Genomic DNA, 456,082 nt, shown 5'->3' on the forward strand with positions numbered 1-456,082 from the left:
GCTGCTCAGCATCACCGCGCTGTGCTGGGCCGGCAATGCCATCGTCGGCCGGCTCGCCGCCGGTCACATCCCGCCGGTGACGCTGTCGTTCCTGCGCTGGTTCTTCGCCTTCCTGCTGGTGCTGCCGTTCGCCTGGAAACACCTTGCGCAGGACTGGCCCGCGATCCGCGGCAGGCTCGGCCTGATGGTCACGCTCTCGATCACCGGCATCGGCGCCTTCAACACGCTGCAATATTGGGCGCTGGAGCATACGCAGGCGCTCAACACTCTCCTCTTGCAATCCGCCGCGCCGCTGGTCGTGGCGCTGTGGTCGCTCGCCATCCTCGGCGTCCGCCTCACCGTAGCGCAGGCCTTCGGCGTGCTGCTGTCGATGTGCGGCGTGCTGATCATCCTGCTGCATGGCGACTTCACCACGCTGTCGAACATCGACTTCAACAAGGGCGACCTCATCTTTGTCGTCGCGCTGATCATCTTCGCGCTCTATTCGGTGCTGACCTTGAAGCGGCCCCCGATGCACGGCCTGTCGTTCCTCGCCTTCACGTTCGGCTGCGGTGCTGCCTGTCTCATTCCGCTGGAGATGTGGGAGTTGTCCGCGCGTCCCGTGATGAAGCTCGACGGGCCGAACCTCCTGACCCTGTTCTATGTCGCGGTATTCCCCTCGACGCTCGCCTATCTCTGCTTCAATCGCGGTGTCCGCCTGATCGGCGCCAACCGCGCCGCGCCGTTCTTCCATGTCGTGCCGGTGTTCGGCTCGATCATGGCAATGGCGTTTCTGGGCGAGCACCCGCAGGCGTTCCACTTCATCGGCTTCGCGCTGGTGCTGGCCGGCGTGTTCGTGGCGTCACGGAAGCAGGCGAGCTAGGCTTGGGGCCCGGTTCGATCGGCTGCGATCAAGCGTTTGTCGACGGGTTCATCCACACCATCTCCCAAACATAGCCATCGGGGTCTTCAATGTGTCGGTTGTACATGAAGCCGAGATCCTGCGCCGGATTGGGATCGGCGCGACCGCCCGCAGCCACCGCGCGCGCCAGCGTTGCATCGACGGCATCGCGGTCGTCGACCGTGAGAGCGAACATAGCCTGGCTGTGGCGCCGCGCGTCGCCGATCTCGCGGCTGGTGAATTCACGATACCGGTCGTGGGTCAGCAGCATCACGCCGATCGCGTCCGTGAACATGAGCGACGTCGAATTTGCTCCGGAGAATTGAGGATTCACCGCGCCACCCAGGGCTACGTAGAACGCTGTCGATGCGGCGAGATCGCGTACCGGCAGGTTGACCAGAATCATCTTGGACATTGCTTTTCCTTCGAAAGCGGCTGGAAGCCGCGCTATGGTCTGACATTGGGAACAGAGAGCTCTCAACACTCCTCCCTGGACTGCATTCAAATGTAGCGCGCGGCGCCCATGCAGAGCGCGGCCATGCCCAGCAGGCCGGCCGCCGCACGTTGGGCGGCGGCGATACGTGCACGGAGGTCCTCCGGCTTGCCGGTGCCGCGACGCAAGGCCGCGAGCGCACGAGGACCGATGACAGCCTGAATAGCGGCCGCGATCAGTGCACAGACAGCACCGACGGCGAGCACCTGCTCGGTCGTGCCGAAGCTGTGGGAATGAACGAGATGGCCGAGATAGCCGCCGGTCAGGATGGCAATCGTGGCCGCGCCGAGTTGTGGAAAGACCAGCTGCTCACCGGCAACTCCGCCGATGCGGGCCAGCGCAAAGCTTGATCCCGCCCAGAACACGGACGACAACACATGAAGTGACAAGGCGATCACGAGGGCAGTTTGCATGGCAAGCTCCGAACCGGCTTCTAAATTAGATATACTACATGTATAGTCAATACGTCAACAGAATGGCAAGGCGATGCCGAAGCGCAATTATGTGAGCTCCGCGCGGGCTTCCGCGGCGGCGGCGACGCGCGAGCGCATCATCGCGGCCGGCGCGCGACTCCTACGCGAGGACGCGAGCATTGCGAACTTCTCCCTCGACGTGGTCGCCAAGGCGGCCGGCGTCACGCGATTGACCGTCTACAACCAGTTCGGATCGCGGCGGGGATTGCTGGAGGCCGTGTTCGACGACATCGCGCACCAGGGCGGACTGTTCGAACTGGCCGAGGTGATGACGATGGCGGATCCGCGCGCCGCGCTCGACCGCGTCATCGAAATCTTCTGTACGTTCTGGGGGCGCGATCCCGCCATCGGTGGGCTCAACCAGGCCATCGCGACCGATCCGGAATTCGGCGAGGCGCTGATCGAGCGTAACGAGCGACGGCGCGAATTGCTGACCGCGCTGCTGTCGCGGATCGTGGGCAAGCACGCGGCAAAGCGCGCCATGCGGGACACGGTTGATTTGATCTTCGTGCTGACGAGTTATCCGACGTTTGCAGCGCTGAGCCGGCAGCGGTCGACGGAGGAGGTCTGTCGCTTGCTGCAGACGGCGTGCCACGCGGCTGTGGACGGGCTGAAGTAAGCCGGCAGCAGGCGGCGCTACTTCATCTTGAACTTGCTGTACGCTTCGCTGGTCGCAAAGATGACGTGCTCGGCGCAGGCGTTGACGCGGTGCGGATCAGCCTCCGTCTCGTAGGCCTTCGAGGTCATCATGTCGATGAAAGCCGTGACGGTGGGATAATAGACCAGCGCCGCGAAATCCCAGTCGTTGCCCTGCTGCGGGCCGAGCGCGACGGCCCTGGCCTCGCCGGTCCAGAGCAGCGTGCCGCCGCGTGCCTTGATCATCGGCACTGTGACCGCACTGTAGCGCAGATAGGCGTCCCAGCCGGAACCGTCGCCGTCGCCGGAGTGCGCGTGGAAGCGCATCAGGTTCAACATCACCACCGGTGCATGCCGATCGAGCCGATCAAGGCCATCGATGTTCAACATATTAACCGCCAATGCCGCCTCCTCTGGTCATGCCTGCATTGTAGCATTGCGGTCGCATGACTTGTGTCACGACGCAAATCCGGCGCAAGCTCGTATGCAACGCCAATGACGATCGCTTCGCCCGCGCCACCGGCCTCCAATCCGGCCAGTTGGCTCAACAACCAGCCTTATCTGCTGCTCAGCCTGAGCTCGCTGTTCTGGGCCGGCAACATCGTGCTCGCGCGCCACGTCGGCGCGCATGTACCGCCGCTGACGGTGACCACGATCCGCTGGTTCGGCGTATTCCTGATCCTCCTGCCCTTCGCGTGGCCGCATCTGAAGCGGGACTGGCCGAATCTGCGCAAGAGCCTGCCGCTGATGCTGTTCCTGTCGCTGGTGGGCTTTGCCTTCAACAACGCGATCTCGTACTGGGCGATGCAGTACACGGAAGCGCTGAACGCGCTACTGATCCAGTCGGCCGGACCGCTGTTCGTGGCGCTGTGGTCGCTGGTGCTGTTCGGCGTGCGGCTGACCGGTGCGCAGCTCGCCGGCATCGGGATCTCGCTTCTCGGCGTGCTGATCATCATCCTGCGCGGCGATCTCGCCGCGCTCGCGAGCATCAGCTTCAACAGGGGCGACATCATGTTCGCCTCCTCGCTGGTGGCGTTCGGGATCTACTCCGCCTTCATCCCGCGGCGACCGAAGATCCACCAACTCTCCTTTCTCTCCTTCACCACCTGCTGCGGCGCGACGATGCTGCTGCCGACCGCGATCTGGGAGGCCTGGAGTGGTCGCGTCCTGCAACTCGACGGGGTGACGCTGGCGACGCTGGGCTACATCCTGATCTTTCCCTCGACGCTGGCCTATCTCTTCTTCAACCGGGGCGTGGCGCTGATCGGCCCGAACCGCGCCGCGCCGTTCTTCCATCTGGTGCCGGTGTTCGGCTCGGCGATGGCGATCCTGCTGCTCGGCGAAAAGATTCAGCCCTTCCACCTGATCGGCTACCTGCTGGTGCTCGCCGGCGTCGTGATCGCCTCGCGCCAGGGTTCTGCGGTGAAGTAATTCCGCGACGCGAGACGAGGCGACAAACTCGCGCCTTCCGATTTCGACGAGGAGACGCTAGGTTCCCCGCCAACCAAAAAAGAGGGAACGACCAGACATGCTTTCAGCGTTGATCCGAAACCTGCGTGCCATCGGCACGGGCGCCCTTTGTCTCGCCGCCGCGTCCGCTGCGCAGGCCGACAATTATCCGAGCCGCAACATCACGCTGGTGCTGCCGTTCGCCGCCGGCAGCGGCACCGACACCACGACGCGGCTGATCTCGCAGCATTTGTCGCAGGCCCTCGGCGTCGGCATCGTCATCGAGAACAAGGCGGGCGCCAACGGCATGATCGCCGCCACCTATGTCGCGCGCGCCGCGCCCGACGGCTACACGCTGCTGGTGACCACCAACACCACGCATTCGGCCAATCCCTATCTGCTCAAAAGCCTGACCTACGATCCGGTCAAGGACTTCACCCCGATCGCGCGCACCGGCGACCTGCCCTTCATGCTGGTGATCCACCCGGAGGTGCCGGCCAAGACCGTCGGCGAGCTCATCGCCTACGGCAAGGCCAATCCGGGCAAGCTGAGCTACGCCTCGGGCTCGTCCTCGGCGATCGTGTCGGGGGCGACCTTTGCACACAATGCCGGGCTCGACCTCCTGCACGTGCCCTACAAGAGCTCGCCGCCGGCGCTCAACGACGTCATGGGCGGCCGCGTCTCGATGATGTTCGTGGACATCCTGACCGGCCTGCCGCATGTCCAGGGCAACGCGCTACGCGCGCTCGCCGTCACGACGAAGGACCGCTCGTCGCTGGTGCCGAACCTGCCCTCGATGCAGGAGGCCGGCGTGCCGGACTTCGACATCTCGTCGTGGCAGGGCTATTTTGGCCCCGCCGGCATGCCCAAGGAGATCGTGACGCGACTCAACGCCGAGATCCGGAAGATCGTCGAGAAGCCGGAGATCAAGGCCCAGCTCGCCACCCTCGGCATGGACGCGTTTTCGGGCACGCCCGAGCAGCTCGGCACGTTCGTGAACGAACAGCTGGTGTTGTGGGAGAAGCTGATCCGCGAGGCAGGGATCGAGAAGCAGTAGGGGCTCGCGAAAGCCGCGCGCTCGGCATTCTCCGTCATGGCCGGGCTTGTCCCGGCCATCCACGTCGATCAAAGCGTCCGGTGTCCAAGAACGTGGATGCCCGGGACAAGCCCGGGCATGACGATAGAGGAGATGGCGTCGCTTTGGTGTGGCGACCTACGCCGCGCGCACCTTGGCGAGGAAGCCGTCGACTGCGCTGCGCAGCGCGCCGGACTGGCTGTCGAGCTCGCGAGCGTTGGTGAGCACGTCGCTTGCCGCCGTGCCGGTCGCTTCCGCGGCCGAGGTGACGCTGCCGATATTGGCGTTGATCTCGTTCGATCCGGCCGCGACCGACTGAATGTTGCGGGCGATCTCGCGGGTCGCCTCGCCCTGCTGCTCGATCGATGCTGAAATGCCCGCGGTGATCTCGCTCATCTCGGCGATGGTCTGAGTGATGCCGCCGATGGCGGCGACCGCATCGCTGGTCGATGTCTGCATCGCCGCGACCTGGGCGGAGATTTCCTCGGTCGCCTTGGCGGTCTGGTTGGCCAGCGCCTTGACTTCGGAAGCGACGACGGCGAAGCCGCGGCCGGATTCACCGGCGCGCGCCGCTTCGATGGTGGCGTTGAGGGCGAGCAGATTGGTCTGTGCCGCGATCGAGTGGATCAGCTTGACCACCTCGCCGATCTTCTCGGCGCCGGTGGAGAGTTCCTGCACCGTGGCATTGGTGCGCTCGGCGTCGTTGACAGCGCGGCTCGCCACTTCGGTCGAGCGGGTGACCTGGCGCGAGATCTCCGCAACCGAGCTCGACAGCTCTTCGGCAGCCGCGGCAACCGTGCCGACATTGCCCGACGCTCTCTGCGAGGCCGCGCCGACCCTCGCCGCACGCGACGAGGCGTCGCCGGCGGTCGCGGTCATCGATTGCGCAGTGGCTTGCATGCCCGTCGCAGCCGAGGAGACCGAGCGGACGATACCATTGACGCTGCGTTCGAAGTCCCTGGCGATGCCCTCCATCACGCTGCGACGTTCCGCCGCTGCGCGATCCTTGGCATCGGCTTCGCTCTTCTCGATGTCGCGGATGCGGACAGCGTTGTCCTTGAAGATCTGGACGGTCGACGCCATTGCGCCGACCTCGTCACCACGGCCGACGCCGGGAATGTCGCCGTCGAGCTTGCCCTCGGCGAGATCCTTCATGCGGGCTCCGAGCAGGGCGAGCGGGCGGCTGATGCTGCGACCGATCAGCCAGGCAACGCTGCCGGCGACGATGACGATACCGAGCATGGCCAAGCCGAGCAGCCAGTAGACCGGACCCATCTTGGCATCGATATCATCGAGATAGGCGCCGGTGCCGAGATACATGTCGAAGCCGGGGACCGCGACCGCGTAGCCGAGCTTGCGGATCGGCTTCTCCTGGCCGGGCTTCACATATTCATAATACAGCAGGATCGAACCATTGGCCTTGACCCCGTCCATCAACTCGGCAGACAGCTTGCGGCCGTTGGTCACGACATCCATGCGGTTGCTGCCGATCTGCTTCGGATCGGGCGCGAGCTGGGTGATGCCGTCATAGGACGTGCCGAACAAATAGCCCGCACCGTTGTCATACGTCATTGCATTGCCGTAGCGACGAATCTCGGCCATCGCCGCATCCTTCGTCAGCTCGCCGGCGTCGACCCGCTTCTTGAGGGCAGCGGCGTAGTTGCGCCCCATCTCCACGATCGCCTTGGCCTGATCGATGCGCGCGTTCACCATCTCCTGCTTCATCAGGTATCCGGCGAGGATCCCGGAAATGCACAGTCCGAACAAGGTGACGCCGACGAGGATGCCGAGCTTGGGGGCGATCTTCATATTGCTTAATTTCACGGGATGCTCCGGCAACACAGGGATAAGGACGCGCGAGTGAATCGATCGAAATCAAATTAACCTTTAGGGGGTGACCCCTTAGCAAGCTGTTACGGGGCGCCCCGTAGAAGCCCGGAGAAGACGTCGAACCAGTCGTATAAATCGCCTCAATGACAACCGGGAATTGTACGCGACCTCCTCGATTTCGCGTAAAAGACGCAAAGGCCCGCGCAAAGCATGGGTCACAACAAGAAACCAAATCGGGAGCAGGATATGCCGAAATACAGGGTGGTGACGCCGAAGGGCGCGAGCTTCACGGTCGCGAGCAGCGATTATTCCTACGAGCGCGAGGCGCTCGATCCGATCGACGCCGAGATCGTCGAGGCGCCGGCCGACGAGGCCGGGTTCATCGCCGCCGCGAAGACAGCGGACGCCATCTACGCCAAGGGCATCCCGATCACCAAGACCATCATCGACGCGCTGGAGAGCTGCAAGGTCATTACGCTCGGCTCGGTCGGCGTCGACAGCGTCGACATCAAGGCTGCAACCGCGCGCGGCATTCCCGTCACCAACATCCCCGACACCTTCATCGAGGAGGTCGCAGACCATGCCATGATGCTGCTGCTCGCCGGCTTCCGCCGCCTGGTCGAGCAGGACCGGATGGCGCGCAGCGGCCGCTGGGCGGAGGGCCGGCCGGCGTTGTCGAAGATCCCACGACTGATGGGCCAGACGCTCGGCTTCATCTCGTTCGGCCGCGTCGCGCGTGCAGTTGCGAAACGCGCAGCTCCGTTCGGTCTGCGGATGATGGCCTACGATCCCTTCATCCAGGAAACGCTGATGTCCGACCACGGGGTGATTCCGGCGACGCTGAACGAGGTGTTGTCGCAATCCGACTTCCTCTCGATGCACGCCCCCGCTCGGCCCGAGGTGCATCACATGCTCACCGAGAAGCACTTCCGGCAGATGAAGAAGGGCTCGGTCTTCATCAACACCGGCCGCGGCGCCACCGTGGACGAGGAAAGCCTGATCAAGGCGCTTCAGGAGGGCTGGATCGCCCATGCCGCCCTCGACGTGCTGGAGAAGGAGCCGCCCTCGCACAACAATCCGCTGCTCGGCATGGACAATGTCACCCTGACCGCCCACGTCGCCTCCGCCTCGGCACGGTTTGACGAGGCGCGCAAGCGCCGGGTGGGCTACGAATTGTCACTGGTGCTTCAGGGCATGTGGCCGGTAAGCTGCGTCAATCCGTCGGTGCTGCAAGACACCGCGCTCCGCCGCTGGCAGCCTGTCAGCATGGACCGCGGCCCGAACAGCTAGACGGGACGGCCGCGAAGGCGCGCCGGCAACCGGAAAGACCCTTCACCGGCGATCAACGCCGGGAAGGGAAACATATAGGGAGGAACCGATGAGGAACGACATCACGCGTCGTGATGCCTTGGCGCTGGGCCTGTCCGCTGCGGCAATCGCGGCAACCGGTGCTCCGGCAAATGCGCAATCCGCGATCAAGGCCGCGGACGTCCCCACACCGAAACTGCCGATCGAGAAAGGCGCATCCCTGCGCATGCTGCGACCGGTACGTTTCGTCCAGGCCGACGAGGACGTGTTCCGCGCCAATGCGGCCAAATTCACCAAGGAGACCGGGGTCGAGGTCAAGGTCGACTTCGTCGGCTGGGAGGACATCAACCAGCAGACCGCGGTGACCGCGAATTCCGGTGCCGGCCCCGATATTATCATCGGCTTCTCCGATGCGCCGCACATCTATATCGACAAGCTGATCGAGCTGACCGACGTCGCCGACTATGTCGGCAAGCGGTACGGCGGCTGGCTGCCGCTGGCGCAGCGCTACGGCAAGAAGAACAAGAGCGACGCCTGGATCGGACTGCCGTTCGGCGCGACCGCGGGTCCGCTGATCTACCGCAAGTCGATCCTGCGATCGGTCGGCTTCGACAAGGTGCCGGAAGACCATGCCGGAATCCTCGATCTCTGCCAGAAGCTTCAGAAGGCCGGCAAGCCGGCCGGCTTGGCGCTCGGCAACGCCAAGGGCGACGGCAACGGTTTTGCGAACTGGGCGCTGTGGTCGCACAACGCGGCGCTGCTCGACGAAGAGGGGAACGTCGTCATCAACAGCAAGGAGACGATCGCCGCACTGAACTGGGTCAAACAGCTCTATCCGACCTTCATCGCCGGCACGACGTCATGGAACGACGTCAGCAACAACCGCGCCTACGCCGCGCAGGAGATCTCGCTGACCGCCAACGGCGTCTCGCTGTATTTTTCACTGAAGAACGATCCGGCGACCAAGGCGATCGCCGACGACAGCGAACATCAACTGCTGCCGAAGGGTGTCGCGAAGGTCTCGCCGATGGCGGGCCTGACGCTGAACGCCATGCTGTTCAAGCACAGCCAGTACCCCAACGCCGCAAAGGCCTTCCTGCAATACATGCTGGAAAAGGACCAGTACGAGCCGTGGCTCAACGCCAATTCCGGCTACTGGGCCCAGCCGCTCGCGGCTTACGCGGAGGCCAAGGTCTGGAGCGAAGATCCCAAGATCAAGATCTTCAAGGACACCATGAACACCATCTACTATGACGGCTATGCTGGCCCGATCTCGACCGCGACCGGTGCCGTCAGCGCCGACTACGTGCTGATTCAGATGTTCGCATCCGTCGCGACCGGCGCTGCCACGCCGGAAGCCGCGGCCGCGGAAGCCGAGCAGCGCTGCAAGCGGTACTTCCGGCGGCAGAAGTAGCGCTGGACAAAGCGCGTCATTGCGAGCGAAGCGAAGCAATCCAGCCTGTCTTCCCAGTTACAGCCTGGATTGCTTCGTCGCACCAGTGCAAAATTGCTTCGCAATTTTGTCACGGGCTCCTCGCAATGACGGGCTTGGTGACTTTCAGAGACGGGACAACAAACCGATGTCCGTGACCACACTCTCTTCTCCAGCCCTCGTGCACCGGCAACCCTCCTGGCTGGTGCGCCTGTTCGACTACAAGCCGTTCCTGATCGTGATGTGCCTCGCACCTGCGATCGGGCTGCTCACGGTGTTCCTGACCTATCCGCTCGGCCTCGGCATCTGGCTCGCCTTCACCGACACGACAATCGGCAGAAAAGGCGTCTTCGTCGGCTTCGAGAATTTCCAGTATCTGCTCACCGATTCCCTGTGGTGGAACGCGGTGTTCTACAGCGTGGTCTACACGGGGATCGCGACCTTTGGAAAGTTCGCGCTCGGCTTCTGGCTCGCACTGCTGCTCAACAACCATTTTCCGTTCAAGAGCCTGTTGCGTGCGATCATCCTGATGCCTTGGATCGTGCCGACGGTGCTCTCGGCGCTGGCGTTCTGGTGGATCTACGATCCGCAGTTCTCGATCATCTCCTACCTTCTGGTCGACGTGCTGCACTGGCGCACCACCAATATCGACTTCCTCGGCTCGCCCTGGCCGGCGCGCTTCTCGCTGATCGCCGCCAATATCTGGCGCGGCATTCCCTTCGTCGCGATCTCGCTGCTGGCGGGCCTGCAGACCATTTCGCCCTCGCTCTACGAAGCCGCGATGCTCGATGGCGCCAGCGCCTGGCAGCGGTTCCGCTACATCACCTTCCCGATGATGATGCCGATCCTCGCGATCGTCATGACCTTCTCGATCATCTTCACCTTCACCGATTTCCAGCTGGTCTACGCCATCACCCGGGGCGGCCCCGGCAACTCAACCCATTTGCTGGCAACGCTGGCCTTCCAGCGCGGCATTGCGGGCGGCGAGCTCGGCGAGGGCGCGGCGATTGCGGTGTCGATGATCCCGTTCCTCGTGTTCGCAACGCTGTTCTCTTATTTCGGCCTGGCGCGCCGCAAATGGCAGCAGGGAGAGAGCAATGACTGATACCGCCGCCGAGCCGGCCGCCGTCGCCACCACGCCGCCGGACACCATGGCCTGGGATTCCGGGCTGCGGCGGCTGATGATGATCTATCTGCCGCTCGGCTGCTTCGTGCTGATCCTCCTATTTCCGTTCTACTGGATGACGATCACGTCGTTCAAGCCGAACGCAGAGCTGATGAACTACCGGGAGCACAACCCGTTCTGGATCTCCTCGCCGACGCTGGCCCACATCAAGCACCTGTTGTTCGACACCGCCTATCCGCGCTGGCTGTGGACGACGATGCTGGTCGCGGTCGGGGCGACTACGCTGTCGCTGATCGCGAGCACGCTGGCCGCCTATGCGATCGAGCGCCTGCGCTTCCGCGGCAGTCCCTATGTCGGCCTCGGCATTTACATGGCCTATCTCGTGCCGCCGTCGATCCTGTTCATTCCGCTCGCGACCGTGGTCGTGCAGTTCGGCCTGTTCGACAGCCCGCTTGCGTTGATCCTGGTCTACCCGACCTTCCTGGTGCCGTTCTGCACCTGGCTCCTGATCGGCTATTTCAAGTCGATCCCCTACGAGCTCGAGGAATGCGCGCTGGTGGACGGCGCCACCAGGCTCCAGATCCTGCGACGGATCACGCTGCCGCTGGCGGTGCCCGGCCTGATCTCGGCCGGCATCTTCTCCTTCACGCTGTCCTGGAACGAGTTCATCTACGCGCTCGCCTTTATCCAGAGCGGCGCCAACAAGACGGTGCCGGTCGCGATCCTGACCGAGCTCGTCACCGGCGACGTCTATCAGTGGGGCGCGCTGATGGCGGGCTCGCTGCTCGGCTCGCTGCCGGTTGCGATCTTCTACTCGCTGTTCGTCGATTACTACGTGTCGTCGCTGACGGGCGCGGTCAAGGAGTAGCTGTCGGCTGCGGCGTTTGGCCCGGTTTCACAAAACTGCAATGCGCGGTCCGCATAAGACGGCCTCCGTTAACAGGAGACGCACATGCGCGCGACTTTGCTTAGTACCGTCGCAACGATCATTCTGACCGCGAGCTCCGCGCTGGCGCAGAGCGAAGGCGAATTCCCCGCCAAGCTCGCCGGCCACGTCGTGATGCCGGCCGCCACGTTCATCGACGCGCCGGCTGATGCTCCCGCCGATCTCAAGACATCCGGTAAATACACCACCGGGAAGCGGGTCGACGCGCTCGGCACGGTGATGGGCAAGTCCTATGAGCGGGCCACCGGCGTGTCGCTGCCGTTCAAGGGCCAGCCGCTGCAGGGCCATTCCGGTATCAAGTCGATGGGGGACGGCACTTTCTGGGTCATCACCGACAACGGCATGGGCGCGCGCGCCAATTCGCCAGATTCGATGCTGTACCTCAACCGCTACAGGATGGATTGGGCCGGCGGCAAGATCGAGCGGCTGGAGACCGTGTTCCTGCACGATCCCGACAGACGCGTGCCGTTCCGCATCGTGCATGAAGACACCGAGAGGCGTTACCTCACCGGCTCCGACTTCGACACCGAAGGTTTCCAGATTATCGGCGACACCTTCTGGATCGGCGACGAGTTCGGCCCCTACATCCTGAAGGCCGACAAGACCGGCAAGATTCTGGCCGTATTCGAGACGGTCGCCGACGGTAAGCCCGTGCGATCGCCGGATCATTGGGCGGTGGCGACCCCGGGCGCGCCGGGTGCGACCTACACCAACGTCAACCTCCGACGCTCCAAGGGTTACGAGGGCTTCGCCGCCTCGAAAGACGGCAAGTTTCTCTACGGCCTGCTCGAGGGGCCGCTCTGGGATGCCGAGAAAAAGGACTGGGAGAAGGTCGACGGCAAGGAAGCCTCGCGCATCCTCGAATTCGACGTCGCCGCGGAAAAATTCACCGGCCGCTACTGGCAGTATGTGTTCGAGCAGAACGGCAATGCCATCGGCGACTTCAACATAATCGACCCGAGCGCCGGCCTGATCATCGAGCGCGACAACGGCGAAGGCACGCCCGAAAAGGCCTGCCCGCAAGGCACCCGCGGCGAGAACTGCTTCCCCGACGTGGCCAAGTTCAAGCGCGTCTACAAGATCGAGCTCACCGACGCCAATGTCGGCAAGCCCGTGCGCAAGATCGGCTACATCGACCTCCTGAAGATCAGGGATCCCGACAAGAAGGCGAAGAAGCCGCTCAATGACGGCGTCTACACGTTCCCGTTCTTCACCATCGAGAACGTCGATCGTGTCGACGAAACCCACATCATCGTCGGCAATGACAACAATCTACCGTTCTCGTCCAGCCGCGATCCCAACAAGGCCGACGACGACGAGTTCATGCTGCTCGATGTCGCGGACTTCCTGAAGGCGAAGTAAGCCAGCGCTCTCTCAACGCGGGTCATCGCCCGGCTCGACCGGGCGATCCAGTACGCCGCGGCGCCAGCGATCAAATCGTGAGGCCGCGGCGTACTAGATGCCCCGCCCTCGTGCGTAACTGCGCACTAGGCGGGACATGACGGACAGTGAGCGAGCACGAGGTAAAGACAACTCGCACCTCGGCGCCGCACATCAACCCGCCGGCACGATCACCATGCTCTTGTCCTTCGGCCAGCGAATGCGCCAGACGAAGTTGATGTCCTTGACCTCGCCGGGCTTGGCGTCGAACGACCATTCCAGCACGCCGCGCCGGTCGCGAATGTTGCTTGCGGTCGGCGGCGTGGTCGCAGGCAGCATCTCGACGAGGATGTCCTCGTTCTCGCTGACCGGCAATTGATCCTCAATCGCGACCTTGATCGGGAAGTCGTGACCATTGCGGATCGTCGTCTTGAACGATCGCTCGTCGGTCTTCGACGTCGTGACCAGGAGACCGGCCGAACCTTCGTTGCGCTTGAGCACCGCGCGCTCGATCCTGACCTTGTCGTCGGCGCCGAAGCCGAGCCGCACGATATCGTCCTTGGCCGAAGCCGAGAGCTTGCCGCGGCCGACGAAAGTCCCGTCGCGATAGATTGCAACCTTGCCCGGCAACAGGCTCGTGTCGTCGCTCTGCTTGAAGCTCGCTTCGAGGAAGGCGGTGGGGTCCATCACCGGTGCCGCGCGCACCATGAGATCGGCGGGCACGGTCATCGAGGCGATGCGCAGGCTCTTGGCGCCCTCGGCGGCCCCGAGGCTGACGCGGCCGGGAATTTTGTAGGTGGCCTGGAAGTCACCGATCTCGGCGACCGCCTGCTGCTCTTCGGCGCGTTCGCGGATATCGTCCGCCGCCTTGGCCGCGGAAGTTTCCATCTTGCGCTGCTGCATGGGCGCCGCCGCAGGCATTGCCGAATCCGAAACTGAGCCCAGCGCCCGCGGCCTCGGTACCTGCGGATATTGTGCGACCAGCGAATTCAGCTCCGGCGCGCTGCCGCCGCGGCCGATGCGGACCGTGGAGACGCCGAGCGCGACGTTCGACCAGTCCTCGCCGGTCGCCTGCGTGACCTCGGCGCGGCGGACAAGCTCGAGCTGCGGTTTGCGGTCCTTCGCGCCGGTGTCGAGGCGGGCGTCGTAGAGCGGCAGCCAGCGCGCATTACGCACATTGTAGGTCACCCGCAACGTCGCCTTGGTTGCTGCCGGCGCCGCGATGTCCATGCCGACTTCGAGCTTGCTCGGCGGCTTGGCCTTGCGCTCGACTTCGAGCTGGGCGATCTGCCGATCGATCTCGCGCATCTTGCGCGTGGCGTCGCGAACGGCGGTATCGGCGCTCGCAATTTCGTCGCCAACGGCGGCAAAGGCCGTGCGCCATTCGGCAATCGGCCGCGCCTCGCCCTTGTCGCCGATGCCCGCGGGAGAGGCTTCCGCAAAGTGCTCCGCGAATTTGCGCCGCGCAATGGCCGAGTCGATCGCGCCTTGCAGGTCGGCGCGCTGGTCGTTCAGCGCCTCGATGCGCTTGTCCAGCTCCGGCAAATTGACCGGCGCCGCACGTGGCGTTCGCGCATCGATCGTGCCGATGGTGAGCTTCGCTCCCCCCTCACCCTCCACCCGGATCGAGGAGGTGTCGAGACCAAGCGGGAAGTCCTTGGCAACGAGCGTCGAGTCACCAGACGGCAGGTCCACTGCGATGACGCGGGTTACGGTCGCGCCATCCGGGTAAACCGTGACGGTATCGATGGCCGACGTGGCGTCCAATTCGGCGGCCCATGACGACGACGCGAATGCCGTGCTCACCAGAACCAGGCTCGTCGTCGCCAAACATCTTGCGGTGATGCGCATCAAGTCCCTCCTCCAAGTCATCGCCGCCGCCAGCCGGACGCGCGATCCAATGCCTCGCCAACATGGTTGGACGCGGCAGGGAAGGAACTGGTTCGATTGGGGTTTCCGTGGGGCGCCGCCGCGGCGGCAGCAAGGCCCGCGACGGAGCGCTTAATCCTGAGGAGTCGAACCCTGCCCGAAGATGCGGCGAAGCAGGTCCGTCACGTTCTTCGCACCGGCCTTCCTCAGAATACCGGCGCGGTAGCCCTCGACCGTGCGCGCGCTCAGATGCATGCGCCGGGCGATCTCCTTGTTGGTCAGGCCGGCGGCGAGATGCTCGAGCACGTCGCCTTCGCGCGCGGTCAGTGGTTCGCAGCCGGGCAGCCAGCGCTGCCGGTTGGAGCCGGGCTGTGCAAACTCGTCGATGGCGGCATCGATCCGGTCGACGATGTCGCGGGTGCGGAACGGCTTCTCGATGAAGTCGGCCGCACCGCTCCTGATGGCGTCGACCGCCATGGCGATGCTGCCGTTTGTCGCGGTCACCAGCACCGGCGCCATGCAGTTTTCCTCGCGCAGGCGCTTGAGCACGTCGAGACCGGAGCGATCAGGCGGCATCTCCAGCAGCACGCAGGCCGGCATCCGCGCCTTGGCCTCCGAGAGCAGAGACGCGCCGTCGGCGAAGCAGATCACGTTGTATGCGCTTTGTTGAAGCGCGGTGGAAAGTTGTTCGCGGGAGGCGGCATCGGTGTCGATGACGAATACCTCACCCTTGGAAAGCATGTCCCCCGGCATAATTCCGATCCAGCAATGTCTTGGGTCAAATGGTCCGAGACGGCAGCGGGGCCTCGTCGCGCCGCGCCGTCATATGCACGGCATTCACGCCCGTGCTTCGGTTTTACTTATGTATGTTCCACCCATTTCCCGGATTTGACGGATCGGGACAGAAACTTTACATTTCGGGACATCTGCGGGATGTCCGGCAGGAACGGGTCGCATGACCGACCTCATTCGCAGCGCGGGCTTGAGCTATTACCCGGAGGTCGCCCGGTCGGTCGGGCTCGACCCCAAACACATGATGCGCAAGGTCAGGCTGCCGCTGGCCTGCCTCGACAAGCCCGACACGCCCATTGCCGTCACCGGTCTCCGCCGTCTGCTCGAATTGTCGGCCGAGGCGTCCGGCGCCGAAGATTTCGGCTTGCGGCTTGCTGAACGCGGCGGGCTGACCAATTTCGGCGCGGTCGGCCTGATCGTGCGCGAACAGGCGACCGTTGGTGAAGCCATCGAAGCCTTCTCGCGCTTCATCCCGATCCATCACGACGGCATGAAGCTGGACGTCACCCGCAACAAGCAGACCGTGACCGTCACGCTGCACCTGCGTGGCCGGCAGCCGGCCGCGCCGCGCCAGTCGATCGACATGGCGCTCGGCAGCGTCCACCGCATCATCCAGTCGCTGTTCGGCAGCGATTGGCGGCCGCAGGAAGTTCACCTGCATTACCCACCGCCGCTCGACCGCAAACGCTACCGCGAGTTCTACGGCTGCCGTGTGACCTTCAATGCGGAGGCCGATTCGATCCTGTTGTCGGCACACGACATGGAGCGCCGGATCCCGAGCGCGCATCCGCTGATCGCGAGCTATCTGCGCAAGCGGATCGAGGCGATCGAGACGCGGCCGGCAAGCTGGGAGGAGAAGGTCGACGAGGTCGTGCGTCTCCTGCTCGCCGGCGGCGACTGCACGGTCGAGCGCGTCGCCGAACACCTCGCCTGCACCCGGCGCACCATCCACCGCCACCTCGCCGAAGCCGGCACCAGCTTCTCGGCCATTCTCGACGCGCAGCGCGCCGATCTCGTGGTCCAGCTCATCGACGACCCCGGCCGGCCGCTGGCCGACATCGCCGTGCAGCTCGGCTTCTCCGCACAGAGCGCCATGGCCCGCTGGTTTCGCGGCCATTTCGGCTGCACCATCACCGCATGGCGCAAAGGCGCCCGGCCATTGGCGGCAACCGCGGCTTGATTTTCAAGACCGATCACATCACCCGCGCAAACATGCGAAAGCCCGGCGCACCGATGATCGCCTCGAAGGCAGGATCGCGCTTCTCCTCGGCAAGGACAAAGCCGGCCTTGGTATAAGCGCGCTCGGCGGGCTCGTTGCCGATCAGGAACGATATTGTCGCCCGTGCACATCCAGCCGCTCGCCCCTTCTCCAGCGCATGCGCGATCAGTGACTGCACCAGGCCGCGGCCGCGATAGGCGGGATCGGTCGCGACATGCTCGATCATCCAATCGCCCTCGCCGCCCTGAACCCAGCAGGCGCGGGTGTAGCCGCCGCGTTGACGGATGGCCTCCAGCTCTGCCGCGGCGATTCCGGACGCGGCTGCGACTTCCTCGATCGCACGCCAAGCCGCTGGTCCCGTGCCGGCCGCCGGTAGCGCACACAAGGCGGCAGCAGGCTTGCCATCGATCTCGGCGACCAGAAATTGCGAGACGTGCCACATCGACACCGCGCGAGCGGCTGCGACGTGCGCGATGAAATCACGGCACTGTGTTTCAGGCCAACCGAGCGCAACGTCGAACCAGCCACGCGGCCGGTAGCCGCGCTGCGATGAAAGGATGGTTTGTGCGATGAAATCGGCGTCTTCGGGACGCGCAGACCGTATCGTCATGCGCGCCCCCTTCGCGAAAACCTTACGTGTTCTTCAGTGCGACGCGAAATTCGGCCTCGGTCTTGGCCTTGACCTCGTCGAGCGAGACGCCGTCGGCGAGCTCGATCAGCGCCATGCCGCCGCTGCCGTGCTTGTCGATGGTGAAGACGGCCAGGTCAGTCACGACCATGTCGACCACGCGCTCGCCGGTCAGCGGCAAATTGCACTGCTTCAGGAGCTTTGGACCGTCCTTGGCCGAATGCTCCATCACCACGACCACGCGCTTGACGCCGGCGACGAGATCCATCGCGCCGCCCATGCCCTTGACCATCTTGCCGGGGATCATCCAGTTGGCGAGATCGCCGTTCTGGGCCACCTGCATGGCGCCGAGGATCGACAGATCCATGTGGCCGCCACGGATCATGCCGAAGGAATCCGCGCTCGAGAAATACGAAGTCGACGGCAGTTCGCTCACGGTCTGCTTGCCGGCGTTGATGAGATCGGCGTCCTCTTCGCCCTCATACGGGAACGGGCCCATGCCGAGCATGCCGTTCTCGCTCTGAAGGCTGACGTCCATGCCGTCCGGGATGTAGTTCGAGACCAGCGTCGGGATGCCGATGCCGAGATTGACGTAATAGCCGTCACGCAGTTCCTTCGCGGCGCGCGCAGCCATCTGTTCACGGGTCCAGGCCATCTTAGTCTCCTGATCTCAAGCTGCCGTGCGCGGGCGGGTGTTGCGGAATTCGATGCGCTTCTTGGCCGTTCCGACCTCGACGATGCGCTTGACGAAAAGACCGGGCGTGTGGATGTGGTCGGGATTGAGTTCGCCGGCCGGAACCAGATGCTCGACCTCGGCCACCGTGACCTTGGCGGCGGTCGCCATCATCGGGTTAAAGTTGCGCGCGGTCTTGCGATAGATGAGGTTACCTGCGGTGTCGCCCTTCCAGGCGTGGACGATGGCGAGGTCGGCGAACAGGCCGCGCTCCATCAGGTATTTCTGTCCGTCGAATTCTTTCACTTCCTTGCCTTCGGCGATCAGCGTGCCGACGCCGGTCTTGGTGTAGAAGGCCGGAATGCCGGCGCCGCCCGCGCGGATGCGCTCGGCCAGCGTGCCCTGCGGATTGAATTCGAGTTCCAGCTCGCCGGCGAGGAATTGCTGGGCGAACAGCTTGTTCTCCCCGACATAGGACGAGATCATCTTCTTGATCTGGCGGGTTTCGAGCAGGCGGCTGAGGCCAATGCCGTCGACGCCGGCATTGTTTGAGACCACCGTCAGGTCCTTGACGCCGGAGTCGCGGATCGCGTCCGACAGCGTCTCGGCGATGCCGCAGAGGCCGAAGCCGCCCGACATGATCATCATGCCGTCTTTCAGAACGCCCTCGAGAGCCGACTTGGCGTCGGGATAGACCTTGTTCATGCAAATTACCTTCGAGTGAACCTTCGGCTTGCAGGCGTCGCGCCTTAGTGGCGGCGATTATTAGGCGAAATCGTCCGAAGCCGTCAATGATACGGGGTTCTCCGCTCCGCCCCTGGGTGATAGAAGCTGCCCAAGCCGTGGGCGCAACCGTTCCCGCGGCCTTGAAAGCGACAAGAAAACCCATCAAGTTGCGGCACTTAACACAATAGGTCTTGGGCGTGGGGCGCGCAGGTTTCCCAGCCCGCCTTCTGGCTCCAGCGACCAACTCGATCAGGACATGCCATTGACCATGGCCCAAGGAATGAAGCGCCTCGGGACGCCGATCGCGGCGCTGCTCGGCGTGGCGCTGATCGCCCTGATCGCGACCTCATGGCTCATCAACCGCGACGCACTGCGCAAGGCCGTGGAAACGCAGATCCGCGACGTCACCGGACTCGAGGTCAACGTCGCAGGCGCGATCGACATTTCGGTGCTGCCGGCAAGCTACATCTCCTTCCATGACGTCGGGCTGAAGGGCGGCGGCACCAGCGATCCCGCGCTCCATGTCGACGTTCTCACCGCGAACCTGCGGCTGCTGCCGCTGCTGCTGCAACGGTTCGAGATCGCGGACCTGACGCTGCTGCGGCCGCGCATCCATGTCAGCCTGAAGCCGGACGGTGAAAGCAACTGGACACCGTTCATCCAGACCATCGCGCGCACCATGAAGCCCGGCGCCGAGAATCAAGTGTCGTTCTCTGAGATCCGGATCCAGGACGGCGTGCTCAATTACGAGGACGCTGCCACGCACGGCACCGAGAAGCTCGAGGACATCGACCTGTCGCTGGCTTGGCCCTCGATCTCGCGCTCCTTCGCCGCGACCGGACAGTTCGACTGGCGCGGCGAACGGGTCGACGGCTCGATCAGCTTTTCCGATTTCGTCGCCGCGCTCTCCGGCGAGCGCTCGGGGTTGAAGGCGCGGATCGCGAGCGCGCCGCTCAAGCTCGCCTTCGACGGCAGCGTCGCCAACCGCACCAGCCCGATGATGGAGGGCACGCTCACCATCGACAGCCCGTCCCTGCGCAACGCGCTACGCTGGACCGGCCAACCGCAGCCCGCCAGCGGCGGCTTCGGCCGCTTCGCGCTGAAGGCGCGGGCCAATGTCGTCGGCGCGTCCATCGCGCTCACCAATGTCAATGTCGAGCTCGACGGCAACACCGCCGAGGGCGTGATGACCTACGCCAATAACGGCCGGCAGACGCTGCAGGCGACGCTCGCAGCCGACGCGCTCGACTTCACCCCCTATATCTCGACTTTCCGCCTGCTCGCGAGCGGCGCGCGCGACTGGAACAGGCAGCTGTTCGATCTCAACGCCTTGTCGACCACCGACCTCGACATGCGCCTGTCGGCCGCCAAGCTGACGGTCGGGACGTCGAAACTCGGCCGCACCGCGATCGGCGCGAATCTCCGCAACGGCACGCTGGCGCTCTCGGTCGGCGAGGCCCAGGTCTATGGCGGTATCGCCAAGGGCTCGTTCGGCATCGCGCGCTCCGACACCGTCGCCGACATCAAGGCGCAATTCCAGTTCACCGACGTCGACCTTCAGGCCTGCGCCTCCGAGCTGTTTGGCATCAACAAGCTGTCCGGGCGCGGCAACATCAACGTCTCGCTCCTCGCGTCCGGCTCGAGCCCGTTCGGCCTCGTGCAGTCGCTCGACGGCAGCGCCACAGTGACCGGGCATGACGGCGCGATCGCGGGCTTCAATGCCGAGCAGCTCCTGAAGCGGCTCGAGCGGCGGCCGCTGTCCGGCGGCGGCAATTTCCGCAACGGCTCTACCCCTTACGACAATCTCACCATCGCGGTGAAGTTCTCCGACGGCGTCGCCACCGCCGAGGACATCCGCGTCGAAGGACCGGCGGCGAAGATCACCATGACCGGTACCGCCTCGGTGCCGACGCGCGAATACGACATGAAGGGCGTGGCCAGCCTCAACAGCGCGTCGGGGTTCGAATTGCCCTTCGTGGTGCAGGGCCCCTGGGACGACCCCCTCGTCTTCCCCGATCCGGAAAGCCTGATCCGCCGTTCGCCGGCCTCTGCGCCCCTGCTCGACATGCTGAAAGACCGCAAGCCGGGCGACGCGGTGCGCTCCGCGATCGAGCGCATCACCGGCACCGGAAAACGTCCCGCACCGGCCGAAGCGCCGACGGCGGAGAACGCCAAGGAAGGCGCGAAGTCCAATTAAGGACGGCGATCAAGCGGCGCCAGCAGATCGGCGCGAATTGATCAGGGCGAATTGATGCGGCGATTGGATCGATGCGCACATTAAGCATCTCCTCTCGCCCGACACCCCACGACCTATGTCTGACAAGAAGCCGCTAGATCGGATAGCGGCCATGCGCTAGTGTTTTATACGACCGGTTAAAAACACCGGCCGTTTGAGGGAGAAAAACGTGAAATCCAAGGTTATTGGCGCAGTATCACTGGCGGTCGCTGCGGCCGGGCTGTTTGCAGCCGCTGCACCCGCATTTGCGCAGCAGAAGACGATTACGGTCTGGTGGGGCAAGGGCTTCTACCGCTCCGAAGACGACGCGCTGCTCGAGACGATCAAGAAGTTCGAAGCCAAGACCGGCATCAAGGTCGAATTGTCGCAGTACGCGATCCAGGACATGATTCCGAAGACGGTCGCCGCACTCGATTCAGGCACCGTGCCCGATGTTGCCTATTCCGACACCTACGACGTGCAGGTCCAGGGCAAGTGGGCCTACGAAGGCAGGCTCGAGGACCTCTCAGACATCATGGAGCCGATCAAGGATCGGTTCGTGCAGAACACGCTGGATGCGTCGATCCTCTATAACGACGTCACCAAGAAGAAGGCCTATTACGGCTTCCCGCTGAAGCAGCAGAGCATGCATGTCGAGATCTGGAACGACATGCTTGAGAAGGCCGGCTTCAAGCTCGCCGACATCCCGACCGACTGGGAAGGCTACTGGACATTCTGGTGCGACAAGGTGCAACCGGGGATCCGCAAGGCGACCGGCCAGCGCGTCTACGGCGTCGGCCAGCCGATGGGCGTGGAATCCACCGACGCTTTCCAGTCGTTCTACACCTTCATGGATGCCTATCACGTCAAGCTGGTCGACGACGACGGCAAGCTCACGGTCGACGATCCCAAGGTCCGCGAGAACCTGATCAAGGCGATGAAGGACTACACCGACACCTACATCAAAGGCTGCACCCCGCCGTCCTCGACGACCTGGAAGGATCCCGACAACAACGTCGCGTTCCACAACAAGACCATCGTGATGACCCACAACTTCACGATCTCGATCGCGGCGAAATGGTTCGAGGACTCCCAGAACCAGACGCTCACGCCCGAGCAGCGCGAAGCCGGCAAGAAGGCCTATGGCGAGGATATCATCACCGCGTCCTTCCCGAAGGCTCCGGACGGTTCGACGATCCGCTACCGCTCGGACGTCAAGACCGGGCTGGTCTTCTCCGTGGCCAAGAACAAGGCCGAGGCCAAGCAGCTCATCGCCTTCCTGCTCCAGGAGGAGAACGTCCGGCCCTATATCGAGGGTGCGCTCGGCCGCTGGTTCCCGGTGACGAAGGAAAGCCAAGAGAGCCCGTTCTGGCAGGCTGACCGGCATCGCAAGGCGGTCTACTCGCAGTTCAAGGGCGGCACCGCCGCGTTCGACTTCACCAAGAACTGGAAGTTCACCATCCTGAACAACGAGAACGTCTGGGCCAAGGCGATGAACCGCGTGGTCAGCGAGAAGGTGCCGGTGGACAAGGCGGTCGACGAGCTGATCGCCCGCATCAAGGCGGTCGCGGGCTGATCTCGGACTGCAATAAGGTATATGCTAATACCGGTCGCGGCTCTCCGCGACCGGTTGCTTTCGGTGGGTATGCGATATGGCGATCACACTTTCCGGCTCAGACACAATTCCGGCCCCTCCCCTGTCGGCGCGCCTGACCACGCAGCAGGTCTGGGGCATCTTGCTGCTTGTGCCCTATCTACTCGTCTTCCTGGCCTTCGTCGTCTATCCCGTCGGCTACGGCCTGTGGCTGGCGCGCAGTCCGGCGAACTATGTCGCGCTGTACAACGACCCGATCTTCGCGCGCGCCGCGGTCAACACGCTGATCTTCCTGGTCATCGGCATCAACGTGAAGATGCTGATCGCGCTGTTCCTGTCCGGCTTCTTCGCCCAGCAGCGCCCCTGGATCAAATGGCTGTCGGTGATCTTCATCCTGCCCTGGGCGGTGCCGTCGATCCCGACCATCCTGTCGGTCCGCTTCATGCTCAATCCCGAATGGGGCATGGTCAACCATTTCATCTTCTCTCTCACCGGCGATGACGGGCCGAACTGGCTGAACGATCCGACGGTCGCGCTGACCATGGCGATCGCCGTGCATATCTGGAAGTCGCTGCCGTTCTGGACGCTGATCCTGCTGACCGGGCGGCTCGCGATCCCGCAGGATCTGTACGAGGCGTCCGAGGTCGACGGCGCCAGTCCGTGGCAGAAATTCCGCTTCATCACCTGGCCGTCGATGCAGATGCTCTACGTCACCTGCACGCTGCTCTCGATGATCTGGACGCTCGGCGACTTCAACAGCGTCTATCTGCTCACTGGAGGCGGGCCGGCCGACCTCACGCACGTGCTGTCGACACTCGGCATCCGCTATCTCCGGCTCGACCAGCTCTCGCTTGCGATGGCCTCTATCGTCTGCGCGATACCGCTCGTGCTGCCGCTGATATACTTCATGATGAAACGGTTGTCGCGATGAAGCTTCCCACCCTCCGCGAAGTTGGCACCGAAGCCAAGCTCCTGCTGATCGGCATCCCGGTCTTCATCTGGACCATGATTCCGATCTACCACATGTTCCTGTTCGCGATCTCGCCCAAGGAGGACGCGTTCTCGGGCAAGCTGTGGCCGGATCATCCGACGCTGCACAACTTTCACATCGTGTTCTACCAGGAGCACTATTTCCTGCGAGACTTCTGGATCCAGTTCTGGAACTCGACGGTGATCGCGCTGGCCGCAGGCGCGCTGACCTTGTTCGTCGCGACCGCCGCCGCATTCTCGATCTCGCGGCTTAAGGCGCCGGGCGGCCGCTGGGTGATGAATCTCGCGCTGTTCACCTACTTCATCCCGGCGGCGTTCCTCGCCGTGCCGATGTACCGCACCATGGGCAACTACGGCCTGCTCAACAATCACTGGTCGCTGATCCTGGCGATGGTGACGATCGCTTCGCCTTACGCGATCTGGGTGCTGAAGCAGGCGTCCGACAAGCTGCCGGTCGAGCTCGACGAGGCCGCCGTGATGGACGGCGCGACCACGCTGCAGCTGTTCCGCCTGGTCTATGTGCCGCTGATGATGCCCTCGCTGGTCGCGATCGGCACCTATGCCGTGCTGCTGGCCTGGAACGAATATCTCTACGCGTTCCTGCTCTTGTCCAAGGACACCGATATCACGCTGCCGGTCGCGCTCGGCAACTTCCTCGCCGCCGACGACTCGCCGTGGGAGCTGTTGATGACCACCGGCTTCATCTACGCGCTGCCGCCGGCCGCGGTCTATTACGCCTTCAAGCGCTACATGGTGGGCGGGCTCACGGCCGGTGCGGTGAAGTCCTGAGATCCACGGCGCGCTTTCTTTGGTAGGCAACCAGCAGCGCGATCGTCGAGCCGATGAAATAGCCCGCGGTCGCGCCCGAAATCGCGCGGCCGACGACGAGTGCGAGTGCACGGTCGCTCGCATCGACCGTCGAGATCACGCCGACCGCATACTGCAGAGAGAATATGACGAGGTTGCGGATCAGCGCAAAGGCGCCACCCGCGCGGATGATCTCGCCTGTCTTGTGATCGACGTCGAACGGACGCGACGTTAATACGCCGATCGGCAACAACACCAATGCGGCCCCGCCCCAGGCAACCAGCGGCCACGCGCTATCCTGATGTCCGAAGCCAATCCGCGAAATGCCCCAGACGATGAATACGATCGGAACGATCAGCGCACGCCAGACCGGCGTCTTGCGCGGCTGCATCGCCTTGATGCCCTGCCAGACCAGATAGGCGAGCAAGGTCCAGACCCAGAGCGGCGTATGCACCAGGACCTGATAGGCAAACGTCATCATCGCCTCCCGTTATAGCGGCGCCGCGCTCTCGCCCTGCGAACTCGACAGTTTCGAGGCGAGCGAGGCGATGACGATGACAACAGCAATCAAGGCGATCACCAGCGTGCAGATCGCGTTGATCTCGGGCTTCACTCCGAGCCGCACCTCCGAATAGATCCGGATCGGCAGCGTCGCCGAGCCGGGGCCGGTGGTGAAGCTCGCGATCACGAGATCGTCCAGCGACAGCGTGAAGGCGAGCATCCAGCCCGCGACGATCGCAGGCGCGATCAGCGGCAGCGTTACGGCCACGAACGCGCGCAGGGGGTCGCAGCCGAGATCCATCGCGGCCTCTTCCAAGGAGCGGTCGAGCGAGCCGAGGCGGGACTGCACGACGACGGCGACGAAGCACATCGTCAGCGTGGTATGGGCGATCGTCACCGTCCAGAAGCCGCGCTCCGCGTTTAGCGCCACGAACAGCAGCAGCAGCGACAATCCGGTGATCACCTCCGGCATCACCAGCGGCGCATAGAGCATGCCGGAGAACAGGGTGCGGCCGCGAAACCGCTCGCCGCGCGACAGCGCCACGGCGGCGAGCGTGCCGATCAGGGTCGCAATAGTCGCCGACGAAACCGCGACGCGCAGGCTCATCCAGGCCGCCTCGATCATGGCGCGGTCATTGAAGAACTCGTGATACCAGCGCAGCGACCAGCCACCCCACACCGTCACCAGCCGCGAGGCATTGAAGGAATAGATCACGAGGATCAGGATCGGCAGATAGAGGAAGGCAAGACCCAGCGCGAGCGAGGCGACGTTGAAGCGGGACAGGCGGGAGACCTTGCGCATCGCCTCACCGCCCCTGTTCCAGCTGCCGCTTCTGCAGCCGTTCGTACAGCAGCAGCGGGACCAGCAGCACCACCAACAACACGATGGCCGCGGCGGAGGCGACCGGCCAGTCCTTGTTGGTGAAGAATTCGAGCCACAAGGTCTGGCCGATCATCAGCGCATTGGAGCCGGCCAGGAGATCCGGAATGACGAACTCGCCGACGATGGGGATGAAGCACAGCAGCACGCCGGCGCCGACGCCGGGCAGCGACAGCGGGAAGGTGACGAGCCAGAACACCTGCCAGCGCGGCGCGCCGAGATCGGAGGCCGCCTCCTCCAGCACCGGCTCCATTTTGGCCAGCGTGGCGTAGAGCGGCAGGATCATGAACGGCAGGTAGGAATAGACGATGCCGATATACATCGCGCTGTCGGTGGAGAGCCACACCACGGGCTGACTAACCAGATGCAGCCCCAGCAGGATCTGGTTGAGCAGGCCGTCGTGCTGGAGGATGTTGATCCAGGCATAGATCCGGATCAGGAACGAGGTCCAGAACGGCACGATCACCAGCACCATCGCCACGGCCTGCCAGCGCGCCGGCAGCCGCGCCATGCCGTAGGCGATGGGATAGCCGATCAGGAGCAACAGCGCGGTCGCGGTGACGGCGACGGTGAGGCTACGCACATAGGCGAACACGTAGATATCGTCAGAGACGAGCAGCCTGAAATTGTCGATCGACAGCGCGGCAAAGGCGGCCTTCAGCGCCCCCCATCCCGCCATCAGGTCGAACACCGGCTCGTAAGGCGGCTGCGCGATCGCCGTCTGCGACAGGCTGATCTTCAGCACGAAGCCGAACGGCACCAGGAAGAACAGCACCATCCAGACATAGGGCGCGATCGCGGCAAAGCGAGCCGGTCGCGCAAAAATGCGGCGCCCGCTCATGACGGCAGCACCACGCAGTCGTCGGGCGTGAACCAGGCGACGACAGGCTGGTTCAGGCTGTAGGCGTCGACATCAAGGCGCGCACTGTTGGCGACCGAAGCCTGCACCATCCCTCCGGCCTCGAGCTTCACCTTGTAAGTGGTGGTGCCGCCGAGATAGCAGATGTCGGCGATCACGCCGTCCAGCTGGTTGATCGCCGTTTCATGACCGGCCTCCCTCGCCGGACCACGGCGCGACAGCCTGACCTTTTCGGGGCGGATCGCAACCGATAATCTGACCTCGCCGAACGGCTCGCGCGGCTCCGCCACCACCAACGGTCCCGCATCGCGCGTGCCTATGACCAGACGATGACCGTCGCGCAATTTGGACTCGGCGTCGAACAGGTTGATGTCGCCGACAAACTCCGCGATCCAGCGCGAGCGTGGCGCCTCGTAGAGTTCGCGGGGACTCGCGACCTGCGCGAGCTTGCCGTCTCTCATCACGCCGATCCGGCTCGCCATCGTCATCGCCTCTTCCTGGTCGTGGGTGACGATGATGAAGGTCATGCCGAGCCGGCGCTGAAGCTCCATCAGTTCGCCTTGGGTGCTTTCGCGCAGCTTCTTGTCCAGCGCTGCGAGCGGCTCATCGAGCAGAAGGAGCTGCGGGCGTCGCGCCAGTGCACGCGCCAACGCCACGCGCTGGCGCTGTCCCCCGGAGAGCTGGTCGGGCTTGCGCTTCTCGAGTCCGTCGAGCTTCACCAGCGCAACCATCTCCGCCACACGCGTGGCGATGTCAGCGCGCGCCATACCGGCGCGCTTCAGGCCGAAGGCGATGTTGTCGCGCACCGACAGGTGCGGAAACAGCGCGTAGTTCTGGAACATCATGTTGATCGGCCGCTCATGCGGCAGCGCCTGCGCGATGTCCTTGCCGCCGAGCAGAATGCGCCCTTGATCCGGCGCTTCGAAACCGGCGAGCATGCGCAGAAGCGTGGTCTTGCCGCAGCCGCTGGGCCCGAGCAGCGCAAAGAACTCGCCGGCCTTGATGTCGAGCGAGACGCCATCGACGGCCCGGAACGTCCCGAACGTCTTGGCAACGCCCTCGATGCGCAGCAACGGCTCGCCGGCAGCGAACTGCGTCTCTCCGACCGCAGCCGCAGCCGCGTCTGTTCTGGGCAACTCGTCAGTCATGGTTCCTGCCAACCCCAATCAAGCCGCACGCTAGCGGCCGATCGTCCCTCACTCAACCGGTTAGAGGCCGTTCGTTCACGCATTCGCCATGAACGCAGCCAGCGCATCGCATTCCCCCGCTGACATCGTCAGGCCGAGCTTGGAGCGGCGCCACAGGATGTCCTCGGGAAAACGCGCCCATTCGTGGGTCATGAGATAGCGCACCTCGGCCCCGGTCAGTTCGGGACCGAAGGCGGGGCCGAGATCGTCCCGGGTCTTCGCCTCGGCAAGCACAGCCGATAGCCGCGAGCCATAGGCCGCGACGAGGCGTTGGGCCTGCGCCTCCGAGAGAAAGCGCCAGCGGTCACGCGCAAGATCGACCTCGGTGTCGAAACGATCCCAGGCAAAATCTCCGCCCGGCAGCGCCGCGCCTGCGGTCCAGGGCGGCGACATCGGATAGAACGGCGTCAACTTCGTCACCGCGCGCTCCGCCCGCAGGCGCGAGGTGGTGACGTCACCGCCAAACATCGTGATCAGCGGCGCCTTGCGCCGTCGCGCGTCGAACAGCGTCGTGCCATCACGCCCGCGCGCGGACGCCAGCGTCAGGTTGACGCCGGAGACCGCGCGCACCACGTCGGTCGGGGCAACGCGCTCGCGGAAATAGCGACTGGCCGCTTCGCAGAGATAGGTGACGTCGGCCCCCCGCATCGCGACGATCGCAGGATCGCCGGTGAAATCGTGCGTGACTGTTCCGATCAGGGTGAAATCGCGCGCGAGGGGACTCGCGAAGATCAGCCGGCCATCGCTGTTCTGGAAGACGTAGACGTTATCGGAATCGAACAACCGCGGGACGATGATCTGGCTCATCTGCATCGCCGCCATGGCGGGTTGCGGCTGCCGCAGCACGGTCTCGGCGACTATCGACGTCCAGCCGCCGGTGGCGTTGGCCAGCGCCCGGGCCGTGATCGTGCGACGATGGCCGCGGTCGACCACCGCGAGCCGCCATGTGTCGGTTCGATCGGCGCGCACACAGCGCGCTCCAGTCCGAATCACGGCGCCGCGCTCGGCCGCATCCAGTGCCGTGAGCACCACCAGTCGGGAATCGTCGACAACGCAATCCGAATATTCGAAGGCCGTGCCGAATGGTCGTTTCAGCGCGTTGCCGACCGAATGATGCGTGATGTCGAGGGTCGCCGTTGCAGGCAGGCCGCACCGGCTGGTGAGGCTGTCGTAGAGGAGCAGGCCGACGCGCAGCAGCCATGGTGGGCGCTCGTCGGAATGCGCCGGGATCACGAAGCGCATCGGCCGAACCAGATGCGGCGCGATCCGGAGCCAGATCCCGCGCTCGGCGAGCGCCCGGCGCACCCGGCGGAAGCCGCGCCGTTCCAGAACCGAGAGATCGCCATGGATCAGCCGCGGCGTTGCCGACGACGCCGCGCCGCCCAGATCGCCCTGCTCCAACAGGATGACCCGCAGGCCGCGGCCGGCGGCATCGCGGGCGAGGCTGACGCCGTTCAGGCCGCCGCCGATGATCGCAAAATCGTAATCCGCCATGAAGCCGTCGAATGGGAGCGAAACGCTCGCCATCTCTAGAGCCATTTCCCTTCCGATGAAAATCGGAACGGGGCTCTAGATTCTGATTTGGCGCGTTTTCTTGACGCGAACCCGCATCCGCTGCGCTCGAAAAACGCTCTAGCCGGTCTTGAGCGCAAGCTCCATGACTTCGGCACGACCGACGAGGCCGGCATATTTCCCGATCGGCAGTGGCTTGCCGAGCAGATAGCCCTGCACGCCGTCACAGCCTTCCGCGGCGAGGAAGGCGAGTTGTTCCAGCGTCTCGACGCCCTCGGCGACGATCGACATTTCCAGGCCATGGCCGAGATCGATCACCGCGCGCACGATCGCCGCCGATTGCGGGTTGCGGCCGAGATTGATGATGAAGGCGCGGTCGATCTTGATCTTGTCGAACGGGAATGCCTGGAGATAGCTCAGCGAGGAATAACCGCTGCCGAAATCGTCCATGGAGATGCGCACGCCGAGCGCCTTGAGCCGGCGCAGCAGCGCCAGACCGCGATCGAAGTCCTCGATCAGCACGCCCTCGGTGATCTCGAGTTCGAGCCGACCGGGTGCGAGACCCGTCTCGAGCAGGATGGAATGCACGAGCCCGACCACGTCGCCGTGCATGAACTGCGCCGGCGACAGGTTGACCGCGATCTGAAGCGGCTTCGGCCAGGACGCGGCCTCGCGGCAGGCTTCGCGCAGGATCCACTCGCCCATCTCGACGATCAGGCCGCTTTCCTCCGCGATCGGGATGAATTCGGCCGGGGAGACTTGGCCGCGCACCGGATGCTGCCAGCGCGCCAGCGCCTCGAAGCCGATGATCTCGCTCTCGGCGACGCTATGGCCCGCTGCTCCCTGCGGCTGGAAGGCGAGCGAGAGCTCGCCGTTCTTGATCGCCATCGAGAGATCCTGGTGCAGCACGCGGCGATCGCGGATCTGCTGGTCCATCTCCGGCTGGAACAGGCTGATCGTGCCGCGCGACTTCTGCTTGGCGCGGAACAGCGCCGCGCCGGCATTGGCGAGCAACGAGGCGGCGTCGGCGCCGTTGTGCGGGAAGATCGACATGCCGGTGGTGACGCCGGCGCGGACCGGGCGGCCGTCGATCTGGAATTCCTTAGCGACGGCATCACCGATCTGCTGCGCCAGCGCGAGACCTGCATCCGGCTGCTTACCGTCGATGATCAGGCCGAACTCGTCGCCGGACAGGCGCGCCACCACGCCGCCGCGCGCGGAGTCCTGGAGCCGCTGGGCCACCTCGACCAGGAGCTTGTCGCCGTGCGCATGACCGAAGACGTCGTTGACCTCCTTGAGACCGTCGAGATCGACGCACAGAACCGCGAACTCCTCGCCGGTGCCCTCGCAGGCCTCGATCATCTGGGTCAACGCCTGCAGGAAAGCGGCACGGTTCGGCAAATCGGTGAGGCCGTCGTGATAGGCCATGTGCGCCATGCGCGACTCGGTCTGCCGGCGATCGGTGACGTCCTCGTGGGTCTTGATCAGATATTGCGGCTCGCCGGTGTCGCTCAGCACGGTGGCGCGGCGGGTGAGGAACAGCCGCAGCCCGTCCTTTGTGGAGATCGGGTGCTCTTCGGTGATCATCCCACGCTTCTTGATCGCGGCTTCGTCGCGCGCGATGATCAGCTTGGCTTCCTTGGGATTGAAGATGTCGGACGCGGTCAGGCCTGTGGCTTCCTCGCGCCTGCGGTTGAGGATCGTCTCGGCGCTGCGGTTGGCGAGCAGGTAGCGGCCGTCCTTGACCTGCTCGACGATCAGGGCCACCGGGATGTTGTCGACCACGAGCTCGAGGAACTTCTTCGTGCTCTCCAGCTCCTTCGACAGCGAGCGGCGATCGGTGATGTCCTCGAACACGAGCATCAGGAATTCGGGCTTGTTGCTCTCGTTGCGGACAACGATCCGGATCGAGGCAACCATGCGTCGCTCACCGGCGCGGTCGACCTCGAATTCGTTGCGAAACTGGCCGTCCGGCGAATCGAGTGCCGTGCGGTCGGTCGCCTCGATGCTGTCCGCCGAGATCGGCGCAAACAGCTCGCGCGCGTTCTTGCCGACGACATGGTCGCGCGAGAAGCCCCAGAACCGCTCATAGGCGCTGTTGGCGAAGATGTAGCGACCATCCTCGATGTTCTTTGCGGCCACGCAGGCCGGCACGTTGTCCAGCACCGTTTCCAGGAACTGCTTGGTGGAGGCGAGCTGCCGCGACAGCCTGCGCTGCTCGCTGACGTCCAGATGCGTCGTCACCGAGCCGCCGTTGGGCAGCACGAAATATTTCACCAGGATGGCCCGCCCGTCCGGCAGTTCGGTGATCAAGCCGTTGGTGCTTGCCGCCTTCTCGTAGAACTCGTCGTTGGAGGCGGCGCCGAGCACCCCGCGCTTGCGTCGCAGCTCAAGGAGTTCGTAGCCGTTCATGTTGGCCCAGAGATCCGACCGCGCCAGGCCGTAAATCTCGATATAGCGGTCGTTGCAGAAGATGACGCGCCGCTGCGCATCCGTCATCACCACGCCCTGGTTGAGATTGTTCATGGCGGAGGAGACGAAGGCATTGCGCCGCAGCTGCAGACGCCTGGTCCGGCGCAGCGAGGAATGGATCCACAGCGCGATCGCGGCGAAGAACGAACAGATCACAATTCCCGCGATCAGGGCTTCCCAGATCACGTTGGGATCAAGCTCGCCGAGATAGCTCGGAGGGGTGAAGCTGTCTGAGAGGGCAAAGGCGCGCGCAGGCGCGACCGCTGCGGCCAGGCACACGACGGCCTGCACCGCAATCGGAAGCGCGCTGCCCGCGTGCCAGTTCTTCTCAGCCATCAGCCACCCGCGATTTCAACGTCGGATTGTCTGGCCTCGCGAGTTTGGATCGGGTAAACGCCTGTACGCGCAACGGAACAATGTGGCATCAAATACGGCAATTGCCCTGACATGATAAATGCTTCCTTAACGGAAAAAGCCCCCGCGCCGCCCTCCCCAGGCGTGGGGCCATCGTCGCTTCGAGCGGACGTCCTGCACGACCATGGATAGGGTGGACTGCGTCGTCATCGGAGCCGGCGTGATCGGGCTCGCGGTGGCTCGAAAGCTGGCGCAAGCCGGGCGCGAGGTGATCGTGCTCGAGCAAGCCGAGGCCATCGGCACCATCACCTCCTCGCGCAACAGCGAGGTGATCCATGCCGGCATCTACTACCGCGCCGGAAGCTGGATGGCGCGCATGTGCGTCGACGGCAAGCACGCGCTCTATCGTTACTGTTCCGAGCGCGGCATCCCGCACAGGAATTGCGGCAAGCTGATCGTCGCGACCAATCCGAAAGAGACCGAGAAGCTGCAATCGATCAAGGCGCATGCCGAGGCCAACGGCGTGCTCGACATGCAGTTGCTCACGGGTGATGCGGCACGTGCGCTGGAGCCGGCGCTCGCCTGTGACGCCGCGCTGCTGTCGCCGTCGACCGGCATCATCGACAGCCACGCCTACATGCTCTCGCTGCGCGGCGAAGCCGAGGACGCGGGCGCGGCCTTCGCGTTTCACACCCCGCTGATCCGTGCCAAGGCGACCGCCGGCGTCATCGAGATCGAGGCGGGCGGCGAAGCGCCGATGACGCTGCAATGCAGCCTCCTCGTCAACGCCGCCGGGCTCTCGGCGACCACCGTGGCGCGCAACATCGAGGGCATGCCGCTGGAACGGATCCCGACGGCCTACCTCGCCAAGGGAAACTACTTCAGCTGCAATGCCAGGGCGCCGTTCTCGCGCCTGATCTATCCGGTGCCCGAGCCCGGTGGCCTAGGGGTGCATCTGACGCTGGACATGGCCGGGCAGGCCCGTTTCGGCCCTGACGTCGAGTGGATCGAGACGATCGACTATGAGGTCGACCCGTCACGCGCCGAGCGCTTCTACCCGGCGATCCGCAAATACTGGCCGACGTTGCCTGACGGTACTCTCATGCCGAGCTATTCGGGCATCCGCCCGAAGATCGTGCCGCCGGCGGTGGCCACGCAGGATTTCTTGATGCAGGGCCCGCGCGATCACGGCGTCGAAGGCCTGATCAATCTGTTCGGCATCGAGTCGCCCGGATTGACGTCATCGCTCGCGATCGCGGATCACGTCGCCGAGCTCGCAAACATCTAGTGGTTTAAAGCGAATTGGATTCCGGTTGCGCGTAAAGAACTGCGTCCAGACAAGACGCTGGAGCCGCGCAAATCCTTGCACGCTGCGCGCCTTGCAGCAGGGATGAGCGCAAAGGCTCCCATCCCTGCCTGAAAGGGTGCGATCACCTCTACGCTGTTACGGGGTTACTAGTGGAGCGTGTCGCCGTGCCTGAGACGCTCGATCTGGTCCTTGACCATCAACTTCCGGCGCTTCAACTCAACAATTTGCAGGTCGTCTGTTGAAAGGTGCACGAGAGCTTCGTGCAATTCGTTTTCGAGAGTTTTGTGCTTCCGTTCCAATTCAACCAGATGTGCCTGAATTGTCATTCGAAACCTCCTCGGTAGGGGTGAACCTTGGATTCGACCGGACGAGGAAGTGTACATCACCGATTTGTTCTGTCGATGGATATCAGTCGTCGCGCTGTCATTTTTAGAAATTCATATGTAACGAAGCGTGAGTAAGGGAACCACGCGGGAAAAATCCGTGATATCAATGCGCTTGCGCAACGCCGGAGCGACCGCAGAAATATCTCGCGGGAGATCGGCGCGCGACAGCCCGAGATCGCTTGCGATCACGGCGCGCAAGGACGATAGTTTCCACAGGGCATCCACAGCCTTAATCTCACGCCTATCGGTTTTTCGGCCACCGCAGACATGACCAATGAAGATGCGCGCGAACTCGAATCCGAGCTCGCCCGGTTGCACCAGGAACACCGAGATCTCGATGTGGCGATCGATGCACTGCATCAATCGCCCGCCCCCGACCTGTTGCGGTTACAGCGGTTGAAGAAACGCAAGCTGTTGTTGCGTGACCGTATCGCGTTCATCGAAGACCAGATCACGCCCGACATCATCGCCTGATCCACGGGTAGAACTTTACGGCGGCCCCGCCGCACGTAAATCCGCTTGACTCGAAAGGAACAAAATAAGAACATTTGAGCACCCAACACCCCCGGGGAAACCGTCTAAGGAAAATGCAGATGTCGGCAACCGCCCTTCTCGACAACAGCCATTATGAACAAGCCTGCGATCAGGCGATCGCGATGTGCGACGGCAATCTGCGCAGCACCATCAAGGCGCTGATCATGGCCAATGAATATCTGGAGGCCGAGCTGGAAGAATTGCAGGCGGCGGTTTCCGCAGGCTGCATTCCGGAGACCTCGCGCAGCAAGATGCGGAGCAAGAGCAGCGCCGCCTGACTGTCAGCTATCGGAGCCGACCATGTCCGATGTCACCTATTACGTTGCATTACCTTTCCTGACCGACGAGGACGGATCGCCGGTCGCGGGTGCGGCCGAGGAATGCCAGAGCGCGGCGGCCGCGCTACGGCGCGCCGAGATTATGTCGCACGGCGCCGGCCACACCGGCGCGGTCGCGTTCAGCCGCAGCGGCGATCCCATGACCGGCGAATTCGGGGACGCAAAACTGCTCCGCAGCTTCGGCGACGTACCGAAAGACCTCGGGACGCTTTAACTAGCTGCTGACGAGCCTGATGTGCGGCTCGTGCCGCCGGTGCGCCTTGCGCACATACATCGCGGCATCGGCCTCCTCTAGGGCGCGCGTGGCGTCGGATTGCACTCCGAGCAGGGCGACGCCGGCGGAAGCGCCCGCGCTCACGTGCTGGCCGCGAAAGACAAAGGACAATTCGTCGATGGCCTGCTCGAAAGCCGCGGCCTTCGCCTTGGCGTCGGTCTCGCTGAGATTCCAGAGCAGCAGCGCGAACTCGTCGCCGCCGAGCCGGCCGACCACGTCCGAAGCGCGGATCTGCCGCGTCAGCGTGGTGGCAATCGCCTTCAGGACCTCGTCGCCGGCCGCATGGCCGAAGGAATCGTTGATCGGCTTCAACCGATCGACGTCGAGCACGATCAGCGCCCCGCTGGCGCGGTAGCGCTTCATGTAGGCGACGGCGCGGGCGAGCTCGCGTTCGAAGCCGCGCCGGTTCGGAATTTCGAGCAGGAAATCGGTGTCGGCAGCCGCCTCGAGCTCCGCGACCCGCCGCAGCGCCCCCCTGAGCTTGCTCCGGAGCTCGCGGATGGTCGCGTTGATGGCCGGCTCGATGGCCGCTTTGGCCCCGTCATCGGCAGACGCTGCCCGCTGCGACGGCCTGGTCGGACGCCGCGCCGGACCCTTGATCCGACGCTTGGCCGGACGCTTGAGAGCAACTTTGGAGCGGCCGGCACTGGCCTTCGGGCCCTTTTTGGCCTTCGCAGCGCTTGCCCTTTTTGGTTTCTTCATGGGCATCCTGCTCAATGAAGGCTTGCGGGGATTCACCAAGACAGGATAGTTCATTCCCTTCTCCTTGCCACCGCCTTGCGAGCCACCGGCCGGAACCTTTAGTCTGGCCTATCTTTCTGTTTTTCGAGAACAATTCACGTCATGACCGCGCCGATCGCCATCATCATGGGAAGCCAGTCGGACTGGGACACGATGCGGCATGCCGCCGACACGCTCGCAGGGCTCGGCGTTGCCGCCGACACCCGCATCGTTTCGGCCCACCGCACCCCCGACCGGCTGTTTACGTTCGCCAAAGGCGCCAAGACGGCTGGTTACAAGGTCATCATCGCCGGCGCGGGTGGCGCAGCCCACCTGCCCGGCATGGCGGCGGCTCTGACGGAATTGCCCGTGTTCGGCGTCCCCATCGAATCCAGGACGCTCAAGGGCATCGATTCGCTCTATTCGATCGTCCAGATGCCCGCAGGCATCCCGGTCGGCACCCTCGCCATCGGCAAGGCGGGCGCCATCAATGCGGCGTTGCTGGCGGCGGCCGTGCTGGCCTTGTCCGACCCGGCCTTGTCCGATCGCCTCGCCGCCTGGCGCAAGGCGCAGACCGAGGCCGTGGCCGAGCGCCCGGAGGACAAGGCGTGACTGACGCAAAGCAGGTGAAGCTGAAGCCCGGCGACACCATTGGCATCCTCGGCGGCGGACAATTGGGGCGGATGCTGGCCATGGCGGCGGCCCGGCTTGGCCTGCGCTGCCAGGTGTTCTCGCCCGATCCGGACTCACCGGCCTTCGACGTCGTCCTGAATGCGACCTGCGCCGAATATGCCGATGTCGAAGCACTCGAGCTGTTCGCCAACGACGTCGACGTCATCACCTACGAATTTGAGAACGTGCCGTCCGCGGCCGCGATGGTGCTGGATGCGCGCCGCCCGGTGCTGCCCAACCGCAAGATCCTCGAGACCACCCAGGACCGGCTCGCCGAGAAGGATTTCGTGACGCGGCTGGGCATCGGCACCGCAGCCTACGCCGACGTCACCTCGGTCCCGTCATTGCGCGAGGCGATCGCCAGGATCGGCCTTCCGGCGGTGCTGAAGACCCGTCGCTTCGGCTATGACGGCAAGGGCCAGGCCATCATCCGCGAGGGCGACGACGTCGCGAAAGTGTGGACCAGTCTCGCCACCAAATCGGCCATCCTGGAAGCCTTCGTGCCGTACGAGCGTGAGATTTCCGTGATCGCCGCCCGCTCGGCCACAGGCCAGGTCGAGTGTTTCGACGTCACCGAAAACGAGCACCGCGACCACATCCTGAAGATCTCCCGTGCGCCCGCCCGGATCCCGGACGTGCTCGCCGAGGAAGCGCGCAGTATCGCCGGCAAGATCGCGGGCGCGCTCGATTATGTCGGCGTGCTTGCCGTCGAGATGTTCGTGCTCGCCAACGGCACCGGACCCAAGGTGCTGGTCAACGAGATCGCTCCGCGCGTGCACAATTCCGGACATTGGACGCTCGACGGTGCGTCCGTCTCGCAGTTCGAGCAGCACATCCGCGCCATTGCCGGCTGGCCCCTCGGCAAGCCCGTGCGCCACGGCGAAGTCGTCACCATGACCAATCTGATCGGCGACGAGATCAACGAATATGACAAGTGGTTGAGCGTCGCGGGCGCAACGGTGCACATCTACGGCAAGGGCGCGCCGCGTCCGGGCCGCAAGATGGGACATGTCACCGAAGTGCGACCCACGACCGGCAAATAACGGGACCGCGGCGCATGCCGCGATCCCGCTTTGCAGTTATGCCGTCTTCGCGCCCGCGACGACGCCAGTGGGCTCTTCGCTGAGCCAACGATAGATCACCCCGCCCAGCGCGCCGCCGATCAGTGGCGCAACCCAGAACAACCAGAGCTGCGACAGCGCCCAGCCGCCGACGAACAGCGCGGGCCCCGTGCTACGCGCCGGGTTCACGGAGGTGTTGGTGACGGGGATGCTGACGAGATGGATCATCACCAGCGCGAGCCCGATCGCCAGCGGCGCAAAGCCGGCGGGCGCGCGGCCGTGAGTCGCGCCCATGATGATGAACAGGAACATCATGGTCATGACCACCTCGGTGAGGAAGCACACGATCATGCTGTACTGGCCGGGAGAATGGGCATCGTACCCGTTGGACGCGAACCCCTTGCTGACGTCGAAGCCGGGAGCTCCGCTTGCGATGACGTAGAGCAGCCACGCGGCCACGATCGCGCCGGCGACCTGCGCAATCACATAAGGCAGGATCTGTCCGGCCGGAAAACGTCCGCCGGCGGCAAGACCGACAGTGACGGCCGGATTGAGATGACAGCCTGAGATGTGGCCGATCGCATAGGCCATGGTGACCACGCTCAGTCCGAATGCGAGGGAGACACCGACCAGACCGATGCCAACCTGCGGAAAGCCGGCTGCGATCACCGCACTTCCGCAACCTGCGAATGTGAGCCAAAAGGTACCGATAGCTTCGGCCGCGTATTTCTTCATATCCATGTGTCGTCCCCTGCTTTCAAAGATTCCGGAACAAAGCTCCGGAAACGGCCCCGCCCTTGGCGTCAAATCTCCCAAATCAGGGCCGCACAGAGGTATTTTGCCTCATTTAATGGCTGAACTTGGCCCGAAAACCCGCTTGGCCGGTGGACATCCCAAGTTTTGTCTGATACATCCGCGCCCTCAAGGTTAAGGGCTTGTGCGTTTCGCCATCCCCTTTGACTTACCAGAATTCAAATCCGATCCACTGAAGAGGATGCCGCGTGCAGGTTCTCGTTCGCGATAACAATGTCGATCAAGCCCTCAAGGCGCTGAAGAAGAAGATGCAACGCGAGGGTATTTTCCGCGAGATGAAGCTCCGCGGTCACTACGAAAAGCCCTCCGAGAAGAAGGCCCGTGAAAAGGCCGAAGCCGTGCGTCGCGCACGCAAGCTGGCCCGCAAGAAGCTGCAGCGCGAAGGCCTGCTGCCGATGAAGCCGAAGCCGGTGTTCGGTGCTGGCCCCGGCGGTGATCGTGGCGGTCGCGGCGGCCCGGGTGCAGGCGCAGGTGCAAGTGCTGGTCCGCGCGGACCGCGCTGATTTACCCGACTTGAGAGATTTCAGTTTTCGATGACGCGGGCCCCTGGCCCGCGTTATTGTTTTGTGAGCGGTGCCTTGCTGGGATGGGGCACTACCGATGCGGCACTAGCGCGAGCGAACCGTAGATGGCCTCCCCTCTCCCCAAGCGCGGCTTGGCGCGGCTACGGCAGATCTTGCAGCAGCCGTTTGCGCTGGCCTTGATGGGGATTTCGCTATGCGGCTGCTCCTTCGACCTGGGGTCGCTGACGCCGGAGAAGGAGAAGCCGCAGGAGGCACCCAAGGCGGCCACGACCGCTGAGAACGTGGTCAGCGCCGGCAATGTCAGCGAAGCCCAGGCCCATACGGCAAAGGCCCAGGCTCTGGCAAAGTCCGGCGAGACGGCGGCCGCGCTCGATGAATTCAATCACGCGGTCGGACTCGATCCCTACAATGCGCAGGCGCTCTATGGCCGCGCCCTGATCTACCAGGGCAAGAACCAGCACGACTTCGCCATCGCCGATTTCAGTGCCGCGAGCGGCCTTAACCCGCAGAAGGTCGAGCCGCTGCTCGGCCGCGCCACCAGTTATCTCGCCCTCGGCAAGGTCAAGGAGGCCGCGGCCGATCTGGATGAGGCTTCCGAGGCCGATCCCCACAATGCCCAAGTCTGGACCATACGCGGACAAGCCTATGAACGGCTGGGCGACAGGACTAAGGCGGCGGCGTCCTACACCAAGGCGGTCTCGCTTCGCCCACGCGACGACGCCGCCCGCAGCGGCCTCGCCCGCGTCGGCGGCTGACGAGTCTGGCGCAGCGCAGGCGCCGTCTTAATCCGGGGTGACGCTCTTCGGCAGAACGGAGTGGAACATGGACCTGACGCCCGACAGCATGTCGTCGGCGACATTGGTCTTCGGCCGCGGCATCGACGCGCCGGCATCGGCGCGCAGATCGAGCGGGGGCGCAATCATCGGGACCGGAATATCAGCCGGCGGCGTCAGCCGATTCGGGTTCTCGTTGCCGACCGACGCCGTGTAGGGCGGGCTCGGCTGCGACGAGCCGCCATTGCCATAGGCCTCGGCTGCGGGTGTCGAGACCGTGATCGGCGGCGGCAACGGACGCACCGATGACGTATCCACGGGAATGATACGCGGGGCCTCCGGAGTGCGGGCGGCTTCACGCACCGCAGGCTCCTGAGTCTTCTCGGGCGCCTTGGTCTCGGAAGACTTGTTGTCGGAAGCCTTTGTGTCGGCAGCCTTTGTGTCGGAAGCTTTGGCCTCAGCCGCTTTGCTCTCAGGCGACTTGCGCAGGCGCTCGATCGCGGCGCGCACGAGATCGTTGGCGTCGGGGGTTGCGGCCGGCGCGGCAGCAGCGGGCGCCGAATTGGCCTCCACCACCGGGGTGGCGGGAGCGGCTGCACTGACGGCCGGCGTGGACTTGGCGACTGCCTTCTCGCGACCGGACGGCTTGCCGCGCGGGGCGGCCTCGGCCGGTGCCACGTCCGCCGTCGAGGTCTTCGACTCCGCGCCCGGATGATCGGCAGCCTTCTCGGCCGCCGGCTTGTCCGTCACGTTCTTCTCGGAGATGCCCTTGGCCTTGACGCCGGGCGCGGGGAGGTTGGCCACATCGGCGGGCTTGCCGTTCTTGCCGGCCTCGGCGGGCGCCGTCACGGCCGCGGGCGCATCCGCCGCCGGCTTGGCGTTGATGTAATGATTAACGATATACGCCCCGATGATCGTTGCGAGCACCGAGGGGAAGATGTCCATCGAGATTTTAGCGATGTATTTCAGCATTCCGGCCACTCCCCGCGCGATCTGATGCGGGAACTTTGAGGCATAGTGAGGGATCAACTGCGACGGATCAATGGCAAAGGGGTACGCCGGACTTACGACTTCAGCTCAACCTCAAGGAACACGATCTCGGTTGCGGTTTCGTTAAGCACGTCGTGCTGGACGCCGGCCTTGCGAAAATAGGATTTCCCGGCCGCAAGCTGTGCTTTGGACCGCTCGCCATCGGGCGCCACGATGGTCATTTCCCCTCCGACCACGGGAACAATGACGTAGTCCATGCCATGGGTGTGATGCCCCGTGGCGCTGTTTGGCGCGAGCCGCCACTCGGTTACCCGAACCTGCTCATTGTCGACCTGAACCTCGGACTCGGCGGCAAGCATCGGAACTCTCCTGGGGCATATCCGGAAAACCGGTTCAGGGCACGAAAACCACGAACACGTAGACGGCAAATACCACCTTATGGACCAGCCCGAACAGGACATTGGTCCTGCCCGTACCGAAGGTCAGCATGCTCAGGAAGAAGGTCAGGAGCAAAGGCAGGCGGCGCGCCGATCCTGGCCGCGACGGCATCGACCACCAGCGAGAATTTCTTGGACAGCAACACGACCGCCAGCAGCGCAATCAGCAGCAGCACGACGCTGAGCACCAAGGCCCGGCCCGACAGATGCGCCTCGCACGGCCAGCGCCGGAAAGATCCAGGCCGATCGAGGCGTCGGATTGTGCGCGCTCATCCATCGGCTCCAATTGTCTCAGCCGAGCAGTAGCAATCGCGCGGCAGATTCAATGCCAGCGCAGGATCGGAGCGAACGGCAGCAGCGTTAGCAGCACGAACAGCGGGATCAGCACCGCGCTGGCGCGCAGGAAATAACCGAAGAAGCTCGGCATCTCGATGCCGTTCTCGCTGGCGATGCTGCTCACCATGAAATTCGGCGCATTGCCGATATAGGTAAGCGCGCCCATGTAGACTGCGCCCATGGAGATGGAGGCGAGCGTGCCCGAGAGTTCGTGCATCAGCACCTGCGGGTCGCCGCCGGCGAGCTCGAAGAACAACAGATAGGTCGGCGCATTGTCGAGGAACGCCGACATCAGACCGGTGAACCAGAAATAGGCAACCTCGCGCGGCGTGCCGTCCGGAGCGGTCACGGCCGACAACAGCCAGGCGAACGCGCCGTGATGGCCGGCATCGAGCATGGCGATGACCGGGATGATCGCGATGAAAATGCCGGCGAACAGCTTTGCGACTTCGCGGATCGGCTCCCAGGTGAAGCCGTTGGCCTGCCGGTGCTCGTCCGGCGTCAACCACACCGACAGGCCCGCTATGGCCAGCAGCGCCGCGTTGCGGGCGATATCTTCCAGCTCCAGCCTGGTTCCGAGAATGTCGAAAGCGATGCCGGGCTTCCACATCGCCGAGGCCAGCAGGCTCGCGACGATGGCTGCAATCAGCACCAGGTTGACGAGGCCGCGGATGCGGACCGGCTTCGCGGCGCCGGCGGCGCCGAGCAAGGGTTCGCTGCGGAAGCGCCAGACGTCGATGACGACGAAGATCGCGAGCAGCAGTCCGGCAACGATTGCCGTCTGCAGCCAGATGGTCCGCGTGGTCCAGAAGAAGTCGACACCATGCAGGAAGCCGACGAACAGCGGGGGATCGCCGAGCGGGCTCAGCGCGCCACCGACATTGGCGACCAGGATGATGAAGAAGATGACGACATGGGCGTTGTAGCGCCGCGGCCGGTTGGCGCGGATCAGAGGGCGGATCAGGATCATGGCCGCCCCCGTGGTGCCGACGACACTCGCCATCACCGTACCGAGCGCGAGGATGCCGGCATTTGATGCCGGCGTCGCCTTGATGTCGCCCGTCACGAGAATGCCGCCAGCCACGACATAGAGCGAGAACAGCAGCACGATGAAGCCGAGATATTCGGCGAGCATGGCGTGAACGAGCGCCGCCAACGTCGCCATGCTCCCGGCCAGGATGACGAGCGAGGCGAGTGCCAGCAGCGACCAGGCCGCGGCGATCTTGCCGTAATGATGGTGCCAGACTTTTGCAAACAGCAGCGGCCCGAGCGCGATCGACAGCAGGAGGCCGGCAAAGGGCAGCGCATACGGCCAGCGCATCGCCGCGCCGTCGAGCCCGGTCGCCGCCCATGCGTGCTGTGGCAACAACACGACGAGGATCGCGGCGATGAACCCGCTCGCGCGCCGAACGACAAGCCGTCTAGAAAGCAATGAAGTGCCTCGCCGTTTCAATCGCACCGAACGCATCGAGATTGTCGTGTCCACCGCCCGCAAAGCGAACGAACTCCTTCGGTTCGTGCGCAAGCGCGAACAGACGCTCTCCGAACACGATGGAAATGGCAAGGTCATCGGTGCCATGCATCACCAATAGCGGCACAGTGACGCGCGGGATGCGCTCGTCGGAATGAAATGGATCTCGCATCAGCAGGCGGACCGGAACGTACCAGAACGATGAAGCTGCAATATCGGCCGTCGATGTATAGGGCGCTTCCAGGACGAGTTTTCCAACACGATGCTCCGAGGCGATCGCGACCGCCACGCCGGTCCCGAGCGAAAAGCCCCACGCGACGATTCGCTCCACCCCGTAGCGCGCGGTGGTGAAGGCGTAGGCGGCCGCGGCATCGCGCAGCAGGCCCGCCTCGCTCGGCGCCCCGCTCGAGCCGGCATAGCCGCGATAGGACAGCGCGACCAGGCCGGTGCCGTCCGCCGTCATGGCCTTGAGGCGGCTGACGCGACCGGCGAGATAATCGCCATTGCCCGGAAAATACAGGATCACGGGGCGGCCTGGCTTCGCCGGCACGTGCCAGACGATGACATTCTCGCCATCGGAGGTAGTCAGGACGTGCTCTTCGGCCTCGGGGAAGCCTGCGGCGTCCGGCGTGGTGCGACCGACGGGCGGGATCGGAAACAGCATCTCGCGCTGCCTGACATACAGCACGAGGAGACCGGCGCAATAGACGGTCACGAGCAGGATGGCGATCCATTTGACGATGGTCATGATGACGCGACCCGGCCCCTGTTCAGGGTTTGCACCGGCTCGGCAGCAATTTCATGACATCGCCCGAGGCGGGGCGGAACGTCACGGCAGCCGGATGCCGCCTGGTGAGCGGTGTGCCACGCGACGCGCTGCTCGCGCGTCGCATTGGCAATGGCCCGCTTGCCTCCGCGCTACATCGCCTTGACGATGTTCTCGGTGACCTTCTTGGCGTCGCCGAGCAGCATCATGGTGTTGTCGCGATAGAACAGCGGATTGTCGATGCCGGCATAGCCGGAAGCGAGCGAGCGCTTGATGAACATCACGGTGCCGGCCTTCCAGACCTGGAGCACCGGCATGCCGTAGATCGGCGAGGTCTTGTCCTCTTCGGCCGCCGGATTGGTGACGTCGTTGGCGCCGATCACGAAGGCGATATCGGCCTGCGCGAATTCGGAGTTGATGTCCTCGAGCTCGAACACCTCGTCATAGGGCACGTTGGCCTCGGCCAGCAGCACGTTCATGTGGCCGGGCATGCGGCCGGCGACCGGGTGAATGGCGTATTTCACCTCGACGCCTTCTTTCTTCAGGATGTCGCCCATTTCACGCAGCGCATGCTGAGCCTGTGCCACCGCCATGCCATAGCCGGGCACGATGATGACCTTCTGCGCGTTCTTCATGATGAAGGCGGCGTCGTCGGCCGAGCCGAGCTTGGCCGGCTTCTGCTCGCCGCCGCCACCGCCGGCCGCCGCGGTCTCGCCGCCGAAGCCGCCGAGAATGACCGAGATGAAGGAGCGGTTCATCGCGTGGCACATGATGTAGGACAGGATCGCGCCGCTTGATCCCACCAGCGCGCCGGTGATGATCAGCGCGGAATTGCCGAGGGTGAAGCCGATGCCGGCCGCGGCCCAGCCCGAGTACGAGTTAAGCATCGAAATCACGACCGGCATGTCGGCGCCGCCGATCGGGATGATCATGAGGACGCCGAGCGCCAGCGCGATGATGACGATCAGCCAGAAGTCGAGCGCGCTGCCCGTCATGACCAGCCCGACGATGAAGACGACGAGGGCGATCGCGAGCGCAATGTTGATGATGTGGCGGAACGGCAGGATGATCGGCGCACCGCTCATGCGCGCGGACAGCTTCAGGAACGCGATCACCGAGCCGGTGAAGGTCAGCGCGCCGATGGCGACGCCGAGCGACATCTCGACCAGGCTCTGCGGATGGATGTTGCCGGGGCTGCCGATGTCGAAGGCCTCCGGCGCGTAGAACGCACCGGCGGCGACCAGCACCGCGGCCATACCGACCAGCGAATGGAACGCGGCGACCAGTTCCGGCATCGAGGTCATCGGCACCCGGCGGGCGATCACCGCACCGACGCTGCCGCCGATCGCGATGCCAAGGATCACGAGGATCCAAGCGAGGCCGTCCGCCGGCGGATGGCTGGCCAGCGTGGTGGCGACCGCGATCGCCATGCCGATCATGCCGAAGAAATTACCCTGCCGCGATGAGGCGGGGCTGGACAGCCCGCGCAGTGACAGGATGAACAGCACACCCGCCACGAGATACAGAACTGCAGCCAGATTGGCGTTCATCTCAGGTCCCCTTTGTCTTTGTCACCCCGAGGTGCACGCCGCTCACTTCACCTTCTTCTTGTACATCGCCAGCATGCGCTGGGTGACAAGGAAGCCGCCGAAGATATTCACGCAGGCGAAAATGAGCGCGATGAAGCCGAAGCCGCGCGCCCAGCCTGAGCCGCTCGAGATCATGCCGACGCCGACCGCGAGCAGCGCGCCGACCACGATCACCGAGGAGATCGCATTGGTCACGCTCATCAGCGGCGTATGCAGCGCCGGGGTCACCGACCACACCACGAAATAGCCGACGAAGACGGCGAGAACGAAGATCGACAGCCGGAAGACGAAGGGATCGACGACCTGTGCAATATGCTCCATGACGGCTCTCCTTACGCTTTCGGCTGGAAATTCGGGTGGATGACGGCGCCGTCCCTGGTCAGCGCGGTCGCCTTGACGAGTTCGTCGTCCCAGTTCACGGCCAGCGCCTTGCTGGTCTTGTCGACCATCGTTTCGATGAAGTTGAACAAATTGCGCGCGTAGAGGCTGGAGGCCGACGCCGCGACGCGGCCGGCGACGTTGGTGTAGCCGACGATCTTGATGCCACCGACATCAGCGACCTCGCCCGCCTTGACGCCTTCGACATTGCCGCCGCGCTCGACGGCGAGATCGACCAGCACTGATCCCGGCTTCATCGACTTGACCATGTCAGCCGTGACGAGCCTCGGCGCCGGCCGGCCCGGAATCAGCGCGGTGGTGATCACGATGTCCTGCTTCTTGATGTGCTCGGCGGTGAGCGCGGCCTGCTTGGCCTGGTATTCCTTGGACATTTCCTTGGCGTAGCCGCCGGCGGTCTGCGCGTTCTTGAATTCCTCGTCCTCGACGGCGAGGAATTTTGCACCGAGCGATTCGACCTGCTCCTTGGTGGCGGGCCGGACGTCGGTCGCGGTGACGACGGCGCCGAGACGGCGTGCGGTCGCGATCGCCTGGAGGCCGGCGACGCCGACGCCCATCACGAACACTTTGGCGGCGGGCACCGTGCCGGCCGCGGTCATCATCATCGGGAAGGCGCGTCCGAAGGCCTCGGCGCCCTCGATCACGGCGCGGTAGCCGGCGAGGTTGGCCTGCGAGGACAGCACGTCCATCACCTGCGCGCGCGTGATGCGCGGCATCAATTCCATCGCGAAGGCGGAGACACCGGCATCGGCGATCGTCTTCAGCGCGGCCTCGTTGCCGTAGGGGTCCATGATGGCGATGACGAGCGCGCCGCGCTTGTACTGCGCCAACTCGGAGGCTTCAGGGCGCTTCACCTTGATGATGATGTCGGCGTCCTTCAGCGCGTCGGCGCTGACGGTGGCGCCCACGGCGGTGAATTCGGAGTCCGGCAGGCCCGACTTGAGGCCGGCGCCCGGCTCGACGGCGATCTCGGCGCCCAACGCCTTGAACTTCTTCACCGTATCCGGCGAAGCGGCGACCCGCGGCTCCGACGGATCGATTTCCTTGGCAACGGCGATCTTCATAGGCCCTCCGGCGACGCGGGAAGAAGCGCGCACGCGAACTTAGCGTTACTCCCGCAACGTTGGATACCGGTTTTCAATCCGGCTTGATTGCAAATTTTATAGGCACCGACGACACTGGCGGTGCTGCAGGGGATGGATCAGGTCAGGAAGATCGCCATCAGGATCACGATAAGCGCGACCGAGACCGTGCCGTACTTCACCAGCTTGATGAAGCCCTCGTAGGTCTGCTCGTGGGCAACGTAGTCGTTGCCGTCGGCGGTGCTGTACGCCACTTCGCTATGGTCAGCCATGAATTGTCCCCAGTCGAAAGTCGAATTTCGTGGCTGGGATACCGCAAACTTCCGGGCAGGGCAACGGCACGGAGGCGCGGTTTCCCGGCAAATCAGGTCATTTGGAATTCCAATGGGCGGGAATTCGGCTCAGACCGGTGATCCGCCCGTCAGAGGCGGTCTCCGATGCCACGAGCCGAGGCCTCTCAGCGCAGGCCGAGCGCACGGCGGACTGCGCCGATCGGCTCCACCTTGCTGTCGCAGAAGTTTCGCTTTGCGCAGCGTTCTCCCGGAACGTTGACGACGATTGCATCCGCGCCAGCATCCTCGGTGAGAAAACCGTGGCTCATGTGGAAACCCAGCGCGCGGTAGACCTCGAACTGCTCCTCCGAGAAGAACTGGTCACCGGTGGTTTCATGCGGGAAGGTGTCGTTGCGGCGTGCATAGTCGCGGATGTAGTCGTTCTCGTCTCCGGTCAGGGACGACTTGATGTACACGAGGTACCCCTTTTCCCCCGAGCCGTAGTCGATGGTGCCGACCGCCACGTGCGGTCCGCCCGCCGTGCGCCGGGCCGGGGATTTGGTTGCGTTGCACTTCATCCACTCGAGCGTGGTGTTGCGGATCGGCGTCCACGGCAGATCGATGATGATCCCGAGATCGATGCGCGCATAGCGCTGCAGCGTCACCAGGGATGAGAAATTCATGGGTGCATCGGCTTCGGCGTCAACCGCGATGATCACCTTGCAGCGTCGTCGCAACAACTCGTAGACACCGAGATTCTCGATGTGTCCGCCGTCCGTCAGGTAGACCGCATCGGCATTCTCGTAAAGCCGGCCCGAGATCTCAGACCATAGAAACAAAGGGGTCGAGTGGTGCTGCGGCTTGTCCTTTGTCGAGACCCAGCGCGGGTTCTTCAACCAGTACCCCAGGCGCACGTTGAGGAGCGCCAGGGTCGGGGTCAGCGAGCGGATCGACCCCGAGCCCATGTTCGACGAAGCGGCGGCCCCGGAGATTGCCATCGCGGTCGCAAGATCGAGGCCCGGCGCGACCTTCTCGAATGCCGGTGTATTCGCATAGCCAGTGGCCTCGCTGCCGACGTGCAGCGGCGAGAATATGAAGAAATCCGCGTTCCGTCCCCGCCGATTGGCGAAGTCGGATCCTTGGATGTTCAGCGCGGCGTTGATGATGGGATATGGCGAGGCCAGGCTGCATTTTTTCGATGTCGCGACCGTCATCGCTCCCGCTGGATCGACCCCGTAGACCATCTGATGTAACAGACCGCTCAGCTTCTCCTCGTCGAGCGGAAGGAAATCCCTCCCCTGGTCCAGGCTCGGCATGTTCCGCGACGGCTCCCCGTCGGCGTAATAGAGCGGATTGAACAAGAAGGCCTTGCTGAGGCGATCACGATAGAGCCGGTGCAACGAATTGGCATTCGGCCCGAGAACCCACGACAGGCCGAACATGGCCGAGCCCGACAAGAAGTAGAGCAGCATCATCCGCCAGCTGACACTGTTGCCGAACTGGTACTTCGACCAAGTGAATTTGTCCGGGGACTGCAATGACGCAACGGAAAACAGCCATGCGGGAATGTGCGAGATCGGCCCCACCGGCTTGGAGACGACGACCTTCGCTTCGCGATTGGTGATTTCGGCCGAGAGCTTGCGGGTCGCCGAGTCAAACTGGACATTTCCCTTGACATCGACACCGGCCGCGGGCGGCACGGGTTGCACGCCAGCCGCTCCCCACTCCTCGATCATGGGGTATTGACGGTAGGCGGCGTCGAGCGTCTTGTCGTTCGCGATGCCCCAATAGCAAAGATAGAGATATCCGACCCAGATCAGCAAGGGCAGCGCCAGTCCCGCGACAAGCACGGCTGCTTTCGCCGCATGGGCGAGCAGGCGTGATCCCAGGTCCGAGGCGCCGGCGCCCTTCAGCAGGTCGGCGAATTGCTGCCGGAACAGCGTGACAGCCGCCGCAACCGGCGCAGTGATGGCCGCAAGCGATTGGACCCACTTGATTGCAACGCCGCCAATGATGCCGCCGGACTGAGTCGTGTTAGCGTCGGCGACATCGAACATCTGGGCGATCATGAAGGGCTGAAATTCGAAGAAGCAGATGGCGGCAAGCAGAACGAGATAGGTCGCGCCGACCGTCGACGGATAGCCGCGGAATTCACCTCCCTTGGTCGACGAAATCGATCGCAGCACTGCCCAGCCAAAGAAAAGCGCAAGGCCGAGCAGGACCGCTGCAAGCGAAAGGCCAAAGTGATCGACATTCAGGCAGCTGGCGATCGCACAGATGAGACCCATCGCAAACGCAAGACCGGCCAGGTACCTAAACAGCTCGCGCCGCCCGACTTTGAAAAGGCGCCCGACCAACAAAAGCAGCAAGGCGACAACAAGGCCGACAAGAAAGAAGGCAGGCATCAATCCCAGGCTGGAGAGGGGACCAAGATTGTGGGTGTCGTCGACGCTCAGGCCGAAGAAATTGGTCGTATAGAGTGACGAGCGTGCGGCGTTGGACAGTATCGTGATCACTGCAACGAGCAGTACAACCGGCAGCGTCAGGCTCAGATTGGCAACGAGTCCACGCACGACGATTGCGACGCCGGTGATCAGGTCGCGCGCGCCGGCCGGAACGAGATAGTTCGAGTAATTCCGGATATGGCCCACCGCAGGCGTGTCACTGATCTCATTTGCGCTCTCGGCTCCAGGTGTCGGCGTGCTTCCGAAGACGAAATTCTGCGCCCGCGTCATGGTCGCCGTAAACGAACAGCCGGTGTAACCGCCGCCCGATACGGTCGACAGATAGTCGATGTGCTTGATGAGCCCGTGGTGATTGAAAGCCTGCAAGACGCCGAGGCAGATTGCGGAGGATCGGATCCCGCCGCCTGACAGCGCAAGGCCGACCGTGTCGATCGCCTTTTCGTCGCCAGGGTATGCAACGGGATCCATACCCTGGGCTAGGCGGCGGTTGTTGATGGCTGCGAGCTCGCGCTTGACGATCTTCCGGTGCTGCGTCCCCCACAGCTGCTGTTCCCCCACAGCCCGTGGCGGCTCTACCTTGGGGTCTGGGGCACTGATCCTGGCCATGTTCGCCTCCCTGGCCGAGCACACCGCGACGATCAACAATCACAGATTGCATTGCAGGTCGAACCCGCCTGCAAGAATTAGTCTGGTCCCGGGCACAAACGTTCAATGTGCATGGCGGGATCTTTACAACCCGCCTCCCCCGTTGTCGGAACAACGGGACACTCGGACGGCCGACCCGACCTGCTCGCTGCAGCGCTGAAGGCGGTTCGGCTCAGCCCATCGCTTCCAGTTCGTCGATCATGCCGGCGATGACGCTCAGGCCGCCGTCCCAGAACTTTGGATCCTTGGCATCGAGCCCGAACGGCCGCAGCAGTTCGGAATAATGCTTGGTGCCGCCGGCGGCGAGCATGTCGAGATAGCGCTCGGCAAAGCCTTCGGCCGCGTTCTCGTAGACGGCGTAGAGCGAGTTCACGAGACAATCGCCGAATGCATAGGCGTAGACGTAGAATGGCGAATGGATGAAGTGCGGGATGTACATCCAGTAGTTCTCGTAGCCCGCTTTGATCTCGATTGCCGGACCAAGGCTCTCGCCCTGCACCGAGAGCCAGATCTCGCCGAGCCGCGTCGCGGTGAGCTCGCCGTTCTTGCGTTCGGTGTGGACCGCGCGCTCGAAGGAATAGAACGCGATCTGCCGCACCACGGTGTTGATCATGTCCTCGACCTTGCCGGCGAGCAGCGCCTGGCGCTGCCTTGCGCTCCTGGTCTGCGCCAGCAGCCGCCGGAAGGTCAGCATCTCGCCGAACACGCTCGCGGTCTCCGCCAGCGTCAGCGGCGTCGGCGCCATCAACGCGCCGTTCCTGGCCGCCAGCACCTGATGCACGCCATGGCCGAGCTCATGGGCGAGCGTCATCACGTCGCGCGGCTTGCCCTGGTAGTTCATCAGCACGTAGGGGTGCGCGGACGGCGTGGTCGGATGCGAGAAGGCCCCCGGCGCCTTGCCCGGGCGCACCGGCGCGTCGATCCAGCGGTCGGTGAAGAAGCGCTCGGCGATGTCAGCCATCTTTGGCGAGAAGCCGCGATAGGCGGTGAGCACCATGTTTCGCGCATCGCCCCAGCCGATCACGTCGGTCGCCGCAAAAGGCAGCGGCGCGTTGCGGTCCCAATAGGCCAGGCGCTTCCTGCCGAACCAGCGTGCCTTCAGCGCGTAGTAGCGATGCGACAATTTTGGATAGGCTGCGCGCACCGAGGCGACCAGCGCATCCACCACCTCGCGCTCGACGCGGTTGTTCAGGTGCCGGGAATCTGCGACGTCCTTGAAGCCGCGCCAGCTATCGGAGATGTCCTTGTCTTTGGCCAAAGTGTTGGTGATCAGCGCAAAGGTGCGCTCATTGGCCTTGAAGGTCTTTGCGAGCGCCTCTGCCGCGGCCTTGCGCTTGGCGCCGTCGCGGTCCTGCAACAGATTGAGCGTCGGCTCGATCGCGAGCTCCTTGGGCCCGACCTTGAAGCGCAGGCTCGAAATGGTCTGGTCGAACAGCCGATTGAAGGCGGAATAGCCGGTCTGCGCCTTCTCCAGGAAGAGCTGCTCGAGCTTGTCCTCGAGCTGGTACGGTTTCTCCTTGCGTAGATCCTCGATCCAGGGACGGTAGTGCGCGAGCTCGGTGGCCTGCATCGCGCGGTTCAAAATATCGTCATCGATCCGGTTGAGCTCGAGCGCGAAGAACAGCAGATGCGTCGATGCCGCCGTCAGGCGCTCGGAAACGTCGCCGTAAAACTTTGAAATCTTGGGGTCCACGCTGTCGCCGGCATGAACGAGGCCAGCGTACGAGCCGAGCCGGCCGGCGAGGTCGTCGATCGCCTCATAGCGTCGCACGGCTTCTGCGAGCCATTTTCCGCCATCTTCCTTTGCTGTTCCTGTTGCGAGCTTGCCCTTGTAGTCCGTCTCGAACGCGACGCAATCGGCATCCATCTTTGCGAGATCGCGCGCCACTTCCGGCGCATCGATCCCGGAATAGAGGTCGGCGAGGTTCCACTCCGGAAGCTTGCCGGTCTTGCTCGCAGGCTTTGCGGGTGAAGGTCTGGAGGACTTTGCCTTGATGACCGATTGCTTGGTGCCTGGTTTGCGGAGAGCAGACTTTTTGAGAGCAGACTTTTTGAGTGCAAGCTTGGAGCTCGAATTCATTGTGTGGGAAACCTGTGTTCAACAATCGCGACGGCGGGCGGGGGCATCAGGATTTAACAGTGCGTTAATCGGCTTCGGCCAGAGTGCCCCGATTCGAGACAGATAGTAGTAGCGTGCGGGGAACACCATGGCTGCCAGTATTTTGATCGCCGACGACGACGCTGTAGCCCGCCGGCTGGTCGAAAACATGGTGCAGAAATGCGGCTATGAGACGATCGTGGTGGACTCCGGCGATGCGGCGATCGCCGCCCTCACCGCCCCCGACGCGGCCATCGACGGCGTCATCCTCGATCTCGTGATGCCCGGCCTCGACGGCATGGGCGTGCTGGCGAAAATCCGCGAAGCGGGTCTCAGCATCCCCGTCATCGTGCAGACGGCCCATGGCGGCATCGACAATGTGATCTCGGCGATGCGCGCGGGTGCGGCCGACTTCGTGGTCAAGCCGGTCGGCCTGGAGCGGCTCCAGGTCTCGCTTCGCAACGCGCTCAATTCGTCCGCGCTCAAGGGCGAACTGCAGCGCATCCGTCACAGCCGCGAAGGCCGGCTGACCTTCTCCGACATCATCACACGCGCCGAGGCGATGGCGGGCGTGATGCGCGCGGCGCAGAAAGCAACAAACTCCTCGATCCCGGTGCTGATCGAGGGCGAGTCCGGCGTCGGCAAGGAGATGTTCGCGCGTGCCATTCATGGCAGCGGCGAGCGCAAGGCCAAGCCGTTCGTCGCGGTCAATTGCGGCGCGATCCCCGACAACCTCGTCGAATCCATTCTGTTCGGTCACGAGAAGGGTGCCTTCACCGGCGCCACCGAACGCCACACCGGCAAGTTCGTCGAAGCTCATGGCGGCACGCTGTTCCTGGACGAGGTCAGCGAACTGCCGCTGAGCGCGCAGGTCAAGCTGCTTCGCGCGCTCCAGGAAGGCGCGGTCGAGGCGGTCGGCGGCCGCAAACCCGTGAAGGTCGACGTCCGCATCATCTCGGCGACCAACCGCAGGCTGCTCGAGCGGGTCAAGCAGGGCCACTTCCGGGAAGACTTGTTCTATCGCCTGCACGTGCTGCCGCTGACGATCCCATCGCTGCGCGCCCGGCGCGAGGACATTCCGCATCTGCTCAGGCATTTCCTGGCGCGCTTTGCCGCCGAGGAGAACCGCCCCATCACCGGCATCAGCGGCGAGGCCGTTGCGCACCTTGCCCAGCTCGATTGGCCCGGCAACATTCGCCAGCTCGAAAACGCGGTCTATCGCGCCGTGGTGATGAGCGAGGGCGACCAGCTTGGCCTCGACGACTTCCCTCTGATCGCCTCGCAGCCGCATCCGGGAACAGACATTCCGACCGCGCCGCTGATGCTGGAGCCGATCGCGGCCCCCTCCGTGGTGTCAGGTAATGAAATACCGATCGCGCCGCTGCCCATGGCGGGTGCCCTCTCAATGCTGACCGCGACCGGCGACGTCCGACCGCTGGAAGACATTGAGAACGAGATCATCCGTTTCGCGATCTCGCATTACCGCGGGCAGATGTCGGAGGTCGCCCGCCGCCTCAAAATCGGCCGGTCCACCCTCTACCGCAAACTCGATGAAGCCGGAGTTCCCGGCCATGGCGGCAAAAGCGGTGAGGAGACGCACTGAGCCGGACGCGAACGGCGGTTCGTCCGGGCGGAGCGATACGACTGTAAGCCGTTCGTATGACGACGGAATTCGACTGCGATTTGAACCGTGACTTGGAAGTGACAGACACAGGGAAAAGCGCGTGGCAGAAGCGCACAATCCGTTGCCAAGAGGCGTGCTTGAAGTCAGTTTGTCGTGAGTTGTCCCGGGTAGCGCTGGCTGCGAAATCGGGGCCTGTATATCGTCCGCGTAAGATTCGTCTGCGTAGGAATCGTTGCGTGCAGGCGTGCAACTTTCGAGAGGCCGGCGCGGTTTAGCCGAAGCTCAATAGGCGATAACGAAGCTGTTCCACGGGGGACAGTTCACCCGAGGGGTGCGACACAATGCGTGACTGTTTGAACCACCGTGCAGGCTTTGACCGTGTCTTGATCACGGTCGCGGCGACCTTCCTCACGGTATCGGCCAGCTCAGCCCTGGCGCAGGATCAGGCGCACAGCAGCGCTGCCGAGCTCGCGATCGAAGCCGCAATCCCGCGCCCCGAACCCGCAAACGTCCCGCCCCCGACCGCATCAGACATCAAGCTCGACACCACCGCCACGGTGGTGGACCCTGCTAAGGAGCCCGCCAAGGAACCCCTGAAGGCCGAATCCGCCCCCGCGCCGGACAAGGTCGAGACCAAGCCTTCCGACGTCGCCACCACGCCCGCCGCCGAGGCGACGAAGAGCGAGACGGCGAAGACTGAACCTGCCAAGACCGAACCTGCCAAGGCCGACACGGCGATCCCAACGCCGGCCGCGCCCGCCACCGCTGCGGCTCCGGCCTCGGAGCCGGTGAGGGCCGCGAGCAACGTTCCCGCGGCCGACCAGCCGGTCGCCGACAAGCTCAAGGACATCATTGGCGCAAAGGCCTCGCGCTATCTCGACCGTAAGAACGAACGCGCTGCGATCGAGAAGTTCTACGGTGCACGCGACTTCGCGCCGGTCTGGAGCCAGGGCGGCAGCCTGACCGCTGCGGCCAAGGGCGTGATCGCACGGCTGAAGGACGCGGCGTCCGACGGTCTCAATCCCGCCGATTACCCGGTGCCGGACTTCGCGGCCGCCACGACACCCGATACGCTCGCCGATGCCGAGCTCAAGCTCACCGCCAGCATGTTCGACTATGCGCGCCAGGCCCAGAGCGGCCGCATGCACTGGTCGCAGGTCAGCGGCGACATCCTCTATCCCGAGCATCCGGTCGATCCGAACGAGGTGCTCGCCAAGGTCACGACCGCGGCGGACGCCTCCGCGGCGCTCGACAGCTACAATCCGCCGCAAAAACTTTACAAGGAGCTGAAGGCGAAGCTCGCGGAGCTCCGCGGCCAGGGCAACGGCCCGGTGATCGAGATCGCCGATGGTCCGGCGCTGAAATACACCCCGGCCGGCAAGAAGCAGGCTGAAATCGTCGTTGAAGATCCGCGCGTGCCGCAGCTGCGCGCCAAGCTCGGCATCACCGAGAACGCCAGCGACACCCGCTATGACGCGGCGGTCGCCGAAGCCGTGCGCAAATTCCAGAACAGCGCCGAGCTCAAGGCGACCGGCATCCTCGACGACAAGACGGTGAGGGCGATCAACGCCCCGAAGCGCGACAAGCAGATCGACGTGGTGCTGGTGAACATGGAGCGCTGGCGCTGGCTGCCGCGCGACCTGGGCGCGCCCTCGCTGGGCGATGCCTATGTCATCCTCAACATTCCCGACTACACGTTGAAGGTGATGCAGCGCGGCCAACAGGTCTGGACCACCCGCGTCGTCACCGGCAAGCCCGGCACGCATGCGACCCCGCTGCTCACCGAGACGATGAAGTACATCACGGTCAATCCGACCTGGAACGTGCCGCCGTCGATCGTCTACAACGAATATCTGCCGGCGCTTCAGCAGGACCCGACAGTGCTCCAGCGCATGGGCCTCAAGCTCGAACAGAACCGCGATGGTTCGGTGCACATCTCGCAGCCGCCCGGTGAAGCCAACGCGCTCGGCCGCATCCGCTTCAATTTCCCCAACAAGTTCCTGGTCTATCAGCACGACACGCCGGACAAGAACCTGTTCGCCCGGGACGAACGCGCCTTCAGCCACGGCTGCATGCGCGTGCAGAACCCGGATCAGTACGCCTCGGTCCTGCTCAACATCGCGATGCCGAACGAGAAGTACACGCCGGAACGCATCCGCAGCATGTACGGCAAGAGCGAGATCGACCTGAAATTCCCGACCCCGATCCCGGTCAACATCACCTATCAGACCGCATTCGTGGACGATGGCGGCAAGCTGCAATTCCGCAAGGACGTCTATGGCCGCGACGCGACCATGATCAACATCCTGAAGAACGGTCGCGGCAAGGATCTCGAGAACGTCGTCGCGCACTCCCAGCCGAGCTATTCACGCCCGGCGACGACACTGCCGAACGGGGTGTTGGCGGCCAACAACGGCGGCTCGTCCGGGCCGAATTTCTTCGAGCGGCTGTTCGGAGCGCCCACCCCGCCGCCGGCCCCGGTCGGCCGCCGGCCGCAGCAGCAGCGGGTATTCACCCGCTGAGCCAGGCCGCCCGGCGCCTGATTTCCTGAAATTCTGCAGTAAAATCAGCGACCTCATCCTCTGGATGGGGTCGCTTAACGTTAACCATTCTCCACCTGACCTCAGGCAGCGGGCGTTTTTTTGCCACACTCACCCGGTTAGGTTCGCGATCTGACTTGGTTTGGGGGCGGGAAGGTCAACCTCGAATTAACCTTCTCGCTTTAACAAAGCGTTCATCCTCTTTCGCGCGCTAACGGGGTTAGCGGGAGAGTCCATTTTGAACGCTCGTCGACTGGGTGGGCTCTAACGTGCTGACTGGAATCGCACGCCAATTCGCTGTGCTGTCGTTGTCCCATGCGGGAGTGAAGGCCGGATCCAGAATCGGCCTCGCTGCCGTATTGCTGCTTGCTGCCGCGGGTTCAGTTCACAACGCCGCCGCGCTCAACGAGACCAAGACGCTCTCCTTCCACCACACCCATTCCGGCGAAGACCTCACCGTCACCTTCAAGCGCGACGGACGCTACGACGAAGCGGCGCTGAAGCAGCTCAACCACTTCCTGCGCGACTGGCGCAGCCAGGACGAGACGGTCATGGACCGTCACCTCTTCGACATCCTCTGGGAAGTCTACCGCGACGTCGACGGCAAGCAGCCGATCCAGATCATCTCCGCCTACCGCTCGCCCGCGACCAACTCCATGCTCCGCCGCCGCTCCTCCGGCGTGGCGCGCTTCAGCCAGCACATGCTGGGGCATGCGATGGACTTCTACATCCCGAACGTGCCGCTGGAGCAGATCCGCTTCGCCGGCCTGCGCCTCCAGCGCGGCGGCGTCGGCTTCTACCCGACCTCCGGCTCGCCGTTCGTACATCTCGACACCGGCAGCATCCGGCACTGGCCGCGCATGACGCATGACCAGCTCGCCCGGGTCTTCCCGGACGGACGCACCGTCCACCTCCCGACCGACGGCACGCCGTTGAAGGGTTATGAGCTCGCCAAGGCAGAGATCGAGCGGCGCGGCAGCGGCGAGGATTCCGGCAGCAAGTCGAATTTCTTTGCCGCCCTGTTCAAGGGCAAGTCGGCTCCGGCCGCGGCGAGCAACGACGAGGATGACGAGGGCGCGCCCGCCCCGTCCGCGAAGACTGTCGCGCCGACCGTGGTCGCCGCCGCGACCAAGCCGGCCGATCCGGTGCCGACGCCGCGCGCCAAGCCGTCAGTCGCGGCGACGATTCAGCTCGCCTCGGCCGATGCGCAGATCGTCGCGCTTGCCAAGCCGAAGCCGGCCCCCGTGGCTGACAAGCCGGCCGCCGGCAAATCTGCTGACGCAAAGCCCGAGACCCCCGCCGACATCATCAATGCCCGTGGCTTCTGGGATGCCCCGGCTGCGCCGCAGCAGGCGACGCCTGCTCAAGTGGCTGCGCTGAAGGCCCGACAGGCGCTTGCCGCCGCCACCGATCCGCAGCCGACCGCGAGCGTGTCCAGCGCCGCCTATCAGGCGCTGGCCTACGCGCCGGCGTCCGCCTCCCCGGTCGACCGCGCCAATGTCGTCGCCGCCTCTGCGCCGATCCCTCGCTCCGCCCGTCCCGCCGCCGCATCGCGCAACGTTGCGCCCGCGACCGAGATCAACACGGTGGTCGGCAAGCGCATCGACGGCATGGTCGCAACCGCGACCCGGCTCTCCGCAGCCAAGGGCGAAAGCATCTGGCTCAAGATCGTGATGCTGTCGCCGAGCGCCAGCCGCGCGATGTCGGTCACGCTGATGGGCGAGCTCGACACGGCCGCAATGCGCGCCTACTTCGTCAAGCCGCAGTCCGTGATCGCCATGGGTTTTGCCGACGATCCGATGCAGGGCCTGTCCTGCGACAGTTTCTCGGGCACCGCCACCGCCAAACTCGAGACGACGTCCTTCGTCGTACGGACGGCTTCGCTGCGCTGACGTCTTCGCGCGCCGCTAACGCTTCCTCCGTCGATCCAGATGATACGTCAACGCCAGCAACAGGCAGACCGATAGGTCCTGCTTCGGCAGCTTGCCCGACACCGGCAACAGCAACGCCCTGGTCTGCCGATATTCGAACTGATCGGGAAAGCGTTCACGAAAGGTATCGACCAGCGTCGTCTTGCAGTTGAACAGAATCGCGGCGTGCGCGGAGTCCTTCAGGCGGCCGAGCCGGATCGTGCTGCCACTGCCGGTCTCTTCGGTCAGATAAGCAGGCTCGCCCCATTTCAACGTTTCGGTAAGACGGCCGATGCCTTCATGCGCCGCGGCGGCCGCGAAGATCAGCTCGCGTACCCAAAGCAGCCGCTTGCCGATCGACGCCGGAAAAGCATCGTAGGCACGGCTTACCTCGCGCGGCAGCGGCGGCGCAGTCACCGCGGTCTCCTTCGATCGGCATGGTGTCGCCCTGGCGAAAGCCAGGACGACACCGATAGCTCAGATCATCCCCAGTGCTTGCATGTAGGTCTCAAGGATCGTCTCGGCCTCGGCGCGCTCGTTCGGGTCCTGCTTGCGCATGCGCACGATGGTGCGCAGCGCCTTGACGTCGTAGCCGTTGCCCTTGGCCTCGGCGAATACGTCGCGGATGTCGTCGGAGATCGCCTTCTTCTCTTCCTCCAACCGCTCGATGCGCTCGATGATGGACTTGAGCTGGTCCTTGGCAAATTTCGTCGCGGGCTCGTCGTCGCGGACGGCGGCGGAGGTGGCCATCTTGGTACTCCCAATGGAACTGGCAAAACGAGGTGACGCCGGCATCCTCACCGCGCGTGCTGGTTAGACCCTTAGGGTTCGGACCTCTCGCGTTCAAGGCAGCATCGCGCTCGTCCACAGCGCGCCCACACCTTCCTGCGGCGTGTCGAAGAAAGCGGTTGTGTGATGCGACTCAAAGGCACCGCATATCAGGCTGCCGGCGAGGCCGTTCAGTGCCCCGGATGAACCTTCTTCATGGCATCGAGCTGCTCAGGCGTGGCCGCGCCCTGGTATTTCGACTTCCAGGCCTCATAGGGCATGCCATAGACGGCTTCCCGGCTCTCATCCTTGCTCAAGGCGACGCCTTGGGCGTCGGCGGCGTCCTTGAGCCAGTTGGACAGGCAGTTGCGGCAGAAGCCTGCGAGGTTCATCAGGTCGATGTTCTGGACGTCCGTCCGCGTCTTCAAATGATCGACCAGGCGCCGGAAAGCGGCAGCCTCGAGTTCCGTTCTGGTTTTGTCGTCAATTGCCATGGCTGGATCCCTCGGCTTTGCGAATTGGCTGTGACCTGGATGGGTCACCCTTACGAGATCAGGTGGGGCCTGTCACAGATTTTGCCATATCGCGGCGCAAACGGGCGCGAAGCCGGCTTCAGGCAGTTCCTGGGCCCTACGCCAAATCGTCAATGATCTGATATAGCTTCCGCGACAATGATCGCCGAATCTCCCCGCTCCCGCCTTCGCCTGCTCGCCCGGTTGGTCCCGGTGCTGGTGGTTGGCCTGCTGTACCTCTGGGCCAGCCCGGCTTCCGCCGATTTCCGGCTCTGCAACAACACATCGAGCCGGGTCGGCATCGCGCTCGGCTACAAGGATGCCGAGGGCTGGACCACCGAAGGCTGGTGGAACATCTCGTCGCGCTCCTGCGAGACCCTGCTGCGCGGAACTCTGGTGGCCCGCTTCTATTACATCTACGCCATCGACTATGACCGCGGCGGCGAATGGTCGGGCCAGGCTTTCATGTGCTCGCGCGATAAGGAGTTCACCATCCGCGGCACCGAGGATTGCCTTGCGCGCGGCTATGACCGGACCGGCTATTTCGAGGTCGATACCGGCGAGCAGCGGGCCTGGACGGTGCAGCTCACCGATGCCAACGAACAGCCGTCAAAGCAGCAGCGCGTGCCAGGCCTCCCCGGCCCTGTTGGCCCGGGGGTCCCGGGTTTGCCCAATGGCCCGCCCGGTGGTACGCCCCCCGCCGCGCCTGGCCTCCCGCCAGCTCCCTCGCCCCCGTCTGGAAATAAGCCATGAGGCGTCTTCGCCGTATCAAGATTCTCGCGACCCTTGGACCCGCTTCTTCGGACCTCGCGATGATCCGCCGCCTGTTCGAGGCCGGCGCCGACCTCTTCCGCATCAACATGAGCCACACCCCGCATGACAAGATGCGCGAGCTGGTGGCGACGATCCGCAACGTCGAGAGCAGTTATGGAAGGCCGATCGGCATTCTGGTCGATCTCCAGGGGCCAAAGCTCCGGCTCGGTGCCTTCGCCGAAGGCGCGGTCCAGCTCCAGAATGGCCAGACCTTCACGCTCGATTCCGACAAGGCGCCGGGCGACACCACCCGCGTCCAGCTCCCGCATCCGGAGATCCTGGCCGCGCTGCGGCCGGGCCACGCGCTGCTGCTCGACGACGGCAAGGTGCGGCTGATCGCCGAGGAGACCTCGAAGGAGCACGCGGTGACGCGCGTCGTGGTCGGCGGCCGGATGTCCGACCGCAAAGGCGTCAGCCTGCCCGACACCGACCTGCCGGTCTCGGCGATGACGCCGAAGGACCGCGCCGATCTCGAAGCGGCGCTGGTCACCGGCGTCGACTGGATCGCGCTGTCCTTCGTGCAGCGCGCCGACGACGTGCTCGAGGCCAAGAAGATGATCCGCGGCCGTGCGGCGGTGATGGCCAAGATCGAGAAGCCGCAGGCGATCGATCGCCTCGCCGACATCATCGACGCCTCCGACGCCCTGATGGTGGCGCGCGGCGACCTCGGCGTCGAGCTGCCGCTGGAACGCGTGCCGAGCCTGCAGAAGCAGATGACGCGCATGGCGCGGCGCGCCGGCAAGCCGGTGGTGATCGCGACCCAGATGCTGGAATCGATGATCCAGTCGCCGGTGCCGACCCGCGCCGAGGTCTCCGACGTCGCCACCGCCGTCTACGAAGGTGCCGACGCCATCATGCTGTCGGCGGAATCGGCGGCCGGCAAATTCCCGGTCGAGGCCGTCTCGACCATGAATCGCATCGGCGAGGAGGTCGAGCGCGACCCGATTTATCGCTCCGTCATCACCGCACAGCGCCCGGCCCCGGAAGCCACCGCCGGCGATGCCATCGCGGACGCTGCGCGGCAGATCGCCGAGACGCTCGACCTGCCGGCCCTGATCTGCTGGACCAGTTCGGGATCGACCGCCGTGCGCGTGGCGCGCGAGCGGCCGAAGCCGCCGATCGTGGCGATCACGCCGAACGTCGCGGCGGGACGCCGGCTGTCGGTCGTCTGGGGCATACATTGCGTGGTGGCAGAAGATGCGCGCGACCAGGACGACATGGTGAGCCGCGCCGGCCAGATCGCGTTCCGCGACGGCTTCGTCCGGGCGGGCCAGCGCGTGATCATCGTCGCCGGCGTGCCGCTCGGCATCCCCGGCACCACCAACATGGTGCGCATCGCCTCGGTCGGCCCCGAGGGCGAAGCGAATATCTAGCTCCGCCGGCACCCGGCAAACAAAAAATGTCGAAAACAACCCCATGCACAGTAGCCGGCGAGTCCGGCGGATGTGCTGAGGCTTTTTTGAAAAGGCGAGCTCGAGCAACGGCCTGGGCGCGATCAGGTCCGCCGGTCGATCAGGATGACGTTTTAGGCCCCAACCAGCGCTTTCGCCGTCGGCAGCAGCGTCTGCTGCACGACGAGCCCCCTGGCGCGGGCGTCCATGACGCCGACCGCGCGGAGCGCCAGCAGCGTCACGGTCTGCACGGCATCGCGCATCCTGGCGGGATCGTCGAGATTGTCCGGCGCGAGCGGTCCGACCAGGGCCTCGTGCAGCGCGCCGAGCAGCGCGGTGGCAGCAAGGGCCGTGTCCTGCGCCGGCAGGTGGCCGGCGCGCACGGCGGCGTCGATCCGCGAGGCCATCTCGCCCGCGATCTCGCGCCGACTGGCGAGACGTGAAGCGCTGACATCGACATCGACCGGCTCGGCCAGGATGCCCCAGGCGAGCCTGCGCTGTGACAGGGTATGGACAGCCACGGTGGTGACCGCCGCCGCCAGCGCCGAGGACGGCCCCGGCGCGGCATCGGCGGCTCGCCGGATCGCCGTGAGCTCGTCGCGGGAGACTTCGGCAATCAACTCGGAGATCAAATCGGCCTTGGAGGGGAAGTAGCGGTAGACCGTACCCGCAGCGACGCCGGCGCGAACCGCGACTGGCGCAATCTGCACCGCCGCCATCCCGCCTTCCGCCGCCGCCTCCCGCGCCGCCGCCAGTATCGCACTGCGCCGGGCCGCAAGGCGCTTCACCACTTGATGCGTCCGCCGATAAACCATGGCGCGCTTCCTGTCCCACACGCCGGTCGCACGCCCTGCGGCCGAACGCTTCGTCACTGATATCGCAAATCGCCCCGCAAGGACTGAACAACTATTCAGAGTGGATGACAAGGTGCAAATGCATGAAGCGTCACGCAAAAAAAACGCGAGCTCAAACAGCTAAAAACGTCGCGAACTGCTTTGGTGAAGGGGTAACCACGATCGTTACCGCCATCTTAAACCTGCTCCGCGACTGTGCTGCGGTATCGCGATCCCACCTCGGTGCAGCATGGTCGACACGGACGCCCGGACCGCCTGGCAGCTCTTCCACCTGAACTGGCTTCCCATCGCAGCCATGGGCAGCCTGCTGGCGCTGGGCCTCGCCTTCACCGGCCTGAGCCTCGAACCAGTCGCCTATTGGGTGACGCTGGCAGTTGCTGCAGTCTTGCTCGCGCTGGCCTATGGCCATCGCATCGTCAAAGGCGAGCTTGCTGACCCGAAGCTGCTGTTTTCGCTCGGAACGATCGGACAGATCACTCTCACCTGCGCCATCGTCGGACCGCTCAGCTATGTCGCGGCCAAGCTGAACTGGCCGCTGCAGGACCAGGCGCTGCTTGCGATCGACCGTGCACTCGGCCTCGATCCTGAACCGATCGCGCGATACGTCAACGACCATCCCTGGCTCGCGGACTGCCTGGCTCGCGGATATGGGCTGATCAAATTGCCGCTGCTCGGCATTCCCGTCGTGCTGGCACTGACGGCGCACTATATGCGGCTGCAATTGTTCATGCTCGCGATGAGCCTCGCGCTCGCAGTCACCATCGCGATCTCCGCCGTCGTGCCCGCGATCGGCACCTATTGGGGGCTGCAGCTGTCCGCCGCGCATTTTCCCGAAATCAACACCGCGGTCTATGCCGGGCAGTTGCGCGACATCCTCGCGCTTCGCGACGGTAGCCTGCACGAGATCCAGTTGTTCTTCCTCGCCGGCATTGTCTCGTTTCCGAGCTTCCACGCCGCATCCGCCGTGCTCTACATGTGGGCGCTGTGGCCGGTGCGCGGCCTCGGCGGCATCGCGGCTGCGCTCAATCTGCTGATGATTGCGGCAACACCGGTGATCGGCGCGCATTACGTCATCGACGTCGCCGGCGGAATCGCAGTCGCCGCAGCGTCGATCTGGGCGGCGAAATTCTATCTCGAATGGCACCGCCGCGCGCAGCAAACGTCTGCCGCGCCTGCGCCGTCGGCGGTCTGGCAGCCCGGCCTCGCGGAATGACAGCCGACAAGTTGCCCTAGGGTCCGCGCGTAGCGGCGTGCCCGCCGGCAACTTTCAATGTTCAATGTTCTCGACGGTGGGAACGCCTGCGCTTTCGGAGCCGCGCTAGACGCTTTGCCGCCCTACAAGCTTGCTACAGCTTCACGACTTCCCAGATCCGGAAATCGTCCGCCAAAAGAAAAGAGCCCCGTCAAGGACGGGGCTCTTTGAATTCGCGATTCGTACAGCGTTACTTGAGGCTGCTCGAGATCGAGGTGAACTTGGCGTTCAACGTGGTGCCCAGGTTATTGACGACAGTGATGATCGCCAGCGCAATGCCGGCGGCGATCAGACCGTATTCAATAGCGGTGGCGCCGGATTCATCTTTCGCAAAACGCGCAACGAGGTTCTTCATAAAGAGCTCCAAATGAGTACACGAGGCTACAACTGATCTGGTCTTTTGGGCTTCCCAGCGCCGCTTGACCATGGAACCGAACGTAGAGGCAAAGAATTGCGCCGCAGTTAATTCGACTGCGGAAACACAGAGCGGTTTGCGTGTATGCGTCGATGGTAAACCGAAATCTAAAACGATCCGTTAAATTGTCGAGACATCAAGCCGGCCCCGCCTCACCGGTTTACCCGGAATTATGACCGCCGTGGTCCAATGTCGATCGCTCGGCACAACGACAAAAACACCAGGACGACGAGGCGGCATGTCCCTTTCCTTTGCCAACAGCATCACGGTGCAGGGTCGTGCGCGAGCCCTGGTGCCGCTGTGCGTCGGTGCGAGCGCCTATCTCTTCTTCGTGTATGTCGGCGACACGCTGCTTCAGGACTCCGACTCGCTCTGGCAGATCAAGATCGGACAATGGATCCTCGATCACCAGGCGCTTCCCTACACGGACTTCTATTCCTTCACCCGTCCGGGGGCGCCCTGGGTTTCGACCTCATGGCTGTCGCAGGTCCTGTTCGCCCTCTCCTATGCGCAATGGGATTGGGCCGGCCCGGTGATCCTCACCGCGCTTGCGGTCGCATTGTCGGCGGCGATGCTGGTCGGCCTGCTCGAGGCCCATCTGGAAATTCCGCGAGCGGTCCTGTTCGCGATGTTCGCGCTGTTGCTGTCGCTGCACCACGTTCTGGCGCGGCCACACATGCTGGCGCTGCCCGTGATGATCGCGTGGGTCGGCGTATTGATGGCCGCAGCCGACCGCAAGGGCGCCCCGTCATGGTACTGGCTGCCGCTAATGTCCCTGTGGTCGAACCTGCATGGCGGCTTCGTGCTGGGCCTGGCGCTGATCGGCCCGATGTCATTTGTGGCGCTCTGGGGCATGGAGTCCGGCAAGCAGGTCCGACTGCTGTCGCGCTGGTTCCTGTTCGGTGTTGCGGCACTCGCCGCAAGCTGCGTCACGCCTTATGGCTGGCGCACATTGCTCGGCGCGATCAACATCCTCAATCTGGGCGAGCTGCTGACGATCATCTCCGAGTGGGCGCCCGCGAACTTCGCCTCCTTCAACGCATTCGAAGGCGCGCTGTTCGGCCTGATTGCGATCGGGCTGTATCGCGGCCTGACGCTCTCGCCCCCGCGTATTCTTCTGATCCTGCTTCTGACCTGGATGGCGCTCACCCACGTCAGGAGCATCGAGGCCTTCGCCTTCCTGGTGCCGCTGGTACTGGCCAAGCCCCTCGGCGAACGGTCTGCGCTGCCGCAGCCTGGCACGCAGGGCGGCGAGAGTTGGGCTGCCCGTTACGTCACCGCGACAGGCGCGCTGATGATCGTGGCCGCAGGCTGGACCTCGACCTCACTCTACATGGCGCATCACCGCTTCACCTTCACGATGGATCAGACACCGGTCGCCGCCGTCGATCTGCTCGAGAAACGCAAGGCGCAACGCATCTTCAACGCCTACCAGTTCGGCGGCTATCTGATCTCGCGTGACATCCCGGTCTTCATCGACGGCCGCGCCGAGCTCTACGGCGAAACCTTCGCCATGGACGTCTTCAAGGCCGTGGAGCTCAAGAAGCTCGACAGTCTGACGCGGCTGCTCGACGCGTACCAGATCGACGCCACGCTCATGGTCGCGGACGCACCGGCCGCCCAGGTGCTGGACCACATCAAGGGCTGGAAGCGGCTCTACGCGGACAACATCGCCGTGATCCACGTGCGAACCGGCGGCACAGAGGCCGGCGCGATGCCGGAAGCGGAGTCCTCGAGGGAAGCCGTCAAGTGAGCGCGTCAGCTCAGCAGCCGATATCCGGTCCATCGCGCCGCTGGATCGGAATTCCTCTCGTGATGCTGCCAGCGTTTTCGATCGCAACGCTCTTCGCCTGGGGCGTCCTGATCTCCACCTTCACCCATCCCGGTTGGATCGGGCTGAACCACGTCGCTCCCGGCACCGACTGGATGGTGTTTTACGGCGCCGTCAGATCGTTGCTCGCCGGCAATCTTGCGCTGGTCACCGATGGTGACGCGTTCACGGCCTATCTCAACCAGTCGTTCGCATCATGGCTCACGGTGCCTCTGGAGTTCCGTCCATGGTTCTATCCGCCCGGCTTCCTCGTTCTGCTGCTGCCATTCGCGCCGCTTGGCTTCATCGGCTCCTATGTCGCATTCCAGGCCGCGACCGCAGGCTTCCTGGCCTGGGCGCTTCGCAACCGGTCCGATCAGCCGCAACTGACGCCCTACATCATCGCGGCCGTGCTGGTCTCGCCATCGGCATCTCTCAACCTGGCCGATGGACAATGCGCCTTTCTCGTTGCCGCACTGCTGGTCGCGGGCGTCAGGCTGCTCGGACCGCGACCGCTCCTGGCCGGGGCAATCCTCGGGCTGCTGAGTTTCAAGCCGCAATTCTTCCTGCTCGTCCCGCTCGCGCTAATGGGGGCGCGCCGCTATGGCAGCCTGTGCGCTGCTGCATGCTCGGCATTCGCATTGGCGGCTGCAAGTGCCATGATTTTTGGCGTCGAATTGTGGCTCTGGTGGATACCGCAGGCGTACAACAATCTGGTCAGCCCCGACGCGAAATGGCTGGCCTATGGCCGCATCTGGGGTCACAGCGTGTGGGCCTGCGCGATGCTGCTAGGCCTGCCGGAGCTGCTGGCCTCCATCCTGCAGCTGGCCGCGATCCTTTCGAGCGCGGCGGCAACGTTCGCGGTCTTTCGCTCCTCGCTCAGTACCAACAACAAGCTGATCGTACTGCTTGCGGCAACCGTGCTGGCAGCCCCGCATTCGGGCCCTTATGACGCGACGCTGCTGACGGTCGCCGTCGTGCTGTGGCTTGCCGCATCGATCGATGCTCCACGCTTTCGCGACTGGCTGATCGGGCTCGGCATCTGGATGGTGCCGTTGCTCAGCCCGGCGGTGTATATTCCGGCGGGACGACTATCGCCGCTCCTCATCGTCGCTCTCATCGGCGTCGTGTTCGGCGCGTTGCGCAGTCCGGCAGGGTCTGGCGAGCCGGCAATGTCGCCGCATTCCTGAATCCAATCTGCGGCTGGCGATGCGGGCGCCGAAGTGATGACGCAAACTCCAGAGCGTGTGCCACCACTTCTAGCGTGATTGGCGAGAGATGGTGGGCGCGGCGCTTAGGCACCTTTGCCTGCCGTACTTCTGAGTTTCCAGTGCAACTGCATCAAAATCGTCAATGCGAGCGCAGTGAAGCAAATCCAGACTGTCACCGCGGATCTATTCTGGATTTCTTCGCTGCGCTCGCAATGACGGGGCGCTGAGTTGGCACCACCCGCAAATCACCATCACCAACAAAAAACGCGGCGTTTCCGCCGCGTTTTTCAATTCGATCTGCCGTACGCGATTACGCCTGCGGCTGCGGCTCCAGGCCGGGATCCGGATCGGGTCGCGGGCGCGACTTGCCGGCCGGCGGCACGGCCGAGGCGCGCGGTGTGGTCGGCTCGAGCACGGATTCGCGGTTCGGCTTCTTGCCCTTGAGCAGGTCGATGATCTCGTCGCCGGAGAGCGTCTCGAATTCGAGCAGGCCCTTGGCGAGAGCTTCGAGATCGGCGCGCTTCTCGGTGAGAATACGCGTTGCCTCGTTATAGCCTTCTTCGACGAAGCGCCGGATCTCGGTATCGATCTTCTGAACCGTCGCTTCCGATGCGTTCTGGGTGCGCGACACCGACATGCCCAGGAAAACCTCGTCCTGATTCTCGCCGTAGGACACGGTACCGAGCGCCTCGGACAGGCCCCAGCGCGTCACCATCATGCGTGCCAGACGCGTCGCCTGTTCGATGTCGGACGACGCACCCGAGGTTACCTTCTCGCGACCGAAGATCAGCTCTTCGGCGACGCGGCCACCCATCATGATGGCAAGGCGCGAGGTCATCTGCTCCAGCGACATCGACAGCTTGTCACGCTCGGGCAACTGCATGACCATACCCAGCGCACGCCCGCGCGGAATGATGGTCGCCTTGTGGATCGGATCGGTCGCGACGACGTTGAGGCCGACGATGGCGTGGCCGCCCTCGTGATAGGCCGTCAGCAGCTTCTCTTCCTCGGTCATGACGAGCGACTTGCGCTCGGCGCCCATCATCACCTTGTCCTTGGCTTCCTCGAACTCGGCCTGGGTCACCATCCGCTTGTTGCGGCGGGCGGCGGTGAGCGCGGCTTCGTTGACGAGGTTCATCAGGTCGGCGCCGGAGAAACCCGGGGTGCCGCGCGCGATGGTCTTGAGGTTGATATCCGGCGCCAGCGGCACCTTGCGGACGTGGACCTTGAGGATCTGCTCGCGGCCGACGACGTCCGGGTTGGGCACCACGACCTGACGGTCGAAGCGGCCGGGACGCAGCAGCGCGGGATCGAGCACGTCGGGACGGTTGGTCGCGGCGATCAGGATCACGCCCTCGTTGGCCTCGAAGCCGTCCATCTCGACCAGCAACTGGTTCAGCGTCTGCTCGCGCTCGTCATTGCCGCCGCCGAGGCCGGCGCCACGGTGACGACCGACGGCGTCGATTTCGTCGATGAAGATGATGCAGGGCGCGTTCTTCTTAGCCTGCTCGAACATGTCGCGGACGCGGCTGGCGCCGACGCCGACGAACATCTCGACGAAGTCAGAACCCGAAATGGTGAAGAACGGCACGTTGGCTTCGCCCGCGACCGCACGCGCGATCAGGGTCTTGCCGGTGCCGGGAGGTCCGACCAGCAGCACGCCGCGCGGAATTCGGCCGCCGAGGCGCTGGAATTTGCCGGGGTCGCGCAGGAATTCGACGATCTCCTGCAGGTCCTGCTTGGCCTCGTCGACGCCCGCGACGTCCTCGAAGGTGACGCGGCCATGCGCTTCAGTCAGCATTTTTGCGCGCGACTTGCCGAAGCCCATCGCCTTGCCGGCGCCGCCCTGCATCTGCCGCGACAGGAAGATCCACACGCCGATCAGCGCGATGAAGGGCAGCCAGGAGACCAGCAGCGAGACGAACCACGGCACGTTGTCGCCGGGCGGCTTCGCGGTGATCTGCACCTTGCTGTCATAGAGGCGCTTCACGAGCGTCGGATCGCTCGGCGCATAGGTCTGGAAGCTCGAGCCGTTGGTGAAGGTGCCGTGAATGTCCGGCCCCTGGATTACGACGTCGCGCACATTGCCGCGGTCAACCTCGCTCAGGAGCTGGGAGAAGGCGATGTCCTGCGAGGAGGCGCGCTGACCCGGATTCTGGAAGAGCGTGAACAACGCCAACAGCAGCAGGACAATGATGACCCAGAGGGCGAAATTGCGCAGATTGGCGTTCATCGATCTTCCTTCGTGGTCGCGCGGATCGCGGCCTGAGCCTTGGGCAGTTATTTGGGCAGCGCGAGGAAATCCCCAAGGAATCCTCTCGGTTAGACGCATACAATCTAGGTGTCGCTCCGGTCGCTGCCAAGGGAACGAGATGGGACTATTTAGCCCATCTTAGTCCGATTCCCGCTGAAATAATGGCGCTCGGGTCCGGGTTTTTCCTGCCTGGTTAAGGTGTCCTCACGGCGCGGTCTCGAAACGGCCGGTGCCATGATCCGCCCTTATGCACCCTTGATCCACCCTTGCGCCGGGCCGGCGCCGGGGCGATGCGGATACGTCCCCCGGCAAGGCTGATCAAGGCTCCCGCAAGCGTCTGCTTCAGGGCCGGCCGGCCATTTGCGGGTGCGCGGGCACTTGCGGCAATGGCCTGATCGAGCGCGGCCAGGAGGGATTCGACCTTGCCGAGTTCCGCCGGCCCCTCATGCCCGAACGCGTTGATGGCCCGCAGCAGGATCCGCAGCCGGACCTCCTCCGGCAGGGCGGCAAACCCGGAGGCCTCGAAGCTTCGAACGCCGGCCTGCGGCGCATCGCCGCGATCCCGCAAACGGAGGAAGCGCTCGGCTCCATCGGTCAGCACCTCGACGGCCAAATTGGCGCGCGCCAGCCTTGCCGCGAGCCGAGCCAGGCTGCGGGCATCACCGCCCTCCGCCGCGAGCTGCGGCAGCAGCGCACGCAGCCGCGGCCGGGTAAAGGCAGCGTCGTGGTTGGTGGGATCGTCGGCAAAGCCGATCTTCGCCCGCTTCAAGGTCGCGATCAGCTGCGACTTCGGAACATCGAGTAGTGGACGCGCAAGAACGACGCCGTCGCGCTCGGTGAGACGGGCCATCGCCGACAGCCCGGCTAATCCGCTGCCGCGCACAAGCCGCATCAACAGGGTCTCGGCCTGGTCGTCGCGGGTGTGGGCGGTCAGCACGTGGCTCGCACCGGCGAGGCGCGCGGCCTGCACAAGCAGGCGGTAGCGAGCTTCGCGCGCGGCGGCCGGCAGTCCCGTTTTCGGCTTTGCCCCGCGCCAGCGCACGGTCCGGTGCGGCAGGCCAAGCCCGGTTGCGAGACGCTTGACCTCGCGCGCCTCGCGCGCCGCCTCCGGCCGCAAGCCGTGGTCGATGGTGACTACGGTGAGACGCGGGCCGCGCGAAAGGCTGCGATGCCAGCGCGCCGCAAGCCACATCAGCGCCACCGAGTCGGGCCCGCCGGAGACCGCGAGCAGCAGTCCCTGCGCGCCTTTCAGGCCTGCGAAGAGGCGCTTGGCCTCACGCGCCGAGATCGGTGAATTGTCCTCTGACATGACACTGCAATCGTCCGCGGATGGACACTGTTTAGCGCAGCGCCATCCGTCTTGTCAGGATCAATCGCCGCGCCTCAGCACTTCACCCGCTTCTGCTCGCGGTCGACCGCAGCTTTGACGCCGGCGGAAGCGCGCGGATATTTGCGACCGACTTCACCGAAGGCGGCACACGCCGCCTCCTTCTCCTTCAGCGCCGCCAGCGACTGGCCGAGCCGCAGCAGGGCATCCGGTGCCTTGGCGGATTTGTCGTATTTCGTGGTGACGGCGAGGAAGGCTTCCGCGGAGTCGCGATATTGCTGGCGCTGGAAATAGCTCTCGCCGAGCCAGTATTGCGCGTCACCGAGCAGCGGGTCGCTCGGATATTTCTGCGAGAAATTCTTCATGGTCTGCTCGGCCAGCGCATAGTCCTTGCGCTGCATGTAGCCGATTCCGAGGTCGAATTCGTCGCGCGGCGTTGCCGAGGGCGGCAGGGTCGCAAGGCCGGTGCCGCCTGATGGCGCGGGAGAGCCGGATGAGACCGGCGGATAGCCGGGCTGCGCAGCCTGAGGCCCGACCGCCTGCGGATAGCGGGGGCCGCTGTTGGCGAGATCAAGCGGTTCGCCGGCGCCACGGCCGCCGGGCGCGCCGCTCGGGGCACCTGCAGGCATCGGTTGCTGCCCGCCGCCGAGCGCGCGCGGCGCACCCGGCGCATTCGGACTCTGGTTCGGGTCGAAGGCATCGCCGCGGCGGCGCGTGCCCGGCGCGCCGGGCGCAGGCTGCTCCTGAACGATCGGTGCCGGAGAGGCGATCTGCGGCTGCTCGTAATTCGGCTGGGCCGCTTGCTGGTGCGGCGGCTGCTGGCGATAGGCCGGCGCGGCTTGTGCGGGCGGCATGGCCGCGACATTGGGCTGGACCGGCGTCTGGCCGGGCGAAGCTTGCGCGCCGCCCTCGAGCGCTCTTAGCCGCTCTTCGAGCTGGCGGTTGCGATATTGCAGCTCTTCGTTCTGACCGGTGAGCTGGCGCAGCTGGTTCTCCAGCCGCTCGATCCGCATCTCGGGATCTGCATCGTCCGATTGTGCGAGGGCGGGCGAGCACAACGAAAGCAGCGCGGCGATCGCCACGGTGCCGGTGAAAACCTTAAATCTGGATGACATCTTGCCCTGACGACGAAAGCGAAATGGCCTGCGACCGAACATTCGACGCGCCACACATTGAAGGGGAGTACGCCAAAACTGTGACTGTAACAAACGGGTTTCTGTCACAGATCGCTGAAACGAAACCGGCGCCCGAGAGGGCGCCGGCATAATCGCTATCTGAAGATGAACGGCGCCTGACCGATCGTCAGGAGCTCGCGTTCAGCACGGTGACGGCGCGGCGGTTCTGCGACCAGCAGGAGATGTCGTTGCAAACGGCCACCGGCCGCTCCTTGCCGTACGAGATCGTGCGCATGCGGTTCGGATCGATGCCGCGCGAGGCGAGGAACGAACGCACCGATTGGGCGCGGCGAGCGCCGAGCGCGATGTTGTATTCGCGGGTGCCGCGTTCGTCGGCATGACCTTCGACCGTGAAGCTGTAGCGCGGATAGCTCTGGAGCCACTGCGCCTGCTTCTCCAGGGTCACGATCGCCTGCGGGGTCAGATCGGTCTGGTCGCTTTCGAAGAACACGCGGTCGCCGACATTGACGACGAAGTCTTGCTGGCTGCCCGGCGTCGCCGCGTTGGCCATCGCATCCGTGGCAGAGTTCTTGTTGGCGCAGGCACCCATCGACAACGCGACGGCAAGCACCGCGGCCAGCTTCAATCCCTGGAGGATGCGCATAGGATGTTTCATTCCGGAGCCTCCACGCTCACGTTTCGTCCACTGCTGTCCGGTCTACAGGGGGTTGGTTAAGCGAACGTTCCGTCAACCTTGATGGAACCTTGCCACAGCCGGTCAAATGCCCCCAACCAGCGAAAAGCAACCGTCATGGTTAATGGGTTGTAAATGTGGCGCGACGGTGAAGGCAAGCCGCAACGACCGGCAAAAACCGCGGCCTTTGCTGGAATTTTAGGCTCGTCGCGTGGGGCCTAGCGGGCAGAACCCGTTGCCGAGACGGCTACGTCCGGGGGCCGCTGCGTGGCCAGCGACACCGGGCGCGCGGCAGCCTGGCGGGGGCTGCTGCGTTGAAACAGCATGCGCCGCTCAAACGCGCTGGAGCGCATGATCGGAAAGCGCGTCAGGACCTTTTCCCGCTGGTTCCGGAAATCGGACGCCATCAGCACGGCCTTCTTGGTGGGCCAGCCCGGAAACCCGCGTGGCTCCGGTGAAATGGTCTCGTGCAGGAAGATGCGACGATAAAACGCCTGGTGGTCGGTCCGGATCATGGCCAGCCCGGTATCGGCGTTGAAATGATCGCAGGCCACAAAGGCCAGCCGCACCGTCAGATAGGGCAGCTCCGGAAAACGCTGGTGCTTTTCGGGATCGGCAACAAACCGGCATGGATCGATGAGAACTTCGCCGCGGTCGAGGCGGGGATGCAGCACGTCGCCAAACACTTCGGTCGTGTAGGACATCCGCCAGTCCGACGTCAGGACGTGAATGCGAACGGAGCTGCAGAGCTCTCCATCGACATAGACCCCGAAATTCCAGGTGTTGGGCGCATCGTCGAAGCGATCGGTTACGCGCCGCGACTCCGACGGCTCGATCAGACCGGCGTGCAGATAGGCCCGGTACCGCATCAAATAGAGGTTGTCTCGGTCCTCGGGAGTTTCGATCAGGCGGTAATCGATGCGGTCAAACAGAGCGGCTCCCCGCGGAAGGAGCACCGTTTGCGGTTCAGCTCCAGACGTCATCCAGTACCCCTACACTCCAAAGCAACTTCTGCGAGTGTGAGGAGATTAATGGTTCATTAACGGAATTGCAAAGGCTTAGAAACGTTAGGGTTAACCTTTGCAGCCCGCAAAAACACGGGCGAACGAGAGCTAAATGCGTTGAAGGAGCGAGGCGGAGAAAGATCAGGCGATCGATCGCGAGGACACCATGACGATGTGGTCCTCAGCCCCGCGGCGGCCATGCGAGGCATTGAGCAATTGGCGAATCCGGACTGCCGGCACCGGCCGGCTGAACAGATAGCCCTGCCCTTCGGTCACGGTGCCGTCGGCGCTGATCAACTCGAGCTGATCATTGGTCTCGATGCCCTCGACCACGACCGCCATGCCGAGATCGGCCGACAGCCGCGCTACGCCGCGCAGCAGCGTCAGCGGCCGGTCGGCATCGATGCCCTCGAGGAAGGAGCGGTCGATCTTCACCTTCTGCATCGGGAAATTGTGCAGGTAGCTGAGGCTCGAATATCCGGTGCCGAAATCATCCAGCGAAATGCGCACGCCGATCGCATGCAATTGCGACAGGATGTCGTGCGTGAGCTGGGTGTTGCGCAACAGCGAGGATTCGGTGATCTCGATCTCCAGCCGATGCGCCGGGAGCCCCGAAACCTCGAGCGCGTAGCGGATTTCGCTCAAGACGTCGCGCTGGTGGAATTGCTGCGGCGAGAAGTTGACGGCGACGCTGACGCCCTCCGGCCATTTCATGCATTCCATGCAAGCGCGGCGCAGGATCCAGCGGCCGAGATCGACGATCAGCCCCATGTCCTCGGCGACCGGGATGATGTCGATCGGCGAGACCGTGCCGCGCACCGGATGATTCCAGCGCAGCAGCGCCTCGCACGTCGTGATCTTGCCGGATTTCAGATTGACCAGCGGCTGATAGAACAGCTCGAACTCCTCGTTGGCGAGCGCCTTGCGCAGATCGAGCTCGAGGATGCGGCGCGCCTCGACGGTCGCCGCCATCTCGTCGCGGAAGAAGCAGAAGGTGCCGCGGCCGTCGGCCTTGGCCCGGTACAGCGCCATGTCGGCATTCTTGAGCAGCGTGTCTGCGCTGATGCCCTCCGGCAAGGTCAATGCGATGCCGACGCTGGCGCCGATCTCGACCAGATGATTGTCGATGCGGTAACGCTCGCTCAGCCGTTCGACGATCCGGCGCGCCAGCGCAGCGGCGTCCTCGGGCGAGGAGATGTTCTCCTGGAACACGACGAATTCGTCACCGCCGAAGCGGGCGACGAAATCCTCGGGGCGCAGCATCTCGCGCAGACGGTTGGCGACCGCGCACAGGAGCTGGTCGCCGCAGGGATGGCCGAGCGTGTCGTTGACCTGCTTGAACTGGTCGAGGTCGACGAACAGCAGCGCGGACAGGCGCTCGGCGCCGTGCGAGATCGCCAGCAGCCTTTCGATCTCATCGCGGAAATGAACGCGGTTGGGCAGCGCGGTGAGGTCGTCGTAGCGCGCCAGATGCGTGATCTTGGCCTCGGCGCTACGTCGCTCGGTAATGTCCTCGAGCAGCACCACCGCGCCACCGTCAGCCATCGGCTGGACAGTCCAGGACAACGACCGGTTTCGCTGCGTATCGGGATCGGCGGTGATGATCTCCTTGGCTTGCGAACTCTCGATGTCCGCGACGATTCGCTCGCCGCTCCCAGCCGAGATGGATCCCGCGCTCACGCACGCCGCGACGATGTCACGCGCGTTGACCCCGCGCTGCGCGAGACCTTCCGGCAGATTCATCATTGCGCCGAAGCGGTGGTTCATGACCGCCAGCTGTCCGTCGACGCGGAACATGCAGAGGCCGTGCGGCATGTTGTTCAGAGCCGTATCGAACTGGCCGGCGAGCGCGGCTTCACGCTCACGTGCCACGACCGCTCCCATGAAGATTCGATGCAGATTCACCGAGAGCTGCATGATCGCCATCAGGAACGCGGCGCTGACCAGCGCCATCGCGATGTAGTAGGGTGTTCCACGCAGCGCCAAGGCAAGCACGGCCGGGCCGAAGATCAGCACGGCCTGGAGGTGGAAGATCGCAGGCCGGCCATATGCCCTGCCCGCGCCGCCTGCCGCGATTCCGGTCGTGACCGACAAGGCGATCATGTGGGCCACGGCGTCGTCCGTGGCCAACAGGGTGGTGGCGCACCAGATGCCGATCGCAGCCGCCTGGATCTTTGCTCCGATCTGATAGCGCTTCTGCCAGCGTGCGGCCGCCTCGACGGTCATGACCGCGTGACGTGCCTGATAGAGGCGCAGGTCGATCGCCCGCGCGGTCCCGGCCAGGATCAGAAGTGCGACGCACGCCCAGATCAGCGGCTCGCCCGTCCTCAGCGCGGTCAGGGCCGCACCAATCGACACGAAAATGAGTCCCGCCAGCAACGGGCCAGGCGCTTCGAACAGCGAATCGATTTGCGCCGCCGAAGTTTTCGGCGGCCGCTGTTCCGGCTCTCCGCTATGACTTGCAAACTGCATCTGGTGTTTACGCGCGTCCTGTCTGGAGCGCAGTTTTACCGATCCGGTATGAAGTCTTTCTGAGGGAACATCGTTAAAGTCGAGTTGTTTTGAATGACCAATAGTCGGAATACATCAATAGAAACAAACCCATGGGAAAAGTTTGCCTAGTGCAACCTTAAAGAACAATTATCGCGGGGAAACATCTCGCCAAGTTTTCGGAAAAGGCGCGCGGTCAAATCATCGCGCGCCGGGGGCGGCGGCTAGCCCGATGTCGAGGACAAGAGCGGCGACCATGCCGGGTCGGAGGCGAAGCCCGGCGTCGGCACCTTCAGCTCGTTGCGGCCCGAGATGTCGACGGAGAACAGCGACGGCCCGCCGCTGCCGCCCGGATCGCGGAAGAACATCAGCACGCGGCCGTTCGGCGAGAAGGTCGGACCTTCGTTGTGGTAGCCAGAAGTGAGAAGCCGTTCGCCGGAGCCGTCCGGCTTCATCACGCCGATCGAAAACTGCCCGCCGCCTTGCCTGGTGAAGGCGATGTAATCTCCGCGCGGCGACCACACTGGCGTCGAATAGGTGGCGTTGTTGTCGTCCTTGGAGAAGGAGATGCGCTGCGCCGCTCCGCCGCCCGCGGCCATGACATAAATCTGCGATCTGCCGCCGCGATCGGACTCGAAGCAGATGCGGGTGCCGTCCGGGGAGTAGGAAGGCGAGGTGTCGATCGCGGGCGTGTCGGTGAGGCGCGTGGTCGAGCGCGAGCGCAGATCCATCACGAACAGGTTGGAATTGCCGCCCTGCTGCAGGCTCATGATGACGCGCTGGCCGTCCGGCGAGAACCTCGGCGCAAAGGTCATGCCGGGGAAGTTGCCGACGATCTCGCGCTGGCCGGTCTCGATGTTGAACAGGTAGACCTTCGGATCGCCCTGGCCAAATTCCATGTAGGTGATCTCTTGCGAGTTCGGGGAGAAGCGCGGCGTCAGCACGAGGTCGGAGCCGCGGGTCAGATAGCGCACATTGGCGCCGTCCTGGTCCATCATCGCGAGCCGCTTGACGCGGCGCTCTTTCGGCCCGGTCTCGTCAACGAACACCACGCGGCTGTCGAAATAGCCCTTCTCGCCGGTCAGCTTCTCATAGATCTGGTCGGAGATGATGTGGGCGATGCGACGCCAATATTCCGGCGAGGTGAAATATTGTTGGCCGGCGAGCTGCTGGCCGGTGACGACGTCCCACAAGCGGAATTCAGCCTTGAGGCGGCCGTCCGGCTGCCGCGTCATGCGGCCGGTGACGAGGGCCTGCGCGTTCAGGGTCTTCCAGTTCTCGAACTGCGGCGCGACGTCGATGTTGCTGATGCGCTCGATGAAGGCGGCCTGGTCGACCGGCGCAAACAGGCCCGAGCGCTTCAGATTGTTGGTGATGACCTGGGTGACGCCGTTGCCGACGTCACCGTCGGCCGGCGAGCCCGGCACAAAATTGGTGATCGCAATCGGAATCGGCCGAAACTCGGTGGGATCGATGCGGAGCCGTCCCTGCGGCTGCTGGGCCAAGGCTTGTCCGCCCCCCAGCATCGCGAGCGTCGATCCGGTCAGGGTCATGAAGCGGCGGCGGTTCATCGATCGAACGTCATTCATCGCAAAATTCTTTTGTTCGGATGTCACAACATGTCTTTCAGGCCGAAAGTCATCGGAATGAGCTTCCAGCTCTCGTATTGCTGCTTCGGCATGAACGAATAGACCTGACACTGCACGATGGCGCGTCTGGCACTCTCCGCCACCGCCTGTGCGATCGATCGCGACGGTCCCCTCACCGCGACGACGATCGGCTCGGACGCGAGCGATCCGTCGATCTTCATGGGAATGTCGATGTCGGCTTCGTATTGATCCGCATCCTGGCCGTTATAGGTCGGCGTGAAGCAGCGCTTCACCGCCCCCTGGAACGCGCCCCGCCAGGTCGCAATGTTGTTGGCGGCCGTTCCGGTCGTCGATCCCAGCGAGGCCGACGCATTCAGCGTCGAGCCGGCGAGTTCGTGCCGGGTCGCGGCGCGCTTGTCGAGATCGCGCTGGATCTGCGCGGGATCGAAGCTGCGCTCCTTGGGCTTCGGCAGCTGCTGTTGCGGCTGCACCGCCGCGACCTTTTGCTCCGGCGGCTTGGGCGGCGGCTTCTTGGTTTCGAGCTTTTTCTGCAGCTCGGCGATCGGATCTTCCTTGGCCGGGTCAGGCTTTTTTTCCGGCGGCTTCGGTTCTTCCTTGGGCTTCGCCTCAGCGACGGGCTTGGGCGGCTCGGGCTTCTTCTCGACCGGCTTCTCCACGGGTTTTGGCGGCGGCTCCGGCGTCGAGTTGGTCTTGATCAGCTCTTTCTTCTCGGTGACCTTGCCGACAGCGTCTTCCTCGGGCTTGGCTTCCGCGATCTTCTCGACCTTCGGCTTCGGCTCTTTCTTGTCGCCGGTCTTCTGCCCCGACATCATCTGCGCGAGTTGATCGGTGGAGATGATGTCGATCGGCAGCGACTCTTCCGCCGGCACAAAAGCCCTGCTGCTAAAGGTGACGAGCCCCCATCCCAGCACGAGGACGTGGAGGGCAATCGACGCAACGAGTGTCTTGTCGACCTTCACCTTCACGGTTTACCCCTGATCCGCTTCCGTGACGAGCGCCAGCTTCTTGAAGCCTGCGCCGGACAACTGGCCCATGACCTTGGCCACCGTCCCGTAATCCGCCTTCTTGTCGGCACGCAAATAGATGCGTTCCTCGAGCCCGCCGCGCGCGTCCGTGATCGCCTTCAGCTTGGGGATCAGTTCGTTGATCGCGATCTCGGCGTCGTTGATGAACACCTTGCCCTTGATGTCCACCGACATCTGGATCGGCTTCTGGTCGTTGTTTTCGAGGCTCTTGGCCTGGGTCTGCGGCAGGTCGAGCGGCACGCCGACCGTCAACATCGGCGCCGAGACCATGAAGATGATGAGCAGCACCAGCATCACGTCCACCATCGGCGTGACGTTGATTTCGGCCACGACCGGCTTGCGCCGGCCACGGCGCCCACCGCCTCCGGACGAACTCGCAACGTTCATGCCCATGGTCTGGTGCCCAAATTGCCCTTCACACTATACATGCCGTCCGTCAGCCCCGCTCGTCGATCTGGCGCGACAGGATGGCTGAAAATTCATCGGCGAAGCCTTCGAGCCGCTGGGCCTGCCGGTTCACCTCGGAGGTGAACTTATTGTAGAAAATAGTGGCAGGAATGGCGGCGATAAGGCCGACGGCGGTCGCAAACAGCGCCTCCGCGATGCCAGGGGCCACCACCGCCAAAGAGGTGTTTTTCGACGCCGCGATCGACTGGAAGCTCGACATGATGCCCCAGACGGTGCCGAACAGGCCGACGAAGGGGCCTGCGGAGCCGACGGTGGCGAGCACCAGCAGCCGGCGTTCCAGCCGCTCGACCTCGCGGGCGATCGAGACATTCATGACCTTGTCGATGCGCATCTGAAGGCCTGCGACCGAGCGGGCCTGGCTCTCGAACGAACGCTTCCACTCGCGCATCGCGGCGACGAAGCAGGCCGCCATGGAATGTGTCGGCTTGGCCGAGAGCGTGCGATAGAGGTCCTCGATCGACTCGCCGGACCAGAAAGCCTGCTCGAAACGGTCCATCGAGCGGCGGGTGCGGGCAAACAGGAAGATCTTGTCGATGGCGATCGCCCAGACCCAGACCGAGCAGGCGAGAAGCCCCAGCATCACCGCTTTCACGATCCAGTGAGCCTGCCAGAACAGCGCGATCAGCGACACGTCCGCGGAAGCGGCAACCGGAAGGGCTGACTGAGCCACGTCGGCCGGATTCATAAGCAGTATCCTCTCAAGGCGATCGTTACCTGATGTCCCGACCTAATGTCCCGGCCAGCAAATGGCCGCCGGTTCCCCAATAGCCGCGCTAGAACCGGCGCGGCCGGCAAGCCCGCTCAAAGCCTTGTCTTTCTGGGGTGCAGGGCTCGTCCAAAGCCGGCCGCCTGCATTCCCTGCCAAGATGTCAAAACTATGGGCCCGACCCCAAGGCTCAGACTTCAGGCTTTGGGCGCGCGATTGTCCGCAATTACCAGAGCCCGGCGATGGTTAATGCTGGGTTACCGCAGACGAATTTGAGTGCGGGAAAGGGAGGTCGCACAGGGGGATGGGAGGCGCGGCGGGCGGGCCGTGTTCCCGACGGGACGGTGCGCTGCGCCCGGGACAGCAGAGTTCCGCTTTCCCGTGCGCATCAGGAGCGGAGCCCGCTATCCCGGTCAGAGGAACCAGCCTCCGTCCGAAAAATTGTCTGGAAAATCACTTCTCGCGAGGTTTTGCCATGAGCATCAACCCCAAGACGACCGCCGCGGTCGGCGATCATCCGCTCCACCCCATGATCATCCCGTTCCCCGTCGCCTTCCTGGTCGGCGCGCCCATCGCCGATCTCGCCTTCATCGGCACCGGTGACGGCTTTTGGGCCAGAGCCGCGATCTGGCTGATCGGCGCCGGTATTGTGATGGCGCTCGTTGCGGCCGTGGCCGGCTTCACCGACTTCTTCAGCGACGCCCGCATCCGCAGCCTCAATGACGCCTGGTATCACATGATCGGCAATCTCGTAGCCGTCGTGCTGGCCCTGATCAATTTCTACCTCCGCTACGCGCAAGGCGCGGAAGCTGCAATCAAGCCGTGGGGCGTGGCGCTGTCCCTGGTCGTGGTCGGCATTCTGCTTTTCACGGGCTGGAAGGGCTGGGAGTTGGTCTACCGGCATCACGTCGCGGTGCTGGACGCGCCGGGCCAGACCAGTTCGGAGCCGGTCAGCCCGCGTCATGGCGGCGAGAGCCGCCGCCGCGCCGCGTGAACGAGGAGCACGTCGCCTGATGACGTGACGGCGAGTCAGGCCTCGGAAGCGGGCTCTGGGCAATTGGTCAGCCGCGCCGGATTGCCGATTGCGGTGCAGCCCCGGGGCACGTCGCTCGTCACGACGGTGTCGGCGCCGATCTTTGCAAAATCGCCGATTCTGACGTTGCCGAGAATTGTCGCGCCGGAGCCGATGAACACGCCGCGACCAATGCGAGGCGAGCGCGCCGGCAGTTCCGTGCCACGACCGATGCTGACGTTCTGAAGGATGGTGGCCTCGTCGCCGATCACCACATCGGCACCGATCACGATGCCGGTGGCGTGGTCGAGATACACCGACGATCCCAAGCTCGCCGCCGGATGAATGCTGACCTGCAGGACGTTCGACGCCTCGTTCTGAAACAGCAGCGCCGCGTCACCATGGTCGTGATGCCAGAGCCAGTTCGAGACGCGCCACGCCTGCAAGGCGACGTAGCCCTTCAAGTGCAGCAGCGGCGCCAACACTCCGCTGATGGCGGGATCGCCAAGCACGATGGCCTGCAAGTCGCGGCCGGCCGCCTCGATCAGATCCGGCTGACCATTGAAGGCGTCGCGGGAAAATGTCGTGAAGCGCGCGCGTTCGACCTCGCTGTCGCCAAGCCGGCGTCCGATCAGGTCGGACAGTGCGGCGGTAAAATCGTCATGGACGAGGATGAGTCCGACAAGAGCCTTGCCGAATATGGCGTCGGCTGCCGCGGTGCGCTGCGCCTCGTCGCGGATCTTCTGCCAGAGGGTTTCGCTCGCCATCATCGCCGCTTCCGCCATCGTTGCTGCCTGCGGTATTTTGACGCTTCCTTTTCACTGTCGGCTATAGGCCGTCGGCAGCCCGCGCGCCACGCACCCCGTGAGGCTACGAGCTTGCATGCCAAGCAGTCGGGATCATATATATGGAGGCAGCCGAGTTCCGCCCGTAGCTATGGTCTCAGGTTCGTGCTGCCGCGCTGGCCCGGGTTGCTCAGGCAAAGCATCTCGTTCAAAGCCCCGCAGTGGTCCGCCATCCCCGGGATTGTCGCACACAGCGGCCCTCAGTGCTGCCGAAGCGAATCCCGAATCCCCGTCCTCCAAGGTCACGCCAATACATGTCGCCCAACGCCCCCGCTGACGACCAACACGACGACATCATGTATCCCTCCGCCCTGCCGTTCCTGCTGGTCCATCTCGGCTGCATTGCTGCGATCTGGACCGGCGTTACCTGGCAGGCCATCGCGATCTGCGCCTCACTCTATGTCGTCCGTATGTTTGCGATCGGAGCAGGCTACCACCGCTATTTCTCCCATCGGGCTTTTGCGACCGGTCGAGTGTTTCAGTTCATCCTGGCCTGGCTTGCGCAAAGCACCGCGCAGAAAAGCGTTTTGTGGTGGGCGGCCAAGCATCGACATCATCATCTGCATTCCGATACCGAAGACGACGTGCATTCGCCGCGTCATCGAGGCTTCCTCTACAGTCATCTCGGCTGGATTTTTTACAGGGAGCACGATGGCACCGACCTCGTGAAAGTCGGAGATTTCGCCGCCTATCCGGAGTTGATGTGGCTGCATCGCCTGGAACTCCTGCCAGCCGTCACGCTGGCTGCGCTCTGCTTCCTGGTTGGCGGATGGTCCGGTCTCGTCGTCGGCTTCCTGTGGAGCACCGTGCTGGTCTATCACGCGACCTTCTGCATCAATTCCCTCGCCCACGTGCATGGACGCAAGCGGTACGTGACCGGCGATGATTCACGCAACAATTGGCTGCTGGCCTTGTTCACTCTCGGTGAGGGCTGGCACAACAATCACCACGCCTACCAGAGCAGCGTGCGGCAGGGTTTTCGCTGGTGGGAAATCGACGTCACCTATTACATCCTGAAGGTGCTGTCCTGGTTCGGCATCGTCTGGAACATGAAGTCGCCACCCGAGCAGGTGCTGCGCAACGAGCAGCCGCTTGGCGCACGCGTCATCAACCGGGCGGCCCGCGAGCTTGCCGGACGGTTCGATGCGCAGACCCTGGCGCATGCGATTTCGTCGGCGCTCCGCCGAGCCGATTTGGCCCAGTTGCAACTGCCGACGCTGCACGACATCCTGAGTCGCGCGCACGAAGGTGTCGATGCACTGACGCATCTGCATTTGCCGAAGATTCCGACCCGCGACGAGTTTCTCGCCGAGGCCAAGGCGATGTTTGCGCGAACGCGATCACTGAACGAGATCGTGGACTATGCCTACGAACACTTCCTGGAGTCGGTTCGCGCGCAGCTCGCCACGGCGCGCTGACCAAGTCTCTCTGGACCAGGACTTTCCAGATCAAGACTTTTCCAAACCAAGGCAATCCGGACGGTCGCGGCAGCCTGACGCGCATTCCCAAAATCAAACCGCCCGCCTGCGGGTTGCGCAGGCGGGCGGCTCGGGGCCATCAGGACTTTGGGGGCATGCGCCTGACGGCTTTGAGAGGCGTCAGTCCCGAGATCAAGCTTGAGATCAACCTTGCTGCTGGTCGGTCGGCGGCGGGGTCGGGCGTGTCTTGTGTTGCGCCATGAACTGGTCGAACTCTTCCTTGTCCTTGGCGTGACGCAGACGGTCGAGGAAGTTCTTGAACTCGACCTGCTCCTCCTCGAGCCGCTGCAATGTCTCGGTGCGGTACTCGTCAAAGGCGCGGTTGCCGCTCGAGGGCGGACCGAAGCCAAAGCCGAAACCGTGGCGCTCCATGCGGCCGCGCATACGATCCATCTTGTACTGCATCCGCTCCATCTTGTTCTGCCAGCGATCCTGGTTGCTCCAGCACGACATTCTTCTGCTCCCGAGTGTGAAAAAGAGAAGGGCAAGTCCGATCGGCCACCAGATGATGAAGCCGAGGATGGTCACGGCGATCCAGCCGGGATGCCAGGGCGTATTGAGCATGTGGGGGCGCTCGTATTGTTGGTCCGAAGGGCCGCGCCATCGATTGACATCAGCGGTGTAGGCCATTTCCCTCTCCATGACGGCATCAGCGCCGTTGTGAATGTAAATAACATTTACATAGGTAGATCATCCCGCGGTTTTGTCAAGCCGACCGCCTGACAGGGCGGGGCAATTATTTGGGTAACTTTATTTCGGCTTGCCCCAGGGACCACCGGGCGGCACGCCTGAACCGGAGGATGCCTCCGGCGGCACCGGCGGCGGCTCGGCGCTTTTCGCCGGGGGACGGCGATCGGTCGGGAAGCCGAGACCGCGCAGATAGATCAGCACCTCAGCTTCGAGCAGCTCGTCCGGCGACATCGGCAGCTTTCGACGCGCGGCGTCACCGCGGGAGAACAGCGAGGCCACGCCATGCGCCATGGACCAGATGTGCAGCGCCATCATCATCGCCGGCGGCCGCGGCGTGCCCGGCGGCGCCAGCGCGGCAAGCCGCTCCGCCGCGGCACGAATGATGTTGAAAGCACGCTCGCTGGCCGCCTGGAGCGCCGGATTGGCATCCACCGGGAGGCCAGATTCGAACATCGCGTTGTAGAACGCGGGCTCCTCGCGGGCGAAGGCGAGATAGGCCCTGCCGACACGCTCGAACGCCGTGACGGTGTCGGGCCGTCCGTCGTCCCAAGCCGCGGTCAGGCGCGATTCAAACTGCTCGAAGCCGCGCTGCGCGATCGAGGACAGCAGTTCTTCACGGTCGCGAAAATGCCGGTACGGCGCCGCCGCACTGACGCCGGCCATGCGCGCGGCATCGGCAAAGGTGAAGCCGGCCGCGCCCTTCTCGGCGATCAATCCGAGGGCGGCCTGCAACAGGGCTTCCTTCAGATTGCCGTGGTGATAGCCGCGCTCGGCGCGGCGCGTCTCCTTGCGCCAGCTCATGTGAACGACCTTTACATGAGCCGGCGGTGAAGGTCACTAGCGGCGACGGGTTGATCAGCCCGTATTCTTCCCGGTCCGGCGAGGCGGCCCGAGATCCTAGCCGCTAGGGATCGGCAGCACCGGCATGATCTCGACGCGTTCGCCGGGGAAGATCGTGAAGTGCGGGTGGTTCTCGAACATCTTCGCCGCGGCTTCATGGGACGCTGCGCGCACCACGGTGAAGGCGCCCATCTCGTTGGCGATGTCGGCGATGCCCTTGCCGTCGACCTTCTTGGTCTTGCCGAGCGGGCCGCACATGGCCTCGATCGCGCCCTGGTGCTTTTCGACCCAGCCTTTCCACGCCGCCATGCCCTCCTGCTCTTTCGCCTTGCGCTCGGCCTCGGGCATCGCATTCCATGCGGTCCATTTGGAACTGGTCTTGCTGCCGAGGAAAACGGCGAGATAGGTGTCGGTGCTCATCGGTTCTCTCCTTTGGTGATGGATAGACGAAGCTGCGGCTATTTCTTCAGGTCGCCGAAACCGGCGGCCTCCCGCACGTCAGGCGGGAAGTCGCTCATCTCCTGCACCTGACGGATCTCGATGATTTCGTTCGGTGCGGCCGGACACCGCCTGGCCCAGGCGATCGCCTCGGCACGCGAGGCAACCTCGATCATCCAGTAGCCGCCCAGGACCTCCTTGGCCTCGGCGAACGGACCATCGGTCACGATGGGCTTGCCGGCCGCAAACGAGACGCGCGCGCCCATCGAGGGCGGGTGCAGGCCGTCGAGCGTGATCAGCACGCCGGCGTCCTTCAGCGCCTCGTTGTAGCGCATCATCGCAGCGACCCGCTCGGGATCGAGTTGAACGTCGGGCGCCGCGGTCTCGTAGCCGAGCGGGATCATCAGCATCATGAATCGCATGAGCACTCCTTGCGTGCTTTTTCGTTCGGGTTGCGCGCCGAGGCGCCACTCCGGATGGGCGGAGCGACGGCCCGGGCCGCCCACCCTCACCTCCAAGACGAAGGAACCTTGACGAAACCGACAGGTGACGAAAATTATTCTGGCGATTATTGGCTGGCCCTAGCGCGCCTGCGGCAGGAAACGCCCGTCCTGCCGGGCAGCGCCGAAATAGACGTCGATGCAGCGAATCTTGCCGCCGGCGAAGGTGAAGAACTCGGTGTTGCGAAAGCTCCTGCCATCTGTCGCCAGGCAGAGATAGGTGACGAAGGCCTCGTCGCCTTGGACGAAAATCCGCTCGATGTCGTGCCGCGCAATCCAGCCGGTGTCCCTCCAGCAACGCTCGAAATAAGCCGCCTTGTCGAGATCGTCGTCGAACGGGCTGGTGAAGCGAAAATCGTCCGCCAACGCGTCGGCGACCCGTTGCCGGTCGTTGCCGAGATAAGCGGCGAAAAGGTCTCGAATCTGGCGCTCGTGGTTGGACATTGCGGATCTCCCTGGCAATGATCCCCTGGAAGACGATCCATCGAGGACCGTCCCGACATCGTGCCTTCGAGTTAAGGCCTTCCTCGTCGGGACGAAAGCGAAGTAAAAAGAGGCTCGCGTTTGCGCGACCCAATCTTTCATAAGGACCGATCAGCCAATGCCCCCTACCCCGCACCGCGTTGCCCTCGTCACCGGAGCCGCGCGTGGCATCGGGCTTGCGACCGCGAAGAAGTTTTTGAGCGAGGGCTGGCGGGTGGCGTTGATCGACATCGAGGGCGAGTTGCTCGGCTGCGCGGTCGCCGAGATCGGCCGGGACGAGGCCACGCTGGCGTTGACCTGCGACGTCTCGGACGCAGCCGCGGTTGCCGCCGCGATGACGACGGTCGAACAGCGGTTTGGCCGGCTCGATGCGCTCGTCAATAATGCCGGCGTTGCCGTGTTCGCGCCGCTGATGGAGACGTCGGAGACCGATTGGCGGCGCGTGCTCGAGGTCAACCTCACCGGCCCGTTCCTCTGCACCAAGGCGGCGGTGCCGCTGATGCGCGACGGCAATGGCGGCGCCATCGTCAACATCACCTCGATCTCGGCAGTGCGCGCCTCGACGCTGCGCTCGGCCTACGGCACCAGCAAGGCCGGCCTCGCGCACCTTACCAAGCAGCTCGCGGTTGAGCTCGCGTCCCTCAACATCCGCGTCAACGCGGTCGCGCCGGGACCGGTCGACACCGCGATGGCGAAGCAGGTGCACACCAGCGAGATCCGCGCCGATTATCACGACGCCATTCCGCTCAACCGCTACGGCCTGGAAGAGGAACTCGCCGAAGCCATCTACTTCCTGTGCTCGGAACGATCGAGCTACATCACCGGACAAATTTTGGCCGTCGATGGCGGCTTCGATGCGGCAGGCATCGGCCTGCCGACGCTGCGCGGCGAGCGGAGGAACGGGTAGGCACCGCGTAGGTTGGCCTAGCGAAGCGTTACCACCTCTTCTCGTCGGCCTATCCTACGGACTCGAATTCGCGGAGGCTTCATGCGGCGCGTCACCTTTCTCAGGGCCCTGATCCTCGCATCCGCGCTGCTCGCCGCCACACCTGCCTCGGCCGAAATCCGCATCATCCAGTCGCCCGGTGGACAGGTCGGGCCGTTCCTCGATTTGTTCGAGAAGGTGCGCGAGAGCGGCGAGCGCGTGGTGATCGACGGTCCCTGCCTGTCCGCCTGCACACTGGTACTGAGCATCGTGCCGGGCGAGCGGATTTGTGTGACAAAACGCGCCGTGCTCGGCTTCCATGCGGCGCGCTCGGTCGATCGGCGCGGACGCTTCTACGCCGAGCCGGAAGCATCCGATGCGGTGCTTGCGGCCTATCCCGGCCCGGTGCGCGACTGGATCAGTCGCCGCGGCGGCCTCTCGTCGCGGTTGCTTCTGCTGAAGGGACGCGACCTCGCCGCGATCTATCCGCGCTGCCGGTGATGATCGACGGACGCGAGTGCCCGGCAAAATTGCGCCGGTCACCTGCTTCGAGAGCTCTAGTAAAAACTCTGGATCAACTCGGTCAATTCCATGCTCGCGCAGATGAGCATACCCCAAAGTGCAAAGTTGATCTGCAGCGCCGCCGCCATCGGTCGCTCCCCTTCCAAGTCCGCCCGCCCCAGTTTTTAGAATTTATGACGGAATAAATAACGATTCTGTCCCGGAGTTCACAGCCTAATATTGCGCCAGTTGTTGTGCGATGCGGTCCGCATCATTTCACGAAGCGGCCTCACTGCTCTCGCAATGTGGTGCGACAGCAGAATTCATATTCGGCCATGTCGGCCACGCGTTTCCCTTAGGTTCCATTTGAGCGGTGCGACGCAAGCTTCGGTAAGCGGACTTGGCGCGTCGCATACAACACCCAAGGGTCCGGCATGATCCGACACGGCTTCGTCTTGCTCACTTTTTGCGCAACGCTCATGGGATGCGTGGTCGCGCCTGCGCAGGATCGCCGTCCGATCGCATGGGACGGCCTCGGTCAGGATCCGAACCGTCCCTCCGGCATCAAGCGTCGCGTGGCGACCCAAGCTCCCGCGGCGAGTGATCCGAATCAGGAGCGGGAGAGAGTCCTCGGCACCTTGCGCCCGTACTCCCCGGCGTGGTGGGCAATCCATGACGAAATCGAAGCGGAGAATGACAGGCAGCTCGGGACAAAGCTCGTGATCTGTCCGCGCTGCGTTCCCTCCTCCCAGCCACCGAGCAATGACGTGACCGGATCGATCCGCTGAGGGGCACGCGGTCGACGCGACGTCCTCATGGGCGCCCCTCTCCCGCATCGTAGAGGAGAGGGGATCGCCGTTCAGCGCGTCAGGCGATCGCGCCTGTCACATTTCCTCGGCCGGGCAGTTCACCATCCAGGGAATGCCGAACTTGTCGACGCACATGCCAAAACCCTTGGCCCAGAACGTCTTGCTGAAGGGCATGGTGACGTTGCCCCCATCGGCGAGCGCGTTGAACTTGCGCTCGCCCTCCGCCGGGTCCGCGACCGTGAGCGAGATCGAAAAGCCCTGCGGCTTGTGAAAATGTTCGCTTGGTGCGTCGGAGGCCATCAGCACGCTGCCGTCGGGCAGCGACATCCGCGCATGCATGATCGTCTTCTCGCGGCCGGGCGCCGCAGCCATGTCCGGCGGTGCGTCCGAAGAACGCATCATGGCGTCGATCTTGCCGCCGAGAACCTTGGCGTAATAATTGAACGCCGCTTCGCAGGTGTCCTGATAGAACAGATAGGGATTGAGCATCGTTTCTCTCCTTTTTGCTTTGGTTCGGGGTGACGGCGCTACTTCTCGGTGAGCTTCTTCAGGCTGGCCAAGCCCGCCTCGAAATCCTTGCCGATCATGTTGTCCATGTTGACGAACACCTGCATGACTTTGGACAGGAACGGGGCCGGACCGGACATCGCCCACGTGACCAGTGTGGCATCGCCTTGCGGCACAAAGGTGAACTCGGCGGTGTTGTGGCCTTCGAAAGGCCGCTCGAAATCGAGCTTGATGCGTAGTTTTGACGACGCACTCGCCTCGAGGATCTCCATATGGCCGGCGCCGACATTGTTGTTGCCGTCCCAGGCATAGGTCGCGCCCTTGCCTTGCGCGGTGCCGCCAAACGCCCGCTTCATCGCAGGATCGCGGTTCTCGTAGGGGGACCAGGCCGTCCAGCGATGGAAATCGGCAACCAAGGGATAGACTGCATTGGCCGGCGCTTTCACGGCGAGGCTGCGCTCGACGCGGAATGTGTCGGGCTTCGTCAGGGCAAAGCCGAGCACGCCCACGATTCCGACCGCGAGCAGGATGGCGATGACGGCAATGGCTTTCAGCATGAATGGCTCCCTGGATACGCTCCTAGGACGAAGGGAGGGGACCGGGCCCGACAAGGCGAAGCGGAAAAATTTGTTATGCCCCAGGCAGGCGCTCCCTACTTCACCTTTGCGCCTTCGACCTTAGCGTCTTGCCTGGCGCCGCCATTGGCGCCCTTGGGCTGGCTGTCCCGGATCAGGCGATCGAGATGCATGCGGATGTGAGCGGCTTCTGCGGACGTGTTGGCGAGGGCGATGGCGCGGTCGAAGGCGATGCGGGCTTCGTCGTTGCGGCCGAGCTGCATCAGGAAGGCGCCGCGCACGCCATAGAAATGGAAGTAGTTGGCAAGCTTTGGCGCCAGCGGCTCGATCAGGTCGAGCGCGGCTTGCGGTCCGCGCACCTTGGAAACCGCGACCGCGCGGTTGAGCGTCACCACCGGCGAGGGCTGCACCACCTCCAGCGCACCATAGAGCAGGTCGATCTGCGCCCAGTCGGTCTCCTCAGGCGTGGAGGCGCGGGCATGCAGCGCAGCAATCGCGGCCTGGATCTGGTAGGGCCCGCTGCGGCGATGGCGTATCGCCTTGTCGATCAGCGCGAGGCCTTCCGCGATCATCGTGCCGTTCCACAGCGAACGATCCTGGTCGTCCAGCAGGATCAGCGAGCCATCCGCGGCAAAGCGCGAGGCACTGCGCGCATGCTGCAACAAGATGAGCGCCGTGAGTCCCATGATCTCCGGCTCGCTCTGGAACAGCCGCAGCAGCAGCCGCGCCAGCCGGATCGCTTCCTCGCACAGCGGCTTTCTGATTTCGGCGGTGTCGCCGCTCGCCGAATAGCCCTCGTTGAAGATCAAATAGATCATCGCCGCGACAACGGCGAGCCGCTCCGAGCGCTCGACCGCGCCCGGCGTTTCAAACGGCGTCCCGGCCTCCGCGACCTTGGCCTTGGCACGCGTGATGCGCTGCTCCATCGCCGCTTCCGACACCAGGAAGGCGCGCGCGATCTGCTTCACCGTCAGGCCGCAGACGATGCGGAGCGCCAGCGCGATCTGCTGCGTTGCCGGCAGCCCTGGATGGCAGCAGATGAACATCAGCCGCAAGATGTCGTCGCGGTAGTGCGAGCCGTCGAGCCGCTCGGCGAGCGCGCCCTCGGCGTCGTCGAGATCGGAGATCGCCTGGTCGTCCTCCGGCAGCGGCTGCTGCTTGCGGGTGCGGCGCACCTCGTCGATGGCAACGTTGCGGCCGACCATGATCAGCCAGGCGGCGGGATCGCGCGGCGGTCCGTTCTGCGGCCAGGTCTTCAGCGCGCGCAGGCAGGCGTTCTGGAAGGCCTCCTCGGCGGTGTCGAGATCGCGGAAATAGCGCAGCAGCGCGCCGACCGCCTGGGGGCGCGCCGAGGTCAGCGCGGTCTCGATCCAGGCGGTATCGGCTTCGCTCATTTCAGATTCCCTCCGGGACTGAACACGCCGACGGGGCGCACCTCGTAGGCGCCGCCGGGATTGGCGGCACCGAGGTCGCGGGCGACATCGAGTGCGTCATCGAGATTCTTGCAATCCACGATATAGAAGCCGAGCAACTGCTCCTTGGTCTCAGCGTAGGGGCCGTCGAGCACCAGTGGCGGGTCCTCCTTGCGCAGCGTCGCTGCCGCAGTGGTCGGCAGCAGCCGCGCCACCGGGCCGAGCCTGCCCTGCTTCGCGAGACCTTCCTGCACCACGGCGAGCTTCTTCATCACGGTCTCGTCCTGGTCCTTGCTCCATGAGCCGACGAAGTCCTCGTCGTGATAGCAAAGGATCGCATAAAGCATGGGCAGTACCTTCTCTGAGCGCTTGTTTTGAAGACGATCCAGTATGCCTTGCCCCGACATGGCTGCGGAAAAAAATTGCAAGAAAAATCCGGCAGATCGTGCCAAGGAGGGCCTTCAAAAGCGGAACTTAAAGAGGCACTTCGAATGACCGTTGGCACCCTGGCCGTCCTGATCAACAGCACGCAGCAGAACTGGCTGCCTGAGCGCTGGAAGGCCCGGTTCGACGCCGTCTGCGGCGGCCGCCGCGTGGTGCTGCTGCCCGATGCCGGGCTCGATCCGGCCGAGGTGCATTATGCCGCGGTGTGGAAGCCGGTGCCGGGCGACCTCGGCTCTTTCCCCAATCTGCGTGCGATCTTCAATCTGGGCGCCGGCGTCGACGCGCTGATGGCGGACAAGAGCCTTCCGAACGTGCCGCTGGTGCGCGTGGCCGTGCCTGATCTGACCGGCCGCATGACCGAATACGTCGTGCAGCACGTGCTGATGCACCACCGCCAGGAGCTTTATCTGCGCCAGTCGCAGCGCGAAAAGCGCTGGGAGCCGACCTATCAATGGCCAGCGAGCGCCGTCACGGTGGGTATCATGGGCCTGGGCACGCTCGGTACTGATGCGGCCGATGTGCTGCGGCGGCTTGGTTTCCGCGTCGCCGGCTGGAGCCGCAGCCCGCGTATCATCGCGGGTGTCGAATGTTTCCATGGCGCCGGGCAAATCGACGCGTTCCTGCGCACGACCGATATTCTCGTCAGCCTATTGCCGCTGACGCCTGATACACACGGCATCCTCAACCGCGACGTCTTCACCAAGCTCAACCGCAAGAGCCCGCTCGGTGCGCCCGTGCTGATCAACGCCGGCCGCGGCGGCCTCCAGAATGAAGCCGACATCCTGGCCTGCCTCGACGACGGCACGCTGGGCGCCGCCTCGCTCGACGTCTTCGTACAGGAGCCGCAGCCGGCGGACAGCCGGTTCTGGACCCATCCCAAGGTTTTGCTGACCCCGCACAACGCCGCCGACACCGACGCCGACGCGATCTCGGCCTATGTCGCCGAGCAGATCGCGCGGTTCGAGGCGTGTGGTGTGCTGGAGAACGTGGTGGACCGGACGCGGGGGTATTAGGCCGCACGCCTGAAAAAGGCACGACCGCTCCCTACCCTCCGTGTCGTCCTGGCGAAAGCCAGGACGACACCAGACTTCTTTGGTCACTCCGTCACCCCCGAAGGCACCCGCTCGGCCGGCATCCCGTTCACCCTCTCTTAGCGAGAAGTTGATAGGTCTCCTTAATCAACGCTCAACGAACGAGTCGGACATGCGCTTCACGCTCGGCCTCAGGATGCGGATCACGGTTGCGCTGGCGGTGACGGCGGCGGCGACCGCCCTGTTCGCCGTGCTCGGGGCGATGTGGATCATTTCCGGCATCATCGACCGGGCCGACCAGCGCGAGCTTCGCAGTCATTACGACGCGCTCCAGTCGCGAATTGCCGAGGAATCCCAGCGCGCCGCCGCCATGAGCGCCGTCGTCGCCGCGATGCCGGCAACGCAGGACGCGATGGCCAAACAGGATCGCAATGCCCTGATCAGCCTGTTCGGGCCGGTGTTTGCTGCGACCAAATCGGAGTACGGCGTCGAACAGTTCCAGTTCCACGTGGCGCCCGCGACCTCGTTCCTGCGCGTGCACTAGCCTGCTAAATTTGGCGACGACCTCTCGGGCTTCCGCAAAACCGTGATCATGGCCAACCAGGAGCGCAAGGTCGTGGTCGGCCTCGAGGGCGGCTTGGCTGGGCTCGGCATCCGCGGCGTCGTGCCGATCGCGCAAGGCGGCAAGCATCTCGGCTCAGTGGAGTTTGGCCTGACCTTCGGCCAGTCCTTCCTCGACGATTTCAAGACCAACCGCCATGTCGACATCGCCTTCCATCTCGCGGACGGCGGCGGCTTCAAGCTGTTCGGCGGCACGCTGAAGGGGAAGAGCTTCTTCGATGCGGCCGATTACGGCCGCGCCGCCGGCGGCGACTTCACGGTACGGCAGGCCAAGCTCGACACGACGCCGGTAGCGGCGCTGCTCGGACCGATCAGGGATTTTTCCGGCAAGCCGCTCGGCGCCGTCGAACTGGTGATGGACAATGCCGACTATGTGGCCTCCGCCGACCGTGCCTGGCTGCTGGCATTCGGCATCGCCGCGCTCGGGCTCGTGCTCGCCGCCATCGTCGGCTATCTCATCGCCCGCAGCATCTCGCGCCCGATCATTTCCATCACCAGCGTGATGCGCGAGCTGGCCGACGGACACCTCGATGTCACCGTCCCCGTCAGCAAGGCGAATGACGAGGTCGGCGCGATGGTCAAGGCTGTCGCGGTGTTCCGCGACAACGCCGTCAACTTCAACCGGCTCCAGGCCGAACAGGCCGACACTAAGGCGCAATCCGAAGCGGAGAAGCGACGCGCGTTCGCCGCGCTCGCCGACAATTTCGAAGCCAGCATCCGCGAGGTCGTCACCACGGTCTCCTCGGCCGCGGTCGAGATGGAGAACACGGCGCGCTCGATGTCTGATATCGTCGAGCGGTCGCGGCAGCAGACCGGCACGGTGTCGTCGGCCTCGGCGCTCGCCTCGGAAAATGTGCAGACGGTCGCTGCCGCCGCGGAAGAGCTGTCGTCGTCCATGACCGAGATCAGCCGGCGCCTTGCGCACGCGACCGCGGTGGTCGGCAAAGCCGCGAGCGACGGACGACGGTCGAACGAGCGCGTGCAAAGTCTGGCCGACGCCGCGCAAAAAATCGGCGACGTCGTCTCCTTCATCAGCGGCATCGCCGAGCAGACCAATCTGCTGGCACTCAACGCGACGATCGAGGCGGCGCGCGCGGGCGAAGCCGGCCGCGGCTTTGCGGTGGTCGCCTCCGAGGTGAAGGCGCTGGCAACCCAGACCGCCAAAGCGACCGAGGAGATCGGCGCCCAGGTCACGGCGGTACAAGGCGAGACCACCGGCGCAGTGGACGGCATCCAGTCGATCTGCGCAACGATCCAGGAGGTCGACGAGATCTCCGCCGCGATCGCCGCCGCCGTCGGCCAGCAGGGCACCGCAACGCAGGAGATCGCCCAGAACGTGCAGCAGGCAGCCGCCCGCACCGGCGAGGTCTCGCAAAACATCGCAGGCGTCACCGCCGGCATCGCCGCGACGGGAACAGCAGCGGAGGAGGTGCTGGGCTCCGCGATCGAGCTGTCAAAGCAATCGCAGCGGCTGCGCGACGAGGTGGACCGCTTCCTCGCGCATATTCGCGCGGCGTAGGCGGGCTACAGGGAGGAGCTGCGGCGCGACGGCGGCAACTCCGAATCTTCGCCAAACCAGATTCGGTGGCTAGGGGTCCTGGCTTTCGCCAGGACGACGTTAGCTCGCGCCACGCAACCGCCTAGCTCTTTCGTCCCACCATCACGTCGATCGCTCCCTTCACGATCGCCTCGAGATCCTTCCGCGACACGCGCGCGCGCGAACGAATGGCAATTGAGTGCACGGTCGCTGAAGCGAGCTGCGCCAGCACGGCGGGATCGGCGCTTTCGGGCAATTCGCCTTTCTCCTTGGCGCGGCGGAAGCAACTCGCAAACGCCTTGTCGAGTTCGTTAAGGCCATCGAGCACCATGGCGCGGATGTCGGGATCGCCGACCGCTTCGGAGGCCGCCGTGACCACGGTGAAGCAGCCGCGCGGGCCGGTTGCGCCGGACAGATAGATGTTCAGCGCGGAGGCGAAGATACGCTCCAGCCGCTGGCGCACGGGCATCTCCTGTCGAAAGATCTCCACCATGGATGCGCGCGCGTCCTCACGGTAGCGCTGATAGCTCTTGATGTAGAGCTCGCGCTTGTCGCCGAAGGCGCCATAGAGGCTCGGGCGATTCATGCCGGTGGCTTCGCTGAGATCGTCGAGCGAGGTCGCGGCGAAACCCTGCGTGCGGAACAGGTCGAGCGCCTTGCCGAGCGCGACCTCGGGTTCGTAGGCGCGCGGACGGCCGCGGCGCTTGGGCTCAGTGGCAGCAGCTGGCGGCTTCGATTTTTGTACCATTTCGCAATTTAATCCTTGACCAACTCCATAATATGCAAGACAGTACAAAAATCAATCTGGCCAGGTTGAGCGCCACTCCAAAAGTCACATCGAAGAATTGCCCAAGGAGGCTCAAGATGGATCTTTATTTCTCGCCGCTCGCCTGTTCGATGGCGAGCCGCGTCGCGCTGTATGAAGCCGGCGCCGAAGCCAATTATCTCGAAGTCGATCCGCCGACCAAGACGGTGCTGAGCGACGGCACCGACTTTCGAACCGTGAACCCGATCGGCCTGGTGCCGACACTGCGCACCGACGACGGCGTGGTGCTGACCGAGAACGCCGCGATCCTGCAATATATCGCCGACCGCTTCCCGCAATCGGGTCTCGGAGCCGCAGCGGGCATCGAGCGCACGCGACTGCATCAATGGCTCTGCTTCATCGGCACCGAGCTGCACAAGGGCCTGTTCATCCCGGTGCTCGACCGCAAGGCGCCGCAGGAGACGAAAGCCTACGCGCTGGAGAAGAACCTGTCGCGGCTGGACTATCTCGACAATTACCTGAAGGGGCGCGACTTCCTGCTCGACCAATTCAGCGTCGCCGACGCCTATCTCGTCACGGTCATCAACTGGACCATGGCGACGCCGCCGATCGAGCTCGCCAAATGGCCGAACGTGAAGGCCTATTACGAACGCCTGCGTCAACGGCCCTCGATCGCCAAGGCGATCGCGGAAGAGTTCGAGCTGTACAAGGCCGAGCAGGCGCGGAAGAAGGCCGCGGCGTAAGCTTTGACGATTGAGGCGCGCCGTCCCGGCTGAGCGGCCGGGACGGCGCAATCTATCCGTACAACACCCTCGGCAGGATCGTGACTATGCCGGGCCAGAGCGTCAGCAGCAGCACGAATCCGACCATGATGAGGAGATAGGGCATCGTGACGCGCGCGATGTAGCCGAGGCCGTCGTCGGTCAGGCCTTGGATCACGAACAGGTTGAAGCCGACCGGCGGCGTGATCTGGGCCATCTCGACCGCGAGCACGAGGAAGATGCCGAACCAGATCTCGTCGAAGCCCGCGCCCTTCACGATCGGCAGCACGATCGGCAGCGTCATCACGATCATCGAGAAGCCATCGAGGAAACAGCCGAGGATCAGATAAAAGATAATCAGCACCACGATCAGCATGAACGGCGATAGCCCCAAGCCCTTCACGAAGGCGGCGACTGCCTGCGGGATGCCGAGGAAGGCCGCGGCGTTGCCGAGGATCGAGGCGCCGAGCACGATCAGCGCGATCATCGAACAGGTCACGACCGAGCCGATCAGCACGTCACGCATCACCTGCTGCGACATCGAGCCCTGCGCCCAGGCGACCAGCGCCGCGCCGAACACGCCGACCGCGGCGGCCTCCGACGGCGTCGCCAGCCCGCCATACATCGAGCCGAGCACGCAGGCGATCAGGAACAGCGCCGGCGCGAGGTCCTTGAGCGCCGCAAACCGTTCGCGCCATGGCACTTGCGAGAGCTTGGCTTCCGCCTCCGGCACCATGCCGGGGTTAAGGGTCGTGTGCAGCATCACCCACCCCATGAAGGTGGCGGCCAGCAGCAGTCCGGGCAGCACCCCGGCCGTGAACAGTTTCAGGATCGAGACGTCGCCGAGCACGCCGTAGATGATCATGATGTTGGATGGCGGGATCAAAAAGCCGAGCGTGCCGGCGCCGGCGAGCGAGCCGATCGCGATGTCGCGGGAATAGCCGCGGCGCAGCAGTTCGTTCAGGGACATGCGGCCGATCACCTGCGTCGTCGCCGCCGACGAGCCGGAGATTGCGGCGAAGATGGTGCAGCCGATCACGTTCACATGCAGAAGACGACCCGGCAAAAGCCCCGCCCAGGGCGCGAGCCCCTGGAACAGAGAACGTGACAGACGGGTGCGAAACAGCAATTCGCCCATCAGGATGAACAGCGGCAGCGCCAGCAGTTCCTGCGTCGTCAAGATGTTCCAGGCGTATTGCGGCAGCAGCTTGTCGAGCGGGATTGAGCGGAACATCGCCAGCAGCAGCGTTGCGGTGAGCGCAAGCGTCAGGCCGATCCATACGCCGCATGCCAGAAGCGCAAACAGGATCCCGAAGAGAGCAATGACTTCGATGGTCATGGTATCCGGTGTCTGCTGGCTGGCGCGTGGGCGATCATTCGACGGGCGAGGCCTTCATGCGGTGGTCCTCCAGCGGCAGGCCGAGCACGGCCTGGATCACGCGCGCCAGGAACTGCAGCGTCAGCAGCAGCATGCCGAAGGTGACGACGGCCTGTGGAAACCACAGCGGGGTGTCGCTCGAGGTCGAGACCTGGCCGCGCACATAGGCGCCGAAGGCGAACTTCGCCATCGACGATGTCAGGAAGGCCATGAAGGCGAAGCCGGCGGCGGCCGACAGGATTTCGATCGCGCGCTGAAACGGAGCGGGGACGTTCTTCAGCAGCAGCACGACACGGATATGGCCGCCGACGCGCAGGGTCATGGCGGCGCCGAAGGTGAAGGACGCCGCCATCAGATAGGAGGAATACTCCCACGCGATCGAGATTGTGGGCGGAAAGAACGGCAGGAAGTTCGAGAGGAAGCGCGTTGCGACCTCGCACAGCATCAGCAGCGTCAGCATCAAGAGGCAGCCGCCACCGATCCAGCCGTCCAGCCGGCCAAGACGGTCGATGCCGTCGAGCAGGATGCGCAGCGGCTCCGGCGCCGCCGCGTTGAGACTATGGGACGACGCAGGCAAAACATCCGCCACTGCAAGTCCTCAGCGCTTCATTTCCGCGAGATAGGCCCGCACCGGCTTGTCGGCCGCCGGCACGCGCTTGACGAAAGCGTCGAGCTGCGGCGCGGTCTTGGCGCGAATGTCCGTGATCATGGCATCCGAGACCGGCACCACCTCCATGCCGCCTTCCTTGAGCCGGTTGAGGCTGTCGACGTCCGCCTTGAGCGAGTTCGCCCAGAAGCCCGGCTCCATCTTCGCGGCAATGCCGGCGACGAGCTGCTGCTGATCGGCACTCAGCGCCTTCCAGGAATCGAGGTTGACGGTGAGCATCTGCGACGACCAGACGTGGTTGGTCGGGTAGATGTATTTCAGGAATTCCCAGAATTTTCCGTCGACGCCCGACACCGACGAGGTGGATACGCCGGAGACCGCGCCCGACGCCAGCGCCGGGATGGTCTCGCCCCACGGAATCATCACCGGCGCCATGCCGACCACGGCCAGCATGTCGACGGCGTTCTTGTCGGGCACGCGGATCTTGATGTTCTTCAAGCCGTCGACATCGGCGACCTTGACCTTGAGATGCAGATATTGCGTCGGCCAGGGCACGATGTAGAGGATCTTCTGGTTGTTGCGCGCGGCGACCTTCTCGTATTCGGGCCGCACGTATTTGTGCAGCACCTTCAATTCGTCCATGGAGCCGCAGAGAAAGGGAATGCTTTCGACGCCCATGAAGGGTTCGTCGCCGACCTGCTGAATATTGAGGACGTCGGCGAGCGGCACCAGACCGTCGCGGACGGCGCGCAGATGCTCGGGGCCCTTGAAGCCGAGCTGTCCACCGGCCTTCACGGTGATCGCGACCGAGCCAGCCGTCTGCTTCTTCACCTCTTCCGCGAAGGCAAACGCGTTCTGGGTGTGGAAATTGCCGTCGGGCCATACCGTCGACATGTCCCAGCTTACCGTCGCCGCTCGCGCGCGGGTCGAGATGTGGCCGGCTGCGAGCAGCGTCGCTGCGCCCGCGGTAAAAGTCCGTCGCGTGATCATTGAGCCCCTCCGTTTGCTACGCGCACGACGCCTGAAGCGTCATCGCGTGTGCCCATAAATTTCAACCGCATTGTCGGCAGACACGAGGCCGCTTTCGATGTCGTCGTTGACGGCTGTCGGCGCGCGCTCCCGGGGATCGCCGATGCCGGCGCCGCCTGGTGTCAGCACCACCAGCCGGTCGTCCGGCGGCACCTGCTGAAAGCCTTTTCCACGCAGCTTCTTGCCGGACTTCAGGCCGACATAGCCGGCCTCGCCGTTCTTGCCGCCATCACGTCCGCGTGGCGGATGATCGATGCGATCGAATGCCGCCAGGATGTCGAACGGCCCATCGACACCGCTGCCGACCTCGATGATCTGGCCGAGGCCCCCGCGGGTTCGCCCTGCCCCGCCGGAATCCGGACGCAGTTCCTTGCGCCAGAAGATCAGCGGCGTCTGCGTCTCGGCGATCTCAACCGGCGTGCCGCGCACGCCGCTGGGATAGGCGGTCGCCGACAGCCCGTCCTTCGCGAAGCGCGCGCCGGTCCCGCCATTGGAGGTCACCGCCATCGAAAATCCGTAATTGCCGCCGGCGCCCGAGCGGGTCTGGCCGCGCACGTTGAGATTCCACAGGCACGAGGTGCCTTCCGCGGGCACGCGCTCGGGAATGATCTGGCGCAGGCAGCCGAACACGACATCGGGCAGCATCTGGCCGATGATGTGGCGCGAGGCGACCGGCGCCGGCTTTGGCGCATTGAGGATCGCGCCTTTGGGAGCCGACACCGTCAGTGGCGAGAGCGAACCGGCATTGTTCGGAATCTGGGAGGCGACGACGCAGCCGAGACCGAACACGGTGTAAGCGATGGTGTAGGACAGAGGCACGTTGATGCCGAACCTGGACGCGGCCGAGGTGCCGTCGAAGTCGACGTGGATGCCTTCGTCCGAGATCGTCAGCACGGCGGCCAGCGTGACCGGCTCATCATAGCCGTCGACCACCATGGTGTTGCGCCAGCTGCCTTTCGGCAGTTTGGCGATCTCGGCCAGCACGGCCTCGCGCGAGCGGTCGCAGATGTAGTCGCCGAGCGCATCGAGCGAGTCGATGCCGAACTCGGTCATCATCTCGACCAGGCGCTCGCAGCCGACGTCGTTGCAGCCGGCGAGCGAATAGGTATCGCCCTCGGTGTCGATCGGCAGCCGCGTGTTGGTGCGGATCATCGCCATCAGCGTCTCGTTGACGACGCCCTGGTCGATCAGCTTCAGCATGGGGATGTAGAGCCCCTCCATGAACACGTCGGTGGCGTCGGGTCCGAAGCCGATGCCGCCGATGTCCATGAGATGGCTGGTGCAGGAAAACAGCGCGACCGGCTTGCCGTCCTTGAAGCAGGGCGTGGTGACGACGAAATCGTTGAGATGGCCGGTGCCCATCCAGGGATCGTTGGTGATGTAGGCGTCGCCCTCCTTCATCGTCTCGATCGGAAAGTGGGCGATGAAGTGCTTGACCGATTCCGCCATCGAGTTGACGTGGCCGGGCGTGCCGGTCACCGCCTGCGCCAGCATCCGTCCCTTGAGGTCGAACACGCCGGCCGAGAGGTCGCCGCATTCGCGCACGATCGGGCTGAAGGCCGTGCGGAGCAGCACCTGCGCCTGCTCCTCGACCACGGCGATCAGCCGGTGCCACATGATCTGAAGGTCGATCAGGCTCGCGCCGCTTGCCTTGCTCATGATCAGGCCGCCTTCCGTTCCATGACGATGCTGCCGGCACCGTCGATATGGGCATCAAAACTGTTGGAGACGAACGTCGAGGTCTCGTCCTCCGCGATCACGGCGGGACCTGCAATCGTCGCGCCTGGCGCCATGTCCTCGCGGCGATAGAGCGGGATCTCGATCACCTCCCCGACCCGGCCATCGAAGAACTTGCGGCTGCCGGTCGCCTTCCCGGCGGGCTTGCGCGTAACGGCCGCGACAATAGGCGGATTGCGCGCCTCGGTCGTCGCAAGCACCGACCAGCTCAAGACCTCGATCGCCGCACCCGGGATCGGCCGCTCGAACATCACCGCATAATCCGCCTCGAACTTCTGACGCAGGCCGGCCAGATCGGCCGTCGCCAGCCGCCGGTTCGGCAGTTCGATCGAGATCTCATGGCCTTGACCGACATAGCGCATGAAGGCCGCGCGGCGCTCGCGGACCGGCGCGCCTGCCGCACCCGTCTCGACCAGCGCACGCGCTTCGGTCACCATCTCCTGGAGCAGATCGGAGACCCCTTCGGTGTCGAAATCGTCGAGCCGCACATGACGGCTGCGCACCAGCTCGTAGGCGATCGGAGCCGCGAGGAAGCCAACGGCCGAGCCGACGCCGGCATTGGAAGGAACGATCACGCGGGAGACACCGATCTTCTCGGCGACGCGCGCCGCATGCAGAGGCGCCGCGCCGCCGAAGGCGATCAGCGTGTGCTGACCGACAATCTCACCGCGCTCGACCGCATGCACGCGCGCCGCGCTCGCCATGTTCTCGCAGACGACCTCGTGCACGGCATAGGCCGCAGTCTCTGCCGACAGACCCAGCGGCTCGCCGACGCTGCGCAGCAGCGCCTGCTTCGAGAGTTCAGGGTCGAGCTTGATCGTGCCACCCGCGAAGTCGTCCGGATCGATCATGCCGAGCGCGACGTCGGCATCCGTCACGGCCGGGCGCAGGCCGCCGCGGCCGTAGCAGGCGGGCCCGGGCTCCGACGAGGCACTCTCAGGACCGACCGTGACGCGCTTCATCGCATCGACATGGGCGATCGAGCCGCCGCCGGCGCCGATCTCGACCATCTCGATCACGGGAATCCGCACCGGCAGACCCGAACCTTTCAGGAAGCGCGCTGCGCGATCGACCTCGAACACGCGCGAGGTCTCGGGCTGGTATTTTTCGATCAGACAGATCTTTGCCGTGGTACCGCCCATATCGAAGGACAGCACCTTGCTCTCGCCGAGACGCGCCGCGATCTGCGCCGCGAAAATGGCGCCGCCGGCAGGACCGGATTCGACGAGGCGCACCGGAAAGCGCCGCGCCGTCTCGATCGAGGTGACACCGCCGCCGGAGGTGACGAGATAGATCGCGCCGCGGTACTGCTCGACCTGCAAGGCGTCGGACATGCGAGCGAGATAACCATCGATTAGCGGCTGCACATAGGCGTTGGCCACTGCAGTCGATGTGCGCTCATATTCGCGGATCTCCGGGCACACCGCGGACGATACGGTCACGGAAATGCCGGGCATCTCCTCACTGATGATCGCGGCCGTGCGGCGCTCGTGCTCGGGATTGGCGTAGGAGTGCAGGAACGCGATTGCGACGCTCTCGACGTTCAGCGCGCGCAATCTTGGCGCGAGCGCGCGCACCGCCGCTTCGTCCAACGGGAGGCGGACGGCGCCATGCGCGTCGATGCGCTCGGGCACGGTGAAGCGCAAAGATCGCGGCGCCAGCGGCTTCGGCTTGTCGATGGAGAGGTCATACTGGTCGTAGCGGCTCTCGGTGCCGATATCGAGCACGTCGCGAAAGCCCTCGGTCGCGATCAACGCCGTCTTGGCGCCGCGACGCTCGATGATGGCGTTGGTCGCGAGCGTCGTGCCGTGAATGAAGACGTCGATGTCGCTGATATAGGCGCGCGCATCAGCGAGAATGAGCCGCATGCCGTCCAGCACCGCCTCTTCCGGCCGCTGCGGCGTCGTCAGCAATTTGCGCGTCTTGCGCACCTCGCCCACGTCCAGCACGATGTCGGTGAACGTGCCACCGATATCGACGGCAAGCCGCACCTCGGCTCCCTCAAGCATTCCAAACTCTCCGTGCTGATCGTCAAGACCGAGGACAAAAGCGCAGCAATTTCCATGCCATGGATGACAGGAACATGCTGCCGTCCAGCTATTCTGCTTGGCACCCATGCAATAGGCAAGGCGTGTTCGCAGGCCGCGCGATCAGAGCAGGAATGCAAGCGCCGCTTCGCAGCGCTCCTCGACCTTCAGCGTGAGGAGATCATCGGCGCGGGTGCGTCCGAGATTGACCGCAGCGATCGGGATTTGCCGTTGCGCGGCCGCCTGCACAAAGCGGAAACCGGAATAGACCATCAGTGACGAGCCGACGATGAGCATGGCGTCCGCCTGCGCCAGATGATCCTGCGCGGTCACGACCACGTCGCGCGGGACGGTCTCGCCGAAGAACACGACGTCGGGCTTGAGGATGCCGCCGCAGGATTCGCAGGCCGGCACCTTGAACGACGAAAAATCCGCATGCTCCAGGTCCGCATCGCCGTCGGGCGCATCGGCCGCGTCGAGCGTCAACCATTCCGCATTGGCGTGGCCGAGCGTCTTCTGGAATTCGCTCCGCGGGGTCTTTTGACCGCAGCCCATGCAGCGGACCAGATCGAGCCGGCCGTGCAGGTCGATCACCTGGCGGTGGCCGGCGGATTGATGCAGCCGGTCGACGTTCTGGGTCAGCAGCATTCCGCAACGCCCGCTCGCCTCGAGCCGGGCGAGCGCGTGATGCGCATCGTTCGGCCTCGCCTGGCCGAACCGCCGCCAGCCGATCAGGCTGCGCGCCCAATAGCGCCGACGCGTATGCTCTTCCGACATGAAAGCCTGGAAGTTCACCGGCTGGGTCCGCTTCCAGTTGCCGTGACTGTCGCGATAATCGGGGATGCCCGAATTGGTGCTGCAGCCAGCGCCGGTCAGCACGAACAGATTTTCGTGCCGTCCGACGAAATCGCGGAGCGGATGATTTGCCATGACGCAGATGTAGTCTGCGCAGGCCGGTTTTGCCAGATGGCGAGGAAGCCCGCTAGCTTGCCCAGTTCTCGCGGAATTCGGGAAACAGCGTCAGACCTCCGCACGCATAGATGGTCTGCCCCGTGATGTAGCTGGCCTCATCCGAGGCGAGGAAGGCGAACACGCCGGCGATCTCCTCCGGCGTGCCGACACGGCCGAGCGGAATGTGGCTGGTGACCACACCGCGCTTTTCCGGATCGCCGGTCCAGGCCGCGTTGATTGGGGTGTCGATCGCGCCTGGACCGACCGCATTGACGCGAATGCCGCGGCCGGCGAATTCGAGTGCCAGCGTGCGTGTCAGATTGGCCATGCCGCCCTTGCTGATGGAATAGGCGAGGTAGCCGGGTTTCGGGATGATCTGGTGGACGCTGGAGCAATTGATGATGCTGCCGCCTGCGCCGCGCGCAACGAAATGCGCGAGCGCCTTCTGGGCGCAGAGCACGGCGCCGTTGAGATTGACGTCGATGATGCGGCGATAGGTGTCGATGTCGAGCGCCTCGCTCGGCGATTCCCGCTGGAAGCCCGCATTGTTGACCAGGCAGTCGAGACGCTTCCAGCGCGCCAGGATCGTCTCGAACATCGCGGCTACGTCCTGCTCGTTGCTGACGTCGGCCCTGACGACGATATGGTCGAGCTTGCCGTGGCCGCGATCGCTCGATGCCGTACGCGCGGACGCGAGCACCTCCTCTGCCTTTTCCGGATGATCGACATAGTTGATGGCGACGGTCGCGCCTTCCTGGGCAAGCCGAATGGCGACGGCGCGGCCGATGCCTTGCGAGGCGCCCGTCACCAGCGCGTATTGGCCGACGAGGCGCGAAGAAAAGGTGGTCGAGCGGTCGATATGTGGCATCGTTCTTCTCCGGGGGACACATCAACATGGAGGGAACCGGCGTTTTGTTCCATCCGTCGGCGCACCGCTGGGATTCACTCCTAGCGGCGAGCCAGTCGCGAAGTCAGGATCTGGTACAGGATGATGGCGCCAAAGGTTGCGGTGCCGATCCCGCCGATCGTGAAGGCGCCGAATTTGAGCGTGAGGTCGCCGGCGCCTGCGGTGAGCGCGACCGCGACGGTGATCAGGTTTGCCGGACTTGAGAAGTCGACCTTGTTCTCGACCCAGATCCGGCCGGCCATTGCGGCGATCAACCCGAACAGCACGATCGAGAGCCCACCGATGACGGGACCCGGGATCGACAGGACCAGCGCGCCGAATTTCGGCGAGAAGCCGAGCACGATCGACACCATCGCCGCGAAGGCAAACAGCAAGGTCGAATAGACCTTCGTCGCCGCCATGACGCCGATGTTTTCGGCATAGGTGGTGACGCCGGTGCCGCCGCCGCAGGCGGCCACCATGGTCGCGAGGCTGTCGGCAAGCAAGGCGCGGCCGAGATAGTCATCGAGGCTCCGGCCCGTCATGGCGCCGACGGCCTTGATGTGACCGAGGTTCTCGGCGACGAGAATGATCGCGACCGGCGCGATCAGGACGATTGCATCGGCCTGGAAGGTCGGCGTGGTAAGACTCGGCAGGCCGATCCACGACGCAGCCGAAACTTGCGTGAAGTCGATCGGCCTGCCGAAGCCGAGGCCGTTCGCGAACAGCAGGTACAAAAGATATCCGCCGATCGCGCCGAGAATGATCGGCAGGCGGCGCCACAGGCCAGGCGCGCCAACGGCAACCACGCCGATGATCAGAACGGTCGCGAGCCCGATTCCTGTGTCGAACGCATTGGCGCTCACTGCCTTGACCGCCACCGGCGCGAGGTTGAGGCCGATCGCGGCGACCACAGCGCCGGTGACGACCGGCGGCAACAGCTTCTCGATCCAGCCAACCCCCGACCACATCACGACCAGCGCGATCAGGCCGTAGAGGACGCCGGCTCCTACGATGCCGCCAAGCGCGACCGACAGGTTCGGGTTCGGCCCGTGCCCGGCATAGCCTGTGGCGGCGATCACGACCGCGATGAACGCGAAGCTCGAGCCGAGGTAGCTCGGCACGCGCCCCGCGACGATGACGAAGAAGATCAGCGTGCCGATGCCGGAAAACAGCACCGCAACATTGGGATCGAACCCCATCAGCAGCGGCGCGATGATCGTCGAGCCCGACATTGCGACGCAATGCTGGAGACCGGAGACGACGGTCTGGCCAAGCGGCAGCCGCTGCTCGGGCATGATCACGCCGGAGGACTTCAGAATCCAACGCGGAAAATAGCCTTGCGCTCGCTCATCGGAGCCCGTTGCAATCGGCATGTTCCCCCCAGTTGCGGTGCAGCGACAGATCTTCGTGCGAACAGATAAAAATGTGATTGTCGCTTCTGCAGCGGCCATCACATGATGCAAATCAAACAAGATCAATACGTCCGGGGCCTATTCTATGACACACATTGCGATCCAGCCAGCCGTCCACCGCCGGCACCAGCCCTGGTACAAGATCCTCTACATTCAGGTGCTGATCGCGATCGCACTCGGGGTGCTCGTCGGCTATTTCTATCCCGATCTCGGCAAGGCCCTGAAGCCGCTCGGCGACGGTTTCATCGCGCTGATCAAGATGATGATCGCGCCGGTGATCTTCTGCACCGTGGTGCACGGCATCTCCTCGATGGGCGACCTCAAGCGCGTCGGTCGGGTCGGGCTGAAGTCGCTGATCTATTTCGAGACGGTCTCGACCGTGGCGCTCGCGGTCGGCCTGCTGGTCGGCGAGGTGCTCCAGCCCGGGCACGGCTTCAACATCGATCCCGCCACGATCGACCCGAAATCGGTGGCGACCTACGTCACCAAGGCCAAGGAAGAAGGCATCGTCGCCCATCTGATGGCGATCATCCCCGACAGCTATCTGGGCGCCATCGCACGCGGCGATCTGTTGCAGGTGCTACTGATCTCGATCCTGTCGGGCTTCGCCATCGCGTTCCTCGGCAAGGCCGGCGAGCCCATTGCGGAGGCGATCGACAAGGCCGCAAAGATGTTCTTCGGCATCATCCGCATCATCGTGCGCGTCGCCCCGATCGGAGCGTTCGGCGCGATGGCGTTCACCGTCGGTGCCTACGGCCTCGGTTCGCTGCTCAACCTCGCGGCCCTGATCGGCACGTTCTATCTCACCAGCATCCTGTTCGTGGTGGTCGTGCTCGGCGCAATCGCGCGGCTCGCCGGCTTCTCGATCTTGCGTTTCATCGCCTACATCAAGGACGAGCTGCTGATCGTGCTCGGCACCTCGTCATCAGAAACGGTGCTGCCGCAGATGATCCAGAAGATGGAGCATCTCGGCGCCTCGCGTTCGGTGGTCGGCCTCGTCATTCCGACCGGTTACAGCTTCAACCTCGACGGCACCAACATCTACATGACGCTGGCAACGCTGTTCCTGGCGCAGGCGACCAATACCCATCTGACCATCTGGCAGGAGCTCGGCATTCTCGGCATCGCCATGATCACCTCGAAGGGCGCCTCTGGCGTGACGGGGGCGGGCTTCATCACGCTGGCGGCGACGCTCTCGATCGTGCCCGACATCCCGATCCAGTCGATTGCGATCCTGGTCGGCATCGACAAGTTCATGAGCGAGTGCCGCGCGCTGACCAATCTGATCGGCAACGGCGTCGCCTGTGTCGTCATCAGCATCTCCGAAGGCGAGCTCGACCGCGATGCGCTGCACGAGACCATGGCCCATCCGCTGGAGATGGGTGAGGCGCTCGAACCGGGCGGCAGCGCCGCCTCCTAGGCCGCGCGCAGGTTGGGCGGCGTCCGGTTCCAACGCGGTAGTTTCCCGGAGTGGTAAATTGGAGCGACGCGAGTCACAACTGCTGCGTTGGGATCACGGATTGATACTCATCTTTTTCCACCCGACGCGCTGGGGGCAGGGCGTCGGGTTTTTGAAAATTGTCGTCGTGCCGAACCGCAAAGCGGGATCAAATGATCCTGCAACCGGCGCGCTGCCTCGGGGCAGCAAGATCGAGCCGTCGGGTAATCCCGATCGCCTGCAAAAACGCCTCATCATGACTGACGACGAGCAGCGCGCCGTCATAGGCCCTCAAGCCCGCTTCGACGGCTTCGATGGATTCGATGTCCAGATGATTGGTCGGCTCGTCGAGGATCAGCAGCGACGGCGGCATCGCTCCGCCCAGCACGCAGGCAAGGCCTGCACGAAACATCTGCCCGCCGCTCAAATGTCCCGCAATCTGCAAGGCGGCATCGGCTCGAAACATGAACCGGGCCAGCGCCGCATGGCATTCATTTGCACCCGCCTTCGGATGGAAGCGCCTGAAGTTATCCAGGATGGAGACCGCGGGATCGAGCAGGCTGGCCTTCTGATCGAACAGCGCAAGATCCGGCCTGACCCGCATGGTGCCGGAGAGCGGACGTAGTTCGCCGGCGACGAGTTTCAGCAGCGTCGTCTTGCCGGAACCGTTGGGTCCGACAATTGCCAGGCGCTCCGGACCAACGATCGCGAGCGATAGATCGCGCAAGACTTCCCGGTCCGGCCGATAGCCGGCGCTGACGCAATCGAGCCAAACCACCTCCCTGCCCGCTGGCAGCCGGGTCGAGGGCAGCTTCACCGACAGCGGCTGAAGAATCTCGATGCGCCGGCGCGCCGTATCAAGGGCCTCAAGCGCATCCGCACGCCGCCGCTCGGCGATCTGCGCGGTCTTGCCGCCGGTGTCTTCGCTACGGTCCTTGCGTGCGCCGGCCAGGATGCGCGGCATGTCGCCCTTGGCGCGCTTCTTCTTGCCCCCGCCGTCCTTGCGCGCTTTCCTCTCCGCGGCCTCCTGCGCTTTCCCGTCGATCTCGGACAGGCGCCTCTGGGCATGCGCGAGGTCGTGCCTGACAGCCGCGAGCGCAACGGCTTTCTGCTCGCAATAACTGCTCCAATTGCCGCCGTATCGCGTAGCTCCGAGCGACCTCAGCTCGACGATCGCATCCATGGTTTCGAGCAGGCTCCGATCGTGGCTGACGACGATCGCCCCACCGCGCCAAGACGCAAGGAAATCGATCACCGCCTTGCGCCCCTCCCGATCGAGATTGTTGGTGGGCTCGTCGAGCAGCAGGAAGTCTGGCTCCGCAAAGATCAGCGCGGCCAGACGAACCCGCGTGACCTGCCCGCCCGACAGGCGGTCGAGCTCGATCTCCGGAGCGACGTCGAACCCGACACGCGCAAGGGCGGACGTAAGCCGTGTTTCGAGGGTCCAATCGACCTCGGAAACCTCCTCGGCCAAGGCATCCCCGCGCTCGGCACGGCGAAGCACATCGAGCGCGGCTCGCGCACCGAACAGGTCGATCACCTTCGCGCCCGCAAGGGGCTGGACGTCCTGGCGCAACAGACCAACGGTTCCGTTGATAGCAACGCGCCCCGATTGAGGAATGTGCTCTCGCGAAATCGACGCAAGCAGCGTCGTCTTCCCGACGCCGTTGCGGCCGACGAGGCCGGTCCGCTCGGCGCCGAACGTCAGATCGATATTGGAAAAAAGAGAGCGGCCGTCAGGCGAGGACAGCGACAGGTTGGACAGGATGATGGAAGCAGGCATGGAATTCCCCGTGAGCAAGGCAGGTCGGCTTTGCGGTCGGGGTCAAATCCATGGATCTCGAATATCCTGTTTGAGGGCTCTCTAACTAATCCCATCGAAGGGCGAGATCAAGGCGAGGCTCTGAGGAACGACGGCGCGCGGAGCGCCGACGTCCGCCGCAGGCCCGCGCGATCAACCCTTGAGCGCGGTGACCACGACCTCGATCAGCGCGCTGCCGCCGAGATCGGCGACGCCGACGGTGGCGCGGGTCGGCAGATTGTCGCCGAAGAACTCGGTCCAGACCGCGTCCATCTCCTTCTTCTTGGAAAGGTCCGTGACGAAGATCGAGGTGCTCACGACGCGCGACTTGTCGGTGCCCGCTTCCTTCAGATAGCCGGCGATCTTGCCGAGGATGTTGCGGGTCTGCTCGCCCATCGACACAGAGGTGTCGTCGGCGATGGTGCCGCCAATGAAGACGAAGCCGTTGGCTTCGACGGCGCGGTGCATGATGGGCGTGCGGATGCTGCGGGTAATGCTCATGATGTCCTCTTTTGCTAGAGCGTGGAGGGGTGGAAACGGTCGATGCCGAGATCGCCGATGCGGGTCTGGGTGCCGCCGTTGACGATCAGCTCCGCCATGACGGCGCCCGCGCCGGGGCCGAGCTGGAAACCGTGCAGCGAAAAACCGAATTGGTGATAGAGGCCCTTGTGCCGGCTGCTCGGTCCAAACACGGGCAGATCGTCCTTGGTCTTGGCCTCGATGCCGGCCCAGGCCCGCATGATCGTCGCGTCGCGCATGACCGGGAACAGCTCGAACACGGTGCGGGCGCTGGTCGCGAGGCTTTTCCAGTCCAACACCGTCTCGTTGCGATCCTGATGGGGCGTAGCCAAATGGCCGCCGCCGATCAGCACCGTGCCGTTCTTGAATTGCTTGAAGGACAGCTTGCGGCCGCGCAGGATCACGACCGGATCGATGAAATGCGGCACGCGCGAGGTGATCATCAACATCGGCGCCACCGTCTCGACCGGAACGGGCTCACCGAGCGCGGCTGCGATGGTCCCGGCCCAGGCGCCGGCGGCATTGACGAGCACCGGCGCGGCAAAGCTCTCGGCGCCGACATCGACATGCCAGAGACCATCGGTGTGCCGGATATTCGTGGCGGCAATGCCCTCGCGCACGGTCGCACCTAGTTGCTCCGCCTTGCGACGGAACGCCGTCGTCGCCTGCGCGGGATTGGCCGCACCGTCGCGGCGCGAGACCACGCCGCCGGGACAGGTCTCGGCCACCGCCGGCACGAGGCGCCGCAGCTCTGCGGCATCGATCAGCTCTTCGTGGGTGAAGCCGAGCGCGTTGAGCTCGGCCACACGTGCGCGGCAGACCGCGAGTTCCTCTTCGTTCTCGGCGACGAGGACCTGGCCATAGCTCTCAAAGCTGCAATCGTCGTCGAGGAGATCGGTGATCTTCTCCCAGATACCCATCGAGCGGATCGAAAGCGGGATTTCGGGGATGTGCCGCGCAAGCTGGCGCACGCCGCCGGCGTTGACACCGGAAGCGTGCCGGCCGGCATAGTCCTTCTCGATCAGCACCGGCTTGAGGCCGGCGAGACACAGATATAGCGCGGTCGAGCACCCGTGGATGCCGCCGCCGACGACGATCGCATCCACGTTTTTCGTCATCCGCGCACCACCGCCTTGATGTCGTCTGCGCTCTTCGGAACGGCGGCGAGCTCGGCGAGCGTGATCGGCTTGACCGGCGCGCGCAGCCGGTAATAGCCAATCTCCTGCGGGCTCTTGCCCCGCGCCTGCGCCATCAGCTCGGTGACGGTGAGGCCGCAGAGCCGGCCCTGGCACGGCCCCATGCCGGTGCGGCGGTAGGCCTTGAGCTGGTTCGGCCCGGTCGCGCCGATCGCGACGGCGTCGAGAATATCCTTTGCGGTGACCTCCTCACAGCGACAGACGATGGTGTCGCCTGCGGGAATGCGAAACTGCGGCGCCGGCCGGAACAGCGTGTCGAGAAAAACGCGACCACGTTCGGCCTTGGCGAGATCGGCGCGGAGGCTCGCCATCGGCGCAGATTTTTTTGCAGCCGCAGGCGCCAACGCCTCCACTGCCGCGCGTGCCGCGATGCGGCCGCGCACTACGGCTGCGTTCGCCCCGCCGATGCCGGCGCCGTCGCCAGCAATCGCAATGCCGGCGACCGACGAATTGCCGCTGGCATCCAGCACCGGAGACCAGCACAATTGCAAATCATCCCAGCGATGCTCGATTCCGGCCGCCATCGCCAGATTGACGTTGGGCACGACGCCCTGGTGCAGCAGCAAGAGATCCGCAAGGACGGTCTCGCGTTTGCCGCCGGCGACATAGCTGACGTTCGCGAGTTGGCCGTCACCAGAGGCAGCAAGCTCGCTGACACCTGAGACGACCTGCACCTTCGCCTTCACCTCGCGCATCATCGACAAGCCCTTGGCGAAATACGGCGAGGTCAGGAAAGCGAAAGCGTGGGGGAGTGCGGCGAAATAGTTTCCGCGCTCGGTGGTGTCGAGAATGCGATCGATGCGACCGCCGAGACGCAAGATCTGCGCGGCGAGCAGCCAGAGCAGCGGCCCCTGCCCCGCGATCACCGTGCGGCCATCCGGCACCAGGGCCGATGTTTTCAACATGGTCTGCGCGGCGCCCGCGGTCATCACGCCCGGAAGCGTCCACCCGGGAATCGGAAACGGCCGCTCCAGCGCGCCGGTCGCGAGGATCACGCGCCTGGCCTTGACGAAGGCGGACGCGCCGCCGACCGAGACGGCGATATCGAGATTGCGATCGAGGCTCCAGACCGTTGCGCGCTGAATGACCTCCGCGTTGCCTGCGCGTAGCGCCTGCACGAGATCGGTACCGACCCAATAGTCCTCACCGAGCTGGCTGCGGTCGGTCACCGGCGTCGAGGCGATGGCACGAAACACCTGGCCTCCGGGGCCGATATTCTCGTCGAGCAGCAGCGTGGACAGGCCGGCTTCGGCGGCCGTCGCGGCGGCGGCAAGGCCGGCAGGCCCGGCCCCGATCACCACGACGTCATATTCTTCGCGCTTGGGAGCCACAGTCATTTCCCGATCTCCCGCTTGCCCTTCTGAATCTCGATCTGCATGCCGTCGGTGACCGGCACCAGGCAGCCCTGTCGGTTGCCGACGCCATCGATGGTGACGAGGCAATCGAAGCACACGCCCATCATGCAATAGGGCAAACGCAGCGCCCCGCTGACTGCGGTCGAACGGCGTGCATCGCAGCTCGAGGCCAGCAGCGCGGCGGAGACGGTGTCGCCCTGCCGCGCCGCGACGGCAACGCCATCGACGAAGATTTGCACCGCTGGCCGCTTGTCCTGCTCGGATCGTTTGAACATCCTGGCTCCTTCAATGTCCCTAGTAGCCGCTGTTGTTCGCGGCACCGGCGGCGCCAAAACGGCTGGCCGAGAACGCGCCGACCAGCTCGGGCTCGAGCGCGCCTTGCGCAACCATCCGCGCGATCTCGAAGGCGTGGTTGGAGGCGAGTGTCACCCCGGAGTGGCAGCAGGCGACGAAGGCACCGGGATGCGTCTCCGACTGGTCGTAGATCGGAAAGCCGTCCTGCGGCATGACGCGGATGCCGGCCCAGCTCCGGACCACGTTGAGCCGCGCGAGATGCGGAAACATGCGCTGGGCGCGATCCGTCATCACGGCGCTGATCGAGTGCTTCAGCGCGCGATCGTCGAGCTCGTCTTCCTTGCTGTCGCCGATCATCACCGTGCCCTCGTCGGTCTGGCGGATCGTGGTCAGCGGATGCGGCAGAAAGGGCATGGTGCGCTCGGTCACCACGATCTGGCCGCGGGTCGGGCCCATCGGGGCGTGGAGACCGACCATCGGCGCCAGGGTCTGGTTAGCATTGCCGGCGGCGAGCACGATCTTGGCGGCACGGAGCTCGCCCTGCGGCGTCGTCAGGCAGAATTCGCCGCTGCTCCTGCTGATCGCCGAGACCGGGCGCTCCGGAAGATAGTCGATGCCGAATGCCTTGAAGCCGGTGTGGAACGCACGAAACGTGCGCAGCGAATTGACGTGACCGTCGAGTGGACAATAACTGCCGCCGGAGACCTCGGGCCCGATCAGCGGCAGCGCCTTCTTCACCTCGGATGCCGGCAGCATCTCCATCTTGTAATCGGCGGCACCCGTCTGGTTGTGCATGCGCTTGACCAGCTCGGCGCGCTGACCGAACTCGTCCTCGCCAAGCGTCAGATGAAAACCGCCGTTCTGCTGAAGCGAGACATCGAGGCCGGTCTGCTGCTTCAGCTCCGAGGCGAGCCTGCTCCACGCCTGTGACGCCTGCACCGTCCAGACGGTATAGGCTGGCATGCCGAGCCCCTTGCTCTGGACCCAAACCAGCGCAAAGTTCGCGCGTGAGGCGCGCTTGGTGATGTCGCCTTCGTCGAGCACGGCCACCTTCTTGCCGAGTCTTCCCAGGCCCCAGGCGATGGCGGAGCCGAGCAATCCGCCGCCGACGACGGCGACGTCGTAATCTGTTCGCATGGATTCTCCTATCGCCCTGTATCGCCCTTGCCGGCGAGCACGCGGTCGAGCCCGTAGAAGCGATCGAGCAGAATGAGGGCGGTCATGGTGATCGCGATCACGCAGGCCGAGACGGACGTCACCAGCGGATCGATGTTGTCCTGGATGTAGAGGAACATGCGCACCGGCAGTGTTTCGGTGCCGGGTCCCGCGAGGAAGACGGTCATGGTGAGATCGTCGAAGGACTGGATGAAGGCGAGCGCCCAGCCGCTGATGACGCCGGGCAGGATCAACGGCAGCGTCACGCGGCGGAATAGCGTCCAGCCGCCGGCACCGAGCGAGACCGCCGCCATCTCGACCGAAAGGTCCATGCCGGTCGCCGCCGCCAGGGTCAGCCGTAGCGCGAACGGAAACACGATGATGACATGCGCGATGATCAGCGCGGCGAAGCTGCCGCCCATCCCGGCCGAGGTGAAGAAGCGCAGGAACGCGATGCCGAGCACGACATGCGGGATCATCAGCGGCGAGAGAAAGAGGGCCGCGAGCGCATCACGGCCGCGGAAGCGATAGCGCGCGATCGCGAGCGCCGCCGGTACCGCGAATAATAGCGCGACGAACGACGATAGTGCGCCCAGGCCAAGGCTGACCCAGAAAGCATGGACGAATTCGGGATAGTTGGCGATCGCCCTGAACCAGCGCAACGAAAAACCGTTTGTCGGCAACGACAGGAAGCCTTCAGGCGTGAACGCAACGAGGCAGACGACGAGGATCGGCGCCACCATGACGATGACAAAGATGGTGTGGAAGATCAGCGCGAGCGGGCCATTCCGGCTCATCGGAACACCTCCGCGTAACGGCGCTCGATCAGTGCGTTGCTGCCGACGACGATCAAGACCAGCGCGGCCAGCAGCAGCGTGGCGACCGCCGCCCCCAGCGGCCAGTTCAGCGTGTTGAGGAACTCGTCATAGGCCAGCGTCGCCGCGACCTTGAGTCGACGGCCGCCGATGATGGCGGGCGTCGCAAACGCGCTGGCCGAGAGCGAGAACACGATGATCGCCCCAGACAGCACGCCCGGCATGATCTGCGGCATGATGATGCGGTGGATGATGGTCGCAGGGCCGGCGCCGAGCGACATCGCGGCATTCTCGATCTGCGGATCGAGCCGCTGCAGCGCCGCCCACACCGACAGCACCATGAACGGCATCATCACGTGCGCGAGTGCGACCACCATGCCGGTTTCGGTGAACATGAAGGGGATAGGCGCGCGGATCAGCCCGGCCGACATCAGCAGCTTATTGACGAGGCCGTTGTTGCCGCCGAACAGCAGCGCCCAGCCGAGCGTCCGCGCCACCACGGAAATCAGCAACGGCCCCAGGATGACCAGGAGAAAAACGCTCTTCCAGCGTCCGCTCATGCGGTTGAGGATGTAGGCTTCGGGTGCACCGAGCACGGCGGTGAGCAGCGTAGTCAGGATCGCGATGCGAAACGTCCGCCCGAACATCTCGGCGTAATAGGGATCGGTTACGATCTCATGCCAGTTCTTGAGGATGAAGACCGGCTCGATGCCCTTGTACTGGCCCCAATCATGGAAGGACAGCATCACGGTCATTGCCAGCGGAATCAGGAGCACGCCGACGAACAGCATCAAAGCGGGCGCCGTCAGCGCCCAGGGCGTGCGTGCGTTTCGTTCCTCGGCGGAAGCGCTCATGCGACGCCCCTCACGCTCATGTCCTCGGGCCGCCAGGTGAGGTGAACGGCCTCGCCTTCGACCGGCTGCGACCGGCCGTCATTCTGGCGGATCACGGTCGCCGGGCCGCATTCGCTCTCGCACTGGAACAGCCAGTGATTGCCCTGGAAGATGCGTGTGACGATCTTTGCGCTGAGGCCCGCGTCGCCAAAGTCGATCCGCTCGGGGCGAATGCTAATGGTGACGGGACCGCTGCGCCCGACATGCGCAGGCGCGCTCCACGAGCCGACAATCAATCGCCCAGGCGCACTGGTCCGATCGATCGTCGCGGCAAAGTCGTTGGTCTTTCCCAAAAACTGCGAGACGAAGGCCGAGGCCGGCTTCTCATAAGTCTCTTGCGGCGTGCCGATCTGCTCGATCCGGCCCTGGCTCATCACCACGATGCGGTCGGACAACGACATCGCCTCGTTCTGGTCGTGGGTGACGAGGATCGTGGTGGTGCCGATGGTACGCTGGATCTGGCGCAGCTCGATCTGCATCTCCTCGCGCAGCTTGGCGTCGAGATTCGATAGCGGCTCGTCGAGCAACAGCACGCTCGGCTTGATCACCAGCGCGCGCGCCAGCGCCACGCGCTGCTGCTGGCCGCCGGACATGCGACGCGGATGGCGATCCTCGTAGCCGGCAAGCCCGACCATCGCGAGCGCTGCGCGAACGCGCTCGGTCCGTTCGCCGCGCGGCACATTGCGCATCTCGAGCCCGAAGGCGACATTCTCGGCCGCGGTCATGTGCGGAAACAGCGCGTAGCTCTGGAACACGATCCCGAGCCCGCGTTTGGCCGGATGGATCGCGGTCAGATCCTTGCCTTGCAGCCGGATCGCGCCGCGGGTGGGATCGAGGAAGCCCGCGATCATCTGCAGGGTCGTGGTCTTGCCGCAGCCGGAGGGGCCGAGAAAGGAGACGAACTCCCCCTTCCCGACCGCGAGACTGAAGTCGTCGACGACAGTCTGCGCTCCGAATTGCTTGGCGACCCCTTCGAGCTCGAGATAGGCCATCGCACTGTCTCCGGGATGACCGATCAGCGCTCGACCTCGCGATTCCAGCGCTTGGTCCATTCCTCGCGCTTCTCGTTGATGACGGTCCAGTCCGGATTATAGAGCTTTGCCGCGCGCTCGCCGATCGGCGCCATCTTGCCGAGCTCGGGCGGGATCACCAGCGATTTCAGCACCGGGCCGTAGCCGTAATCCTTCAGCATCACGAGCTGGATCTTGGGTTCGAGCAGCATCTTGACGAAGCTAGACGCAAGCGGCGAGGCGTTCGGCTTGGTGATCGGACAGGCGGTCGTCAGCAACGTCGCGGCGCCCTCCTTCGGATAGACGAAATCGACGGGGAAGCCGGTATTGGCAAAGCTCTGCACGCGGCCGGTGCCCCACACCGCGATCACAGCCTGCCCGGACTGGAACAGCTCGGTCATCTTGCCCGGCGACGGCTCATAGGCGAGCACGTTCGGATTGATCTGCTCCTTGAAGATCTTGAAGCCGGAATCGACATTGGACTCGCCGCCGCCATTCATCTTCGACAGCATCACCAGCGCTTCGAGGCCATAGGTGTTGTTGATCGGCGGGATCACGAGCTGCTTGGCGTATTTCGTGTCCTTGAGATCGTTCCAGGAGGTCGGCGGCGCCCAGCCCTTCTCCGCAAACACCTTGGTGTTGTACATCAGGCCGGTCGCGACGATGCCGATCGCGACCGCACGATCGTCCTTGAAGCGCGCGGTGTCGTAGAGATCGGTCGGCAGGCCATCGAGCTTGCCGCAGAAGCCGAGTTGGATCGCCTGGTACATCGGGCCGTCGTCAACGATGGCGACGTCGATCTGCTGGTTGCCCTTCTGCGCCTGGAGCTTGGCCAGCGTGTCGGTGGAGTTGCCGGCGACGTACTCGACCTTGACGCCGTTCTCCTTCTCAAAAGTCGGGATCACCTCGTCGCGGATGGTCTTCTCGAACGAGCCGCCATAGCCGGCGACATAGAGCGTCTTTTGCTGAGCCGTGGCAACCGAGGGGGCGGCGATGAGGGCCGCGATGCTGACCGCTGTCAGAAGGCGAAAAGTCTTCATGTGGTCCGATCTCCATACCGGGATGAGGTGACGTGCCGACGAGTCTCGTTGGCTGAACCTTCCGCATTTCCTTCCGCGCAAATCCCTCCCCGACAGGGCTCCAGCCCCTACGCGGCTGGTTTTGGCGCGATCCGGAGGTTCGAACCCCTCCAATCTGCCGAAAAAGCGGGCCGTCTCCAGCTCTGATGAAAAACATCGCAAACTCCGGCTTCCATCGTCCAATGAATAATGGCAGCTTCTGCATGCCTAAATGTTATGAATGGAATTCGGGATGGCGCGCATCAATTCGCGGCAGGTGGAAGCCTTCCGGGCGACGATGCTGACCGGCAGCGTGACGGAGGCGGCGGCGCTGATGAAAGTGACGCAGCCGGCGGTCAGCCGGTTGCTCCGCGACCTCCAGGCGCTGCTGAAGATGGAGCTGTTCGAGCGGCGCGGCACCGGCCTGGTGCCGACCGCCGCGGCAATGGCACTCTACACCGAGGTGGAGCGCTCCTTCGTCGGCCTCGAACGCATCACCGCGGCAGCCGAGGAAATCCGGGGCCGCCGCACCGGTTCACTGCGCATCGCGGCACTTCCAGCATTGTCGAATGGCTATTTGCCGCGGCTCACCGGGCACTTCCTGAAGGAGCGGCCCAACCTCAACCTCGCTTTCTTCGGTGTGATCTCGCCGATCGTGGTCGACTGGGTGCTGAACAACCAATGCGACGTCGGCTTTGCCGAGGTGCCGATCGCGCATTCAGGCTTGCCGAGCCAGAAGCTGCCGGCGCCCGCGCGCGTGGCTGTACTGCCCACCGGTCACCGCCTCGCGGAAAAGGAAGTGCTGGAGCCGTGGGATTTCGAGGGCGAGACTTTCATCTCGCTGTCGGCGGGCTCGTCGAGCCGCCATCTCGTCGACCAGGTCTTCCATCGCCACGATGTCCGCCGCGTGCTGCGGGTGGAGACCACGCTATCGGAGATCATGTGCGGCATGGTGTCGTCAGGACTTGGCGTCGCCATCTGCGATCCCTTCACCGCCCAGGAATTTTCCACCCGCGGCGTCATCGCACGCCGCTTCCTGCCGCGCATCGACTTCGAGTTCTCAGCCGTTTTCCCCGCACAGCGCAGCCCCTCGCCGGTGGCGCTGGATCTCGTCGAGACCATGCGCAAATCGCTCGCCGAATTCGAAGACGAAGCGACGCTCAGCCGTTGAATGCAGCCTGTGCCTCCGGCAAGTCCCAGATCTTGCCGATCGCGGCCGTCCCTGCCGCCGTGATCGCCGCCTCGTCGGCGCCGAGATAGCGGCCGGCATCGACCAGCATGCGGCCGTCGACCATGACCTGATCGATATTGGCGCGATTGGCGAGCGCGATCAGCGCGCGGCGCGGGTCGAACAGCGGCTGAAGATGCGGATGGGTGAGATCGACGATCGTGAGGTCGGCGGTCGCGCCCGGCTCGATACGGCCGAGATCGGGCCGCTTGATGACATCGGCCGCGATTGCCGTGTTCGCCTCGATCAACTCGGGCGCGTTCGCGACATCGGCACGCGCCGAGGTGATCTTGGAGATCAGCGACGCCGCATTGAGCTCGCCGAGCAGGTCCATGTTGTAGCCGTCGGTGCCGACCACCGTGCGCACGCCGTGCTCCGCGAACTGGCTGAAGGCCGCGGTGACGCCGGCGCGCGCGAACACGCGCGGGCAGTTGAGAACCGTCATACCGCGCGCGGCCATCAGCTTGAGATCGTCATCGGTGCTGAACATGCAGTGTGCCGCCATCAGGTCGGGCGCCAGCAGGCCGAGCCAGTCGAGATATTGCGCCGGCGTGCGGCCGCCATAGCGCTTGCCGATGGTTTCGACCTCGGCGCGGCTCTGCGCCATATGCGTCGTGACGGGCACGCCGAGCTCGCGTGCCCGCGCGGCACAGGCCCTCAACAGATCAGGCCCGCAGGTGTCGGTGGCATGCGGACTCATCGCAAGGCCGATGCGGCCGTCGCCGCGATTATTCCAGCGCTGGTAGAGCGCATCCCAGGTCGCCATGTCGGCTGTGCCGTCATCGCCCGCATAATGGACCACGCCGTCGGGGCCAGCCTTGGCGTCAGAGGTGGAGAACAGATAGGGCGCGCCGTAGAAGCGGATGCCCATCTCCTCGGCGGCATCGAACATCTCCGGGATCGAGTTGCGGAACGGCTCCATCACCGTGGTGGCGCCGCCCTTCAGGAGTTGGAGGATGCCGAGCCGCGCGACCGCCATGCGCTCTTCCGCCGACAAGATATCTGCACCGCGCTTGGTCAGCGGCAAAAGCACCGTGTAAACGATGCTCTGATTGTTGCGGCGGCCGTTGCCGTCCTCGGTGTGGCTGCGCGCCAGCGCTTCGGAGAAGCAGTGATTGTGCAGGTTCAACAGGCCCGGCAGAACGAAGCGGCCGGGACGGTCATGCACCTCGTCCGCCCGCGGCTTGTCGCGCGTGACCGCGGCAATCTTCTTGCCTTCGACCAGAACCCAATGGTCGCGCAACACGTCCTGCGCGCCGTCCTTGCGTGACAGCACATAGCTGCCGAAGATTGCGATCATGCTCATGCGGGGCGTACGTTCCAGAAGACGGCGGTGCCGTCGAGAATGCCGGTGATGGCTTTGCGATAGGCGGTCGGCTGCTTGTACAGGCCAATCGGAATATAGGGGATTTCCTGGAAAGCCACCGCCTGGATCTCACGGCAGATGCGCTGCTGCTCCGCGAGCTCGGAGGCCGCCAGCCACTGGCTGCGGAGCCCGGCCATCTTCTCGCTCGCATACCAGCCGGCGACCTTGCCCTCACCACGGATATTGGTGTTGCCGGCCGGATTGAGCCAGTCGATGCCCTGCCAGTTGCCGACCGCCGCGCTCCAGCCGCCCTGCCCGATCGGGTCCTTCTTGAGTTGGCGTTGCAGCACCACGGCGAAATCGAGCCCGGCATATTCGACGTTCATGCCGGCCTTGCGCAAGGAGTCGACGGCGATCTCGCCAAGCGGCTTCTGCGCCAGTGAGTTGGTGGGCACGAGCACCACGACCTTCTTGCCATTATACCCCGCGGCCTTGAGATCGGCCTTCACTTTGGCGTAGTCACGCGGGCCGCGGAAGACATCGAGGCCGACATCGCTGGCCATCGGCGTATTCGGCGCGAAATAGCCGATCGGTGAGACCTGGAAGTTCGGATCGGTACCGGCCACCGCGGTCATGAAGGCGGATTGATCGATGGCCCCCAGGAGCGCGCGGCGAACGGCAGGATTGTCGAACGGTGGCTGAAGATGATTGAGGCGCAGCATGCAGGCGTAACCGCGGGGATCGAGGATCCGCGTCTCGATGTCGCCGGCCGCCTTGATGATCGGCAGCAGGTCGTGTGGCGTGGTCTCTTGCCAGTCCTGCTCCCCGGTCTGCAGCGCGGCGACGCCGGTGCCGGCATCGGGCGTGGTGGTCCAGACCACCCGATCGTAGTGCACGATCTTCGGGCCCGCTGTCCAATCCGGTTTGCCGTCCGTGCGCGGCTGATAGCGCTCGAACCTGGCATACGCGTTGCGCGCACCCTGCACGCGCTCGTCGGCGAGATAGCGGAACGGGCCGCTGCCGATCACTTCGGTGAGCGGCTTGAACGGATCCTGGCCCGCCAGCCGCTCCGGCATCATGAAGCACGCGTTGATCGCGGCCTTGCCCAGCGCTTGCGGCAACAGCGGGAATGGACGTTTGAGGCGGAAGCGGATGGTGCGGTCGTCAGTGGCCGACAGCTCGTCAGTCGCCTCCATCAGCTCGCCGCCAAAGCCGTCGCGCGCGGCCCAGCGGCGGATGCTCGCGACGCAGTCGCGGGCGAGCACGCGCTCGCCATCGTGCCAGAACAGACCGTCGCGCAAGCTGAGGTCCCATTGCAGCCGGTCGCCGGAGACGACATGGCCCGACAGCATCTGAGGCGAGACCTGGAGCGAAGAGCTCATGCCGTAGAGCGTGTCGTAGACCATGAAGCCGTGGTTTCGCGACACTTGTGCCGTCGAATAGATGGGATCGACGAAGGCGAGGTCGATCACCGGAATGAAGCGTAGCGTGGTCTGGGATTCGGCGCGCAGGATGCCCGGAAATGACAGCGCCGGCACCGCGGCTACGGCCTTGAGGAGCGAACGGCGGGAGACGGGCATTGCAAGAGGCTCCTGAAGGATCTTACGTGTTCAACAAGACCGCGCCGATCGCAGCGGCCACCGCCTGCTGCGCCGGCTCGACCACGGGCACACCGATGGCATCCGCAATCGCCGCGCGGTGCGAGGCCATGCCGGCGCAGCCCATCACCACGACATCGGCACGGCATTGCGAGACCAGCGCGCGGCCGGCTTCAATCAACCGTCCCCGGATGTCCGCGCCTGCCGTCTCCGCCGCGCTCGCGCCGACCGACCAGCTTCCGGCATAGCGGCTGTCGATGCCCATCAGCCGCACCATCCGCTGCTGGCGGCGAATGCTCGACGGCGACAGCGCGATGACGCCAAATCGCTCGCCCAGCATCATTGCGCGAAAGATGCCGCACTCGGCGATGCCCATCACCGGGCGCCCGCCGGCCGCCTCGCGCACCGCATGCAGGCCGGGATCACTGAAGCAGGCGAGCACGAAGGCATCCGCATCGGCGCGCGACACACGGTTGACCAGCGGCATCACCATGCTGTCGGCGTCGCGTTGCGAGCTGATGCCCGGCGGCCCCCCGGCAAGGCCGACGACCTCGATTGCGGGTCCGCCGGCGATGCGTAGCGGCGCGACGGCGTCGTCGATCGCCGCCGTCACCGATGCGGAGGAGTTGGGGTTGATGACGAGGATACGGGTCATGGCGTGGCTCAACTTTTTCCGGCCTCGTGGCGCAGGAAGTTGGCCGCGATCTTCTCACCGGTCGTGATCCAGACATCCGGGCACGACTTTGCGTAGGTCAGGAATTCGCGCAGCAGGCGCAGCCGCATCGGTCGACCGCTGCATTGTGGATGCAGCACGGTCGTCACCATCGCGCCCCAGTCTCTGGTTTCGTCGAGCTCGTCCTTCCAGATCGAGAGCACATGCTCCTTGGGGAAGATCGAGCGGGGGCTGAAGCGCGCGGACAGGCCGTGCATCCAGTCGTCATAGCTGGCGGTCACCGGCAGCTCGATCGTGCCCGGCTTGCCGTCGGCGAGACGATGCCGATAGGGCCGCACGTCGTCGCGGAACGAGGAGGTGTAGACGATGCCGTGGCGCACCAAGGCCACCCGCAGCTCCTCGGTGAACTCGCCGTAGGGCGCGCGGTAGCCGGTCGGCCTGACGCCAAGCCGGCGCTTGAGCGCCTCGAACCCGCGCTCGAGCTCCTCCTCGATCCAGGGATCGCCGGGATCGGGCAACAGATGGTGATAGCCGTGGTGGCCGATCTCGTGACCGGCCTTGAGAATGGCCTCGGCCATCGCCGGATGCGCGTCGACCGACCATCCCGTGACGAAGAAGGTCGCCTTGAGATCGAGCTGTTCGAGCAGCTCCAGGAGCTTCGGCGTGCCGACGCGCGCCTCATAGCCGCCATAGCTCATGGTGATGAGCCGCTGGGCGTGCACCGCGTCCTTGCTGGTCCAGGCGCTCTCCGCGTCCACGTCGAACGACAGGAACATCGCCGAATTGTACGGCTTCGGCCAGGGGTATTCCGGTGCAGGATCCGCGGTGTTGGCCGGAACGAGCGGAATGCTCTGGAGTGCCTTACTGTCCAGCATTGATGGTCGCCTTTTCGAGTGCGTTGTCGGTCAGTTTCCACTTGGCGAGGAGCGTGCGATAGGTGCCATCCGCGATCAGTGCATCGACCGCCTCGAGCATGGCTTGCTGCAGCGCCTTTTCCTTGACCGGCAGAGCGATGCCGGTGAATTGCTGCGCGATGGGCTCGCCCACGGTCGCATAGGTGCCGGGCTCGAGGTCCATGATGTAGGGCAGCGTCTCGTTGCCCTGGGCGGCGGCATCGATGCGGCCCTGCCTGAGCTGGGTGCGGGCGTCGGCCGAGCCGTCGGTGCCGACGAACTGGATCGGATTGGTGCCGCAATTCTTCTCGCTCCAGGCCGCGATCTGCGCGGGGAACATGGTGCGGCGGCTGGCGCCGACCTTCTTGCCACAGAGCGCGGCTGCGTCCTTGAACTCCGCCTTGCGCGACTGCTGCACGAAGAACTGCGGGCCGCTGCGCAAATAATCGACGAAGGACGCGATCTCGTGCCGGCTGGCATAGTCCGTGAAGCCGGACAGGATGGCGTCCACCCGCCCGGTCGAGATCGACGGCATGAACTCGGCAAAGCTGGTCTCCTGCCACTCGATCTTGACGCCGAGCTTGCGGCCGATGGCCTCGCCGAGATCGATGTCGAAGCCGGACAACGCGTTGGTGGCGGGATCGCGGAACTCCATCGGTGGATAGTTCGGCACCAGCGCGACCTTGATGCTGCCGCGCTTGGCGATCTCCGCCGGCAGCTCGACTGCCATGACCGGAGCGCTCATGGCGCCAACGAGTGCCGCCGTAACCAGAAGTCTCTTCATCGATACGCCCCCATTCAGATCACTGCCGAAAGAAATGCCTTGGTACGCTCCTCGCGCGGCGCGCCCAACACATCGGATGCGCGCCCGTGCTCGATGATCGCGCCCTGGTCCATGTAGACGACGCGGTCGGCGGCCTCGCGCGCGAAGCCGAGTTCGTGCGTCACGACCATCATGCTCATGCCGCTCCGCGCCAGCTCCTTCATGACCGCCAAGACCTCGCCGACGAGCTCGGGATCGAGCGCGCTGGTCGGCTCGTCGAACAGCATCAGCATCGGCTTCATGGCAAGCGCGCGGGCAATCGCGACCCGCTGCTGCTGGCCGCCGGAGAGCTGGGCGGGATACGCGTCCGCTTTGGCCGACAATCCGACGCGCCGCAGCAGCTCGATCGCCTCAGCGCGCACCTCGTCGGATTTTCGGCCTTGAACCTGGAGCGGACCCTCTGTGATGTTTTCGAGCGCGGTCTTGTGCGGAAACAGGTTGAAGCGCTGGAACACCATGCCGGTTTTCAGCCGTTGCCGCCCGATTTCGCGCTCGCTGAGCCGATGCAGTCGTCCGCCCTGCTCGCGCACGCCCAGGAGCTCGCCGTCGAGCCAGATGCCGCCGCTGTCGATCGCCGCGAGCTGGTTGATGCAGCGGAGCAGTGTGGTCTTGCCCGAGCCGGAGGCGCCGATCAGACACATCACCTCGCCGGGCCAGACGTCGAGCGTGACGCTCTTGAGAGCCTGGAACTCGCCGAAATTCTTGGCGACGGAGCGAATCGCGACGAGGGGTCTTGTCATCGCGCGAGCCGCAATGTGCCGCGCGCAAAACGGCGTTCGAGCAGCATCTGGAGCGGCGTCAGGATTGAGACGACGAGCAGGTACCAGAGCCCGGCCACGATCAGGAGCTCGATCACGCGCGAATTGGCGTAGTAGATGTTTTCGGCGTTGTGCAGCAGTTCCGGATACTGGATGACGCTGGCGAGCGAGGTCGCCTTCACCATGCCGATGAACTCGTTGCCGAGCGGCGGGATCACCACCCGCATCGCCTGCGGCAGCACGATCCGGCGCAGCGCACGCAGGCGTCCCATGCCAATCGCCTGCGCGGCCTCATATTGCCCGATATCGACTGACAGCATGCCGGCGCGCATCACTTCCGAGGTATAGGCACCCTGGTTGATGCCGAGCCCGAGCAGCGCGGCAAGGAACGGCGTCATGACGTCGACGGCGCGCGCACTCCACAGGCCGGGAATGCCGATGGTCGGAAACACCAGCGCGAGATTGAACCACAGCAGCAGTTGCAGGATCAGCGGCGTGCCGCGGAACAACCAAGTGTAGCCGGCGGCAACGGTCTTCAGTACCGGGTTGGGCGACAGCCGCATGATCGCGACGACGACGCCAAGGAAGATACCGAGCGCCATCGCCAGCACCGCCATCACCATGGTGTTGACGATGCCCTCTATGATCACCTTTGCGGTCAGGAAGCGGCCGACATAAGACCATTCGATCTGGCCGCCCGCAAAAGCGCGCCCGATCAATGCAAGCACGAGGACGATCAGCGCCGCGCTGAGCCAGCGAAACCAGTGCGGCTCGCGCGCGATCCGCAGCCCCGACAGATCGGGAAAACCCTCCGCGAGTGCCGGTGCCGGCTTCATTGCGGCGCCGCGTTCAGCATGGGCTGGGCGACCGCGTTGCCGCCAAGGCTCCATTTGTCGAGGACGGCTTTGTAGGAGCCGTCGGCGATCATCGCGGTGAGTTTCTCGGTCACCACTTCACGAAGCGCCGCATCGTCCTTGCGGAACATGATGCCCTGATAGCCTTTGGCAAAGGGCTCGCCGATCACGCGGTATTTGCCGGGTTCCTGCGTCTGCGCATAAGGCAGCGTCTCGCTGCCCTGTACGGCGGCGTCGATACGGCCCTGCTTGAGCTGGTTGCGAACGTCGATCGAGTTCTCGCCCGGCACGTACTGGATCGCCGGCTTGCCGGCCGGCTCGCAATTCTGCTTGCTCCACTTCTCGATCTCGACCGGGAAGCTGGTGCTGCGGGTGGTCCCGACCTTCTTGCCGCAGAGATCGGTCGCAGCCTTGGCTTCGTTCTCCGCCATCACGAAGAACTGCGGGCCGGTCCCGAGATAATCGACGAAATCGGCGGTCTCGCGCCGCGAGGCGCGATCGGAGATGCCGGAGATGATGAAATCGGCGCGTTTGGTCTGGAGCGAGGGGATCAATTCGGCGAACGGCGTCTCGCTCCACACGATCTTCAGGCCGAGCCGCTTGGCGAGCTCGTTCGCCAGATCGACGTCGAGCCCGACGAGCTCATTCGTTGCGGGATCGCGATATTCCATCGGCGCGTATGTCGAGTTGACCGTGAGCTTCAACGCGCCCGCCTGCTTGATCTCCGCCGGAAGCTCCGCCGCCTGCGCGGACGTCACGGCCGCCAACGCTGCGATGCCGAAGAAATACGAGAGGCGCGTCATATCGGCTCCTTTGCCAGTGTTGCTGGAACGTCCTGTCAGTCTGCGTCGAGAACCGCGGGTTCGATCACGCCGGCGCGTTCGGTGATCACCCGGTATTGCTCCGGCCGCCGGTGTGCGGCGAAGTTGAACATCTTGTCCTTGCCCTGGCGGCAGAGGTCGAGATCGATGTCGGCGACGATCACCTCATCGGTCAGCGTTGCGGCCTGCGCAACAATGCGGCCATTGGGATCGACGATGCAGGAGCCGCCGATCAGCCCGGAGCCGTCCTCCTCGCCTGCCTTCGCCACCGAGATCGCCCAGGTCGCGTTCATGTAGGCGTTGGCCTGCGTCACCAGCGTAGAGTGGAAGGTGCGCAAGGAGGCATCTTCCGTGCTGCCCCCATTGGGATCATAGGCCGCCGAATTGTAGCCGATGCAGACGAGCTCGACGCCCTGCAGGCCAAGCACGCGCCAGGATTCCGGCCAACGGCGATCGTTGCAGATCATCATGCCCATGATCGCGTGGGCCCAGGCCGAGCCGGCGCGGAAGGCGGGAAAGCCGAGGTCGCCATAGTCGAAATAGCGCTTCTCGAGCTGCTGGTAGCGCGCACCCTGTCGCGGCTCGACCGAGCCCGGCAGGTGCACCTTGCGATAGCGGCCGAGCAGCTCGCCGTCGCGGTCGACCAGGATGGCGCAATTGTAGCGGCGTCCATCGGGCGTCAGCTCGGCATAGCCAACATAGAAGCCGACGCGCAGCGCACGCGCACGGTCGAACAAGGCGGCGACGTTCGGGTTCGGCATGCCGCGTTCGAAATAATGGTCGAGCGCCTCGCCTTCGAGCAGCCAGCGCGGGAAGAAGGTGGTGAAGGCAAGCTCGGGAAACACCACGAGGCTGGCGCCGCGGCCGGCCGCCTCCTCCAGCAGCGCAAGCATCCGCGACAGCGTATGCTCGCGCGTATCGGCTTTTTGCGTCGGCCCCATCTGTGCGGCGGCGGCGCGAAGGACACGAACCAAGATCGCCTCCAATCTGTGCGCAGTGGCGCCTCAATGGGCGGATGAACCCTTTGATGCGACGTGCAAATCTGCGGCCATTACGCGGAAGCGGGGCTGCAAAATCAATTCGTTCTGCTATGATGTTTTGGCCCAGAGTATAATCGGCAGTGATATGAACCTGCGCCAGCTCGAGATTCTCCGCGCCGTCATCCGCCACCGCACCACGGTTGCGGCGGCCGACGAACTGGCGTTGTCGCAGCCCGCCGTCAGCAACGCGCTGAAGACGATGGAGGCGCAGGCGGGTTTTGCGCTGTTCGAGCGCGTCAACAACCGGCTGTTTCCGACCACGGAAGCGATGGCGCTCTACAAGGAGAGCGAGGCGATCTTCGCGCTGCACGCAAAGCTCGAGAACCGCGTGCGCGATCTTCGCGAGAACCGCTCCGGGCATCTCGCGCTGGTCGCGACGCCGCCGCTCGCCTACAGCATCATCCCCTCGGCGCTGTCAGGCTTCCTGCGCCGCCGCCCGGAGACCCGGGTGTTCTTCGACGTGCGGCGCTACGAGGGCATCATCGAAGGCGTGCTCAACCGAGTCGCCGAACTCGGCTTTGCGCTCGGGCTGACACATCATCCCGGCATCGCCCATGAGGTGGTGCACACCGGCGAGATGGTGTGCGTGCTGCCGCTGCAGCACCCGCTCGCCGACCGGCCGGTAATCTCGGCCGCGGACCTGTCCGGACTCCCCTTCATCGGGCTCGAGCGCGGCACGCGGCTCGGTGAAGCCGTGCGCGACAGTTTTGCCCGCGCCGGCGCGCCGTTCCAGCCGACCGTCGAGGTGCGCTACTGCAACACGGCCTGCGTGCTCGCCGCCGCTGGCGTCGGCGCCGCGGTGGTCGATCCCTTCTCGCCACGGCAGAACGGCGGGACCGGCCTCGTCGTACGGCCGTTCGCGCCGACGACGCACGCGGTGGCCTATATGCTATGGTCGGAAGCCGAGCCGCTGTCGCGCCTGGCCAAGGCGTTTCTCAACGAGGTCCGGAAAGAGAGTGCGCTGCTGGAGCCCACAGGGCCACACCAGCAACATGGGGCAGGAAGCGACGAGGCTTGACCTTTACCAGAGGGCACATGGCACGCATCACCATCATCGAGAGCGGGCAGGTCCCACAAAAATATCGCGAGCGCCACGGTTCATTCCCGGACATGTTCGAGCGCATGGTCCGCGCCGAGGATCCGACAGCTACGGTCGAAATCGTCAGCATCCCGAACGGCGATGCGCTGCCCGATCCGCGCAATTTGGAGGCGGTGCTGATCACCGGCGCGGCCGCCGGCGTCTATGACGGGCTCGACTGGATCGCGCCGTTGGAAGATTTCGTGCGCACGGCCTACGCCAATAGGACACCCATGGTCGGCGTCTGCTTCGGCCATCAGTTGATCGCGCAGGCGCTCGGCGGCACCGTGCGCAAGTCGGAGAAGGGCTGGGGCATCGGCCGGCATGTCTATCAGGTGCTGCCGGACAACGGCGTCGTTGACGGCGAAGCGGTCGCCATCGCCTGCTCGCATCAGGACCAGGTGATTGAGCCGCCCAACGATGCGTTGACGATCCTCTCCTCCGATTTCACCCCGCATGCCGGCCTGCTCTACGCCAACGGCGCGACGCTCACCCTGCAGCCGCATCCGGAGTTCGACGTGGAGTTTGCGCAGGTGTGCTGCGAGCTGCGCATCGGCAAGGCGCCGGACGCCGTCGTTGCCACGGCGAGGGAATCACTGGCGCAGCCGATGGATCACGCCAAGCTTGGTGGCGCGATTACGAGATTTCTAGCGCGCAGGTCCACCTCCTCATCCTGAGGAGCGCGCTCCCGCGCGCGTCTCGAAGGATAGAGGCCCAAATGCAGCAACCGGGCCTGCATGGTTCGAGACGCCGCTTCGCGGCTCCTCACCATGAGGGGAGAGAGTTGTTTGCAAGCCTCAGAACGGATCCGTCCCCAGCCCCACCACATCCGCAGGCCTCGGCCCCGGTGCCGGCCAGTGAAACCGCCGGTCCTTCTCCGCAATCGCGATGTCGTTGATCGAGGCTTCGCGGCGCCGCATCAGGCCGTGCTCGTCGAACTCCCACTGCTCGTTGCCGTAGGAGCGATACCACTGGCCGCTCGCATCGTGCCATTCGTATTGGAAGCGCACCGCGATGCGGTTTTCGTCAAACGCCCAGAGGTCCTTGATCAGGCGGTAGTCGTGCTCCTTCTCCCATTTGCGGGTGAGGAACGTGACGATGGCCTCGCGCCCCTGAAAAACCTCGGAGCGATTGCGCCAGCGGCTGTCCTCGGTATAGGCGAGCGAGACGCGCACCGGGTCGCGCGAATTCCAGGCATCCTCGGCCATGCGGGCCTTTTGCGCTGCGGTCTCACGGGTAAAGGGCGGGAGCGGCGGGCGCGACATGAGGGCCTCATCGGTTGGCGGGAGTGCAATCTATCGCCGCGCGCGGGGGAGTCGAGAGGCCGTCCGCTATCGCCCGATCACGAAATCGGATCAGCCTTCATCAACGCGCGGATCGATTTCGGGATCGGCTGGGCACGGCCGCCGCTGATGAAGGCGACCCGCACCTCGGCTTTCACCAGCACGACTTCGCCGCGCCGCACCTCCTGCGCCAGCATGATGGAGGCACCCTTCACGGCGACCGGCCAGGTCACGACGTCGAGCACGTCGTCCATCCGGGCAGGCTTGAGGAAATCGAGATGCATCGAGCGCACCACGAAGGCGAAGCTTGCGTCTTCCGCCTCGGCCTGCTCGAACAATGCCTGCTGCTCGGCGCCCATCAGCCGCAGATGATTGGTCCGCCCGCGCTCCATGAAGCGCAGATAGTTGGCGTGATAGACGATGCCGGAAAAATCCGTGTCCTCGTAATAGACGCGGACCTGCATATGGTGGCGGCCGTCGCGGATCTCGCCGTCGAGATGAGCTGTCACGTCGCGAGCCTCTTCGCTTTTCGGTAACCAGCCCGTTTTGCGCAAAAACGGCCGGCTGCGCAAGCGCGGCTAGACCACCGCCGGCCCACGCCCCAGCGTCACCTCGACGATCTCCGGCGGCACGCCGACGCGGAGCGGCATGATGCTGCAACCGAGGCCGCCGGAGATGATGACGTCGCATTTGAGCCGGACATGGCCATAGGCGAGCCGGAGGCCGTGCTGTGGCGGAACCGCCGGCGACCAACCGAGCAGGCGGACCTGGCCGCCATGAGTGTGGCCGGACAGTTGCAGCGCGACGCGGGCGGGCACGCGCGGCGCGATATTGGGCTCATGCGCGAGCAGGATGATCGGCGCGTCGTCGGTGACCTTGGCAAGCGTCGCGTCGAGATCGTCGGCGCCGAAGCGTCCCGTGCTCCGGAAGCGTCGCGCCGGCAGAAAGGCGAGTTGATCGCCAAGGCCGGCGAGCCAGAATGCACGGCCATCCTTGGCGAGCCGCACGACGTCGTTCTCGTAGACGGGAATGCCGGCCGTCTCCAGCGCGCGATGCGCGACCGTCGGCCCGTGTCCAGCCTGCTGGACGATCCTGTCCGCCCAATAGTCATGGTTGCCCATGACGGCATGGACGCCGAGCGGCGCTTTCAGACCGGCCAGCACCTTGGCCCATTCGCTCGCCGGAATGATGCGCGTGACCTGGTGCAGACCGGCAACATAGTCGCCGAGCAGCACGATGATATCCGCATTCAGCGCATTGGTGCGATCGACGATGGCTTCGATCCGCTCCAGCGACATCCAGGGATCGCAGGCATGGATGTCGGCGATCACGGCGATCTTCAGCGGGAAATCCGCCGGCCATTGCCGCGGGGTTGGATGATAGCGGGTGACGCGAAGCCGCAGCACCGGCTCGACGCCGACGCCATAGGCCGCGGTCGATGCGCCGAGGGCGGACAGTCCGCCGATGGAACGGATGAGGTGACGGCGCGTGATCATGGCAGCCTGATCGTGATGCAGCTTGTTGATGCGACCCTATTGAAGCGGAAATGGGGTGCTTTTGTGCAGACCCTCTGCACGAAATCACCGGAAATTCATGACGGCCCGACCGTCCGTACTTGCGCAGATCAGTCGTCGCTCTCGTCGGTGCCGAACAGGCCGAACTGTGCCGCCGCATCGCGCGATGGCTCGCTGATGCCGAGATGGCGAAAGGCGTGCGAGGTGAGCAGGCGGCCGCGCGGAGTGCGCTGCAGATAGCCGCACTGGATCAGATAGGGCTCGATGATGTCTTCGATCGCATCGCGCGGCTCCGACAGAGCGGCGGCCATCGTCTCGACGCCTACCGGGCCGCCGCCATAGTTCTGCGCGATGGTCGTGAGGTAACGGCGGTCCATCGCGTCGAGGCCGGCGGCATCGACCTCGAGCGCGCTCAGCGCGTGGTCGGCAATCTTGCGATCGATCCTGTCGGCATCGGCCGCCGAAGCAAAATCGCGCACGCGGCGCAGCAGCCGGCCGGCGATACGCGGCGTGCCACGCGCGCGTCGCGCGATCTCGTTGGCGCCATCCGCGCTCATGCCGACGTTGAGCACGCGGGCACCACGGGTGACGATGCTTTCCAGCTCCTCGATGGTGTAGAAATTCAACCGGACCGGAATGCCGAAGCGGTCGCGCAAGGGATTGGTGAGCAGACCGGCGCGGGTGGTGGCGCCGACGAGGGTGAATTTCGACAGCTCGATCTTCACCGAGCGCGCCGCCGGACCCTCGCCGATGATGAGGTCGAGCTGGAAATCCTCCATCGCGGGATAGAGCACTTCTTCCACCGCCGGGCTCAGGCGATGGATCTCGTCGATGAACAGCACATCGCGCTCTTCGAGATTGGTGAGCAGCGCGGCGAGATCGCCGGCCTTGGCGATCACCGGGCCTGATGTCGCGCGAAAGCCGACGCCGAGCTCCTTGGCCACGATCTGCGCCAGCGTGGTCTTGCCGAGGCCGGGGGGACCGACGAACAGCACATGATCCAGCGCCTCTCCGCGCTTGCGCGCCGCCTCGATGAAGATGGACAGATTCTTGCGCGCCTGCTGCTGACCGACGAAGTCCGACAGCGATTGCGGGCGCAGCGCGGTATCGCCGACATCATCGCTGCGGCGCTCGGGCGTGACCATGCGGTCGGCCTTGGGATCGCTCACTTCGCGAGCTCCTTCAGGCCAAGGCGAATGAGCTGCGCGGTCTCCGCATTCTCACCCGCGCTGCGCGATGCAGATGCAATGGCCGCGGCAGCTTGCGGCTGGCCGTAGCCGAGATTGACCAGCGCGGAGATCGCGTCCGCCACGGGCCGCGGCGCGCGCTGGTCGTCGACGGCGCCGGCGAGGTGCACGACCGCCGGATCGACATTGGCAAAGGCCGGCGCCTTGTCCTTCAACTCGGTGACGATGCGCTCTGCGACTTTGGGGCCGACACCCGGCGTGCGCGCCACCGCAGCCTTGTCGCGCAACGCGATCGCGTTGGCGAGGTCGGACGGCCCAAGCGTGCCGAGCACGGCGAGCGCGACCTTGGCGCCGACGCCCTGCACGGTCTGAAGCAGGCGAAACCATTCGCGCTCCTGATCGCTGCGGAAGCCGAACAGCTTGATCTGATCCTCGCGAACATAGGTCTCGATCGACAGCACGGCGGCCTCGCCCGGCGAGGGCAGATGCTGCAGCGTGCGCGTCGAGCAATGCACCTGATAACCGACCCCGCCGACGTCGAGGATGACGAAATCCTCGCCGTAGGAATCGATCAGGCCCTTGAGCTTGCCGATCATAAGCCTGCCACCTTCAGCCGCAGCGCGGTGCTCTGGCGATGATGGGCATGGGTGATGGCGATGGCGAGCGCGTCGGCGGCGTCCGCGGACGGCGGATCGGCCTTCGGCAGCAAAATCTTGAGCATCATCGCGATCTGCTGCTTGTCGGCGTGGCCGGCGCCGACCACCGTCTTCTTCACCTGGTTCGGCGCGTATTCGGCAACACTGATGCCGAACATCGCAGGCGCGAGCATGGCGACGCCGCGGGCCTGGCCGAGCTTCAGCGTCGCGACGCCGTCCTTATTGACGAAAGTCTGCTCGACCGCGGCTTCCATCGGCTTGTGACTGGACAGGACGGCGGCCAGCCCCTCATGGATCGCGAGCAGCCGGCTCGCCAGCGGCAAATCGTCCGGCGGCTCCACCGAGCCGCAGGCGACGTAGATCAGGCGGTTGCCCTCGGCCTCGATCACGCCCCAGCCGGTGCGGCGCAGGCCAGGGTCGATGCCGATGATGCGAACGGGGCCACGAATCGGGAGCGTCGTCATGAGCCAGTGATAGCGGCTGGCCGCCGTGGGGGAAACAGAAACAGAACGGAAGTAACAGGGGAAGTGCCCCCCTACCCGCCCATCTTCGCCAGCAGCGCGTCCGACACCTCGAAATTGGCGTAGACGTGCTGGACGTCGTCGTGCTCGTTGAGCAGGTCCATCAGCTTGAGCAGCTTCTCGCCGGTCTCGTCGTCGACTGCGACCGTGTTCTGCGGCTTCCAGATCAGCGCGGCCTTGCGCGGCTCGCCGAACTTGGCCTCCAGCGCCTTGGCGACGTCGCGATAGCCTTCGGTCGAGGCGTAGATCTCGTGGCCGCCTTCGCTCGAGATCACGTCGTCGGCGCCGGCCTCGATCGCGGCATCCAGCACCGCATCGTCGGAGGCGATGCTGCGGTCGTATTCGATGATGCCGGTTCGGTCGAACATGAAGGAGACCGAGCCGGTTTCACCGAGATTGCCGCCGGACTTGGCGAAGAAGGAGCGGATGTCGGAAGCCGCGCGGTTGCGATTGTCGGTCAGCGCCTCGACGATGACGGCAACGCCGCCCGGGCCGTAACCCTCGTAGCGGATCTCGTCATAATTCTCGCTGTCGCTGCCGAGCGCCTTCTTGACGGCGCGCTCGATATTGTCCTTCGGCATGTTCTCCTGGCGCGCCGCGGTGATGGCGGCACGCAGGCGCGGGTTCATGTTGGGGTCGGGCGTCCCCAGCTTGGCCGCGACGGTGATTTCCCGCGCCAGCTTGCCGAACAGTTTCGACTTCTGGGCATCCTGCCGCCCCTTGCGGTGCATGATGTTCTTGAATTGGGAATGTCCGGCCATGCGTGATCTTCTCTAGGGACTCGTGCGCCAAGGTGAGCGTGGGAAGCGCGGCCTTATAGGCCGCGACCCCCCTGGAAAGAAAGAGGCTCTACGACTTTAAGGTAACACCGTACGGGCCCGTGCCTAGATGTCAGGCATCGTTAACCCTGATTTCATTCCAGCCTGCGAAAATAGCCTCCGACCGTCCCGTGACAAGAGAGAGCTGATGGCATTCGAACTATTTCGGAAGCGTCTGCCGGACATGGCTGCAACTGCGGCTGCCCCGCAGGCCGCGCAGCCGGCGGCCCATTCCGAGCCTGCCGCGGCCGTCGAAAGCGATTCGGCCAAGGAAATCCTGGAACTGCTGGAACTCGAACTGGGCGCCATGATTCGCCAGCTCGAGCGCGCCGCCAATTCGGTGGCCGGCGGCGCCGAGGCGACCGCCACGACGCTTGCCGCCATTCGCGACCGCACCGACGCCCTGACCGGCCGGACCAACGCCGCGCAATCGAATGCCTCCACCTTCGCCCATGCCGCCGACAAATTCACCCAGTCGGCGCTGGGCATCGGGGCGCAGGTTCGCGAGGCCGGCAAGCTCGCCGACGAGGCCAGTGCCGCGGCACAGGAAGCCCGCGCCAATGTCGATCGCTTGCGCGAATCCTCGGCCGCCATCAGCAACGTGGTCAATCTGATCGCACAGATCGCGCGGCAGACGACGCTGCTCGCGCTCAACTCGACCATCGAGGCCGCGCGCGCGGGCGCTGCGGGAAGAGGCTTTGCGGTCGTCGCCACCGAGGTCAAGGCACTCGCGGTGCAGACCCAGGGCGCGACGGAGGAGATCACCAAAAAGATCGACGCTCTGCAGCGCGACGCCGCCGGCTCAGCAGATGCGGTGCACCGCATCTCGCAGGCGATCGAGGCGATCCGTCCGGTGTTCGAGACCGTCAACGGCGCGGTCGCCGAACAGAATGCCACCACCAGCGAAGTCTCCGGCAACGCGACCAGCGCGTCGCAGTTCATCATCTCGGTCGGCGAAAGCGCAGCCGAGATCGATGCTGCGACCAAGGCGGCCGAGAGCCACGGCGAGCACGTCGCCAGCGCAGGCAAGGCCGTGACCGCCTTCGCACAGAAACTGAAATCGCGCTGCGCCGTGCTGCTGCGCCAGAGCGAGCACGACGACCGCCGCAAGACCGAGCGGCTGCCCTGCCATCTCAAGCTCGAAACCGCCCGCGGCGTGCTGCCGGTCTACGAGATAGCGATGGACGGCGTGCTGATCGGCGGCGCGGACGCGGGCCGCCTTGCATCGCAAGCCATGGTCGAAGGCACCCTCGAAGGCGTCGGTGCCTGCCGCCTGCGCGTGGTCGAGCAGTCCAAGGCCGGGGCCCGCGCGCAATTCGTTAGTCCCAATGCCGAGCTACGCGAGAAGATCGAGGACAGGCTGTGGTCGATCCACGAGGAGAACACGGAGTTTGTCACCCGCGCCATGGAGGCGGGTAACGCGCTGACCGCGATCTTCGAGCAGGCGGTTGCCCGCGGCGAGGTGAAGATCGACCACCTCTTCGACACCGATTATGCCGAAATCGCCGGAACCAATCCGCAGCAGTACCGCACCAGATATCTGGATTGGGCCGATCGCGCGCTGCCGGCGTTCCAGGAAGCCTTTCTGGCGAAGGACCCGCGCATGGCATTCTGCGCCATGGTCGATCGCAACGGCTTCCTGCCGGTGCACAATAGGATCTATTCGCATCCGCAGCGGCCTGGTGATGCCGCCTGGAACACGGCCAACAGCCGCAACCGGCGGATGTTCAACGATCCGGCGGGGTTGGCTGCCGCGCGCAACCTGCGCTCGTATCTGGTGCAGAGCTATGCACGCGACATGGGCAACGGAAATACGGTGATGATGCGCGAGATCGACGTTCCGATCCGCGTGCAAGGCCGGCACTGGGGCGGATTCAGGACGGCCTACAAGCTCTAGTGCGCGCTCAGGCAAGACGCCAAAGCGCGAATCACCTCCTAAGATCGATATTGGAATGGGAATGCCGCGGAGAGCCGGCGAACGGCTCTGACTGGAGGACTCTCAAGACATGTCCGTCGTACAACTTGCAGTACTGGACACTGGCTCCAACCGAACGCTTGCCGAACGGCTGATCGATCAGCTCGCCGACCGCATCGGCGGACTCGGCGTGGAACTCGCTGACATCGCCGGCAACGTCCAGGAAGTCGCAAGCCGCGTCGCGAACCAGTCGGAACGTTTCCACCACCTCCAGGAAACTGCCGAAACGATGGTGTCGGCCAATCACGACATCGCCAATGCGTCACAGGCGGTGCAAACGACCACGTCAGCGGCGGTCGGCGAGATCGCGCAGTCGCGCGGCGCAGTCGATGCCGCGGTGAGCCACATCTCCGAGCTCGTTGCAGCGGTGGAGCGGATCGAGGCGCGCTTGAGCGCCGTCGGCTCCGCGCTGGCACAAGTGGCAAAAGTGTCCGGCTCGATCGAGGCGATCGCAAAGCAGACCAACCTGCTCGCGCTCAACGCCACCATCGAGGCGGCACGCGCCGGCAATGCCGGCCGCGGCTTCGCGGTGGTCGCAAGCGAGGTCAAGAACCTCGCGGAAGCCACCCGCCAGGCCACGCACCAGATCTCCGACACCGTGCGCGATCTCGACGGCCAGATCGAAGGTCTGATCGGCGAGAGCAGCGATGCCTCGCAGCGCGCGAAGACGGCCGGCGAAGGCGCCCAGCGGATCTCCGGCATCATCTCGCGGGTCCAGCAGGGCTTCGCCTCCGTGGAAGCGGAGATCGGGAGCGTCACGCGCGCAGCGACCTCCAATCTCGGACATTGCGACAGCGTCATCAGCGAGCTCAACGAACTCGCCAAGGGCGTTGACCTCTCCTCACGCGATCTCAAGAACGCCGATCAACGCGTGACCAAACTGCTCGACACGTCCGAAGGGCTGATTGCGCTGATCGCCGACAGCGGCGTCGAGACATCGGATGCGCCGCTGATCCGAATTGTCGTCGAGACCGCAAAGCGGATCTCGGACGAGTTCGAAGCCGCCATCGGCCGCGGCGAGATCACGCTCGACCAGTTCATGGACGAGAACTATCGGGAAATCCCCGGCACCGATCCCAAGCAGTACAACACCAACTATGTCGACTTCACAGACCGCGTGCTGCCCGCGATCCAGGACCCGATCCAGAAATCCGATCCCCGCATCGTGTTCTGCGTCGCCTGGGCCAAGGGCGGCTATCTGCCGACGCACAACCCGAACTACCGCCTGCCGCAGGGCAAGGACCCGGTCTGGAATAACGCCAATTGCCGCAACCGCCGCCTGTTCACCGATCGCGCGGTGCAGAAGGTCGCGGCCAACACCAAGCCGTTCCTGCTGCAGACCTATCGCCGCGACATGGGCGGCGGGCAGTTCGTGCTGATGAAGGATTTATCCTCGCCGATCATGATCCGCGGCAAGCACTGGGGCGCCTTCCGGATGGGCTTTCGGCAGAGCTGAGGGTCGTCGCGACGCGCTTGCGGCGGGCGCATGGCCTCCCTGAATCAAAAACCTCGAAAACAACCCCATGCACAGTAGCCGGGGCGAGTAGAATCAACGGCTTAAGCGCCAGATGAATCCGTCGATCCAGGCGCCTCTGAAGCGCTTGCGCCGTCGGGCAAAACAGGCGTATACTGCTATTATTCCGAAATCTCCATCCCCTCCTCTTCTCCCCTCGCGAGAGAAGCCGATTTCGATAGCCCCGCCCCGCTTTCCGTAGACGGCGCTGGCCGCGCGCTGTACGGCCTTCCGGGCCTACGCTTGGGCGGCCCGGTAGCTGTGCTTGGCAATGAACGGACTACTTCTTTTGCTCGGTGGTCGTCGTGGCGGCCGGGGTGCCGTCGCGAGCGTCCCGTCGCTCGTCGCGTCCCGTACGCCTCTCTTGGCGCCGCTCTGTGCGTCCCGTGCGGCGTTCCTGGCGGCGCTCTGTTCGCCCGCTGCGCCGCTCCTGGCGGCGTTCTGTGCCTGACTTCGGCGCGTCCGCTGGCGGCGTGGTAGGCGCGGCGGCTGGCGCAGTGGTTTGAGCAACAGCCTCTGAGGCCGCCAAAATTGAGGACGAAACCACAAGCCCAAACACCCCTGCGTATCCAAGGAAGGTTAGTGCGTTGCGACGACAGACCTGTTTCGGCTCCGAACGTTCATTCATGGTCAGGCTCCCGGTTGCTGCCCCTTAGAGCATGTCACCAGCGTCGGTGGCCTAGTTATTGATCTGGATCAACTTGGTTCGGTGCTTCGAGCCACGTTGGGATTTCGGCCGATGGGATCGACACTCTCGGAAAGTGAGGGATGACAGTCCCTGCACTGACGATCAGTCCGTCGTTGAATTTGGTTCGCGCAAAATCCTTGGCTGCTGCTTCGCTTTCAAACGTGTTGGTTAGCCGCGGATGTCGCCGTCTTGACAGTGTGCCATCCAGCGGCACTTCAAAAGTGACGTACCAAGTGTGTTTCATGCCTAAAGCCGCCCCGTCGGTACCGTGGCCTATCCCCGCCAGACAAAGCAAAGCCGCCACCGGGACGAAGCGATGGCGGCTTCTTCCTGGCTTGCGAAACCGGCCTTTACCGCCTGGCTCCGACACGATTGACGCCACCATTCGCATTGCCGCCGGCGTTATGACGGACTGCGGCGCGCGCCACCGGGCGGGGCCTGAGCACGACGCCTGCCCGAGCAACGCAACCCGCTGGGTAGGCAGTGTATTGGCAATACACGACCGCATTGGCTGGGCCTGGATTGAGCGTGAGACCTGCAAGGCCCAACAGGGCGCTGGCAGCAATCCCGGCAACAGTCGCTGACCTGATCGAAAGATGCTTGCTCGGATGCATGGCGGACCTCTCTCTTGGAACTTGCGCAACTGAGGCTCATCGCCTTCTCAGGTGCGGCAGAACACAGCGTAGTCGCCGCAGTGCGCGGGTTCGATTGATCTACATCAAGCTCCTGCGCGGAGAGAGCCGCAATCTCGCGAGCGGGGCTTAAGGAATTCATGGAAGGGTTTCTGTCATGCTCCGCTTCATTCTTGCTTCTCTTGCAGCTTTCGTTTTGCTCACCGCCTGCTTGATCCCCGATGATGCCGAGGCTCGGCGCGGCGGAGGTGCCTATCGGGGTGGCGGCGGTTATCGCGGCGGTGCGGTCGCAGTTCGAGGACCGCGAGGCGGCGGCGCTGTTGCGGTGCGCGGCGCAGGCTACCGTGGCTACGGCTATCGGGGCGGCTATCGCGGCTACGGCTATCGGGGCTACGGTGTAGGAGCGGCAGCGGTAGGCGCGGCTGCCGTTGGCACTGCTGCGTACCGCCGCAGTTGCTACGATGCTTACGGAAACTATATTTGCGCCTATTAACCCGTCGACCGCGACTTCCATCGTCTTCCGCTCAAGTCCGCGCCTGATCGAGCGAATAGGCGTGGACGGTGAAGAGCGGCTTCGGGCTTTGGCCGGGACCGGCTGATAGACGGTGAACGGCTTCGGGCTTCGCATGGCTTGCTCCTGTTGAAGCTCGGGCGAACCCCGAGCTTCAACTTTCAGCCACCGTTAGCGCGTGCAGTTAAACCAAGATTTCGGCTGGAATTCATTGTCCCCGGAATCGTTGCGGTCCGCTGCCGCTGGGTCCAGTCCTGATCGCTCTCCCCGGCCAAGCCGCCGACAGCCGTTTTTCGGCCTATTAAACATTCGGCCGTGCCATTAGGCTCCGGGACCGAGGGGACTAGGATGGCAATGCGGTTTTGCCTGTTCTCACTATCCTGGCGATCCTTTTGCAGGCGGACCTTCGCCGCCCCGCTGGTCGTCGCATTGTTGCTGGCAACACTGGGGCCGGGTCGGGCGGCTGATCCTGAGCCCAAGCGCGTTTTGATGCTGCAATCATTCGGCCTCCGCTTCAAACCGTGGACCGATTTCGCTGAGTTTCTTCGCCCTCAAATGATCAAGCAATCGAAAGTCCCAATCGACTTTCAGGACCACTCGCTGCTAAGCGCCCTTGTGGACGACGACAAGGCGCTCGCACCCTTTATCGGTTACCTCCAAGCATTGTACGGGGCCAAACCTCCCGACCTCATTGTCGCCCTCGGTGCGCCAGCTGCCGAGTTTGTGCAGCGGTATCGCGCTCAGCTTTTCCCCAAGACACCAATGATGTTTACTTCCGTCGAGGCGCGACGGGTCCAATACGACAAGCTGACCGAGTATGACACCGTGGCCGCTGCGGCTCATAATTTTCCTGCCGCCATCGAAACTATTCTGAAGGTGTTGCCCGACACGAAAGTGATCGCCGTCGTGAATGGGGCTTCGCCCAATGAAACATTTTGGCAAGGGGTATTGGAGCGAGAACTCGCACCGTTCAGCGGGCGGGTTGAACTACGATGGTATAACAAGCTGTCATTTGAAGATATCCTGAAAGACGCGGCACATCTTCCACCTCACAGCGCCATCTTCTGGCATCTGATGAGCGTTGATGCGGCGGGTGTTACACATGAGGGCACTGCCGCCTTGCACAGGCTCTCGGCTGCCGCCGATGCTCCCATCTTTTCCTATCTTGACGGATTTTTTGATGGCTCGATTGTCGGCGGCTCTATGCATTCGATCGAGAAGGGCATGACTATCGCAGCCGCGGCGGCAATCCGTATTCTAAACGGTGAAAAAGCTGGCGACGTAAAGGTCGCACCCAGCCAATTCGAGCTGCCAAGGTTCGATTGGCGGCAAATGCAGCGGTTCGGGATCAGCGACAGCCACCTGCCGCCCGGCAGCACGGTCTACTTCCGCGAGCCATCGGTGTGGGAACGGTATTTATGGCTGATCGCATCCGTCGTCGCGGTTTTTCTCATACAAGCCGGGCTTATTGCTATCCTGCTACGTGAGCATCGCCGTCGTCAATTCGCCGAAGTACAGTCGCGACAGCGCATGACTGAACTGGCCCACGTTAATCGCTTCGCGACCGCTGGCGAACTGACCGCCTCGATTGCTCACGAGATCAACCAGCCGCTTGGGTCTATTCTGACGAACGCCGAAACCGCAGCCGCGATCCTGCAATCGCAGCGTCCCGATATCGCTGCACTTTCCGATGTCGTTGAACTCAGGGAAATTGTGAACGATATTTTACAGGATGACCGGCGTGCCACCGAGGTCATTCGCAGGATGCGCAGCCTCCTAAAGAAGGCGCCGTTCGAATTGAAGCAACTGGACCTCAATGAGGTTGTGCAAGAGACGGTCAGATTTCTTTCGGCGCTAACCGTCAGCCGAAAATTCGAAATGGTCAACGTGATCACGCCAGATGCGCTACCGATCCTCGGCGACCGCATTCAGCTTCAACAAGTCATTTTGAACCTTGTGCTGAACGGGGTCGAGGCTATGAAGGACACGTCTCACGAAAGCCGCACTATCAGCATCCGGACCGCGCGCGTCGAGCAATTCGCCGAGCTATCCGTGTCAGATCGCGGACCCGGCATTCCAGAAGACAAATTGAAACAGGTTTTCGAGCCGTTTTACAGCAGTAAAGCGGAAGGCATGGGCATGGGCTTGTCCATTGCGCGCACCATTATCGAAGCACACAACGGGTTCATATCAGCGAGCAATCGGGAGCATGGCGGTGCCTCGTTCGCGATCAGGCTTCCCTTTGTCGCTTGATCCAAAACGGCGCCCGTACGCGGAGACGGACCCCTCACCCGAATGAGCCTGCGTCTACCGGCCTCGCTGCCCTCTCCCACAAGGGGAGAGGGCACAACAATGAGTCGCGGCAATTGATCGCGCCGTCGATCGACTTCCACAATCGCACGAGTTTCGTCATCGCATGATTTTGCGCATTCGCACGATCTTCTGTGGCCATCAATGACGCTTGTGAGCAAAATGCGTCAGAAAATGACGATTATCATATCAATTAGCCCAAAATTACTGCAGTGATCGCCGCACAAATTCGTGAACGTCATGGCCTAACGCGCTCACTGCGCAAAAATGCATTGCCGGACATGTCGACGCTTCATCGTTTCGCATCGATATGATTATTGTGCGCGCAAATTCGCTGACTAGATCGCCGCAAGCGATCGAGCGAGCAAGGGGATGCATATGGCAACTGTTCTCACCATCAACGGCGAAACGAAATCGTTCGACGCGCCACCTGACATGCCGCTGCTGTGGGTGCTGCGCGACGTCCTTGGGATGACCGGCACCAAGTTCGGCTGCGGGATTGCGCAGTGTGGCGCCTGCACCGTGCACGTCGACGGCAAGGCAGTCCGCTCCTGCGTCTTGCCGGTCAGCACGGTCGCGAACCGCGCCATCACCACGATCGAGCATGTCGGCAGCACGCCAGCGGGCGCAAAGGTGCAGAAGGCCTGGCTCGATGCCGAAGTGATCCAGTGCGGCTACTGCCAGTCCGGCCAGATCATGTCGGCCGCGGCACTGCTGGCGGCAACGCCCAGCCCTGACGATTCCGACATCGACGCCGCGATGGCCGGCAACATCTGCCGCTGCGGCACCTATGTGCGCATCCGCGAGGCCATCAAGCAAGCCGCCTCCGGCCGTCAGTCGTGAGGTCCGCCATGATCACCGACAAGACTCTTCCTGACGTCTCCCGCCGTGCGGTTCTGACCGGCGGTCTCGCCACCGGCTTCCTGCTCGCCTTCCATCTGCCGCTCCGCGCCGCCGTCAACGAGCCGGAGCAGCCGAAGGACACGACCGACGGCAAATTCGCGCCGAACGCCTTCATCCGGGTCGAAGACACCGGCCGCACCGTGCTCCTGATGCCGCAAGTCGAGATGGGCCAGGGGGTCTATACCTCGATTGCGATGATCCTGGCCGAAGAGCTCGACGCGGATTGGGCAAAGGTTGCGGTGCTGCACGCGCCGCCCAACGACAAGCTCTACGCCAATCCGGCGTTCGGCCTGCAGGCCACGGGTGGTTCGACCTCGATCCGCGCCTGGTGGAATCCGTTGCGCGCCGCCGGCGCCAGCGCGAAGGCGATGCTGGTGCAGGCCGCAGCGGCGCAATGGCAGGTCGAGCCGGCAAGCTGCACGACATCGAAAGGCGAGGTCGTGCATGCCGCAAGCGGCCGCAAGCTCGGCTATGGCGAACTGGCACTGGCCGCACAGGGCCAAACGCCGCCGAAGGACGTCCGGGTGAAGGACCCCAAGGACTTCGTCATCATCGGCCAGCCGCTGAAGCGGCTCGACACGCCGGACAAGGTCAATGGCAAGGTCGTCTACGGCATCGACGCGATCCTGCCCGGCATGAAGATCGCCGCGATCGCCAATTGCCCGGTCTTTGGCGGCAAGGTCGGCAAGGTCGACGACAGCGCGGCGGTCAAAATTGCGGGCGTACGCAAGGTCGTGGTGCTCGAGGATGCGGTCGCGGTGATCGGCGATCACATGTGGGCCGCAAAGAAGGGCCTCGATGCGCTCAAGATCGAGTGGAACGAGGGACCGAACGCGAAGCTCAGCACGAAGGACGTCTGGCAGCATCTGCGCGCCGCCAGCGAGAAGGACGGCGTGGTCGCGAAATCGGTCGGCGACATCGCCAAGGGGCTCGCCAGCGGCGACAGGTTCGAGGCAAGCTTCGAACTGCCGTTCCTTGCGCATGCCTCGATGGAGCCGATCAACGCCACCGTTCACGTCAGGCCGGATGCCTGCGAGATCTGGACCGGCACGCAGATCATGACGCGCGTGCAGTCGGAGGCGGCGAAGGCTGCGGGCCTCCCGGTCGACAAGGTGATTGTCAACCAGCATCTGCTCGGTGGCGGCTTCGGCCGCAAGCTCGAGCCGGATATGGTGGTGGCCGCCGTGAAGATCGCAAAGCAGGTCGACTATCCCGTCAAGGTGATATGGACCCGTGAGGAGGACATCCAGCACGACGTCTACCGTCCGGTCTATCGCGACCAGGTCACGGCGTCGCTGGTCGACGGCAAGGTCGCGGCCTGGAAGTACAAGGTCGCCGGTTCCGCCGTGCTGGCGCGCTGGCTGCCGCCGGCGTTCCAGAAGGGTATCGACATCGACGCGGTCGATGCCGCCGTGGATGCACCCTACGACTTCACCAACTTCCATGTCGAATATGTCCGCGCCGAACCGCCGGCGGTGCCCACCGGCTTCTGGCGCGGCGTCGGTCCGAACAACAACGTGTTTGCGGTCGAATGCGCGATGGACGAGCTCGCGCGCAAGGCCGGCAAGGATCCGGTCGAATTCCGCCGCTCGATGCTGACGAAGAATCCGCGCATGCTCGCGGTGCTCAATCTTGCCGCCGAGAAATCTGGCTGGGGCCAACCGCTGCCACCGCGCGTCGGCCGCGGCGTCTGCGTCCAGCCGTCGTTTGCAAGCTTCCTCGCCACCGTGGTGGAAGCGGAGATCGACGATATCGGCGAGATCGTGCTCCGCCGTATCGTCTCGGTGGTCGACACCGGCATCGCGGTCAACCCCGACACGGTGAAGGCGCAGATCGAAGGCGGCCTGGTGTTCGGCCTCACCGCCGCACTCTATGGCGAGATCACCATCGAGAAGGGCCGCGTGCAGCAGTCGAACTTCCACGACTACCGCATGATGCGCATCAATGAGACACCGAAGATCGAGGTCGTCGTCGTCAAGAGCGGCGAAGCGCCCGGCGGCATCGGCGAGGCCGGCGTCAACGCCGGCCCGCCGGCGCTGCGCAACGCCATTTACGCAGCAACCGGCGTGGCGCTGCGGCGCCTGCCGATCGATCGGAAACTGCTGGCTGCGGGGAAAAAGGCATGAGCGGCAAGATGCGTATCCTCACTGGCATCGTCGTGATCGCCATTGTCGTCGTGGCGCTCGGCGTCTGGATCATCCGCGGGCCCGGCCCGCTCGACTTCGCCGGCGGCACCAAGGTGGCGCTGGCGGATTACCGCGCGGGCAAGCCGGCCGGCGTGCCGGCCAAGCTCGAGAAGGCGAGCCTGGTCGAACGCGGCGAATACCTGGCGAAGGCGGCCGACTGCATGGTTTGCCACACCAAGCCCGGCGAGACGGACTATTCCGGCGGGCTCGGCTTCAAGCTGCCGTTCGGCACGCTCTATTCCACCAACATTACGCCGGACACGGACACCGGCATCGGCAATTACAGCGACCAGGATTTTCTCAACGCCGTCCAGCGCGGCAAGCGCCATGACGGCGCCCGGCTCTATCCGGCGATGCCCTACACGTCCTACACCTACATGACCGACGACGACGTGCTGGCGGTGAAGGCCTATCTGTTCAGCCTGCCTGCGGTGCGCGCGAAGCCGCCGGAGAACACGCTGTCCTTCCCTTTCAACCAGCGCTGGGCGATGATTGTCTGGTCGGCCGTGTTCAATCCGGACACGCGCTTTGCGCCCGATACGTCGAAGAGCCCGCAGTGGAATCGCGGCGCCTATCTCGTGGAGGCGCTGGCGCATTGCGGCGAATGCCACACGCCGCGCAATCTCGGCTTTGCGCTGGACAACCGCAAGAAATTTGCAGGCGCGATCACGGCCGGGTGGCGCGCCTTCAACATCTCCTCCGACAAGGCCACCGGCCTCGGCAGCTGGCGTGACGAGGACCTGGTCTCCTATCTGTCGCTCGGCCATGCGCCGGGCCACGGCTCGGCGTCGGGTCCGATGGGCGAAGCGGTCGACCACAGCTTTAGCCAGTTCGCGCCTGAGGACATAAGCAGCATCGTCGCTTATCTGCGCAGCGTGCCGCCGCAGCCCTCGCCCGACCTGCCCGCAATCACCGCGCCCGTCGCACCCGCCTCGCACAAGGACGGCGTCACGGCGGATGCGCGCGGCAAAATGGTGTTCGCCAGCGCCTGCGCCAGTTGCCATGGCTGGAGCGGCGAAAGCCCGGTCTCGCCGATGGCGACGCTGACCGGCACCTGGGCCGTCAACGACCCCGCCGCCACCAACGTCGCGCAAATCGTGCTGTCAGGCACCAAGCGCGACACGCCGGACGGCGCGCTGTCGATGCCGGCGTTCGGCAAGGCCTATAGCGACGACGAGATCGCGGCGGTGGCGAACTACGTGACAGCGCGGTTCGGCGCGAAGGGCTCGAAGCTGACGGCGAAGGATGTTGCGGAGTTGCGGGAGCAGACGGCGGAGTAATTCTCGCGCCGACTGACGCTGCACCCTCTCCCCTTGCAGGAGAGGGTGGCTTCGCGAAGCGAAGCCGGGTAAGGGGTTGTCTCCACGCGTCCAACTCGCATTTGAATTCGCGGAAGCGACCCCTCATCCGGCGCTTCGCGCCACCTTCTCCCACAAGGGGAGAAGGTGCAGCGGGATCTGCCGCTGCAATTCAGCTCAGCCAGAATTTCGGCGTCGTCGGCTCCAGCCTGCCGCCGGCGCGCACCGGCCCAATACGGAGCGCAAGCCCCGTCGCGTCATCCGTCTCGACCGCAACGCCGCTGAGCGTCGCAGCGCCCGCTGCCGGCTCGAAGCGGCCTGAGGGGATCCCGGAGGTGAACCTGCGCAACGGCTCCTCCTTCTGCATGCCGATGATGGAATCGTAGTCGCCGGTCATGCCGGCATCGGTCATGTAGGCGGTGCCGCCCGACAGGATCTGGTGGTCGGCGGTCGGCACATGGGTGTGGGTGCCGACGACGAGGCTGGCGCGGCCGTCGCAGAAGAAGCCGATGCCCTGCTTCTCGCTGGTCGCCTCGCAATGGAAGTCGACGACGATGGCGTCCGCGGCAATGCCGAGCGGGCAGGCGCCGAGCTCGCGCTCGAGGGCCGCGAAGGGATCGTCGAACGGGGTCATGAAGACGCGGCCCAAAGCGTTGACGACGAGCGCGTGCTTGCCGTTCTTGGTCTCGACCAACGCGGCGCCACGGCCGGGCGTCCCGCGCGGATAGTTCGCCGGCCGCACCAGGCGCTCCGCGCGCTCGATGAACACCAGTGCTTCGCGCTGATCCCAGGAGTGATTGCCGAGCGTCACCGCGTCGGCGCCGGCGTCGAGAAACTCCTGATAGATCGCTTCCGTGATGCCGAAGCCGCCGGCGGAATTCTCGCCGTTGACGACGACGAAATCGAGCGACCAGTCCTTGACCATGCCAGGCAGATATTCGGCGATGGCATTGCGCCCGGCACGGCCGACGACATCACCCACGAAGAGAATGCGCAACTTCAGAACTCCGGAAATCGAATACGTCCGATTCCGTTAGCACATAATCCAGCGCCACGTCGTGGGCTAGTGCCGGAACCGCCTTGATCTCCTGCGCTGCAAAAGCGAGCCCGATGCCGACGATGGTCTTGGTTTTTCGCAGATGCGCGAAGGTGTGGTCGTAGTGCCCCGCGCCATAGCCGATGCGATGGCCGAGACGATCGAAGGCAGCGAGCGGCGTCAGCATGATGTCGGGAATGACTTCAGCGGCCCCAGGCGACGGCTCGGGAATGCCGAGCGGGCCGAGCATCAGGCGATCGTTCGGATGGAAGATGCGGAAGATCAGCGCCTGGCCCCGCGCAGTGACGCAAGGCAGCGCAAGCCTGGCACCCTGCTCGGCGAGCTTCTTCAGCAGCGGCATCGGATCGATCTCGCTGCGGATCGGCGAATAGCCCGATACGATGCTGCCAGGCAGAAGCTGGAATGGCAGCCCGCGCTTGGCGAGCTTGGCGGCGGCGGCGATGCGTTTCTTTTCGCTCAGCGCATCGCGCGCCGCGAGGGCTTTGGCACGGAGTTCGGCTTTGGTGTTGGTCATGCGCGCTTGCTCCGAAGGCTGAGCCTTGCTCCGCCGTCATCACCCGCCTTGTGCGCCCTTGCGCACTGGGGCGGGTGATCCAGTATTCCAGAGACGCCAATGCAAAAACCTCGACAGCGCGGCGTACTGGATGCCCCGCCTGCGCGGGGCATGACACCGAAATCAAACCGCGAGCGTGTCGGGGACGCAATTTCGACAGGCACGAACCAGAAGGAAGAAAAACAAAAGTGCGAAGCCGCGAACGCCGTTGAAGCACTCGATCCCGGAGTTCCCTACGAAAGTAGGTGGGCACCATATGTCCGAGCCCACGGGCCCGGCCAGGGACAGTTCCCTAAAGGATCGATAAGGCCCCGGGGATAATGGCTCCTGACGCGCGTCGCAGCCCCGCTTGGGCAATGTAACAACGATGCTGACGAATCGCCAGCCCGGTGAAGGGTCAGCCGATGGCGATCCCGTTGCCGACGGTGCGGTTCAGGACCTGGGTCGACTTCTCGATGCGCTCGGCGGCAGAGTTCAGTGCGTTCACGACCGCGGTCTGGGTCAACCGGGCGCGCTCGACGGCGGCGTTGCGGAAATCCCGCAGTTCGGTCAGCTCCTGCTCCATGGTCCGGATGCGGTTGCCGGCATCGACCAGTTCGTCGCAGACGGTCAGCGCCGCCATCACGGTGAGCCTGGCATCACCGATCTCGCCGAACTTTCCGCGCAGCGACTGAATCCGCGTCTCCAGGCTTTCAGCCAGCTTGAGCAGCCGCACCTCCTGGCCTTCCTCGCAGGCCATGCGGTATTGCCGGCCGTTGATGGTGACGTTGATGTGGCTCATCCGTCCTCTCCGGTATCGAGCACCGAACGTATCGTGACGATCGCGGAATCCAGCCGATCGGAGATCTCGCGGCTGGAGCGCTCGAGCTTGCGTGCCTTCACCAGCGCGCCGTCGAGCTCGTCGGCAAGCCGCGAGCGGTCCGCGCCGAGCGCCTGAATCCGCGCCGCGAGCTCGTTCTCGTCGCGATCGGCATCGCGCCGCCGCTCCACCGCGCTTTCGAGCGAGTCGAGCGCCGCCATGAGCCTGCGGGTCGCGATCTCGATCTCGACGGCCGAGGACTCGGTCATGGCAGAGCTGTTGGATACGCGATCGTTCATGCAGTCAGCGGCGGAACCTGTGGCCTTGCCCTTGGAGTTTTCCTTTGGGCTTTTCCTGGGGCTTGCCGTCCGGCAAAAGACTCGGTTCGGCAAGCGGTTAGAAGCAGAAATTTACGTGGCAAGCTAGGGAATCGCAACGCCGCCGCGAAACCTATGCACTGCTAAGCAACTTTTGCGGCCAAACCGGCGTTTGATTGCCTTGGCCTGTCGGAACCGAGATGCTATCCCAGCCGCGACCCCAGCGGCCGAAAGGCTCCTTCCGGCGCGGCCAAATCCAGCCACAAGCGCCTCATTTCAGACGGATTTTCAGACATGACGCAGGTCGATCACAACCGTATGGCCAATGCGATCCGCGGCCTTGCCATGGACGGCGTCGAGAAGGCGAAATCGGGTCATCCGGGCCTGCCGATGGGCGCCGCCGACATGGCGACCGTGCTGTTCACGCAATTCCTGAAATTCGACGTCGCCGCGCTGGACTGGCCGGACCGCGACCGCTTCGTGCTCTCGGCCGGGCACGGCTCGATGCTGATCTATTCGCTGCTGTATCTGATCGGCAGCCCAGAGATGACGATCGACCAGCTCAAGGACTTTCGCCAGTTGGGATCGCTGACACCCGGACATCCCGAGCACGGCCACACCAAGGGCATCGAGACCACCACCGGTCCGCTCGGCCAGGGCATTTCCACCGCCGTCGGCATGGCGCTCGCCGAGAAGATGCTCGCCGCCGAGTTCGGCAAGAAGATTGTCGATCACCATACCTATGTGATCGCTTCCGACGGCGATTTGATGGAAGGCGTGTCGCAGGAAGCGATCGCGTTGGCCGGGCACTGGAAGCTCAACAAGCTGATCGTGCTCTATGACGACAACGGCATTTCGATCGACGGTCCGACCTCGCTTTCCGACTCCGTCGACCAGGTGAAGCGGTTCAAGTCGGCGGGCTGGGCCGCCGAAAAGATCGACGGCCACGACCAGGCCGCAATCGCCGCCGCGATCACGCGCGCGCAGAAATCAAACAAGCCGACGCTGATCGCCTGCCGCACCACCATCGGCTTCGGCGCCCCGCATAAGGCCGGCACCAACAAGGTGCACGGCGAAGCGCTCGGCGCCGACGAGCTCAAGGCCGCCAAGGAAAATCTCGGCATTTCGCTGGAGCCGTTCTCGGTGCCCGACGACGTGCTCAAGGCCTGGCGCGCGGCCGGCAGCCGCGGCGCGGCGGCACGACAGGAATGGGAAGCAAGGCTCGGTGAACTCGGCAGCCGCAAGCGCGCCGAGTTCGAGCGTCGCCTGCGCCACGAGCGCCCGGCCGCGCTCGCGAAGGCGGTGCGCGCCTACAAGAAGGAGCTGCTGGAAAAGCCGATGAATGCGGCGACCCGCAAATCCTCCGAAGCCGTGATCGAAGTGATTGCCGGCGCGATGCCGATGGAATTTCTGGCGGGCTCGGCCGACCTCACCGGCTCCAACAACAACAAGGCGAAGTCCGCAACCGCGTTCTCGGCCAAGACGCCGAAGGGCCGCTTCATCCATTACGGCATCCGCGAGCACGGCATGTGCGCGGCGATGAACGGCATCTTCCTGCACGGTGGTTTTGCGCCGAACGGCGCGACCTTCCTGGTGTTCACCGATTATGCGCGGCCCGCGATGCGGCTCGCCGCATTGATGGGGACCGGGGTCGTTTATGTCATGACCCACGATTCCATCGGCCTCGGCGAAGACGGCCCGACCCACCAGCCGGTCGAGCATCTCTCAGCACTTCGCGCCATTCCCAACATGCGCGTGTTCCGTCCGTGCGATTCCATCGAGGTTGCCGAGTGCTGGGAGCTCGCGCTCAACCGCATCGACGGCCCGACAGTCTTGGCGCTGACCCGTCAGAACCTGCCGCAACTGCGCACCACCGCACCGAACGAGAGCCCCTGCCGGTTCGGTGCCTACGAGCTGGTGGCCGCCCAGGGCGAAGCCAAGGCGACGCTGTTCGCCTCGGGCTCCGAAGTGGAGATGGCCGTGGCCGCCCAGAAGCAGCTCGCCGAGCGCGGCATTCCGACCCGGGTGGTTTCGGTTCCCTCGCTCGAGCTCCTGCTAGCGCAACCAAAGGAGCGCCGCGACGAGATCATCGGCAATGCCCCCATCAAGGTCGCAATCGAGGCCGCCGTGCGCTGGGGCTGGGACGCCGTGATCGGCCAGGATGGCGAGTTTATCGGCATGCACTCCTTCGGCGCCAGCGCCCCTCTCAACAAGGTATTCCAGCACTTTGGCATTACCGCCGAGGCCGCGGTTAACGCCGTTCTGAAACGCGTTTCCTGAGAGTTGAGATTACCGAAAAAAAGGACTACCTAACGTCCCATATGATCAAGCCCCGCCCGGCCGAACCGGGCGTCCGCCCTAAAAAAACCCTCGCAGGCGCGCTAGCGCGTTGTGCGGGATGACAACGGTCATTGAAGGAGACGAAACATGGCAGTCCGCGTCGGAATCAACGGTTTTGGCCGCATCGGCCGCAACATTCTGCGGGCCATCGCTGAGTCCGGCCGCAAGGACATCGAGGTCGTCGGCATCAACGACCTCGGCCCGGTCGAGACCAACGCCCATCTGCTTCGCTTCGACAGCGTCCATGGCCGTTTCCCCGGCACCGTGACCGTCGATGGCGACACGATCAGCCTCGGTGGCAACAAGATCAAGGTGACCGCCGAGCGCGATCCCTCGAAGCTGCCCTGGAAAGATCTCGGCATCGACATCGCGATGGAATGCACCGGCATCTTCACCTCGAAGGACAAGGCCTCCGCGCATCTGACTGCCGGCGCCAAGCGCGTTCTCGTTTCTGCGCCCGCCGACGGCGCCGACGCCACCATCGTCTACGGCGTCAACCACGACACGCTGACCCGGGAACATCTGGTCGTCTCCAACGGCTCCTGCACCACCAACTGTCTTGCGCCGATCGCCAAGGTGCTGAACGACCTCGTCGGCATCGAGACCGGCTTCATGACCACGATCCACGCCTATACCGGCGACCAGCCGACTCTCGACACCATGCACAAGGATCTCTATCGCGGCCGCGCGGCTGCGATGTCGATGATCCCGACCTCGACCGGCGCCGCCAAGGCGATCGGCCTCGTGCTGCCGGAACTGAAGGGCAAGCTCGACGGCGTCGCGATCCGCGTGCCGACCCCGAACGTCTCGGTCGTCGATCTCAAGATCGTGGCCAAGCGCGCCACCGATCCGAAGGAAATCAACGAGGCGATGAAGCGTGCCTCCGAGCAGCAGCTCAAGGGCATTCTCGGCTACACCACCGCGCCGAACGTCTCGATCGACTTCAACCACGACCCGCACTCCTCGACATTCCACATGGACCAGACCAAGGTGCAGAACGGCACGCTGGTGCGCGTGATGTCCTGGTACGACAACGAGTGGGGCTTCTCGAATCGTATGGCGGATACCGCCGTCGCGATGTCGAAGGTGATCTAACTCCGCTCTCGTGTCCCGGACGCGACGTAGCGTGAAGCGCTGCGTCGCAGAGCCGGGGCCCGTTTAACTAACCGCGGGACTCGCCGCAATTTGGGTCCCGGTTCTGCACGGCGGCACTACGCGCCGCGGTGCGCCCGGGACAAGGGCCTCCGATGACGAAATCATTCCGCACCCTCGACGACGTCGATGTGAAGGGCAAGCGCGTGCTGCTGCGCGTTGACCTCAACGTGCCCATGGAGAACGGCCGCGTCAGCGACGCAACCCGGCTCGAGCGCGTCGCGCCGACCATCACCGAAATCTCGGACAAGGGTGGCAAGGTCATCCTGCTCGCGCATTTCGGCCGGCCGAAAGGGCGCGATGCCAAGGACTCGCTCAAGCCCGTGGCCGAGGCGCTGTCGAAGGTGGTGAAGAAGCCCGTCGCCTTCGCCGACGACTGCATCGGCGAGCCCGCGGTCAAGGCCGTTGCCGGCTTGAAGGACGGTGACATCCTCTGTCTCGAAAACACCCGCTTCCACAAAGAGGAAGAGAAGAACGATCCGGCCTTTGTCGCGGAGCTCGCAAAACTCGGCGACATCTGGGTCAATGACGCGTTCTCGGCCGCGCACCGCGCCCACGCCTCGACCGAAGGCCTCGGCCACAAGCTGCCCGCCTATGCCGGCCGCACCATGCAGGCCGAATTGGTCGCGCTGGAGAAGGCGCTGGGCTCACCGACCAAGCCTGTCATCGCTATCATCGGCGGCGCCAAGGTCTCGACCAAGATCGACCTGCTCGAAAACCTCGTGACTAAGGTCGACGCGCTCGTGATCGGCGGCGGCATGGCCAACACCTTCCTGCACGCCCAGGGCGTCGGCATCGGCAAGTCGCTGGCCGAGAAGGATCTCGCCGCGACCGCGTTGCGCATCATGGAAAAGGCCGAAGCCGCCAACTGCGCCATCATCCTGCCGGTCGACGCTACCGTCGCCTATCATTTCGCGGCCAACGCGCCGTCGCACGCCTATGGCCTCGACGCGATCCCGGCCGACGGCATGATCCTCGACGTCGGTCCGCAGTCGATCGCACGTGTCCATGCCGCGATCGACGATGCGGCGACGCTGGTCTGGAACGGACCGCTCGGTGCCTTCGAGATGCAGCCGTTCGACCGCGGCACGATGTCCGCCGCCAAGCATGCCGCCGAGCGCACCAGGGCCAAGAAGCTGATCTCGATCGCGGGCGGCGGCGACACCGTCGCGGCTCTCAACCAGGCCCATGTGGCCGGTCAGTTCACCTATGTCTCGACCGCCGGTGGCGCATTTCTTGAATGGATGGAAGGCAAGCCCCTGCCCGGCGTCGAAGTTCTGCGCACCAAGTAATCGGTCGGCAAGTCGTCAGCCGCCTTCAAGCAGTGGCCTTGCAGGCCCAAACGGGAGAAAAACACAGATGGCTCGGATCACGTTGCGTCAATTGCTCGACCATGCGGCGGAGAACGATTACGGCGTCCCGGCCTTCAACATCAACAACATGGAGCAGGCGCTGGCGATCATGGACGCGGCCAACCAGGTCGACGCGCCCGTCATCATCCAGGCCTCGCGCGGTGCGCGCTCCTACGCCAACGACGTCATGCTCAAGCACATGATGGACGCGGTGACCGAGATCTACCCGCACATCCCGGTCTGCGTGCATCTCGACCACGGCAACGAGCCGGCCACCTGCATGACCGCGATCCAGGCCGGCTTCACCTCGGTGATGATGGACGGCTCGCTCAAGGCCGACGGCAAGACCCCCGGTGACTGGGGCTACAATGTCGGCGTCACCAAGACCGTAACCGACATGGCCCATCTCGGCGGCATCTCGGTCGAGGGCGAGCTTGGCGTGCTCGGCTCGCTCGAGACCGGCATGGGCGACAAGGAAGACGGCCACGGCGCCGAGGGCAAGCTCAGCCACGACCAACTCCTGACCAATCCGGATGAAGCCGTGAAGTTCGTCCAGGAGACCCAGGTCGACGCGCTCGCGATCGCGATGGGGACGTCTCACGGTGCCTACAAATTCACCCGCAAACCCGACGGCGACATCCTCGCCATGAACGTGATCGAGGAGATCCACCGCAAGCTGCCGAACATGCATCTCGTCATGCACGGCTCCTCCTCGGTGCCGCAGGACCTCCAGGACATCATCAACGCCTATGGCGGCAAGATGAAGCCGACCTGGGGCGTGCCTGTTGCCGAGATCCAGCGCGGCATCAAGAACGGCGTGCGCAAGATCAACATCGACACCGACAACCGCATGGCGATGACCGGCCAGATCCGGAAAGTGCTCAAGGACAATCCCGAAGAGTTCGATCCGCGCAAGTACCTGAAGCCCGCGATGGAAGCGATGACCAGGCTGTGCAAGCAGCGGCTCCAGGAATTCAATACCGCGGGCCACGCCTCCAAGATCAAGAAGGTGCTGACCACGGCCGAGATGGCCAAGCGCTACGCCAAGGGCGAGCTCGCCCCGAAGGTGGCGTAAGCTGCTCTATCCTTCCCCTCTCCCCGCCCTTCGCGGGGAGAGGGTTGGGGTGAGGGGCTCTCTCGGCAGATGAGATGACTGCGGGACCTGTACCCCCCTCACCCGGATCGCAAGGGCGATCCGACCTCTCCCCGAAGCGGGGCGAGGTGAAGAGTCGCCCGGCCGGCCCAACGCTGCCCCAGCCCTTACCCTGCGACGAACGTTAACTCGGCATTTGCCCGAGAACGGTCTATTTTCACCGGCAAGGGCAGAATCGTTTTGGGAGGACATCTCGATGAATCTGACTGAGCTGAACAGGATCGCGACCGCCCTGGTCGCGCCCGGCAAGGGCATCCTTGCCGCCGACGAATCCTCCGGCACCATCAAGAAGCGTTTCGACGCGATCGGCGTGGAATCGACCGAAGAGAACCGCCGCGACTATCGCGAGATGCTGTTCCGCTCGAACGAAGCCATGAGCCGCTACATCTCCGGCGTCATCCTCTATGACGAGACGATCTGGCAGAACGCGAAGGACGGCACGCCCCTGGTCAAGCTGATCGAGAGCAGCGGCGCCATCCCCGGGATCAAGGTCGACGAAGGCACCCAAGCCCTGCCGATGTGTCCGGGCGAGCTCGTCACCGTCGGGCTCGACAAGCTCGCCGAACGGCTGAAGAAATATCACGAGCGCGGCGCACGCTTCGCCAAATGGCGCGCGGTGATCGACATCGGCAGTGGCATCCCTTCCATGACTGCGATCAGCGTCAACGCCCACGCGCTGGCGCGCTACGCAGCGCTGTGCCAGGCCGCGCAGATCGTGCCGATCGTCGAACCCGAAGTGTTGATGGACGGCGATCACGACATCGATCGCTGCTATGAGGTGACGAGCCGTGTGCTCAACAAGACGTTTCAGGAATTGCGCGTGCAGCGCGTCGCGCTCGAGGGCATGGTGCTGAAGCCGAACATGGCCATCTCCGGCAAGAAGTGCGCGAAGCAGGCTTGCGTCGAGGAGGTCGCGGAGAAGACGATACGGCTGCTCAAGGCGTGCGTGCCCGCGGCGGTGCCCGGCATCGCCTTCCTCTCCGGCGGCCAATCGGATGAAGAGGCAACGGCGCATCTCAACGCCATGCACAAGCTCGGCCCGCTGCCCTGGGGCCTGACCTTCTCCTATGGTCGCGCACTCCAGGCCGCGCCGCAGAAGGCCTGGTCAGGCAAGGCCGAGAACGTCGCGGCCGGACAAAGCGCATTCAGTCACCGCGCGCGCATGAATGGCCTCGCCTGCAAAGGCGAATGGCAAAGCAGCCTGGAACAGAAAGCGGCCTAGATCTTGTCGAACAAATCTCCTCCGCCGCGCCCGGCGCCGCGCCTTTATCTCGCGACGCCTGTCGTCGACGATCCCGCTTCGCTCCTGGCCGAGCTGCCCGGCCTGCTCGCCGCCGCCGATGTCGCGGCCGTGCTGCTGCGGCTGAAGCAGACCGATCAGCGCACCATGATCTCGCGGATCAAGGCCTTGGCGCCGCCGGCTCAGAAAGCGGGCGCGGCGCTGCTTGTCGATGGCCATCCTGAGCTCGTCGCACGCGGCGGCGCCGACGGCGCGCATCTGCCCGGCATCGCCGCGCTGAAAGAGGCGCTGCCATCGCTGAAGCCCGATCGCATCGCGGGCGTTGGCGGGCTGACGACGCGGCACCATTCGATGGATGCGGGCGAGATTGGCGCGGATTACGTGCTGTTCGGCGAACCCGACGCAAAGGGCCAGCGGCCGTCGTCGCAAGCGATCGCTGAGCGGCTGGACTGGTGGGCCGAGCTGTTCGAACCGCCCTGCGTCGGCTTTGCCATCTCGCTGGAGGAGGCCCACGAATTCGCCGCCAGCGGCGCCGATTTCGTGCTGGTGGGCGACTTCATCTGGGCCGATCCGCGCGGACCCAAGGCTGCGCTGATCGAGGCCGACGCTGCGATCAAGAAGGCTCATGCGACTGCGCTTGCAGACCAGGAGCACGGCTAGCGCCCGACATGAAGCTCCCGCGCATCATCATGCTGGCCACGCTGCTGCTGACGGCGCCCGCGGCCGCGCAGCTCCAGATCACGCCGCCGGTGGCAACGCCGGGCGCTTCGGCCGAGAAAACCAAAGACAAGCCGAAGGCCACGCCGCACACCATCACCAAGAAGAAGGAAGCGCCGCCGGCACCCAAACCTTCAGCCTCCCCGAAACCTTCCGCTTCCCCAAAGCCTGCTCCGGCCGCGACCGTGATTCCGGCGCCGCCGACCGACAACCCCAACGTCGATCTGGTGTACGGCGCCTATCAGCGCGGCCAGTACAAGACCGCCTTCGAACTCGCCACGGCCCGTGCCGAAACCGGCGATGCCAAAGCGATGACCATGCTGGGTGAGCTCTATTCCAACGCCATGGGCATCCGACGCGACTACACCAAGGCGCTGCAATGGTACAAGCGCGCCTCCGACGCCGGAGACCGCGAGGCGATGTTCGCGCTCGCCATGCTGAGGATGACCGGCCGCGGCGGCCCGGTCGACAAAAATGAGGCGGTCAAGCTGATGGCGTCCGCCGCCAAGCTCGGCGAACCCAAGGCGGCCTATAATCTCGCGCTGCTCTATCTCGACGGCCAGACCCTGCCGCAGGACGTCAAGCGCTCCGCCGAGCTGCTGCGCCAGGCGGCTGATGCCGGCCTGCCCGAGGCGCAATACGCGCTCGCGACCTTCTACAAGGAAGGCACTGGCGTGCCGAAGGATTTGGAACGGGCGGTGCGTCTGCTCCAGGTCGCCACGCTGACCGACAATGTCGATGCCGAGGTCGAATACGCCATCGCGCTGTTCAACGGCACCGGCACGCCGAAGAACCAGCCGGCGGCCGTCGCCCTGCTCCGCAAGGCGTCCCGCCAGGGCAGCGCGATCGCGCAGAACCGGCTGGCCTGGGTGCTGATCAACGGCATGGGCACGGCCGTGGACAAGGTCGAAGGCTTCAAGTGGCATCTGGTGGCCAAGACCTCCGGCAAGGGCGATCCGGAGCTGGACAAGCAATTGTCCGATTTGCCGGCCGAGGACCGGGCCAAGGCCGAGGCCGCCGCCAGGAAATGGCTCGGGGCCAAATGACTTGACGTTGAGGCCCCCGCAGGGCACCCCATCCCTCAAACAGGCGCGATTTCGCGCCATTTCCCCCGATCAAGACCGGAAGCTCATGCTATATTCCGCAACTATCAACGTCATGGTCAAGGCCGCGCGCCGCGCCGGCCGCAGCCTCAAGCGCGATCTCGGCGAGATCGAGCATCTCCAGGTCTCGCTGAAGGGACCGGCGAATTTCGTCTCGCTGGCCGACAAGCGCGCCGAGGAGATCCTCTACCAGGACCTCGCCAAGGCGCGGCCCGGCTACGGCTTCATCGGCGAGGAAGGCGGAACGCGCGAGGGCTCCGACAAGAGCCACACCTGGATCGTCGATCCGCTCGACGGCACCACCAACTTCCTGCACGGCATCCCGCAATTCGCGATCTCGATCGGGCTTTCGCGCGAGGGCACGATCATCGCCGGCGTGATCTACAATCCCGCCAATGACGAGCTCTACATCGCCGAGCGCGGCAAGGGCGCCTTCCTCAACGACCAGCGGCTGCGCGTGGCCGGCCGCCGTCAGCTCAACGAATGCGTGGTGGCCTGCGGCCTGCCTCATATCGGCCGCGGCGACCACGAGGAATTCCGTCGCGAGATGACCGCGATGCAGGAGCGCGTCGCCGGCCTGCGCCGCTTCGGCGCCGCCTCGCTCGACTTGGCCTTCGTCGCCGCCGGCCGCCTCGACGGCTACTGGGAGCGCAATTTGCAATCCTGGGACATCGCGGCGGGTCTGATCATGCTGCGCGAGGCGGGCGGAACGATCACCGACATCGATACGCCGGGCGACGCGCTGGTGACAGGCAATGTCGTGTGCGGGAATGAATACGTGCACGGGGAATTGGTGAAGATCTTGCGGAAGTAGGCCGCAGCAGCACGACGGCTCGATCGACGACGGTTAGGAATCGTCGTCCTCATCGTCCTCGTCGGCTTCGTCGTCGCGATATTCACCGCCGATGGTCAGGCCCTCGATCGCCGTGGCGCCTTTCGACTTGATCACCCGGCGGAGCGGGACCGAACTCTCGCTTCGCAGTGCGTCCATCAACTGTTCCGAATGGGTGACAATCCAGATGTCGGCGCGGCGCGATGCCTTGGCGATGAGCCGGGCCAGCGGCGCAAGCAGCGACGGATGCAGGCTGGTCTCGGGTTCGTTCAGCGCAATGAACGGCGGCAGCCGATAGCCCATGAATACCGCGAGCAGGCAGATGTATTTCAGCGTCCCGTCGGATAGTTCATGAGCCCTGAACGGCCGCGGCATATCCGGCAATTGCAGATCGAATTCACACCTGCCATTTTCTTCCCATGCGCGGAGTTCGGCACCCGGGAATGCATCCTGGATCGCGTCCTGCAGGTCGTCGGCGTCTTCCCGAATGACATAGAGGGTCGCCAGGGTGGCAGCCAGATCGATGCCATCGGCGCTGAGCGAGGGCGTTGCGATCGCCAGACAAGGCTTTCGTATCGGTGACGCCGGATCAGTGCGAAAGTCATGATAGAATCGCCAGCCCAGCATTGCATTTCTGATCAGGTCGATTTCCGGGCATTGCTTGCCATCGGAAAAAGCCGCAAGCGCGGTCTCTGACGGCAGCACCGCATCCTTGTGAGCGTTCCAGGCGCCACTCTCGCCGCGGACGCTGATGAGCGAATTGATCCGCTCCATCAGCTTGACCGTGCGTTTGCCGCGCGTCGTTTCGATCGTTTCGGCCTTGATCATCGGCTCGCCGGAAAATGCCGCCTGAAGCGGGCTGGGAAATCCGAGCTCGATGGAATATCTCATGCCGTCGAATGTCGCCGACAGCCGCAGCCGCCCGTCTTCGCCTCGCTTGCGTATGCCGGACCAGCAGACCGAATTCAAACCGCCTTCATCGGCGATCGTGCGGGTGATCTGACCGGTCGCCGCGTCGCGCAACAGCGACAAGGACTTGTAGAGATTGGACTTGCCGACTCCATTTTCGCCGACGAACACCGACAGGGGATGGATGGGTATGGAGAGCCGCCGAATGGAGCGATAGTTCGAGATCGCAATGTCGGTCGGACGCATCACATGCTCTCAATCGGCGGGCTATCTCCGCATTCGCAGTAAGGTGCGAATACGATGTTTCAATCCAGGGGTGCAGTCTGGATTGAGGCCTCCGAGAAATCAAGCCGACCGATCCGGCGTTCAATGGCCGACTCTCACCAGCGCAAACCCGACGGTCATCATCCGCGAAGGCGGATGATCCAGTATTCCAGAGACGCCGCTCGGATACGGAAAGGCCGCGGGGTACGGCATGCCCCGCCTGCGCGGGGCATGACACCTCACCTTACAGCTCGGCCGGCGCCGGCGGCCCGTACATCTCGCCCTGCTTCGCCGCCTTCTCCCGATCCCCGCCCAGCACGCGCTGCACCGAGACGAAGAACACCGGCACCATCAGCAGCGCCAGGATCACTACCGCGATCATGCCGCCCATCACGACACTGCCGAGCGCCTGCTGGCTGGCGCCGCCGGCGCCATGGGCGATGGCCATCGGCAGCACGCCGCAGATGAAGGCAAGGCCGGTCATCAGGATCGGGCGGAAGCGCAGGCGGCAGGCCTCGATGGTGGCGTCCACCAGCGGCTTGCCTTCTTTCCGCAGATCCTTGGCGAACTCGATGATCAGGATCGCGTCCTTGGCCGCAAGGCCAATGATGGTGATCAGGCCGACGGTGAAATAGACGTCGTTGGGCAGGCCGCGCAGCATCGCCGCGACCACCGCGCCGACGATGCCGAGCGGCACGGTGAGCAGCACCGCGAGCGGAATGGTCCAGCTCTCGTAAAGCGCGGCCAGACACAGGAACACCACGAATACCGAGAGCCCGAGCAGGAACGGCGCCTGCGAGCCCGACAGCTTCTCCTGGAGCGACTGCCCGGTCCATTCATAGCCGAAGCCGCGCGGCAGCTTGCCGGCAAGCCGTTCCATCTCCGCGATGGCATCGCCCGAGGTGAAGCCGGGTTTCGCCTCGCCCGAGATGCGCACCGCCGGATAATAATTGAAGCCGGCGATCTGCGTCGGTCCGCGCGCCCATTCCACGGTGGTAAAGGACGAGAACGGCACGAGCTGGCCGCGGCTGTTCTTGACGTTGTAGTTGAGGATGTCCTCGGTCCGCATGCGGTCGCGGGCATCGGCCTGCACCACGACACGCTGCATGCGGCCGCGGTTCGGGAAGTCGTTGATGTAGTTCGAGCCGAGATTGGTCGAGATCGTATTGTTGATGTCCTCGAAGGTGACGCCGAAGGCGCCCGCCTTTTCGCGGTCGATCACGAGATTGACCACGCCGGCCTCGGGCAGGCCCTCGACATAGACCTTCTGCAGCACAGCGCTCGCATTGGCCTCCGCGATCAACTGATCGGCGGCGCGCATCAAGGCCGGATAACCCTTCTGGCCGCGGTCCTGGAGACGGAACGAGAAGCCCGAGGAGTTGCCGAGATTGTCGATTGGCGGCGGCTGCAGCGCGGAGATTTTTGCGTCGCGGATCGACGACGACAAATCGCGGTTGATGTCGGCGACGATCGCGGCCGCAGAATCCTTCGGCCCGCGTTCCGACCAGTCCTTCAGGGTGATGAAGGCCTGCGCGGTGTTCATGCCCTGGCCGGAGAAGCTGAAGCCGGTGAGGAAGGTGACGTTGTCGACGCCCGGACGCTGCGCCAGGTATTTTTCCACTTTCTCGATCACCGCCTCGGTTCGGCCGTAGGACGAGTCCGACGGCGTCTGCACGTCGGTGGTGACGAAGCCCTGGTCGTCGACGGGCAGGAAGCCGCCGGGCAGATTGACGAAGGCCCAGGACAGGCCGGCGAGCAGCGCGACATAGACCAGCATCAAGCGGCCGGTGCGCTTCAGCGAGAAGCCGACGGTGCGGGAATATCCCTCCTTGCTGCCGTCGAGCATGCGGTTGAACCAGCCGAACACGCCCTTCTTGGCATGGCCATGACCGGCCGCGACGGGCTTGAGCAGCGTCGCACACAGTGCCGGCGTCAGCGACAGCGCGAGGAAGGCCGAGAAGCCGATCGCGGCGACCATGGTCACGGAGAACTGGCGGTAGATGATGCCGACCGAGCCCGGGAAGAACGCCATCGGCACGAACACGGCCATCAAGACCAGCGTGATGCCGATGATGGCGCCGGTGATCTGCGACATCGCTTTCCGCGTCGCTTCCTTGGGCGGCAGCCCCTCCTCGGCCATGATGCGCTCGACGTTCTCGACTACGACGATGGCATCGTCGACGAGGATGCCGACGGCGAGCACCATGCCGAACATCGAGAGCATGTTGATGGAATAGCCGGCGAGCAGCAGCGTGGTACAGGCGCCCAGCAGCGCCACCGGCACCACGATGGTCGGAATGATGGTGTAGCGGATGTTCTGCAGGAACAGGAACATCACCACGAACACCAGCACGATGGCTTCGACCAGCGTCGACAACACCTTCTTGATCGAGGCCTCGACCACGGGCGTGATGTTGTATGGAATCTCGTAGCCGATATTGGCCGGGAAGAAGCGAGACAGCTCCTTCATCTTCTCTTCGACGGCGCTCGCGGTCGCCAGCGCATTGCCGGTCGGCGACATCAGCACGGAAAGACCGGCGGTCGGCTTGCCATCGAGACGGGTGTTGAACTGGTAGCTGAGGCCGCCGACCTCGATCCGCGCGACATCGCGCAGCCGCACGGTCGACCCGTCGGCATTGGCGCGCAGGATGATGGTACCGAATTCATCCGGGGACGAGAGCTGGCCCTTGACCAGCACCAGCGCGGAGGTGCGCTGGGTCGAGGTCGACGGCTCGGCGCCGATGCTGCCCGAAGCGACCTGCGCGTTCTGCGCGGCAATGGCCTTGTTGACGTCGTCGGCGGTCAGGCCATAGCCGACCAGCTTTGCCGGGTCGACCCAGACGCGCAGGCTACGTTCCGTCGAATACAGCGTGGCGCGGCCGACGCCGGGGATGCGGCGGATCTCGCCCAGCACGTTACGGATCATGAAGTCGCCCAGGCCGACCTCATCCAGGCTGCCGTCGGTCGAGTTCAGCGTGATGATCTGGAGCACCGCGCTGGAGGCTTCCTCGATCAGAATGCCCTGCTGGATCACCGCGCGCGGCAGCCGCGCCTCGACGCGCTTGATGCGGTTCTGCACCTCGACCGAGGCGGCGCTGGTATCGGTGCCCGGCACGAAATTGGCGATGATCTCGACCTGGCCGAGCGAGTCGCTGGTCGATTCGAAATTGAGGATGCCGGAGGCGCCGTTGAGCTCCTCCTCGATCAGCCGCGTGACGCTGTTGTAGAGGTTCTCGGGCGAGGCACCGGGATAGCTGGTCGAGATCGAGATCGAGGGCGGCGCGATGATCGGGTACTGCGCGATCGGCAACAGCGGAATCGAAATTGCGCCGACCAGACAGATGAACAGCGCGACGACCCAGGCGAAGATCGGCCTGTCGATGAAGAAGCTCGCCATGGTCTATTACCGCATCAGCTTCTGGGCGTGCCGGTTGTCGGCGGTCGCATCCGCTTCCGACCAGGATTGCGGCTTGACCTTGTCGCCGGCGGCGAACTTCTGGAAGCCTTCGACCACGACCTTGTCGCCAGCCTTCAGGCCGTCGGTGACGAACCAGATGCCGTCCTGCACCGAACCGGTGCGCACCGGCTGCACCGAGATGCGATTGTCGTCCTTGACGACGAACACCTCGCTGCCGCCGCCGCCATTGCGCTGAATCGCCTGCTGCGGCACGGCGATCGCATCGCTATCGAGACCCTGGTCGATGCGGACGCGGACATACATGCCCGGCAGCAGCTCGCGCTTCGGATTGCGGAACTCACCACGCAAGGTCACCTGACCGGTATTGGCGTCGACCTTGGCATCCGAAAACAGCAACTTGCCGTCGAGCGAGTAGAGGGTGTTGTCGTCGAGCACGAGATGCACCTTGGCGGCGTCGGGCGCGATGCGCTCGAGGTCACCGCTCTCGAAGGCGCGGCGGAGCTGGTTGAGCTCGTTCACCGACTGGGTGAAATCCGCATAGATCGGATCGAGCTGCTGAATGGTGGCCAGATTGGTCTCGTTCTGGACCGCGAGCGCGCCCTCGCTGACCAGGGCGGCACCGACGACGCCGTCGATCGGCGCGCGTACGGTGGCATAGTCGAGATTGAGCTTTGCGCGCGCGAGATCGGCCTTGCGGCCCTCGACCTCGGCATGGGCCTGGCGCTCGGCCGCGATCGCCTTCTCGTTCTCGGCTTCGGGCGCGGCGCGCTGGCTGGTGAGCGTGGCGATGCGGCGCGCCTGCTGCTGGGACTGCATCAACGCGGCCTCGGCCTTGGCGACCGCAGCCTCGTTGGCCATCACCTCGACCTCGAACGGACGCGGATCGATCCGATACAGTGGATCGCCGGCCTTCACCTCGCTGCCCTGCCGGAACAGGCGCTCGACCACGATGCCGGACACGCGCGGCCGCACGTCGGAGACGCGCGTCGGCGCAATGCGGCCCGGCAGCTCGCGCACCACGGCACGCGGCTGCGGCTTGACGATGACGATGCTGACGTCGGGGTCGTTGGGCTGGGCGGCTGAAATGGCGGAGCTGGATTCGTCGCAGCCCGCCAACAGCGGCGTAAAGGCCGCGAGCATCATTGCAACGCATGCCGATCGCGCGCGAAGTCCTGACATGAAATGGGGTGCCCCGATATTGTTGAAACCGATCCCGCTCGGCGCGAGGCCCGTTCTGGGCCATGGCACGCGGCTGATGCGGTCAAAATAGAGCGGACGTGCTGCGACGCAACGCACCTTGCGGGCGGCCCAATGTCACACGGCCTAGGGTGCTGAGTTCACGGCGTTTTTCGCGTCTCACCCGATTGTGAGTCCGGTTCCATCACCGCGTGCTGCGTCAGAAGACCGCAATTACCCCGCCGCCTTCATGCGGTAGTGGCTGACGCCCCACTCGGTTCCGTCGGCATAGCCGAACAGGCCCGAGGTCGCGAGAAAGAACCAGCGCCAGCGTCGCATTCGCTGGGCGGTCTCCTCGCCATGGATGTTGCGCAAGGCCGCTTCGATGAAACAGCGATGCGCGTCGAAATTGGCGAGCCAGTCGTTGGCGGTGCGCTGATAGTGCGTGCCGCTCCAGCACCATTCCTTCTCGACTGTGAAAATATCGTCGAATTGCCTGACGAGGTGATGGCTCGGCATCAGCCCGCCCGTGGAGACGCGCTGCGCGATCCAGTCGTCGCGATCGGCCCGGTCGAACAGGTGAGAGCCGGAGCGATGGGCGACGATGTGCATGAAGAACCGCCCCTCCGGCGCGAGCCATGATCGCAAGCGCGTCATCAGCTTGCGCCAGTTCATCACATGCTCGAACATTTCGACCGACACGATGCGGTCGAATTGCCCGTCGGGCGCGAACACGTTGATGTCCGCGCAGACCACCCGCAGATTAAGAAGACCGCGCAGCCGCGCCTCTTCCTCGATATGGGCGCGCTGCGCCTGCGAGCTCGACACCGCCGTCACCTTGGCGTGCGGAAACTGCCGCGCCATCCACAGCGACAGCGAGCCCCAGCCGCAGCCGAGTTCGAGGATGGTCTGACCATCGGCGAGAGCGGCATGCTCGGCGGTCTGACGCAGCGCCTCCTCCTCGGCCTCCCGCAAGGTGGTCGCGTCGGTCTTGTAGAAGCAGCAGGAGTATTTGCGGTTGGGGCCGAGCACCTTCGCAAAGAACGAAGCGGGCACCTCGTCGTGCTCGGCATCCGCGTCCTCGGCGATCGGCCGCAGCATCATCCGCCCGGCGAAGGCGGCATCGTCCGCCCCGCCCAGCGCGGACAGGCGCGTCACCGTGCGCGAGCACAGGCGCTGGATCGCCGCGCGGATCACGACATCAGGCAACGGCACCCGTTCGGCAGTCCCGATGATCGCGGACACGACGCTCATGCGACGACTCCGTCTTGGGCGGCGGGTTTTGGCGCCAGGGGAAAAGTGCGACTTGAACCTGTGGAATGCCGACGATTTGCAAAGTACGTCCTTACCAAAGCCGGTTTCAGCCTTGGGTTCCCCAGCTCTCCCCGAAATCGGCGCATCCGGCGCTTTTTTTGGGCTGGCGCTGTGCCATAGTGCGCGCCGCAAGCAAGTTAACGGATGATACCGGCCATGCCGCCAGGCGCCTCGCCCCGCTCCTCCCTCGACATCGAATACACCAAGCTATCCTCGCCCAGCGTCTTCCTGGTGCGGATGCTGGTCTTCCTGGTGCTCTGCACCCTGGTGGGCGTGGTGCTCTATAAGCAGATCATCCAGGCCTTCTTCGCCAATCCCGGCCTCAATGCCCTGATCGGCGGCGTGCTGTTCATCGGCATCATCCTGGCCTTCCGCCAGGTGATCCGGCTGTATCCCGAAGTCTCCTGGGTCAACAATTTCCGCATCGCCGATCCCGGCCTTGCGCCCGCCCGCCACCCCAAGCTGCTGGCGCCGATGGCGATGATCCTCGGCGGCGAGCGCACCGGGCGGATGTCGATCACCCAGACCACCATGCGGCACCTGCTCGATTCGATCGCGACCCGCCTCGACGAGGCCCGCGACATCTCCCGCTACATGACCGGGCTTCTGGTCTTCCTCGGCCTGCTCGGTACCTTCTGGGGCCTGATCGAAACGGTCGGCTCGGTCGGCAAGGTGATCGACGGGCTCAAGGTCGGCGGCGATTCCGGCGCCCTGTTCGACACGCTGAAGGAGGGGCTGGCCGCCCCGCTCGGCGGCATGGGCATCTCGTTCTCGAGCTCGCTGTTCGGCCTCGCCGGCTCGCTGATCCTGGGCTTCCTCGACCTGCAATCGAGCCAGGCGCAGAACCGTTTCTACACCGACCTCGAAGACTGGCTTGCCACCACCGTGCGCGAATATGGCAGCGGCGAGGTGGCTGTTGCCGGCACTGGCGGTGGCATTGCCAGCGGCGAGCTTCAGGCCGTCGTCGAGCGCTTACGCTCCGTGCTCGAGGAAGGCAGCGGCAGCCGCGGCACCACCGCGGCGATGGCGAGCCTCGCCGAAGCCATCCAGGCGCTGGTCTCGCATATGCGGACCGAGCAGCAGATGATCCGCGAATGGGCCGACGGCCAGGGCGAGCAGAACCGCGAGATCCGGCGCCTGCTGGAGCGCATCGCGCGTCAGCCCGAGAAGGGTTAGCGACATGGCACTGGCGCGCGGTCGCCGCGGCGATACCTCCTTCAACTACTGGCCCGGCTTCGTCGACGCGCTGTCGACGCTGGTGCTGTCGATCGTGTTCCTGCTGTCGGTGTTCCTGGTCGTGCAGTTCTTCCTGTCGCAGGAGGTCACCGGCAAGGACAAGGCGCTGGAGCAGCTCAACGCCAAGATCGCGCAGCTCAACGAATTACTGTCGCTGGAGAAGCTCGGCAAGCTCACGCTCGACGACCAGGTCTCGTCACTGAAAGCCGGCCTCGCTTCGGCCGAGAGCGAGCGCGACCGCATCAAGGGCCTCTATGAGGGGCTCGCCGCGGCCGGCAACGATGCGCAAGGCAAGTCCTCCGAGCTCGGCAAGGCGCTGGATTCCGAGAAGGCGGTTTCGGCCCGGGCGCTGGCGCAGATCGAGGTGCTGAACCAGCAGATCAGCGCGCTGCGGCGGCAATTGGCCGCGCTGGAAGAGGCGCTCGACGTTAGCGAGAAGCGCGACAAGGAATCGCAAAATCGCATCGCCGACCTGGGCTCTCGCCTGAATGTCGCCCTGGCGCAGCGCGTGCAGGAATTGTCGCGCTATCGCTCGGAATTCTTCGGCCGCCTGCGCGCCATCCTCGGCAACCGCCCCGACATCCGCATCGTCGGCGATCGCTTCGTATTCCAGTCCGAAGTGTTCTTCGACACCGGACAGGCGGTGCTGCTGCCCGAAGGCCGCGCCGAGCTCGACACGCTCGCAACCGCGCTGATCGATCTCGACAAGAAAATCCCGAACGAGATCCCCTGGGTGCTGCGTGTCGACGGCCATACCGACGTGCGCCCGGTCAACGGTCCGAACTTCAAGTCGAACTGGGACCTCTCGGCCGCGCGCTCGATCTCCGTGGTGCAGTACCTGATCTCGCTCGGCGTGCCGGCCCAGCGCCTGGTCGCCGCCGGCTTCGGCGAATTCCAGCCGCTCGACACGGCCAACACCGAGGAAGCCTACAAGCGCAACCGCCGCATCGAGCTGAAGCTGACGGAGCGGTAGTGAGCGCCCTCCACCTCCGCCGTTACCGTCCCGAGGACGAGGCCGCCTCGATTGACCTGTGGCATCGCACCTGGCAGCAGGCCTATCCGCAGATCGACTTCGCGGCCCGCCTGGACTGGTGGCGCGAGCGCTGGCGCAAGGAGCTGGTGCCGAAGGCTTCGATCGTGGTCGCGGAGCAGGACGGCGCGCTGACCGGCTTCGTCACCATCGACGGCGACGGTTATCTCGACCAGCTCGTGGTCGATCCCGCGCACTGGGGCTCGGACGCGGCGCGGCTGCTGGTGGATGAGGCCAAGCGCCTGTCACCGGCGGGCGTGACGCTGCTTGTCAACAAGGACAACAGCCGCGCCATCCGCTTCTACGAGCGCAAAGGCTTCGCGCATGCCGGCGACGAGGTGAACCCGACCTCGGGACGTCCGGTGCTGAAGATGATTTGGCAACCTTAGATTCTGGCGATCTTGATTCTGGACGCGTGACGGCCGTCACGTCGGGATCCCAGGACGTCAGCTAGTCGTTGTGCCCGCAAGTTGCGCCGGCAAGCGGATGGAGATGACCGATGAAATTGAGCGATCTGGCCAAGGGGTCTTCGGTCCTGCTCGGCGTCATCGTCGCCGGATATGTTTCGACGAGCTATGTCGACCAGCACCTCGCCACGCCGGTCAAGACGACGAGTGCTCCGACGAATGGCCTTGGGCCATCGGCCTGCGTTGATGGGGACGGGAGCTGGAAGAACTGGCCATGGCCGAACGTGCCGGCGCTGTCGCCGAAGTGCTGATAAGCAGTGCTGCCGTCAACTCGCCGCGGTGCGCTCTCGGCTCAAGCGGAGTTCAAGCTCGAACTGCCAGCTTTCGGCTTGGCGGATCGCGCGTTGGCTGTCTTCGCGAAGCCGGATCGACTCATCGATCGCTCGCTGCGCCCGCTCCAAAAGTTCGTGGGTTTCCTTGCTGAATGGCGGGGCCATGAGGCGCACTCCCATTGAGGCGGGAGCACAAATCATCTCTCAGGCACCGACGCCTACGGACGAGCCTTTGGCCGGCGATACCTGATTAGGCGCCACATCCGGGGGAACTGCAAGGTTCATCCACTCGGCTCAGGGCGCGGGCTGCCCTATCCGAAATTCCGGAAGCCCACGATGGGCAATCCGAAACTCAGCACAACGATGACGCCGCTACCAGCGACAACAAGCAGCGCCGCTTTCCACCCCGCAAGGCCGCGCATCTGCTGTCGAATAGCGAACAGGATGAGGAGGATGAACAGTACCGGACCGATCAGAACAATCATTCACAACACCGTCCACTCCGTCAGCTCAACGAACAACGCCTGCCGCATCGTTCTTGCTAGGAACCACCCAATCGATTGCGAGCAGGCAACTTTCGACGACAATGAAGGCGGCCAGACCGCCGAGCCAACCGAAGAAGACCACGGAAAAGGTAGCAAGCAAGAGCGCGCAGAAGACGTCGGCGACAAGCTTGCCGTTGCGCTCGCCTCGGGTCTGGTCGGCTGTCGAATAAGGCATTTGGCGTCTCCTGGGTCGGCCCGAACCCTAGCTTCAGCAGCCGCGGCCGTCCACTCCCTCCGGGCGCGCCAACGCTGTCCGAAATTCCGGAAGCCAACGACGAGCATTCCGAAACTCATCAAAACGACGACGCCCATGTTCTGCGACAGCCAGCAGCGCCGCTTCCATCGATCACCTTACGATGTGGCCGATTCGAATCGCGCAGCCGATCAGATCGACAAATGTCCGCTATCGACCCGGCTACGAAGGGAGACCACGTGGTGCGACGCTCTCGCCAAAAGCTCCGCTGTCATTCCCCGCGGAGGCGGGGAATCCAGTACGCCGCGGCTTATCGCTTGATCACTTCCGTCTCGGAGTACTGGATCGCCCGCCTGCGCGGGGGATGACAGCCTGAATGAAGCGGCAGTCCAGACTACCTCGCCTCACGCCCCCTCGAACTGCAACCTCGCCAGCCTGGCATAGAGCCCGTTCGCAGCGACGAGCTCCGCATGCGTGCCCTGCTCGACGATCCGGCCCTGGTCCATCACCAAGATGCGGTCGCACGACAAGACGGTTGCGAGGCGGTGCGCGATGACGAGCGTGGTGCGGTGGCGCATCAGCTCTTCCAGCGCGGTCTGCACCAACGTCTCGCTTTCGGCATCGAGCGCGGAGGTGGCTTCGTCCAGAAGCAGCAGCGGCGCATCGCGCAGGATCGCGCGCGCAATCGCGATGCGCTGGCGCTGGCCGCCGGACAGCGTCACGCCGCGCTCGCCGAGCGGGGTGTCGAAACCTTCGGGCAGGCGGCGGATGAACTCGGCGGCGTGCGCCAGCTCGGCCGCGCGCTCGACCTCGGCATCGGTGGCATCGGGCCGGCCGAAGCGGATGTTGTCGCGGGCACTGGCCGCGAACACGTTGGATTCCTGCGGCACCAGCGCAATGCGCGAACGGAATTCACGGGGATCGGCGGATTTGACCGGCACGCCGTCGAGCGAGATCGCGCCGCTGCGCGGATCGTAGAAGCGCAACAAGAGATGAAAGATCGTGCTCTTGCCGGCGCCGGACGGACCGACGATCGCGACCTTCTCGCCGGGACGCACGGCGAACGACACGGCATCGAGCACATTGACGTCGCGCCGCGCCGGATAGGCGAAGCTGACCTGGTCGAAGCCGACTTCGCCGCGCGCCGGCACCGGCAGCGCGCGCGGCGACGCGGGCGCGGTGATGTCGGGCTGCACATGCAGGATCTCGAACAGGCGCTCGGCAGCGCCTGATGCCGCCGAGATCTCGCCCCAGACTTCGCTGAGCTGGCCGAGGCCGGCCGCGGCGAAGGCCGCATAGAGCACGAACTGGCCGAGCCGGCCCGGCGTGATGGTGCCGGTCAGCACGTCGTGCGAACCGATCCAGAGGATCGCGACCACGCTTGCGAACACGATGAAGATGATGATGGCGGTGAGCACGGCACGCGCCTGCGTGGAGGTGCGCGCGGCTTCATAGGCCTGCTCGACCTCGCCGCCGAAGCGCCTCTCGGCGAGGCTCTCGCTGGTATAGGCCTGCACGGTACGGATCGCACCGACCAGCTCGCTCGCATAGGCGGAGGCCTCGGCCAGCGTGTCCTGCGCGTTGCGCGACAGCCGCCGCACCCAGCGCCCGAAGGCGACCAGCGGCAGCACGATCAGGGGAATCGCCAGCAGCACGAATCCCGACAGACGCGGGCTGGTGATCACCATCATCGCCGCGGCACCGAAGAACATCATCAGATTGCGCAGCGCGATCGAGACCGAGGCGCCAACGGAGGATTTGATCTGCGTGGTGTCGGCGGTGAGGCGCGACACCAGCTCGCCGCTGCGCGCGGAATCGAAGAAGGCCGGCGACAGCGAGAGCAGATGGGCGAAGACGTCGCGCCTGAGATCGGCGACGATGCGCTCGCCGATCGTCATTACGAGGTAGTAGCGCGCGGCACTCGCCAGCGCGAGCACGGCGACGACGGCGATCATCACCGAGAAGTAACTGTTGATCAGCTCGATGCCCTCAGGCGTCAGGCCGAAATCGATCATCCTGCGCACCGCGACCGGCACCAGCAGGGTGGTCAGCGCCGCGATCGTCAGCGCGACAAAGGCCAGCGCCGCCCGGCCGCGATAGCGGGCGACATAGGGCGCGAGCGCCAACAGCGGCCGCAGCTTCGCGCGGCTCTTCGCCGGCGCCTCGATCAGGTCGGCCTCGATCGACGGGGCTTCCGCGGGCCCGGTTTCAAGCCGTTCTACTGCGCTCATGAGATCCGACCAAAAGACAAAGAGAAGGTGGTCCGTCCCAAATAGGCCGGGCGAGCGGGAGTGGCAAATCCGGGAAGTCCCTTAGGGGGCAGCCCGGCCCGCTAAGGCCCTCAAAAGGCTTGCAATGGCTTGTTTTACAGGGGCCCGTGGGGTATAGACCCCGCCAAATCCGTCATTCGATAGCCACTCAAGTGAGGCGCCGGGGCGCCGAGGAATTGCCATGAAAGCCGAAATTCACCCGAACTATCATACGATTAAGGTCGTGATGACCGACGGAACCGAGTACCTGACCCGCTCCACCTGGGGCAAGGAAGGCGACACGCTGAACCTCGACATCGACCCCAAGTCGCACCCGGCCTGGACCGGCGGCAACGCGCAGCTGCTGGATCGCGGCGGCCGCGTCTCGCGCTTCCAGAAGAAGTTTTCGGGCTTTCTCAAAAAGGATTGATCCGGCCCCTCGAGGCTGGAGACGAAAACGCCCCCGGAGAGCCGGAGGCGTTTTTTGTTTTGGGGGCGCTCGTCGCGATGACGGGAGCTTACCGCTCGAACGCCGCCTTCAACGCGTTGAGATGCGGCACCAGCGGGTTGCCGATCGAGGAATGATCGACCGGCGGGGTGTGGATGGTGTTGTCCAGGCGGCGCACGCGGGTCTGAAGGCTCATCGAGCGATGGATCAGGTCCTGGAGCTGCGACGGCAGCTTCTCGATGGTGTCGGTTGAGCCGGGATCGGCGGCGGAGAGCTTGACCTTGGTCTTTTCGCGATTGGCCTGGCCCAGCGTCATCTCGCCTTCCTTCACGGCGCGGTGCAGCAGCAGCCACGAGGCGAGCTGCATCAGGCGGGTGGTCAGACGCATGCTCTCGGTCGCATAGGTGAGGCTGACGGCACGATCGAGCGCCTTGGCCTCGGTGCGGCCGGCGCCATCGAGATAGGCGGCGGTCTCCTCGACCAAGTCCATGCCCTCGCGGAAGAGGACGCCGAACGCCGCAGAATTGGTGAACCGCTCGCTGAGTTGAACGAGAGCGCCTTCGGCTTGCAAACGTTCCATGGTTAACGCCCCTTACGCAACTGTCTGACGCCCGGCTTTGGCACCGGCTTATGATGAACAAATCATTGCGCGGGCGAGACGCCGAGTCCAGTGACAAGCGCGGATATGGTTTCCGCGGGTCTTTGCCCGGAATTCAACCGCGGCGAGACGCAAAAAGGCGGAGCTGGGCGCAAAAAAAGAGCCGCCGGAAAACCGGCGGCTTTGAAAGTTGATAACAGGGAGGCGTCAAACAGAGTGGACAGGAGCCACTCGGTGTCCAAACGAGGACAGTTCCCAGTCATAAACTCGAAAGCTTAATGTGGAGTAAACGAGCGATTATCTTGAGGGTTCGTTAGCCATGTCGGTCAGTGGCCGAGTGGGCCCGCGGAACAAACTGCCCGTCATGCCCGGGCTTCCACGTCCTCTCCTTCGGCGAAAGATCAAGAACGTGATGGCCGGGACATAGGCGAGCGGAAGCGACGCCGTCCTTCGGACGTGCCCGGCCATGACGCCGTGGAAGTGGCTGGCGCTCCTCTTCCAATCCGCTACTTCTTGAAAACGCTGTTGGCCGCATCACGCGAGGCGCGCTTCTTTGTTGCGGCTTCTTCCAATCTTGCGATCTCGCCCTTGAGAAGCGCGATGCGGTCGGTCAGTTCCTCCACCGACAAGAGTGAGAGATCCTGTCCGATGTCATGGCTGATCTTCTTGCGCGGGCGGTCGTCGTCTTCCATCGCCATCCTGGTTCCTCCTGCGTTCGCCTCACAAGCGGCTGAGGCGGTTGCCAGCCTGCACCGCGCTGGCTAAGCAATGGCCTCGTTCCATCCCGCACCTTTGCTCAAGGACACATCATGGACAAGCTGCCCGCGCAAATGACCGTGGTCGCCATCTCGAAACCCGGCGGACCGGAGGTGCTGGTGCCGGAACAACGGGCGCTGCCGCAGCCCGGCCCCGACGAGATCCTGGTCAAGGTGCAGGCCGCCGGCGTCAACCGGCCCGATGTCGCGCAGCGCTCCGGCGCCTATCCGCCGCCGCCCGGCGCCAGCGACCTGCCCGGCCTCGAAATCGCCGGCGAAGTGGTGGCCGTCGGCAGCAACGCCAAGCGGCACAAGATCGGTGACAAGGTGATGTCGCTGGTCGCCGGTGGCGGTTATGCGCAGTACTGCATCGCGCAGGACGGTCAGGCGATGAGCGTGCCGCCGTCGCTGTCGATCAAGGAAGCCGGCGCACTGCCGGAAACACTGATGACGGTCTGGCACAATGTGTTCGAGCGCGGCGCCCTGAAGGCCGGCGAGACGCTGCTGATCCACGGCGGCTCTTCCGGCATCGGCACCATGGCGATCCAGCTCGCAAAAGCTTTCGGCGCCAAGGTGATCGTCACCGTGGGATCGCAGGACAAGATCGATGCCTGCCTCAAGCTCGGCGCGGATCGTGCCATCAACTACAAGACCGAAGACTTCGTCGCCGTGGTCAAGGCGGAGACCAACAATGCCGGCGCCAATCTGATCCTCGACATGGTCGCCGGCGACTATGTCGATCGCAACTATGACGCCGCAGCGCTCGACGGCCGCATCGTGCAGATCGCGACCCTCAACGGGCCCAAGGTCACCGTCAACATCGCCAAGGTGATGGTGAAGCGCCTGACCCATACCGGCTCGACGCTGCGCCCCCGTAGTAATGCGGACAAGGCGGCGATGGTGGCCGCGATCGAGGCGAAAGTGATGCCGCTTTTGCGCGAAGGCCGCGTCAAGCCGCTGATGGACAGCACTTTCCCGCTGGAAAAGGCATCCGACGCGCACCGGCGGATGGAAACCTCGGCACATATTGGCAAAATTGTGTTGGAGGTCTAGGCCAACGGCCCACAGGGCAAGCCGGAAACCCTTTGATTTTCCTTGCTTTCGTGGCATCTATCGCGACGCACCGAACCACCTTGTTCCGTTCGGAAAACGCCGTGCACCGAAGAGCCTGCACCGAAGAGTTTGCGTCGAACGCGGAGAACTGACCTTGCGTCTGATCAGGTGCCTCGCGCCCATAGCGCTGGGCCTCATGATTCTCGTCTGCGCGTTCCCGGCGCGCGCGCTGGACGCTGTCAGCGTCCGCGGTGACGCGCCCGCGATCGACCTCACCGGCGTGCTCGAGCATCAGCGCAGCGACGCCGACCGCATCCAGGTCTCGACCGCGCCCGGCACCGACGGCATCGTCCGCCGCATCGAGGTGCGCGCCCGCGAAGGCGGCCAGAACTGGGTGGTGTTCGCGCTCGCCAACAACACCGACGACCAGCTCGACCGCCTGATCGTCGCTCCGCATTACCGTATCGTCTCCTCGGGGCTGCTGTGGCCCGACCTCGGGCTGTCGCGCATCGCGACCATCACGCCCTCGACCGGCGACCGGCCGGAGCGGCAGGAGAGCCCGACCGCCGACGTCTTCCGCGTCACCCTCGATCCCGGCGCGGTCGTCACCTTCGTCGCGGAGCTGCGCACCGACAAGCTGCCGCAGCTCTATCTGTGGGAGCCGGAATCCTACAAGGACAAGGTCAACTCGTTCACGCTGTACCAGGGCATCGTGATCGGCATCTCCGGCTTGCTGGCGCTGGTGCTGACAATCCTGTTCGTGGTCAAGGGCAGCATCATGTTCCCGGCCGCCGCGGCGCTGGCTTGGGCGGTGTTGGTCTATATCGGCGTCGATTTCGGCTTCTGGGGCAAGGTGCTCGACATGTCGAACAACGCCGAGCGCATCTGGCGCGCGGCGGGTGAGGCGATCCTGGCGGCGACGCTGCTGGTGTTCCTGTTCGCCTATCTCAATCTCAGTCGATGGCACGTGCGCTATTCCCACATCACCGTGGGCTGGCTCGCGTTCCTGGGATCACTGGTGGCGCTGGCCCTGTTCGACCCTGCGGTGGCCTCCGGCATCGCGCGCATATCGCTGGTGCTGATTGCCTTCGCCGGCTTCGCGCTGATCGTCTATCTCTCCACCCACGGCTTCGACCGCGCTGTGCTGCTGATCCCGACCTGGTTCCTGCTGGTGGTCTGGGTGGTCGCGGCCGGCATGACGGTCGCAGGCTCCGTCACCAACGACATCGTCGGCCCTGCGCTGCTCGGCGGCCTCGTGCTGATCGTGATGCTGATCGGCTTCACGGTGATGCAGCATGCGTTCGCCGGCGGCGGCGCCACCACCGGCGTCGTCTCCGACATCGAGCGCCGCGCGCTGGCGCTGGCCGGTTCCGGCGATTTGATCTGGGACTGGGACGTGTCCGCCGACAAGGTCTTTACCAGCCCTGAGACCGAGGCCCTGCTCGGCCTCAAGCGCGGCACGCTGGAAGGCCCGGCCGCCTCCTGGCTCGAAGTGCTGCACCCGCTCGACCAGGACCGTTTCCGCGCCGCGCTCGACAGCGTGCTCGACCAGCGCCGCGGCCGCTTGGTGCAGGATTTCCGCCTGCGCACGCCGGACGGTCACTTCATGTGGTTCGCGCTGAAGGCGCGCCCGGTGGTCGGCTCCGACGGCGAGGTCTCGCGCGTGGTCGGCACCCTCACCGACGTCACCGAGCTGCGCAACGCCGAGGAGCGCCTGCTGCACGATTCGGTGCATGACAATCTCACCGGCCTGCCCAACCGCAAGCTGTTCATGGACCGGCTCGGCGCCGTCGCGCATTTCGCCAAGACCATGCCGACGCTGCGGCCGACGCTGATGGTGATCGACCTCGACCGCTTCAAGCAGGTCAACGATTCCGTCGGCATCGCGGTCGGCGATTCCATCCTGCTGACGCTGGCCCGCCGCCTCACCCGCATCCTGAAGCCGCAGGATACGCTGGCGCGGCTCGCGGGCGACCAGTTCGGCTTGATCCTGCTCTCGGAGCAGGACCCCGCCCGCATCACCGCCTTCGCCGAGACCATCCGCAAGACCATCCGCGCGCCGATCGCCTTCAACGAACGCGAAATCTTTCTCACGGCCTCGATCGGCCTCGCCTTGTCCGATCCGCAAGTTCAGCTCACGGACGAGATCATCAAGGACGCCGAGCTCGCGATGTATCACTCCAAGCGCATCGGCGGCGACCGCATCGACGTCTACAAGTCCGCGATGCGCGCGCGAAAAACCGACCGGCTGACGCTGGAGAGCGAACTGCGCCGCGCCATCGAGCGGCAGGAGCTCACGATCCTGTACCAGCCGATCGTGCGGCTTGAAGACCGTTCGGTCGCCGGCTTCGAGGCGCTGGTGCGCTGGGATCATCCCAAGCTCGGACGCATGGCGCCCTCGGAATTCATCACCATCGCGGAAGAGACCGGCCTGATCATCGACCTCGGCATGTTCGTGCTCGACCAGACCGCCAAGCAGCTCTCGATCTGGCAGCGCGCGATGCGCTCGCGCGAGCCGATCTTCGCATCGGTCAACGTCTCCTCGCGCCAATTGCTGCGCCACGATCTGATCCACGACATCCGCACCGTGCTGTCGCGCTCCTCGGTCGCGCGCGGCACGCTGAAGCTGGAGCTGACGGAATCGCTGGTGATGGAGAATCCGGAGCACGCGGCGCAGATGCTGACGCGCATCCGCGAACTCGGCACCGGGCTGTCGCTCGACGATTTCGGCACCGGCCATTCGTCGCTGGCCTATCTGCAGCGCTTCCCGTTCGACACCATCAAGATCGACCAGTCCTTCGTGCGCACCACCAACCGCGGCACCCGCCCGGTGATCCTGAAGTCCATCATCGCGCTCGCGCACGACCTCGGCATGGACGTGGTCGCCGAAGGTGCCGAGACCGATTCCGACGCGGTCGAGCTCTACCAGATGGGCTGCGAATACGCGCAAGGGTTTGCCTTTGGCGAACCCATGGATGCCGACGCCGCGATGCGCCTGCTCACGGAAGTGCGCCTGGAAGCGGCGAGCTGACTTTCCCTTCGCCTCACCCAGGCCTGCGCCGGTCACTCTTCAGCTTGGTGAACCGCACGCTCGCACCGTCCGGCATCCGCATCGCCTTGAAACCCGCGGCGAGGCAGGCTTCGCGTTGCGGCATCTGGATATCCGGGCTGCGCAGGCTGTCCCACCATGAGGCACGATTCGCCGCGCGCGGCAGGGCCGCGCCGATAATCTCTTCGATCTGTTCATAGGTCAGCACGAATTCCGCCTGCTTCTGCCGCATCAGATAATCGCGCAACGCGTCGTAGTCGTTCACCGCTGTCCTCTTCGCTGGTCGAAGCTCCGCTTTGCCCAAAAACGTGAGCCGCGGAAACCAATTTTTAACTCATTCCGGCAGCGCCGTCCCGGCTTAAACACTACTCAAGCTTTCGGGCGCATTCACTGGTGTCGGGAGCAAACGATGTTGTCTCGATGGCGCGACGTCACGGCCCGCCGGCCATGGCGGCTTTCGGCGAAGCTGCTGATCATCTCGTCCGTGGTGACGGTGATCGGCTTTTCCGCCATTTGCGTCAACGTCATGCTGGACATGCGCCGCGGCGAGGAGGCGCTCGCCCGCCAGACGCTGGAAAACCTGGCGACGACCATCGAGTCCGACGTCAGCCGCAACATCGAGATCTACGATCTGGCCCTTAAGGCGGTCGCCAGCAACATGCTGCTGCCGGAAATCGCCACGGTCTCGAAGCCGATCCGTCACCTCATCCTGTTCGACCATTCGACCACGGCGAGGCATTTCGGCGCGATCCAGGTGTTCGACGCCGACGGCCGGTTGACCATTGACGCCTCGACGCTCGATCCCGTTGTCGTGAACCGGGGCGACGAGGATTACTTCAAGGCCCATCGGGACAATCCGCAAGCCGGGCTCTTCATCAGCCGTCCCATGCTGTTCCGCGGCGCTTATTCGATCGTGCTGAGCCGGCGCATCAGCGATACCGACGGCGGCTTTCTCGGCGTCGTCGCCGGATCGATCCGCTTCAGCTATTTCCACGAATTGTTCGAGCGGCTGAGCCTCGATCCCGACGATACCATCACCGTGCTCAGGCGCGACCGTACCGTCATGATGCGGCGGCCGTTTGATCTCGACGTGATCGGCACGAATCTGGCCGACCGGCCGGTCTGGAAGGCCGAAAATCTGAAGGTCGGCAGCGCATTCGCCGGACAGGGGCCGATCGACGGCACGCCGCGGCTCTATGTCCGCAGCGGTGGGACCAGCCCGCTATTCGTGGTGGCAGGTAAGCCACTGAACACCGTGTTCGAGCTCTGGCAGAGGGAAGCCTACCGCATCGGCGCCGTGGTCGTGGCGCTCAGCCTGTTCATGCTGGCATCGACGCTGGTGCTCGCGCGCGAGATCGGCCGGCGCGCCGAGGCCGAGCGCAAGCTCGAGGAGATGGCGACGACCGACGCGCTCACCGGCCTGAAGAACCGCCGCAAGTTCGACCAGGTGATCGACGTCGAATGGCGCCGCGCGATGCGGCAGCAGACGCCGATCGCGCTCTTGATGATCGATGCCGATCACTTCAAGGCCTACAACGACACGTTCGGCCACCAGGCCGGCGACCAGGTGCTGGTCGGCATCGCCATCTGCATTTCCGATTCGGTGAGCCGCGCCGGCGACTGCGCCGCGCGCTATGGCGGTGAGGAATTCGCCGTGCTGCTGCCGGGCACCTCGGTCACGGACGCCCTCCTGGTGGCCGAGACGATCCGCGCCAAGGTGCAGGGATGGTCCGACGACCACACGAGCTCGACGGTGTCCTGCGGCATCGCGAGCCTCGTTCCCACCACCGGCATGGACTGGCCGATCCTGGTCGCCGCCGCCGACAAGGCGCTCTACGCCGCAAAAGCCGGCGGCCGCAACCAGTCGGTGGTCGCAAGCTTGCCGAAGCTGTCGCTGGTGGCGTGAGGGTTTCGTTCCGTCATTGCGAGCGAAGCGAAGCAATCCAGACTGTCTCCGCGAAGACAGCCTGGATTGCTTCGTCGCTTCGCTCCTCGCAATGACGAGCGGAGCGCTACTGCCCCAAATACTTCTTCATTTCCGCAATGAGCCCGTCACGCAGCTCCGGCCGCTTCAGGCCGTAGGCGATGTTGGCGCGGAGGAAGCCGGGCTTGGAGCCGCAATCATGGCGCTCGCCCTCGAACTCGACGCCGTAGAAGCTTTGCGATCTGGCGAGGCCGATCATGGCATCGGTGAGCTGGATCTCTCCGCCGGCGCCGCGCTCCTGGGTCTCCAGGATCTTGAAGATCTCCGGCTGCAGGATGTAGCGGCCGGTGATCGAGAGGTTGGAGGGCGCGGTGCCCTTGGCCGGCTTCTCGACCATGCCGTCGACCTCGAACATCTTGCCGGTGCGTTTGCCGACGCCGCAGATGCCGTATTGATGGGTCAGATGGTCGGGCACCGCCTCGACCGCGATGACATTGGATTTTTCGCCGAGCTTGCTGGCGGTGTCGATCATCTGCTTCAGGCAGCCGGGCGAATTGAGCACGAGCTCGTCCGGCAGCACGACCGCGAACGGCTCGTTGCCGACGATGTCGCGTGCGCACCAGACCGCGTGACCGAGGCCGAGCGGCGCCTGCTGGCGGGTGAAGCTGACGGCGCCGGCCTCCGGCTGGTTCTGCGCCAGAACGTCCTGCTCGGTCTTCTTGCCGCGCGCGGCCAGCGTCGCATCGAGCTCGAACATCCGGTCGAAATGATCTTCGATGACACTTTTGTTGCGGCCGGTGACAAAGATGAAGTGCTCGATGCCGGCTTCCCGGGCCTCGTCATAGACGTACTGGATCAGCGGCTTGTCGACGATCGTCAGCATTTCCTTCGGCATCGCCTTGGTGGCGGGCAGGACGCGGGTGCCGAGGCCGGCAACGGGAAATACGGCTTTGCGGATTTTCATGGGATTGATCGAATACCTGAGGAACACGTGAAGGGAGCAATGGCATCTTGCTAGCTTGTTTGCAGCCGCCAACAAAGGCGGATGTGGGGCCTCATCCTCACAGAGTTAAGAAAAAGGCCACCATCAAAATTTCACCTTTGTTAAGCTGTTGGCAACCGTAACCAGGCCTCCTGATGGCGGATTTTGGCCGGACAGGTGTGGACATGATGCAATCAATGGCAGGGCTGGCAAAACGGGGCGGGTCCGTGACCGGTGCGACGATGATTGCGACCGCCCTGCTGTTCCCACTTCCCGCCAGCGCGCAGGCTCAGAACGGTTTGTCCAATCTGTTCGGCGGTATTTTCTCCGGCCCGAACCAGGCGCCTTCGCCAGCAGCGCCCGGGCCCAGCGGCGCTCAAACGGGAGTTCAACCTTGGACCGGCGAGGATGGCGCCTCCGGGCATCCGCTGATGACAGCCGCCGCGATCCGAGAGGCCGCGGGTAACTTCAACAATTGCGTCGCAGGCATGTGGCCCGATGCCGCACGGCGCAACATCACGCAGGAAAATTTCCAGCGCTTCACTGAAGGCCTCGCGCCCGATCTGCGCATCATGGACCTGATGGATTCGCAGCCCGAGTTCACCAAGTCGATTTGGGATTATCTCGACATCCTCGTGAACGACAACCGCCTCGCCAAGGGCCGCGAGGTCCTGGCCAAATACAAGGCGCAGTTCGAGGCCACCGAAAAAGCCACCGGCGTCGATCGTTATGTCATCGCCTCGATCTGGGGCATCGAGTCCAACTACTCGACGCAGATGGGCGACCGCAGCGTGCTGCAATCGACCGCGACGCTCGCCTGCATCGGCCGCCGCCAGGCTTACTTCAAGGACGAATTCCTCTCCGCGCTGGAGATCCTCAACCGCGGCGATCTCAGGCCCGAACAATTGCGCGGCTCCTGGGCCGGCGCCTTCGGCCCGACCCAGTTCATGCCGACCGCGTTCAAGCGCTTTGCCGTGGACGGCGACGGCGACGGCCGGCGTGACGTCGTCGACAATCCCTCCGACCTGATTGCGTCGACCGCCAACAATCTGAAGAAGGACGGCTGGCAGGCCGGCCAGACCTGGGGCTACGAGGTCGTGGTGCCCCAAGGCTTCAACTACATGCTGGCCGACCGCGCCAAGGCGATGACGGTAGCGCAGTGGGAGAAGCTCGGCCTCAAGCGCCCGACCAACCAGCCCTTCCCGCATCCAGCCGAGAAGGCCTATCTGCTGGCGCCGGCCGGTGCCCAAGGGCCCGGCTTCCTGATGCTGCAGAACTTCCGGGTCATCATGAAGTACAACCCGGCCGAGGCCTATGCGCTGGCGATTGGCCATTTCGCCGATCGCCTCCGCGGCGGCCAGCCGTTCGTTCAGCCCTGGCCGCGGCAGGAACGGGAGCTGTCCCGGACCGAGCGGCTGGAACTCCAGCAGCTGCTGGCCCAGCGCGGCTTCTACAGGGGCACCCCCGACGGCCAGTTCGGCGGCCAGACCCGGGAAGCCCTGCGCAACTTCCAGGCCTCGATCGGGGTCCCCGCGGATGGATTTGCCTCCTCCGACGCGCTGAATCGGCTGCGGGGGCAGTAAAATCGCGCCGAAAGTAACCCTGAACAGGGATTTTGGCCGGCAGTCTTGACCGGGGCGGCGGTTCGCCGTGTATGGGCCAATAATTCTGGGCCGAGAATCTGGGCCCAGAATCTCAAGGATCTGAAGAGAATCTGAAAGAGAATCTGCCCGTTTGGCGCCCGATTCCGTTATTATATCGAGCCTGTCCTGATCCCTATTGCACGTGCCGAGATCGCATGTCGAAGAAGTCCCTGTTCAAGGTGCTGACCGAGACCGGCCCGCTGATCGCGCTGGGGACGGCGCTTGCGATTCTGGTGTCGGTCGCGGGACCCGCCTCGGCGCAGTTCTTCAACTTCCCCGGCTTCGGCGGCCCGCCGCAGCGCTCGGCTCCGCCGCCGCCGCGCAACGGCGGAGGCGGAGGCGGCGGATGGTTCGGCGGCGACTTCTTCGCGCCGTTCCAGCAGCAACAGCCGCAAGCGCCGCGCCAGGATTTTTCGCGCGCACCGGCGCCGGCCAAGCGCGACACCATTCCCGACAGGAACGTGCTGGTGATCGGCGACGCCATGGCTGACTGGCTCGCCTACGGCCTGGAGGACGCCTACACCGAGCAGCCCGACATGGGCGTGATCCGCAAGCACAAGACCACGTCGGGCCTAATCAAGTACCAGCCCAAGGGCGAGCCCTCGGACTGGACCGCTGCTGCGAAAGGCATTCTCGAGACCGAGAAGCCCGACGTGATCGTGGTGATGCTCGGCCTCAACGACCGCATCGCGATCCGCGAGGCGGCAGCACCCGATAAATCGGACAAGGCGACGGACAAGGACAAGAAGAACGACAAGGGCGCGCGCGGCAAACCACCGGCCAAGCCTGGCGATGCCAAGCCCGGCGACACCGCCGCGAAGCCGGATGACAAGCCGGCCGATGCCGACCTGCCGCAGGATGATGCCGACAACGCTGACGCACCGGCGGTCGCCGCGCCCGAGAAGACCGCGCGCAACCCGAACGGCCTCTACGAATTCCGCGACGAGCGCTGGGTCGAGCTCTACGGCAAGAAGATCGAGGAGCTCGCCAACGTCCTCAAGTCCAAGGGCGTGCCGGTGCTCTGGGTCGGCCTGCCCGCCATCCGTGGCCCCAAGGGCACCGCGGACATGCTGTTCCTGGATTCGCTCTATCGCGAAGGCGCGGCCAAGGCCGGCATCACCTATGTCGACGTCTGGGACGGCTTTGTCGACGAAGCCGGCCGCTTCTTGCAGAAGGGCCCGGACTTCGAAGGCCAGATCCGTCAGCTCCGCAGCGGTGACGGCGTCTATTTCACGAAACCCGGCGCGCGCAAGCTCGCCCACTATGTCGAGCGCGAGATCACCCGCCTGCTCGCCGGGCGCTCCGGCCCGATCGCGCTGCCGAGCGAACCGGCGACCCCCGACACCAGTGCCGAACCCGGCAAGCCCGCGCCGCGGCCGCTGGCCGGTCCGATCGTGCCGCTGGTTGCGGCCTCGATCTCGACCGATCAATTGCTGGGTGGGCCGGGCTCACGTCCTGCCGCCGTCGATGCGCTCGCTGCGAAGACGATGGTGAAGGGCGAGCCACTGGCTGCGCCCGCCGGCCGCGCCGACGATTATGCCTGGCCGCGCCGCGAAGTCGGCCGCGAGCAGGCCAAGGGCGATACGCCGGTCGCCACGACGACACCCGATGGCGGTACGCCGGGTGCGGCCGCGGCGATCGCCCCGCCAAAGCTTGCGCCGAAGAAGCCACCGGCGCCGCAGCAACCGGCACAGGCAGCGCCATCGATGCGCGATTTCTTCGGCTTTGGCTCGCCGCCGCCCCCGCCGCGTCAATTGGCGCCGGCGCCGCGCAATCCGAATCCCAACCCTGCGATCCCGCGTCCGCCTGGCAACGTCGGGCGATCGGCGGAAGTGTTCCGATAATTTTCTAAGCTGAGCTCTCGTGTCCCGGACGCGCTGCAGCGGGAAACGCTGCTGCGCAGAGCCGGGACCCAGCTCGTCCGACAGTCACAAAAAGAATGGGCCCCGGCTCGGCAACGCGGCGTACGCGCCGCGCTGCGTCCGGGGCCCTGATGCTTATCGCGCGTTGGCTTTAGCCTAGTAGCGCCAGCGCGGCGGCGGGCGGCGCGAAGGCCGCGCCATCAGCAGTGCCAGTGCAAAGCCGATGCCGCCGGCGACCAGCAGCGCGCCCATCGGGTTGTCCTGCACCTTCTGGGCAATCGCCTGCGAGCCGTCACGCAAGGTTTCGGCCGGCTTGTCGTAGGCGTCCTTGGCATAGCTTGCCGCGGTGTCCGTGGCGTCACGTACGGCATCCTTGGCCTGGCCGTAAAGATTCTGCACACTGCCGGCGGCTTCGCGTGCCTTGCCGGACGCCTGTGTCTGCGTATCGCTAGCCAAATCTCCGATAGCGCCTTCCGCGCGTCCGGCGAATTCCTTGGCCGATCCGACAATCCGATCCTTATCCATGATGCTCCTCCTCGGGGGTCAGCCCAAGTAACCGATCAGGAGCGGCGCAGTTCCATCTGACTTGAAATTGGACTCAGAGAATCAGCCCGCCGTCGACGACCAATGTCTGGCCGATGATGTAGGACGACAGCGGCGATGCCAGGAACAGCGCCGCGCCCGCCATGTCAGCCGGGGTGCCCAATCGCCGCAGCGGAATGCGTGAAAGTGCACCTTCGAGCCGCTTGGGATTGTCGGTCGTCACCTTCGTCATCTTGGTGTCGACCAGACCGGGCGCGATGCCGTTGACGCGGATGTCATCTTCGGCCCAGGCCTCGCCCAGCGTCCGCGTTAGTCCGACCGCGCCGGTCTTCGACGCGTTGTAAGCGGGATTGCCCATGGTGGAATGATAGGCCGCGGTCGAGGACACCATAATCAGCGATCCCCGCGCGTCCCGCAACATGGGATGGAAGCGCGTGGCGCAGGCCATCAGGCTCATCAAATTGACCTCGACGACCTTGCGAAAGCCCGCCATCTCGAACTCGCCGCGGCGATAGAGCACCGCGCCCTGTGCGAGCACCAGGATATCGAGCCGATCGAACGACGGCTTGAACGCTTCGACCGCTCCGGCATTGCCGACGTCGAGCTGCGCATAGGAAAGACCGGTGAGATCCGAGCCTTCGGCTTGCGAATATTCCTTCGCGTGAGCACGCGTGCCGCAGACCGCAACCTGCGCGCCCCTGACGCGAAAGGCTTGCGCAATGCCGTTGCCGATGCCGCTGGATCCGCCGACAACCAGCACCTGCTTGCCTGAGAAATCGAGCTCGTTCGTCATCGCTGGCCTCCCTCATTGTCTTGCTTGTTTGACCTGTCTGCGGATCGATGACAGCCTTGTCAATCACAACAAGAACAAGCAGGGCTCAGAGGAAACAGCATGGCCGATTTCAAACAACTCAGCCGGTCCGTGAAGGGCCTGACCGTTCTCGTTACCGGTGCGGCCAGCGGCATGGGACGCGCGACGGCGCGCGTGTTTGCCACTGAGGGCGCGAACGTTGCCGTCACCGATTATGACGAGCAGGGCGCGCTGGCCGTCGCGAAGGAGATCGTGGCAAGCGGCGGCGCCGCGAAAGCCTGGAAGCTCGACGTTGCCGACGGCGATAAGATCAAGCGCGTGGTCGGCGACGTCGCTGCACATTTCGGTGGACTCGACATCATCGTCAACAATGCCGGCATCTCCGTGCGCGTCGCGATCGACGACGACGCCTATGAGGAAGCCTGGGCCAAGGGCCTCGCGGTGATGCTGACGGCGCATCCGCGCATCATCCGCGCCGCGCTGCCTCACTTGCGCAAGTCGAAGAGCCCGCGCATCGTCAACATCGCCTCGACCGAGGCGCTCGGCGCCACCGCATTGCACGGCCCCTATTCGGCGGCGAAGGGCGGCGTCGCCAGCCTCACCCGCTCGCTCGCGGTGGAGCTTGGCCGCGAGGGCATCACCGTCAACTGCATTTGCCCGGGGCCGATCCGCACCGCCATCACCGACCGGATCTCGGAAGAGCACAAGACCATCTACGCCAAGCGCCGCACGGCACTCGGCCGCTACGGTGATCCGGAAGAGGTCGCGCACATGACGCTGAGCCTGTGCCTGCCGGCAGCGTCCTTCCTCACCGGCGCGGTCATCCCTGTCGACGGCGGCCTGATGGCGCGCAACGCGTAAGCGGCACCAAAGGTGCGTAGCCTGGATGGAGCGCAGCGCAATCCGGGGTTCTCACATCGCAGGAAGACTCCCCGGATTACGCTTCGCTCCATCCGGGCTACGGGCAGCTATGCGCGCCCAGCGTTGACATCGCTTGTTACGGGAGTAACTTTTTCCTCGACAGAGCGGGACCAACCGCTCGCGGTTCGCGGGAGAAACGTCATGACGATCGCCATCCGGCAGCTTCACAAACATTTTGTCGGCGAGGTCTCGGGCCTCGACCTGCGGCAACCTCTCACCGAGGCCGAGGCGCGCGAGATCGAAGCCGCCATGGACAAATATGCAGTGCTGGTGTTCCACGACCAGGACATCACCGACGAACAGCAGATGGCCTTTGCGCTAAACTTCGGCCAGCGCGAGGACGCGCGCGGCGGCACGGTCACGAAGGAGAAGGACTACCGGCTCCAATCGGGCCTGAACGACGTTTCCAATCTCGGCAAGGACGGCAAGCCGCTGGCAAAGGACAGCCGCGCGCACCTGTTCAACCTCGGCAATTGCTTGTGGCATTCCGACAGCTCGTTCCGCCCTATCCCGGCAAAATTCTCGCTGCTGTCGGCCCGCGTGCTCAACCCGAAGGGCGGCAATACCGAATTCGCCGACATGCGGGCGGCCTATGACGCGCTCGACGACGAGACCAAGGCGGAGATCGAGGATCTCGTCTGCGAGCACTCGCTGATGTATTCGCGGGGATCGCTGGGCTTCACAGAATACACCGACGAGGAGAAGGAGATGTTCAAGCCGGTGATGCAACGTCTCGTGCGCACCCACCCGGTCCATCGCCGCAAGTCGCTCTATCTCTCATCGCATGCCGGCAAGATTGTCGGCATGAGCGTCCCCGAGGGAAGGCTGCTGCTGCGCGATCTCAACGAGCACGCCACACAAAGCGAGTTCGTCTACGTCCACAAATGGAAGCTGCATGACCTCGTGATGTGGGACAACCGCCAGACCATGCACCGCGTCCGCCGCTACGACCAGTCGCAGCCCCGTGACATGCGCCGCGCGACGGTGGCGGGCACGGAGCCAACGGTGCAGCAGCAGGCGGCGGAGTAGTTCTCCAGTCGTCCTGGACCAGCGAGCGAAGCAGCGCCGATCCAGGACCCATTACCACCGATGTCCAGTTCGGCGAAGGCTGGTGGTTGCCAGCCTGCTTCAACAATTGCAGCCTGGGGTAATGGGTCCTGACCTTCGCCAGGACGACACTGAGGCGCTACGCGTGCCCCGCCTCGTTCGAGAGCATGCCAGGATCGATGCCGATCTTACGCAGCGCGCGTCCGTATTTTTCGTCGACGTCGTCGCCGAAGATCAAATCCGAATCCGCGTCGCAATGCAGCCAGCCATTGCTCTGGATCTCGGTCTCGAGCTGGCCCGGCGCCCAGCCGGCATAGCCGAGCGCCAGGATGGCGTGCTTGGGGCCGGAGCCGTTGGCGATCGCGCGCAGGATGTCGACGGTCGCGGTGAGGCAGACGCCGTCGTCGATCCGGAGCGTCGCATTCTCGATGTAGAAATCGCTGGAATGCAGCACGAAGCCGCGGCCGGTATCGACCGGACCGCCGCGCAGCACCTTCATGCTTTCGGCATTCTCCGGCAGCTTGATGTGCTCGCCCTTGTTGATGATGCCGAGCTGCTGCAACAGCTCGGGGAAGTCGATGCTGCCGGCCGGATGGTTGACGATGATGCCCATCGCGCCTTCGGCGGAGTGGGCGCAGAGATAGATCACCGAGCGCTCGAAGCGCTCGTCGCCCATCACGGGCATGGCGATCAACAGCTGGCCGTCGAGGTAGCCCGCCGAACTCGGGAGCGCGGGGGCTGGCTTGCGGGTGCTTTCGCCCGTCCTCTTGCCTGTGGGAGCCATCGGTGAAGCACTCCGGTTTCAATTCCTATCCTGATGTCGGGCCGGGCCGCTGTCAAATCAAGGCTTTCAGGGACTTGATTCAAGTGCATCCATCACAAGCAATTCAATGGTTTGCCGCCGGGCGACCCTGTAAAGACGTACCATGCTGACAAGAGTTCCCCGGCGTGCGGCGATTGGCGTCGCGACAACCCTGCTCGCGTCCTCGCTGGCGCTTGCGGCCCATGCCGACGACGCATCGCCGTGGCAGCGCGACGGACATTCCGCGGTGCGGTTGCTGGCAGGATCGCGCAGCGGCGCCGTCCTGCTCGGCGGTATCGCCTTCCAGATCCAGCCCGGCTGGAAAACCTATTGGCGCATGCCGGGCGATTCCGGCGTTCCGCCGCGCTTCGATTTCTCGAAGTCCGACAATGTCGAAGCGGTGACGGTGATGTGGCCGGCCCCGCAGAAATTCGACGACGGCGCGGGCGGCCATTCGATCGGCTATCACGACCAGATCGTGCTGCCCCTGCGCATCATCGCCAAGGCGGCCGACAAGCCGGTGACGTTGCGCGCCGAGATCAATTATGCGGTGTGCGAAAAGCTTTGCATTCCCGTCGAGGCCCGCGCCGAGCTTGGCTTCAACAGCGTCGCCTCGACCGAGGACGCCAATTTGCGTGCAGCGCTCGACACCGTGCCCAAACCTGCCGCCATCGGCGATCCCAATCCGCTCACCATCCGCGACGTGAAGCGTGATGGGCCCAAGAATGTGGTGGTCGACGTGGTCGTTCCGGATGCGCGCACCGTCAGTCTGTTCGTGGAAGGTCCGACGCCCGATTGGGCGCTGCCCATCCCGGCGCCGGTCGAGCCCAGCCCACCGGGCGTGAAGCGATTTTCTTTCGAACTCGACGGCCTGCCGCCGGGCGCCCAGCCCGGCGGCGCAGCGCTGAAGTTCACGCTGGTCGGACCGGAGAAGTCGTACGAGTTCAATACCAATCTGGAGTGAGTGGTCGTCCTGGCGTTCGCCCGGACGACATCTTTGATCCAACCGAATCTTAACGAATGGTTGCTAATCCCCAGGGCTACTGCGGCAAGTCTGCCGCAGCATTCGTGTGCGCCTCGGGGATCCTTCGAATTGGCCGTGATGGATGCAGAACCCGCAACGACCGGACCTGCCGGCCTCATCGCGCGGCTGCGCGACAAATTGACGGGCGGGTCGAGCGAAGCGTCGCTGACGCGGCGGCTGGCAGGCACCATCTTCCTCATCCGCGTGATCAGCGCCGGCCTTGCATATTTCTCGCAGGTCCTGCTCGCGCGCTGGATGGGGACGTCGGACTACGGCGTCTATGTCTATGTCTGGACCTGGGTGCTGCTGCTCGGCAGCATGATGGACTTTGGCATCTCGGCCTCCGCGCAAAAGATCATTCCGGAATACCGCAGCCGTGGCGAGCATGCGCTGCTGCGCGGCTTTCTCTCGGGCAGCCGCTGGCTGACCTTTTGCGCCTCCACGCTGGTCTCGCTCGGCCTCGCGGGCATCGTCAAATTGCTCTCGCCCTGGATCGATCCCGCCGAAGTGCTGCCGCTCTACATCGGCTGCATGACGCTGCCCGCTTTCGTCGTCGCCAACACCCAGGACGGCATCGCCCGTTCGCATGACTGGATGCAACTCGGCCTGATGCCGCAATTCATCATCCGCCAGACACTAATCATCGGCATCACGGCTTGCGCCTTCCTGCTCGGCTATCATCTCGGCGCGGTTGCCGCGATGATCGCGAGCGCAGGCGCGGTGTGGATCGCGATGACCGGGCAGATGGTGGTGCTGAACCGCAAGCTCGCCGATCACATCGAGGCGGGCCCCAAGGCCTACGACGTCGGCGGCTGGCTCGCCGTGTCGCTGCCGATCCTGCTGGTCGAAAGCTTCTATTTGCTGCTGTCCTATACCGACGTGCTGGTGCTTCAGCAATTCCGCCCCTCCGACGAGGTCGGCGTCTATTTCGCCGTGGTGAAGACGCTGGCGCTGGTCTCCTTCATCCACTACGCGATGTCGGCGACGACCGCGCATCGCTTCGCCGAATACAACGCGGCTGGCGACAAGGCGCGGCTGTCGGCTTACGTGGCGCATGCCATCAACTGGACGTTCTGGCCGTCGCTGGCGGCGACCATCGTGCTGCTCGCGCTCGGCAAGCCCCTGCTCTGGCTGTTCGGGCCGCAATTCGTGATCGGCTACGACATCATGTTCGTCGCCGCGATTGGCCTCGTGGTCCGTGCCGCGATCGGCCCGGTCGAACGGCTGCTCAACATGCTCGGCCAGCAGAAGATCTGCGCGCTGGCCTATGCGCTGGCCTTTGCGATGAACCTGGTGCTCTGCATCGCGTTGGTGCCGCGCTTCGGCGGCCATGGCGCGGCGGCCGCGACCTCGATCTCGCTCAGTTTCGAGACGGTGCTGCTGTTCTGGATCGTGCGACAGCGGCTCGGCCTGCACGTGCTGGCGTTTGGGAAATAGACTTCCGACTGCCTTCGCGTGCTGCTCTCGGGGAACGGCTGCTTCGAAGCATGCCCGGGAACAACGCGAAACACCTATTTATTGCCAAGGGCACAGCACGATTTTTCTTATTTGGCCCAAGCGGTTGCACCGCAGGGAAAGTTTATTCTACGTCGTATTGCCCAACTGACGAGATAAACCTAAGATTCCCTGGACATGATCGATCCACTCTACGTCGCCTCTGGTTTCGGCGTCGGCCTGCTGGTCGGGATGACCGGCGTCGGCGGCGGTTCGCTGATGACGCCGCTGCTGATCCTCCTGTTCGGGATTCATCCATCGACCGCGGTCGGCACCGACCTGCTCTATGCTGCCGCCACCAAGACCGGCGGCAGCGTGGTGCATGGCTGGTCGCGCAGCGTGCACTGGCCGGCGGTGCTGCGGCTCGCCTGCGGCAGCCTTCCGGCGAGCGCGCTGACGCTGCTGGTGCTCTGGAAGCTCGACCTCAAGAGCGATTCCGAGCGCAATCTCGTCAACCTCGTGCTCTGCTTCGCGCTGCTGCTGACAGCGACCTCGCTGATCTTCCGCAGATCGATCATGGAGCGCTATCGCCGGCGCCTGGAGCAGGTCGATGACCGCGCCACGGCGATCGCGACGGTCGTCACCGGGATCGTGCTCGGTGTGCTGGTCTCGATTTCATCGGTCGGCGCCGGCGCGGTCGGCGTCACCGTTCTGCTGCTGCTCTATCCGCGCCTGCCGGTGGCGACCATCGTCGGGTCCGACATCGCCCATGCGGTCCCGCTGACGCTGATCGCCGGAATGGGGCACTGGGCGCTTGGCGACGTGGATTGGGCGCTGATGGGCGTGCTGCTGTTGGGCTCGCTGCCCGGCATCGTCGTCGGCAGCTTTAGCGCGACGCGCGTGCCCGAGACGGTGCTGCGCCTCACACTCGCCAGCGTGCTGTTCGTGGTCGCCGGCAAGATCATGTTCGCGGAGCTGCACCTGTCCTCGGCATTCGAGACGGCGCTGGCCTGGACGCACTGAACGAAAATGGCGGAGCTCGGCTTCCGCCATTCGCCAGCGATCGCGGTCTACTCCGCGGTCCAGCCGCCGTCGATCGACAGATTCGTGCCGGTGATCTGCGCGGCATCGTCGCCGCACAGGAACAGCGCGAGGGCTGCGACCTGCTCGGAGGTGACGAACTCCTTGGTCGGCTGCGCGTCGAGCAGCACGTCGTTGATGACCTGGTCGCGCGTGAGGTTACGGGCCTTCATGGTGTCGGGGATCTGCTTCTCCACCAGCGGCGTCCAGACATAGCCGGGGCTGATGCAGTTGCAGGTGATCTTGCTGGTCGCGACCTCGAGCGCCACGGTCTTGGTCAGGCCGGCGATGCCGTGCTTGGCCGAGACATAGGCCGACTTGAAGGGCGAGGCGACCAGCGAATGCGCGGAAGCGGTATTGATGATGCGGCCCCAGCCCTTCTTCTTCATGCCCGGGACGGCGGCGCGAATGGCATGGAACGCCGAGGACAGGTTGATCGCGATGATCTGATCCCATTTCTCCGGCGGGAATTCCTCGATCGGCGAGACGAACTGGATGCCCGCATTGTTGACGAGAATATCGACCGAACCAAAGCTCTTCTCGCCGAGCGCGACCATCCCGGCGATCTCGGCCGGCTTGGTCATGTCGGCCGGCGAATAGACCGCCTTCACGCCGAAATCGGACTCGATCTTGGCGCGCTCCTTCTCGATGTCCTCCGGCGAGCCGAACCCGTTGATGACGACATTGGCGCCGGCGGCGGCGAAGGCGCGCGCATAGGCAAGTCCGATGCCGCTGGTCGACCCGGTCACGACGGCGTTCTTGCCTGACAGACTACCCATATTATTCGCTCCTTCTTGGCGGGGGCGCAGTGACGTCCCCCGTGAGATCGTAGGTCACCATGGTCTCGCCGGATTGCGGCCGCTCGAGCCAATCCTTGTGGCGCATCGACAGATGCACGTCACGCACGCCGGCTTCCCAATGCTCGACCATGGCGACATGCGAGAAATCGTAATCCTTGGACGAGGATTCGTAGTTCTTGCTGCGGTAGATCAGGTGCACCACAGTCACGGTGCTTTCGCGCGATACCTTGGCAAGGAATTCCACGGAAGGGTCGTTCTTGAGATAATCGGGCAATTTGGAAATCAGGTCGCGCACGGCCCTGCGGGCGTTGTGCACCTGCTTGTTCTTGTCGGTGTTCATCCGCGTGCGGCTCGAGAAGCGGATGTCCTTCTCGCGCTCGGTCGCCTCGAGTAGCGAGGTCGGCAGATCGCCGCGGGCGCTGAACAGGTCGATCTGGAAGATCAGGAGATCGCGGTCGGTCTCGGCGTCCAGCACGTAGTCGAGCGGCGTGTTGGAGGCAATGCCGCCGTCCCAATAATGCTCGCCGTCGATCACGATGGACGGAAAGCCGGGCGGCAGCGCGCCGGAGGCCATGATGTGCTCGGGTCCGATTTTCTTGCCGAGCTTCCTGAACTCGAAATTGTCGAAATATTTGAAGTTGCCGGAGGTAACGCCGACTGCACCGACCGACAGCCGCGTCTTCAGATCGTTGATGCGGTCGAAATCGACCAGACGCTCCAACGTCTTCTTCAGGGGTGCAGTATCGTAATAGCTCTCGGCCTGGGGGCTGCCGGGCGGCCAGAGCGGCGCGGGCGGCATGCGCGGAACGAAGAAGCCGGGCACGCCGAAGGTCGCGATCAATGCGGCGCTGGTCGAATTGAACAGTTCGCGGCTGTGCTCGCTTTTGCCGATCGGCTTCCACGGCACCGGCGCGGAGACCATCTCCCAGAATTCCTTGAGCCGCTTGACGCGCGTCTGCCCTTCGTTACCGGCGATGATCGCGGCGTTGACCGCGCCGATCGAGATGCCGGCGACCCAGTCCGGCTCGAAGCCGGCATGGCAGAGCGACTGATAGGCGCCGGCCTGATAGGAGCCGAGCGCGCCGCCGCCCTGGAGGACCAGGACACGTTGCGCGTTCGCGGGGATAGTTGCGACTTCCGGGCTATGATCGGTCATGCGGGAACAGTAGCAGATGGCGAGCGACCGTGGCGACAGTCTGCCGCGGCGTCAATGCATCCCGTGATCAAGTCTGGCTTATCGGGAGTCCGTCGAGGCCAGGATCATGGTCCAGAACACCTTGTATTTGGTGCCGGGAGCATAGCCCGCCGCAATGCCCAATTTTGTGACACCGCTCTTGAGCATGTTCGCGCGGTGCGGGGGCGAGTCGCGCCAGCCGGAAAACGCTTCCGCCAGCGTATGATAGCCGGCCGAGACGTTCTCGACCGCAACGGTCGCCGGATAGCCGCCGGCGCTGAGGCGCTTGGCCAGCGGCGCGCGGACGTCATGGTCCATCTTGTTGGCGGCAGCCATGGCCTGGGACTGAGATTCGGCGAGCCGCATCAGTTCGGGGTCGATCACGAGGGTGCCGAGCCCGTTGTTCTGGCGGTATTGCGAGATCATGATCGCTGCGGCCTGCGCGTCGAGCTTTGCGCCCGGGACAGCCATATCGGCATACATCGAGGGCTGCTGGACCGATGCTTCGTTGCCGGCGCAGCCGGCGAGCAGCAAAAGGATTGATATCGCGGCCGCGACGCGCATGAACAGGAGCCCCCAAATCAGGCGCCGTTGTTGCATACCAACCGTGGCTGAAAGGTGAATATTGAGGAAAAATTGACCGGTTGACCCCGCTCAGGCGCCCCCAAATATCCGGTAGCGGCGGGGCTCCAGGCCGATCGTGTCGCCGGCGCGCAGTTCCCTGTCCCGCGGAGCGTCGATCTCGATGGTCTCTCCGCCTGATAATGCCACCTCGGCCCGCTGCACGGGACCGAAATTCCGGACGTGCTGCACGGCGCCCTCGAAGGCACCGCTGCCGGGCGGGCCAACGAGCATGTCGTGCCGCCGCACGAACAGTCTTGACGCGCCAGGCGCAAGCCCATCTGCCGCGAGCTGAAGCGGCCGGTCGCCAAGCCTGATGACGCCGTCGGCGATCAGGACCGGAAGCTCGATGGATTCGCCGATGAAGCTGTGGACGAAGGCGGTCGCCGGGCTCTCATAGACGTCATCGGGCGAGCCGATCTGCTCGATCTTGCCCTTGTCCATCACCACGACGCGGTTGGCGACTTCGAGCGCCTCCTCCTGGTCATGGGTGACGAAGATCGAGGTGACGTTGATCTCGTGGTGCAGCGAGCGCAGCCATTTACGCAGCTCCTTGCGCACCTTGGCATCAAGCGCACCGAAGGGTTCGTCGAGCAGCAGGATACGTGGCTCGATCGCGAGCGCGCGGGCCAGCGCGATGCGCTGGCGCTGGCCGCCGGAGAGCTGGCTCGGGTAGCGGTCGGCGAGCCAATCGAGCTGCACGAGATCGAGTAGCTCCTTGACGCGCGCACGGATGGTCGCTTCGTCCTTGCGGATCGCGCGCGGCTGCACGCGGAGGCCAAAGGCGACGTTCTCGAACACCGTCATGTGGCGGAACAGCGCGTAGTGCTGGAATACGAATCCGACGTGCCGCTCGCGCGCGCCCTGCGCCAGCGCGTCCTCGCCGTTGAAAGATACCTCCCCGGAATCGGGCCAGTCCAGCCCCGCGATGATCCGCAGCAGCGTGGTCTTGCCGGAGCCAGACGGACCGAGCAGCGCGAGCAGCTCGCCGTCATTGACCTTGAGGTCGACGCCGTCGAGAGCTTTGAAGCTGCCGAACTTCTTGACGAGATTCCTGACTTCAATGCTCACTTGCGTCATGTCCTTCGTCGAGATGATTTTCGAGAACGGTTTTCGCGACCAGCGTGATCAGCGCCAGCATCGCGAGCAGCGAGGCGATCGCGAACGCCGCGACGAACTGATATTCATTGTAGAGAATCTCGACCAGGAGCGGCATCGTGTTGGTCTCGCCGCGGATATGGCCGGAAACGACGGAGACCGCGCCAAACTCGCCCATCGCGCGCGCGTTGCAGAGCAGGACGCCGTACAGCACGCCCCATTTGATATTGGGCAGCGTGACGCGGAAGAAGGTCTGCAGGCCCGAGGCGCCGAGCGAGATCGCGGCCTCCTCCTCCTGCGTGCCCTGCTCCTGCATCAGCGGGATCAACGCCCGCGCCACGAAGGGGAAGGTCACGAAGGTGGTCGCAAGCGCGATGCCCGACACCGCGAACAGGATCTGGATGTCGTGATCGCGCAGCCAGCCGCCGAAATAGCCCTGCGCGCCGAACAGCAGCACGAAGACGAGGCCCGAAATCACCGGGCTGACCGAGAACGGCAAATCGATCAGCGTGATCAGGAAGGTCTTGCCCGAGAATTCGAATTTTGCAATCGCCCAAGCCGCGACCAGGCCGAAGACGAGATTGAGGCCGACGGAAATTGCAGCAACCAACAGCGTCAACTTGATCGCGGACAGCGCCTCCGGGTCGGTCAGCGCGGCGAAATAAGCGCCAATTCCCTTCGAGAAGGCCTGCGCGAACACCACGACCAGCGGCAACACGACGAAGACTGATAGAAAGGTCATCGCCAGCGCGATGATGACGATGCGGACCGCGCGCGGTTCGGTGCGAAGGTTGTTCCGCGCGGCGGCTGCGTACGCGCGTGCCTTGGCGTCGGAGGCCGGGAGTGGGACGGAATCTGCGATCTGCATCGTCATGGCCCCGTCCTCACCGCACCGGAATCCGGCTCTGCGCCCAGCGCTGGAGCCGGTTGACCGCGAAGATAATGACGAAGGACACGACCAGCATGACAACCGCGATGGCGGTCGCATCGGCATAGCGGAATTCGGAGAGCCGGATCACGATCAGCAGCGGCGCGATCTCGGAGACGTTGGGCAGATTGCCGGCGATGAAGATCACCGAGCCGTATTCGCCGACCGCACGCGCGAAGGCGAGCGCGAGTCCGGTGAGCAGCGCCGGACCGAGCGAGGGCAGGATCACGCGAATGATGGTCTGCCAGCGGCTCGCGCCAAGGCTGCCCGCGGCCTCCTCGATCTCTGGGTCGAGATCCTGGAGCACCGGCTGCACCGTGCGCACCACGAACGGGATACCGATGAAGATCATGGCGACGAAGATGCCGACCGGCGTGAACGCCACCTTGATGCCGGCCGCCGCAAGCGGCGCGCCGAGCCAGCCCTTCTCGGCGAACAACGCGGTCAGCGCGACGCCGGCAACCGCCGTAGGTAGCGCGAACGGCACGTCGACGATGGCATCGAACAGCCGCCGACCGGGGAAGCGGTAGCGCACCAGCGCCCAGACGATGATGCTGCCCATCACCAGATTGACGCAGGCGGCTGCGAAGGCGAGTCCGAAGGACACGCGCAACGCATTCAGGGTGCGGCGGCTGGAGAGGATGTTCCAAAACTGCTCGGGACTCAGCTCGACCGATTTCAGGAACAGGCCGGCGAGCGGAATCAGGATGATGATCGACAGCCAGGATAGCGTCAGCCCCATGGTGAGACCGAAGCCCGGCAATGTCCGGCGTCGTGCTGCGATTGCGCTCACCAGGCCCCCTGTTTAAGCCCCGCCGACAGCGCCCGATCAGTTCTTGTAGATCTGATCGAAGACGCCGCCGTCGGCAAAATGTTCCCTCTGCGCCTTGGTCCAGCCGCCGAAAAGTTCGTCGATCGTGAACAGCTCGACCTTCGCGAAGGAGTTTTCATGTTTTTTGGCGATCTCGGGATCGCGCGGACGATAGAAGTTGCGCGCCGCGATTTCCTGACCTTCCTTGGTGTACCAATATTGCAGGTAGGCATCGGCGACACTACGGGTGCCTTTTTTATCGGCAACCTTATCGACGATCGTCACCGGCGGTTCCGCCAAGATCGAGAGCGGCGGCGCCACGATCTCGAATTTCTCCGGACCGAATTCCTTGAGCGCCAGGTACGCCTCGTTTTCCCAGGCGAGCAGCACGTCGCCGACGCCGCGCTCGACGAAGGTCACGGTCGCGCCGCGCGCACCGGTGTCGAGCACCGGCACCTGCTGATAGAGCTTTCCGATGAAATCCTTGGCCTTGTCCGCCGAGCCGTATTTCTTCTGCGCAAAGCCCCAGGCGGCCAGATAATTCCAGCGCGCGCCGCCTGACGTCTTCGGGTTCGGCGTGATCACGGCGACGCCGAGCTTGAGCAGATCGTCCCAGTCCTTGATGGCCTTGGGATTGCCCTTGCGGACCAGGAACACAATGGTCGAGGTATAGGGCGACGAGTTTTGCGGCAACCGTTTCTGCCAGTCGGCCGTCGTGAGGCCTTTGCCCGCGATGGCGTCGATGTCGTAGGCGAGCGCAAGCGTCACCACGTCGGCCTGCAATCCGTCGATCACGGCGCGCGCCTGCGAACCGCTGCCCCCATGCGACTGCTTGATCTCGACGCTCTTGCCGGTTTCCTTCTGATAGGCACTCGCGAACGCCTTGTTGAACTCGACATAGAGCTCGCGCGTCGGATCGTACGAGACGTTCAGCAGAGTGATGTCAGCGGCAAGAGCCGCGCTTGCCAACAAGCCTGTCACGAGCAGTCCTGCCGCGAGCGGAACGATACGACGCATCATGTCCATCTCCATTCACATCAATGACGTCGGCGTCATCGATGGCAGGCATAACTCGGGGCGAAACGCGCTTAAGTCAACGGAACCGGATTTTCTTGTTCGTAGCCGGGCAGCGTAACTTTGCTACGAAGTCTTCATCGTGTGGATGCCGCATTCCGTCTTGGCCCGGCCACGCCAGCGACCGGCACGCTCATCCTCGCCTTCGGCCGTTCTGCTCGTGCAAGGCATACACCCAACCGATAGAAATCCCGACGCGACCAGGGGATGACGCGGCAATTTGGCGCGGGCGAAAATCGCCTCGAGTTCCTCCCGCGAGACATTGGCGAAGGGATTGAACTTCAACCGCGTACCGTCGTCCTCGACCACCGGGATGTCGGCGCGCGAGTTGCCCTGGAAGCGCTTGCGGCCGTTGAGCCATGCATCGAACGGTTTCAGCGCCCGCGCCAGCGGCTCGACCTTGCGGATACGGCAGCAAGCGTCGGGATCGGAAAACCAGAGGTCGCGGTCGGGATCTCCGCGCGACAGCGTCTCCTCGGCAGGCTTGATCGAGCGGACGTCCTTCAGGCCCAGCGTCGCGATCAGCGTATCACGATAGGCCAGCGTCTCCTCGAACAGCCAGCCGGTGTCGAGGAAGATCACCGGGATCGCCGGATCGACATCCGCCATCACCTTGAGCAGCGTCGCCGATTCCGTACCGAAGGACGACACCAGCGCAAGCTTGTCGCGCCCGACCGTCTTCAGCGCAGCGGCGATGATTTCGGCGGGCGAGGCATCGCGCAAGGCGCGATCGAGGTCCTCCGCCGAGGGCAGCGCCGAGGCGGAGATTGCCGAAATTGGAGACGCGATTGCGTTCACGTGCCGACACCCTCGGAATGACGCAGCTGCATGCGCCGGTGCAGCGCCGTGATGCGGCCATCGCCGGTGGGCTGGTAGAAGACCGAATAGCGCTTCGCGGTCTGCATGAACGCTTCCGCGTCGGCCTGCTTCTTGACGTCGAAGGAATCGAAGCCAGCGCGCAGCATGAACACGAACTGGTCCCGCAGGATCTGGCCCGTCGCACGCAACTCGCCGCGGTAATTGTAACGCTCGCGCAGCAGCCGCGCCTGGCTGTAGGCGCGTCCGTCGCGGAAGGTTGGGAACACCAGCGCGACGACGGCAATCTTGCCGAGATAGGGCACCAGCTCGGCGATGTCGCGATTGTTCGGCCAGATCACACCGACCTTGCCGGTCCGCTTGAGCAACGCATCCGCCTCGCCAACGAAACGCTCGGCCGGCACCAGAATGTCGCCGCCCTCGGGCAGCGGCGTGTCGACGGCGAGCTTGACGAAGCTGTCGTCGGCGATCTTTCCGCCGTTAACGAGTGGCATAAACGCGCTCCTTGAAGGGTTCGACGCCGAGGCGTTTTACCGTGTCCATGAACAGCTCTTCGGGCCGCTCGCGCAGCGCCAGATAGGCTTCCACGATGTCCTCGACGACGTCGGCGACCTCGTCGAACTTGACGCCGGGGCCGATCAGATTGCCGAGTGCGGCACTCTCGTCGGCGCGCCCGCCGATGGTGATCTGGTAGACCTCCTCGCCGTTCTTCTCGACGCCGAGAATGCCGATATGACCGACATGGTGATGGCCGCAGGCGTTGATGCAGCCGGAGATGTTGATGTGCAACCGGCCGATCAGATTGGCCAGCTCATGATTGGCGAAGCGCCGCGTCAGTTCCTGCGCGATCGGGATCGAGCGCGCATTGGCCAGCGAGCAATAGTCGAGACCCGGGCAGGCGATGATGTCAGTGATCAGATTGACGTTCGGCGTCGCCAGCCCGAGCTTGTCGAGCGCCTTCCACAGCGCCGGCAAGTCACGCTTGGCGACATGCGGCAGAGCGAGGTTCTGCTCGTGGCCGACGCGGATCTCACCGAAGGAGTATTCGTCGGCGAGATCGGCGAGCGCATCCATCTGCTCGGCGGTGGCATCGCCCGGAGGCGCGCCGATCGGCTTCAGCGAGATCGTGACGATGGAATAGCCCTGGGCCTTGTGCGGGGCCACCGAGTTCTTGCGCCATGCCTCGAAATCGGGATCGGCCGCGGCCTGGCGCAGCTCGTCCGGCATGTGCGGCAGCTTCTCGTAGGCAGGATAGGTGAAGCGCGAGCGGATGTCCTCGACCACCTCGTCGTCGATCTGGAGCGAGGAGTTGCGGATGTGCTGCCACTCCTCCTCGACCTCGCGCGAGAACTTCTCGATGCCGAGCTCGTGCACCAGGATCTTGATGCGCGCCTTGTAGATGTTGTCGCGGCGGCCGTACTGGTTGTAGACGCGCAGAATCGCCTCGATGTAGCTGAGAATGTCGCGGCCGTGGACGAAATGCTTGATGGTCTTGCCGATGAACGGCGTGCGTCCGAGCCCGCCACCGACCAGCACCTCAAAGCCGGTCTCGCCCTTCTCGTTCTTGATCAGCTTCAGCCCGATGTCGTGGATCTTGATCGCGGCCCGGTCGTGGTCCGACGCGGTGATCGCGATCTTGAACTTGCGCGGCAGGAACGAGAATTCCGGATGCAACGTGGTGTGCTGGCGGATCAGCTCCGACCAGATGCGGGGATCCTCGATCTCGCCGGGCGCGACGCCGGCCCACTGATCCGAGGTGACGTTGCGCATGTTGTTGCCGGAGGTCTGCATCGCATGGATGCCGACCTCGGCGAGATCGGCCAGCGCATCCGGCAATTCGGCGAGCTTGATCCAGTTGAACTGGATGTTCTGCCGCGTCGTGAAATGGCCGTAGCCACGGTCGTATTTGCGCGCGACGTGGGCGAGCGCCCGCAGCTGGTTCGACGCCAGCGTCCCGTAGGGGATCGCGACGCGGAACATATAGGCGTGCAGTTGCAGATAGACGCCGTTCTGCAGCCGCAGGATCTTGAACTCGTCCTCGGTGAGCTCGCCGGAGAGGCGGCGCTTCACCTGGTCGCGGAATTCCGAGACGCGCTCGTTGACGAGCGTGCGGTCGATTTCATCGTAAGCATACATAAGAAAGCGCCTTAAACCTGAACCGGCTGTCCGATGGTCACGCCGGTGCGGCGGATCTGTTCGCGCAGATTTCCGGGTTCGACCTTGCCGTCTGCACCGACCTGTACCGGCGCGATATAGGGGCCGATCGCGCCGACGTCATCGGCAACGGATTCCGCAAGCAACGCCTTCGCCTCGTCGGAGTTGCGCACGATCGCGGCTTCCGACAGGTCCGCGGACCAGCTCTTGGCGGCGGTGCGGTAAACCACGATGCCGTCCCAGGTGCGGTTGGCGGTCACGACCGAGGGGCCGGCGATCTTGATCTTCTTCTGTTCAAGCGGGGAGGTCATTCGGCTGCATCCAATAGGTCAGAGATGATTTGCTTTGGGGTTTGGCGGCGAAGCGAGCCGGCATGCCGGACCACATCGCCGATGATGAGAATGGCGGGACCGCCGTTGGTCCGGCGGACCAGTTCGGGCAGATCGCGCAGCGTGCCGATCTCGCCTTGCGCATCGGGACGCGTGACGCGGGCGAATACGCCGACCGGCGTCTCCGGCGAACGGCCGGCGGCCAAGAGGCCGGCGCGTATGGCCGGCGCAGCCGTCATGCCCATGTAGACCACGACGGTCATCCTGGCGTCGGTCAGCGTCGACCAGTCCACGACTTCTGCGTCGCGCGCCTTGTGCGCGGTGAGGAAGGTGATGCGCGTTGCTTCGTGACGATAGGTGAGCGGCACCTCGAAATCGGCGGCGCCGCCGAGACCTGCGGTGATGCCGGGAACGATCGAATAGGCAAGGCCGGCGGCACGAAGTGCTTCGACTTCTTCGCCGCCGCGGCCGAACACGAAGGGATCGCCGCCCTTCAGCCGCACCACACGCTGGCCGGATTGCGCGGCCTCGATCATGCGCTTGTTGATGGCGTCCTGCCCGATGCCGGGCTTGCCGACGCGGCGGCCGACCGGCACGCGCGTGGTGTCACGGCGGATGCGGTCGAGAATTTCAGGCGAGACCAGCTCGTCATGGAAGACGATGTCGGCATCCTGGAGCGCGCGCAACGCCTTGATGGTGAGCAAATCCGGATCGCCAGGCCCGGCGCCGACCAGCGCGACGGATCCTTCCGGCTTGTCGGCCCGCGCGAACGCGGATGGATCTGAAATCGCCTTGAGCGCTGCGTCCGCCTCGCCTTTGCGGCCGGCCAATACGGCGGCACCGATCGGGCCGTCGATGACGCGCTCCCAGAAGCGGCGGCGCAGCGGAAACTCGGCAATACGTTCGTTGATGGATTTGCGGAAGCCGCCGATGAACTCGGCGAGCTCGCCGATGCGCGCCGGCAGCAGCGCCTCGATCTTCTCGCGCACGCGCCGCGCCACCACCGGCGACGTGCCGCCAGTGCCGACGGCGACCACGACATCGCCGCGATCGACGATCGCCGGAAAGATGAAGCTCGAATGCTCGAGATCGTCCATGACATTGACCGGCAGGCCGAGCGCCTTGGCGCGGACCGACATCGCCACGCCGACATCGCCGGCGCCGGCGCAAACCACCGCGATGATTCCCGAGAGATCGGCGGTCAGCGGATCGGTGGCCGAGATGTCGATACGCGCCGCGTCCTGGGAGCTCAGACCCAGGTCGTGATTGCCATCGATCGCATGCACGCGAATGCGCGCACCGGCAGCGGTCAGCACGCGCAGCTTGGCGCGCAAAAGCTCACCCGCACCGATGAGGACCACCGGACCGGCCTTGAGATCGAGGAACACGGGCAAGAACCGCATACGATACTCGCTTACCCCACATGCGGGGTTGACTGGAATTATTTTCTATATATGTGTCGTTTCAGGCGCGCAAAGAGAAAATTTTTTCTTCTCTCTTGCACCGCAACTATAGAATTTTCGCCTCCAAACGCAAAGTGGCAGAGATGCATCTTCTCAAGGACAATTCCACTGCTGGCGGGCTGAGCAGCCCCGCTCTCGCCGAGCGCGTGCCCGCGCAAGAATTTTCTTCTGACCTTGCCCCGAGCATGGACCATCTCGACCAGCTCGAGGCCCAGAGCATCTACATCTTCCGCGAAGCCTTCGGCCGCCTCAAGAAGATCGCCCTGCTGTGGTCGCTCGGCAAGGACTCCAATGTCATGATCTGGCTGGCGCGCAAGGCATTCTTCGGCCGTCTGCCGTTCCCGGCCCTCCATGTCGACACCGGCAAGAAGTTTCCGGAGATGTATCGCTTCCGCGATCACTACGGCAAGGAATGGGATCTCGATCTGCGCGTCGAGCCCTGCCCGCCGATTGATGCCGTCGACCCAACGCTGCCGCCCGCCGCCCGTTCCGCCGCGCGCAAGACCGAGGGCCTCAAGATGGCGCTCGCCAAATACGGTTTCGACGGTCTGATCGCCGGCATTCGCCGCGATGAGGAGGCGACGCGCGCCAAGGAGCGCGTGTTCTCGCCGCGCGGCTTGGAGGGTAATTGGGACGTGCGCGACCAGCCGCCGGAGTTCTGGGATCATTTCAATGCGTCGCCGCCGCAGGGCGCGCATTTGCGCATCCATCCGATCCTGCATTGGACCGAGTCCGATATCTGGGCCTACACCAAGCGCGAGAACATCCCGATCATCCCGCTGTATCTGTCGCAAAACGGCAAACGCTATCGCTCGCTGGGCGATCAGGACATCACCAATCCGGTCGCCTCAAACGCGTCGACTATCGACGAGATCCTGATCGAACTCGAGCAGACCAAGGTGCCGGAACGTTCCGGCCGCGCGCTCGACCACGAGACCGAGGACGCTTTCGAGCGCCTGCGCGTCGCCGGCTATCTCTGATCAAGGACGCGAGCGTCGTATGAACATGATCGTCACCCCCGCATCGCCCGCCACCCCGAACGGCACCACGCGTCCGCAGGTCCGCATCGTCATCGTCGGCCATGTCGACCACGGCAAGTCGACGCTGGTCGGCCGCCTGCTGCACGAGACCGGCAGCCTGCCCGACGGCAAGCTCGACATGCTCAAGGCCGTCAGCGCGCGGCGCGGCATGCCGTTCGAATGGTCGTTTCTGCTCGACGCGCTCCAGACCGAGCGCGACCAGGGCATCACCATCGACACCACGCAGATCCGCTTCCGCACCAATTCGCGCGACATCGTACTGATCGACGCGCCCGGCCACGCCGAATTCCTGCGCAACATGATCACCGGCGCCTCGCAGGCGGACGGCGCGGTGCTGATCATCGACGCGCTCGAAGGCGTGCGCGACCAGACGAGGCGGCACGGCTATCTCCTGCATCTGCTCGGCGTGAAGCAGGTCGCGGTCGTCGTCAACAAGATGGACCGCGTCGACTTCTCCGCAGCGCGCTTCAAGGAGATCAGCGACGAGATCTCGGCGCATCTGCAAGGCCTCGGTGTGAAGCCCACGGCCGTGATCCCGATTTCCGCCCGCGAGGGCGACGGCGTCGCTGAGCGCACCGACCGCATCGGCTGGTACAAGGGTCCGACCGTGGTCGAAGCGCTTGACCGGCTCGAGCCGGCCCGGCCGCTGGAAGCGCTGGCGCTGCGGCTGCCGGTGCAGGCGATCTACAAATTCGACGATCGCCGCATCGTGGCGGGCCGGATCGAATCCGGCAGCCTGGTTGCCGGCGACGAAATCGTGATCATGCCCGCCGGCAAGATCGCCAGAATCAAGACGGTCGAGAGCTGGCCGGTGACGCCGGTCGCAGGCCGCCAGGGTGCGGGCCGCTCGGTCGGCATCACGCTCGACCGCGAGCTGTTCCTCGAGCGCGGCGACATCATCGCGCATGCCAACAGCGCGCCGCGCGAGACACGACGGCTGCGCGCGCGGATCTTCTGGCTGCACGACAAGCCGCTGGCCAAGGGCGACCAGCTCCTGGTTCGCTGCGGACCGAAGGAAAGCCGTGCCACCGTCGTCGCCATCGAGAAGGCGGTCGATCCCGGTGAGCTGTCGAGCGTCGAGAACAAGGCAATCGGCCGCAACCATGTCGGCGAGATCGACATATCCCTTTCGAATCCGATTGCCACCGATCCCTACACGGAAAATCCGCGCACCGGCCGTCTCGTGATCGAGGTGTCCGGGCGCATCGCCGGCGGCGGTCTCGTGCTGTCGGTCGATGCCGGCCAGCGCGCCTTGCCCGTCGACATCGTGCCGGTGGAATCCGCGCTGCGGCCCGACGAACGCTCCGCGCGCTATCGTCACAACGGCGCCGTGGTCTGGCTCACCGGCCTCCCCGCCTCCGGCAAGTCGACTCTAGCCAAGGCGCTGGAGCGGCGGTTGTTCAGCAATGGCGGCTCACCGATCCTGCTCGACGGCGACACGCTGCGTGCCGGGCTCAACAGCGATCTCGGCTTCTCGGCCGCCGATCGCAGCGAGAACATCCGCCGCCTCGCCGAAGTCGCGACGCATCTCGCCCGTAACGGCCACATCGCCATTGTCGCCGCCGTCTCGCCCGCCCGCGAGGACCGCGCCACCGCGCGCCGCATCGCCGACACGTCGTTCCGCGAGATCTACGTCGCGACGCCGGCGGAAATTTGCGAGGAGCGCGACCCCAAGGGCCACTACAAGAAGGCCCGCGCCGGCACGCTCGCGTCGTTCACCGGTATCGGCACCGACTACGAGCGGCCCGAGGCCGCCGAGCTCGTGATCGACACCTCGACGCGGACGGTCGCCGAGGCGGCGGACGAGATCGAACAGATGCTCAAGACGACCGGCGTGCTGTTCGACGAACTCGTGGACCTCGCCGCGAATATTTGAAGCCGGGCTGCTGCTCCGCTGTCGTCGCCCGGCTTGACCGGGCGACCCAGCATTCCACCGACAGCAGTGATTCAGGCGAGAGGCCGCGGCGTACTGGATTTCCCCGCCTTCGCGGGGAATGACACCGTGCGTGGGCCGCCCACCTCGCCTTGACATTTTGACAACTTTTGGGGGCCTTCTCACGGCCCCGATTTTGGGGCTAATAAGACCCCGAAAGCCGCTCCTTGGAGCGCATTTTGCTGCTGTCGGGTCAAAAGCAGCCAAAAACAGCCATTTCCAACAAGAAAGCCCATCATGAAACGCGTCGACGCCCACGGACTGAAGATCGCTCCCGTCCTGTTCGATTTCATCGCCAAGGAAGCGGCCCCGAAGACGGGGATCGCGCCGGATGCGTTCTGGGCCGGGCTCGCCGCCATCATCAAGGAGCTGGGGCCGAAGAACCGCGCGCTGCTGGCGGTGCGCGACACGTTGCAGGCCAAGATCGACGACTGGCACCGGGCCAACAAGGGCAAGGCGTTCGACCTCAACGCCTATACCGCCTTCCTGAAGGAGATCGGCTATCTCCTCCCGGAGCCGGCGACGCAGAAGGTCGAGACCGCCAATGTGGACGAGGAGATCGGCAAGATCTGCGGCCCGCAGCTCGTCGTGCCGCTGACCAACGCACGCTATGCGCTGAACGCGGCGAATGCGCGCTGGGGCTCGCTCTATGACGCCTTCTACGGCACCGACGCGATCCCGCACGATCCATCCGAGAGCGGCAAGGGCTACAACAAGGCGCGCGGCGACAAGGTGATCGCCAAGGCAAAAGCGTTCCTCGATGCCGCCGTGCCGCTGGCGACCGGCAGTCACACCGACGTCACCGCCTATAGCGTGGTCGCGGGCCAGCTCGCGGTGAAGCTGAAGAGCGGCAACGCCACCGCCCTGAAGAACGCCGCGCAATTCGCAGGCTTCCAGGGCGACGCAGCCGCACCGAGCGCGGTACTGCTCGTCAACAACGGCCTGCACGTCGAGGTAAAAATCGACCGCACCAGCGCGATCGGCAAGGACGATCCGGGCGGCGTCGCGGACATGGTCATGGAGTCCGCCGTCTCCACGATTCTCGACATGGAAGACTCGGTCGCTGCCGTCGATGCCGAGGACAAGGTGCTGGTCTATCGCAACACGCTCGGCCTGATGAACGGCACGCTGTCGGCCGATTTCGAGAAGGGCGGCAAGACGCTGACGCGCTCGCTCAATGCCGACCGCAGCTACAAGATGCCTGACGGCAAAGGCGAAGTGAAATTGCACGGCCGCAGCCTGCTGCTGATGCGCAATTGCGGTCACCACATGTTCACCGACGCGGTGCTGGACGACAAGGGCGAGGAGATTCCGGAAGGCTTGCTCGACGCCGCCGTCTCCGGGCTTCTTGCTGTCCATGATCTGAAAGGCAACTCCAAGGTCAAGAACAGCCGCACCGGCTCGGCCTATATCGTCAAGCCGAAGATGCACGGCCCCGACGAGGTGTCGCTGACCTGCGAGATCTTCGACCGCGTCGAGAAGATGCTGTCGCTGCCCGAGAACACGCTCAAGGTCGGCATCATGGACGAGGAGCGGCGCACCACCGTCAACCTCAAGGCCTGCATCCAGCGCGCCTCCAAGCGCATCATGTTCATCAACACCGGCTTCCTCGACCGCACCGGCGACGAGATCCACACCTCGATGGAGGCGGGTCCGATGATCCGCAAGAACGAGATGAAGGCGCAGCCCTGGATCAAGTCCTATGAGGACTGGAACGTCGATATGGGCCTGACCTGTGGCCTGCCCGGCCATGCCCAGATCGGCAAGGGCATGTGGGCCGCGCCGGACAAGATGGCGGACATGCTGGCGCAGAAGCTCGCCCATCCGCAGGCCGGTGCTATCACCGCCTGGGTGCCCTCGCCGACCGCCGCGACGCTGCACGCGCTGCACTACCACCAGGTCAACGTCACCGCGCGCCAGCAGGAGCTCGCCAAGGGCGGCCCACGGGCAAAGCTCGAAGACATCCTCACCATCCCCGTGTCGAAGTCGAACTGGGCGCCCGACGACGTCAAGCAGGAGATCGACAACAACTGCCAGGGCATTCTGGGCTATGTCGTGCGCTGGATCGACCAGGGCGTCGGCTGCTCGAAGGTGCCTGACATCCACGACGTCGGCCTGATGGAAGACCGTGCCACCTTGCGCATCTCCAGCCAGCACCTCGCCAACTGGCTGCACCAGGGCGTGATCACCGAGGCGCAGGTGATGGAATCGCTCAAGCGCATGGCGGTGGTCGTCGACAAGCAGAATGCGGGCGATCCCATCTACAAGCCGATGGCGCCCGCCTTCGACGGCACAGCCTTCAAGGCGGCCAGCGACCTCATCTTCAAGGGACGCGAGCAGCCGAACGGCTACACCGAATACATCCTCACCGCCCGCCGCCGCGAGGCCAAAGCCCTTGGCTGACAACGCCCTGGCTGACAAGGCGGCCTGCCGACCCGACTAGAACACCAAAAGCCCCGGCTCGCGCCGGGGCTTTTTCGTTGCGCTAGCTAAGCGCCCGGCTAAAACACTGCCAGATATTTCAGCAGCGAGACGATGCCGATGATGATGACGACGACGCGCGCGATCTGCTTGGCGCGGCCGTCCATCGGCAGCATGTTGATGAGGTAAAGTACGAGAATGACGACGAGAAAGGTGACGAGTACGCCGACCAGCATCGCTAGGACCCCCCTTTAGGCAAAATTGCTGACAGTCTCCTAACGCGCAGCTCGTGGCTTGGTTCCATCGACGCAACCCTTTGCAACTTCTAGTAAATACGTACTTCTACGATCAGCCGGCCTGCTGAAAACTTTACCCTTTTCCTTTCAGATGCGGAAACCGTTTGGGCCCTGAGCCGCAAACGGCATGCGATTGCCTTGTCTGACGGGCCCCTTTTTCTGCTGTTGCCGGGGCGCCTTTACGAACTTTGTATTGGGAATTGGGGGACTTCGATGCTGAATCGTCTGACCGTATCCGCGCTGCTGAAGGCGGTGATCGCGATCACGTCGATCTGCGTGGTGATCGCGCTCTCGCTCACCGCCTACGAGTCCTGGGATCGCCTGAAGACCGCCAACCGCATCTCGCAGATCGCCGACACGTCCGCCGATCTGTTCAAGGCGATGCACAATCTGCGCACCGACCGCTCGACCACGGTCCGCCTCCTGAATGCGACCGAGCCGATGGACGGCGAGATCGAGAAATATCTGCGCGCGCTGCGCGATGCCCAAATGCCCGCCATGGCGCGCGCGATCGAGCTGCTGCCGGCCATGGACTTTCCGCAATCAGGCACGCTGGTACCGGAGCTTGCGCGCCTCTACAAGCTGCTGATCGAGGAGCAGAAGCAGTTCTGGGAGGATGTAGCCAAGCCGAAGGACCAACGCCGCGCCGGTCTGCCCAAGGAATATATGGAGACAACGCAGGGCCTGCTCGACACGCTCGACAAGCTCTCGAACACGTTGGCCGCCACGGTCAATCACCTGGACGCCGCGATCGACCAGCTGCTGTCGATCAAGCAGAACGCCTGGCTGCTCCGCAACACCGCAGGCGAAGCATCGCTGATCGTCTCGACCGGGCTGGCCGCCGGCAAGATCACGACGGAGGGCCGCTACGCCTATACCCAACATGTCGGCGGCACGAGCGCGATGTGGAAGGCGCTGGAGCTGTCGACGTCCGGCATGCAGTTGCCGTCGGGGCTCGCCTCCGCGATGGCCTCCGCCAAGACCTCGTATTTCGAGCCGCAATATCTGGCCTTGCGCGACCGTCTCACGGACGCGCTGGTCAAGGGTGAGAAGCCCGAGATGACGGCGAACCAATGGAGCCCGCTCACGGTCGCCCGTATGGCGAGCGCCGTCACAGTGGCAGAAGGTGCGCTCGATGCTGCCAAGATCCACACGCAGGAGCAGCGCGGCGCCGCACAGCGCGCACTGATCGTGCAGCTTACGCTGCTGGCGCTCGCCGTGGGGCTTGCCGTCGGCGCGATCATGCTGGTCAGCCGCCGCGTCATCACTCCGCTCAACACCATCCGGGACGCCATGCTGAAGGTCGCCGGCGGCGACCTTGCCGTCGATAGCGGCTATCTCGACCGCAACGACGAGATCGGCGCGCTTGCCGGCGCGCTGGAGACCTTCAAGCAGCAGGCCAACGACAAGCTCACGATCGAGGCGCAGGAGCGCGAACGCAATGCGGGCGCCTCCGCGCGCCAGCGCGCGGTCGAGACCTATGTCGGCGAGTTCGAGGGCGCGGTGCGCAAAACGCTCGGCGAATTGAGCGAAGCCTCTGGCGAGATGCGCAAGACCTCGGGCGATCTCTCCGCGGTGTCGCGGCAGACCAACGACCGCGTGCAGATCGCCGGCAAGGCCTCCAATGACGCCTCCATGAGCGTCGACAGCGTCGCCGCCGCCGCCGAAGAGCTGAGCGCCTCGATCAACGACATCAGTCAGCAGGCCGCGCATGCCGCGGGCATCGCCAGCCGCGCCGTGACCCAGGCGCGCGAGACCGACGGCACGTGCAGGGACTTCAAAAGTCGGCCGGCCGCATCGGCGAGGTCGTCGGCCTGATCAACACCATTGCGCAGCAGACCAATTTGCTCGCGCTTAACGCCACGATCGAGGCGGCCCGCGCCGGCGAGGCCGGTCGCGGCTTTGCCGTGGTCGCCTCCGAGGTGAAGTCGCTGGCGAGCCAGACGGCGAAGGCGACCGAGGAGATCTCCGAGCAGATCGACATCCAGAAGGTCGCGGCCGACGCCATCAGCGCCATCCAGACCATCGGCGGCATCATCGGCGAAGTGAACGAGGTCGCGACCGCAATCGCCGCCGCCGTGCAGGAGCAGGGAGCGGCCACCCAAGAGATCACCCGCAGCACCCAGTTTGCGGCGCAGGGCACCAAGAACGTCTCGGACAACATCACCGGCGTCAAATCCGATGCAGACGCTGCTGCCGCTGCCGCCGACAACGTGAAACACGCCTCCGAGATGCTGGAGAGCCAGAGCCGCCAGCTCGGCCATGACGTCAGCGACTTCCTCGGCAAGATCCGGGCGGCATAGCCCACACTCTTGGTGTCGTCCTGGCGAATGCCAGGACGACGTTGAGGCCTATTCCTTCGCCACCACCGGCACCTGGCGGAATCTTGCGCGAACCGAGTCGGGCAGCGGCGAGAAATTCATCGCGACGCCGCGGCGGTCGTTGGCATTGCGGCTGGCGACCACCAGGCCGTCCGCGCCCGCGACGATGTCGCCCTTGCGCAAGGTGGGATCGTCGTCGACCTTGACCTGAGCGAGCCCGACCGGATCCTTGCCGTTGCAGGTACAGCCTGCGACAATCTCATTGCGATAGCGGAACGCGTTAGGCAGGTCGGAATAGGATTTCCCCTTATCCGTCGTCGCGTCGTCGATGTTGCCGCCATAGACCAGCGAGGTCTCCGAGGCCGGGCAGAAGCTCTTGCAGGATTGCGCCTTGCTCTCGGAATCGTTTCCCTGCGCCGGGAAATAACGTCCGTCGCAGCCGCGCACGCAATAGGCCGTGCCGCCACCGTAGGAGGCCCGCTGGCGCGGCGGGTCGTAGCGCGGCGTGTCATCGGTCTGGAAAGGCATGCGAATCTCGGGCGCCGGCCGTCCGCGGAAGCCGCCGAACAGCGCCGAGAAAAAGTCCTCCGCATGGGCGGATGGCGTCAGCGCGAGGCCGAAGGAGGCAATGGCGACGAACGCCGCCGCGCCCCCGGCGAGTTTGCCGATCGAACGTCTCTTCATGTGACCTCACTCGACCCTTAGTTCACGGCCGAATTCGAAATGTTCAGCGCCTGCCGGCCTGAGGGCAGCGCGGTCACGGCTGGGCGCTTGCGCACGGAATCACTGCCTTTCGCCATCAGCGGCGCGTTCTTCGGTAGCACGACCACCTTGGCGCCGACATTGACACGGCCGAACAGGTCGGTGACATCCTCATTGGTCATGCGGATGCAACCGGACGAAACGAACTTCCCGATCGTGGTGGGATCGTTGGTGCCATGGATGCGGTATTCGCTCGACCCGAGATACATCGCACGCGCGCCGAGCGGATTGCCGGGGCCACCAGCGACGAAGCGGGGCAGATAGGGTTGGCGCGCGATCATCTCAGCCGGCGGATGCCAGTCCGGCCACTCCGCCTTGCGGCTGACGCTCTGCACGCCCGACCAGGTGAAGCCCTCGCGGCCGACGCCGACGCCATAACGGATCGCGCGGCCCTGGCCGAGCACATAGTAAAGGTAAGTATTGTTGGTATCGATGACGATGGTGCCGGCCGGCTCGCTGCGGTCGAAGCTGACAATCTGCCTGCGCAGGCGATCTGGCAGCGCGGCATCCTCGTCGGGCGCTTGCGCGTTCTGACTTGCATAGCCTTGGTTCGCATAGCCCTGGTTCGCATAGCTTGGGCTCGCATAACCCTGCGAATAGCCCTGGTCCTGCGGGTAAGCCTGATCTTGCGGATAGGTGTAGCCCAGCGTCTGTGCGCTTGCGGCGCCGAACGGCACTGCCAGCAAAGCGGTTGCAAAGGCAAAAGCGGTGATGCGGCGCTGCGATAAGCGGCGTCGGACTGCAGAGAACTTCGTCATGTGCTGCCCCGTGTGGATGCCTGCATCAGGGTGATGCGCTGGTTTGTTCAACGCGGTCCAACCGCTACAAGTTCCGCGGCGGGATGCAGCAGCGACGTCAGAGTCAAGCGAGCGCTTCTTCGCGAAGCCGCGATGGAACCCGCAGGGCGCGAGGACGTTCTCCCCTGGTCATGGGCGCGAGGACTGAAGTCTCCGTGCCGGAGAGGTATTGTGCGCGTCCTTCCCAGTGAACGTATGACTCCCGGCAATGGCGAAGGCACTCCGCTTCCCGAGAGCCACGGCGAACTCCCGCCGGTGATCCGCCGCACCGAACTCGTCGCCTTCTCGCTCGCCGGACTGCTCCTCATCGCAATCGTCGCGGTGCTCTATGTCGGAAAGGCGTTCTTTTTGCCTGTCGTGATGGCGTTCGTCACCGGCACGATGCTCTCGCCGGCAGCGACCTTTCTGGAGTACCGGAAAGTGCCGCGCGGGCTTGCCGCCGTCTTGATCGTGTTCGCGGTGACCGCCGTGGTCGGCTTCATCGTCGCGCTGATCGCCTCGCCGGCGATGGAATGGAGCTCGCGCCTGCCCGAACTCGGCGCGCAGTTGAAAGACAAGGTCCACGTGTTCGACCGGCCGCTGGCGCTGTGGCGAGAGCTGCAGACGATGCTCGGCGGCTCGGAGGGATTGCCAAGCTTCCAGATGCCGAAATTCGAGTGGGTGCAGCCAACGATTGAATTCCTGTCACCGACCTTTACCGAATTCCTGCTGTTCTTCGTCACCCTGATCCTGTTCATCGCCAGCTGGCGCGACCTGCGACGGGCAATGATCATGACCTTCAGCGATCACGACGCACGGCTGCGCACGCTTCGCATCCTCAACGAGATCGAGGTCCATCTCGGCAACTACCTTTTGACTGTGACCCTGATCAACGTCGGCGTCGGCGTCGCCGCCGGAATCGTCTGCGCCCTCACCGGAATGCCCAATCCGGCTGGCCTCGGCGCGCTGGCGGCCACCCTCAATTTCATTCCGATCATCGGACCGGTGGCCATGTTCGCCATTCTGGTCGTGGTGGGGCTGGTCACCTTCCCGACCGTCAGCGGCGGCCTGATGGCGGCGCTCGCCTTTGGCGGCATCACCTTCCTGGAGGGACATTTCGTCACGCCGACCATCATCGGCCGGCGGCTGGCGCTCAATGCGCTCGCGGTGCTGCTGGCGCTGGCGTTCTGGACCTGGCTGTGGGGCCCGATGGGCGCGTTCCTGTCGTCGCCGCTGCTGATCGTCGCCCTGATCCTGAAGGAGCATCTGTTGCCTGAGGATTCGCCGCAGCTCCCGCAGGACTGACCGGTTTCCGTGAACGGAACTTACACCACGACGAAACGTTTCCCGGCTGTCTCAACCGTCAACAGCCCGGAGCCCCTGATGTCCACCACCAATGCCGAAGCCGGGATGAGAGACTGGACCGACAAAGCCACCAGAGAACGCCTCGAGAAGGATGTAGCAGCCGTGAAAAGCGATATCGCCGCCCTCACTGATCAGATCACCGACGCGCTCAATACTTTTGCCAACTCCTCCAGCAAGCAAGCCCGCCGCGGCTATAGCCAAGCGCGCGAAAACGTGGATTCCGCGATCGACGACATGTCGGAACGCGGCAGCGCGATGATGGGCGCGGCACAGGAGGCCTACGGCTCGATCGAGGAGACGCTGGAGGACGCGATCACGCAGCGGCCGCTCGCGACCGTCGGGCTTGCGCTCGGCATCGGCTTCCTGATCGGCGCGGTCTGGCGTCGCTGAGATCGCGAACGGGTATCGAGACGGTGGCGCAGCGGCGCCGCCGGTGCCGGCTTGTGGGGATCTGAGGAGCAAGACCATGTTTCAGCGCATCATCGACGGGATCAGCGCATCCACCGGCACCACTGTGCGGCTGACCTCGCTGGCAGCAGGCGCGGCGTTCGCACTCTTCATCACCACGTGCTTCCTGTGCGCGGCGGCATTCATTTCGGTGCTCAACAAATATGGTCCGGTGCAGGCCTGCCTCGCCGGTGCGGGCATTTTCTTTCTGCTGACCCTCACCGCGGCGGTGAGCTATTGGGTCTACAAACGGCAGCTGCGCAAGCAAGCTCATATCGCGGCCGAGCGCGCCACGAAATCGGCGGCCTCGAGCATGCTCGCGGACCCCATGCTGCTCGCCACCGGTCTCCAGATCGTTCGCGCCATCGGGATCAAGCGGCTGTTGCCGATCCTGGCGATCGGCGGCGTCGCCCTCGGACTCATGGCGAGCCGCGCCGGCGTACCCGACGAGGCCTCGGCTGAGCCTGCCGAGTAGCAGCTACCGGGTTAGAAAATTTCGTCACGGGTCCCGCGAACGCGCCTATCCAATCGGCACCGGCGGCCCCGCGCCAATTTCGCGCCGTTTGCCTGCGCCATCACGCAAACGCTACTCGGATAGGCAGGCGGTTGCCGCTAAAAGCAGCGCCCCTGATTCCAAAAGCCATTTTTTCGATGAAACCGTCCGTCCAGGCGAACCTCGCCGCATTTCAACACGACCCCCGGCTCTATTTGACGCTCGGTATCGCCAACTGGTCGGTTTTCGTCGACCACATCCCGAACAACGTCGTCAATTTGCTGACGCTGCGCAATTTCGGCTTCAGCGGCGCCGCAGACTTGTTCGTGTTCGTGGCCGGCTATGGCATGGCCATCATTCACGGCAAGATCGCCCTGGAGCGCGGCTACGTCGTCGCGGCGACGCGCATCTTCCAGCGCATGTGGCGGCTCTACGCCGCCTATGTCGTCCTGTTCGTGATCTACATCGACGCCATCGCCTATGTCGCCTCGCAATCGATGGCGCCCGAGATCATCAACGAATACAACATCTCGGGCATCATCGAGCATCCGCTGCGGATCCTGATACGCGGACTGGTGCTTCAGGAAGAGCCGCTGAACCTCGATCTTCTTCAGCTGATGGTCCCGCTGATGGCCCTCCTTCCACTCGCGCTGTGGGGGCTGTTGCGGCGTCCGAACCTGACGCTGGCGGCGTCGGTCGCGCTGTACGTTGCGGCGCGCTGGTTCGGCTGGAATTTCCGGGTTTATCCGGACCAGGAGTGGACCTTCAACCCGTTCTGCTGGCAGATGCTGATGGTGCTGGGCGGCTGGTTTGCCGTGACCGGCACGTCGGGCCGCGCGCTGCATGGCCTGTCCTGGCTGCGCGTGCTCGCAGGCGCCTATCTCGTATTCGCGATGGCAATCACGCTGATGCGACACTCGCCGACGCTAGCGGCCTATTTGCCGGATATCGCGCTCAACACCATCACGCCGACCGACAAGGAAGACCTCGCCCCCTATCGCGTGGTCCACTTCCTCGCGCTCGCTTTCCTCGCGACATATTTCGTCCCGGCCGATCATCCCGGCCTGCGACTGAAGCCGCTTCAGGCGGTGATCAGATGCGGCGAGGAATGGCTCGCGGTGTTCTGCGTCGGCGTGTTCCTGTCGTTTGCCGGCCATCTCATCCTGATCACCGGCGCCAATTTGGTGGTGATGCAGATTGCCGTGAGCCTGGCCGGCTTCGCGGCGATGGCCGCGGTCGCATATTACATCGCCTGGTCGAAGCGGCAGGACCTGCCCGCGGCCTTGCGGCAACAGGCCTAACCCGGCACCTTCCGATTCCCCTAGGCCGGCCATTACGGCTGGGCTATGCGGAGCGGCAGCGGATTGCATGGGGAGGCCGGGCGTGGTGATGGCGAATGGCGGGGATGAGGGAGCCGACGGCGCGCCCCGGCGCGGCCGGCCAAGGTCGATCGAGACCACCAACGCCATTCTCCAAAGCGCCTATGCGCTGATGGCCACTACCGGCCTTGCCGCCACCACCATTGACGCGATCGCGCGCCACTCCAGCGTCTCCAAGATGACGATCTACAAATGGTGGCCGTCGCGCGAAGCCTTGCTGATCGACGCCTTTCTTCACCATGCCGCGCAGATGCTGCCGCTGCCGCATGCAAGCTCGGGCAGCCCCGCCGCGCGCGCACGCCGCCATGCCGCCGCCTATGCCGAAGCCCTCCAGGGCGAGTTCGGCAAGGTCCAGCTCGCCGTCATCTCCGAATGCATCTCCAAGACCGGCTCGGCGGAGCTGTTCTACGCCCGCTACCTGCAATTCCGCCGCGACGCGCTGATCGAGATGATCGCCGCGGGCCAGAACGACGGCAGCATTCTGGCGGAAGCACCGCCCCAGGATCTCTACGACGCGATCTATGGCAGCCTGTTCTACCGCTACGTCTTCGGCATCGCGCCGATCACGCCGGCCTACGCGCGGACCCTGGTTGACCTCGTGCTGCGGCCGAAGAGCTAGCCTCGAATTACCGCGCAGGCCGGATCGGTGCTGACAGCTTGTCGGTGCGGTCGCGCTCGGTCATGTCCTCGACCGTCTCCATCGGCGCGGTCAGCTCGTAGACATAGGAGACATCGGTGAAATAGCGCTTGGCGGTGCCGCCGAGCGCCTCGGGCGCGACGCGGTCGAGCAGGATCAGGCCGAAGTCGGAATCGGGGCGGCGCGTCGCTTCGCTGGTGTTGAACTCCTCCCAGCGGAAATAGAAGACCTCGCCGGACCCCTCGTTCGTCACCGTCCAATTGGCAGTGATGTGCGGATGCTTGCCGACAAGCGACAGGCCCTCGTCGGAGTGCGAGGCGAGCTCGAAGAACAGCAGCGACAGACTCTGCGCCGCGCGCGCGCTGACTGCGATATCAGGACCGGTGACGGCAATGCGGTCGGCATGCGGGATGGCGCGCGCCTCGAACAGGCCCTTCAGCTTGACACCCTGCCACTGGCTCTCGCTGAGCAGCGAGACGACGTTGGACATGGCGTGGATGCGGCCGATCAGGAGCTCGCGCGCGACATCGATGTCGGAGCCATGGCGCAGCGTGCGGGTCACGATCGACTGGATCACCGCCAGGATGTTTTTGACCCGATGGTTGAGCTCGTCGATGACAGCCGTCAGCCGGCGCTCGAAGCCGATTCTGACCTGGATTTCCCGGCTGAGCCGCAAATTGTTGTAGGCGACATAGCCGAACAGGCCGCACACCATCGCGGTGATCGCAAGGCCGATCGCCGCCACGATGATCGCAGTCTGCTCGGCGCGGCGCGCCGAATTGGTCTTGGCGTAATAGCCGAGCTGCCAGTCGCGACCACCGAAGCTCACCGTGCGCGTCGCCGACGGCGCCGGCCCATCGGCCGCTGTCGGGCGGGCCGAGACCACGCCTTGATCGTTGGCGACCAACTCGCCACCCTCCCGGCGCGGATCCTTCAGCGCAACCGCGAACAACGACATGTCGTCGTTGGTCAGCATCAGGGAAGAGAGCTCATAGGAAAATGTGATGAAGCCCGCCGGCTCCGTCGCGCCCTCCGGGATGACGGGAGCCGCCACAATGATGCCGATCGACCCGTCGCCACGCAGGAGGGCAACCGGTTCTGAGGCAACCGACCTCTTCTCCACTCTGGCGCGCGCCAGCATGGCGCCGCGCACCTGATCCTGGTCGTAACTGCGGCCGGGCAGCCCCTTGGTCTCGTTGCTGCGCGGCTCGAGATCCATCAGCACATCGATCGGCTGGGTGACACCTGCCGGATCGATCGGCTTGTCCTCATAGCTGCGGATTCGCGGATTGGGGAAGCCGGCGCTCGCGATCGCGGCTTGTGCTGCGGCAAGCTCGTTCGGCTTCAGGCGGGCGACCCAGCCCGCCACCACGAAATCGGTCTTGAAGGCGTAGATGGCCGAGCGCAGCGGCTCGAGCATGTTGGGCTTGAGCACCGACGGCGCCCGGAACAGGCCGGAGGCAACCCGCGCGAGCAGTTCGCGCTCGGTGAGCCGGTCCTGGACCAGGCTCGCATGGACATCGATCGCGCGCGCCAGCGCGATCCGGTCCAGCGCCAGCTCCTGGTCGTGGACGCGATAAGCCGCAAGCCCGGAGAGCAAGGCCCCGAGAAGAGCAATGAAGCCGATGATGAAACCCAGCCGGACCACGCGACTACTCAGGCGAAAGCAGGAGGTCGGCAATAAATACGGAGCATATGGACGCCGCTCGAACGGGCACGTGCCGAAACAGGGTGAACCCCAATCGCCGAGATAATGAAGGAGGAGGCATCGGTACGCAACTTGGTCGCCTGAGAAGCTTAAATCGGCCCGCCGATGGTCCGGCCGAGTTGGATTTGCTCCGGGCACCGGAGGTAATCAATTGCCGTGACCGAAATTTGTTCCGCGGACACGGCTCTGCCCACGGTGTTAACGGGGGAAACGCCTGCGTTAGGTCGTCGCGCCGGTCAGCCGGCCCGTTTCAAGCCGCCTTTGGCCTCAATGAAGCCGATGATGCGGTCCAGCCCCTGGCTCTTTTTCAGGTTGGTCATGACGAACGGCCGCTCGCCGCGCATCCGCCTGGCGTCCGTCTCCATCTTTTCCAGGGAGGCGCCGACATGGGGCGCCAAGTCGATCTTGTTGATGACAAGGAGGTCGGACCGGGTGATGCCGGGGCCGCCCTTGGACGGGATCTTGTCGCCGGCCGCCACGTCGATGACGTAAATGGTGAGATCGGCGAGCTCCGGGGAAAAAGTGGCAGCGAGGTTATCACCGCCGGATTCGATCAGCACGAGATCGAGTCCGGGAAACTTGGCGCGCATATCCGCCACCGCGGCGAGATTCATCGAGGCGTCCTCGCGGATCGCGGTGTGCGGGCAGCCGCCGGTCTCGACCCCGGCAATGCGATCCGGCGTCAGCGAGCCCGAGCGTACCAGGAATTCCGCATCCCATTTGGTGTAGATGTCGTTGGTGATCGCGGCGATGTCGTAGCGCTCGCGCATGGTCTTGCAGAGCAGGTCCATCAGCGCAGTCTTGCCCGATCCGACCGGACCGCCGATGCCGACACGCAAGGGGCCGTGAGATGTAGCCATTGCTTTTTTTCCTATCGTCGTCCTGGCGAAAGCCAGGACCCGTTACCACTGAATCCGATTGTCACGGCACGCTGCAGCCACATCTGTGCATAACCACGCGCACCCGTGGTTATGGGTCCTGGCTTTCGCCAGGACGACAGTGAAAGCGACGAACCCGCTCAAGATCTGAACAGCCGCGTATATTGCGTCTCGTGCCGCACGCTGGCGAGGTCGGCGCGGAACGTCGCGCCGCCGACATCGTCCAATGTCGCATTCAGCGCACGATTCGCCGTCGCGGCAACCGCGGCTTCCAGCCTCACCAGCACGCGCTGGCTGTCGGTCTGGCCGAGCGGAATGAGCCGGCTGGCCGCGGAAATCCAGTTCGAGACCAGCGCATGCAGGAAGGCGTGCAGCGTCGGCGCCAGCGGCACGCCGTGCATCGCAGCGACCACGCCAACGGCAACGGGATAGACCAGTGGCGTACGGCATGCCGCAACCATCGCATCCAGCCCGTCTGCATCCCACGCGGCGCGGGCGATGTCGATGAAGGCACGGCCCTGCGATGTCGTCTCCAGCTGCCGCTCGCGCGACGGCACGAAGGCCGCGGCGAGCTCGGCGATATCGCCCAAGGTGTCGCCCTCGCCCGCTTCAGTGGCGCGATAGGCGTGGACCAGAAACGTCGCATCGCAGAAGCCAGAGCCATCGCGAAGCATCGCATCGAGCCAGTCCGCCAGCGACGCGGTGTCGTTGATGTCACCGGCTTCGACCGCCCATTCGATGCCGCTGGAGTAGGAAAAGCCCCCGACGGGAAACGCCGGCGACAGCCAGGTCATCAACCGGTACAGCGCCGCCGCCTCGCACTCCGCGAGGTCGCGGGCCGCGACCGGCTCATTTGTGGTCATGAGCATGCTTGTGGCCGTGGTGATGGTCCGGGTGATCGCAATGCTCGTCGTGGTGGTGATGGTGATCGTGACCGTCGCCATGTGCGGCATGATCATGATGGTGATCATGACCGTGATGATCATCGTGGCCGTGATCGTGATGCGCGTGGTCGTCGTGTCCATGCGCATGTCCGGCATCCGCATAGGCGCCGCCTTCGGGATCGAACGGCGCCTCGATCTCGATCACGCGCGCGCCGAGGCCCTTCACCATGGCTTCGATGACGTGGTCGCGGCGGATGCGCAGGCTCTTGGCCATGATCTGCGTCGGCAGATGGCGATTGCCGAGATGCCAGCCGACACGAATAAGGTGGTGCGGATCGTGGCCGCGGATCTCGAGCAGCGGCTCGGGCGCAGCGACCACCTCGACCAGCCGGCCGTCCTCCAACACCAGCGCATCGCCGCCGCGCAGCGCGACGGCATTCTCCAGGTCGAGCAGGAACTCGAGTCCCCGCGTCCCCGTCATTGCCATGCGGCGGCGGTGCCGATCGTCGAAATCGAGCACGACCGTATCCGCCGGCGCTTCCGCGAAGCGGTGTTGTCCCCTGACCTGCGTCGCCCGGATCATCCGCGTTTACCCCGTTACCGTGTCTCGACCTTCTCGGGCGTGATCACTTCGATCTTCGGCGGCGCCGTAAAACACTTCACCGCGACGCGGCCGAACGTCTTCATGTGCTCCATGGCGCGATGCGGCACCAGCGCCTCGGCATTCTCCCACTGCTCGACGAACACCATCTTGGCGGGATCGGTGACGCTCTCATGCAGATCATAGGCGATATTGCCGGGCTCTTTCCGCGTCTCCTTGATGCAGGCGGTGGCGGCTGCAATGAATTCGGCGCGCGTTTCAGGCTTGATGGTCAAGGTGGCGACGACGTAGATCACGAGAAATCCTCCCGGCTTTTCTTCTGGGCTTCAGATACCGGGCGGGACCTTAGACCAGGCGGGATCGAACGCAAAACCCGGAAAAGCCGCTCCCGGATATGCGACCAGGACATGGTCCTGGGACATGCGTTGAGGCGCTATTTCAGTACATGAAATATCGCTGCGCCATCGGCAGCACCTCGGCGGGGGCGCAGGTCAAAAGCTCGCCGTCGGCGCGGACCTCATAGGTCTCAGGATCGACCTCGATATTGGGCGTGGCGTCGTTGTGGATCATGCTTTTCTTCGAGATTTTTCCGCGGGTGTTCTGGACCGCATAGAGCTTCTTGTCGATGCCGAGCTTACGCGCGAGGCCGCCGGTGATGGCGGCCTTCGAGGTGAACACCACCGAGGACGCGGTGCGCGCCTTGCCGAAGGCGCCGAACATCGGCTGATAATGCACCGGCTGCGGGGTCGGGATCGAGGCGTTGGGATCGCCCATGGGAGCGGCGACGATCATGCCGCCCTTGACGACGCAATCCGGCTTGACGCCGAAGAAGGCCGGCGACCACAGCACGAGATCGGCGAGCTTGCCCTTCTCCACCGAGCCGATCAGCTTCGAAACGCCATGGGCGATCGCGGGATTGATCGTGTATTTGGCGATGTAGCGCTTGACGCGGAAATTGTCGTTGTCCTTGCCCTTGTCCTGCGGCAGCGAACCGCGCTGCTTCTTCATCTTGTCGGCGGTCTGCCAGGTCCGGATGATGACCTCGCCGAGGCGGCCCATGGCCTGGGAGTCCGAGGAGATCATCGAGAGCGCGCCGAGATCATGCAGGATGTCCTCGGCCGCGATGGTCTCCTTGCGAATGCGGCTTTCGGCGAACGCCAGGTCTTCCGCGATCGAGGGATCGAGGTGGTGGCACACCATCAGCATGTCCAGATGCTCGTCGATGGTGTTGCGCGTGAAGGGCCGCGTCGGGTTGGTCGAGGACGGCAGCACGTTCTTCAGCCCTGCGACCTTGATGATATCGGGGGCGTGACCGCCGCCGGCGCCCTCGGTGTGGAAGGCGTGGATGGTGCGGCCTTTGAACGCCTTGATCGTATCCTCGACGAAGCCGGATTCGTTGAGCGTGTCGGTGTGGATCATCACCTGGATGTCGTAGTCGTCGGCGACCGACAGGCAATTGTCGATCGCGGCAGGCGTGGTGCCCCAGTCTTCGTGCAGCTTCAGCGCACAGGCGCCGGCCTTGATCATCTCGACCAGCGCGGCGGGCCGCGAGGCGTTGCCCTTGCCGGAGACGCCGAGATTGACCGGGAATGCGTCGAACGATTGGATCATCCGCCCCATGTGCCACGGCCCCGGCGTGCAGGTGGTGGCGAACGTGCCGTGCGAGGGGCCGGTGCCGCCCCCTAGCATCGAGGTGACGCCCGACATCAGCGCGTGCTCGATCTGCTGCGGACAGATGAAATGGATGTGGCTGTCGAAGCCGCCCGCGGTGAGGATCTTGCCTTCACCCGCGATCACGTCCGTGCCGGGGCCGATGATGATGGTGACACCGGGCTGGATGTCGGGATTGCCGGCCTTGCCGATGCCGGCGATCATGCCGTCCTTGATCGCGACGTCGGCCTTCACGATGCCCCAGTGATCGACGATCAGCGCATTGGTGATGACTGTGTCGGCCGCGCCCTGCCTGTTGGTGACCTGCGACTGGCCCATGCCGTCGCGGATCACCTTGCCGCCGCCGAACTTCACTTCCTCGCCGTAGCTGGTGAAGTCCTTCTCGACCTCGATGATGAGATCCGTGTCGGCCAGCCGCACCTTGTCGCCGGTGGTCGGGCCGAACATGTCGGCATAGACGGAACGCTTTATTTTGACGGACATCACAAGCCCCGTTTGCGTTTGAATTCTGGATCGGTGCTCACAGAGAGGTTCTCGCTGTGAGCACCATGTCGTCGAAGGTCGTATCGAGCCAAGAGTTACCGCCGCGGCAACCAGCGACAACCTGTTCGGCCCAGTCGGTATAATCGACGAGATCGTCACGTTCCTCGGCCGTCGGATCCGAATGTACGCGCGCGCCGATATTGCTGATCTTGTCGGCGATCTTGATCAGCCTGGCGCCAGCCGATTTTTTCGGTGCGTCGAGCACCTGACGCCGCCGCCGCTCCGGCTTCGACAGGCTCATATCGTCGGTGCACTCGTCGACAAGCGACGCGACACGGTCGGAGAATTTTTGCGCGAGCTCCTCGCGCGTGGTGTCGGTGTCCTCGATCGCATCATGCAGCCAGCCGGCTGCAACCAGTTCGGCGTCGGCGCCGTCGGTCGCGGTCGCAAGCAGGTTCGCGACCTCGGCGAGGTGGTTGATGTAAGGCTCATGACCGCGGCCCTTGCGCGCCATGCCGTTGTGACGGCGCGCGGCGAGTTCGGCGGCTTCGGAGACGAGGCGGACAGGTGACAGCATGGCAAAGTCCTCCGTTGTCGCCTCAACCATGCCGCGCCACGCTCGTTCCTGTGGAATTCACAGCTTCCCCATCACGTCGCCGCGGAAGCCGTAGATGGTCTTCTTGCCGGCCACCGCGACGAGTTGGACGTCGCGGGTCTGGCCGGGCTCGAAGCGGACCGCGGTGCCGGCGGCGATGTCGAGGCGCATGCCGCGGGCCTTCTTGCGGTCGAACTTCAGGGCCGGGTTGGTCTCGAAGAAATGGTAGTGCGAGCCGACCTGGATCGGGCGGTCGCCGGTGTTGGCGACCGTCAGCGTCACCGTCTTGCGGCCGGCGTTGAGCTCGATCTCGCCGTCCTGGATGAAGAGTTCGCCGGGGATCATGCTTCGCTCCTACCTGATCGGCTCGTGCACAGTGACGAGCTTGGTCCCGTCCGGAAACGTCGCCTCGACCTGGATGTCGTGGATCATCTCGGGAATGCCCGGCATCACCTGGTCGCGGGTGAGAACCTGCGCACCCGATTGCATCAACTCGGCGACGGTGCGGCCATCCCGCGCGCCTTCGAGGATGAAATCGGAGATGAGCGCGATCGCCTCCGGATGGTTGAGCTTGACGCCGCGATCCAGCCGGCGGCGGGCCACGATCGCCGCCATCGAGATCAGAAGCTTGTCCTTTTCGCGAGGAGACAGGTTCATACGAAATCTCTTCCGTTCACTTCGTCAATTCAACCAGAGCCGCGGCAGCGCCGCGCCGGTGCGCGCCAGCACGGTCATCATGTCTGCGCGCAGACGCGCCGCATCTTGGGCACAGAACCGCGCCATTGCAAAGCCATTCCAGGCGGATATCCCGACCTCGCTGGCGAAGGATTCCGAGGCCTCGCGGATGCGCTCGATCAGGGCCTCGTCGCCGGGCACGATCAGCGCCGTGCCAATCGCAGCGCCGCCCCTGGCCACCGCCGATCGCGCAAGCTTTGCGCCAATATTGCCGTCGAGCCTGACGGTCTCGGCGAACACTAGCTTGCCGCCGCGACGCAGCCGCCAGCGATCGACGAACTCACCCTGCTCCATCCGTTCGCCCATCGCGGTACGGCCGAACACCACGATCTCGCACAGCAGGAGCGAGGCAGTCGCATCGAGGTCTATGTCGAAGCGACGACGCACGCGCGCGCGGTCGAACAGGATCGTCTCCTGCGGCAGCCAGCCGAGATGTGCGCCTGCGGCAACGTTCAGTGCGATATTGAGCTCCGCCGCCTGACCGGGCGCGCGATAGACCTTTTCCGCGGCCGCCGTCGTCAGCGTCAGCTTCGAACCATCTGCGGCAGCGATCTCGATGTCGAAGCGATCGCCGCCGGCGACACCACCGGCCGTGTTGACGAACACGCCGGAGAGCCCCTCGTCCTCCGGCGAAGGGAAGCGCACGCGCAGGGAGCCGGACTCATGCAATATCCCGCGACGTGTCACACCGTCGCGCGCGTGGACGTCGAAGCGCACCGCGCCGCGGGCACGGTTGGCGTCGAACACCGAAGATGCCGTTAGAACGTCGCTGCGCATCCGCCCCCCAGCCGGTCGCGGCAGAATGGCCTACAGCGCCATCTGGCGGCTGATTTCGCTCGCGTCGAGATTGGAGCGGTCGCAGGTGAACTTCACCGCGCCGCGATCCATCACCGCAAAACTGTCGCCGAGTTCGCAGGCAAAGTCGAGATATTGTTCGACCAGCACGATGGCGATGTTGCCGAGATTGCGCAGGTACGAGATGGCACGGCCGATGTCCTTGATGATCGAGGGCTGGATGCCCTCGGTCGGCTCGTCGAGCAGCAGCAGCTTCGGCCGCATCACCAGCGCGCGCCCGATCGCGAGCTGTTGCTGCTGGCCGCCGGAGAGATCGCCGCCACGCCGTCCGAGCATGGATTGCAGCACCGGAAACAGGGAGTACACGTCGTCCGGAATGTGCTTGTCCTCGCGCCTGAGCGGCCCGAAGCCGGTCTTGAGATTCTCCTCGACCGTCAGAAGCGGAAATATCTCGCGCCCCTGCGGCACGAAGCCGATACCCTTGCGCGCGCGCTCATAGGGTTTCAGGCCCGTGATATCGTTGCCGTCGAGCACGATGGCGCCCGAGGAGATCGGGTACTGCCCGACCATGGCACGCAGGAGCGAGGTCTTGCCGACGCCGTTGCGCCCGAGCACGCAGGTGACCTTGCCGGGCTCGGCCGCAATCGACACGCCGCGTAGTGCCTGCGCCGCGCCGTAGAACAGGTTGATGTCCTTGACCTCAAGCATCGCTCAGCGCCCCAGATAAACTTCGATGACCCGCTCGTTGGACGAGACCTGGTCGATGGTGCCTTCCGCGAGCACGGTACCCTCGTGCAAGCAAGTGACCTTGACGCCGAGCTCGCGCACGAATGTCATGTCGTGCTCGACCACCATCACGGTGTGGGTCTTGTTGATTTCCTTGAGCAGCTCGGCGGTGAGATGCGTCTCGACGTCGGTCATGCCGGCGACGGGCTCGTCGACGAGCAGTAGTTTCGGATCCTGGGCGAGCAGCATGCCGATCTCGAGCCACTGCTTCTGGCCGTGGCTGAGGCTGCCGGCGAGACGGTTGCGGGCATCGGTGAGGCGGATCGTCTCCAGCACCTTGTCGATCTGCTCGGCCTCCGCCCGGCTGCCGCGCCAGAACAGCGTACCCTTGACGCTGTGGTCGACATTGAGCGCGAGCAGCAAATTGTCCTGCACGGTCTGGCTCTCGAACACGGTCGGCTTCTGGAATTTACGGCCGATGCCGAGCTCGGCGATGCGGGTCTCGTCCAGTCGCGTCAGATCGGTGACTCCGTCGAACAGCACGGTGCCTTCGTCGGGCTTGGTCTTTCCGGTGATGATGTCCATCATCGTGGTCTTGCCGGCGCCGTTCGGGCCGATGATGGCGCGCATCTCGCCGGGCTCGAGCGTCAACGAGAGGTTGTTGATGGCGTGGAAGCCGTCGAACGAGACGTGCACACCGTCGAGATACAGCATTGCGGAGGTCGCGCGGGTGTCCATGACGTTCATTGCGCCTCCTCCGCCATTTTGGGTTGGGTGACGCCGTCTTCGGCCGCGGCGCTCGCAATGGTCGCGGCGTCGCGCCTTTCCTTCGACGAGTCCCACCAGGCGTTGAAAGTGCCGACGATGCCCTTAGGCAGCAGCAACGTTACCAGGATGAACATGGCACCCAGCATGAACAGCCAGTAGGGCGCGAGCATGCCGGAGGTGAAGAACGTCTTTGCGTAGTTGACGACGACGGCGCCGAGCGCGGCGCCGACCAGCGTACCGCGGCCGCCGACCGCGACCCAGATCACGGCCTCGATCGAATTGCCCGGCGCGAATTCGCTCGGGTTGATGATGCCGACCTGCGGCACATAGAGCGCGCCGGCGACGCCGGCCATGCAGGCCGACACTGTGAACACGAACAGCTTGTAGGATTCGACCCGGTAGCCGAGGAAGCGCGTGCGCGATTCCGCATCGCGCACGGCGATCAGCACCTTGCCGAGCTTGGACGAGACGATGGCGCGGCAGATCAGAAAGCCGGCGATCAGCGCCAGGCAGCTCAGCGCGAACAGCGCAGCACGCGTGCCCTCGGCCTGCACGTTGAAGCCCAAGATGTCCTTGAAGTCGGTCATGCCGTTGTTGCCGCCGAAGCCGAAATCGTTGCGGAAAAAGGCGAGCAGCAGTGCATAGGTCATCGCCTGGGTGATGATTGACAGATACACGCCAGTGACGCGCGAGCGGAAGGCGAGCCAGCCGAAGGAAAAGGCGAGCAGGCCCGGCACGATCAGCACCATCAGCGCGGCAAACCAGAACATGTCAAAGCCGTACCAGTACCAGGGCAGCTTCGAATAGTTCAGGAACACCATGAAGTCCGGCAGAATCGGATTGCCGTAGACGCCGCGGCTGCCGATCTGCCGCATCAGGTACATGCCCATCGCGTAGCCGCCGAGCGCGAAGAAGGCACCGTGACCGAGCGAGAGGATGCCGCAATAGCCCCAGATCAGGTCGATCGAGAGCGCCAGGATCGCGTAGCAGACATATTTGCCCCAGAGCGCGACGAGATAGGTCGGCACTTGCAGGAACGAACCTGCGGGCAGCAGCAGGTTGGAGAGCGGGATGAGGATGCCGCAGGCCACGACGATGGCAAGGAAGATGGTCGCGCCGCGGTCCAGCGATCGCGTCAGCATGTGAGGGGTCATGCTTCCACCGCGCGGCCCTTGAGCGCGAACAGGCCGCGCGGCCGTTTTTGAATGAACAGGATGATGAGAACGAGGATGGCGATCTTGCCGAGCACGGCGCCGGCGACCGGCTCCAGGAATTTGTTGGCGATGCCGAGCGTGAAGGCGCCGACCAGCGTGCCCCAGAGATTGCCGACGCCACCGAACACCACGACCATGAAGCTGTCGATGATGTAGCTCTGGCCGAGATTGGGGCTGACATTGTCGATCTGCGACAGCGCCACGCCGGCGATGCCCGCAATGCCCGAGCCGAGACCAAAAGTCAGCGCGTCGACCCGCGAAGTGGCGATGCCCATCGAAGCCGCCATGCGCCGGTTCTGTGTCACCGCGCGCATCTCGAGCCCGAGTGCCGTGTAGCGCAGCATCGCGAGCAGAATGACGAACACCGCGAGCGTGAAGACAAGGATCCAGAGCCGGTTATAGGTGACCGTGATCTGGCCGATCTCAAACGCGCCGCTCATCCAGGAGGGGTTGCCGACCTCGCGGTTGGTCGGGCCGAACATGGTGCGCACGGCCTGCTGCAGCACCAGCGACAGGCCCCAGGTCGCCAGCAGCGTCTCCAGCGGACGGCCATAGAGAAAGCGGATGATGCTGCGCTCGATCACGACGCCGAGCGCGCCGGCCACCAGGAAGGCGAGCGGCACGGCGATCAGCAGCGAATAGTCGAACAGGACGGGATAGCGGGTACGGATCACCTCCTGCACCACGAAGGTGGTGTAGGCCCCGATCATCACCATCTCGCCATGGGCCATGTTGATGACGCCCATCACGCCGAACGTGATGGCAAGCCCGATCGCAGCAAGCAGCAGCACCGAACCGAGCGAGAGGCCGTACCAGGCATTCTGCACCATCGACCAGACCGCGAGCGAACTCTGGATCGAGCCGATTGCGCTCGCGGCAGCCTTGGTCACCGAGGCCGGCTGGTCGCCCATGCCGGTCAGCAGCGCCATCGCCTCCTGGTCGCCGCGCGCCTTGATGGTGGCAACGGCTTCGAGCTTCTCGAGCTCGGTGGCATCCGGCTTGAACAACAGGATCGCCGCGCGGGCGTCGCCCAGCGCAGCCTTGACGGATCGGTTGGTTTCCTTGGCGAGCGCGCCATCGACCGCTTCGAGCGACGTCTCCTCATGCGACTTGAAGACGGATTGCGCGGCCTGGAGCCGCGCTCCGATGTCGGGTGACTGCAGCGTCAGGCTGCCGATCGCCGCATCGACGCTGCGGCGAAGGCGGTTGTTGAGGCGGACCGCGCTCGCACTGTCGGGCACGCTGGCCACGGCCTGACCGGTCGTGGCATCGATCGACTTGCCGTCGGTGCCGCTGACGTAAACCTTCTTGCTATCAGGGTCGGCCATGAGCCGGCCGTCCTGGAGCGCGCTGATGATCGGAAAGGCCAGCGTATTGCCGCTGCTTGCGACCACGCCGATCGCCTCCTCCGTGTCGGAATAATCGTCGTTGGCGAATTTGGCGACCGCATCCTCGAACGGGCCGGCCAAGGCCGGCAGTGCGAACGCGATCAGGAAGAACGAGAGCAGGAGCGAACAGAGGCGGGCGGACAAATTGGCTGGCACTGTGAAAGACCCCGGCAGAAAAGGGTGGAGAAGGCGGCGGGATCGCCGCCTTCTCCGATCGTGCAATGGAGCGTCAGATCCGGATCAGGAGCCCGAACCGAGGCACTTGTTGGTTTTGGTGTTGAAGTTACCGCACTTCTTGCCGACCCAGTCGCCGACCAGGTCCTTGGAGCCGTCGAGCTCCTTCGACCAGGCGTCGCCCGCGACAAGACCCGGGGTCTTCCACACCACGTCGAACTGGCCGTTGGCTTTGATTTCGCCAATGAACACCGGCTTGGTGATGTGATGGTTCGGAAGCATCTTGGAGGTGCCGCCGGTCAGGTTCTTGGCTTCGATGCCGGGGAGCGCATCGATCACCTTGTCCGGATCGGTCGACTTCACCTTCTCGACCGCCTTGATCCACATGTCGAAGCCGATCACGTGCGCTTCCATCGGATCGTTGGTCACGCGCTTCGGATTCTTGGTGTAGGTCTGCCACGCCTTGATGAACTTCTCGTTCTCCGGCGACTTGATCGACTGGAAATAGTTCCAGGCGGCGAGATGGCCGAGCAGCGGCTTGGTGTCGATGCCGGCGAGTTCTTCCTCACCCACCGAGAACGCGACGACCGGGATGTCCTTCGCCTTGATGCCCTGGTTGCCGAGCTCCTTGTAGAAAGGAACGTTGGCGTCGCCGTTGATGGTCGAGACCACAGCGGTCTTCTTGCCGGCCGAGCCGAACTTCTTGATGTCGGCCACGATCGTCTGCCAGTCGGAATGACCGAACGGCGTGTAGTTGATCATGATGTCTTCCTGGGCGACACCCTTGGACTTCAGATAGGCTTCCAGGATCTTGTTGGTGGTGCGCGGATAGACGTAGTCGGTGCCCGCGAGCACCCAGCGCTTCACCTTCTCGTCCTTCATCAGATAGTCGACGGCGGGGATTGCCTGCTGGTTCGGCGCGGCGCCGGTGTAGAACACGTTGCGCTCGCTCTCCTCGCCCTCGTACTGCACGGGGTAGAACAGGATGCTGTTCAGCTCCTTGAACACCGGGAGCACCGACTTGCGCGACACCGAGGTCCAGCAGCCGAACACGACCGAGACCTTGTCCTTGGTGATCAGCTCGCGCGCCTTCTCGGCGAACAGCGGCCAGTTCGAAGCGGGATCGACGACCACGGCTTCGAGCTTCTTGCCGTTGACGCCGCCCTTCTTGTTCTGCTCGTCGATCAGGAAGAGGATGGTGTCCTTCAGCGTGGTTTCGCTGATGGCCATGGTGCCGGAGAGGGAGTGAAGCACGCCGACCTTGATGGTGTCGTCCGCGGCTTTCGCACCAGAAATGGAAGCCAGACCAAGCATCAGTCCGGCGGTCGCGGCGAGAACGCCACGGCGGCTAAATGGCGCCGCTATATCGTGAGTGGATTTGCTATGCATGAGTGTCTCATCTCCCTGACGCAGACGTGAAAAACGCTGCGAAACGGCCCCAACGGCCGCCTGCGATTAACGGATTCGCAAGAACTGTGCCATGGATTAGACACCCTTCAACCGATTGTTTTTGCTGGTGAAATTGACAGAAAACGAAGTATCGCACAGGCCGCGCCGCCTAAACATTGAGCAACTCTAATGTATGCGAATGCGGCAGGCAGGTTATTTTCTGAGCAAATTTGTCACTCTGGCTAAATTTCCGGCATAACTATTTCTGCACCGCGATCGCCGTTTCTGTGGGGCGTGCCTTGAAAGCGCCGCCTCAATGTTCCATATGAGGTCGAGGTCTCTTGCGAATCAGGAGACCGTTGCGAGCCGCGTGTTCTTAAGCCCTTACGGGCGTCTGGCTTGCCCCATCCCATCAAGCCATCCGACACCCCAAACACGCAGGTGTCCCACTCGACACCCTTTTGCGCGCGCCGCGCCGAATGCGCCGGGCGCCCGCTTTTGACATGGAAAGAACCCATCTTTTGACTTCGTTTCAGGATTTCGGCCTCGCCGAGCCCATCGCCCGTGCTCTCACCGAAGAGAACTACGTCACCCCCACCCCCATCCAAGCCCAGACAATTCCGACCGCGCTGACCGGCCGCGACGTCGTCGGCATCGCCCAAACCGGAACCGGCAAGACCGCGTCCTTCGCGCTGCCGATCCTGCACCGCCTGCTCGAGAATCGCATCAAGCCGCAGCCGAAGACGACCCGCGTCCTGGTGCTGTCGCCGACCCGCGAACTGTCCGGCCAGATCCTCGACAGTTTCAACGCCTATGGCCGTCACATCCGCCTGTCCTCGACGCTCGCCATCGGCGGCGTGCCGATGGGCCGTCAGGTCCGCTCGCTGATGCAGGGCGTCGAGGTGCTGGTCGCCACCCCCGGTCGTTTGCTCGACCTCGTGCAGAGCAACGGACTGAAGCTTGGCAGCGTCGAATTCCTCGTGCTCGACGAGGCGGACCGCATGCTCGACATGGGCTTCATCAACGACATCCGCAAAATCGTCGCCAAGCTGCCGATCAAGCGGCAGACGCTGTTCTTCTCGGCCACCATGCCGAAGGACATCGCCGAGCTGGCCGACGCCATGCTGCGCGACCCCGCCCGCGTCGCGGTGACCCCGGTCTCCTCGACCGTGGAGCGCATCCAGCAGCGCATCATCCAGGTCGACTTCTCCGCCAAGCCGGCGTTCCTCGCCCAGCTGTTGAAGCAGGAGCAGGTCAACCGCGCGCTGGTTTTCACCCGCACCAAACACGGCGCGGACAAGGTGGTGAAGACGCTCGAGAAGGCCGGCATCCCCGCCAGCGCCATCCACGGCAACAAGTCGCAGAACCACCGCGAACGGACACTCGCTCTGTTCCGCACCGGCGAGATCCGTACCCTGGTCGCCACCGATATCGCCGCCCGCGGCATCGATGTCGACGGCATCACCCACGTCATCAATTTCGATCTGCCCAACGTGCCGGAGACCTATGTGCACCGCATCGGGCGCACCGCGCGCGCGGGTGCCGAGGGCACCGCGATCTCGCTGGTCGCAGGCGGCGAGGAACTCGCCTATCTCCGCGACATCGAGCGGCTGATCAAAGTGGCGCTGCCGCGTGAGGATCGCCGCACCGACGCCGGCCGCCGCGATGCGGGCCCTCCCCCGCAGCAGCAACGACAGGGTCGGCCGGGCCGCCCGGGCCAGCGTCCGCAAGGCGCAAGGCATGGTGAGGGACGCCACGCTGACGGTCGCCGTGCCGACGAAAGGCATGCGGACGGGCGCCACCACAGTGCCGCCAAGCAGGGCGACGGAAGGCCCGGCAGTGGCCCGAAGGCAGCTCCTCGCAGCCGCTCCGGAGGCAAGGCGCATTCTTCGCCAAACGCCCGTCCGGAACAGCGTTCCGCGCATAGCGCCGGGGCGTCTGATGGGATACAAGGCGTTGCCTTTTTGCGCCGCGAGAGTCGGCCGAACGGCCAACCGAACCGCAAACCCCATTCGCACTAGCCGTCCACGACCTGGAGAAATTCATGGCTAAGGAAGAGCTGATCCAGTTCGAAGGACTGGTCACCGAAATCCTCCCCGACGCGCGCTACCGCGTGCAGCTCGACGCCGGACACGAGATCGTCGCCTACACCGCCGGCAAGATGAAGAAGAACCGCATCAAGACTCTGGCGGGCGACCGCGTGACGGTAGAGATGTCGCCCTATGACCTCGAAAAGGGCCGGCTGATTTTCCGCCACAAGGACGAACGTCCGAGCGGGATGGGCGGACCTCCGCGTCCCGGACAGCGCGGCGGCCAGTTCCGCCGCCGCTAGCGGGGGCCCAGCGCGCGAGCGCGGACCTGTAATTCCGACGTGTATGCTGATCCGCCGTGACCATCACGGCGGATCAAAAAATCGTGCACGTCAGCATTGTTTTGGGTGTCTGTTTCCAATAAAATGACTTAATCGATTTTCGGCCGGACGACATTAGCATCCACCGGTACAGCCGGTTCAGACACGCTGACGACCCTTCCAAAAATTCGATCTAACCTGTCCGCGCAAGCGGGCTCTGACATTGTGTTATCTGAGAAGGGACTACCCCCATGAGCATGGGAACCGTGAAGTGGTTTAACGCGACCAAAGGCTTCGGCTTCATCCAGCCCGACGATGGCGGCCAGGACGTGTTCGTTCACATCAGCGCTGTGGAGCGTGCAGGCCTCGGCACGCTGCGCGAAGGTCAGAAGATCTCCTACGAGATCGTCGCCGACCGCCGTTCCGGCAAGTCGGCAGCCGACAACCTCCGCTCCGCCGGCTGAGCCTACCGCTTACGGGCCCCGATCGGCTCGAGCGAACCAATCAATGAAAAGGCCGGGCGCGATGCCCGGCCTTTTTTTATTCCAGGATCTGCTCTCGTATTTCAGCACGGCGACTTTACACCCGTGTAAGGAACGCAGGTGACCTGGCGCGGCCGCGTGTAGGAGACATCGCTCAGCGTGATGCCCGTCTTCAGGACGAATTTGACAGAAGGCGTGTAGACGTAACTCGCCTGACTGAAGATAAGGTAGGTCGACGCGATCAAGAGCGATGGCGGAATCATCGAGGTGACCGTGGTGCCAGCTACCAGAGTCGGGGGCGGAGCCGTCAGCGTGGCCTGCGTCGCACCGTTGGCAATGGTGGCGGACTTGCTCCATTGAATCTTGGCGACCTTGCTTGAGTCGATATAGATCTGAAGGACCGTGCCGTTCACGAGCGTAGCGTCGTACGGCATGATCATCGATATGCTTGCCGTGAACGTGTCCTGCATGTCGCCATCGTCGACCGATGTCGACTGCGACGTCAAATCGGACAGAGTCCGTGCAATCATTGTGACTTTGCGATTGATCGCCACGGCCGATGAAAATTCGACGGTCCCGAAGAACATCACCAGCATCAGCGGCACGATGACCGCGAACTCGGTCGCCGCGATCGCACGCGTGTCGGCGACGAAGTCGCGCACGGAGTTACGGGCATTCCTCCAGATATTCGCAATCGCCTGCATCTGTCCGCTCGGATCCATCTGTCTCAGAAGGGTTCATTCTTGAAGGCCGCGGTCGCAATCAGCAGCCGCTTGTTGTTGCAGCCCATGTTGAAGCCAAGGCCAGTGACGAAGAGCGGCCACTGATAGAACAGCCGCACCACGACGACCTGGTTGGCGGCCCCGGCACTGTACTGCACGCCGGTTGGATTGAAGCTGCAGGAATCACCATAATTGGTGAGGCTCAGCGCTCCGAACGAGTTTGTACTCACGACGTCGACGTAGAGCTTGGTGCAATCAAACAGCGCCGGGATCTGGCTGCAGACGTAAGCCTTGAACGTCGTTTGCGAGCAGGGTGTGCTGACGCCGGAGACCGCGCAGGCCGTGAGCGTGCCGGATTGCGCCTGCCCGGTCAGCAACACGCGCGCAGAATTTTGCGAGGCACTCTCGAGCACCTGGCTCGCCAGGAACATCAGCGCCGACTCGATGATGGCGAACAGCAACGCAAAGAACATCGGCGCAACGAGCGCGAACTCGACGGCTGCGGAGCCGCGGCGGCTGCCACGAAACCGGCGCAACGTGGCGAGGAGCCTGAATCTCGTAGGTGCAGGCGAAGGCATCAAATTCCCCAGCAGCAGCAATCATCTGCCATGTTCAATAGCGGAAACTGATTGTTTAAGTGTTTCAGGCGATCCGCACCCGGCGGCCCGGGCCGTTAAGAGCGCGTTAACCGCGAACGACCCGGACCAGGGAGACGAGGACACGGAAAGAGAAACTCGCGCGCGTGCGGCGGGCGGGGGACGATCCTTGCCCCCAAATCCGCCAATCAAACTTGCTGGTTGGTCTTACTTGGTTCGTCTTACTTGGTTCGTCTTGCTCAGTTCGCCTTAGTCAGTTCGTCTTGGCGCCCGCACCGGCACTGCCGCTCGCCGAGCTGCTCAACGAACCGGCCTGGCTCATCGTGCTGTTGAAGTAGGTGTCGCTGTCGCCGAGCGTCACGCGGCGCTGGCAAAGCGGCGCGCAGCTGTAGGACTCGCGTTCGATCCCGCGATAGACGGTAACGAGCCGGTCGCTCGGACCTTCGACCTGGACCTGGCGGTCGACCAGGATCTCGCCGCCGCGGTCGAGCGCGATGAAATTGGTGGCGCCATAGCCCTTTCCGGTGACGACGATCATGCCGCCGGGCTGGAGCGTGACGTCGGCGATCAGGGGATTGCCGACCACGATGGTTGCCACCTTGCCAGGCAGCCGCACCAGCTTGGCCTGGTCGACATTGACGGCGATGGTATCGGCGGACTCGGCAATGACGGCAGCCGGCGATGCCAGCACCGCTGTCGCAACCAGAAGACAGACGCGCGCATGACGGCGCAGCAGTTGTTTACGCATACTCTTACCCCCGGGACGTCACAAACCGGCAGAAGCGATCAGATAACAGCCGAGCCGGTGCCCGACCCGGCTAACCTGCCCTCAATTCGTGAACGTTCCGCAAACTCTCGGACTATTGTTTGAACGGACTGGCGTTCGCGGCTCTCGAGAACCTAGCGGCGGAACGGATAGGCAAGCTGCCCTCCGATTTCCTTCGGCATGGTGGCTTCATCCTTGCCGTAATCCTGCGGCAGTTGCCCCTCGGGCATGCGGAAAGTGCCGAACAGCAAGTCCCAGATCGGGAACGTGCCGGCAAAATTGGTGTCGCCGCCCTCTGCTAGCGCGGTGTGGTGCCAACGGTGGAACACCGGCGTCGCCAACACATATTTGAACGGCCCGAAGGTCCAGTTCAGGTTGGCGTGCACGAAGGCCGAATGGAAGGTCGTGAACGGGGCGAGCCAGACCATGGCGTTCGGCGAAATGCCGGCCATCAGCAGCACGACGTCGACCGCGATGGTACCGAGCACGAGATTGACGGGATGGAAGCGTGCCGCAGAAATCCAGCTGATCTCCTCCGAGGAGTGGTGGATCGCGTGGTACTTCCAGAACCCACCGCCGTGGAACAACCGGTGCAGCCAGTACAGCATGAAATCGGACAGCACCAGGAACAGCATGGCCTGGACCCAGAGCGGCAATAGCGCCAGCGAGCCGTGGCCATTGTCGTAGAAGGCGATGAGCCCGTCGGCATCATGGATGTTGAAGACGAAGCTCGCACCGACGATCAGAAGGCCGATCCGCATGACACGTGCGAACACCGGAACGATAAACCAGTAGCAGATGTCCGTGACGATCTCCCGCTTGCGCCACCACGGCACGCCGGGATTGCAGGCCCAGACATGCTCGAGCACGGTGAAGACCACCGCGAGCGCGAAGGTCGCGGGGATCACCTTCGCGATGGTCTCGCCAAGCATCAGGGCGATTTCCATGGGCAGGCTCGACATTGTCGCCTCTCTTGCGAATTGCTGGTCCCGCCTACGCGTACTCCCCCAAATTTAAGGGAGGGTGAAGCCGGTGCTGCGCTTGCTGCACATCCGGAACCGGAACGAATTGCAGCTGGCTGCCTTAAGGCGAAATTCACTCTGGCCAGCGGCAAGCGCGTTTGCCCGATCGAATTAACTCTCCCGAAAGAGCTCGGATCTCATGGTCGTTGCGTCAAGCACACCGCCGAACGAGGCGATCCCACCCCAGATGGAGTTTTGTTCATGAAGAACCTGATTGCGCGTTTCGCGAAAGATGAATCCGGCGCCACCGCCATCGAATACGGTCTGATTGCCGCCGGCATCGCGCTGGCCATCATCACCGTCGTCAACAATCTCGGCACCACGCTGAACGCCAAGTTCACCTCGATCAGCAGCTCGCTGAAGTAGGCGATCGATCAACGACTGCAAAAGCCCCGGATTTCCGGGGCCTTTGTTTTTAAGACGGCGAATTCCAGTGGCGTTGAGCAAGTACAGAACCGATGCCGTGGTCGCGGCGAACGCGGCCGAGGCGGCGCAGACCGGCTCGCCGGCTTACTGGGTCTGCCTGGCCCTGCTGCTTGCGACCGTCGCGCTCGCCGCACGCATCGCCTCCCTCTGGTGAGCACGCCTTCGGCTGGTTCTACCCCTCAAGACCGCCGCCGCCGTTTTCGGTTTGTTTAGCACTGCCGGCTAGAATCCGGCGACGCCAGCTCCGCGGCACACCCAGGCCTCAAGACGCAGCCCATGATCCTCGACCTTGCGCGCCTTCTGCTCTTCCCGGCCCTGATGGCGTTTGCCGCCGCAAGCGATCTCTTCACGATGACGATCTCCAACCGCGTATCGCTGGCGCTGGTCGCCGGCTTTTTCGCGCTCGCTCTCGCCGGTGGCATGGCACCTTACGAGATGCTGGGCCATGTCGGCGCCGGCGCGCTCGTCCTAGTCGTGGCCTTCACCTGTTTTGCGATGGGCTGGGTCGGTGGCGGCGATGCCAAGGTGGCGGCCTCCGTCGCGCTTTGGTTCGGGTTCGCACAGCTGATGAACTTCCTGCTCTACGCCTCGCTGTTCGGCGGGGCGCTGACGCTGCTCCTGCTCCAGTTCCGGCAGTGGCCGCTGCCTTACGGGCTCGCTGGCCAGACCTGGCTCGCGCGGCTGCACGCCAAGGACAGCGGCATTCCCTACGGCATCGCGCTCGCACTGAGCGCGCTGATGGTCTACCCGGAGACCGAATGGGTGAAGGCGATCGACCTCGCTCACCTCGCATTGCGCTGAACGCATCGGGTAAACCCGGCGTTAAGGCGATTTAGATACGCCTCATTAACCATGCTTTGACGAATAGCTGGTCAACTGCCGATTACGGCGGCGTCAGCGTCGCGGCGTTTGTTGGAAAGTGAAGCGTATGAATAGGGCACGCATTGTCGTCCTGACGGTCGCCATCTGCGCCGGCGGTGTCGCCGCGTATCTGGCGAGCGGCTCGGACAATTCTGCACCGCCTCCTGCTCCGGTCGCGCAGCTTCCCACCGTCGACGTCCTGGTCGCGAAAAACGACATCGGCCTCGGCCAGACCGTCAAGCCGGAAGACGTGCAATGGCAGACCTGGCCGTCCGCGACCGCCAGCGCCACCTTCATCCGCCGCAACGAGCGCCCCGAGGGGGTAACCCAGGTCACCGGCTCGATCGCACGATCTCCCTTCATCCAGGGCGAGCCGATCCGGGACCAGAAGCTGGTCAAGGCCGAAGGCTCCGGCTTCATGGCGGCAATCCTGCCCACCGGCATGCGGGCGATCTCGACCGAGATCTCGCCGGAAACCGGCGCAGGCGGCTTCATCCTGCCCAACGACCGCGTCGACGTGCTTTTGACGCGCCGTCTCAAGAACCCGGACCAGAGCAGCGGCGCTCCCGATGTCGTCACGTCCGAGATCATCCTGGCCAATATCCGCGTCCTGGCCATCGACCAGGCTCCCAAGGAGAAGGACGGCCAGAACGCGGTGGTCGGCAAGACCGTCACTCTCGAACTCAATCCTGCGCAGACTGCGACGCTCTCCTCCGCACGCCAGAGCGGCACGCTGTCGCTGGCGCTGCGCAGCATCGTCGATGTCAAGCTGAGCGAGATCACGCTCGATGACTCCGCACAGAAGCGCGAGGGCATTTCGATCATTCGGTACGGTATCCCAAGCTCGACGGCGAAGGCACGATGAGGACTGTCGACATGAAATGCAGGGCGAATTTGGCGACGATGCGAACCCCGGTGGTCCGCGCCCTGTCGTTTTCGGCCGCCGTCGCGCTCGCGCTCAACCCGGTGCTCACCCCTGTGGTCGCCGCCGACTATCGCCCTGTGGCGCAGGCTGCGGCCGACGGTCAGATGAACGCGCGATTCCTCTCGCTCGGCATCGGCAAGTCGATCGTGATCGACCTTCCGCGCGACATCAAGGACGTGCTTGTCGCCGATCCGAAGATCGCCAACGCGGTCGTCCGCTCGGCGCAGCGTGCCTACATCATTGGCGCCTCGATCGGGCAGACCAACATCGTGTTCTTCGATTCCGCCGGCCAGCAGATCGCGGCCTATGACATCGCGGTCAAGCGCGACCTCAACGGCGTGCGGGCCGCGCTGAAGCAGGTCCTGCCGAACTCAGACATCCAGATCGACGGGCTAGGCGACGGCATCATCTTGACCGGCTCGGCCGCGAATCCGGCCGAAGCCCAGCAGGCCAACGACCTCGCCGTGCGCCTCGCCGGCGGCCCCGAGAAGGTCGTGAACTCGATCGTGGTCCGCGGCCGCGATCAGGTCATGCTCAAGGTGACGGTCGCGGAAGTGCAGCGCAGCATCGTCAAGCAGCTCGGAATCGACCTCACCGCCAACCTCAGCTACGGCACCTCGGTCGTCAGCTTCAGCAACTCCAATCCGTTCACGGCTCTTGGCCACAACCTCGTCGACGGCAATAACCTGACCACGAAGTTCGGCGCGGCCCCGTCGGTGCAGGCCACGCTGCGTGCGATGGAGACCGCGGGCGTGATCCGGACGCTGGCCGAACCGAACCTGACCGCGATCTCCGGTGAATCGGCAACGTTCATTGCCGGCGGTGAATTTCCGGTGCCTGCGGGCTATGCGTGCGACCCCACCACGCACGTCTGTACCACCCAGATCAGCTTCAAGAAGTTCGGCATCTCGCTCAACTTCACCCCCGTCGTTCTCACGGAGGGCAAGATCAGCCTGCGGGTAATGACCGAGGTGTCCGAGCTCTCGAACGAAAACGCGATCACGCTGTCCCAGGCCGTGACCTCGACCTCGGTCAACTCGCTCACGGTGCCCTCGATCAAGACCCGCCGCGCAGAAACCTCGCTGGAAATTCCCTCAGGCGGCGCGATGGCGATGGCTGGCCTGATCCAGCAGCAGACCAAGCAAGCGGTCAGCGGACTGCCAGGTCTGATGCAGCTCCCGGTCCTCGGCACGCTGTTCCGTAGCCGCGACTTCGTCAACAACGCGACCGAGCTGGTCGTGATCGTGACGCCCTACATCGTTCGCGCAGTTGCGCAAAAGGACCTGTCGCGGCCGGATGATGGCTTCTCCGCACCGGCTGATCCGCAGGCCGAACTGCTCGGCAACATCAACCGCATCTACGGCGTGCCCGGCCGGACCGAACCGGCCAAGAACTACCGCGGCACCTACGGCTTCATCACCGACTGAGGCGGAACGGGGACTTCATGAAGATCACTAGACCACCCCAGATTCGCAGGCGCGCCATCCACCTCGGCGGCGCGCTCGTCGGCATGGCGCTCGCCCTAGGCGGCTGCCAGCATGACGAAGCGGTCACGGCCTCCATTCCCGACGACTACAAGCAGCGCCATCCGATCGCGATCGAGGAGCAGAATCGTTCCATCGTCGTCTTCGTCGGCCATGCCCGCGGCGGCTTGACCGCCGCCCAGCGCGCCGACGTGATGGGCGTCGCGTCGGCCTGGATGCACGAAGGCACCGGTGCGATCCGGATCGACGTACCGTCCGGCACGCCCAACGCGCGTCCGGTCGCGGACACCATGCGCGAAATCCAGGCAATGCTGTCGGCGGCGGGCGTTCCGCCGCGCGGCATCAACGCCCGCTCTTACACGCCGGACGACAAGCGATTCCTGCCGCCGATCCGCCTCACCTATTCCAAGATCGCCGCAGTCGCGGGTCCCTGCGGCCTGTGGCCGGAAGATATCGGCCCTTCGATGAAGAACAAGAGCTGGTTCGAGAACAAGGACTACTACAATTACGGCTGCGCCTATCAGCGCAACCTCGCAGCGATGGTCGACAATCCGTCGGATCTCGAGCAGCCGCGGCCCGAAACGCCGTCCTACACGCCGCGGCGGACCGCCGCGTTCGAGAAGTATCGCAAGGGAATGCCGACGGCGGTCGCCTATCCTGAGGCCGACAAGGCCAAACTCAGCGACACCGGCAGATGATCAGCTACGCTCGCCAGCCCCAAGAAGATCAGTCCGAGGCATCGCTCCCACCGGTCGAGGAGCATATTGCGCCGGCGCCCCGCGTTTCCGTCCAGGCTTTCTGCGAGACCGTGGAAACGGCGGCCGCCGTGCAGTCAGCCGGCGAAGATCGCCGTCTCGGCAAGGCCCATCTGAAGATCCAGATGGGCGGAATGGCGGCTGCGGTGGAAGCCTACCGCTCGGCCCCCACGCCGAACGTGATCGTGCTCGAAAGCGACGGCCGCAACGACCTCCTGGGCGGGCTCGACCATCTCGCGACCGTCTGCGATGCCGGCACCCGCGTGGTCGTGATCGGCCGCATCAACGACGTCACGCTCTACCGCGAGCTGGTCCGCCGCGGCGTCAGCGACTACGTGCTCGCGCCGGTCGGCGCGATCGACGTCGTGCGCTCGATCTGCAACCTGTTCTCGGCGCCGGAAGCCAAGGCCGTCGGCCGCATTATCGCCGTGGTCGGGGCCAAGGGCGGCGTCGGCGCATCAACCATCTCCCACAATGTCGCCTGGGCGATCGCCCGCGATCTCGCGATGGACGCGGTCGTCGCCGACCTCGACCTCGCCTTCGGCACGGCCGGACTCGACTACAACCAGGATCCACCGCAGGGCATTGCCGACGCCGTATTCTCACCCGATCGCGTCGACACCGCCTTCGTCGACCGCCTTCTGTCGAAATGCACCGACCACCTCAGTCTGCTGGCGGCGCCGGCGACGCTCGACCGGGTCTACGATTTCGGCGCCGACGCCTTCGATTCCGTGTTCGACACGTTGCGCTCCACGATGCCCTGCATCGTCCTCGACGTTCCGCACCAATGGTCGGGCTGGACGAAACGCGCCCTGATCGGAGCGGACGACATCCTGATCGTGGCGGCGCCCGACCTCGCCAATTTGCGCAACACCAAGAACCTGTTCGATCTCCTGAAGGCCGCGCGCCCCAACGACCGGCCGCCGCTCTACTGCCTGAACCAGGTCGGCGTGCCGAAACGGCCCGAAATCGCCGCGGCGGAGTTCGCCAAGGCGATCGAGAGCCAGCCGGTCGTCTCGATTCCGTTCGAGCCGCAGATCTTCGGCTCGGCGGCCAATAACGGCCAGATGATCGCGGAGATCTCGGCCAACCATAAGTCGATCGAGATGTTCCTTCAGATCGCCCAGCGCCTGACCGGCCGCAGCGAAACGAAGAAGCAAAAGTCGTCCCTGCTTTCACCCCTGATTGACAAGTTGCGGGGAAAATAGGTCGCCGCATGGAGTTTTTAAGTGTTCGGTAAGCGTAGCGGAACAGACGCCGACGCCCGGGCCCCGAAGCCCGGTGCCGTGTCGCCAGAGCCTGCCCAGGCTTCGGCGCCCGCCATGTCGCGCGTGCCGCCGCCGCCGGCAATCTCCTCGCCGCCGCTCGCCCCGGCGAAGCCTGCGCCGACCATGGAAGCCCGCCGCTCGGACAATTATTACGAGGTCAAGGCGACCATCTTCGGCGCGCTGATCGAGGCCATCGACCTCGCCCAGCTTGCCAAGCTCGATTCGGAGTCCGCGCGCGAGGAAATCCGGGACATCGTCAACGAGATCATCGCGATCAAGAACATCGTGATGTCGATCGCCGAGCAGGAAGAGCTGCTCGACGACATCTGCAACGACGTCCTCGGCTACGGTCCGCTGGAGCCGCTGTTGTCGCGCGACGACATCGCCGACATTATGGTCAACGGCGCCGACACCGTCTACATCGAGGTCGCCGGCAAGATCCAACGCACCGGTATCCGCTTCCGCGACAATCAGCAGCTCCTCAACATCTGCCAGCGTATCGTCAGCCAGGTCGGCCGGCGCGTCGACGAATCCTCGCCGATCTGCGACGCCCGCCTGGCCGACGGCTCCCGCGTCAACGCCATCGTGCCCCCGCTGTCAATCGACGGCCCCACGCTCACGATCCGCAAGTTCAAGAAGGACAAGCTGACGCTCGATCAGCTCGTCAAGTTCGGCGCAATCTCGCCGGAAGGCGCGGAAATCCTCCAGATCATCGGCCGCGTCCGCTGCAACGTGCTGATCTCCGGCGGTACCGGCTCGGGCAAGACCACGTTGCTCAACTGCCTGACCAACTACATCGAGCACGACGAGCGCGTCATCACCTGCGAGGACGCCGCCGAACTCCAGCTCCAGCAGCCGCACGTGGTGCGACTGGAAACCCGCCCGCCCAACATCGAGGGCGAGGGCCAGGTCACCATGCGCGAGCTGGTGCGCAACTGCCTGCGTATGCGTCCCGAGCGCATCATCGTCGGCGAAGTCCGCGGACCCGAGGCGTTCGACCTGCTCCAGGCCATGAACACCGGCCATGACGGCTCGATGGGCACGCTGCACGCCAACAATCCGCGCGAGGCGCTATCGCGCTGCGAATCCATGATCACGATGGGCGGCTTCTCCCTGCCTTCACGCACCATCCGCGAGATGATCTGCGCCTCGATCGACGTCATCGTCCAGGCCGCGCGCCTGCGCGACGGTTCACGCCGCATCACCCACATCACCGAAGTGATGGGCATGGAAGGCGACACCATCATCACCCAGGACGTGTTCCTCTACGACATGGTCGGCGAGGACGCCAACGGCAAGATCATCGGCCGGCACCGGTCGACCGGAATCGGCCGCCCGAAATTCTGGGAACGCGCCCGCTATTACGGCGAAGAGAAGCGCCTTGCCGCGGCGCTCGACGCGGCGGAAGTGGCGCCCACGACGTGAGCAGGTCAACGCAGCCATGAACATGCAAGTCCTTGCCCTCGCCTTCCTTGCCACCGCCACCGTCGGCGGCCTCGCCTGGGTCTTCCTTTATCCAATGCTGTCCGGGGAACGGAAGGCCGAGAGCCGCCGCGCCTCGATCTCGCGGGCCGAGGCGCCCACGGCCCGCGCCGCCGAGAAGACGCAGCGCTCGCGCCGCGAGCAGGTCGAAACCTCGCTCAAGGATCTCGAGGCGCGGCGCCAGCAGGAGAAGAGCGTACCGCTCAGTGTCCGCCTGTCGCAGGCCGGCCTCGATTGGGCGCCGCAGAAATTCTGGATCGTGTCCGCCGTCGTGGCGGGCGTGCTGTTCGCAGTCGCCTTGTTCATCGGCGGCGGCCTGCTCGGTGCCGCCGGCTTCGCGTTTGCCGGCGGCCTCGGTCTGCCCCGCTGGGCGCTCGGCTTCCTGAAGAAGCGCCGTGAAAACAAGTTCCTGGCCGCCTTGCCCGATGCCGTCGACGTCATCGTCCGCGGCATCAAGGCGGGCCTGCCGCTGTTCGAATCGATCAAGGTGGTCGCCGCCGACGCGCCAGAGCCGCTGCGCTCCGAGTTTCTGTCCATCATCGAGACGCAGGCGATCGGCATGCCGCTCGGCGAGGCCTGCACGCGGCTCTACGATCGCATGCCGCTGCCCGAGGCCAATTTCTTCGGCATCGTCATCTCCATCCAGCAGAAATCGGGCGGCAACCTCTCCGAAGCGCTCGGCAACCTTTCCAAGGTGCTGCGCGACCGCAAGAAGATGAAAGAGAAGATCCAGGCGATGTCGATGGAAGCCAAGGCCTCGGCCGGCATCATCGGCTCGCTGCCGCCGATCGTGATGTTCCTCGTCTACCTCACAACGCCAGGATACATCTCGATGCTTTGGACTCATCCCACCGGCCAGCTCATGCTGGTCGGCTGTGTTGTCTGGATGTCGATCGGCATCATGGTGATGAAGAAGATGATCAATTTCGACTTCTGATGGTGTCTTATGGTAGAGTTCCTCGTTGCGAAACTTCACGACGTCCACTTCATGACGATGCTGCTGGCGGCCATTGCCGCCAGCGCCACCGTCTATACGCTGGTGATGCCGCTGTTCGCCGGCGAGGGCCTTTCCAAGCGCATGAAGGCGGTGGCGAACGAACGTGAGCGCATCCGGCAGCGCGAGCGCGAGCGCCTCCACAAGAGTGAAAAAGTCTCGCTGCGCCAGACGCCGAAGCAGCTCGTCTCGAAGGTCGTCGATGACTTCAACCTGACCAAATGGCTCGCGCAGGAAGCTGCGCGGGACAAGCTCATCATGGCCGGCTATCGAGGCCAGGCGCCCTACATCACCTTCCTGTTTGCCCGCCTGGTTGCCCCGATCGTGCTGTTCGTCGGTTCGGTCGTCTACGTGTTCCTGATCGCGCATATGCAGCAGTCCATGCCGATCAAGATCGGCATCTGCGTCGGTGCGGCCTATCTCGGACTCCAGGCGCCGATGCTGTTCCTCAGGAACGCGATCTCCAAGCGCCAACTCTCGATCAAGCGCGCCTTTCCCGATGCGCTCGACCTGCTCCTGATCTGCATCGAATCCGGCATGTCGGTCGAGATGGCGTTCCGGAAGGTCGCGGTCGAAATCGTGGGCCAGTCGATCGCGCTATCGGAGGAGTTCACCCTGACCACGGCCGAGCTGTCGTATTTGCAGGATCGCAAGGTCGCCTACGAGAACCTCGCGCGGCGCACCGGGCTCGAGGGCGTCAAGTCGGTATGTCTCGCGCTCCAGCAGGCGGAGCGTTACGGCACCCCGCTCGGCCAATCCTTGCGGGTGATGGCGCAGGAAAACCGCGACATGCGCATGAACGAAGCCGAGAAAAAGGCCGCGGCACTGCCGCCGAAGCTGACGGTACCGATGATCCTGTTCTTCCTGCCGGTGCTGTTCGTCGTCATCCTTGGACCGACTGGCATCAAGGTCACCGAGATGCAATGACCTTAGACGTGGACCGCGTACGGTCCGAGGATGCCTTCAAGATTGGAAGATCAAGATCGGAAGATCACGTCTGATCAGTCGGGCAGGCCGAGCGAGGCGACCGGCGTCCGCTTCGGCGCACCACGCCGGACGTCGCTGCGGGTCAACATTTCCTTGAGATAGGCGACATTGGCCGTAGCCTGGTCCGGCGGCAGGTCCGCCTTCACAATAGTCTCGGCTTCGGCGAAGCGGCCCTGGAGACCGACGACAAGACCGAGATTCTGCCGCACCCGCGCGCTTGCGTGCGGCGAGGCATAGGCTTGGCGCAGCGCGTCTTCGGCCTTCGGCAGATCTCTCGACAACATGTAGGACAGGCCGAGATTGGAGAGCACGCCGGGATCGCCAGGCGCGATCTTGAGCGCACTCGCATAGTAGGAGCGCGCTTCCTCGTGACGCCCCATCTGATCGAGCGCGGTACCCTGCACCGAGAGCAGGCGCCAATCCGGGTTATCGGGCGAATGCGCCTTCGACAGCACGTCGAAGGCTTGCTGGAAATTGCCGTTGTCGGAGAGCGCGCGGCCGTATTGGGCCATCAGCGCCTTGTTGCCGGGATTGGCGATGGTCGCCTGCTCGAGCACGGCGGCAGCCTGGGCGCGCTGGCCGTTGGCGCGCAGGGCCTGGCCGTAGGCGAGCGCCGCGTCGGCGTCCTTGGGATTGGCACGATAGCGCTCGCCATAGACTTCAGCAGCGCGCGCGGGATCGGTGGGAGCGGCTTCCGCCCGCGGCCCGACCGAGCCCGTGACGTCGGAGAGTTTCGACATCGCCGTGCAGCCGCCGAGACCCATGGCCACCGCTGCGACCAGCGAGGTGGACGCAAGAAGCCGGGCAAGACTTAACCGTTCACGACTGAACCGTTGACGCATGACGCTTTGACTCTCGAGCCGATTGATCGAGCCGAACGCGCCAGCAATAGACTGTTAACCCTAACGGCCGGTTAATGCTCCCGGCCCGGGCCCGTCACTGCGGCGCCTGCGGCGGCACCTCGCCGCCGAGACCCGCATCGAGGCCGAGCGCCTTCGCCTGCTCGTTCAGGTCCCGCAGCAATTGCAGTCGTTGCCGCGTCTCGATCGCGACATCGATGCCCGGACGCACGACCCTCGGCAATTCGCGTCGAAGATCGTCACGATTGACCAGACGCCTCGCGCGGAGCTCGTCGAGCTGAACGTCGTCGATGCCGAGCACATTTGCAGATTGCTCGATCAGTCGGCGCAGTAGTGACGTCACCGCGGCCTCGACATCATGCTTGCGTGCGGATCTCGAGAACTTGCTTTCCAGATCGGCCCAGACATGAGAGGTCACGAGATAGACGTGGAGCAAATTGGCCCAATCCACCTCGTCGTCGGCATAGAAGGCGCGGCGCAGCAGGAGCCGGCGCGCGAATGCTGCGACCTGATTCCGTTTCAGCGTGGTGCATGCGTCGATCTCGATGCCCGATTGGACGGCCGGATCTCGGGAAAAATCCCGTCCGGCCGGCAGTCTGACGACGCCGTGCGGCAGGTTGGAATCGAGCGGCCTGAAGACACCATCCTTGCGCGGACGTGAGTAGCGGGCGATCGCGAAGCGATACTCTGTGCGGCCGCCATGGGACATCGGGTCGGACATCGGGCCGAAATGGATGACGTTGAAGCCGGCATCGTCACCGGCCTGCCCGGTCGATGACGGACAGGACAGGACGTAGATCGTGCGCCAGAATGCTTCAGCGCTCTCGCTCGACGTGGCGCGCGGATCGGGAATCGAATAACGCGTCAGCCCTTCGACATGCCGGTGTCCGTGCAGGACCAGATCGACATTGAGCGATGTCGCCGCTTCGAGGAAGGTCGCGGGCGCGGCGAGATACATCAGCGGCTCGTCGGGCACGCCGAGAAACCGCTTTCCTTCTCCGGTCGCCTGCGGCAGTGGATGATGGTGCAGCGCCAGCACGCGCACGAGGTTTTCCACCGGCTCGGCATAATCGGCGCGGCCGCCCGACCCGAGGCTGCCCGCGAGCTTGACGCTCAGCCGCGCGGAATCCGAAACCATGGCGCTATAGGCGCTCTGGTCGACGTTGCCGCTCACGAGCGTCGTGAGGCTCGCGCGGTTGGAATCCAGCAGCACCAGATCGAGGCCGGCCTGACGGTAGTAGACGCTCTTCGAGGTCCGCGGCAAATGCAGGTAATCATAAACATCGTGGCGACCTGCACGCTGGCTCGGTCGCTTGACGTCGTGATTGCCGGCAATTGCCTGGATGTCGGTGAACAGCCCGGTCTGCCGGAAGGACGCAATGACGGCGATCGCTTCGTCGAGCGCAGGCGGCGCCGGGTCGTCCACGATATCGCCGGTGATCAGCAGGATGCGATCGGGAACATCCGCGAAGTCCGCCATCCTCTCGCGAATTGCGGCATTGAGCGTCTCGATGGTCGCAAGCAGTCGACCAGACCCGTCCAGATGCAGGTCGGAAATCTGTACGATGACGAACGATCTATCCATTTTGCGTCGCTTATTTGCGAATGCCGCGCCGCGCAAACGATGAGAGAAATGCCTTCGACGATCAGGTTCAGTCCGGTATCAATCAGCCCGGGCCATGATGAGCCGGGTAAGAATTGACCCCATCCCCTGTTGTTGCACTCCGTGCAGAACCGTACGACACAATCTAAAATATTGGGCAATAATGCCACAACCGCAGCGCTAGTAAAGCCCTGCGGCCGCTCGCGTGGATCGTGTCCTCGGCATGAGACGGGGCTCGCCCGATGATGGTTTCGCTCACCCGATCAATATTCGATAGCGAGCCTCTTGCGAATTTCATCAATGCGCTTGTCCAATGCATCGAACCGCGCGTGAACGGAGCGGTCGTGGAGATAGAAGACGTAACCGCCGGCAAGGAACGCGAATATCCAATGATGATGCTCGACATAGCCAAAAATCGCCTCGACCGCCTGCCCGATGAAGGTGACCACGCTCCACACAAATTCCATTGCATTTCCTCCCGGCCGGCTTTGTCGTCGGCCGCCGGAGATCTGCACACCTGACGGCCGTTGCCGGAACCTAGCATGGCCCCTTTGCTGCGAGTAGCGGACCGCCGAACGGTGGCAGCAAAGCTGATTGCGGCGGCGGCAAAACTCTGCGAAATCTCGTCCGTTCGTATGACCCGCTCGATCTGACGATCCGGACCCGCCAATGCCTTCTGTCTTCGAGACGTCGCCTACCGCCATCCCGATCACCTTCGTCACCAAGTCGAGCTGGGATCAGGTCGCCGAGGGGCTACCGGCGGCGCAACGCCAGTTCGCCACCGCGAGCGCCTTCACCGCAAAGCCGGGCGGCTATCTCGCGCTGCCCGCGCCCGATGGCGCGATCGCGCAAGTGCTGTTCGGGCTCGAGGACGAGGGTGCAAAATCGCGCGACCTGTTCCGACCGGGCGCCCTGCCCGGCCTCCTGCCGCCGGGCATCTATCGCTTCGCCAATGCACCGCAGGATGCACGGCTCGCCGCACTCGCCTTCGCGCTCGGCAGCTACCGCTTCGCCCGGTACCGCAAGGCCGATCGCCCCGAGGTCAGCCTCGTTCCCCCCGACGGCGTCGACGCGACCGACATCAATCGCATGGCGGACGCCGCAATGCTGGCGCGCGACCTCATCAACACGCCGGCCAACGACATGGGGCCGGAGGAGCTGGCCGCAGCCGCGCAGGATCTCGCCGCCGAATTCGGCGCAAGCTTTGCCTGCACCATCGGTGACGACTTAAAGACGAATTTTCCACTGATCCACGCCGTCGGCATGGCATCTAGCCGCGCGCCGCGGCTGATCGACATTGGCTGGGGCGACCCGGCTCATCCCAAGGTGACGCTGGTCGGCAAGGGCGTCTGCTTTGACACCGGCGGGCTCGACTTGAAGCCTCCGAGCGGCATGCTGATCATGAAGAAGGACATGGGCGGCGCCGCCAACGTGCTGGCGCTGGCGCGCATGGTGATGGATGCGAAGCTGAAGGTGCGACTGCGCGTGCTGATTCCGGCCGTGGAGAACGCGGTCGCGGGCAATGCCTTCCGCCCGCTCGACATCTTCACCTCGCGCAAGGGCATCACGGTCGAGATCGGCAATACGGACGCAGAGGGGCGGCTGGTGCTCGCCGACGCGCTGGCGCTTGCGGACGAGGAAAAGCCGGACCTGCTGATCGATCTCGGCACGTTGACGGGAGCGGCACGCGTCGCGCTGGGGCCGGATTTACCGCCCTTTTACACCAATGATGAGACGCTTGCCGCTGACGTCGCACGATGCGCGGCGAGGGAGAACGATCCGTTGTGGCGCATGCCACTGTGGCCGCCTTACGATGCGTGGCTGGATTCCAAGACCGCCACTATCACCAACGCACCATCAGGCGGCTTTGCCGGCTCGATCATTTGCGCGCTGTTCCTGCAACGCTTCGTCGAGCATGCCAGGAGCTGGCTGCATGTCGACATCTACGGCTGGACGCCGTCGGCGAAGCCCGCACGCCCCGAGGGCGGCGAGTGCCAGGCCGCGCGCGCGATCTACACATTGCTGAGCGAGCGCTATGCGTGATCCAGAACACGATCTAAGCCACGATCCAAGTCACGATCCAAGATACGATCCAAGGCTGACACCGTCGCGCGGCGACATCGCCGCGAAATACCTCGAAAGCAAGGTGCAGGCGGATCGTTTCGTCACGGGCGAGGAATTCGAGATCATCGCGGCGATCGCGCCCGTGCGCGAGCAGCCGTCGTCGAACGCGATGCTAATGACACAAGCGTTGCGCGGCGAGGGCGTCACGGTTTACGACCGCAACGGCGAAGGCTGGGCATGGGGTCAACTTTCAGGTGACGGCTATGTCGGCTGGCTGCCGGACGCAGCGCTCATGAAACCCGCGGCCGCGCCGACCCATATGGTCAGTGCTTTACGAACCTTTGCCTTCCCCGGTCCCTCGATCAAGCTGCGGCCAGCAGACACGCTGGTGATGGGATCGAAGATCGCGGTTGCACGCGAGGACGGCAGCTTCGCCGTGACACGCGACGGACACTATCTGCCGAAGGCCCATCTCGCCCCGCTTGGTCATTGCGAGCCGGATTTCGTCGCAGTCGCCGAGCGTTTCGTCGGCACGCCCTATCTCTGGGGTGGCAAGAGCAGCCTTGGCGTCGATTGCTCCGGCCTGGTCCAGATGTCGCTGACATCGGCGGGCATCGGCTGCCCGCGCGACAGCGACATGCAGCAGGCCGGCCTCGGCCGCGCGCTGGAGCCCCATGAGCAAAGCAGCTTGCTGCGCGGCGATCTCATTTTCTGGAAAGGTCATGTCGCCATCGTCCGCGATGGCAGCACCATGGTTCACGCCAATGCGCATCACATGGCAACGGTGATCGAGCCGATCGAGCCGGCAATCGCAAGGATCAAGCAAGCCGGCAGCGAGGTCGCCGCGATCAAGCGGCTCTGACGGAGGCTACGTCGCCGCGGACCCGTTCTCCGCCGTCTCCAGCCGGAACGCCGCCGCAAACAGCGCGCGCGTGTAATCCGTCTTCGGGTTCTTGAAGAGCTCGGCGGCCTGACCTTCCTCGACCACCTTGCCGCCACGCATCACGATCAGATGGCTGGCGAGCGAGGCGACGACGCGCAGATCGTGCGAGATGAACATGTAAGTGAGATCGCGCCGGCGCTGCAATTCACGCAGCAGATCGACCATCTGCGCCTGAATCAGCATGTCGAGCGCACTGGTCGGCTCGTCCAGGACGACGAAATCCGGCTCCAGCACCACCGCCCGCGCGATGCTGATGCGCTGGCGCTGGCCGCCGGAGAATTCATGCGGATAACGGTGGCGAGTATCCGGTTTCAGTCCGACGTCCTCGAGCGCCTTGACGACGCGCTCCTCCCGCTCGCCTCGCGAGAGCTGCGGCTGATGCACGGTGAGGCCTTCGGCGACGATGTCGGCGACCGACATGCGCGGGCTGAGCGAGCCGAACGGATCCTGGAACACGATCTGCATGTCGCGCCGGAACGGCCGCATCTCCTTGAAGCGCAGGCCCTGGATATCTTTTCCCAGGAACACAATGCGTCCGTTCGAGGAGATCAGCCGCAGCAATGCGAGCCCCAGCGTGGTCTTGCCCGAGCCGGACTCGCCGACAACGCCGAGCGTCTCGCCCTTGCGCACGGCGATGCTGACGCCGTCGACCGCCTTGATGTGGCCGACCGTCTTACGCATCAGCCCCCGCTTGATCGGGAACCAGACCTTTAGGTCGTCGGCGGACATCACCACCGGGGCATCCGGCTGCGGCGGCGCCGGATCTGGCTTCGGCTCCGCGGCGAGCAGGTCGCGCGTATAGGGATGCTTCGGGGTCTTGAAGACGTGCTCGACCGGCCCCTGCTCGACGATCTCGCCCCCCTTCATGACGCAGACCTGGTCGGCGATGCGGCGCACGATGCCGAGATCGTGGGTGATGAAGAGCAGGCTCATGCCGAGCCGGCCGCGGATCTCTGCGAGCAGCGTCAGGATCTGCGCCTGCACGGTAACGTCGAGCGCCGTGGTCGGCTCGTCCGCGATCAGGAGGTCCGGCTCGTTGGCGAGCGCCATCGCGATCATCACGCGCTGGCGCTGGCCGCCGGAGAGCTGGTGCGGATAGCTCTTCAGCCGCGTTTCAGGCTCGGGAATGCCGACCTGCGTGAGCAATTCCAGCGTCCGCCTGCGCGCCTCGGCATTGCTGGTCGGATTGTGCAGCTGAATGATCTCGCCGATCTGCGCCTCGATCGTATGCAGCGGGTTGAGCGAGGTCATCGGCTCCTGGAAGATGATCGAGATGTCGCTGCCGCGAATCTCCCGCATCTCCTGCTCCGACCGGTCGATCAGTTCCTGGCCCTTGAAGTGGATGCTGCCCGAGGGATGCGAGGCATTTGGATAGGGCAAGAGCTTGAGAATCGAGAGCGCGCTGACCGACTTGCCGGAGCCGGACTCGCCGACCAGCGCCAGGCACTCGCCGCGCTTGATCTGGAACGAGACCTTGTCGACCGCGAGCGTGGTGGCGCCCCCCTGGTGGAAGGCCACCGAGAGGTCGCGCACGCTGAGCAAAGGCTGGTTGATCGCGTCCATTGGCTTACCTGAACGTCTTGCGCGGATCGAATGCGTCGCGCACGGCCTCGCCGATGAAGATCAAAAGCGACAGCATGATCGCGACCGAGAAGAAGCCGGAAAAACCGAGCCACGGCGCCTGCACGTTGGACTTGCCCTGCGACAGCAACTCGCCGAGCGACGGCGAGCCGGGCGGCAGTCCGAACCCCAGGAAATCGAGCGCCGTCAGCGTCATCACCGAACTCGACACGATGAACGGCAGGAACGTCATGGTCGCGACCATCGCGTTCGGCAACAGATGCCGGAACATGATGACCTTGTTCGACACGCCGAGCGCCCGCGCCGCCTGGATATACTCGAAATTGCGCCCGCGCAGGAATTCCGCGCGCACGAGTCCGACCAGCGACACCCAGGAAAATAACAACAGGATGCCGAGAAGCACGAAGAAGCCGGGCACCAGCACCGACGACAAGATCAGCAGCAGATAGAGCGAAGGGATCGCAGTCCATATCTCGATGAAACGCTGGAACAACAGGTCGATCCAGCCGCCGAAATAGCCCTGCACCGCGCCGGCCGCGATGCCGACGATGGAGGAGACGATGGTCAGGCAGAGGCCGAACAGCACTGAGATGCGGAAGCCGTAGATCAGCCGCGCCACCACGTCGCGGCCCTGATCGTCGGTGCCGAGCCAGTTGTATTCGAGATCGCGGCAGCTCTTGAGGCCTTTCTTCTCGACGACGGGCTTGCACTGCGCTTCCGTCAACATCCAGGTCGGCCGCGACGGCGCCGGCGTCGGCAGATCGAGATTGTGGGTGTCGTAGGAATAGCGGATCAGCGGCCAGACGATGCTGCCGCCCTTGTCCCTGATCAGCTTCTGCAAATAGGGATCGCGATAGTCGGCCGCGGTTTCGAAGTCGCCGCCGAAAGTGGTTTCCGAATAGGTGACGACGGACGGCCAATAAAGGTGGCCGTCATATTTGATCAGGAACGGCCGATCATTGGCGATCAGCTCGGCGAACAGCGACACCACAAATAGGATCAGGAAGATCCAGAACGACCAATAGCCGCGCCGGTTCGCCTTGAAATTCTGCCAGCGGCGCCTGTTGAGCGGCGACGGCACGAACGGTTTGCGAGTGATCGGCACGGCACTGCCGAGCGGCGACTTCGCAGTGGTTTCGATCGGCGTGGTGGGGGCGGCCAGCGTCATCAGACCTCCCGCGCCTCGAAATCGATTCGTGGATCGATCCACATATAGGTCAGGTCAGAGATCAGGTTGATCACGAGGCCGACGAGCGAAAAGATGAAGAGCGTGCCGAACACCACGGGGTAGTCGCGATTGAGAACGCTCTCGAAACTGAGCAGTCCCAGTCCGTCCAGCGAGAAGATGGTCTCGATCAGAAGCGAGCCCGAGAAGAAGGCGTGAATGAAGGTCGAGGGAAAGCCGGCGATGACGATCAGCATCGCGTTGCGGAAAACGTGACCGTAAAGCACCCGATTCTCGCTGCAGCCCTTCGCGCGCGCGGTCATCACGTATTGCTTGCGGATCTCGTCCAGAAACGAGTTCTTGGTCAGGAACGTCATGGTGGTGAACGCACCGAGCCCCATGGCGATCAGCGGCAGCGTCAAATGCCAGAAGTAATCGATGATCTTCCAATACCACGGAAACTGCGACCAGCCGTCTGACGTCAGTCCGCGCAGCGGGAACCAGTTGAAGAACGAACCGCCGGCAAACAGGATGATCAGGAGGATCGCGAATAGAAAGCCGGGAATCGCGTAGCCAAGTACGAGCACGCTCGACGTCCAGGTGTCGAAGCGCGTCCCGTCCCTGACCGCCTTGCGGATGCCGAGCGGAATCGAGATCAGGTAGGTCAGCAGCGTCAGCCAGATGCCGAGCGAGATCGAGACCGGCAACTTCTCCTTGACGAGCTGCAGGACGCTGACGTCGCGAAAATAGCTCTTGCCGAAATCGAAGCGGGCGAAATTCCAGACCATCAGCGCGAAGCGCTCCGGCGCCGGCTTGTCGAAGCCGAACTGCACTTCCAGCTTCTTGATGAAATCGGGATCGAGGCCTTGCGCGCCGCGATACTTCGAGTTGATGGCGTCGCCGCCGGCTCCCAACTGCCCCGGGGCGCGCTGCGCAAAGTCGCCGCCGCCCGAAATGCGCGAGGTCCCGCCGGTGTCCGCGCCCGAGAGCTGCGCGATCACGCGCTCGACCGGGCCGCCCGGCGCGAACTGCACGACGATGAAGGAGACGAAGAGGATCCCGAGCAAGGTCGGGATCATCAGCAGGATGCGGCGGGCGATGTAGGCGCTCATGGCTGCTTCGCCTGCTCGAGCCTGGCGGCCTTGCCGCCATCGTACCACCAGATGTCGGGAGCGCCGACGCCGTTGGCATAACGCGGCGGCTTCTGCGGATGACCGAATTGGTCCCAATAAGCAAGCCGGTGCGTCTTGTTGAACCAGTGCGGCACCCAATAACGGCCGGCGCGGAACAGGCGATCGAAGGCGCGGCAGGCGACGGTCAATTCCTCGCGGCTGTCGGCCGCCATGATCTTCTCGATCATGGCATCGATGGCCGGATTGGCGACGCCCGCAAGATTGTACGAGCCCTTCGTTGCCGCGACCTGCGACGAGAAGAACGAGCGCATGGCGTCGCCCGGCGTTGCCGACATGCTGAAGCGCTGGGTCGTCATATCGAAGTCGAAATCTTCCTGGCGTACCTTGTATTGCACGGCGTCGACGAGGCGCACGCTCGCTTCGATGCCAAGCGTCGCGAGATTCTTGATGTAGGGCCCATGGTGCGGCTGGAACGAAGGCTCGTCCAACAGAAATTCGATCCTGAAGATCTCGCCGTTCGGCAGCATCCTCTTGCCGTCCTTGATCGGCAGGCCGGCCTCGCTCAGCAATCGCTGCGCCCTGCGCAACAGGCTGCGATCCTGCCCGGAGCCGTCGGAGACGGGCGGCGTGAACGGTGCGGCGAACACCTCGTCCGGAACCTGGCCGCGAAACGGCTCCAGCAGCTTCAGCTCTTCCGGCGGCGGAGGCCCATCGCTCGCCATGAGGTCCGAGTTCTGAAATGGCGATACCGTGCGGGCATAAGCACCGTACATGATGGTCTTGTTGGTCCACTCGAAGTCGAAGGCGTCGATCAGTGCCTCACGCACGCGAGGATCCCTGAATTTTTCGCGCCGCGTGTTGATGAACCATCCTTGCGCGCCGGACGGCGTGTCGTCGGGCACGACCTCCATCTTGACGCGACCCTCCTTGACCGCGGGGAAGTCATAGCGGGTCGCCCAGATACGAGCGGTGAACTCTTCGCGGTAGAGATAGTTCTTGCCGGTGAAACCTTCAAAAGCGACATCGCGGTCGCGGTAGAATTCGTAGCGCACGACGTCGAAATTGTAGCTGCCACGACAGGGGGGCAGGTCGGCAGCCCACCAATCCTTGACGCGTTCGTATTCGATGTAGCGGTTGACCTCGAACTTGCCGACCTTGTACGGGCCCGAGCCCAACGGGATATCGAGCGATGTTTCGTCGAAAGCGCGAGAGGCATAATATGCTTTCGAGAAGATCGGCAGACTCGCCACATAGAGCGGCACGTCACGCGCGCGTCCCTTGGCAAAGGTGACGACCAGCGTCGCATCGTCAACGGCTTCCGCGCTGACCATGTCGCGCATCTGCACGATGATCAGCGGATGCCCCTTGGCCTTCAGCGACGTCAGCGAAAACGCCGCGTCGTGAGCGGTAAGCTTGGTGCCGTCATGGAATTTCGCCTCTGGCCGCATGGTGAAGCGATAGACCAGCCTGTCTGCCGATATATTTACAGACTTGGCGGCAAGCCCGTACATCCCGTCCGGTTCGTCATTGGCTCGCACCATCAGCGGCGCAAAAGTCATGTCCATGCCCTGCGCGCCATCGCCTTTGAGGATGAAGGCATTGAGCGAGTTGAAGGTCTGGTAGGACTGGTTGTACGCGCGCACCGACGGGATAAGCGAGAAGGTGCCGCCCTTCGGCGCGTCGACATTGACGTAGTCGAAGTGATGGAAGTCGGCGGGATATTTGAGGTCGCCGAAGGCCGACATGCCGTGGGCCTCTGCAGGCATCTCGGACGCTGTCGCGCCCCGGAGCCAGGCGGCGCTGAACGCGCCACCGGCACCCAAGGCCAGCACATGCCGGCGTGAAAGCTGCGCCATGCGAGAAATGCCCTTCACGACTTCTTTGCGATCCGCGCCGCCTTGTCCGCGTCGTACCACCAAATGAACGGGAAGCCGGACTGACCGTATTTGGGTAATTCCGCCGGCCGGCCGAACCGATCCCAGCGCGCGGTGCGCACCTTCGTATAAGTCCACTGCGGTACGACGTAGTGATTCCACAGCAGCACGCGGTCGAGTGCCTTGGTTGCCGCGACGAGATCGTCGCGACCCTTGGCGTAGATCACCCGCTCGATCAGCTTGTCGACCGCCGGATTCTTGATGCCGGTGATGTTGCGTGAACCGGCGATGTCAGCCGTCTTCGAGGACCAGAATTCGCGCTGCTCGTTACCCGGCGACTGCGACTCGCCCCAGGAGTTAGTGACGATGTCGAAATCCCACTCGCGCGTCCTGTTCTCGTACTGAGTGGGATCCACCGTCCGCACGCTGACAGCAATGCCGAGCCGTTCCAGCGACGGCTTGTAGAACAGCGTGATCCGCTCGAAGCTTGGATCCGAGTTCAGCAATTCAAGGGAGAACTGGGCGCCCGTCTTGACGTCGATCAGCTTGCGCTCGCGCACCTCGTAGCCAGCTTCCTTGAACAGGCGCAGCGCCTCGCGCAGATTGTCGCGAACGGCTTCCGGACTGCCGCCGACCGGGTTGGTGTAGGCCGTGGTGAAGACTTCGGGCGGGACCTCGGCGCGGACTGTCTCGAGGATCTCGAGCTCCTTGCCCTGCGGCAACCCGGTCGCCATCAGCTCATCGATGCCGTCGAAATAACTGCTGATGCGCTTGTACTGGCCGTAGAAGATCTGCTTGTTCATCTCCTCAAAGTCGAACGCGTAATTGAGCGCGCGTCGCACGCGCGGATCCTTAAACTTGGCGCGGCGCAGGTTCGGCACGAAGGCCTGCATGACGCCCGAGCTGCGATTGGCGAACTCCTCGAGGATCACGCGTTTTTCGGTGACGGCCGGGAAATCGTAGGCTGTCGCCCAGTTCTTCGCGCTGTTCTCGGTGCGCCAATCGACCTGATCGGCCTTGAATGCCTCAATCGCCACGGTGGCGTCGCGGAAATACTCATAGCGCAGCTCGTCGAAATTATTGCGGCCCACATTGGCGGCGAGGTCGCGCCCCCAATAATCCTTGACGCGCTCCAGCGCGATCGACCGCCCGGCAACGAATTCCTTGACCCGATAGGGGCCGGAACCTAGAGGCACTTCAAGCGTGGTGGCGGAGACATCGCGCTTGCGGCCCTGCGCATCCGTGCCCTCCCACCAATGCTTCGGCAGGACCGTGAGCTGCCCGACGATCTGCGGCAGTTCGCGGTTGCCCGGCGCGTCGAACACGAATTTTACCTCGCGCTCGCCGACCTTCTCGGCTTTCGTCACATGGCTGTAATAGGCCGAGTACTGCGGGTGGTGCTTCTTGAAGGAATCGAGCGAGAAGATCACGTCATCCGCGGTTACCGGCTTGCCGTCGTGCCATTTGGCTTGCGGCCGCAAGCGGTAAGTCACGAAGGAGAAATCATCCGGATGGCTGACGGCCTCGGCCAGCGCGCCGTACTCGGTCGAGACTTCGTCAAGCGAGGCCGTCGTGAGGGATTCGTAGATGAACGCCACGGCACCGGCGACTTGCCCCTTCACACCGGAGACGACGATGTTGAAATTGTCGAATGTGCCGACGGCGATCTGGCGCGCGACGCCGCCCTTGGGCGCTTCCGGATTGACGTAGTCGAAGCGCTTGAAATCCGCCGGGTATTTGATCTGTCCGAACAGCGACAGCGCGTGCCGCCAGGTGGGCTCGTTGGCGGATTGCGCGTGTGCCACGCCGACGCCGGAAAGGCCCCCTACGGAACCAAGGGCGGGGAGCGTTGCGGCAGCAGTGCCGGTGAGCAGGAGATCGCGTCGGGTAAGGGCCAAATCAACATTCCTGTCTTGAAGGAGGCTACTCCTTTAAGTTCCCAATATAGGCGAGGTTTCGACGGAATATGTTGCTTTTTCCTCATCTTGGAGGGCCAGCTGGCCGATCGCTGCGGCCAAACGCCCCGATAACAACGCCGCGAGGCCCGGATAAGCAAACGGCCAGGCTTTTCAGCCTGGCCGCGTACTAAGATCGAAGTCGATAGGCCTTACTTCGCCGCGGTCGGCAGCGGCTTCGGGCTGTCGGAGAGACTGTTCAGGTAAGCGATCACGTCGGCACGCTCGCTATCCTTCGGGATGCCAGCAAAGCCCATCGCGGTGCCCGGGACAGCTGCCTTGGGATTGGCGATGAACTTGTTGAGCGCATCGAAGTCCCAGGTGCCGCCCTTGGCCTTCATCGCGGCCGAGAAGTTGAAGCCGCCGCGGCCCTCGCCAACATGGTCGCCGACGACGCCATAGAGGTTCGGACCGACACGGTTCGGGCCGCCCTTCTCGAAGGTGTGGCAAGCGCCGCACTTCTTGGCAGCGGCGGCGCCCTTCTCGACCGAGGCGGTCTGGAGCAGCTTTTCGATCGGCTCGGCAGCCGCGGCGGCAGCGCCGCCTTCCTTGCCGTGGCCGGCGTCTTCCTTCACGGCGATCTCGAAGCCCGGCTTCTCCGGCATCTTGGGCGAGAACAGCGCACTGGCGGTGAAGCTCGTCACCAGCAGAAGGAGACAGGTGCCGAGCACGGCACCGAGAATCTTGTTCAGTTCGAAAGAGTCCATTTCCGGCCAGGCCCCACACCGCAAGAAGGATCGAGCGGCCCAGTGCGGCCGCCAGGACGAGCCTCGGAGAATCAACGTTCCTTACTGTTTCCCCGAGTTTTGCCATTGAGATATCGGTTTGCCCGGGGTCTGGCAACCCGTATAAGCGAGCGGGCTTCACCCCCGTCCCCACCCCATTTCCCGGCGCGGAAAACGCCCCGTTTCCAGGCCCTTGAACCGATGATCGATCCCCGCATCCTGGTGCTGATTCCGGCCCGCATGGCCGCCACCCGCCTGCCCGGCAAGCCGCTAGCCGATATCGCGGGGCAGCCGATGATCGTGCACGTGATGCGCCGTGCCGAAGCGGCCGGGATAGGCCGGGTCGCGGTCGCAACCGACACCGCGGAGATCGCATCCGTCGTGACCGCCCATGGTGGCGAGGCCGTGATGACCCGCCCGGAGCATCCGTCCGGCTCCGACCGCATCCACGAGGCCATGCAGAAGCTCGATCCGGACGGCAAAGCCGAGATCGTGGTCAATCTGCAGGGCGATTTCCCGACCATCACGATCGACAACATCCGCGAGGTGTTGCCGCCGCTGCAAGACCCCGCCGTGGATATCGCAACGCTGGCGTCGCAGATCCACACCGAGGAGGAGGACCTCGCGCCGAGCGTCGTGAAGGCGATCGGAACCTCGCTCGGCGGCAGACGCATGCGCGCACTTTATTTCACCCGCGCAACCGCGCCGACCGGCGACGGACCGCGCTACCACCATATCGGTCTCTATGCCTATCGCCGTGCCGCGCTGGAGCGCTACGTCCGGCTTCCGCCGTCGCCGCTGGAATTGCAGGAGAAGCTCGAGCAGCTCCGGGCGCTCGAGGCCGGAATGCGCATCGACTTCACCATTGTCGATACCGTGCCCCGCGGGGTCGACACGCCGGCGGACCTGGAAACCGCCCGCAGCATCCTTTCCAAATCCTGAGCCGCTGTTACAAGGCCGAGCATGAGCAAGCTGAAAATCGCATTCCAGGGCGAGCCTGGGGCCAATTCGCACATCGCCATCGTCGAGGCCTATCCCGACGCCGAGCCGATGCCCTGCGCCACCTTCGAGGACGCCTTGTCGGCGATCTCGTCGGGCGAAGCCGATCTCGGCATGATTCCGATCGAGAATTCGGTCGCAGGCCGCGTCGCCGACATCCATCATTTGCTGCCGGCCTCCGGCCTCTTCATCATCGGCGAATGGTTTCTGCCGGTCCGGCATCAGCTGATGGCGGTGAAGGGGACCAGGCTCGAGGACATCAAGAGCGTCGAGAGCCACGTGCACGCGCTCGGCCAATGCCGGCGCATCATTCGCAAGCTTGGCATCAAGCCAATCGTGCACGCCGACACCGCCGGCAGCGCCCGCGACATTTCCGAGCGTAACGACAAGTCCGTCGCCGCGATCGCCTCGCGCCTCGCCGCGCAGATCTACGGCCTCGACATCCTCGCGGAGGACATCGAGGACGAGGCCCACAACACCACGCGCTTCGTGGTGCTCGCGCGCGAACCGAAATGGGCCGCACAGGGCTCCGGTCCGTTGGTCACGACTTTTGTGTTCCGGGTGCGCAATTTGCCCGCCGCGCTCTACAAGGCGCTCGGTGGCTTTGCCACCAACGGCGTCAACATGACCAAGCTCGAGAGCTATATGGTCGACGGCAATTTCTTCGCCACGCAGTTTTATGCCGACGTCGACGGCCACCCCGCGGACAAGGGCCTCGCTTTCGCGATCGAGGAGCTGAAATTCTTCTCACGCGAATTCCGCATCGTTGGCGTGTATCCGGGGCACCCGTTCCGCGCGACGATGGAATAGATTCGTGTCCCGGACGCGCGAAGCGCGAGCCGGAGCACCAGAGCCTTATCCGACCGCCTTAAGCCCGAACGCCTCCGCCAGCAGCGAATATGATTTCTTTCGTGCCTCGTGATCGTACACGGCGGTAATCACCATCAACTCGTCCGGCTTGCTCGCATCGATCAACGGCTGCAGCGTCTTCTGCACGGTTGCCCGGCTGCCGACGAACAGACGGGAACGGTTGCGCCGCATCGAGGCGCGCTCCGAGTCGGTATAGGGATAGGCCAGCGCCTCTTCGACGCTCGGCAACGGAAGATACTGGCCGCGGTCCCGGCGCAGGCGGTTGAGGTCGAAAGACGCGGCGAGCTTTTCGGCTTCGTCATCCGTGTCGGCCGCAATGACGGCGACCGCGAGGATCGCGCGCGGGCTCGCACTCCAGGCCGAGGGCTGAAAACGATTGCGATAATGCACCATCGCATCGATCGCATCGTGGGACGCAAAATGATGGGCGAATGCGAACCCCATGCCGATTTGCGCGGCGAGCTCCGACGAATAATCGCTGGAGCCGAGCAGCCAGATCGGCGGCAACGGCGTATCGTCGGGCATCGCAACGACGTTGTGATAGGGATGGCCCGAGGGGAATTCCCGGGTCTGCCACAGGATCAATTCGTGCAGCCGCTCGAGGAAATCGTCGCCTTCGCGACGGTCGAGCCGGCTGCGCAGCGCATAGGCCGTGGCGCCGTCGGTGCCAGGGGCGCGGCCGAGGCCGAGATCGATGCGGCCCGGAAACAGCGCCTCCAGCATCTTGAAGCGCTCGGCCACGACCAGCGGCGCGTGATTGGGCAGCATCACGCCACCGGAGCCGACGCGGATGTGCTTGGTCACCGCCGCGATCTGCCCGATCATCACGTCGGGCGCCGGGCTCGCGACGGAGGCGAGGTTGTGATGCTCGGCGAGCCAATAGCGGACATAGCCGAGCCCATCGACATGGCGCGCCAGGTCGATGCTGTTGCGCAGCGCCGCGGCGGGCTTTGTGCCGGTGGTGACGACGGAGAGGTCGAGGACTGAGAGCGGGATCATGGCGCGCTAACGTAGTGGAGGGCAGCGCGGCGGCAATGGGAGGGCGCGCAGATCTGACGTGCAGGCCAGGGCCCGCGCGCTCCGGACCCGCGCCGCGGCGTTGGGACAATGATCAATCTGGCAACATGACTTTCATATTGCCCACTCAATATATTGCGCCAGTTAATCCGCAAGTTCTCCCTACTTGGCTGGTATATTTATCTTTTTATACCAAACCGAGCTTCCCACTTCGATTCTAAATCACCGAATATTTTATGCCAACACCGCCAAAGTGGGCCACTTCCCATTACCGATGGGCTGTCGGATGCGGCCGCTTTGGCTTATCTTGGCCTTTCGCAATCTAGACCTGACCGCCGGCCGCCAACGACCCGGCGCGCCCTTGGAGAGTGAGTGGTGCCCATGACTGACGCGACAATGCCTGCCCACACCGGCGGGCAAGACGGGTACCTGAAGCGGCCTGCGATTTCCTTCGAGTTCTTTCCGCCCAAGACCGAAGATATGGAGCGCAATCTCTGGGACACCATCAACCGGCTGGCCCCGCTCGACCCGAAATTCGTCTCGGTGACCTATGGCGCCGGCGGCTCGACCCGTGAGCGGACCCACGCGACCATCTCGCGCATCCTGAAAGAAACCGCGCTGCTGCCGGCCGCGCATCTGACCTGCGTCGGCGCCTCCCGCGGGGAGATCGACGAGATCGTCGACCGCTATCACGAGGTCGGCGTCCGCCACATCGTCGGCCTGCGCGGCGATCCCCCGGGCGGCATTGGCACGGCCTATTCTAGCCATCCCGATGGCTACCAGAGCTCCGCCGACCTCGTCGCCGGCATCAAGAAGCGGCACGGCGATATCGAGGTGTCGGTCTCGGCGTACCCTGAGAAGCATCCCGAGGCGCGCGACTTCGACGATGACATCGACACGCTGCAGGCCAAGGTCGATGCAGGTGCGACCCGCGCGATCACGCAGGTGTTCTTCGATAACGACCTCTATTTCCGCTATCTCGACCGCGTGCGCGCGCGCGGGATCAACATCCCGATCGTGCCGGGCATCATGCCCATGCATAATTTCAAGCAGGCTCGCAATTTCGTCACCCGCGCCGGCACCTCCGTGCCGGACTGGTTCGCCGCGAAATTCGAGGGGCTCGACGAAGACGCCGAGACCCGCAAGCTGGTGGCGGCGACCGTCGCGGCCGGCCAGGTGCAGAAGCTGGCCAAGCACGGCGTCGACACCTTCCATTTCTACACCATGAACCGCGCCGATCTCGTGTTCGCGATCAGCCATTTGCTCGGCATCCGCGCCAAGAGCGCGCAGAAGGCGGCTTAAGACACCATGACCGTATCCACCTCTCCCAAGCGAACCGCCCTGCTCAACGCCGCGCGCGAGCGCATTCTCGTGCTCGACGGCGCCATGGGCACGATGATCCAGAATCTCCAGTTCGACGAGGCCGCCTTCCGCGGCGAGCGATTCAAGAACTTCCATCGCGATTTGCGCGGCAACAACGACCTCTTGATCCTGACCCAACCGCAGGCGATCGAGGACATCCACGCCGCTTACTTGCGCGCCGGCGCCGACATCGTCGCGACCAACACCTTCTCCACGACCTCGATTGCCCAAGCCGATTACGATCTCGCCGACATCGTCTACGAGATGGCGCGAGAAGGCGCCCGCCTCGCCGGCAACGCCGCACGCCGCGTCGAGGCCGAGGACGGCAAGCCGCGCTTCGTCGCCGGCGCCATCGGACCGACCAACCGCACCGCCTCGATCTCGCCCGACGTGTCCAATCCCGGCTACCGCGCCGTCACGTTCGACGACCTGCGCAAATCCTATGGCGAGCAGATCAACGGCATGCTCGACGGCGGCGTCGATCTGCTGCTGGTCGAGACCATCTTCGACACGCTGAACGCCAAGGCGGCGCTGTACGCGATCGCCGAGATCACGGAAGAACGTGGCATCGACATGCCCGTGATGGTGTCGGGCACCATCACCGACAAGTCCGGCCGCCTGCTGTCCGGCCAGTTGCCGGAAGCGTTCTGGCATTCGGTCCAGCACGCCAAGCCCGTCACCATCGGCTTCAACTGCGCGCTCGGCGCGGAAGATCTGCGCGCGCATATCGCCGATATCGGCCGCGTCGCCGACACGCTTGTTTGCGCCTATCCCAATGCCGGCCTGCCCAACGAGTTCGGCCAGTATGACGAGACCCCGGAATACATGGCCCGCCTGGTCGGCGAGTTCGCGCGCGATGGCCTCGTCAACATCGTCGGCGGTTGCTGCGGCACCACGCCGGACCATATCGCGGCGATTGCGGCTGCGGTCGCGCCGCACAAGCCGCGCATCGTGCCGGAGATCGAACCTCGCTTGCGGCTCTCCGGCCTCGAGCCGTTCATCCTGACCGACGCCATTCCCTTCGTGAACGTCGGCGAGCGCACCAACGTCACCGGCTCCGCCCGCTTCCGCAAGCTGGTCACCGCCGGCGACTACACCGCCGCGCTGCAGGTCGCGCGCGACCAGGTCGAGAACGGCGCGCAGATCATCGACGTCAACATGGACGAGGGTCTTCTGGACTCGGAAGCCGCGATGGTGACCTTCCTCAACCTTGTCGCCGCCGAGCCCGACATTGCCCGCGTCCCCGTAATGGTCGACAGCTCGAAATTCTCCGTGATCGAGGCCGGCCTGAAATGCGTGCAGGGCAAGCCGGTCGTCAACTCGATCTCGATGAAGGAAGGCGAGGACAAATTCATTCACGAGGCCAAGATCGCCCGCCGTCACGGCGCGGCCGTCGTGGTGATGGCGTTCGACGAGGTCGGCCAGGCCGACACGTTCGCCCGCAAGACCGAGATCTGCAAGCGCGCCTACGACATCCTGGTGAACCGCGTCGGCTTCCCGCCGGAAGACATCATCTTCGATCCCAATATTTTCGCGATCGCAACCGGCATCGAGGAGCACAACAATTACGGCGTCGACTTCATCGAGGCGACGCGCTGGATCCGCAAGAATCTGCCGGGCGCGCACATTTCTGGTGGTGTGTCCAATTTGTCGTTCTCGTTCCGCGGCAACGAGCCGGTGCGCGAGGCCATGCACTCGGTGTTCCTGTATCACGCCATCAAGGCCGGCATGGACATGGGCATCGTCAATGCCGGGCAGATGATCGTCTATGACGATATCGATCCCGAATTGCGCCAGGTGTGCGAGGACGTCATCCTCAACCGCGACCCCGGTGCGTCCGAGCGTCTGCTGGCGCTTGCGGAAAGATTCCGCGGCAACAAGACTCAGACCAAGGAAGCCGATCTCGCCTGGCGCGAATGGCCGGTGGCGAAGCGGCTGTCACATTCGCTGGTGCACGGCATCACCGAATTCATCGAGCAGGATACCGAAGAGGCCCGCAAGGCCTCGACGCGGCCACTCGACGTGATCGAGGGACCGCTGATGGCCGGCATGAACGTGGTCGGCGATCTCTTCGGCGACGGCAAGATGTTCCTGCCGCAGGTGGTGAAGTCGGCCCGCGTGATGAAGCAGGCTGTCGCCTGGCTGATGCCGTTCATGGAGGAGGAGAAGGCGCGCAATCTCGCCAACGGCATCGGCACGGAAGGCTCCTCGTCCGCCGGCAAGATCGTGCTCGCGACCGTCAAGGGCGACGTCCACGACATCGGCAAGAACATCGTTGGCATCGTGCTCCAGTGCAACAATTACGAGGTCATCGACCTCGGCGTGATGGTGCCCGCGGCCAAGATCGTCGATACGGTGAAGGCGGAGAAGGCCGACATCGTCGGGCTGTCCGGCCTGATCACACCCTCGCTCGACGAGATGGCGTTCTTCGCCGCAGAATTGCAGCGCGAAGGCCTCAAGCTGCCGCTCTTGATCGGCGGCGCCACCACGAGCCGCGTGCATACGGCGGTGAAGATCGACCCGAGCTATCGCGCAGGCCCCGTGGTGCATGTCAACGACGCCAGCCGCGCCGTCGGTGTTGCGTCGGCGCTGCTGTCGCCCGAGAGGCGCGAGGCCTATGCCGCGGAGGTGCGCGCCGAATACGCAAAGATCTCGGACGCCCATATGCGCGCCCAGGCCGACAAGAAGCGGCTGAAGCTGGCGACCGCCCGCGCCAACCGCGTGCCGGTCGACTTCACCGCGAACAAGCCGGTGAAGCCGACCTTCCTCGGCACCCGAAGCTTTGACGACTACGATCTCGCCGAGCTGGTGCCCTATATCGACTGGACCCCGTTCTTCCAGACCTGGGAGCTCGCCGGACGCTTCCCCGCCATCCTCGACGACGCCAAGGTCGGCGAAGTTGCGCGCTCGCTCTACGGCGACGCGCGCAAGATGCTCGACCTGATCGTCAAGGAGAAATGGTTCCGCGCGCGCGCCACCGTCGGCTTCTGGCCGGCCAATGCGCAGGGCGACGACATCGTGCTCTATGCCGACGAGAGCCGGACCAGGACGGTCGCGACGCTGCACACGCTGCGCCAGCAGCTCGAGAAGCGCGAGGGCCGTTTCAACGCCGCGCTGTCCGACTTCGTCGCGCCCGCCACAACCGGCGTGCCCGACTATGTCGGCGGCTTCGTCGTCACCGCCGGCATCGGCGAGGATGTGGTCGCTGACCGTTTCAAGATGGCCAATGACGACTATTCCTCGATCCTGTGCAAGGCGCTGGCCGACCGCCTGGCCGAAGCGTTCGCCGAGCGCATGCATGCCCGCGTCCGCCGCGAATTCTGGGCCTATGCGCCGGACGAGACGCTCTCCCCCGACGAGTTGATCCTCGAAAAGTATCAGGGCATCCGTCCCGCCCCCGGCTATCCCGCGCAACCCGATCACACCGAGAAGGCCACGCTGTTCGAGCTGCTCGATGCCGAGAACACCGCCGGCGTGAAGCTGACCGAGAGCTATGCGATGTGGCCGGGCTCCTCCGTGTCGGGGCTCTATCTCGCCAATCCAGAGAGCTATTATTTCGGAGTCGGCAAGATCGAGCGCGATCAGGTCGAGGATTATGCTGCGCGCAAGGGCATGAGCGTCGCCGAGACCGAGCGCTGGCTCGCGCCGATTCTGAACTACATCCCGACGCGAGAGGGTGGGAGCGACAAGGCGGCGTTCACGGCAACGCCGGCGAACGACGAGACGTCGAAGGAGCTTGCGTCGCATCCGCCGGGCTGCACCTGCGCGGTGCACCTGGTCTGGCAGAAGAAGCGCGCGGGCGCGGGTTAGGCGCCCTCCAAACAGAAAACGAGAAATCAACCCCATGCACAGTAGGCATGGGGTTGAAAAAGCTCGATAATTTTTGCGGTGTCACCGAATAATTTTTCGATATTACCGAAATTGCTTGCGGCGTCGGGCAAAACACCTGTAACATTCCATCATCGCCGACCGTGCCCGTTTGATACTCCCTCGCCAGTCGCCATCACGGCGCGTGCCACACGTTCGCTGTCGTCCTGGCGAAAGCCATCCATACCGGGTGATCCATTGGTGGCCATCGCAGGCAATACCGAACGACCAATCTTCGCCAAATGACCCGCTGGGGCAATGGGTCGTGGCTTTCGCCAGGACGACATTGGTGAAGCAATGCCTGGCATGTGCTGGGGCAACGCACAGCATCGAACGCAAAGCGCGTTTGCCGCGACCAATGGCGGTCGTCGCCGAAGCGCAGGGGAATCGGATGCTGAACGCCCAACAATTGATGTGGACACAGATTGCCGCCGGCATCGCCGTGCTGCTGTTTGGATTGACGCTGTTCAATCTGATCCGCATGCGGGGCCGGATGGTGGCGGCGCGGAGCTGGGACAAGGTGGAGGGCATCATCACGGTCTCCCGGGTCGACCAGCCGACGGCGCATTCCTCGGACGATCGGAACGACGCCAAGCCCATCATCCGCTATCGATATCAGGCCGGCGGCCAGGAGCTGGAAGGCGACAAGATCTTTGTCGGCGGCACCGTCATCACGACGAGGGTCCTGGCCGCAAAACTGACCGGACGCTATCCGGTCGGCGCCCATGTCGAGGTCCATGTCGATCCGAAGCAACCGACAGAGGCGCTGCTGGAGCCTGCCGCCGCGCAGAACGTCGCGGCCCTGGTGGCGTTCACAATGGTGTTCGGCGTCATCGCCGCCACCCTGACCGCGCATTCGTTCGCGGGCCACGTGCTCTACGCCGACAAGGGCGTCCCGCTGTTCGCGTTCGCGGTGCCGATCATCGTGCTCGTGGGCGGGGTGTTCCTCGCCGCCGATTATGTCCGGACGCGCCGGCTGGCGAGCGCCAGCCTGCGCTGGCCGACCGCGTCGGGCAGGGTCACCCATTGCGACGTGATCGAGGAAATCATCGAAGAGAAGACCGAGCACGACAATCGACCGACGACTTCAAAGCTCGTCCACCGCTATCAGATCGACCTGCGCTACGCCTACAGGGTCGGCAAGCGCGACTTCATCGGCACCGAAGTCGATTGGAACGGCACCATGATCTCCGGCCTGCGCGAGGCCGCCGAAGAGGCCGCGGCGAAATATCGGCCTGGGAAGAGCGTCCAGGTCTATTACGATCCGGACCAGCCCGGACAAGCCGTGCTGGAGCCTGCAAGCCGGGGAGGCGCGCTGGGGCCGCTGATCGGTGCCGCGGTCTGCGCGGTTGTCGGCGGCCTCTTCCTGACGATCCTGATCAAGGTCGGGTTCGCATAGCGGCGATCACCCCTTCGGCGGTGCCAGGGGCTGCACAATCTCCTTGAACGGCGCCAGCGCCTCGCACGCGTCGGCATGCGCCGACAGCGCCGGATAGCGCGATGGCTCGAACAACTGCGGATGGGCCTCGCGGGTGAAGCGGACGACGCAGGCGACCACAATATCGGCGTGGCCGATGCGCTCGCCCAGCCAGTACGGCGTGGTCACCTTGGCGCGCTCGGCCTCCAGCGCTTTCAGCACGTCCGCGATCTGCGCCTGGCAGCGCTCGACCCATAGCGTAAGCTGCTCCTTCCGCAGCACGCGTTCGTAGAGCAGGCTCACGGCCTTGTCGCCGAGGCCGGACGCGAGCGCGCAGATGCGCAAGTGATGCCGGCGCTCGGCGCCGGAGCGCGGCAGCATCGCCTTCTCCGGCCCGGCGAGCTCGTCGAGATAATCGAGGATGAACGTGCTCTCGATCAGCGCCTCGCCGTTGTCGAGCACCAGCGTCGGCACGCGGCGCAGCGGATTATAGGGCGCGATCTTGTCGGCGTCGCCGAAGGTCGACCACGGCCTGTGCTCGAAGGCGAGGCCGTAAAGCCGCAGCGCAATCGCGACGCGGCGGACGAAGGGGGAATCATATTGGCCGATCAGGAACATGGTTTTGCGCTCTTCTCTGGCTTTTGGACGAGGCAGGGCCGATCAGTTTCCACGGCAAGGCCGCAGTGGCGCAAGCAAAATCATGGAAGTGGAGCATTGCGCTGCATGCAACGGCGCCGCGACAGCGGCTGCCGGATGCGTTATCAAGGACGGCATCATGACAGCAACAATGGACATCAATCGGGAGCGGATCGCGGCGACCGAGGCCGTCATCCGTCCGCACATACGGCGCACGCCGCTCGTTGAGGCCGATCTCGCCGATTTTGGCCTGCCGGCTTCTCCCGTCACGTTCAAGCTCGAGATGCTGCAGCATTCCGGATCGTTCAAGGCGCGGGGTGCCTTCGCCAATCTGCTGTTGCGCCGGCTGCCGGAAGCCGGTGTCGTCGCCGCATCGGGCGGCAATCACGGCGCGGCGGTGGCGTATGCGGCGCAGCGGCTCGGCATCCCGGCCACGATTTTCGTGCCCGACATCACCTCGCCGGCCAAAGCCGAGCGTATCAGAGGCTATGGCGCGAAACTCGTGATTGCGGGCAGCCGCTATGCCGACGCGCTCGCCGCAAGCGAAACCCATGTCGCGCAGACCGGCGCCATGGCGGTGCATGCCTACGACCAGGTCGAGACCTTGCTCGGTCAGGGCAGTGTCGGAATGGAGCTGGAGCAGGATGCACCGGGCATTGACACGGTGCTGGTTGCAGTCGGCGGCGGCGGCCTGATCGGTGGCATGGCAGCCTGGAGCGCCGGCAGGACGCGCATCGTGGCGGTCGAGCCCGAGCAATCGCCGACGCTTCACGCCGCCTTCGCGGCAGGCGCGCCGATCGATGCGCCGGCGGGCGGCATCGCCGCCGATAGTCTCGCCCCGCGACGTGTCGGACAATTGATGTTTCCGATTGCGCGGGCCCATGTCGAGCGGGTCGTCCTGGTCGCCGACGACGCGATCAAGCAGGCGCAGTCGGCCTTGTGGTCGAGCCTGCGCCTGGTGGCCGAGCCCGGCGGCGCCGCCGCATTTGCCGCCTTGCTCTCCGGTCGCTATCGCCCCTCACCCGGCGAGCGGGTCGCGGTGCTGCTTTGCGGTGCAAACACCACGGCGGTGAATTTCAACAGCTAGCGAGCTTCGCATGATCGGGTATCGCGGACTCATCGCCGCACGGAGCAGAGCGATTTGACTGCTGACCAGCCTCCCTCACTCACTCTCCTAGGCGCCTACTCCTTCAGCGCTGATAATGCTGCCTATGCCCGTTTCATCCGGGAATTGATCGACTCACACGATCCCCCCAATTTCAGCGAAGAGGTGAACGCTCTGCTGCGGAAAGCCGGCAGGGGCGATGAAATAGTGCCTCTGACTGGTGAGGACCGGCGGAAATTGGAAGACAATCTACGAGGTTACATGGATGACGCTGTAATTCTCGAGGTGCTCGTGGCGAATCCGGACGCGCGGTTCAATCCTCATGATTTTACCCAAATCGATCCGTCCAACCCGGAAGGCCACGCAGAGATGGCGTGGAACGAAACGTTCCTGACCGCGGATGGCGAGACGGTGATCGAGACCGACTACAAGCAAAGACTGCCCGCGGCGAAACAGTATCGCGTGGTGTTCGTCATCCATCGTTGGGAGCCTAGCCTCCCACTGCTCTCCAGCTACGGAGAGCTGTATGCTCCGCCCGTGCAGCCATTGACCGAGCGATTACGGCGTCTCGCTCCCTATGATCTTCCGGAACCGAGTGTTGGCGTGATCCGGTGATCCCGCCACGCGTAGCCCCAATGAAACGCGACGACAGCGCCACACTCCGTCATTGCGAGCGCAGCGAAGCAACCAGTATCTCCCACGGAACCAGACTGGATTGCTTCGTCGCAAGGGCTCCTCGCAATGACGGCGGAGAGGCAGCTGCTACCTATTCGATGATCGGCACATGCTTTGCCGCGGACCGCGGCGCCGTGCCATCGAGCCGCGGGTCGTCGGCGATCTCGATCTGGCGGCGGAACGGACGGAAGCCCGAGCGCTGGTAGAATGCGACGGCGGACGGATGGTCGAACGTGCAGGTGTGCACCCAGACGCGGGACAGGTCGCGTGACCATGCGAGCTCAAGCGCGCGGTTCATCATAAAGCGGGCGGCACCGCTGCCGATCAGTTTTGCGGTGACACCGAAATACACCAGCTCGCATTGGCCGGCCTCGCGAAAGTCCAGCTCCAGCAGGCCCTCATCGTGGCCGTCCACGACAAGCGCATATACCTCGACGCCCGGTGCATGGATGATTGCGGCGAGCTCGCCGTCGTTCATGCGCGCCCGCGAAAACCACAGCCACTCCTCGCCGACGCGGCGATGGAGGTCGCGATACCAATGAAGCGCGGGAGTATCGACCTTGCGCAGGGTCCATGCGCCAAGAGGATTGTCACGCAGCGGCGGACGCGCTGTCATCTCGAGATGCGTGACGACGGCAGCGATCTTGCTGGCGGGAATGTCGGAATAGCCGTCGGGGAGGATCATGGGATGCGTCCCTTAGAAGCTGAACGCCGGCAACACATTCCGGGTCGTCCTGGCGAAAGCCTGGACGACGGCGGGATTTCTGGATACGCCTCATTCACCGCGGCGTCAGCGTGATCGCCTCCGCCGTTGCAGCCTCGACCGCGGCGCGGCTGTAGAGCAGCGGCACATACTGGCCGGTCGCCCAGAGCGGCGCGAGGTCGCGATAATGGCCGCTGAAGGGATCGCCCGACTGGCCCGGTGTGTTGATGGTGCGGCTCGCATCCCAATTGCCGACGTCGAGCACCATGCGGAACGATGCGCCAGCGAACAGCTGATAATCGGTGCGGCGATAGGTGGCCGCGCGCGGCACGTTGGCGGCGCCGCCGTAGGCCAGCGGACCGACCGAGAGCTGAGCGGCCGTCGCCTTGTCGGCCAGCGGCATCAGAGCATGGTCGAATTTTGCGACGTGCAGGCGGCCCCAGCGCCAGGTTGAGGAATCGGCCCCGAGCTTGGCTGTGACATCGGCCACCGCGGCGCCGAGGCTGTCGCGCAGGATCTGGTCGCGCGCGGTGGCGGGATCGGAGCCAAACGACGCGTCCGGAGATTCCAGAAAGGCGACAAGCGCCGAAATGCTGGACGCCTCCGGCGCGATCAGGTCGGCAGCCTTGGGCGCCGTGGTCTTCAGCAGTACCGGTCCAAGATGATTGGAGATCCAGACCTCGAACACCGCAGCAGCGGCATTGTCGGCGGCATCACGGGCGTCCCAAGGCTTGAGCAGTTCGAGGCCCTTCTTCACGTTGGCATCGTCCGAAGTGAGCGGCTGCAACAGCTTGACCAGCCGCCGGCCCAGCATCGTGGTGTCGTCGTTCTGCAGATCCATGGCATCGGCCAGCGTCACCTTGCTGTTGGCCTTCAGGACCTCGGTGATGCGCTGCCAGCGCGCACTGTCCGCCCATTCGAAGCCGACCTTGCGCTCGCTGACGGGATAATCCGCCGGCAGGTTCATCTGGTTGGCGGTGGCGAGAAAGCCCTGCTTGGGCTGATAGGTCTTGGGCAGTTCGTCGAGCGAGAGAAAACCCTGCCATTCGTAGCGGCCGTCGCCGGGCACCGGCATCAGGCCATCATAGTTGGCGCGCCGCGGCGTCTTGCCGGCGGCGACCCAGCCGATATTGCCCTTGGTGTCCGCATAGACCTGATTCTCCGACGGCGCGCCCCAGCGCCGCATGGCGCCGAGGAATCCGTTCCAGTCCTTCGCGGTCATGTAGTCGGAGGAGCCGAAATAGGCCGAGGTGCCGGGCTCGAACCAGATCGAGCGGACGGCGAAGGCCCGCTTGTTGGCGTCGTCGACGTAGATCACCGGACCATGCCGGGTGAATTTCAGCTCGAGATCGCGATCGCTCTCGCCTTTCACCTGCTCTTTCTCGTGGACGATGCGCATGTCCTCCCAGCCAGCGCCATAGCGGTACTGGTTGGGATTCTGCGGATTGAGCTCGTAGATGTAGAGGTCTTCCTGGTCGACGTTGAAGATGGTGAGACCGAAGGCGATGGTGCCGTTGTGGCCGATGGAGATGCCGGGCAGCGCGGGCTCGCCCGCGCCGATCACGGAGAGGCCGGGCGCATTGAGGCCGACGATGTAGCGCAGCGAGGGCACGCTGTGCTCGCGATGCGGATCGTTGGCGAGGATCGGACGCCCAGTCGCGGTCCGTGACGCCGCGATCACCCAATTGTTGGAGCCGATGGTGTCGCGTTGCAGGTCGGCCTCGGTGAGGTACTTGTCGGGATCGTGCGCGAGTGCGGCCTGGCGATCTTTCGGCGCGGCAAAGGCGACCGGGCGCGTCGCCAGATCGTAGGGCGCCAGCACCGCCTTCGGCACGCTGCAGGGATCGAGACCATCTGGAATTTTCGTCGTCCACGCCGGCTCGAGCTTGACGCGAAACCGATCGGCATCGAGGCCTGCCGCGCAGGCGACCAAGGAGCGCTTGACCTCGGAGGCGACATTGCGCGTCAGGCCGTGGCTGCGGATGCGGACGATGTCATCCGCCGTCCACGCATCCGGCATCGTGCCGGCGATCCTGAACTCGATCGGCAGCGGGCGCTTGCCCGCGCGCACATCGGCGACGTAGGCGTTGACCCCGGCGACGAATGCCTCCGCATAGGTCTTCCCCTTGGGGCCGTAAGCCGCCCATTCCGCATTCATATCGCCGCGATAAAGAAAGAGACGCAGCGCCTTGTCCTGTTCGGCATAGGCCGGGCCGAAATCCTTGGCCAGCAGACCAAGCCCTCGCTTGCGCCAAAGATCGATCTGCCAGAGCCGGTCGCGCGCGGCGTTAAAGCCTTGCAGGAAGAACAGGTCGTGCTCATTGCCGGCATAGATGTGGGGGATACCCCAGACATCGACCAGAATCTGCGCGGGAGCATCGAGACCGGCGACGTCGGTCTTGACCTGCCGCGCGCTGCCGAGCGGGTCCGGCTTCTCACGCGCGAGGGAGGTCGAGGTGAGCAGCGCGGCGCAGATCGCGGCGCCGCAGAGCTTTTGGACGACCCGGTTGAAATCCGTGTTCATTGTCGTTTCTCCCGTTTGTTGTTGTTGGGCGCGTCGTGCGCGCCCGTTATTCGCCCTCGTCGCTCGCGAGCACGCCCTTCACCGCCCTCGTCCATCCCGCAAGCTTCCGCTCGCGCGTCGCCTGGCTCATGTTGGGCTTGAAGCGGTGCTCCAGCCGCCAGTTATCGGCGAATTTGGTCGGCTCGGGATAGACGCCGGCCTCGAGGCCGGCAAGATAGGCGGCGCCAAGTGCCGTCGTCTCCTGGATCACGGGGCGATCGACCGGCGCATCGAGCAGGTCGGCGAGGCGCTGCATGGTCCAGTCGGATGCGGTCATGCCGCCATCGACGCGGAGCACGACGCTTGCCACCTCCGAGCTCGGCCAGTCGGCGCGCATTGCGGCCCAGAGATCAAAGGTCTGGTAGCAGACGCTTTCCAGGGCGGCGTGGGCAAGCTCGGCCGGGCCGGTGTTGCGGGTGAGGCCGAACAGGGCGCCGCGCACGCGCGGATTCCAGTACGGCGCGCCCATGCCGACGAAGGCCGGGACGAGATAGATGCTCTGCATGGAGTCCGACTGATCGGCGAGAGGTCCGGTCTCGGCGGCATGCTTGATGATGCCGAGGCCGTCGCGCAGCCACTGCACTGCCGAACCTGCGACGAAGATCGAGCCTTCGAGCGCATAGGTGCGCTTGCCCCCGAGCTGGTAGGCGATGGTGGTGAGCAGCTTGTTCTTCGAGGCCACGGGCGTGGTGCCGGTGTTGAGCAGGGCGAAGCAGCCGGTGCCGTAAGTCGATTTCATCATCCCCGGACGGAAGCAGGCCTGGCCGATGGTCGCGGCCTGCTGGTCGCCGGCGATGCCGCAGATCGCAATGGCGCCGCCGAACAAATCCGGCGTGCTCTCGCCGAAACGGGCGGAGGAATCCTTCACCTCGGGCAGCATCGAGCGCGGCACGCCGATGATCTCCAAGAGCTCGTCGTCCCACTGGCCGGTGTGGATGTTGAACAGCAGCGTGCGCGAGGCGTTGGTGGCGTCGGTGGCGTGGACCTTGCCGCCGGTGAGACGCCAAAGCAGATAGCAATCGACGGTGCCGAACATCAATTCGCCGCGCGCGGCGCGCGCCCGTGCGCCGGGGACGTGGTCGAGAATCCAGGCGACCTTGGTGCCGGAGAAATAGGGGTCGATGATCAGGCCGGTCTTCTGCGAGATCACGGGCTCGCGGCCGTCGGCTTTCAGCTTGGCGCAGATGTCGGCGGTGCGGCGGTCCTGCCAGACGATGGCGCGGTGCACGGCCTGCCCGGTGGCGCGGTCCCACACCACGGTGGTCTCGCGCTGGTTGGTGATGCCGATCGCGGCGATGTCCTTTGCGCCGATGCCGGCCTGCGCGATCGCGTCGCGGCAGACCGTCACGGTCGAGGTCCAGATGTCCTCGGGCTCGTGCTCGACCCAACCCGAGGCAGGGAAATGCTGCGGAAACTCGGCCTGCGCCTTCGCCGCAATGGAAATGTCGCCGCGAAACACGATCGCGCGCGAGGAGGTGGTGCCCTGGTCGATGGCGAGGACGAAAGACATGGAAGCAAACCTTGGGGTTTCTTTGGCGTTTTCCCGGCGTTGTCCGGTGAGGGGCTATTGTGTTTCGCCAAAGGGAGCGGATTAGGGCGGGAAGGTCAAGACGGCTGTCCTCCCACCCTCCCCTGGAGGGCAGGGTGGGCTCGCATGCAGCGAAGCGGAACGCGAACCGGGGCGGGGTGACAGACTATCCGCGAACTTGATGAGCAGCAGCCGTCTCGTCGACGCAAGCGATACCGCCTTTGCGGCTTCACCCCACCCCGCCTCGCGTTGCGCTCTGGGCAACACGAAGCGACCCTCCCCCTCTAGCGGAGGAAAAGTGAAGCGCGCCCGGCGTACAATTGCAAGTAGAGCAGAAGTTACGGCGCCGCCGTGGTCACGCCGCCGTCGATGACGATCGTTTGTCCCGTCATGAAGCTCGACGCGTCGGAGGCGAGGTAGGCCACTGCGCCTGCGATTTCGTCGGGTTCGCCGATACGGCGGAGCGGCGTGGTGGCCGTGCGGCGTTTCAGATTCGCTTCGTCTTCCCACAGCGCGCGGGCGAAGTCGGTCTTGACGAGGCCGGGCGCGATGCAGTTGACGCGGACGCCTTTCGGGCCCCATTCGCCGGCGAGCGAACGACACAGCGCGAAGTCGGCGGCTTTCGAGATGCCGTAGGCGCCGATCACGGTCGAACCGCGCAAGCCCCCGATCGAGGAGATGATGACGACTGAGCCGTTGCCGCGGTCGGCCATCTGCGGGATCGCAAGCGCGGAGAGCCAGATGTTGCTCTTGACGTTGCTGCCCATGATCTTGTCGAAGGCCTCGTCGGTGATGTCGAGCAGCGGGCCGTAATACGGGTTGACCGCGGCGTTGCAGACGAGGATGTCGATCTTGCCGTAATGCTTGATCGTGCCCGCGATCAGCGCCTCGACCTCCTGCTTGCGCGCGATGTTGCAGGGGATGACGGTGGCCTCGCCGCCGGCCGCCTTGATGCCGTCGGCGACTGCCTTGCAGGCATCGGCCTTGCGCGAGGAGACCACCACTTTGGCGCCGAGCTTTGCGAGCAGCTCGGCGGAGGAGCGGCCGATGCCGCGGCTGGAGCCGGTGACCACGGCGACCTTGCCGGTGAGATCGAACGGGGTGTTCTTCATTGTTGTTGGGCTCCGTTGAGGCCACTTGTTCAGACGTCATCGCCCGGCTTACCCGGGCGATCCAGTATTCCAGAGACGGCGCGGCTAGAACCGAGAAGCCGCAGCGTACTGGATCCCCCGCCTGCGCGGGGGATGACAGCGACCTTGTAGCTAGATCAACCCGCCACCGTCCGCCACGCGGCGCTGGTGGTAGTCGGTGTCGCCGAACGAGTTCTCGATCATGGTCAGGCGCTTGAAGTAATGGCCGATCTTCGCCTCCATGGTCATGCCGATGCCGCCGTGGAGCTGGATCGCCTGCTGTCCCACGAACTTCAGCGACTTGCCGATCTGCACCTTGGCCGCGGCAATAGCGTTGCTGCGCTCCTTGGCGTCCTGGAAATCGCCCGCCATGGTCGCGAACATCGACATCGATCGCGCCTGCTCGGTGGCGACGAACATGTCAGAGGCGCGGTGCTGCAGCGACTGGAACGAGCCGATCGGCACCCCGAACTGCTTGCGCGTCTTGATGTACTCGACCGTGGTCTTGAGCGATTCGTCCATCAGGCCGACCGCTTCGGCGCAGAGCGCGATGCGAGCTTCGTCGACCACACGCTCGATCAGCGTGAGCGAATCGTCGGGATTGCCGAGCACGGCATCGGCACCGATTTCGACGCCGGTGAAGGTGATGTCGGCGGCGTGCAGGCCGTCCTGGGTCGGGTACGACTTCTTGGCGACGCCCTTGGCGTCGGCCGGCACCAGGAACACGCCGATGCCGCTCTTGTCGCGGCGCTCGCCCCTAGTGCGCGCGGTCACGATGAGGGTATCTGCATTCTCGCCGTTGAGCACGACGAACTTCTCGCCGTCGATGACCCAACCGTCGCCCTTCTTCTTCGCCGTCGTGGTGACGTCGAAGAGATCGTAGCGCGAGTTCTTCTCGAGCTGGGCAAAGGCGAGCGTCTTGCTGCCGTCTACGATGCCGGGCACATGCGCGGCCTTCTGCGCATCGCTGCCCGCATGGCGCAGGAAGCCGCCGCCGATCACGACGGTTGCGAGGTAAGGCTCGAGCACCAGTGCCTTGCCGAGCGCCTCCATCACGATCATGGTCTCGACGCCGCCGCCGCCGAAGCCGCCATCGGCCTCCGCGAAGGGCAGACCGAGCAGGCCCTGCTCGGCGAGCTTGCCCCAGACCGCTTTGCTCCAGCCGCCCTTCTCCTTCATGTACTTCTTGCGGCTCTCGAAATCGTAGGAATCGGTCAAGAGGCCGTCGATGCTTTCCTTGAGAAGCCGCTGCTCCTCGTTCAGATCAAAATCCATGTTCTTTGCTCTCCGGTATCGATTTCGTCATGCCCGGCCTTATGCCGGGCATCCACGTTCTTTCGTGGCGCTAGGCGTGGATGGCCGGGTCAGGCCCGGCCGTGACGGTGAGTGCGTGTTGATGGTGTACGATCAAAGCCCCAGCACCGCCTTGGCGATGATGTTGCGCTGGATCTCGTTGGAGCCGCCGTAGATCGAGACCTTGCGGTTGTTGAAATAGCTCGGCGCGATCTGGGCGGTCCAGTCCATGGCTTCGTTCGAGCCGTCGTCGCCGTGCACGTCATAGGGTGCCGCGAACGGGCCGATCACCTCCATCAGCAGCTCGGTGGTGGTCTGCTGGATCTCGGAGCCCTTGATCTTCAGCACCGAGGAAGCCGGATTGGGCTTGCCTTTGCCGTGCTTGCCTTCGTCGGCGACGACGCGGAGCTGGGTGAGTTCGAGCGCCTTGAGCTCGATCTCGCAGGCCGCGAGCTTGTCGCGGAAGGCCGCGTCCTGAATGATCGGCTTGCCGCCGGATTCGACCTTGGAGGCGAGATCGCGGATGCGGCGGAGCCGCTCCTTGGAGACGCCGACCCGCGCGATGCCGGTGCGCTCATTGCCGAGCAGGAATTTCGCGTAATCCCAGCCCTTGTTCTCCTCGCCGATCAGGTTCTCGATGGGCACTTCGACGTCGTCGAAGAACACCTCGTTGACCTCGGCGCCGCCGTCGATGGTCTGGATCGGGCGCACCGTGACGCCCTTCGACTTCATCGAGAACACGATGAAGGAGATGCCCATCTGCTTCTTGGCGGACGGGTCGGTGCGGCAGAGGCAGAAGATCATGTCGGCGTGCTGGGCGAGCGTGGTCCAGGTCTTCTGGCCGTTGATGATCCACTTGTCGCCCTTGCGCTCGGCCTTCGTCTTCAGCGAGGCGAGGTCGGAGCCGGAGCCGGGCTCGGAGAAGCCCTGGCACCACCAGTCGTCGACATTGGCGATGCGCGGCAGATACTGCTTCTTCTGCTCTTCATTGCCGAAGGTGTAGATGACGGGACCCACCATGCTGACGCCGAAGGCGAGCGGCTGCGGCGCCGGATAGGACTGCAGCTCCTCGTTGAAGATATAGTGCTGCACGGAGGTCCAGCCGGTGCCGCCATATTGCTTGGGCCAGTGGCTGACGCCCCAGCCCTTCTTGTTGAGGATGCGCCACCACGTCACCATCTCGTCCTTCGAGAGGTGGCGGCCCTCGACCAGCTTGCGCCGCGTATCCGGCGGCACGTTGTCGCGGAAGAATGACCGCACTTCCTCGCGAAACGCCTGCTCTTCTTTCGTGAATGCGAGATCCATCGGATCCTCCTGTGAATGTGTCGTCCCGGCGAAGGCCGGGACCCATAACCACCGGCCTTCGTTGGTTTGCGAAGGCCATTGTTGTTCGCGTGCCACACTCCTGCTGCGGAGTATGGGTCCCGGCTTTCGCCGGGACGACGGTTACTGGACGACGGCTACTGCAACACCTCGAAAAGCCCCGCCGCGCCCATGCCGCCGCCGACGCACATGGTGACGACCGCGTACTTCGCCTTGCGGCGGCGGCCTTCAATCAGAGCGTGGCCGGTGAGGCGCGCGCCCGACATGCCGTAGGGATGGCCCACCGCGATCGCGCCGCCGTCGACATTGATCTTGTCGGGGTCGATGCCGAGCTTGTCGCGGCAATACAGCACCTGCACCGCGAAAGCTTCGTTCAGCTCCCACAGGCCGATGTCGTCGACGGTCAGGCCATGACGCTTGAGCAGGCGCGGCACGGCGAATACCGGGCCGATGCCCATCTCGTCCGGCTCGCAGCCGGCGGAGACGAAGCCGCGGAAGATGCCGAGCGGGTTCAGCCCGCGCTTTGCCGCTTCCTTGTCGCTCATGATCACGCTCGCGCTGGCGCCGTCCGAAAGCTGGCTGGCATTGCCGGCGGTGACCGAAAATCCCTCGCCACGGACGGCCTTGAGGCCGGCGAGGCCTTCTGCGGTGGTCTCGGGGCGCGGGCCCTCGTCCTGCGACAGCGTGACGTCCTTGAACGAGACTGCACCGGTGGCCTTGTCGGTCACCGCCATCCTGGTGGTGATCGGCGCGAGCTCATCCTTGAACTTTCCGCCCTGCTGCGCCGCGGCGGTGCGGCGCTGGCTCTCCAGCGAATATTCGTCCTGCTTTTCGCGCGAGATGCCGTAGCGCTTGGCGACGATCTCGGCGGTGTCGATCATGGGCATGTAGACCTCGCCCTTGATCTCGAGCAGCGCCGGGTCCTGCGCGTGGAAGCCGTTCATCTTGTCGTTCTGCACCAGCGAGATGGACTCGCCGCCACCGCCGACCGCGATCTCGACACCGTCGAAGATCACCGAACGCGCGGCGAGCGCGATCGCCTGCAGGCCCGAGGCGCATTGCCGGTCGATAGTGGTGCCGGCGACGGTGACGGGGAGACCGGCACGGAGCAGCGCCTTGCGCGCGATGTTGCCGCCGGTCGCGCCCTGCTGGAGTGCTGCGCCCATCACGACGTCCTCGACCTCCTTGGGGTCGATCTTGGCGCGCGCGACGGCCTCGCCGATGGCGTGGCCGAGCAGCGTTGCGCCCTCGGTGGCGTTGAGCGCGCCGCGATAGGCCTTCCCGATCGGGGTGCGGGCGGTGGAAACGATGACGGCGTCGGTCAAGCGCGATCTCCTGATGCAAGTCGGGTGGCAAGTTGGGCGGATTGTGACGGTTTCTGCCGCTGGCGCAATTCGTGGCGCGACAGCTTTCCGACCGGCGTGCGCGGCAGATCGTGGACGAATTCGACCTCCGCCGGCAATTCGTGCTTGCCGAGCTTGCCGGCGAGCTGAGCGCGCAGCTCGTCGAGCGAGAACGGCTTTGCATCCGTCTTCAGCTTGATGAAGGCTTTGGCGGCCTCGCCGCGGTACTGGTCGGGAATACCGAGCACGATCACCTCGTGCACGCCTGGTATGGTATAGATCGCCTGCTCGATCATCTGCGGATAGACGTTGAAGCCGCCAGAGATGATCATGTCCTTCTTGCGGTCGACCAGGAAGAAATAGCCGTCGGTATCGACATAGCCGATGTCGCCGGTGAGGAAGCGGCCGTCGACGAAGGCCTCCGCGGATCCTTCGGGCTTATTCCAGTAGCCTTTGGTGACGTTCGGGCCCTTGATGCGAATCTCGCCGACTTCGCCCGGCGGCAGCACCTTCGAGGGATCGTCCAGGGAAACGACGTCGAGCTCGATGCCGGGCAGCATCAGGCCGATCGAGCCGGGCTTATCGGGACCTGTAGGCGGATGGCCGGTGCCGGGCGAGCAGGTCTCGGTCATGCCCCAGCCGCTGCGGAGCTTCTTGCCGACTTTGCGCTCGAAGAAACTCGCGATCTCCACCGGCAGCGGCGCGCCCCCGGAGCCGATCGTCGCCAGCGAGGAGAAATCGCGCTTGTCGAGATCGGGAAGGGCTGCGATCGCGATCCACATCGTCGGCACGCCGGGAAAGTAGGTTGCGCGCTTGATTTCGATGTCGCGCATCACCGCTTCGACGTCAAAACGCTGATGCAGCGAGATCAGATTGCCGCGCCTGAGCGAGGACAGCAGCACGACGGTGAGCGCATAGATGTGGAACAGCGGCAGCACGCAGATCACGCGCTCGACGACGTCGCCACGCGTCGCGCGCGACGGCTTGCCCCAGACGTCGTAGATCGACACGGCCGAGGTGAGATTGCCGTGGGTCAGCATCGCGCCTTTGGGCAAGCCGGTGGTGCCACCGGTATATTGCAGCAGCGCGACATCGTCGGCGCTCACTTGCGGCCACTCTGCCGGCGCGGTGGCGCCCTCGACAAAGGCCTTGAAGGTGACGATGCGGGGATCGCTGGGGATCGCAGCCTGCGGCGTGCCGACCTTACCCCAATTATCGTCCTCGCAGACCACCAGGCGGTCGATCAGGCCCTTCTCCAGGAATTTCAGCGCGGTCGGCAGCAACGCCGCCAGGTTAGAGGTGACGAGCAGGCGCGAACCGGAATCGGAGACCTTGTGCGTCAGCGCGATCTCGCCGTCGAGCGGTGAGAGATGCGCGACGCGGGCGCCGGCCTTCAGCGCGCCGAAGAAATTGACGGGATGGTCCGGCGTATTGCCGAGGAACAGCGCGACCGAACTGTTCTTGCCGTAGCCGGCGCGCAGGAAGGCGGCGGCTGCGCGCTCAGCCATCGCGGCGAGTTCGCTGTAGGTAATCGGATGGTCGCGGAATTCCAGCGCGGTGCGCGGGCCGTACTCGGCGGCGGCTTTTGCCAGCAGATCAGGCAGCGTGCCCTGGACGATGGTGTCGTCCCAGCGCACGCCCTCGGGATAAAACTGTTCGCCGGGATGGGTCATTAGGGGTCGTTACTCTGCAAGGCGGCCGCGACGATACCGTGTGAGGTGGGCACAAGCGGACCGGCTCCCTTCCCCCTTGTGGGGAAAGGTTGGGGAAGGAGGTGGCCACAAACGCCGGCGCCCGGGCCTGCCCCCGTCCCTGACCCTCCCCCACAACGGGGGAGGGAACGGAGAGAGCGTTGCCCGGGACGAGACATCACAGCCACCGCCAATCCAATCACGCCGCTTTCGAGCCCGCCGCGAGCGAGGCGAAGGTCTTGCCTTCGGCCGCGAGCTTCTTCAGCAGCGGCGCGGGCTCGAGGCTCGGATCGTTGGTCTCCTTGGCGTAGAAGGAGAGCCGATCGGCGATGTGCTTGAGGCCGACGGTGTCGGCCCAGAACATCGGGCCGCCGCGGTAGATCGGCCAGCCATAGCCATAGAGCCAGACCACGTCGATATCGGACGGGCGCGCGGCAATGCCCTCTTCCAGGATCTTCGCGCCCTCGTTGATCATCGGGTACATCATGCGCTCGAGGATCTCATCGTCGCTGACGACGCGCTTCTTGCGGCCCAAACGAAGCAGCGTCTCGTCGATCAGCTTCTCGACTTCGGGATCGGGCAGCGCCGAACGGGAGCCGGCTTCGTATTTGTAATAGCCCTTGCCGGTCTTCTGGCCGAAGCGTCCGGCTTCGCAGAGCGCATCCGCGATCTCCGACTTGATGCCGCGGTCCTTGCGCGAGCGCCAGCCGATGTCGAGGCCGGCGAGGTCACCCATCGCGAACGGCCCCATCGGCATGCCGAACTTCGTCACGACGGCGTCGACCTGCTGCGGAAGCGCGCCTTCGAACAGCAGTTTCTCGGACTGCTTGCCGCGCTGGGCCAGCATGCGGTTGCCGACAAAGCCGTCGCAGACGCCGACCACGGCCGGCACTTTTGCGATTTTGCGCGCGATCGAGACCGCCGTCACAAGGGCATCCGGCGCGGTCTTGTCGGCGCGCACGATCTCGCACAATTTCATGACGTTGGCGGGAGAGAAGAAGTGCATGCCGAGCACGTCCTGCGGACGCTTGGTCGACTTCGCGATCTCGTCGATGTTCAGGTAGGAGGTGTTGGAGGCGAGCACGGCGCCCGGCTTGACGTACTGGTCGAGCTTGCCGAACACTTCCTTTTTCACTGCCATGGTCTCGAACACGGCTTCGATGACGAGGTCGGCGTCGCCGACGTTCTCGATGCCCACGACGCCGTTGATCAGCGCCATGCGCTTCGCGGGCGCATCCGCCGGGATGCCGCCCCGTGCCGCGGTCGCTTCCCAGTTCTTCTGCATGATGCCCATGCCGCGCTTGAGCTGCTCCTCGCCTGTCTCGATCAGGGTGACGGGAATGCCGGCATTGGCAAAGGACATCGCGATGCCACCGCCCATCGTGCCGGCGCCGAGGATGGCGACGCGGTTCACGGGCCGCGGCTTGGTCCCTTCAGGAACGCCGGCGATCTTGCTGGCCTCGCGCTCCGCGAAGAAGGCATAACGCTGCGCCTTGGACTGATCGCTGGCGACGAGCTTCAGGAAGCCCTCGCGCTCCTTCTTCAGACCTTCGTCGAACGGCAGGTCGATGGCGTAGCCGACGGCGTCGGCCGCCGCGAACGGCGCTTCCAGGCCGCGCGACTTCTTGGTCATGGCGGCGACCGCATTGGTGAAGATCGAGCGGTCGGCCTTGGCCGCCGCGATCTTGGAGTCGTCGTCACGCAGGCGGCGCAGCGGACGCTTTTCAGCCAGCAGCTTTCGTACGAAGGCTTCGCCACCGGCGGCCGGACCCTCGACGATCTCCTCGATCAGACCGTTCTTCAGCGCTTCCGCCGCTCCGATCGGATCACCGCCGACGATCATCTTGACCGCGAGCTCCGGTCCAACCGCGCGCGGCAGGCGCTGGGTGCCGCCGGCGCCCGGCAGCAGGCCGAGCTTCACCTCGGGGAGGCCGAGCTTGGCTTCCTTCACCGCGACGCGGAAATGACAGGCGAGCGCGACCTCGAGGCCACCGCCGAGCGCGGTGCCGTGGATCGCGGCCACGACCGGCTTCGGTGAATTCTCGATCTCGGAAAGCACGTCGTTAAGGGCGGGCGGCTTCGGCGGCTTGCCGAATTCGGTGATGTCGGCGCCCGCGATGAAGGTGCGGCCGGCACAGGTCAGCACGATGCCCTTGATGGCGGGATCGGCGACCGCGGCCTTGATGCACTCCAGAATTCCGCCACGAACCGCGGCGCTCAGCGCGTTGACCGGAGGGCTGTCGACCGTGACGATCCCGACTTCGTCATGACGCTCAAGCTTGACCACTTCGCTCACGGTGTCCCTCCTTGGTGGGGTAACTTTGTTCAATTTCGCACTGCAGAATTTAATTCCGCATCTTGACGGCAGGGTTATTTTGAAGCACGTGGCTTGTCAACGACTCCGCGCAAGAAGCAGATCAGGGATGAAGCGTACAGGAAAGAAGACAGCGACCGATCGGAATTTCGTCGTCGCGCTTTCCCGCGGACTTGACGTATTGCGCGCATTCCAGCCCAGCGACGGACTTCTTGGCAATCAGGAAATCGCGGCCCGCACCAATTTGCCCAAGCCGACCGTTTCGCGGCTGACCTATACCTTGACCAAGCTCGGCTATCTGACGCCGGTTCCCCGCTTCGAGAAATATCAGCTTGCGCCGGCCGCGATGGCGCTCGGCTACGCCGCGTTGTCCAATCTCGGCGTTCGGCATTTGTCCGAGCCGTTTCGCGAGGAAATGATGCGTGCGACCGGCGGCGCCGTCGCCATCGGCGGCCGCGACCGGCACAGCATGATCTATTTCGGACAGAGCCGTGGCAGCGAGACGGTTGGCGTTCAACTGGACGTCGGCTCCCGCGTGCCGATTGCAACCAGCGCGATGGGCCGCGCCTATTTCTGGGCACTCGACGAAGACAATCGCGCTGAACTGTCTCGTGTCTTGCGCGAACATTACGGCAGCCGCTGGCCCAAGATGCGCGACGGGTTGGAACGCTCCGGCGAGACGGTCGCGAAATATGGATTTGCGATTTCGGTCGGCGACTGGCACGACGACATCGGCGCCGCCGGCGTCGCGCTCAGACTCAACGACGGAACCGGTCCTTACGCATTCAATTGCGGCGCGCCCGCATTCCGCTTCACGGAAGAGCGTTTGATCAACGACATTGGACCGCGTCTGCTTGCGATGGTAAGGAACATCGAAGCGGCACTCGGGGGTCTGATGCCGCATTCCAAAAAAGACGTCAGCAAAAAGCTGAAATCAGGAGGGAAAGTTGCGCGTGTGGCCGAGGGGATCAGATAGCCTTTGTCATCATCGGGAGCGGTTCACATCGCCCCTTCGCTCACTGAACACAGTGGGCGAGACGAGATGACGCAGGCACAGCTCGCGCAGGGGACATCGCCCCTGCTCGCGGTTCGCGACGTCAGCGTCGTGTTCGGCGGCATCGTCGCGCTCAATGGTGTGTCCTTTGACATGCACAAGGGCCAGATCCTCGGCTTGATCGGCCCTAACGGCGCCGGCAAGACCACGCTCTTCAACTGCCTCTCGCGGCTCTACCAGCCGTCGTCCGGCGACATCCTGATGGAGGGCGCGAGCATCCTGACGCGCCCGCCGCACCGGATCGCGGAGATCGGCATCGGCCGCACCTTCCAGAACGTGGCGCTGTTTCCGAATTTGTCGGTGATGGACAATGTCCGCGTCGGCACCCATGCCCGCACCTCCAGCGACATCATCAGCGACTCGCTGCGGCTGGCCTGGGTTCGCCGCAGCGAGAGCGACGTCAACAAGAAGGTGCACGAGATCCTCGCCTATCTCGACCTCGAGGACGTCGCCCACACCGTCGTGTCGGGCCTGCCGTTCGGCACGCAGAAGCGCGTCGAGCTGGCGCGCGCGCTCGCTGCCGATCCGAAGATCCTGCTGCTCGACGAGCCCGCCGGCGGCCTCAACCACGAGGAAGTCTACGTGCTCGGCGACCTCATCCGCCGCATCCGCGACGAACGCCACATGACCGTGCTGCTGGTCGAGCATCACATGGGCCTCGTGATGTCGATCGCCGACCACGTCGTCGCGCTGAATTTCGGCAAGAAGCTCGCGGAAGGCACGCCCGCCCAGGTGCAGGCGGATCCCGACGTCATCAAGGCCTATCTCGGGAGCAAGGACCAATGACGACGCTGCTCAACGTCAAGGACCTGCGCGCTTATTACGGCCAGGTCCAGGCCCTCCACGGTCTGTCCTTCTCGCTCAGCGAGGGATCGCTGACCACGTTGCTGGGGGCCAACGGCGCCGGCAAGACCACCACGCTGCGCGCGATCTGCAACATGGTGCGCTCAACCGGCGGCATCGAGTTCGACGGCAAGCCGCTGAACAACCGCTCCACCGAGAGCATCGTGCGGTTCGGCATCGCCCATGTGCCGCAGGGCCGCGGCACCTTCACCACCATGACGGTGGAGGAAAACCTCCAGCTCGGCGCGATCACCCGCAAGGACAGCGCCGGCATCGTCTCCGACATCGAGCGCATGTATGCGCATTTCCCGGTGCTGAAGCAGCGGCATACCCAACAGGCCGGCACGCTCTCGGGCGGCGAGCAGCAGATGCTGGCGGTCGCCCGCGCCCTGATGCTGCGGCCGCGGCTGATGCTGCTGGACGAGCCTTCGTTCGGCCTGGCGCCGCTGGTGGTGCGCGACCTGTTCGGCATCCTCGGCAAGATCAACCGCGAGGACAAGGTGTCGATCCTGGTGGTCGAGCAGAACGCCCAGCTCGCGCTGGAGCTCGCCGACCAGGCCTATGTGATCGAGACCGGGCGCATCGTGATGTCGGGCAACGCCAAGGACATCGCGAACAACGAAGAAATCCGCAAATCCTACCTGGGTTACTGAGGAGCCGGCACGATGGAGCTGTTCACCAACCAAGTGCTGGCCGGCATCGCCACGGGCGCGATCTACGCCTGCATGGCGCTCGCCGTGGTCATGATCTATCAGGCGATCGACCATCTCAACTTCGCCCAGGGTGAGATGGCGATGTTCTCGACCTTCATCTCCTGGCAGCTGATGCAATGGGGCATCCCATATTGGGCTGCCTTCGTGATCACGCTGGCATTGTCCTTTGTCGGCGGCATCGCGATCGAGCGCATCCTGTTCAAGCCGCTCGCCAAGGCGCCGGTGCTGACCAACGTCGCCGGCTTTATCGCGCTGTTCGCGATCATCAACTCCTCGGCCGGCCTGATCTGGGACTTCACCATTAAGCAGTATCCGACCCCGTTCGGCTCCTCGCCCTTCCTCGGCAGCCAGCTGATCTCGACCCACCAGGCCGGCATGATCGGCGTCACCGTGCTGCTGCTGCTCGGCCTCTACTTCTTCTTCCAGTACACCAAGATCGGCCTCGCCATGCGCGCGGCCGCCTCCGTGCCTGAATCGGCCCGACTGGTCGGCATCAACACGAGCTGGATGATCGCGCTCGGCTGGGGCATGGCGTCCGCGATCGGTGCGATCGCCGGCATGCTGATCGCACCGGTCGTGTTCCTCGAGCCCAATATGATGGGCGGCGTGCTGATCTACGGCTTCGCCGCGGCGGTGCTCGGCGGACTGACCAGCCCGTTCGGCGCCGTGGTCGGCGGCTTCCTGGTCGGCGTCTTCGAGAACCTCGCCGGCACCTACATTCCCGGCGTCGGCAACGAGCTGAAGCTTCCGATCGCGCTCGCGCTGATCATTTCCGTCCTGGTCGTCAAACCCGCTGGCCTGTTCGGCCGGCAAATCGTCAAGCGAGTTTGATCATGAGCGCTGCAGAAGACGTCGTCACGGAAGCCCCGGCCGTCGAGGCGGTTCCGAAGCGGGCGATGACGCTGGGCACGGGCACCTCTCTGTTGGTGCTGGCGGTGCTGTTGATCGTGCCGGTGTTCGTCAAGAACTTCATCATCTTCCAGATGACGATGCTCCTGATCTACGGGCTCGCGGTGCTGGCCTTGAACATCCTGACGGGCGGCTCCGGCCAGTTCTCGCTCGGCCAGAGCGCCTTCTACGCCGTGGGCGCTTATACGTCGGCGGTGCTGATGGAGTACTTCAACGTCAACTATGCGCTGACAATTCCGATTTCCGCCGCGGTCTGCTTCGCATTCGGCTACCTGTTCGGCAAGCCGGCGCTGCGGCTGTCGGGCGTCTATCTCGCGCTCGCGACCTTTGCGCTTGCCACCGCGATGCCGCAGCTGCTGAAGCTGAACTTCCTCGAGCACTGGACCGGCGGCGTGCAGGGCCTCGTCGTCACCAAGCCCGACGCGCCGTTCGGGCTGCCTATGTCGCAGGACACCTGGCTCTACTACTTCTCGCTCGCCGTCGTGCTCGCGATCTACATCTTCTCGGTCAACCTGCTGCGCTCCCGGTCGGGCCGCGCCTTCATGGCGATCCGCGACAACGAGATCGCGGCCTCCTCGATGGGCGTCAACGTCGCACTGTACAAGACGCTGGCCTTCGGCGTGTCCGCCGGCATCACCGGCGTTGCCGGCTCGCTTGGCGCCATCGCCGTGCAGTTCGTCGCGCCCGACAGCTACACGATCACGCTGGCGATCTCGCTGTTCCTCGGCATGGTCGTCGGTGGCGTCGGCTGGCTGCCCGGCTCGTTCGTCGGCGCCGCCTTCATCATTTTCGTGCCGAACATGGCGGAGGGCATCTCCAAGGGCCTCTCCGGCGCGGTGTTCGGCGTACTCCTGTTCGCCGTCATCTACCTCGTGCCGCACGGCGCGAGGCAGATTGCGATCATGGGCCAGCAACTCGTCGGCCGGCTCAGAAAGAACTGACAACCCGTTGATTAAGCTAAGGAGACCCGAATTGTTTTTTGAAAGAACACTGCGAACCGCTGCGCTGGTGACGGCAACGGCGGTCATCACTCTCACCTCCGGCGCCGCATTCGCCCAGAAAAAATATGACACCGGCGCGTCCGATACCGAGATCAAGATCGGCAACATCATGCCGTATAGCGGTCCGGCCTCGGCCTATGGCATCATCGGCAAGACCGAAGAAGCCTACTTCAAGATGATCAACGACAAGGGCGGCATCAACGGCCGCAAGATCAACTTCGTCACCTATGACGACGGCTATTCGCCGCCGAAGGCCGTCGAGCAGGTCCGCAAGCTGGTCGAGAGCGACGAGGTGATCGTCGTGTTCAACCCGCTCGGCACGCCCTCGAACAGCGCGATCCAGAAATACCTCAACGCCAAGAAGATCCCGCAGCTGTTCGTCGCCACCGGCGCCACCAAGTGGAATGACCCGAAGAACTTCCCCTGGACCATGGGCTGGCAGCCGTCCTACCAGAGCGAAGCGCAGATCTACGCGAAATGGCTGTTGAAGGAAAAGCCGGACGTCAAGATCGCGATCCTCTATCAGAACGACGATTTCGGCAAAGACTACCTCAAGGGCACCAAGGACGGCCTGGGCGCCAAGGGCGCGTCCATGATCATCATGGAAGAAAGCTACGAGGTGTCCGAACCCTCGATCGACGGTCACATCGTCAAGATCAAGGCGGCCAATCCCGACGTCCTGCTGATCTACGCGACGCCGAAGTTCGCGGCCCAGACCATCAAGAAGACCGCCGAGCTGAGCTGGAAGCCGCTGCAGATCCTCACCAACGTGTCGATCTCGGTCGGCAGCGTGATGAAGCCGGCCGGCTTCGAGGCCTCGCAGGGCGTGCTGTCGGCGGCCTATGCCAAGGACTCCACGGACCCGCAGTGGGCCAACGACCCCGGCATGAAGAAGTGGAACGAGTTCGTCGACAAGTACATGCCGGGTGCCGACAAGTCCGACACCAGCATGGTCTACGGCTACGGCGCGGCGTCGACGCTGGCCAAGGTCCTGGAGATGTGCGGCGACGATCTGACCCGGGCCAACATCATGAAGCAGGCGGCCTCGTTGAAGGATTTCGCACCGGATACCCTGCTGCCCGGCGTCAAGATCAACACCAGCCCAACCGACTTCGCCCCGATCGCCCAGCTCCAGATGCAGCGTTTCAAGGGCGAGAAGTGGGAACTCTTCGGCGAGATCATCAGCGGCGACATCGCCACGGAGTGACGCTCTGACGCTATAGTCCGACACATCGAGAAGCCCCCGCGAACGAATCGCGGGGGCTTTTTGTTGACGTCCCGCATCAATCTTGTTCAATGCGGCGGCGATCCGTTCCGGGTGGAGAAAGATGACTGCCGTTCGATTTCAGGTTGCGGGCGTTCTGGCCGCATTCGCGTTGTGCACTGCGATGAGCGGCCCGGTCCTGGCGCAGAAGAAATACGACAGCGGCGCTTCCGATACCGAGATCAAAATCGGCAACATCATGCCCTATAGCGGCCCGGCCTCCGCCTATGCGGCGATCGGCAAGGCCGAGGAAGCCTATTTCAACAAGATCAATGCCGAGGGCGGCATCGGCGGCCGCAAGATCAAGTTCATCTCCTACGACGACGGCTATTCGCCGCCGAAGACGGTGGAGCAGGCCCGCAAGCTGGTCGAGAGCGACGGGGTGCTGCTGATCTTCGGCTCGCTCGGCACCTCCACCAACGGCGCCATCCGCAAATACATGAACGAGAAGAAGGTGCCGCAATTGTTCGTGGCGAGCGGCGCTTCGAAGTGGAACGATCCGAAGCAATATCCCTGGACCATGGGCTGGCAGCCGAGCTACGCCAGCGAGGCGCGCATCTACGCCAAATACATCATGAAGGAGAAGCCGGACGGCAAGATCGGCGTGCTCTATCAGAACGACGATTTCGGCAAGGACTACCTGAAAGGGCTGAAGGATGGCCTTGGACCCAAGGCCTCGATGATCGTGCTGGAAGACGGTTACGACACGTCGGAGCCGGCAATCGACGAGCACGTTGTGAAATTGAAGGCCTCCGGCGCCGACATTTTCGTCAGCATCACCACCCCGAAATTTGCAGCGCAGGCGATCAAGAAGGCGGCCGAGATCGGCTGGCATCCGGTCCACATCATCTCCAACGTCTCGGCCTCGGTCGGCGGCGTACTCGAGCCGGCGGGGCTCGAGATCTCGCAAGGGATCCTGTCGGCGAGCTACACCAAGGACGCCTCCGACCCGCAATGGAATGCCGATGACGGCATGAAGAAATTCTACAACTTCCTCGCCAAATACGATCCCAAGGCCAACAAGCTCGATGCCGGCGTGGTGTTCGGCTATGCCGCCGCGCAGACCATGGTGAAGGTGCTGCAAATCTGCGGTGACGACCTCACCCGCGACAACGTCATGAAGCAGGCCGCCTCCTTGAAGGATTTCCAGCCCGACACGCTGTTGCCAGGCATCAAGATCAACACCGCAGCCGACGATTTCGCCCCGATCGAGCAGCTCCAGATGATGCGCTTCAAGGGCAAGAAGTGGGAGCTGTTCGGGGACGTGATCTCGAGCGAGCTCGACCACTGAAGCCGCGCAACTCAAACTCGCTCCTGATCGGTTCATCAACTCAAGCGGATGCCTCTTCTCGCAGTCGCACACGAGCGCGCGGCCGCCCCTGACTACTAAAGAAGCAGCCCCCGCGACCCCGCCGCAGGGGCTTTCTGTTGTAGGCATCAGGTAAATCGTATTGAATTGCGGCTGCGTCACCAAAAACAGGCAACACAAGAAAAGGGACGCACACACACCAAGAAAATAGGGAGATAGGAATGCCCGCTGTCACCGGCAAACTTGCGGCCGCGTCACTGGCGCTCGCGCTCATTGCGGCCTCGGCCTCCACTGCATCGGCCCAGAAGAAATACGACACCGGCGCGACCGATACCGAGATCAAGGTCGGCAACATCATGCCTTACAGCGGACCGGCCTCCGCCTACGGCATCATCGGACGGACCGAAGCCGCCTATTTCAAGAAGATCAACGACGAAGGCGGCATCAACGGTCGCAAGATCAACTTCATCAGCTACGACGACGCCTACTCGCCGCCGAAAACGGTGGAGCAGGCGCGCAAGCTGGTCGAGAGCGACGAGGTGCTGTTCATCTTCAACTCGCTCGGCACGCCGCCGAACTCGGCGATCCACAAATACATGAACTCGAAGAAGGTGCCGCAGCTCTTCGTCGCCACCGGCGCCACCAAGTGGAACGATCCGCAGAACTTCCCCTGGACCATGGGGTGGCAGCCCAACTACCAGAGCGAGACGCAGATCTACGCGAAGTGGCTGCTGAAGAACAAGCCCGACGCCAAGATCGCCGTGCTGTTCCAGAACGATGATTACGGCAAGGATTATCTCAAGGGCCTGAAGGACGGCCTCGGCGCCAAAGCCGCGTCGATGATCGTCGTGGAGGAGAGCTACGAGACCTCCGAACCGACCATCGACAACCACATCGTCAAGCTGAAGTCGACCGGCGCCGACGTCTTCATGAACATCACGACGCCGAAATTCGCAGCCCAGGCGATCAAGAAGAACGCCGAGATCGGCTGGAAGCCGCTGCACTTCCTCAACAACGTCTCTGCCTCCGTCGGCAGCGTGATGAAGCCTGCCGGCTTCGAGAACGGCCAGGACATCATCTCGGCCGATTATCTGAAGGACGTATCGGATCCGCAGTGGGCCAATGATGCCGGCATGAAGGACTTTCTCGCCTTCATGACCAAATACTTCCCCGAGGGCGACAAGCTCGATAAGGGCACGATCGTCGGCTATGCCGTGGCCCAGACCCTGGTTCAGGTCTTGAAGCAGTGCGGTGACGATCTCACGCGCGAGAACGTCATGAAGCAAGCGGCGAATCTGAAGGACTTCCGCACCGAGGCCCTGCTGCCGGGCGTGAAGATCAACACCTCGCCGACCGATTTCGCGCCGATCAGCCAGCTTCAACTCGAGAAGTTCAAAGGCGAGAAGTTTGAGCTGTTCGGAGACGTGATCAGCGCCGACGTCGGCGGTTAGCCCCATCAAGGACGCGACGACGGAAACCCCCTGCGAACCATCGCAGGGGGTTTTTGCTTGCGCGGCGATTATGATCACGCGATTGCACAATCGAATGATGGCAAAGCCGGCTTACGCTTTGGCGCATGATGCGGTAGGCAGGTGAGCGGCGCGTTCGCCGCCAGTCTTTCCTGTCCGCTCAAGGCCCTTCGTCATGACCGACCGACGCCCCCTGCTCCGCGCGCTCTACGACGCCGCCGTTGCCGCCGCTCATCCGAGCACAATTCTGGCGCCGCACCTGCGGCCCGCGCCAAAGGGACGCGTGATCTGTCTCGCCGCCGGCAAGGGCGCGGCCGCGATGGCCGCCGCCGCCGAGCGGCATTATCTCGACACGCTCGGGCTCGCACCGGAACGCCTCGTCGGCATCGCCACCACGCGTCACGGCTACGGCGTGCCGACGCGCCGCATCCGCGTGGTCGAGGCCGGTCATCCCGTGCCCGACGAAGCCGGCCTGAAGGGCGCGGCCGACACGCTGGCGCTCGCGGCCGAGGCCGGGCCGGACGATCTGCTCTTGGTGCTGCTCACCGGCGGCGGCTCGGCGAACTGGATCGCGCCCGTCAACGGCATCAGCTTCGGGCAGAAGCAGGCGGTCAACAAGGCGCTGCTCCGCTCCGGCGCGCCGATCGGCGAGATGAATGTCGTGCGCAAGCATCTGTCGCGGATCAAGGGCGGGCGGCTGGCGCGCGCCGGCAAAAATGCCGCCGAGATCGTGACGCTTGCGATTTCCGACGTGCCGCATGACGATCCCTCCGCAATCGCCTCCGGTCCGACCGTGCCCGATCCGACCACGCTCAATGATGCGCGCGCCATCGTCGCCAGGTACAAGCTCGACATCGACGATGCCGTCCGCCGCGCGCTGGACGACCCCGCCAACGAGAGCTGCAAGCCCGGTGATGCCGCCTTCGCGCGCGCGCATTTCGAATTGATCGCACGTCCGAAGCAATCGCTCGACGCTGCGGTCAAACTCGCGCATGAGGCCGGTTACGAGACGATCGATCTCGGCGCCGACCTCGAAGGGGAGGCCCGCGACGTTGCCGCCGATCACGCCAGGCTGGCGCTTCAGGCCCGCGCGCAGGGCAAGCGTGTCGCGATCCTCTCCGGCGGCGAGCTCACGGTCACCGTGCGCGGCAATGGCCGCGGCGGCCCGAACCAGGAATACGCGCTGGCGCTCGCCGGCCTCTTGAAGGACACGCCTGACATCTCCGCGCTCGCCGGCGACACCGACGGCGCCGATGGCGGTGCCGGCAATCCCACTGATCCCGCCGGCGCGCTGATCGACGCGGCGACGTTCGCGAAGATGGCGGCGCAGCGGCTGCAGCCGCAGGCCTATCTCGACAACAACGACGCGACCACGTTCTTCGAGGCGACGGGCGACCTGTTGCTGCCGGGGCCCACGCTGACCAATGTGAACGACATCAGGGTAATCCTGGTCGACTGACACGGTGGCATCGCCATCCCGCCGGCGCCCCGCGCGGTTCGGCGGACGACATGGTTAACGATCTCTGAATTCTCGTCGGTGTCCTCTTTTCCAGGGGGCGGGCATCGCCGCCCTTAACCTCGCGTTCGCCGCAGTTTCAGGAACATGTCCCGAAATTGGGCGAATTGTCGGGCTGATCTACCGCGAGATGTACGCGCTCTCGCCCGACCAGGTGCACCCGGGCACGCCGATCAAGGACCTGATCGAGCATCGGCTCAAACTGGGCCTGAGCATCGGCGGAGAAGTCGGCGCCTATGTCCGTGCCCGCACCGAGGGTTCGGTCGTCAGTGAGCAGACGGTCCAGCAATTCGCCGACGGACGAATCATCGCCTACACCATTCATCCCCTGCCCGACGGCGGCGGCATGGCGACGCACGAGGACATTACAGAGCGCGAAGAGCTCAGTCGGCGGTTGCAGGAGCGCAATTTTCAGTTCGACATCGCGATCAACAACATGTCGCACGGACTCTGCTTCTTCAGCGCCGACCATCGGCTGGTGGTCTGCAACACGCACTTTATCGAGATGTACGGCCTGCCGCCCGACCGCGTTCGTCCGGGCACGCCGCTCCAGGAGATCCTCGACCTACGCTACGAGGTCGGCAGCGTGCCGGCGATGACGCGGGAGGAATACGCCAAATGGCGGACCGATGTCGCCATGTCAGCCGAGGCCATGGACAGCATCGTCGAGATGCAGAACGGGCGAACCTTCAGATCAGGCACCGACCGATGCCCGATCTCAGGTGGGTCGCGACCCACGAAGACATCACCGAGCAGCGCAAGGCGGAATTGCAGATCGCGCATATGGCGCACTACGACGCGCTGACGGACCTCGCCAATCGCGCCCTGCTCGGTCAGCGCCTCAAGCAGGCGCTCGAACAGGGCGGGATGTTCGCGATCCACCACGTCGATCTCGACAAGTTCAAGGCCGTCAACGACACCCTGGGCCACCAGGCCGGCGACATCCTGCTGCAGGATGTCAGCCGCCGCCTCAAGCAGCTCGCGCGCGACAGCGATACGGTCGCGCGCATGGGTGGCGATGAATTCGTGATCCTCCAGACGCCGATTTCCGATTCGAGCGAGGCGGACCTGCTGGCGCGCGACGTTGTCAGGACGCTGAGTGCTCCGTTCGGGCTCGACGGACACCAGACCATTGCGGGCGCGAGCATCGGGATCGCGATTGCGCCTGGCGACGGCTCGACGCCCGAGCAACTCCTGCACAATGCCGATCTGGCCCTGTATCGCGCGAAAAGCGACGGCCGCGGCATGCACTGCTTCTTCGAACCGGCCATGGGCGAAGAAGCGCAAAGCCGTCGCGGGCTGGAGCAGGACCTGCGCAACGGCCTTGCCGCCGGCCAGTTCGAACTGCACTACCAGCCGGTCGTGAAGACCGACGGCGGCGAGATCAGCGGCTTCGAAGCCTTGATCCGCTGGCGACATCCCCGGCGCGGACTGGTCGCGCCCAACAGCTTTATCCCGCTTGCGGAAGAGATCGGCCTGATCGTGCCGATCGGCGAATGGGTGATCCGGCAGGCCTGTGGCACTGCAAGCCGATGGCCGGACCATCTGCACGTCGCCGTCAACATCTCGGCGGTGCAATTCCGCCAGCCGGGCCTGACGGAGGTGATCGTCGGCGCGCTGGCGGCCTCCGGCCTCGATCCGCGGCGGCTGGAGATCGAGATCACGGAAAGCGTGTTTCTGCAGGACAGGAACGGAACGCTGACGACGCTGCACCAGCTCCGGGCGCTGGGCATCAAGGTCGCCATGGACGATTTCGGCACCGGCTATTCGTCACTGACCTATCTGCAATGCTTCCCCTTCGACAAGATCAAGATCGACCGGTCTTTCGTCAGCGGCGTGGAAAACAATGCGGCATCCCTCAGCATCGTGCGGGCGGTGGCGGCACTGGCGCGCGGGATGGGCATGACGACGACGGCGGAGGGGGTGGAGAGCGAGGAGCAACGGGACCGGATCGCAGCGGAGGGCTGCACGGAAATGCAGGGCTATTTGTTCAGCCCTCCGTTGCCCGCCGAGGAAATCGAGCGCCATTTCCTGTCCGCGAAAACACCTGCCATGCCCGACCGGTTCGCTCTGCGGCATAACCGCCGCCAGCCCGCCCGCGCTTCCGGGTTTGATGCCCGGTCGCCGGGCAATCAACCGTCAAAACTCGTTGGCGATCTTCGAGAGCATCCCGAGCAGGGCTTCGCGGTTGGACGGCCCGAGCAGCTCGTTCAGCCGGGCCTCGTGCTTGGTGGCGACGAGCTTCTTGGCGCGGGCCAGCACGGCCTTGCCCTTGTCGGTCAGCACCAAGATGTGCGAGCGGCGGTCGTTGGTGGAGCGGATCCGCGCGCAAAGGTCGCGGCTCTCGAGATTGTCGAGCATCGCCACGAAATTCGGGCGCAGGATGCCGAGGGTGGAGGCGATCTCGGTCTGGTTACGGCCGGGGTTTTTCTCGACCAGCAGCAGCACGGAGAACTGCGCCGGCGTGAGCTGGAGCGAGGCCATGCAGCGCAGGAAGTTCTCGAACACCTTGAGCTGTGCCCGCTTCAGGACATAGCCGAGCTGCTCCGAGAGCTCGCCGAGCTGGAGGGCTTCACCAGGCCCGTCGGCCGCGTCCTTGCGGCCCTTGGCGGTCTCGGCGGGTTTTTCAGAGGACTTTTCAGCGGTTTTGGAAACGGTCATCGCCTCATGCTCGCAATCCCGTTAAGTTCGGGAGGATCGTTCGCCACCCTTGATGTTATATTTGATAATTGTTATGGACCATATCAAATATCGTCAGCGCTGTTCAATGGCTGTGAGCGGACCGTCCACCACAATCAGGGGACCGGTCCTGAATCTTTGAGGGGGAGCGTCCGGTCTTGAATACCACCATCATGCTGTTCCTGCTGCAGGACGGCATCACCAATGGCGCGATCTATGCGCTGCTCGGCCTGGCGCTGGTGCTGGTGTTCGCCGTCACCCGCGTCATCCTCATTCCCCAAGGCGAATTCGTCACCTATGGCGCGCTGACCTATGCCTCGCTGGCCGCGGGCCAGATGCCGGGTACGGCGAAACTCGCGCTCGCCCTGGGCATTGGCGCCTTCGCGTTCGACCTGTTCGCCGCGCGCAAGGCGCTGCACGGACGCCTGATCCTGCGCAGCGTCATCACCAATATCGTGCTGCCGGCCATCGTGCTGGCGCTGACCGTCTACTACGCCGCTCAGAAGCCGCCGGTTGCGGTCTGCATCGCACTGTCGCTGGTGATCGTGGCGATGATCGGCCTGTTTCTCTACCGCATCGCATTCCAGCCGCTGGCGCACACCTCCGTGCTGGTGCTGTTGATCGCCTCGGTGGGCGTTCACCTCGCGCTTCAGGGTTTGGGCCTTTTGTTCTTCGGCGCCGAAGGCCAGCGCGGACCTGCCGTGCTGTCCGGCTCCTTCACCAGCGGTGCGCTGCGCTTCACCGGCCAGAGCATCACGGTCTATGGCATTACCATCGCCTTCATCGTCGGGCTGTGGCTGTTCTTTGGGTTGACACTTTACGGCAAGGCGCTGCGCGCGACCGCTGTGAACCGGCTCGGTGCCCGGCTCGTCGGCATCCGCACCACGCTATCCGGTCAGATCGCCTTCCTGCTGGCGTCCGTCATCGGCGCACTGTCGGGCATCATGATCGTGCCTATCACGACGCTGTATTACGACTCGGGCTTCCTGATCGGCCTGAAGGGCTTTGTCGCCGCGATCATCGGCGGGCTTGTCAGCTACCCCCTCACCGCCGTCGCGGCGCTAGTCGTCGGCATCGTCGAGGCGTTCTCGTCCTTCTATGCCTCCAACTACAAGGAGGTGATCGTTTTCATGCTCTTGATTCCCGTGCTGCTGCTGCGCTCGCTCGCGGCGCCTGCGGTCGAGGAAGAGAAGGACTGACGCCAAGATGCAGAGCCGGCTCCCCATCCTCATCTTCGCGCTGATCATGGCGGCGATCCCGTTTGTTCCGGGCATGCCCCCATTCTGGATCGTGCTGCTCGACAATATCGGCCTCGCGGCCCTGGTCGCGATGGGCCTCGTGCTGCTGACCGGCGTCGGCGGCCTGACCTCGTTTGGACAAGCGGCCTTCGTCGGCTTCGGCGCCTACACCACCGCGGTGCTGTCGACAACCTACGGCATGTCGCCCTGGCTGACGCTACCACTGTCGCTGCTGGTCAGCGGATTGCTGGCGGTGCTGCTCGGCCTCGTCACCGTCCGTCTCTCCGGCCATTATCTGCCGCTCGGCACGCTCGCCTGGGGACTCGGCTTGTTCTATCTCTTCAGCAAGCTGGAATTTTTGGGAAGAAACGACGGCATCTCGGCGATCCCGCCGCTGTCGATCGGCTCGTTCAAAATGCTCTCGCCCGGCTCGATCTACTACGCGATCTGGGTTGCCGTGATCCTCTCGGCGTTGCTCACGATGAACCTGCTGGACTCCCGCACCGGCCGCGCCATCCGCGCGCTCCGGCGCGGCCATGTCGCGGCCGAGGCGTTCGGCGTGCACACCCCGCGGGCGAAAATGCTGGTGTTCATCCATGCCGCCGTGCTCGCCGGCCTCTCCGGCTGGCTCTACGCCCATCTTCAGCGCGCGGTGAACCCGACGCCGTTCGGCGCGCAGGCGGGCATCGAGTATCTCTTCATCGCCGTGGTCGGCGGCGCCGGCTATGTCTGGGGCGGCGTCCTGGGCGCGGCGCTGGTCGTGGTCCTGAAGGAAGTGCTGCAGAGCTACCTGCCGTTGATCCTGCCCGGCTCGGGCCAGGTCGAGACCATCGTGTTCGGCATCATGCTGGTGGCGTTGCTCCAGCTCGCACCCGGCGGCGTCTGGCCCTGGCTGATGTCGTTCCTGCCCCAGCGTACCAGTGGCAAGAAGCCAGACACTTCGCTGAAACTGGAGCAGCGCACCCGCTCGCCCGGCCAATCCAGCGTCCTGCTCCAGGTCGAGAAGGCGCGGAAACAATTTGGCGGCGTGGTCGCGGTGAACAACGTCTCCTTCGACGTCCAGGCTCGCGAGATCGTCGCGCTGATCGGCCCCAACGGCGCCGGCAAGAGCACCACCTTCAACCTGATCACCGGCGTGCTGTCGGCCAGCTCGGGCTCGATCTCCGTGCTCGGCAACAAGGTCGACAGGGCGCCGCCGCAGGAGATCGTCAAGCTCGGCATCTCCCGCACCTTCCAGCACGTCAAGCTGGTGCCTGATATGACCGTGCTGGAAAACGTCGCGATCGGTGCCCATCTGCGCGGCCATTCGGGGCCGATCTCCTCGATGCTGCGGCTCGACCGCACTGATGAGGCAAAGCTGCTCGCCGAAGCCACCCGCCAGATCGAGCGGGTCGGACTTGGCGAGCAGATGCATCAGCTCGCAGGCTCGCTCTCACTGGGACAGCAACGGATCGTCGAGATCGCCCGTGCGTTGTGCGTCGATCCGATGCTGCTGCTGCTCGACGAGCCGGCCGCCGGCCTGCGCCACATGGAGAAGGAGCGGCTCGCGACGCTGCTGCGCGAGCTGCGCGACGGCGGCATGAGCGTCCTGCTGGTCGAGCACGACATGGGCTTCGTCATGAACCTCGCCGACCGCATCGTGGTGCTCGATTTCGGCACCAAGATCGCGGAAGGAACGCCGGCCACGATCAAGACCAATCCCGAAGTGATCAAGGCCTATCTCGGAGTGGCGGCATGAGCGCGCTGTTGTCCGTCGCCAACGCCCATGTCGCCTATGGCAAGGTCGAGGCCGTGCGCTCGGTCTCGCTCGAAGTCGGCCAGAACCAGATCGTCACCATCGTCGGCGCCAACGGCGCCGGCAAGACCACGCTGCTCTCCGCCATCATCGGCATTTTGCCGCTGAAAGGGCGCGTTTCATTCGCAGGTCAGGACCTGTCGCGGCTCGACATCGAGGACCGCGTCGCCATGGGGCTTGGCCTCGTTCCCGAGCACCGCGAATTGTTCGTGACCATGAATGTCGAGGACAATCTCGAGTTAGGGGCCTTCCGCATCGAGAGAAGCAAGGCGAAAGCCTCGATGGAGCGGGTCTACACGCTGTTTCCGCGGCTCAAGGAGCGGCGCAAGCAGCTCGCCGGCACGCTCTCCGGCGGCGAGCAGCAGATGCTCGCAATGGGCCGCGCACTGATGGGCGAGCCCAAGCTCCTGATGCTGGACGAGCCGAGCCTCGGCCTCGCCCCGATCATCGTCGCCGACATTTTCCGCATCGTCACCGAACTGCGCGCCGCCGGCGTCTCCGTGCTGCTGGTCGAGCAGAACGCGCAGGCGGCATTGAAGATCGCGGATCAGGCCTATGTCATGGAGCTCGGCGAGTTCGTGCTCAGCGGCAAGGCCAGCGACATCGCGGCGAATGAGCGCGTGGCGGCGAGCTATCTCGGCTTCCAGCACGAAGGGGCGAGTGTGTTGTAACTTCGAGACGCGCTTCCTCAAACTCATCTGTCATCGTCCGCCTAGTGCGCAATTGCGCACAGGGGCGGACGATCCAGTATTCCAGAGACCTGTGCTTGAACCGAGGCGCCGCGGCGTACTGGATGCCCCGCCTTCGCGGGGCATGACATCGGAGGATTCAGGGAGAGACGAAGATCGTGGCCTAGCTTGCCCCCTTGTCACCCTTCAGCGCCGCGAGCTCTGCTTCCAGCTCGGCGATCTTCGCATCCCTTGCCGCCAGCGCCGCCGCCACATCTCCAGCGTCGAACTTCTGCGGGATGTGCTGCGGGCAGTTCGTGTCCCACGCTTCGATCTTGAACAGGATCACCTGCTCGGGCCGGGCGCGATAGCCTTTCGGCATCAGCGATGTCGTCAGCGCCTCGTCGTCCTCGACCACCCGCGCTTCGCCCCAGATCTTCACCCGGCGGCGATGGGCGTAGTCCATCACGAAGATGTAGGCCTTGGGATTTTCAGACAGGTTTCCCTGCGTGATGTATTGCCGATTGCCGGCGTAGTCCGTGAAAGCCAGCGTCTGCTTGTCCAGCACCTTCAAGAAGCCCTTCGGGCCGCCACGATGCTGGATGTAGGGCTGGCCGTCGGCCGATGCCGTGGCGAGATAAAAGCTGTTGGCGTCGGCCAGGAACGCCGCGAGGTTCTCATCGACCTCGGTGCGCCAGCCGCGCTGCTCGGCATGGGCATAGCCTTCGCGTGATCCCTTTCGGGTCTGGATCGACTTCACCGCCGGCGTGAACGCCACGTCGCTGGCGTAGGTGTGAGTTGCCGTCATCGGAACATCTCCTGAAATCCCGGCGCATCCCTGCGTCTTCGCCATCCAAAATGGACCTCCCGCCGGCTAAAACAATCATCCCGCTTGACACTTCATCGTTGCGTTATATGCAATAATGCCATGGATCGCCTCGAAGCCATGCATGTTTTCGTCACCGTCGCCGACCTGCGCGGCTTCGCGCCGGCGGCACGAAAACTGCGGCTGTCCCCCTCCGCGGTGACGCGGCTGATCGCGGCGCTGGAGGAGCATCTTGGCGCGCGGCTGTTGCAGCGGACCACCCGTCAAGCGACCCTGACCGACGTCGGCACGCGCTATCTCGAGCGCGCGCGTCGCATCCTCGCCGATGTCGAGGAGGCCGACGGCTCGGCACGGGAGGAGCGCAACCGACCGAGCGGGCGGCTGGTGGTGTCGGCGCCGGTCGGCTTTGGCCGGCTCCATGTCGGGCCTGTCATGATCGCCTACCTCAAGCGCTATCCCGAGGTCGCCTGCGAATTGCGGCTGTCGGACAACCTGGTCAATCTCGTGGAAGATGCCGTCGACGTCGCGGTGCGGATCGGCCATCTCGCCGACTCCTCCCTCGTCGCGCGCCAGGTCGGCGAGATGCGGCGGATCGTGGTGGCGACACCTGGCTATCTCAAGCGCCATGGCGAGCCGAAGACGCCGGAGGCATTGCTCGGGCACCAGACCATCGCCTTCGGTCCATCCGCGAACTGGCGCTTCGTGCAGGACGGCCGCGACATCGAGGTGGCGCCGAATCCACGCTTCGCCAGCAACAGCGCCGACGCCGCCCTGCAATATGCCGAGGCGGGCGGCGGCGTGACCCGGGTGCTGGCCTATCAGGCTGCCGAGGGCCTGCGGCGCGGGCGGCTCAGAATCGTGTTGGCGAAATACGAGCAGCCGGCGTTGCCGATCCACATCGTCTACCCGACCTCGCGCCTGCTCTCCGCCAAGGTGCGTGCCTTCGTCGATCTCGTGGTGGAGACCGCGGAGTGGAAATTCGGGTGACGCCCTCACCCCTTCTTCGGCACTACGCGAAAGGTGCCGCTGGCGCGGGCGATCACGGCGCCGTCGGCCTTCGCGAGGCACTGCGCGAAACAGATCGTGCTGCCGGTCTTGATCGCCTCACCCTCGACCGCGAGCCATTGGCCGATCTCGCCGGCGCCGACATAGTCGACCGACAGCGAGATCGTGACCAACGAGGTCGTCCAGCCCGTCGCCTGCGCGCAGCTGTAGCCCATGGCGGCATCGGCCAGCGCCGCGATCAGGCCGCCATGGATCAGCCCGCGCGCGTTGGTGTGCGGTTTCGCCAGCCGCAATCCCACGGTGACGCCGTTGTCGGTCTTCCTGGAGTAAAGCGGCTCCCAAGGATCGGTGAGCGGGGCTTTGCGAAAGTGCGGCTCGAAGCCGGCGGGAATGTCGGTGCTGGTCATGTCCGTCTCGCGTTGGTGGCTCCCGCCATTGAACGCGGCAGACGGGACAGATGCACCACCTACAAAGTTTTAAACGGAATTTGCGCGGGTGTTTGAAAGGAGTGGCGCCGTCGCCCCGCTATCCCTGTCATCACCCGCGAAAGCGGGTGATCCAGTATTCCAGAGACGGTGACGTGATACGGAGAGGCCGCGGCGTACTGGATGCCCCGCTTTCGCGAGGCATGACGGCGCGCCCTAAAACGGCAGCCCCACGTAATTCTCCGACAGCGAGGTCATCGCGGCCTGCGACTGCGTGACATAGTCGAGCTCGGCGAGCTGGATGCGCGCGCCGATGGTGCCGGTGTCGGGGAATTTGTGCAGCATCGAGGTCATCCACCAGGAGAAGCGCACGGCCTTCCAGACCCGCGCCAGCGCCTTCGCCGAATAGGCATCAATGCCGGCGCTGGATTTTTCGTCGTAGAACTCGCGAAACGCACTCGACAGATAATGCGCGTCGCTCGCGGCCAGGTTCAGCCCCTTGGCGCCGGTCGGCGGCACGATATGGGCGGCGTCACCGCACAGGAACATCCTGCCGAAGCGCATCGGCTCGGCGACGAAGCTGCGCAGCGGCGCAATGCTCTTCTCAATCGAGGGGCCCGTGACCAAGCTGTCGGCGGCGTCCTGGTCGAGCCGGCGCTTGAGCTCGTCCCAGAAACGGTCGTCCGGCCATTGGTCGACGTGGTCGTCGAGCGCGCACTGCACATAGTAACGGCTGCGCCTGGTCGAACGCATGGTGCAGAGCGCAAAGCCACGGGCGTGGTTGGAATAGATCAGCTCGTGGCTGACCGGCGGCGTCTCGGAGAGGATGCCCAGCCAGCCGAACGGATAGATGCGCTCGAACTCCTCGATGGCCGAAGCCGGAACGCTGGCGCGGCTGACGCCGTGAAACCCGTCGCAACCGGCGATGAAATCGCAATCGATGGTGTGGGTGACGCCATCTTTCACGTAGGTTACGCGCGGGTGACCGCCGTCGAAATCCTGCGGCTGCACGTCCTTGGCCTCGTAGACCGAGGTGAGGCCGGCGGCCGTGCGCGCATTCATCAGATCGAGCGTGACCTCGGTCTGGCCGTAGATCATGACCGTCTTGCCGGTCGCAGCCTTCATGTCGATGCGGTGGCGGCGCCCCGAGAAGGTGAGTTCGATCCCTTCATGCACCAGCCCTTCGGCATGCGCCCGTGCGCCGGCGCCGATCTGGTCGAGCAGCGCAACTGTTCCCTCCTCCAGCAGTCCGGCACGGATGCGGCCGAGCACATAGTCCGGGCTCTGCCGCTCCAGAATGACATTGTCGATGCCATAATGATGCAGCAGTTGCCCAAGCAACAATCCTGCCGGCCCCGCCCCGATGATTGCGACTTTTGTCCGCAATACTTGCTCCTCCCGATCCTGTAGGCTTTCGGCGTGGCTCGCTTGTCGCTGCCGTCCGCGCACGATAATTATATCATATAACGGTTGGGCAAAAGGGAGTGCGCGGCGGCACGTCGCGCCAGTTCCGGCTTGAACGCGCCGGCCAACTAGATAACATGTTAATTAACGAGACCGGGCCATCGAAGCCCGCCGTCAAAAGAGGGAGAGACGCGTGATGAGGAAAGCCTGTCTGGCGTTGCTGCTGGCAGCAAGCGTGAGCCCTGCGTTCGCGCAGGACAAGACCTTCGATTTGAAGATCTCGCACTGGGTGCCGGCCTCGCATCCACTACAGAAATCGCTGGAGGACTGGGCTGCTGCGGTCGAGAAGGATTCCGGCGGCACCATCAAGGGCAAGGTGTTTCCGGCCCAGCAGATGGGCAAGGCGTTCGACCATTACGACATGGCGCGCGACGGCATCGCCGACGTCACCTATGTCAATCCCGGCTACCAGCCCGGCCGTTTCCCGATCATCGGCGCTGGCGAATTGCCATTCCTGATCTCGGATGCCAAGGGCGGCTCGATGGGGCTCGACGCCTGGTACCGCAAATACGCCGAGAAGGAGATGAAGGACGTCAAATACTGCCTCGCCTTCGTCCACTCGCCCTCCTCCTTCCATTCCCGCACCAAGAAGATCGTGATGCCGGAGGACGTGAAGGGCCTGAAGATCCGCCCCGCCCACGCCACCATGGCGAACTTCGTCACCTCGCTCGGCGGCACCAATGTGCAATCCTCCGCGCCCGAAGTGCGCGACATCATCGAGCGCGGCGTCGCCGATGGCGTCACCTTCCCCTGGGGCTCGCTGGTGCTGTTCGGCATCGACAAGGTGACCAAATACGACATGGAGGCGCCGCTCTACACCACGACCTTCGTGTTCGTCATGAACAAGGACAAGTACAATGCGATGTCCGACAAGCAGAAGGCCGCGATCGACAAGAATTGCACGGTCGAAATGGCAGGCGTGGTCGGCGAGCACTGGGGCAAGTTCGAGGATGCCGGCATCGACAAGGTCAAGGCGGAGTCCGGTCACGAGGTCTACAAGCTGACGCCCGAGCAGACCGCGGCCTGGAAGAAGGCCGCCGAGCCGCTGGTGAAGACCTGGAGTGACGGCGCGAAGAAGACCGGCGTGGATCCGGACGCGGCGCTTAGCGAGCTGAAGGCCTCGCTGAAGAAGTACAACGCGCTGGCGGAGTAGTTCTTCGTCGAAACACATGCGGCGGCGGGATGCATCTCGCCGCCGTTGTTCTGCACGCGGGTCGAGACGCGAGGAGCACATCGCGCGTCCTCTCCCTCTCCCGCCCGAGGATGGCATCTCTTAGGAAGCTCCCATGAAGCGCAGCTGGATGGATCGTATTATCGATTCGATCGAATGGATTGCAGCGGCTTTCGTCGGCATCGTCGCGCTCGACATCTTCCTGTCGGTGTTGCTTCGCAACACGCTGAACTATTCGATCCCCGATAGTTTCGACATCGGCCGCATGCTGCTCGGCATCCTGATCTTCTGGGGCATCGCCGCGACCTCCTATCGCGGCACCCACATCACCGTCGACCTCGTCTGGGGCAATGTCGGGCCGCGCTACCAGCGCTGGATCGACGTGTTCGCGACCCTGGTGCTGCTGTTCGTCGTGACGGTGCAGACCTGGACGCTGTTCGACAAGGTGCGCGGCACCTACAACGACAACGTCCAGACCTTCGACATGCACATGCCGACCTGGCCGTTCTTCGCGATCGCCTGGATCGGCGACGTCTCGGCCGTGCTGCTGATCGCGATCCGCACCTACCGGTTGATCTTCCATCCCGAAGAGATGCACGACCCCAAGCTGAAGGCGACGGAGTAATCATGAGCACCGATGCCGTCGCCGTAATCGGCTTCGTTTCCCTGTTCGCCCTGATGCTGCTGCGCGTGCCGGTCGGCATGGCCATGGGCCTCGTCGGCGTCTCCGGCTTTTCCTATCTCGTCGGCGCCACGCCGGCGCTGAAGCTGGTCGGCCAGACCTCGATGCGCACGGTGACCGACTACACCTTCGGCGTCATTCCGATGTTTCTGCTGATGGGCTCGTTCGTCAGCAATTCCGGCATGAGTCGCGAGCTGTTCCGCGCCGCCAACGGCTTTGTCGGCCATTTGCGCGGCGGACTCGGCATCGCCACCGTCGGCGCCTGCGGCGGCTTTGCCGCGATCTGCGGCTCCTCGGTCGCGACCGCCGCGACCTTCTCCGCGGTCGCTTACCCCGAGATGCGCCGCTTCGGCTATCCGCAGTCGTTTGCCACCGGCGTGATCGCGGCCGGCGGCACGCTGGGTGCGATGCTGCCGCCCTCCACCGTGCTCGCCGTCTACGGCATCATCACCGAGCAGGACATCGGCAAGCTGTTCATCGCCGGCATCATCCCGGGCATCCTCGCGATGACCATGTACATGATCACGATCTTCCTGATCGGTTATTTCCGGCCCGACTTCCTGCCCAAGGGCAAGGAGCTGCCGTGGCGCGAGCGCTTCGCCGGCCTGAAGGACATCTGGGCGCCGGTGCTGCTGTTCGTGTTCGTCATCGGCGGCCTTTACGGCCTGCCCTATTTGCCGCGCTTCACGCCGACCGAAGCGGGCGGCGTCGGCGCCGCCGGCGCCTTCATCATCGGCGTGGCGACCGGCCGGCTCGACCGCGAGAAGATTCTGGCGTCGCTGCTCCAGGCGACGCGCACGGCCGCCGCCGTGTTCACCGTGCTGATCGGCGCCTTGATCTTCGGCTATTTCCTCACGGTGACGCAGACCCCGCAAAAGGTGACGGAATTCCTCACCGGCCTCGGTCTCGGCCCCTACGGCGTGCTGGCGTTGATCATGGTGATGTATCTCGTGCTCGGCTGCCTGATGGACGCCATGGCGATGATCATCCTCACCGTGCCGATCATCTTCCCCGTGATCATGCATCTCGGTTTCGACCCGATCTGGTTCGGCGTCATCATCGTCATGACGGTCGAGCTCGGCCTGATCCATCCGCCGGTGGGCATGAACGTCTTTGTCATCAAGAGCGTGGTGAAGGACGTTTCCTTCTCCACCATCTTCAAGGGCGTGATTCCGTTCGTGGCGACAGACCTGGTGCGCCTGGTGATCCTGATCGCCTTCCCGCTGCTGGCGACATGGCTGCCGACGCGGATGATGGCGCATTGAGGAGGTGGTAAAGCGGCGAGCTGTCTTTTCCCTCTCCCCTTGTGGGAGAGGGTGGCTCGCCGCAAAGCGGCGAGACGGGTGAGGGGTATATTTCCTCAAGCGCTGATCTGAGTTTGGAGAGGCATACCCCTCATCCGGCGCTTCGCGCCACCTTCTCCCACAAGGGAGAAGGAAGGACAGCGGCGCTAGTTCAATACAGAAAGGTGACCGATGACGGCCCCTACCCTCGAGACCAAATACGTCTTTACCGTCACCGCACGCATCGGCGACGTCGTCACCGCCGGCGAGACCGGTATCGGCATTCGCCGCATCATCCCGATCGTCGGCGGCGAGGTGACGGGTGCGATCACCGGCAAGGTGCTGCCGTTCGGCGCGGACTTCCAGACCATCCGCCCGAATGAGCTGATTGATCTCGAAGCGAAGTACGCGTTCGAAACCGACGACGGTGCCACCGTCTATGTCGAGAACAAGGGCATGCGCTTCGGCCCGGTCGAGCTGTTGCAAAAGCTCAAGCGCGGCGAACCGGTGGATCCCAAACTGATCTATTTCCGCACCGTGCCGAGGTTCGAGACCGGGCACGAGAAGTACCGCTGGCTGATGGAGCACATTTTTGTCGGGTCAGCAGCGCGTCATGCGGATCGAGTCGTGATCGACGTGCATCAGGTGATGTGAAGGCTTCAGTGCCCTTCGCCGTCGTCCCGGCGAAGGCTGGGACCCATACCGCGTGATCTGTCGATCGCGAATAGTCGGAGTACCGAACGACTTGGCCAAACTTCTCCCTGTGGTTATGGCTCCCGGCCTCCGCCGGGACGACACCGCATTTGGAGGGCGCCTTTTGCCCGCCTGACTGACCCAAGAGGCACCTAGCCCCTTGTTGACTCCTCCTGAATTCGTTATACAACATAACTATTCTGACAAGGACGCAAATGACACAGGGAAACGCCGAGACCGCTGACGCGGGCGCCGCCGGGCTTTTGAAGATCGAGCGGGCGGACCGGGTTTTGACCGTCGGCCTCAATCGGCCGGCCAAGCGCAATGCGCTCAACGACGGCATCATCCTGGAGATCGGCGAGTGTTTTGCGGCCCTGCCCGAGGATATCGGCGCCGTCGTCATCCACGGCATCGGCGACCATTTTTCCAGCGGTCTCGACCTCTCCGAACTGACCGACCATGATGCCAGTGGCGGCCTTCTCCATTCCCAGATGTGGCACCGGGTGTTCGACCGCATCCAGTACAGCCGCGTGCCTGTGATCGCCGCGCTCAGGGGCGCCGTGATCGGAGGCGGGCTGGAGCTCGCCTGCGCGGCGCATATCCGTGTCGCCGAACCCTCGACCTATTTCGCGCTGCCGGAGGGGCAGCGCGGCATCTTCGTCGGTGGCGGCGGTTCGGTGCGCCTGCCGCGCCTGATCGGCGTCGCCAGGATGATGGACATGATGCTGACCGGCCGCGTCTATTCCGCGACCGAAGGCACCTCCTACGGCTTTGCGCAATATGTCACGGAAGCCGGCAACGGGCTCGGCAAGGCGATGGAGCTTGCGACCAAGGTCGCCTCCAACGCGCCGCTGACCAACTTCGCCGTGCTCCAGGCGCTGCCGATGATCGCGGAGGCCAATCCGCAGACCGGCCTGTTGATGGAATCGCTGATGGCGACGGTGGCGCAGAGCGACAAAGAGGCAAAACGCAGGATCCGCGAGTTCCTCGAACACAAGACCGCAAAGGTGAAGCCGAAATCATGAGCGCGCAGCCGTCCTCTTCCAGCATGGAGCGCGGCGCGAGCACTTCCCCGCTGCGGCCCATTTCGTTCGGCGATCCCGTCGTCAATATCGAGCGGCGCGACGACGGCACGATTTATCTGCGGCCCAAACAGCCGCTCGGCGATTATCCGGCCCGCATCACCGACCGCCTGCATCGCTGGGCGAGCGCGACGCCCGATCGCGTCTTCATGGCCGAGCGCGAAGGTGGCCGCGGCTGGCGCAAGATCAGCTACGCCGAGCTGCTCGCCGCGAGCCGGCACATCGCCTCAGGGCTCATTGCGCGCGGGCTGTCGGCGGAGCGGCCGGTCGTCATCCTCTCCGGCAATTCGATCGACCACGCATTGCTCGCGTTCGGCGCGTTCTATGCCGGCATTCCGTTCTGCCCGGTGTCGCCGGCCTATTCGCTGGTATCGAAGGATTACGGCAAGCTCTCCTACCTGATGAAGCTGCTGACGCCCGGCCTTGTCTTCGCCGAGGACGCCGACAAGTTCGCCGACGCGCTCGCGGCCAACGTCTCGCTCGGCACCGAGATCGCCGCGTCCTACGGCCACGTGCCGGGCCGCGACGTCACCTTGCTCGCCGACCTCATGGCAACCCCGATCCGCGGCGATCTGGACGAGGTCCACGGCAAGATCGGCCCCGACACCATCGCGAAATTCCTGCTGACCTCGGGCTCGACCGGCAACCCCAAGGCGGTCATCAACACCCAGCGCATGATCTGCGCCAACCAGGTGATGCTGCGCGAGACACTCGCCTTCCTCAGGGACGAGCCGCCCGTCATCATCGACTGGCTGCCCTGGAATCACACTTTTGGCGGCAACCACAATATCGGGCTGACGCTCTACAATGGCGGCTCGATGTATCTCGATGCCGGCAAGCCGGTGCCTGGAGGCATCGAGGAAACCGTGCGCAATCTCCAGGAGATTTCGCCGACGGTCTATTTCAACGTCCCCAAGGGCTACGAGTCGCTGCTGCCTTATCTGCGCGACGACCAGCGCCTCCGCGCAAAATTCTTCGACCGGCTGCACGCGATGTTCTTCTCGGGCGCGGCGCTGTCGCCGTTCGTCTGGAACAGCCTCGACGAGCTGGCGGTGAAGGAAAAAGGCTACCGCGTACCGATGCTGACCGGCCTCGGTGCAACCGAGACCGCGCCGTTCTTCATGTCGGTCAACCCGCGCACCAGCCGCTCCGGCCATGTCGGGCTTCCCGTATCCGGCAATGACGCCAAGCTGGTGCCGAACAACGGCAAGATGGAAGTTCGTTGCAAGGGGCCGAACGTGATGCCCGGCTACTGGCGCCAGCCCGACATCACCGCAAATTCGTTCGACGAAGAAGGCTTCTACAAGCTCGGCGATGCCCTCAAGCCCGTCGATCCCGATGATCTCAATGCCGGCTTCGATTTCGACGGCCGCATCGGTGAGGATTTCAAGCTCGGCAGCGGCACCTGGGTCAGCGTCGGCCCATTGCGCGCGCGCTTCGTCGCGGCTTGCGCGCCGCTGGTGCGCGACGTCGTCATCGCCGGCATCAACCGAGACGAGATCTCCGCGCTCGTCGTGCTCGATCTCGACGGCTGCCGGCTGATCAACCCGACGCTGCCGACCGACGATCTCGTCGTCGCGACCCGCGACCGGCTGGTGCGCGAGGCATTTCGCGAACGGCTGACCCGCTTTCTCAGCGCGGCCACGGGATCCTCGACGCGGATCACGCGCGCGATCCTCATGGACACGCCACTCTCGATCGACAAGGGCGAAGTCACCGACAAGGGCTCGATCAACCAGCGCGCGGTGCTCGAGCATCGCAGCCTGCTGATCGAGGAGCTCTACGCTGCCAATCCATCGGACCGTGTGATATCGGTCGGGTAAGAGGACGTCGCACCTAGGGAGAACGCCATGTTGTTGAAGGATCAGGCTGTCATCGTCACGGGCGGCGCGTCGGGACTGGGCGCGGCGACCGCGCGTAAGCTGGCGGCGCAGGGCGCCAGGGTCGCGGTGTGCGACCTCAATGCCAAGCTCGCCGAAACTGTCGCCGCCGAGATCAAGGGCGTGGCTGTGGCTTGCGACGTCTCCGATGCGGCTTCCGCTGAGGCTGCGATCGCCCAAGCGACCAAGTCCCATGGACCCGCGCGCGTGCTGGTCAATTGCGCCGGCATCGGCGTTGCCAAGCGCGTCGTCGGCCGCGACGGCCCGATGGCGCTCGCCGATTTCGACAAGGTGATCAAGGTCAATTTGATCGGCACCTTCAACATGCTCCGCCTTGCCGCGAACGAGATGTCCAAGCTCGAGCCGCAGGCAACCGGCGAGCGCGGCGTCATCATCAACACGGCATCCGTTGCCGCTTATGACGGCCAGATCGGGCAATCGGCCTATTCGGCCTCCAAGGGCGGCATCGTCGGCATGACGCTGCCGATCGCGCGCGAGCTGGCGCAGTTCGGCGTCCGCGTGCTGACGATCGCGCCCGGCCTGTTCCTCACGCCGCTGCTCGCCAACCTGCCGCAGGAAGCCCAGGACTCGCTCGCCGCCGCGATCCCGTTCCCGCGCCGGCTCGGCCACGCCGACGAGTTCGCGGCGCTCGCCCTGCACATGGTCGAGAATTCCTACCTCAACGGCGAAGTGGTGCGCCTCGACGGCTCGCTGCGCATGGCGCCGAAATAGGGCGCGGCATATGTTCGTGAACCGGCGCGACGTCCAGATCCAGTGGGGTGACTGCGACCCCGCCAACATCGTCTATTACCCGCGTTATTTCGCGATGTTCGACGATTCGACGTCGACCCTGTTCGAAGTCGCCGGCTTCTCCAAGCAGGACCTGGTCAAGAAATACGGCCTGGTGGGCATTCCCATGGTCGATACACGCGCCAAGTTCTACATCCCCTCGACTTATGGCGACTGGATCACCATCGAAACCAAGATCGAGAGCATCAAGCGCTCGAGTTTCGAGGTGAAGCACAGCGTCTTCAAGGGCGAGGCGCTGGCTATCGAGGGTTTCGAGACCCGTGTCCTGGTCGGGCGCGACCCCGTTAACCCCGACAAACTGAAATCGGCACCGTTTCCTGCGGAAATGGTAGCCAAATTCACGGGGAGCGAGGCCCGGAGCTAAATCGCCACATCACCAAAAGAGGGGGCTGAATTACCCCCGATTTCTGCTTTCAAAGAAACACATAAAGGGAGGAATAGATGAAACGCTTTTACCTGACCGCCGCCGTCACCGCGGCTGCGCTTGCGCTGCCGGCCGTGCCCGCGCGGGCTCAGACCGCCGAGGTCACCATCGGCATCACCACCACCACGACCGGCCCGGGCGCAGCGCTGGGCATTCCCGAGCGCAATGCGCTGGAGTTCGTGCCGAAGGAGATCGGCGGCGTGCCGCTGAAGGTGATCGTACTCGACGACGGCGGCGATCCGACCACCGCGACCACCAACGCCCGCCGCTTCGTGACCGAATCCAAGGCCGACATCATCATGGGCTCGGCGCTGACGCCGCCGACCATCGCGGTGTCCAACGTCGCCAACGAAGCCGGCATTCCGCATTTCGGCCTGGCGCCGTTCCCGATTACGCCGGAGCGCATGAAGTGGTCGGTGGCGATGCCGCAGCCGATCCCGATCGTGGGCAAGGTGCTGTACGACCACATGAAGTCGAAGGGTGTGAAGACCGTCGGTTATATCGGCTATTCCGACTCCTATGGCGACCTCTGGTTCAACGATTTGAAGGCGCAGGCCGTGCCGATGGGCATAACCATCGCCGACGAGGAGCGCTTCGCTCGCCCCGACACGTCGGTGACCGGACAGGTGCTGAAGCTCGTGGCGGCGAATCCCGATGCCATTCTGGTCGGCGCTTCCGGCACCGCGGCCGCGCTGCCGCAGACCGAGCTACGCGAGCGTGGCTATCAGGGCCTGATCTACCAGACCCATGGCGCCGCCAGTATGGACTTCATCCGTATCGCCGGCAAAGCTGCGGAAGGCGTGCTGATGGCCTCTGGTCCCGTCATGGATCCCGAGGACCAGCCGGACGAAGCCGCCACCAAGAAGCCGGGCCTCGCGCTCAACTCGGCCTATGAAGCCAAGTACGGCCCGAACAGCCGCAGCCAGTTCGCCGGTCACTCTTACGACGCCTTCGAGATTCTCAAGCGCATCATCCCGGCGGCACTCAAGACGGCGAAGCCAGGCACGCCGGAATTCCGCGAGGCGATTCGCCAGGCGCTGCTGTCGGAGAAGGAGCTTGCGGCGAGCCAAGGCGTCTACAATTTCACCGAAAAGGATCGCTACGGCCTCGACGAGCGCTCGCGCATCCTGCTCACGGTGAAGAACGGCAAGTACACGCTGGTGAAATAGACGCAGCGGCAGGATTGAGACGACGAGAGCCGGCCCGATGGGCCGGCTCTTTTTGTTTGCAGCGAGCGTAATGCCGGATCGCGTTTGAACAACAGCACCGCTCTCTGAGTTCCCTCCTCCCTTGTGGGGGAGGGGACACACCTTTCTCGGGGCGCTAGATGAGTCTCATTCCAGGCCTCAAGCCGCCTGCCGCAGCGGGGTCCAGGCGAACTCCGGATAGTAACTGTCCATCATCCGGTCGACATAAGCGGTGAGGTTCGGAAATCCTTCGGCGCGACGGCGCAGTGCGGATTCGAAGAACGGCGTCAGGATCCCGGCGAGTGCACCGAAGGCGGTGGCATCGACGCCGCAGGGCTTGTTGCCCATCAGATAGGACTTGTCGCCGAGCTGCACCGAGAGCGCAAACAGCGAGCGCACGGCGAGATCGACGTCGTCATCGGGCGCGTGGCGGCCGAGTCCGGAGAGCAGGTAGTTCTCGGCGACACGGAATTGCGCGTCCTCGCGCAACTTCTCGCGATTGTGCTCCGGCGCGCCGTCGAAGAAATGCGCAGGCCCCTTGGCGAAGTTGACCGGATCGACCCAGCGCGCCCCGACCAGCGCAAAATAAACGTGATGCTCGATCATGCGTTCGAATGCCCAGGCCTGCGCGCGCTCGACGAGCGACAGACCGGCGTCGAAATCGAAGCCGTAGCGGCGCTCGATATGGGCGCGGATGAAAGTGGAATCGGCCACCGCCTCGCCGCCATCGTCGATGAAGGGCAGCTGCCCCTTGGGTGATGCGGGTGGCATCGCCCGCTCCTTCCGGTAGGGCAATCCCGCCATCTTGAGCTGCACCTCCGTCTTGGTGACGAAGGGGCTGATTTCCGGCAGGCCGAAGCCGGCGCCAAAGCCGTAAAGCGTGATCATGAAGGCTCTCCTGAAACGACCGAAAGAGTTGAGGGAACTTAACCGCGGGCTGCTGCCACCATGGTGGCAGCAGCCGTGATATCTTCTGCGAAACGGGCCCCCCGCCAGGCGCGGGCCATGACATGACGGACCAGCGCGTCCGCGGCCTGCACCAGGAAGCGAGCCACCATGGTCGCGAGCGCAAGGCGGAGGTCGAGGACCATGAGATCAAGGGATACGAGGCGGCCGAACGCCCATGCGTACCAAGCTCGGGCTTGCAAACGCGGGACTTGCAAAGGCTGGACCTGTAAAGGCGGGGTCCGCCATAGCGCAGCGGCCGGGCCGAAATGAGTTGGAATGATCATGGACAAATCCTCTTCAGTCGACGTGTTGTCCCGGTATAGAACTCCCCTGCTGCCAACATCCTGTCAGCAGCCGCGCGCCGCCTTCTGAAAAACCACCGACAAGAGATCCGTCATGAGACGCGCCGACCGGCTGTTTCAAATCATCCAGGTGCTGAGGCGCACGCGTAAGCCGCTGACGGCGGACGCCATCGCGGCCGAGCTCGAGACCTCGAAGCGCACGATCTATCGCGACATCGCCACGCTGATCGGCCAGCGCGTGCCGATCCGTGGTGAAGCCGGCATGGGCTACATCCTGGAAAAGGGTTTTGACCTGCCGCCTTTGATGCTGACACCCGACGAAATCGAGGCGGCGGTGCTGGGCGCGCAATGGGTCGCCGGCCATGCCGATCCCGCGCTGGCGCGTGCGGCTGAAGATCTGATGGCCAAGATCGCCGACACTGTCCCTGAGCGCCTGCGTCCGTTCGTGCTGGAGCCGGCAAGCCGGGCCCGACCGAGCTGGAACAGGGAGCCGGACCGCTTGGACATGGCTCGCACGCGCACCCAGATCCACGAAGGCAAGAAGATCATGCTGCGCTATCGCGACGAGCAGGGCCGCGCCAGCGAGCGCATGATCTGGCCGATTTCGATCGGCTATCTCGAAGCCGTGCGCCTGCTCGCGGCCTGGTGCGAGCTGCGCGGCGACTTCCGCAGCTTCCGCACCGACCGCGTGGTCGACGCGAGCTATCCCGACGAGAGATATCCTGAAAGGCGCGACGTGCTGCGCGCGAAATGGCGCCAGAGCCTGGTCTGGGGCCCGCCAAAGGACACGTGACGATGGATGAGAACGCCCCGATCGACCTGTCGAGCTGTTGCCAGAGTTGCGGCGCCTGCTGCGGCTATTCGGCGAACTGGCCGCGCTTCTCGATCGAGAGCGACGAGGAGCTTGCCGCGATTCCCGAAGCGCTCGTCAACGACCGTCAATCCGGCATGCGCTGCGAAGGCGATCGCTGTTCGGCGTTGCAGGGGAACATTGGAAAAGCGACCGCGTGCGGCATCTATGCAGTGCGGCCGGACGTGTGCCGCACCTGCATGCCGGGCGATGCCGAATGCGCGATGGCGCGACGGAAATTCGGGCTGCCGGTGATAGAGGCCGCCGGCGCATGATCCGGAAAAGTGTGCAGCGGTTTTCCGCCGAGATCATACGCCAATAGAGAGCTAGAGCGCGATCGATCGTGCTTTAGGCCGGGACGGCTTCGCCGATCTCGTCGTCGATCTCGTCGTCCAGCGGCGCGAGCACCGAGAGCGGCTTGGTCGACAGCGTGATCGGCTTGCGGCCACCCGACAGCGACGGCGAGGATTTCGCCGCGCCTTCGCGCGCAAGCGCGTAGAGCGTCGAACCGACACGGCCGCCGTTCTCGATCAGGTCGCGCTCGTTACAGCTGCCAGCGATCGCGACCGCCAGCGAGTGCAGATGGCTGCGCCGATAGCAGAACAGCGCCAGCCTGGCGCGCGCGTCAGGGGAAACACTTTCAACCAGCTTCGGCAGGCCACTCTCGCTGGCGCGGTACATCTCGCCAAGGAGTTCGTCGCGGACCGGGCAGGAATCGCCTTCAAAGGTATCGCGGCTTGAAAACATTGCAGTTCTCCCTCGTCTGGGAAGATGCAGTGCAATTCTCTAATGAAAGGTTAACCACGCTGCCCGGTAGTCACCCGGGGGTCCTTGCGCGTGGGCCGCGAATCAATGGGCTGGGCGGGGATCCAGCCGCGCTATCTGAGCCGATGAGTCAGGCGCGAACGCCTCCACGCGTCATGGCCGGGCTTGTCCCGGCCATCCACGGAAAGCCGAGAGGCGCGAAGAACGTGGATGCCCGGGACAAGCCCGGGCATGACGACCTCTTGTGGATGCCGATGGACGACCACCTACGCGCCGAGGCCGCCAGCGGTCAGTTCGCCGCCATGAAGATGGAGAGGCCGAAGCCAGTCAGATGGTGCAGGGCCTGGTCGACACCGATCAGGGTCCAGAACCAGGGATGCGCAAGATCGACACCGAAATTGGCTGAGACGAGGCCCTTGGCGCGGTCGATCGTGATGTGGATGACGAAGTCGATCAGCGCCACAAACCAGAATTTCGGCGCCACGATCAGGATCAGCGGCAGCGCAACCGCAAGGTGAACCAGGCAGTGCACCAGGAGCGGCAGGGCCCAGCCGTGCTTCTGGTCCTTGCCGTGCGCCATCCAGGCGGTCTGGAGGACGAAATCGGCGATGATGTGCTTGAACGTCAGCAGCAACATCCAACCAATGAGGGCTTCGACCGGAACCGCCGATGACAGAGGTGGAAACGACAAGGCGCCCTCGTTGACGTGACAAGAAGAATTGGAGCGTTCAGCGCAATCTCTTCCTGGACCGGTCAAATCGCCGGGACTTGCGATTTATGACACCTCCCGCGGCGGAATGCAGCCGGGGGGAACCGGAAAATCGCCAACTGTGGCTAACTGGTGATAGGATGACCAATCGCCGGGGCCGAGTTGAGTAAGGTTACCTTCGGCTCGGAATTTGCATTCCGCGGCCTGCGCGCTACCATCGTCAGTAGAGAATATCGTTCTTTTTTCAGACGTTTACGAATTACAGGGCGACCGCAGCGATCACATCCGCAAGCCGCCCGCCACCGGAAGCATAAGGCCAGAGTGCTGCCATGAGTACTGAGGGCCCGACCTCATCGCCGATCGAGCCACCGCCCCGGCGACCCAAGGTGATCAAGACCAATCAGCAGCAGGTCTTCCTCTACGTCGTGCTGACCCTGCTGTTGTCGCTTGCCACCGTCTGGGGCGGCCGCATGCTGGTGCACAATTCGGAGACGCTGACCTTTGCGGTCGGCGCCCCCAACAGCGACGAGGCGCTGTTCGCAGCCAAGCTCGCCGCCGTCCTGAAGAACAACGCCTCGCGCTTCCGGATCAAGATCGTCAACAACGCCGACAACGCCAAGGCGATCGCCCAGTTCGATCGCAAGCAGGCCGACCTCGCGGTGCTGCGCACCGACGCCAAGGTGCCGCTGCGGGCACGCACGCTCGCGATCCTCGAGCACGATATCGTGCTGCTGCTCGGGCCCGGAAACAAGAAGATCAAGTCGCTCGCCGAGCTGAAGAAGAAGAAGGTCGCCGTCGTCGCCGACAACGACTCCGCGCTCGTCTTCGTCCGCGGTATCCTCGACGTTCCGGAGGGTGCGGACGCGGGGAGGATCCGGATGGCGCCACAGGGCGCTACACTCGACAAGCTGTTCGCGCCGGCGAGCGGCTTTGGCGCAGTCGTCGCCATCGTCCACGCCTCGCGGGCGGTGCGGGACAAGGCGTATGAGCAGGTCGCCAGGCGCGGCGGCTTCACGCTGAACGCGATCGACGAGGCGAAAGCGCTGGCGCGCAAGATCCCCGGCATTTCCAGCGAGATGCTGACGGCGGGCACGCTGTCTGCATCGCCGGAAATTCCCGGCGACGATCTCGACACGATCGGGCTCGAATGGTTGCTGGTCGCCCAATCCAGGATGTCGCCGACGGCGGCCGGGGAGCTCGCGCGCACCGTCTACGAGAACAAGTCCGCGCTCGGGCTCGACAGCGGCTTTGCCACTAGGATCGAGCCCGCCTCCGTCGAGAAGGACGCCTTCGTGATGGCGCATCAAGGGGCGGCCGACTACATCAACGACGACACCAAGTCGTTCATGGATAAGTACAGCGACCTGATGTATCTCGGCGCTGCCGCGCTCAGCGTCATCGGCTCGATCTTCGCCGCGATCTACGCCAAGATCACCCGGATCGCGCCGGAGAAGGCCAGCGAGCTGGCCACCGCCATCCTCGACATCGGCGAGCGGATCGAACATGCGCATTCGCTCGACCAGCTCGAATGTCTCCAGGACGAGCTGGAAGGCATTTTACGCGGCGCCGTCATCGGCCTCAGAGACGGCACGATCAGTACCGACGGGCTCGACACCTTCAAGCTCGGCTACGAATTCGTCCGCGACGAGATCGGCATGCGCCGCGACTATCTCAAGCGCCATGCGGGCGCGGGCGAGAAGGCCGCTCAGGATGTGGCCCCTTCCCAGCACGACGAGAGCAATGTCGTGGTGGTGAAGACAGCTCAGAGTGCCTGACCCATCAATTTGAGGACCTACGGCGACGCCTTGCCGGCACGTCTTCGAGCGACCGGGGGCCCTAGGCCGGGAACCGTCCCTGTCCACAACCGTTTGTTCTCGGATCAACCGGAGACCGCGCCATGCGTGCACTCCTCATCATCTTCCTGCTGGGAATGTTGGCCGCGGTTGGCTATTTCGTTTATTCCGCGATGGCGGTCGAGGGCGAGCCGATCCCGACGGAAGGCTACGTGGCGCTGGCGTTGGGGGCCGGTTTTTCCGTTCTTGTCGGCATCGGCTTGATGGTGCTGCTGTTCTTCAGCAGCCGTCGCGGCTACGACGAACCGCCGCATTTCAAGTAGCGGCGCGTGGTCCGGCGGACCGTCGTTGACGGCCTCGAGCCGGGCAGGCACTTTGGCAGCGAGGTTCCAGCCGGGGACCGCAAAGACGAAACTGAGCCGCCTGCTCGCATGTCCAAGCCGCTGATCTCCGCTCTGGCCCAGTTCGCGGCCGCCACGGCCGGCCGCAACATGACCAGGGCGGCCTATGTGGCCGTCGCCGTCGGCGTGCTTGCCATGGTGCTCCTGACGGTCAACCCGGCCTATGAGACGGCACATCGCTGGGTCGACGCCCTGCTTTGGACCTGTCTCGTGTACTTCGTATACGAATGGGTGGTCCGGCTGCGCCATATGACGCGACAGGGGCGCCTTGCACTCTACATGTCCTCCTCCGCCGGGCTGGTCGACGCGGTCGGTGCGTTGGCCGTGCCGGCCGCGCTGATTCTCGGGATCGAGCCCAGGACGGCGTGGCTGCTCAGCGTGCTCTGGGTGCTGAAGGTGGTGCCGGGCATTCCCGGCCTGCGGCAGCTCCGCCGCGTGCTGGTGCTGGAATCGGGGCCGCTGGTCAGCGTGCTCGTGATCTTCCTGATGGTGGTCTTCCTGGCCTCGGTTGCCGAATATTTCCTGGAGCGGGACGTGCAGCCGCAGACGTTCGGCAGCGTGCCGGCCGCGCTGTGGTGGGCCGTCGCAACCCTGACGACGACGGGCTATGGCGACGTGGTGCCGGTGACGCCGCTGGGCCGCATGGTGGCGGCGCTGGTGATGATCTCCGGCCTCGGTGTGTTCGGCCTCTGGACCGGTATTTTGGCGACCGGCTTTGCCGCGGAGACCCGGCGCGACAATTTCCTCAAGACCTGGGAATCCGTCAGCAAGGTGCCGTTCTTTGCAGCGCTTGGACCGGCCGCCATCGCCGACGTCACCCACATGCTGCGCACCATGGAGCTGCCGGCGCGCACCATGATCATCCGCAAGGGTGCGCAGGGCGACTGCATGTATTTCATCGCCGCCGGCGAGGTCGAGGTCGACCTGCCCGGCAAGAAGGTGCGGCTCGGCGATGGCGCCTTCTTCGGCGAGATGGCCTTGCTCGGCAACAATTTGCGCGGCGCCAACGTCTCGACCACCAAGGTGTCGCGGCTTCTTGTGCTCGACCTCGTCGACTTCCGCGTGCTGATGGCGCGGCATCCCGATCTCGCCGAGACCATCGATGCCGAGGCGAAGCGGCGCACGCTCGAAAACAAATAAATGGCGACAAGCAAAATAAATGGAGACAAGAATGTCGGACACAGCCGACGCAGCCACTGGCCCGGTGCTCGAACTCGTTGGCGCACGCGCCACCATCCGCCTCAACCGGCCCAAACATCTCAACCGGCTCCAGGCCGAGGATCTCGGCGAACTGGTCAAACTGTTCGACCGGGTCGAGGCCGATCCTGCTATCCGCGTGCTGGTGCTGACCGGCACGGGGCGCGCCTTCTCCGCCGGCTATGACCTCAATTCCGTTGCCGAGCGCGCGGTCAGTGCGAACGAGCAGCAGAGCGCGGGATCGGCGTTCGAGGTGGTCGTCAACCGGCTGGAGGATCTCGGCGTCCCCACGATCTGCCGGCTCAACGGCGGCGTCTATGGCGGCGCGACCGACCTCGCGCTTGCCTGCGACTTCCGCATCGGCGTCGATACCGCCGAGATGTTCATGCCCGCGGCACGGCTCGGGCTGCATTACTACAGCAGCGGCATCAAGCGTTACGTGACGCGGCTCGGCGTCGACAATGCAAAAAAACTGTTCCTGACCGCGCAAAAGATCAGCGCGCCGGAGATGCTGCGGATCGGCTATCTCACCGACATGGTGGCGTTGGAGCTTCTGGACGAGGAGGTCGACAGGCTCGCTGCGATCCTCGCCGGCAACGCGCCGCAGGCGATGCGCGGCATGAAGCGCGCCATCAACGAATTCGCCCGCGGCGAATTGGACGCGCAAGCCGCCGATCAGCGTCACCGCGACAGCATGCGCGGCGACGAGATCAAGGAAGGCATCAAGGCGTTCGCGGAGAAGCGACCGCCGAAATTCTGATCAAGCCCGCTTCGACCGCATCGCGCGCACCTGCGTGAGCCTGGGATCGCGGGCAAGCGCCTTGTAGTGTTTGCTCTCGATGGGATAGATCGCGATCCGGCCCTTGCTATCGGCATGAACGCCCCAGCCGAAGCGCTTGCCCAGGCTCGACGCCCTCATGCACGCCTGCCCTCGGGAGAAGAACGCTTCGCGGGCCGCCTGCTTCTCCGTTTTCGTCGCCTTCACGGCGAGTTCGCGTCCCGACGCAGAGGTCGCGAAGATCACGTCGTCGGACGTGTATTTGTAAGGCGCCTTGGCGATCATCCCGTATTGCAGGCACGCCACCGTCGGCTTTCCCGCGCGCAGCGGCGGCTCTTCGCCGGTACGCGCAGGACAATCTTCAGCAACCTGGATGAAGGTGTTGAAGCAGTTGGTCGTGTGCACCGGCTTCGTCATCTGCAACCCCGGTTCATTCAACCGCCAGCCGCCGCAGCATGCTGCGCCGCCATCTCAGCGTCCGCTGCGTTGATGCGCTGGAACGCGGGCCGCGAGGTCATGCGTTCGGCATAGCGGACGAACACGTCCTTTTTCGGCACAATGCCGAACATCATGGTCCAGCTGAACGCGACGCCCCACAGCACGTCGGCGCCCGTCATGCGCTCGCCGAGCAGATACGGGCCCTTCGACAGCTGCGCCTCGAGCGCGCCGAGCATGATGTCATAGTCGGCATACGGCGATTGCGTGATCGGTGCCGGCTCGCGCTGCATGAACTTGTCGATCAGGGCCGGCTCGAACGAGGCGCCGTAATAGGCGATCCAGCGCAGATACGGGCCGCGCAGCGGATCGTTCAGCGCGGGTGTCAGCCCCGCCTGCGGAAACAAATCGGCTAGATAGATGGTGATCGCGACCTGCTCGGTCACCAGCGCGTTGCGGTGGTGGATCGCCGGCACCTTGCCGAGCGGGTTGATGGCGAGATAGGCCGGCTGGCGCTGCTCGCCGGCCTTCATGTTGAGGACACGAAGATCATAAGGCGCTCCCAGTTCCTCCAGCAGCACCCGCGTGCCGGTGGCCCGGGTTTGCGGCGAATAATACAGCGTGATGCGGTTCGGATCAGTCATGGCGGTCTCCATCTGCCGGCTGGCGATGGCGTTGTAGCGGACCATACCTGACATCCTGTGTCAGGTATGGTTTAAGGAATCATGCGCGCGAGCCGGATGCTGTCGATCCTCACCACCCTCCAGGCCAAGGGGCAGGTCACCGCGCCCGAGCTCGCGCAGGCCTGCGAAGTCTCGGTGCGCACGATCTACCGCGACATCGACGCGCTCGCGGCGTCCGGCGTCCCCGTCTATGCCGACCGCGGGGCGGAGGGCGGCTATCGCCTGCTCGACGGCTATCGCGTGCGGCTGAACGGTCTGTCGCAGAGCGAGGCGGAAGCGCTGTTTCTGGGGGGATTGCCGGGCCCAGCGGCGGCGTTCGGGCTGGATGCGGCGATGATCGCCGCACAGAACAAGCTGATGGCCGCGCTGCCCGCCAATTTGCGCGAAGACGCCGGACGGATGCAGGAGCGCTTTCACCTCGACGCGCCGGGCTGGTTCGGCGAGGCGGAAGAACCGAAGCATCTGCGCACGATCGCCGCCGCGACCCTGCGCGGGACACTGATCAAGATCCGCTACCAGAGCTGGCGCGCCGAGAAGCAGCGTCGCGTCGCGCCGCTCGGTCTCGTGCTGAAAGGGGGCAGCTGGTATCTCGCAGGTCTGGTCGACGGCAGCGTGCGGACCTATCGCGTCGCGCGCGTGCTCGACTGCACCGCGCTCGACGATCGGTGTGAGCGGCCCGCCGGTTTCGATCTCGCCGGCTATTGGCGGGATGCAACGCTGCGTCTTGAGGCCGAGATGCATCCCAATGTCGCGATCGTTCGGCTGTCGCCCTTCGGCGTGAAACTGCTCGATGCCCTGAGCCAGCCTTACGTCAGGGCGCGTACGCAGCTCGAAGAGACCGCGGATGCGGACGGCTGGCGCATTGCCAGAGTGCCGACCGGCAAGACGTCATGGCATGCCGCCGCCGAATTGTTGCGGCTCGGGCCCGAGGCCGAAGTGCTGGAGCCGGCCGACCTGCGCGAGAAGATGGCCGAGCTGACAGAGGCGATGGCTGTGCGCTATCGCGCGGCGCGGAAAACAGGACGGCGGCGCGACGCGCCGCGACCGACGAAACACTCCTGAAACACGATTCTCCCCGCGCTGCATGAACGCATTCGCGTTTCGGCTCGACCGAGATGCAGGGACACAACAACGGCCCTTACGCCAAACTGGAGAATGAAAATGTTTCGTAAGCTTGCACTTGGTCTGATCGCCGCCGGCTCGCTCGGCGTTGCCGCTCTCGCCCCCACCGCCGCGTCGGCCCACGGCTTCCACCATCACTGGGGTCACGGCTGGGGCTTTGGCGGGGTCTACGTCAACAGCGGCGTCAACAATTGCTATCAGGAGCGCGTCGTCCAGACCCGCCACGGCCTGCGCGTCCGCGTCGTGAACGTCTGCGCATACGGGATCTACTGATATCCCGCATTCACGACAAAGCCCCGATCGCACCGCGATCGGGGCTTTGCGCGTCGATTTTTCTTCCGCTAGCCGGCCTGTCTATGTCGCCGAAACCAGGCCCAGGTCTCGCGCGTCGTCCGGATGTAGCCGCGGCCACGATGGACGATTTCGCCGTCGACGATCCCGTTCAGCTTCGGCAGTGCGTGGAACGGGATCGAGGGATAGGCGTGATGCTCGACATGGTAGGGCATGTTCCACGCGATCCATTTGACGATCGCGCCGGTGTAGGTGGTGCGGGTGTTCTGGAATGCGCTGCGGGTACGCTCGCAGCCGGTGTGCTCGGCGTAGAGATAGGGACGCAGGAAGAACTGCCCAATGATCAACGGCACGATCCAGACCCAGAGCAGCAGCGCCGACGAGAACCACAACGACAGCACGAGCAGCAGCGCATAGAGCGCGACATAGGCGCGCGCCTCGGTGACGATGATGGCGCGCCTGTTCTCGGGGATCCATGGCACGACGACCTTGCCGGTGACGGCATGGCCGAGCATCAGCCACAGGCGGCCGGCGACCTGAAGCACGCCGCTATAGGCGAGCGCGAGCTGCGTGTCGGATTTCGGCTTCACGCCGACGACGAGCTCCGGGTCCCTCTCGGGGTCTTGGGTGTAGCGGTGATGGTCCCAGTGAAACAGGCAATAATATTCGTAGGGCAAGCCGATGATGAAGCCCGAGAGATAGCCGACCACGAGGTTGAGACCGCGACTTTTGAACGCGGTCTTGTGCGCGGTCTCGTGCACGGCCATGAACAGGAAGGCGACGAGATAGCCCTGCACCGCCATCAGCGGCAACGCCCAAAGGATACCCCAGGTCGTCGAGACCCGCCAGATCAGCGCGCCGACCAGTACGACCATGCCGTAATGGCCGAGGCTCTGCACGGCGCCCCTGAGGTTGGACCGCACCGACAGTTCACGCAGCATCGCCGGCGCCAACGGCTTCAGCCGATGGCCGGAGTCTGAAACGGTTGCGTCGCTCATGATCGGATGCCTGCCCTACTTGCCGAGAAGCTCCGCGATCTCGGCCTTGATGAAGGCCCGATCGCGCGGATTGTTGATGGGGTTGCCGGCGCGATGGCCGTGCAGCGACGGGATCGGATGCAGCACCGCAGAGCGCGCATTGACCAGCCGGCCGAGTTCGTCCTCGTTGTCGCGGACGTCGAAATAGCGGTCGGTCGCACCGGGCATCAGCAGCATGTGGGCCGTGATCGCACCGAGCGCGCGATCGAAATCGCCGTTGAATGTGGCGCAGCGACTGATATCTCCGTTCTGCCAGATCCCGATCTGAGCCAGGAGATCGTTGGCATCGCGCCGGGCAAACGCCGCGTCCCATGTGCGGACGAGATAGTCGTCCAACGAGGTGAAGCCTGCTTCGCGCCAGATCTCGTCGCGATAGAAACCGTGCGACATCGCCCAACCCGCGTAGACTCGCCCCATGGCGCGATAGCCTGCGACGGGCTTCTCGGCGAAGCGGCCGTCACGGAAGGCGGGATCGGCGGTCAGCGCGGCCTTCACACTTTCCAGGAAGACGTAATTATAGGGCGCACAACGGGCACTGCCGCAGACGACGGCCGCCCGTTCGACCATATCGGGATGCAGCGCCGCCCAGTGATAGGCCTGCATGCCGCCCATCGACCAGCCATAGACCAAGGCTAGCTTCGAGATGCCGAACCGCTCGGTGAGCAGCCGATGCTGGACCGCGATGGCATCGTGATAGCTCACGATCGGGAACGGCGCGGCGGTATTCGACGGCGAGGACGACAGGCCGTTGCCGAACAGGTTCGGAATCACGATGAAGTAGCGCGTGGGGTCGAGCACGCCGTCGGGGCCGATCAGCCACTCGGTGTCGGTGTGCTGCGCGCTGAACGAGGTCGGATAGAGAATGACATTGTCCTTGTCCGGACCGAGCGTGCCGTAGGTCTTGTAGGCGAGCTTGAGCGAAGGGACGACGGCCCCGGACCGGAGCGTGACGTCGCCGGCCTCGAAGATCTCGTAGTCGCGCCCTGCCGTCATGGACCGAACTCCCGCTCACGCGGCGAGCGCGCCGCGGAAACAGCGATGCATCGATCATGCCGGTCCCGCAGACGCATCGTCGCGTAACGCTTAATAACTGTACTTATAGTCCATTTATTGTGGATCAGCAAGATAAATCCCGTCGCGAGCCGGCTCAGGCGATGGCGGCCAGGTAGCGCGCGACAGAGGCCGCGAAGGCGGCCTTGGCGCCTGCGGCGATGTTGCGGTCCCACCAGGCGCCGTAGATGCGATCGAAGGCCAGCGGCTCGACGGCAGCCGCAATCCGTCGCACTGCGGCGGCATTGAGTGGCATGTAGTTCGGATATGAGTACATGAAGCTGACGAAGCGGCGATCCATCGTGACCTGCGCGATATCGCCGGTGAGCAGCGCGCCCCTGCCGTCCGCACCCCTCGCATGGTGCAGCATGGTGGCGCCGGCGAAGTGACCACCGGTGCGCAGGAGCAGCACATCGTCGGAGATGCGATGGTTTTCGCCGGTCCAGTGCACGATCGACGCATGCGGACGCGTCACCCATTGGCGATCATCGGCGTGCAAATAGACCGGCACCCCGCCGAACGCCTCGCTCCAGTCGGCGAGCGCGCCATAGTAATGCGGATGCGAGATCGCGATCGCCTTCAACCCGCCGAGCGACCGCATATGCGCGATCGCCTCCGGCGTCGCCAGCGGTACGCAGTCCCACATCAGCCAGCCGTCCGCGAGCGGCACCAGCAGCGCCCGCTGGCCGATCGCAAAACTTGGCTCGAGCGCGATGCCGGTCAAGCCGAGATCGTCGCGCCAGGCCAGGCAGTGACGTTCCGAGAGCGCCTCGCGCGTGAAGAAAGTCTGGCCCTTCCAACCGACGTATTGCCGCTCGTCCTCGCAAATCTGACAGGCCGCGGGCGGATTTTCGCCATCCGGGAATTGCGCGCCGCAGGTTTCGCAGGTCCAGAGAGGCATGCCGTACTCCCAACAGAGACAATCCAACGTCAATAAGGAATTGCTGGCCGTAACTGCAAGGCCCGCCTCCGGGCAAGGGCTGGAACCAACCCGATCAGCACTCGTTAATGCCTCGTCCGCGCCAGAACGATTGGCTGAAAGGATTATGTCCCACCCGCCGTATTCCGGCTGAGACGACGTTTTGGTATCGATGACATCGCGGTCCCCCTCCTCGTCTCGTATCTGGCCCCTGTTCGCTCTCAACTTCTTCATGGCCGACATGCAGTCGGGCATCGGCCCTTTCGTCGGCGTCTTCCTCCAGGAGCGCGGCTGGGCGAGCGGGTTGATCGGTACCGCGATGACGATCGGCAATGTCGCGGGCATGCTGATCACCACGCCGATCGGCGGCTTCATCGACGCCAGCCGCAACAAGCGCATGTGGGTCGTGATTCCCGGCATCTGCGTGGTGCTCGCCTCCGCGATCATCCTGATCTCGCAAAATTTCTGGGCGGTGACGTTCTCGCAGATCGCACAATCGCTGGCGAGCGCCGCGATCGTGCCCGCGGTCACCGGCATCACGCTCGGCATCGCCAAGCAGAAGGGCTTCAACGCGCTCAACGGCCGCAACCAGGCCTTCAACCACGCCGGCAACATGGTCGGCGCCGCGCTGTCGGGCTATCTCGGTTACAAGTTCGGCTATGTCTCGGTGTTCGTGCTGGCGGCGGTGTTCGGCGCCATCGCGATCGCCTGTGTGATGATGATTCCGGCCAAGGCGATCGATGATCGCGCCGCGCGCGGCAGCAAGGAGGACGATCCCGACAGCGCGCCGGACGCGTTCACGATGCTGCTCAAGCACCGCGCGCTGCTGGTGCTGGCACTGGCGCTCGCGCTGTTTCATCTCGGCAATGCCGCCATCGTTCCGCTCTATGGCCTGGCGGCGGTCGCCGAGGGCCAGGCCAACGGCCCGAGCTTCGTCGCGACCATCGTGGTGATCGCACAAGGCGTCATGGTCATCACGTCGCTGATCGCAATGAAGGCGGCGAGCAAGCGCAACTACTGGCCCATCATTCTTGTCTCCTTCATGTTCCTGCCCATCCGCGGCGTGCTCGCCTTCTTCGTCACGGGATGGTGGGGCGTCGTACCGATGCAGGTGCTCGACGGCCTGGGCACCGGACTCCAGACGGTTGCCGTCCCCGGCATGGTCGCGCGCTCGCTCAACGGCACCGGCCGCATCAATCTCGGCCAGGGTGCCGTGATCACCGTGCAGGGTGTCGGCGCGAGCCTCAGCCCCGCGCTTGGCGGCTGGATCGCGCAATGGATCGGCTACGGCCCGACATTCCTGCTGCTCGGCGGTTTCGGCCTCGCGTCCATGGCGCTGTGGTTCGCGTTCGGCGCCCACGTGAAGAAGTATTGAGGCGCGAGCTTCACGTGCCAAAATTCTTCTGGATCGCCTTGTCGAGCGTCTCGCCGCCGACGAAGCGCTGGCGTAGCTCGCGCTTGAGCAGCTTGCCGCTCGGGTTCTTGGGCAGGGCATCGACGAAGATGACGCGCTTGGGCACCTTGAAATGCGCCATCTGGCCGGCGCAATGCTTGATGACGGACTCCTCGTCGAGCTTCTCCCCGCTCTTGACCACGACGATCGCAGTCACTGCCTCGATCCAGCGCGGATCGGGCAGGCCTACCACAGCAACCTCCGACACGGCAGGGATGCGGTAGACCATCTCCTCGACCTCGCGGCTCGCGACGTTCTCGCCACCGGTCTTGATCATGTCCTTGACGCGATCGACCACGGTGATGTGGCCCTCGTCATCGACGGTGGCGAGATCGCCGGAGTGAAACCAGCCGCCGGAGAACGCCGCCGCCGTCTTGACCGGATCGTTGTAATAGCCGGAGAGCAGATGCGGCGAGCGGTGCACGATCTCGCCGACTTCGCCGACCTTCACATCCTCCATCGAAGTGTTGACCACGCGGGTCTCGACATTGAGCACGGGCTTGCCCGCCGAGCCGGCCTTGCGCAGTTGGTCCGCAGGACCCAGCACGGTCGCGAGCGGCGCGATCTCGGTCTGGCCGTAGAAATTCCAGAACTTCACGCTGGGCAGGCGGCGCTGGAGCTCGAGCAGCACCTCCACCGGCATGATCGAGGCGCCGTAATAGCCCTTCTGCAAGGTCGACAAATCCGTCTTGTCGAAATTGGGCGAGCGCAGCATCGCGATCCAGATCGTCGGCGGCGCAAAGAACGATGTGATCCTGTGCGCCTGGATCAATGTCAGAATATTGTCGGCCGCAGGCTTGCCCGTGATCACACCGGAGGCGCCGAGATAGATTTGCGGCCCCAGGAACACGTCGAGCTGCGCGCAGTGATAGAGCGGAAGCGCGTGCAGGAATTTGTCGTCCACGCTCATGCCGCCGTCGATGATGCAGCTGACATACTGCCACATCACCGCGTCATGGGTCAGCATCGCGCCTTTGGGCAGCGACTCCGTGCCGCTGGTATAGACGATCTGCGCGAGATCGCGGCTGTCGACGGACGCATCGAGATACGAGCCGTCGGAGCTGAGGAGATCGTCGAAGGTGGTGAGGCTAGCGGGCGCGGTGGCGGGATCCTCACCCGGCAGCCAGATCATCTTCTCGACCGCGCAATCCCTGGCGCTGGCCGCGCGCGCGGGCTCGACGAAATCAGGGCCGGCCGCGAGCAGCTTTGCGCCGGAGCTCTTCAGGATGAAATTGATCTCGTCCGGATTGAGCATGAAGTTGATCGGCACCAGCACCGCACCGATCCGGGCCACCGCGAACCGGAGCGCCGCAAAGGCATGCGAATTGCGCGAGAGCACGGCGAGGCGGTCCCCCTTTTTCACGCCGAGGCCAACCAGGCCACGGCCGAGCCGATTGCAGATCGCGTCCATCTCGGCAAAAGTCCAGCTCACATTGCCGCAGCTCACCCCGAGCTTGCCCGGATCGCGACCCGCCGCACGGCGCAGGAGGTCGCCGATGGAATGCTCGCGGGCCTTCGAGATGGTCGCTGCGGTGTCGCCGGTCATTTCCGTTCCCCTGAATTTTCTCATTGCGTGAGTGCCGCCCTGAGCACAGGTCAGGCCATTGCATTCACGCGCGTCTTGTTCTTTGCAAAAGCGTAGTCGGGGCAACCGGCCGCGTCAAATCAGCCAGCGAGCGCGGCGCCGTTACGCAAGAGTTGACGCTTGAGGGAGGCAAATCTAGCCTCGTGCGCCAACGATAGAGTTTGGGGAAATGCCATGTGCCGGATTATGCGTGCCGCCCTAGCGGCCGGATTGACTGCGTTTGTGATCAGCCCGTCTCTCGCCCAGCAGGCGCCGCTCAAGATCGGCGTGCTCTCCGACTTCTCCTCGGTCTATTCCGACATCGGAGGCCAGGGGAATGTCGAGGCCACCAAAATGGCGATCGAGGATTTCGGCGGGCAGATGTTCGGCAAGCCGATCGACATGGTCAGCGCCGACGTGCTGAACAAGCCCGATGTCGCCTCCACCATCGCGCGAAAGTGGTGGGAGACCGAGGGCGTCGACATGATCATCGACCTGCCGACCTCGGCCACTGCGCTTGCAGTGATGGAGCTGTCGAAGCAGTATGAGAAGATCATGATCGTGACGGATGCGGCAAGCTCCGACATTACCGGAAAGTCCTGCTCGCCCTACACCGCGCACTGGACCTACGACACCTACGCCAACGCGCACACGGTCGGCAGCGCCATCGTCAAGAACGGCGGCGATAGCTGGTTCTTCCTCACGGCGGACTACGTGTTCGGTCATTCAGTCGAGCGCGACACCTCCGACGTGGTGAAGGCGGCCGGCGGAAAGGTGCTCGGCAGCGTCAAGCATCCGCTCAACACCGCGGACTTCTCCTCATTCCTGCTGCAGGCCCAGGCCTCGAAGTCCAAGATCATCGGGCTGGCGAACGGCGGTGGCGACACCATCAATGCGATCAAGCAGGTCGGTGAGTTCGGCATCGTCGCCGGCGGCCAGAACCTGGCTGCGATCGTGATGTTCATCTCCGACGTGCACAGCTTAGGGCTGAAGCTCGCGCAGGGACTGATCATCACCGAGGCCTATTACTGGGACCTCAACGAGAAGACCCGCGCTTTCGGCAAGCGTTTCATGGAGCGCGTCAAGCGCATGCCGACGATGAACCAGGCGGCGACCTACAGCGCGACGCTGCACTACCTGAAGGCGGTGCAGGCCGCTGGCACAAAGGACACCAAGACCGTGATGGCCAAGATGCGCGAGCTGCCGGTGAAGGATGCCTTCACCGACAACGGCAGCTTACGCGAAGACGGCCGCATGGTGCACAGCATGTATCTGTTCCAGGTGAAGAAGCCCGAGGAGTCCAAAGGCCCGTGGGACTATTACAAGCTGCTCGCCGAAGTCCCTGCCGACCAGGCCTTCCGGCCCCTGAAGGACGGCGGCTGCCCTCTTGTGAAGTGAGCCAACAGGACGGACAAGGCGTAGGTTCGCTAGCGCTGTCGGTACAGGCTCAGAGCTTGTGCCCCTTCTGTCGCAGCGCCTCGATGAGGCGCTGCTTCAACTCGTCGGCCGTCTTCTGACCGACGTCCTGACCGATCTGCGCGCTGGCCTGCGCCAGCGCATCCGACTTCTCCAGAAGCTTCTTCCCGGCTGGCTGGACATAGAAAGCCTCGATCTGGCGCAGCTCGTCAATGCTGAAGCTCTGCGCATAGAGAGCGGCGACCTGGTCGATCATTGAGGTGAGGGCCGGGGTGTAGATCTCGGAGCCGGGTGCCGTCACCGCGTCATAATCGCGCTCGATCTCCGGCCTGTCCTGCGCGACCCAGGGCCTCAGCTTGAGCAGGAGCTGCGGCAACAGCGCGCGATACTGATCCGCGATCTTCAAGGTGACCACGAGCTTGCGCGCCGCGCTCATCGCCTCCGGCGAGGGCGCTTGCGCCGATGCACCCGAGATCAGGAGCAGGAGTGTGCCGGCGATCGTCAACACAAGTCTGGACATAAACCCCTCCGTTGGATCTCTCCGCGAAAATGCAGGCCGGCGATACTCAACGACCCGCGGGCGCCACGGCAGACCTGTCCGCAGGCGCGCTTTCCAGGACGGTGTCGGCCTCCTCGATCTCCGTCACCTTCACGAACAGGTTCGGCACCCGTTCGGTCCGGTCGAGCAGCCAGGCGGCTGCGATCATGATGACGATGCCGACGACGGAGACCGCGAGCTGCTCCCAGACGCCCTTGGTGTATTGCGTCAGGATCCAGTGCGCCGAGAACGACAGGAAGACGCCAAGGCAGAAGATCGGCAGCGAATGCTGGCCGCAGAGGATCACAGGGCGCAGCCAGGCCCCGTGCAGGGTCCGCCATTTGCGCGAGATGAGGTGAGTCACCCAGATCGCCAGCGCCAGGAAATGCGTGAAGCGCAGCATGTCGAGGTCGGTCTTGTCGATCGGGTAGATCGCCTTGATCATCCATTTCGGGGTCAGGGCATCGAGCGCGGGGACGTGCCAGGTCATCACGATCAGCAGCGCGAAGGCGAGCCAGGCCGCGGCCAGCGCCATCGCCGCCCTGGACCACACCCATCTCGCGATCTTGTCGATCTGGCCGATGCCGCACCAGGCTGCGAACACGAACATCAGCTGCCAGCAGAACGGGTTGAAGTACCAGTGCGTGCCGGGCGGATAGGAGGCGACGTTCCAGTCGAACCAGCGCGCCAGCACGTAGAGCACCACGGATGCGGCGAGCGTCAGGTTCGGCCGGCGCACCAGGCACCACACGATGAAAGGCGAGGCGAAAACGAGCGTGATGTAGAGCGGCAGCACGTCGAGATTGACCGGCTTGTACTTCAGGAGGATCGCCTGCCCGATCAGCTCGTCCGGATGCGACAGGAAATTGAACACGTTGAACTCGTGCTCGTACATCGGATTGTCGAAGCGGCGCGCGGTGCGGGCGATCTGCGCCGTGAACAGCAGGAACAGCATGATGTGGGCGACGTACATCTCGACCGCGCGCCGCCACAGCCGCTTCAGCGCGGCGAGAAACCAGCCGCCAGCGACGATCGGCCCGTAGATCCAGCCGACCAGATAACCGGAGATGAAGACGAAGAATTCGGCGGCGTCGCTGAAGCCGTAATTGCGCAAGGTCAGCCAAGCCACGACGTCGTGCGGAATGTGGTCGAGGAAGATCATCCACAGACCGATGCCGCGGAAGAGATCGAGTCGCAAATCCCGCTCGACCGGCGCGAGCAGCGCTGACTGGTCCCGTGTGATCATGGCCCCGCCTCGTTCGGTGGGCGTCGCGCCGTCGCGGCGCCGCAAAATCGGATGCTAAAAAATTGAAATCAAAAGTCGCCTGGCCGTGTGGCCAGGGCCGACGGTAGCCGACCTTGCTGCGCGCGCAAGGGCATAGTCATCGGAGCGGGCGGCACAAGCGTGCCGTCCTCCGCGCTGCACCATGAAGGGCCCTTCAAGATAAAGGGCGAAAACAACCCCATGCACAGTAGCTAACTCCTTGCGGCGCCTGCTTAATTTATTTGACGCGTCGGGCAGATTTCGGCCCCGATAGCGGCCCGGCCGCCGCTGCCGTCAGCTGAGCTCGTCACCCGTCGCCTGCATCTCGTTGAGCATCGCCTCGGCCTTGTGGCGCAGCGGCAGCGCGCCGCTCTCGGCGGCGATCGCGATGGTCGCGCGCAGGGCGCTCAGGATCGCCGCCCTGGCCTCCGGATCCGACGGCGGCGTCACCACGGCCTCGCCGAACAGCGCCTCCGCCTCCAGGCCGGAGAACCCCTGTTGCCGCGCGGTGTTGCGCGCTTCGCGCAGCATGTTCTGCGCGGCCTGGACGTCGCCGAGACGGTGGGTGGCGAGCGCCAGGTAGATCGAGCTGCGAAGCACCGCCGAGGTATAGCCGACCGCCTTCGCTTCCTCACGCGCTTCCGTCAGCATGCCGCGCGCCCGGTCAAACAGCCCCTGCTCCAGATAGGCCATGCCGAGATGGCAGGCGAGCACCGGCACGAACAGCCGGATGCCGTGCTTCTGCGCCAGGACAAAACCATTCTCGAGAATGGCCGCGGCCGCCGCCGGCTCGCCGCGGCCGAGCATCAGCCAGCCGCCGCTATAGGCCGCGGCGACGCGGTCGTAGGGGCGGCCGGTCTCCTCCGCGATCGCTGCGGCTTGCTGCTGGAGCTGCTCGGCGGCATCGATCTGGCCCATCACCGTGTGAGTGACGCTGTTCATCATGCAGCAAAGCAGGAGCAAAGATCGTGGGGTCGTGCCGATCGGAGCACTCGCGGTCAGACCCGCAAGGTGGACGCGGGCGGTGGCCAGCATCTTCTCGGCGCGATCGTAGCGGCCGGAAAGAAAATAGGCCTGCCCGAGACTGTATTGCGCGAGATTACGCCAAGCGGGATTTCCCGAGCTTTCCGCCAGATGCACCACATCTTCCCCGATCGTGACAGCTTCAACCGGCGTTCCATAGAAATTCTGGGCACCCGCTCTCATGGTCATGGCCGCGACCTTGCGTTCAATATCGCCAATCGCATCGGCTCGCCGTTCGGCCTCGCTCCCCAAATCCAGGGCTTCGGCGACACGCCCCGACCCGGCAAAGGCCAATCGCGCCTCCATCCGCAGGTCGATGGCGTCCGTTTCGCGCGCGTGCGTCACCGGGATCTTGTCGAGAGAACCCATCGCGATCTCGAAATAATCGACCGCTTCGGCAAAGGCCGAGCGCACCAGACATTTTCGAGCCGCGCTCCTGCCATGCTGAAAAGCCTTCCGCCAATCCTTCGCTCGGGTCGCGTGATAGCAGAGCGTATCCGGACCGTCGGTCCACGCCTCGTCGGTCTCGAGAGCCGCCAGAATGCTGGCATGGATGCTTTCCCGCACCTTCTCGACCATCGAATCGTAGGTCACCTGCCTGACCATCTCGTGCCGGAACTCGAGCGAATCCTCCAACTCACTGTCGATCCTGACGAGCAACTCGGCCCGGTCGAGCGCGGTGAGGCAATCCTGCAGGACGTCTTCCGGCACGGCCGCTACTCTTCGCAGTGTGGCCTGGTCGGCCCGGGGTCCAAGCGCCGCGGCGATCTGGAGAAGCGATCGTTCCTGTCGTGACACACGATCCAGCCGCGCCGCGATCACACCCTGAATGCTGCTGGGGATGCCGAGTTCGTCCACAGGACGCGCAAGGGAAAGGTCGCCCCACTGGCCAAGAAGCATGCCGCTGTCCTTCAAACTGCGGCAGACCTCCTCAATGAACAGCGGAACGTTGGCCGTATGAGAGATGATCCGATTCTTCAGGTCTTCGTTGGTCGTGGCGGGACCAAGCATGTCCGCGAGCATGGCCAGCCCCGAATTGTCATCGAGAGGCCGCATCGCCACGATTTCCGCGCGGCAGCTCGCGATCCACACCGGCATTCCATTGGGCCGCGTCGTCAGCAGCACAAGCAAATCAGGGCATTGCAGCCCCGAAAGGGTCGCGACGACCGCATCGCTGGCCCGATCCATCCAGTGCAGGTCCTCAATCAAAAGGATCGTACGCTGACGACGGGCGACGCTCTCGATGATCGCACAGCTTGCGTCTGAAATCGCACGACCGCGCGCGTGAGGCTCCAATTCATCCCATTGCGGATCGGAAACCGGCAAATCCAGGATCGCGTCGAGAGCCCGCTGTTGCACCACCGGCAATTCGTCTCTGGGATCATCCGTCTTGGTCTGATCTCTTGCTGACGTATCGAGGATCGAGAGCAACAGGCGCTTGAGCGCGCTGTACGGCGCACCCTGGAGATTTGGGCTGCACTCGACATCGATCAGCCGCCAGCCGCCAGCCCGGAGGTCCTGCGCGAATTCATGCGCAAGCCGAGACTTGCCAATGCCGGCGTCACCCATCAGCAGAACCGTCTGCCGGCCGGCAGCAACCCTATCCGCAGCGCGCCACAACAACGCCCGCTCCGTCGTGCGGTCGACGAATCTGGAAACGCTCCGCGCACGTCGGACCCGCCAGCTCGACAGATCACTCGCACCCATCACCCGGTAGACAGGCAGGGGCTCGCCGAAACCACGGAGCGCCTTGCGGCCAAGGAATTCAAAGCGGACGTGTCCGTCCGCCAGCTCCTGGCAGGCTTCGGAGACATAGATCTGGTTCGCCTCGGCTGCCGTCTCCAGCCGAGCCGCGAGGTGCTGGGCTGCGCCGCCGATCTCGTAGACCTTGGAAAATTCGCTCGCGACCATGTAGGCCACCACATGACCCGAGTGCAGGCCGACCCGGACTTGAAGTCCTGGATCGCCCAGACTGCCAACACGCCGGACCAGCTCGATGGCCGCGTGGCAGGCTAAGGGCGCGTGGTTGTCGTCGGCGATCGGGGCGCCGAAGACGGCGGCCAACCCGTCACCCAACTCCTTGCTGACGATGCCGCCGAACTGGCGCACCGCGCCTCTCATCGCCGCAAGAGCAGGCTCGAGGCGCGACACCGCCGCCTCCGGCTCCAGTTCGGCAACAAGACCTGTGGAATCGACGACGTCGGCACGCAGAATCGTCACAAAGCGTCGTTCGCTGTCGGGGTCGACGGGCTGGCGCACCGCCGCTCCGCATTTGGAGCACCAGCGGTCGCCCGGACCAATCGCCGACTGACAAGCGAAGCAATGCATTCCAGCGCCTTCAACCACTGCCTCGGCAGCCTCACCCCAATCCCCGCGAGGCGTTCGACCCAACAATACCTATAGGAAAGTGCATGGCAATTGGGCTTGCGACATAGGCGACGTTACGGGATGGAGGCTCTCTGGACGAAATACATTCCTGAGTGGTAGCGTTGAGGGCGCACAACAAACAGCGTGATCGGCCGTAGCGTGACGCGTATTTTCGGCCACCGCACCAGAGATTTTGACAAACAGACATATGAAGGAAAGAGGCGATGGCCGGACTGGTATATAGCGGCAAGGCATTTCGAGACTTGATGAATAGCAATTACTATCCTTTGGCGAACATGAAGAAGAGCGTCGCGAAGCTCAAGGAGTCCGAGGACATCGACCTGCCGACCTTGGAATACGGCCAGTACCATTTGATTCTGAACCCGGCATCGAACTGGCCGCAGGGCAGCGCCAAGTACTGGCACAAGGAAAAGGGCCGGGCCCGCGTCGACCTCAGCACCCAGCCGAACACAGTCCCCCTGTCCAGGGATGAGCCGGGCGTCATTCCGCTGACGCGATGCGATCTGCTCGATGCCTGCGTCCGGAAATGCTTCAACTCCGAGCCGCCAATCCCGATGAAGACGAAGATCATCACCCACGAAGCCAGCGACGCTTTCGCGCACCGGCACGAGATCCGGCTGGAGTGGGACTACAAGAAGGGCTCGGACAAGCCGACGCTGCTCAATCTGACGATGGTCTGTCCGCACAGATCCTGACGCATTCTGTAGTACGCAAGACGCATCACGCCCGCGCGACTGGCGCGGGCGTAATGTTTGCTTCCGATCGCCGTTCGCCCCAAGGGGGCAGCCCTCGCGCTTGCCAAGACCGTGCTGTCGAAGGAAGCAGCACTGCCAAGACGCTGGTCCTATCCACCGCCTCCAAAAAACCGGTTCAGCTCGTACGCAGTCTGCTGCGGAAGCTCCTCCGGGAAGAAGTGCCCGCCATCAAGCGGCTTTCCGTCGATGTCATCTGCCCACGCCCGCCAGAGCCCCAAGGGGCCGCCCTCGCTCGCATACCACGCGTTGAGGGGGCCGCGACCGCTCCAGAGCACGAGCACAGGGCAGTCAATTCGGCGGCCGGAACGACGGTCCGCCACATCGTGCGCGTGATCGAGTGTCGCGGCCGCACGATATTCCTCGCAGATCGCGTGAACATGCGCCTCATCGCTCAACGCGTCGATATAGGCTGCTCGCACCGCCGGACTGAAGCTGCCGGCCGAAGACCCCCAGCCATGCAGCGCATTGTCGATGATGGCGTCGGGGGCTGCCGACAATAACCGCTCGGGAAGAGGTTCAGGCTGCGCAAGCAACGACCACGGCCAATAGCCGACCGTCAGGTTCTTGTCGGCGCGCTCCCAGGCGTCGGCAATAGGAACGACATCCAGGACGGCAAGCCGCTGCACGCGTTCGCGGTGATCAAGCGCGAGCCGAAAGGCGACACGGCCGCCACGATCATGGCCCGCGACCGAGAAACGGTCGAAGCCGAGTTTCGTCATGACGGACACCATGTCGTTTGCCATTGCTCGTTTTGCATATGGCGCATGGTCCGGACTGGAGGGAGGACAATCGCTCCGGCCATATCCGCGAAGATCGGCGCAGACCACGGTGAAGTTTTGCGCGAGCAACGGCGCAACGTCTCGCCACATCAGATGCGTCTGCGGAAATCCGTGCAACAGGAGAACGGCCGGCCCCGAACCGGCCCGACGGATGAAGATCCGGGCCTCGTCCGCCTGAACATCGGCGGCGTCGAAATCCTCGAACTGCATTGGCCCTCTCCTTCCGAACGACGGCAAGCCAACAAGCGAGCACCGGACGGGCCCGGTGTCCTCGTGTTGACGCCCGGCGCCATCCTGGGTTCCTTCCCGGATGGCATGCTCTGGGCTGATCGCGCTTACGCTTGGCAGCTCCACCGACGGCGACGGGACGCGCTTCGGCATGGTCCGAACGAACCCAAGCTCAGCCAAGCAGGACATGCATGATCGAGGACGCCCCAAAACAAAAAATGGCGCGCGCAAGGCGTGCCATTTCCTTCTGTAAACCAACAAATTCAGCGAAGGCCGCCGGCGACGTGAAGCGTCTCGCCCGTGACGTAGGATGCGTCGTCCGAAGCGAAGAAGGCCACCGCGGCAGCGATCTCCTCGACCTTGCCGACTCGGCCAAGCGGAGTGGTGGATTCGATCCAGTTTCGCATGTCGCCCTCGTGCAGGCCGGCGGACACGACCCCCTCGGTGACGATCATGCCGGGATTGACGGCGTTGACGCGGATCTTGCGCGGCGCCAGTTCCTTGGCCAGCACGGCGGAGATCGCATCCACCGATGCTTTGGTGGCGGAGTAGACGGCGCCGTTCGGCGGCGCGAGAGTCGACGCCGCGGAGCTGATGTTGATGATGCTTCCGCCATTGGCGTTGAAGTGCCGCGCCGCCTCTCCTGAGACCAGGAGGAGGCCCAGCACATTGAGATCGAACTGCTTGTGGAAATGCTCCGGCGTGATGGCCTCGAGCGGCGCGAACTCGTAAACGCCCGCGTTGTTGACGAGGATGTCGATCGCACCGAGCGCCTTCACGGTTTCCGCGACTACACTTTTCACGTCCTTGGCATCGGCCAGATTGCCGTGGACCGCGACGGCTTTGCCACCCTTGGCGACAATGGCGGCGACGACGCGGTCGGCGGCCTGCTTGCTGGAGCTGTAGTTGACGGCGACCGCCGCGCCCTCGGCCGCGAGCCGCGCGGCGATTTCGGCACCGATGCCTTTGGATGCGCCGGTCACGAGCGCAACTTTTCCTTCGAGTCTCTTGGTCATCACATTCTCCATCATCCGGCGCGACGCCGATATTCAATAGTTCAATATTAGTGAACTATTGAATGAGTTCAAGGGAGGTGCTATATTTTGTGCATGGTGCAGTTCGTTCACCCATCGCGGAGCGAGATTTCACTGGCTGGGGTGCTGGGAGCGCTCGCGGACCCTATGCGGCTGCGGATCGTCAAAAGCCTGGCCGCACAGAGTGATTGCATGTCGTGCACCGAGGCGGCGCCCTGCCCTGACATGGCGAAGTCGACTCTGTCGAACCATTTTCGCATCCTGCGCGAGGCCGGCCTGATCCGGACCTCAAAGCAAGGCGTCCAGCACCGCAATGTCCTACGCGAGGAGGACATCAATGCGCGGTTTCCGAAGCTGCTGAAAATGATCCTTAGCTATCCGGAGTGAGCGGTTCCCCACTCTTGCGCAAGGTGCGACCGACGTTTCCACCGGAGCGCGGCCAAAACAAAAATGGCCCGCGTGAAGCGGGCCATTTTCGGATCGGGACCGGTAAGGTCCGAACTTGGTTGCGGGGATAGGATTTGAACCTATGACCTTCAGGTTATGAGCCTGACGAGCTACCGGGCTGCTCCACCCCGCGTTAACCGTTGCTTTGCCTTCGTGAAAGCGCCGGGGACGGTGAATGAAGGGCCGGCGCTGTTCGCGTGGCTTGCTTCGTCCGTCCCGAAGGCTTCCTTGGAAGGCAACCCCGGGCAAAGCCCGTTGGGTGCGGGCGGTATGTACCAACCCGGGGTGCCTTTGGAAAGGGCTGCGAGAACGTTTTTTTCGACTTTATGACAGCGCGGTGGACGAATTTGCGGCCTATTTGGCCGGCCCTTGCCAGAAGTTCCACAAGGGGCCAGCTTGCGGCAACAAAACCAGGCGGAAACGCCACTTAATGGGGGAGAACGCCATGGACCACGCCTTGGATCGCCCCTCAGATCGCCCCCCGCCGAGCGCCCCGCTTCGGGGCCTCGAAGACGCCTTCCATGCCATGGTCGAGCGGTCGCGGGCCGAGCCGGCGCCTGGCCTCGCCGAGCGGCTCGACCGCCTGGCGCGGTTGCGCACTGTCGTCGCCGACAACGAGGAGCGCTTCCGGCAGGCGATCTCGGCCGATTTCGGTCACCGCTGCGCGGTCGAGACCAATATCGCCGAGACCATGATGGTGTTCTCCGAGATCCGTCATGCCACCAAGCACCTCAAGAGCTGGATGGCGCCGCAGCGCGTTTCGACGGCGCTGCAATTCCTGCCCGCGCGCAACCGGCTGATGCCGCAGCCGCTCGGCGTCGTCGGCATCATCGCGCCCTGGAATTATCCGCTGCAGCTGACGCTCGCGCCCGCGATCGGCGCGCTCGCCGCCGGCAACCGCGTCATTATCAAGCCGAGCGAGCTTGTGCCGCACTTCTCATCGCTGCTGAAGGAGACGGTCGCCGAGCGGTTCGACGCTGCGGAATTGCTCGTCACCGGCATCGAAGACGAGGTCGCAAAGGCCTTCGCGCATCTGCCGTTCGATCATCTCGTGTTCACCGGCTCGACCCGGGTGGGGCGGCTGGTGGCGGAGGCCGCGGGGCGTAACCTCACGCCCGTCACGCTCGAGCTCGGCGGCAAGTCGCCTGTTATCATCGACGCCTCGGCTGATCTCGAAGAGGCCGCCGAGCGCATCGCCTACGGCAAGCTGCTCAATGCCGGGCAGACCTGCATCGCGCCCGACTATGTGCTGGTGCCCGAGCGCGCGTTGCAGGCCTTTGCCGAAAAAGTTCGCGCGCAGATGCGACGCATGTTCGGCACCGACCCCTCGAACAAGGACTACACCTCCGTGATCTCCGACCGGCATTATGCGCGGCTGGAAAATCTCGTCTCCGATGCGGCACGTCGCGGCGCAAAGATCCTGCAGCCGGCGAAGCCGGACGATCCCAACTGGAAGGCGCACCGCAAATTCCCGCCGACGCTGATCGTGGGCGCGAGCGAAGACATGGCGGCCATGCAGGAGGAGATTTTCGGCCCCGTGCTCCCCGTGCTCGGCTATCGCGACCCGGCCGACGCCATCGCCTTCGTCAACGCCCGCGACCGGCCGCTGGCGTTGTACTGGTTCGGCAAGGACCGCGTTGCGCGCGACGAGGTGCTGGCGCGCACCGTCTCCGGCGGCGTCACGGTCAACGACTGTCTGTTCCACTTCGCGCAAATCAACCAGCCGATGGGCGGCGTCGGCGCATCCGGCACCGGCGCCTATCACGGCGAATGGGGCTTTCGCACGTTCGGCAAGCTGAAGCCGGTGTTCTACCGCTCGAAATTCAACCGCCTCGCCGACCTCTATCCGCCTTATGGCGGCAAGATCGCGCGGCTGGAGAAGATGATGCGATTCGTGTCGTAGGTTTCAGCACCTGTCATTGCGAGCGCAGCGAAGCAATCCAGAATCCCTCCGCGGCAAAGGTCTGGATTGCTTCGCTTGCGCTCGCAATGACGGAAAGAATGAATGCAGGGGGAAACATCAGTGACGGACACATTCGATTTCGTCGTCGTGGGCGCGGGCTCCGGCGGCTGCGCGGTGGCGGGGCGGCTGTCGGAGGATGCGGGGACATCCGTGGCGCTGCTCGATGCCGGCGGTCGGAACGACAATTGGCGGATCACCACGCCGTTCGGACTGGCTTTGCCATACAAGGCGGCGAACTGGGGTTTCGATACCGTGCCGCAGAAGGGATTGAACGGCCGGATCGGCTATCAACCGCGCGGCAAGGGACTCGGCGGATCCTCGGCGATCAACGCCATGGTCTATATCCGCGGCAACAAATGGGACTACGACCACTGGGCCTCGCTCGGCAATGCCGGCTGGTCATATGCCGACGTGCTGCCCTATTTCAACCGCTCGGAGAACAACGCCGATTTCGACGGCGCCTATCATGGCAAGGGCGGCCCGCTGCATGTCAACAGACTGCGCGCGGACAATCCGATCCACGACATCTTCCATCAGGCCGCCCGCGAGGCGCAGTTCCGCATCCGCGAGGACTTCAATGAAGAGGATCACGAAGGGCTCGGCAGCTACCAGGTGACCCAGCACAATGGTGAGCGCTGGAGCGCGGCGCGCGCCTATCTGCATCCCCACATGGACAAGCGCGCCAATCTGCGTGTCGAGACGCAGGCGCATGCCACGCGCATCCTGTTCGAAAGTGGGCGCGCGGTCGGCATCGAATATGTCCAGGGCAAGCAGACAAAGAAGCTACGCGCCCGTCGCGAGGTGATCCTCGCCTCCGGCGCCTTCCAGTCACCGCAATTGCTGATGCTGTCGGGCATAGGCGACGGCAAGGCGCTTGCCGCCCACGGGATCGACGTCGTGCATCATTTGCCGGGCGTAGGACGCAATCTGCAGGATCATCCGGATTTCGTGTTCGTCTACGCCTCCGACTATCCACACTTCGTCCATTCGTCGCTCGGCCGGCTACCATCCCTGCTCCGCGCCATCCAACGATACCGCCGGGAGCGGCGCGGCCTGATGACCACCAATTTCGCCGAGTGTGGCGGCTTCCTGAAGACCCGGGCCGACCTCGATGTGCCCGACATCCAGCTGCACTTCATCATCGCGACGCTCGACGACCACGGCCGCAAGAAGCACAAGGAGGCGGGCTTCTCGTGCCATGTCTGCCTGTTGCGGCCGAAGAGCCGTGGCAGCGTCTGGCTGAAAAGCGCCGATCCGCTGGCAGCGCCGCTGATCGATCCGAATTTCTTGGGCGAGGCGGAGGATCTCGAGACGATGGTCGCGGGCTTCAAGACGACGCGAAGGCTGATGGAGACGCCCGCGATGCGCGCGTTGCAGAAGAAGGACATGTTCACGTCCGATGTGAGAACGGACGACGATATCCGCGCCATCCTGCGCGCGCGTGTCGACACCGTCTATCACCCCGTCGGCACCTGCAAGATGGGCACCGACGCGATGGCCGTGGTCGATCCGGCGCTGAAGGTGCACGGCGTGGAAGGTCTGCGCGTCGTCGACGCCTCGATCATGCCGACACTGATCGGCGGCAACACCAATGCGCCGGCGATCATGATCGGCGAGAAGGCGGCGGATATGATCAGGGGCGAGATGCGGTGACTCTACCTCGTCGTCCCGGCCTAGTGCGCAATTGCGCATGGGGGGCCGGGACGATAGCAGCTTCTCAATTCAGCAAGAACCCGCCGTCCACCGTCACCACACTGCCCGTCATGTACCGCGAGGCCTTCGAGGCCAGCAGCAGGATCGCGCCGTCGAGATCGGACTCGGCGCCGATGCGGCGCTGGGGAATGCGCTTGGTCAGGCGCTCGCCCGGCGGCGTCGCCCAGAACGCGTGGTTCATCTCGGTGTCGATGTAGCCGGGTGCCAGCGCGTTGACGCGGATGTTCTGCCCCGCAAGCTCCAGCGCCATCGCTTTGGTCGCCTGGATGATGCCGGCCTTGGAGATCGCGTAAGGCGACACCGCCTTCAGCACGCCGGTGCCGAGCACGGAGGCGATGTTGACGATGTTGCCTGCCTGCTTGCTCGCGATCATGCGGCGCGCGATCTCGGTCGCGAGGAAATAGGCGCCCTTGAGATTGGCGCCCATCACCGCGTCCCAATCGGCCTCGGTCTGCTCGGTCGCGAGCTTTTCGATCGCGATGCCAGCATTGTTGATCAGCACCGTGACCGGGCCGAGCGCGGCTTCCGTGGCATCGAGGGCCCTGGCGATCGATGCGATGTCGGTGACGTCGAGCGCGACGGCGGCGGCGCGGCCGCCCTTGCCGCGGATCTCGTCTTCCAGGCTCTTCAGCTTGTCGGTCTGCCGCGCCGCGAGCGCGACGGCCGCGCCATGTGCCGCCAACACCCGGGCAAATTGCCGCCCCAAGCCCTGGCTCGCACCTGTGACGAGGATGGTTTCTCGACTGACGTCGAATAGGTCTGACATTGGGCGCGTCCCTGAGCTTTGGGGTCATCGGTTTTGGCCATCAATACAGACGATTTTAACGATCTGAAACCGGAATGATCGGTTCTGCGTTCACTCGTTCCATGGCAGGCTCCCGCGCATGAACAATTTCGATCTCGCCGTCTATGCGGCGCTCGCCATCGCGATCGGCTTCGGTTTCAGGACCGGCCTGCTCGGCAGCGCCATGACGATCCTGGCCTATCTCCTCGCCGCCCCCATCGCGGTTGCGCTGATGCCGCTGATCGTCCCGCAGGTCGCGGGCAATCCGAATGCGCCGCTGCTGCAGAACTGGATCTGGTTCTTCGGCATCTTCGTGGTGGTCGGCATGCTGTTTGGACATCTCGGCCGGCTGGCGCTGAGCGACACGATACGCGACGCCGGCATCGGCGACCGCCTCGGCGGCGCCGCGCTCGGCGCCATCAGGGTCGGCCTCGTCGCCACCACCTTGGTGCTGGTGTTCGACCAGATCGTGCCGGCCAACCGGCAGCCGCCGTTCCTCGCCGGTTCGCATCTGCGGCCGCTGTTCTCGACGGTCGGCCAGATGGGCTTCAAGTCGCTGCCGCCGGAGGCGGCCTCCGCGATCGACCGTCTCAAGCAGGAGCGGCGCATCTGATGAGGCGCATTTGCATCGCCGCGCAAGCGTGCATGCATTTTGATGCGAGCCAATCCCTTATCAGCGGCGCCAAGGTTGGCTAGAATAGCGGCTCTAAAAACCTGCCTGACATTACGGGAGTGAAACAGTGGATCTTGGGATCAAAGGCCGCCGCGCCATCGTCTGCGCATCCAGCAAAGGCCTCGGACGCGCCTGCGCCATCTCGCTGGCCGAGGCCGGCGTTCACGTCACGCTGACCGCGCGCGGCGCCGAGGCCCTGAAGAAGACGGCCGACGACATCCGCAAAGCCTATCCTGATGTGACCGTCACCGAGATCGTCGGCGACATCACGACGCCGGCGGGCCGCGAGGCCGTGCTCAAGGCCTGCCCCGAGCCGGACATCCTGATCAACAATGCCGGCGGACCTCCGCCCGGCGATTTCCGCAACTGGACCCGCGACGACTGGATTAAGGCGATCGATGCCAACATGCTGACCCCGATCGAGCTGATCAAGTCGACGGTGGACGGCATGATGGCCCGCAAGTTCGGCCGCATCGTCAACATCACCTCAGCGGCGGTGAAGGCGCCGATCGACATCCTCGGTCTCTCCAACGGCGCGCGCGCCGGCCTCACCGGATTCATTGCCGGCCTGTCGCGCAAGACCGTGATCAACAACGTCACCATCAACGGCCTGCTGCCGGGCCCGTTTGAGACCGATCGCCTGCGCAGCACCGCGAAGGGGGAATCCGAGAAGCGCGGCATCACGCCGGACCAGGTTCTGGCCGAGCGCGCCAAGCTCAATCCCGCGGGCCGCTTCGGCGATCCCGAGGAGTTCGGCTATGCCTGCGCATTCCTGTGCGGCGCCAAGGCCGGCTTCATCACCGGGCAGAACCTTCTGCTCGATGGCGGTGCCTTCCCGGGAACGCTGTGAGGGCGGTCTGGTACGAGGAGACAGGACCGGCGGCGGACGTCCTCACCTATGGTGAGATGGCCACGCCGGTCGCAGGTCCAGGCGAAGTTCGTATTCGCCTGGAAGCCTCCGGCGTCAATCCGGCCGATGTCGGCCGGCGCGGGGGCGGCTATCGCGCCAAGGAATTTTCGCGCGTCATTCCGAACAGCGATGGCGCGGGCTTTATCGACCAGATCGGCGATGGCGCGACGCGGTTCAAGATCGGCGACAGGGTCTGGCTGTTCAACGGCCAGCGTAACGGCCGCGCCTTTGGCACCGCGGCCGAATATATCGCGCTTGCCGAGCATCTGGTGACGCCGTTGCCGGACAATCTCTCTTTTGCGGAAGGCGCGACGCTGGGCATTCCCGCAATGACGGCGTGGTGCTCCCTGTTTGCGGACGGGCCGATCGTCGGCAAGTCGGTGCTGGTCACCGGCGGCGCGGGTGCAGTCGGACATTACGCCGTGCAACTCGCGAAATGGGGCGGCGCGCAGGTGATCGCGACCGTCAGCTCGGCGATAAAAGGCGAGCATGCGCGACAAGCCGGTGCCGATCTCGTGGTCAATTACAGGGACGAAGATGTCGTTGCCAAGGCCATGGCCTTCACCGGCGGACGCGGGGTCGACCAATTGGTCGATGTCGATTTCGGCGGCAACATCGCGACGACCCTGAAGTTGATGGCCATGAATTCGACAATCGCGGTCTACGCCACGAACGGCAACCGCACGCCGACCGTGCCGATGCGCGAGCTGATGGAGAAGTGCATCACGCTCCGCTCGCTCGTCTTGTTCGCGCTGCCGCCGGCGCTGCTTGCGGCGGCGCAGGCCGACATCTCGAAATGGCTGGCAGCGGGGCCGCGAATCCACAATGTCGCGGCGCAGTTTGCGCTGTCGGAGACGGCGCAGGCCCATGTCGCCGTCGAGAAAGGCGACAAGCTCGGCACCGTGGTGGTCGACTGCGCGCGCTGATATCGGCCGGAATCACCGCTGCTTGGTGATCTCGTCTTCGTCCCGCTGGCTTGGAGCGGATGAATCGGCCACCAGGTCTCCGTCGGTCCAGTCGACGCCGAATTCATCGAGCCCGTCGGCGAGCAGATCGCCCAGCATCGGCTCACCGAGCAGATAATGCGCCGTCTCGCGCCGGGGACTGCGATACTCCGCGCGTGCCTCCACGGCGCGTGCGCGCAAATCGTCCCAATCGTCGATCGTGCCGTCGCCGCGGCCGAGCCAGGTCAGCGCGACGAGATCGATCTGCTCGTCCTCGTTCATGGCCACGATGAAACTTCCGAGTTCGTTGACGACCGGATCGGAGCCGTCATCCTCGAGGACGTCGACCGCATCGTCATCAGTCGCATTCGAGCCGGAATCCGGATCGGAATCCGCCTGCTTGACGTCGAATTCACGCGCCTTTTCGATGATGAAGGCGACCTTCTCCGCGGAAATCGCAAGCTCTGGCATGGCTGGCCCTTTGTCTTTCCCTGGGTTCCCGCGATAACGCCGCACGGCGTCAGATGATCCATTGCGCCTGAGGGCGAAACTGCGCATGTTCCCCCGCAAAGCAAGAACATCAAACAAGAACATGGGGATGCGCCGGATGCAGTGGAAAGTCGGCAGGGTCAAGATCACCAAACTCGTCGAGATGGAGACGGTGGGTTCAACCCGCTTCATCCTCCCGGCAGCAACCAACGATGAAATCCGGAAGCTGCCCTGGCTGATCCCGCATTTCGCCACGGAAGAAGGCCGGCTGAAAATGTCGATCCATTCGCTGGTGCTCGAAACTCCTTCGCGCCGCATCGTGGTCGATACCGGACTTGGCAACGACAAGCAGGGCCGCAACGTCCCGACCTGGAACAATCGCACCACACCATTCCTGGAGACGATGATTGCGGCGGGCTTTCCGCCCGACAGCATCGATACCGTGCTGTGCACGCATCTTCATGTCGATCATGTCGGCTGGAACACGAAATGGGTCGACGGCAAATGGGTGCCGAGCTTCCCCAACGCGCGCTACGTCTTCGGCAAGACCGAATACCAGCACTGGCGCGACCACTCCACCGAGCCGGACAAGCAGGCCGTGTTTGTCGATTCCGTGAAGCCGATCGTCGATGCCGGCCGGGCGGAGTTGGTCGCGAGCGACCACCGGCTCAGCGAGGAGATCAGCATGATCCCAACCCCCGGCCACAGCCCCGGGCATATGAGCGTTCTGATCCGGTCGGACGGCGAGCAGGGACTGCTGACGGGCGACGTCGCCCATCATCCCTGCCAGATGGCGCATCTCGGCTGGTCCTCGAACGCGGATTCCGATCAGAGCCAATCTGCCGCGACGCGGCGCGAATTGTTCGGCCGGTTTGCCGACACCCCGACGCTGGTGATCGGCGGGCACTTTTCGGCCGGGCACATCAAGCGGGATGGGGACGCATTCAGGTTCGAGGCGCTGGCCTAGTCTCGTGCCCCGGACGAACCTCCCGAATCGAGAGGGCTGCAATGCGCCCTCTTTGAGCGGTTGAATTTCCCGCCGCCCTGTTCCATGAAGCTGTTTAACCGATCGGTCCATTCCAGGGAGAAACGAGAATGAAGCTTGTTCGTTATGGCGAGAAGGGTGCGGAAAAGCCCGGCCTGATCGACAAATCCGGCCAGTTGCGGGACCTATCGGCGCATGTGAAGGACCTGACCGGCGAGGCCTATTCGCCCGAGAGCCTGAAGAAGCTGGCGGCGCTCGATCCCGCCTCGCTGCCCGCCGTCTCCGGCAAGCCGCGGTTCGGCGCCCCCGTTACCGGCATGTCGAAATTCGTGGCGATCGGCCTCAACTACAGCGACCACGCCAAGGAGACCGGCGCGGAGATCCCGAGCGAGCCGATCATTTTCATGAAGGCCAACACCTCGCTGTCCGGCCCGAACGACGCCATCGAGAAGCCGCGCGGCTCGACCAAGCTCGACTGGGAGGTCGAGATCGCCGCGATCATCGGCACCCGCGCAAAATACGTTTCGGAAGCCGACGCGCTCAACCACGTCGCCGGCTACTGCGTCTGCAACGACGTCTCCGAGCGCGCCTTCCAGATCGAGCGCCTGGGTCAGTGGACCAAGGGCAAGTCGCACGACACGTTCGGCCCGCTCGGCCCCTGGCTCGCCACCAAGGACGAGATCAAGGACGTGCAGAACCTGCCGATGTGGCTCGACGTGAACGGCCAGCGCCGTCAGACCGGCTCGACCAAGACTATGATCTTCTCGATGGCCAAGTGCATCTCCTATGTCTCGCAGTTCATGACGCTGCTGCCGGGCGACATCATCACGACAGGCACCCCGCCCGGCGTCGGCCTCGGCATGAAGCCGCCGACCTTCCTCAATGTCGGCGACGTCATCACGCTCGGCATCGAGGGTCTTGGCGAGCAGCGCCAGGAGATCGTCGCGGCGTAAGCCTCGGCCAGCGCACACTCGTCGTCATGCCCGGGCTTGTCCCGGGCATCCACGTCTCACAGTCTAGCCACGCGGAAGCGCGTGGATGGCCGGGTCAAGCCCGGCCATGACGGACGAGACACCATTTGCTCAAGACCGATCGCAGGGAATTGTCCCATGAAGCTCACCTTCTCCCCCGCCTCGCCCTTTGCCCGCAAGGTGCGCATCGCCGCGATCGAGCTCGGGCTGATCGACAAGATCGAACTCACGCCGGCGAGCGTCGCGCCCGGCACGGCCAACGAGGACTATTCACGCATCACGCCGCTGAAAAAGCTGCCGGTGCTGATCACCAATGACGGCGACGTCATCCTGGACTCGTATGTCATCGTCGAATACCTCAACGAGATGGCCGGCGGCAGCCTGATCCCCGATTACGGTCCGCGGCGCTGGAAGGCCAAGACCAATCATTCCCTGATCAACGGCATGCTCGATTCCATGCTGCTGTGCCGCTACGAGAAGATGGTGCGACCGCAGGGCCTGCAATGGCAGGCGTGGTCGGACGACCATTGGAATCGGGCCTGGACCGGCATGGCGCGCTTCGAGAACATGCCCGATGTCCTCAACGGTCCGTTCGACATCTCGCAGATCGGCCTCGTCTGCGTGCTCGGCTATGCCGACTTCCGCTTCGCCGATTGCGGCTGGCGCAAGGCCTATCCGAAGCTCGATGCCTTCCATCAAAAGATGCTCGAGCGGCCCTCCGTGAAGATCTCGGTGCCGCCGGCGGCGTAAAGCGCGGGAGTTCATATGAGCCTGAAATACGCGGTCGGCGATCTCACCATCCATCGCATCATCGAGCAGGAAACCTCGTTCGTCCCGGCGCTGGAGATGTTGCCGGGGCTGACACCGGAGCTGCTGGCCGAGAACCGCGCGTGGATGAGGGAGGCGAAAGCCTTGGATGACGGCGACACATTGATGCTGTGCTTCCAGTCCTATGTGATCAAGACGCCGCACCACACCATTCTGGTCGACAGCTGCATCGGCAACGACAAGCCGCGGCCGCAGCGCCCGAAATGGAACATGAAGACCGACGACACCTATCTGCGCGGACTCAACGCTGCCGGATTCTCGCCTGACGACATCGACTTCGTGATGTGCACGCATCTGCATGTCGATCACGTCGGCTGGAACACGCGTCTGGAGAACGGCCGCTGGGTGCCGACCTTCCCGAAAGCGCGCTACGTCTTCGCCAAGCAGGAGTTCGATCATTGGACCGAGCAGAACGCGAAGGCGGAGGTGCCGCCCTTCGCCGACAGCGTGCTGCCGGTGGTCGAGGCCAAACGCCACGAGCTTGTCGGCAACGATCACCAGATCGGCGATCACGTCCGCATCCTGCCGACGCCGGGCCACACGCCGGGCCATATCGCCATCACGATGGGCCACGGCAAGGACGACGCCGTGTTCTCCGGCGACCTCATGCACTCACCGATCCAGACGCTCTATCCGGAGCTGTCGGTCAAGTTCGACCTCGATCAAGCCAGGGCGGCAACGACGCGCCGCAGCTTCCTGGAACGCTATTGCGACACCGACACGCTGTGCTGCACCGCGCATTTCCCGTCGCCGTCCGTTGGGAAGATCCGGCGCAAGGGCAGTGGCTTCGTATGCGCGGCGGTGTAGTCGAATGGCGCAATCGTAGGGTGGGCAAAGCGAAGCGTGCCCACCATGCCAAACGCGTTGTAGAATGATGGTAGGCACGGCGCGCGAAGCGCGCCTTTGCCCTCCTTACGATTCCACCCGTGTGGAGAAAGCAAATGACAATGCTCCCCGACATCCCGCTCCCCGCCGGCATCCGCTCACGCTATGTCGACGATATCAACGGCCTGCGCATGCATGTGCTGGAGGCCGGCTTCGAGACCAAGGGGCGGCCCTGCACCCTGCTGCTGCACGGCTTTCCCGAGCTTGCCTTCTCCTGGCGAAAGGTGATGCCGGCGCTGAGCTCGGCTGGCTATCACGTGATCGCGCCGGACCAGCGCGGCTATGGCCGGACGACGGGATGGAGCGCGGAGTATGACGGCGATCTCGCGCCCTTTTCGCTCTTCAACCTGGTGCGGGATGCGCTCGGGCTGGTGTCGGCGTTCGGCTACAGGCAAGTCGACGTGGTCGGACATGATTTCGGCAGCCCAGTCGCGGCCTGGTGCGCGCTGATGCGGCCCGACGTATTTCGTTCGGTGACGATGATGAGCGCGCCATTCGGCGGAGCGCCGCCGCTGCCGTTCAACACGGTCGACACGCCGGTAAAGCCAGCGGCCGAAGACCCCGTGCATCGCGAGCTCGCCGCCTTGCCGCGTCCACGCAAGCATTATCAATGGTACTATGCGACACGCCCGGCCAATGCCGACATGCACCGCGCGCCACAGGGCGTGCATGATTTCCTGCGCGCCTACTATCATCACAAGAGCGCGGACTGGACCGACAACAAGCCATATCCGCTGAAATCCTGGTCGGCGAACGAGCTTGCGAAGCTGCCGACCTATTATGTGATGGACCTGAACGAGACCATGGCCGAGACGGTCGCGAAGGAGATGCCCTCGCAGGCCGCAATCGCCGCCAATCAATGGCTGCCCGACCGCGAGCTCGGCTACTACAGCGCCGAATATGGCCGCACTGGATTCCAGGGCGGCCTGCAATGGTACCGCTGCGGCACATCGGGCGCATTCAACAGCCAGCTCCAATTGCTGGCCGGCCGCAACATCGACATCCCCTCCTGCTTCATCTCGGGCAAGCAGGATTGGGGCACCTATCAGCGTCCCGGCGTATTCGAGGCCATGCAGGCGCGGGCCTGCACGAAGCTGCTGGGCTGCCACCTCGTCGATGGCGCCGGTCACTGGGTGCAGCAGGAGCAGCCGGCCGAGGTGAGCCGCCTGCTGCTCGATTTCCTGGCGAAGAGCCGCGGCGTGGTTTGACCCGGTAACCCAAGCGCCCTATATAGTTTAGAATTATTCTAAACTAATCAGACAGGGCCGCCGTGAAGAATTTTGCCGATCTGACCGAGCGCGAGGTGCTTGCGGTCGCAATCTCCTCCGAGGAGGAGGACAGCCGCATCTACATGAGCTTCGCCGAAGACTTGAAGGAGCGCTATCCGGACTCCGCCAAGATCTTCGAACAGATGGCCGAGGAAGAGCGCGGCCATCGCCACATGCTGCTGGAAATGTACGAGCAGCGCTTCGGTCCGCATTTGCCCCCGATCCGCCGCGAGGACGTCAAAGGCTTCCTGCGCCGCCGTCCGGTCTGGCTCACCAAAAACCTGTCGCTCGACACCATCCGCAAGGAGGTCGAGACAATGGAATTGCAGGCCGAGCGCTTTTACGTGAAGGCCGCTGAACAGGCGCAGGATGTCGGCGTGCGCCGCCTGCTCGGCGATCTGGCCGAGGCCGAGAAGGGCCACGAAGAGGTGGCGGCGAAGCTGACGGATCGGATCCTGAGTTCAGACGTGCGCGCCGAGGAAGACCGCACCAACCGGCGCATGTTCGTGCTGCAATATGTGCAGCCAGGTCTCGCCGGCCTGATGGACGGCTCCGTCTCGACGCTGGCGCCGCTGTTTGCGGCTGCCTTCGCCACGCATCAGAATTGGCAAACATTTCTGGTCGGCCTCGCCGCCTCGATCGGTGCCGGCATCAGCATGGGCTTTGCGGAAGCGCTGTCCGATGACGGCTCGCTGACCGGGCGTGGTTCGCCCTGGCTGCGCGGTCTCACCTGCGGCTTGATGACGACGCTAGGCGGGCTTGGGCACACCCTGCCCTATCTCGTGCCCGATAGCTGGGCCAACGCATTCTGGATCGCGACGGGAATCGCCGGAATTGTCGTGTTCTTCGAATTGTGGGCGATCGCCTTCATCCGCGCGCGCTACATGGACACGCCGTTCCTCCAGGCCGTGTTCCAGATCGTGCTCGGCGGCGCGATCGTGCTGGCGGTGGGGATATTGATCGGAGCGGCGTAGGACGCCTTCATGCCCCGGCTTGACCGGGCATCCAGCACGCCGCGACCTGTCCGTGTCCAATCGGCGCCGGTGGAATACTGGATCGCCCGGTCAAGCCGGGCGATGACTGCGAGTGGTTGCTTGGCTCACCGCGTTCCGTCTTGCTCAGATGTCAATCGCGATCAAACGGCGGTTGCGGTGCTGGGCCAAACTGCGCATCATTGTTCCACGCTAAGAACAGGAGATGCGGGATGGCCAAATCCGAATGGAGCTTCAAGAGCGCGGTCGAGCTGTCGGCGGCACTGACGGCCAAGAAGGTTTCCGCGGTCGAGCTCACGCAGGATGCGATCGACCGCATCGAACGGCACGACAGCAAGGTCAACGCGATCTGCGTCCGGGATTTCGACCGTGCGCTGGACGCCGCACGCGAGGCAGACGCCGCATTGGCGCGCGGCGAGCGAAAGCCGCTGCTCGGTCTCCCCATCACTGTGAAAGAATCCTACAACATCGCCGGCCTGCCCACGACCTGGGGCTGGACGCCGCAGAAAGATTTCAAGCCGGCGGAGGACGCGCTGTCGATCGCCCGGGTCAAGGAGGCCGGTGGCGTCATCCTCGGCAAGACCAACGTCCCCGTGGGCTTGGCGGATTGGCAGAGCTACAACGAGATCTACGGCACGACGAACAATCCGTTCGATCTCGGCCGCACGCCGGGTGGCTCGTCGGGCGGCTCGTCTGCGGCGCTCGCGGCAGGCTACGGACCACTCTCGCTTGGGTCCGACATCGGCGGCTCGTTGCGCGTGCCCGCCTTCCATTGCGGGGTCTATGCGCATAAGCCGACCTACAATCTCTGTCCAACGCGTGGCCACACGCCGCCGCCCTTTCCAGCCATCCCGATGGAGCGCGATATGGCGGTGATCGGTCCGATGGCGCGGAGCGCAGTCGACCTGCCCCTGCTCCTGGACGTGATGGCAGGCCCCGATCCGTTGGACCTGGGCATCGGATACAAGCTCGCGCTGCCGGAGGCGCGACACCGCGCGCTGAAGGATTTCCGGGTGCTGGTGATCGACAGCCATCCGCTGCTGCCTGCGAATGCAGATATTCGCGGCGCGATCGAAAAACTGGCGGGGCAATTGACGGGCACGGGCGCGCGCGTCGCGCGCGAAAGTCCGCTGTTTCCGGACTTCACGGAGGCTTCTCGCCTCTACATGCGCATGCTGATGAGCTTCCTCGGCGCCTTCCTTCCGCCGGACAATCTCGCGCGCGCGCGTGCCGGTGCAGCGCAGCTCTCACCCGACGACAAGAGTCTCGCTGCCGAACGGCTGCGTGGTATCACCAGCACGCATCAGGCCTGGGTATTCGACGAGGGCGCCCGCGCCGGCCTGCGCGCGCAATGGCGGCAATTGTTCAAGACATTCGATGCGGTGATCTGTCCGATCATGCCCACGCCGGCCTATCCGCATGATCATTCGCCGGAGCAGGAAAAGCGCCGAATCAACATCGATGGCAAGGACCACGCCTATCCGGACCAGCTTGCGTGGCCCGGCATCGCCACGCTGACGGGCCTGCCGGCAACGGCTGTTCCACTCGGCCTATCGAAGGACGGCCTGCCGGTCGGCGTGCAAATCATCGGGCCCTTCCTCGAGGACCACACGCCGTTGAAGCTCGCCGAGCTGATCGAACGCGAGTTCGGCGGGTTCGTGCCGCCGCCCTTGTTCAATGACTGAGAGAAACCCCATGAGCAACGACCTCGAACAGCTCACCGCGCTCAACCGCGACTATGTGGCCTCGGTGCAGAATTGCGACGTCAAGCGCTTCGACGAGATTTTGGCGCCGGAGTTCTACTGCTCCAATCCCGACAAGACGCTGGTCGATCGCGAGGCCTTCCTGAAGCAGACGGCGCGGCCGATTGCGATCCGAAACCTCAGAGAGCACGACGTCATCATCCGTATCATGGGTGATTTCGCCATCATCCACGCGGCAACGAGCTACACCAATGCGGACGGCCAGCAGGCCACCGGGCGCTATACCGATTGCTGGGCGAAGACGAACGGGACGTGGCTGGCGGTGTCGGCGCACGTGTCGCGGTAAAGAGCGCGTCACACCACACATTCTCCGGCACAGCCAGATATTCGGGAGGCCGCGAGCTCACCGCTCCAGATTCTTCAGCAGCAATTTCAGCGCTGTCGCTGCAAAGGTCTGCATATTGGCCAAGCGGTCGTTGCTGCCCGTCTCAAGCGTCATCACCTCGACTGCGGGCCCGGCGACCGCCATGCAGCTGTGGCCCGCCGCATCGCCGTAGCGATTGCCGGTGGGACCGGACGCCCCGGTCTCCGACAGGCCCCAATCGCAGTTGAAACGGCTGCGCATCTGCCCGGCCAGCAATTGCGCGTAGGGCTCCGAGGAGGAACGAAAGCCCTTCATTCCTTCGTCCGAAATATCCATCAGCACGCGCCTGGCATCGCGAGTGTAGACCACGGCCCCGCCGAGGAAATAAGCGGACGCGCCGGGCACCGCGAGAAGGCTGGCCGAGATCAGGCCGCCGGTCGAGGATTCCGCAACAGCAATGGTCTGTTTGCGCGCGATCAGCTTCGCTGCGACCTGTTCCGCAATGCCGACGAGCTCTTTCATTCCTTGACCCCTTATTGCTTCGCAACCGAGCTCGGCCTTTCTAGCATATGACAGCGCCGTTGGCCGAGTTGCAGCCAACGGGCAGGCCTGCTTGAATGGCGGCCAAAGGGCGGAGCGGCCAAGCTCTGCCCGCGGGAAAGACGCGACGAGGAAACGTGAAGGACACGTCATGGCGTCCCTGATCGCCGGCGGAGTGGATTGCGATGTGCATCCGGCCGTGCCGCATCTGACCAGCCTGCTGCCGTACCTGAACGAGTATTGGCGCGATCAGGTGACGACGCGCGGCATGGTCGATCTCATCTCGCAATCCTACCCGCAGAACTCGCCGATCACGGCGCGGCCCGACTGGCGCCCCGAAAGCGGCAAGCCGGGTGAAAGCCTGGCGGACATGCAGCGCCATGTGCTCGATCCCTTCCAGCTCTCGCACGCCATCTGCAATCCGCTCTACGGCGTGCAGATGGTGTTTTCAGAGGATCTGCAGGCCGCCTTCTGCCGCGCGCTGAACGACTGGCTCGTGAAGGAATGGCTCGATCGCGATCCGCGGCTGCGCGGCTCGATCGTGATCCCCACCCAAAGCGTCGAGAAGGCCGTCGCCGAGATCGAGCGCTGTGCGACGGACCGCCGCTTCGTGCAGGTGCTGATGCTCGTGATGGGCGATACGCCGCTCGGCAAGCGCGCGCTCTGGCCGATCTACGAGGCGGCGGAACGGCTGGAATTACCGATCGGCATTCATGCCGGTTCCGCCTATCACAATCCGCCGACCGCCGTGGGCTGGGGTTCCTACCACATCGAGGATTATGCCGGTCAGGCCCAGGCGTTCCAGACCCAGCTCACCAGCCTGATCGTCGAGGGCGTGTTCGTCAAATATCCGCGGCTGAAGATGGTGATGCTTGAATCCGGGGTGTCCTGGATCTCCCCATTTCTATGGCGCCTGCACAAGTTCTGGCGTGGGGTGCGGATGGAGACGCCGTGGGTTGATCGCGCGCCGCTGGACATTGTGCGCAGCAACATCCGCTTCTCGTTGCAGCCATTCGATGCACCGCCGGATGAGGCGACATTAATTCGCCTGTTTGATCATATGCAGTCCGACGAATTGGTCGTATTCTCCACCGACTATCCGCACTGGCAGTTCGACGGCCAGGAGGCGCTGCCCGCAGGTCTCACCCCCGATCTCGTGCGCAAGATCATGATCGATAATCCGCATGCGACCTATCCCCGCCTGACTTAGCCGCTGCCAAAGGAGGCAAGGCGATGAATATTCAGTTCCGCGAAAGCTCCGAAGCCGCTTCCCCACTGGCCGTCAAAACCGCGATCGCGGACTGCGACATCCATCCGGCACGCGCGACCCGCGCCGAGCTCTATCCCTACCTGGCCAAACGCTGGCAGCATCATCTCGAAGTGTACGGCGTCCATGCCTATCAGGGCATGATGGAAGGCCCGCCCTATCCGAAGGCCCAGCCCAACGCCTCGCGCCGCGACGCCTATCCGCCGGAAGGCGGGCCGCAGGGCTCCTCGCTGTCCTTCATGCAGAAGCAGCTGCTCGATCCCAACAACGTGCAGCTCGGCGTGCTCAATCCGCTCAACACCGGGCAAGGCATCCGCAATCACGAGCTTTCGGCGGCCTTGTGCTCGGCGATCAACGACTGGCAGATCGACAAATGGACCAGCAAGGACAAGCGGCTGAAGGCGTCCATCGTCGTCGGCAATGAGGACGGGCTGTCAGCCGCCGCGGAAATCCGCGAGCGTGCCGGCGACAAGAATTTCGTGCAGGTGCTGCTGCTCAGCCGCAATGTCGAGCCGCTCGGCCAGCGTCGCTACTGGCCTATCTATCAGGCTGCGGAAGAGGCCGGCCTTCCCGTCGGCGTCCACGCCTTCGGCTTCGGCGGCAACCCCATCACGCCGTCGGGCTGGCCCTCCTATTACATCGAGGAGATGGTCGGCCACTCGCAGTGCCAGCAATCGGCGCTCGCAAGCCTCGTGCTGGAGGGCGTGTTCGAGCGCTTCCCGAAGTTGAAGATGGTGATGATCGAGGCCGGCTTCGGCTGGGCGCCGTCGCTAGCATGGCGGCTCGACAAAGTCTGGCAGCGCCTGCGCAGCGAGGTGCCGCATGTCAAGCGGCCGCCGTCCGAATATATCCGCGAGCAGGTGTGGTGGACGACGCAGCCGATGGAGGATCCGGAGCGGCGCGAGGATCTGTTCGATGTCATCAAGTGGATCGGCTGGGACCGGCTACTGTTCGCGACCGACTATCCGCACTGGGATTACGACGAGCCGTCGCGCGTGCTGCCCGCGGGCGTCAGCGACGACGACCGCGAGGCCTTCTATCTCGGCAATGCGAAGAAGCTGTACGGGATCAGTTGATGGCGCGGCATGTGATTGCCGCGGTCGACGAGCTTCCGCCCGGCACGCGAAAATTTCTGGAGATCGACGGACGGCCGATCGCAATCTTCAACATCAAGGGTGAATATTTCGGCCTGATGAACCGCTGCCCGCATCAGGGCGCTGCGCTGTGCGAGGGACCCTTGATCGGGCTCGCGCAATCGAAGGATCCGGGCGAGATCGAATATACCAAGCTCGGCGAGATCATTCGCTGCCCCTGGCATGGCTGGGAGTTCGACATCCGCACCGGCCAGTCCTACTGCGACCCTCGCCGCTTCCGCGTGAAGGCCTACCCGGCCCATGTCGAGCCGGGTGCAAGCGTGGTGAAGGGGCCGTATGTCGCCGAGACGATACCCGTGAAGATCGAGAGCGACTACGTCGTGGTGGAGCTGTAGCGAGAAGCAGGTTGCGCGGACATGCGCCGGCACGATTTCAGGCCTTATTCCGCGTTGCCGCGATCATCCACTCACGGAATGCGGCGAGCTTCGGCGCTTCGCGGCGCCCCTCCGGCGCGACCAGGTAGAAGCCCGCATCGGCCGGCAGCGCGATCTTGAAGGGGACCACTAGTCGCCCCTTGGCGATGTCGTCCTGGACATAGGAGGTCCGCCCCATCGCCACGCCGATGCCGTCGATCGCGGCCTGGATGGTCATGAAGATCATGTCGAAGGTGATGCCGGGCTGCCTGGCGATGTCGGCCGGCAGACCCGCCGCCGTCAACCACAGCCGCCAGTCGTCGCTGTTGGCGTTGGAGGTGTGCAGCAGCATGTGGCTCTTGAGGTCCTCGGGACAGCGCAACGGCTTGTCGCCACGCAGCAGAGACGGGCTGCAGACCGGAAACAGCTCGTCCGCCATCAGCCAGTCGGCGCGCAAGCCCGGCCACTGGCCGCGCCCGTAGCGGATCGCGGCATCGACATTGTCGCGCTGGAAGTCGACGAGGCTGGTGGAGGTCGTGATACGGACGTCGATGCCGGGATGGTGCTCCTGGAAATCGGTCAGCCGCGGCAGCAGCCATTTTGCGGCGAGCGAAGCCAGCGTCGAGACCGTCAGCACCTTGTCATCGTCCTTGCGCAGCAGCCGATCGGTGGCAAGCCGGAGGTCGTTGAAGGCGGCGCGGACGCCCGGCAGATAGTCGCGCGCCTCGGCCGTCAGCGCCAGCGCGCGGTTCTGCCGGACGAACAGGCGGATGCCGAGCTCCTCCTCGAGCCTGCGGATCTGGTGGCTGATCGCGGTCTGGGTCACGTTCAGCTCGGACGCCGCCAGCGTGAAGCTGAGATGGCGCGCGGCGGCCTCAAAGGCCCGCAATCCATTCAGGGAGGGCAATCTGGCAGTCATCTGGCAGCAGGATACATGACGTTATTTCATGCGAAAGAGTACAAATTGTCGTTTGTCGCAGTGCACCCGGAAGCAGATATTAGCGGTCAACTTAGCTCCAGGAGCTGGCAATGTCTACTTTGACCCAGAATTCGATGACAAATCATCATGCGCCAGGGCTGATCCACCAGATCGGCGAGACGCTTCACGTTTGGCACGAGCGTTACCGGACCCGGCGTGAGCTCACCAACTGGTCCGCGCGCGACCTTCAGGACGTCGGACTGTCCTGGAGCGATGTCGCCTACGAGGCCGACAAACCCTTCTGGCGGGCCTGATTGGCCGCCAGGCCGGCGCCGCCTGACTGTGGGGGCGCCGGCGGTCCCTTTCCCCTTTGGTCCCCTTGGGGGCGCGTGTCATGAGCACCCTTCGCCTGGAAGATCTGAAGCAATATTCGGACACGCTGCGCACGCGACACGGCGAGGCGCTGCGCGTTCGTTTCGTCGAGCCGCGCGACACCGAGGAGCTCCAGCACTATTTTCGCTCGCTCTCGACGCGGTCCCGATACAACCGCTTCTTCGGCGCGATCAGCGAACTGCCGCAGGGCCTGCTGCACGAATTCCTTCAAATCGGCGAGCGCGAACGTTTTACCGTGGTGGCGACCATGATGGTCGACGGCTTCGAGACCATCGTCGCCGAAGCGCGCTATGCGCTGCATGCCGAAACCGCGACGCTTGAATTCGGTCTGTCGGTTGCCGACCGCTGGCAGGGCCACGGCATCGCCACCGTGCTGATGAAGAATCTTGAATGCCGCGCGGCCGCGCTCGGCGCCGACCACATGTTCGGCGACACGCTGCGCTCCAACGCCGCCATGATCTCGGTCGCGCGTAAATCGGACTTCGCCTTCGTCAACCATCCGGACGACTGGAAGCTAGTGCGCTTCGACAAGGAGATCTCCGTCGCACCGAAAGACATTCCCTGCGCGAGCTGGCGCCTCGTCGCTCTTTCCCGTCAGGCCGATAGCCCCTCAGCCTCGGCCTGACACCACTCGAGCCCGGCCTGGCGAAAACCAGAGCCGGGCATTTTTGCGCCGCTACTTCCCCGTGAACACCGCCTTGCGTTTCTCGATGAAGGCCTGCACCGCTTCCTTGTGATCGGCGGTCGTGGTCAGGCGAACCAGACGTTCGGCCTCGTGGTCGCGCGCGGTCTCGAAGTCGAACAGCAGGGCCTCGTCGAGATTGTCCTTCATGTAGCGCAACGCGAGGCGCGGACCTTCAGCGAGGGATTTTGCCAGTGCAAAGGCCTCCGCCTGCAATTTGTCATCGGGCACCACGCGGTTGACGAGGCCGATGGCCTCGCACCTGACAGCATCGACCCGATCGCCGGTGAACAGCAGCTCGCGCGCCCGCGCGGTGCCGACGAGGCGCGTCAACAGCCACGCGATGCCATAGTCGCCGGACAGCGCGATGCGCGCATAGCCGGTGGCCACGAAGGCCGATTGCGCGGCAATGCGGATATCGCAGGCCATGGCGATGGCGAGCCCCGCGCCGACCGCCGGCCCCGGCAGCGCCGCGATGGTCGGCTTGCGCACCGACACCAGCGCGCCGGTGAGCAGGCGCTGCCGCTCCTGGAGATCGGCGACCTTGTCGTCAAAGGACATCTCCAGCTTCTTCGGGTCGCGATGCGCGCCCATGCCCTTGACGTTGCCGCCGGCGCAGAACGCTTCGCCGGCGCCGGTGATCAGCAGCGCGCCGACATCGGGGTTCTCGCCGCAGGAGCGGATCATCGTACGCAGCGCCGGGGTCAGCGCGTCCGACAGCGAGTTGCGCGCCTCGGGCCGGTTCAGCGTGATCAATGCGACGCGATCGCGGATCACGCAGAGGAGTTCACTGGTGCCGGTATCGATGGTGGTTTCCGTGGACATGATTCCCGCCCTTGTAGGATGGGCAAAGCGAAGCGTGCCCACCAATTGCTGTTTCGTCGTTGATAGTGGGCACGGCGCTATGCGCCTTTGCCCACCCTACGGCAGCTTGCCTCAAAACTTCTCCACCCAGGGCCGCAGCTCCAGCTCCCAGCTCCAGGCGCTGCGCGGCTGCTGCAACACGTTCCAGTAGCTCTCCGCGATGGCATCGGGATCGAGCATTGAATCCGGCTTCTCCGGCGCTTCCGTGCGCGCTGCGCTCCTGATGCCGCCATCGATCACGAAATGGGCGACATGGATGCCTTGCGGCGACAATTCGCGCGCCATGCTCTGCGCGAGCCCGCGCAGTGCGAACTTGCCCATCGCGAACGGCGCGGACTGCGCATAGCCCTTGACGCTTGCCGAAGCGCCGGTGAACAGGATCGCGCCGTGCTGGTTCGGCAGCATGCGCCTGGCCGCTTGCTGCGCCACCAGGAAGCCGCCATAGGCACTGACCGCAATGGCGTTCGCCACGTCGGCCGGAACGAGATCGACGAACGGCCCGCGCGCGCGGCCGCTGGCGTTGTAGACGACCACGTCGGGCATGCCGATCTCGCGTTCGACCAGGCCAAACAGGCGTTCGACCGCATCAGGCTCGGTGGCGTTGCAGGCATAGGCCTTGGCGCCGGTCTCGCTGCAGAGCGCGCCGAGCTTCTCGATTTTTCGCGCGGCCAGCGCGACGCGGATGCCCTGGGCGGACAACAACCGCGCCAGCGAGGCGCTCAGGCCTTCGCCGGCGCCGACGATGAGGGCGATCTTGTATTTCGGGTGTTCCATGGCGTGATCTCTCGAAGACGGGAAGCCGCTGATCTATGCACGGTCCGCGCGGACAACCAGCCGGGACGATCATAATTCCGCAGAGCGAATTGCGCCCTCACGGCGATCATGCCTCCCTGACAATTTGCGGCTTTATCCGCTTTCGCGACTGGAGCATGATCGACATCATCACAAGCGGCAAGCGCCAAATCAGCGCAAAATGACCGCAAGGCGGAAACGAAGAGGATGATCATGCGACAGCCGGCCCCCGCGCAGCCAAAACAGGTCGCGGCCGCACCATCCGGACTGCTGGCTCCCGATACCACCGGCATGAATTTCTACCGCGCCGATCAGGCACTCACCGATCTCCTCCGCATTCATCTACCGGAGACGCTATTCCGCCACATCGAGCCGCATCTCGATCGGCTGGGCGAACTCGCCGGCGGCGTGCTCGATGAATGCGCGCGGCTCGCCGACCGGCACACACCGGTGCTGCACCAGCGCGACAAGTTCGGTCGCGACGTGCAGTGGATCGAATACCACCCGGCCTATCGCGAGCTGGAGAAGGCCGCCTTCGGCGAGTTCGGCATCCACGCGCTCTCGATCCGCAAGGGCATCATGGGCTGGCCGGACAAATATCCTGTCGTCGCCAAGCACGCCTTCACCTTCCTGTTCAACCAGACCGAATTCGGCATGGGTTGCCCGATCAACGTAACCGACGGCTGCGCCAAGCTGCTCGCGAATTTCGGCAGCGAGGCGCTGAAGGCGAAATATCTCGACGGACTAACCCAGACCGACATGAGCAAGCTGACCCAGGGCGGCCAGTTCATGACCGAGAAGGAAGGCGGCTCCGATGTCGGCACGCTGACCACGACGGCCGTGCAGGAAGGCGACCATTGGCGCCTCACCGGCGAAAAATGGTTCTGCTCGAACGCCGACGCAAAGATCGTGATGCTGCTGGCGCGCCCCGAAGGTGCCGGCCCCGGCACGCGCGGAGTCGGCCTGTTTCTGATGCCGCGCTTCCTCGACGACGGCTCGCAGAACCACTACCGGATCGTGCGTCTGAAGGACAAGCTCGGCACGCGCTCGATGGCCTCGGGTGAAATCAAGCTCGAAGGCGCGATCGCCTACGCGGTCGGCAAGCTCGACCGCGGCTTCGTGCAGATGGCCGAGATGGTGAACTCGTCGCGGCTCTCAAATGGCGTCAAATCCACCGCGCTGATGCGGCGGGCCTACCATGACGCGATGACGGTGGCGAAAAACCGCGTGGTGTTCGGCAACCGCATCATCGACCTGCCGCTAGGTCGGCGCCAGATGCTGAAGATCATGCTGCCGGTCGAGCAGGCGTTGTCGATGAGCTTTCTCACTGCGGACGCGCTCGACCGCGCCGAGGCCGGCAGCCAGGATGCGGCCGCACTGCTGCGCATCCTGACGCCGACCTTGAAATTCCGCGCCACCCGCGATGCGCGAAAGGTCTGTGGCGATGCGCTCGAGATGCGCGGCGGCATCGGCTATATCGAGGAATTCGCGACCGCCCGCCTGCTCCGCGACGCGCATCTCGGTTCGGTCTGGGAAGGCACCGGCAACATCGTCGCGATCGATGCGCTGAGGCGTGCGGTCGGCCGCCACGGCGCCGAATCCGCGCTGGCCGCCGATCTGCATGCTCGCCTCGATGACAGCCCCTCGGTGCCGCAGGCCTGGCGCGACCGGCTGCACACGCTCACCGATCGTGCGGTGGGCTTCGCACGCGAGGTCGCGGGAAAGGCCGACAATGAGGCCGATGCGCGCCGCGCCACCAGCCTGCTCTATCATGTCGCCGGTGCCGTCGCGCTCGCCTGGGAGGCGCATCGTATTCACGACATGCGGGGCGATGCGCGCAGGCTGTTGTTGTCGCGGCTGGTGATCGATCACCGGGTGTCGCCGAGCGATCCGTTCCGGCTGACGGAAAATGCCGTGCAGCAGAAGATCGCGGCGCTGCTGCTCGGCGATCGTGCAGGCAGCATGAGCGAGGTTGGCGAACTGGTCCTGGCAGCGTAGGCTGCACCCACGTTCGAAGCAAAAAAAGCGATAGGGAGTGCTCGATGAAGGCGGCCGTCCTCCATGAAGTCAACAAGCCCCTAGTCATCGAGGATGTCAGCCTGCCGAAGCCCGGCCCGCGCGAGGTCCTGATCCGGACCTCGGCCGCAGGTCTCTGCCACTCCGATCTGCACTTCATGGAAGGCCTTTATCCGCATCCGCTGCCCGCGGTGCTCGGGCACGAGTCGGCCGGTGTCGTCGAGCAGGTCGGCTCCGACGTCACCTATGTGAAGCCCGGTGATCATGTCGTCACCTGTCTTTCGGTATTCTGCGGCACCTGCGACAACTGCACCACGGGCCGCACGGTGCTCTGCACCGACACCACGGTGAAATTGCTGCCGGGGGTGTCCAATCGGATGCAATGGGCTCGCTCCGAGAAGCTGCATCAGTTCCTCAACCTCTCGTCCTTCGCCGAGCAGATGCTGGTGCACGAGAACGCGATCGTCAAAATCCGCAAGGAGATGCCGCTCGATCTGGCCGCGCTGATCGGCTGCGGCGTCATCACCGGCTACGGCGCGGTCGTGAACACGGCGAAGGTGACGGCCGGCGAGACCGTGGCCGTGATCGGCTGCGGCGGTGTCGGCATGGCCGCGATCAACGGCGCGCAGATCGCGGGCGCCGGCCGCATCATTGCCATCGACACCAACCCGGCCAAGCTCCAGCTCGCGACCAAGCTGGGCGCCACCGACATCATTAATCCGGCAGACGGCGACGTCGTGAAGCAGGTGCGCGATCTCACCAATGGCGGCGTGCATCATTCCTTCGAGGTGCTCGGCCGCAAGGAGACCGCGGAGCAGGCCTTCGGCATGCTCGCCTCGGGCGGCACGGCCACCATCGTCGGCATGATTCCGTTCGGCCAGAAGATCGAGCTGCACGGCTTCGACTTCCTGCGCGAGCGCAGGATCCAGGGCTCATCGATGGGCTCGAACCATTTTCGCGTCGACATGCCGCGGCTGGTGGATTTCTACCTGCGCGGCCGGCTGCATCTGGAAGACTGGATCTCGGCCAAGCTGAAGCTCTCCGAGATCAACGAAGGGTTTGCCAACATGAAGGCCGGCAAGACGCTGCGCAGCGTGATCATGTTTGACAGCTGATGGCTCGATGACGCGGGTCGCCCAGGATTAAGGCAACTGGTCCGGGCCGGCCAAGTCGCCACGCGACTCTTTCAGGAGCAGCAGCGCCGCAGCTGTCACGAGACCCGTGGCGAGCAGGTACAGGGGCGATATGTTCAAACCGGGCCCTTCGATGACCAGATAGGAGAACAATCCCGCGGTCGACGCGATGAAGCCGAGCCAAGCAAGCTTCGGAAAGCGAAATCCACGTTCGCCGCGCCAAAGATCATGCACGAGGTAGTACACGAGAAGGCTGTTGCAGAGTGCCGCCGGCAGCACGCCCAGGACGATTCCGTTTTCGAACGCGAGATAGGATAACACGCCGTCGACCTGAGCAATCACCGCGAAGGGCACATAGCGCGGATTGAGGCAGGCCAGCGCGATCGACGCAAGCTCGAACGCGTAGAAGTACCGCTCGTGCATCTTCGGGAGCAGATACGGCATGAGCATGAGCGATACACAGGCGACGAGCAGAATAAACTCCGGCCCCGCCCGTCGAGAGCGCGCGATGAAGATCGACAAGGCGAGCCCGCTCGCGGCCGCGAGCACCATGCCGACGGCGACTCCGATCGCGTACGGCAGTCCGCCAGCCAGCACCCAGATGTTCGCTGCGTTCATGGTGAGGCGATTGAAGGTGTGAGCTTGGTCCAGATAGACCGCGAACACGGAGGCCAAAGATCTACCGGCGACCAGAACCGGAATGGCGAGAACCACATAGATCCCGGGAACGGTGGCGAGCCATGCCGGGTGGATCCTGCGGCGCAGAATCATGCCGAGCACGAAGGGTCCCAGGAACACGCCCTGAGCCTTCACCGAAAATGCCATCGCAAATGACGCAACGCCATTTCGGTCCCGCATGAACAGCGCGATGGAAACCAGCGTGAAGTACGTCCAGATCGAATCACTCTCCGCCCACACCGCGCCGTTGAAGATCACCGTCGGTGCAAGCCAGACAGCGCAGAAGGCCAGGGAAGCTCGCAACGGCAGCTTTGTCGCTCGCCAGACGATCTGGGCCACAGTGATCGCGCAGCCCAACTCGAATACTGCCGAGATCGCTTTCACGAGGGAAAGTGGCTCGCCTAGCCAATCAAATCGGGCGGCAATCAGCAGGAGGTAGCTGTAGAACGGCGTGTAGTTGGTAAAGGCTTCGGCCAGCCCGGCGACTCCGTGATCGCGAGCAAAGACATACCAGGGGATCAGATGCTGAATGGCGTCATCGGTCGCGTGTTCCCGGGCAACGTAGCGGAGCGCAAGGCCGACAAGTCCACATCCGATCGCGACGGCGATTGCAAGCCGCCAACTCTCTGGCTGCGTCTTGTTCGGATTGACGTCATGACCGGGCCCGCGGATCGCGTCGATTCCAACAATGTCTTTTGTCACGCGATCACTCGTGAGGCTCCATTTCGTGACCCAACCTCTACGGGCCATCAATTCATAGCTGGATAACGTCTGGTTTCGCAGGTCTTAAGATTGCCGCGAAACGGTTGCTTGGTTAGCGAATGCTTTAGAGGAATTGACGCTCGTCGAAATGGCTGCCGGCGGGAAGGTAAGCCCGGCAAGACCAAATCTTGACCAACTGATGAACTGTCCTGGAGCATGACGGCGGAGGCTGGAGCGGCACTATCGCTGCAAATGTCGCGTGAAGATCCGCACCACATGGCCCCTGACCCGCGGCGCCTCGTCGTAGAGGTCTGAGGCGAGCCGCTCGATGGTCTCGCGCAGCGACAGGAACTGGGCCTGCCGCGCGCTGCTTTCGGTGCCTTGCATGCCCGCAAGCTCGTCCATGGCGGCGTCGCTGATCTGGCACTGCACGACCTCGCCGTCGTTCAGCATGGTGAAGCGAAAGGCGAGCCGTTCGAGATCATGGCCAATGATCCTGTCGCGCATGAGTGGCATCAATTCGTCCCGGTCGACCCCCGCGCCGAAAATGCCGAAAATCCCGCTGCTTGTCAGCAGCAAAGGCAATCCATGGCCTACTGAAATGCAACTTCGGCGAAACTGCGGAGCTTGCGGGAATGCAGTCGCTCGGATTCCTGCTGCTTGAGCCGTTCCAGCGCCTTTAAGCCGATCTCGAGATGCTGGCCGACGCGGCGGCGGTAGAATTCGCTGGCCATGCCTGCGAGCTTGATCTCGCCGTGGAGAGGCTTGTCGGAGACGCACAGCAGCGTGCCGTAAGGGACGCGAAAGCGGTAGCCGTTGGCGGCAATCGCGGCCGATTCCATGTCGAGCGCAACCGCGCGCGATTGCGACAAGCGGCGAATGACATCGGGCCCGCTGATCTCCCAATTGCGGTTGTCGACGCTCGCGACGGTGCCGGTGCGCATCAGGCGCTTGAGCTCGAATCCTTCGAGCCCGGTGACGTCCTCGACCGCCTCCTCGAGCGCCACCTGCATCTCCGCGAGCGCCGGGATCGGCACCCACAGCGGCAACTCACGATCGAGCACATGGTCCTCGCGCACATAGCCATGGGCGAGCACGTAGTCGCCGAGCCGCTGCGTGTTGCGCAGGCCCGCGCAATGGCCGAGCATCAGCCAGGCATGGGGCCGCAGCACGGCAACATGGTCGGTGACGTTGCGCGCGTTCGACGGACCGGTGCCGATGTTGATCAGGGTGATACCACGATAGCCGGGCGCGGCCAGGTGGAAGGCAGGCATCTGCGGCGTGCGCGCGGGCGCAACGCCCGTCGTCGCGCCGCCGCTGCGCGTGATCACATTGCCTGGAGCGACGAAGGCATCGAGGCCCGCCTCGCCAGCCTGAAGCCGCTGCTGGCAAAGCTGCGCGAAGGCGTCGACATAGAACTGGTAGTTGGTGAAGATCACGAAGTTCTGGAAATACTCTGGATCCGTGCCCGTGTAGTGGTAGAGCCGGCGCAGCGAGTAGTCGACGCGGGCCGCCCGAAACAGGGACAGCGGTTCGGGCGCGCCGGGCTGGAGCTCGAAAGTGCCGTCGGCGATGGCATCGTCCATGGTGGCCAGATCAGGCACGTCAAACGCATCGCGCAGCGATCGCGTCACCGGCGAGTTCTCGCTGGTGGTGATGGCGGCTTCGATGTTGATGTCGCGGCGATAGGCGAAGTGAACGGGGATCGGTTCGCTGGACTCGCCGATTTCGACTGGGACACCGTGGTTCTGGATCAACAGTCCGATCTGCTCTGTGAGATAAGTCCGGAACAGATCCGGCCGCGTGACGCTGGTCTCGTGCACACCGGGCCGCGCGACGAAGCCGTAGGCGAGCCGCGAATCCAGCCGCGCATGCGTCGCGGTGGTGATACGGACGAAGGGATAGAAGGCCCGCACCCGCGTCGTGATTGCCTCGCCGTTGACGTAAGCTTCGAACCGGTCGCGCAGGAACTTCGTGTTGCGCTCGTAGATCTCTTCGAGGCGGGCGACGGCGAGGCCGGCGTCGGAATAGGATTCGGTGGCGACGGAGGGTGGAGATTGGATGGATTGCATTGTTCGACGCCGGGTTTGCTGGGGCTGAATCGAACTATAGCAAGAAAACTAAAGCAAGAAAGAAGCCGCCCGTCATTGCGAGCGTAGCGAAGCAATCCAGAAATCTCGCCACGGAGGCGACCTGGATTGCTTCGCTGCGCTCGCAATGACGAATGGGATGACGCGCTTTCGCGCGTCACTTCTCCCGGAACGCTCGCATGAACTGGTCGTGCAGCGGCTTCATCAGGTAGGACAGCATGGTGCGATCGCCGGTCTGGACGAACGCTTCCGCCGGCATGCCGGGGATCAGCCTGGAGTCACCGAGCTTGGCGACCTCCTCTGCGGACAGCGAGACGCGGATGGTGTAGTAGCTCTGGCCGGTGCGCTGATCGGTGGTGACGTCGGGCGAGACGCGGCTGACGACGCCGTTGAGCTCCGGCGTTGTGCGCTGGTTGAACGCGGACAGGCGCAGCAGCGTCTTCTGGCCGATCTGGAGCTTGTCGATATCGACCGGATTGACCTTGGCTTCGACCTGGAGATCGTCGGCCTGCGGCACGATCAGCATGAGGGCGTCGCCGGCGGTGATGACGCCACCAACGGTATGCACCGTCGATTGCAGCACCATGCCGTCCTGCGGCGCGCGGATGTCGACACGGCGAAGCTGGTCCTCGGCGGCGACCTTGCGCTCGATCATTTCGCCGATCTTGTCGTTGGTCTCGCGCAGATCCTTCGAGACCTCGCTGACCATGTCCTTGTCGACCTGGATGATCTGGAGCTCGGTCTCGGTGATCTTGCCCTTGGCCTGCGCCCGCGAGGCGATGTATTGCGCGCGCTCGCCGTTGAGGCGGGCGCTGTCGCGTTCGAGCGTGGTCAGACGGGAGATCTGCACCAGGTGCTTGTCATAGAGATCGCGGACACCCACGAGCTCCTGCTGCACCAGCGAAATTTCCTTGTCCTTGGCCCGCTCCTGCGCGGAGAGGCCCTCGATCTCTTCATTGAGCTGCTGGATGCGCTCGCGCAGCTGCGCCTTCTGGCCGGCGCGTCCGTTGACGCGGACGTCGAACAGCTTGGTTTCGGCGGAGAGCAGCGCCTTGACGTCGGGATCGTTGCCGCGATCGAGCAACGCTTGCGGGTAGTCGATCCTGTCGATTCCGCGCTGCTCGGCCTGGAGCCGCGCCGCACGCGCCTGCGCCGCGTCGAGATTCTTGGTGACGATGGCGAGATTCGCCTTGGTGACGGTGTCGTCGAGCCGCACCACGATGTCGCCAGCCTTAACTACGTCGCCATCGCGAGCACGCACCTCGCCGACGACGCCGCCGGTCGGATGCTGCACCTTTTTGACATTGGACTCGACGACGATCTGACCCGGCGCGATCAGCGCGCCCGAAATCTGCACCGTCGAAGCCCAGCCGCCGAGGCCGACCAGGAGGACCAGCACGATCCCAAGCCCGAGCATCAGGTGAAACCGGATCGACTGCCGTACGGTCCTCTTCGCGGCAGGCTTCGCGCCGCCGAGCGCCATCGTGCTCATGCCTTGGCTCCGCCTTCGCTGACGATCTTGATCGGCGCCGGCGGCGTCACGCGCGGCTGGAGCACCTGGGCGAGCACCTGTTCCTTCGGCCCGAAGGCCTGCATGCGGCCGTCGCGCAGCACCAGGATCTGGTCAACCGCTTCCACGCCGATCGGACGGTGCGCCACTACGATGACGATGGCGCCGCGCTCGCGCGCCGCGCGGATGGCGCGGGTCAGCGCCTCGTCGCCTTCGGTATCGAGATTGGAATTGGGCTCGTCGAGCACGATCAGGAAGGGGTTGCCATAGAGCGCGCGCGCCAGCGCCACGCGCTGCGCCTGGCCCGCGGAGAGCGCCGTGCCCTGCTCGCCGACCTGGGTGTTGTAGCCCTCGCGCATCTTGATGATCATCTCGTGCACGCCGGCTTCCTTGGCGGCGCCGATGATGCCGTCAGACGTGGCCTCGGGATCGAAGCGGCTGATGTTCTGCGCGATGGTGCCGCCGAACAATTCGACGTCCTGCGGCAGATAGCCGATGTGGCGGCCAAGCATGTCCGACGACCACTGGTCGAGCGCCGCGCCGTCGAGCCGCACCTTGCCGCGGACCGGCTGCCAGACGCCGACCAGCGCGCGGATCAGCGACGACTTGCCGGAGCCGCTCGGTCCGATCACGCCGAGGCCATTGCCGGCTTCGAGCGCAAAGGTGATGTCTTGCACGATGAGGCGCTGGTCGCCCGGCGGCACCATGGCGATACCTTCGACCGAGAGGCGGCTGGTGGGCGCCTGCAACTGGGTCGGCATCGTCTGCGCCGGCATCTGCTCGAGAAGGCGGGTCAGACGATGCCAGCTCTGGCGTGCCGCGACAAAGGATTTCCAGTGCGCGATCGCGAGGTCGACCGGCGCGAGCGCGCGTGCCGAGAGGATCGAGCCGGCGATGATGATGCCGGCGGTCGCCTCCTGGTGGATGACGAGATAGGCGCCGACCGCGAGCACGGCCGATTGCAGCATCATGCGCAGCACTTTTGCGACCGCGCCGAGACCGCCGGCGACGTCGCTCGCACGCTGGTTGCCGTCGAGATATTTTTCGTTGGCCTCGCTCCAGCGCGCGTTCATCCGGCCGGCCATGCCCATCGACACCATGACTTCGGCATTGCGGCGGCTGGCCTGGGCGAGATCGTTGCGCTGGGCGGCGAGCCCCATCGCCTCGCGCGCCGGCTGGCGGGACATGAACTCGGTGACCAGCGTCAACCCGACCAGGATGACGGCTCCGACCAGCGCGGTGACGCCGATCATGACGTGGAAGGCGAAGCAGATGGCGAGATAGAGCGGCAGCCAGGGCAGGTCGAAGAACGCGCTCGGTCCCATGCCGCCGAGGAAGGAACGGACATTGTCGAGATCCCGCAGCGGCTGAAGCCCCTCGTTGCGGCTGCCAACCAGCAGCGGCAGGCGCACGATGGTGTCGAACACCCGCTTGTTCAAGGCTTCGTCCAGGGCGGTACCGACCCGGCCCAAGATCCGGTTGCGGATCATGTCCAGCACGCCCTGCGCCATGTAGAGGAAACCGGCGAGGACGATCAGGCCGACCAGGGTCGGAATACTGCGGCTCGGCAGCACCCGGTCGTAGACCTCCAGCATGAAGATCGACCCGGTCAGATAGAGCAGGTTGATCATGCAGCTCATCAAGCCGACGCCGACAAACGCCGTGCGACAGGCGCGCAGCGCATCACCGAGCTCTGAGCGGCGGACGCCGGGAACGGCTGCCATCAGTCTGATCTCTTTCGGGTAGGGGCCAAAGTCCCTGATTTCAAAGGCAAATTCAGGAGTAATTGACCCGGATTAACATCGCGTTTGCGCTCATCGCTCAACGCAGTCGAACACCCGGGACCCCTATGGCCCACATCACCCCCGACCGACCTTGCACGCAAGTCCGGAATCTCACGATCTTGCGGCTTTTTCTTGCAGACATGTCACCTCTCCCCGGGCGGGGAGAGGTCAAAAGTTCGATCAATTGAACCCGGGCGCCATTAGAACCGGCCGCCGCCGCGGACCAGCCGCACCACCAGCAGCAGGATGACCGCGCCGATGGCGGAATAGATGATCTCCGATATCAGCCCGGTGCCGATGTGAATGCCGAGCTTCGGAAACAGGAAGCTTGCCACCAGCGCGCCGGCGATGCCGACCACGATATCGCCGATGATGCCGAACCCGGTTCCGCGCACCACCTTGCCGGCCAGCCAACCAGCGACGAGGCCGACGAACAGGATGACAAGCAAGCCTTCATTCGAAATGTACATAAATGAGGTCCCTCTCCGTGAACGGTTCCATGGAAGCGGAACCGGGATGAACGAGGTCTGAATGCTGTTCCCCCGTTCCCCGCTGGCGGTCCAAATATCATGACAGCGCGGTGACCGGCTCCGCCAGCACGCACCGTGCTGCCCGGCCCGGCCCGACCTCCACATTCCCAGGCAATTGCTCCAGGCAGCGCGGCTGGGCAGCGGCGCAGCGGGGCGCAAAGGAGCAGTTGTGCGGCCGCTCGCCCAGCGACGGCGGGGTGCCGGGGATGGTCTCGAGCCGCTGTCCCCGCTTGGCCCCGTGGACGGTCGAGGCGAGCAGGCCCCTGGCGTAGGGATGCACCGGCGAGCGGACGATGTCGCGAAGCGTGCCCTGCTCCACGATCTGGCCGGCATACATCACCGCGACCCGGTCGCAGATCTCGATGGCGACCCCGATGTCATGGGTGACGAAGATGACGGACATGCCGAACTCGCGCTGCAGCTCGCGCAACAGCAGCAGGATCTGGATCTGCACGGTGGCATCGAGCGCCGTGGTCGGCTCGTCCGCGAGCAATATCTTGGGACGACACGCGAGCGCCAGCGCGATCATCGCGCGCTGACGCATGCCGCCGGACATCTCATGCGGATAGGCATCGAGCCGCCGTTTTGCGGAAGGAATGCGCACGACCTCGAGCATTTCGAGTGCGCGCGCCCTGCCCTCCGCATACGACTTGCCTTCGTGACGCACCACGCTTTCGGCGATCTGCGCGCCGATGGTGTAGACCGGATCGAGCGCCAGCGCCGGCTCCTGAAAGATCATCGACACGGTTTGGCCGCGGAACGACGACAGCTGCTCGTCGTTCATGGCGAGCACGTCGCGGCCCATGACGTTGACCTTGCCCGTGATCTGCGTGCGCTTCTTCGGCAACAGGCGCATCAGCGCGCGCAAGGTCACGCTCTTGCCCGAGCCGGACTCTCCGAGCAGGCCCAGCACCTCGCCGTCGCCGAGCGAGAGACTGAGATCGTTCACGGCATAGACCGTGCGCTCCCCGGTGAAGCGGATGTTAAGGCCTGAGATCTCGACGAGCTTTGTCATGACGGAAGTTTCGGCAGCCTTTCGTGGTAGTCGGTGGCGCGCTGGAACGCGGCGCCGATGGTGAGCAAGGTCGCTTCATCGAACGAGCGGCCGATCAGCTGCATGCCGATCGGAAGACCGCTTTTGGTGAAGCCCGAGGGCACCGTGAGCGACGGCAGGCCGAGGTAATTCACCGGACGGGTGAACAGCGTCAGCCGCTGCAACAGCGCCGGCGCATTCGGCCCGCCGCCAACGTCGCTCTCCTCGATCGTTGGCGCCGGCACGGGGGACGCCGGCGCGATCATCGCGTCGACGCCCGATGTGGCAGCGTTGTGCGCGGCGAGCGCAGGTCCGCGCCAGCGCATCGCCTCGAGATAGGTGATGGCGGGGACCGCGAGGCCGTTCTGGAGCCGCATCAACACCTGCGGACCATAATCCTGCGGCCGCTCAATCATCCAGCGCTTGTGGAAGGCGGCGGCTTCGGCTGCGAGCACGAGCTGGCTTGCCGAGGACAATTGCCGCTGATCGGGCAGCTCGACCGTGACGATGTCGGCGCCCTCACGCTTGAGCACCGCAACGGTCTCGTCCAGCACGCGCGCGACCTCGCCGTCGAGATCATCGACATAGAAGGACGAGGGGACGCCGACCTTGAGGCCCTTCAGCGAGCCCTTGGTCGCGCCGACATAGTCAGACAGCGGCTCATGACTGCAGGTCGAATCCTCAGGATCAGGGCCGGCCATCAGCGCCAGCAGCAGCGCGCAATCCTCGGCGGTGCGGGCGAGCGGGCCGACCGTGTCGAGCGACTGCGACAGCGGCATCGCGCCGGCGCGGCTGACCCGGCCGACGGTGGTCTTCAATCCCGTGACGCCGCAGAAATGTGCGGGCATGCGGATCGACCCGCCGGTGTCGGAGCCGAGCGCCGCATAGGTCAGTCGCGCCGCGACCGCCGAGCCCGAGCCCGACGACGAGCCGCCGGTGATGTGCGCAGCGTTCCAGGGATTGCGAACCGGGCCGTAATGGGCGTTATGGCCAGTCGGGCCATAGGCGAATTCGGCGAGATGCAACGTGCCGAGGCGAACCTGGCCGGCGTCCTTCAGCCTCTGCAAGGCGGTGGAGGTCACTGTCGGAACGAAGTCGCGGCGGATCAACGAGCCGCAGGTCGCGACGTGACCTGCGTCGTAATACATATCCTTGTGCGCGAGCGGCACACCGTGCAGCGGACCGCGGACTTCCCCCTTGGCGAGTTCGGCGTCGGCGGCATCGGCGGCCTTCAGCGCTGCCTCTGCCTCGATCGACATGAAGGCGTTGAGGTGCGGCTGCCACTGCGCGATGCGATGCAGCAGCGCACGCGTCACCTCATGCGAGGACACCTGCTTCATCGCGATCGCGCGCGCGACCTCGGTGAGCGTCATCAATGCGGGCTCGGTGCTCATTTCGAGACCTTGGCAGTCTGCGCGATCGGATAAAGCGCGGGCTCGAGATCGAACGGCAACGTGCCGGCAATGGCCGCAAAGCCCTCGAAGGCCGGTCCGATGGAATTGGAGATGCGCGTCGCGATCTCGTCGTCGACGGGAACGCCGGCGACCTGTGCCGTCGCCTTGATCTCTTTTGTCGTCGGTCTCATGCGGTTTCCTCCTTCGGCGCGCGGCGATGGCCTGAACCCGGGATCGCCATGTAGCACGCGGCCTCGTGGCCCATTCTATCGAGCGCGGTGAGTTTTGGTGTCGCATTTGCGCAGAGCGGCTCCGCAAACGGGCAACGGGTGTGGAAGCGGCAGCCCGAGGGTGGATCGATCGGATTGGGCGGATCGCCCGTGATCGGCGGCGTCTCGGTGCGGCGGTCCGGATCCGAGGACGGCATCGCGGCAAGAAGTGCGCGCGTATAGGGATGCGCCGGTTGGTCCCAGACCTGGTCGACCGGGCCGAGCTCGACGACCTCGCCGAGATACATCACCAGCACGCGATCGCTGATATAGCGCACGACGTTGAGGTCGTGACTGATGAAGAGATAGGTCAGGCCGAACTCACTCTTGAGATCGGCAAGCAAATTGAGCACCTGCGCCTCGACCGACTTGTCGAGCGCGGAGACGGCTTCGTCGAGAATCACCAGCCGCGGCGACAGGGCCAGCGCACGCGCGATGTTGACGCGCTGGCGCTGGCCGCCGGAGATCTCATGCGGGTAGCGGTTGGCAAAGTTTGCAGGAACCAGGCCCACTTTGCCCAGCAGCTCGCGCGCCAGCGCGCGCGCGGCGCCGTCGGCCATGCCGTGCACCTTTGGGCCGAAGGCGATCGAGTCCTCGATGGTCAGGCGCGGGTTGAGCGAAGCGTAGGAATCCTGGAACACCATCTGCATGCCGCGGCGCAGCTCGCGCAAGGAGAGCGACTGGCCGACGCTCATGCCGTCATAGATGATGTCACCGGTGTCGCGCGGCATCAGATGCATGAGCAGCCGCGCGGTGGTCGACTTGCCGCAACCGGACTCGCCGACGATGCCGACGGTCTCGCCCTTGGCGACGGTGAACGAGACATTATCGACCGCCCGCACGGTGCGCTTTGCGGCGAACAGGCCGCCACGAACCGGGAAATGCTTGGTGAGGCCGTTGACCTGGAGCAGCGGCTGGGCGACGCCGCCGAGGTCTTCGATCGGCTCCAGCATTGCGACGGAGAGGTTGGTTTCGCTCATGGCTAGTTCCTGATGTCCATGGCGCTGCGCAGGCCGTCCGAGAGCAGGTTGAAGCAGATCGAGACCGCGAAGATCATTGCACCGGGGAGCGCGGCGACCCAGGGGTTGACATAGATCGCGGTCCGCAAGGTATTCAACATCAGGCCCCATTCCGGCTCCGGCGGTTTGGTGCCGAGGCCGAGGAACGACAGGCCTGCCGCGAGGATCATCGAGACCGAGATCAGGCTGGTCGCGTAGACGAAGATCGAACCGAGCACATTGCCGAGGATATGAACGCGCATGATGGTGAACGGTCCCGCGCCCGAGGCGCGCGCGGCGTCGACGAAGTCCATGTTGCGCACCCCCGTCGTGACGCTTTCGGCAACGCGGGTGATCTGCGGCACGAACACGACGGTCAACGACACGATGGAATTGAGGATGCCCGCGCCCAGCGCGCCCGAGATCGCGATCGCCAGCAGCACGGACGGAAACGCGTAGAACACGTCGATCGTGCGCATGATCGCGGTGTTGAGCTTGCCGCCGACATAGCCGGCAACGAGGCCGAGCGAGGTGCCGATGCAGAAGGCGAGGATCACAGGCAAAATGCCGATGAGAAGCGACAACCGGCCGCCATAGATCAGCCGCGCCAGCATGTCGCGGCCGAGTTCGTCGGTGCCGAGCGGGTAGCCGGATGTGCCAATGTGCCGAAGGCGGCGGATCATCGAGCCCTTGTAGGGATCTTCCAGACCGAGCCACGGCGCAACGATCGCGGAGAGAAAGATCAGCAGCAGCACCAGCGCGCAGACCATGCTGACCTTGTCACGCCAGATACGACGGCCGACGGTCGCCCAATAGCCGCGCGCCTTGGTCGCGGGCGCGGACTGAAGCGCCGTATCGCTGGTGACGGACAACGGAAGCTCGCTCATCGCTAACCCCGTTTGATGCGCGGGTCGATCGCGGCTTGCGCGATGTCGACCATCAGATTGAGGAAGACGAAGAACAGCGCCAGGATCAGGATCGTGCCCTGCAGCAGCGGCAGGTCGCGCTGGAAAATCGCGGAGTTGAGCAGGAAGCCCGAGCCCGGCCAGGAGAACACCGTCTCGATCAGGATCGAGCCGCCGAGCATGTAACCGAGCTGAAGTCCCATCACCGCGAGCGCGGTGGGGGCGGCGTTCTTGATGACGTGGCGGAACACGCCGCGCTCATGCAGGCCTTTTGCACGCAGCGCCTCGACGAAGTCCTGGCTGAGAATGTCGCCGGTCAGCGCGCGCACCGTGCGAGTGACGATGCCCATCGGGATCACCGAGGTCGTGATCGCTGGCAGCACGAGATATTGCAAATGCGCCCAGTCCCAGGCCCAGGCGGCCGAGCCGCCGGGTCCGGCGCCGACAGCGGGCAGCCAGTTCAGCTGGACCGAGAAGATGATGACGAGCACCATGCCAAGCCAGTAATGCGGCACCGAAACGCCGGCGATGGCAAAGGAGGTCGCCAGCTTGTCGATCCAGGTCTCGCGGAAATAGCCGGCGATCAGGCCGAGCAGGATGCCCATGGTGAAGCCGATGATCGCCGCCGCAATCGCCAGCGTGACCGTGTTGCTGACCGCGCGCATGACCTCGGCGAGCACCGGGCGGCCCGTGGCGATGGAATTGCCGAGATCGCCATGAAGCGCGCGGAGCAGCCAAAGCCCGAACTGCACCGGCAGCGGGCGGTCGAAACCATAGGCTGTCCGGAGCTGCGCGGCGAGCTCCTGCGAGGCGTCTGCGGGGAGCACCGCGACGAGCGGATCGCCCGGCGTGATGTGCACGAGCAGAAAACACACCAGCGCGACGCTGATGACGATCGGGATGACGTAGACGATGCGTCTGGCGATATAGGCGAGCACGTTGTTTCTTTTCTTCCCTTCTCCCCTTGTGGGAGAAGGTGGCGCAAAGCGCCGGATGAGGGCTCTAACCCCGGATGCAGTGTTAACGAAAAAGAGAGAGGGTCATCCGCGGAAAGAGATCCCTCACCCGGCTTCGCTTGCGCGAAGCCACCCTCTCCCGCAAGGGGAGAGGGTGCACTGCGTATGAGGCGGGAACTATTGCATCGACACCAGTGAGAAGTCGATGAACCAGCTCTTTGGCTGCACGACGCCTGTCACCTTCGGGCTGATGGCGCGGGGACCGACGTCGTGGGCGACATAGAGGAAGGCCGCGTCATCGACGGAGGCCGCGTGCAGTTCGGCGAGCGCGGCGTCACGCGCGGCGGGATCGAAGGTCTGCCGCGCCTTCTTCACCAGCTCGTCGAATTTGGGATTGTTGATGAAACCCCAATTGTTCGAGACCGGCGGCGCCATGCCCGATTGCAGGAAGCGCACCAGCGCGAAGAACGGGTCCATCGCCGCATAGGTGACGTTGGTCGCGTTCGAGCCGTTGGCACTGGGATCCTTGGCGCCGCGGCGCCAGTTGGTGAACAGCGTATTCCACTCGATGACATCGAGCTGCACGTCGAAATAGCATTCGGCCAGCGCCTGCTGGATATATTCGTTCATCGGCAACGGCTGCATCTGGCCCGAGCCGGACGCAGACGTCTGGGTCTTCACCGTCAGCTTCTTGTTCGGGCCGAATCCGGCCTCCTGCATCAGCTTCTGTGCAGCAGCCTTGTCGTACTTGATCTCGAAGGTCGGTCTGCCGCGCCAGGGATGGCCGACCTCGAACGTGCCGGTCGCGGGCACCATCAGCCCCGCGAGCAGGCCGTCCTTGAGGCCTTCGCGATCGACGCAGAGGTTCGCGGCCTTGCGCACGCGGATGTCGTTCCAGGGCGAGCCCTCGACGCGCGAGAACTGCCACGGCCAGACGTGCGGCTGCTCGTTGGCGTAGAGCTTGAAGCCGCGCTGCTTGAGCTCGGGCAACGCGTCCGGCGCCGGCGCCTCGACCCAATCGACCTGCCCGGAAAGCAGCGCCGCGGTGCGCGCGTTGGCCTCCGGCATCGGCAACAGCACCATCTTGTCGACCTTGGGCACGCGGTCCTTGTTCCAGTAGCTCGCATTCTTGACCAGCTCCAGCCGCTCGCGCGGGGTGAAGCCCGCCATCTTCCACGGGCCGGTGCCCGCGGCGTCCTTGGCAAACGCGGTCCATGCGGCCTGCGACTTGGCCTTGGCGTCGGCGCCCTCCGCCTTGTCGTAGAAGGCCTGCCACTTCGCCGGGCTCGCCATGAAGAGATTGGTGAGGTTGATCGGCAGGAAGCTGTCGGGCTCCTTGGTGGTGAGCTCGACCGTCATGTCGTCGACCTTCTTCGCTGATGCCAGCGTCGGCATGCGCGAGGCCGTGACACCGACCTGGCTGGCGTCGAATTGCGGCGCGTCCTGCTTCAGCACCTTCTCGACATTCCACACCACGGCGTCCGCATTGAACGGCGAGCCGTCATGGAAGGTGACGCCCGGCCGCAGCTTGAAAGTCCATTTGGTCTTGTCGGCATCGTCGACCTTCCACTCGGTAGCAAGGCCGGGGATCACCACGCTCGCCTTGTCGGCCGAGGAAAGGTCCCAGCCGGTGAGCGCGTCATACATGGTGAGGCCGGTGAAGCGGTTGCCTTCAAAGCCCTGATCGGGCTGGCCCAGCGTGCGCGGAATATCGGCAGCCGTCATGGCGATGCGCAGCACGGTTTCGGCAGTGGCCGCGCGCGGCCACGCAGCCGCGCTACTGAGCGCCAGCAACGCGATCAGCGCCGCGCGGGTCTTGTTTTTCTTGATCAACATTGACTCAATCCTTTTCCGGCTTCGATGACTAATTTTGATGCAATCGTATGCAATGCCTATGCCAATGGGGAAACTTATTCTGCAAATTGCCCCTGCGACGACAAGTCCTTGTGATGACACGTCGGCGAAAGCACCTCGCTGCCTATTCTGGCATCAAGATTGCAGGTTTGGCTCCGATTGTCCTTGAATTCTTCCTTGGAGCTTTGGCCCATGCGTATCCGACTATCGACCTGTTTCGCCGTGCTTGCACTGGCGTTGTCCGCGATTCCGGCGGGCGCCGAAACGGTGCTGCGCTACGGCATCTCGATGGCGGACATCCCGCTGACGACCGGCCAGCCCGATCGCGGCGCGGGCGCCTATCAGTTCACGGCCTACACCATCTACGATCCGCTCGTGGCGTGGGAGATGGACGTCGCCGACCGGCCGGGAAAGCTGGTGCCCGGATTGGCCACCGAGTGGAGGGTCGATGCCGAGAACAAGACCAAATGGCGCTTCACCTTGCGCAAGGGCGTGAAGTTTCACGATGGCAGCGAGTTCGATGCCGACGCCGTGATCTGGAATCTGGACAAGGTGCTCAATGACAAGGCGCCGCAATTCGACAAGCGCCAGAGTGCGCAGGTCAAGACCCGCCTGCCTTCGGTCGCGAGCTACGCCAAGATCGACGACTTCACGGTGGAGATCACCACCAAGACGGTCGATTCCTTCTTTCCCTATCAGATGCTGTGGTTCCTGGTCTCCAGCCCGGCGCAATACGAGAAGCTCGGTAAGGACTGGGACAAGTTCGCGAGCCAGCCTTCGGGGACCGGCCCGTTCAAACTGACAAAACTGGTGCCGCGCGAACTCGCCGAGCTCACGAAGAATCCGGATTATTGGAACAAGAAGCGTATTCCCAAGGTCGACAAGCTCGTGCTGGTGCCGATGCCGGAAGCGCTGACGCGCACCAATGCGCTGCTGGCCGGGCAGGTCGATCTGATCGAGACGCCGGCGCCGGATGCCGTGCCGCAGCTCAAGGCCGCCGGCATGAAGCTCGTCGACAACGTTACGCCGCATGTCTGGAATTATCATCTGAGCGTGCTGCCGGGTTCGCCCTGGACCGACATCCGCCTGCGCAAGGCGCTGAACCTCGCGATCGATCGTGAAGCCGTGGTGGGCCTGATGAATGGCCTTGCGAAACCCGCCAAGGGACAGGTCGATCCGTCGAGCCCCTGGTTCGGCAAGCCGAGCTTCGAGCTGAAATACGATGTCGCAGCCGCCAAGAAGCTGGTCGAGGAAGCCGGCTACTCCAAGGCGAAGCCGCTGAAAGCGACCTTCATCATCGCACAGGGCGGCACCGGCCAGATGCTGTCGCTGCCGATGAACGAATTTTTGCAGCAGAGCTTCAAGGAGACCGGCATCGACATCGATTTCAAGGTCGTCGAGCTCGAGACACTCTATACGCATTGGCGCAAGGGCGCGGCCGACGAGATGAACGCCGGCATCACCGCCAACAACATCGCCTATGTCACCTCTGACCCGCTCTACGCCATCGTCCGCTTCTTCCATTCGAGCCAGATCGCGCCGGTCGGCGTCAACTGGGGCGGCTACAAAAACCCGAAGGCCGACGCGCTGATCGACGAGGCCAAGCAGACCTTCGACAGCGCCAAGCAGGACGAGTTGCTGGCGCAGGCGCACGCGCTGATCGTCGACGACGCCACGCTGGTATGGGTGGTGCACGACACCAACCCGCATGCGCTGTCGCCCAAGGTCAAGCAGTTCGTGCAGGCGCAGCACTGGTTCCAGGATCTCACGACGATCGGGGCGGAGTGAGGCTCAAGGTCGGCACCCCGCTTCCGCAAACACCACTGTCGTCCTGGCGAAAGCCAGGACGACACCTCTTATTAAGGCGACGGCCTGCGGCGTCGAACACCGCTGTCGTCCCGGCGTAGCCGGGACCCATAACCACCGAGTTGAATTCGGCAACGACAGCCAACTCCGATCTGGCGTACAGCTTCTGCTGCGGAGTATGGGTCCCGGCCTGCGCCGGGACGACACCGAGGGTTTAGCCGCTAGCAAGCGCCTCCCTTATTTCGTCAGCAGCGCATAGGCCCCGGTCCAACCTTCCGGCGGTGGATTGACCTGGAATTCCTTGATGCGCACTTCATAGAGCTTGAACAGCTTTTCCAGCGTGTCGGCATCCTCGCTCCTGCGGCCGCGGTCGATCGCGTCCAGCGCGCCCTGCCAGTCGCGGCTGCGATAGCAGGCGAGCATTTCGATGGTGACGTTGCGCAGGCGCTGGAAGGCGCCTGAAAGCATCACATCCTCGCGGCCGGCGATGGCATAGATCACCTCCGGCTCGGTCTTGCCCTTGACCATGATGAAGTCGAGTTCGAGGATCGCGAACTTGTCCTTGGCCGCGAGCGCGGTGCGCGAGCCAACGATAATGGGAAAGCCGTATTCCTTCGACTGGCCTTCCAGGCGCGAGGCCAGGTTGACGCTGTCGCCGAGCACCGAATAGTTCTTCTTCAGGTCGGATCCCATGTTGCCGACGACGCCGATGCCGGTGTTGAGACCGATACCGACATTGAGCGGGATGTAGACGTGACCGCCATCAATGGCCTCCTGCTCGCGGTCCTTGTTCACCGCGTCGATCTTCTCCAACATCTGGATCGCGGCCTCACAGGCGTTGACCTCGTGCTCGGCATCGTCGAGCGGCGCATTCCAGAACGCCATGATGGCGTCGCCCATATATTTGTCGATATAGCCCTTCTGATCGATGATCACGTCGGTCAGCGGAGTCAGGAAGCGGTTCATCAGCGCGATCAGGCCCTGCGGATCGTGCTTGTAGGTTTCCGATATGGTGGTGAAGCCGCGCACGTCGGAGAACATGATCGTCATTTCGCGCTCCTCGCCGCCGAGGACGAGTTTTTCCGGTGACTGCGCGAGTTGCTCGACCAGCACCGGCGACATGTATTGCGCGAACATGCCGCGGATCTGCACGCGCTGGCGCTGCTCGCGCACGAAGCTGGCGAAGATTAGCGTCAGATAGATCGCGGTGGTCGAGAGCAGCGGATAAGTGAAGTCGATGAGATAGCGGTGCTGCGCATAGAAGAACCAGGACACTCCGATCAGGATAGCGGCGAAGGTCGCGCCGGCAAGCACGAGGCGAACTGGTCCGAGGTTCGGCGTGAAGATGATGACGAGCAAGCCGATGACGAGCGCGGCGAGCAGCTCGACGCCGAGCGCATAGTTCGGCTGGGAGATCACCGCGCCGCTCAGCACGCTCTCCAGCACCTGGGCGTGGATCTCGACGCCGGGCATGGTCGAGGACACCGGCGTGGTCTTGATGTCGTTGAGCCCAACCGCCGAGGTGCCGATCAGCACCAGCTTGCCGGCGATCTTGTTAGGCGGCACCGTATTGTCGAGCACGTCGGCGGCCGAGACGTAGATCGAGGGATCCTGGCGCGCGTAATGCACCCAGAGCTGACCGTTCCTGTCGGTTGGGATCTCCACGCCCTTGAGACGCACGGCCCGCACGCCGGTCTTGTCGGTCCGAACCAGCAAGGTCGGCGTGCCCGTGACGACGCGCAAAATCTCGAGGCTCAGCGAAGGCATGACCATGCCCTGGGCGCGCATGATCATCGGCACGCGCCGGATCAGGCCGTCGCGCTCGGTCTTGATCGAGAACAGGCCGCGGCCGGCCGCGACCTTCTCGATCTCGGGCACGTTGCGCAACAGCCCGGGAAATTCGAATAGGAAGCGCTCAGCGCCCTCCTCGCCGACCGTCGCGACGCCGGTGAAGGGCAGCGACTTGTCGACCTCGGACGAAATCGCCCGCTGCCCAGTCTCGCCCAGGATCACGCGCGAGCGCTTGATCGCTTCGGAGAGGATCTGGTCGTTGCTCGGCAGCTCGCGCAGCTTGGCGCGGGTGGCGTCGTCCAGGTAGCGCATCTGGCTCGCGACCAGATCCGGGTTGAGCCGGTCGGCCTCCGAGAACACGACGTCGAAGCCGATCGCCACCGCGCCGTGATTGGTGAGGTTCTGGATCATGTCGGCGATCCGCGTCCGCGGCCACGGCCACTGGCCGAGCTTGGCGAGGCTCTTGTCGTCGATGTCGACGATGGTGACCGGCCGCGCCGTCTTGTGGCGCGGATCGATCAATTGAAACATGTCGAACGTGCGCAGCCGCAGTTCCTGGATCGGAGGCGGATCCCAGAGCCGAGCGCCGGCAAATACGACCAGCAGCGCAAGGCACATCAGCCGCGCAAACCCGAACTTGCGCGCAAACCACCGCCGCAGGATCTTGAGACGTTTCATGGTGGCTGGATATCACGCTTTGGCGGTGAACGGCAGCGTGGATCGGGCCTGCCGACGATCGCGGCCCATCATGCAGCAATCAGGCATGGACGATGAAGTCGCTCGCCTGGAGGTGGGCGACACCCTTCAGAAGGATGGTGTCCGAAGCGTTGATCGTGACCAGGGTGTCAGCGGAATTGGTCGGCGAAGCCGCCACGTGCTGCGCCATCCATGCCCCAAAATCGCTGGCGGTCACGACTGCCGACAAGTCGATATGGTCCTGACCGGGCGTGAAATTGGTGATCGTATCGTTGTTGGAACTGGCGGCGAACACGAACTGGTCCTGATGGCCTGTCCCGATGAAGTCATCTTGCCCGGCCGTGCCAAAGAGCAGGCTAACCGTCTTGCTTGCGTTGTGACTGTCGGCCACGGTGAGCGTGACCGTCTGTATGGCCGCACCTTCACTTGCATCAGTGTAGGTCACGGTCTGCAGCGCGGAATTGATATGCGCCAAGGTATCGGACGTCGACGCCGGACTCAAATTGCTACCCGAGCCGGAGGCAACGAGCGTGAAGGTTTCATTGGCAGCCGCATCGGAGTCGGTGGCCGAGATACCGTGCACAGTGACTTGAGCGTCGTCATGCGTGAGGCTGATCTGGTTGACGTCCATTACCGGCGCATCGTTCGCGCCGTCCACGTCCACCGTGAGTGTCGCAGTGCCGGTCGCGCCATGCGCGTCCGTCGTCTGGACCGTAAACGTATCCGCGAAGGGCCCTTCTTGCAACGCGTTGATCGCAGCCGCGTCGGGAACGTAGGTGTAGCTGCCGTCAGAGTGGACCGTCAGCGCGCCGTAGTGTCCTGGAGCCGTCCCGCAACTATCCGCATTCTGGACAGAATAGGTCAGCGTCACCGTCTCGTCGGCATCGGCGTCGGTGCCCGCGAGATTTCCGGTGAGATTGGAGAAGGTGTCGGTCGCCGCCGTGTCCGTAAGCTTGCCGAGGTTGAGAGCGGACAGCGTTGGCACGTCGTTGGCGCCCGTCAGGTCCACCGTGTATATCGCCGTGGAGGCGGCGCCATGTGCATCCGTGACCTGGACCGTGAAACTGTCGGAATAGTGCAAGCAGCCCGGCAGCGCGTTAATCGAAGCCGCATCGGGAACGTAGGTGTAGGTGCCGTTCGTGTTGAGCGCCAGCGCGCCATAGTGACCCGTGACCTCTCCGACTGCCTGGTGATCTGCGTTCAGCAAGGTGTAGGTCAGCGTATCGCCGGAGTCGGCATCGGTCCCGACCACCTGTCCGGTGAGGTCAGAGAAATTATCCGCTGCGCACGTATCGGTGAGCTGCCCGATGCTACCATCGGTCAACACCGGAGCGTCGTTGGCGCCTGTTACGGCAACCGTGAATGATGCCGTGCCGACAGCACCTTGCGCGTCCGTGGTCTGAATCGTGAAGACGTCCGAACAAGGGCCTTCCGAAAGCGCGTTGATCGAAGCCGCATCGGGAACGTAGGTGTAGGTGCCGTTCGCGTTGACCGTCAGCGAGCCGTACAGGCCAGCCGTCGTCCCATGACTATCCGCGTTCAGAACGGCATAGGTCAGCCCCGCCGTCTCTCCATGGTCGGCGTCGGTTCCGACCAGCATTCCCGTGACGTCCGAGAAGCTGTCGGCGATGGAGGTATCGACGAGCGGATCCGTGGTGACCGCGGCCAAGGTCGGCGCGTCGTTCTTGCCTGTGATCGTGACCGTGACGTCGGTTGTGGCGGTCTCGCCGTAATCGTCCGTGCTCGTGATGGTAGAAACCACCTTCGCGGTCTGGTCCTTGGCGAGGAAGTCCAGCGCGCCGTCGGCGATCGAATAGCTCCAGGTGACGATGCCATTGTTCAGCCCGGCCTGCGGCAGAAGCGTCAGCCCGCTCTTGAGCGCCGCGATCTCGTCAAGCGAGAGCGACGAGGTGAGGTTAGTGCTGTGATCGGCGCCAAGCGAGGTCACGTCCTGGCCGGTGATCTGTGCCGACGGCAGGTCGGTCAGGTCGATGTCGGTGAAGTCAATCGCGCCGGTCGCAGGCGTTGAGGTATCGGAGGTGGCGAAGTCACCGGTGGCGTCCGCCTGCTCGGAGACGCCCCCCGCCAGCACGCCGCCGGCGGTGAAGGCCGGGGCGTGGTCATCGGTCATCGTGATCAGCGTGTGGCCAGTGCCGTCGTCGCTCCCGGCGAAATGGGCATTGCTGTAGTCGGCGCCGGCCAGGTTCAGGCTGATGTGATTGCCGTCCGCATCGGTCACCGTCAGCACGCCGCCGGTCGCGGGATTGGAGTTTGCAACATAGACCGCGCTGGTGCCGAGCCCGTATTTGATCGTCGACAGGTCGATCGTGTCGTTCGCCGACAGCTCCGCGATCGATCCGCCGAACGTATCCGTATCGATCTCAACCGCGGCGCCGTCGCCCGCGAGGTTGATCGTCTGCGCGACCGTGCCTTCGAGCTTCAGCAGCGCACCGGCATCGACGGTGACCGAGCCCGTGCCGGTCAGCAAGCCGAACAGCGACAGCTCGCCATCATGGACCTCGATGCTGCCGGTATTGCTGATGGTGCCCGAGATCGACGCCGTGCCCCAGCTGTCGATGTGGCTGTGATTGACGAGTCCAGGCCCACCCAGGGAGATCGAGGCGCCGTTGAGGAGATCGATGACACCGTCATTGACGATCGACGACGCATTGCCGAAGGCGCTCGTGCCGGCGACCGTCCAGGTGCCGCCGGACTCGTTATTGAAGGTCGCGCTGGCGACCGAGATATTGCCGTTGATGTGGCCGGTGTTGTTGATCGTGAGGCTGCCACCGATCTCGATGATCGCGTCGGTCGCGGAGGTCACGCTCGAAGCGGCGGGCGGCCCGATGGTGCCGGAATTGTTGATCACCGAACCGGTCGTATCCTGCTGGATGTGGATCGCCGCATTGCCACCGGCGCCCACGATGGAGCCGGAATTGACGATGTGGATCGAACCGGTCGCGCCCGAAAACTCCAGCGTCGCGCCAACATCGACGATTACCTTGCCTGAACCGGCGATGCCGCCCGCAAGGTCGAGAATGCCGCTCTGGACCTCGATGATGCCAGTGTTGGTGACGCTGCCCGTGACCGTATCGACGCCGGCGCTGTAGAGATTGCCGGCATTGCTCAGGCTGCCGCCGTTGATCGAAACGTCGGTCAGATAGAGCTTCGAGGTGCCGTCGACCGTGATCGACCCAGCACTGCTGTTGCTAACGGTGAGATTTGCCAGCTTCAGCGTGCCGTGGTTGACTGCCTCAAGAGCCGCAGTGTTGGAGATATCCTCACCGGAGACGTCGAGCACGCCGCCCTTCGCCTGAATGAGATTGTGATTGGTGATGGCGTGAAGCGTGGCGGGATCAATCGTCAGCGTACCGCTGGTGACCGTGATCGTGCCGGTGTTGGTAATGTCGGCATTGTCGATGGCGCTGGTGCCGGTCGATTCCAGCGTACCGGCAATCGTCACCGTGCCGCCGTCGATGGTCGCGCCCTGAAGATCGAGTGCCGAGCCGGACTCGACCGAGACACTACCGCTGCCGGTGTCGGTCACCGTCATCCCGATCAGCTTCAGTGTCCCATGATTGATCGCCGCCAGCGTGCCGGTGTTTGCGATGGCTTCGCCGTTGATGTCGAGCTCGGCGCCATTGGCCCTGAGGATGCCGCCATTCGCGATCGAGCTTGCGGAGGTCGTCGCCAGCAGCGTCAACGCGCCCAGGGTTGCCTCGATCAGATAGTTGTTCGAGATGTTGGCGTCGGTAATCGCAGTTGTGCCGGTCGAATTCAGCGTGCCCGAAACGGTGAGCGCGCCGCCTGTCAGGCTCGCACCGTTCAATGTCAGCTTGCTGCCTGCATCGACCTTGACCGTGCCATGATTGGCGATTGCGGTGCCCGCAACTATCACGTCATCCAGCGTCAGGATGACGCCGCTCTCGACCGTCACGGCAGTGGTGCTCAGCGTCGCCGATTGATCGATCTTGCTGGCGCCGGTGACATCGATCGTGCCGAGACCGTTGATCGTACCACCGCTGATCGTCGCGCCGTTAACTGTCAGCTTGCCGTTGGCATCGACCGTGACGTTACCGGCATTCGCGACCGTCGAGCCCTGGTCGATCGTCAGCGCGCCATTCGTCAGCACCTCGATCGTGCCGGTGCTCGCATTCGTGATCGTCTCGTGGTCCAGCGCGTTGCCGGTGCCGCTGACCTTCAACGCCGCGTTGTTGTTCAGGATGCCGCCGCTCAGCACCGCAGCGCCGGTCAAATCGATCTCGCCATTGCCGGTGACCGTGCCGGTGCCGTTGATCGTCGCCCCGTTGACCGTCAGCTTGCCGTTGGCATCGACCGTGACGTTACCGGCATTCGCAACCGTCGAGCCCTGGTCGATCGTCAGCGCACCGTTCGCCAGCACTTCGATCGTACCGGTGCTCGCGTTCGTGACCGTCTCGTGGTCCAGCGCGTTGCCGGTGCCGCTGACCTTGAAGGCCGCGTTGTTGTTCAGGATGCCACCGCTCAGCACCGCAGCGCCGGTCAAATCGATCTCGCCATTGCCGGTGACCGTGCCGGTGCCGTTGATCGTCGCCCCGTTGACCGTCAGCTTGCCGTTGGCATCGACCGTGACGTTACCGGCATTCGCGACCGTCGAGCCCTGGTCGATCGTCAGCGCACCGTTCGCCAGCACTTCGATCGTGCCGGTGCCCGCGTTCGTGATTGTTCCATGGTCTAGCGCGTTACCCGTGCCGCTGACCTTGAAGGCCGCGTTGTTGTTCAGGATGCCGCCGCTCAGCACCGCAGCGCCGGTCAAATCGATCTCGCCATTGCCCGTGACAGTCCCGGTACCGCTGATCGTGGCGCCGTTAACTGTCAGCTTGCCAGCGGAATCGATCGTGACGTTGCCGGCATTCGCGACAGTCGAGCCCTGGTCGATCGTCAGCGTGCCGTTCGCCAGCACCTCGATCGTGCCGGTGCTCGCATTCGTGATCGTCTCATGGTCGAGCGCGTTGCCGGTGCCGCTGACCTTGAAGGCCGCATTGTTGTTCAGGATGCCGCCGCTCAGAACCGCGCCGCCGGTCAGATCGATCTCGCCATTGCTGGTGACCGTACCGGCACCATTGATCGTGGCGCCGTTCACCGTCAGCTTGCCGTTGGCATCGACCGTGACGTTGCCGGCATTCGCAACCGTCGAGCCCTGGTCGATCGTCAGCGCGCCGTTCGCTAGCACTTCGATCGTGCCGGTCGTCGCATTCGTGATCGTTTCGTGGTCCAGCGCGTTGCCGCTGCCGCTGACCTTGAAGGCCGCGTTGTTGTTTAGGATGCCGCCGCTCAGCACGGCAGCGCCGGTCAGGTCGATCTCGCCGTTGCCGGTGACAGTCCCGGCACCGTTGAGCGTGGCGCCATTGACTGTCAGCTTGCCGTTGGCATCGACCGTGACGTTACCGGCATTCGCGACCGTCGAGCCCTGGTCGATCGTCAGCGCGCCGTTCGCCAGCACTTCGATCGTGCCGGTGCTCGCATTCGTGACCGTCTCGTGGTCCAGCACGTTGCCGGTGCCGCTGACCTTAAAGACCGCGTTGTTGTTCAGGATGCTGCCGCTCAGCACCGCAGCGCCGGTGAGATCAATCTCACCGTTGCCGGTGACCGTGCCGGTGCCGCTGATCGTGGCGCCGTTGACCGTCAGCTTGCCGGTGGCGTCCACCGTGACGTTGCCGGTGTTGGCGACGCCGGAGCCCTGGTCGATCGTCAGCCAGCCATTCGCCAGCACCTTGATCGTGCCGCCGGACGTGTTTGCGACGGTCTCGTGGGCGAAATCCGCCGTGCCCTTGACGTTGACCGCCCCTGAATTGTTCAGCGTGCCGTTCTTGAGGACGCTGCTGCCGTCGAGTTCCAGCGTGCCGGCGATGGTGACCGTGCCGCCGCTGATGGTGGCGGTGTCGACGATCAGCGTCGTGCCGGCATCGGCCTTCAGCGTGCCGCCGGCATTGTTAATTCCGGCGAGCGTCTTCAGCGTGCCGCCGAACAGCTCGATCGTGCCGGAATTGGTGATTGTGGTGCCGTTGGCGAAATCGCCGCCGCCCTTGAGCGTCAGGTAGCCGGCATTGGTGAGGACGCTGCTGTCCAGGAACTCAGCCTTGCCACCAACCGAGATCGTGCTTGCCGTGAAATTGGTGAGCTTCGAATCGGCCTTGAGGCTGATCTCGCCCGCAATCGTCAACGCACTCTTGTTGATGACTTCCGGCGCCTTGTGGCCGACCGCGGTGTCGTAGTCGTTCATCGTGATCGACTTGGCAAAGGCTGCCGTGTCGATCGTCACCGGATAGGACGGCGTCAGCCCATGCAGCTGGTCGGTGATGACGATGACGTCGTCATTGATGGTCGGGACCGTGCCGGTTGCCCAGTTGGCCGCATCCTTCCAGAAGCCGCCCGAGGGAGCGCCGGGCTTGTCGGTCGCGATCCACACCACGGCGGGAGCGTCGGTGCCGGTGATCGTGACGGTGATGGTCTGCTGCGAGGTGGCGCCTTGCGCGTCCTTGAGCGTCACGGTGTAGACCAGCGTCAGCACCTCACCCTTGGGGATGAAGTCGGCGAGATAGACCGGCAGGTCAGCCAGCGACCAGTTGATGGTGCCGGTGCCGTCTCCGGTGCTATCGGCGCCCGCCGCGATCGCGACCGACATCGCGCTCTGGAACGCCGCAAGCGGCCCCGGCGGAACGGTGCCGTCAGGCAGGGTCGCGCTGCTCAACGCCACCGACACCGTATGCTTGTCGGTGAGATCGACGTCGTCGAAGCTCAGCGTGCCCGACGTGGGAACATCGCTGGTGAGCGGGCCACCCGGCACGCTGGTGCCGCCTTCGAAGATGATGGTCGGAACGCTGGTGGTGATCACCGGCTTGTCGTTGGTGCCGGTGATCGTGATGGTGATGTCGATGGTCGACGTTTCGGGATTGACCGAGAAATTATTGTTGACGCGGACCTTGTAGGTCAGCGTCAACGTTTCGCCCGCCGCGAGGAAGTCGAAGACGTGGTCGGGAATCGTGTAGGTCCAGACCGCCGAGCCGTTGTTGTTGTTACCGGCGGCTGCGGCCACGCTGAGCTGGATCTGCGTTGCCGCGATGTCCTGCTTCTGGAGCGCAGAGAGCGCGCCGGTGACATCCTGCTGGCCGGCGTTCTTGTAGACAAAGTTCGGCGCATCGCCGAGGTCTATGCTCACCGTTGGCAGATCGGCCAGGTTTTGATCGACGAAGGTGATGCGACCGGAGATGGTATCGTAATGAGTTGTGTCGCCGGTCGTGCCCGCGCGCTCGATCATCTCGAACGCCGTCTTCACATTGCCGTTGAGATCGAGGCTTTGACGAACGGGCGGGCCGGGAATGCGGGTGCTGGTCGACGGATTATGGCCGGTCCCCTGCGATCCCGGCTCAGGGAGATGCGTGAAGGTCGCGGTCGCGGTGGCACCGGTATCCGTCTTGATGAAGACAATGTTGCCGGTCTGCGTGATCGAGTCGGTGAAGTTCTGGGTCAGCTTGGTGTTGCTGTTGTTGTCCGTGAACTTCAGCGTGAACACGTCCGTGATCAGCTTCTGGATGTCCGGCGACATCAGCGCATTGGAGATCGAGACGTTGCCGCCGCTGATCTGGATCATCTGGCCGGCCTGGTTGACCGTCGCGATCGGCAGCAGCGTGACCTTGTCGAACAGGATGTAGGAGCCCGTCGTGCCGTTCGGCTCGACCAGCACCTGGAAGCTTGCCTGCGGCTGCGGATCGCCGCCGCCAGCGGGAACGACGAAGTTGATCTGGCTCAGCACCGCCGTACCGCGGATGCCCATGGTGGCGACCGGCGTGTCGACCTTCATGTCGCCGTGCTTAGCGGTCTCACCGGCAACGAAAGTGATGGTGCCTGCGACCAGACTGAGCAGAGAGGAATTGTTCGACCCGTTGGGGTCGTAGACCATATCGTTCAGCACCATCCGCGCATTGGAGGACAGGCCGAACACCGTGCCGTCGATGAACGTAATGCCGAGCGTCGAGTCGCCGCCGGTCGAGACCACGTCGCCCTTCTCGACGTTGTCGCCATTGTTCAGGATGACGGAGACGCCGTTACGGACCGCGGTCGCGCTGCCGGAGAGCTTGGTGACGTGGCCGATGACCTGCGCGGCGGCAATGCCTGAGGCGGCCTGCGCGTATTGCACATGGCCGGTGAGTGCGTTGACGACGTCGCCGGTGAGGTGCGCGCCGTCGGGCGAGGCGATCGCCGCGCGCTTGTCGCCCCTGAAATAATCGTGAACGACGAAATCGTGCCCATCATGAGACAGCACGAGATCGAGACCGGCGCGCTTGAAATCGCCGTTGAAGATCAGATTCGGGTCGGGAACCACGAATGCGCCATCGGGCACGTGGCCGTGTGCCTTCGCAGTAAAGGAATCGACATGGCCATCGGCGGGCGATCGGGAACCCAAGCCGTCCAAGGAAATCGCGGCGTCAAATTTGCCAGCGTAATTCAATCCGGGCACCAAAAAAGGAGTTAAAATCTAAGTAAGTATCGCTCGCCTAAACTTGCATATCATTACCAAGTCCTTAGCGAAACCACCTATTGCTTGTGTGATTTCGCATCACCAAGCGGTCGATGCTCTCGGACGGCTGGGCACCTGCAGGGAAGCAAAAGTAATCTTTCAAATACTCATAAGTAAAGTAGCGCTTATTTTCGCTCATTTCAGTAACCTCATGTATTCTATTGCAGAAATCTGGCAATAGATACTTCTGTCATCTTTTGTTCGTGGTGCCCCGCACCACCCTGCGGCAAATACGGGGCCAAATCTGTGATCCAGCTAACAGAACTCACGAAATAGCCAGCCGTTAGCCATAAGGCGCAGAATCAGTTCCACAACAACTTCTGCCTGCAATTGGTCCCTCTTCGCGGCAACTGCCGCCCTCCTAGCCGGCGAATCGTAAAATTTTACGCAATATGAGCAGGCCCGTTTCAGCCTGTTGCCCGGTTTTGGGACCCCAGGCCGGGCGCGTTAAGCAGAACAAAACCGCCCGCCTCGCACTATCTCCGCGAAAGCAACAAAGCCCGGCACGTGCAGGTCGAGGGGGACCTGGCGAAGCCGGAAGGGGATGTCAGATGGAGACCGCTGCTCGTTCGCGCGCTTGGCGCGCTATCCTTGTGCTGTGCGGATTGATCCTACTCGGATCGGCCGCCGAGCTTCGCGCTGGCACGCTACTATCGCCGGGAGCCGGCGTCCTCGTGCGCAAATCCGCCGAGCCGTTCGGCGTGTTCGCCTTCGCCATCTCCGCCGGCAGCCTGCAACAGAAATGGCTCGCCCTGAGGTCCAGGCTCGACGATGACATGGTGCAGCTCGCCCTGTGCGACGGCGATCGGGACAATTGCGCTTCGCCCGCTGCGCTGAAACTGCTCGCGATCGTCGACCAGGCCCGCAGCCGTGACGGCCGCGCCCGGCTGGGCGAAACCAATCGCGCCATCAACCTCGGCATCCGCGCCGCCGATGACGGTTCTGAGGACGTCTGGAGCTCGCCGCTCGCGACCTTCGCGCGTGGCGCCGGGGATTGCGAGGACTATGCCATTGCCAAGCTCGCCGCTCTTAAGCTCGCGGGCATTGCCGCGGAAGATCTCCGCATCGTCGTGGTGCGCGACCTCAGGGCCGGCGAAGAGCATGCGATTGCCGCTGCACGGCTCGACGGCCACTGGCTGATGCTCGACAACCGTCGCATGGCAATGGTCGAGGACGACGCTGCACGGAGCTACCAGCCGCTGTTCGTGCTCTACCAGTCGGCCGTGTTGAAATATGTCGACGAGCCCGTGCGGTTCTCGATGATCGCCGCCGAGGCGCGTTGATCTTGTTGTAGCCCGGTATAAAGTACGCTTACCCCACAAAGTCATTTCGCCGCGCGATTCGGGACGCTAGCATGCCCGCGGCTATGCGGGGGCGACTGGAATGCGGTTCATCGTGCTGACTATGCTTGCGCTGCTGGCCTTGCCGGCGGCTCCAGGCTTCGCGCAATCCAGCCCGTCCGACCGCTCCGTCGCCGACAGGCTGCCGCTGTTCGCCAGGAACAACTGCCAGCAGATCCGCGATCCCGGCAATCAATTGTTCTGCGGTGATGCCGAGCTTGCCGCCGCCGCCGAGAAGCTGAGCACGGGAATCGAGGCGCGGCTTGCCCGCCTGCCCGATCGCCTGCCCGGGATCGAGGAGAACGCGATCTGGATCCGCCAGCGCAATCTCGGTTGCGGCATCGTCGGCCAGACCGCGATCCGCGCCGAAGATTTCGACCGGGTGAAGGCATGTCTTCTCAAGGTGACCGATGAGCGCGCAGCGATCGTACGCGATCCGGATTTCGACTGTCTCGCCGCCAACACCGCCGCGGGCGCGCTGATCTGTGCGGACCCGTCGCTGGCGCTGGCCGAGACTGAGTTGAACAGCCAGGTTCTCGGCCTGATCGGCAAGCTCGATCCGACCGCGGCGCGCTTTGCCTTCGCCGAATACGGCCGGTGGACGCGGGAGCGCGATCGCAAATGCAATCTGGTTGGCAAGGAGAACGTGCCGCTCGGGGAGCTCGAGTCCGCGGAGGACTGTCTCGCCGGCTATCTGAAGCACAAGGCTGACGAGATTGGCACGGCGAAAGGCGATCCGAAGAAGGTGTTCGGCCGGCAGGTCGCAGCCCACTCGCCCGACACCGATGCCGTCGATTTCTGCGCCGCGCGAATCCACGCGGCCAATTCCTGCGGCAACTTCCTCCGCATCAACCGCGTCTACGCACTCGACAGCCAGGTGGGCGAGCAGGAAGCGCAGGTCACGGGCGAGATCGAGATGGCCGTGCTGGCGCCCTTCGCCACCTGCAGCAAGATCGCCACGACCTGTACGGGCACCTGCTGGGATGCCAGAACGGGTCGTCCGCAGCCCGGCGTCGGCAACAAGGAGCGCTCCACGGACGCCTTCAACGTCACACGCCGCCTGCGGATCCAGCGCACGTTTGCATTTGTCAAAGCCGCCGATGGCTGGCGCTGCCGGGAAGACGAACTGGCCCCGGTGAATTCAGGCACCGCAGGTGGGGGATCGTAGGGCTGTGTGCTCTCCCTCTCCCCGCTCTTCGCAGGGAGAGGGTTGGGGTGAGCGGCTGCTTCAGCGAATCCGGTGACAGTTAGACTCGCGGAGAGCCCCCTCACCGGGAAATTTGCTGCGCAAATTCCCGCCTCTCCCCGCATGCGGGAAGAGGCGAAGAAATCAAAACATCAGATTGTCCTTCACCAGAACCCAGCGGCCGCCCTTGACCTGCTGCACCTGGGTGATGGTGTTGGCGAGGTGGTCGGTCTTGGAGAATTTGGTCGGCGGCGAGTTGAAGATGTCGAGGAACTTGTCGCCCGATTCCAGCGCGTCCAGCATCTTCTGGCCGGTCAGATCCTTGCCCGCCTTGTTGGCGTAAAACGCGAACGTCATCACCGCATTGTAGCCAATGATGGCCTGCGTGTTGGCATCGGTGCTGAACATCTTCTTGTAGTTGACCAGCCAGTCCTTCACCTTGCCCTTTGCGGTGTCCTCATAGGGAATCTCGAATCCGGACGCAGCATAGAGGCCTTCGACCGCCTCCTTGCCGAGCATGGGCACCTCCATCACGTTGGTCGGCGTCGCGCCGAGAAAGGTGACCTCCCAGCCGAGCTTCTTGGCTTCCGTCATCGCGCCGATGGGCTCACGGAGCACAGCGCCGAGCACAACGAGGTCGCAGCTGTCGGACTTCATCTTGGCGATCTGCGCGCTGAAGTCGGAGGCACCGCGCTTGTAGCTCGTGATCGAGGCCGGCTGCACCTTCATGGCAGTAAGCTGCTGGTTGAAGCCGTCGAGCACGTTCTTCCCGTACTCGTCGTCCTGATGCATGATGCAGGGTTTCTTGAAGTTCTTCCACTCCATCATGTATTTCAGCGCCGCCCGCGTACTCTCGACATAGGGCAGCAGATTGTTGAACTTCAGCCGCTCCTGCGGCTTGGCGGGATCGAACTTGAACGTGAACTCCGCCGCCGTCAGCGGGAAGAGCTGAAGCACGCCGGCGTCGAGCAGGATATCCTGCGCCGCCAGCACGGTCGGCGAGCCCATTGGCCCCACCATCGCGAAGATCTTGTCGCGCTCGATCAACTTCTGCGACGCGAGCACGGCCTTCTTCGGATCGTAGCCGCTGTCCTCGACGACAAGCCGAATCTTCCGCCCCTGGACGCCGCCGGCGGCGTTGATCTCCTCGACCGCCATCTTCATGCCGTTCGAGACTGGCACACCCCAGCCCTTGATCGGCCCCGACAGATCCTGATGGGTGCCGATGACGATCTCGGAGGCCGAGATGCCCTCATTGGTGACCTTGGTCTGCGCCGCGGCAGGCAGACAGGTGAGCACCACCGCGCCTGCCGCAAAGCCGAACGTTTTCAACGATCTCGACATTGAAGTCTCCTCTCCTTGGGGCCCTTATGATGCGAAGGGTGGGGCCTTCACTCCTTCCCTGTTATTCAAACAAGATTGTTCAAGCCACCGCCCGCGCCGGATACATCGCGTCGATCTCGGCGGCATAACGCTTGTTCACGAAGCCGCGCTTCAGCTTCATGGTTGGCGTCAGCTCTTCGTCCTCCGGGGTGAGCTGGCGTTCGATCAGATAGAATCTCTTGATGGTCTCGACGCGGGCGAAATTGGCATTGACCGTTTCGATTTCGCGCCAGATCAGGTCCTGGATCTCCGCCGCGCGGCACAGGCTGGCATAATTGGTGAAGGGGATGTCGTGGTCCTGCGCGAATTTCTCGACATTCTCCTGGTCGATCATCACGAGGCAGGTGAGGTATGGCCGCTTGTCGCCGATCACCACGGAATCCGAGATGTAGGGCGAGAATTTCAGTTGATTTTCGATTTCGGACGGCGTGATGTTCTTGCCCCCGGAGGTGATGATGATGTCCTTCATCCGGTCGGTGATGCGGACGAAGCCCTCATTGTCGATGGTGCCGACGTCGCCGGTATGCAGCCAACCGCGATGGTCGATGGTCTCGGCTGTCCTCTCCGGCTGGTTCAGGTAGCCCATGAACAGGAAGTCGCCCCTGATCAGGATTTCCCCCTCGGGTGACAGCGCGACTTCGCCCCAGGAAACCGCCTTGCCTACCGAGCCGAGCTTGATCCGCTCCGCCGGCATCATGGTGGCGACCCCGCAATTCTCGGTCTGGCCGTAGACCTCGTGAATGTCGATGCCGAGCGCGAGATACCAGCGGATCAGCTCCGGCGCGATTGGCGCCGCGCCGGTGAAGGCGATGCGGCAACGGTCGAGCCCGATCATGCGTCGGATGTTGCGGAAGACGACCCGGTAAGCGATGCCGTTGGCGAGCCGCAACGGCAGCGGCGGCGGCTTGCCTTCAATCCTGCAATCGACCATGCGATAGCCGATGTCGATGGCGCGGCGGTAGACCCATTGCTGCAACCGCGTCGCATCCTTCAGCGCGATGGTGATCGCGGAATAGAATTTCTCCCAGATCCGCGGCACCGCGAGGAAGATGGTCGGCTGCACCTCGCGCAGATTGTCCGGCACAGTCTCCGGACTCTCGGCAAAATTCATCACCGAGCCAAGCGCGACCGAGATGTAATAGCCGCCGATCCGTTCGGCGACGTGGCAAAGCGGCAGGAAGATCAGCCGGTCCTCGTTCTCGCGCGCCGGAATGAAATCGTTGGCGTGCCGCATCTGGTGCGTGACGCTACGGTTGGCGTGCATGGCGCCCTTGGGCGGACCCGTGGTGCCGGATGTATAGACGAGGACCGCGAGATCGCTTGCGCTACGACTGTCGACCATCTCCTGCCACAGCGCCTCGCGGCCGGCCATGTGGTTGCGCCCGAGCGCGCGAAACTCGTCGAGCGACATCACCATTTCATCGGAGAAGCCGCTGAGGCCCTCCATGTCGAACACGATGATCTTTCGCAGAGACGGGCAGCGTGCGCGACAGGCCAGGATCTTGTCGAGTTGCTCCTCGTCCTCGGCGAAGATCACCTTCGTCCGGGAATCGTTGACGAGATATTCGACTTGGGATGAGGCATCGGTCGGATAGATCCCGGAAGAGACGCCGCCGGCGCACAGAATGCCCATGTCGACATGGACCCATTCCGGCACGGCGTTGGCGATGATGGAAGCAACGTCGCCGGGCCTGAAGCCGATGGCATGCAGCGCGTAGGCGACCTCCTTCGAGATCTCCAGCCATTCGCGCCAGCTGGTCGGCTGCCAGATCCCGAATTTCTTCTCGCGTATAGCCGGCCTGTCGCCCCGCGTCTCCGCGGCGCGCAAAAAGCTTTTCGCGATCGTGTCAGCGACCGTCAGCACCGCCGGTCGGGCCATGCACGTCTCCTCCCTGTCGCGTTCCCCTCCGCTGCCTGCCTTGCCGGCGGTCTATATTGGCGGATGGGCTTTGGTATTTAAGGCTTTTTCTAACGCCAAGTCTTCCCTTAACGCCAAGTCTTCCTCTAACGCCAAGTCTTCTTCTTTTTCCAGCGCCGCTCGCCTCGTGCGCCCGCTTCCTTGGCGCCAAGGTAGAATTCCTGGATGTCCTTCGAATGCATCAAGCGGTCGCAGCTGTCGTTCATCACGATCCGGCCGGTCTCCAGTACATAGCCATAATGCGCCGTCTCCAGCGCCACCTTGGCGTTCTGCTCGACCAGCAGGATCGACATGCCCTGCTCCTCGTTGACGCGCCGGATGATCGCGAAGATTTCCTTCACCAGGATCGGCGACAGCCCAAGCGAGGGCTCGTCGAGCAGCAACAGAGTCGGCCGGTTCATCAGCGCGCGGCCGATCGCGAGCATCTGCTGCTCGCCGCCGGAGAGCTGTCCGGCCGGCTGGTTGATGCGCTCCTTCAGCCGCGGGAAATAGCCGTAGACGCGCTCCAGATCGTCCGCAACGCCGTTACGATCCTTGCGCGGATAGGCCCCCATCATCAGGTTCTCGCGCACGGAGAGGAACGGGAACACCTCGCGTCCCTCCGGCACGTGGCTGAGGCCCAGCCGCACGATCCTGTCCGCCTCCATGCGTTGAATCGACTTGCCCATGAACTCGATGGCGCCCTTCTGCGGATCGAGAATGCCCGAGATCGTCTTCAGCACCGTCGTCTTGCCGGCGCCGTTGGCGCCCAGCAGCGTGACGATGCGGCCGCGCGGCACTTCGAGCGAGATGCCGCGGATGGCCATGATCGGCCCGTAATAGCTCTCGATGTTGGAGAGTTTCAGGATGATGTCTGGTGTTACCACGGCATCCATCGCGTCAGGCTCCCAGATAGGCGGCAACGACATCGGGGTGCTGTTGCACTTCGGCGGGCGAGCCCATCGCCAGCACCCGGCCGTAGTTCAGGGCGATGACGCGGTCGGAGACGCGGTTGACCAGCGACATATCGTGCTCGACCATGAGCACGGTGACGCCGAGCTCGCTCTTCAGGTCGCGGATCCAGAACGACATGTCGTCGGTCTCCTCCACGTTGAGGCCGGAGGACGGCTCGTCGAGCAGGATCAGCTTCGGCTCCGAGCACAGCGCGCGGGCCAGCTCGATCACCTTGCGCACGCCGTAAGGCAGACCCGAGATCAGCTTGTCGCGGTAGGGCTCGAGATCGAGGAATTCGATGACCTGTTCGACCCTGCGGCGATGCACCTTCTCGTCGGCGCGCACGCCCGGCAGGAACAACAGCTCCTGCCAAAGCTGCGTGGTCGAATGCCGGTGGCGGCCGACCAACAGGTTCGACAACACCGTCGCATTCTCGAACAGTTCGATGTTCTGGAACGTGCGGGCGATGCCGAGCCTTGCGATGTCGTGGGGCGGCTGCTCCGTGATGTCCTGGTCTTCGAAGAAGATGCGACCCGAGGTCGGGCGGTAGATCCGCGAAATCAGGTTGAAAATCGAGCTCTTGCCGGCACCGTTGGGCCCGATGATCGAGAGGATCTCGCCCTTCTCGACCGCGAACGACACCGCATCGACGGCCTTCAGCCCACCGAAATGCAGGGACAAGTTCTCGGCGCGAAAATAGCTCATCGGTTGCGCTCCGACTTCACGTAGATCTTCTGCCGCTTGAAGGTGGCGCGCTTGTAGAGCGGGAACAGCTGGAAGAAGAGTTTGATCTTGAGCCAGCGGCCGTAAAGCCCGAGCGGCTCGAACAGCACGAACAATACGATGATGATGCCGTAGATCGCGCCTTTCAGGCCGTTGAGCGAGGCAAAGGCCGCGACCTTGGACTGGACATTGGCTGCGGCTTGCGTGCCCGCTCCGAAGGTCGCTGCAATGCCGGCGATGATGCCGGGCATGTCGTCCTTGAGGTAGGTCAGGAACGGATCGATCATCACGATGAAGATTGCCCCCAGCACCGCGCCGTGCAGGCTGAAGGTGCCGCCGATCAGGATTACGATGATGAACTCGATCGAGAGTTGGAGCGTGAACATCTCCGGCGAGATGAAGGAGAGCTTGTGCGCAAACAACACGCCGGCGAAGCCGGTGATCGCCGCGGAGATCGCAAAGGACTTCACCTTGTACAGCGCGACATTGACGCCCATGCTGCGCGCAGCGGTCTCGCTGTCGCGGATCGCGACGAAGGCGCGCCCGGTGGGCGAACGCAGCAGATTGAGCGTACCGACGATGGTCAGCACCAGCACGGCGAGGCAGAGGAAATAGAAAGTGGGGCTGTCGCGCGGCACCGCAACGCCGAGCAGCGACAGCGTCTTCACCCGCATGCCCTCGTTGCCGTGGGTCACGCTCTCCCAACGCGCCAGGATCTCCTCGACGATCAAGGCGAAGGAGATAGTGGCGATGACGAGGTAGATGCCCTGGAGCCGCAGCGCGGGAAAGCCGACCAACGCGCCAATGCAACCGGACAGAAGGCCTGCGGCGAGGAAGTAGACCGGGAACGGCACGTTGTACGTCTGCAAGTACGCCGCCGTGTAGGCGCCGATCGCGAGGAACGCCGCGTGCCCGAGCGAGGCCTGCCCGGTGAAACCGGTCAGGATCAGCAGCGCCACGCCGACGGTCGCATAGATGCAGACGAAGACGAGCTGGCTCATCAGATAGCTGGAGAGCACATAGGGCGCGATCAGCAGCACGGCCAGCAGGAGACCGTATGAGACGTAATAGCCCGAATGCGGAAACAGCCTGATGTCGTCCTCGTAGTCGGTCTTGAACAGGAAGCGCATGCGTTCAGACCTTCTTGCGGACGTGAAGGCCGAACAGGCCTTCGGGCTTGAGCAAGAGCACGGCGAGCAGCACGATGTAGGGCGCGACGTCCTTCCAGCCCTCGGCCAGATAGAAGCCCGCCATGCTCTCGATGACGCCGATCAGGACGCCGCCGACCACGGCGCCGGGGATCGAGCCGAAGCCGCCGAGCACGGCGGCCGGAAACGCCTTGAGGCCGAGCACGAGGCCGACATTGGAATGGATGAAGGTGATCGGCGCCAGCAGCACGCCGGCGCAGGTCGCGACCGCCGCGCTGATCGCCCAGACGATCGACACCACGCGCTTGACCGGAATGCCCATGTAATAGGCCGCGAGCATGTTCTCGGAACTGGCGCGCATCGCAGTGCCGAGCGTGGTCTTGTTGAAGAACAGATAGAGCAGCGTGCACAGGATCATGGTCGCCGCGATCACCGAGAGCTTGTCGTAGGCGAGCACCAGCGGGCCGATGCGCAGCACGCCCTGGCTAAACGGCGTCTCGATCTTCAGATCATCGGTCCCCCAGATCATGCCTGCGATCGAGCGCAGGAAATAGCCGAGCCCGATGGTGGCCATGATGATGGAGAATTGCGGATAGCCGAGGATCGGCCGCACCACCACGCGCTCGGCCAGCATGCCGAACAGCGCCATCGCCGCCACCGCACCGGCAAAGCCGATCCAGTAGTTCAGCCCCATCATGCCGATGAAGGTGAAGGCAAAGAAGCCGCCCAGCATCATCAAATCGCCCTGGGCGAAATTGACGACCTCGGTGGCTTTGTAGACAAGCACGAAGCCGAGCGCGATCAGGCCGTAGACGCAGCCGAGCGCAACACCGCTGACCAGCTGCTGAACGAAATCCAGCATCGTCGCGCATCCTCCCGATACAACCGGCGGTTCTTCCTGACCGCCTTGCCGCATCTTGTGTTCAGTCGCTACGCAGTCGTTTCGCTGCGTTCGCGCCATTCGTCCCTTCACCAATTCAGCCTGAACCGCCAAGCGCTGTCAACAAACGGTGACTTGCCATTAGTCCAATCCGGATGACGGAATTTGCGGCAGCGCGATTCACGGTGCCGAAACATCTTCGGGGCATGGTCGCGAGCGATGCAAAACCGCAAGGTGTGGCCGTGATGAAGCGGGACGACTCGGCGCTCGAAGTCATGGGGTTAACGAAGTGTTTTGACCGTCTGGCGGTCGATAACCTCGATCTCACCATCCATGCCGGCGAATTCTATGCGCTGGTCGGCCCCAACGGCGCCGGCAAGACCACCACTTTGCGCATGGTTGCAGGCCTTTTGCGGCCCGATGCCGGCTCGGTCTCCATCTTCGGCATCGATGCGCTCCAAAACCCCGTCGCCGCCAAGCAGGTGATGGCGTGGGTCTCCGACGAGCCCATGATCTATGACAAGCTCACGCCGCTCGAATATCTCGAGTTCGTAGCCGGTCTGTGGGGCATCGCACCATCGGCCTCGGAACCGGTCGCCGCGGAGCTCCTGAACTCGCTCGGGCTCGAGCCGCACCGGCACGAACGCTGCGAGGGCTTTTCCAAGGGCATGCGCCAGAAGGTCGCCCTCGCCGGCGCCCTGGTGCACGATCCCCGCCTCATCATCCTCGACGAGCCGCTGACGGGACTGGACGCCGTCTCCGCCCGCCATGTCAAGGGACTCCTGAGCGAGCGCGTCCGCGCCGGCTGCACCGTCATCATGACCACGCATATCCTCGAGGTCGCCGAACGCATGGCCGACCGCATCGGCGTGATCGCAGCCGGCCGCCTGGTTGCCGAGGGCACGCTGACTGAGCTCCGGCAGCAAAACGGGCACGCCGATACCAGCCTGGAAGATCTCTTCATCGCGCTGGTGACCCTCCAGGAAGCCGCATGAGCTCGGCCACCGCGCTGTCCTGGTTCGCCCGCCACGAGCTCCGGCTCGCCTGGCGCGAATGGCTCGCCATGATGACCGGCGGGCGGCGCAATCGAACGCGTGCCGCGGTGATCGGCCTGCTGTTCTTCGCGGCGCTGCTGCACGTCCCGGCCTGGGCGGTGATCGGCCGCTTCGCCGACCTGCAATTGCCGCTCGACAAATCCTCGCTGATCGTGATTTCGGCGACAATTTTTCTGGCCTGGACGCTGATGCTGTCACAGGCGATCGAATCGGTGACGCGGGTGTTCTACGCACGCGCCGATCTCGACCTCATCATGTCCTCACCCGCGACGCTGGCCAATCTGTTCTCGGTGCGTATCGCCGCGATCGCGCTCGCCATCACGGTGATGGCGCTGCTGTTCTCGACACCCTTCATCGACGTGCTGGTGTTCGGGGGCGGCGCGCGCTGGCTTGCAGCGTTCGGCGTCGTCGTCGCGATGGGCCTGTCGGCCGCAGCGATCGCGATCGCCGTCACCATCCTGCTGTTCCGCCTGATCGGTCCGGCGCGGACACGGTTCGTCGCCCAGATCCTCGCCGCCATCATCGGCGCCGGCTTCGTGATCGCGCTCCAGGTGGCGGCGATCATGTCCTACGGCACGCTGTCGCGCTTCACCATCCTGACCTCGGGTAGCTTGGCCGCTTACGCGCCCGATGCCGACAGCATCTGGTGGTGGCCGGCGCGGGCGGCGATGGGGGATGCCGAAGCGCTGCTGCTGCTCCTGGCGCTCGGCCTCGTGCTGCTCGGAGGCGTCATGGCGATCTTCTCGGGCCGCTTTGCGGACACGGCGATCGATGCCGCCGCCTATGGCGCGTCCGGCCGTCGCAGCGCGAAGGAGCGCCCGTTCCGCGGCGGATCGCGGCAGCATGCCCTACGGCGCAAGGAATTTTCGCTGCTCTGGCGCGATCCCTGGCTGATCTCGCAGACGCTGATGCAGCTGCTCTATCTGGTGCCGCCGGCATTGCTGCTCTGGCGCAACTTTGCCGACAGCTCCGCGGCGCTGACGCTGATCACGCCCGTCATCGTCATGGCGGCGGGACAACTCGCCGGCGGGCTTGCCTGGCTGACGCTCTCGGGCGAGGACGCGCCCGACCTGGTTGCGACCGCGCCATTGCCGCCGTCCAGCGTCATCCGCGCCAAGATAGAGGTGGTGCTGATCGCGATCGGCGTCATCTTCTGCCCGCTGATCGCGGCGCTCGCTTTCGCCTCGGCGTTCCAGGCCGCGGTCAGCGCCGGTGCGGTCATCGTCAGTGCGGCCTCCGCCACCGCAATCCAGCTCTGGTTCCGGGTGCAAGCCCGGCGCAGCCAATTCCGCCGCCGCCAGACCTCGTCGCGGCTTGCGACCTTTGCCGAGGCGTTCTCCTCGATCGGCTGGGCTGCCAGCGCCGCGCTGGTGCTCACGCTGCCCATCGTCGGCCTCGTCAGCAGCCTGATCACCGCGAGCCTCGTCGCCCTCACCTGGAAGTTCAGCCCGCGGCGGGAGTAGTAAAGGCGCGAATCATAGGGCGGCGTGACGGTGCGACACTGACGCGCTGTTGATCGCGCGCTGTTGGCCACGCGCTGCATTGCAAGCTAGACTTTCCCCTGAAGTCATCGGGGATGAATTCATGCGACGACTGGTTTCGGCCGCTCTGGCGCTGTTCGGCGCATTCCTCTCACCTGCCATCGCCCAGCAGTCGCAGCGCAGCGAATGCTTGGCGATGGCGAATGCTGCGCCGCGCCTCATGTCGGTCGCGTTCAGGCAGGCGGCGGCTGCGCCCGAGGTCGAGATCACCTATGCCGGCCATTCCACCTATTTCATCGACACGCCCGGCGGCTTACGCATCGCCACCGACTATAGCGGGGCCTACCAGGTGGGCCGGCTGCCCGATGTCGTCACCATGAACCGGGCCCACAGCACGCACTACTCTTTATATCCCGACAAGCGCATTCCTCGTGTGCTGCATGGCTGGGGCGAGGACGGCAAGCCGGCCATCGTGTCGGAGCGCATCGGCGACACCTTCATCCGCAACGTCACGACCGACATCCGTCGCTATTTCGGCGACGATGCCGGCGCCGACATGATCCGTGACGGCAACTCCATCTTCATCTTCGAGGTGGCGGGCCTCTGCATCGGCCATCTCGGCCATCTTCACCACAAGCTCGATGACAGCCACTTCGCCCAGATCGGGCGGCTCGACATCGTGATGGTGCCGATCGACGGCACCTACACCATGTCGCTCGACGGCGTCTCCGAGATCACCAAGCGGCTGCGCGCCTCGGTGGTGCTGCCGATGCACCGCTTCGCCACCCCGCTCGACGATTTCATGCAACGCATCGGCCAGCAGTTCGAGATCGACCGGCGCATGGAACGAAGTTTCCGGATGTCCCGAGATGCGTTGCCGTCGAAGCCGACGGTGATCATCCTCGACGGGGTGTGACGCAATTTTCTCCAAGTCGGCTGCCGGCCGGTCGTGCTGATCTCCCGCAAAGGGAGATCGACATGACCGACTTTGCGAGATTATTGCACGCGGACGGACCGAACCCCCAGCACGCGGCGGCACTCCAGCTTTATGGCCGCTTCGTCGGCGATTGGGACGCCGAGATCACCGCCCATGGACCCGATGGAACGAAACACACCGCGCCCGGCGAAATCCATTTCGGCTGGGTGCTGGAGGGCCGCGCCGTGCAAGACGTCTGGATCATTCCGCGCCCGGCCGGCAGCCCGGCCTTGCCGATCGCCGGCAATTGGTACGGCACGACGCTGCGGGTCTACGATCCGACCATCGATGCCTGGCGGATTTCATGGTTCGATCCCGGCCGCTGCATATTCCGCCAGCAGATCGGCCGTCCACGCGATGCCGACATCGTGCAGGAAGGCACGACCGAAGCTGGCGACCTGACGCGCTGGAGTTTTACGGAAGTCACCGAGGATTTCTTCCACTGGCTCGGCGAGGTCAAGCCGGCCACCGCAACCGATTGGCGGCTGGTGGTCGATGTGAGGGCGAAGCGGCGCAAGGGTTGACGCCGGCGCCGCTGTACCGCGATGACGGGCGCGATTGCGCAACGCGCGTTGGTGCATGCGAGGACGAGGTGCTAGGCTCCCAAAACAAGAAGCATACATCAAGGGAGCGCACGCCGATGGCTGCAAGCGGTTTGCCCGCCAACACGAGCGGGCTATTCGTCGAGCCGCGCGAGGACTGGCTCGCGCTGCATCAGGAGGAGATCATCGATCCCTCACGGCCGATCGTCGATCCCCATCACCATCTCTGGAATCGCGGGCACCGCTATCTGATCGAGGAGATGGCGGCAGATATCGCCTCCGGCCACAACGTCATCGCCACCGTCTATGTCGATTGCCGCTCGATGTATCGCGCGCACGGGCCGGAGGCGTTCCGGCCGGTGGGCGAAGTCGAGTTCGCCAATGGCGTCGCCGCGATGAGCGCCAGCGGCGGTTACGGCAAGGCCGCGATTTGCGCCGGCATCGTCAGCCACGTCAATCTGCTGCTCGGCGATGCCGCACAACCCGTGTTGGAGGCCGAGATCGCGGCGGGCAACGGTCGCTTCCGCGGCATCCGGCATTCCTCGGCCTGGGACCAGGATCCTGCTGTCGCCGGCATGTATGCGAGCCGGCCGCAGGGATTGCTGCAGGACCCGACCTTCCGCAAGGGCTTTGCCTGCCTCGCGCCGCTCAACCTGAGCTTCGACGCTCGGCTGTTCCATCCGCAAATCGGCGAGCTGACCGAGCTCGCCCGCGCATTTCCCGACACCAGGATCGTGCTCGACCATTGCGGCGGCCCGGCCGGAATCGGCCGCTTTGCGGGGCGACGCGAGGAGGTGTTTCCGCAATGGCGCGCCTCGATCCGGGAGATCGCCAAATGCGAGAACGTGGTGGTGAAGCTCGGCGGGCTCGCGATGTGCCTGCTCGGCTACGACTTCCATTTGCGCGCGAGTCCGCCATCATCCAAGGAGCTTGCCGCGGCGTGGCGGCCTTACATCGAAACCTGCATCGAGGCGTTTGGACCCGAGCGCGCGATGTTCGAGAGCAACTTCCCGCCGGACAAGGGCCAGTGCAGCTACCAGGTGATCTTCAACACGTTCAAGCGTATCGCGGCGCCCCTGAGCGAGACCGAGAAGACGGCGTTGTTCTCGCAGACCGCGAGCAATTTCTACCGGCTCGATTTGCCTTAAAGGGATTGGCACCATGACGAGAACAGGGGCCGGGATGTTGATCCCGGCCCCTGTTCCGTCGTGACCGCTGGGAAGCGTCCTTGAACTGTTTGAACTCTAATTTGCGCCCATCAGCGAGGCCGGACGGCGCTCGCCGGTGGCGACGAAGATCTTCTTGAGCTTGTTGACGACGCGGATCAGGAAGCCGATCATCACGGGATTGGTCTTGCGGCAGAAGGCGATCTTCTTGACGTGGCCTTCGACATGCCATTTGGCATGCGCGCCGTCGCGGAAGAAGATGACGTCGCCCGGGCCGTAGCGCTTCGGCGGCATGCCGTCGCTTTCGAGCACGATCGATCCTTCCATGATCATGATCGTCTCGTCGATATCGTAGTACCAGTTGAAGCGCCCTTCGGTGCAGGCCCAGATGATGGTCGAAGCGGTGCCGTCGGCGCTGGTGGACAGGATGTGCGAGCGCGACACCGGATTGCCTTCGATAATCCAGGACGGCTCGATCGGCCGCAGCTCGAGATCTACATTGCAATGACTGATTTCAATCAATGTGCGCGACATCTGTTTCCTCGGGGGATAAAATATGACCTGCCCGGATCTCGGCCCGGATTGTTCAAAGATGGCGGGAACGCTAGTAGCCGATTTTTAATTCTTTCTTACGCAGGGCCCGACAATCAGCCGCAAGTTGCAGACGCGAAACGGTTAACGTCGCAATTTCCCTGCAATTTCGAGCACATGAACCCTTCTTTTCCGGGGTGCGACAAAGTGCGCGAAGCATCTGAAGGAGCCATGCCGATGCCCCTCACCCCGGAGGTTCTCAAAGCTCATGGCGAGGTCGTCGCCTGGCTCGGCAGCCTCGATGTCTCCTTCGCAACCGAAGAGGAGCCCTGGTTCACCGTTGACGGCATCGAAAGCCCCGGGCAGATCGGCGGTGACCTCCATGAGATGCTTCGGGCGGCGGATGCGCTCGAGGCGACACTCGACGACGAGGACGACGTCAACGAGGCCCCCGAGCAAATCCGCAGGGGCCTCGACCTGCCCGAGGCGAATGATCCGGTCGGTGCGCTCTACGATGCGGTGGCGGCCTCCGACGCCGTCGTGCGGGCCACCGACGGCAGCCCGTTCACGACGTTGTTCAACCGCTTCAGCATCGACAACAGCCCGATGCTGCGCAACCCGGCTGCGTAGTTACTTCGCCCATTCGCCCTTGCGAAACACCGGCACTTTGCTGCCGTCGGCGAGAATGCCGTCGATGTCGGTCTCGGCCGAGCCGATCATCCAGTCGATATGGATCAGGCTCTGGTTGCCGCCTTGCGCGGCGATCTGCTGCGGCGTGAGCTGCGCGCCGTTGACGAAGCACTTCGAGTAGCACTGGCCAAGCGCGATGTGCGAGGCAGCGTTCTCGTCGAACAGCGTGTTGTAGAACAACAGTCCGCTCTGCGAGATCGGCGAGGAATGCGGCACCAGGGCCACCTCGCCGAGACGGCGCGCGCCCTCGTCGGTATCGAGCACCTTGTTCAGTACCTCCTCGCCGCGCGAAGCCTTCGCATCGACGATCCTGCCGTCCTCGAAACGCACCGCGATCTTGTCGATCAGCGTGCCCTGGTAGGACAGCGGCTTCGAGCTCACGACATGGCCGTAGACGCGCCGGCAATGCGGCGTGGTGAAGACCTCTTCGGTCGGGATATTGGCGTTGCAGCTGATGCCGTTCTTGGAGAGCGAAGCGCCGCCTTCCCATTCATGGCCGTCGGCGAGCCCGATGGTGAGGTCAGTGCCCGGTCCCGAGTACTGGAGCGCGCGGAAACGCTGGCCGTTGAGCCAGTTGGTGCGCTCGCGCAGCACCGCATTGTGGCTCGCCCAATTGGCCGGCGCGTCGTCGCGATCGACGCGGGACGCCGCGAAGATCGCGTCCGCGAGCTTGCCGATCGCGACCTCTTCAGGATCGTTCGGAAAGACTTGCTTTGCCCAGGATGGGCTTGGATACGCAATGATGTTCCAGTTGGTATCGAAATTGACGATCTTTTCCAGCGCCGGCTGATAGGCCATGGAATTGGCCTTGCTGGCGCGCGCGACCTTGGAAGCATCTTCGCCCGACAGCAGCATCGGATTGTCGCCGACGATGGCGAGACGGGCGGTGTTGTTGGAGAACGCCTTGGCCATGCCCTCGTAGAGCCAGTTGGCGGCGCGATCGAAGCTGTCGTCGTGGCCGTGGCGGTAGCGCGCCAGCGTCATCTCTTCGTCGGAGAGAATGGGCGTCACGATGCCGGCGCCGGCCTTGTAGGCATGCACGGCAATCCGCCGCACCAGCGGCAACGCGATCGCAGGTGCCGTCAAGAGCAGATCCTGGCCCGGCCGCAAGCCCAGGCCCACCTTCACCGCCACCTCGGCCAGCCGGTCGAGCTTCACGGGATCGATGGGAGTGGAGGTGATGCGTTGATCAGTCATGCCGGGTCCTCTGCCGAACGTCTCTTGCTCAATTTAAGTCTAGCATCGCGAGACACAAGTGCGCGAGTGCCTTGCGACACCCCAAAGATACGCAGTTTCGCGCATTTTGGTTTTCAACGCGTTGCCGATTTCAGCACCCGGTCGACCATGGCGGGAGCAAGGCCGAGGTAATTTTTCGGTGATGTCAGCGCCTCGATCGTGGCACGGTCGATTCTGACAGAGACGCGGGCGTCGGAAGACAGCGCGTCCGCCAGCGTAAGACCTTTCTCATTGGCGAGCCGGCAGGCATCATAGACCACGTCATGGGCCTCCTGCCGTCCGATCTGCGGCGCAAGCCCCATCATGACGGCTTCGGCCACGATCAGACCGCGGCTGACGGCGAGATTCTCGTTCATCTTGCTTTCATCCACGATGAGGCCGGCGAGCGCGAATTTCGCCTGGTGCAACGCGCCGGCGGTCAGCACGAAGCTCTCGGGGATCGCCATCCATTCGGCGTGCCAGGGCCCGGTGGCGCGCTCGAAATCCTGCACCATGGCATCCAGCATGAGGCCGGCATGCTGGCGCACCGCCTTGGACGCCGCGAGCATGAGTTCCGAGGAGATCGGGTTGCGCTTCTGCGGCATGGTCGAGGAAGCGCCGCGTCCCTTGACAAAGGGCTCATAGACCTCGGCGAATTCGGTCGAGGCCATGATCATGATGTCGAGCGCGATCTTGCCGAGCGAGCCGGTGACCAGCGCCAGGAAATTCACGGCCTCGGCAAAACCGTCGCGTGCGACGTGCCAGGTCGAAGCGGGGACGCCGAGCCTCAGTTCGGCGCAGAGCGCTTCCTGCACCTCGAACCCCTTGTCGCCGAGCGAGGCCAGCGTGCCGGCGGCACCGGCGAACTGACCGACCAGGACGCGCGGCTTCAACTCACTGATCCGCTCGGCGTGGCGGTCGAACATCGCGAGCCAGATCGCGGTCTTGTAGCCGAAGGTGACCGGCAGCGCCTGCTGGAGATGGGTGCGGCCCGCCATCGGCGTGTCGCGGTAGCGCCTCGATAGATCGGCGAGGATCTTGCGCAAGCCCGCGATGTCCCGTTCGACGATCTCAAGCCCTGCGCGCAGTTGCAACACCACGGCGGTGTCCATGATGTCCTGCGTGGTCGCACCCCAATGCACATAGCGGCCGGCATCGCCGCATTGCTTCACCATCTGATGCACCAGCGGCAGGATCGGATAGCCGACGACATCGGTCTCCTGCCGCAACAGGTCGAAATCCAGCGCGGCAACATCGGTCCGCGCGGCGATCTGATCGGCCGCGTCCTGCGGAATCACTCCGCATCTCGCTTCCGCCTTCGCCAGTGCCACCTCGACCTCGGCATAGCGCGCGACCGTCGCGATATCGGAAAACACCTCCCGCACCTGCGGCGTGCCGAAGGCATCGCGGAACAGCATGGAATCGAGCACGGTGGTCGAGGCATGAAAAGCGGGCATGGGCGTTTCTTCGTGGTTGGTGTTTTGTGTGAGGGCAGCTTACGCACACGGAACTGTTCGGCAATGGACATTCACTATTCGTCACACATTCGATGCCGTCGCGAAGGCCAGGACAACGTCGGCAGCTGCCGCACGCCATTGCCTCAACACCGTCATTGCGAGGAGCCCTTGCGACGAAGCAATCCACGCTGGCTCCGCGGCGGCAGGCTGGATTGCTCGCAACGACGTGAGGAAATCGCGACAATCCGGCCGAAACGGCTTTATTCTAATCCAGGTTGCATTCCTCCCCGTAAACTGCATGCCTGCCATCACGCGATCGTGGTGAACCGGGCAGGCCCCTCGGCGGACTCACAGACATCAGCCGAAATCCGTTTTGCTTTCATTATTGCCCGATGTTGCCTTGAGGTCTGAGTTTTCGACGTGCAGTTTCTGTTCCGGGATCACCTGCTCGATACCGACTTGCGCGAGCTGAGCCGCGAGCAGGTTCCCGTTGCCGTGGAGCCACAGGTCTTCGATCTCGTCGTCCACCTCATGGAGAACCGCGATCGGGTGGTCAGCAAGGACGAGCTGATCGACAAGATCTGGCACGGGCGCAGCGTCTCCGAATCCACGCTGACCAGCCGGATCAATGCGGCACGCAAGGCGGTCGGAGACAGCGGCGCGAGCCAGGCGCTGATCCGCACCATCTCACGCAAGGGTTTTCGTTTCGTCGGCGACGTCGAAACCAAGCGTGGGGCAACCGCGCCGGAATCCGATTTCGAAGCGAAGCTTCTACGGGCCCCGCTGCCGCTACCGGACCGCCCCGCGATCGCGGTGCTGCCCTTCACCAACATGAGCGGCGACCGCGAGCAGGATTATTTCTCGGACGGAATCAGCGAGGACATCATCACCGCGCTGTCGAAGCTGCGCTGGTTCTTCGTCATCGCGCGCAACTCCTCCTTCGTCTACAAGGGCCGCGCGGTGCACATGAACGAGGTCGCGCGCGAGCTCGGCGTGCGCTACGTGCTCGAAGGCAGCGTGCGGCGGAGCGGCGATCGCGTGCGTATCTCCGCGCAGCTCAACGACGTCTCGACCGGCAGCCATCTCTGGGCCGAACGCTACGACCGCGAGCTTGCCGACATCTTCGCGGTGCAGGACGAGATCACCGAGGCGATCGTCGCCGCGATCGAGCCGCAGCTCTATACCGCCGAGAGTTTTCGCGCCCAGCAGAAGCCGCCGGGAAGCCTGGATGCCTGGGACCTTGTGATGCGCGCATTGTCGCATTACTGGCGCATCACCCGCGAGGACAATGCCGCCGCGCAAGGACTGCTCGAAGAGGCCGTCGCGCTCGATCCCGCCTATGGCAAGGCACTCGGCCTGCTCGCAACCAGCCACATCTTCGGCGCGCATATGGGCTGGTCCGACATGGCCCCGACCGTGCCGGTCGCCGAGCGCGCCGCGCTCGCGGCGGTGGAGGCCGATCGCGAAGATGCCTGGGCTCATCATGGTCTGGCGTATGCTTATCTATTCCGCCGCCGCTTCGACGACGCGCTGGCGGAGTTCGAACTGGCGCTGAACCTCAATCCGAACTTTGCGATGGCGCACGCCTTCTATGGCGTGACGCTGTGCTACGCGGGACGATGGCAGAACGGCGATGTCGCGGCGCGCCGCGCGCTGCGGCTGAGCCCGCGCGACCCGCTCGCAGCAATCTATTGCGGCGTCGCGGCCTATGCCCGGTTCATCGGCCGCGATTACGAAGGCGCCGCACAGATGGCGCGCGAGTCGATGCGGCAGCGCGCCGATTTCGTCGGCGCGCATCGCGTGCTGACGGCCGCCGCCGGTATGTCAGGGGATTCCGCGCGCGCGGCTTCCGCCTTGGAAGGCTTGCGCCGCGCCCAGCCCGGCATCTCGCTGGCCTGGATCACACGCGAGCTGCCGATGCTGCGGGACGAGGATCGCGAGCATTATCTCGAGGGATTGCGGCGCGCGGGGATGAGGTAGCTAATTTCTCGTCTCCCGCTTGCGGGAGAGGAGAAGGGCGCCGCTACTCCTGCATCATCTCGCCGCTGCCGCCGAATTCGGCCGGGAAATCCTTGAGCTTGGGCAGTCCGTCGCTCATTGGCAGCACCGTCTCGGCGTAATTGACGTGGACGCCTGGTGCAAACGCGAGGGTGGGGATGGTGGCAGTGAAGACGTCGATCAGGCCGAGCGGCGGATGGTTGGTCATGAGATGACCGCCGCACTTCTTGCAATATTTGCGCTGGCTGAGCGGCGTCTTCGCAAAGGTCTCGACATTCTCTGCACCTTCGCTGATGCGCACGGCTTCGGGCTTCCACAGGCTGAAGGCGTTCACCGGACCGCCCGACCACGAGCGGCACGAGCTGCAATGGCAATAGCCCATCGCCTCCGGTGCACCTGTGACCTCGATCGTGACTGCGCCACAGAAGCAGTTTCCAACATGTTTCATTAGGTCGTCTCCGTTGATGATGGTTTAGATTCCTCCCCCCGCTCCTGTTTGCCGAGAACTCGGCAAAAACGAATGCGGGGTCGCGACGAGCTTTGCTCGCACTGATAGCGTCGGGGTGAGGGGGATTCACCCCGAGAAACGTTGAAGGTTGCGTCCGGCACGATCCGTTACGCGCCTCGGCGCCGCCGCGCATCCTCCTTTCGGCGGACGCGACGGAACGACGCGCAAGCTATACCGACTTGCGCCAGGGAATAAGCATCGACACCCGTTGTTTGTACTGCCGGTACTCGTCGCCGAAGAGATCGACGAGGTCGTGCTCCTCCAGCGCGATGCCGACGAAGATGTAGGCCGTGGTCACGGCGGCGAACAGCAGATGGCCCGCGGTCATGACCGGCGCCGCCCAGAACGCGATGATGAAGCCGAGATAGATCGGATGACGGACAAACTTGTAGAGCAGCGGCGTCTTGAATCGCGGCGGCGACGCCTCCTTGCCGACGAGATGATTGGTCACCTGATGCAAGCCGAACAGCTCGAAGTGATTGATGATGAAGGTCGAGGTGAACACCAGGACCCAGCCCGCCAGCGACAGCGTGACGATCGTCACAGCGATATCCGGATTCGCGACGTCCCATATGACCGTGGGCAGCGGACGCCACTGCCAGAACAGGAGGAGCAATGACAGGCTCGCAAACAGCACATAGGTGCTGCGCTCGACCGGCTTGGGGACGTACTGCGTCCACCAGGCCTTGAATTGCCGGCGCGCCATTACGCTGTGCTGGACCGCAAACAGGGCCATCAGGAGCAGATTGATGATGATGGCCTCGGCCACGGGCGTGTCGGTCCCGGTATCGATGGTCTTCGGCACCACCAGCCCCATGACGAAACCGATGGCGTAGAGAATGGTGATGAAAAACACGAGATACGCCGCAATTCCGTACAGAAAGGCGATGAACTTGAAAATGCGTGAGCCCGCAACCGGGCCGATAGGATGAACCTGATGATCAATTTGGGTCATAAACAGCTCCGTTGTGCCAAAACGCCGGCACTTCATTGGTCGCTGCACCATGCCGCACCGGAGGTCCCAAGACTTTCGCGGACGGTTGATTTTCGCCTGAGACGACTTTGATTTTTGCTTGAGACGACAAAAACGTGCGATTTTGCTTTGAAAACAACGTGCTCGACGGCGACCTGCGGGAACTCACTTGCAGCGGAGCCGCTGTGCCGTTGCAGCCGCAGGTGTTCGATCTCCTGCTCTATCTGGTGGCGCAGCGCACGCGTGTGGTCAGCAAGGATGACCTGATCAGCCAGATCTGGAGCGATCGGATCATCTCGGATTCCGCCCTGAACAGCCGGATCAACGCCGCCCGCAAGGCGCTCGGCGACGATGGCGCAAGCCAGCGGCTGATCAAGACCATTCCGCGCAAGGGTTTTCGTTTCGTCGGCGAAGTCCGGGAAGAAGTGGCAGCCACGACTGCGCCCGCGCAGCCCGTCGCTGCCCTGCCGCGCGTCCTGACGGACCGTCCGGCGGTCGCGGTGCTCGCTTTCGAGAACATGAGCGGCGATCCCGCACAGGACTATTTCGGCGACGGCATCAGCGAGGACATCCTCACCGCGCTGTCGAAGCAGCGCTGGTTCATGGTGATCGCCCGCAACTCGTCCTTTACCTACAAGGGACGCGCGGTCCACATCCGGCAGATTGCCGAGGAACTGGGCGTCCGCTACGTCGTCGAAGGCAGCGTGCGCAAGTCGGACAACCGGGTGCGCATCACCGCGCAGCTCAACGACGCCACGACGGGCAGCCATCTCTGGGCCGAGCGCTACGACCGCGAGCTGGTCGACGTGTTCGCCGTGCAGGACGAGATCACGAATGCGATCGCTGCGGCGATCGAGCCGCAGATCCATGCGGCGGAAAGTTTTCGCGCCCATCGCAAGCCCCCCGCGAGCCTGGATGCCTGGGATCTCCTGATGCGGGCGCTGTCGCATTACTGGCGCGTGACGCGGCGGGATCACGAGACCGCACGGGCGCTGCTAGAACGCGCGGTGGGGATCGACCCGAACTACGGCCAGGCGCTGTCGGTGCTCGCGGCGAACCACATGTTCGGCGTGCATCTCGGCTGGGCCGAGCTTGCCATGGTGGCGCCAGCGGCGGAAGCCGCCGCGCTCGCCGCGGTGCGCTGCGACCATGAGGATGCCTGGGCGCACGCCGCGCTCGGCAGCGTCTACTTCTCGACGCGAAGACTTGCCGACGCACTGTCCGAGTTCGAGCAGGCGCTCGCACTCAATCCGAACTTCTCGCTGGCGCAGGGCTATTACGCACTGGCGCTGTCCTATGCCGGGCGGCCGAAGGATTCATTCGAGGCAGCGCAGAGGGCAATGCGGCTGTCGCCGCGCGATCCATCCCTGGCGATCTATCACGGCATCGCCGGCTATGCCCGCTTCACCGAGCGGCGCTATGCCGAGGCCATCGCGCTCGCGCGCGAGGCAATCCGTCATCGCGGCGACCTTACCGGCGCCTACCGCGTGCTCGCGGTTTCTGCCGGCATGACCGGAGACGGCGTGCTTGGGGAGATGGCGCTGGGCGAGCTCCGCCGCACCCAGCCCAACATCTCGCTGCACTGGATTTCGACGCAATTGCCATGGGCCAATGAGGCCGACCGCGAGCACTATCTGGAAGGATTCCGGCGGGCGGGCTTGCGCTAGACGATCCTCACGCCGGGTCCGCGTCGCGCTTGCGGCGCAGATGGACGGATCGCGCGGCGCTGCGGCGCCGGATTGGCTGCCAAACGCCATAACAGGACGCGCTGTACATTTTTTGTGCGAACACTGTCGAGACTTTCATCTTGCGGCGCCGAACGAGACTGTGTGAGCCTCGATCCCGGATGGGGACTGGGATGGGCCGGCCATAGCTTTGCGCGCCATGACGTGCGAAGCGTTTGCGGCTGGTCTCGCTTGAGAAAGATACGACATGTCAAAACGAGTGTTGCTTGGTGTCCTCCTGGCTTGCGGTCTCGCGGCCCCGGCGCTGGCGCAAGACCCGAAAGCGGGTGGAGCGATCAATGCCGTGATTCAGCCCGAGCCGCCCGGCCTGATGCTGGCGATGGTCCAGAACGGCCCGGTGCAGATGGTGTCGGGCAACATTTTCGAAGGCCTGCTTCGCTACAGCCCCAAGCTCGAACCGCAGGCCGAGCTCGCCGAGAGCTGGAGTGTCAGCGAGGACGCAAAAACCTACACATTCAAGCTCAGGAAGGGCGTGACCTGGCATGACGGCAAGCCCTTCACCGCCGCCGACGTGCTGTTCTCGCTCGAGATGCTGAAACAGACCCACGCGCGTGCCCGCAACAATCTGGCGCAGGTCGACAAGGTCGAGGCTCCCGACGACTACACGGTGGTGTTCACGCTGAAGCAGCCGTTCGGCCCGTTCCTGGGCATCTTCGAGGTCGGCTCAATGCCGATGGTACCCAAGCATCTTTATGAAGGCACCGACTGGAAGACCAATCCCTACAATAACGCCCCTGTCGGCACCGGCCCCTTCATGTTCAAGGAATGGCAGAAGGGCTCTTTCATCCGCCTGGTCAAGAACCCGAACTATTACGAGAAGGGCAAGCCCTATCTCGACGAGATCTACTGGCAGATCATTCCCGATGCCGCGGCGCGCTCGGTGGCGTATGAGACCGGCAAGGTCGACGTGCTGCCCGGCGGCTCGGTCGAGAATTTCGACGTGCCCCGGCTCTCCAAGCTGAAGGACACCTGCGTCACCGGCGCCGGCTGGGAGTTCTTCTCGCCGCTGGCCTGGCTGTGGCTCAACAACCGGCAGGGTCCGCTCGCCGACAAGCGGGTGCGGCAGGCGGTCATGTTTGCGATCGACCGCGAGTTCGCCAAGGACGTGATCTGGAACGGGCTCGGCAAGGTCGCAACCGGCCCGTCGGCCTCGACCATCAAATACTACACCGACGACGTGCCGAAGTACCCTTACGATCCCGCCAAGGCCAAGGCGCTGCTGAAGGAAGCCGGCTACAAGGGCGAGAAGATCCGCCTTCTGCCGCTCGCCTATGGCGAGACCTGGCAGCGCTGGGGTGAAGCCGTGAAGCAGAACCTCCAGGACGTCGGCATGAACATCGAGACCATCGCCACCGACGTCGCCGGCGGCAACCAGAAGATCGGCGACTGGGACTACGACATCGCCTTCACCTACCTCTACCAGTACGGCGACCCCGCGCTCGGCGTCGGCCGCAATTACGTCTCCAGCGCGATTGCCAAGGGCCAGGTGTTCAACAACGTCGAGGGTTACTCCAACGCTGAGATCGACAAGCTGTTCGCCGAGGGCGCGGTGGCAACGCCGGACTCCAAGCGCAAGGAGATCTACGAGAAGGCGCAGAAGATCCTGGTCGAGGACGTGCCGGTGGCCTGGATGCTCGAGCTGCAATTCCCGACCATCATGCGCTGCAAGGTCAAGAACCTGATCACCACCGGGATCGGAGTCAACGACGGCTTCAAGGATGCATGGCTCGACAAGTGAGGGCTACCTCCGTCACCTCTCCCCGCTTGCGGGGAGAGGTGGGCGCTCCGTCTCTGTCGCTCCAGGTCACACCACCGATATGATCCTCTAGATGCTCTCCTTTGTCGCTCAGCGTGTCGCGAAGGGCGTGATCGTCCTGCTTGCGATCGTCGTCCTCAATTTCTTCCTGATCCGGCTCGCGCCCGGCGATCCCGCCGTCGTGATGGCGGGCGAGGCCGGCGCCAGCGACCAGATCTTCGTCCAGCAGCTCAGGGAGAAGTTCGGCCTGGACAAGCCGCTGCCCGAGCAGCTCTTCATCTACGTCAAGGGCATCGTGACCCTCGACCTCGGCTTCTCCTTCCGCCAGCAGGCGCCGGTCGCGAAGCTGATCGGCGAGCGGCTGCCGGCGACATTGCTGCTGACGCTGACGGCCTTCGCGATCTCGCTCGTGCTCGGCATTCTCTTCGGCACCTTCGCCGCGCGCTTTGCCGGAACCTTTCTCGACACCGCGATCACCGTCTTTGCGCTGATCTTTTACGCCATGCCGATCTTCTGGGTGGCGCTCATGAGCATCCTGCTGTTCTCGGTCACCATGGATTGGCTGCCGAGCTTCGGCTACGAGACGGTCGGCGCCAACCTTTCCGGCCCTGCCCATGTGGTCGACGTCGCAAGGCACCTGATTATGCCGGCGATGACGCTCGGCCTGTTTTTTATGGCGACGTATACGCGCATGACGCGAGCCTCGATGCTCGAAGTGAAGCGTCTCGACTTCGTCAAGACCGCGCGCGCCAAAGGCCTGTCCGACGCCGTGATCCAGCGTCGCCACGTCCTGCGCAACGCGCTACTGCCCGTCGTGACGCTCGCCGGAGTCCACTCCGGCACCCTGATCGGCGGCGCCGTCATCACCGAGACCGTGTTCGCCTGGCCCGGCATCGGACGCCTGATGTACGACGCCCTGCTCCAGCGCGACTACAATCTGCTGCTCGGGGTCTTCGTGATCTGCTCCGCCATTGTCCTGATCTTCAACCTCATCACCGACCTGGTCTATCGCCTGGTCGACCCGCGCATCGAATTCTCCATATGAAACAGTTCTGGAAATCGATGTTGAGGAGCCCGAGCGGCGTCATCGGGCTCATCATCCTGCTCCTTGCGATCTCAGTCGCCTTGTTCGGTCCGATGCTGTTCCCGAACTCGCCCTGGCGCATGGTGCAGCGGCCGTTCCTGCCGCCGTTCACGCTCGCGACCGTGCCGCTCGGCACCGATGCACTCGGCCGCGACGTGTTCGCCGGCATGATCTTCGGCGCACGCGTCTCGCTGCTCGTCGGCATGGTCTCCACCCTGGTTGCGCTGGTCGTCGGCGTTCCGATCGGCGCCATGGCCGGCTATTTCGGCGGCAGGGTCGACGACGCCCTGATGCGTTTCACCGAGTTCTTCCAAACCATTCCGAGCTTTGCGCTCGCGATCGTCCTGGTCGCGATCCTGCAGCCCTCGATCTATTCGATCGTCGCCTCGATCGCGCTGGTAAGCTGGCCGCCGGTCGCGCGCCTCGTCCGCGGCGAGGTGCTGTCGTTGCGCACGCGGGAGTACGTCCAGGCCGCGGTGGTCACGGGCCAGAGCAACACCTGGATCATCCTGCGCGAAATCCTGCCGAACACGCTGTCGCCGGTGATCGTGCTGGCTTCGCTGATGGTGGCGACCGCGATCCTGCTGGAATCCTCGCTGGCGTTCCTCGGCCTCGGCGATCCCAATCTGATCTCCTGGGGCTACATGGTCGGTGCCGGCCGCACCGTGATCCGCCAGGCCTGGTGGATCACCGTGTTTCCCGGCGTCGCGATCCTGATCTCGGTGCTCGGGCTCAATTTGATCGGCGAAGGCCTCAACGACGCGCTCAATCCGCGGCTGTCGCGGGAGGGCCGCTGATCATGACCGCACCGCCCGCCGTCTCCGTCAAGAATCTGCGGATCGCATTGCCCAAGGGCGCCGAGCGTCCCTTCGCGGTCGACGGCATCTCGCTCGATTTGCGGCCCGGCAAGATCGTTTGCGTGGTCGGCGAATCCGGCTCCGGCAAGTCGATGTGCGCGCATGCGCTGATGGGCCTGTTGCCGGACACGGTCACCGTCACCTCCGGCGAGATCCAGTTCGAAGGACGCGACCTGCTCAAACTCGACGACGAATGCTGGCGCGATCTGCGCGGCCGCCGGCTTGCGATGATCTTTCAGGAACCGATGACCGCGCTCAATCCGTTGATGCGGATCGGCGACCAGATGGCGGAGATGTTCGAGGCGCACGGGCTGCTCACGCCGAGGGAGCGGCGCGCAAAGGCGCTATCGCTGGCGCGCGAAGTCGGCCTCCCCGACCCCGAGCGCATCGTGCGCGCCTATCCGCACCAGCTCTCCGGCGGCCAGCGCCAGCGCGCCATGATCGCGATGGCGCTCGCGCTCGAACCGGCGGTGCTGGTCGCGGACGAGCCGACCACCGCGCTCGACGTCACCACGCAAGCGCAGATCCTGAAACTGATCCGCAACCTCCAGCGCAATCGCAACATGGCGGTGATGTTCATCACCCATGATTTCGGCGTGGTCGCCGACATCGCCGACCAAGTCGTGGTGTTGCGCCATGGCAAGGTGGTCGAGGAAGGCCCCGCCTCGGCGGTCTTCAACGCGCCGCAACACGACTACACCAAGGCGCTGCTCGCCGCCGTGCCCTCGATGGACCCACCCGCCCGCAGCCCCCTGGACGACCAGGCCAAGGCGGTCGAGGTGATCGGACTGGACAAGACCTACGTCACCTCGGGCGGCTGGTTTCGCGAGGACCGCCGCGTCGATGCCGCGCGCGGGGTTAATTTCAACATCCTCAAAGGCGAGACGCTCGGCCTGGTCGGCGAATCCGGTTCTGGCAAATCGTCGGTGGCCCGCCTTGTGATGCGGCTGATCGAGGCCGACCGCGGCACCGTGCGGATCGGCGAGACCGATCTCACAAAGCTCGCGGGCAAGGCGCTACGCGCCGAGCGCCCTCGCATCCAGATGATCTTCCAGGATCCGTTCGCTTCGCTCAATCCGCGCCGCAAGGTCGGTCATATCATCGCCGACGGCCCGATCGCGGCCGGCACCGATCCGAAAGTGGCGTTCGACCGCGCCCGCGATCTCCTCAAGATGGTCGGGCTCGATGCCGGCGCGCTCGAACGCTATCCGCATGAATTCTCCGGCGGCCAGCGCCAGCGCATCGGCATTGCGCGCGCGCTCGCGCTCGAGCCCGAGATCATCGTCGCGGACGAGGCCGTCTCCGCGCTCGACGTCTCCGTGCAGGCGCAGGTCCTAAGGCTGCTCGAAGACCTCAAGGCCCGCCTCGGCCTCTCGATGCTGTTAATCACCCACGACCTGCGAGTCGCAGCGCAAATCTGTGACCGCATCGCCGTGATGCAGCGCGGCGTCATCGTCGAGCTGAAGCCGACCGCGCAGCTGTTCGCCGCGCCCGAGCATGCCTATACACGCGAATTGCTCGCAGCAGTCCCGGGGCAGAGAGAGCGCGCGCCGGCGTAAGTCAGCCGACCGCGGTTTCTACTTCGTTCGAGGATTCGTGTTGTTCCAGGTGGGGACTGAGTTTGTTACGCCGACGGAGGGCTGGTTGGACGTTCCGATCGACGGCGCCGTCACGGTCCCGACGGTCTGCCCGGAACTTCCGATGGTCCCTTGCTGCACCGGCGCTCCGGTGCGTCCGCTCGTGCTGCCTGGTGTACCCGTCCCCGATGTTTGTGCGTTTACAGCAAGTGGCGCGGCGGCCAATCCGAGAGCAATAAGTGCAGCAATGGTGCGTTTTGTTCTTGTCATGGCTGATCCTTTCGGGCGCGGTCTCTCAATCGCAATGCCGTTCGTCGAGGCGCCCGTGCACTGACTGACCTTACAACTCCACGCGCGAGAAAATGTGCCGCAGTGCCATCATCCCGTGGGCTCAACTCTTCATCACGATGCTACGAAGCGGTCCCCGCCGAACGGATGCGCCGTGGCATCGGCGCATCGCTGAAGGTACCCCGTTCCACCTCAGGAACGGAATAGTCACGGGCTTTTTATCCCTCGTGGCCGCCCGCATGGCTGCAAAGCCGAAGCCGGCACCCCACATCCGCATGAAATGATTTCCATCATGTGATGGTGGATTGAAGATCTAATTGGAGCCGACATGGGCCAGATTATTCAGTTTGTCTCGAAATCCGAGCGCGAGCGCATTCGCCTCATCCAGGAAGCGCGCGCGATCTACGACAGCATCTTCCCGCCGACTGATCCGATGAGCGAGAGATCAGGCGGAGCCGCCGCACGTCGCAGCGACGGGGGCAACCTCGCGTGATCAAAATCATCGCCGTGCTCTGCAACCTCGCCTCTCCGGCGAACTGTCATGAGCAGACCGTCACCACATCCGACTTCGCCGACGTCTCGATGCAATCTTGCCTGATGGGCGCGCCGCAACTCGCCGAATGGATGAACCAGCATCCGGCCGAGCGCCTCGCCGGGTGGCGCTGCGTGATCGGCCAACAGGCCGGGCGGGGAATTTAGGATCGGACGGGCTCTCCCTGAACGATCCGCAATGTCTGGTCCACCGCCATGATCATTGCTGGTCGCACTTTATCATCTTCTTTGGCCTTGCGACCGTCACAGGTGACCGGCATTGGCTCGCCAGACAGGCGCGCCTACCTGACCGGCGGGTTGGTGTTGCTCCAGGTCGGGACTGCGTTGGTCACGCCGACCGACGGCCAGTTATACGTACCGACCGACGGCGCCGTGACCGTCCCGACCGACTGTCCGCTCGACCCGTAGGCTCTGGGCTGTGCTGCCAACGATCCGGCGCTCCCATAGCTCGGAGCCACCACGCCGGTGCTGTAAGCTCGGCTTGACCGGTGCTTCTTGGCCTCAGCCGCGATCGGCGCGGCAAGCAACCCGATGGTGACTAGGGCGGCAATGGCGGGTTTGATGCTTGTCATGGCTGATCCCTTCATTCGCTGTGGGCCCCTTGCCATCTGTTCATTCAGCCGCGGATTTCCATAGGCAGCCGTTCATAACTCCGTGCGCGGGCGGAGGCGCCGGGGAGCGGTCGCACGACTAGCACGCCCGCTCGCGTGCCTCGCCTTCGGATGGACCCGAATCAGCGCTAGTGCATTCACCTCATCGACTTCGCGTATTGAGGCGACATGACCGGTCCCGAACTGAAGCAACTCCGCAACGATCTCTCGGAGGTCCTCGAGCGCAAGCTCACCGCGGCCGACATGGCCCGGCTTTGCGGATTGCCGGAGAAGGGCGGCGCCGACACCATCCGGCGCTGGGAAGTGAGCGGCCCGACACCGTCGGCGACCAAGGTGCTGCGCGTGCTCGCGATGGCGAGCGAGCGCTATCCGATCCTGGAGAAGTTCGACGTCTTCGATCGTCATGACGTGCGCGAGGAAGACCGGCCCGCAAAGCGCGCTGCATTCCGCGAACAGATGCGCGATGAGGCGCGGCGCCGTCTTGGTTAATGAGATGCGCGCGCAAGTTACCCTGATAACGCCGAGTTAAGCTTTCCTTCAGCACTTCTTAAGCCGACATTAAGCACAAAAATCATTTACAGCCCAATGAGTTACGTTGGCTGCCGCTGTGCCATGGATGTGACAGCATTTTCGTCAAAAGCGAGCTATCTGCAAACCAACGACGGCGCGGAAAGCGCGACTGCCGGGGACTTAAGTGTTGGAGTTTGGACTATGAAGAAGATTCTGTTTGCGACCGTTGCGCTGCTCGTGGTGGGCGCTGCCGCACCGGCGGTCGGTGCCGATCTCGGTAACCGCAACTATTATAAGGCGCCCGCGCCCGCCTATGCCGCCCCGATTTACAACTGGACCGGCTTCTATATCGGCGGCCATGTCGGCGGCGCGTTCTCCAGCGACAACAATTTCAGCGGCCTCTCCACCGGCAATAACGGCAACGGCCGTTTCCTCGGCGGTCTGCAGGCCGGTGCGGACTGGCAGTTCAACCCGAACTTCGTTGTCGGCGTCGAAGGCCAGTATTCCTGGCTCTCCGGCAGCGTCGGCGCGGTGTTCCCAGCCGGCGTCGCCTACACCAACGACCAGCGCGGTCTCGGCTCGATCACCGGCCGCGTCGGCTACACCTGGGGTCCGGGCCTGCTCTACGTGAAGGGCGGCTACGCCTATTCCGACAACAACGAGAAGGTGACCGTCGGCGGCGTGCCGACCGGCTTCATCATCAGCGGCGACCACCGCAACGGCTACACCGTCGGCGCCGGCCTCGAATACATGTTCGCGCCGAACTGGTCAGCCAAGGCCGAGTACCAGTACTACAATTTCGGCGACGCCCACTTCACCGCGGGCCCGCTGGCGGGAACCGGCAACTTCACCACCGACGACCACACCATCAAGGCGGGCGTCAACTACCGCTTCAACTGGGCCAACTCGGCGGTCGCGCGCTACTGAACGGTTATCAAAGCCTTATCATGATGAAGGGCCGGCATCGTTGCCGGCCCTTCTTTTTTCGCTGTGCGGAACGCAACGCAACCAATTGAGCAACTTGCGATTTTTTAACCTGCCCCGAGGATACTCCGCCGCGAAAACATAAAGATCATGCGTGGGGGAATTTCGATGGCGATCCGTCTGGGCCTTGGCCGTTTGCTTGGTGGTATCCGGCCTCGTTTCAAAATGCCGACATGGGGCGTGCGCGGCAGCCTGTTCACGGCCTTCGCAGTGATCGCGGGCATGGGTCTCGTGATCGCGGCCGGCGCCGGCTTCGTCTTCAACCATCTCGGCAGCACTATGATGGACCTGAGCGGCCGCGATATCCCCCGCCTTTCCGCAAGCCTTCAACTCGCATCGCAAAGCGCAACGCTCGCGGCGCAGGGGCCGGGCCTGCTGGCGTCGCCGTCCGACGAGGCGCTGAACGAACGCACCAAGAAGGTGCAGGAGATCCAGCAGCTTGCCATGGCCAAGCTTGGCGAGATCATCGAGCTCGGCGCCGACAAGCAGATCGCAACCGCGTTGCGCGACACCGCCAAGAGCATCGACGAGGCGACCCAGAGCCTGGTGTCAGCCGCGCGCGAGCGGCTCGATACCGGCGCGCTGCATGACAAGCAATATGAAGCACTCCGCAAGGCGCAGCTCACCTTCGTCGGTGCGGCCGGTCCTGCCATGCTGGATGCGCAGACGCGTCTGAACGCGATCCTCGGTGCGGCGGAAGTTTCCGCTGACGATGCCACCGAAGCCGCCCGCACCGTCTCCCAGGTCGCGACCATCTCCGCCAACGGCAATCTGATGGCCGCCGACATGATGGCGGCGCTGTCGGCCAACAACAGCGATACGCTGGAGGCGATCGAGAAGGAGTTCAAGGCGACGCGCGACCGTGTCAAGTCGAACCTCGAGGACCTGCCGAACATGGCCTCGATGCAAGCGGTGCGCGACACCGTGCAAAAGCTGTTCGCCTTCGGCGAAGGCAAGTCCGGCGTGTTCAAGATCCGCCAGAAGGAGCTCGACGCCATCGACTACGGCCAGACCATCCTGGACGAGACCCGCAAGCTCAATGTCGGCCTCGGCATCAGCGTGCAGCAGCTGGTCGAGGGTGTGCAGAAGGAGACCAACGCGTCGACCTTCCAGGCGCGGCAGGAGATCTCGCTCGCGACCACCGCGATGCTGGCGCTCGGCGCACTGACGCTGGTCGGCTCGGCGCTGTTCGTCTGGCTCTATGTCGGCCGCAACATCCTGCGCCGCATTCGCGAGCTTCAACGCGCCATGCAGTTGCTCTCGGCCGGCGACCTTGACACCGAGATCGTCCGCTCCCGGCAGAACGACGAGATCGGCGCGATGAAGGAAACGCTGACGGTGTTCCGCGACAGCATGATCGAAGCCCGGGCGCTTGCGAGCGAGCAGGACAGGGATCTCATCGCCAAGGCCGAGCGTGCGGCGCAGATGGAGGCGAAGATCGCCGGGTTCGAGAGTACGGTGCGCTCCGCACTCGACAATCTCGCGCAGTCGGCCAATTCGATGCAATCGACCGCGCAGAGCATGTCGACCACGGCAGACCAGTCCAATGCGCTGGTGAACGCGGTTGCCTCCGCAGCCGAAGAGACCTCGGTCAACGTGCAGACCGTATCGTCAGGCACCGAGCAGCTCTCGTCCTCGATCGAGGAAATCAGCAAGCAGGTCGTCACCTCGGCCGCGATCGCCAGGAAGGCGGTCGACGAAGCGGGCGCGACCGACGCCACCGTGCAGAGCCTCGCCGACAGCGCGAGCCGCATCAGCGTGGTGGTCGACCTGATTCAGACCATCGCCTCGCAGACCAATCTGCTGGCGCTCAACGCCACCATCGAGGCGGCGCGCGCGGGCGAAGCCGGCCGCGGCTTCGCGGTGGTCGCCTCCGAGGTGAAGAGCCTCGCGAGCCAGACCGCCAAGGCCACGGAGGAGATCCGTAGCCAGATCGCCAGCATGCAGTCAGTGACGACGTCGGCGGTCGGCGCCATCCAGGGCATCGGCCGGATCATCGGCGAGATCAACGACGTCACTACGACGATCGCCGCCGCCGTCGAGGAACAGGGCGCGGCGACACGCGAGATCGCCCGCAACATCCAGCATGCGGCCGGTGGCACCAGCGAGGTTTCCAGCAACATCGTCGGCGTCTCCACGGCTTCGGCGGAAGCCGGCGCAGCGGCGAACGAAGTGCTCGGCGCCTCCGACGCGCTCCGCCGCGAAGCCGACATGCTGCGCGGAGAGATCGACGCGTTCCTCAACAACATGCGGGCTGCGTAAGGCGCCGTTCCGTAGCCCGGAATGACCGCTATGCAGGCCGCGCCAGCGTTCTTTTTCGGCTGGCGCGCCGTGACGGGCGGGTTTAAGCCGGTAGGATGAACGCAAAGACCGACACCGTGCAGTCCTCCGCCGACGCCCTGCGCTATCCCTGGGAACAGCATCCCGGCCCCGAACAGGTCGTCGAGGTGAAGCCAGGAGTGTTGTGGGCGCGGCTGAAGCTGCCGTTCCGCCTCAACCATGTGAACATCTACCTGCTCGCCGATGGTGACGGCTATGCCATGATCGATGCCGGCTTCGGCAATGAGGAGACGATCGAAGCCTGGACGAAGCTGTTCGACGGGCCGCTGAAGGGCGTCAACATCACGCGCCTGATCGTGACCCATTCCCATCCCGATCATGTCGGTCTGGCCGGGTGGATCGTCGAGCGGTTCAACTGCCCGCTCGTGATGTCGCAGGTCGAATATCTGCAATCGGTCTATCACCAGAACCGCGGCACCGAGGAGCGGCAGGAAGCGCAGCGGCTGTTCTTCCGCCGCCATGGCATGGACGAGTCGCTCACCGAAAAACTGCTCGGCCGCGGCCAGGACTATCTCAAGCGCGTCTCGGTGCTGCCGCCGTCCTACCGCCGCATCTCGCATGGCGATGACGTCGTGATCGGCACGCGCCGCTTCAAGGTGATCACCGGCGGCGGTCACGCGCTCGACCAGGTGATGCTGTACTGCGCCGACGACAAGCTGTTCCTCTCGGCCGACCAGGTGCTGAGCAAGATCTCGCCGAACGTCAGCGTGTGGGCGGTCGAACCCGACCAGAACTCGCTCGGCGAATATCTGGCCTCGCTCGCCCGCCTCACCACGACTCTCCCCTATGACGTGCTGGTGCTGCCTGGCCACGGCGTGCCGTTCTACGGGCTCAAGACCCGCATCAAGCAGCTCGCCGATCACCATGAGGAGCGCTGCCGCCTGATCGCGGAAGCCTGCCGCGAGGTGCCGCAGACCTCGCGCGCCCTGGTGCCCGTGGTGTTTAACAAGCACGTTCTGGACGAACATCAGATGGGTTTCGCTGCCGGCGAACTGGTCGCCCACGTCAATTACATGATCGTCGAGGGCCGGCTGACGGCCGAGACGCAGGACGGCGTGTTGCAGTTCAGGACGACCTGAGCGCTGACTTCAATTCAGCGGATGGTGCAGAGCAACATTGCATCTCGCGCGAACTTGATCCGGATCAAGTTTCAAATCGCACGATAGGGCATTTTGCCCAAATGCCCCGCAGGTCCAAATGTGGGATAGCGCATAGACATTGGAGCTGGAAAAGCTCAAAGGATATGCGGGTCTTTGGTCGGTTCCGCTGCAGGTTTGACGATGGATTACGCCCAGTTTTTCAATTCCGCCCTTGATCGTCTCCACACCGAGCGGCGCTACCGCGTGTTCGCCGATCTCGAGCGCATTGCCGGCCGGTTCCCGCATGCGCTCTGGCACTCGCCCAAGGGCAAGCGCGACGTCGTGATCTGGTGCTCCAACGATTATCTCGGCATGGGCCAGCACCCGAAGGTGGTGGGCGCGATGGTCGAGACCGCGACCCGCGTCGGCACCGGCGCCGGCGGCACCCGCAACATCGCCGGCACGCATCATCCGCTGGTGCAGCTCGAGGCCGAGCTCGCCGATCTCCACGGCAAGGAAGCCTCGCTGCTCTTCACGTCCGGCTACGTCTCGAACCAGACCGGCATCGCGACCATCGCAAAGCTCATTCCGAACTGCCTGATCCTGTCCGACGAGCTCAACCACAATTCGATGATCGAGGGCATCCGCCAGTCCGGCTGCGAGCGGGTCGTGTTCCGCCACAACGACCTCGCCGATCTCGAAGCACTGTTGAAGGCTGCGGGCCCGAGCCGGCCCAAGCTGATCGCCTGCGAGAGTCTTTATTCGATGGACGGCGACATCGCCCCGCTCGCTAAGATCTGCGACCTCGCCGAGAAGTACGGCGCGATGACCTATGTCGACGAGGTCCACGCCGTCGGCATGTACGGCCCGCGCGGCGGCGGCATCGCCGAGCGCGACGGCGTGATGCATCGCATCGACATTCTCGAAGGCACGCTGGCCAAGGCGTTCGGCTGCCTCGGCGGCTACATCGCCGCCAACGGCCAGATCATCGACGCCGTGCGCTCCTATGCGCCGGGCTTCATCTTCACCACCGCGCTGCCGCCGGCGATCTGCTCGGCCGCGACCGCCGCGATCAAGCATCTGAAGACGTCAAGCTGGGAGCGCGAGCGTCACCAGGACCGTGCCGCCCGAGTCAAGGCGATCCTCAACGCCGCCGGCCTGCCGGTGATGTCGAGCGACACCCACATCGTCCCGCTGTTCATCGGCGATGCCGAGAAGTGCAAGCAGGCTTCCGACCTCTTGCTCGAACAGCACGGCATTTACATCCAGCCGATCAACTATCCGACGGTCGCCAAGGGCTCCGAACGCCTGCGCATCACGCCCTCGCCCTATCACGACGACGGCCTGATCGATCAACTCGCCGAAGCCCTGCTGCAGGTGTGGGACCGCCTGGGTCTGCCGCTCCGCGAGAAGTCGCTGGCGGCGGAGTAGGCTTCTTCGCCTTCTCTTTCGATCTAAGTTTCACCGTCCCGGAGCTACCCCCTCCCCACCGTCCCCCAAGGGGGAAGGGAGCGAGAGAGTTGCGCCTCCCTTAGGTCGGCGGAGCCGCACAGCGTAGCGGTCGGTCTCGAATTTCCTGCAACGCGGACGGTCTCTCCGTTCCCTCCCCCTTGTGGGGGAGGGTCAGGGAGGGGGTACCACGCGGGGACTCTCTCGGGGAGCCAGAAGCAGCGCAGCTTTAAGGCAGCCGCTTAACGACAACTCCGGTTCCCGCCGTGGCACGGCATTTCGCTGTCGCCTCCACCCGTCCAACGCGCTAGATTTACAGGGAAAATGAGATCGGGCGCGGCCAGCGCGCGCCCCGGGAGAAGCACGCTCGCCATGCTGCACGATTGGGGCGTGATCGCCGCCGCCTTCGGCTATATCGGCTTTCTGTTCCTGGTGGCGAGCCATGGCGACCGCCGCTCGCCGGCCGGGCGCGGCCGCGCCTCGGGGCTGATCTATCCGCTGTCGCTGGCGATCTACTGCACCTCCTGGACCTTCTTCGGCTCGGTCGGCTTCGCCACCCGCACCTCCACCGACTTCCTCGCGATCTATGTCGGCCCGATCCTGATGATCGGACTCGGAGCCGGCGTGCTGCGCCGCGTGATCCAGCTCGCGAAGGCCCACAACATCACCTCGATCGCCGACTTCATCGGCGCGCGCTACGGCAAGAGCCAGGCAGTGGCGGCAACCGTCGCGCTGATCGCCATCATCGGCTCGGTGCCCTACATCGCGCTCCAGCTCAAGGCGGTCGCCTCCTCGCTCGAAACCATCCTGAGCGAAGACCAGGCCTTCTCCCACATCCCGATCATCGGCGACGTGGCGCTGATCGTGACGCTGGCGATGGCGGCCTTCGCGGTGCTGTTCGGCACGCGGCAGACGGACGCCACCGAGCACCAGCACGGCCTGATGCTGGCGGTCGCAACCGAATCCATCATCAAGCTCGTCGCCTTCCTCGCTGCGGGCACCTTCGTCACGTTCTGGATGTTCTCGCCGCACGAACTGATCGAGCGCGCGATGAAGACACCGGAGGCGGTGCGCGTCATCAACTATTCGCCGTCGATCGGCAACTTCCTGACCATGACGCTGCTGTCGCTGTGCGCGATCATGCTGCTGCCGCGCCAGTTCCACGTCAGCGTGGTGGAGAATTCCTCGGACGCCGAGGTCGGTCGCGCGCGCTGGCTGTTTCCGCTCTATCTCGTCGCCATCAATCTGTTCGTGATCCCGATCGCGCTCGCCGGCCTCGTCAGCTTCCCGTTCGGCGCCGCCGATCCTGACATGTACGTGCTGGCGCTGCCGATGGAGGGCGGCGCGGATCTGCTCAGCGTCGCCGTCTTCGTCGGCGGGTTGTCGGCGGCGACCGCGATGGTGATCGTCGAATGCGTCGCGCTCTCCATCATGGTTTCGAACGACCTCGTGGTGCCCCTGGTGCTGCAACGACGGCCGGAGGGGCGCACCGGCGGTGCCGATTTCAGCGACTTCCTGTTGCGTTCGCGCCGGCTCGCGATCTTCGCCATCATGGTGATGGCCTATTTCTACTACCGCGCGCTCGGCAACACCCAGCTCGCGGCGATCGGCCTGCTGTCTTTTGCCGCCATCGCCCAGCTTGCACCAAGCTTCTTCGGTGGACTGCTGTGGCGGCGCGCGACCGCGCGCGGCGCGATCGGCGGCATGCTGGTCGGCTTCGCAGTGTGGCTCTACACGCTCTTCATCCCGAGCTTCATGGATACCTCGACGGCGGGCATCCTGCTGCTCCAGCACGGCCCGTTCGGGATCGAGGCGCTGCGGCCGCAGGCGTTGTTCGGCGCCGATTTGCCGCCGCTGATGCACGGCGTGGTCTGGTCGCTGTCGCTCAACATCCTCACCTACGTGCTGCTGTCGCTGGCGCGCCGGCCGTCTTCGATCGAGCTGGTCCAGGCCGATCTGTTCGTCCCCAACACGCTCGCGCCAATTTCCCCGAATTTCCGCCGCTGGCGCACCACGGTCACGGTGCAGGACATCCAGACCACGGTAGCGCAATATCTCGGGCCTGACCGCGCGCGGCATTCGTTCGAGGCCTTATCCGCGCGGCGCAATGTGCGGCTGGAGTCCGGGGCGCCCGCCGATTTCGAGCTGCTGCAGCACGCCGAGCACCTGATCGCCTCCTCGATCGGCGCAGCCTCCTCGCGTCTCGTAATGTCGCTGCTGCTGCGCAAACGGACGGTCTCCGCCAAGGCTGCGCTAAAACTGCTCGACGATTCCCATGCGGCGCTGCATTTCAACCGCGAGATCCTCCAGACCGCGCTTAACCATGTGCGCCAGGGCATCGCGGTGTTCGATGCCGATCTGCAACTGATCTGCTCCAACCGGCAGTTCGGCGATCTCCTCAACGTTCCTCCGCATTTCATCCAGTTCGGCACGCCATTGCGTGAAATCCTGGAATTCATGGGCGTGAGCGAGCCGGCCGATCCGATCGAGCGCGAGGCCATGCTGGAGCGCCGGCTGGTGGCTTACACCACCGACGGCGAGCCTTATCTCGAGCGCCTGCCCGACCGCCACATGGTGATCGAGATCTTGACCAACCGCATGCCCGGCGGCGGCTTCGTCATTACCTTCACCGACGTCACGCCCACGTTCGAGGCGGCCGAAGCGCTGGAGAGGGCCAATGCGACGCTGGAAAAGCGGGTGCGCGACCGCACCGAGGAGCTGACCCGGCTGAATTCCGAGCTGGCGCTGGCCAAGAGCGCGGCCGAAGACGCCAGCATCTCCAAGACCCGCTTTCTCGCCGCCGCAAGCCACGACATTCTCCAGCCGCTGAACGCGGCGCGGCTCTATGTCACGAGCCTGGTCGAGCGTCAGCACAGCGGCGAGGAGACACGGCTGGTCGAGAACATCGACGAATCGCTCCAGGCGATCGAGGAAATTCTCGGCGCGCTGCTCGACATCTCCAGGCTCGACGCCGGCGCGATGACGACCTCGATCTCGAGCTTCAAGATGGCCGATCTGATGCGCTCGCTGGAGATCGAGTTCGCGCCGATCGCACGCGCGAAGAATCTGGCGCTCGTGTTCGTGCCGTGTTCGCTGCCCGTCGAGTCGGATCGTCTCTTGCTGCGGCGGCTGCTCCAGAACCTGATCTCCAACGCGATCAAATATACTCCACGCGGGCGCGTGCTGGTCGGCTGCCGCCGCCGCGGCGCCACGCTGAAGATCTGCGTCTACGACACCGGCGTCGGCATCCCGACGGTCAAGCGCGGCGAGATCTTCAAGGAATTTCACCGCCTCGAGCAGGGTGCGCGGATCGCCCGCGGCCTCGGCCTGGGCCTGTCGATCGTCGAGCGGCTGGCGCGCGTGCTCAAGCACGACATTGCCATCGATTCCAATGTCGGCGGCGGCTCGGTGTTTTCCGTGACGGTGCCGACGGCGAAGGCGATCACCCACACCGCGGCCGTGACCAGTGCGACGCCGCTCGCACGCACCTCGATCTCGGGTACCCTGATCGTCTGCATCGAGAACGACGCCGCGATCCTCGACGGCATGCGCACGCTGCTGAAAGCCTGGGACGCCGAAGTGATCGCGGTCGCCGATCCCGAGGCCGCGATCGCCGCAATCGAGACTGCGGGCCGCCGCGTGACCGGCCTGCTGGTCGATTACCATCTCGACCGCGGCAACGGCATCGCCGCGATCCGCGACATCCGCCGCCGCTTCGGTGACGGCATCCCCGCGATCCTGATCACCGCCGACCGCAGCCCCGCCGTGCAAATGGCTGCGCGCGACGAAAAGGTTGCGGTGCTCAACAAGCCGGTCAAGCCGGCTTCGCTGCGCGCCCTGCTCGGCCAGTGGCGCACGCAGCAGATGGTGGCTGCGGAGTGAAACTCCGCACTCAGGGCGCAAGCCTTGTAAACACGTAGTCGCGACACTTCACACGAGCTTCGTGGCACGCGAAGCAGGTGCGATGCTGGGCCTCGTCGACCGGCTTGCCGTTGATGAAGCGACCAAATCCCCAGCCGCCGGTCGAGGCATATTTTTTGGAATCCTTGACCATCACCTGGACGGTGGTGGCTTCACCGGGAATCGTCGCGGACGCAAATTCGGGCGACTGTTTCCGCTTCCAGGCCCGCTTGACCAGAATTGTGCCGTCCGGGAACGGAAGCTTGTTGTCTTGATAAGCATCGATCGCGGTCCTGTTGCCGACGACGGCACGCAGCTCGTCCAGGGGAGCCGCCTCCTCGGCCGGCGCGATCAGCTCCCACTGCTTGTAGCCCTCCGGCACAGTGACGCCGAAGATGGGCGAGGCATCCGCCGGGCCCTGCGCGAAAGCGATCGTGACCAGATAGGGCACGCAGGTCAGGACAACGACGAGGAGGAGCACGGCAAGCACGATCATCGTCGTAGAAGACGGAACTTTTGACTTTTCGGATTTCATTTTCGCTGACGCTTCATTGAACTGCGTTCGCATGTCAGGCCTCGGTCCGGCCTTGCCGGACCGAGGCGCTGCCAAAATCCTCAGGCGCCGCCGTCGGCGTCGATGACGGCCTTGGCAAAGGCTTGCGGTGCTTCCTGCGGCAGATTGTGGCCGATGCCCCCGGTGATCAGGCGATAGTCGTACCGGCCCGAGAATTTCTTGGCATAGGCGCTTGGATCGGGATGTGGCGCGCCGTTGGCATCGCCTTCCATCGTGATCGCCGGGACGCTGATGACGGGAGCTGCGGCAAGCTTCTTTTCGAGCTCCTCGTACTTCGCCTCGCCCTGGGCGAGTCCGAGCCGCCAGCGGTAATTGTGGATGGTGATCGCGACGTGATCCTTGTTGTCCAGCGCCGCCGCGCTGCGCTCGAAAGTGGCGTCGTCGAACTTCCACTGCGGCGAAGCGAGCTTCCAGATCAGTTTTGCGAAATCATGCGTGTACTTCTCGTATCCGGCGCGGCCGCGCTCGGTCGCGAAATAAAACTGGTACCACCATTGCAGCTCGGCCGACGGCGGCAGCGGCGCGTTGCCCGCGGCCTGGCTGGAGATCAGATAGCCGCTGACCGAGACCAGCGCGCGGCAGCGCTCCGGCCAGAGCGCGGCGATGATGTCGGCGGTGCGCGCGCCCCAATCAAAACCGGCGACCACCGCTTTCTTGATGTCGAGCTTGTCCATCAGCGCGATGATATCGGCTGCCATTGCCGCGGGCTCGCCGTTGCGCGGCGTCTCGGCGGAGAGGAAGTGGGTCGAGCCGTAACCACGGAGATAGGGAATGATGACGCGATAGCCGGCCTTTGCCAGGATTGGCGCGACGTCGACGAAGGCGTGAATGTCGTAGGGCCAGCCGTGCAGCAGGATCGCGACGGGGCCGTTCGCAGGACCGGCCTCCGCGTAGCCGACGTTGAGGACGCCGGCATCGATCTGCTTGATCGCGCCGAACGACGCATTCCTTGCGGAAGAGCGCGTCGCTTGCGATTCGGCGCGGGCGAGGCCGATCACGCCGAGGCCGGCGGCGACAGTTCCCGCGGCGATGCCGAAAAACTGGCGGCGGTGCTGATCGATGATCTGTTTCATGATGCTGCTACCTTTCTGATAGTTGGAGGTGGTGCGTCAGATCAGTGCGACCGTGACGTCGATGTTGCCGCGGACGGCCTTGGAATAGGGACAGGTCTGATGCGCCTCATCGACGAGGCCGCGCGCGATCTCGCGATCGAGGCCGGGCAGGCTGACATCGAGGCGTGCCCTGAGCGAATAGGCGCCCTCGTCGAGCACGAGGTCGATCTCCGCATCGATCGCACATTTCCTGGGGAGCTCGATCTTCCGCTTGCGGGCCGCGATTTCCATCGCGCCTTCGAAGCAGGCCGACCAGCCGGCCGCGAACAATTGCTCGGGATTGGTACCGATGCCGTTGCCGCCCGGCGGCGACAGCTTGACATCCAGACGGCCGTCGGAACTGCGCGATATCCCGTCCTGCCGCCCGCCACTGGTGCGGGTCCGGGCCGTGTAGAGCAATTTTGCCGCTTGGGTCATGAATGTCTCCTTGCCATCGCGCAACTCACTAGCAGCGGCTGCCGCGACACACCCGTTGGGACTTGTGAGAAGTTGTGAGGTCTCGGTTCGCGCGCCTCACAGGACCTGCATCCGCGGTCCGATCGCGGCGTGGGACGGCCTTGCCGGATTGCGATCATCTGGCTATCCGGTCCGTTCCAAAAGATCAGGATTCCGCCATGACCGAGCCGGCCGGCACCGCAACGGGAACCCTCTCGTTTGGGCCATTCACTGTGACGCCGCACGAAAGACTCGTCATGCGCGACGGCGTCGCGCTGCCGCTCGGTGCAAAGGCCTTCGACACGCTGCTCGCGCTGATGTCGCGGCCGAACCAGGTCGTCAGCAAGTATGATCTGATGGCGCTGGTGTGGCCCGGCATGACAGTCGAGGACGCCAATCTGCGCTTTCACGTCGCGGCGCTTCGCAAGGCCCTTGGCGACGGCAGGGACGGTGCCCGCTACATCACGACGCTCTCCGGCCGCGGCTATTGCTTCGTGGCGCCGATCTCGCAGGCGGCTATCGCGGCAGATCGGCGCACCGTAGCGCGAACGGAATTGCCGCCCGTCAAACTGCCGAACCGGCTGCAACGAATGGTCGGGCGCGACGATGCGGTCGCCGCCGTCTCCGACAGGCTGATCCGCTCGCGCTTCGTCACGATCGTCGGCCCGGGCGGTGTCGGCAAGACCGCCGTTGCCGTTGCCATCGCTCACGATCTGCTCGCGACATTCTCCGACGCCGCACATTTCGTCGATCTTGCCGCGCTGAGCGATCCCGATCTCGTGATCACCTCGATCCTGCTGATGCTGGGCTTGCCGGCGCAAACCGACGATCCCCTGCCTGCGCTGCTCGCGCATCTCCGGGACAAGCGGATGCTGCTGATCCTCGACAATTGCGAACACGTCATCGCAGCCGCGGCCCCGCTGGCCGCCGAGATCTTCCACGCCGCACCGAATATCTACATTCTGGCGACGAGCCGCGAAGCCCTGCGGGTCGAGGGCGAGCAGGTGTATCGGCTGGCGCCGCTTGCCGTTCCGCCCGACCATCCCGGTCTGACGGCGGCCGCGGCGCAGACTTATCCTGCACTTCAACTCTTCCTCGAACGTGCCACGGCCGGTGGCGCGCAGATCGCGCTCGACGATGCCAATGCAGCGATCGTCGCCGGGATCTGCCGCAAGCTGGACGGCATGGCGCTGGCAATCGAACTCGCCGCCGGCCGGGTCGAAGCCTACGGCCTGGAGCAGACCGCGGCACTGCTCGACGAGCGCCTCAATCTGCTCTGGCAGGGCCAGCGCACGGCGCCGCCGCGACAGAAGACGTTGCAGGCGACGCTGGCATGGAGCTACGGGCTCTTGTCCGATATCGAACGTCTCGTGCTGCGCAGGCTCGCGGTTTTCGCCGGTCACTTCACTATCGACGCCGCACTCGAGATCGTGCCGGACGAACGCGTCGACCGCTCCCGCCTGTTCGATGCCATCGACGGCCTGGTGGCCAAGTCGATGGTCGCGGCGCGGCCGATTGGCGCCATGATGCGTTACCGTCTGCTCGACACGACGCGCGCCTATCTGCTCGAGATCGAACCTGATGACGCGGCGCTCGCCGCCCGCCACGCGACCTATTACCGGCAATGGCTGGAGCAGGCCGGCACGACATGGGCCACGGTGCCGAGCGCCGACGAGCGCGCGATCCACTTCTCCGCGCTTCACAACGTGCGCGCGGCGCTGGACTGGTGTTTTGGCACGGACGGCGATGCCAGCATCGGCATTGCACTGGCCGCAGCTGCAGCGCCAATTTTTCTCGCGATGTCGTTGCTGGTCGAGTGCCGGCGCTGGTCTGAACGGGCGCTGCTTGCGCTCGATCCTTCCTCGCGCGGCGGCGCCGAGGAAATGCACATCCAGGCCGCGCTCGGACTGACCTTGATGTTCACGCGCGGCGGCAGCGAAGCGGCGCGTGCCGCGTTGAGCCGAAGCCTTGCGATCGCCGAGGCGCGCGGCGACGCGCCGAACCAGCTCCAGCTGCTCGGGCGCATGCATATCTTCCACGAGCGGATGGGACAGTTCGACGCCGCGCTCGGCTATGCGCAGCAAAGCCTCACGGTCGCCGGGACACTCGGCGATGCCGCCTCCCTCGCCCTCGCCCATTCGCTCCTCGGTGTCTCCTTGCATCTTGCCGGCGAGCATCGCGACGCGTTGACGATGCTGGAGACCGCCTGGCATAAGCCGGGCACGGAACGGATCAGCACCGTCTATGGCTTCGATCACCGCAACCGGGCCGGCATCTCGCTCGCGCGCGAGTTTTGGTTGCAGGGCCGCCCCGCGGATGCGATGCAACTGGCCCGGCAGACGGTCGTCGAGGCCGCCCAGATGGACCATCCGATCACGCTCTGCATTGCGTTGATCTGGGCGGTCTCGATCGATCTCTGGAGCGGAGACCTCGATGCCGCGGAAGAGAACATCGACCGCTTCATCGCCCATGCCGAATCGCGCTCCATGGGGCCCTATCTTGCGGTCGGCCGCGGCGTCAAAGGCGAGCTGGCGATCCAGCGCGGCAATGCCGCCGAAGGCGTCGAGACGATCGGGACGTGTCTGCGTGAGCTCCACGATGCCGGTTACGAGTTGCTCACCACGACGTTCAACATCGCGCTTGTTCAGGGCTTGATGACGCTTGGGCAGATCGAGCGGAGCGCGCGCCTGCTCGACGACGCGATCCGCCTCGTCGAGCAAAGCGGCGATCATCTGTACATGCCCGAGCTGCTGCGCATGAAGGGCAGGGTTCTCTTGGCCAGAGCCCAGCCCGAGGCCGATCAAGCGGAAGCCCATTTCGTGCAATCACTGGCATTGAGTCGTCGCAAAGGTGCCAAGGCCTGGGAGCTGCGGGCCGCGATCGATCTCGCCGGTCTCCTTGTCGAACGCGGCCGGCGCGAGGAAGCGAAGCGGTGGCTTCAATTGGCGTATGAAGGCTTCGCCCATGGCTCGGAAACAGCGGATATCAAGGCTGCCGAGAAGTTGTTGCAAACATTGTGACGCGGACTCTGGTGCGGAGTGAGGCGCGCACTCTCTCAAAGCGTCATTGCGAGCGCAGCGAAGCAATCCAGAATCTCTCCGCGGTAGGACGCTGGAACGCTTCGCTACGCTCGCAATGACGGAGCAAAGGGCAGCATCGCCATCCTCCAATTCAGGTTCAACTTGCAGACATGCCTTCGCGTCCTCGCGGCGCGTTTCGCCCGAGCTTTGCCTGGTCATTCCACCCTCAAAGCCAAGAGGGCGCAGGGAAGGCCGGGTGCCGGCTGGCACCCGCGGTCCGCTGCGCGAAAATGTAGCGCAAGGAAACCGCACAGCAGCATACAGGTGTAGCCAATCACTCGGCCTTCCCTGCGCGATGGTTGGACGGCTTATGCCGTGCTCTCCCGGGAGCCGAGTTCCTTTTGGCCTCCCTCGTCCCAACGAAAGTCACCGGCACCGCGCCGGTTGACGCGGATGCCGCATTCGCCAGGGCTTGACCGTAGCAACGACGGCCAGGACCACACGGTTTTGCCGTACGCACGGCTCGCCATTTCGCCGCAGTTTTTCCAGCCCTGTCGACGGAGCCGGAAACTTACAGACGAGACGAAGCCTAGCAGCGCCGCTCGTCGGAACGCAGCCTTGGGCTCACGGAGAGCAATCCGCCCTGCCCTTGGCCTCTCGCACCCGAACGCTGCCGCGTCCACCGCAAGCCCGGCTCGCGAACATGACGACCACAAGATCGCCCCTCAAGGATGAGCCGGGATGCGCGACACATACGCCATTTCCGAATTTCGGTAAAGTGGAATATTTTTGCGGCGGCGGATTGACGGGGGCGACACAGAGGAGGTCCGGTAGCCCGGATGAGCGAAGCTATATCCGGGGTTTTCGCTAGCTAGCCGCACTAGCGGTCCCGGATGTCGCTTCGCTCATCCGGGCTACAGGCTGCGAGAGGCGCTCGCTACAGGCTCACCCCGTCGGGGTACCCTGCTTCCATTGGCCGCCGGCGATTTTCGCGGCGGCGATCACGGCTTGGGTCCGACTTTCGACGCCGAGCTTTTGCAGGATCGCCGAGACATGCGCCTTGATGGTGGCCTCGGAGACGCCGAGCTCATAGGCGATCTGCTTGTTGAGCAATCCCTCCGACAGCATCATCAGAACCCGGACCTGCTGCGGCGTCAGCGTCACCAGCCGGTCGCGCAGGCGCGTCATGTCGGGGTCGGCGACTGCCGACAGATCAGTGTCGGCGGGAACCCAGACGTCGCCCTCCATTACCTTGAGGATCGCGTCGCGCAAGGTGTCGACGCCGAAGCGCTTCGGGATGAACCCGGAGGCGCCGAAGTCGAGCGAGCGGCGGATGGTGGCGCTGTCGTCGGACGCCGAGACGATCACCACCGGAATAGCCGGATATTGCGCGCGCAGATAGATCAGGCCGGAAAAGCCGGAGATCCCGGGCATCGACAGGTCGAGCAGGATCAGGTCGACGTCGGAGGTCTGTTCCAAAAGCTTGGTCAGATCCTCGAACGATCCAGCCTCGTCGATCCTGGCCGAGCTCAGGACGCCCGTCACCGCCTGCCGCAACGCGTCGCGGAACAATGGGTGGTCATCGGCAATGATGAGATGGGTCGAGGGAGCGTTCATCGTTCTCTTGCTGGCAATCGCACCGGGCCAGTAAGCCGGCGCGGGGCCCTGGTCAATTCTTTCCCGACCAGCCGTGGCATGCAAGTGGACATTATCCCTTTGCGGCAACGGGGTTAATCCACAGGCCGGCACTATGTTGCCGGATGGAAGGCTCGCAGTGTCAGGCGAGCGTCAGTGTGAAAGGCCGAAAGTCGTATTGGGGCGGGTTTCACGCCAATGTTACCTTGGGGGCAAGGCTTGGGTTGATCCGGCATGACCGGACATCCAGGGCGCGAGGAAACGATTTTTCGGGGAGCGACTCAACATGTCGACAATGGCTGTGTCTCAAGCAGGCGCGGGAGGGATGACGAAGGACGAACGGTTCGTCATTCTCGCCTCCTCGCTCGGTACCGTCTTCGAGTGGTACGACTTCTATCTCTACGGTTCGCTGGCCGGCATCATCGGCGCGCAGTTCTTCTCGGCCTATCCGCCGGCAACCCGCGACATCTTCGCGCTGCTGGCCTTCGCGGCCGGCTTCCTGGTGCGCCCGTTCGGCGCGATCGTGTTCGGCCGTGTCGGCGACATCGTCGGCCGCAAATACACCTTCCTCGTCACCATCCTGATCATGGGTCTGTCGACTTTCATCGTCGGCCTGCTGCCCAACGCTGCCACCATCGGCATCGCGGCCCCGATCATCCTGATCGCGCTGCGTCTCGCCCAGGGCCTCGCGCTCGGCGGTGAATATGGCGGTGCGGCCACCTACGTCGCGGAGCATGCTCCGAACGGCAAGCGCGGTTACTACACCTCCTTCATCCAGACCACGGCGACGCTCGGCCTGTTCCTGTCGCTGCTGGTGATCCTGTTCACGCGCTCCGCGCTCGGCGAACCCGACTTCGCGGCATGGGGCTGGCGCATTCCGTTCCTGGTCTCCGTGCTGCTGCTCGGCGTTTCGGTCTGGATCCGGCTTCGCCTCAACGAATCCCCGATCTTCCAGAAGATGAAGGACGAGGGGAAGAGCTCGAAGGCCCCGCTGACGGAAGCCTTCGGCAACTGGCAGAACGGCAAGCTCGTGCTGCTGGCGCTGTTTGGCGGCGTGATGGGCCAAGGCGTGGTCTGGTACACTGGCCAATTCTACGCGCTGTTCTTCCTGCAATCGATCCTCAAGGTCGACGGCTACACCGCCAACCTGCTGATCGCCTGGTCGCTCCTGCTCGGGACCGGCTTCTTCATCGTGTTCGGCGTGCTCTCCGACAAGATCGGCCGCAAGCCGATCATCCTCGGCGGCTGCCTGATCGCGGCGCTGACCTTCTTCCCGATCTTCAAGATGATCACCACCAATGCCAACCCGGCGCTGGAAAAGGCGATCGAGTCGGTCAAGGTCGACGTGGTGGCAGATCCCGCAGGTTGCGGCGACTTGTTCAATCCGGTCGGCACCCGCGTCTTCACCTCGCCTTGCGACACGGCACGTGCCTACCTGTCGCAGTCGTCGGTCAAGTACTCGACCACGCCAGGTGCGGCAGGCTCCGGCGTGAAGGTGATGGTCAACGGCAAGGAAGTTCCCTACGCCAACGCCAAGGACGGCAATCCGGCAGTGCTCGCCGCCGTGCAGGGAGCCGGCTATCCGAAGGCCGGAGATGCGGGCATCGTGAAGATGGCGCATCCGTTCGACATCTTCCGTCCGCAGGTGGCCGCGGTCGTCGGATTGCTGTTCGTCCTGGTGCTCTTCGTCACCATGGTGTACGGCCCGATTGCCGCGATGCTGGTCGAACTGTTCCCGACCCGCATCCGCTACACCTCGATGTCGCTGCCCTACCACATCGGTAACGGCTGGTTCGGCGGCCTGCTGCCGGCGACCGCCTTCGCGATCGTGGCCTCGACGGGCGATATCTATGCGGGCCTCTGGTATCCGGTCATCTTCGCGTCGATTACCGTCGTGATCGGCTTGTTCTTCCTGCCGGAGACCAAGGACGTCGATATCAAGTCGACCTGATCGACGCAGATCGAGATCAACACCAACCGGCCGCGGTCTCCGCGGCCGGTTTTGTTTTGGCCTACTGATTGCTACCGAGGAATTGCAGCACCACCTCGCGCCGGTGCGGGCGGGCGCGATGCTCGATCAGATAGATCGCCTGCCAGGTGCCAAGCGCGAGCTTGCCGCTCAGGACCGGCACATGAAGCGAAGTCTGGGTCAGCATTGTCTTGACGTGCGCCGGCATGTCGTCCGGTCCCTCGGCATCATGCGTCCAGCCGGCGTTCTCGGGCGCGAGCCGGGACAGAGCCGTGGTGAGATCCACGAGCACGGAAGGGTCGGCGTTCTCCTGGATCGTCAGCGATGCGGAGGTGTGACGAACGAACAGCGTCAACGCGCCGTCTCGCGCGCCTGCCTCCGCCACGAACTTCGCAGCTTCAGCGGTGAGATCGGTGAAGCCGCGGCCGGGCGTCTGCACGGTCAGCAGCGACGATGCGATGGTGGTGGCTTGCACCGACGATGGCGCCGAGCGCGTGATGGATTTGGCTGATGTCATCATCACTCTCTCAATTCGGAAAGCTGCCATAGGTGGGCAAAGCGAAGCGTGCCCACCGACTCACGCAACGAAAACAAAAATGGTGGGCACGGCGCGTCGCGGCCTTGCCCACCCTACCGCATCTCGCCACGTGCTAAATCTTCCCCGACACGTCCTTCTGCACGCGGTTGGCCATGTCGATCAGCCGGCGCCAGGCCCTTTCCAGGAATGACATCACGCGATCGACGTCCTGGTCGCTCGGCAGCGGGATCTCGATCCTGCGCTCGCCCTCGGCGGCCTTTGGTGCTTGCGGCTCCGCCTTCTTGAGCGGATCCGTTTTCGGCAGCGCCTCGTCGATCTTGCCTGACACGGTCGGCCCCGCCGCAAGCCGTCCCTTCAGCGTCTCGACTTCGGCCTGGAGCCTGCCGATCTCGGCGTCGAGCGCGGTACGTTCATCGGGCACCGCGTAGCAGGCCCAGCCGGCGCCGCTGCGGGTGCAGGTCGACACCGTGCCGGTGCGGCTGTCGAGCCGCAGCACCCCCTCGGGGATGGGCGTCATGCTGTAGCGGCCGTTTTCGCTGTCGGGCGCGGATTGCGCGACGAGGCAGCCGCCGCTGATGGTCAACACCGCGGCGAACGCCGCCGCCGCCAGCCATGATGCTGTGGATGAATTCGCTGCTCTCATCGCGTTCTCCGCCACGACGCGCAGGTAGCACGTCCAAAGATGGCGCTCATAAAGGTGGCACGTCTCGCAATTCTACACCCCGGCGAGGCGATCCGCCGCCCAAAACGCGCCTTTGACATGAACGATCACGGCGCCCCCTTTGATCCCGGCAGCCGGGCGAAATGGCGACGGCATCCGCCGATCCAGCGGAGACCTGCTGCGGTGCGGCGTCACGCTGTGTGCAGCGCTGCCGCCCGCGCCGATATTGTAAGATAAATCAAATACATAACAGGAATGGACACAATCGTGACTTGGCTTGACTTGATTATGGGCCATCAGTATGGTCCGCGCGGCTTTTGAGGGTGGCGGGCGTAATTTCCATTCAACCGCGGCGTTTCGGGTCTTCGTTGCATGACACAGGGCACGGGACACGGCGAGAATGGAGATCGCGATAGATCGCCCGAGGAAGCTGCGCTTTCCGAACGGCTCGGAAATCTTGATCAGCGGTTGTCCGAATTTCGCGGCCGCCACGTCAAGACCGAGCAACCCGCAGGTGACGGTGAGGACAGAGCGGCCAGAGCCTCGGCGATGGCGCTTGGTTTTCGGTTATCCTCCGAGTTGGTCGCCGGGGTCGTTGTCGGAGCGGGGATTGGCTGGGGTTTCGACCGCTTGCTGTCGACGTCGCCTTTCGGATTCATCGTGTTCCTGCTGCTGGGCTTCGTCGCCGGCGTGGTGAATGTGGTGAGAACGGCAGGCGCGGGTCAAAACAGGCGCGGTGGTTCTTAGGCGGTCCACACCAGGAGAGGAATGATCGTGCCGGCTCGTGCCGGTACGGGCCGGGCCCGACCGGCAGACCGAGACCCGCCGGCATCGCCCGGCAGACCAAGAGATGCCGCGCTGATGAAAATCGATCCGATCCACCAGTTCAACATCGAGCCTCTCTTCACCCTGGGCCATATCGGCAACCACACGATCGCCTTCACCAACTCGTCGCTCTACATGCTGGTGGCGGTCGCGATCATCTCGATCCTGATGCTCGCCAGCGGCACGCAGCTGGTTCCCGGCCGGCTGCAGTCGGTCGCCGAGATCTCCTACGAGTTCGTCGCCTCCACCATCCGCTCGACCGCCGGCGCGGAAGGCATGAAGTTCTTCCCGCTGATCTTCTCGCTGTTCATGTTCATCTGCGTTTCGAACCTGGTCGGCATTATCCCCTACACCTTCACGATCTCGAGCCATCTGATCGTCACCGCGGCGCTCGCGCTGCTGGTCTTCTTCACGGTCCTGATCTACGGCATTGCCAAGAACGGCCTTAAATTCTTCTCGATCTTCGTGCCCCACGGGGTCCCCGGCTACATCCTGCCGCTGGTGATGTTCATCGAGATCCTGTCGTTCTTCCTGCGGCCGGTTTCCCACAGCGTCCGTCTGTTCGCCAACATGCTGGCCGGCCACATCGCGCTGAAGGTGTTCGCGGGCTTCGTCGCCATGCTCGGCTTCTCGCTCGGCGCCCTTGGCTGGGTCGGCGGCGTGCTGCCGCTGGCGCTCACGGTCGCGCTGTACGCTCTCGAGATTCTGGTCGCGTTCCTGCAAGCCTATGTGTTTGCGATCCTGACCTGCATCTACCTCAACGACGCCATTCATCCGGGACACTGAGCGGTCCGGGGAATTTCCACCCAAAACCCAATCTTTCTTCCAAGGAGTCTAAAATGGATCCGGCAGCAGCAAAACTTATCGGCGCGGGCATCGCATGCATCGGCATGGGCGGCGCGGGCGTCGGCGTCGGCGTGATCTTCGGCAACTACCTCGCCGCGGCCGTTCGCAACCCCTCGGCCGCTCAGGGCCAGTTCGGCAATCTGATCTTCGGCTTCGCCGTGACCGAAGCGCTCGGCATTTTCTCGCTGCTGATCGCGCTGCTGCTGCTGTTCGTTCCGCTCTGAGAACGATTTTTCGCGCCGCTTCAACCGAGGCGACGCGCATGACTGCAACAGGAGTACTCCATGGCTGAAAGTCATGGCGGGGCGAAAAGTCCGGCGGCGGGCGCCCACACCGGGTCCGAAGGCGGTCACGGTGGCGGTTTTCCGCCGTTCGAGAGCGGCACTTATGCTTCACAGCTGGTGTCGCTCGCGATCTTCTTCGTCGCGCTTTACGTGATCGTGTCCAAGCTCGCTCTGCCGCGCGTCGGCGGTGCGATCGAGGCGCGTCAGAACAAGATCGAGGGCGACCTCGCCGAAGCGCAGAAGCTGAAGGACCAGTCCGAAGCGGCGCTGAAGGCCTATGAAAACGAGCTTGCTTCGGCACGCTCGCGCGCGCAGGCCATCGGCAACGAATCCCGCGACAAGGCGAATGCGCAGGCGGACGCCGAGCGCAAGGCCTTGGAAGAGCAACTGGCGGCCAAGCTCGCCGAGGCAGAGAAGACCATCGCCTCGACCCGTGCGACCGCCATGAGCAACGTCCGCGGCATCGCGGCCGATGCGGCAGGCACCATCGTGCAGCAGCTCACGGGCGTGGTTCCGGACGCGGCATTGGTCAATGCCGCCGTTGATGCGTCCTTGAAGGGTTAATCGATATGTTCTTCGATCCTGAAACCTGGGTCGCCATCGCCTTCGTGATCCTGATGGTCGTGTTCGGCTATCTCGGGGTCTTCAAGAAGGCCATGACTGCGCTCGACCATCGCGCCGATCGCATCAAGGCCGAGCTCGACGACGCGACGCGCCTCAAGCAGGAAGCCGCCAAGGTGCTCGCCGACTACAAGGCGCGCACCGCCTCGGCCGAACGCGAGGCCGCCGACATCATCGCCAACGCGAAGAGCGAAGCCGAGCGCATCGCAACCGAGGCCAAGGCCAAGGTGGAAGATTTCGTCGCTCGCCGCACCAAGACCGCGGAGGGCAAGATCGCGCTCGCCGAGGCTCAGGCGGTGGCCGATGTTCGCGCCGCAGCGGCCGAAGCCGCCGTCCAGGCCGCCTCCACGATCCTGTCGAAGTCGGTCAGGGGCCAGGTCGCCGACGATCTGCTCGCCAAGGGCATCACCGAAGTCAGGCAGAAGCTGAACTGAGAGATCTTGCCTTCACCAATCAAAAAGCCGGCGCGATCAGCGCCGGCTTTTTTGTTTGTCGGGCACTGCATCGGCAAATCTGATGTCATCGCCCGCGAAGGCGGGCGATCCAGTATTCCAGAGACAGCCCTGATAGATCGAGAAGCCGCGGCGTACTGGATGCGCCGCCTTCGCGGGGCATGACGACTATCTTGACGTGGTTACTTCTTCTTCGCCCGCGCCTTCGGCTCGGGCGACAGCGCCTGCGGATCGAAGCCGACATAGAAGATGTAGCTATCGGCGTCCTTGGCCGAAGGCATCGGGTAGACCAGATCCTCGGCCACGAAGGTGAACGGCACGCTGCCGCCCTCCGACATTCCGACCGTGGTCCGGTAGGCCTTGGAAGCGATCACCTTCTCGCCGACGCCGCCCTGCACCACGGCGACGCGCAGCGGCACCTCGACGCTCGCAGGCGCGCCGGCGGGTCCGGCAATGACGCGGCCCTGGATGCCGATCCGGGCCGTGATATCGCCGCCATTGCGGGCGCATTCGCGCGCCATCTTGGTGATGGTGGCCTGGAAGCGGATCTCGTTGCCGACGGCCGGCTTCCCGGTGGCACCGACCGCGTAGGTGGAGGCTCCGGCACGCACCGTGACCTGCGGGCAATCAAGATCGTCATCAGCCGCCGGCTGGCCCGGCGCAGGCGCCGGCTTGGGTTGGGCCGGCTCGTCCGACTTGCCGCCGAACAGGCCCTTGAATCGATCGGTCAGCGACTGCGCCGCGACCGGCGAGATGGAGACGAGCGCAACTGACAACGCCAGCGCGACCGCCGCCCCCCGCCGCAACGCATTCCGCGATGACCGAAGCTCCTGCACCATCAACACCCATACTCCTGACGACATCCCGACCGATCACCGGCCGGGTTGCGCCGTTATATCGTCAAAACCGGCGAACCCAAGGCAGCAAACAAGGAGACTTTGGCCGCATCAATCAACGGGCTCAGCCGCGGAAATCCTCGTGCAGCAGGCCGAACAGCAAATGGTCCTGCCAGACCCCGTTGATGCAGAGATACCGGCGCGCCAGCCCCTCGCGGGAGAAACCGCACTTCTCCAGCACCCGGATCGAGGGCGCATTGGTCGGGATGCAAGCGGCCTCGACCCGGTGCAGATTGAGCTCCCCGAACAGCGTCGGCAGCAGCACCCGCAGCGCGGCCGTCATGTAGCCGCGCTGGGCGTGGGGCTTGCCGACCCAATAGCCGATGGTGCCGGCCTGGACGATGCCGCGGCGGACATTGGCGAGCGTGATGCCGCCGACCATGGCGCCGTCGAGCTCCCGGAAGATCAGAAAGGGATAGGACCGGTCCGCGGCGATGTCCTCGGAATAGCGGCGCAGGCGGCGGCGGAAACCGGAGCGGGTGAGATCATCCGACGGCCAGATCGGCTCCCAGGGGGTCAGGTAATCGCGGCTGGACTCGCGCAGATGGGCCCATTGCAGGAAGTCCGACATCTGAGGCGCGCGTAGCAACAGGCCGTTGCCGCGCGGCGCGAGAGCGGCGGGTCCACTGGATGGCAGGCGAAAGAGGGCCATGGTGATGCTTCCCGGGGCGGATCAACCCGTGCGCGGCTCCTAATGCAGCCGCGCCTTGGCGCGTGCCCGGGTCAATCCTTCCGCAAAAGACACCGCCGTGTCCAGACCCCTGCCACTGCCCAATGCGACAACCGCAGGGCGGCTGCGCGAAAGCAGCGCACGCGCCGCATCCCGGGTCGATTCGACGCTGACGGCGTCGATCCGGGCCACCAGCTCCTCGGCGGTCTGGGGCCGGCCATAGGCCAGCACATGCCGGGCGAGTTGCTCGGCGCGGGACGAGCAGCTCTCCAGCGCCATCAGCAGCCCCGCCTTCATTTGCGCCTTGGCCCGCGCGATCTCGACCTCGGTCAGGGTCTCGACCGAATCATTCATGATGTCGACCACGACCTCCATCATCTCGGGCGCATCGGCCGGATCGGTGCCGGTGTAGAGGCCGAAGAAGCCGGTGTCGGTATAGGGGGCATGGAACGAGTAGATTGAGTAACAGAGGCCGCGCTTCTCGCGCACCTCCTGGAACAGCCGCGACGACATCCCGCCGCCGAGGATGTTGGTAAAGACCTGGAGCGAGAACAGCGACAGATCGGTCTGCGGCACGCCCTCCAGGGCCAAGGTCAGATGCGCCTGCTCGAGCTCGCGATGCACCACCTTGGTGCCGCCCTTGCCGAATTGTGCGGGTTGCGGCTTGGGACCCGCTGTCCCCTCAAAACTGGCAAAGCGCTGCTCGACCTCGGCGACCACCTGCTTGTGATCGACCGCGCCGGCGGCCGCCACCACCATGTCAGGGCCGCGGTAGTGCGTCGACAGATAGTCGCGCAGCGAGTCGCGGCTGAAGGCACGCAAGGTCTTCGCAGTGCCGAGCAGCGAGCGGCCCATCGGCTGGTCGGGATAGCAGAGCTCGTTGAGATGCTCGAACACGACGTCGTCAGGCGTGTCCTGCGCCGCGCCGATCTCCTGCACGATGACGTTCTTCTCGCGCTCGAGTTCGTCGGGCTCGAAGGCGGGATTGGCCAGGATGTCGGCGAGCACGTCGAGTGCGAGCGGCACGTCGGCCTTCAGCACCCGCGCATAATAGGACGTGGTCTCGGTCGAGGTGCCGGCATTGAGGTCGCCGCCGACCGCCTCGATCTCCTCGACGATCTCGCGCGAGGAGCGCTTCGTCGTGCCCTTGAATGCCATATGTTCCAGAAGATGCGAGATGCCGTGCTCGTTGGGCTTCTCGTCGCGCCCGCCGACGCCGGCCCAGACGCCGAGCGCCGCGGTCTCGAGATGAGGCATCTTGTCGGTGACGACAGTGAGGCCGGACGCAAGCTTGGAAATCTCGACGCTCATCCGGCAACTCCCTGTTTCGCGGCGCGGCTGACCGACAGCACGAACCGCTCGACCTCGGTCTGGTCGTTCTTCATCACCTTCATGTGTTCGGATTTGGTCATCAGACCATCGAGCCAGGCCGGCAGTTGCGGCCGCTGGCCGCAGGCCGCTTCGACCGCATCGGGGAATTTGGCCGGATGGGCGGTGGACAGCACGATGCTGGGAACCGTCCTGTCCGTGGTGTCGCGGTCGGCGACCGCAAGCGCGACCGCGGTGTGGGGATCGACCAGCTCGCCGGCCTCGCGCCAGGCGGCGCGGATCGCGGCCGCGGTCTCGGTCTCGTCGGCCCGGCCTGCGTCGAACCCCTCGCGGATCGCGGCCAGCGTCGCATCGGGCAGCACGAAGCGTCCCGATTGCTTCAGTGAATCCATCAGACGGCGCACGCCGGCGGCATCGCGCCCGCCAGCCTCGAACAGCAGCCGCTCGAAATTCGAGGAGATCTGAATGTCCATCGACGGCGAAGCCGTCGCGTGGACCTCGCGCACCTCGTAGATCCCGGTCTTCAGCGTGCGCGCCAGGATGTCGTTGACGTTGGCGGCGATGCCCAGGGTCCGCACCGGAAGACCCATGCGCTTGGCGACATAGCCGGCGAAGATGTCGCCGAAATTGCCGGTCGGCACGACGAAGTCCACCGCGCGCGCGGGTGCACCGGCGGCAACGGCGGAGGTGAAATAGTAGACCACTTGGGCGACGATGCGCGCCCAATTGATGGAATTGACGCCGGACAGCGACGTCGCATCGCGGAAGCGATGGTTGTTGAACATCGCCTTCACGAGGGCCTGGCAATCGTCGAAATTGCCCTCGACGGCAAGCGCATGGACGTTGGCCGCGCCCGTCGTCGTCATCATTCGCCGCTGCACCTCGGAGATGCGGCCATGCGGGAACAGCACGATGAGATCGACATTTTCGAGTCCTGCGAACGCGTCGACCGCAGCACCGCCGGTGTCGCCCGAGGTCGCGACCACGATGGTGGTGCGCTGGCCGCGCTGGGCGAGCACGTGGTCCATCAGCCGCGAGATCAGCTGCATCGCCACGTCCTTAAAGGCGAGCGTCGGGCCGTGGAACAGCTCCAGCACGAACTGGTGCGGCGCCATCTGGCGCAGCGGCACCACCGCCGGATGGCGGAAGGTGGCGTAGGCCTCGTTCGCCATACGGCCGAGCTCGGCGTCCGAGATCTCGCCGGCGACGAAAGGGCGGATCACCTCGACCGCGACCTCCCAATAGGGACGCCCGAAAAAGCCGGCGATGGCGTCAGGCGAGAGTTGCGGCCAGGTGGCCGGCACATACAGGCCGCCGTCGCGAGCGAGCCCGGTCAGCATCACGTCGCAGAAGCCGAGTTCGGGGGCCTCGCCCCGGGTCGAGATATAACGAGTCAAACTGCCCTCCAAAGGCCGGCCGAGCCTGGACTCGGTCCGCAAGCCTTTGATTTTACGAAATTACTTGTTAACAGCCAGAGGCTTTGGGCCACCATAAAGTGTTTTGCGGCATCAGGAAACCGCTTCGCGCCTGGGGCCGTCCAAGGAAAAAGGCTGCCAACGAAAAGCGCTGCCAACGAAAAGGGCTGCGGCAATGCCGCAGCCCTCTCTTGGAAGGTCTGTCGTTGTGTGCAGACCGGTTTGGCGTCTTGGGGTCACCGACCCGCAAAAACTGTTCGCGCAAGCTTTCGTCGGCTGTCACGATATCGTCAAGGGACAAAACGGAATGTGTGAGAAAATGTTCCTGTTTTTCCCGACACGTTTCGGCGCGGGCAAACGTTCGCCAGCAGCTTGGCGTCACGCATTACCATTATATCCCGAACGACACGACGGCTGCGCTCATTGTGTCGGCGGATGGTGTCGGCGCTATCCATGCATTGCCCGGCTGAGCGCCGAGACCGGTCCGCCCGCCGAACCGGCAGCATCCTGGTGCAGCCGGTTCGGTGCCCTGAGGCGTCAGTTCATCCCGATTTCCACCGCGATCCGGATCAGGTCGGAATGGTTCTTGGCACCGAGCTTCTGCTTGAGCAGAGAGGTGGTGTTGGCGACGGTCTTGTAGGAGATGCCGAGCGCCTCGGCGACCTCGACGATCTTGTCGCCTCGCCCCAACAGGCGAAGAATCTCGAGCTCCCGCGGCGTCATCTGCGAGGCTGGATTGGCCTTGATCGCCGCGCCGGAAAACGTCACGGCTTCCGCGAGCTGCGGTGAGATGAAATTGTCGCCCGCAACCACCTTGCGCACCGCCTTGAGCAGGATCCGGGGATCGTCGCCCTTGGAGACGTAGCCCTGGGCCCCGAGCTCGACCGCCCGCACCACGAAGGCTGGATCATCGTTCATGCTGAACATGATGATCTTGGCGTCGGGATCGTCCTTGCGAATGCGCCGCATCAGTTCAAAGCCGGAGACGTCGGGCAGGCTGATGTCGATCACAGTGACGTCGGGCCGCCTGCTGACATAGGCGCGATGCCCGGATTTGGCGTCGGTCGCCTCGTCGATCCGGATCGAATGGTCGGAGGAGAACAGGGTGCGGCAACCGGACAACACCACGGGATGGTCGTCGACAATCAGGACGCGGGTCGCCGGCTTGGCAGTATCTTGCATTGTAACTCTCTAGTTTTTCGATTCATAAACCGACGGGAACAAATGGAAAGAGCAAAATCCCCTGATGCGCGTTAGAATTGACCTAATGTGGCAACGGCTGTCCTTCAGTACACAATTGTTTCTGCCGCTCGGCCTGCTGTTCATGGCGGCGCTGATCATGGGCGGCGTCCTGCTGCACGTCTTCACGACCGGTCAGCTCGCCGAGGAGAACCAGCCGGCCCAACGATCGACCAAAGCCGTGGCCGAGGCCCTCAACAACGCTCTGCGTTCATCCGACCATCCGCGAAGGACCCTGGATGACTTCGTGCGGATGCTGGACGAGTCCTCAGATATTCAATTCCTTCCTGCAGGAGCGGTTGCTCCTCCCTTTGCGTCGAGGGGCCTGCAAGGTTCGCATGGCCCACCAAAATGGTTCGTCAGTCTCCTTTCCATTCCGGACTTGCACATCGCATTTCCGGTATCCCTCAACGGCGAGCATTTCGGCGACATCGTGTTTGTGCCGGACCTGTCCGCAGCGCTGTTCGAGACCTGGGTGGGCTTCCTCGCCTTGGCCGGCTTCGTCGTCGCGCTGACCGGGCTGACAGGGGTCGTCGCCTATGTGTTTGCGGGATCAGCCCTGCGACCACTGCAGGATCTTGGCGCAGGCCTCACGCGGCTACGACGCGGCGACTACGCAACACCGATCTCGGTCGGGGGACCGCCGGAAATCCGGCAAAGCTGCGAGGAGGCCAATGCGCTGGCCGAAACGCTGGTGCAGTTGAGCCAGGACAATCGCGACCTGCTGCACCGCCTGGTCTCGCTGCAGGACGACGAGCGGCGCGATCTCGCGCGCGAACTGCACGACGAACTCGGTCCGCTGCTGTTCGGCATCCGCGTCGGCACCATCGCATTGGTCGATGCCTCGCCCCCGGCGGGAAATCTCAGCAGTTCGGCGCAGGAGGTGTTGCAATCGGTCGAGGCGCTCCAGCAGACCAACCGCCGCATCCTCGACCGGTTGCGACCGCTCTACATCGAGGAATTGGGTCTGGAGACCAGTGTGCAGACGCTGCTCCGAAATTTTCGCAAGCAGGCGCCGTCTATCGACCTGACGGACGCGGTCGATCCGAATCTCAACGCGATCGACGGGCCGCTGGCTCAAACCGTCTATCGCGTGATTCAGGAGGCGCTGACCAACGTGCTGCGTCATGCCGGCGCCAGCCATGCCCATGTGCAGGCGACCTTCGCCGGCGAGACGGTCGTCATCGAGATTTCCGACGACGGCGGCGGCTTTCCCGAAGGGAATCTGTTCGGCCGCGGCCTGACCGGCATGCATGAGCGCGTGCGCGCACTCAGCGGATCGCTGTCACTGCTGCGCGTGGACGACAGAACCTATGTGCGCTGCCGCCTTCCCGCCGAACCGGCACGCGAGGCGCCGGTCAGCGATTGAAGCGCTTTCGAGCGAAGTGGATACCGGTTCGCGTGAAGAAAACGCCAAAACAGAATCTGGTGTTCGGCTCTGATTAATCAGAACGGAAACTCTAGCACGCACAGCCAAGCTGCGCGTTCTGTCGCGCCGGCTCG

At 64.2% G+C, this 456,082-nt stretch carries 416 protein-coding genes, 1 tRNA gene, 1 other RNA gene and 4 pseudogenes (2 of these 422 running past the window's edge); 190 read left to right on the top strand and 232 right to left on the bottom strand.

Annotated elements, in window-relative coordinates; genetic code table 11:
* Positions 1–862, top strand: partial view of a DMT family transporter gene (locus IVB19_RS32090; protein WP_085395142.1) — the 3' portion only. The gene continues 71 nt to the left of window position 1, outside the view; only the last 862 of its 933 coding nucleotides appear in the window; its start codon lies beyond the left edge, outside the window; it ends in the stop codon at positions 860–862.
* A gap of 28 nt (positions 863–890) precedes the next feature.
* On the opposite strand, the gene IVB19_RS32095 is transcribed toward IVB19_RS32090, so the two are convergent.
* Together IVB19_RS32095 and IVB19_RS32100 are read right to left on the bottom strand one after the other, a co-directional pair.
* Positions 891–1,295, bottom strand: a complete 405-nt coding sequence (locus IVB19_RS32095; RefSeq protein ID WP_018453853.1) for a VOC family protein — start codon at positions 1,293–1,295, stop codon at positions 891–893.
* A gap of 86 nt (positions 1,296–1,381) precedes the next feature.
* Complete coding sequence (locus tag IVB19_RS32100; RefSeq protein ID WP_018453852.1) at positions 1,382–1,786, bottom strand: hypothetical protein; 405 nt, start codon at positions 1,784–1,786, stop codon at positions 1,382–1,384.
* A 73-nt stretch (positions 1,787–1,859) separates the two neighbouring features.
* Between IVB19_RS32100 and IVB19_RS32105 the strand changes: the two genes are divergently transcribed.
* Positions 1,860–2,465 (top strand): TetR/AcrR family transcriptional regulator, encoded by a 606-nt coding sequence (locus IVB19_RS32105; protein ID WP_018453851.1) that lies wholly within the window; start codon positions 1,860–1,862, stop codon positions 2,463–2,465.
* 17 nt (positions 2,466–2,482) lie between these two features.
* Here the strand turns inward: IVB19_RS32105 and IVB19_RS32110 are convergent, their stop codons facing one another.
* A complete protein-coding gene (locus IVB19_RS32110; protein WP_247820746.1) occupies positions 2,483–2,872 on the bottom strand; it encodes a DUF1330 domain-containing protein in 390 nt (129 codons plus the stop codon).
* Positions 2,873–2,977: 105 nt separating this feature from the next.
* Between IVB19_RS32110 and IVB19_RS32115 the strand changes: the two genes are divergently transcribed.
* Positions 2,978–3,913: a DMT family transporter gene (locus IVB19_RS32115; protein WP_007614154.1), complete on the top strand. Its 936-nt coding sequence runs from the start codon at positions 2,978–2,980 to the stop codon at positions 3,911–3,913.
* A gap of 97 nt (positions 3,914–4,010) precedes the next feature.
* Entirely contained in the window at positions 4,011–4,988 is a 978-nt protein-coding gene (locus IVB19_RS32120) for a Bug family tripartite tricarboxylate transporter substrate binding protein (protein ID WP_018453849.1), read from the top strand.
* 156 nt (positions 4,989–5,144) lie between these two features.
* Here IVB19_RS32120 and IVB19_RS32125 read toward each other — a convergent pair whose 3' ends face one another.
* Positions 5,145–6,830: a methyl-accepting chemotaxis protein gene (locus IVB19_RS32125; RefSeq protein WP_247820747.1), complete on the bottom strand. Its 1,686-nt coding sequence runs from the start codon at positions 6,828–6,830 to the stop codon at positions 5,145–5,147.
* A 252-nt stretch (positions 6,831–7,082) separates the two neighbouring features.
* Here IVB19_RS32125 and IVB19_RS32130 point away from each other — a divergent pair, with 252 nt between their 5' ends.
* The 5 genes from IVB19_RS32130 to IVB19_RS32150 all read left to right on the top strand — a co-directional run bounded on the left by IVB19_RS32130 (position 7,083) and on the right by IVB19_RS32150 (position 13,010).
* Positions 7,083–8,126, top strand: a complete 1,044-nt coding sequence (locus IVB19_RS32130; RefSeq protein WP_085359428.1) for a C-terminal binding protein — start codon at positions 7,083–7,085, stop codon at positions 8,124–8,126.
* Positions 8,127–8,214: 88 nt separating this feature from the next.
* Positions 8,215–9,558: an ABC transporter substrate-binding protein gene (locus IVB19_RS32135; RefSeq protein WP_018453846.1), complete on the top strand. Its 1,344-nt coding sequence runs from the start codon at positions 8,215–8,217 to the stop codon at positions 9,556–9,558.
* Positions 9,559–9,724: 166 nt separating this feature from the next.
* Positions 9,725–10,681, top strand: a complete 957-nt coding sequence (locus tag IVB19_RS32140) for a carbohydrate ABC transporter permease (protein WP_018453845.1) — start codon at positions 9,725–9,727, stop codon at positions 10,679–10,681.
* Complete coding sequence (locus IVB19_RS32145; RefSeq protein ID WP_247475613.1) at positions 10,674–11,570, top strand: carbohydrate ABC transporter permease; 897 nt, start codon at positions 10,674–10,676, stop codon at positions 11,568–11,570. The genes IVB19_RS32140 and IVB19_RS32145 overlap by 8 nt, the downstream gene beginning before the upstream one ends.
* An 84-nt stretch (positions 11,571–11,654) precedes the next feature.
* Positions 11,655–13,010 (top strand): esterase-like activity of phytase family protein, encoded by a 1,356-nt coding sequence (locus tag IVB19_RS32150; RefSeq protein WP_247767533.1) that lies wholly within the window; start codon positions 11,655–11,657, stop codon positions 13,008–13,010.
* 192 nt (positions 13,011–13,202) lie between these two features.
* Here the strand turns inward: IVB19_RS32150 and IVB19_RS32155 are convergent, their stop codons facing one another.
* Together IVB19_RS32155 and IVB19_RS32160 are read right to left on the bottom strand one after the other, a co-directional pair.
* The gene (locus IVB19_RS32155) at positions 13,203–14,879 is read right to left on the bottom strand and encodes a mucoidy inhibitor MuiA family protein (RefSeq protein WP_247820748.1); all 1,677 of its coding nucleotides are present in this window, start codon (positions 14,877–14,879) and stop codon (positions 13,203–13,205) included.
* Between the two features lie 150 nt (positions 14,880–15,029).
* Positions 15,030–15,650 carry a response regulator transcription factor gene (locus IVB19_RS32160; protein ID WP_247767532.1) on the bottom strand — a complete coding sequence of 207 codons (621 nt, stop codon included), beginning with the start codon at positions 15,648–15,650 and terminating at the stop codon, positions 15,030–15,032.
* 202 nt (positions 15,651–15,852) lie between these two features.
* On the opposite strand from IVB19_RS32160, the gene IVB19_RS32165 reads away from it, so the two are divergent.
* Positions 15,853–16,869: an AraC family transcriptional regulator gene (locus IVB19_RS32165; RefSeq protein WP_085349164.1), complete on the top strand. Its 1,017-nt coding sequence runs from the start codon at positions 15,853–15,855 to the stop codon at positions 16,867–16,869.
* A 13-nt stretch (positions 16,870–16,882) separates the two neighbouring features.
* Here the strand turns inward: IVB19_RS32165 and IVB19_RS32170 are convergent, their stop codons facing one another.
* Genes IVB19_RS32170 through IVB19_RS32180 form a run of 3 tightly spaced genes read right to left on the bottom strand, consistent with a single transcriptional unit; the run spans position 16,883 to position 18,914 of the window.
* Positions 16,883–17,518: a GNAT family N-acetyltransferase gene (locus IVB19_RS32170; RefSeq protein WP_018453839.1), complete on the bottom strand. Its 636-nt coding sequence runs from the start codon at positions 17,516–17,518 to the stop codon at positions 16,883–16,885.
* A gap of 22 nt (positions 17,519–17,540) precedes the next feature.
* A complete protein-coding gene (locus tag IVB19_RS32175; protein ID WP_007596236.1) occupies positions 17,541–18,191 on the bottom strand; it encodes a CoA transferase subunit B in 651 nt (216 codons plus the stop codon).
* Positions 18,192–18,206: 15 nt separating this feature from the next.
* Entirely contained in the window at positions 18,207–18,914 is a 708-nt protein-coding gene (locus IVB19_RS32180; protein WP_085349162.1) for a CoA transferase subunit A, read from the bottom strand.
* A gap of 289 nt (positions 18,915–19,203) precedes the next feature.
* On the opposite strand from IVB19_RS32180, the gene IVB19_RS32185 reads away from it, so the two are divergent.
* From IVB19_RS32185 to IVB19_RS32200, 4 genes are all read left to right on the top strand, one after another.
* Positions 19,204–21,132 (top strand): AsmA family protein, encoded by a 1,929-nt coding sequence (locus tag IVB19_RS32185; protein ID WP_162496341.1) that lies wholly within the window; start codon positions 19,204–19,206, stop codon positions 21,130–21,132.
* 208 nt (positions 21,133–21,340) lie between these two features.
* Positions 21,341–22,726, top strand: a complete 1,386-nt coding sequence (locus IVB19_RS32190; protein ID WP_247820749.1) for an ABC transporter substrate-binding protein — start codon at positions 21,341–21,343, stop codon at positions 22,724–22,726.
* Positions 22,727–22,802: 76 nt separating this feature from the next.
* A complete protein-coding gene (locus IVB19_RS32195) occupies positions 22,803–23,675 on the top strand; it encodes a carbohydrate ABC transporter permease (protein ID WP_018453834.1) in 873 nt (290 codons plus the stop codon).
* Positions 23,672–24,523, top strand: coding sequence for a carbohydrate ABC transporter permease (locus IVB19_RS32200; protein WP_018453833.1), 852 nt, complete (start codon positions 23,672–23,674; stop codon positions 24,521–24,523). Before IVB19_RS32195 ends, IVB19_RS32200 begins: the two co-directional genes overlap by 4 nt.
* Here IVB19_RS32200 and IVB19_RS32205 read toward each other — a convergent pair.
* From IVB19_RS32205 to IVB19_RS32230, 6 genes are all read right to left on the bottom strand, one after another.
* A complete protein-coding gene (locus IVB19_RS32205) occupies positions 24,498–25,019 on the bottom strand; it encodes a DUF6622 family protein (RefSeq protein WP_085349159.1) in 522 nt (173 codons plus the stop codon). The two genes, IVB19_RS32200 and IVB19_RS32205, sit on opposite strands and share 26 nt — an antisense overlap.
* 12 nt (positions 25,020–25,031) lie before the next feature.
* Positions 25,032–25,844 carry an ABC transporter permease gene (locus tag IVB19_RS32210; RefSeq protein ID WP_085349158.1) on the bottom strand — a complete coding sequence of 271 codons (813 nt, stop codon included), beginning with the start codon at positions 25,842–25,844 and terminating at the stop codon, positions 25,032–25,034.
* A gap of 4 nt (positions 25,845–25,848) precedes the next feature.
* Complete coding sequence (locus IVB19_RS32215) at positions 25,849–26,763, bottom strand: ABC transporter permease (RefSeq protein WP_085359440.1); 915 nt, start codon at positions 26,761–26,763, stop codon at positions 25,849–25,851.
* Positions 26,760–27,929: an ABC transporter ATP-binding protein gene (locus IVB19_RS32220; RefSeq protein WP_085359442.1), complete on the bottom strand. Its 1,170-nt coding sequence runs from the start codon at positions 27,927–27,929 to the stop codon at positions 26,760–26,762. The genes IVB19_RS32215 and IVB19_RS32220 overlap by 4 nt, the downstream gene beginning before the upstream one ends.
* Positions 27,930–28,004: 75 nt before the next feature.
* Positions 28,005–29,462 (bottom strand): glycerol-3-phosphate dehydrogenase, encoded by a 1,458-nt coding sequence (locus IVB19_RS32225; protein ID WP_247767790.1) that lies wholly within the window; start codon positions 29,460–29,462, stop codon positions 28,005–28,007.
* 138 nt (positions 29,463–29,600) lie between these two features.
* Positions 29,601–32,288: a sensor domain-containing protein gene (locus IVB19_RS32230; protein WP_018453827.1), complete on the bottom strand. Its 2,688-nt coding sequence runs from the start codon at positions 32,286–32,288 to the stop codon at positions 29,601–29,603.
* 202 nt (positions 32,289–32,490) lie between these two features.
* Here IVB19_RS32230 and IVB19_RS32235 point away from each other — a divergent pair, with 202 nt between their 5' ends.
* The gene (locus IVB19_RS32235) at positions 32,491–33,594 is read left to right on the top strand and encodes an NAD(P)/FAD-dependent oxidoreductase (protein ID WP_247820750.1); all 1,104 of its coding nucleotides are present in this window, start codon (positions 32,491–32,493) and stop codon (positions 33,592–33,594) included.
* A 167-nt stretch (positions 33,595–33,761) separates the two neighbouring features.
* Here the strand turns inward: IVB19_RS32235 and IVB19_RS32240 are convergent, their stop codons facing one another.
* The gene (locus IVB19_RS32240; RefSeq protein ID WP_007596254.1) at positions 33,762–33,941 is read right to left on the bottom strand and encodes a YdcH family protein; all 180 of its coding nucleotides are present in this window, start codon (positions 33,939–33,941) and stop codon (positions 33,762–33,764) included.
* 111 nt (positions 33,942–34,052) lie between these two features.
* Positions 34,053–34,199, bottom strand: coding sequence for a hypothetical protein (locus IVB19_RS32245; RefSeq protein ID WP_240543946.1), 147 nt, complete (start codon positions 34,197–34,199; stop codon positions 34,053–34,055).
* A gap of 69 nt (positions 34,200–34,268) precedes the next feature.
* Here IVB19_RS32245 and IVB19_RS32250 point away from each other — a divergent pair, with 69 nt between their 5' ends.
* The 3 genes from IVB19_RS32250 to IVB19_RS32260 all read left to right on the top strand — a co-directional run bounded on the left by IVB19_RS32250 (position 34,269) and on the right by IVB19_RS32260 (position 35,087).
* Complete coding sequence (locus tag IVB19_RS32250) at positions 34,269–34,475, top strand: YdcH family protein (RefSeq protein WP_007596255.1); 207 nt, start codon at positions 34,269–34,271, stop codon at positions 34,473–34,475.
* Positions 34,476–34,594: 119 nt separating this feature from the next.
* Positions 34,595–34,813, top strand: coding sequence for a hypothetical protein (locus IVB19_RS32255; protein WP_007614210.1), 219 nt, complete (start codon positions 34,595–34,597; stop codon positions 34,811–34,813).
* 22 nt (positions 34,814–34,835) lie between these two features.
* A complete protein-coding gene (locus tag IVB19_RS32260; protein WP_007614211.1) occupies positions 34,836–35,087 on the top strand; it encodes a hypothetical protein in 252 nt (83 codons plus the stop codon).
* On the opposite strand, the gene IVB19_RS32265 is transcribed toward IVB19_RS32260, so the two are convergent.
* Positions 35,088–35,849 (bottom strand): GGDEF domain-containing protein, encoded by a 762-nt coding sequence (locus IVB19_RS32265; protein WP_085384897.1) that lies wholly within the window; start codon positions 35,847–35,849, stop codon positions 35,088–35,090. It lies immediately after the preceding gene.
* 141 nt (positions 35,850–35,990) lie between these two features.
* Between IVB19_RS32265 and purE the strand changes: the two genes are divergently transcribed.
* Positions 35,991–36,479 (top strand): 5-(carboxyamino)imidazole ribonucleotide mutase, encoded by a 489-nt coding sequence (gene purE, locus IVB19_RS32270; protein ID WP_007614214.1) that lies wholly within the window; start codon positions 35,991–35,993, stop codon positions 36,477–36,479.
* Positions 36,476–37,582: a 5-(carboxyamino)imidazole ribonucleotide synthase gene (locus IVB19_RS32275; protein WP_018453821.1), complete on the top strand. Its 1,107-nt coding sequence runs from the start codon at positions 36,476–36,478 to the stop codon at positions 37,580–37,582. The genes purE and IVB19_RS32275 overlap by 4 nt, the downstream gene beginning before the upstream one ends.
* Before the next feature lie 36 nt (positions 37,583–37,618).
* Here the strand turns inward: IVB19_RS32275 and aqpZ are convergent, their stop codons facing one another.
* Positions 37,619–38,341: an aquaporin Z gene (aqpZ, locus tag IVB19_RS32280; RefSeq protein WP_018453820.1), complete on the bottom strand. Its 723-nt coding sequence runs from the start codon at positions 38,339–38,341 to the stop codon at positions 37,619–37,621.
* Positions 38,342–38,601: 260 nt separating this feature from the next.
* Here aqpZ and rpsU point away from each other — a divergent pair, with 260 nt between their 5' ends.
* Both rpsU and IVB19_RS32290 read left to right on the top strand, forming a co-directional pair.
* Positions 38,602–38,916, top strand: coding sequence for a 30S ribosomal protein S21 (rpsU, locus tag IVB19_RS32285; RefSeq protein ID WP_007614218.1), 315 nt, complete (start codon positions 38,602–38,604; stop codon positions 38,914–38,916).
* A 125-nt stretch (positions 38,917–39,041) separates the two neighbouring features.
* Positions 39,042–39,692, top strand: coding sequence for a tetratricopeptide repeat protein (locus IVB19_RS32290; RefSeq protein ID WP_085349151.1), 651 nt, complete (start codon positions 39,042–39,044; stop codon positions 39,690–39,692).
* Between the two features lie 27 nt (positions 39,693–39,719).
* On the opposite strand, the gene IVB19_RS32295 is transcribed toward IVB19_RS32290, so the two are convergent.
* From IVB19_RS32295 to IVB19_RS32345, 11 genes and pseudogenes are all read right to left on the bottom strand, one after another.
* Entirely contained in the window at positions 39,720–40,682 is a 963-nt protein-coding gene (locus IVB19_RS32295) for a hypothetical protein (protein ID WP_247767530.1), read from the bottom strand.
* Positions 40,683–40,774: 92 nt separating this feature from the next.
* Positions 40,775–41,059: a cupin domain-containing protein gene (locus tag IVB19_RS32300; protein ID WP_018453817.1), complete on the bottom strand. Its 285-nt coding sequence runs from the start codon at positions 41,057–41,059 to the stop codon at positions 40,775–40,777.
* A 34-nt stretch (positions 41,060–41,093) separates the two neighbouring features.
* Positions 41,094–41,349 (bottom strand): annotated as a pseudogene (locus tag IVB19_RS32305) (ionic transporter y4hA); the annotation flags it as partial.
* 110 nt (positions 41,350–41,459) lie between these two features.
* The gene (locus IVB19_RS32310; RefSeq protein ID WP_085349149.1) at positions 41,460–42,941 is read right to left on the bottom strand and encodes a sodium:proton antiporter; all 1,482 of its coding nucleotides are present in this window, start codon (positions 42,939–42,941) and stop codon (positions 41,460–41,462) included.
* Positions 42,895–43,692, bottom strand: coding sequence for an alpha/beta hydrolase (locus IVB19_RS32315; RefSeq protein ID WP_247820751.1), 798 nt, complete (start codon positions 43,690–43,692; stop codon positions 42,895–42,897). Before IVB19_RS32315 ends, IVB19_RS32310 begins: the two co-directional genes overlap by 47 nt.
* 170 nt (positions 43,693–43,862) lie before the next feature.
* Entirely contained in the window at positions 43,863–45,260 is a 1,398-nt protein-coding gene (locus IVB19_RS32320; protein WP_085349147.1) for an NAD(P)(+) transhydrogenase (Re/Si-specific) subunit beta, read from the bottom strand.
* 42 nt (positions 45,261–45,302) lie between these two features.
* Entirely contained in the window at positions 45,303–45,620 is a 318-nt protein-coding gene (locus IVB19_RS32325) for a proton-translocating transhydrogenase family protein (RefSeq protein ID WP_007596278.1), read from the bottom strand.
* Between the two features lie 11 nt (positions 45,621–45,631).
* On the bottom strand, positions 45,632–46,759 hold the full coding sequence (locus IVB19_RS32330; RefSeq protein WP_018453811.1) for a Re/Si-specific NAD(P)(+) transhydrogenase subunit alpha: 1,128 nt from the start codon (positions 46,757–46,759) through the stop codon (positions 45,632–45,634).
* A gap of 137 nt (positions 46,760–46,896) precedes the next feature.
* Positions 46,897–47,049, bottom strand: coding sequence for an aa3-type cytochrome c oxidase subunit IV (locus IVB19_RS32335; RefSeq protein ID WP_007596280.1), 153 nt, complete (start codon positions 47,047–47,049; stop codon positions 46,897–46,899).
* 185 nt (positions 47,050–47,234) lie between these two features.
* Positions 47,235–50,120, bottom strand: coding sequence for a patatin-like phospholipase domain-containing protein (locus IVB19_RS32340; protein WP_026232600.1), 2,886 nt, complete (start codon positions 50,118–50,120; stop codon positions 47,235–47,237).
* 211 nt (positions 50,121–50,331) lie between these two features.
* Positions 50,332–52,239 (bottom strand): M3 family oligoendopeptidase, encoded by a 1,908-nt coding sequence (locus IVB19_RS32345; RefSeq protein WP_247820752.1) that lies wholly within the window; start codon positions 52,237–52,239, stop codon positions 50,332–50,334.
* Between the two features lie 127 nt (positions 52,240–52,366).
* Between IVB19_RS32345 and IVB19_RS32350 the strand changes: the two genes are divergently transcribed.
* The 3 genes from IVB19_RS32350 (at position 52,367) to IVB19_RS32360 (ending at position 58,313) form a co-directional block, all read left to right on the top strand.
* Positions 52,367–53,860, top strand: coding sequence for a sigma-54-dependent transcriptional regulator (locus IVB19_RS32350; protein ID WP_018453808.1), 1,494 nt, complete (start codon positions 52,367–52,369; stop codon positions 53,858–53,860).
* Between the two features lie 362 nt (positions 53,861–54,222).
* A complete protein-coding gene (locus IVB19_RS32355) occupies positions 54,223–56,403 on the top strand; it encodes a L,D-transpeptidase scaffold domain-containing protein (RefSeq protein ID WP_026232599.1) in 2,181 nt (726 codons plus the stop codon).
* A 287-nt stretch (positions 56,404–56,690) separates the two neighbouring features.
* On the top strand, positions 56,691–58,313 hold the full coding sequence (locus IVB19_RS32360; RefSeq protein ID WP_247820753.1) for a peptidoglycan L,D-endopeptidase MepK: 1,623 nt from the start codon (positions 56,691–56,693) through the stop codon (positions 58,311–58,313).
* Positions 58,314–58,328: 15 nt separating this feature from the next.
* On the opposite strand, the gene IVB19_RS32365 is transcribed toward IVB19_RS32360, so the two are convergent.
* The 3 genes from IVB19_RS32365 to IVB19_RS32375 form a co-directional block, all read right to left on the bottom strand.
* Positions 58,329–58,748, bottom strand: coding sequence for a hypothetical protein (locus tag IVB19_RS32365; protein ID WP_018453805.1), 420 nt, complete (start codon positions 58,746–58,748; stop codon positions 58,329–58,331).
* Positions 58,749–58,808: 60 nt separating this feature from the next.
* Positions 58,809–59,081 (bottom strand): DUF2312 domain-containing protein, encoded by a 273-nt coding sequence (locus IVB19_RS32370; RefSeq protein WP_007596286.1) that lies wholly within the window; start codon positions 59,079–59,081, stop codon positions 58,809–58,811.
* A 209-nt stretch (positions 59,082–59,290) separates the two neighbouring features.
* Positions 59,291–59,593: a DUF1244 domain-containing protein gene (locus tag IVB19_RS32375; RefSeq protein WP_007596287.1), complete on the bottom strand. Its 303-nt coding sequence runs from the start codon at positions 59,591–59,593 to the stop codon at positions 59,291–59,293.
* Positions 59,594–59,770: 177 nt separating this feature from the next.
* On the opposite strand from IVB19_RS32375, the gene IVB19_RS32380 reads away from it, so the two are divergent.
* Positions 59,771–60,364: a DUF1036 domain-containing protein gene (locus tag IVB19_RS32380; protein WP_018453803.1), complete on the top strand. Its 594-nt coding sequence runs from the start codon at positions 59,771–59,773 to the stop codon at positions 60,362–60,364.
* Entirely contained in the window at positions 60,361–61,797 is a 1,437-nt protein-coding gene (gene pyk, locus IVB19_RS32385) for a pyruvate kinase (RefSeq protein ID WP_026232597.1), read from the top strand. Before IVB19_RS32380 ends, pyk begins: the two co-directional genes overlap by 4 nt.
* Before the next feature lie 152 nt (positions 61,798–61,949).
* On the opposite strand, the gene IVB19_RS32390 is transcribed toward pyk, so the two are convergent.
* A complete protein-coding gene (locus IVB19_RS32390; RefSeq protein ID WP_026232596.1) occupies positions 61,950–62,630 on the bottom strand; it encodes a helix-turn-helix domain-containing protein in 681 nt (226 codons plus the stop codon).
* 268 nt (positions 62,631–62,898) lie between these two features.
* Between IVB19_RS32390 and IVB19_RS32395 the strand changes: the two genes are divergently transcribed.
* Positions 62,899–63,882, top strand: coding sequence for a phosphatase PAP2 family protein (locus IVB19_RS32395; protein WP_247820754.1), 984 nt, complete (start codon positions 62,899–62,901; stop codon positions 63,880–63,882).
* A gap of 229 nt (positions 63,883–64,111) precedes the next feature.
* Here the strand turns inward: IVB19_RS32395 and IVB19_RS32400 are convergent, their stop codons facing one another.
* Complete coding sequence (locus IVB19_RS32400; RefSeq protein ID WP_007614256.1) at positions 64,112–64,276, bottom strand: Flp family type IVb pilin; 165 nt, start codon at positions 64,274–64,276, stop codon at positions 64,112–64,114.
* 298 nt (positions 64,277–64,574) lie between these two features.
* Between IVB19_RS32400 and IVB19_RS32405 the strand changes: the two genes are divergently transcribed.
* On the top strand, positions 64,575–66,089 hold the full coding sequence (locus tag IVB19_RS32405) for a hypothetical protein (RefSeq protein ID WP_085394682.1): 1,515 nt from the start codon (positions 64,575–64,577) through the stop codon (positions 66,087–66,089).
* Positions 66,090–66,151: 62 nt separating this feature from the next.
* Positions 66,152–67,336 carry a glycosyltransferase family 87 protein gene (locus tag IVB19_RS32410; protein ID WP_247820755.1) on the top strand — a complete coding sequence of 395 codons (1,185 nt, stop codon included), beginning with the start codon at positions 66,152–66,154 and terminating at the stop codon, positions 67,334–67,336.
* 331 nt (positions 67,337–67,667) lie between these two features.
* Here the strand turns inward: IVB19_RS32410 and ftsH are convergent, their stop codons facing one another.
* From ftsH to tolQ, 10 genes are all read right to left on the bottom strand, one after another.
* Positions 67,668–69,590, bottom strand: a complete 1,923-nt coding sequence (ftsH, locus tag IVB19_RS32415) for an ATP-dependent zinc metalloprotease FtsH (protein ID WP_007596301.1) — start codon at positions 69,588–69,590, stop codon at positions 67,668–67,670.
* Between the two features lie 214 nt (positions 69,591–69,804).
* Positions 69,805–70,920, bottom strand: coding sequence for a tRNA lysidine(34) synthetase TilS (gene tilS, locus IVB19_RS32420; protein ID WP_247820756.1), 1,116 nt, complete (start codon positions 70,918–70,920; stop codon positions 69,805–69,807).
* A 74-nt stretch (positions 70,921–70,994) separates the two neighbouring features.
* On the bottom strand, positions 70,995–72,053 hold the full coding sequence (gene ybgF, locus IVB19_RS32425; protein ID WP_018453795.1) for a tol-pal system protein YbgF: 1,059 nt from the start codon (positions 72,051–72,053) through the stop codon (positions 70,995–70,997).
* 187 nt (positions 72,054–72,240) lie between these two features.
* Positions 72,241–72,729 carry a peptidoglycan-associated lipoprotein Pal gene (gene pal / locus IVB19_RS32430; RefSeq protein WP_026232595.1) on the bottom strand — a complete coding sequence of 163 codons (489 nt, stop codon included), beginning with the start codon at positions 72,727–72,729 and terminating at the stop codon, positions 72,241–72,243.
* 236 nt (positions 72,730–72,965) lie between these two features.
* Positions 72,966–73,730, bottom strand: a complete 765-nt coding sequence (locus IVB19_RS32435; protein WP_026232594.1) for an N-acyl amino acid synthase FeeM domain-containing protein — start codon at positions 73,728–73,730, stop codon at positions 72,966–72,968.
* 162 nt (positions 73,731–73,892) lie between these two features.
* On the bottom strand, positions 73,893–76,223 hold the full coding sequence (locus tag IVB19_RS32440) for a putative bifunctional diguanylate cyclase/phosphodiesterase (protein ID WP_085348903.1): 2,331 nt from the start codon (positions 76,221–76,223) through the stop codon (positions 73,893–73,895).
* 242 nt (positions 76,224–76,465) lie between these two features.
* A complete protein-coding gene (gene tolB, locus IVB19_RS32445; protein WP_026232593.1) occupies positions 76,466–77,812 on the bottom strand; it encodes a Tol-Pal system beta propeller repeat protein TolB in 1,347 nt (448 codons plus the stop codon).
* Between the two features lie 41 nt (positions 77,813–77,853).
* On the bottom strand, positions 77,854–78,816 hold the full coding sequence (tolA, locus tag IVB19_RS32450; RefSeq protein ID WP_018453790.1) for a cell envelope integrity protein TolA: 963 nt from the start codon (positions 78,814–78,816) through the stop codon (positions 77,854–77,856).
* A gap of 3 nt (positions 78,817–78,819) precedes the next feature.
* Positions 78,820–79,269 (bottom strand): protein TolR, encoded by a 450-nt coding sequence (tolR, locus tag IVB19_RS32455; RefSeq protein ID WP_018453789.1) that lies wholly within the window; start codon positions 79,267–79,269, stop codon positions 78,820–78,822.
* Between the two features lie 43 nt (positions 79,270–79,312).
* Positions 79,313–80,029, bottom strand: coding sequence for a protein TolQ (gene tolQ / locus IVB19_RS32460; protein ID WP_007596319.1), 717 nt, complete (start codon positions 80,027–80,029; stop codon positions 79,313–79,315).
* 496 nt (positions 80,030–80,525) lie between these two features.
* On the opposite strand from tolQ, the gene IVB19_RS32465 reads away from it, so the two are divergent.
* The gene (locus IVB19_RS32465; protein ID WP_018453788.1) at positions 80,526–81,044 is read left to right on the top strand and encodes a DUF2231 domain-containing protein; all 519 of its coding nucleotides are present in this window, start codon (positions 80,526–80,528) and stop codon (positions 81,042–81,044) included.
* 35 nt (positions 81,045–81,079) lie between these two features.
* Here IVB19_RS32465 and IVB19_RS32470 read toward each other — a convergent pair whose 3' ends face one another.
* The gene (locus IVB19_RS32470; protein ID WP_247820757.1) at positions 81,080–81,847 is read right to left on the bottom strand and encodes a serine acetyltransferase domain-containing protein; all 768 of its coding nucleotides are present in this window, start codon (positions 81,845–81,847) and stop codon (positions 81,080–81,082) included.
* A gap of 314 nt (positions 81,848–82,161) precedes the next feature.
* On the opposite strand from IVB19_RS32470, the gene IVB19_RS32475 reads away from it, so the two are divergent.
* Positions 82,162–83,325: an acyl-CoA desaturase gene (locus IVB19_RS32475; RefSeq protein WP_018453786.1), complete on the top strand. Its 1,164-nt coding sequence runs from the start codon at positions 82,162–82,164 to the stop codon at positions 83,323–83,325.
* A gap of 204 nt (positions 83,326–83,529) precedes the next feature.
* On the opposite strand, the gene IVB19_RS32480 is transcribed toward IVB19_RS32475, so the two are convergent.
* From IVB19_RS32480 to IVB19_RS32500, 5 genes are all read right to left on the bottom strand, one after another.
* Positions 83,530–84,015, bottom strand: a complete 486-nt coding sequence (locus tag IVB19_RS32480; RefSeq protein WP_018453785.1) for a DUF2852 domain-containing protein — start codon at positions 84,013–84,015, stop codon at positions 83,530–83,532.
* A gap of 120 nt (positions 84,016–84,135) precedes the next feature.
* Positions 84,136–84,876 (bottom strand): TetR/AcrR family transcriptional regulator, encoded by a 741-nt coding sequence (locus IVB19_RS32485; RefSeq protein WP_085348908.1) that lies wholly within the window; start codon positions 84,874–84,876, stop codon positions 84,136–84,138.
* 96 nt (positions 84,877–84,972) lie between these two features.
* Positions 84,973–85,335, bottom strand: coding sequence for a hypothetical protein (locus tag IVB19_RS32490; protein ID WP_247820758.1), 363 nt, complete (start codon positions 85,333–85,335; stop codon positions 84,973–84,975).
* A 38-nt stretch (positions 85,336–85,373) separates the two neighbouring features.
* Entirely contained in the window at positions 85,374–85,775 is a 402-nt protein-coding gene (locus IVB19_RS32495; RefSeq protein ID WP_247294054.1) for a YciI family protein, read from the bottom strand.
* A 159-nt stretch (positions 85,776–85,934) separates the two neighbouring features.
* Positions 85,935–86,297, bottom strand: coding sequence for a nuclear transport factor 2 family protein (locus IVB19_RS32500; protein ID WP_018453781.1), 363 nt, complete (start codon positions 86,295–86,297; stop codon positions 85,935–85,937).
* A gap of 157 nt (positions 86,298–86,454) precedes the next feature.
* On the opposite strand from IVB19_RS32500, the gene IVB19_RS32505 reads away from it, so the two are divergent.
* The 3 genes from IVB19_RS32505 to IVB19_RS32515 all read left to right on the top strand — a co-directional run bounded on the left by IVB19_RS32505 (position 86,455) and on the right by IVB19_RS32515 (position 88,550).
* Positions 86,455–87,243: an SDR family NAD(P)-dependent oxidoreductase gene (locus IVB19_RS32505; RefSeq protein ID WP_018453780.1), complete on the top strand. Its 789-nt coding sequence runs from the start codon at positions 86,455–86,457 to the stop codon at positions 87,241–87,243.
* 81 nt (positions 87,244–87,324) lie between these two features.
* Positions 87,325–87,762, top strand: a complete 438-nt coding sequence (locus IVB19_RS32510) for a hypothetical protein (RefSeq protein ID WP_018453779.1) — start codon at positions 87,325–87,327, stop codon at positions 87,760–87,762.
* Positions 87,763–88,196: 434 nt separating this feature from the next.
* Entirely contained in the window at positions 88,197–88,550 is a 354-nt protein-coding gene (locus IVB19_RS32515; protein ID WP_018453777.1) for a hypothetical protein, read from the top strand.
* A gap of 96 nt (positions 88,551–88,646) precedes the next feature.
* Here IVB19_RS32515 and IVB19_RS32520 read toward each other — a convergent pair whose 3' ends face one another.
* From IVB19_RS32520 to IVB19_RS32535, 4 genes are all read right to left on the bottom strand, one after another.
* On the bottom strand, positions 88,647–89,060 hold the full coding sequence (locus tag IVB19_RS32520) for a VOC family protein (RefSeq protein ID WP_204512222.1): 414 nt from the start codon (positions 89,058–89,060) through the stop codon (positions 88,647–88,649).
* 38 nt (positions 89,061–89,098) lie between these two features.
* Positions 89,099–89,635, bottom strand: coding sequence for an SRPBCC family protein (locus IVB19_RS32525; RefSeq protein WP_018453775.1), 537 nt, complete (start codon positions 89,633–89,635; stop codon positions 89,099–89,101).
* Positions 89,636–89,730: 95 nt separating this feature from the next.
* A complete protein-coding gene (locus IVB19_RS32530) occupies positions 89,731–91,047 on the bottom strand; it encodes an RNA polymerase sigma factor (RefSeq protein WP_018453774.1) in 1,317 nt (438 codons plus the stop codon).
* Positions 91,044–91,412, bottom strand: a complete 369-nt coding sequence (locus IVB19_RS32535) for a YciI family protein (protein ID WP_026232592.1) — start codon at positions 91,410–91,412, stop codon at positions 91,044–91,046. The genes IVB19_RS32530 and IVB19_RS32535 overlap by 4 nt, the downstream gene beginning before the upstream one ends.
* Positions 91,413–91,556: 144 nt before the next feature.
* Between IVB19_RS32535 and IVB19_RS32540 the strand changes: the two genes are divergently transcribed.
* Both IVB19_RS32540 and IVB19_RS40530 read left to right on the top strand, forming a co-directional pair.
* Positions 91,557–92,522 (top strand): 2-hydroxyacid dehydrogenase, encoded by a 966-nt coding sequence (locus IVB19_RS32540; RefSeq protein WP_018453772.1) that lies wholly within the window; start codon positions 91,557–91,559, stop codon positions 92,520–92,522.
* 190 nt (positions 92,523–92,712) lie between these two features.
* Positions 92,713–94,680: pseudogene (locus IVB19_RS40530) on the top strand (methyl-accepting chemotaxis protein).
* Positions 94,681–94,801: 121 nt separating this feature from the next.
* Here IVB19_RS40530 and IVB19_RS32555 read toward each other — a convergent pair.
* The gene (locus tag IVB19_RS32555) at positions 94,802–95,446 is read right to left on the bottom strand and encodes a TetR/AcrR family transcriptional regulator (RefSeq protein ID WP_018453770.1); all 645 of its coding nucleotides are present in this window, start codon (positions 95,444–95,446) and stop codon (positions 94,802–94,804) included.
* Between the two features lie 116 nt (positions 95,447–95,562).
* Here IVB19_RS32555 and IVB19_RS32560 point away from each other — a divergent pair, with 116 nt between their 5' ends.
* On the top strand, positions 95,563–96,207 hold the full coding sequence (locus tag IVB19_RS32560; RefSeq protein ID WP_018453769.1) for a glutathione binding-like protein: 645 nt from the start codon (positions 95,563–95,565) through the stop codon (positions 96,205–96,207).
* A 52-nt stretch (positions 96,208–96,259) separates the two neighbouring features.
* Here IVB19_RS32560 and IVB19_RS32565 read toward each other — a convergent pair whose 3' ends face one another.
* From IVB19_RS32565 to IVB19_RS32600, 8 genes are all read right to left on the bottom strand, one after another.
* Positions 96,260–97,564, bottom strand: coding sequence for a TRAP transporter large permease (locus IVB19_RS32565; RefSeq protein WP_018453768.1), 1,305 nt, complete (start codon positions 97,562–97,564; stop codon positions 96,260–96,262).
* A 34-nt stretch (positions 97,565–97,598) separates the two neighbouring features.
* Positions 97,599–98,192, bottom strand: a complete 594-nt coding sequence (locus tag IVB19_RS32570; protein ID WP_018453767.1) for a TRAP transporter small permease subunit — start codon at positions 98,190–98,192, stop codon at positions 97,599–97,601.
* 9 nt (positions 98,193–98,201) lie between these two features.
* A complete protein-coding gene (locus tag IVB19_RS32575) occupies positions 98,202–99,200 on the bottom strand; it encodes a TRAP transporter substrate-binding protein (RefSeq protein ID WP_018453766.1) in 999 nt (332 codons plus the stop codon).
* A gap of 39 nt (positions 99,201–99,239) precedes the next feature.
* Positions 99,240–100,898 (bottom strand): hydantoinase B/oxoprolinase family protein, encoded by a 1,659-nt coding sequence (locus IVB19_RS32580; protein ID WP_018453765.1) that lies wholly within the window; start codon positions 100,896–100,898, stop codon positions 99,240–99,242.
* Between the two features lie 2 nt (positions 100,899–100,900).
* Entirely contained in the window at positions 100,901–102,985 is a 2,085-nt protein-coding gene (locus IVB19_RS32585) for a hydantoinase/oxoprolinase family protein (protein ID WP_018453764.1), read from the bottom strand.
* Positions 102,986–103,126: 141 nt separating this feature from the next.
* Positions 103,127–103,933, bottom strand: a complete 807-nt coding sequence (locus IVB19_RS32590; RefSeq protein WP_018453763.1) for an NAD-dependent protein deacetylase — start codon at positions 103,931–103,933, stop codon at positions 103,127–103,129.
* A 52-nt stretch (positions 103,934–103,985) separates the two neighbouring features.
* Complete coding sequence (locus tag IVB19_RS32595) at positions 103,986–104,822, bottom strand: SDR family oxidoreductase (protein WP_247294038.1); 837 nt, start codon at positions 104,820–104,822, stop codon at positions 103,986–103,988.
* An 80-nt stretch (positions 104,823–104,902) separates the two neighbouring features.
* Positions 104,903–106,216, bottom strand: a complete 1,314-nt coding sequence (locus tag IVB19_RS32600; protein ID WP_085394694.1) for a solute carrier family 23 protein — start codon at positions 106,214–106,216, stop codon at positions 104,903–104,905.
* A 124-nt stretch (positions 106,217–106,340) separates the two neighbouring features.
* Between IVB19_RS32600 and IVB19_RS32605 the strand changes: the two genes are divergently transcribed.
* On the top strand, positions 106,341–107,675 hold the full coding sequence (locus IVB19_RS32605; RefSeq protein ID WP_018453760.1) for a dicarboxylate/amino acid:cation symporter: 1,335 nt from the start codon (positions 106,341–106,343) through the stop codon (positions 107,673–107,675).
* A gap of 187 nt (positions 107,676–107,862) precedes the next feature.
* Here the strand turns inward: IVB19_RS32605 and IVB19_RS32610 are convergent, their stop codons facing one another.
* The 10 genes from IVB19_RS32610 to IVB19_RS32655 all read right to left on the bottom strand — a co-directional run bounded on the left by IVB19_RS32610 (position 107,863) and on the right by IVB19_RS32655 (position 117,771).
* Complete coding sequence (locus IVB19_RS32610) at positions 107,863–109,476, bottom strand: ABC-F family ATP-binding cassette domain-containing protein (protein ID WP_247294036.1); 1,614 nt, start codon at positions 109,474–109,476, stop codon at positions 107,863–107,865.
* A 171-nt stretch (positions 109,477–109,647) separates the two neighbouring features.
* Entirely contained in the window at positions 109,648–109,995 is a 348-nt protein-coding gene (locus IVB19_RS32615; RefSeq protein WP_007596366.1) for a RidA family protein, read from the bottom strand.
* Between the two features lie 14 nt (positions 109,996–110,009).
* Positions 110,010–111,131 carry an NAD(P)/FAD-dependent oxidoreductase gene (locus IVB19_RS32620; RefSeq protein WP_018453758.1) on the bottom strand — a complete coding sequence of 374 codons (1,122 nt, stop codon included), beginning with the start codon at positions 111,129–111,131 and terminating at the stop codon, positions 110,010–110,012.
* Entirely contained in the window at positions 111,128–112,546 is a 1,419-nt protein-coding gene (locus tag IVB19_RS32625) for an FAD/NAD(P)-dependent oxidoreductase (RefSeq protein WP_018453757.1), read from the bottom strand. The genes IVB19_RS32620 and IVB19_RS32625 overlap by 4 nt, the downstream gene beginning before the upstream one ends.
* Positions 112,543–112,839 carry a (2Fe-2S)-binding protein gene (locus IVB19_RS32630; protein ID WP_018453756.1) on the bottom strand — a complete coding sequence of 99 codons (297 nt, stop codon included), beginning with the start codon at positions 112,837–112,839 and terminating at the stop codon, positions 112,543–112,545. The genes IVB19_RS32625 and IVB19_RS32630 overlap by 4 nt, the downstream gene beginning before the upstream one ends.
* A gap of 19 nt (positions 112,840–112,858) precedes the next feature.
* Positions 112,859–113,995, bottom strand: coding sequence for an NAD(P)/FAD-dependent oxidoreductase (locus IVB19_RS32635; protein WP_018453755.1), 1,137 nt, complete (start codon positions 113,993–113,995; stop codon positions 112,859–112,861).
* 8 nt (positions 113,996–114,003) lie between these two features.
* On the bottom strand, positions 114,004–114,810 hold the full coding sequence (locus IVB19_RS32640; RefSeq protein ID WP_018453754.1) for an ABC transporter permease: 807 nt from the start codon (positions 114,808–114,810) through the stop codon (positions 114,004–114,006).
* A complete protein-coding gene (locus IVB19_RS32645) occupies positions 114,807–115,682 on the bottom strand; it encodes an ABC transporter permease (protein WP_018453753.1) in 876 nt (291 codons plus the stop codon). The genes IVB19_RS32640 and IVB19_RS32645 overlap by 4 nt, the downstream gene beginning before the upstream one ends.
* A complete protein-coding gene (locus tag IVB19_RS32650; protein WP_026232591.1) occupies positions 115,679–116,713 on the bottom strand; it encodes an ABC transporter ATP-binding protein in 1,035 nt (344 codons plus the stop codon). Before IVB19_RS32650 ends, IVB19_RS32645 begins: the two co-directional genes overlap by 4 nt.
* Before the next feature lie 23 nt (positions 116,714–116,736).
* A complete protein-coding gene (locus tag IVB19_RS32655; protein ID WP_018453751.1) occupies positions 116,737–117,771 on the bottom strand; it encodes an ABC transporter substrate-binding protein in 1,035 nt (344 codons plus the stop codon).
* 271 nt (positions 117,772–118,042) lie between these two features.
* On the opposite strand from IVB19_RS32655, the gene IVB19_RS32660 reads away from it, so the two are divergent.
* Positions 118,043–118,960 (top strand): LysR substrate-binding domain-containing protein, encoded by a 918-nt coding sequence (locus IVB19_RS32660; RefSeq protein ID WP_247820759.1) that lies wholly within the window; start codon positions 118,043–118,045, stop codon positions 118,958–118,960.
* On the opposite strand, the gene IVB19_RS32665 is transcribed toward IVB19_RS32660, so the two are convergent.
* From IVB19_RS32665 to IVB19_RS32705, 9 genes are read right to left on the bottom strand one after another with little or no spacing between them, the layout of a single operon-like run.
* Positions 118,950–120,323 (bottom strand): amidohydrolase family protein, encoded by a 1,374-nt coding sequence (locus IVB19_RS32665; protein WP_247820760.1) that lies wholly within the window; start codon positions 120,321–120,323, stop codon positions 118,950–118,952. The two genes, IVB19_RS32660 and IVB19_RS32665, sit on opposite strands and share 11 nt — an antisense overlap.
* The gene (locus tag IVB19_RS32670) at positions 120,320–121,903 is read right to left on the bottom strand and encodes an ABC transporter substrate-binding protein (RefSeq protein ID WP_018453748.1); all 1,584 of its coding nucleotides are present in this window, start codon (positions 121,901–121,903) and stop codon (positions 120,320–120,322) included. The genes IVB19_RS32665 and IVB19_RS32670 overlap by 4 nt, the downstream gene beginning before the upstream one ends.
* Before the next feature lie 22 nt (positions 121,904–121,925).
* A complete protein-coding gene (locus IVB19_RS32675) occupies positions 121,926–122,576 on the bottom strand; it encodes an aspartate/glutamate racemase family protein (RefSeq protein ID WP_247294022.1) in 651 nt (216 codons plus the stop codon).
* Between the two features lie 8 nt (positions 122,577–122,584).
* On the bottom strand, positions 122,585–123,469 hold the full coding sequence (locus tag IVB19_RS32680; RefSeq protein WP_018453746.1) for a polysaccharide deacetylase family protein: 885 nt from the start codon (positions 123,467–123,469) through the stop codon (positions 122,585–122,587).
* The gene (locus tag IVB19_RS32685) at positions 123,456–124,271 is read right to left on the bottom strand and encodes an ABC transporter substrate-binding protein (protein WP_026232589.1); all 816 of its coding nucleotides are present in this window, start codon (positions 124,269–124,271) and stop codon (positions 123,456–123,458) included. Before IVB19_RS32685 ends, IVB19_RS32680 begins: the two co-directional genes overlap by 14 nt.
* A gap of 14 nt (positions 124,272–124,285) precedes the next feature.
* Positions 124,286–125,050 carry an amino acid ABC transporter ATP-binding protein gene (locus tag IVB19_RS32690; RefSeq protein WP_018453744.1) on the bottom strand — a complete coding sequence of 255 codons (765 nt, stop codon included), beginning with the start codon at positions 125,048–125,050 and terminating at the stop codon, positions 124,286–124,288.
* Positions 125,047–125,904 (bottom strand): amino acid ABC transporter permease, encoded by an 858-nt coding sequence (locus IVB19_RS32695; protein WP_247820761.1) that lies wholly within the window; start codon positions 125,902–125,904, stop codon positions 125,047–125,049. Before IVB19_RS32695 ends, IVB19_RS32690 begins: the two co-directional genes overlap by 4 nt.
* On the bottom strand, positions 125,901–126,725 hold the full coding sequence (locus IVB19_RS32700; RefSeq protein ID WP_247820762.1) for an ABC transporter substrate-binding protein: 825 nt from the start codon (positions 126,723–126,725) through the stop codon (positions 125,901–125,903). Before IVB19_RS32700 ends, IVB19_RS32695 begins: the two co-directional genes overlap by 4 nt.
* A 35-nt stretch (positions 126,726–126,760) precedes the next feature.
* The gene (locus tag IVB19_RS32705) at positions 126,761–127,717 is read right to left on the bottom strand and encodes an N-carbamoyl-D-amino-acid hydrolase (protein WP_085394709.1); all 957 of its coding nucleotides are present in this window, start codon (positions 127,715–127,717) and stop codon (positions 126,761–126,763) included.
* A 151-nt stretch (positions 127,718–127,868) separates the two neighbouring features.
* Between IVB19_RS32705 and IVB19_RS32710 the strand changes: the two genes are divergently transcribed.
* Together IVB19_RS32710 and IVB19_RS32715 are read left to right on the top strand one after the other, a co-directional pair.
* Complete coding sequence (locus IVB19_RS32710) at positions 127,869–128,801, top strand: LysR family transcriptional regulator (RefSeq protein WP_247820763.1); 933 nt, start codon at positions 127,869–127,871, stop codon at positions 128,799–128,801.
* A 17-nt stretch (positions 128,802–128,818) separates the two neighbouring features.
* Positions 128,819–129,538, top strand: a complete 720-nt coding sequence (locus IVB19_RS32715) for a type 1 glutamine amidotransferase (protein WP_247820764.1) — start codon at positions 128,819–128,821, stop codon at positions 129,536–129,538.
* Positions 129,539–129,658: 120 nt separating this feature from the next.
* Here IVB19_RS32715 and IVB19_RS32720 read toward each other — a convergent pair whose 3' ends face one another.
* From IVB19_RS32720 to IVB19_RS32750, 7 genes are all read right to left on the bottom strand, one after another.
* The gene (locus IVB19_RS32720; RefSeq protein ID WP_085348942.1) at positions 129,659–130,126 is read right to left on the bottom strand and encodes a nuclear transport factor 2 family protein; all 468 of its coding nucleotides are present in this window, start codon (positions 130,124–130,126) and stop codon (positions 129,659–129,661) included.
* Positions 130,127–130,203: 77 nt separating this feature from the next.
* On the bottom strand, positions 130,204–130,608 hold the full coding sequence (ybgC, locus tag IVB19_RS32725) for a tol-pal system-associated acyl-CoA thioesterase (RefSeq protein WP_524536775.1): 405 nt from the start codon (positions 130,606–130,608) through the stop codon (positions 130,204–130,206).
* Positions 130,609–130,722: 114 nt separating this feature from the next.
* Positions 130,723–131,640: a metallophosphoesterase gene (locus IVB19_RS32730; protein WP_247475693.1), complete on the bottom strand. Its 918-nt coding sequence runs from the start codon at positions 131,638–131,640 to the stop codon at positions 130,723–130,725.
* Between the two features lie 128 nt (positions 131,641–131,768).
* The gene (ruvB, locus tag IVB19_RS32735) at positions 131,769–132,803 is read right to left on the bottom strand and encodes a Holliday junction branch migration DNA helicase RuvB (protein ID WP_018454589.1); all 1,035 of its coding nucleotides are present in this window, start codon (positions 132,801–132,803) and stop codon (positions 131,769–131,771) included.
* A 20-nt stretch (positions 132,804–132,823) separates the two neighbouring features.
* Entirely contained in the window at positions 132,824–133,441 is a 618-nt protein-coding gene (gene ruvA, locus IVB19_RS32740) for a Holliday junction branch migration protein RuvA (protein WP_018454590.1), read from the bottom strand.
* Entirely contained in the window at positions 133,438–133,965 is a 528-nt protein-coding gene (gene ruvC / locus IVB19_RS32745) for a crossover junction endodeoxyribonuclease RuvC (RefSeq protein WP_018454591.1), read from the bottom strand. The genes ruvA and ruvC overlap by 4 nt, the downstream gene beginning before the upstream one ends.
* A 71-nt stretch (positions 133,966–134,036) precedes the next feature.
* The gene (locus tag IVB19_RS32750; protein WP_018454592.1) at positions 134,037–134,783 is read right to left on the bottom strand and encodes a YebC/PmpR family DNA-binding transcriptional regulator; all 747 of its coding nucleotides are present in this window, start codon (positions 134,781–134,783) and stop codon (positions 134,037–134,039) included.
* Positions 134,784–134,988: 205 nt separating this feature from the next.
* Here IVB19_RS32750 and IVB19_RS32755 point away from each other — a divergent pair, with 205 nt between their 5' ends.
* Positions 134,989–136,737, top strand: coding sequence for a methyl-accepting chemotaxis protein (locus IVB19_RS32755; RefSeq protein WP_247820767.1), 1,749 nt, complete (start codon positions 134,989–134,991; stop codon positions 136,735–136,737).
* Between the two features lie 109 nt (positions 136,738–136,846).
* Positions 136,847–138,271, top strand: a complete 1,425-nt coding sequence (locus tag IVB19_RS32760) for a methyl-accepting chemotaxis protein (RefSeq protein WP_247431842.1) — start codon at positions 136,847–136,849, stop codon at positions 138,269–138,271.
* A 740-nt stretch (positions 138,272–139,011) separates the two neighbouring features.
* Here IVB19_RS32760 and IVB19_RS32765 read toward each other — a convergent pair.
* Positions 139,012–139,401 (bottom strand): hypothetical protein, encoded by a 390-nt coding sequence (locus IVB19_RS32765; RefSeq protein WP_231191003.1) that lies wholly within the window; start codon positions 139,399–139,401, stop codon positions 139,012–139,014.
* A complete protein-coding gene (locus IVB19_RS32770; protein ID WP_083926371.1) occupies positions 139,367–139,630 on the bottom strand; it encodes a hypothetical protein in 264 nt (87 codons plus the stop codon). The genes IVB19_RS32765 and IVB19_RS32770 overlap by 35 nt, the downstream gene beginning before the upstream one ends.
* A gap of 175 nt (positions 139,631–139,805) precedes the next feature.
* Here IVB19_RS32770 and IVB19_RS32775 point away from each other — a divergent pair, with 175 nt between their 5' ends.
* The 5 genes from IVB19_RS32775 (at position 139,806) to IVB19_RS32795 (ending at position 146,838) form a co-directional block, all read left to right on the top strand.
* A complete protein-coding gene (locus tag IVB19_RS32775; RefSeq protein WP_083926372.1) occupies positions 139,806–140,141 on the top strand; it encodes a hypothetical protein in 336 nt (111 codons plus the stop codon).
* 366 nt (positions 140,142–140,507) lie between these two features.
* The gene (locus IVB19_RS32780) at positions 140,508–142,412 is read left to right on the top strand and encodes an ATP-binding protein (RefSeq protein WP_247336589.1); all 1,905 of its coding nucleotides are present in this window, start codon (positions 140,508–140,510) and stop codon (positions 142,410–142,412) included.
* Between the two features lie 435 nt (positions 142,413–142,847).
* Entirely contained in the window at positions 142,848–143,312 is a 465-nt protein-coding gene (locus IVB19_RS32785) for a (2Fe-2S)-binding protein (RefSeq protein WP_247820768.1), read from the top strand.
* A gap of 8 nt (positions 143,313–143,320) precedes the next feature.
* Positions 143,321–145,498: a xanthine dehydrogenase family protein molybdopterin-binding subunit gene (locus tag IVB19_RS32790; protein ID WP_026232772.1), complete on the top strand. Its 2,178-nt coding sequence runs from the start codon at positions 143,321–143,323 to the stop codon at positions 145,496–145,498.
* Positions 145,495–146,838 carry a cytochrome c gene (locus IVB19_RS32795; RefSeq protein WP_018454598.1) on the top strand — a complete coding sequence of 448 codons (1,344 nt, stop codon included), beginning with the start codon at positions 145,495–145,497 and terminating at the stop codon, positions 146,836–146,838. The genes IVB19_RS32790 and IVB19_RS32795 overlap by 4 nt, the downstream gene beginning before the upstream one ends.
* A 190-nt stretch (positions 146,839–147,028) precedes the next feature.
* Here the strand turns inward: IVB19_RS32795 and IVB19_RS32800 are convergent, their stop codons facing one another.
* The 5 genes from IVB19_RS32800 to IVB19_RS32820 all read right to left on the bottom strand — a co-directional run bounded on the left by IVB19_RS32800 (position 147,029) and on the right by IVB19_RS32820 (position 149,564).
* A complete protein-coding gene (locus IVB19_RS32800; RefSeq protein WP_018454599.1) occupies positions 147,029–147,853 on the bottom strand; it encodes a TIGR00282 family metallophosphoesterase in 825 nt (274 codons plus the stop codon).
* Positions 147,831–148,427: a 5-formyltetrahydrofolate cyclo-ligase gene (locus tag IVB19_RS32805; RefSeq protein ID WP_018454600.1), complete on the bottom strand. Its 597-nt coding sequence runs from the start codon at positions 148,425–148,427 to the stop codon at positions 147,831–147,833. Before IVB19_RS32805 ends, IVB19_RS32800 begins: the two co-directional genes overlap by 23 nt.
* A gap of 228 nt (positions 148,428–148,655) precedes the next feature.
* Positions 148,656–148,815, bottom strand: a non-coding RNA gene (gene ssrS / locus IVB19_RS32810) — 6S RNA.
* Between the two features lie 48 nt (positions 148,816–148,863).
* Positions 148,864–149,247: a cell division protein ZapA gene (locus IVB19_RS32815; RefSeq protein WP_007599950.1), complete on the bottom strand. Its 384-nt coding sequence runs from the start codon at positions 149,245–149,247 to the stop codon at positions 148,864–148,866.
* A complete protein-coding gene (locus tag IVB19_RS32820; protein ID WP_026232773.1) occupies positions 149,244–149,564 on the bottom strand; it encodes a DUF4164 domain-containing protein in 321 nt (106 codons plus the stop codon). The genes IVB19_RS32815 and IVB19_RS32820 overlap by 4 nt, the downstream gene beginning before the upstream one ends.
* On the opposite strand from IVB19_RS32820, the gene IVB19_RS32825 reads away from it, so the two are divergent.
* From IVB19_RS32825 to IVB19_RS32865, 9 genes are all read left to right on the top strand, one after another.
* Positions 149,533–149,691, top strand: coding sequence for a hypothetical protein (locus IVB19_RS32825; RefSeq protein WP_018454601.1), 159 nt, complete (start codon positions 149,533–149,535; stop codon positions 149,689–149,691). The two genes, IVB19_RS32820 and IVB19_RS32825, sit on opposite strands and share 32 nt — an antisense overlap.
* 185 nt (positions 149,692–149,876) lie before the next feature.
* Entirely contained in the window at positions 149,877–151,862 is a 1,986-nt protein-coding gene (gene tkt / locus IVB19_RS32830; protein WP_018454602.1) for a transketolase, read from the top strand.
* A 147-nt stretch (positions 151,863–152,009) separates the two neighbouring features.
* The gene (gene gap, locus IVB19_RS32835) at positions 152,010–153,017 is read left to right on the top strand and encodes a type I glyceraldehyde-3-phosphate dehydrogenase (RefSeq protein WP_018454603.1); all 1,008 of its coding nucleotides are present in this window, start codon (positions 152,010–152,012) and stop codon (positions 153,015–153,017) included.
* Between the two features lie 152 nt (positions 153,018–153,169).
* Complete coding sequence (locus IVB19_RS32840; protein ID WP_018454604.1) at positions 153,170–154,366, top strand: phosphoglycerate kinase; 1,197 nt, start codon at positions 153,170–153,172, stop codon at positions 154,364–154,366.
* Positions 154,367–154,433: 67 nt separating this feature from the next.
* Positions 154,434–155,501, top strand: coding sequence for a class II fructose-bisphosphate aldolase (gene fba / locus IVB19_RS32845; protein ID WP_247820769.1), 1,068 nt, complete (start codon positions 154,434–154,436; stop codon positions 155,499–155,501).
* 274 nt (positions 155,502–155,775) lie between these two features.
* Positions 155,776–156,801, top strand: a complete 1,026-nt coding sequence (locus IVB19_RS32850; RefSeq protein ID WP_018454606.1) for a class I fructose-bisphosphate aldolase — start codon at positions 155,776–155,778, stop codon at positions 156,799–156,801.
* Between the two features lie 3 nt (positions 156,802–156,804).
* The gene (locus tag IVB19_RS32855; protein ID WP_018454607.1) at positions 156,805–157,479 is read left to right on the top strand and encodes a thiamine phosphate synthase; all 675 of its coding nucleotides are present in this window, start codon (positions 156,805–156,807) and stop codon (positions 157,477–157,479) included.
* An 8-nt stretch (positions 157,480–157,487) separates the two neighbouring features.
* Positions 157,488–158,582: a tetratricopeptide repeat protein gene (locus IVB19_RS32860; protein ID WP_018454608.1), complete on the top strand. Its 1,095-nt coding sequence runs from the start codon at positions 157,488–157,490 to the stop codon at positions 158,580–158,582.
* Positions 158,583–158,667: 85 nt separating this feature from the next.
* Positions 158,668–159,453 (top strand): inositol monophosphatase family protein, encoded by a 786-nt coding sequence (locus tag IVB19_RS32865; RefSeq protein ID WP_018454609.1) that lies wholly within the window; start codon positions 158,668–158,670, stop codon positions 159,451–159,453.
* Between the two features lie 33 nt (positions 159,454–159,486).
* Here the strand turns inward: IVB19_RS32865 and IVB19_RS32870 are convergent, their stop codons facing one another.
* From IVB19_RS32870 to IVB19_RS32885, 4 genes are all read right to left on the bottom strand, one after another.
* Positions 159,487–160,626: an AAA family ATPase gene (locus IVB19_RS32870; protein ID WP_018454610.1), complete on the bottom strand. Its 1,140-nt coding sequence runs from the start codon at positions 160,624–160,626 to the stop codon at positions 159,487–159,489.
* 262 nt (positions 160,627–160,888) lie between these two features.
* On the bottom strand, positions 160,889–164,041 hold the full coding sequence (locus IVB19_RS32875; protein ID WP_018454611.1) for a multidrug efflux RND transporter permease subunit: 3,153 nt from the start codon (positions 164,039–164,041) through the stop codon (positions 160,889–160,891).
* Positions 164,042–164,047: 6 nt separating this feature from the next.
* Entirely contained in the window at positions 164,048–165,241 is a 1,194-nt protein-coding gene (locus IVB19_RS32880) for an efflux RND transporter periplasmic adaptor subunit (RefSeq protein ID WP_085351844.1), read from the bottom strand.
* A 231-nt stretch (positions 165,242–165,472) separates the two neighbouring features.
* Positions 165,473–166,492: an SAM-dependent methyltransferase gene (locus IVB19_RS32885; protein WP_247294142.1), complete on the bottom strand. Its 1,020-nt coding sequence runs from the start codon at positions 166,490–166,492 to the stop codon at positions 165,473–165,475.
* A 216-nt stretch (positions 166,493–166,708) separates the two neighbouring features.
* Here IVB19_RS32885 and IVB19_RS32890 point away from each other — a divergent pair, with 216 nt between their 5' ends.
* The 4 genes from IVB19_RS32890 (at position 166,709) to IVB19_RS32905 (ending at position 169,536) form a co-directional block, all read left to right on the top strand.
* Entirely contained in the window at positions 166,709–167,728 is a 1,020-nt protein-coding gene (locus tag IVB19_RS32890; RefSeq protein WP_018454614.1) for a flagellar motor protein MotA, read from the top strand.
* Positions 167,729–167,732: 4 nt separating this feature from the next.
* Complete coding sequence (locus IVB19_RS32895; RefSeq protein ID WP_018454615.1) at positions 167,733–168,761, top strand: peptidoglycan -binding protein; 1,029 nt, start codon at positions 167,733–167,735, stop codon at positions 168,759–168,761.
* Complete coding sequence (locus IVB19_RS32900; protein ID WP_018454616.1) at positions 168,761–169,207, top strand: GNAT family N-acetyltransferase; 447 nt, start codon at positions 168,761–168,763, stop codon at positions 169,205–169,207. Before IVB19_RS32895 ends, IVB19_RS32900 begins: the two co-directional genes overlap by 1 nt.
* A 110-nt stretch (positions 169,208–169,317) precedes the next feature.
* Complete coding sequence (locus IVB19_RS32905) at positions 169,318–169,536, top strand: hypothetical protein (protein ID WP_247820770.1); 219 nt, start codon at positions 169,318–169,320, stop codon at positions 169,534–169,536.
* A 15-nt stretch (positions 169,537–169,551) separates the two neighbouring features.
* On the opposite strand, the gene IVB19_RS32910 is transcribed toward IVB19_RS32905, so the two are convergent.
* The 4 genes from IVB19_RS32910 to IVB19_RS32925 all read right to left on the bottom strand — a co-directional run bounded on the left by IVB19_RS32910 (position 169,552) and on the right by IVB19_RS32925 (position 172,526).
* Positions 169,552–169,722: a hypothetical protein gene (locus IVB19_RS32910; protein WP_157642917.1), complete on the bottom strand. Its 171-nt coding sequence runs from the start codon at positions 169,720–169,722 to the stop codon at positions 169,552–169,554.
* A 146-nt stretch (positions 169,723–169,868) separates the two neighbouring features.
* On the bottom strand, positions 169,869–170,042 hold the full coding sequence (locus tag IVB19_RS32915) for a hypothetical protein (RefSeq protein WP_018454619.1): 174 nt from the start codon (positions 170,040–170,042) through the stop codon (positions 169,869–169,871).
* A gap of 25 nt (positions 170,043–170,067) precedes the next feature.
* Positions 170,068–170,277 carry a hypothetical protein gene (locus IVB19_RS32920; protein WP_018454620.1) on the bottom strand — a complete coding sequence of 70 codons (210 nt, stop codon included), beginning with the start codon at positions 170,275–170,277 and terminating at the stop codon, positions 170,068–170,070.
* Positions 170,278–170,699: 422 nt separating this feature from the next.
* A complete protein-coding gene (locus IVB19_RS32925; protein ID WP_018454621.1) occupies positions 170,700–172,526 on the bottom strand; it encodes an ABC transporter ATP-binding protein/permease in 1,827 nt (608 codons plus the stop codon).
* 220 nt (positions 172,527–172,746) lie between these two features.
* On the opposite strand from IVB19_RS32925, the gene rpmE reads away from it, so the two are divergent.
* Complete coding sequence (gene rpmE / locus IVB19_RS32930; protein ID WP_018454622.1) at positions 172,747–172,974, top strand: 50S ribosomal protein L31; 228 nt, start codon at positions 172,747–172,749, stop codon at positions 172,972–172,974.
* An 88-nt stretch (positions 172,975–173,062) separates the two neighbouring features.
* Here the strand turns inward: rpmE and rcdA are convergent, their stop codons facing one another.
* Both rcdA and IVB19_RS32940 read right to left on the bottom strand, forming a co-directional pair.
* Complete coding sequence (gene rcdA, locus IVB19_RS32935) at positions 173,063–173,572, bottom strand: protease adaptor protein RcdA (RefSeq protein ID WP_018454623.1); 510 nt, start codon at positions 173,570–173,572, stop codon at positions 173,063–173,065.
* 524 nt (positions 173,573–174,096) lie between these two features.
* The gene (locus IVB19_RS32940) at positions 174,097–174,288 is read right to left on the bottom strand and encodes a DUF1192 domain-containing protein (protein ID WP_018454624.1); all 192 of its coding nucleotides are present in this window, start codon (positions 174,286–174,288) and stop codon (positions 174,097–174,099) included.
* Positions 174,289–174,399: 111 nt separating this feature from the next.
* On the opposite strand from IVB19_RS32940, the gene IVB19_RS32945 reads away from it, so the two are divergent.
* Positions 174,400–175,398 (top strand): NAD(P)H-quinone oxidoreductase, encoded by a 999-nt coding sequence (locus tag IVB19_RS32945; protein ID WP_018454625.1) that lies wholly within the window; start codon positions 174,400–174,402, stop codon positions 175,396–175,398.
* Positions 175,399–175,552: 154 nt separating this feature from the next.
* The gene (locus tag IVB19_RS32950; protein WP_026232774.1) at positions 175,553–178,429 is read left to right on the top strand and encodes an EAL domain-containing protein; all 2,877 of its coding nucleotides are present in this window, start codon (positions 175,553–175,555) and stop codon (positions 178,427–178,429) included.
* Positions 178,430–178,442: 13 nt separating this feature from the next.
* On the opposite strand, the gene IVB19_RS32955 is transcribed toward IVB19_RS32950, so the two are convergent.
* Positions 178,443–178,712 carry a DUF7662 domain-containing protein gene (locus IVB19_RS32955; protein ID WP_018454627.1) on the bottom strand — a complete coding sequence of 90 codons (270 nt, stop codon included), beginning with the start codon at positions 178,710–178,712 and terminating at the stop codon, positions 178,443–178,445.
* Between the two features lie 144 nt (positions 178,713–178,856).
* Here IVB19_RS32955 and IVB19_RS32960 point away from each other — a divergent pair, with 144 nt between their 5' ends.
* The gene (locus IVB19_RS32960) at positions 178,857–180,353 is read left to right on the top strand and encodes a sensor domain-containing diguanylate cyclase (RefSeq protein ID WP_247294148.1); all 1,497 of its coding nucleotides are present in this window, start codon (positions 178,857–178,859) and stop codon (positions 180,351–180,353) included.
* Between the two features lie 106 nt (positions 180,354–180,459).
* Here the strand turns inward: IVB19_RS32960 and IVB19_RS32965 are convergent, their stop codons facing one another.
* Positions 180,460–181,335, bottom strand: a complete 876-nt coding sequence (locus tag IVB19_RS32965) for a UTP--glucose-1-phosphate uridylyltransferase (protein WP_026232775.1) — start codon at positions 181,333–181,335, stop codon at positions 180,460–180,462.
* Positions 181,336–181,538: 203 nt separating this feature from the next.
* On the opposite strand from IVB19_RS32965, the gene IVB19_RS32970 reads away from it, so the two are divergent.
* A complete protein-coding gene (locus IVB19_RS32970) occupies positions 181,539–182,936 on the top strand; it encodes a lytic murein transglycosylase (RefSeq protein ID WP_198293349.1) in 1,398 nt (465 codons plus the stop codon).
* Positions 182,937–183,151: 215 nt separating this feature from the next.
* Positions 183,152–184,840, top strand: a complete 1,689-nt coding sequence (locus IVB19_RS32975; protein ID WP_018454631.1) for an SGNH/GDSL hydrolase family protein — start codon at positions 183,152–183,154, stop codon at positions 184,838–184,840.
* A 174-nt stretch (positions 184,841–185,014) separates the two neighbouring features.
* Here IVB19_RS32975 and IVB19_RS32980 read toward each other — a convergent pair whose 3' ends face one another.
* Together IVB19_RS32980 and IVB19_RS32985 are read right to left on the bottom strand one after the other, a co-directional pair.
* Complete coding sequence (locus IVB19_RS32980) at positions 185,015–185,383, bottom strand: CsbD family protein (protein WP_018454632.1); 369 nt, start codon at positions 185,381–185,383, stop codon at positions 185,015–185,017.
* A 73-nt stretch (positions 185,384–185,456) separates the two neighbouring features.
* Entirely contained in the window at positions 185,457–186,194 is a 738-nt protein-coding gene (locus IVB19_RS32985; RefSeq protein WP_018454633.1) for an SDR family NAD(P)-dependent oxidoreductase, read from the bottom strand.
* 99 nt (positions 186,195–186,293) lie between these two features.
* Here IVB19_RS32985 and IVB19_RS32990 point away from each other — a divergent pair, with 99 nt between their 5' ends.
* Positions 186,294–187,073: an SDR family NAD(P)-dependent oxidoreductase gene (locus IVB19_RS32990; RefSeq protein WP_018454634.1), complete on the top strand. Its 780-nt coding sequence runs from the start codon at positions 186,294–186,296 to the stop codon at positions 187,071–187,073.
* Positions 187,074–187,274: 201 nt separating this feature from the next.
* The gene (locus tag IVB19_RS32995) at positions 187,275–188,162 is read left to right on the top strand and encodes a TauD/TfdA dioxygenase family protein (protein WP_018454635.1); all 888 of its coding nucleotides are present in this window, start codon (positions 187,275–187,277) and stop codon (positions 188,160–188,162) included.
* Positions 188,163–188,319: 157 nt separating this feature from the next.
* Here the strand turns inward: IVB19_RS32995 and IVB19_RS33000 are convergent, their stop codons facing one another.
* Positions 188,320–188,964, bottom strand: coding sequence for a YqgE/AlgH family protein (locus IVB19_RS33000; protein ID WP_018454636.1), 645 nt, complete (start codon positions 188,962–188,964; stop codon positions 188,320–188,322).
* Positions 188,965–189,106: 142 nt separating this feature from the next.
* Here IVB19_RS33000 and IVB19_RS33005 point away from each other — a divergent pair, with 142 nt between their 5' ends.
* The 3 genes from IVB19_RS33005 (at position 189,107) to IVB19_RS33015 (ending at position 192,463) form a co-directional block, all read left to right on the top strand.
* Positions 189,107–189,946: a protein-disulfide reductase DsbD domain-containing protein gene (locus tag IVB19_RS33005; protein WP_018454637.1), complete on the top strand. Its 840-nt coding sequence runs from the start codon at positions 189,107–189,109 to the stop codon at positions 189,944–189,946.
* Between the two features lie 138 nt (positions 189,947–190,084).
* Positions 190,085–191,443, top strand: coding sequence for a flippase (locus tag IVB19_RS33010; protein ID WP_018454638.1), 1,359 nt, complete (start codon positions 190,085–190,087; stop codon positions 191,441–191,443).
* A 195-nt stretch (positions 191,444–191,638) separates the two neighbouring features.
* Positions 191,639–192,463, top strand: a complete 825-nt coding sequence (locus IVB19_RS33015; protein ID WP_018454639.1) for a sulfite exporter TauE/SafE family protein — start codon at positions 191,639–191,641, stop codon at positions 192,461–192,463.
* 47 nt (positions 192,464–192,510) lie between these two features.
* Here IVB19_RS33015 and IVB19_RS33020 read toward each other — a convergent pair whose 3' ends face one another.
* The 12 genes from IVB19_RS33020 to cysG all read right to left on the bottom strand — a co-directional run bounded on the left by IVB19_RS33020 (position 192,511) and on the right by cysG (position 203,728).
* Positions 192,511–193,299: a 3-hydroxybutyrate dehydrogenase gene (locus tag IVB19_RS33020; RefSeq protein ID WP_018454640.1), complete on the bottom strand. Its 789-nt coding sequence runs from the start codon at positions 193,297–193,299 to the stop codon at positions 192,511–192,513.
* Position 193,300: 1 nt separating this feature from the next.
* Positions 193,301–194,476 (bottom strand): DUF3734 domain-containing protein, encoded by a 1,176-nt coding sequence (locus tag IVB19_RS33025; protein WP_018454641.1) that lies wholly within the window; start codon positions 194,474–194,476, stop codon positions 193,301–193,303.
* A gap of 78 nt (positions 194,477–194,554) precedes the next feature.
* Positions 194,555–195,058, bottom strand: coding sequence for a CAP domain-containing protein (locus tag IVB19_RS33030; protein ID WP_026232777.1), 504 nt, complete (start codon positions 195,056–195,058; stop codon positions 194,555–194,557).
* Positions 195,059–195,148: 90 nt separating this feature from the next.
* A complete protein-coding gene (locus IVB19_RS33035; RefSeq protein WP_026232778.1) occupies positions 195,149–196,186 on the bottom strand; it encodes a sulfate/molybdate ABC transporter ATP-binding protein in 1,038 nt (345 codons plus the stop codon).
* Positions 196,176–197,087: a sulfate ABC transporter permease subunit CysW gene (cysW, locus tag IVB19_RS33040; protein ID WP_018454644.1), complete on the bottom strand. Its 912-nt coding sequence runs from the start codon at positions 197,085–197,087 to the stop codon at positions 196,176–196,178. The genes IVB19_RS33035 and cysW overlap by 11 nt, the downstream gene beginning before the upstream one ends.
* Before the next feature lie 10 nt (positions 197,088–197,097).
* On the bottom strand, positions 197,098–197,883 hold the full coding sequence (cysT, locus tag IVB19_RS33045; protein ID WP_018454645.1) for a sulfate ABC transporter permease subunit CysT: 786 nt from the start codon (positions 197,881–197,883) through the stop codon (positions 197,098–197,100).
* Positions 197,884–197,970: 87 nt separating this feature from the next.
* The gene (locus IVB19_RS33050; protein ID WP_018454646.1) at positions 197,971–198,984 is read right to left on the bottom strand and encodes a sulfate ABC transporter substrate-binding protein; all 1,014 of its coding nucleotides are present in this window, start codon (positions 198,982–198,984) and stop codon (positions 197,971–197,973) included.
* Positions 198,985–199,092: 108 nt separating this feature from the next.
* Positions 199,093–199,824, bottom strand: a complete 732-nt coding sequence (locus IVB19_RS33055; protein WP_018454647.1) for a phosphoadenylyl-sulfate reductase — start codon at positions 199,822–199,824, stop codon at positions 199,093–199,095.
* Positions 199,821–200,336, bottom strand: coding sequence for a DUF934 domain-containing protein (locus tag IVB19_RS33060; protein ID WP_018454648.1), 516 nt, complete (start codon positions 200,334–200,336; stop codon positions 199,821–199,823). Before IVB19_RS33060 ends, IVB19_RS33055 begins: the two co-directional genes overlap by 4 nt.
* Positions 200,323–201,978 carry a nitrite/sulfite reductase gene (locus IVB19_RS33065; protein ID WP_018454649.1) on the bottom strand — a complete coding sequence of 552 codons (1,656 nt, stop codon included), beginning with the start codon at positions 201,976–201,978 and terminating at the stop codon, positions 200,323–200,325. Before IVB19_RS33065 ends, IVB19_RS33060 begins: the two co-directional genes overlap by 14 nt.
* 11 nt (positions 201,979–201,989) lie before the next feature.
* Positions 201,990–202,307 (bottom strand): DUF2849 domain-containing protein, encoded by a 318-nt coding sequence (locus tag IVB19_RS33070; protein WP_007599842.1) that lies wholly within the window; start codon positions 202,305–202,307, stop codon positions 201,990–201,992.
* Positions 202,304–203,728, bottom strand: coding sequence for a siroheme synthase CysG (gene cysG, locus IVB19_RS33075; protein WP_247820771.1), 1,425 nt, complete (start codon positions 203,726–203,728; stop codon positions 202,304–202,306). The genes IVB19_RS33070 and cysG overlap by 4 nt, the downstream gene beginning before the upstream one ends.
* 245 nt (positions 203,729–203,973) lie before the next feature.
* Here cysG and cysD point away from each other — a divergent pair, with 245 nt between their 5' ends.
* The 3 genes from cysD to IVB19_RS33090 all read left to right on the top strand — a co-directional run bounded on the left by cysD (position 203,974) and on the right by IVB19_RS33090 (position 209,164).
* Positions 203,974–204,768: a sulfate adenylyltransferase subunit CysD gene (gene cysD / locus IVB19_RS33080; RefSeq protein ID WP_026232781.1), complete on the top strand. Its 795-nt coding sequence runs from the start codon at positions 203,974–203,976 to the stop codon at positions 204,766–204,768.
* 19 nt (positions 204,769–204,787) lie between these two features.
* Positions 204,788–206,704, top strand: a complete 1,917-nt coding sequence (cysN, locus tag IVB19_RS33085) for a sulfate adenylyltransferase subunit CysN (RefSeq protein WP_018454652.1) — start codon at positions 204,788–204,790, stop codon at positions 206,702–206,704.
* 294 nt (positions 206,705–206,998) lie between these two features.
* Positions 206,999–209,164, top strand: a complete 2,166-nt coding sequence (locus IVB19_RS33090; RefSeq protein ID WP_018454653.1) for a malate synthase G — start codon at positions 206,999–207,001, stop codon at positions 209,162–209,164.
* 98 nt (positions 209,165–209,262) lie between these two features.
* Here IVB19_RS33090 and IVB19_RS33095 read toward each other — a convergent pair whose 3' ends face one another.
* Positions 209,263–209,418: a Thivi_2564 family membrane protein gene (locus IVB19_RS33095; RefSeq protein WP_007599832.1), complete on the bottom strand. Its 156-nt coding sequence runs from the start codon at positions 209,416–209,418 to the stop codon at positions 209,263–209,265.
* 273 nt (positions 209,419–209,691) lie between these two features.
* On the opposite strand from IVB19_RS33095, the pseudogene IVB19_RS33100 reads away from it, so the two are divergent.
* Positions 209,692–211,781: pseudogene (locus IVB19_RS33100) on the top strand (methyl-accepting chemotaxis protein).
* Between the two features lie 48 nt (positions 211,782–211,829).
* On the opposite strand, the gene IVB19_RS33105 reads toward IVB19_RS33100, so the two are convergent.
* Entirely contained in the window at positions 211,830–212,483 is a 654-nt protein-coding gene (locus tag IVB19_RS33105; RefSeq protein ID WP_018454654.1) for a DUF2865 domain-containing protein, read from the bottom strand.
* A 17-nt stretch (positions 212,484–212,500) separates the two neighbouring features.
* Positions 212,501–213,319, bottom strand: coding sequence for a L,D-transpeptidase (locus IVB19_RS33110; protein ID WP_204513289.1), 819 nt, complete (start codon positions 213,317–213,319; stop codon positions 212,501–212,503).
* A 210-nt stretch (positions 213,320–213,529) separates the two neighbouring features.
* Between IVB19_RS33110 and IVB19_RS33115 the strand changes: the two genes are divergently transcribed.
* From IVB19_RS33115 to IVB19_RS33135, 5 genes are all read left to right on the top strand, one after another.
* Positions 213,530–214,642 (top strand): AI-2E family transporter, encoded by a 1,113-nt coding sequence (locus IVB19_RS33115; RefSeq protein WP_026232782.1) that lies wholly within the window; start codon positions 213,530–213,532, stop codon positions 214,640–214,642.
* Positions 214,643–214,720: 78 nt separating this feature from the next.
* Positions 214,721–215,092 carry an ElaB/YgaM/YqjD family protein gene (locus IVB19_RS33120; RefSeq protein WP_026232783.1) on the top strand — a complete coding sequence of 124 codons (372 nt, stop codon included), beginning with the start codon at positions 214,721–214,723 and terminating at the stop codon, positions 215,090–215,092.
* A gap of 76 nt (positions 215,093–215,168) precedes the next feature.
* Positions 215,169–215,624, top strand: coding sequence for a hypothetical protein (locus IVB19_RS33125; protein ID WP_018454658.1), 456 nt, complete (start codon positions 215,169–215,171; stop codon positions 215,622–215,624).
* Positions 215,625–215,800: 176 nt separating this feature from the next.
* Positions 215,801–216,943 (top strand): OpgC domain-containing protein, encoded by a 1,143-nt coding sequence (locus IVB19_RS33130; RefSeq protein WP_247820772.1) that lies wholly within the window; start codon positions 215,801–215,803, stop codon positions 216,941–216,943.
* Positions 216,944–217,010: 67 nt separating this feature from the next.
* Positions 217,011–217,640, top strand: a complete 630-nt coding sequence (locus tag IVB19_RS33135; protein ID WP_026232784.1) for a TetR/AcrR family transcriptional regulator — start codon at positions 217,011–217,013, stop codon at positions 217,638–217,640.
* Between the two features lie 7 nt (positions 217,641–217,647).
* Here the strand turns inward: IVB19_RS33135 and IVB19_RS33140 are convergent, their stop codons facing one another.
* The 15 genes from IVB19_RS33140 to urtA all read right to left on the bottom strand — a co-directional run bounded on the left by IVB19_RS33140 (position 217,648) and on the right by urtA (position 231,667).
* Positions 217,648–219,306 carry a CHASE domain-containing protein gene (locus tag IVB19_RS33140; protein ID WP_018454661.1) on the bottom strand — a complete coding sequence of 553 codons (1,659 nt, stop codon included), beginning with the start codon at positions 219,304–219,306 and terminating at the stop codon, positions 217,648–217,650.
* Positions 219,307–219,602: 296 nt separating this feature from the next.
* Positions 219,603–220,226, bottom strand: coding sequence for an urease accessory protein UreG (gene ureG, locus IVB19_RS33145; RefSeq protein WP_026232785.1), 624 nt, complete (start codon positions 220,224–220,226; stop codon positions 219,603–219,605).
* 158 nt (positions 220,227–220,384) lie between these two features.
* A complete protein-coding gene (locus tag IVB19_RS33150; RefSeq protein WP_018454663.1) occupies positions 220,385–221,113 on the bottom strand; it encodes an urease accessory protein UreF in 729 nt (242 codons plus the stop codon).
* On the bottom strand, positions 221,094–221,711 hold the full coding sequence (locus IVB19_RS33155; RefSeq protein WP_018454664.1) for an urease accessory protein UreE: 618 nt from the start codon (positions 221,709–221,711) through the stop codon (positions 221,094–221,096). The genes IVB19_RS33150 and IVB19_RS33155 overlap by 20 nt, the downstream gene beginning before the upstream one ends.
* A 14-nt stretch (positions 221,712–221,725) precedes the next feature.
* Positions 221,726–222,025: a putative quinol monooxygenase gene (locus IVB19_RS33160; protein ID WP_007599815.1), complete on the bottom strand. Its 300-nt coding sequence runs from the start codon at positions 222,023–222,025 to the stop codon at positions 221,726–221,728.
* Positions 222,026–222,167: 142 nt separating this feature from the next.
* Complete coding sequence (ureC, locus tag IVB19_RS33165) at positions 222,168–223,883, bottom strand: urease subunit alpha (RefSeq protein ID WP_018454665.1); 1,716 nt, start codon at positions 223,881–223,883, stop codon at positions 222,168–222,170.
* A 37-nt stretch (positions 223,884–223,920) separates the two neighbouring features.
* Positions 223,921–224,460, bottom strand: a complete 540-nt coding sequence (locus tag IVB19_RS33170) for an HD domain-containing protein (RefSeq protein WP_026232787.1) — start codon at positions 224,458–224,460, stop codon at positions 223,921–223,923.
* A gap of 57 nt (positions 224,461–224,517) precedes the next feature.
* Positions 224,518–224,823 carry an urease subunit beta gene (locus IVB19_RS33175; protein ID WP_007599812.1) on the bottom strand — a complete coding sequence of 102 codons (306 nt, stop codon included), beginning with the start codon at positions 224,821–224,823 and terminating at the stop codon, positions 224,518–224,520.
* Between the two features lie 9 nt (positions 224,824–224,832).
* Positions 224,833–225,135: an urease subunit gamma gene (locus IVB19_RS33180; RefSeq protein ID WP_018454667.1), complete on the bottom strand. Its 303-nt coding sequence runs from the start codon at positions 225,133–225,135 to the stop codon at positions 224,833–224,835.
* Positions 225,136–225,159: 24 nt separating this feature from the next.
* Positions 225,160–225,990, bottom strand: coding sequence for an urease accessory protein UreD (locus IVB19_RS33185; RefSeq protein WP_018454668.1), 831 nt, complete (start codon positions 225,988–225,990; stop codon positions 225,160–225,162).
* A 30-nt stretch (positions 225,991–226,020) separates the two neighbouring features.
* Positions 226,021–226,716, bottom strand: a complete 696-nt coding sequence (gene urtE / locus IVB19_RS33190) for an urea ABC transporter ATP-binding subunit UrtE (protein ID WP_007599806.1) — start codon at positions 226,714–226,716, stop codon at positions 226,021–226,023.
* A gap of 3 nt (positions 226,717–226,719) precedes the next feature.
* On the bottom strand, positions 226,720–227,481 hold the full coding sequence (gene urtD / locus IVB19_RS33195; RefSeq protein WP_018454669.1) for an urea ABC transporter ATP-binding protein UrtD: 762 nt from the start codon (positions 227,479–227,481) through the stop codon (positions 226,720–226,722).
* Positions 227,478–228,656 carry an urea ABC transporter permease subunit UrtC gene (gene urtC, locus IVB19_RS33200; protein ID WP_026232788.1) on the bottom strand — a complete coding sequence of 393 codons (1,179 nt, stop codon included), beginning with the start codon at positions 228,654–228,656 and terminating at the stop codon, positions 227,478–227,480. Before urtC ends, urtD begins: the two co-directional genes overlap by 4 nt.
* Positions 228,653–230,260 carry an urea ABC transporter permease subunit UrtB gene (gene urtB / locus IVB19_RS33205; protein ID WP_018454671.1) on the bottom strand — a complete coding sequence of 536 codons (1,608 nt, stop codon included), beginning with the start codon at positions 230,258–230,260 and terminating at the stop codon, positions 228,653–228,655. Before urtB ends, urtC begins: the two co-directional genes overlap by 4 nt.
* Positions 230,261–230,344: 84 nt before the next feature.
* Positions 230,345–231,667, bottom strand: a complete 1,323-nt coding sequence (urtA, locus tag IVB19_RS33210; RefSeq protein WP_026232789.1) for an urea ABC transporter substrate-binding protein — start codon at positions 231,665–231,667, stop codon at positions 230,345–230,347.
* A gap of 479 nt (positions 231,668–232,146) precedes the next feature.
* Here urtA and IVB19_RS33215 point away from each other — a divergent pair, with 479 nt between their 5' ends.
* The 3 genes from IVB19_RS33215 to IVB19_RS33225 all read left to right on the top strand — a co-directional run bounded on the left by IVB19_RS33215 (position 232,147) and on the right by IVB19_RS33225 (position 234,481).
* Positions 232,147–233,688, top strand: coding sequence for a DEAD/DEAH box helicase (locus tag IVB19_RS33215; RefSeq protein ID WP_051112971.1), 1,542 nt, complete (start codon positions 232,147–232,149; stop codon positions 233,686–233,688).
* 23 nt (positions 233,689–233,711) lie between these two features.
* Positions 233,712–233,999: a translation initiation factor IF-1 gene (gene infA / locus IVB19_RS33220; protein WP_007599789.1), complete on the top strand. Its 288-nt coding sequence runs from the start codon at positions 233,712–233,714 to the stop codon at positions 233,997–233,999.
* A 269-nt stretch (positions 234,000–234,268) separates the two neighbouring features.
* Positions 234,269–234,481, top strand: coding sequence for a cold-shock protein (locus IVB19_RS33225; protein WP_007599788.1), 213 nt, complete (start codon positions 234,269–234,271; stop codon positions 234,479–234,481).
* 101 nt (positions 234,482–234,582) lie between these two features.
* Here IVB19_RS33225 and IVB19_RS33230 read toward each other — a convergent pair whose 3' ends face one another.
* The 4 genes from IVB19_RS33230 to IVB19_RS33245 form a co-directional block, all read right to left on the bottom strand.
* Positions 234,583–235,203, bottom strand: coding sequence for a TadE/TadG family type IV pilus assembly protein (locus tag IVB19_RS33230; protein ID WP_039799130.1), 621 nt, complete (start codon positions 235,201–235,203; stop codon positions 234,583–234,585).
* Between the two features lie 23 nt (positions 235,204–235,226).
* Positions 235,227–235,799 (bottom strand): TadE/TadG family type IV pilus assembly protein, encoded by a 573-nt coding sequence (locus tag IVB19_RS33235; RefSeq protein ID WP_026232791.1) that lies wholly within the window; start codon positions 235,797–235,799, stop codon positions 235,227–235,229.
* 271 nt (positions 235,800–236,070) lie between these two features.
* Positions 236,071–236,565 carry a pilus assembly protein N-terminal domain-containing protein gene (locus IVB19_RS33240; RefSeq protein ID WP_018454676.1) on the bottom strand — a complete coding sequence of 165 codons (495 nt, stop codon included), beginning with the start codon at positions 236,563–236,565 and terminating at the stop codon, positions 236,071–236,073.
* 152 nt (positions 236,566–236,717) lie between these two features.
* The gene (locus IVB19_RS33245; RefSeq protein ID WP_018454677.1) at positions 236,718–237,545 is read right to left on the bottom strand and encodes a sterol desaturase family protein; all 828 of its coding nucleotides are present in this window, start codon (positions 237,543–237,545) and stop codon (positions 236,718–236,720) included.
* Positions 237,546–237,806: 261 nt separating this feature from the next.
* Between IVB19_RS33245 and IVB19_RS33250 the strand changes: the two genes are divergently transcribed.
* From IVB19_RS33250 to IVB19_RS33295, 10 genes are all read left to right on the top strand, one after another.
* On the top strand, positions 237,807–237,971 hold the full coding sequence (locus IVB19_RS33250) for a Flp family type IVb pilin (RefSeq protein WP_007599783.1): 165 nt from the start codon (positions 237,807–237,809) through the stop codon (positions 237,969–237,971).
* Between the two features lie 73 nt (positions 237,972–238,044).
* On the top strand, positions 238,045–238,185 hold the full coding sequence (locus tag IVB19_RS33255; protein ID WP_162496356.1) for a hypothetical protein: 141 nt from the start codon (positions 238,045–238,047) through the stop codon (positions 238,183–238,185).
* A gap of 122 nt (positions 238,186–238,307) precedes the next feature.
* On the top strand, positions 238,308–238,832 hold the full coding sequence (locus IVB19_RS33260; RefSeq protein ID WP_018454679.1) for an A24 family peptidase: 525 nt from the start codon (positions 238,308–238,310) through the stop codon (positions 238,830–238,832).
* Positions 238,833–238,959: 127 nt separating this feature from the next.
* Positions 238,960–239,757 carry a Flp pilus assembly protein CpaB gene (gene cpaB / locus IVB19_RS33265; RefSeq protein WP_018454680.1) on the top strand — a complete coding sequence of 266 codons (798 nt, stop codon included), beginning with the start codon at positions 238,960–238,962 and terminating at the stop codon, positions 239,755–239,757.
* A gap of 11 nt (positions 239,758–239,768) precedes the next feature.
* Positions 239,769–241,244: a type II and III secretion system protein family protein gene (locus IVB19_RS33270; RefSeq protein ID WP_026232792.1), complete on the top strand. Its 1,476-nt coding sequence runs from the start codon at positions 239,769–239,771 to the stop codon at positions 241,242–241,244.
* Between the two features lie 17 nt (positions 241,245–241,261).
* The gene (locus tag IVB19_RS33275) at positions 241,262–241,999 is read left to right on the top strand and encodes a CpaD family pilus assembly protein (RefSeq protein ID WP_018454682.1); all 738 of its coding nucleotides are present in this window, start codon (positions 241,262–241,264) and stop codon (positions 241,997–241,999) included.
* A complete protein-coding gene (locus IVB19_RS33280) occupies positions 241,996–243,264 on the top strand; it encodes a CpaE/TadZ family protein (RefSeq protein ID WP_018454683.1) in 1,269 nt (422 codons plus the stop codon). The genes IVB19_RS33275 and IVB19_RS33280 overlap by 4 nt, the downstream gene beginning before the upstream one ends.
* Before the next feature lie 21 nt (positions 243,265–243,285).
* A complete protein-coding gene (locus IVB19_RS33285) occupies positions 243,286–244,749 on the top strand; it encodes a TadA family conjugal transfer-associated ATPase (protein ID WP_026232793.1) in 1,464 nt (487 codons plus the stop codon).
* A 16-nt stretch (positions 244,750–244,765) separates the two neighbouring features.
* Positions 244,766–245,743, top strand: a complete 978-nt coding sequence (locus tag IVB19_RS33290) for a type II secretion system F family protein (RefSeq protein WP_026232794.1) — start codon at positions 244,766–244,768, stop codon at positions 245,741–245,743.
* A 9-nt stretch (positions 245,744–245,752) separates the two neighbouring features.
* Entirely contained in the window at positions 245,753–246,727 is a 975-nt protein-coding gene (locus tag IVB19_RS33295; RefSeq protein WP_018454686.1) for a type II secretion system F family protein, read from the top strand.
* Between the two features lie 74 nt (positions 246,728–246,801).
* Here the strand turns inward: IVB19_RS33295 and IVB19_RS33300 are convergent, their stop codons facing one another.
* From IVB19_RS33300 to IVB19_RS33310, 3 genes are all read right to left on the bottom strand, one after another.
* Complete coding sequence (locus IVB19_RS33300; RefSeq protein WP_026232795.1) at positions 246,802–247,629, bottom strand: tetratricopeptide repeat protein; 828 nt, start codon at positions 247,627–247,629, stop codon at positions 246,802–246,804.
* 94 nt (positions 247,630–247,723) lie between these two features.
* Positions 247,724–249,232, bottom strand: coding sequence for a metallophosphoesterase family protein (locus IVB19_RS33305; protein ID WP_085361622.1), 1,509 nt, complete (start codon positions 249,230–249,232; stop codon positions 247,724–247,726).
* A 281-nt stretch (positions 249,233–249,513) separates the two neighbouring features.
* Positions 249,514–249,717, bottom strand: a complete 204-nt coding sequence (locus IVB19_RS33310) for a hypothetical protein (RefSeq protein WP_018454690.1) — start codon at positions 249,715–249,717, stop codon at positions 249,514–249,516.
* Positions 249,718–249,919: 202 nt separating this feature from the next.
* Between IVB19_RS33310 and IVB19_RS33315 the strand changes: the two genes are divergently transcribed.
* Complete coding sequence (locus IVB19_RS33315) at positions 249,920–251,293, top strand: leucyl aminopeptidase family protein (protein ID WP_085361623.1); 1,374 nt, start codon at positions 249,920–249,922, stop codon at positions 251,291–251,293.
* Positions 251,286–252,176, top strand: a complete 891-nt coding sequence (locus IVB19_RS33320) for a C40 family peptidase (protein ID WP_018454692.1) — start codon at positions 251,286–251,288, stop codon at positions 252,174–252,176. Before IVB19_RS33315 ends, IVB19_RS33320 begins: the two co-directional genes overlap by 8 nt.
* A 6-nt stretch (positions 252,177–252,182) precedes the next feature.
* Here IVB19_RS33320 and IVB19_RS33325 read toward each other — a convergent pair whose 3' ends face one another.
* The 6 genes from IVB19_RS33325 to IVB19_RS33350 form a co-directional block, all read right to left on the bottom strand.
* Positions 252,183–253,820 carry an ABC transporter ATP-binding protein gene (locus IVB19_RS33325; protein ID WP_018454693.1) on the bottom strand — a complete coding sequence of 546 codons (1,638 nt, stop codon included), beginning with the start codon at positions 253,818–253,820 and terminating at the stop codon, positions 252,183–252,185.
* A gap of 4 nt (positions 253,821–253,824) precedes the next feature.
* A complete protein-coding gene (locus tag IVB19_RS33330; protein ID WP_018454694.1) occupies positions 253,825–255,006 on the bottom strand; it encodes an ABC transporter permease in 1,182 nt (393 codons plus the stop codon).
* Positions 255,006–256,115, bottom strand: a complete 1,110-nt coding sequence (locus tag IVB19_RS33335; RefSeq protein WP_018454695.1) for a microcin C ABC transporter permease YejB — start codon at positions 256,113–256,115, stop codon at positions 255,006–255,008. Before IVB19_RS33335 ends, IVB19_RS33330 begins: the two co-directional genes overlap by 1 nt.
* On the bottom strand, positions 256,112–257,992 hold the full coding sequence (locus IVB19_RS33340) for an extracellular solute-binding protein (protein ID WP_018454696.1): 1,881 nt from the start codon (positions 257,990–257,992) through the stop codon (positions 256,112–256,114). The genes IVB19_RS33335 and IVB19_RS33340 overlap by 4 nt, the downstream gene beginning before the upstream one ends.
* 14 nt (positions 257,993–258,006) lie before the next feature.
* Complete coding sequence (locus tag IVB19_RS33345) at positions 258,007–259,908, bottom strand: extracellular solute-binding protein (RefSeq protein ID WP_026232797.1); 1,902 nt, start codon at positions 259,906–259,908, stop codon at positions 258,007–258,009.
* A gap of 209 nt (positions 259,909–260,117) precedes the next feature.
* Positions 260,118–260,672 (bottom strand): c-type cytochrome, encoded by a 555-nt coding sequence (locus tag IVB19_RS33350; RefSeq protein WP_018454698.1) that lies wholly within the window; start codon positions 260,670–260,672, stop codon positions 260,118–260,120.
* A gap of 219 nt (positions 260,673–260,891) precedes the next feature.
* Between IVB19_RS33350 and IVB19_RS33355 the strand changes: the two genes are divergently transcribed.
* Positions 260,892–261,632, top strand: a complete 741-nt coding sequence (locus IVB19_RS33355) for a 3-deoxy-manno-octulosonate cytidylyltransferase (RefSeq protein WP_018454699.1) — start codon at positions 260,892–260,894, stop codon at positions 261,630–261,632.
* A 21-nt stretch (positions 261,633–261,653) separates the two neighbouring features.
* Positions 261,654–262,499 carry a prephenate dehydratase gene (locus tag IVB19_RS33360; RefSeq protein ID WP_018454700.1) on the top strand — a complete coding sequence of 282 codons (846 nt, stop codon included), beginning with the start codon at positions 261,654–261,656 and terminating at the stop codon, positions 262,497–262,499.
* Positions 262,500–262,544: 45 nt separating this feature from the next.
* On the opposite strand, the gene IVB19_RS33365 is transcribed toward IVB19_RS33360, so the two are convergent.
* Complete coding sequence (locus IVB19_RS33365; protein WP_018454701.1) at positions 262,545–263,558, bottom strand: LLM class flavin-dependent oxidoreductase; 1,014 nt, start codon at positions 263,556–263,558, stop codon at positions 262,545–262,547.
* 399 nt (positions 263,559–263,957) lie between these two features.
* Between IVB19_RS33365 and metF the strand changes: the two genes are divergently transcribed.
* From metF to IVB19_RS33380, 3 genes are all read left to right on the top strand, one after another.
* Complete coding sequence (gene metF / locus IVB19_RS33370) at positions 263,958–264,878, top strand: methylenetetrahydrofolate reductase [NAD(P)H] (RefSeq protein ID WP_204513271.1); 921 nt, start codon at positions 263,958–263,960, stop codon at positions 264,876–264,878.
* A gap of 6 nt (positions 264,879–264,884) precedes the next feature.
* The gene (metH, locus tag IVB19_RS33375) at positions 264,885–268,748 is read left to right on the top strand and encodes a methionine synthase (protein WP_247820773.1); all 3,864 of its coding nucleotides are present in this window, start codon (positions 264,885–264,887) and stop codon (positions 268,746–268,748) included.
* Between the two features lie 448 nt (positions 268,749–269,196).
* Positions 269,197–270,204, top strand: a complete 1,008-nt coding sequence (locus tag IVB19_RS33380; RefSeq protein WP_247294164.1) for a DUF3592 domain-containing protein — start codon at positions 269,197–269,199, stop codon at positions 270,202–270,204.
* Between the two features lie 6 nt (positions 270,205–270,210).
* Here IVB19_RS33380 and IVB19_RS33385 read toward each other — a convergent pair whose 3' ends face one another.
* On the bottom strand, positions 270,211–270,840 hold the full coding sequence (locus IVB19_RS33385) for a glutathione S-transferase family protein (protein WP_018454705.1): 630 nt from the start codon (positions 270,838–270,840) through the stop codon (positions 270,211–270,213).
* Between the two features lie 157 nt (positions 270,841–270,997).
* On the opposite strand from IVB19_RS33385, the gene IVB19_RS33390 reads away from it, so the two are divergent.
* Both IVB19_RS33390 and IVB19_RS33395 read left to right on the top strand, forming a co-directional pair.
* The gene (locus tag IVB19_RS33390; RefSeq protein WP_204513269.1) at positions 270,998–271,945 is read left to right on the top strand and encodes a threonine/serine dehydratase; all 948 of its coding nucleotides are present in this window, start codon (positions 270,998–271,000) and stop codon (positions 271,943–271,945) included.
* 54 nt (positions 271,946–271,999) lie between these two features.
* Positions 272,000–272,578 (top strand): hypothetical protein, encoded by a 579-nt coding sequence (locus tag IVB19_RS33395; RefSeq protein WP_018454706.1) that lies wholly within the window; start codon positions 272,000–272,002, stop codon positions 272,576–272,578.
* 151 nt (positions 272,579–272,729) lie between these two features.
* On the opposite strand, the gene IVB19_RS33400 is transcribed toward IVB19_RS33395, so the two are convergent.
* The 9 genes from IVB19_RS33400 to IVB19_RS33440 all read right to left on the bottom strand — a co-directional run bounded on the left by IVB19_RS33400 (position 272,730) and on the right by IVB19_RS33440 (position 286,508).
* A complete protein-coding gene (locus tag IVB19_RS33400; RefSeq protein WP_018454707.1) occupies positions 272,730–273,323 on the bottom strand; it encodes a GNAT family N-acetyltransferase in 594 nt (197 codons plus the stop codon).
* A gap of 94 nt (positions 273,324–273,417) precedes the next feature.
* Positions 273,418–275,865 (bottom strand): penicillin acylase family protein, encoded by a 2,448-nt coding sequence (locus IVB19_RS33405; protein ID WP_018454708.1) that lies wholly within the window; start codon positions 275,863–275,865, stop codon positions 273,418–273,420.
* Positions 275,866–275,911: 46 nt separating this feature from the next.
* Positions 275,912–277,414, bottom strand: a complete 1,503-nt coding sequence (glpK, locus tag IVB19_RS33410) for a glycerol kinase GlpK (protein WP_247820774.1) — start codon at positions 277,412–277,414, stop codon at positions 275,912–275,914.
* Positions 277,415–277,770: 356 nt separating this feature from the next.
* The gene (locus tag IVB19_RS33415) at positions 277,771–278,544 is read right to left on the bottom strand and encodes an SDR family NAD(P)-dependent oxidoreductase (RefSeq protein WP_085351716.1); all 774 of its coding nucleotides are present in this window, start codon (positions 278,542–278,544) and stop codon (positions 277,771–277,773) included.
* A 150-nt stretch (positions 278,545–278,694) separates the two neighbouring features.
* Complete coding sequence (gene pimD / locus IVB19_RS33420; RefSeq protein WP_018454711.1) at positions 278,695–279,837, bottom strand: pimeloyl-CoA dehydrogenase small subunit; 1,143 nt, start codon at positions 279,835–279,837, stop codon at positions 278,695–278,697.
* Between the two features lie 132 nt (positions 279,838–279,969).
* Positions 279,970–281,160, bottom strand: a complete 1,191-nt coding sequence (gene pimC / locus IVB19_RS33425) for a pimeloyl-CoA dehydrogenase large subunit (protein ID WP_018454712.1) — start codon at positions 281,158–281,160, stop codon at positions 279,970–279,972.
* 155 nt (positions 281,161–281,315) lie between these two features.
* The gene (locus IVB19_RS33430) at positions 281,316–282,503 is read right to left on the bottom strand and encodes an acetyl-CoA C-acyltransferase (RefSeq protein WP_247294166.1); all 1,188 of its coding nucleotides are present in this window, start codon (positions 282,501–282,503) and stop codon (positions 281,316–281,318) included.
* The gene (gene pimA, locus IVB19_RS33435; protein WP_018454714.1) at positions 282,500–284,194 is read right to left on the bottom strand and encodes a dicarboxylate--CoA ligase PimA; all 1,695 of its coding nucleotides are present in this window, start codon (positions 284,192–284,194) and stop codon (positions 282,500–282,502) included. Before pimA ends, IVB19_RS33430 begins: the two co-directional genes overlap by 4 nt.
* Positions 284,195–284,411: 217 nt before the next feature.
* Positions 284,412–286,508 (bottom strand): 3-hydroxyacyl-CoA dehydrogenase NAD-binding domain-containing protein, encoded by a 2,097-nt coding sequence (locus IVB19_RS33440; protein WP_247294167.1) that lies wholly within the window; start codon positions 286,506–286,508, stop codon positions 284,412–284,414.
* 127 nt (positions 286,509–286,635) lie between these two features.
* On the opposite strand from IVB19_RS33440, the gene IVB19_RS33445 reads away from it, so the two are divergent.
* From IVB19_RS33445 to IVB19_RS40830, 10 genes and pseudogenes are all read left to right on the top strand, one after another.
* Entirely contained in the window at positions 286,636–287,502 is an 867-nt protein-coding gene (locus tag IVB19_RS33445; RefSeq protein WP_018458483.1) for an IclR family transcriptional regulator, read from the top strand.
* A 66-nt stretch (positions 287,503–287,568) separates the two neighbouring features.
* The gene (locus IVB19_RS33450) at positions 287,569–288,366 is read left to right on the top strand and encodes an ABC transporter ATP-binding protein (protein WP_007599710.1); all 798 of its coding nucleotides are present in this window, start codon (positions 287,569–287,571) and stop codon (positions 288,364–288,366) included.
* Complete coding sequence (locus IVB19_RS33455) at positions 288,363–289,076, top strand: ABC transporter ATP-binding protein (protein ID WP_007599709.1); 714 nt, start codon at positions 288,363–288,365, stop codon at positions 289,074–289,076. The genes IVB19_RS33450 and IVB19_RS33455 overlap by 4 nt, the downstream gene beginning before the upstream one ends.
* A 12-nt stretch (positions 289,077–289,088) precedes the next feature.
* Positions 289,089–289,967, top strand: a complete 879-nt coding sequence (locus IVB19_RS33460) for a branched-chain amino acid ABC transporter permease (protein WP_007599708.1) — start codon at positions 289,089–289,091, stop codon at positions 289,965–289,967.
* Positions 289,968–289,969: 2 nt separating this feature from the next.
* A complete protein-coding gene (locus tag IVB19_RS33465) occupies positions 289,970–290,986 on the top strand; it encodes a branched-chain amino acid ABC transporter permease (RefSeq protein WP_026233593.1) in 1,017 nt (338 codons plus the stop codon).
* 31 nt (positions 290,987–291,017) lie between these two features.
* Positions 291,018–292,253 carry an ABC transporter substrate-binding protein gene (locus tag IVB19_RS33470; RefSeq protein ID WP_247491031.1) on the top strand — a complete coding sequence of 412 codons (1,236 nt, stop codon included), beginning with the start codon at positions 291,018–291,020 and terminating at the stop codon, positions 292,251–292,253.
* Positions 292,254–292,374: 121 nt separating this feature from the next.
* Entirely contained in the window at positions 292,375–293,601 is a 1,227-nt protein-coding gene (locus tag IVB19_RS33475) for an ABC transporter substrate-binding protein (protein WP_247820775.1), read from the top strand.
* 239 nt (positions 293,602–293,840) lie between these two features.
* Positions 293,841–295,070, top strand: a complete 1,230-nt coding sequence (locus IVB19_RS33480) for an ABC transporter substrate-binding protein (RefSeq protein ID WP_018458479.1) — start codon at positions 293,841–293,843, stop codon at positions 295,068–295,070.
* A gap of 193 nt (positions 295,071–295,263) precedes the next feature.
* Positions 295,264–296,547: a glycerate kinase type-2 family protein gene (locus tag IVB19_RS33485; RefSeq protein ID WP_018458478.1), complete on the top strand. Its 1,284-nt coding sequence runs from the start codon at positions 295,264–295,266 to the stop codon at positions 296,545–296,547.
* A 144-nt stretch (positions 296,548–296,691) separates the two neighbouring features.
* Positions 296,692–298,545 (top strand): annotated as a pseudogene (locus IVB19_RS40830) (PAS-domain containing protein); the annotation flags it as partial.
* Positions 298,546–298,743: 198 nt separating this feature from the next.
* On the opposite strand, the gene IVB19_RS33500 reads toward IVB19_RS40830, so the two are convergent.
* Positions 298,744–299,265, bottom strand: a complete 522-nt coding sequence (locus IVB19_RS33500) for a MarR family winged helix-turn-helix transcriptional regulator (RefSeq protein ID WP_007605305.1) — start codon at positions 299,263–299,265, stop codon at positions 298,744–298,746.
* 176 nt (positions 299,266–299,441) lie between these two features.
* Here IVB19_RS33500 and IVB19_RS33505 point away from each other — a divergent pair, with 176 nt between their 5' ends.
* From IVB19_RS33505 to IVB19_RS33515, 3 genes are read left to right on the top strand one after another with little or no spacing between them, the layout of a single operon-like run.
* Positions 299,442–300,482, top strand: coding sequence for a branched-chain amino acid ABC transporter permease (locus tag IVB19_RS33505; RefSeq protein WP_026233590.1), 1,041 nt, complete (start codon positions 299,442–299,444; stop codon positions 300,480–300,482).
* Positions 300,483–300,489: 7 nt separating this feature from the next.
* On the top strand, positions 300,490–302,259 hold the full coding sequence (locus IVB19_RS33510) for a branched-chain amino acid ABC transporter ATP-binding protein/permease (protein ID WP_018458476.1): 1,770 nt from the start codon (positions 300,490–300,492) through the stop codon (positions 302,257–302,259).
* Entirely contained in the window at positions 302,256–302,987 is a 732-nt protein-coding gene (locus IVB19_RS33515) for an ABC transporter ATP-binding protein (protein ID WP_018458475.1), read from the top strand. The genes IVB19_RS33510 and IVB19_RS33515 overlap by 4 nt, the downstream gene beginning before the upstream one ends.
* 181 nt (positions 302,988–303,168) lie before the next feature.
* On the opposite strand, the gene IVB19_RS33520 is transcribed toward IVB19_RS33515, so the two are convergent.
* Positions 303,169–303,792 (bottom strand): pyridoxamine 5'-phosphate oxidase family protein, encoded by a 624-nt coding sequence (locus IVB19_RS33520; RefSeq protein WP_018458474.1) that lies wholly within the window; start codon positions 303,790–303,792, stop codon positions 303,169–303,171.
* A 120-nt stretch (positions 303,793–303,912) separates the two neighbouring features.
* On the opposite strand from IVB19_RS33520, the gene IVB19_RS33525 reads away from it, so the two are divergent.
* Complete coding sequence (locus IVB19_RS33525; RefSeq protein ID WP_247820777.1) at positions 303,913–304,797, top strand: LysR family transcriptional regulator; 885 nt, start codon at positions 303,913–303,915, stop codon at positions 304,795–304,797.
* A 5-nt stretch (positions 304,798–304,802) separates the two neighbouring features.
* Here the strand turns inward: IVB19_RS33525 and IVB19_RS33530 are convergent, their stop codons facing one another.
* The gene (locus tag IVB19_RS33530) at positions 304,803–305,222 is read right to left on the bottom strand and encodes a PaaI family thioesterase (protein ID WP_018458472.1); all 420 of its coding nucleotides are present in this window, start codon (positions 305,220–305,222) and stop codon (positions 304,803–304,805) included.
* Between the two features lie 234 nt (positions 305,223–305,456).
* Positions 305,457–306,626: a 4-hydroxybenzoate 3-monooxygenase gene (pobA, locus tag IVB19_RS33535; protein WP_026233588.1), complete on the bottom strand. Its 1,170-nt coding sequence runs from the start codon at positions 306,624–306,626 to the stop codon at positions 305,457–305,459.
* A 214-nt stretch (positions 306,627–306,840) separates the two neighbouring features.
* Between pobA and IVB19_RS33540 the strand changes: the two genes are divergently transcribed.
* The 9 genes from IVB19_RS33540 (at position 306,841) to IVB19_RS33580 (ending at position 315,898) form a co-directional block, all read left to right on the top strand.
* Complete coding sequence (locus tag IVB19_RS33540) at positions 306,841–307,857, top strand: TRAP transporter substrate-binding protein (protein WP_018458470.1); 1,017 nt, start codon at positions 306,841–306,843, stop codon at positions 307,855–307,857.
* 133 nt (positions 307,858–307,990) lie between these two features.
* Positions 307,991–308,500, top strand: a complete 510-nt coding sequence (locus tag IVB19_RS33545; protein WP_018458469.1) for a TRAP transporter small permease — start codon at positions 307,991–307,993, stop codon at positions 308,498–308,500.
* Between the two features lie 2 nt (positions 308,501–308,502).
* Positions 308,503–309,822: a TRAP transporter large permease gene (locus IVB19_RS33550; RefSeq protein WP_018458468.1), complete on the top strand. Its 1,320-nt coding sequence runs from the start codon at positions 308,503–308,505 to the stop codon at positions 309,820–309,822.
* A gap of 210 nt (positions 309,823–310,032) precedes the next feature.
* Positions 310,033–310,494, top strand: coding sequence for a DUF3237 domain-containing protein (locus IVB19_RS33555; protein WP_018458467.1), 462 nt, complete (start codon positions 310,033–310,035; stop codon positions 310,492–310,494).
* A gap of 254 nt (positions 310,495–310,748) precedes the next feature.
* Positions 310,749–311,558 (top strand): crotonase/enoyl-CoA hydratase family protein, encoded by an 810-nt coding sequence (locus IVB19_RS33560; protein WP_018458466.1) that lies wholly within the window; start codon positions 310,749–310,751, stop codon positions 311,556–311,558.
* Positions 311,555–313,438: a feruloyl-CoA synthase gene (locus IVB19_RS33565; protein WP_247820778.1), complete on the top strand. Its 1,884-nt coding sequence runs from the start codon at positions 311,555–311,557 to the stop codon at positions 313,436–313,438. The genes IVB19_RS33560 and IVB19_RS33565 overlap by 4 nt, the downstream gene beginning before the upstream one ends.
* Positions 313,439–313,465: 27 nt before the next feature.
* Positions 313,466–314,227, top strand: a complete 762-nt coding sequence (locus tag IVB19_RS33570; protein WP_018458464.1) for an SDR family NAD(P)-dependent oxidoreductase — start codon at positions 313,466–313,468, stop codon at positions 314,225–314,227.
* A 10-nt stretch (positions 314,228–314,237) separates the two neighbouring features.
* Positions 314,238–314,669, top strand: coding sequence for an acyl-CoA thioesterase (locus IVB19_RS33575; RefSeq protein ID WP_018458463.1), 432 nt, complete (start codon positions 314,238–314,240; stop codon positions 314,667–314,669).
* A gap of 77 nt (positions 314,670–314,746) precedes the next feature.
* A complete protein-coding gene (locus tag IVB19_RS33580) occupies positions 314,747–315,898 on the top strand; it encodes an ABC transporter substrate-binding protein (protein ID WP_018458462.1) in 1,152 nt (383 codons plus the stop codon).
* 177 nt (positions 315,899–316,075) lie between these two features.
* On the opposite strand, the gene IVB19_RS33585 is transcribed toward IVB19_RS33580, so the two are convergent.
* On the bottom strand, positions 316,076–316,804 hold the full coding sequence (locus tag IVB19_RS33585) for a glutathione S-transferase family protein (protein WP_018458461.1): 729 nt from the start codon (positions 316,802–316,804) through the stop codon (positions 316,076–316,078).
* A 38-nt stretch (positions 316,805–316,842) separates the two neighbouring features.
* Positions 316,843–317,148: a hypothetical protein gene (locus IVB19_RS33590; RefSeq protein ID WP_247294194.1), complete on the bottom strand. Its 306-nt coding sequence runs from the start codon at positions 317,146–317,148 to the stop codon at positions 316,843–316,845.
* 112 nt (positions 317,149–317,260) lie between these two features.
* Here IVB19_RS33590 and IVB19_RS33595 point away from each other — a divergent pair, with 112 nt between their 5' ends.
* On the top strand, positions 317,261–317,959 hold the full coding sequence (locus tag IVB19_RS33595; protein WP_007599649.1) for a helix-turn-helix transcriptional regulator: 699 nt from the start codon (positions 317,261–317,263) through the stop codon (positions 317,957–317,959).
* Positions 317,960–317,961: 2 nt separating this feature from the next.
* Complete coding sequence (locus tag IVB19_RS33600; RefSeq protein ID WP_018458459.1) at positions 317,962–318,291, top strand: YkgJ family cysteine cluster protein; 330 nt, start codon at positions 317,962–317,964, stop codon at positions 318,289–318,291.
* A 73-nt stretch (positions 318,292–318,364) separates the two neighbouring features.
* Here IVB19_RS33600 and IVB19_RS33605 read toward each other — a convergent pair whose 3' ends face one another.
* Both IVB19_RS33605 and IVB19_RS33610 read right to left on the bottom strand, forming a co-directional pair.
* Positions 318,365–318,763, bottom strand: coding sequence for a hypothetical protein (locus IVB19_RS33605; RefSeq protein WP_247820779.1), 399 nt, complete (start codon positions 318,761–318,763; stop codon positions 318,365–318,367).
* Positions 318,764–319,070: 307 nt separating this feature from the next.
* Positions 319,071–319,418: a DUF3307 domain-containing protein gene (locus IVB19_RS33610; protein WP_018458457.1), complete on the bottom strand. Its 348-nt coding sequence runs from the start codon at positions 319,416–319,418 to the stop codon at positions 319,071–319,073.
* Between the two features lie 401 nt (positions 319,419–319,819).
* On the opposite strand from IVB19_RS33610, the gene IVB19_RS33615 reads away from it, so the two are divergent.
* The 4 genes from IVB19_RS33615 (at position 319,820) to IVB19_RS33630 (ending at position 323,641) form a co-directional block, all read left to right on the top strand.
* Complete coding sequence (locus tag IVB19_RS33615) at positions 319,820–321,265, top strand: type 2 periplasmic-binding domain-containing protein (protein WP_247820780.1); 1,446 nt, start codon at positions 319,820–319,822, stop codon at positions 321,263–321,265.
* A 122-nt stretch (positions 321,266–321,387) separates the two neighbouring features.
* Positions 321,388–321,606 (top strand): hypothetical protein, encoded by a 219-nt coding sequence (locus tag IVB19_RS33620; RefSeq protein ID WP_018459453.1) that lies wholly within the window; start codon positions 321,388–321,390, stop codon positions 321,604–321,606.
* 108 nt (positions 321,607–321,714) lie between these two features.
* A complete protein-coding gene (locus IVB19_RS33625) occupies positions 321,715–322,824 on the top strand; it encodes a cyclic nucleotide-gated ion channel (RefSeq protein WP_026233815.1) in 1,110 nt (369 codons plus the stop codon).
* Between the two features lie 31 nt (positions 322,825–322,855).
* Entirely contained in the window at positions 322,856–323,641 is a 786-nt protein-coding gene (locus tag IVB19_RS33630) for an enoyl-CoA hydratase/isomerase family protein (protein ID WP_247820781.1), read from the top strand.
* On the opposite strand, the gene IVB19_RS33635 is transcribed toward IVB19_RS33630, so the two are convergent.
* Positions 323,642–324,076 (bottom strand): DUF6157 family protein, encoded by a 435-nt coding sequence (locus IVB19_RS33635; protein ID WP_018459450.1) that lies wholly within the window; start codon positions 324,074–324,076, stop codon positions 323,642–323,644.
* Between the two features lie 17 nt (positions 324,077–324,093).
* Positions 324,094–324,738, bottom strand: a complete 645-nt coding sequence (locus IVB19_RS33640) for a glutathione S-transferase family protein (RefSeq protein ID WP_026233814.1) — start codon at positions 324,736–324,738, stop codon at positions 324,094–324,096.
* An 81-nt stretch (positions 324,739–324,819) separates the two neighbouring features.
* Between IVB19_RS33640 and IVB19_RS33645 the strand changes: the two genes are divergently transcribed.
* Positions 324,820–325,839: a helix-turn-helix transcriptional regulator gene (locus IVB19_RS33645; RefSeq protein ID WP_085361649.1), complete on the top strand. Its 1,020-nt coding sequence runs from the start codon at positions 324,820–324,822 to the stop codon at positions 325,837–325,839.
* A gap of 99 nt (positions 325,840–325,938) precedes the next feature.
* Entirely contained in the window at positions 325,939–326,172 is a 234-nt protein-coding gene (locus IVB19_RS33650; protein WP_018459448.1) for a hypothetical protein, read from the top strand.
* A 68-nt stretch (positions 326,173–326,240) separates the two neighbouring features.
* On the opposite strand, the gene IVB19_RS33655 is transcribed toward IVB19_RS33650, so the two are convergent.
* From IVB19_RS33655 to IVB19_RS33665, 3 genes are all read right to left on the bottom strand, one after another.
* Positions 326,241–327,188 carry a fatty acid desaturase gene (locus tag IVB19_RS33655; RefSeq protein ID WP_018459447.1) on the bottom strand — a complete coding sequence of 316 codons (948 nt, stop codon included), beginning with the start codon at positions 327,186–327,188 and terminating at the stop codon, positions 326,241–326,243.
* A 15-nt stretch (positions 327,189–327,203) separates the two neighbouring features.
* Positions 327,204–328,220, bottom strand: coding sequence for an alpha/beta fold hydrolase (locus IVB19_RS33660; protein ID WP_018459446.1), 1,017 nt, complete (start codon positions 328,218–328,220; stop codon positions 327,204–327,206).
* A 154-nt stretch (positions 328,221–328,374) separates the two neighbouring features.
* Positions 328,375–329,178 (bottom strand): MBL fold metallo-hydrolase, encoded by an 804-nt coding sequence (locus IVB19_RS33665; RefSeq protein WP_247820782.1) that lies wholly within the window; start codon positions 329,176–329,178, stop codon positions 328,375–328,377.
* A gap of 190 nt (positions 329,179–329,368) precedes the next feature.
* On the opposite strand from IVB19_RS33665, the gene IVB19_RS33670 reads away from it, so the two are divergent.
* Positions 329,369–330,571 (top strand): MFS transporter, encoded by a 1,203-nt coding sequence (locus IVB19_RS33670; RefSeq protein WP_026233813.1) that lies wholly within the window; start codon positions 329,369–329,371, stop codon positions 330,569–330,571.
* 10 nt (positions 330,572–330,581) lie between these two features.
* On the opposite strand, the gene IVB19_RS33675 is transcribed toward IVB19_RS33670, so the two are convergent.
* Positions 330,582–332,195 carry an acyl-CoA synthetase gene (locus IVB19_RS33675; RefSeq protein ID WP_018459443.1) on the bottom strand — a complete coding sequence of 538 codons (1,614 nt, stop codon included), beginning with the start codon at positions 332,193–332,195 and terminating at the stop codon, positions 330,582–330,584.
* A gap of 213 nt (positions 332,196–332,408) precedes the next feature.
* Here IVB19_RS33675 and IVB19_RS33680 point away from each other — a divergent pair, with 213 nt between their 5' ends.
* Positions 332,409–333,611, top strand: coding sequence for an ABC transporter substrate-binding protein (locus IVB19_RS33680; protein WP_247820783.1), 1,203 nt, complete (start codon positions 332,409–332,411; stop codon positions 333,609–333,611).
* Between the two features lie 49 nt (positions 333,612–333,660).
* Here the strand turns inward: IVB19_RS33680 and IVB19_RS33685 are convergent, their stop codons facing one another.
* From IVB19_RS33685 to IVB19_RS33695, 3 genes are all read right to left on the bottom strand, one after another.
* Positions 333,661–334,149 (bottom strand): DUF2059 domain-containing protein, encoded by a 489-nt coding sequence (locus IVB19_RS33685; protein WP_026233811.1) that lies wholly within the window; start codon positions 334,147–334,149, stop codon positions 333,661–333,663.
* Between the two features lie 46 nt (positions 334,150–334,195).
* Positions 334,196–335,413, bottom strand: a complete 1,218-nt coding sequence (locus IVB19_RS33690; RefSeq protein WP_026233810.1) for an OpgC domain-containing protein — start codon at positions 335,411–335,413, stop codon at positions 334,196–334,198.
* A gap of 312 nt (positions 335,414–335,725) precedes the next feature.
* On the bottom strand, positions 335,726–338,782 hold the full coding sequence (locus IVB19_RS33695) for an ATP-binding protein (RefSeq protein WP_026233809.1): 3,057 nt from the start codon (positions 338,780–338,782) through the stop codon (positions 335,726–335,728).
* Positions 338,783–339,045: 263 nt separating this feature from the next.
* Here IVB19_RS33695 and IVB19_RS33700 point away from each other — a divergent pair, with 263 nt between their 5' ends.
* Positions 339,046–339,537 carry a hypothetical protein gene (locus IVB19_RS33700; RefSeq protein ID WP_018459438.1) on the top strand — a complete coding sequence of 164 codons (492 nt, stop codon included), beginning with the start codon at positions 339,046–339,048 and terminating at the stop codon, positions 339,535–339,537.
* Between the two features lie 149 nt (positions 339,538–339,686).
* Here IVB19_RS33700 and IVB19_RS33705 read toward each other — a convergent pair whose 3' ends face one another.
* Both IVB19_RS33705 and IVB19_RS33710 read right to left on the bottom strand, forming a co-directional pair.
* Positions 339,687–340,586, bottom strand: a complete 900-nt coding sequence (locus IVB19_RS33705; protein WP_018459437.1) for an alpha/beta fold hydrolase — start codon at positions 340,584–340,586, stop codon at positions 339,687–339,689.
* Between the two features lie 281 nt (positions 340,587–340,867).
* Complete coding sequence (locus IVB19_RS33710) at positions 340,868–341,620, bottom strand: SDR family NAD(P)-dependent oxidoreductase (protein WP_026233808.1); 753 nt, start codon at positions 341,618–341,620, stop codon at positions 340,868–340,870.
* A 93-nt stretch (positions 341,621–341,713) separates the two neighbouring features.
* On the opposite strand from IVB19_RS33710, the gene IVB19_RS33715 reads away from it, so the two are divergent.
* Complete coding sequence (locus IVB19_RS33715; RefSeq protein ID WP_026233807.1) at positions 341,714–342,025, top strand: ArsR/SmtB family transcription factor; 312 nt, start codon at positions 341,714–341,716, stop codon at positions 342,023–342,025.
* A gap of 116 nt (positions 342,026–342,141) precedes the next feature.
* On the opposite strand, the gene IVB19_RS33720 is transcribed toward IVB19_RS33715, so the two are convergent.
* Positions 342,142–342,218, bottom strand: a tRNA-Met gene (locus IVB19_RS33720).
* Between the two features lie 312 nt (positions 342,219–342,530).
* Here IVB19_RS33720 and IVB19_RS33725 point away from each other — a divergent pair.
* A complete protein-coding gene (locus tag IVB19_RS33725) occupies positions 342,531–343,988 on the top strand; it encodes a coniferyl aldehyde dehydrogenase (protein WP_026233398.1) in 1,458 nt (485 codons plus the stop codon).
* Positions 343,989–344,108: 120 nt separating this feature from the next.
* Positions 344,109–345,701: a GMC family oxidoreductase gene (locus IVB19_RS33730; protein ID WP_018457561.1), complete on the top strand. Its 1,593-nt coding sequence runs from the start codon at positions 344,109–344,111 to the stop codon at positions 345,699–345,701.
* A gap of 64 nt (positions 345,702–345,765) precedes the next feature.
* On the opposite strand, the gene IVB19_RS33735 is transcribed toward IVB19_RS33730, so the two are convergent.
* On the bottom strand, positions 345,766–346,527 hold the full coding sequence (locus IVB19_RS33735; protein ID WP_026233399.1) for an SDR family oxidoreductase: 762 nt from the start codon (positions 346,525–346,527) through the stop codon (positions 345,766–345,768).
* 118 nt (positions 346,528–346,645) lie between these two features.
* Between IVB19_RS33735 and IVB19_RS33740 the strand changes: the two genes are divergently transcribed.
* The 3 genes from IVB19_RS33740 (at position 346,646) to IVB19_RS33750 (ending at position 349,054) form a co-directional block, all read left to right on the top strand.
* Positions 346,646–347,158: a CvpA family protein gene (locus IVB19_RS33740; protein WP_247820784.1), complete on the top strand. Its 513-nt coding sequence runs from the start codon at positions 346,646–346,648 to the stop codon at positions 347,156–347,158.
* 127 nt (positions 347,159–347,285) lie between these two features.
* Positions 347,286–348,068 carry an SDR family oxidoreductase gene (locus tag IVB19_RS33745; RefSeq protein WP_007605221.1) on the top strand — a complete coding sequence of 261 codons (783 nt, stop codon included), beginning with the start codon at positions 347,286–347,288 and terminating at the stop codon, positions 348,066–348,068.
* Positions 348,065–349,054 carry an NADPH:quinone reductase gene (locus tag IVB19_RS33750; RefSeq protein WP_018457564.1) on the top strand — a complete coding sequence of 330 codons (990 nt, stop codon included), beginning with the start codon at positions 348,065–348,067 and terminating at the stop codon, positions 349,052–349,054. Before IVB19_RS33745 ends, IVB19_RS33750 begins: the two co-directional genes overlap by 4 nt.
* A 12-nt stretch (positions 349,055–349,066) precedes the next feature.
* Here IVB19_RS33750 and IVB19_RS33755 read toward each other — a convergent pair whose 3' ends face one another.
* Positions 349,067–349,543, bottom strand: coding sequence for a DUF3775 domain-containing protein (locus IVB19_RS33755; RefSeq protein ID WP_018457565.1), 477 nt, complete (start codon positions 349,541–349,543; stop codon positions 349,067–349,069).
* A 136-nt stretch (positions 349,544–349,679) separates the two neighbouring features.
* On the opposite strand from IVB19_RS33755, the gene IVB19_RS33760 reads away from it, so the two are divergent.
* The 8 genes from IVB19_RS33760 (at position 349,680) to IVB19_RS33795 (ending at position 357,539) form a co-directional block, all read left to right on the top strand.
* Positions 349,680–350,528, top strand: a complete 849-nt coding sequence (locus IVB19_RS33760; RefSeq protein WP_026233400.1) for an MBL fold metallo-hydrolase — start codon at positions 349,680–349,682, stop codon at positions 350,526–350,528.
* Positions 350,529–350,656: 128 nt separating this feature from the next.
* Complete coding sequence (locus tag IVB19_RS33765) at positions 350,657–351,499, top strand: fumarylacetoacetate hydrolase family protein (protein ID WP_018457567.1); 843 nt, start codon at positions 350,657–350,659, stop codon at positions 351,497–351,499.
* A 156-nt stretch (positions 351,500–351,655) separates the two neighbouring features.
* Complete coding sequence (locus IVB19_RS33770) at positions 351,656–352,267, top strand: glutathione S-transferase family protein (RefSeq protein WP_018457568.1); 612 nt, start codon at positions 351,656–351,658, stop codon at positions 352,265–352,267.
* 15 nt (positions 352,268–352,282) lie between these two features.
* Positions 352,283–353,152: an MBL fold metallo-hydrolase gene (locus IVB19_RS33775; protein ID WP_018457569.1), complete on the top strand. Its 870-nt coding sequence runs from the start codon at positions 352,283–352,285 to the stop codon at positions 353,150–353,152.
* A gap of 134 nt (positions 353,153–353,286) precedes the next feature.
* A complete protein-coding gene (locus IVB19_RS33780; protein ID WP_026233401.1) occupies positions 353,287–354,438 on the top strand; it encodes an alpha/beta hydrolase in 1,152 nt (383 codons plus the stop codon).
* Positions 354,439–354,500: 62 nt separating this feature from the next.
* On the top strand, positions 354,501–355,472 hold the full coding sequence (mbfA, locus tag IVB19_RS33785; protein ID WP_018457571.1) for an iron exporter MbfA: 972 nt from the start codon (positions 354,501–354,503) through the stop codon (positions 355,470–355,472).
* A 230-nt stretch (positions 355,473–355,702) separates the two neighbouring features.
* Positions 355,703–357,175 carry an amidase gene (locus IVB19_RS33790; protein WP_018457572.1) on the top strand — a complete coding sequence of 491 codons (1,473 nt, stop codon included), beginning with the start codon at positions 355,703–355,705 and terminating at the stop codon, positions 357,173–357,175.
* A gap of 10 nt (positions 357,176–357,185) precedes the next feature.
* Positions 357,186–357,539, top strand: a complete 354-nt coding sequence (locus IVB19_RS33795; protein ID WP_018457573.1) for a nuclear transport factor 2 family protein — start codon at positions 357,186–357,188, stop codon at positions 357,537–357,539.
* 57 nt (positions 357,540–357,596) lie between these two features.
* On the opposite strand, the gene IVB19_RS33800 is transcribed toward IVB19_RS33795, so the two are convergent.
* Entirely contained in the window at positions 357,597–358,079 is a 483-nt protein-coding gene (locus IVB19_RS33800) for a CinA family protein (protein WP_018457574.1), read from the bottom strand.
* A 169-nt stretch (positions 358,080–358,248) separates the two neighbouring features.
* On the opposite strand from IVB19_RS33800, the gene IVB19_RS33805 reads away from it, so the two are divergent.
* The 3 genes from IVB19_RS33805 to IVB19_RS33815 are packed head-to-tail and all read left to right on the top strand — an operon-like array spanning position 358,249 to position 360,853.
* Positions 358,249–359,307, top strand: a complete 1,059-nt coding sequence (locus IVB19_RS33805) for an amidohydrolase family protein (protein ID WP_018457575.1) — start codon at positions 358,249–358,251, stop codon at positions 359,305–359,307.
* Between the two features lie 23 nt (positions 359,308–359,330).
* Positions 359,331–360,440, top strand: a complete 1,110-nt coding sequence (locus tag IVB19_RS33810; RefSeq protein WP_018457576.1) for an amidohydrolase family protein — start codon at positions 359,331–359,333, stop codon at positions 360,438–360,440.
* On the top strand, positions 360,440–360,853 hold the full coding sequence (locus IVB19_RS33815; RefSeq protein WP_018457577.1) for a Rieske (2Fe-2S) protein: 414 nt from the start codon (positions 360,440–360,442) through the stop codon (positions 360,851–360,853). Before IVB19_RS33810 ends, IVB19_RS33815 begins: the two co-directional genes overlap by 1 nt.
* 37 nt (positions 360,854–360,890) lie before the next feature.
* On the opposite strand, the gene gcvA is transcribed toward IVB19_RS33815, so the two are convergent.
* Positions 360,891–361,790 (bottom strand): transcriptional regulator GcvA, encoded by a 900-nt coding sequence (gcvA, locus tag IVB19_RS33820; protein ID WP_026233402.1) that lies wholly within the window; start codon positions 361,788–361,790, stop codon positions 360,891–360,893.
* 110 nt (positions 361,791–361,900) lie between these two features.
* On the opposite strand from gcvA, the gene IVB19_RS33825 reads away from it, so the two are divergent.
* Together IVB19_RS33825 and IVB19_RS33830 are read left to right on the top strand one after the other, a co-directional pair.
* Positions 361,901–362,104: a DUF1127 domain-containing protein gene (locus IVB19_RS33825; RefSeq protein ID WP_007599575.1), complete on the top strand. Its 204-nt coding sequence runs from the start codon at positions 361,901–361,903 to the stop codon at positions 362,102–362,104.
* Positions 362,105–362,184: 80 nt separating this feature from the next.
* Positions 362,185–362,808, top strand: a complete 624-nt coding sequence (locus IVB19_RS33830; RefSeq protein ID WP_018457580.1) for a GNAT family N-acetyltransferase — start codon at positions 362,185–362,187, stop codon at positions 362,806–362,808.
* Between the two features lie 51 nt (positions 362,809–362,859).
* Here the strand turns inward: IVB19_RS33830 and IVB19_RS33835 are convergent, their stop codons facing one another.
* Positions 362,860–363,690 carry an enoyl-CoA hydratase gene (locus tag IVB19_RS33835; RefSeq protein ID WP_018457581.1) on the bottom strand — a complete coding sequence of 277 codons (831 nt, stop codon included), beginning with the start codon at positions 363,688–363,690 and terminating at the stop codon, positions 362,860–362,862.
* A gap of 111 nt (positions 363,691–363,801) precedes the next feature.
* Entirely contained in the window at positions 363,802–364,503 is a 702-nt protein-coding gene (locus IVB19_RS33840; protein WP_018457582.1) for an SDR family NAD(P)-dependent oxidoreductase, read from the bottom strand.
* Between the two features lie 231 nt (positions 364,504–364,734).
* Here IVB19_RS33840 and IVB19_RS33845 point away from each other — a divergent pair, with 231 nt between their 5' ends.
* Both IVB19_RS33845 and IVB19_RS33850 read left to right on the top strand, forming a co-directional pair.
* On the top strand, positions 364,735–366,519 hold the full coding sequence (locus IVB19_RS33845) for an acyl-CoA dehydrogenase family protein (RefSeq protein WP_026233403.1): 1,785 nt from the start codon (positions 364,735–364,737) through the stop codon (positions 366,517–366,519).
* A 44-nt stretch (positions 366,520–366,563) separates the two neighbouring features.
* The gene (locus tag IVB19_RS33850; RefSeq protein ID WP_018457585.1) at positions 366,564–367,652 is read left to right on the top strand and encodes a Zn-dependent alcohol dehydrogenase; all 1,089 of its coding nucleotides are present in this window, start codon (positions 366,564–366,566) and stop codon (positions 367,650–367,652) included.
* A 27-nt stretch (positions 367,653–367,679) separates the two neighbouring features.
* Here IVB19_RS33850 and IVB19_RS33855 read toward each other — a convergent pair whose 3' ends face one another.
* The 13 genes from IVB19_RS33855 to IVB19_RS33915 form a co-directional block, all read right to left on the bottom strand.
* A complete protein-coding gene (locus IVB19_RS33855; RefSeq protein ID WP_018457586.1) occupies positions 367,680–369,050 on the bottom strand; it encodes a putative hexosyltransferase in 1,371 nt (456 codons plus the stop codon).
* A gap of 240 nt (positions 369,051–369,290) precedes the next feature.
* Positions 369,291–369,566 (bottom strand): DUF1488 family protein, encoded by a 276-nt coding sequence (locus IVB19_RS33860; protein WP_026233404.1) that lies wholly within the window; start codon positions 369,564–369,566, stop codon positions 369,291–369,293.
* Positions 369,567–369,643: 77 nt separating this feature from the next.
* Positions 369,644–371,122 carry an AMP nucleosidase gene (locus IVB19_RS33865; RefSeq protein WP_018457588.1) on the bottom strand — a complete coding sequence of 493 codons (1,479 nt, stop codon included), beginning with the start codon at positions 371,120–371,122 and terminating at the stop codon, positions 369,644–369,646.
* Positions 371,123–371,297: 175 nt separating this feature from the next.
* Positions 371,298–372,632, bottom strand: a complete 1,335-nt coding sequence (locus IVB19_RS33870; protein ID WP_018457589.1) for an HlyD family type I secretion periplasmic adaptor subunit — start codon at positions 372,630–372,632, stop codon at positions 371,298–371,300.
* Complete coding sequence (locus IVB19_RS33875) at positions 372,629–374,374, bottom strand: type I secretion system permease/ATPase (protein WP_018457590.1); 1,746 nt, start codon at positions 374,372–374,374, stop codon at positions 372,629–372,631. Before IVB19_RS33875 ends, IVB19_RS33870 begins: the two co-directional genes overlap by 4 nt.
* Before the next feature lie 260 nt (positions 374,375–374,634).
* Positions 374,635–374,904: a GlsB/YeaQ/YmgE family stress response membrane protein gene (locus tag IVB19_RS33880; protein ID WP_007605178.1), complete on the bottom strand. Its 270-nt coding sequence runs from the start codon at positions 374,902–374,904 to the stop codon at positions 374,635–374,637.
* A gap of 97 nt (positions 374,905–375,001) precedes the next feature.
* Positions 375,002–375,979, bottom strand: a complete 978-nt coding sequence (locus IVB19_RS33885; RefSeq protein WP_018457591.1) for an ABC transporter ATP-binding protein — start codon at positions 375,977–375,979, stop codon at positions 375,002–375,004.
* The gene (locus IVB19_RS33890; protein ID WP_018457592.1) at positions 375,976–377,391 is read right to left on the bottom strand and encodes an Asp-tRNA(Asn)/Glu-tRNA(Gln) amidotransferase GatCAB subunit A; all 1,416 of its coding nucleotides are present in this window, start codon (positions 377,389–377,391) and stop codon (positions 375,976–375,978) included. Before IVB19_RS33890 ends, IVB19_RS33885 begins: the two co-directional genes overlap by 4 nt.
* Positions 377,388–377,582, bottom strand: a complete 195-nt coding sequence (locus tag IVB19_RS33895) for a hypothetical protein (RefSeq protein WP_018457593.1) — start codon at positions 377,580–377,582, stop codon at positions 377,388–377,390. The genes IVB19_RS33890 and IVB19_RS33895 overlap by 4 nt, the downstream gene beginning before the upstream one ends.
* Positions 377,579–378,640 (bottom strand): ABC transporter ATP-binding protein, encoded by a 1,062-nt coding sequence (locus IVB19_RS33900; RefSeq protein WP_018457594.1) that lies wholly within the window; start codon positions 378,638–378,640, stop codon positions 377,579–377,581. The genes IVB19_RS33895 and IVB19_RS33900 overlap by 4 nt, the downstream gene beginning before the upstream one ends.
* A 2-nt stretch (positions 378,641–378,642) precedes the next feature.
* Complete coding sequence (locus IVB19_RS33905) at positions 378,643–379,545, bottom strand: ABC transporter permease (protein WP_018457595.1); 903 nt, start codon at positions 379,543–379,545, stop codon at positions 378,643–378,645.
* A gap of 2 nt (positions 379,546–379,547) precedes the next feature.
* Positions 379,548–380,501: an ABC transporter permease gene (locus tag IVB19_RS33910; RefSeq protein WP_085349306.1), complete on the bottom strand. Its 954-nt coding sequence runs from the start codon at positions 380,499–380,501 to the stop codon at positions 379,548–379,550.
* 195 nt (positions 380,502–380,696) lie between these two features.
* Entirely contained in the window at positions 380,697–382,355 is a 1,659-nt protein-coding gene (locus IVB19_RS33915) for an ABC transporter substrate-binding protein (protein WP_018457597.1), read from the bottom strand.
* Positions 382,356–382,565: 210 nt separating this feature from the next.
* On the opposite strand from IVB19_RS33915, the gene IVB19_RS33920 reads away from it, so the two are divergent.
* Positions 382,566–384,161, top strand: coding sequence for an ABC transporter substrate-binding protein (locus tag IVB19_RS33920; protein WP_018457598.1), 1,596 nt, complete (start codon positions 382,566–382,568; stop codon positions 384,159–384,161).
* 255 nt (positions 384,162–384,416) lie between these two features.
* Here IVB19_RS33920 and IVB19_RS33925 read toward each other — a convergent pair whose 3' ends face one another.
* Both IVB19_RS33925 and IVB19_RS33930 read right to left on the bottom strand, forming a co-directional pair.
* On the bottom strand, positions 384,417–386,648 hold the full coding sequence (locus IVB19_RS33925; protein WP_018457599.1) for a CHASE2 domain-containing protein: 2,232 nt from the start codon (positions 386,646–386,648) through the stop codon (positions 384,417–384,419).
* Between the two features lie 79 nt (positions 386,649–386,727).
* Positions 386,728–395,046, bottom strand: a complete 8,319-nt coding sequence (locus IVB19_RS33930; RefSeq protein ID WP_247531396.1) for a VCBS domain-containing protein — start codon at positions 395,044–395,046, stop codon at positions 386,728–386,730.
* A 728-nt stretch (positions 395,047–395,774) separates the two neighbouring features.
* Between IVB19_RS33930 and IVB19_RS33935 the strand changes: the two genes are divergently transcribed.
* Together IVB19_RS33935 and IVB19_RS33940 are read left to right on the top strand one after the other, a co-directional pair.
* Positions 395,775–396,506: a transglutaminase-like cysteine peptidase gene (locus tag IVB19_RS33935; RefSeq protein WP_018458192.1), complete on the top strand. Its 732-nt coding sequence runs from the start codon at positions 395,775–395,777 to the stop codon at positions 396,504–396,506.
* 100 nt (positions 396,507–396,606) lie between these two features.
* Positions 396,607–397,731 carry a lysozyme inhibitor LprI family protein gene (locus IVB19_RS33940; protein ID WP_018458191.1) on the top strand — a complete coding sequence of 375 codons (1,125 nt, stop codon included), beginning with the start codon at positions 396,607–396,609 and terminating at the stop codon, positions 397,729–397,731.
* A gap of 162 nt (positions 397,732–397,893) precedes the next feature.
* On the opposite strand, the gene IVB19_RS33945 is transcribed toward IVB19_RS33940, so the two are convergent.
* The 6 genes from IVB19_RS33945 to IVB19_RS33970 form a co-directional block, all read right to left on the bottom strand.
* Positions 397,894–399,093 carry an ABC transporter substrate-binding protein gene (locus tag IVB19_RS33945; protein WP_026233521.1) on the bottom strand — a complete coding sequence of 400 codons (1,200 nt, stop codon included), beginning with the start codon at positions 399,091–399,093 and terminating at the stop codon, positions 397,894–397,896.
* Positions 399,094–399,172: 79 nt separating this feature from the next.
* On the bottom strand, positions 399,173–401,011 hold the full coding sequence (locus tag IVB19_RS33950) for an AMP-dependent synthetase/ligase (protein WP_018458189.1): 1,839 nt from the start codon (positions 401,009–401,011) through the stop codon (positions 399,173–399,175).
* 125 nt (positions 401,012–401,136) lie between these two features.
* The gene (locus IVB19_RS33955) at positions 401,137–401,925 is read right to left on the bottom strand and encodes an ABC transporter ATP-binding protein (protein ID WP_018458188.1); all 789 of its coding nucleotides are present in this window, start codon (positions 401,923–401,925) and stop codon (positions 401,137–401,139) included.
* Between the two features lie 4 nt (positions 401,926–401,929).
* Positions 401,930–402,688 carry an ABC transporter ATP-binding protein gene (locus IVB19_RS33960; RefSeq protein ID WP_018458187.1) on the bottom strand — a complete coding sequence of 253 codons (759 nt, stop codon included), beginning with the start codon at positions 402,686–402,688 and terminating at the stop codon, positions 401,930–401,932.
* A complete protein-coding gene (locus IVB19_RS33965) occupies positions 402,685–403,836 on the bottom strand; it encodes a branched-chain amino acid ABC transporter permease (protein ID WP_018458186.1) in 1,152 nt (383 codons plus the stop codon). Before IVB19_RS33965 ends, IVB19_RS33960 begins: the two co-directional genes overlap by 4 nt.
* 4 nt (positions 403,837–403,840) lie before the next feature.
* Positions 403,841–404,716, bottom strand: coding sequence for a branched-chain amino acid ABC transporter permease (locus IVB19_RS33970; RefSeq protein ID WP_018458185.1), 876 nt, complete (start codon positions 404,714–404,716; stop codon positions 403,841–403,843).
* A gap of 263 nt (positions 404,717–404,979) precedes the next feature.
* Between IVB19_RS33970 and IVB19_RS33975 the strand changes: the two genes are divergently transcribed.
* The 5 genes from IVB19_RS33975 to IVB19_RS33995 all read left to right on the top strand — a co-directional run bounded on the left by IVB19_RS33975 (position 404,980) and on the right by IVB19_RS33995 (position 409,936).
* The gene (locus tag IVB19_RS33975; protein ID WP_026233520.1) at positions 404,980–405,729 is read left to right on the top strand and encodes an ABC transporter ATP-binding protein; all 750 of its coding nucleotides are present in this window, start codon (positions 404,980–404,982) and stop codon (positions 405,727–405,729) included.
* On the top strand, positions 405,726–407,252 hold the full coding sequence (locus IVB19_RS33980) for a hypothetical protein (RefSeq protein ID WP_018458183.1): 1,527 nt from the start codon (positions 405,726–405,728) through the stop codon (positions 407,250–407,252). Before IVB19_RS33975 ends, IVB19_RS33980 begins: the two co-directional genes overlap by 4 nt.
* Positions 407,253–407,373: 121 nt before the next feature.
* Positions 407,374–408,186 carry an MBL fold metallo-hydrolase gene (locus tag IVB19_RS33985; RefSeq protein WP_018458182.1) on the top strand — a complete coding sequence of 271 codons (813 nt, stop codon included), beginning with the start codon at positions 407,374–407,376 and terminating at the stop codon, positions 408,184–408,186.
* Positions 408,187–408,248: 62 nt separating this feature from the next.
* Complete coding sequence (locus IVB19_RS33990) at positions 408,249–408,770, top strand: hypothetical protein (protein WP_018458181.1); 522 nt, start codon at positions 408,249–408,251, stop codon at positions 408,768–408,770.
* A 116-nt stretch (positions 408,771–408,886) separates the two neighbouring features.
* Positions 408,887–409,936: an amidohydrolase family protein gene (locus tag IVB19_RS33995; protein ID WP_018458180.1), complete on the top strand. Its 1,050-nt coding sequence runs from the start codon at positions 408,887–408,889 to the stop codon at positions 409,934–409,936.
* Between the two features lie 96 nt (positions 409,937–410,032).
* On the opposite strand, the gene IVB19_RS34000 is transcribed toward IVB19_RS33995, so the two are convergent.
* On the bottom strand, positions 410,033–410,488 hold the full coding sequence (locus IVB19_RS34000) for a cupin domain-containing protein (RefSeq protein WP_018458179.1): 456 nt from the start codon (positions 410,486–410,488) through the stop codon (positions 410,033–410,035).
* A gap of 234 nt (positions 410,489–410,722) precedes the next feature.
* On the opposite strand from IVB19_RS34000, the gene IVB19_RS34005 reads away from it, so the two are divergent.
* Positions 410,723–411,115 carry a hypothetical protein gene (locus IVB19_RS34005; RefSeq protein ID WP_026233519.1) on the top strand — a complete coding sequence of 131 codons (393 nt, stop codon included), beginning with the start codon at positions 410,723–410,725 and terminating at the stop codon, positions 411,113–411,115.
* Here the strand turns inward: IVB19_RS34005 and IVB19_RS34010 are convergent, their stop codons facing one another.
* Together IVB19_RS34010 and IVB19_RS34015 are read right to left on the bottom strand one after the other, a co-directional pair.
* The gene (locus IVB19_RS34010; protein ID WP_018458177.1) at positions 411,116–412,372 is read right to left on the bottom strand and encodes an aminopeptidase; all 1,257 of its coding nucleotides are present in this window, start codon (positions 412,370–412,372) and stop codon (positions 411,116–411,118) included. It lies immediately after the preceding gene.
* A 113-nt stretch (positions 412,373–412,485) separates the two neighbouring features.
* On the bottom strand, positions 412,486–413,847 hold the full coding sequence (locus IVB19_RS34015; RefSeq protein WP_018458176.1) for a class-II fumarase/aspartase family protein: 1,362 nt from the start codon (positions 413,845–413,847) through the stop codon (positions 412,486–412,488).
* A gap of 420 nt (positions 413,848–414,267) precedes the next feature.
* Between IVB19_RS34015 and IVB19_RS34020 the strand changes: the two genes are divergently transcribed.
* Positions 414,268–415,827 (top strand): winged helix-turn-helix domain-containing tetratricopeptide repeat protein, encoded by a 1,560-nt coding sequence (locus IVB19_RS34020; protein WP_018458174.1) that lies wholly within the window; start codon positions 414,268–414,270, stop codon positions 415,825–415,827.
* 43 nt (positions 415,828–415,870) lie between these two features.
* On the opposite strand, the gene IVB19_RS34025 is transcribed toward IVB19_RS34020, so the two are convergent.
* Positions 415,871–416,293 carry a GFA family protein gene (locus IVB19_RS34025; RefSeq protein ID WP_247820785.1) on the bottom strand — a complete coding sequence of 141 codons (423 nt, stop codon included), beginning with the start codon at positions 416,291–416,293 and terminating at the stop codon, positions 415,871–415,873.
* Positions 416,294–416,522: 229 nt separating this feature from the next.
* Positions 416,523–417,308: a methanethiol S-methyltransferase gene (gene mddA / locus IVB19_RS34030; RefSeq protein ID WP_018458172.1), complete on the bottom strand. Its 786-nt coding sequence runs from the start codon at positions 417,306–417,308 to the stop codon at positions 416,523–416,525.
* A 134-nt stretch (positions 417,309–417,442) separates the two neighbouring features.
* On the opposite strand from mddA, the gene IVB19_RS34035 reads away from it, so the two are divergent.
* The 5 genes from IVB19_RS34035 to IVB19_RS34055 all read left to right on the top strand — a co-directional run bounded on the left by IVB19_RS34035 (position 417,443) and on the right by IVB19_RS34055 (position 424,327).
* Positions 417,443–418,993 (top strand): winged helix-turn-helix domain-containing tetratricopeptide repeat protein, encoded by a 1,551-nt coding sequence (locus tag IVB19_RS34035; protein WP_026233517.1) that lies wholly within the window; start codon positions 417,443–417,445, stop codon positions 418,991–418,993.
* Between the two features lie 265 nt (positions 418,994–419,258).
* The gene (locus tag IVB19_RS34040; protein WP_026233516.1) at positions 419,259–420,809 is read left to right on the top strand and encodes an ABC transporter substrate-binding protein; all 1,551 of its coding nucleotides are present in this window, start codon (positions 419,259–419,261) and stop codon (positions 420,807–420,809) included.
* Between the two features lie 91 nt (positions 420,810–420,900).
* Positions 420,901–421,872, top strand: coding sequence for an ABC transporter permease (locus IVB19_RS34045; RefSeq protein ID WP_018458169.1), 972 nt, complete (start codon positions 420,901–420,903; stop codon positions 421,870–421,872).
* The gene (locus IVB19_RS34050) at positions 421,869–422,708 is read left to right on the top strand and encodes an ABC transporter permease (RefSeq protein ID WP_018458168.1); all 840 of its coding nucleotides are present in this window, start codon (positions 421,869–421,871) and stop codon (positions 422,706–422,708) included. Before IVB19_RS34045 ends, IVB19_RS34050 begins: the two co-directional genes overlap by 4 nt.
* 2 nt (positions 422,709–422,710) lie before the next feature.
* Positions 422,711–424,327, top strand: a complete 1,617-nt coding sequence (locus IVB19_RS34055) for an ABC transporter ATP-binding protein (protein WP_247296259.1) — start codon at positions 422,711–422,713, stop codon at positions 424,325–424,327.
* Positions 424,328–424,345: 18 nt separating this feature from the next.
* Here IVB19_RS34055 and IVB19_RS34060 read toward each other — a convergent pair whose 3' ends face one another.
* A complete protein-coding gene (locus IVB19_RS34060; RefSeq protein WP_083926507.1) occupies positions 424,346–424,615 on the bottom strand; it encodes a hypothetical protein in 270 nt (89 codons plus the stop codon).
* Positions 424,616–424,961: 346 nt separating this feature from the next.
* Between IVB19_RS34060 and IVB19_RS34065 the strand changes: the two genes are divergently transcribed.
* Together IVB19_RS34065 and IVB19_RS34070 are read left to right on the top strand one after the other, a co-directional pair.
* A complete protein-coding gene (locus tag IVB19_RS34065; RefSeq protein WP_018458166.1) occupies positions 424,962–425,126 on the top strand; it encodes a hypothetical protein in 165 nt (54 codons plus the stop codon).
* Positions 425,123–425,332, top strand: coding sequence for a hypothetical protein (locus tag IVB19_RS34070; RefSeq protein ID WP_007605116.1), 210 nt, complete (start codon positions 425,123–425,125; stop codon positions 425,330–425,332). The genes IVB19_RS34065 and IVB19_RS34070 overlap by 4 nt, the downstream gene beginning before the upstream one ends.
* A 134-nt stretch (positions 425,333–425,466) precedes the next feature.
* Here the strand turns inward: IVB19_RS34070 and IVB19_RS34075 are convergent, their stop codons facing one another.
* Positions 425,467–425,757, bottom strand: a complete 291-nt coding sequence (locus IVB19_RS34075) for a hypothetical protein (RefSeq protein ID WP_247820786.1) — start codon at positions 425,755–425,757, stop codon at positions 425,467–425,469.
* A gap of 207 nt (positions 425,758–425,964) precedes the next feature.
* Here IVB19_RS34075 and IVB19_RS34080 point away from each other — a divergent pair, with 207 nt between their 5' ends.
* The 6 genes from IVB19_RS34080 (at position 425,965) to IVB19_RS34105 (ending at position 436,040) form a co-directional block, all read left to right on the top strand.
* Complete coding sequence (locus tag IVB19_RS34080; protein WP_027570057.1) at positions 425,965–426,285, top strand: hypothetical protein; 321 nt, start codon at positions 425,965–425,967, stop codon at positions 426,283–426,285.
* A 222-nt stretch (positions 426,286–426,507) separates the two neighbouring features.
* Complete coding sequence (locus IVB19_RS34085) at positions 426,508–427,233, top strand: outer membrane protein (RefSeq protein WP_018458163.1); 726 nt, start codon at positions 426,508–426,510, stop codon at positions 427,231–427,233.
* 165 nt (positions 427,234–427,398) lie between these two features.
* Positions 427,399–429,552 (top strand): methyl-accepting chemotaxis protein, encoded by a 2,154-nt coding sequence (locus tag IVB19_RS34090; protein ID WP_247820787.1) that lies wholly within the window; start codon positions 427,399–427,401, stop codon positions 429,550–429,552.
* Positions 429,553–429,647: 95 nt separating this feature from the next.
* Positions 429,648–430,709: an MBL fold metallo-hydrolase gene (locus tag IVB19_RS34095; RefSeq protein ID WP_018458161.1), complete on the top strand. Its 1,062-nt coding sequence runs from the start codon at positions 429,648–429,650 to the stop codon at positions 430,707–430,709.
* Between the two features lie 201 nt (positions 430,710–430,910).
* Positions 430,911–432,140 carry a 5-aminolevulinate synthase gene (gene hemA, locus IVB19_RS34100; protein WP_018458160.1) on the top strand — a complete coding sequence of 410 codons (1,230 nt, stop codon included), beginning with the start codon at positions 430,911–430,913 and terminating at the stop codon, positions 432,138–432,140.
* A 390-nt stretch (positions 432,141–432,530) separates the two neighbouring features.
* Positions 432,531–436,040, top strand: a complete 3,510-nt coding sequence (locus IVB19_RS34105) for a PAS domain-containing hybrid sensor histidine kinase/response regulator (protein WP_026233515.1) — start codon at positions 432,531–432,533, stop codon at positions 436,038–436,040.
* 10 nt (positions 436,041–436,050) lie between these two features.
* Here the strand turns inward: IVB19_RS34105 and IVB19_RS34110 are convergent, their stop codons facing one another.
* From IVB19_RS34110 to IVB19_RS34120, 3 genes are all read right to left on the bottom strand, one after another.
* Positions 436,051–436,554 carry a cytochrome P460 family protein gene (locus tag IVB19_RS34110; protein ID WP_018458158.1) on the bottom strand — a complete coding sequence of 168 codons (504 nt, stop codon included), beginning with the start codon at positions 436,552–436,554 and terminating at the stop codon, positions 436,051–436,053.
* A gap of 119 nt (positions 436,555–436,673) precedes the next feature.
* The gene (locus tag IVB19_RS34115; RefSeq protein WP_018458157.1) at positions 436,674–437,705 is read right to left on the bottom strand and encodes an alpha/beta fold hydrolase; all 1,032 of its coding nucleotides are present in this window, start codon (positions 437,703–437,705) and stop codon (positions 436,674–436,676) included.
* A gap of 36 nt (positions 437,706–437,741) precedes the next feature.
* Positions 437,742–438,161, bottom strand: a complete 420-nt coding sequence (locus tag IVB19_RS34120) for an organic hydroperoxide resistance protein (RefSeq protein ID WP_018458156.1) — start codon at positions 438,159–438,161, stop codon at positions 437,742–437,744.
* Between the two features lie 197 nt (positions 438,162–438,358).
* On the opposite strand from IVB19_RS34120, the gene IVB19_RS34125 reads away from it, so the two are divergent.
* Positions 438,359–441,199 (top strand): ATP-binding protein, encoded by a 2,841-nt coding sequence (locus IVB19_RS34125; RefSeq protein ID WP_247820788.1) that lies wholly within the window; start codon positions 438,359–438,361, stop codon positions 441,197–441,199.
* 945 nt (positions 441,200–442,144) lie between these two features.
* On the opposite strand, the gene IVB19_RS34130 is transcribed toward IVB19_RS34125, so the two are convergent.
* Positions 442,145–442,816, bottom strand: coding sequence for a response regulator transcription factor (locus IVB19_RS34130; protein WP_018459987.1), 672 nt, complete (start codon positions 442,814–442,816; stop codon positions 442,145–442,147).
* A 343-nt stretch (positions 442,817–443,159) separates the two neighbouring features.
* Between IVB19_RS34130 and IVB19_RS34135 the strand changes: the two genes are divergently transcribed.
* Positions 443,160–444,785: an MFS transporter gene (locus IVB19_RS34135; RefSeq protein ID WP_018459988.1), complete on the top strand. Its 1,626-nt coding sequence runs from the start codon at positions 443,160–443,162 to the stop codon at positions 444,783–444,785.
* 61 nt (positions 444,786–444,846) lie between these two features.
* Here IVB19_RS34135 and IVB19_RS34140 read toward each other — a convergent pair whose 3' ends face one another.
* On the bottom strand, positions 444,847–445,320 hold the full coding sequence (locus IVB19_RS34140) for a secondary thiamine-phosphate synthase enzyme YjbQ (protein ID WP_026233919.1): 474 nt from the start codon (positions 445,318–445,320) through the stop codon (positions 444,847–444,849).
* A 133-nt stretch (positions 445,321–445,453) separates the two neighbouring features.
* On the bottom strand, positions 445,454–445,984 hold the full coding sequence (locus IVB19_RS34145) for a hypothetical protein (RefSeq protein ID WP_026233920.1): 531 nt from the start codon (positions 445,982–445,984) through the stop codon (positions 445,454–445,456).
* A gap of 390 nt (positions 445,985–446,374) precedes the next feature.
* Here IVB19_RS34145 and IVB19_RS34150 point away from each other — a divergent pair, with 390 nt between their 5' ends.
* The 5 genes from IVB19_RS34150 (at position 446,375) to IVB19_RS34170 (ending at position 449,012) form a co-directional block, all read left to right on the top strand.
* Entirely contained in the window at positions 446,375–446,749 is a 375-nt protein-coding gene (locus tag IVB19_RS34150; protein ID WP_018459992.1) for an AtpZ/AtpI family protein, read from the top strand.
* 114 nt (positions 446,750–446,863) lie between these two features.
* Positions 446,864–447,613 (top strand): F0F1 ATP synthase subunit A, encoded by a 750-nt coding sequence (locus IVB19_RS34155; RefSeq protein ID WP_018459993.1) that lies wholly within the window; start codon positions 446,864–446,866, stop codon positions 447,611–447,613.
* A gap of 53 nt (positions 447,614–447,666) precedes the next feature.
* Positions 447,667–447,897, top strand: a complete 231-nt coding sequence (locus IVB19_RS34160) for a F0F1 ATP synthase subunit C (protein WP_007599451.1) — start codon at positions 447,667–447,669, stop codon at positions 447,895–447,897.
* A 60-nt stretch (positions 447,898–447,957) separates the two neighbouring features.
* Positions 447,958–448,521, top strand: coding sequence for a F0F1 ATP synthase subunit B family protein (locus tag IVB19_RS34165; protein ID WP_018459994.1), 564 nt, complete (start codon positions 447,958–447,960; stop codon positions 448,519–448,521).
* A 5-nt stretch (positions 448,522–448,526) separates the two neighbouring features.
* Positions 448,527–449,012: a F0F1 ATP synthase subunit B family protein gene (locus IVB19_RS34170; RefSeq protein WP_018459995.1), complete on the top strand. Its 486-nt coding sequence runs from the start codon at positions 448,527–448,529 to the stop codon at positions 449,010–449,012.
* Positions 449,013–449,212: 200 nt separating this feature from the next.
* On the opposite strand, the gene IVB19_RS34175 is transcribed toward IVB19_RS34170, so the two are convergent.
* From IVB19_RS34175 to IVB19_RS34195, 5 genes are all read right to left on the bottom strand, one after another.
* On the bottom strand, positions 449,213–449,869 hold the full coding sequence (locus tag IVB19_RS34175) for a hypothetical protein (RefSeq protein ID WP_018459996.1): 657 nt from the start codon (positions 449,867–449,869) through the stop codon (positions 449,213–449,215).
* Between the two features lie 121 nt (positions 449,870–449,990).
* A complete protein-coding gene (locus tag IVB19_RS34180) occupies positions 449,991–450,578 on the bottom strand; it encodes a GNAT family N-acetyltransferase (protein ID WP_007599447.1) in 588 nt (195 codons plus the stop codon).
* Positions 450,579–450,617: 39 nt separating this feature from the next.
* Positions 450,618–451,907: a M16 family metallopeptidase gene (locus tag IVB19_RS34185; RefSeq protein ID WP_007599446.1), complete on the bottom strand. Its 1,290-nt coding sequence runs from the start codon at positions 451,905–451,907 to the stop codon at positions 450,618–450,620.
* Positions 451,904–453,322 carry a threonine synthase gene (gene thrC, locus IVB19_RS34190; protein ID WP_018459997.1) on the bottom strand — a complete coding sequence of 473 codons (1,419 nt, stop codon included), beginning with the start codon at positions 453,320–453,322 and terminating at the stop codon, positions 451,904–451,906. Before thrC ends, IVB19_RS34185 begins: the two co-directional genes overlap by 4 nt.
* Positions 453,323–453,877: 555 nt before the next feature.
* Complete coding sequence (locus IVB19_RS34195) at positions 453,878–454,522, bottom strand: response regulator transcription factor (protein WP_018459998.1); 645 nt, start codon at positions 454,520–454,522, stop codon at positions 453,878–453,880.
* A gap of 85 nt (positions 454,523–454,607) precedes the next feature.
* Between IVB19_RS34195 and IVB19_RS34200 the strand changes: the two genes are divergently transcribed.
* Positions 454,608–455,948, top strand: a complete 1,341-nt coding sequence (locus tag IVB19_RS34200; RefSeq protein WP_018459999.1) for a histidine kinase — start codon at positions 454,608–454,610, stop codon at positions 455,946–455,948.
* Between the two features lie 91 nt (positions 455,949–456,039).
* On the opposite strand, the gene IVB19_RS34205 is transcribed toward IVB19_RS34200, so the two are convergent.
* Positions 456,040–456,082, bottom strand: partial view of a nuclear transport factor 2 family protein gene (locus IVB19_RS34205; RefSeq protein WP_026233921.1) — the 3' portion only. It continues 323 nt past the right edge of the window; only the last 43 of its 366 coding nucleotides appear in the window; its start codon lies beyond the right edge, outside the window — the gene reads right to left on this strand; its stop codon occupies positions 456,040–456,042.

Origin of the sequence: Bradyrhizobium sp. 187 (genome assembly GCF_023101005.1) — a bacterium.
Classification (GTDB): domain Bacteria; phylum Pseudomonadota; class Alphaproteobacteria; order Rhizobiales; family Xanthobacteraceae; genus Bradyrhizobium; species Bradyrhizobium canariense_D.

Coding starts and splice junctions, on each gene's coding strand:
- IVB19_RS33475 (WP_247820775.1), top strand. CDS start 292,375: ATGACTGCCGTTCGATTTCAGGTTGCGGGCGTTCTGGCCGCATTCGCG.
- IVB19_RS32635 (WP_018453755.1), bottom strand. CDS start 113,995: ATGCGAACAGATTACGACGTCGCCGTCGTCGGCGGCGGATTGCTCGGC.
- IVB19_RS33760 (WP_026233400.1), top strand. CDS start 349,680: ATGCAGTGGAAAGTCGGCAGGGTCAAGATCACCAAACTCGTCGAGATG.
- IVB19_RS32645 (WP_018453753.1), bottom strand. CDS start 115,682: ATGAGCGCTTCCGCCGAGGAACGAAACGCACGCACGCCCTGGGCGCTG.
- IVB19_RS33700 (WP_018459438.1), top strand. CDS start 339,046: ATGGCCGGACTGGTATATAGCGGCAAGGCATTTCGAGACTTGATGAAT.
- pimC (WP_018454712.1), bottom strand. CDS start 281,160: ATGGATCTCGCATTCACGAAAGAAGAGCAGGCGTTTCGCGAGGAAGTG.
- IVB19_RS33840 (WP_018457582.1), bottom strand. CDS start 364,503: ATGGAACACCCGAAATACAAGATCGCCCTCATCGTCGGCGCCGGCGAA.
- IVB19_RS32170 (WP_018453839.1), bottom strand. CDS start 17,518: ATGACGATACGGTCTGCGCGTCCCGAAGACGCCGATTTCATCGCACAA.
- IVB19_RS33275 (WP_018454682.1), top strand. CDS start 241,262: ATGAAGATCACTAGACCACCCCAGATTCGCAGGCGCGCCATCCACCTC.
- IVB19_RS33240 (WP_018454676.1), bottom strand. CDS start 236,565: ATGCGTAAACAACTGCTGCGCCGTCATGCGCGCGTCTGTCTTCTGGTT.
- IVB19_RS32405 (WP_085394682.1), top strand. CDS start 64,575: ATGTCCCTTTCCTTTGCCAACAGCATCACGGTGCAGGGTCGTGCGCGA.
- IVB19_RS32565 (WP_018453768.1), bottom strand. CDS start 97,564: ATGACCATCGAAGTCATTGCTCTCTTCGGGATCCTGTTTGCGCTTCTG.
- IVB19_RS33290 (WP_026232794.1), top strand. CDS start 244,766: ATGAACATGCAAGTCCTTGCCCTCGCCTTCCTTGCCACCGCCACCGTC.
- IVB19_RS32560 (WP_018453769.1), top strand. CDS start 95,563: ATGGATCTTTATTTCTCGCCGCTCGCCTGTTCGATGGCGAGCCGCGTC.
- IVB19_RS34185 (WP_007599446.1), bottom strand. CDS start 451,907: ATGAGCGTCGAGATTTCCAAGCTTGCGTCCGGCCTCACTGTCGTCACC.
- IVB19_RS33155 (WP_018454664.1), bottom strand. CDS start 221,711: ATGATCCGGGCGACGCAGGTCAGGGGACAACACCGCTTCGCGGAAGCG.
- IVB19_RS32150 (WP_247767533.1), top strand. CDS start 11,655: ATGCGCGCGACTTTGCTTAGTACCGTCGCAACGATCATTCTGACCGCG.
- IVB19_RS32580 (WP_018453765.1), bottom strand. CDS start 100,898: ATGAGCAAGGCAAGCGGCGCGAGCCTGATCGACCTTCAGATCATGTGG.
- IVB19_RS33640 (WP_026233814.1), bottom strand. CDS start 324,738: ATGACTGATCCGAACCGCATCACGCTGTATTATTCGCCGCAAACCCGG.
- IVB19_RS34055 (WP_247296259.1), top strand. CDS start 422,711: ATGACCGCACCGCCCGCCGTCTCCGTCAAGAATCTGCGGATCGCATTG.
- tolQ (WP_007596319.1), bottom strand. CDS start 80,029: ATGAATCCGGCCGACGTGGCTCAGTCAGCCCTTCCGGTTGCCGCTTCC.
- IVB19_RS33965 (WP_018458186.1), bottom strand. CDS start 403,836: ATGCGCTTCCTGTTCAAGACCGACTACGAGGACGACATCAGGCTGTTT.
- IVB19_RS34015 (WP_018458176.1), bottom strand. CDS start 413,847: ATGCCCGCTTTTCATGCCTCGACCACCGTGCTCGATTCCATGCTGTTC.
- IVB19_RS33935 (WP_018458192.1), top strand. CDS start 395,775: ATGGAGACCGCTGCTCGTTCGCGCGCTTGGCGCGCTATCCTTGTGCTG.
- IVB19_RS33755 (WP_018457565.1), bottom strand. CDS start 349,543: ATGCCAGAGCTTGCGATTTCCGCGGAGAAGGTCGCCTTCATCATCGAA.
- IVB19_RS33215 (WP_051112971.1), top strand. CDS start 232,147: ATGCGCCGGGCGCCCGCTTTTGACATGGAAAGAACCCATCTTTTGACT.
- IVB19_RS33365 (WP_018454701.1), bottom strand. CDS start 263,558: ATGATCCCGCTCTCAGTCCTCGACCTCTCCGTCGTCACCACCGGCACA.
- IVB19_RS33460 (WP_007599708.1), top strand. CDS start 289,089: ATGGAGCTGTTCACCAACCAAGTGCTGGCCGGCATCGCCACGGGCGCG.
- IVB19_RS34200 (WP_018459999.1), top strand. CDS start 454,608: ATGTGGCAACGGCTGTCCTTCAGTACACAATTGTTTCTGCCGCTCGGC.
- IVB19_RS33670 (WP_026233813.1), top strand. CDS start 329,369: ATGACATCGCGGTCCCCCTCCTCGTCTCGTATCTGGCCCCTGTTCGCT.
- IVB19_RS33775 (WP_018457569.1), top strand. CDS start 352,283: ATGAGCCTGAAATACGCGGTCGGCGATCTCACCATCCATCGCATCATC.
- IVB19_RS32895 (WP_018454615.1), top strand. CDS start 167,733: ATGGCACTGGCGCGCGGTCGCCGCGGCGATACCTCCTTCAACTACTGG.
- ruvA (WP_018454590.1), bottom strand. CDS start 133,441: ATGATCGGCAAGCTCAAGGGCCTGATCGATTCCTACGGCGAGGATTTC.
- IVB19_RS34150 (WP_018459992.1), top strand. CDS start 446,375: ATGACACAGGGCACGGGACACGGCGAGAATGGAGATCGCGATAGATCG.
- IVB19_RS32535 (WP_026232592.1), bottom strand. CDS start 91,412: ATGCTTTATGCGATCCTTTGCTATCACGACGAGGACTTCGTCGGCTCA.
- IVB19_RS32680 (WP_018453746.1), bottom strand. CDS start 123,469: ATGCTGGACAGTAAGGCACTCCAGAGCATTCCGCTCGTTCCGGCCAAC.
- IVB19_RS33545 (WP_018458469.1), top strand. CDS start 307,991: ATGAAGCGCAGCTGGATGGATCGTATTATCGATTCGATCGAATGGATT.
- IVB19_RS33765 (WP_018457567.1), top strand. CDS start 350,657: ATGAAGCTTGTTCGTTATGGCGAGAAGGGTGCGGAAAAGCCCGGCCTG.
- IVB19_RS32465 (WP_018453788.1), top strand. CDS start 80,526: ATGAGCATCAACCCCAAGACGACCGCCGCGGTCGGCGATCATCCGCTC.
- gap (WP_018454603.1), top strand. CDS start 152,010: ATGGCAGTCCGCGTCGGAATCAACGGTTTTGGCCGCATCGGCCGCAAC.
- IVB19_RS33915 (WP_018457597.1), bottom strand. CDS start 382,355: ATGTTGATCAAGAAAAACAAGACCCGCGCGGCGCTGATCGCGTTGCTG.
- IVB19_RS33005 (WP_018454637.1), top strand. CDS start 189,107: ATGCTGACAAGAGTTCCCCGGCGTGCGGCGATTGGCGTCGCGACAACC.
- IVB19_RS33715 (WP_026233807.1), top strand. CDS start 341,714: ATGGTGCAGTTCGTTCACCCATCGCGGAGCGAGATTTCACTGGCTGGG.
- IVB19_RS33025 (WP_018454641.1), bottom strand. CDS start 194,476: ATGACCGATCATAGCCCGGAAGTCGCAACTATCCCCGCGAACGCGCAA.
- IVB19_RS33415 (WP_085351716.1), bottom strand. CDS start 278,544: ATGAAGAACACCCCGTTCGATCTCACCGGCAAGGTCGCCGTGGTCACC.
- IVB19_RS32160 (WP_247767532.1), bottom strand. CDS start 15,650: ATGCCGGGGGACATGCTTTCCAAGGGTGAGGTATTCGTCATCGACACC.
- IVB19_RS32775 (WP_083926372.1), top strand. CDS start 139,806: ATGCTCCGCTTCATTCTTGCTTCTCTTGCAGCTTTCGTTTTGCTCACC.
- IVB19_RS33105 (WP_018454654.1), bottom strand. CDS start 212,483: ATGAAGAGACGTTCGATCGGCAAACTCGCCGGGGGCGCGGCGGCGTTC.
- aqpZ (WP_018453820.1), bottom strand. CDS start 38,341: ATGGATATGAAGAAATACGCGGCCGAAGCTATCGGTACCTTTTGGCTC.
- IVB19_RS32100 (WP_018453852.1), bottom strand. CDS start 1,786: ATGCAAACTGCCCTCGTGATCGCCTTGTCACTTCATGTGTTGTCGTCC.
- metH (WP_247820773.1), top strand. CDS start 264,885: ATGACCGTATCCACCTCTCCCAAGCGAACCGCCCTGCTCAACGCCGCG.
- IVB19_RS33830 (WP_018457580.1), top strand. CDS start 362,185: ATGAGCACCCTTCGCCTGGAAGATCTGAAGCAATATTCGGACACGCTG.
- ybgF (WP_018453795.1), bottom strand. CDS start 72,053: ATGTCATCCAGATTTAAGGTTTTCACCGGCACCGTGGCGATCGCCGCG.
- IVB19_RS32605 (WP_018453760.1), top strand. CDS start 106,341: ATGACACACATTGCGATCCAGCCAGCCGTCCACCGCCGGCACCAGCCC.
- IVB19_RS34180 (WP_007599447.1), bottom strand. CDS start 450,578: ATGGCCCTCTTTCGCCTGCCATCCAGTGGACCCGCCGCTCTCGCGCCG.
- IVB19_RS33020 (WP_018454640.1), bottom strand. CDS start 193,299: ATGGGTAGTCTGTCAGGCAAGAACGCCGTCGTGACCGGGTCGACCAGC.
- IVB19_RS32175 (WP_007596236.1), bottom strand. CDS start 18,191: ATGGCCTGGACCCGTGAACAGATGGCTGCGCGCGCCGCGAAGGAACTG.
- IVB19_RS32235 (WP_247820750.1), top strand. CDS start 32,491: ATGGATAGGGTGGACTGCGTCGTCATCGGAGCCGGCGTGATCGGGCTC.
- IVB19_RS33260 (WP_018454679.1), top strand. CDS start 238,308: ATGATCCTCGACCTTGCGCGCCTTCTGCTCTTCCCGGCCCTGATGGCG.
- IVB19_RS32980 (WP_018454632.1), bottom strand. CDS start 185,383: ATGGATAAGGATCGGATTGTCGGATCGGCCAAGGAATTCGCCGGACGC.
- IVB19_RS32965 (WP_026232775.1), bottom strand. CDS start 181,335: ATGAAAATCCGCAAAGCCGTATTTCCCGTTGCCGGCCTCGGCACCCGC.
- IVB19_RS33880 (WP_007605178.1), bottom strand. CDS start 374,904: ATGTACATTTCGAATGAAGGCTTGCTTGTCATCCTGTTCGTCGGCCTC.
- IVB19_RS32575 (WP_018453766.1), bottom strand. CDS start 99,200: ATGATCACGCGACGGACTTTTACCGCGGGCGCAGCGACGCTGCTCGCA.
- ftsH (WP_007596301.1), bottom strand. CDS start 69,590: ATGAACGCCAATCTGCGCAATTTCGCCCTCTGGGTCATCATTGTCCTG.
- pal (WP_026232595.1), bottom strand. CDS start 72,729: ATGAAACATCCTATGCGCATCCTCCAGGGATTGAAGCTGGCCGCGGTG.
- IVB19_RS32765 (WP_231191003.1), bottom strand. CDS start 139,401: ATGGTGGCGTCAATCGTGTCGGAGCCAGGCGGTAAAGGCCGGTTTCGC.
- IVB19_RS33500 (WP_007605305.1), bottom strand. CDS start 299,265: ATGACCGTTTCCAAAACCGCTGAAAAGTCCTCTGAAAAACCCGCCGAG.
- IVB19_RS33860 (WP_026233404.1), bottom strand. CDS start 369,566: ATGCCACTCATGCGCGACAGGATCATTGGCCATGATCTCGAACGGCTC.
- IVB19_RS32375 (WP_007596287.1), bottom strand. CDS start 59,593: ATGGCAATTGACGACAAAACCAGAACGGAACTCGAGGCTGCCGCTTTC.
- IVB19_RS32520 (WP_204512222.1), bottom strand. CDS start 89,060: ATGCTCAATCCCTATCTGTTCTATCAGGACACCTGCGAAGCGGCGTTC.
- IVB19_RS32995 (WP_018454635.1), top strand. CDS start 187,275: ATGACGATCGCCATCCGGCAGCTTCACAAACATTTTGTCGGCGAGGTC.
- IVB19_RS32905 (WP_247820770.1), top strand. CDS start 169,318: ATGAAATTGAGCGATCTGGCCAAGGGGTCTTCGGTCCTGCTCGGCGTC.
- IVB19_RS32115 (WP_007614154.1), top strand. CDS start 2,978: ATGACGATCGCTTCGCCCGCGCCACCGGCCTCCAATCCGGCCAGTTGG.
- IVB19_RS34195 (WP_018459998.1), bottom strand. CDS start 454,522: ATGCAAGATACTGCCAAGCCGGCGACCCGCGTCCTGATTGTCGACGAC.
- IVB19_RS33595 (WP_007599649.1), top strand. CDS start 317,261: ATGAGACGCGCCGACCGGCTGTTTCAAATCATCCAGGTGCTGAGGCGC.
- IVB19_RS34165 (WP_018459994.1), top strand. CDS start 447,958: ATGGCTGAAAGTCATGGCGGGGCGAAAAGTCCGGCGGCGGGCGCCCAC.
- IVB19_RS34095 (WP_018458161.1), top strand. CDS start 429,648: ATGAACGCAAAGACCGACACCGTGCAGTCCTCCGCCGACGCCCTGCGC.
- IVB19_RS33355 (WP_018454699.1), top strand. CDS start 260,892: ATGATCGATCCCCGCATCCTGGTGCTGATTCCGGCCCGCATGGCCGCC.
- IVB19_RS32910 (WP_157642917.1), bottom strand. CDS start 169,722: ATGGCCCCGCCATTCAGCAAGGAAACCCACGAACTTTTGGAGCGGGCG.
- ybgC (WP_524536775.1), bottom strand. CDS start 130,608: ATGCAGGTCCGCGTCTATTACGAGGACACGGATTTTTCCGGCATCGTC.
- IVB19_RS33905 (WP_018457595.1), bottom strand. CDS start 379,545: ATGAGCGAGCTTCCGTTGTCCGTCACCAGCGATACGGCGCTTCAGTCC.
- IVB19_RS33950 (WP_018458189.1), bottom strand. CDS start 401,011: ATGGCCCGACCGGCGGTGCTGACGGTCGCTGACACGATCGCGAAAAGC.
- IVB19_RS33110 (WP_204513289.1), bottom strand. CDS start 213,319: ATGACGAAGTTCTCTGCAGTCCGACGCCGCTTATCGCAGCGCCGCATC.
- IVB19_RS32105 (WP_018453851.1), top strand. CDS start 1,860: ATGCCGAAGCGCAATTATGTGAGCTCCGCGCGGGCTTCCGCGGCGGCG.
- IVB19_RS33170 (WP_026232787.1), bottom strand. CDS start 224,460: ATGCTGTCACCTGTCCGCCTCGTCTCCGAAGCCGCCGAACTCGCCGCG.
- IVB19_RS32770 (WP_083926371.1), bottom strand. CDS start 139,630: ATGCATCCGAGCAAGCATCTTTCGATCAGGTCAGCGACTGTTGCCGGG.
- IVB19_RS32510 (WP_018453779.1), top strand. CDS start 87,325: ATGCGGCGCGTCACCTTTCTCAGGGCCCTGATCCTCGCATCCGCGCTG.
- ruvB (WP_018454589.1), bottom strand. CDS start 132,803: ATGGTCACGCCCGAGCGCCGCAGCGATGATGTCGGCGATACCGCGCTG.
- IVB19_RS33540 (WP_018458470.1), top strand. CDS start 306,841: ATGAGGAAAGCCTGTCTGGCGTTGCTGCTGGCAGCAAGCGTGAGCCCT.
- IVB19_RS33780 (WP_026233401.1), top strand. CDS start 353,287: ATGACAATGCTCCCCGACATCCCGCTCCCCGCCGGCATCCGCTCACGC.
- IVB19_RS33985 (WP_018458182.1), top strand. CDS start 407,374: ATGCGACGACTGGTTTCGGCCGCTCTGGCGCTGTTCGGCGCATTCCTC.
- tilS (WP_247820756.1), bottom strand. CDS start 70,920: ATGTCAGAGGACAATTCACCGATCTCGGCGCGTGAGGCCAAGCGCCTC.
- IVB19_RS32135 (WP_018453846.1), top strand. CDS start 8,215: ATGAGGAACGACATCACGCGTCGTGATGCCTTGGCGCTGGGCCTGTCC.
- IVB19_RS33130 (WP_247820772.1), top strand. CDS start 215,801: ATGAAACCGTCCGTCCAGGCGAACCTCGCCGCATTTCAACACGACCCC.
- IVB19_RS32875 (WP_018454611.1), bottom strand. CDS start 164,041: ATGGCGAGCTTCTTCATCGACAGGCCGATCTTCGCCTGGGTCGTCGCG.
- IVB19_RS33015 (WP_018454639.1), top strand. CDS start 191,639: ATGATCGATCCACTCTACGTCGCCTCTGGTTTCGGCGTCGGCCTGCTG.
- IVB19_RS32690 (WP_018453744.1), bottom strand. CDS start 125,050: ATGACAAGACCCCTCGTCGCGATTCGCTCCGTCGCCAAGAATTTCGGC.
- IVB19_RS33650 (WP_018459448.1), top strand. CDS start 325,939: ATGTTTCGTAAGCTTGCACTTGGTCTGATCGCCGCCGGCTCGCTCGGC.
- IVB19_RS32640 (WP_018453754.1), bottom strand. CDS start 114,810: ATGAGCCGGAATGGCCCGCTCGCGCTGATCTTCCACACCATCTTTGTC.
- IVB19_RS33230 (WP_039799130.1), bottom strand. CDS start 235,203: ATGCAGGCGATTGCGAATATCTGGAGGAATGCCCGTAACTCCGTGCGC.
- IVB19_RS33940 (WP_018458191.1), top strand. CDS start 396,607: ATGCGGTTCATCGTGCTGACTATGCTTGCGCTGCTGGCCTTGCCGGCG.
- IVB19_RS32805 (WP_018454600.1), bottom strand. CDS start 148,427: ATGACCAACACCAAAGCCGAACTCCGTGCCAAAGCCCTCGCGGCGCGC.
- IVB19_RS32390 (WP_026232596.1), bottom strand. CDS start 62,630: ATGGTTTATCGGCGGACGCATCAAGTGGTGAAGCGCCTTGCGGCCCGG.
- IVB19_RS32500 (WP_018453781.1), bottom strand. CDS start 86,297: ATGTCCAACCACGAGCGCCAGATTCGAGACCTTTTCGCCGCTTATCTC.
- IVB19_RS33175 (WP_007599812.1), bottom strand. CDS start 224,823: ATGATCCCCGGCGAACTCTTCATCCAGGACGGCGAGATCGAGCTCAAC.
- cysG (WP_247820771.1), bottom strand. CDS start 203,728: ATGCGGTTCTTGCCCGTGTTCCTCGATCTCAAGGCCGGTCCGGTGGTC.
- IVB19_RS32265 (WP_085384897.1), bottom strand. CDS start 35,849: ATGAAGAAACCAAAAAGGGCAAGCGCTGCGAAGGCCAAAAAGGGCCCG.
- IVB19_RS32325 (WP_007596278.1), bottom strand. CDS start 45,620: ATGGAGCATATTGCACAGGTCGTCGATCCCTTCGTCTTCCGGCTGTCG.
- ureG (WP_026232785.1), bottom strand. CDS start 220,226: ATGGCTACATCTCACGGCCCCTTGCGTGTCGGCATCGGCGGTCCGGTC.
- IVB19_RS33585 (WP_018458461.1), bottom strand. CDS start 316,804: ATGATCACGCTTTACGGCTTTGGCGCCGGCTTCGGCCTGCCGGAAATC.
- IVB19_RS32710 (WP_247820763.1), top strand. CDS start 127,869: ATGAACCTGCGCCAGCTCGAGATTCTCCGCGCCGTCATCCGCCACCGC.
- IVB19_RS32165 (WP_085349164.1), top strand. CDS start 15,853: ATGACCGACCTCATTCGCAGCGCGGGCTTGAGCTATTACCCGGAGGTC.
- IVB19_RS32660 (WP_247820759.1), top strand. CDS start 118,043: ATGGCGCGCATCAATTCGCGGCAGGTGGAAGCCTTCCGGGCGACGATG.
- IVB19_RS32925 (WP_018454621.1), bottom strand. CDS start 172,526: ATGAGCGCAGTAGAACGGCTTGAAACCGGGCCCGCGGAAGCCCCGTCG.
- tkt (WP_018454602.1), top strand. CDS start 149,877: ATGACGCAGGTCGATCACAACCGTATGGCCAATGCGATCCGCGGCCTT.
- IVB19_RS33510 (WP_018458476.1), top strand. CDS start 300,490: ATGCAGAGCCGGCTCCCCATCCTCATCTTCGCGCTGATCATGGCGGCG.
- IVB19_RS32785 (WP_247820768.1), top strand. CDS start 142,848: ATGGCAACTGTTCTCACCATCAACGGCGAAACGAAATCGTTCGACGCG.
- mddA (WP_018458172.1), bottom strand. CDS start 417,308: ATGACCCAAATTGATCATCAGGTTCATCCTATCGGCCCGGTTGCGGGC.
- IVB19_RS33555 (WP_018458467.1), top strand. CDS start 310,033: ATGACGGCCCCTACCCTCGAGACCAAATACGTCTTTACCGTCACCGCA.
- IVB19_RS33790 (WP_018457572.1), top strand. CDS start 355,703: ATGGCCAAATCCGAATGGAGCTTCAAGAGCGCGGTCGAGCTGTCGGCG.
- IVB19_RS32850 (WP_018454606.1), top strand. CDS start 155,776: ATGAATCTGACTGAGCTGAACAGGATCGCGACCGCCCTGGTCGCGCCC.
- IVB19_RS33850 (WP_018457585.1), top strand. CDS start 366,564: ATGAAGGCGGCCGTCCTCCATGAAGTCAACAAGCCCCTAGTCATCGAG.
- IVB19_RS33690 (WP_026233810.1), bottom strand. CDS start 335,413: ATGATCACACGGGACCAGTCAGCGCTGCTCGCGCCGGTCGAGCGGGAT.
- IVB19_RS32815 (WP_007599950.1), bottom strand. CDS start 149,247: ATGAGCCACATCAACGTCACCATCAACGGCCGGCAATACCGCATGGCC.
- IVB19_RS32300 (WP_018453817.1), bottom strand. CDS start 41,059: ATGCTTGCCGCCGAGTCCGAGGTTCAGGTCGACAATGAGCAGGTTCGG.
- IVB19_RS33445 (WP_018458483.1), top strand. CDS start 286,636: ATGAAGCGTACAGGAAAGAAGACAGCGACCGATCGGAATTTCGTCGTC.
- IVB19_RS32625 (WP_018453757.1), bottom strand. CDS start 112,546: ATGACTGTGGCTCCCAAGCGCGAAGAATATGACGTCGTGGTGATCGGG.
- IVB19_RS33600 (WP_018458459.1), top strand. CDS start 317,962: ATGGATGAGAACGCCCCGATCGACCTGTCGAGCTGTTGCCAGAGTTGC.
- IVB19_RS34090 (WP_247820787.1), top strand. CDS start 427,399: ATGGCGATCCGTCTGGGCCTTGGCCGTTTGCTTGGTGGTATCCGGCCT.
- IVB19_RS32595 (WP_247294038.1), bottom strand. CDS start 104,822: ATGCCACATATCGACCGCTCGACCACCTTTTCTTCGCGCCTCGTCGGC.
- IVB19_RS32195 (WP_018453834.1), top strand. CDS start 22,803: ATGGCGATCACACTTTCCGGCTCAGACACAATTCCGGCCCCTCCCCTG.
- IVB19_RS32555 (WP_018453770.1), bottom strand. CDS start 95,446: ATGGTACAAAAATCGAAGCCGCCAGCTGCTGCCACTGAGCCCAAGCGC.
- IVB19_RS34135 (WP_018459988.1), top strand. CDS start 443,160: ATGACGAAGGACGAACGGTTCGTCATTCTCGCCTCCTCGCTCGGTACC.
- IVB19_RS34010 (WP_018458177.1), bottom strand. CDS start 412,372: ATGACTGATCAACGCATCACCTCCACTCCCATCGATCCCGTGAAGCTC.
- IVB19_RS33875 (WP_018457590.1), bottom strand. CDS start 374,374: ATGGCAGCCGTTCCCGGCGTCCGCCGCTCAGAGCTCGGTGATGCGCTG.
- IVB19_RS34170 (WP_018459995.1), top strand. CDS start 448,527: ATGTTCTTCGATCCTGAAACCTGGGTCGCCATCGCCTTCGTGATCCTG.
- urtA (WP_026232789.1), bottom strand. CDS start 231,667: ATGCATAGCAAATCCACTCACGATATAGCGGCGCCATTTAGCCGCCGT.
- IVB19_RS32095 (WP_018453853.1), bottom strand. CDS start 1,295: ATGTCCAAGATGATTCTGGTCAACCTGCCGGTACGCGATCTCGCCGCA.
- IVB19_RS34160 (WP_007599451.1), top strand. CDS start 447,667: ATGGATCCGGCAGCAGCAAAACTTATCGGCGCGGGCATCGCATGCATC.
- urtE (WP_007599806.1), bottom strand. CDS start 226,716: ATGCTTGAGGTCAAGGACATCAACCTGTTCTACGGCGCGGCGCAGGCA.
- IVB19_RS32120 (WP_018453849.1), top strand. CDS start 4,011: ATGCTTTCAGCGTTGATCCGAAACCTGCGTGCCATCGGCACGGGCGCC.
- IVB19_RS32685 (WP_026232589.1), bottom strand. CDS start 124,271: ATGAAGAGACTTCTGGTTACGGCGGCACTCGTTGGCGCCATGAGCGCT.
- IVB19_RS33050 (WP_018454646.1), bottom strand. CDS start 198,984: ATGGAGATGGACATGATGCGTCGTATCGTTCCGCTCGCGGCAGGACTG.
- IVB19_RS34050 (WP_018458168.1), top strand. CDS start 421,869: ATGAAACAGTTCTGGAAATCGATGTTGAGGAGCCCGAGCGGCGTCATC.
- IVB19_RS32220 (WP_085359442.1), bottom strand. CDS start 27,929: ATGACTGACGAGTTGCCCAGAACAGACGCGGCTGCGGCTGCGGTCGGA.
- IVB19_RS33895 (WP_018457593.1), bottom strand. CDS start 377,582: ATGAGACCGACGACAAAAGAGATCAAGGCGACGGCACAGGTCGCCGGC.
- IVB19_RS32970 (WP_198293349.1), top strand. CDS start 181,539: ATGATGCAATCAATGGCAGGGCTGGCAAAACGGGGCGGGTCCGTGACC.
- IVB19_RS33390 (WP_204513269.1), top strand. CDS start 270,998: ATGACAGCAACAATGGACATCAATCGGGAGCGGATCGCGGCGACCGAG.
- pimA (WP_018454714.1), bottom strand. CDS start 284,194: ATGACCCATCCCGGCGAACAGTTTTATCCCGAGGGCGTGCGCTGGGAC.
- IVB19_RS33065 (WP_018454649.1), bottom strand. CDS start 201,978: ATGTATGCTTACGATGAAATCGACCGCACGCTCGTCAACGAGCGCGTC.
- IVB19_RS33455 (WP_007599709.1), top strand. CDS start 288,363: ATGACGACGCTGCTCAACGTCAAGGACCTGCGCGCTTATTACGGCCAG.
- IVB19_RS32750 (WP_018454592.1), bottom strand. CDS start 134,783: ATGGCCGGACATTCCCAATTCAAGAACATCATGCACCGCAAGGGGCGG.
- IVB19_RS33605 (WP_247820779.1), bottom strand. CDS start 318,763: ATGTTTTCAAGCCGCGATACCTTTGAAGGCGATTCCTGCCCGGTCCGC.
- IVB19_RS33770 (WP_018457568.1), top strand. CDS start 351,656: ATGAAGCTCACCTTCTCCCCCGCCTCGCCCTTTGCCCGCAAGGTGCGC.
- IVB19_RS34120 (WP_018458156.1), bottom strand. CDS start 438,161: ATGACCCAAGCGGCAAAATTGCTCTACACGGCCCGGACCCGCACCAGT.
- IVB19_RS32320 (WP_085349147.1), bottom strand. CDS start 45,260: ATGAACGCCAATCTGGCTGCAGTTCTGTATCTCGTGGCGGGTGTGCTG.
- IVB19_RS33515 (WP_018458475.1), top strand. CDS start 302,256: ATGAGCGCGCTGTTGTCCGTCGCCAACGCCCATGTCGCCTATGGCAAG.
- IVB19_RS34110 (WP_018458158.1), bottom strand. CDS start 436,554: ATGATCGTGCTTGCCGTGCTCCTCCTCGTCGTTGTCCTGACCTGCGTG.
- IVB19_RS32335 (WP_007596280.1), bottom strand. CDS start 47,049: ATGGCTGACCATAGCGAAGTGGCGTACAGCACCGCCGACGGCAACGAC.
- IVB19_RS32395 (WP_247820754.1), top strand. CDS start 62,899: ATGGTCGACACGGACGCCCGGACCGCCTGGCAGCTCTTCCACCTGAAC.
- IVB19_RS32525 (WP_018453775.1), bottom strand. CDS start 89,635: ATGCTGAAAGCCATTGCCGTCATCGCCATCCTGCTCGCGGTCGGAATC.
- IVB19_RS32440 (WP_085348903.1), bottom strand. CDS start 76,223: ATGCAGTTTGCAAGTCATAGCGGAGAGCCGGAACAGCGGCCGCCGAAA.
- IVB19_RS33810 (WP_018457576.1), top strand. CDS start 359,331: ATGAATATTCAGTTCCGCGAAAGCTCCGAAGCCGCTTCCCCACTGGCC.
- tolR (WP_018453789.1), bottom strand. CDS start 79,269: ATGGGCATGAACGTTGCGAGTTCGTCCGGAGGCGGTGGGCGCCGTGGC.
- IVB19_RS33185 (WP_018454668.1), bottom strand. CDS start 225,990: ATGCGCAGCGACGTTCTAACGGCATCTTCGGTGTTCGACGCCAACCGT.
- pyk (WP_026232597.1), top strand. CDS start 60,361: ATGAGGCGTCTTCGCCGTATCAAGATTCTCGCGACCCTTGGACCCGCT.
- IVB19_RS32585 (WP_018453764.1), bottom strand. CDS start 102,985: ATGCTTGAGGGAGCCGAGGTGCGGCTTGCCGTCGATATCGGTGGCACG.
- IVB19_RS34145 (WP_026233920.1), bottom strand. CDS start 445,984: ATGAGAGCAGCGAATTCATCCACAGCATCATGGCTGGCGGCGGCGGCG.
- IVB19_RS32865 (WP_018454609.1), top strand. CDS start 158,668: ATGCTATATTCCGCAACTATCAACGTCATGGTCAAGGCCGCGCGCCGC.
- IVB19_RS33180 (WP_018454667.1), bottom strand. CDS start 225,135: ATGAACCTGTCTCCTCGCGAAAAGGACAAGCTTCTGATCTCGATGGCG.
- IVB19_RS32515 (WP_018453777.1), top strand. CDS start 88,197: ATGATCCGACACGGCTTCGTCTTGCTCACTTTTTGCGCAACGCTCATG.
- IVB19_RS33405 (WP_018454708.1), bottom strand. CDS start 275,865: ATGAACACGGATTTCAACCGGGTCGTCCAAAAGCTCTGCGGCGCCGCG.
- hemA (WP_018458160.1), top strand. CDS start 430,911: ATGGATTACGCCCAGTTTTTCAATTCCGCCCTTGATCGTCTCCACACC.
- IVB19_RS33380 (WP_247294164.1), top strand. CDS start 269,197: ATGCTGAACGCCCAACAATTGATGTGGACACAGATTGCCGCCGGCATC.
- IVB19_RS33000 (WP_018454636.1), bottom strand. CDS start 188,964: ATGGCTCCCACAGGCAAGAGGACGGGCGAAAGCACCCGCAAGCCAGCC.
- IVB19_RS33570 (WP_018458464.1), top strand. CDS start 313,466: ATGTTGTTGAAGGATCAGGCTGTCATCGTCACGGGCGGCGCGTCGGGA.
- IVB19_RS32700 (WP_247820762.1), bottom strand. CDS start 126,725: ATGACGCGCCTCTCGTATTTCTTCGGCATCGCAGCGTTGGCGGCCGTG.
- IVB19_RS32180 (WP_085349162.1), bottom strand. CDS start 18,914: ATGAACAAGGTCTATCCCGACGCCAAGTCGGCTCTCGAGGGCGTTCTG.
- IVB19_RS33350 (WP_018454698.1), bottom strand. CDS start 260,672: ATGGACTCTTTCGAACTGAACAAGATTCTCGGTGCCGTGCTCGGCACC.
- IVB19_RS32345 (WP_247820752.1), bottom strand. CDS start 52,239: ATGAATTCGAGCTCCAAGCTTGCACTCAAAAAGTCTGCTCTCAAAAAG.
- IVB19_RS33925 (WP_018457599.1), bottom strand. CDS start 386,648: ATGAAACGTCTCAAGATCCTGCGGCGGTGGTTTGCGCGCAAGTTCGGG.
- IVB19_RS33980 (WP_018458183.1), top strand. CDS start 405,726: ATGAGCTCGGCCACCGCGCTGTCCTGGTTCGCCCGCCACGAGCTCCGG.
- IVB19_RS34065 (WP_018458166.1), top strand. CDS start 424,962: ATGGGCCAGATTATTCAGTTTGTCTCGAAATCCGAGCGCGAGCGCATT.
- IVB19_RS32505 (WP_018453780.1), top strand. CDS start 86,455: ATGCCCCCTACCCCGCACCGCGTTGCCCTCGTCACCGGAGCCGCGCGT.
- IVB19_RS34005 (WP_026233519.1), top strand. CDS start 410,723: ATGCCCCTCACCCCGGAGGTTCTCAAAGCTCATGGCGAGGTCGTCGCC.
- IVB19_RS33890 (WP_018457592.1), bottom strand. CDS start 377,391: ATGAGCACCGAGCCCGCATTGATGACGCTCACCGAGGTCGCGCGCGCG.
- IVB19_RS33095 (WP_007599832.1), bottom strand. CDS start 209,418: ATGCTGGTCGGCGTACTCGTCACCTTTCTCGTCGTCATTCTCGTACTT.
- IVB19_RS33805 (WP_018457575.1), top strand. CDS start 358,249: ATGGCGTCCCTGATCGCCGGCGGAGTGGATTGCGATGTGCATCCGGCC.
- IVB19_RS33525 (WP_247820777.1), top strand. CDS start 303,913: ATGGATCGCCTCGAAGCCATGCATGTTTTCGTCACCGTCGCCGACCTG.
- IVB19_RS33280 (WP_018454683.1), top strand. CDS start 241,996: ATGATCAGCTACGCTCGCCAGCCCCAAGAAGATCAGTCCGAGGCATCG.
- IVB19_RS33030 (WP_026232777.1), bottom strand. CDS start 195,058: ATGCGCGTCGCGGCCGCGATATCAATCCTTTTGCTGCTCGCCGGCTGC.
- IVB19_RS32200 (WP_018453833.1), top strand. CDS start 23,672: ATGAAGCTTCCCACCCTCCGCGAAGTTGGCACCGAAGCCAAGCTCCTG.
- IVB19_RS33060 (WP_018454648.1), bottom strand. CDS start 200,336: ATGCCACTCGTTAACGGCGGAAAGATCGCCGACGACAGCTTCGTCAAG.
- IVB19_RS32355 (WP_026232599.1), top strand. CDS start 54,223: ATGCGTGACTGTTTGAACCACCGTGCAGGCTTTGACCGTGTCTTGATC.
- IVB19_RS34175 (WP_018459996.1), bottom strand. CDS start 449,869: ATGGTGCAGGAGCTTCGGTCATCGCGGAATGCGTTGCGGCGGGGGGCG.
- IVB19_RS33385 (WP_018454705.1), bottom strand. CDS start 270,840: ATGTTCCTGATCGGCCAATATGATTCCCCCTTCGTCCGCCGCGTCGCG.
- IVB19_RS32290 (WP_085349151.1), top strand. CDS start 39,042: ATGGCCTCCCCTCTCCCCAAGCGCGGCTTGGCGCGGCTACGGCAGATC.
- IVB19_RS34125 (WP_247820788.1), top strand. CDS start 438,359: ATGACCGAGCCGGCCGGCACCGCAACGGGAACCCTCTCGTTTGGGCCA.
- IVB19_RS32620 (WP_018453758.1), bottom strand. CDS start 111,131: ATGACGAAAAACGTGGATGCGATCGTCGTCGGCGGCGGCATCCACGGG.
- IVB19_RS33955 (WP_018458188.1), bottom strand. CDS start 401,925: ATGGATGCCGTGGTAACACCAGACATCATCCTGAAACTCTCCAACATC.
- IVB19_RS33325 (WP_018454693.1), bottom strand. CDS start 253,820: ATGGACGCGATCAACCAGCCTTTGCTCAGCGTGCGCGACCTCTCGGTG.
- IVB19_RS32255 (WP_007614210.1), top strand. CDS start 34,595: ATGTCGGCAACCGCCCTTCTCGACAACAGCCATTATGAACAAGCCTGC.
- IVB19_RS33335 (WP_018454695.1), bottom strand. CDS start 256,115: ATGAGCGCCTACATCGCCCGCCGCATCCTGCTGATGATCCCGACCTTG.
- fba (WP_247820769.1), top strand. CDS start 154,434: ATGGCTCGGATCACGTTGCGTCAATTGCTCGACCATGCGGCGGAGAAC.
- IVB19_RS33975 (WP_026233520.1), top strand. CDS start 404,980: ATGAAGCGGGACGACTCGGCGCTCGAAGTCATGGGGTTAACGAAGTGT.
- IVB19_RS33695 (WP_026233809.1), bottom strand. CDS start 338,782: ATGCATTGCTTCGCTTGTCAGTCGGCGATTGGTCCGGGCGACCGCTGG.
- IVB19_RS33565 (WP_247820778.1), top strand. CDS start 311,555: ATGAGCGCGCAGCCGTCCTCTTCCAGCATGGAGCGCGGCGCGAGCACT.
- IVB19_RS33610 (WP_018458457.1), bottom strand. CDS start 319,418: ATGTTGCTGCTGACGTTCAAGCACATCATCGCCGATTTCGTCCTCCAG.
- IVB19_RS33655 (WP_018459447.1), bottom strand. CDS start 327,188: ATGAGCGACGCAACCGTTTCAGACTCCGGCCATCGGCTGAAGCCGTTG.
- urtD (WP_018454669.1), bottom strand. CDS start 227,481: ATGAACGTCATGGACACCCGCGCGACCTCCGCAATGCTGTATCTCGAC.
- IVB19_RS33675 (WP_018459443.1), bottom strand. CDS start 332,195: ATGACCGGCGACACCGCAGCGACCATCTCGAAGGCCCGCGAGCATTCC.
- IVB19_RS32380 (WP_018453803.1), top strand. CDS start 59,771: ATGATCGCCGAATCTCCCCGCTCCCGCCTTCGCCTGCTCGCCCGGTTG.
- IVB19_RS33295 (WP_018454686.1), top strand. CDS start 245,753: ATGGTAGAGTTCCTCGTTGCGAAACTTCACGACGTCCACTTCATGACG.
- IVB19_RS32185 (WP_162496341.1), top strand. CDS start 19,204: ATGGCCCAAGGAATGAAGCGCCTCGGGACGCCGATCGCGGCGCTGCTC.
- IVB19_RS34115 (WP_018458157.1), bottom strand. CDS start 437,705: ATGAAACAGATCATCGATCAGCACCGCCGCCAGTTTTTCGGCATCGCC.
- IVB19_RS33825 (WP_007599575.1), top strand. CDS start 361,901: ATGTCTACTTTGACCCAGAATTCGATGACAAATCATCATGCGCCAGGG.
- IVB19_RS33735 (WP_026233399.1), bottom strand. CDS start 346,527: ATGTCAGACCTATTCGACGTCAGTCGAGAAACCATCCTCGTCACAGGT.
- IVB19_RS33340 (WP_018454696.1), bottom strand. CDS start 257,992: ATGGCGCAGCTTTCACGCCGGCATGTGCTGGCCTTGGGTGCCGGTGGC.
- IVB19_RS33480 (WP_018458479.1), top strand. CDS start 293,841: ATGCCCGCTGTCACCGGCAAACTTGCGGCCGCGTCACTGGCGCTCGCG.
- glpK (WP_247820774.1), bottom strand. CDS start 277,414: ATGTCTTTCGTCCTCGCCATCGACCAGGGCACCACCTCCTCGCGCGCG.
- IVB19_RS34025 (WP_247820785.1), bottom strand. CDS start 416,293: ATGAAACATGTTGGAAACTGCTTCTGTGGCGCAGTCACGATCGAGGTC.
- IVB19_RS32240 (WP_007596254.1), bottom strand. CDS start 33,941: ATGACAATTCAGGCACATCTGGTTGAATTGGAACGGAAGCACAAAACT.
- IVB19_RS34080 (WP_027570057.1), top strand. CDS start 425,965: ATGACCGGTCCCGAACTGAAGCAACTCCGCAACGATCTCTCGGAGGTC.
- IVB19_RS33465 (WP_026233593.1), top strand. CDS start 289,970: ATGAGCGCTGCAGAAGACGTCGTCACGGAAGCCCCGGCCGTCGAGGCG.
- IVB19_RS34130 (WP_018459987.1), bottom strand. CDS start 442,816: ATGAACGCTCCCTCGACCCATCTCATCATTGCCGATGACCACCCATTG.
- IVB19_RS32155 (WP_247820748.1), bottom strand. CDS start 14,879: ATGCGCATCACCGCAAGATGTTTGGCGACGACGAGCCTGGTTCTGGTG.
- IVB19_RS32885 (WP_247294142.1), bottom strand. CDS start 166,492: ATGAGCGTCGTGTCCGCGATCATCGGGACTGCCGAACGGGTGCCGTTG.
- IVB19_RS32650 (WP_026232591.1), bottom strand. CDS start 116,713: ATGGCCTATCTCGAGCTCGAAGGGGTCGCCAAGCAATTCGGAGCGCAG.
- purE (WP_007614214.1), top strand. CDS start 35,991: ATGACCGCGCCGATCGCCATCATCATGGGAAGCCAGTCGGACTGGGAC.
- IVB19_RS33530 (WP_018458472.1), bottom strand. CDS start 305,222: ATGACCAGCACCGACATTCCCGCCGGCTTCGAGCCGCACTTTCGCAAA.
- IVB19_RS33885 (WP_018457591.1), bottom strand. CDS start 375,979: ATGACAAAGCTCGTCGAGATCTCAGGCCTTAACATCCGCTTCACCGGG.
- IVB19_RS32990 (WP_018454634.1), top strand. CDS start 186,294: ATGGCCGATTTCAAACAACTCAGCCGGTCCGTGAAGGGCCTGACCGTT.
- IVB19_RS34040 (WP_026233516.1), top strand. CDS start 419,259: ATGTCAAAACGAGTGTTGCTTGGTGTCCTCCTGGCTTGCGGTCTCGCG.
- IVB19_RS34075 (WP_247820786.1), bottom strand. CDS start 425,757: ATGACAAGCATCAAACCCGCCATTGCCGCCCTAGTCACCATCGGGTTG.
- IVB19_RS32130 (WP_085359428.1), top strand. CDS start 7,083: ATGCCGAAATACAGGGTGGTGACGCCGAAGGGCGCGAGCTTCACGGTC.
- IVB19_RS33705 (WP_018459437.1), bottom strand. CDS start 340,586: ATGCAGTTCGAGGATTTCGACGCCGCCGATGTTCAGGCGGACGAGGCC.
- IVB19_RS32695 (WP_247820761.1), bottom strand. CDS start 125,904: ATGAAGCCGGCACCGGCACTCGCGGAGGGTTTTCCCGATCTGTCGGGG.
- IVB19_RS33400 (WP_018454707.1), bottom strand. CDS start 273,323: ATGATCCTCCCCGACGGCTATTCCGACATTCCCGCCAGCAAGATCGCT.
- IVB19_RS32310 (WP_085349149.1), bottom strand. CDS start 42,941: ATGCGTTCGGTGCGATTGAAACGGCGAGGCACTTCATTGCTTTCTAGA.
- IVB19_RS34045 (WP_018458169.1), top strand. CDS start 420,901: ATGCTCTCCTTTGTCGCTCAGCGTGTCGCGAAGGGCGTGATCGTCCTG.
- IVB19_RS33960 (WP_018458187.1), bottom strand. CDS start 402,688: ATGAGCTATTTTCGCGCCGAGAACTTGTCCCTGCATTTCGGTGGGCTG.
- IVB19_RS33710 (WP_026233808.1), bottom strand. CDS start 341,620: ATGACCAAGAGACTCGAAGGAAAAGTTGCGCTCGTGACCGGCGCATCC.
- IVB19_RS32340 (WP_026232600.1), bottom strand. CDS start 50,120: ATGGCCAGGATCAGTGCCCCAGACCCCAAGGTAGAGCCGCCACGGGCT.
- IVB19_RS32260 (WP_007614211.1), top strand. CDS start 34,836: ATGTCCGATGTCACCTATTACGTTGCATTACCTTTCCTGACCGACGAG.
- gcvA (WP_026233402.1), bottom strand. CDS start 361,790: ATGACTGCCAGATTGCCCTCCCTGAATGGATTGCGGGCCTTTGAGGCC.
- IVB19_RS33225 (WP_007599788.1), top strand. CDS start 234,269: ATGAGCATGGGAACCGTGAAGTGGTTTAACGCGACCAAAGGCTTCGGC.
- IVB19_RS32145 (WP_247475613.1), top strand. CDS start 10,674: ATGACTGATACCGCCGCCGAGCCGGCCGCCGTCGCCACCACGCCGCCG.
- IVB19_RS32890 (WP_018454614.1), top strand. CDS start 166,709: ATGCCGCCAGGCGCCTCGCCCCGCTCCTCCCTCGACATCGAATACACC.
- IVB19_RS33580 (WP_018458462.1), top strand. CDS start 314,747: ATGAAACGCTTTTACCTGACCGCCGCCGTCACCGCGGCTGCGCTTGCG.
- IVB19_RS32610 (WP_247294036.1), bottom strand. CDS start 109,476: ATGCCTGCTTCCATCATCCTGTCCAACCTGTCGCTGTCCTCGCCTGAC.
- IVB19_RS32720 (WP_085348942.1), bottom strand. CDS start 130,126: ATGTCGCGCCCGCCGCTCCCGCCCTTTACCCGTGAGACCGCAGCGCAA.
- IVB19_RS33865 (WP_018457588.1), bottom strand. CDS start 371,122: ATGCAATCCATCCAATCTCCACCCTCCGTCGCCACCGAATCCTATTCC.
- IVB19_RS33630 (WP_247820781.1), top strand. CDS start 322,856: ATGTCGGACACAGCCGACGCAGCCACTGGCCCGGTGCTCGAACTCGTT.
- IVB19_RS32755 (WP_247820767.1), top strand. CDS start 134,989: ATGGCATTCGAACTATTTCGGAAGCGTCTGCCGGACATGGCTGCAACT.
- IVB19_RS33120 (WP_026232783.1), top strand. CDS start 214,721: ATGTCCACCACCAATGCCGAAGCCGGGATGAGAGACTGGACCGACAAA.
- IVB19_RS33090 (WP_018454653.1), top strand. CDS start 206,999: ATGAAACGCGTCGACGCCCACGGACTGAAGATCGCTCCCGTCCTGTTC.
- IVB19_RS32940 (WP_018454624.1), bottom strand. CDS start 174,288: ATGGCGATGGAAGACGACGACCGCCCGCGCAAGAAGATCAGCCATGAC.
- IVB19_RS33800 (WP_018457574.1), bottom strand. CDS start 358,079: ATGAAAGAGCTCGTCGGCATTGCGGAACAGGTCGCAGCGAAGCTGATC.
- IVB19_RS32615 (WP_007596366.1), bottom strand. CDS start 109,995: ATGAGCATTACCCGCAGCATCCGCACGCCCATCATGCACCGCGCCGTC.
- cysD (WP_026232781.1), top strand. CDS start 203,974: ATGGACCATCTCGACCAGCTCGAGGCCCAGAGCATCTACATCTTCCGC.
- IVB19_RS34000 (WP_018458179.1), bottom strand. CDS start 410,488: ATGTCGCGCACATTGATTGAAATCAGTCATTGCAATGTAGATCTCGAG.
- IVB19_RS33315 (WP_085361623.1), top strand. CDS start 249,920: ATGCCTTCTGTCTTCGAGACGTCGCCTACCGCCATCCCGATCACCTTC.
- IVB19_RS32225 (WP_247767790.1), bottom strand. CDS start 29,462: ATGGCGGATTACGATTTTGCGATCATCGGCGGCGGCCTGAACGGCGTC.
- IVB19_RS32825 (WP_018454601.1), top strand. CDS start 149,533: ATGGCAGAGCTGTTGGATACGCGATCGTTCATGCAGTCAGCGGCGGAA.
- IVB19_RS33550 (WP_018458468.1), top strand. CDS start 308,503: ATGAGCACCGATGCCGTCGCCGTAATCGGCTTCGTTTCCCTGTTCGCC.
- cysN (WP_018454652.1), top strand. CDS start 204,788: ATGAACATGATCGTCACCCCCGCATCGCCCGCCACCCCGAACGGCACC.
- IVB19_RS32880 (WP_085351844.1), bottom strand. CDS start 165,241: ATGTCAGGACTTCGCGCGCGATCGGCATGCGTTGCAATGATGCTCGCG.
- IVB19_RS33845 (WP_026233403.1), top strand. CDS start 364,735: ATGCGACAGCCGGCCCCCGCGCAGCCAAAACAGGTCGCGGCCGCACCA.
- IVB19_RS33685 (WP_026233811.1), bottom strand. CDS start 334,149: ATGTCCAGACTTGTGTTGACGATCGCCGGCACACTCCTGCTCCTGATC.
- IVB19_RS33725 (WP_026233398.1), top strand. CDS start 342,531: ATGGACCACGCCTTGGATCGCCCCTCAGATCGCCCCCCGCCGAGCGCC.
- IVB19_RS32975 (WP_018454631.1), top strand. CDS start 183,152: ATGTCGAAGAAGTCCCTGTTCAAGGTGCTGACCGAGACCGGCCCGCTG.
- IVB19_RS33485 (WP_018458478.1), top strand. CDS start 295,264: ATGACCGACCGACGCCCCCTGCTCCGCGCGCTCTACGACGCCGCCGTT.
- IVB19_RS32920 (WP_018454620.1), bottom strand. CDS start 170,277: ATGCCTTATTCGACAGCCGACCAGACCCGAGGCGAGCGCAACGGCAAG.
- urtC (WP_026232788.1), bottom strand. CDS start 228,656: ATGACCCCTCACATGCTGACGCGATCGCTGGACCGCGGCGCGACCATC.
- IVB19_RS33870 (WP_018457589.1), bottom strand. CDS start 372,632: ATGAGCACGATGGCGCTCGGCGGCGCGAAGCCTGCCGCGAAGAGGACC.
- IVB19_RS32960 (WP_247294148.1), top strand. CDS start 178,857: ATGTTGTCTCGATGGCGCGACGTCACGGCCCGCCGGCCATGGCGGCTT.
- IVB19_RS32670 (WP_018453748.1), bottom strand. CDS start 121,903: ATGCCCGTCTCCCGCCGTTCGCTCCTCAAGGCCGTAGCCGCGGTGCCG.
- IVB19_RS33815 (WP_018457577.1), top strand. CDS start 360,440: ATGGCGCGGCATGTGATTGCCGCGGTCGACGAGCTTCCGCCCGGCACG.
- IVB19_RS32795 (WP_018454598.1), top strand. CDS start 145,495: ATGAGCGGCAAGATGCGTATCCTCACTGGCATCGTCGTGATCGCCATT.
- IVB19_RS32370 (WP_007596286.1), bottom strand. CDS start 59,081: ATGGCCACCTCCGCCGCCGTCCGCGACGACGAGCCCGCGACGAAATTT.
- IVB19_RS32410 (WP_247820755.1), top strand. CDS start 66,152: ATGCTGCCAGCGTTTTCGATCGCAACGCTCTTCGCCTGGGGCGTCCTG.
- IVB19_RS32435 (WP_026232594.1), bottom strand. CDS start 73,730: ATGACGTCTGGAGCTGAACCGCAAACGGTGCTCCTTCCGCGGGGAGCC.
- IVB19_RS33135 (WP_026232784.1), top strand. CDS start 217,011: ATGGGGAGGCCGGGCGTGGTGATGGCGAATGGCGGGGATGAGGGAGCC.
- IVB19_RS32590 (WP_018453763.1), bottom strand. CDS start 103,933: ATGGCAAATCATCCGCTCCGCGATTTCGTCGGACGGCACGAAAATCTG.
- IVB19_RS33245 (WP_018454677.1), bottom strand. CDS start 237,545: ATGTCGAGCCTGCCCATGGAAATCGCCCTGATGCTTGGCGAGACCATC.
- IVB19_RS33250 (WP_007599783.1), top strand. CDS start 237,807: ATGAAGAACCTGATTGCGCGTTTCGCGAAAGATGAATCCGGCGCCACC.
- IVB19_RS33665 (WP_247820782.1), bottom strand. CDS start 329,178: ATGCCTCTCTGGACCTGCGAAACCTGCGGCGCGCAATTCCCGGATGGC.
- ruvC (WP_018454591.1), bottom strand. CDS start 133,965: ATGACGACGCTCCCGATTCGTGGCCCCGTTCGCATCATCGGCATCGAC.
- IVB19_RS33520 (WP_018458474.1), bottom strand. CDS start 303,792: ATGACGGCAACTCACACCTACGCCAGCGACGTGGCGTTCACGCCGGCG.
- IVB19_RS33970 (WP_018458185.1), bottom strand. CDS start 404,716: ATGCTGGATTTCGTTCAGCAGCTGGTCAGCGGTGTTGCGCTCGGCTGC.
- IVB19_RS33995 (WP_018458180.1), top strand. CDS start 408,887: ATGGCTGCAAGCGGTTTGCCCGCCAACACGAGCGGGCTATTCGTCGAG.
- IVB19_RS32675 (WP_247294022.1), bottom strand. CDS start 122,576: ATGACCCGTATCCTCGTCATCAACCCCAACTCCTCCGCATCGGTGACG.
- IVB19_RS33795 (WP_018457573.1), top strand. CDS start 357,186: ATGAGCAACGACCTCGAACAGCTCACCGCGCTCAACCGCGACTATGTG.
- IVB19_RS32230 (WP_018453827.1), bottom strand. CDS start 32,288: ATGGCTGAGAAGAACTGGCACGCGGGCAGCGCGCTTCCGATTGCGGTG.
- cysW (WP_018454644.1), bottom strand. CDS start 197,087: ATGACGATGCAGATCGCAGATTCCGTCCCACTCCCGGCCTCCGACGCC.
- IVB19_RS33900 (WP_018457594.1), bottom strand. CDS start 378,640: ATGAGCGAAACCAACCTCTCCGTCGCAATGCTGGAGCCGATCGAAGAC.
- IVB19_RS34140 (WP_026233919.1), bottom strand. CDS start 445,320: ATGACATCAGCCAAATCCATCACGCGCTCGGCGCCATCGTCGGTGCAA.
- IVB19_RS33920 (WP_018457598.1), top strand. CDS start 382,566: ATGCGTATCCGACTATCGACCTGTTTCGCCGTGCTTGCACTGGCGTTG.
- IVB19_RS32630 (WP_018453756.1), bottom strand. CDS start 112,839: ATGTTCAAACGATCCGAGCAGGACAAGCGGCCAGCGGTGCAAATCTTC.
- IVB19_RS32860 (WP_018454608.1), top strand. CDS start 157,488: ATGAAGCTCCCGCGCATCATCATGCTGGCCACGCTGCTGCTGACGGCG.
- IVB19_RS32790 (WP_026232772.1), top strand. CDS start 143,321: ATGATCACCGACAAGACTCTTCCTGACGTCTCCCGCCGTGCGGTTCTG.
- IVB19_RS32540 (WP_018453772.1), top strand. CDS start 91,557: ATGACCGTTGGCACCCTGGCCGTCCTGATCAACAGCACGCAGCAGAAC.
- IVB19_RS33590 (WP_247294194.1), bottom strand. CDS start 317,148: ATGATCATTCCAACTCATTTCGGCCCGGCCGCTGCGCTATGGCGGACC.
- IVB19_RS33560 (WP_018458466.1), top strand. CDS start 310,749: ATGACACAGGGAAACGCCGAGACCGCTGACGCGGGCGCCGCCGGGCTT.
- IVB19_RS32820 (WP_026232773.1), bottom strand. CDS start 149,564: ATGAACGATCGCGTATCCAACAGCTCTGCCATGACCGAGTCCTCGGCC.
- IVB19_RS32490 (WP_247820758.1), bottom strand. CDS start 85,335: ATGAGCACCGACACCTATCTCGCCGTTTTCCTCGGCAGCAAGACCAGT.
- IVB19_RS33330 (WP_018454694.1), bottom strand. CDS start 255,006: ATGACGCTGGCCGCCCCCACCACGCCGATCGAAACCACTGCGAAGTCG.
- IVB19_RS32480 (WP_018453785.1), bottom strand. CDS start 84,015: ATGGCCTACACCGCTGATGTCAATCGATGGCGCGGCCCTTCGGACCAA.
- IVB19_RS32715 (WP_247820764.1), top strand. CDS start 128,819: ATGGCACGCATCACCATCATCGAGAGCGGGCAGGTCCCACAAAAATAT.
- IVB19_RS33635 (WP_018459450.1), bottom strand. CDS start 324,076: ATGACGAAGCCGGTGCACACGACCAACTGCTTCAACACCTTCATCCAG.
- IVB19_RS33625 (WP_026233815.1), top strand. CDS start 321,715: ATGTCCAAGCCGCTGATCTCCGCTCTGGCCCAGTTCGCGGCCGCCACG.
- IVB19_RS34105 (WP_026233515.1), top strand. CDS start 432,531: ATGCTGCACGATTGGGGCGTGATCGCCGCCGCCTTCGGCTATATCGGC.
- IVB19_RS32140 (WP_018453845.1), top strand. CDS start 9,725: ATGTCCGTGACCACACTCTCTTCTCCAGCCCTCGTGCACCGGCAACCC.
- IVB19_RS34155 (WP_018459993.1), top strand. CDS start 446,864: ATGAAAATCGATCCGATCCACCAGTTCAACATCGAGCCTCTCTTCACC.
- infA (WP_007599789.1), top strand. CDS start 233,712: ATGGCTAAGGAAGAGCTGATCCAGTTCGAAGGACTGGTCACCGAAATC.
- ureC (WP_018454665.1), bottom strand. CDS start 223,883: ATGTCCGTCAAAATAAAGCGTTCCGTCTATGCCGACATGTTCGGCCCG.
- cysT (WP_018454645.1), bottom strand. CDS start 197,883: ATGGGGCTGACGCTATCCTGGCTGTCGATCATCATCCTGATTCCGCTC.
- IVB19_RS33575 (WP_018458463.1), top strand. CDS start 314,238: ATGTTCGTGAACCGGCGCGACGTCCAGATCCAGTGGGGTGACTGCGAC.
- IVB19_RS32215 (WP_085359440.1), bottom strand. CDS start 26,763: ATGAGCGGGCGCCGCATTTTTGCGCGACCGGCTCGCTTTGCCGCGATC.
- IVB19_RS33615 (WP_247820780.1), top strand. CDS start 319,820: ATGAGTACTGAGGGCCCGACCTCATCGCCGATCGAGCCACCGCCCCGG.
- IVB19_RS32205 (WP_085349159.1), bottom strand. CDS start 25,019: ATGACGTTTGCCTATCAGGTCCTGGTGCATACGCCGCTCTGGGTCTGG.
- rcdA (WP_018454623.1), bottom strand. CDS start 173,572: ATGGAACGTTTGCAAGCCGAAGGCGCTCTCGTTCAACTCAGCGAGCGG.
- IVB19_RS34085 (WP_018458163.1), top strand. CDS start 426,508: ATGAAGAAGATTCTGTTTGCGACCGTTGCGCTGCTCGTGGTGGGCGCT.
- IVB19_RS32250 (WP_007596255.1), top strand. CDS start 34,269: ATGACCAATGAAGATGCGCGCGAACTCGAATCCGAGCTCGCCCGGTTG.
- IVB19_RS32210 (WP_085349158.1), bottom strand. CDS start 25,844: ATGCGCAAGGTCTCCCGCCTGTCCCGCTTCAACGTCGCCTCGCTCGCG.
- cpaB (WP_018454680.1), top strand. CDS start 238,960: ATGAATAGGGCACGCATTGTCGTCCTGACGGTCGCCATCTGCGCCGGC.
- IVB19_RS32945 (WP_018454625.1), top strand. CDS start 174,400: ATGGACAAGCTGCCCGCGCAAATGACCGTGGTCGCCATCTCGAAACCC.
- pimD (WP_018454711.1), bottom strand. CDS start 279,837: ATGGATTTTGATCTGAACGAGGAGCAGCGGCTTCTCAAGGAAAGCATC.
- IVB19_RS32485 (WP_085348908.1), bottom strand. CDS start 84,876: ATGAGCTGGCGCAAGGAGACGCGCCGCGCCGAGCGCGGCTATCACCAC.
- IVB19_RS33660 (WP_018459446.1), bottom strand. CDS start 328,220: ATGACGGCAGGGCGCGACTACGAGATCTTCGAGGCCGGCGACGTCACG.
- metF (WP_204513271.1), top strand. CDS start 263,958: ATGACTGACGCGACAATGCCTGCCCACACCGGCGGGCAAGACGGGTAC.
- IVB19_RS32985 (WP_018454633.1), bottom strand. CDS start 186,194: ATGACGAACGAGCTCGATTTCTCAGGCAAGCAGGTGCTGGTTGTCGGC.
- IVB19_RS32400 (WP_007614256.1), bottom strand. CDS start 64,276: ATGAAGAACCTCGTTGCGCGTTTTGCGAAAGATGAATCCGGCGCCACC.
- IVB19_RS32780 (WP_247336589.1), top strand. CDS start 140,508: ATGGCAATGCGGTTTTGCCTGTTCTCACTATCCTGGCGATCCTTTTGC.
- IVB19_RS33070 (WP_007599842.1), bottom strand. CDS start 202,307: ATGACCTCCCCGCTTGAACAGAAGAAGATCAAGATCGCCGGCCCCTCG.
- IVB19_RS32350 (WP_018453808.1), top strand. CDS start 52,367: ATGGCTGCCAGTATTTTGATCGCCGACGACGACGCTGTAGCCCGCCGG.
- IVB19_RS32870 (WP_018454610.1), bottom strand. CDS start 160,626: ATGCGTCCGACCGACATTGCGATCTCGAACTATCGCTCCATTCGGCGG.
- IVB19_RS32600 (WP_085394694.1), bottom strand. CDS start 106,216: ATGCCGATTGCAACGGGCTCCGATGAGCGAGCGCAAGGCTATTTTCCG.
- IVB19_RS32470 (WP_247820757.1), bottom strand. CDS start 81,847: ATGGCGGAAGCGGCGATGATGGCGAGCGAAACCCTCTGGCAGAAGATC.
- IVB19_RS33990 (WP_018458181.1), top strand. CDS start 408,249: ATGACCGACTTTGCGAGATTATTGCACGCGGACGGACCGAACCCCCAG.
- IVB19_RS33320 (WP_018454692.1), top strand. CDS start 251,286: ATGCGTGATCCAGAACACGATCTAAGCCACGATCCAAGTCACGATCCA.
- IVB19_RS33150 (WP_018454663.1), bottom strand. CDS start 221,113: ATGCTCATGACCACAAATGAGCCGGTCGCGGCCCGCGACCTCGCGGAG.
- IVB19_RS32915 (WP_018454619.1), bottom strand. CDS start 170,042: ATGATTGTTCTGATCGGTCCGGTACTGTTCATCCTCCTCATCCTGTTC.
- IVB19_RS32315 (WP_247820751.1), bottom strand. CDS start 43,692: ATGACCATCGTCAAATGGATCGCCATCCTGCTCGTGACCGTCTATTGC.
- IVB19_RS33305 (WP_085361622.1), bottom strand. CDS start 249,232: ATGGATAGATCGTTCGTCATCGTACAGATTTCCGACCTGCATCTGGAC.
- IVB19_RS33270 (WP_026232792.1), top strand. CDS start 239,769: ATGAAATGCAGGGCGAATTTGGCGACGATGCGAACCCCGGTGGTCCGC.
- IVB19_RS32530 (WP_018453774.1), bottom strand. CDS start 91,047: ATGAGCGAAGCCGATACCGCCTGGATCGAGACCGCGCTGACCTCGGCG.
- IVB19_RS32495 (WP_247294054.1), bottom strand. CDS start 85,775: ATGCGATTCATGATGCTGATGATCCCGCTCGGCTACGAGACCGCGGCG.
- IVB19_RS33680 (WP_247820783.1), top strand. CDS start 332,409: ATGTGCCGGATTATGCGTGCCGCCCTAGCGGCCGGATTGACTGCGTTT.
- IVB19_RS33300 (WP_026232795.1), bottom strand. CDS start 247,629: ATGCGTCAACGGTTCAGTCGTGAACGGTTAAGTCTTGCCCGGCTTCTT.
- tolB (WP_026232593.1), bottom strand. CDS start 77,812: ATGAACCGCCGCCGCTTCATGACCCTGACCGGATCGACGCTCGCGATG.
- IVB19_RS32665 (WP_247820760.1), bottom strand. CDS start 120,323: ATGAGCATGATCGCAATCTTCGGCAGCTATGTGCTGTCACGCAAGGAC.
- IVB19_RS33740 (WP_247820784.1), top strand. CDS start 346,646: ATGAACAATTTCGATCTCGCCGTCTATGCGGCGCTCGCCATCGCGATC.
- IVB19_RS33310 (WP_018454690.1), bottom strand. CDS start 249,717: ATGGAATTTGTGTGGAGCGTGGTCACCTTCATCGGGCAGGCGGTCGAG.
- IVB19_RS33945 (WP_026233521.1), bottom strand. CDS start 399,093: ATGTCGAGATCGTTGAAAACGTTCGGCTTTGCGGCAGGCGCGGTGGTG.
- IVB19_RS33235 (WP_026232791.1), bottom strand. CDS start 235,799: ATGCCTTCGCCTGCACCTACGAGATTCAGGCTCCTCGCCACGTTGCGC.
- IVB19_RS32760 (WP_247431842.1), top strand. CDS start 136,847: ATGTCCGTCGTACAACTTGCAGTACTGGACACTGGCTCCAACCGAACG.
- IVB19_RS32295 (WP_247767530.1), bottom strand. CDS start 40,682: ATGCTGAAATACATCGCTAAAATCTCGATGGACATCTTCCCCTCGGTG.
- IVB19_RS32840 (WP_018454604.1), top strand. CDS start 153,170: ATGACGAAATCATTCCGCACCCTCGACGACGTCGATGTGAAGGGCAAG.
- IVB19_RS33360 (WP_018454700.1), top strand. CDS start 261,654: ATGAGCAAGCTGAAAATCGCATTCCAGGGCGAGCCTGGGGCCAATTCG.
- IVB19_RS33125 (WP_018454658.1), top strand. CDS start 215,169: ATGTTTCAGCGCATCATCGACGGGATCAGCGCATCCACCGGCACCACT.
- IVB19_RS34060 (WP_083926507.1), bottom strand. CDS start 424,615: ATGACAAGAACAAAACGCACCATTGCTGCACTTATTGCTCTCGGATTG.
- IVB19_RS33645 (WP_085361649.1), top strand. CDS start 324,820: ATGCGCGCGAGCCGGATGCTGTCGATCCTCACCACCCTCCAGGCCAAG.
- IVB19_RS32475 (WP_018453786.1), top strand. CDS start 82,162: ATGTCGCCCAACGCCCCCGCTGACGACCAACACGACGACATCATGTAT.
- IVB19_RS32330 (WP_018453811.1), bottom strand. CDS start 46,759: ATGAAGATCGCCGTTGCCAAGGAAATCGATCCGTCGGAGCCGCGGGTC.
- IVB19_RS32110 (WP_247820746.1), bottom strand. CDS start 2,872: ATGTTGAACATCGATGGCCTTGATCGGCTCGATCGGCATGCACCGGTG.
- IVB19_RS33835 (WP_018457581.1), bottom strand. CDS start 363,690: ATGTCCACGGAAACCACCATCGATACCGGCACCAGTGAACTCCTCTGC.
- IVB19_RS32655 (WP_018453751.1), bottom strand. CDS start 117,771: ATGAAGACTTTTCGCCTTCTGACAGCGGTCAGCATCGCGGCCCTCATC.
- rpmE (WP_018454622.1), top strand. CDS start 172,747: ATGAAAGCCGAAATTCACCCGAACTATCATACGATTAAGGTCGTGATG.
- IVB19_RS33620 (WP_018459453.1), top strand. CDS start 321,388: ATGCGTGCACTCCTCATCATCTTCCTGCTGGGAATGTTGGCCGCGGTT.
- IVB19_RS33010 (WP_018454638.1), top strand. CDS start 190,085: ATGGATGCAGAACCCGCAACGACCGGACCTGCCGGCCTCATCGCGCGG.
- IVB19_RS32730 (WP_247475693.1), bottom strand. CDS start 131,640: ATGATCACGCGCCGTCACCTCATCCGTTCCATCGGCGGACTGTCCGCC.
- IVB19_RS33450 (WP_007599710.1), top strand. CDS start 287,569: ATGACGCAGGCACAGCTCGCGCAGGGGACATCGCCCCTGCTCGCGGTT.